The sequence below is a fragment of the Porphyrobacter sp. GA68 genome (genome assembly GCF_022605525.1).
Classification (GTDB): domain Bacteria; phylum Pseudomonadota; class Alphaproteobacteria; order Sphingomonadales; family Sphingomonadaceae; genus Qipengyuania_B.
This window is the reverse complement of sequence record NZ_JAKQYJ010000001.1, coordinates 1,198,014-1,528,793: the sequence shown is the minus strand read 5'-3', so window position 1 is coordinate 1,528,793 and position 330,780 is coordinate 1,198,014. Positions and strand designations below refer to the sequence as shown.

Sequence of the window (330,780 nt, the reverse complement as noted above, 5' to 3'; positions counted from 1 at the left end):
GACGCATCGCGAAGAAAATTTTTCGACCTATTGCGATTGAAGGCTTATTTTCCTCAATCAGACGAAACTTTGGAACGGCAGCTTTCAGGCGTGTCCTCGCCTGACTTTATGGCCGCTATTGGGGCGCAAACCGGCCATTCAGATTCCAAAATCCAGCGTCTTGCTCTTGCTCCGGGTGAGCTCCTTCTCAGCCTTGTTTGCCTCCTCCGGTTTCGGCTGAATCTTCCCGCCACCATTCTCTTCGGTCGACTTTACCCCTGCCGTGACCTCGAGGGCGGAGGCCTTCTCGCCCTTGTTTCGGGCAACTGCCGCTCCGAGCTTGTCCGAACTATCGACGACCAGCGTAAGGTTATCGCGTAGCCTCGTAACCGTCACCAAGAACGTCTTCTGGTTCGAAAGGTTACGCTCGCGGCTGTCCATCACTGCGATACCGCGATCCGATGTCAGGCCCTGCGCCATATGGGCGTTGAGGGCATAGGCGAGGTCGATCCGCTTGAGCATCGGATCGTCCCTCTTCAATTCGACCTGGTCACCCTTGGAGGTCTCGAAGGTGATCTTACCGCTTACTATTGCCGCGACCCTCGCCTGGTCGGCGTTGAACAGGCCGCGCCGGTGATCGTTTCGCGTCCACCGTATCCGGTCACCTTTGTGAATTTCGAGTTTGCGAGGCTCGAGCAGGGTGAGGTTGTCGTCACCCTTCCCCGCCTTGATCCGCGCCGGATCGAACCGGAACCGCCTGCCACGCTTGTCTTCGACCTCGACCCGCTTCCCTTTCCGGTCCTGTCCAATGACGCGATACTCGCCAACGGGTAGGCCGAGGGCCTGCTGCTTCCTGGAGACCTCTAGCACACGGCCCGCCCGGTAGGCTGGAAGGTGTCGTAGCTCTTCCCGGGTCGTGTTTAAGCGGTCGAGGACCTCAAGCTCCATCTTGCCCGGACCGATCTCGCGATTGGCGAGGAGGCCTTGCTGGACCGCCGAGTTGACCGCGGAACGAATTGCGCGTCCCGAAGCGTAGATCGAAGTCCGCGCGCGGGTTTCCTTGTCGAGCGCGAGCCAGGTTTCAGCGGCGACCTGCGCGCCATCGCCCTTGGCCTCGACGGTGTGCGACTTCAGATGGCGAAGTGCCTTGCGCACGTCGCCTGCTTGGGCTGCTGACTGCGCTTCGCGCACGACCGGGTCTCGGGCGCGCAGGTTCGTAGCCATCTCTGCCCTCGCAATCCCTGTCCGCTGAAGCAGCGCGAACGGCTTGCCCGCGTCGACCGCGCCCAGCTGCTTGCGGTCTCCCATTAGGACTAGTCGATGAACGCCTGCCAGGTTGGCGAGGCGAACGAGCTTCTCCTTGTCTTCGTTCGAGACCATCGATGCCTCGTCTAACACCAGCACATGATCCTTGAGGCTCGCCTGTGCGTCCGCGCGCAATGCGACATTGCCCGGATCGTCGAGCAGCTTGTTCCAGCCCCCGAGAAAGCGCGCGAGCGTCTGCGAGCCCATCCCGGTGTCGCGCTCAAGCATGTGGACAAGAGTGTTCTGGATCGCGAGCCCGATAACCGGGTGTCCTTCATCGCCCAGCACGTCGGCGACGGGCTTCAACACGCTGCTCTTACCCGCACCGGCAATACCCTGGACCGCGATCGTGCGATCCTTCGACGTGAGGATCAGCTGCGCCGCCGCCAATTGTCCCTCGTTAAGCCGGAACCCCTGCCCCGTGAGCGCAGCCGCCTGAACAGATGCGGCGGCCTTTCGCGGGTCGATCACCGGCGAGCTGTCGTCCTTGCCGGCAGCAACTTCGGACAGGATCCGTTGTTCGGTCACGACCGCATCGCGCGATGCAAGCCAGTCCTTGTGCTCGCCCTTGCCCGCAATCAGGTCACCTGAACGCACCAAAGCCCGGGTCCGCTTCTCGACATCGGCAATCGTGGTCGGCAGCCCGAAATCGAGCGCGGCCTTGTAGAGCGCTGTCCGTTCGAACGCCGCCTCGCGTTGCGAGAGATGGCGCACCGCCGAGGCGACAGCCTGCGCTGCGGCGATGGTCTGACGGTCCTGCTTCAGCACCGATGGCGGCACCAGGGGATCGGCGGGATCGCCCCTGACATGCGCGGCAAAGCGGCTGAGCCACGCCCGCCCGCGCTCGACCAGCGAACCGATCCGCGTGGCTTCCATGCCCTGCCCAAGGGCCCTGGTCCGGGCTCGATCGACCAGTGGCAACAGGTCAAGCCCGATTGATTGCGCAGCCTCGCTCCATTGCTTACTCAGGGTCGCTCGGTCTTCAGTCCCTTCCTTGCTCGCGCGGGTGTCGAGCGCAGCGATGCGGCCGGCTTCGAGACCCGGACCGCGCCGCGCCTCGAGCACTTCCTTGCGGCGGGTCGAGAACGCCATGACCTGCTCGCGCGATATCCCGCGCGCCTCGAAATTGCCGTGCTTGAGCACCGGTCCCGGCTCGTAGCCAAGCTTCTCGACCGCCACGCGAAAGCGCGCCATCGCGATCGAATTGAGCGTGGTATTGAGCTGCCACAGCCGATCATTCTTGAGCGTTCGCCATTTGCCGTCCCTCCCTTGCGTGACATTGGCGATGACCGCGTGAAAATGGAGGTTGGGTTCCTGATTGCGGTTGGTATCGTGCTGGAACAGGCCGATGGCGAGGTTTCCGGTCGCCTGCGTCACCACCTTGCCCTTCTCGACGATCCGGGTCTCGGCCGCGTTTCTTTCGGCCCAGTGCAACGCCTCGACGACGGCTTCGCGGTAGGCGGCGATGATCCGCTCGTCTTTCCCGACGAGCGCCAGCAGCGACCAGCTCTTGGGCACCGAGAAGGTGAGATCGGTCCCCGGGCGGTGCGCCTGGCCAGGATTGCCGACGCTGCTACTATCGAGCAGCTCACCGCGCAGCAGCGCGTCGAACGCCTTGGCCTCGACCTTGCCCTCAAGACCAAGGCGTTTGGCGCCATCGCCGATCCACTGACCCGAGCGATCGGCATCGGCGCTGGCGTAGTAATTGTCCGAGGCAAAGTAGCTTGCCGCCGCCGAAGGCGAGCGGACATTGGCGACGGAAAGCATGGGGCGGAATTACCTTTCGTAAGCCCTTGCCCCTCCCATGGTCGGCGTCACATATCGGGATCGTAGTCGCCGAGATCGTGGTCGTGATCCTGATCGTGGTCAGCGCTCCGTCCTTGCTTCGCAGCGCCGCCCAGGAGCGATTTCTGCTGCTCCTCCTGCATCTTCTGGTCGGCCTTGCCGCGCGCGTCCTGCGCTCGCTGGTGGGTCGCAGGATCGGGAACGTCGGACCGCTGCGACGGTGCAGTTAACTGGTTGCTGTCGCGATCCTCTTCGGCCTTGCTGGTCAGGGGAAGCTCGGACTGCGCTGGCCGAGGTCGGGCAGGAAGCGCGCTCCTTTGTCCTCCGTCGCGAGGGTTTCTCCCTTTCGTGCGCCCCAGCTGTGACTGCTCCGTTTTGGTGCATCGGCGACCCCGGCCTGGTTCCTTGTGCTGGTCCTTGCGAGACCTCATTGCAGGACGATTGGACAGATCGTGCTTGTCCTTCATCCGGCGCGGATCACCGTCATTATCGCTCGTTTCGGAAGGTCCGGTCGGCTCTGAACCGGTTCCCGCTTCGCCGCCTGCGGACGCCGCCTTCTTGGCCGTCTTGGGGATCTCCCGAGCGATAAAGCCTTCCGCTACCCGGGGCCAATTTCGTGGCTGAAGGACGATGGGCGCTGCCGGAAATCCTTCCGGAAACTTGATGAAGCCGTGAAGGTTCTTGAGCCTCATCAGCTCGTCGGGAAGCAGCAGCGGGACCACCTGACGCCGCGGCGTCAGACTGACCGCATCGCGGGCGTTGTTGTATCCGTAGCTGTAGCCTTCCTCCATCTCGCGAACCTCGCGGTGGCCGATGACATCGGAACACCAGGTGGCGGTTTCGCGGTCGGCGGTGCCGAGGATCAGCTTGGTGCGGGCAAGCGAAGACAGGGTCATTGCCATGTTTTCGCCGTAGACGTCCTTGAGCTTGGCAAAGGCATGGATGCCGGTGACGATTGCGCCCCCGAAATTACGCGCGGTCTGGAGGCCTTTCTCGAGCGACGGCAGGCGGTGCAGCGCGCCCAGCTCGTCGATCAGGAACCATAGCCTGAGGTCGCGCGAACGCTTGCCTGCCATCAGCGTGTTGATCGATGTATCGAGCCACAGGGTGAGCAACTGCGATAGCACGCTCATGTCGATGTAGCGCGCCGAGAGGAACAGGATCGAGCCCGGTTTGCCTGCCCCGTTGACCCATTCGCGGACCGAGAACGGAGTCCCGTCCTCGGGCAACATCTGCAGCGCCTTGGCGTTGACGTTGAACACCGCACGCACCGATTCCGCCATGCGCGCCGCGCTCGGCGTGCTGATCGGTCCTGCCATCGTGTCTTCGAGCAATTGGTGCAGGTCGGAGAGATCAGCATTCATCAATTCGTGCGCGAGCGCGGTATTGGTCCCTCGTCCCGCCTCGGCGAGCTTGAGGCAGGTCTCGACGAACAAGGTGCGCGCGGCGAGCACCCAGAACTGTTCGGCGCCGCCACCGTCATGAGGAACCAAGGACTCCGCAGCCGCATGGAATTCTGCGCGGGTTGTGCAGTCGTTGAACACGCTCCAGGCCGGACAACGCGCGTCGAGCGGGTTCAGGATGATGTCGCGTTCAGGATCGTAGAAGGTCTCGATGAAGGCTCCGGTGAGGTCGAAGATGACCGCGCGCTCGCCCCGCTGCCGGATCTCATCTGCCAGCTCGGTAAGCACCACGGTCTTGCCGGTTCCGGTCGTACCCACGAGCATCGCATGGCTCTGCTCGAGCCGCCACGGCCAGCTCACCCGGGCAAGATGCGCGGGAGCATAGAAGCCTGCATCGCGAAGGTAAGTGGAGCCGGCGAGCCGCCATTTCCAGCCCATGGTTTCGCCATATTCGCGCGAACGCGCATCGCGGTTGTGCCGTTCGATCTCGCGCTTCAGTTCGGGAAGGGTTGCCAGCTCAGCGCCGCGCACGTGCTTCTTCTGTTTCGAGTGCTCACCGAAGCGTTCGGCGACCCACCAAAAGAGCAGGAAGAGGGGGGCAAGGATGAGTGCGGCAAGCCAGAGCGCGCCGACAGCTGTCGACCGAAAGAGCGCAACTGCCTCGCGCATCGGCGGGTAGTCCGTAACCACCGAAATCGGAAAAGCGACCATGCTGCCATCGGCCAGCTTGAGGTTCACGAGCTTGTCAGGATCGAATTCCATGAAGCCATAGGCCGAAGCATAGACATGCATCCAAATGAGGTAGACCTGGTGGTCGTCGAGCGCGCCGCTCACTTCCCAGTAGAGGAGGCCGACGGCGACCAGAACGGTGACGATGAGCGGTCCCTTGAGACCCGCCGCAAACATGAAACCGAAGTGGCCGAGGAGCTGGCTTCCGCGGGTGAAGTTGACGAGATTATGCTTCATCGTCGCCTCCCTGCGGACGGGGTGCAACGATACCGAGGCGCTCCAACCTGCGCTGGTAGGCAGCGACCGTCTTCTCGCGCAGATCGGCCTGCGGATGGTGCGTCAGCAAGGCGTCGAGCGCGACCGTGATGAAGATATTCTGGCGCACCGGATCGGTCGCCGGGGTCCTCAGATCGGCCTCGGTCGCGCGGTGCCAGGCATCGAAGATGCAGTCGCCAATGACGATGCTCGCGCTGACCCTGCGCTCGTCGGATTGTTTCCTGATCCATTCGGCGATCAGGGGCGTGACATAGGTCACGAACCGGTGGTGTCTTTGCATTTTTCCAAGTTCCTTGTGTTCAAAGAACCTGGCTCACCCTTCGAAAGGCAAGTGCCACTCTAGGCCGCCGCTGGGGGTGTAGGAAAACGGAAAATTCACATCGTTTTTCAGCAGGCTAGATGGATCTGTGCCGACTCGGCACGGTCCGGCAAGCAAGTGGACCGCATCCGGCACAGAAGATGCCACAAGCGAATTGCCGTGAATTCGCGAGGTAATTCAGCGCCTTCCCTTGCAGCACCCGCTGCGTACGGTGTGCCAATTCTGTTCCCCATTGCGCGGCGGAATCCAGAGATCTTCGTCGTTCTGCTCTCGAAAGCATTTTCCAACGGAGCCCTTGGCGGCGCGAGCATCCAGTTCGCGGCCGTAATCGAGCCTGATCTTCAAGCGCATGAATACCGCGCACAAGGACCGCACCCCCGCAAAGGCAGCGGCAAAGGAGCGCGTGCGGGGCCCGGGACCGGGGTATGTCGGTCCCCGCGCCACTGCGCCGGTCCGACCCGCTGTCGTTCGGGTGTGCTTGCGGGGCCCAGAACAAAAATGGCCGCGCCCGCAGGAGCGCCGCCGAAGGCGGGGCGGGACCGAGCGCGACCCCAGCCCCGCTCCGCTTTTCGCCCCGCTCCAGCACAAGCGAACACGAAAAAAGGGCAGGAACCGTCACCGGCTCCTGCCCTCGAATGGTCGTCAGTATTCGTCCAGCATGGCCCCATGGACCGTGTGCACCACGCGGATGGCGAGATGCGCAGGCAGTGCGTTGTAGTCACCCTCGTCTAGGGCGAAGTAGCCCAAGTCTTCATCTTCCACCACGTGCTGGTCGAAGAAACTGTGCAGGGCGCGCCTTTCGGCAACTGCAAGCGCTTCAAAATAGCTGTGCGCGTTCGTGTCCAAGGTGCTGAGTGCAGTCATGATATCCTCCTGAAACCTGTCGCTGAGACGACAGGAAACAGGCGGAGGGGCATGGGGCCGGCGGGTCAGGGATCGCCCCGAGGGCGACCGCGAAGCGGCGGTGGGGGCAACGATTTTGTCGGACCGGAGCAAAGCGCAGGGGAGGCAAAATGGTGGGGCCCCGCCGTCCTTGACGCGCCGGCCACATGCCCATCACCCTTGGAATTCGGTGAGCCAGCCCCCTCCCCCGCTCCGTTACGTAGTGCAAGGGACGACCCGCGCGATGGGACTTTCCTACAGGCTGCGCCCGGGTGCATGTTGATCGAAGGGAGGATCCACGGAGGGGTGCAGGAAAGGAACCCCGATGCCAACCAAACGAAGCGCTGTCGCAGCACTCCGGAAACTCGAAGCCGACCGGCTGGCACTCGCCGAGCGCCAGAAGCAACTTGAGGAGCAAGCCGCCCTTGAGCTGGGCCGAATCATCCTGGGCACGGGACTTGAGACCTTCTCGAAGAAGGCGCTCGCAAGAGTTGCCGGAGAGCTCGGAAAGCTGGGCGAAGAAGCATCTCTGCAGAGGCTGCTTCCACCGGCTCGCTCATCTTCTCGCACCGAACAGTCAACCGGAGAGTAGGAACAGCAAGAAGGGGCCCTGTCCGGTAGGACAGGACCCCTTCGGGAGGGAGACCGACGGGAGAGTTCAGTCGATCTCGGGAGCGTCGGTGTTGTCGTTGTCGTCACCCGAGCCGTTACCGCGGGAGAGAAAGTCGACCTTGTCGGCGAGGATCTCGGTGCCGTAGCGCGTAACCCCGTCCTTGTCCTCCCATTGGGTGTAGTGGATGCGGCCCTGGACCGATACCAGCTGGCCCTTGGAGCAGTACTGGCCGACGGTCTTGGCGAGGCCGTTGAAGCAGGTCACCCGGTGGAACTCGCTTTCCTTGGCGGTGTAGCCGTTCTCGTCCTTGTAGGTCTTGCCGTCCTTGTCTCGCGCAGGGCGATCGGTGACGACGGTGATGCCGGTGACGTCGGTGCCGCCCTTGGTCTCGCGGGTATCCGGATCGCGCGCGATGCGGCCGGTGAGGATTGCGATATTGGTCATGGTGAAAGTTCCTTCAGTTCCTCAAACCGGAGACCATCTCCGGCTTGCGAACATTCAGAAGAAGCAGGGCATGGGAGGACTGCACCGCAGGCCAGCAGACATTGTCTGGGGGCCAAGGGAAACCTGTTCATGACGGGTGGTGCGGGCAGGCAGCGCAGCTGCCAACACGGCCGGAAAGGAACGGGTTGCGGCTCCTCAGCTGACCTGGTTCAGGACTGTTCGCGAAGAAAGCCGGATGGGTATCGGGTGCGGGTCTGAAGGTGCCAAGACCGAGCTGCAATCAGCCTGCTGCATCACCCTCCGATGCCGCCAAGAGATCCATGAAGTTGCGCGCCGCCTCCCGGTCTTCCTCGTCCTCGAATGCCACATCGAGATCGGGGGCGGACCCGAACATGTGCAGGAACGACCACAGCGCAAAGCGCTTGCCCCGGTCCTTCTCAAGGCCGAAATCGACCCGGCAATGCTCAATGCCTGCTGCAAAGGCGTCGGGGGCAACCCCGGAGAGGTCGGTGGTGGCAAAGTAGCGCTGCAGGAGATCGTCAAGTTGCATGTGCGGTCCTGTAGCCCGAAGTGTCGGGTACGAGAATGGAAAGATCTGCTTCAATCGCTGAGAGAAGGAACTTGATCACAGAAGAAATGACTGGAAGGTCAACTGCATCACTGGAAATGAGCGCAATCGGGTTGCTCGAAAGCGTACCTATTCGGGCCTTTCGCAAGCCTACAATCGACTAATCCAGGAATGATGGTATTAGGACCGCGCGACCCGAAGGGCTCGGAGCAGCAATGCAATGAGTTCTCTCCTAATGGGCGGTCCCGAAAGGGGCCGCCCTTTTTCCGGCTGAAAAGAACTTTCGATACAGGTCGTCGAAAGAGTCTCAGCAATTACGCTGGACTGGTTCCGAGCGGGCCGCGACGATCGACCACGGTGATCCGGCGCGCCTTGGCACCGATCACAAGCCGTTCGGTGACGCCATTGCCCGGAAAGGCGACGACATAACGCGGATTGAGCGAAAGCATTTGCTCGTTTCGCTTGAACCCGGCGCGGGCACCAAGCCGACGATCGAGCGAATACGTCAACTGCTGGACTTCGCGGCGCTCGGCCCAGCTCGCTGCCAGGCGATCGGCACCCTTGCCGTCGCCGCCATGGACCAGGAAGAGATCGGGAACCACATCGCGAACCTTGTCCAGAGTCCCCCAGATGTTCTCAGCATAGGCACGCGCATCTTCGGCGCTTTCAAAGCTCTGGCGACCACCGGCAAAGACGACCGGAGTTCCTTCCGGTATCAGGGCGTGACGCCGGTTCTCGGCGCGTGCGCGGAGGAAGTCGCGGGCATCAATCACAGCCGAGGTAAGGTGGCGCGAATGGCTGGTCCGCGAGCCTGAAACGGGCTTCCACGAGGAACCGGTCTCGTCGCGGTAAAGTGCTGCGGCAGCCTCCCGCATCTGCTCGAAGGCCAGCATGCTGGCCTCGGCGGCCTGCGCGCGCTCGACCTGCTCTTCCAGATTGCTCGAATGTACCTCGGATCCATCGGCAGATGCGATGAGGACCCGGATCTCGTCGCTCGCCCGGTCAAGCTGAGCGGACTTCCGGCTGGCGGCACGGTGAAAGAGATTGACCACGCCCCAGGCAATATCCTCGGCATCTGCTTCCAGGGCCGTGTCGGAAAACATGGCGAAGAGGTCGGACCATACGGCACCAAGCGTCTGGTCGATCGCATCCTCGCAGGGAAAGTCGGTCTCGTTGAAGGGGGCTGGCCTGATGCTGAGGCCTGAAAGGTCGAGGCCGCTCAACTGATCGATGAAGCTGTCGTACATGGAGTGTCTCCTGATCGCGGGGACAACGAGAGGAGGCACCATTGCCTCGGGCCTGTCCGCCGGAGCCCGATCAGGGCCGGGGAAAGGGGCAAGGCGCACCGCGTAGCGGGAAACCTGCGGCCCTAGGCTGGCGCGGGCAACACGGGCCGACGGGCCGCAGGTTGCGGCGCGCCCCGACCGGCCCAAGGGCCTTTCCCGGTGGGCAGGGATGAGGCAGGATCAGGACCCGGTGTCGCAGTTGGATCGGGAGCGCTCGAAGATCGCTTCGCCATTCGAGAATCGCCCGACCAGGCGCAACTCACCGAACAGGTCGATGAACCTTCCCGACACTTGAGCGAGCCAGTGCCGTGCCCTTGCCGTTCGCGGGATGTCAAAATCCGCCTCCCAGTACCGGGGATCGTCTCGTTCGGCGAGCCAGATCGCGGCGAGCCCGCAATAGGTCGATATGCCGCAATCGGCGAAGGCATTGCGCAGGAGGATGCGATCCTCGCGGCCGCGCCATCCATCGAAGCGCTGAAAGGAAGGTAAGGCCGCCTTCGTGGTATCGATGATCTCTTCGACGAGGCAGTCGTAGACCCAGTCGACATCTTCGTCGTCGCCGTCATCAAGCAGGCGAAAGGCCACCACGGAGCCGGTCGGGTAGCTGACGGAACGTCCCATCTCACTGCTCCTCAGGCTGCATCAGCGAGATCGATGTCGGTCTCGCCTTCGCTAGATTTCTGGCCACCCAGTTCGAGCAACAGGCTGGCCGCTTCCTCGGCTTTTGCTGCAGCCGTCAGGATCGCACGCTCGTCCGATTTGAGGATTTTGAGCCAGGACGCGATGTAGCTGGCGTGATGGTCGAGGTGGGTGACCGGAAGACCCAGTTCTGCCCCGAGAATGGCTGAGGACAGTTCTGCGATCAGTTCTTCGGCAACATAGGCGTCGCTGCCGAAGCGGTTCTTGAGATCACGGTCGAGCCGCGAGGAATGCCCCGTCCAGTGCGACAACTCGTGTGCGAGCGTCGCATAGTAGTGGTCATAAGCTTGGAAGAGTTCGGCTGGCGGCATGGTCACTCGGTCGCGCAGCGGCTCGTAATAGGCCTGCGCGCCATGATGGCGCAGGTCTGCGCCGATATGGGCAAAGAAGGCATCAAGGCGGTCTTCGCGTCCTTCGGGCTCCAGCGCGGCAATGAGTGGCTTGGGATGATAGAATGCGGGGAGGCCATCGCATTGGTCGGCGTTGAACACGGCATAGGCCTTGAGCACGCGCCGGTTCTCGGTGTCCGCGTCGCCTTCGGCGTTCTCGACCTCCTTCGTGTAGCTCTTGTAGAAAATCGCGATGGTCGATTTTTCGCCCTTTCGGACCTGCCCGCCGAGCGCCTGACACTGGCGATAGGTCATCCAGTAGGGCGAGGCGTACCCGCAGCCATCGGCCACCAACCACAACCAGAAGGTGTTCATCCCGCGATAGGGCGTCCCGCAGGAACGCAAGGGTCGCGAGACAGGTACACCGCGCCATGGCTTGACCCAGGGTTTAGTTCCTTGCTCGAGCTTCTCGATGATGGCGTCGGTAATCCGCTGGGCAGGCGAAATCGAAGCAGTGCGGCGGGACTTGGTCATGGGAATTCTCCTGATCGCCGGGACGGACATGCCCCGGCTCAGGAAGAGCAAAGCTCCCTCCCCTCTAAGGGGCGACGGTTACATTCTCCATTCAGTCAATCTGGGGGCGCACGCGAGCCCCCCAAAGTCCGACGTTCTGCCACGCTGGCACAAGCGATCTCCTTCAGCTTGCAGTACGTTTCAGCAACCTGAGCTTTCACGTCCATCAAGGATGTCCTGTCTGATGTCAGGTTATTATGCTTGAATATTGACATTGTCAGACTGTGCACGTTATAGTCCGCCGCAGGAGGACGGCATGACCGACGGCCCATTCAAAAATTTGAAGCTCGACAGTCGCTCAAGGCGGTTTGCGGAAGCTGTACAGAATGAGGCTGAAGATCATGACACTCGGTGTGCACTGGGCAGCGATGCCATCGTGAACGGTATCTTGTCAGGAAACGACGGACTGATCCGCGACCTGCAGAGTCATGGTGCGGATGGGCAGCTTGATCTCGATCCGAAGGGATCAATCAAGGGCATCTTCGAAAAGCACGATAAGTCGGAATTTTCGGATGACCTCCAACGTGAAGTCGCCATGAGGCTGCACGATGGTGAGAGCTCTCGCGATGCAATCGACAAGGCTTTGAACGCATGTGTCGAAACCAATATCGGCAAGACGCTCACCCGTATTCAGGAAGCTGGGCTAGAGGCGCACCGGGAAGGCCCGATGCACAGAGACCAGCTCGACCGTCTCAATGAAGGATTGGGCGAAGTCTCAAAGAGCCTCGACCGTGCGCGCATTCAGGATGCCGTGAAGAGCTGCGACAAGAACGCGTTCAAGCTGGACGCCAAAAAAAGAACCGGTCTCGATGACCCAATTCTGTGATCGTAATGAGTGAATTTTCTATGATTTCTGAGCGTGACCTAACCATACTTGAGGCGGGGCAAGCGGCTCCGCGTCGAGGCGCGAAGGGGCGCGTTTATGCGACCATCGGCTCAGAGATTAAGTGCGATAAGGACATCTTTGACAGCTACTGCCATGAAGGCTGGAGCAACATTCACCACGACCTGTTGATTGTCTGCGCGGCAGTCGAATTTGCAGATCGTCGCTGGGGACGCGCCAATGCACATTGGGCACGGCACTTTCATGTGACTGTGCCCGTGATTGAGCTTGCGACCTGGCAGGATGCGACTGTTCAACAAAGTCTTTGCGATACCCTGCGCCATCTGACTGGCGACGAGTGGCGTTTCAGCTTCGTGCGCCATGAGGGCGCAGCAACAAGCAGGCCGCGACAAGGCCCGCTATTCCCGAACCAGCAAAAGGCGTTCGCCATTGCGTACAGCGAAGGCGTGGACTCGCTAAGTGTCTCGGGCCTCTACAACGAGAATAACACTGCCGTGAGCGTGCGTGTGTCGAAATTCAAGGAACGACTGCGCAAAGATGAGCGACCGTTCGACCGCCTGCCCTTTGATGTGAAGGTGAAGCCGAATCCTGAGAACAGTGCCCGGTCGCGCGGTTTCAAATTTGCGGCGGTGACTGCAATCGCCTCGCAGCTGTCAAATGTCAGCCGGATCATTGTGCCTGAAAGTGGACAGGGCGCATTGGGGCCAGTGTTGCTCCCACTGCTCAACATCTATCCAGATTACCGGAACCACCCGACCTTCTTCAGAAAGATGGAGCGCTTCGTAAAGGCTTTGCTTGGCATCGATCTGACCTATGAACAGCCGCGCCTCTGGCATACCAAAGGCCAGACCATCGCAGCATTTCTGGCAAAGCCAGGGGTACAGCCCCAACAGGTCATTGATACCCGTTCGTGCTGGCAGCAACGGGCCAACGTGCGCGTGGGAGGGAAAGTACGCCAATGCGGCATTTGTGCGGCGTGCCTATTGCGCCGGATAAGCCTGCACGCGGCCGGCGTTGTCGAGCCGCCCGAGAAGTATGCCATTGCCGATTTGCGAGCCGCGCGATTTAGTGATGCCCTGCCGAAGCAAAGCAGCTTCAGGGCCACCAAAACCCTTTATGATTACGGCTACATGGGCGCGCGGCACCTGCAACAACTGGCCGAACTGGCCGGTGTGCCAGATACCGCCCTGAAGCCTCACGCATTCCAAATCGCTGACTCCCTTGGATCGTCAGTAGATGACGTGACTAGAAGGCTTCGGGACATGCTCCTGCAACATTCGAAAGAATGGGCCGCATTCGAGCAGGACCAAGGCGAAGAGAGCTTTCTGCAACTATGGATGAAGGGAGGTCGCCATGGCTGATCTAAACGAGCTGACCGCACAGGAGATTGGTCGCCGCCTTCGCCTTGCCCGCGAAACCGCAAAAATCCGTCAGGACGATGCAGCCAAGGTAATTGGTATGTCTCGCCCCACCCTCGTTTCTATTGAAAAGGGGGATAGGCGGGTTCGCATTCAAGAGCTTCAGGCGCTTGCGAACCATTATGGGGTGTCGGTAAATGCCCTGCTGCGCCGCGAGGCAGTCCATACTGATCTTGTGCCACGCTTCCGCCGACTGCGCGAAACCGAGGATGAGCATACCGGCGAGGCAGTACAACTGCTGAATGATCTCGTTCGAGCTGAGGTCGAACTGGAGAACATTCTCGGCATTGAGCGGCCTAAGAATTACCCGCCTGAAAGGGGCATCAACACCGGCGATGTCGTCGAATTGGCAGAACAGCACGCGCAGGAGCTACGCGACTGGCTCGGATTGGGCTCTGGCCCAATCGCCGATATCTTCACCCTGATGGAGTTGGATCTCGGCATCCGACTCTACCAGCGACGCCTGTCGAAGGGTTCGAAGGTGGATGCGCTCTTCACCTACGACCAAACTTTGGGAGCTTGCATTCTCTTGAATGCGAACTTCCCACTGGAGCGGCGTATTCAATCCGCAGCTCACGAGCTGGGGCATTTCGTTGGCACTCGTCAGGCGCCAGAAGTTCTGGAGGAAAATGAGAAGTTTCAGTCCCGCGAAGAGCGATATGCTCACGCGTTTGGGCGCGCCTTTCTCTCACCGCGCAAGAGCTTTGAAGCGGCGTGGCGTCAGCTCACCGCTGGCTCTGAGATTACCCGCAGGCCAATCATCGTACAGGCGCACCATTTCCGCATTTCACGCGAAGCCTGTGTGAGGAGGCTGGAAGAGCTCGGGCTTGTTAAGCGGGGAGCATGGGACAAACTGAAAGCCCATGGTGGCTTTACTCCCGCACAGGTGCGTGAAGTGCTGGGCGATGCTTCAAGTAAGCCCGACCCCGCAAAAGATGATGCAAACCGGCCGGTGTCCCATCGCATGAGCTTCATGGCCTACACCGCCTGGAAGCGCGATCTGATGTCGGAAGGACAATTGGCCGAGCTTCTTAAAATCAAGCGACTAGAGCTGCGCGCTCTGCTCGATCAAATGGAACTTGAGGAGAGCGAAACGGATGACCTGTTTAAGCTCCCTCTCTGATACGCTGACCCCATTAGTCCCCGATACGAGCGTACTGATCAATCTGCACGCTTGTACGTTTGGCGAACAGGTGCTTCGGGCCATTCCAAACGACATTGTTCTGGCTGAAACGGTGGTTACGGAACTCAACCATGAAACTAGTCACGCCAATGGCGAGAACGGGTTCATCCAACGCCTGATATCGGAGAACGTCGTCAAGGTCGTCCAGATGGATGATGCAGCGGCTCGTCTTTTCGAGACGATGATCCGTTCTCCCGGTTCGCTAGATGACGGCGAAGCAGCTACGATTGCAGTGGCGGTGTCACAGGGTTTTCTGCCCGTTGTCGATGAGCGAAAGGGTCGGGCGCGAGCCCAAGACCTGATGGACGGTCAAGCCCCCGCTTGGTCGCTGGACCTTTTGGTGCACCCAGCGGTGCAGTCTGCGCTCGTCGGCGACGGGTATATCGAGGCCGTCTATCTCGCCCTTCGAGAAGGTCGAATGAGGATTGATGAGGAGCGCTGTGAGGCAGTTGCAAGGTTGATCGGATTTGAACGCGCCGTCGCGTGCAATAGCCTTCCGGGGTTCAAGAGTCGCAAGGGTTCTTGGGAGGCCAAATGACCAGCATTCTTGCGTGCTCTTCCCCAATCGATGATGTGGACGAAAGGGCAGCTTTGCTGCTCGTCCTTTCCCAAACGAGACGGTCAGCAAGTGGCCCAAAAGCTTACATTGAAAAGGCGGCCCGTCCCGGAAGGGACGGACCGCCCGCCGAGCGACTTGGACCTGTCAGGAGGGGTCAGGCAGCCTGCTCGGCAATCTCGTCAGTTACTTCTGCGTTGACCGCCTCGTCTTCTTCGTGGTCGGACAATTCGCCTTCTTCGGAACCGGCGAAACACATGATCGGCGGAACCCAAGCCTGCGCCCGTTCCTTGACCTCGGGCTCGCCAATGAAGCTGCCGGAGAAGATGCGCTCGGCAGCGCTCGCCAATTCGGCCTTCTTCGAGGCGGCATAGCGACTGACCAGCTCCGGACCCCCAGCAGCATCTAGCGCTTCGAGCGTGCGGGCTTTTGCCACGCGGTCGAAGTAATTCGCCGCCGTGGGACGCCACCAATGCGCGGTCTCGATTTCGAGCAGCGAGCCGAGTGCTTCGTGCAGCGGCACCGATCGTTCTCCTTCGCAGGCAAGGCTTGCGATGAGCGTTCGCGAGACGACATGGCCGAGCCAGGCCGAACGCGCCTCGTCAGAAAGTACCCGAAACCTTGCAAACCGCTCGACATCGCTTTCGCCAGAACGCCAGCTTTCATCGAGCGACCCGGCAAACTCGGCCAGGGCAGCGCTCGCCGGCGCATCCTTGGCCTCGAACCCGGCAACCGGGCCGGACGCGATCGAGCCGACGAGCGTCGACGCTTTCTTAGCGCGCCAGTCGTGCGCATCGGCATCGGCAAGCGTGAAGACCATGAAGTCGAGCGCCAGTGCCGGGTCATTGGCGAGATGGATTGCCAGGATGTCGCGGCGCTGCATTGCGAGTTCGTCGAGCAGACGCTGGGAAAGCGAGTTCCCCTTGGGCTTAGCCGCACCGCTCGCTTCAATGGCCTCGACCACGCCTTCGTCAGCAATAACTTCGGTCTCGGTGTAGTACTGCGGGACCAATGTCGGCTCGCCATTGCGCGAGAGGACGAGGAAGGCGCCAGCCTTGGATTTCAGTTCGTCGGCGAGTACCGGCGGCCGGTCATTGAGCGCGCGCATGGCGCGGTCGATGACGACGAGTTCCTGTTCGGCCTTGGCGACCTCGTCCTCGTCGCTATCCTCGTCTTCGAGCACGGCTGCGACGCGGTCGTAGTCGGCCTCGAGCTCGCCGAGCTCCTGTGCTTCCTGCTCGGTCATCGGTGCAGGTTCGCAAGGCAGACGGCTCAGACCTTCGACAAGGTCATGGCTGACATAGGTGCCAAGCGTCGAGCGTACCCAGGCAATGCCATTCTCAAGCGCGACCTTTTCTGCGGCTTCTGCCATCGCCTTGTGTGCAAGGTCCTCGAGCAGCGCGACATCGATCCAGCTCTCGCTGGCATCATCGTCGAACAGTTCGCGCTCGATCCGGCCGCCTGCGGCGAGGTAGGCATCGCGTCCGACGAGCACGGCACGCGGATCGGAACCACGCACCGTGGCATCGAGCACCATGCGGCGGATCGTGTCAGGCGTGATCTGGTACCAGGCTTCCTGCAGCTCGGCATAGACATGCGCCTGGCGCTCCACGTCGGATATCGCGCCATAGGCCTTGGCCATGTCGAGCGTGATCGTGCCTTCGGCAAGCGCTTCGAAGACACATGGCGCGAGACTTGCCAGGCGCAGACGTCCTTCGACGAACCGGACGGTGAGGCCGAAGCGGCGCGCCACGTCTTCGGTGGTAGCGCCTGCCTCGACGATTGCCGCGAAAGCCTGCGCCTCGTCGGCCGGATTCATCGCCAGACGCTGGAAGTTCTCGGCAAGACTGGCTTCGCGCACTTCGCTTTCCTCGCCTTCGATGACGAGGCAGGTGACTTCGTGCGTGTCAGGCAAGGTGCCCTCTTCGGCCAGCGCCTGCAGCGCGGCGAGACGGCGACCGCCGGCCTCGACTTCGAACTTGCCGCGCTTTCCTTTGCGCACGACGAGGTTCTGCAGCAGGCCGCGCGCAGCAATATCTGCCCGCAGTTGGAGGTCCGCCAGCACGTCGCTCGACTTGCGAACGTTGCGCGGGCTCGCAGCGAGCTTCTTCAAGGGAATGGACTGGATCATGGGTGTTCTCCTGATGGATTGAAGGCGCACGCGAAGATCACGAGGCCCACAAGCCCAAAGGGCCCCCTCCACTCTCATTCTGAAATTGGGGTCTGCCCGAGGGATCAGGCGGCAAGCGCGGGGAGGACCGACGAGGCTGCGGAGACTGGCACGAACAGCCGCGTGCGGTAACGGATGATCTCGGTGAAGCAGCCCTTGCCCTTGTACCACTCGAGCCGGTCGGGCGAGAACCCGGTCAGTTCAAGGCGCTGTTCGCCGCCGACCAGCGAGCGCTTCACCGTGAGTGGATCGTGGCTCGCAAGGCCCAGCGGCTTGCCGCTGGCGAGGACGAGGTCACCGAGCTGCTCTGCGGCTGGTCCGGTAACCCCAGAAAGACCAAAGGTTTCGGCGATCGCAGCGAGATCGATATCGAGCACTTCGCGGCCGATGATCGAGTGGCCGTCCTCGGCAACGAGCCGGGTGACGCGGACATGATCGCCGGGGAGGCGCTTCCAGACCGGAAGCAGCAGCCCGGTTGCGAGATGGACGCGCTCGGTCACCGGTGAAGCGGCGGCTTCCTTTTCCTCGGCCCGCCAGGCGCTGGTGAACGCGGTGACGCCAATTTCCTCCCAGTGACTTTCACCGAGAGCTTCAAGCGTCCAGTTCGCGGACTTGAGCGGGCGCAGCAGTCGTCGGCGTTCGATCACGGCCCCGTCGTCAGCGATGAGGCGCCGGGCTGGAACCGACAGTGCGATCTTGCCCGAGCGCGCATTGCGCATCGGTATCGCGTGCGGGCTGCCGATCTCGTGCATCCGCACCAGGCGCTGCAATCGTAGGGGCCGAAGGTGCCGGCTCACTTCGAGCGAGACGAGCCGGGTCTCCGCTCCGGTCACAGGATCGGTGCGCAGGAGTTCATCGGCGAGCACCGTGAAGTGATCAACCCTCACGGTTTCCAATCCCTGGTCAAGCGTTCCAGCTTCGCGCGCGGCTTCGATCCGCGCTTCGACGAGGCCGAGATATTCGTCGAAGATCGCGTTCTGGAGCGCGATCGGTAGCGCGAGAATGCGGTTGAGCCAGCGCTGAATCGTCGGGAGATTGTCGGTCAGCCCGCCATCGGGGTTTTCAAGTCGCAGACAGGTGCGCTCGACGAAGTTACCGAAGCTCGTAGCTTCGAGCTTGCCGTCATAGAGCAGCTGGAACCAGCGGCTGAGCGCGTCGCGCGCGTAGTCGCTTTCGAGATTGTCTGCCGGGTCGAACAGGTTCTGACCGCCCGTCTGGCGCTGACCACGCGTCAGCGCGCCCAAGCCATCGAGCCTTCGCGCAATGGTCGAGATGAACCGGCGCTCGCCCTTCACGTCGGTGGTCACCGGGCGGAACAGCGGGGCCGAGGCCTGGTTGGTGCGGTTGGTACGACCGAGACCCTGGATCGCGTTGTCGGCGCGCCAGCCCGGCTCGAGCAGGAAATGAACCCGGCGCTGCTGGTTCTTCGCATGAAGGTCTGCATGGTAGGATCGACCCGTACCGCCCGCGTCCGAGAAGACCAGGATGCGCTTGGTTCCTTCCATGAAGCTTTGCGCTTCGGCGACATTGGCGCTGGGGCTTCGCCGTTCGAGGCGCTGCTGACCATCGCGTCCCAATATCAACCTGCGGGTCCGGCCCGTGACTTCGGCCACAGCCTCGGTTCCGAAGTGCTCGATAATCGCGTCAAGTGCTGTGGCAATGGGCGGCAGCGCGCAGAGCTGTTCGATCAGCGCGTCGCGCGCGGCAATGGCGCGCGGGCAGAAAACGGGATTGCCCTCCTCGTCGCTCATCGCCTCCGAGTGGAGATTGCCGTCCTCGTCTGCGAAGACCTGCATCAGGCGCACCGGGAAGCTCTTCGCAAGATAGTCGATGACATATTCACGCGGGGACAGATCGATATCGAGCGCTTCGCGTTCTTCCACGCTAAGGTCGGCAAGGCGCCGATCGAGCATGGCCTCGGCGGTCGAGACCAGTTGCACGACAACCGAATGGTCTTCGCCAAGTGCCGCTTCCATCGCGGGGATCAAACTCGGCAATTTCATCGAAAGCAGGAGCTGGGCAAAGAAGCGCTGCTTGGTGCCTTCGAAGATCGATAGCGCTGCAGCCTTGGCATTGCGGTTGAGCGTGTCGCCGCTGTACTCGTCGACCACGCGGGTTGCCTCGAGCGCAGCTTCGAGGTTGCGGTGAATGATCGCCCAGGCATCGGCATAGGCATCGTAGATCCGAACCTGTGCGTCGGTCAGGCTATGTTCGAGGATCTCGTACTCCACCCCGGCGAAGGACAGCGCACGGGCAAGGTAGAGTCCCTGGGCCTTAAGGTCGCGGGCGACGAGCTCCATCGCCGCGACGCCGCCCGCGCGGATCTCGGTCATGAAGGCTTCGTGGGTCGGGAAAGCGGTCTCGGGTCCCCACAGGCCGAGCCGGGAGGTGTAACCGAGGTTGGCGATATCCGAAGCGCCAGTGGCAGACGCGTAGAGCACGCGAGCGCGCGGGAGATGATTCTGCAGCCTGAGGCCCGCCATCCCTTGTTCGGAGCCCTTGACCTTGCCGCGGATTGAAGAGCCCCCGAGCGCATTAGCCATCGCATGGGCTTCGTCGAAAGCGATCACGCCGTTGAAATCCTCGCCCGCCCAGGCAAGGATCTGGTCGAGCCGCGTATCCTCGGCGCGGCCCGAGCGCAGCGTCGGATAGGTGACGAAGAGAATGCCTTCGGACATCGTTACGGGCTGGCCGAGTTTCCAGCGTGAGAGCGGCTGGAGATCGAGCGGTAGCCCGCCAAGCGCTTCCCAGTCGCGGCGCGCATCTTCGAGCAGCGCCTCGTTCTTGGTGATCCACACATGGCGGCGCTCGCCTGCGAGCCAGCGGTCCATGATGACCGCTGCGATCTGCCGTCCCTTGCCCGCTCCGGTTCCATCGCCAAGGAAGAAGCCTTGGCGGTAGGAGTGCCCGTCTTCGGACAGTTCGAGCGAGGTGCCTTCCTGGCTGACCTTGAACTGGCCCGGCAGGTCGCGCGCAAATGCCTGGGCTGCATAGACCAATGTCTCGCACTGCGCTTCGGACAGAAGGCCATCGGCCTGCCAGCCAGCGGGAAGACGCGGTGTGACGTCCGGCTGAGGCGCCGCGACAGAACCCATGGCGACCGATTCCACGAGCGGGGTGGGATGGACCGGAGCATCTTCGAACGCGATGCGGCTGGGCCGGTATGGCAGATAGATGCCGGTCTGTTCGGGCACCGGTGCGGGGTCGGCCAAGACCGAATAGGTAAGATCGATCGCATTCGCTGTGGCTGGTGTTGTCGCTGCAAACGGCGCCACCGGCCGGACCGGCGCGCGATGCGTTGAAGTCTTACCAACGAGGCTCACTGGCTTACCGACTGGCAAGCGATGGATGTTGGCGGAGGTCTGTACGCGTGGCGGAAGCGCAGTGATAAGCTCGTGGACTTCGATCAGGTCGCCAGTATCTCCGGTGATAACTGGCGCGGACGCAGTCTGCGTCTTGTCGAACACGACCAGGCGAACGGCGATACTCGTCCCGGTGCGGCGAAACACCTGCTGCAAGCGAATATCGAGCAACAGCGATGTTTCGCCCTGCGCCTTGGCGAAGGCGGAAGCATCGAAGCCGTCGGGCATGATCGCAACAATCCTCGCCCCATTGGCAGCGGCCCGGATTGCACTACGAAGGTGGCGCTGCGCGGTCTCGCCGTCCTTGCCGCGTTCCTGGCTGCGGGCGAACGGCGGGTTTATCAGCACGACCGACGGAACAGGGCCACGATGCAGGTCCGCGATCAGTTCCCCGTCATGCGCAGTGATCGTGGCCGAAGGGAAGACGTGGGCCAGGCCGTCTCGTCTTGCCGGATCGATCTCGTTGATGAGCAGCGAAGCGTTCTGGACGCTGCCCCAGAGAGCAAGGGCGCCATTGCCTGCGGACGGTTCGAGAAGTGTGTCGTGCGCCGAGACAGCTGCGGCCTTCGCCATCAGCCAGGCCAGCATCGGCGGGGTCGAGAATTGCTGGAGCTCGACCTGTCCTTCACTGCGCACGTGCCGCGGCGGCAAGGCTGCTTCGAGCCAGTCGAACCGCGCTTCGGCTTCATGCACGCTTGTCGCCAGGTCGATGCGCGAGGACTCGCGAAGCCAGAGCAGAGCGCCGATCTCGACGGCGTTGTTGTAGTCGTCGATCGTCCAGGCGCTTCCCCAATCTTGTGCACCGGTCTCTTCGGCAAACAGGCTGGAAATGTCGGCGCGGGTAAGATGACGTCCTGATACGACAAGCTCGGCAATCCTAGCGCCAACGGCGTAAGCCGATGGCACTGATGGCAACTGCTCGCCGGCGGGAAACAAGTCTGATTGAAACATGGCAATTCGTCCTCCTGATGAAGGCATCGGGACACGCCCTCTGCCGGATCAGGAATTCGAGAAGCCCTCTCTCCTCTACGGCGCCGTCTTGCGGCGCAGCCATGCTGTCAGTTCATCGTTCCAATCGGTACCGCGTGATGACGGCTTGCGAACGTGGATCGTGCGTCCATCGCGGGCATAGGCGGCCGTGGCACGCGACGCAGCCAGCTCGCCGCCCGCATCGTGATCGACGAAGAGGTGAACCTCGGTCACGCTCTCGGGCACGCTGACGAGGCCGAAGCGCTCATTGCCCAGGGTCGCCCAGACGGGGATGCCTGTAAGAGCGTAGGCCGACATCGCGCTTTCAATGCCCTCTGCGAGGCCAAGCTGGCCAGAAGCCGGAGCAAAGAGGCGGACGGCAGCTTCCCCGAGCGCGCCGAGCGCGCGCTTTGGCTTGTCGAAGCCAGCCTTGCCTGAAGCCTCGGTAGACAGGAACGTGCGGTGGATGGCGATCGGGCCCTCGTCGAGACTGACTGCCGCGATCATGGCGGGCAGAAAGCGGGCCCGTCCTTTCGGGCCAAGCGGCGTTCGTGGATGGAAGCGGAGCGTAGGAGATGCGGCGAGGATGCCGCGGCTTTCAAGATATGCCTTTGCCGGACTGGCACGCAGTGGCTGCGCATCGCGCCAGATCCTCACCGCTACCGCCGAGGGTTTGCGGGTGCTGGTCGATTCGGGTTCGTTGGTGGTCGCAGAACCTGCAAAAAGCGCCGGTGCCTCGAAACCTTCACGCGCCAGAGCAGCCAGCACGCTCTGCTGATCGCATCCCGCGAAACAGTGGAAGAGGATGGCCTGTCGGCCGAGCGACACACCGAGTGACGGCGTGCGGTCATCATGCGCGGGGCAACAGGCCATGCCCTTTGTGCCGGACCATTTGCCCCCTCGGCTTTCGCAGATCTTGCGGGCGGTGCCCTCGAGCGAATGACGTGACAGGGTTGAATTCGAAACAGGCATACCGGCTCCATCGCCTCACAGTTGCCCCCTCCAAACGAACCCCTCTCCTCTCGGATAAACTTGCAAAAAAACGTTTTCCTACACCCACTCGTTCTATTTATGTTCTCTTGCGGATCGAGGCAAGGTGAAAGGTAATTCGATGCGAATGTCTCTGGTGGCCTGCGGTTGCGCTGCGCTCGCGATTGCGATTTCGGGATCCGCGCGCGCGCAGGAGTTTCAGGTCTTCGACCATGACCTCGGCACAGTTGAGGCTACAACCGACAAAGGGCGCGCTTTCAACCCGACTGCAATCTACTTGGGCAAGCCAGACGGCGGCACGGCTTATATCGATAGAAGCTTCAAGGAAGCCTTGTACGAACCACTCATCCGGCAAGCTGAAGCGCGATACCAATTGCCACCTCGACTGCTTCAGGCCCTGATTTGGCAGGAATCGCGGTTCAACCCGATGGCGATCAGTCCGGCTGGCGCCGCTGGGCTCGCTCAACTCATGCCGGGAACGGCAAGAGAACTTGGTGTCAGCAATCGCCACGATCCGGCTCAGAACATCGATGGCGGCGCGCGGTATCTGAAGCAGATGCTAGAGCGCTTCGGTGCGATCCATCTCGCGCTAGCTGCCTACAACGCTGGCCCCGGCGCCGTGTCGCGAGCCGGCGGGATACCGGAAAATCGGGAAACACCTGGATATGTGAAGAGCGTTATCGGCCGATGGATGGCATATAGCTCGATATGACTACGAACCCTCGAACGAAGACTTTGGATTTGAGGTTACCGCAGAGGGTATCGTTGTCGGGTTCGACCGCCTTCGCGTCGAATGGCTGGGGCAGGTGCCCGCCTAGGAGCAGGTCAAGCGGCTCTCAACACAGCTATGTTTTGTGCTTTGCCGCCGATGGAATCGAGGAAGTCTGCCCAATCCTGCAGCATTGCACGACGGGGAGCGAGATATTCGGCAGCATTGTATGCCCCACGAACCTCGTTCTCTTCGCTGTGTGCCAATTGCAGTTCAACCCAGTCTTCATGATATCTGCGGATCCACATCGGTGGTTCGCCGACCTCGACCAGCTGCTCATTCGCCCAGGTGCTCGCCAGACCCCTGAAGCCGTGAACAGTTTGTCGCCCGTGGTAACCGAGCCGATAGAGGCCATAGATCATCGTATTCTCGGAAAGCGGCATCTTGGGTTTCTGGCCTGGAAAGACGTATTCGGCTTCGGACTTGCTGATCATATCTTGAGCAAGAGAAGCGGCTTGTCGCGACAATGGCACGATATGCTCGCGGCCCCTTTTCATCCGATTAGCGCCAATGCGCCAAACTGGTGAGTTTCCAGCTAGATCCTCAAACTCTTGCTTCTTGGCAAACCGGAGTTCCTTTGTCCGGACCCATGTAAGAAGCGCAAAGGTCAATGCCGCCCGCGTAATTTCGGATCGTCTCTCACCCTCTTCCTGGTATCGCTCCATCTTGATGATGAGTTCGGGTAGCTGTGCCAGAGGCAGCTTCGCCATATGCTTGACCCGAGGACGTGGCTTCAAAGCCCCCCGAAGATGCGCCGTTGGATCGGAATCGCAAAGTCCGCTGGCAATCGCGAACTGGAATACCTGACCAATACACTGCTTGGCCCGTCGACTGATGTCGAGCGCGCCGCGCTCCTCGATCTTCCGAATGACCTTCAAGACTTCTGGTGGAGTTATCTCATGCATCATGAGCTCGCCCAAGACAGGAAGCACGTCCTGCTCCATCCGCGACCACACACGCTTCGCATGGGCGGGATTGAGACTACTTGCTCTGTTCTCATGCCACATGGTGGCAATCGCCCTGAAGGTCTTAGCCTCTTCGAAGTCCCGACCCGGTTTGTGAACCATCGGGTCCCTGCCTTTGGCCAGCACACCCTTGGCAGCTCTCTTGAGTTCTCTTGCGGCCGCTATTCCGACTTCGGGGTAGGCACCGAAAGAAAGCAGCTTCTCTTTCCCGTGGTACCGGTATTTCAGCCGCCAGAGCTTCGAGCCGTTCTTTTGCACGAGGAGGAATAATCCCTCCCCATCCGCAAGCTTGTATGGACGCTCAGCCGCCTTCGCTTTTTTGATCTGAATCTCACTCAAGGCCATTGGGGGTATCGCTCCTTTTCGCTACCCCCGGAAAATACCCCCAAAATACCCCCACACCAAATCCGGCTTCAAGCGAATGCATGCGCACGCAAGCGGACGCGAATCACTCACATCATTCTGTTTTAATTGAGTTTTACGGATATATGCGGAAGCAAGCGAACCCATGCGGATTCGAGATTGGTAGCGGAGGAGGGACTTGAACCCCCGACACCCGGATTATGATTCCGGTGCTCTAACCAGCTGAGCTACTCCGCCCCAGGCATCGCCCGAACTTGTGCGGGCGACCGGCAGGCGCGGGCTTTAGGCAAGCACTTGCCGTCGGTCAACCGCGCTTTGGGCCGCGAAAGGCCCAGTCGCGCACATGATCCCATGGCCCGCCCATGTACCGGAACAATGAAAAGCCGCGAAAGAAGAAACGGCGCGGCGCTACGGCCGGGGCAAGTTCCGCCTGCAACGCCTTGGCCTCGGCCGGGCTGACCTTGTTCTGCACGGTGATGTGCAGGCGGGGACGGTGGCCGTCCTGAGCCGACAGATTGCCGTGAAAATGCTCCGCTATTTCGTCCCGCAGCGCCAGCATAGCGGGGCTTGCGAGTGCAAGTGCCGTGCCCCGCCCCAACGAAATGATGCCTTGAAGATGCGCTTGCGGTGGCGGGTTCTGCCTGGTCAGGCGTGTCAGCAAGCCGGCCAGTTCCGCTGAGCACGAAGGCGGCAGGGCGTGGAACAGGGTCACATGCGCGGCCAGATGGTTTCGTTCCGGCGGGAAGTGCCTGTCGCGCAGGGCAGTCGCCCAGGCTTGGAGGTCGGGCGGCAGCGTGGCGGTGAGGATCAGCGGTTCGCGACCCTCCACCGTTCAGATGCCTTCGCGTTCACGAAATTCGCGCCACCTGCGGACGTTGGCGTTGTGTTCGGCAAGGGTGCGGGCAAAGACATGCCCCCCGGTCCCGTCCGCGACGTAGAACAGCGCGTCAGTGTCTGCCGGGTTCAGGACTGCCGCAATGCTGTCGCGCCCCGGGTTGGTGATCGGGCCGGGCGGCAAGCCCGCTACAGCCCGCGTGTTGTACGGATTGGGATCGCGCACTTCCGACAGGCGGATCATGCGCCCCAGCGGCCGTCCCTGCGTAATGGGATAGATCGTGGTGGCATCGACATCCAGCCGCATCCCCTGCCGCAACCGATTGGTCATCACCCCGGCGATCAGGGGCCGCTCGCTCGCCTTGCCGGTCTCTTTTTCGACCAGCGATGCGAGGATGAGTGCCTCGCGCTGGGAACGGGCAATCGTGTCAGGTCCGCGCTTGGCCCACTCCTGGGTCAGCGCCTCGTCCATCGCCGCCTGCATGCGGGCGAGCACCGCCTGACGGCTTTCCCCGCGTTCGAAGCTGTAGGTGTCGGGAAGGATGCTGCCCTCTGCCGGTACGGCAATTCCGCCGGTCAGCAGCGGTTCGGCCATCAACCGCTCATGGACGAGAACGGCAGGCAATCCTTCCGGTATGGTGACGAACCTGCGCACCACTTCGCCCGACTGGAAGATGTCAAGGATGCGGGCGGGGCTGGCACCCGCCGGCAGTTCAAATTCGCCGGCCTGGATATGTCCGGTTCCGCCAAGCAGCTTAGCGCGCAGGAGAAATGCGTCGGCCGACGCAATCAAGCCTTCGTCCTCCAGCTTCGCGGCCGCAGAAGTGAGGGTCGCGCCGTCAGGCACGATGAAGGTCACATCCTGCTCAATCTGCGCGGAGCCGTACCAAGGCAGGAGGAGCCACGCGAGGCCGATCACGGCCACGATGGCGATGGCGGCGGCGCCCAGCAATGCTCGCTTCAGGGTCATCTGGACTCTTCTCTCCTGTCCCTGCAAACAAAGGCCAAGGGATGCACCGGCGAACCTGTGACCAACCGCAAGAACAAGGGCTGCGGCATGAAAATCCGATCGCTCACGCCTTTTCTAACGCACGGCAAGTGAGTTGACTGCCCTAATCCACCTGCTTCACGATTAACGAGGCATTGGTTCCGCCAAACCCAAACGAATTGTTCAACGCCGCCCTCACCCGTCGCTCCTTCGCGCGGTGCGGAACCAGGTCGACGCCTTCGGTTCCTTCATCGGGGTTGTCGAGATTGAGGGTGGGCGGCACGATCTGGTCACGGATGGCCAGAATGCAGAAGATGCTCTCCACTGCGCCAGCGCCGCCCAGCAGATGTCCGATAGCGGATTTGGTGCTGCTCATCGATGCACCGCACAGATCGTCGCCCATTACACGCTTCGCCGCCGCAAGTTCGATCGTATCGGCCATGGTCGAGGTGCCATGTGCATTGATGTAATCGATGTCGCACGGCTCCAGCCCGGCCCGGCGCAGTGCCATGCGCATGGCGAGTTCCGCCCCGCGCCCTTCAGGATGGGGCGCGGTAACGTGGTAAGCATCGCCAGAGAGGCCATATCCCACGACTTCGGCGTAAATCTTCGCCCCGCGCGCCTTGGCGTGCTCATACTCCTCCAGCACCACCACGCCCGCACCTTCGCCCATGACGAAACCATCGCGGTCCCGGTCGTAAGGGCGGCTCGCCTGTTCTGGCCGATCGTTGAAGCTGCTGTTGAGGGCACGTGCCTGCGCGAAGCCGGCCACTCCCAGCGGGTTGATGGTTGACTCTGCACCGCCGGCAAGCATCACGTCGGCATCGTCAAGTGCGATCATGCGCGCCGCGTCGCCAATTGAATGCGCGCCGGTGGAACAGGCGGTGACGACCGCGTGGTTTGGCCCCATCAGACCATATTTGATCGAAACCTGCCCGGATACCAGGTTGATGAGGCGGCCGTGCACGAAGTGCGGGGAAACCCGCCCCGGCCCCTTTTCATGCAGGACGATCGATTCCTTCTCGATCCCCGGCAGACCGCCAATGCCCGACCCGATGGAGCAGCCCGTCCGCTGCTTCAGGGCGTCGTCCATTTCGGCGAGGCCAGCATCTTCGAGCGCCTGTCCGGCGGCATCAATGCCATAGATGATGAAGGGATCGACCTGCCGCTGAACCTTGTGGTCGACCCGCTTGTCGGGGTCAAAGCCCCAGGGATGATCCTTGCCCTTCACCTCGCAGGCGATGGTGCATTTCTGATCGCTCGCATCGAAACGGGTGATCGGCCCGGCACCGCTTTTGCCAGCGATGAGATTCGTCCAGGACGTTTCCACATCGCCGCCGAGCGGGGTGACGAGTCCCAGTCCGGTGACAACAACACGGCGCATTCAAACGTTCTCCCTGAACGGCGACAGGCCCAGTCCCGATCGGACCGAGCCTGCCATTAACCGGAACTGCTGAACCGGGCTTCCGGCAGGCTCAGGCCGGACGGAAGGCGGCAATCAGCCCTTGTGTTCTTCGATGTAGCGGGTCGCATCACCCACGGTGGCGATCTTCTCAGCCGCGTCGTCGGGGATTTCCACGCCGAACTCTTCTTCGAACGCCATGACCAGTTCCACGATGTCGAGGCTGTCGGCGCCAAGGTCGTCGATGAAACTCGCCTCAGGCGTGACCTTGTCGGCTTCCACGCCCAGATGCTCGATGACGATCTTGTGCACGCGTTCCTGAGTGTCGCTCATGTAAATCCTCTTGGAGTGAAGGGTGATGTATCAGCTGTCGCCCTAATGAACGGCGCGGCTGAACGCAAGGCATGGTGCTGCGGCATTGTTATTCCTTGGCGTTGTCCACGCGCGCGGACGCGGCGGCTGGTTGTTCAACCGTGCGGATGTGCACGTCGCGCAGTTGCCGCGGGCCGACGGCGGAGGGCGCGCCCATCATCAGATCCTGGGCCCGCTGGTTCAGGGGGAAGGCGATCACCTCGCGGATGTTCGGTTCGTCCGCCAGCAGCATGACGATGCGGTCGATACCCGGTGCGGACCCGCCGTGGGGCGGCGCGCCCAGCTTGAACGCTTCGATCATCCCGCCGAAATTGGCGTCCACGTCCGGCCGGGAATATCCGGCGATCTCGAACGCCTTGTACATGATGTCCGGCCGATGGTTGCGGATCGCACCTGAGGACAATTCGTAGCCGTTGCACACGATGTCGTATTGCCACGCCTTGATCTCCAGCGGATCCTGCGTTTCCAGCGCCTCCATTTCGCCCTGCGGCATGGAGAAGGGATTGTGGCTGAAGTCGATCTTGCCCGTGTCCTCGTCCCGTTCGAACATCGGGAAGTCCACCACCCAGCAGAACTTGAAGCAATCCTGCTCGATCAAGTCCAGTTCCTCGGCAACGCGGGTGCGCGCGGCACCGGCCAGCTTGACGGCGTCCTGCTCCTTGCCGGCGGCAAAGAACAGTCCGTCATTCTCCCCTAAGCCAAGATCCGCGTAGAGGCGCTCCATACCCTCAGCGCCGTGGTTCTTTGCAATGGGGCCGCCGAACTCCCCGCCTTTGCGCGTGACATAGCCGAGGCCGGCAAAACCCTGTGACCGCGCCCATTCGTTCATGTCGTCGAAAAACTTGCGGCTTTTCTCGTGGGTAGAGGGTGCAGGAACCGCTCTGACAACCCCGCCGCCGCCGACGATCTTCTCGAACAATCCGAGGCCGGACTGCGTGAAGTGCCCGGACACGTCGCTGATGCGAAGGGGGTTGCGCAGGTCCGGCTTGTCGGTGCCGAACTTCAATAGCGCCTCGGCGTAAGGGATGCGCGGAAATTGTCCGGCTGGCGTCACAGATTTGCCGTTTGCGAACTCCTCGAACACACCGGACAGCACGCCTTCCAGCATCTGGAAGACGTCTTCCTGAGTCACAAAGCTCATCTCGAAATCCAGCTGGTAGAACTCGGGCGAGCGGTCGGCCCGCAGATCCTCGTCCCGGAAACAGGGCGCGATCTGGAAGTACCGATCGAACCCCGCCACCATGAGCAGCTGCTTGAACATCTGCGGTGCCTGCGGCAACGCGTAGAAGCGGCCCGGATGGAGGCGGCTGGGCACAAGGTAATCGCGTGCCCCTTCCGGGCTGGAGGCGCCGAGGATCGGGGTCTGGAACTCGGTAAAGCCCTGTGCGGTCATGCGGCTGCGGATGCTGCTGATCACGCGGGATCGCAGCATGATATTCGCGTGAACCCGCTCCCGCCGCAGGTCGACAAAGCGATATTTCAGCCGCGTCTCCTCGGGGTATTCGGCATCACCGGCGACCGGCAGGGGCAGTTCGGCAGCTTCGCTCTGCACGGTAACGGCGCGCGCGAACACCTCGATTTCGCCCGTGGCCAGAGCGGCATTGGCCGTTCCCTGCGCCCGGGCCTTCACCTCGCCGTCGATGGTGACGACGCTTTCCACCCGCAGCTTTTCCAGCGTCGCCAGCGCCGGCGAGTCTTCGTCGGCGACGATTTGCGTAATGCCGTAATGATCGCGCAGGTCGATGAACAGCACGCCGCCATGATCCCGCTTGCGATGTATCCAACCGGAAAGTCGCACGGTGCTGGAAACATCGGCCGTGGTCAGTTGGGCGCAGGTATGGGTGCGATAGGTGTGCATGGCGATACTGGATCTTTCAATAAACACGGTGCCAAAAGCGGTCAGGGGCGAGGCGCCGCAGCCCGGTGCGTCACCTTGCGCCGGCAAGACCGCAGCGTTGGCGAAAACTCGCGAATCCGCGCCGGAAGATGCTTTGTCAAGCCGCAGTTCCCGCGTAAAGGAGCCGCCATGAAGATCCACCCGCTCATTACCGATACCACAACCCTTGCCGAACTGTGCGCCCGCCTTGCCCAGTCACCTTTCGTTTGCGTCGATACCGAGTTCATGCGGGAGAACACGTACTGGCCAGAACTGTGCCTGGTGCAGATCGGCAACGAAGAAGAAGCGGCGGCGATCGACCCCTTGGCCGATGGCATAGACCTGTCGCCGCTGCTCGACCTGCTGACCGACAACGAAGACGTTCTGAAGGTCTTCCACGCGGGCGGCCAGGACGTGGAAATCATCTTCAATCTGACCGGCAAGACTCCCCATCCGATCTTCGACACCCAGATCGCGATGATGGCGGTCAGCCAGTCGGAACAGATCGGCTACGCCAACCTGGTCGAATCATGGCTCGGCAAGACGGTCGACAAGGGTGCACGCTTCACCGACTGGTCGCGGCGGCCGCTGAGCGATCGCCAGATCGAATATGCCATCGGGGACGTGACGTACCTCGCCACCATCTTTCCGCGCATTCTCAAGAAGCTGCGCAAGACAGACCGGGGGGTCTGGCTGGACGCGGAAATGGAGCGACTGGCGGACGCAGCCAATTATCAGGTGCAACCCGATCAGGCGTGGCAGCGCCTGCGCGCGCCCAGCCGCAATGCTGCGGTGCTGGGCCGGATGAAAGCTCTCGCCGCGTGGCGCGAAATGGAAGCGCAGGACAAGAACATACCGCGCGGCCGGATCATGCGCGATGAAACACTCGCCGACATCGCCGGGCATCCGCCCAAAAGCCAGGCTGATCTGGCGAAGGTGCGCGGGCTGTCGCAGGGATGGCGCGACAACGAGATCGGGCGCCGCTTGATGGCGGTGCTGGAACAGGCGGAACCGCTGCCCAAGGACGAAATGCCGATCCGCAACGAACGCGGTGCGCCGCTGGGCAAGGAGGGGTCGCTGGTGGCCGATCTGCTAAAGCTGCTCCTCAAGATCAAGGCCCGCGAACTCGACGTCGCCGCCCGCCTGCTGGCCCGGTCTGACGAACTGGAGGCGCTGGCGGCCGGCTTGCGCGACTTGCCCATGCTGCAGGGTTGGCGGCGCGAAGTGTTCGGCCGCGATGCGCTGGAACTTGTGGAGGGCAGGCTGGCGTTTGCGGTAAAGGAGGGGCGCATGGTGATGACACGCGTGGATGAGGCAGCTGCTGACCCGCTTCTCCAGGAGCAGGCGGACGCGGCCGAGTGACCTGCCGGTGGTCGCCACCCGCCTCCGCCATAAGGGAAGCTGGCGGCCATGCGGCGAGCCGGTTTGGACGTCGTCCGCTCCGGCAGAAACCGTGACATGACAACCTATCTGCCCACACTCAAGCAGCTCCAGTACCTCGTCGCCTTGCGCGAACACGGCCATTTCGGCCGCGCGGCAGCTGCCAGCTATGTCTCTCAATCGACGCTTTCGGCGGGCATCCGCGAGCTTGAGACGCTGCTCGGCGTCACTCTGGTCGAGCGCAGCCGCCGGGTCGTCCGCTTCACCCCGCTGGGGCAGGAGGTGATCGTCAAGGCGCGTTCCATTCTGCGCGAAGCGGAGGAACTGACCGATCTGGTGCAGGCAGCAGGCAAGCCGCTGTCAGGCAGTCTGCGCATGAGCGTCATTCCCACGATCGCGCCTTTCATGCTCCCGCGCATGCTTCCGCGCCTCAGACGGGAACGACCCGATCTGAAGCTCTTCCTGCGCGAGGAGCCGACGGACACGGCGCTCGAGAACCTGCAGCACGGCCGAGTGGATTGTGTTCTGCTTGCCCTCCCCTACGCGGTGGGCGACGCCGCCATTGCGCCGATCTGCGAAGATCGGCTGCTGGTCGCGTTCACGCCGGAACAGGGGCGCGAGCCGCCTGACACCATCTCGCCGACAGCCATAGATGAAGGGCGGCTGCTGATGCTGGAGGATGGTCATTGCCTCAAGGAACACGCGCTGGCCGCCTGTAACCGGCCCGAACTGCGGAACGAGGCAACCATGATCGGCACCAGCCTGCACACGCTGGTGCAGATGGTCGATAACGGCCTCGGCATCACCATGCTGCCGCAGATGGCGCTGGACGCAGGCATTCTGGCTGGGACACGCGTGGTCGCACGACCGCTGAAGGCGCCCAATGCCGCTCGCGAGATTGCCCTGGTCTGGCGGCGGGCGTCACCGCGCGAAGCGGACTTCCAGCTGCTCGCCGACGAAATCCGCGCCGGTTAGCGGCAGGTGTTCTTGTCTGGCTGCGCCAGCATGGCGGCGACAACGGCAGACGGTCGGCTTCATCCTCGGCTGAGCGCCGGTCAATCCATGTGCCTGAGCCCGACCCGCAGGTAATCCCAGCCCGTGACAAGGGTGAGAACCGCCGCGGCCCACAGACTGGCGAGGCCGACCAGATGCATCCACTGATCGGCCAGCGGTCCGCAGTCCACCCGCATGGAACAGGGTGTGCCGTGCACGCCGCCTGCCAGGATCAACGCACCCAGCGCGACCAGCTGGAAGGTCGTTTTCCATTTCGCCAGCCGCGAGACCGGAACGCTGACCTGTATCCCGCCCAAAAACTCACGAAGGCCCGACACCGCAATTTCGCGAATGAGGATGATGAGCCCTGCCAGCACATGCACGTCCCCGACGTACGGGCCGCGCAGATAGCCTTGGGCCGTCAGCACCAGGATCACGGCTGCCACCATGATCTTGTCGGCGATGGGATCGAGGAAGATACCAAGCCGGGACACCGCCCCGCTCGACCGGGCGAGCATTCCGTCGAAGTAATCGGTGATGCCCATCGCACAATACAGCACGAAGGCGATCAGATACCCCGTACGCCACTCCGGCCACCACAGGAAGAACACCAGCAGCGGGATCATGGCGATTCGCGACATGGTGAGGATGTTTGGCAGTGACCACATGATCGGGCGCGGCGCCCTTCCCCTTTCGCAATCAACAGTTCGGATGCCCCCGGACGAACCGTTACCACCCCTTAGCGCAGGTGCGCCGAGGTAAAAAGCGGCAAGCCCCTTGCTCATGGCCGGCATCACGTTACATCGGTATGTGGCAAGGCTGTTAAGCCATTTTCTGACAGCTAGGGACGGCATGACTGTAACGACACGCCTGTTGCGCCGCCGCCGTTTCCTGCCGCTGTTTTGCACCCAGTTGCTGAACGCCTTCAACGACAATCTGTACAAGACGGCGATGGTGCTGTTCGTGGTATACTTCATCTACAACTCGGAAGAGGCGGAGGGAAGTTTCAGCGCGATCGCCAGCGGCCTGTTCATCCTGCCCTTCTTTCTGCTGTCAGCTCTGGCGGGGCAACTCGCCGACATGCGCGACAAGGCGGCCATAATCAGGATCGTCAAGCTGTGCGAAGTCGGCCTGATGATCATCGGCGCGACGGGCCTGCTGCTGGCCTGGAACGGAATTGCCGTGAACGCGGTGGCGATACCGCTCATGCTGCTGGCGCTGTTCCTGACGGGCGTGCAGTCGACGTTTGTTGGTCCGATCAAATACGCGCTCCTGCCGCAGCATCTGCGGCCACGCGAGGTGCTGGCAGGAACCGGGCTGGTCGAGGCTGGAACCTACATCGCCATTCTGGGTGGAACGATCCTCGCCGGCTGGATCCCGGTGCAGTGGGCCGCCGGCGCGATCATCGCCATTTCGGTTGTCGGCTATCTTGCCAGCCGCCAGATTCCGCCCGCCCCGCCCCTGGGTCCGGCGGAGCCGATCGACCGCAATGTGTGGCGCTCTTCGGTGCAGCTCGTAAAGCGGACCATGCACGATCCGCAGATTTTCTACGCGATCATCGCCATAAGCTTCTTCTGGACGATTGGCGCAGTGCTGGTGATCCTTTTCCCGCCACTGGTGAAAAACGTGATCGTCGCCGGCAAGGAAGTCGCCAGCCTGTTTCTGGTGGTGTTCTCCATTGGGGTGGCAATCGGCTCCGTCAGCATAAACGCGCTGCTCAAGGGGACCGTGTCGGCGCGGTATGCTCCCTACGCGGTTATCGTGATGGGCCTGTTTGTGGTCGCCTTCTACGCCGTCTGCCGGATGTGGGAGGCGGCACCGCCCCATCCGCTGCTGGATGTGGCGGGGTTCATGGCCATGCCGCTGGCCGCCCCTCTGATGCTGACGCTGCTTGGCATTGCGATAGCGGGCGGAATGTTCGTGGTGCCGCTTTACGCGTTTCTCACCACGCGGGTGGCCGTTACCGCTGCTGCCCGGACGATTGCCGCCAACAACATCGTCAATTCCGGCGCGATGGTCGCCGGATCGCTGGTCGCCTGGCTGCTGAGCGCAGCGGGTGTCGACATCGTTCAGCAGTTGCTGCTGGCAGCAGGAATGTGCTTGATTTCCGCCTGGTTGGGTAACCGGCTGTATCGGGTGGAGAAGCGGCACCGTCTCGACACTTCGACGGACGGCGGCACACCGCGGATGCGCGAAAAGACTACATGATGAAGGCCAGCACAGCGACAAAGGCGGCGACATAGGCATCCACCACGCCGCGAACGTCTGCCCTCGTCAGCCAGGCCACCTTCTTCGGTGTGGACCGGTTTTGGGCATGATAGTTGGTGGATGGCGGCAGCATCGCCCGAAAGGGATGACGTGCGCTTTCCTGAGTGAGTACAAGTGATCTACGCATGATGAGTGTTTAACGCGCTGTTTACCTTTCGGTCCCGCGTGACATCGGATGTGGACCAAAGAGGAACACTTTAAGCTTCCTTAACCATAAGTTTGCAGAGCAGGAGACGATGATGGCAACCGCCGCGCAAGTATTGGTGGCCGCACTGACGGAACAGGGCTGCGACCGGATCTTCACCGTGCCGGGCGAGAGCTTCCTACCGGTGCTGGATGCACTGCACGATCAGAGCGACGTCGATCTGGTCACTTGCCGCCATGAAGGTGGCGCAGCGTTCATGGCCGCGGCCGATGGCGCCTTGACCGGTCGCCCGGGCATCGCTTTCGTCACCCGCGGTCCCGGCGCGACCAATGCGAGCATCGGCGTGCACGTTGCGCAGCAGGATTCGCAGCCGATGATCCTGTTCGTTGGCGATGTCGCCAGACCGATGCGCGACCGCGAAGGGTTTCAGGAAATAGATTTTCCCGCTTTCTTCGCGCCGATCGCCAAATGGACCGCTCGCATCGACGATCCCGAACGGGTGCCGGAATACGTCGCCCGCGCCTATGCTACGGCGATCTCTGGCCGGCCCGGTCCGGTCGTACTCGCCTTGCCCGAAGACATGCTGAGCGAGGCGTGCACCACCCCGCCCCGCCCCTTCGTGCATCGCCCGGCGCAGGCGCCCTGCCCGGACGCGATGCAGACAATGGTGGACATGCTGAACAACGCAGCCGCGCCCATCGCAATCATCGGCGGCGCGGGCTGGGGACCCAAGGCCCGTCAGTTCTTTCAGCAATTTGCCGAAGCCATCGGCTTACCCGTCGCCACAGCGTTCCGGCGGCAGGACGCCATCGACCCCGGTTCATCTGTTTACGCGGGCAATCTCGGCTACGGCCCCAATCCAAAGCTGGTGGAGCGGGTGCAGTCGGCTGACCTCATTCTTGCAATTGGGGCCCGACTGGGTGAAGCGACAACCCACGGGTACACGATCCCGCCGCTCACGGCATCTGACCGCAAACTCATCCACGTCCACCCCGACCCGGCCGAGCTGAACAGCGTCTATCCCGCCGATCTGGCCATCTGCGCCGACCTGGGCGAGTTCGCGGAAAGCGCCGCCTTGTGGCATGACGAGGCGGTGATCGATTTCGATTGTGGTGCGCAAGCGCATCGCGAGTGGAACGAATGGGCGACCGCACGTCCATCGGGACACGATCTGGACCTCGCCTTGTGCGTTCAGCACATGCGCGAGACGCTGCCCGCAGACACGATCGTCTGCAACGGTGCTGGAAATTTCGCCGGCTGGTGGCACCGATACTGGCGCTATGCCGGCCATCCAACGCAGCTCGCGCCTACCTGCGGAGCAATGGGATATGGTGTGCCCGCGGCGGTGGCTGCCGCGTTGCGTCATCCGGAACGTACCGTGGTGGCCGTGGCGGGAGACGGCGATTTCCTGATGAACGGACAGGAATTGGCGACCGCCGCGCAATACCACGCGGATCTGCTGATCGTGATCGTCGACAACGGCAGCTACGGCACGATCCGCATGCATCAGGAGCGGGAATATCCCGGCCGGATCAGCGGCACCGACTTGCATAACCCCGACTTTCTGCGCCTTGCTCAGGCATACGGGGCGTGGGCGGTCAGTGCGTCAACCACCGACGCCTTCAAGCAAGCGCTGGCTGAGGCGCAGGGGCTTCGTGGCATCCGCTTGCTCCACTGTAAGATCGACCCCGAACAGCTCTCCGCCGGCGGAGCGACGATTAGCGGCCTGCGTGCGCGGTAGCGCGGCCGGGATCGGCGGCCAGTTCCATCACCACCGACCATTCCTCCGACCGGACTTCGCTCACCGACAATCGCGATTGTCTCAGCAGTTCCATGTCGGCCAATCGTGGCTCTGCCTTGATCGCCTGGAGCGTAACAGCGCGAGGCAGCTTTGTTCTGGGGGCAACCTTTACCGCCGCCCACTTTCCATCCGGGTCGGTCGGGTCAGACAGACCAGCTTCGGTCACTTCCATGATCCCGACAATCTCCTTGCCGATGTTCGAGTGGTAGAAGAACGCCTTATCGCCCGGCTGCATCGCCCGCAGGTTGTTTTTGGCGCGGTGGTTGCGCACGCCATCCCAGATCCCTTCACCCGCAGCTTCCAGATCATCCCAGCTATACGCCTCGGGTTCGGATTTCATGAGCCAGTATCGCGGCATGGGCATATTCTCTCCAAGGTTACAACAAGGGGTGATCCTGGGTTTGGGCAGAGCCCCAGAAAACCCTTAACCGCCTCTTAGCCAGATTATTTGACGAGGCGTTAGCTAGCTGGGGATATTGCCAAACGGTTCAACATGGATCGCTCCGCCCCGCCGTCATGACCAGCGCATCACACACGAAAGGCCTGGCGCGGCTCCAGCTCGTGACGCTGGGGATCACGCTGGCCGCGATCGCGCTGTTCATCCTCGTGGGCGGGGCTGCATTGACCCACACTATGCAGGTTCTGCGCGGCATCGGCCATGCTGACGATGCGCTGTCCATGCTCCTGCTGGCGAACATCGCCATCATCTTCGGCGGCTGGCTGCGGCACAAGCGGCTGACCGATCAGCTAGCCGCAGTCACCGCCCGCGAACAGGAGGCGCGGCGCCTGGCAGAGTTCGACCCGCTCACCGGGTGCCTCAATCGCCGCTCCTTGTTGCCGGCGGTGGATCGCCTTCTGGCCGCCACCGCCAGGTCGTCGGAAACACTGGTCCTGTTCCTCATCGATCTGGACAATTTCAAGCAGATCAACGACCGCCACGGGCACGAGGCGGGGGACATCGCTTTAACCACTGTCGCACGCCGGCTTCGCGCGGTACAGCAACAGGGCGGAGTGGTGGCCCGCCTTGGCGGGGATGAATTCGCCTGCGCGGCGATCATGCCGGAGCGATACCGGATTCCGGCGGAAGAACTGGCCGGTGGGCTGATCGCCGCTGTGGCCGAGCCGATCACCGTCGGCGGCACCGACCTGCAGATCGACCTCACCATGTCGATCGGCATGGTCGCTGCAGGTGCCGCGTCACCACGCACGAGTGAGGCCGCAGCGCTGCTCAACCAGGCTGATGTGGCCATGTACCGCGCCAAACGGCAGGGCAAGAATCGCTTCGCATGGTTCGCGCCGGAAATGCTGCAGGAACTGGAACTGCGCCGCACGCTGGAACAGGGGATCAGGGCCGGCCTCGCTGCGGGAGAGTTCGAGCCATATTACGAGCAGCAGGTGGATCTGGTGACAGGCCAGATCTCCGGTTTCGAAATGCTTGCCCGCTGGCGCTCACCCACACACGGTGTTCTAACGCCAGACATCTTTATTCCCGCGGCGGAGGAGATGGGGCTGATAACCGAATTGTCGGAACATCTTATTTCCCGCGCGCTGCAGGATGCCAGCGAGTGGGATGCGTGCTTGACCTTGTCCGTCAACATCTCGCCGGTCCAGCTGCGCGACCCATGGTTTGCGCAGCGCATCCTCAAGCTTCTCGTCACTCACAACTTTCCCCCGGCCAGGCTGGACATAGAGATTACGGAAAGCTGCCTGCACGATAATCCGGATGAAGTACGGGCCATGATCCTCAGCCTGCGCAACCAAGGGATCAAGGTTTCGCTCGATGACTTCGGCACCGGCTATGCGAGCCTCAACCAGTTGCGCGACCTCACGTTCGACCATCTCAAGATCGACCGCAGCTTTGTCAGCAGCATGACCACCAACGATGCCAACCGCACGATCGTGGACGCCGTGCTGGATCTGGGCCGCGCGCTCAACCTGCCGGTCACGGCAGAGGGTATCGAAACCGAGGAAATCGTCAGCGCACTGCAAAGCCGGGGCCGCATAAAAGGTCAGGGTCGCCTTTATGGCAAGCCCGAGAGCACCGCAGCGGTGCGGCAGCGGCTGGGTCGCCTGGGAATGCTGCGACAATCGCAGCCAGCCGAAGCGCCGGAGGAACGGCTGAAAGCGTCGAACGCCTAGCGGCGAACGCGCACCTTCCGCCGGTGAGTGGGGCAACCCTACTCCGGCGCCCGCTTTACCTTGCAGGTGGTAACGCATAAGGACCGGGCGCTAAATGCGCATTCCGTTCATCAAGATGCATGGCCTTGGCAACGATTTCGTTGTTGTGGATGGCCGAACAGAGCCCGTGCCTCCGCTCGGAACCTCGACGCGGGCCGCGCTGGCCGATCGGCACACCGGCATCGGTTGCGACCAGCTGATCCTGCTGGAACCAAGCGATGCGGCAGATCTCAGGATGCGGATCTTCAACCCCGATGGGCAGGAGGCGAGCGCCTGCGGTAACGCCGCCCGGGCCGTCGGCCTGCTGGCAGGGCAGGCGACATCCATCGAAACCAAAGGCGGCATCATCCACGCCCGGCGCGACGGCGGGGGAGTTGCCGTTGAGATGGGCCATCCGCGCTTCGATTGGCAGGACATCCCCCTCGCCTATCCGATGGACACTGCCGCGATGCCCGTGGGGTGGGAAGATTTGCAATCGCCCGCAGCCGTTAACGTCGGCAATCCGCATGTCGTCTTCTTCGTTGACGACGTTGCTGGCGTGCCGCTTCACCGGCTGGGTCCGATCGTGGAACGCGATCCGCTGTTTCCAGACGCAGTGAACGTCAGCGTTGCGCAGATTACCGGCCCTGCCTCGCTCGAACTGCGCGTCTGGGAACGCGGCGCCGGGCTTACCCGGGCGTGCGGGACCGGCGCCTGTGCCGCGGCGGTTATCGCCCTGCGACAAAGGCGCCTTGCCTCGCCTGTCGCCGTGTCCCTTCCCGGGGGTACTCTCCACATCACCTGGCATGGCGACGGCCTCATCACCATGACCGGCCCGGCCGCCGAAACTTTCCGCGGCAGCTTTGAACTGGAAGATTACCTGTGAGCGATAGCTGGACTTCCCGCGTTTTCGGCGCCTTCCGCAAAACGTCGGAACGCCTGTCCGGAAACCTGACCGGCGTGATCGGAACCGCGCGGCTGGATGACGCGACGCTGGATGATGTGGAAGACGCGCTCATCATGTCGGACCTCGGACCGTCAGCCGCGCGGCGCATCCGCGACCGCTTGTCGGAGAAGCGGTTCGGACTGGAGATCGGCGAGCGCGAATTGAAGGAAGCGGTCGCCGAAGAAATCGCCGCCATCCTGCGTCCTGTTGCCAAGCCGCTGGAAGTGACCGCCTTTCCCCGGCCGCAGGTGATCCTCGTCATCGGCGTTAACGGCAGCGGCAAGACTACCACCATCGCCAAGCTGGCACACTGGCTGCAGGAAGATGATTACGACGTGATGCTGGCGGCAGGCGATACTTTTCGCGCCGCCGCCATAGGTCAGCTCGCCACCTGGGCCGACCGCCTGGGCGTGCCGATAGTGCGCGGGGCGGAGGGCGGCGACCCTGCCAGCATCGTGTTCGACGCGGTGAAGCTGGCGACCGACCGCGGAACCGACGCCTTGATCGTCGACACCGCAGGGCGCCTGCAGAACAAGCGCGAACTGATGGATGAACTGGCGAAGATCCGCCGCGTGCTCGGCCGGCTCAACCCCGAAGCCCCGCACGACGTCCTGCTGGTGCTCGACGCGACCAACGGCCAAAATGCCCTCGCCCAGATCGACGTGTTTCGCGAGGTGGCGGGCGTCACCGGCCTTATCATGACCAAACTGGATGGGACGGCACGTGGCGGCGTTCTGGTTGCCGCCGCCGAGCAGTACGGCCTGCCGATCCACGCGATTGGAGTGGGCGAGAAGATGGACGACCTGCGCCCGTTCGACCCCGATCTGGTGGCGCGGGTCATTGCGGGGGTAGCATAATGGCAACTGACAAGCCGAAGTCCGGCTGGCTCAACGTAGTGGTCGACTATGGTCCGCTGCTGGTCTTTCTCGGCGTGTACAAGCTGTACTCACCCGACGAACCAGGTCCGGTGGGAGAGATTGCCGCCGTGGTTCGCGGCACCCTGGCTTTCATGGTCGCGGCGGTGGGCGCATTGGCCTTCTCCCGCTGGAAGTTCGGCCGGGTGTCGCCGATGCTTTGGCTGTCCACCGCGCTGATCGTCGGCTTCGGCCTGTTGACCGTTTGGCTGCAAGACGAGATGTTCATCCAGATAAAGCCGACCGTTATCTATGTTCTTTTCGGCGTGGCCCTGCTGGTCGGGTGGTGGCGTGGCCGCGCGCTGCTGCAGATCCTGCTGGAAGCCGCGTTCGAGGGGGTGGACAATGCCGGCTGGCTCAAGCTGTCGCGAAACTGGGGGGTTTTCTTCCTGTTTCTCGCTGCCCTGAACGAAGCGCTGCGCGCCGGTTTCTCGTTCGAGACATGGCTCTGGGCAAAGCTCTGGGTGTTCATGCCGCTCAGCTTTCTGTTCACCTTCACGCAGCTGCCCATGCTGCTGCGGCACGGACTGTCGCTGGATGATCGGGAACAGGTCCTGAAGGACCAGCCGCCAACGGGCGAGTAGGCCGCTAGAGCCTTAGCTGGCTGCCGAGTTCGACGACGCGGTTCGTCGGAAGGCGGAAGAACTCCATGGCAGTCGCGGCATTGCGCAGCATCCAGCCGAAGATTTTCTCCCGCCACAACGGCATCGGCGGTTTTTCCGAATAGATCAGGGTCTGACGCGACAGGAAGAAGCTTGTCTGCATCATGTCGAACTTGCCGCCGCATTGTTCCATGTTCTGCAACCCCAGCGGCACATCGGTTTCCTCCATGAAGCCGTAATGCAGGATCGCCTTGAAGAACCCGTTGCCCAGATCCGTCATCTCGCACCGGGCGTTCGGCGCGATGTACGGAACGTCGGCAATCAATACGGTCAGAATGACTACCCGTTCGTGCAGCACCTTGTTGTGCTTGATATTGTGCAGCAGAGCCGACGGTACGCCGCCCGACTGGCTCGCCATGAACACCGCCGTGCCGGGAACCCGCGTGGCGCTGTTGGAGGCGGATTTCACGAACACCTCGATCGGCAGGCTGACTTCGCTCATCCGCTCGCGCATCAGCGCTCGCCCACGTGCCCAGGTCGTCAACAATGTGAAGCCGACCGCCCCCACGACCAGCGGGAACCAGCCTCCTGACGGCACCTTGGGCAGGTTGGCCGCGAAATAGGCTCCGTCGACAATGAAGAAGATCAGAAAAACCGGGATTGCGATGTAAGGTCGCCACTTCCAAACGGCGAGGAACAGAACACCCATCAGGAAGGTGTCGATGAACATCGCGCCCGTCACAGCAATGCCGTAAGCATAGGCGAGGTTGGACGAACTCTGGAACAGCAGGACCAGCGTGATGACGGCGATCATCAGCACGGTGTTTACGAACGGAATGTAAATCTGGCCCCGCTCCGACGCGCTGGTGTGTTCGGTGGACAGGCGCGGGATGAAGCCCAGCTGGATCGCCTGGTGCGTAATGGAGAACGCGCCGGTTATCACCGCCTGGCTGGCGATGAAGGCCGCGCAGGTCGCCAGCAGGACCAGCGGCAGGCGCAGCTCCTCTGCCGCCATCATGTAAAACGGATTCTGCATCGCCCGTGCCGCTTCCAGCCCTCCCAGCGACGTGATCATGGCGCCTTGTCCGAAGTAGTTGAGCAGCAGGCACGGCATCACAAAACCGAACCAGGACAGCCGCATCGGACCTTTGCCAAAATGCCCCATGTCGGAATACAGCGCTTCGGAACCCGTGACCGCCAGCACTACCGAGCCAAGCGCGAGAAAGGCGATCCAGCCATCCGCAATGAAGAACTGCACCGCATACCACGGGTTGAGCGCCATCAGGATGCCGGGGTTCTGGGCGATCTGAATCAGGCCGAGTGCGGCGATGGTGCAAAAGTACACGATCATGACCGGCGCGAAGAGCTTGCCGACACTCGCCGTCCCGCGCTTCTGGATCACGAACAGGGCGATCAGCAGGACAAGGGCGATGGGAATGACCAGCGGCTCCATCTGCGCGTTGACGACCGTCAACCCCTCTACCGCAGACAGGACGGATATTGCGGGGGTGATCATGCTGTCGCCATAGAACAGCGCCGTGGCGAACACGCCCAGCACCACCGTCACCCAGCCATAGCGCGACCGCTCAAGGTGCCGGGACAGCAGCGCGACCAGGGCCAGCGTGCCGCCCTGCCCGTTGTTGTCTGCGCGCATCAGGATGGTGACATACTGGATCGAGACGATCAGCGTCATCGACCAGAAGATCAGGCTCACCACGCCAAAGACGTGCAGATTGTCGATGGTCAGCGGATTGTGGCCGACGAATGTTTCCCGAAACGCGTACAGCGGACTGGTGCCGATGTCGCCGAACACCACGCCGACCGCACCCACCGCCAGCGCGGTTTTGGTCGCCTTCTTGTGCCCATGAGTCTGATCCGGAGTCGCCAGATCATCCACGGGGACGGACGACACCCGTACCACGCCGTCACCGGCTGCATCTGCGGAATCAACTGTCATGCCGGTCAAACATTCTCAGCAATATACGGTATGTCATCCGCGGGTGCGCAGAGCATGGGCGCGCCGCCTAGCAGGATTGCCGGTGGGCGGCAATGTCACTGCACCTGGGGCGCTCCCGCCTGTCCCGCTCCGCGACGCTACTCCTCCACGCGGAGGATCAATCTTTCCAGTTCAGCCAGCTGCTCCGCGATGATGGGTCGGTAGGGCGCATCCTGCGGGGTCAGGGCAAGCGCCTCGGCCCACGAGTCGCGCGCCTGCGGTGCTTCGCCCATCTGCAGCCGGGCGAACCCCGTGAAGTAGGCGGGTGCGGGGTTCTCCGGCGCGATGCGAGCCGCGCGGGCAAACGCGTCCTGCGCCGGCGGGGTCAGCATGTTCTGGGCATGGATCACCAGAACATTGCCCAGCGCCACCCATGCTTCTGCATCGCGCGGGTTCTCCGCAGTCGCCAGGCGAAGAAATCCGGCCGCGTCCGTGGTCCTGCCACGCCGGGTAAAGCCGTCCGCGAGCGTAACGTAACGCGCCGGATCGCCCTGGTCGCGAAACATGGCCCGGCGGGCCGCGATGAGCACCTCGGCGCTGTGCGGTGCAGCTGCGCGCGGCGGGGTCGGCGCACCGGGTAAATGAGGGGCCCCTTGCAGCGCGTATCCGGTCAGACCCGCGGCCATTGTTGCCGCCAGCAGCGCCATGGCGGCGCGGGGCAGGCCAAGCGGCTTCCAGGCCAGCAGCAGCCCGGCCGCAGCCAGCAGCAGGACCAGCAGCCAGATCACTGGACTGCGCTTCTTGTGCCGCCCACCCGGCGCAGGATTATCACCAGTGCAATCAGCCCCAGGAGCACCGGCAACACAAACAGCGGCCACGTCGCCCGCCCAAATGACGGACGGTAGCTGATGTAGTCGCCATATCGCTGCTCGAGCCAGCCACGCACCTCCTCCGCATTCTGCCCAGCGGCGATACGGGTGCGCACGAAATGGCGCATGTCACCCGCCATCGGTGCATCACTGTCCGCAATCGATTGCCCCTGACAGGTCACGCAGCGCAGATCATGCATGAGCGCGCGCGCCGCCGCTTCCTGTCGCGAATCGTCAAGTTCGCGATAGGCATAGGGCGCTGGCGGCAGCGCGTCCTGAGCCGCTGCCGGCACGGCTGTCCACGCGATGAGACATGCCGCCAACGCAGCCGCTGCCAAGGAAAGGGTGCGTGTCACCGCGCCGCCTTGCGCAATTCCGCCAGCAGCACGGGCACGTGTTCGGCCCGGACATCTCCGATATGCTGATACCTCACGACGCCCCTGCCATCGATCACAAAGGTTTCAGGCAAGCCGGACGAGCCGAGCGCCAGTTGCACGGCGGATATGTCGTCACTGGCGATGGCGGCGTAGGGGTTGCCGTGCTGGCCAATAAACCGCGCAATATCCTCCGGTCGGTCGCGGATGGCGATGCCGATGATGGTCGCACCTTCGTCTCTCAGTGTGTCGAGATGAGGAGCCTCCGCGACACAGGGCAGGCACCAGCTGGCCCAGAAGTTCAGCAGGCGCGGCTGTCCGTCGGCGAAGTCGGAAGCGCTGACACCCTGGCCGCCCGGCATGGCAGCGGGCAAAGTGAAGTTCGGCAGCGGCTGCCCGATCATGGCGCTGCGGACGAACTCGTCCTTGGGTTGCGAAAGCTGATAGGCGGCAAAGCCGAGCAGCAGGAAAAACACCGCAAGGGGCAGGTAAAGCCACAGGCGGTTCATGCCGGCACCATCTGCGCCCGCCGCCTCGCACCGCGCGCGCGGACGCGCCGCCGCTTGAGGTCGTCCGCCACCCGGCCCGCCAGTGACAGCGCACCGCCCAGCGCGATCAGACCGCCGCCATACCAGATAAAGGTGACGAACGGCTTCCACCACAGCCGGATTTGCCAGCGCCCGTCGTCAGCCGCGCCCCCCATCACGGCATACAGCTGCCCGTTCCAGCTGGTTGCCAGCGCGGCTTCGGTGGTTTGCTGCGCGGGCGCCCAGAAGCTGCGCGCCTGCGGGGTCAGGACGACCGGCGCACCAGTGCCAATCCTGGCTTCGAGCCGCGCTTCCAGAGCAGTCCAGTTGGGCCCAGCCACCGGTTGCACCGCAGCGAAGCGAACCTGCCACGGGCCGACTTGCGTTGCCTGACCAGGCGCGAGCGCGACCAGCCGTTCGGAGGTAAAGGCGCTTTCGCTCGCCATTCCGAACAGCGCCGCGGCCACACCCAGATGCGCCGCAACCATGCCCCAGACGGCCAGCGGCACCCGCCGCAGGTTCCTCCCGCTGAGCGGCATCACGCTGGCAACTGCAAGTACCGCCGCCAGCACCAGCCCCGCCAACGGCAGGAAACCGACGCCGAACAGGACCGCGGTGAGCACCAGCGCCGCACCGCCGACAGCCGCCAGTACAATCAGCGGCCGCGAAATGCGCTGCAGACTGTCACGCCGCCAGCGGAGCAGTGGGCCGATCGCCAGCACCGCCAGCATGGGCAACGCGAAGATCGCGCCCACCAGGTTGAAATACGGCGGGCCGACCGACACCCGCTCTCCAAATGCTTCGGCCAGCAGGGGATACAGCGTGCCCAGAAGAACGATGCCCAGAATGGCTGTCAGCAGCACGTTGTTCACGACCAGCGCGCTTTCCCGACTCGCGACGGAAAAACGCTCGCCTTCGGCCACGGCTCCGGCGCGCAGCGCGAACAGCAACAGCGCTCCGCCGATATAGATTGCCAGCAGGATCAGGATGAACGTACCGCGTTGCGGATCGACGGCAAAGGCGTGCACACTGGTCAGAATGCCCGACCGCACGAGAAAAGTGCCGAGCATCGACATGGAAAACGCCAGCACGCCCAGCATCAGGGTCCAGGTGCGCAGCGCATCGCGTGCGGCCAGCACGCTGACGGAGTGGAGCAGTGCCGTGGCCGCCAGCCACGGCATCAGGGAAGCGTTTTCCACCGGATCCCAGAACCACCAGCCGCCCCAGCCAAGCTCGTAATACGCCCAGTACGAACCCGCCGTGATGCCAAGTGTCAGGAACACCCATGCCCCCAGGACCCACGGCCGCATCGCGCGGGCAAAATCCGGCGTCACCTGCCGCGTCACCAACGCGCCCACGGCAAAACTGAAGGCGACCGACAGCCCGACATAGCCGATGTAGAGCGTCGGCGGATGGAGCGCGAGGCCAACATCCTGCAACAGCGGGTTCAGCCCGTTGCCTTCGGCCAGCGGCTGCGGCAGGCGGGCAAACGGATTGGAGCTGAACAGAAGAAAGGCATAAAACCCGGCTGCCACGAAACCCTGACATGCCAGCACCGCCTGCATCGTGCGTTCGGGAAGGCGATATTCCACCCCCGCGATCAGCGCGCCCGACAGTGCCATGACTGTCACCCACAGCAGCATCGACCCCTCGTGATTGCCCCACGCCCCGGTGATCTTGTAGAGCAGCGGCTTGGCGGTGTGCGAATTGGCGGCCACCAGTTCCACCGACAGGTCGGTGACGGCAAACAGGTACAGCAGCACTGTGAATGACAAGGCGGCGAACACCGCCTGCAGGATCGTGACCGGCCGCACGGCCCCGGTAATCGCCACCAGTTCCGGTGCCCGCATGCTCCAGATGCCGGTGACGAGTTGCAGGATCGCCAGCGCCGCCGCCAACCACAGCGCGGCGAGGCCAAGTTCAGCCATCATGTCTGAGGACCGCCCGTCACCAACGCCGCTCCACCCTGCTCCTTGTGCATGTCCTGCAGCTCGCGCGGGACGTAGTTTTCATCGTGCTTGGCAAGGAGATTGTCCGCTTCGAAAACTCCGCCGGGCAGCAGCCGCCCCTCGGCCACGACGCCGGAGTTCTCGACAAACAGGTCGGGCACAATTCCCGCGTAGCGCACCGGGACGCGAGCGCCGTGCTGATCGGTCACGGTGAAGGCGATCGTCACACCGTCAGCCTGCTTCTGGATGCTGCCGGCCTCGACCATCCCGCCCAGCCGAACGGAGCGATCTGAGGCAGGAGGATCGGCCAGCATCTGCGCCGGCAGATAGAAATAGCTTGCCTGACTGCGCAGCGCATAGGCGCCGCCCAGCCCTGCGCCGGTGAGCGCGAGCAGGGCCACAGCCGCCAGAATCAGTCGCTGATGCTTGGGCGCCAGTCGCGTCATCGACGAGCTTCCTTGTCGCGCGCGGCATCGCGCCGGCGCTCTGCCGACCGCATCGAAAGCCAGCTCCATACGAGCAGCAGCGCCAGCCCCGCCACGGTGACCGCGTATGCCGCGATGACGAAGTCCCATTGATCCAGCGCTTCACGCATCAGGCGTGCTCTCTCAACAGCGTTGGCGCAGCCTCCAAGGCCTGCCGCCGCAGCCGCGCGTCCATCTGCGCCTCGGCCAGCAAGGCACGCATCCGCATCAGCGTAGCGGCGGCAAACAGGCAGGCGCACCCCACCGCCGCAACCAGCAGCGGCGCCAGATACGCCCCGTCGATCGCGTTCTTGCCCACGGTGATGCTGGCCGGTTGGTGCAGCGAGTTCCACCATACCACCGACCGGTTGATGATCGGCAGGTTGACCGCGCCGACGATGGCAAAGATGGCCGGTACCCGCATCGTGGTGCCTGCCTTGGCATAAGCGTCCGACAAAGCGATGTAGCCTAGGTAGAGAAAGGCAAGGACGAGCATGGAGGTGAGCCGCCCGTCCCATTCCCACCAGGTGCCCCAACTGGGCCGCCCCCAGATACTGCCCGTGACCAAGCAGATGACTGTAAATACCAGTCCCGGCAGGGCAATGGCGCGTCCGGCGATTGCGGCGAGCGGGTGTCGCCAGACGAGCAGCGCAATACCTGCGCTGGTCAGGCCCAGCCAACCACCCATACCAAGCCAGGCGGCAGGCACGTGAACAAACATGATCCGCACGGTTTCACCCAGCAACCGGTCAGGCGGCACCTGCGTCAAACCCCAGACAAACGCCCCGCCGGCAAGAACCAGACCGGTGATCAGCGTGGCAGGCGTCAGCCAGCGGGCGAGGCGCAGAAACCTCCGGGGATTTGCGAAACCGTGCATGGTGGTGGGTTCAGTCTATCTGGCATTGCGGGGCCGTCGCTTCAACCCTTACCCGCGCCCGATCAACCGCTGAGCCATGCGATCCGCCACCTGATCCGGCGAGAGGCCCGAAGCGGCGCTTTCCTCCCAGATCTGCTGCAGCCGTTCCGGAATCAGCGCGATGCGACGGCGCACCTCGTTAATATCGCACGGGCCGCCTTCGGTGCGGCACAGATATTCCAGCGTCACGCTGATGATGCCGCCTGCATTGATCACGTAGTCAGGGGCGTAAAGGATGCCGCGTTCGGCCAGAAGCGGGCCGTGTTCGGGCCGGGCGAGCTGGTTGTTGGCGCCGCCCGCGACGATGGCGCAATCGAGCCGGGCGATACCCTCCTCGTCCAGCACGGCGCCGAGCGCATTGGGGCTGAACACGTCGCAAGCGGTGGACATGACTGCATCTGCGGGAACGGCGTCCCCGTCCAGTTCATCCGCCAGAGCCTGGGCCCGCGCGGCGTCGATGTCAGCCAAGGTCAGCCGCGCTCCGTCGCGGGCCAGCAGCCGGGCGACTCCGCCGCCAACGCTACCGGTTCCCTGCAGCGCGACGTGGACGCCCTGCATGTCGTCGCGCCCCAGCTTGTGCCGGACCGCGGCTTTGATGCCGTGGTAGATCCCCATGGCGGTGAATGGTCCGGGGTCGCCGCCCGCCGCGTCCCCTTCGACGGGCAGGCCGGAAACGAAGCGGGTTTCGCGGGCAATCGCCACCATGTCGGCTTCAGTTATTCCGACATCTTCAGCCGTCACATAGCGGCCGCCCAGCGAGTTCACCGCGCGGCCGAACGCCGCGAGCATCTGCGGGGTCTTCTGGCCGGCGGGGTCTGCCAGGATGACCGCCTTGCCGCCCCCCATCGGCAACCCGGCCATGGCATTCTTGTAGCTCATCCCACGGCTTAGGCGCAGGACGTCGCGTACAGCGTCGGCAGGTTCGGCATAATGCCAGAAACGCGTTCCACCCGCCCCCGGCCCCAGATGGGTAGAGTGCAGCGCGATGAGAGCCGTCAGTCCGCTGTCCCGGTCGCTTACGAGTTGCACAAGCTCATGATCGTCGAAATCAGGCTCGATCCAGAAAGCAGTCATGAGGCGCAGGATACCTTCCCAGTGGAAACAAGAAAGCTGGGAAGAAGTGGGGCGATCGACGGGGTTCGAACCCGCGACCTCCGGTACCACAAACCGGCGCTCTAACCAACTGAGCTACGATCGCCACATGCCCTTGCCCGGCATTTGCCGGGCTGATACGCCCATTCCAGAGCGCGTCAAGCGCCCTATGTCGCACCTTGACGCCTGTTGCACAGGCAGAGGTAATTGCAAAGTATAAACTGCTTAGCGGCCGCGTCCGCGTAATTTTCTTGCCCTCGGTCGATTGGCTATTCACCTTGCGCGCGCCGACGTGGATTACGCCGGACGTCGAGCTGGGAAGCCGTCCATCCGCTCACTTCCTCAGCAGGATCAACGGTGATGATGCAAGCGGGGCTGATCGTTCTTTACCAATGGCGCCCCGCAGAACAGCACGCCCCCGCCGTCACCCAATGCTGGGCCAAGGCGAGGGAGGATCTGAAAGCCTAAGGAGCGCTGGGCTCCCTGCTCGCGAGGGGCGAGGATGGCACGTATTGGCCAATCGCCGGTGGCAAAAATGGATTACCTCAGCACAGACGACTGGCCGCCCGCCCAGCGGCTCCAGACGATCATGCTTGAACCGCTGGAAACCGCTGGATCTGAAGCCGGGGCGCCGCCTTCGCGCCGTCTCACTTCTTGAGTGACAGACCGCAGAACCGCTTGTTGAACTGCGCCACGCGGCCACCTTCCTGGATCTGCTGCTTGCCGCCGGTCCAAGCCGGGTGGCTGAGAGGATCGATGTCGAGGGCCAGCACGTCGCCTTCCTTGCCCCAGGTCGATCGTGTCTGGAACTCGGTGCCGTCAGTCATCTTGACGGTGATGGTGTGGTAATCGGGATGGCCTTCGGACTTCATGGCATTAACTCCGCGCGTTCAGCCGGTTCCGACCGGCCCTTGCGTATGACGTTGTTACTGGAAAGCCGCGCCCTTAGCCCGGACCCGGCGCGCTGACAAGTCCGCTACGCCGCGTCCGCGATCATGGCGGTGAACTGCGCTTCGCAGGTGACACGGCCTTCCACGCTCGCCTCCCCCGCGAACTTGCAGACCCGGCTGCGTTTCTGCACGAACGACACCTTGAGGTCGAGAAGGCAGCCCGGCTCGACCGGGGCGCGGAACTTCGCATTCTCTATCGTCATGAAATAGACGAGCTTGCCCGATCCGCTGAGGCCGAGGGACTCCACCGCCAGAACACCCGCCGCTTGCGCCAACGCTTCCACCTGAAGAACGCCGGGCATGATCGGTCGGCCGGGAAAGTGGCCTTGGAAGAAACCTTCGTTGAAGCTGACCGCTTTCACGGCATGGATGCGTTCATCGGCAACCAGTTCGGCCACACGATCGACCAGGAGCATGGGATAACGGTGGGGCAGCGCGGCGAGCACCTTGGTCACGTCATAGCTGAACGTGGTATCTGTGTCGCGCATCACACTGCCCCCTGCACTATCCGCCTCAGCGGCCTGTCGGCTGCTGGGGTGCGGGCTGTGCCGGCTGAGCGGTTCCGTTCTGCGCGGCCTGTGCAGCCTGTGCCTCACGAACCTCGCGTGGCTGCCAGCCGGCAGGCGGCACCAGCTGAGCGGACGGCAACAGGCGGTTGAGTTCCGCCACCACATCCTGGTTCATGTTGTAGGCATTGTCGGCATAGATGGGCGCGCCGGTGGTGGCATCGAAGATCAGCGTGATGTTGCGCCGCCGTGCCACGTTTTCGACAGCGGTATTCAGCTGCTCGCCAATCTGTTCTTCGACGTAGGCGACGGACAGCGCCACCGGTTGCAGGATGTTCTGGATTTCCTGCTGCCCTGCCTGCTGGATCTGCTGGATCTGGTCGTATTGCTGTTGCAGCGCCTGTTGGTTCGGATTGGCCTGGCGGCGGGCGTTGTCGAAGGCGTTCGCAAGCGGCTGAAGCTGCGCGTTCAGCTGCTGGCGCCGTGCTTCGGCGGCATCGAACTGCGCGCGGTAGGTCGTCTGCCGCTGCTGCTGCGCGGTCGTGAACGCGTTCGAATTCGCGGCGACCGCGCGGACGTTCACGACGCCGATGCCCTGCACTACCTGAGCCGACAGGGGCGCTACGGGAATAACCGCGGAGCCGGTGACAGCGAGGCCGAACGCCGCGACGGAGGTGAGTATCTGCTTCATCAGAATTGTGTTCCTACGTTGAATGAGAAGGCTTTTTCATCATCGCCTTCGACGCTTTTGATGACCTTGGCAAAATCGATCCTGAACGGCCCGAATGGCGAGTTCCAGTTCACTCCTACCCCGACCGCGACGCGCGGACTGGCCGTGTCGCCGAGGAAGACTTCCCGGAACGGGGGGATCTCACGGATGAGAGTGTTGGGCGTGCCATCGGGGGCCTGCGGGCTGGTCGTCTGGATGGTCCGCCCGTCAAACGTCTGGGAATAGACCTGGACCGCCTGTGCGGGACTGCTCAGTGGCGGGTCGGCCACGTTGAACAGCGCACCCACGTCCACGAACACCGACGGTCTTAGGCCGAGTTCGCGAGCGCCGGACCCAAGCGGAATCTCCAGTTCCGCGCGGCCAAGATAGAAGGCATTGCCGCCCAGGGCGTCGTCCTGCACCCGGTCCCGATCGGTGATGTATTCCCCGGTCGTCTCGTCAAAAGGCTGACGCAGTACACGCGGGCCGACGCCGCGGATGTCAAAGCCGCGGAACTGCCCTTCACCCAGAAAGAAGCGGTCCGTGAGACGGACATCATCGACACCCAGACCGGGGCGTTCCGTGAACGACTTGATGACCCCGCCTTCTCCGCTGAGGGAGAAGATGAAGCCGGAACCCAGATTGAAGAACTGGGACGCACGACCGCGCAGGCGGAAGTATTCTTCCGACCCGCCAAGCCCGGCATAATCCGCCGTTATCTGCATGGACCGCCCGGCCGTTGGCCGCAGTGCGCTGTTGAGTGTGCTGAAATTCAGCGACAGGCCGACTATCGAACTGGTGAACTCGCCGATGGCGTCGCACAGGAAACGCGATGCAGTCAGCGGCTCGCACGTGGGTATGCCGTCGCCATTGACGTCGAGGAAGTAGATCGATTCATCCAGCGTAACCTTGTCTCGGCGCAAGGTGTAACTGCCAATCAGCGACGCGTACTCCGTCAGGGGCACACCCACCCGCGCGCTGAGCCCGGCGGTCGCTTGCTGGAACGTCGTGTTGCGTTGATTGTCCAGGAAGTTGAAGCTGTTCAGATCGCGGTAGTAGACGTCGAAGCCGGCAGATATCTGCCGGTCGAACAGATACGGCTCCGTAAAGCTCACCTGTGCCGAGCGGGAAAAGCGCGACCAGTTGACGCTGAGGCCGACGGTCTGCCCGCGACCGCGGAAGTTGCGCTGCTGGATGGAGCCGGCCAGGATGAAGTTCTCGATCGAAGAAAAGCCGGCCGACAGCTGCAGCTGTCCCGTCGCCTGCTCTTCCACGTTGGCTTCCAGGATGATCCGGTCAGGCGCGCTACCATCGACCTGGGAAACCTCAAAGTTTTCTTGGAAGTAGCCGAGCGAATTGATCCGCGCGGTTGTCCGGGCAACCGCCAGAGAATTGAAGGCGTCGCCTTCCGCCAGACGGAACTCGCGCCGGATGACCTTGTCCTGGGTCAGTGTGTTGCCGTTGACGTCGATCCGTTCGACATAAACGCGCGGCGCGTCGCGAATGAGGAACTCGACATTCATCGTCAGAGTTTCGGGATCGCGTCTGAACCGGGGGGACACGTCGGCGAAAGCATAGCCGAAGGCGCCGGCGGTATCCGTCAGCTGCTCCACCGTATCCTCGACCAGCTGCGCATTATAGAAATCGCCCGTCTTCATCGGCAACCGCTGGCTTAGCGCGGTGCTGTCGAAGTCGCGCAGTTCGCTGTTCACCTCGACATTGCCGAACCTGTATCGCTCTCCCTCCTCAACCACGTAGGTGATGATGAAGTCGCGCCGGTCGGGGGTCAGTTCGGCCACGGCCGAAACCACGCGGAAGTCGGCGTAACCTTGAGTCAGATAGAACTGACGCAGCTTCTGCTGGTCGAACGCCAGCCGGTCCGGATCGTAGCTGGTGTTGGAGGACAGGAAGCTGGTCAGTCGCGCCTGCTTGGTGACCATCTGGCCACGCAGTTCGCCATCGGAAAAGGCTTCGTTGCCGATGATGTTGATCTGCCGGACCCGCGATTTCGGCCCTTCTTCGATCTCGAAGACGATGTCGACGCGGTTCTGGCTGAGCTGAACCATCTGCGGTTCGACCGATGCGGCGAACCGTCCCTGCCGCTTATACAGCTCGATAATGCGCGCAACGTCGGCACGGACCCGCGAACGGGTGAAGATCTGCCGCGGGGCAAGGCGGATCTCCGGAAGGATCTTGTCGTCCTTCAGCCGCCTGTTGCCTTCCAGGATGATGCGATTGATGACCGGATTTTCAACAACATTGACGGTCACCGCGCCATTGTCGTTGCGAATCGAGTAGTCCGCGAACAGTTCGGTCGCAGCCAGATCCTTCAGCGCCTGGTCGGCGGCGGCGGCGGTGTACGGCTCGCCGACACGCAGCCTGATGTAGCTGAGGATGGTCTGCGCTTCCAGCCGTTCGGCACCGGTCACGGTGATGGAGTTGATGATCTGCGCGTTCGCCGGCGGCTGTGCGACCGGCTCGGCCTGCTGCGGCTGGGCAGCGGGCGCCGCGCCTGTCTGCGCCATCGCCATCGCCGGCAGCCCGGCCAACGCAGTTCCGCACAACAGCAGCAAGGCGTGATGGCAACTGCGCGACTTCGCGGCGACGCCGCCATTGTGGTGCTTCATCATGTCCTGAAAATCCGTCCGATCCTGCGTTCAGCGCGCCACACGGCCGCTTGTCCGCATCTGCCCGCGCTCTTTACTCATTCCGCCGCCGCCTTCAACCGCCGCAATTCGCCTTGGCCACGCCGCCGGGTCAGCCAAACACGACCAGCGAGGCCACATCGTTGACCGTGACGAACACCATCAGCAGAAGCACCAGCGCGATCCCGCCGCGATAAGCCAGTTCCGTTCCGCGCGGCCCAACCGGCTTCCGGCGCACCGCTTCGGCCGCGTAGAACGCGAGATGCCCCCCGTCGAGCCCTGGAATTGGCAACAAGTTAATGAATGCCAAGTTAATTGAGATCAGCGCGGCGAAGCTGGCGAAGGCGAGCCAGCCGAGGCTCAGCTGCTCTCCGGAGAACTTGGCTATCTTGATAGGCCCACCCAGTTCCTGCACCGACCTTTCGCCAGTCACGATCTGAGCGATGCCGGTTGCCATCATCCTGACCAGCGCGACCGTCTGCTCCCCGGCGAGCGACACCGCTTCACCGGGCCCGACCGGAACTATCGTCGGCTGCCCCGCCGCTACACCGATGCGGCCGATGCGCGATTCGTTACCGAAGCGGTCGCTTTCGACCACTTCCGCGATGCGCAAGGGCACCGCGAAGCTGCGTCCGTCACGCTCCACGGTGAGCGTCACGTCACGCCCGGGATACATCAGCACCCGGCTGGCGACCTCGTCGAAGCTGTCGGTCGCCGAGCCGTCGATAGCGACGATCCGGTCGCCAATCTCCAGCCCGGCATCGCGCGCAACGGATTGTTCGGCAAATCCGCCGATTTGGGTATTCGCCTCTACCTTGCCGAACGCCATGTTGAAGGAGGCAAAGATGGCCAGCGTGATGATGATGTTCATCAACGGCCCGGCAAACACGATCAGCGCCCGCTGCCACAGCGCCGCACCTTGGAATGCGCCCGGTTCGGCCCTCGCCGACGGGTCGGGCACGCTCGCCGGGTTCATGTCGCCCTTGAACTGCACATACCCGCCAAGCGGCAGCGCCGACAGCTTCCAGCGAGTGCCGCGCCGGTCGGTCCAGCCGGCCAGCTCCTTTCCAAAACCCACGGAAAACGCCAGCGCGTGAACCCCGAACCATCGCCCTACAAGGTAATGGCCCAGCTCGTGCAGCGTGACCAATGGTCCAAGCACTGCGAGGAAGCCGATGACCCACATCCAGACAGGCGTTGATTCCATCATGCTTGGCGTTGTTCCATTATCGCGTGGGCCGTCCGTCGTGCCGCCGCGTCGACCAGTAGCACGCCATCCAGATCACATGGCAGGGGCGACCGGTCGGAGCGGCTGAGTGTTTCCTCCACGATATCGCAAATTTGGGTGAATGTTATCTGACCGGCCAGAAATGCCGCCACGGCGACTTCGTTCGCGGCATTCAGCACCGCCGGCGCGCACCCGCCCTCCTCAAGCGCACCCCGCGCCAGCCGCGTTGCCGGAAACCGCTGCTCGTCCGGCTGAAAGAAAGTTAGGGCGCCGATCCCTGCCAGGTCAAGCGGCTCGCACGGGGCGTCCATCCGGCGCGGCCACGCAAGGCAGGATGCGATCGGCACCCGCATGTCGGATGGGCCGAGCTGCGCAAGCGTCGAACCATCGCGGTATTCGACCATGGAGTGGATGACGCTTTGCGGATGCACGATGATGCGCAGCCGCTCGAGCCCCACGGGGAACAGATGGTACGCCTCGATCAGCTCAAGACCCTTGTTCATCATGGTGGCGGAATCGACACTGATCTTGGCGCCCATGTCCCAGTTTGGATGCGCCACAGCCTCGGCGACGGTGGCGCGGGCGATCGCTTGCGCATCCCACTCTCGGAGAGGCCCGCCACTCGCGGTCAGCGTGATCATTGCGACATCTTCCAATGCATTGCCCGCAAGACATTGAAAGATGGCGTTATGTTCGGAATCCATCGGCAGCAGGGTAGTGCCGTTGCGTCGCACCGCCGCGAGCATGACTTCCCCGGCAGACACAAGCGCTTCCTTGTTGGCGAGCGCGACGGTGCGCCCCTGCCTGATGGCCGCCATTGTCGGGCGCAGCCCCGCGCAGCCGACGATTGCAGCAACAGTAAGGTCCACGGGGCGACACGCCGCTTCGGTTAGCGCCTGCGCCCCGCCACCGGCCTCGATGCTAGAGCCCGCCAGAGCCTCGCGCAGTGCCGGCAGGTGCCGTTCATCCGCCACCACCGCCACATCGGCCTCGAACTCCCGCGCAAGTCGCGCCAGTTCGGCAGCGCTGGCATTCGCCGTCAGCGCGCCGACATGCCAAGCATCCCGGTTGCGGCGAACGAGGTCGAGCGTGGATGCGCCGATCGAACCGGTCGCGCCGAGGATAGAGATGGAGCGCGGCATCACCACAGGTCCAGCAGGCCGGGCGCACCGATGACCGCCACGGCGAACGCTACGGCAACAAATCCGTCCACACGGTCGAAAACGCCCCCATGTCCGGGGATGAGATTTGACGAATCCTTCATCTTCGCCTTTCGCTTGAGCCAGCTTTCCAGCAAATCCCCCGATTGGGCAACGACAGCAATGATGACGCCGAATGCCGCAGCGGCTCCGACGGCGAGCAGCGCCGAACCGTCCGTGTCCGCAGTGACTGCCGCCTCTATGCCCAGCGCCAAGGCGGCAAACACTGCCCCGCCGACAAGCCCCGCCCATGTCTTGGACGGGCTGATGCGCGGGGCGAGTTTAGGCCCCCCGATCACACGCCCTGCGAAGTAGGCGCCTGTGTCGGTGGCAACCACTCCCAACGCGAGTTCCAGCAAGAAGGCAGGAGCAATGGACGCCAGAAACAGCGCGGCAGTGGCGATGTAGATTGCGCCGCCCATCACTCCGGCTGTTCTGAACCCGGAATGCGGCGTGGCGCGTCGTACAAGGCGGATCAGTTCCGCCAGGCACACGGCAGCAACCAGCGCGATGAAAGCGTCCAGCCATCCGCCGCCCAGCCACAAGGCCGTTCCCGCCACCAACAGCATGGCCGCCGCCGATGCGGCTCGTTTGGGCAAATCCGACGTGCGCAGCCTTAGCGGCAGCTCAACGAAGCGCCGGGTCCGCGCCTTGATCCGATCCCGCTTGCGAATGCGCTGCTCAACGGCCGCCAAAACGTCGCTCCCGCTTGGCAAAGTTGTCCAGCGCCGTGATCAGATCGCGCGGAGTGAAATCCGGCCAACGCGTTTCGACAAACAGCATCTCGGCGTACGCTGCCTGCCACAGCAGGAAGTTCGACAGCCGGACCTCGCCGCTGGTGCGGATCAGAAGGTCGAGTGGTGGCAGGTCCGCGGTATCCAGATGTGCGGCGATGCTGTCCGCTGTGACTGGGCCCTTGGTCGCTGCAGCCGCCGCAGCTCGCGCGATTTCCTGTTGCGAGCCGTAATTCAGCGCGACCGCCAGAATACGGCTGCCCTTCGCCGTCTGGGCCAGCGCATCTTCCAGCATGTCCACAATATCCGGGGCCAGGCTACGCCAGTCACCTATGATCTTGAGCCGGACGTCATTTGCGACGAACTCGGGCAGGTCAGACCGGATGAACCGCCGCATCAGCGTCATCAGATCATCGATTTCGTCCTCCGGACGCTTCCAGTTCTCACTGGAGAAGGCGTAGAGCGTAAGGCACTCGATATCGAGGTTGGCGAGGCTGCGGACCAGTTCACGGACTGCTTCCACGCCCTTGCGATGGCCGATAACGCGCGGCAGCCCGCGCTGTTTCGCCCACCGTCCGTTACCGTCCATGATGATGGCGACGTGACGGGCACGTCCGTTGCTGGTGGTCATCCCCTTCTCGCCCGGCGCTCCAACTTACTGCGCCAGGATTTCTTTCTCCTTGGCCGCCGCTGCCTCATCTGCCTGGGCCACGAATTTGTCCGTCAACTTCTGCACTTCATCCTCGAAACGCTTGCGCTCGTCTTCGGAGACGTCCTTTTTCTTCTCATCTTCCTTCAACGCTTCCATGCCATCGCGGCGGACGTTGCGGATCGCGATTTTCGCGTTCTCCGCGTACTTTCCGGCCAGCTTGGCCAGTTCGCGGCGCCGCTCCTGCGTCAGGTCGGGCAGCGGCAGGCGGAGCGTCTGCCCGTCGATCATCGGGTTGAGACCCAGGTTCGCATGCGCGATCCCCTTTTCCACGGCCGTCACGTTTGCCTTGTCCCATACCTGCACGCTCAGCATCCGGGCTTCGGGCGCGGACACGGTTGCAACCTGGTTCAACGGCATCATGGAGCCATAGACATCCACCTGAACGGGATCGAGCAGGCTGGTGTTCGCGCGGCCGGTCCTGAGGCCGGAAAGATCGCTCTTCAGGCTTTCGACCGCCCCGTTCATCCGCCGCTCTATGTCAGCCTTGTCGAACTTTGCCATACACCCAACCCTTCCTGTTATTCGTCCGAATTCACAACCGTCTGGACACCTTGCCCTGTCAGCACACGAGCCAGATTGCCTCTCTCGCGGATGGAGAAAACCACGATCGGAATAGCATTCTCCCGGCAGAGCGCCACCGCCGTCGCATCCATCACCTTGAGATCGTCGGCCAGCACCCGGCCATAGCTGATCGTGTCGAAGCGATTGGCCTTGGGAAACAGCTTGGGGTCCCGGTCGTACACGCCGTCAACACTCGTACCTTTGAGCAAGGCATCGCAATTCATTTCCGCTGCGCGCAGGGCTGCGCCCGTATCGGTGGTGAAGAACGGGTTGCCTGTGCCTGCGGCGAAAATGACGATGCGACCTTTTTCAAGGTGCCGTTCCGCCCGCCGCCGGATGTATGGCTCGCAAATGCTTGCCATGGGTATGGCGGATTGCACGCGGGTTTCCACGCCAAGCTGCTCCAGTGCGTTCTGCATGGCCAGCGCGTTCATGACCGTGGCCAGCATACCCATGTAATCGCCCGTGGTGCGATCCAGTCCCTTCGCCGCTCCGGAGATGCCGCGGAATATGTTTCCGCCGCCGATTACCAGGCACATCTCCAGCCCGGTTTCCTTGGCCGCCTTCACCTCTTCTGCCAGGCGGGCGACGTAGAGCGGGTCGATGCCGAAGTTCTGCCCGCCCATCAGTACCTCGCCGGATAGCTTAAGCAGAATGCGCTGGTACTTGGGCGATGTCATGGGATGTGCGGTTCCGGTGTTCTGGCGAGCGTTAAGCCCTTAGCCGCAGGAGTCGTGCGGCGCAAAGGGGCTTGGTCAATAAAGCGAAGCCCCCACGCAAGATGCATGGGGGCTTCGACTTTAGCTGCGGGAGGCCGAACCTGCGGCCGCCGGTCAGCCCTTCAACGTGGCGGCGACTTCAGCGGCAAAGTCGCTTTCTTCCTTTTCGATACCCTCGCCAAGCTGGAAGCGGACGTAATCCTTAAGCACGATATCGTGCCCAGCGTCCTTGCCGGCCTTGGCCACCACGTCGGAAATGGGTGTCTTGTTGTCCATGACGAACAGCTGGCTGAGAAGGGCGTTCTCCTTGGCGAACTTTTTCACTGCGCCATCGACCATCTTGTCCTGCACGTCCTGCGGCTTGCCACTTTCCGCCGCCTTGTCCGCGGCGATCCTGCGCTCGCGCTCCAGCAGTTCAGGATCCAGCCCGTCCGCGTTTAGAGCCTGGGGGAAGGCGGCCGCAATGTGCATCGCGAGCTGCTTGCCCAAGGCTTCGAGCGCAGCGTGGTCAGCCTGACTTTCCAGCGCGACGAGCACACCGATCTTGCCGAGGTTCGGAGCCACCGCATTGTGGATGTACGGGACGACAACGCCTTGCGACACAGTCACGCTCTTCATGCGGCGGAGCTGCTGATTTTCGCCGATGGTGGCGACGTTGCTGGTCAGCTTGTCGGCGATGGTCCCGCCATCCGGATAGGCGGCGTTCTTGAGCCCCTCGATATCGTCGCCGGACTGGGCCAATGCGGCATCCGTCACCTTGCGGACAAAATCTTGGAACTGTTCGTTCTTCGCCACGAAGTCGGTTTCGGAGTTCACCTCGACTGCCACCCCGCGCGTACCCGTCACCGCGACTCCGATCAGTCCTTCGGCGGCCGTCCGGCTCGACTTCTTCTGGGCGGCAGCCAATCCCTTGGCGCGCAGCGCATCAACGGCGGCTTCGACATCGCCGTTCGTATCGGCGAGCGCTTTCTTGCAATCCATCATGCCCGCGCCGGTCTTCTCGCGCAGGGCCTTCACATCAGCGGCGGTATAGGCAGCCATGTTCATTCCTTCGGTTTATTGGTTAAAGGGCCGGGCAGCTCATCCTGCCGCCCGGCCGTTCAGAATCGGTCAGTCGACCCCAGCGCTCAGGCGTCGACCGTCTCTGCCGGAGGTTCAGCCATCGCGCCAACGTCACTGCCGCTATCGACGGCGGCCCCGCCCTTGCCCGCGCGCGCAGCCTGGCTCACGGCCTCGCAGTAAAGGCGAACCGCACGGCTGGCGTCATCGTTGCCCGGAACCGGAAAAGCGATGCCACTGGGATCGACGTTGGTGTCGAGGATCGCAACCACCGGGATTCCGAGCACGTTGGCTTCCTTGATGGCCAGATCTTCCTTGTTGGCGTCGATCACGAACATGACGTCGGGGATGCCACCCATGTCGCGGATGCCGCCAAGGGACAGTTCAAGCTTGTCCCGTTCTCGGGTCAATTGCAGCACTTCCTTCTTCGTGAGGCCCGATGTCTCGCCCGACAGTTGCTCTTCAAGGGACTTCAGTCGCTTGATCGACTGGGAAATGGTCTTCCAGTTGGTCAGCATACCACCCAGCCAGCGGTGGTTCACAAAATGCTGACCAGCCGCGCGCGCCGCTTCGGCGATCGGTTCCTGCGCCTGACGCTTGGTGCCCACGAACAGCACCTTGCCGCCCGAGCGAACTGTTTGCGTGATAAAGTCGAGCGCCCGGTCCATCAACGGGACCGTTTGCGAAAGATCGATGATGTGGATCCCGTTTCGCGCGCCGAAGATATACGGCTTCATGCGCGGGTTCCAGCGGTGGGTCTGGTGTCCGAAGTGAGCTCCAGCTTCGATGAGGTCGTGCATGGAGACGGTAGTTGCCGCCATAGTTTGGTTCCTTTCCGGTTATGCCTCTGGAAAGCGGAGCCAGTGACCCAGCTATCAGGGTCATCGGCACCGGGATGTATGCTTTCCATGTGAATTTGCCTCACTGCTCAGCAGGGAGACCGAGCGCCCATAAAGGAGTTGGCGCTATAAAGCCAGCTTCTTTTTATCGCAGAAAAAGGGCGTCCGACCGCGAAACCGCATTGACAGTGAAGAACAAAGGGTGAACAAAAGACTGCGTCAGAAACCAGGATCGTGCTTGCACGTATATGAGCATCCACAAGATATCCACAGGGCTGTGGATGGCAGGGGCAACCAGATGATTACAGTGGCGACTTTCGTGTTGTTCTCCATCACGGCTGGGGTGGTACTACTTACGCTTAGCGATGGCGCGGTGAAGTTCTACCATGCCGCCAAGACATTGCGGCAGTCCTCGGTGGTGGACTGCGCCAGTATGACGGTTTCTCCGAGCATTTCGACCGGTACGGTGCACAACACGGTATTCTCCCGCACGCGGTCGGCACCGCTAGTCCGCACAGGCATGTTCCGGCCGCGTGCCACGATCCTGCCGACCAGTGAGATCACGCCACCGCGCGCTGTCGCCTGACCTTCGCGTAACGGATTATCGCCAGGGGCATCAGAGCTAAATAAGCAACGCTTATCGTCACGAGGGCCCACCAAGGCTCAAGCAAGAGTGCGGCGAACAACAGGCCGCCCAAGGCGATAACCTCAAGACGGATATTTCGTCGGGGCCGGATGGACTTCCAGCTCACCGTGGCAAGGTTCGAGATCATCAGGAACGCGATAACGGCAAGCCATGCCCCAACGAGCAGAGGGTTGCGGAAAACCGCTTCGCCGGTAGCCATCCAAAGGTAGAACGGCAAAAAAGCGAGCCCCGCGCCTACCGGGGCGGGTACCCCCGTCAGGAAACCGGCGGATTTGTGCGGCTGGTCGTCGACGTCTATCTGGGCGTTGAACCGGGCAAGCCGCAATGCGCACGAGATGGCGAACGCTAACGCGGCAAACCAGCCGAGACGCGGCACGTCCTGTAACGACCAAAGATATATGATCAGAGCCGGCGCCATGCCAAACGACAGCGAGTCTGCCAAGCTGTCCAGTTCCGCCCCGAACCGCGACTGCGCATTCAGCAGGCGGGCGATGCGCCCGTCTATCCCGTCCAGCACGCCCGCTATAATGACTGCGAAAATCGCCGCACTCCAGTCGGCGGAGATGGCGAAGCGAATGCCCGTCAGACCGGAACAAAGCGCCGCTGCTGTGATTGCGTTCGGCAGAACGGCGCGCAACTGCAAGCCCCGGCTGCCGCGCTGCTGCCGGGTGGGCCTTTCATCCTCTGCTGCCCGCGGACCCACACGGTTCGAAGTCGGGCGCTGTTCGCCAAGTTCGTTGTCGTCGATCATTGGCGGCGCCCCTCGATTGTCTGTGCTTCACCCGTGCGCGCAAGCACCGTTTCGCCGGCAACTACCCGCTGGCCCTTGATCACCAGCGCCCCGGTGCCGCGCGGGAGATAAACGTCGACCCGGCTGCCGAACCGGATCAGACCGATCCGCTGTCCGGCCGCAATCATATCACCTCTTTTTACAAAGGGAACGATGCGGCGCGCGACCAGTCCGGCGATCTGAGTCATGCCGATCAAGGTGCCATCGGAGCCGGCGATCAGGATGTGTTGCCGTTCATTGCTGTCGCTCGCCTTGTCCATGTTGGCGCTCACGAACTGGCCCGGCACATAAACCACCCGCTGCACAGTGCCGCCGATCGGAGCCCGGTTGATGTGCACATCGAACAGGCTCATGAAAATGGAGATCCGAGTGACCTGCCCCGCGGGCAACGGCATCGACCCGCTCCCGTCCTCCACCACCAGTTCCCGAGGCACTTCTACCTGGCCGATGCTTACCACGTGCCCGTCAGCAGGCGAGATCACGGTGCCCCCAACCTGCGGCACCACCCGTTCGGGATCACGAAAGAATGCAAAGGTGGCAACAGACCCAAGCAGAAGCGGCCAGCCAAGCATCTCCCATCCAAGAACCAGGAGAAAGAACAGCGCGCCGACCAGGACGATGAGGCCGATGCGACGCCCTTCCGGATGGATGGCCGGCCAGTTCCAGCCCGCTTCCCCCCGGCCTCTGTTATCCAGCAGATCTCCAGCCATCACCACAGGGTCTAAAGCGTGGCGGACGGCGCGGCAAGGCTCCAAAGCCTCACGACGTTGCGCCGGCCGCGACCTTGCGCACGAACACCGTGCCCACCGAGTATCCGGCGCCAAAGCTGCAGATCAGCCCGCGGTCGCCGTGCCGCAGGTCGTTCGAATGCAGGTGAAAGGCGATGATCGACCCCGCACTGGACGTGTTGCCGTAGGTGTCGAGCACGGTGGGACTTTCATCCTCACTCGCTTCGTGGCCGAGAACCCGCTGCGCGATCAGGCGGTTCATCCCCGCGTTCGCCTGGTGCAGCCACAATCGGCGCAATCCAGCCGGATCCACACCCAGACGGTCAGCTTCCTCGAGAACCAGGTCGGCGACGATCGGCACCACTTCCTTGAACACCTTGCGCCCCTGCTGGACGAAGAGCTTGTCCGGCGCCCCGGCAGTGTCGGGGCTGGTGCGGTTGAGGAAGCCGAAATTGTTGCGGATGTTGTTGGAAAAGATGGTCTTCAACCGGGTGCCGGTGATCTCCCAATGCGCGTCAGGAGCCAGTTTCGACGACTCCACCAGCACGGCAGTCGCCACGTCCCCGAAGATGAAGTGGCTGTCCCGGTCGCGCCAGTTCAGATGGCCGCTGGTGATTTCCGGGCTGACCACCAGCACGCTGCGCGCATTGCCCGACCGGATGTAATCCGCCGCCGTCTGGATGCCGAAGGTGGCGGATGAGCAGGCGACATTCATGTCGAAGGCGAACCCGTCGATCCCCAGCGCGGCCTGTATCTCGATCGCCATTGCGGGATAGGGTCGCTGCATATTCGATGCCGCGCACAGGACGGCATCGACATCGGCTGCGGCCCGCCCCGCCCGGTTCAGCGCGTCGCGCGCAGCCGCCACCCCAATCTCGGCCATGATCGACAGTTCGTCATCAGGCCGCTCTGCCAGGCGCGGCTCCATCGTTGCCGGATCAAGCACGGATGCTTTTTCCACAACATGCCGCGCCTTGATGCCGCTGGCCTTCTCAATGAAGCTGACGGAGCTCTCCTCCAGCTTCTGCCTTGCGCCGCTGGCGATGTCCGCAGCATGGTGTTCGTTGTGAAGCGCCGCATAGCGGTTGAAGCTGTCGACCAGCTCTTCGTTGCTGATGCTGTGCGGAGGCGTGTAGAGACCGGTCGCCGATATGACCGGACGATGCGCCGGTTGCTTGAAATTGTCAGTCATGTCGCTGCCTAAGCAAATCGCCGCCAGCCGACAAGCGGCCTGCCGCGGCGGAGACGTTTACGCGCGGTGGTGGACAGGGCTGGATTCGAACCAGCGTACGCTTGCGCGGGCAGATTTACAGTCTGCTGCCTTTAACCACTCGGCCACCTGTCCAGACGGCGGTTGCGTTCCGCGGAAAGGAACACAAGCTACCACCAGCCCGCGCCATGCTGCGCCCGCCAAGAGCGGGGCGGCACGGGAGGGCGCCATTTGAAGAAGCGGCGCTTGCCTGTCAATGCCCCCGCTGGCAGGGCTGGCCCGAATATTGCCAGAGGAACCACATTACCTATGTCCGAAAACAGGCGCGCGTTGCGCGGGAGAGCGGGACGGATGCGCGGTGGTCGCGGGAGCGGCCGTGCCGGCAAGGGGCAAGTGCGCCTGTGGGGGCGGCACGCGGTTGAAGCCGCCCTGCGCAACCCGGAACGCCAGCACCGCAAGCTGTGGGCCACGCCAGAAGGACTGGCGTCGCTGGACGGCGATCTGCCTGCTGACTTCCCCATTGAACATGCACAGGCTGTGGATCTCGGGCGACTTGTCCCTGGCGACGCGCCCCATCAGGGGCTGGTGCTGGATTGCGCGGCGATGGAGGACGTGCACCTCAGCGACGTCCTCTCAGAAGCAGACGGACGGCCGATCGTGGTGCTGGATCAGGTCACCGATCCACACAATCTTGGCGCCATCATGCGTTCGGCCGCGGCCTTCGGTGCAGCTGCCATCGTCACGCAGGACCGGCACGCCCCGCCCGAGAGCGGGACTGTGGCAAAGTCTGCGTCCGGCGCAATGGAGATCATACCGTGGGTGCGTGTCGTGAACCTTGCCCGTACGCTGGAAGAAGTGGCTGAACGGGGTTACTGGCGCATCGGCCTCGCCGGGGAAGGCACGCAGGCATTTGCTCAGGCCGTGCCTGCCGGACCCGTGGCGATCGTTCTGGGTGCCGAAGGAGAAGGGTTGCGGCACAATGTTGCGGCGCATTGCGATGCGCTTGCCTATCTACCGATCAGCGACGCGGTGGAAAGCCTGAACGTATCGAACGCCGCCGCCATTGCGCTGTACGAAGTGGCCTCACGATCCGTCAGCGCCGACTGAAAAAGCAAGGCGCGGCACCAGGTATGCAGGTGCCGCGCCTCCGCACTTGCCGTCATTGCCGTCCAGGCAGCGATGTTAATCTGAAAATCAGTTCACAGAATCTTTTAGGCCCTTGCCGGCTTTGAATTTCGGCTGGTTGGAAGCCTTGATCTCCATCGGCTCTCCGGTTTGCGGATTGCGGCCGGTGGATGCTTTGCGCTTGGCGACCGTGAAGGTGCCGAAGCCGACAAGTCGCACATCGTCCCCCTTAACCAGCGCCTTCTGGATCGCGTCGAACACTCCTTCGACGGCGTTGGACGCGTCGCTGCGCGACAGGCCGCTTGTCTCAGCCACAGCAGAAATCAGATCGTTTTTGTTCACTACTTCCCCCTTGCTATCCTTGTCGGCCCATCCCGGCCAAATTGCGGCGGCAGACTGGCCGCAGAATGGCTGCTCTGTCAAAGCAAAAACTTCAATAGCTGATGGACCTTAGAACAGGCTATCCTGAAACGGGACAAACAGTCCAGTCAGAGTGATTAATGCGCTGTCGGCTGAGCTTGCGGCAAGTGACCTGGTGGCTGGCTAGCAATATCGTCCGCCTCGCTCCAATCGATTGATTGGGGTCGCTCTACCAGCGCCAACCCCAGTACCTCGTCCACATGGGACACCGGAACGATTTTCAACCCTTCTGTCACATTCGCCGGCAGTTCTGACAGGTCCTTCACGTTTTCTTCCGGGATCAGCACCGTTTCAATCCCACCCCGCAGTGCGGCGAGCAGCTTCTCCTTGAGACCGCCGATCGGCAGCACCCGTCCGCGCAGCGTTACCTCGCCGGTCATGGCAACCTCCGGACGGACAGGAATACCGGTCAGTGTCGACACGATGGATGTGACCATGCCTATGCCTGCGCTTGGTCCATCCTTTGGAACTGCGCCTTCGGGCAAATGGATATGCACATTGCGCCGCTGAAACAGCGAAGGCTTGATGCCATAAGCGGGAGCACGCGCCTTCACGAAGCTGAAGGCAGCAGCAATGCTCTCGGTCATCACCTCACCCAGCTTGCCGGTGGTCTTGATCTCACCCTTGCCCGGCGTAGTGACGCTCTCGATCGTCAGCAGGTCACCCCCCACCTCTGTCCAGGCAAGCCCTGTGACGGCGCCGACCTGGGCTTCCCGTTCGCTCAGGCCATGGCGATATTTGCGGACGCCGGCAAAGTCGCTGAGGTTCGCGGGCGTGATGACCACCGCCTGCGCCTTTCCTTCCAGTATTTGTCGCAGGCTCTTGCGGACAAGACGCGCGAGCTCCCGCTCGAGCGTGCGCACCCCGGCTTCGCGCGTGTAGAAGCGGATGAGGTCGCGCAGAGCGTCATCCTCAAGCGCGAATTCGCCTTGCTTCAACCCGTGCATCTCGATCTGCTTGGGCAGCAGGTGACGCTTGGCTATTTCGACCTTCTCGTCCTCGGTATAACCTTCCAGCCGGATGATCTCCATACGGTCGAGCAGCGGCTGCGGCAGGTTCAGAGAATTGGCAGTCGTCACGAACATGATCTCGCTGAGGTCGAGATCGATTTCGAGATAATGGTCCTGAAACTTGCCATTCTGTTCGGGGTCCAGCACTTCAAGCAGCGCGCTTGCCGGATCGCCGCGAAAATCCTGACCCAGCTTGTCGATCTCATCGAGCAGGAACAGGGGATTGCTCGCCTCAGCCTTACGCAGATTGGTCACGATCTTGCCCGGCAATGAACCGATATAAGTGCGCCGGTGCCCCCTGATCTCGGCCTCGTCGCGTACCCCGCCGAGCGACTGGCGCACGAACTTGCGCCCAGTCGCCTTCGCGATGGACATGCCGAGACTGGTTTTCCCGACGCCGGGCGGTCCCACCAGGCACAGGATCGGCCCCTTCAGCTTGCGGGTACGTGCCTGCACTGCGAGATATTCGATGATACGATCCTTAACCTTTTCGAGGCCGTAATGATCGGCATCCAGGATGGCCTGCGCCTCGACGATGTCAGTCTTGACCTTGCTCTTCTTGCCCCAAGGCAGACCGAGCAGAACATCCAGATAGTTGCGGATGACCGTCGCTTCCGCGCTCATCGGCTGCATGGCGCGCAGCTTCTTGAGTTCCGCGTTGGCCTTGTCGCGAGCCTCTTTCGACAGCTTGGTCTTGCCGATCTGCTCTGCCAGCAACGCGAGCTCGTCGCCTTCGCCATCGCTGCCGCCAAGTTCGCTCTGGATCGCCTTCAGCTGTTCATTGAGGTAATATTCCCGCTGCGTCTTTTCCATCTGCCGCTTGACACGGCCGCGGATCTTGCGCTCCACCTGCAGAACCGACAATTCGCCGTCCATGAAGCCGAGCACCATTTCCAGCCGCTTCAACGGGTCATTTTCGGTAAGCAGCGCCTGCTTTTCCGCCACTTTCACCGTCAGAAGACCTGCCAGAGTGTCGGCCAGTTCGCCCGCGTCGTGAATCTCGGCTATCCCGTCGCCGGCACTGTCGCCCAGTTTCTTGTTGAGCTTGGCATATTCCGCGAACTGCTCGACGACCTGGCGCATCATCGCCGTCACCTGACTGCCGGAGACCGTGGCATTCTCCCGCGGTTCCACCTCGGCGAAGACAACGTCATCGGCTTCGCTGAGCCGTAGCAACGAGGCGCGCTGCCGCCCCTCGATCATCACGCGCACCGTGCCGTCCGGCAGCTTCAGGAGTTGCAGGACCTGAGCAATGGTGCCTACCTCATACAAATCGTCCTGCTCCGGTTGATCGCACCCAGGATCAAGCTGAGTCAGCAGGAAAACGTCGCGCGCCGCTTCCATCGCAGCTTCCAGTGCCGCGACGGAACGAGGGCGTCCGACAAAGATCGGCACCGTCATTCCCGGAAAGACGACGATGTCGCGCAAGGACAGAAGAGGTAATGTCAGGGCCATAGATGCGATCCGATTACTCGCGACGGGAACGTCGCTGTGTCAGCTCTCATATGGGCAGTGTCGAAAGCCTTGCAATCCTGGGCCGACGACGGCCGCAGGACGGTCCACAGCCGCGAGGAGCGTTCAATCCTCTCGCTCGATCTGCGAGTTCAGCTCCGCCCCCAGCAGGATGATGTAGGATGACAGCCACAGCCAGGTCAGCAGAATGACCACACCGCCCAGCGTGCCGTAGGTTTCGTTGTAGTTCCCGAAATTGCCGACATAGAAGCCGAAGAGGGCGGTGCTGGTCACGAGCAGCACCACTGCGAGCACGGCGCCCGGTGTCACCCAGCGCCACGGTACATCCGCCCGTGCCGGGCCGTACTGGTACAGAACGGCCAGCCCTGCGATGACGATGCCAGCAAGGAACACCCAGCGCAGCAGCCCGATCAGCAGGTCGGCTCCCGCAGGAAGACGAAGCGCGTCGGTGATGAAGGGTAGAACAATCCCCAGACCCGCCACCAGGATCAGGCCAACGATCAACATCAGGGTCAAGGCGAACGCCCGGAGATTCAGCGCGAGAAAATTGCGGGTTTCGTCGACATCGTACGCGACGTTCAACCCTTCCATCAACGTCTTGGCACCCTTGGACGCACTGTAGAGGCTGAGGATAACACCGCCGATGAAGGCGAAGCTGAGAGCCGACCCCGCGCTCTGGGCGAGGCTTTCCCCCTGACCGCGAATGATGTCGGCGGCGCTTTCGGGCAGATTGGCTGCCCAACGCTGCATTTGCTCCAGGATCTGCAGCGGATCGAATACCAGGCCAGCCAGCGATATCAGCGCGGCAATGGCCGGAAACAGGGCAAGAAGGCTGTAAAACGCGACCCCTGCCGCGACGATCGACAGGTGATCGTCGGTTGTCTCCTTGTACACGCGTTTGAGCAGGGCGACCCACTCGCCTGCCGGCCGTTTCCATACCGACCCGCTTTCACTGCAACTGGCGGCCGCGGACGCATCTTCGCCAACCTGCCAATCGTCCTGCTGAACTTGTGCCGTGTGCAAAATGTCACGCCTTTTTGCCGTTAACGGGGTCTTGAACCCTGTCAGGCACATCGTTGTTCCACGCGAGAGACTTGCAACAGCTCCGGCAGCATTACCCTGCAGCCGATTGCCGATTATCCAAGGCCAGGCAGGTTGAAGCCAGGAGGCAAGCCCAAGCCGCCCTGCATCTTTTGCATCTCTTCGTTGGACAGCCGATCCGCCTTGTCCCGAGCATCGTTGAACGCCGCTGTCACAAGATCTTCCGTGATCTGCTTTTCTTCCGGCTTCAGCAGCGACTCGTCAATCTGCACCCCTAGGATGCGACCACGGGCAGTTGCGCGAACCTTGACCAGCCCACCGCCGCTCGACCCTTCGACCTCCAGCGAGTCAAGCCTGGCTTGCATCTCGCCCATCTGGCCCTGAATGGTTTCAGCCGCTTTCTGCGCGGCGGCGAGCATTTCTTCCATCGATTTCATGCTGTACGGCTCCATGGCATGGCGCGAATGTCCGCGCCTTCGTTCTCTATCAACTCGGCATCCGGGAAAATGGCCAGCGCCGCCTTCACCAGGGGGTCCTGACGCAAACGCGCTTGCTCCGCCTGCCGCTCAGCCTGCGCCTCTTCAACCAACGAGGGGCTTCCGCCGTCCGGCTCCTCCACGACCTGCCAGGGCGTGCCGGTCGCCTTGGCCAGAGCGCTCTTCAACAGCGGAGCAACCGGATCGCGAAAACAAGCATCGCGTGAAAAGGTCAGCACGCCAGGTTCGAGCCCAACGACACGCACCTGCAGGCGCATCACATTGGCGGCATGAACCTCGCCAGCCTCTTCGACCTCGTTCACCAGAGACGGCCATGTCAGCGCGGCGGGCGAGACGGTTTCAGCGTTGGCGGAGGGCGTCACGCCGCCGGCGACTTGCGGCGCCGGGTCCCGCGGCGCGGTCTCCAGGCGCCGCAGAAGATCGCCCGGGTCCGGCATGTCAGCGGCAAACAGGGTACGCAGCAGCGCCATCTTGGCCGCCGCCAGGGGATCGGGTGCGCTACGCACTTCCTCATACCCCTTCAGCATCAGCTGCCAAAGTCGGTGAAGCTGTCCGGGGGACATCCGCTGCGCCCATTCGGCCAGCTGTACCCGCTCTTCCGCGCTAACACCGCGTCCCTCGCCCGCTACCTGCACGAGAGTGACGCGATGGGTCAGGTCCAGCAGGCCCCGTATCAAGGCCAGCGGTTCCACGCCAAGGGCGTATTGTTCTTCAACCGCTGCCAGCAGTTCGCGCTGCTGCCCCTCCAGCAGATTGGCGAACAGGCGTCGCTGTGCACCCTTGTCGGCGAGGCCCAGCATATCCCGCACGCGCGGCGCCGTTATGCGGCCTTCTTCATCGGCGTCGGCATGGGCAATCGCCTGGTCCAGGATCGACAGCCCATCGCGCACCGACCCCTCGGCGGCAGCCGCAATCATGTGCAGCGCCTCGTCCTCCGCCTGCACTCCCTCTTGCGCGCAGACCCAGCCGAAATGCTCCTGCAACTGCTCGAGCGGGATGCGCCGCAGGTCGAAGCGCTGCGTGCGGGACAGAACCGTCACCGGCAGCTTGTCCACCTCGGTGGTAGCGAACAGGAACTTCACATGCGCAGGCGGTTCCTCAAGTGTCTTGAGCAGCGCATTGAAGGCATTGCGCGACAGCATGTGGACTTCGTCGATAATATAGATCTTGTAGCGGGCCGATACGGCGGCATAGCGTACAGCTTCGATAATTTCGCGCACGTCATCGACGCCTGTATGGCTGGCGGCGTCCATTTCCATCACGTCAATGTGCCGCCCCTCGGCGATGGCGACGCACGGTTCACACTGCCCGCATGGATCGATGGTCGGCCCGCCCTGCCCGTCCGGCCCGACGCAGTTCAGTGCCTTGGCGATAAGCCGAGCGGTGGAGGTCTTGCCCACGCCGCGTACACCCGTCATCAGAAAGGCATGGGCCAGCCTGTCGCGCTTGATGGCGTTGGCCAGCGTGCGAACCATCGGTTCCTGCCCGATCAGCTCGCTGAAAGTCTGCGGCCGATACTTGCGGGCGAGCACGCGGTACGGTTGCACGGATGAAGGGCGCTGGTCTTCCGCAGGCGGTGAACCGAACAGAGCCGACTGCCCCGCCGCTTCCAACTCTTCAGCGGAAGGCTGTGCCTCTTCAGCACCATCCAGTGTCATATCGTCGGTGGAATCACCCATGCCCGACAGGGTAGAGGGCATCGCGTGTTCTGTCATGCAGGGAAAGGAGCCGGGCGACCCGCCGCAATCCACCTGGGCTGCTTCCTTCCGGACCTGACCCGGTGGGCGGACGCAAACGTCCACCCGACTCCCGCTTCCGATATGACATCACCTGCTGACAGAATCAATCAGCGAAAATTGTCAGCATACGCCTGCAGCTTCAATTTCTTGGGCGGAGTGGGTATCACCCGCGCGTCGATACCGTGCTTTTGAGCATAAGCCTGTGCCGTGGCACAGTCTGCGAACGTCAGGCTGACCTGCGCCTGGGTATCGCCGCTGCCGGTCCAGCCCATCAGGGGATCGGCACGGCGCGCCTCCGACTGCTCGAATTCAAGGATCCATTCGTCCAGGCGGGCCTTGCCGGACGACATTGCATTCTTGGGTCGTTGATAGATGCGTGCAGCCATAACCCGCGCCATGTAGGTCAGCTTTTGCCGGCTGCAAAGGCGTTCTTTGTCTTAAGACTTGCCTGTTCGCGCCAAGGCTCCTCCGGCCACCGGTGCTTGGGGTAGCGACCCTTCATTTCGCGCCGAACATCGGCCCAGCTACCGCGCCAGAAACGCGGCAAGTCGCGGGTTGCCTGGATAGGCCGTCCAGCGGGACTGGTCAGCCTGAGCAGCAACGGTGCGGCTCCGACGAGCGGATGGGCATCGAGGCCGAACAGAGCCTGGACCCGAACGTCCACCGACGGAGCATCCGCGCCCGTGTAATTGATGGAGTGCCGCGTCCCGGCGGGCGTGCTGAACTCAGCGGGCGCCAGTCGGTCCAGCCGCTGCCGATCGTCCCATCTCAGCAGACCGAGCAGCGCCGCTGCAACCTTTGCCGTAGGGATGTGCAGGTCTCTGCGACCGGTGAGAAGCGGGTTGAGCCAACTCGCCGCTGTTGCCTTCAACTGTTCGCGTCGCAGCGCGTCGATGCCGGCGTACTCGGCGCGAGCGACGAGGTCCCGCGGCAGCAGTTCATCGAGCTGTTCCAATGCCTTTTGCGCGAGGAGGTCGGTTATGGCGGCCTCGTCCGGCGCCGGGCCGGGTCCGCTTTGCAGCACCATGGCGCCAAGCCGCCGCTGGCGAATGCACACGATCCGCTGTCCGTCCCATTGCACGCTGGACCTGGTCTGGATGCGATGCGGGCACCATTCCTCCAACTCGGCCAAGGTCAGCGGCGCTGCCGAAGTGATGCGAGCGGCCTTGGCCTGCCCCTGTGCATCGCCAACCACGAGATAGCTGCTGCGGGCAAGCGGGTCGGCCGGATCCAGCAGGAACCCCCGCCCGCCCGCCGACAGCCAGTACTCCCCGGAGGTGTCCCGCCGCTGACAGATGAAGGTCGGTCGAGCGGCCGCCATCAGTACTCCGACTGATGGTCGGGTCGTCAGGTCAGACGCCGTCCCGACCAGCTCCTGTGCCCGCCGGGCCCAGCCATCCGCCAGGCGACGGGCTGCATTCGCCCTGGGGGATGAATCCGTCTCAAGGCGCGCAAGTCTCTGACCCAGATCAACATCCCGCCCGCAGAGCGTTCGCTCCTGCAGCAGCAGCGCCAGGCGCGCCGCCGGCCTCGCCGCGCCATGCCGCGCACCGAACAACACCATCGCTGCGCCTTCGGGATCGAGAGGGAGCGCACCCATCAGCCGGCCGTGCTCCGTCAATCGCCCCTTTTCATCCAGCGCACCCAGTTGCTCAAGCTTTTCACCTGCGGCGGCGACGGCTGATGCCGGCGGCGGGTCGAGCCAGCGCAGCGCGGACGTATCGGCGCTGCCCCAGTTGGCCAGCGACAACAACAGCGGGGACAGGTCGGCAGTCAGGATCTCGGGCGGATCGTATGCGGGTTGCCCCCCATGTCCGGCCTCTTCCCACAAGCGGTACACGACCCCCGGACCTTGGCGCGCCGCGCGGCCTGCCCGCTGGGTCGCGGCCGCCTGGCTGGCGCGGACGGTCGTTAGATGGGTAGTTCCAGCGGTCCGGTCGAACTCCGCACGGCGGGCGAGCCCGCCGTCCACCACGACCGACACGCCGTCGAGCGTGAGGGATGTTTCCGCGATGCTGGTGGCAAGAACGATGCGGCGGCGACCATCCGCGTCCCGGCGCAAGGCCCGCCGCTGCTCGGCCGGTTCGACCTGCGAGTGCAGCGGAAGAACCGGCGTACCGGGCAGGCGGGCGTGCAGGTGCTCCTGAACGCGGCTGATCTCCCTTGCTCCCGGCAGGAACACGAGCATGTCGCCGGTCTGTTCGCGCCAGGCAGTCATCACCGCCAGCGTTGCGGCATCTTCGATGCGCTGGGCCGGAGAAGAGCCAAGCCAGCGGATCGCCAGCGGGTATGTCTTGCCTTCACTCGCAACAACCTTGGCATCCTGGCCGAGCAGGCCGACGAACTTCTCCCCGTCCACCGTCGCGGACATGATCAGCAGGCGCAGGTCGGGCCGCAGCACGGCCTGCGTTTCCAGCGCCAGCGCCAGACCGAGGTCGCAGTCCAGGTGCCGCTCATGCGCCTCGTCGAACAGGAGGGCGGATACACCGGCAAGTTCAGGATCATCGCAGAGGCGATTCACGAGGATGGCCTCGCTCAGCACCAGAATGCGGGTCTTGGCGGACTGCTTGCTGTCGAGGCGCGTCAGATAGCCGACAGTTTCACCTGCCTGTTCGCCAAGCATTTCGGCCATGCGCTCGGCCGCGGCACGCGCGGCGACACGGCGGGGACTGGTTACAAGAATCTGGCCGGAGCACCATGACTGTCCCAGCAGCGCGGGAGCCACGGCAGTCGTCTTTCCGGCACCCGGCGGCGCGATCAGCACCGCGCTGCGGCCGTCGCGCAGAGCCACGAGCAAGTCCGGCAGTGCGGCGTCGATCGGTAGCGAAACACTCATGGCTGGCTCCGCACGGCTCTGGCTGGGGTTTAGTACCCCCGCGCCACGGCGAACTGCGCTGCTTCGGTCATGGCTTCTCGCGCCTTGCTGGGCGGGAACACGGACAAGGCATCAATCGCCCGTTCGGCAAAGTGGCGCGCCCGGTCGCGGGTTGCCTGCAGCGCGCCGGTGCTGTTCACCAAGCGGACTGCGCGGGCGAGATCAGACGCGTCGCTGGCGTGCCCTGCCACTGCCTTGCGCCAGAAGCTGCGCTCCTCCTCCGACCCGCGGGCGTAGGCAAGGATCACCGGCAGGGTCATCTTTCCTTCGCGGAAATCGTCCCCTTGCTCCTTCCCCATATCCGCCGCCTTGGCGTCGTAATCGAGCGCATCGTCAATCAGCTGGAATGCGACACCAAGGTTACGGCCGTAATCATCCAGCGCCTGCTCGAACCGTTCCTCGCATTCGGCGACTACGGCAGCGATGCGGCTGGCGGCGGCAAACAGCGCGGCCGTCTTTGACCCGATGATCGAAAGGTAGCGCTCTTCACTCGTTTCGACCTGCCGCTGCGCAGTCAGCTGATCGACCTCGCCTTCGGCGATCACGGCGCTGGCATTGGACAGGATCTTGAGGACGCGCAAACTGCCATCCTCCACCATCAGTTCAAACGCGCGGGAGAACAGGAAGTCACCGACCAGAACGGTTGCGGGGTTGCCAAAGATAATGTTTGCCGCCGCCTTGCCGCGCCGCAATTCCGACCCATCCACGACGTCGTCGTGGAGCAGCGTTGCGGTATGGATGAACTCGACCGCCGCGGCGAGCCGGTGCTGTCGCGTTCCGGAATAGCCGACCAGCGCCGCCCCCGCCAGCGTCAGCATCGGGCGAAGCCGCTTGCCCCCGCCTGCGATCAGATGCCCGGCGAGGCGGGGGATCAGGGGGATCTGGCTTTCCATCCGGTCCAGGATCACGGTGTTCACCGCGTTCATGTCGGAGGCGATCAGCGACAGCATCGGTTCGAGGCTCGGCTGCCGGGCCGTCAGGGGGAGGATCTGCGCGGTCATTATTCGGGTCGCACATGGGGCCTATCGGAGCCGGAGGCAAGCCGCGAAGCGGAAAGCCACTGTGGCAAAACTGCGCCGCCCCGCAGCAAACCGCCATCCCGTCTCCTTGGCTGTTGCTCTTGATGGGGGATGCGATTACTTTTGCTCGCCTGCTGCTGGAAGAGCGGCTTGTTGGCACAGGGAGTATAACATCTTGCGTAAGTTCATTTTGGGTCTGGCTGCTGCCGGACTGGTCGCAACGCCCATCGTGGCCCAGGTTTCGCGCGACAGCGCTCCGGTGGTCGGGGAAAACGGCATCGAGGCTTCCACGGCTGCCGTGGCTTTCGCCCTCGCCGCAATCGCGGTGGCAATCTTCGCCACCACTGGCAACGACGACGATACCGCCGTCAGCCCCTGACCTTTAGACGTTGCTAATGAAGCGGGCTGCATCACGCTCCCGCTTCATTCATCGGCCGCAGCGCGGCCTGAACGCGGCAGGGTGAGCCGGACGAGCAGTCCGCCCAGATCCTCGCTTTCACCGAGCGTGACGTTGCCGCCGTAAATTTCCGCCACATCGCGCACGATGGCAAGACCGAGACCCGTTCCCGGCTTGTCGGTGTCCAGCCTTGCTCCGCGGTCGAACAGCTTTTCCCGCTGATCCACCGGGATGCCGCGCCCATCGTCCTCTACCCATATCACGCAGAACCGCGCGCTGTTTGCCGGATCGTCCTCCCGCTCGGCATCGATCGTGACGAACACACTGCCCCCGCCATACTTGGCCGCGTTTTCGATCAGGTTGCCGAGTATCTCGTCAAGATCCTGCCGTTCGATGGCAACATGGGCATCGCGCCCGCCAGCGATGTCAAAACGGACTTCCGGATAAAGCCGCTCGACAGCGCGGCGCACAGCTTCCGCGCTGTCACGCACCGGGGTTCGGGCATGGCCGACAGCGCGGCGGCCCACGGCGCGGGCGCGGGCAAGATGGTGGTCGACATGACGGCGCATGGTGCGCGCCTCCCGAACCACTGTGGTGGCGAGATCGGGCGCTCTGGCAGTTGCGGCGTTGTTGATGACGGTAAGCGGCGTCTTGAGCGCATGGGCGAGGTTACCGGCGTGGGTTCGCGCCTCCTCCGCTTGCCGTTCGGCATGGGAAAGGAGGGCGTTCAGTTCCTCCACCAGCGGTTGCACCTCCAGCGGCAGGGGTTCAACGATGCGGTTCGCGCCGGTGGTGCGCAGGTTCTGGATCGCCGCCCGAACCCGGCGCAAAGGGCGCAGACCGTAATAGTTCTGCAGCATCGCCATGATGAACAGCCCCAGACCCAGTGCGGCGAAGCTCCAGATGAGGATCAGCCTGATCTCGGCGATCTGCTGATCGAGTTCTGTGCGCCTTTGCGCGACCAGGAATTCCCACTTGGTGTCGCTGTCTGGCAGAACGATGGTGCGCTCCGCCACCCGCAGCGGCTCTCCGGGAAACTGATTGCTGTCGTAGATGTGCAGCGCCTCGTCCGACAACGTCGATTCACCCCGCAGCGTGCGGTCCCACAGACTGCGAGACGGGTAGGTGTCATACCCTGCACCGCTGATTTGCCAGTACAGACCCGAATTCGGCTCGAGGAAGCGTTGATCCCCCAACGCACGGTTGAAGTACACTTCGCCGTCGGGAAACAGCTCTGCCGAAGCGATCATGGCGGTCATGATATATTCGAGCTGGCTGTCGAAATTGCTTTCGATCAGGTTCGTGATCGTCCGATTGAGCGCGAACCCGCCGCCCAGCAGCAGCACGCTGATCCACGCAGCGGAAATGACCATCATGCGATAGGCCAGGCTCCGCTTTCCTGGCGCCGGGGTGACGCTGATGGACGGACTTTGCTCGGTCATCTTCGGTGAGTACCCTGCCGCCGAACCTCACGGCGGCGCGCTTCGCTCATGCGCGGCGCGGCTCCGCAGGGTCATCAAGGCTGTAACCAAGGCCGCGAATGGTGGAAATCACATCCGCACCTAGCTTCTTGCGGATGCGGGTGACGAACACTTCTATGGTGTTGGAGTCGCGGTCGAAATCCTGATCGTAGATGTGCTCTATCAGTTCGGTTCGGCTGACCACCTTGCCCTTGTGGTGCATGAGGTAGGATAGCAGCTTGTATTCCTGCGCAGTCAGCTTCACCGGCTCACCTTGCAAGGTCACCCGGCCGGACCGGGTGTCCAGGCGGACATCGCCAGCGATCAGTTCAGCCGACGTGTTGCCCGATGCGCGGCGGATCAGCGCCCGCAGTCTGGCGATCAGTTCCTCTGTCTGGAACGGCTTGGCGAGATAGTCGTCGGCGCCGGCGTCAAGACCGGCGACCTTGTCCGACCAGCTGTCGCGGGCCGTAAGCACCAGCACGGGGAATTTGCGCCCTTCCCTGCGCCACATGCCCAGAACCGTAAGCCCGTCGATTTCCGGCAGGCCCAGATCAAGGATGACTGCGTCGTATTCTTCCGTGGAGCCGAGGAAATGCCCATCTTCTCCGTCGGTGGACAGGTCTACGGCATAGCCCGTCTGTTCCAGCGTCGTCTTGAGCTGATTGCCAAGCGTCGGCTCATCCTCGACGATCAGTATGCGCATGGTTTGCCCGCCCCTTCCTGTGTGTTCATGTTGCGCTGTTCAAGCCAGCGATGTGTCGCACGAGGGTCAATGCGTCAACATGAACGAAGGTTTCAGTTGGAGCGGCGCAGGACACGTCCCGTCCGTGCGTCGACATCGACGAAACTGACCCGCCCGTCGCGGATGAACTTCAGCCGATAGGCCATCGCCTGCGGATCGTATTCGAAGCCGAGGTACTTGTGATCCCGCATGGTCGGCAGCACCCGCGCCTCGATCTCGCGAGACTTCATGATGTTGCCGGCCTGCGACTCGCGCCGGGCCTCGCCCTGCTCGTTCAACCGCTGCGGCTGCGTTTCCGCAACCGCAGGAGCGGCCGTGGCTGTCACGAGCAGCGTTAGGAAGGCTAGTGTTTTGATCTTCATGACGCGGCGGTATTGCAGACCCGGCTTTGAATAGGCTGTGAATAAACCGCGGGTTACCGCACCATCTCGTATGTTACGTTGATCTGCACCCCGGTGCCTATCACCCCCGGTTCAACCGGCGGCGCGGCCGCATCCATCCGCGCCGCAGTAACCATTATGGCGCCGCTCTCCGCCCGTGCTCGGCCGTGCAGCGCCTCGTTCACCAACAGCAGCCTTACGCCGGTATAGCCGGCTGCCCGCGCATATTCCTCAGCCTGCCGCTGCGCCTTCTGCAAGGCGTTGCGGCGTGCGGTCGCCTTGTACTGCTCGTCATTTTCGATTGAGAACGACGGGCCGTTCACATCGTTCGCCCCTGCCGCAACCAGAGCGTCCAGAATGGGTCCGGCACGCTGTACGTCGCGGAACTTGACCGAGACGGTGTTGCGCGCCTGATAACCCAGGAAGATCTGCCGGCGCTGCTGATTGTCGTAGTCGTACCGCGCGCTGAGGTTGAGGCCCGTGGTCTGGATGTCGCGCTCCGCCACACCGGCGGCCTTGATCCGGTCGATCACCCGCTGCATCGCTGCCGAATTCTGCCGCAGCGCCTCCACCGCGGTCGGCGCGTCGGTCACGACCCCCGCGCCAATCGTGACGGTGTCCGGCTTTGCCTCAACCTCTTCAAAAACACTCAGTTCAACCAGCGGGTTCTGCGCGACGAGCTTCACGTCCGCCGCCGCAGCAGCCCCCGCGCACAAAGTCATCGCAGCGGCAAGCGCCGCACTGTATGCAGTTTTCTTGATCATGGATGAACTCCGCTGTTGATCCTTGGTCCATGCCGCCAAGCTGCTTAGCGGCCGGTGAACCAAGGTTGCCCCGTCGGCCACCATGACTTACCTGCCCGGCATGGCGCAACCACCAATTTTGTCCTGGGAGAACCTCGGCCTGCAGCAGGGCGGCCGGTGGCTGTTCGAAGGACTTGACCTCCACATCGGCCCGCGGGATCGTCTCGCGCTCATCGGCCGCAACGGCGCGGGCAAGACCACCCTGTTCAAGCTCATCGATGAGCAGATCGAGGCCGACCGGGGCCTCCGCAAGGTCAAGCCCGGCACCCGGATCGTCCTGCTTGAACAGGAACCGGACCTGACACCCTTTGCCACGTTGATGGATTTTGCCCGGTCCGGGCCCCACCCGCCCGCAGAGCACGAAGTGGAAGCGATCGCGGGGCAGCTTGGTATTGCCATGACCACTGCAACAAAGGGCGCCAGCGGGGGCGAGCGGCGGCGGGCAGCGATTGCCCGGGCGCTGGCCCAGGCGCCCGATCTTCTGCTGATGGACGAGCCGACCAATCACCTCGACCTCGCTGCTATTGAATGGCTGGAGGACTGGCTGTCGCGCTACACCGGGGCGTTTCTGGTCATCAGTCACGACCGGACTTTCCTGAAACGGCTGACCAGCGCGACCCTGTGGCTGGACCGGGGCCGTTTGCGGCGCAAGGAAGTCGGCTTCGGAGGCTACGAGGCGTGGGAAGAACAGGTCTATGCCGAAGAAGCCCGCGCCGCCGAACGGCTGGACGCGCGGCTCAAGCTGGAAGCGCACTGGCTTGAGCGCGGCGTCACCGCCCGACGCAAACGCAATCAGGGCCGCCTGGAAAAGCTGTGGCAGATGCGCGCCGCGCGTGCAGCGATGATCGCCGGATCTGCGGCGGGCACGGCCAAGCTCAAGCTGGCGAATGACGAGGATTTCCGTTCCAAGTCGGTGATCGTGGCGGAGGGTATCAGCAAGAGCTATGCCGGCCGCACCATCATCAAGCCGTTTTCCGTGCGCATCCAGCGTGGCGACCGGATCGGCATTGTGGGCGCCAACGGTGCGGGCAAGACGACCCTCCTGAAGATGCTGACCGGAGAGCTGCAGCCGGACAGCGGCACCGTGAAGCTCGCAAAGACACTGTCGGGCGTGATGATCGACCAGCAGCGGCGACTGCTATCGCCCGACAAGACGGTTCGCGACGTGCTGGCCGAAGGCGGTGACTGGCTGGATGTGCGGGGCAATCGCAAACATGTGCAGGCTTATCTGAAAGACTTCCTGTTCGATCCCGCCTTGGTCGACACGAAGGTCGGCATCCTGTCGGGCGGCGAACGCAGCCGCCTGCTGCTGGCGCGTGAGTTCGCGCGGGTGTCGAACCTCCTGGTGCTGGACGAGCCGACGAACGACCTCGATCTGGAAACGCTTGACCTGCTGCAGGAAGTGATCGCCGATTACGATGGCACCGTGCTGATCGTCAGCCATGACCGCGACTTCCTCGACCGCACGGTAACGCTCACGCTGGGGCTGGATGGAACCGGAAAGGTGGACGTGGTTGCCGGTGGCTATGAAGACTGGCTGGCAAAACGCGGCTCCTCATCCGCGCAGCAGGCCCGAGGAACCAGACGCGAGCCGGATGCCGGAGAGCCCGCGACCGCGGCACCTGCGCCCGCACGTCAGCGCGATGGGCCGCGTAAGCTGTCGTACAAGGACCAGCGCGATTACGACCTGCTGCCCGCCCGAATCGAGGAACTGGAGGCGGCGATCCAGCGGGGGGAGGCGATCCTGGCCGACCCCGATCTCTACACTGCCGATCCGCAGAAGTTCGCCAACATCAGTCAGGGTATTGCCAACGCCCGGGCGGAGAAGGATGCAGCCGAGGAACGCTGGCTGCTGCTCGCCGAACAGGTCGAGGCGACGGTCGGCGCGTGACGATCGCCGCTCTGGCGCAGGAGGTGCGCGGCTGCACCGCCTGCGCTGCACATCTGCCGCACGGCCCTCGCCCCGTGATCCAGGTCTCCGCCACCTCCCGCATCCTCATCATCGGTCAGGCGCCGGGATCAAGGGTTCATGCCAGCGGCGTCCCATGGGATGATCGCAGCGGGCTGAGGCTGCGCGAATGGACTGGCCTTTCGCTGCAACAGCTGCACGACCCCGCCCTGGTCGCGATCGTGCCGATGGGCTTCTGCTACCCCGGCAAAGGCACCAGCGGTGACCTCCCGCCGCGCCGGGAATGCGCGGCCCTGTGGCATGACCGGGTGCTCTCCACCCTGCCTTCCGAACGGCTGACACTGCTTGTGGGCACCTATGCGCAAGCCCGCTATCTGCCGCAAACGAAGGGGTGGACCCTGGCGCAGCGCGTACGGTGCCACGCGGCATTCGCTCCCCTATTCCCGCTGCCCCACCCATCCTGGCGATCCACTCTGTTCATGCGAGCCAATCCGTGGTTTGCGGCGGAGGTGCCGCCGGCGTTGCGGCAAGCCGTCGCCGCCTGGATCAACTGAGACATGGACCGCGTGTTACACTGTCCAGAGGACACTCATCAGCCCGGCACCCGGTAGAAATCCGCGACCCGGTCCAGCGCCAGGCGGAGTACCAGCTTGCCGCTGCGCGCCGGCCATTCCAGGGCACGTTCCGCGTCCGGCAGCCCCTCGCCCGCGCAGACCACGCGCCACAGGATATCCGACAGCCCGTTGCCCGCCGCAGCCAGGGCGCCGTCGAACCGCTCTTTCGCAGCCATCTGCCGCTCCGTCGGAGACAATCCTGCGTCAGGGCCGCCCTTTATCCGCACCGGATCCCAGCGCATCGTAACCGACGGGCTGAGCTGCGCGCGCTCCCAGTCGGCCCGCAGCTGCTCTCCGGCGGCATATAGCCGGTCGTTGAGGTGGCCGCGCGCATGCAGCCAGCTGAGGGGTGACTCGGCCACGTTCACGGCGACGGTCCGCCCCTTTTGCCTGCCGCTTTCACGGCGCGGGCCCAAGGCGGCGGGGTTAATTCTGCGGTGGATTATCTGTTGGCGCATGACTGTTCCTTTTCGGTTACATCTAACCGGTTCCTGCTTGCCAAATACCGCTCGGTGTAGGAAAGCAGTAACCAGATGGGTTAGAGGTGATGAAGATGCCTAATCGCATTCGGATGATCCGAAAGGATCGCGGCATGACATTGGCGGACGTGGCGGAAGCCTGCGATCCGCCAACCACCGCCCAAACCATCGGGCGGCTGGAAACAGGAACGCGCAACCTGTCGCTCCGCTGGATGGAGAAGATCGCCCGCGCGTTGCGGGTTGAACCCGAAGCGCTGATGCGTTCCGAGGCGGCAAGCCCTGCGCAGATCATCGCCAGGCTGACCAGCGCCGGGGCAGAGGCGCTGGCTGAACCGCGCGATGCGCTTTCTGCGACCGACCTAGGCGGCGAAGGGTCACTGGTGGTGCTGAAGGTAGAAGGCGCGGTTGGCGAATACCGGCCAGGCGACCACGTGTGGCTGCGCCAGCTGGAGCCGTCAGCGGCGGCCCGCGCGATCAACCGGGACGTACTGGTCCCGCGACGCGGTGGCCGGTTCGCCTTTGGTCGGCTGGTCGACCGGCAGGGCAAGCGGGTCGGCATCCTTCCAGCGGGATATGGCGAAAAGCAGGTGGTTGTCGACGACCCAGCATGGATCGGAGTCGCCGAAATGCTGGTTCGGCGCTTGTGACGGCGTGGAACATCACCCCGGGGGCATGTAATTGTAGCCGCCGGCGACGCGTATAAAGGCTGGGCCAATGACCGCTTTGGCTTACATCGGTGCCGCCCTGGCAGAGATCGCCGGCTGCTTCGCTTTCTGGACCTGGCTGCGTCTCGACAAGTCCGCGTGGTGGGTTCTGCCCGGCATCGCCAGCCTGTGCCTGTTTGCCTATCTGCTCACCCTTGTCGATGCGGAACACGCCGGGCGCACCTACGCGGCCTACGGCGGAGTCTACATAGTGGCGGCGCTGGGCTGGCTGTGGGTCGTCGAGGGCTTTGTACCCGATCGTTGGGATGTGATCGGCGCCGGCGTCAGCTTGGTGGGTGCCGCGCTCATCCTGTTTGGGCCTCGAGGAGGGTGAGCCACTGGTCCCTGCAAGGATGGCAAGTTCCGCAGCCGGTCAGCGGCACAACCGTGCCGCCGTTTGGCCCAGCCGGCGTCAACCCTCGCCGCGCGCGACCCGCTCCTGCCGGTCCGCAGCGGACTCCTTGGGGATGAAGCTGTCGGACCGCACGCCGGTCCACAACAGGATGGGGCCGGCCTGATACACCGAACTGTAGGTGCCGACGAAGATGCCGACGAAGATGGCGAGCGTCATGCCAAACAGGCTGTCCGGTCCGAACAGGACCAGCGGCAGCAGCGCGATCAGCAGGGTCAGCGAAGTCATCACCGTCCGCGCCAGGGTTTCGTTCACCGACAGGTCGAGCAATTCGGGAAGCGGCATCTTGCGGTATTTCTTCAGGTTTTCCCGCACGCGGTCGTACACGACGATCGTGTCGTTCAGCGAGTATCCGATGATTGCAAGGATGGCCGCGATGATCTGCAGGGAGAACTCAAGCTGGAACAGCGCGAACATGCCCAGGGTCAACGACACGTCATGGACCAGTGCGAACAGCGCGCCCACTCCGAACTGCCATTCGAAACGCACCCAGATATAGATCGCAACCGCCAGCATCGCCGCGAGAAGGGCGTAGATCGCCTGGTTGCGGAATTCGCCGGAAACCTTTCCTGACACGGAGTCCACTCCGTCGATACGGATGTTGGGGTGATCGGCACGCAGGGCGGTGACAATCGATTCCGTCATTCGCTCGGCGAACGCATCGTCTCCCTCGGCTTCGGGCGGCAATCCGACGCGGATCGACACCTGATTGGGTGCGCCGAACCGCTGGATTACCGGGTCGCCAACCTCCGGAAGAGCGCCAACCGTTTCCCGCAGTTCCGCCACCGGAGCTTCCGTCTCGCCGACCAGAGTGACCCGGATTTCCTGTCCGCCGGCAAAATCGACGCCGTAGTTGAGACCGTTCATCGCCACCAGAGCCCAGCTGGCGATCATCAGCAGAATGCTGACCGTAAAGAACGGCACCCGCCACCGCAGGAACTTGATGTTGGTGTCGTCGGGGACGAGCTTGAGCAGGCGCATCGCTATTCCTCGTCAGATATTGATGTCGGCAGGACGGGTCTTGCGCAGCCAGGCGGCCACCCACATCCGGGTGAGCACAACGGCGGTAAAGACGCTGGTGAACAGCCCGATGATCAGCACCACGGCAAATCCGCGGATCGGCCCCGACCCGAACAGGAACAGGAGAACGCCGGCGATGAAGTTGGTCACGTTCGCGTCGTAGATAGCGCGGCTCGCCTCCTTGTAGCCGTTTTCCACGGCTGCAACGACCCGGCGACCGCGTTTTCGCTCTTCCCGGATGCGCTCGTTGATGAGCACGTTGGCGTCGACCGCAGCACCGATGGTCAGCACGAACCCGGCGATGCCCGGCAGCGTAAGCGTGGTATTCATCACCGCCATGATGCCAAGGATCATCAGCACGTTGAACACCAGGGCAACCGTCGCATAGACGCCGAACCGGCCATAGGTGGCGATCATCAGGACAATCACCGCGACCGATCCGATCGCCATTGCAAGGATGCCGCGCCTGATGGAATCGGCCCCGAGATCAGGCCCAACGGTGCGCTCTTCCACCACCGCCAGATCGACGGGCAGAGCGCCGGATCGCAGCGAAATGGCCAGCTGGTTCGCCGCATCAACCGTGAAGCCGCCCGAAATCTGGGCACTGCCGCCCTGGATAGGTTCGTTGATATTGGGTGCCGACAGCACCTTGCCGTCAAGGATGATGGCAAACGGCCGGTTGACATTTTCCGTCGTCAGTTGGGCGAACCGGGCCGCGCCCTGCTGGTCGAACTGGATGTTGACCACCGGCTGATTGGTCTGCTGCTCGAAACCCTGCGTCGCGTTGACAAGATTGTCGCCGCGAATGCCGCCCAGCCGCCGTACTGCGATCGACTGACCGGCAAAAGGAGAGCCTTCGGCATAAGGCACGATTTCACTGCCCGGAGGAGCGATACCCGCCGCAACGTCCGACGGCACCGCATTGAGATCGACCAGCTTGAATTCCAGGCGCGCCGTCTGACCCAGCAAATCCTTCAGCGCCTGCGGATCCTGTAGCCCCGGCACCTGCACCACGATGCGGCTGTCCCCCTGCCGGATGATGGTCGGCTCACGCGTGCCAAGGGCGTCGATGCGGCGCCGCACGACTTCCACCGCACTGTCCATCGCCTGGCTGACCGCATTGTTCAGGCCGTCGGGCGTCTGGGTGAGGACGAAACGTGTCTGGTCGACGACCTCCAGGTTCCATTCGCGGGTCAGGCCCGTTCCGTTGATCGTCGGCAGCAACGCTTCGCGCATGCGATCGACGTCCGCCGGGCTGCCGACCATGAAGCTGAGGCGGCCATCCTGGGTCGAGAGATCGCCGACCCGGACACGCGGTTCGGCCTGCCGGGCGAGCGTGCGGACCGTCTCTTCCATGTTTTCCAGCCGCTGCGCCGCGACCTGTGCCGGAGTCGCTTCAAGCAGGATGTGGCTGCCGCCGGCGAGATCGAGGCCGAGATTGACAGTTGGATTAGGAAGGGCAGCGGGCCAGGTTTGACTGGTCAGGGAGTAGAGCGACGGGATCGCCGCCGCGACAGCCACGAGCGTAATCGCCCACAGCCAGATCCGCTTCCAGGTCGGAAAGTCGAGCATGTTCTGGGACGATCCTGCTTAGTCGTTCGCGCGCGTCTTGGCCGCCTTGGCGGCAGGCGAAATGATGTCGCCAATGGTGCTCTTGACTGCCCGCACCCGGACGTTCTGCCCCAGTTCAAGTTCGGCGTACTGCTCGTCCACCTTCAGCACCTTGCCGACCAGGCCGCCGGCGGTCACAACCTCGTCCCCCCGCTTCAACCCGGCGATTTTGGCTGCATGCTCCTTCTGCCGCTTCATCTGCGGACGGATGATCAGGAACCAGAAGATCAGGATCATGCCGAGGATCGGCAACCATTGCGCCCAGGCGGGCGGAGCCTGGTTCACCGCCGCGGCAATGAAAAATTCGAACATGCAGCAAACCTAGTCACGAAAAGAAACAGAAGAAGAGGCCAGGGCGTTGTTAGCGGCGAATTTAGCCGCTGCCCCGGCATGGGCGAGCGACTAGCAATATTCTCCGGGCAGGGCAAATGCCCTTTTACGGCGACGCCGCAACAGGGTTGCCACCCTTGCGCCACATGCCTATAGCGCCGCCTTCCACTGGTCACGGGACGTAGCGCAGCCTGGTAGCGCATCACACTGGGGGTGTGGGGGTCGCTGGTTCGAATCCAGTCGTCCCGACCAGTGGGAATACCTTCTCACCTCGTGCGGAAAAGCACGCCCAGCCACACCGTGCGTGGAGCGCCCAGGTCAATCGACCCCTCTTGATTGCGGGTGATAACCGTCTCCCCGGTAAGATTTTCGCCTCTCAGCAGCAGACCGAATCGGCCCGTGATCGGCACTTCGGCATAGGCGTTGAGCGTCGTGGCGGCCGGCAGAAAATCGGTTTCAAGGTCATCCTCGAACTGGGCGCCGGCGTGGCGCAGCGTCGCGGTCAGCGAACCGTCGCCTGAAAAGCGATACCTCAGGCTCGCGCTTGCCGCCCAGCGCGGCGACTGTGCCGGCCGCTTTCCGTCCAGCGATGCCGCAAGGCCGGTCGCGCGCACCCTGGCATCGGTGTAGGCCAGCGACGCCTCCGCTTCCCAGTCACGCCAGCCGGCCTCAGCCTGCACCTCGACGCCGCGTGTGCGGATCGCGTCGATATTGCGCCGCTGCCGCAGGTTCGTCGCGAGCGTCACGTTGGCGACCGCGTCCTCGACCTCATTGTCAAAAACCGTGAAGGAGACTGCGTGCCGCCCGCGCCGGTATTCGGCACCAGCCTCGTAGCCGACCAGCCGCTCGTTGCGCAGATCCGCATTCGCGAGGGTGGTAAGCGGGAACACGACGAACGGGCGGTAAAGCTCGTTCAAGGTTGGGAGCCGCAGCCCCGAATACGCTGCGGCGCGCAACCGCCAGCCGCCCGCGAGCGAATAGAGCGCTCCTGCGCGCAGGGAGGTTTCCCAGCCCGAGCGGTCCCTGAACGCTTCACGGCTCCGCACTGCGCCCGCCGCATCGCGCACCTCGAAGAACCCGTCCTTGATGGTGAAGCGGTCAACGCGCACCCCGGCTGTCACCACCAGTTCGCCAAACGTCCGGTCGCCTTCCGCAAACAGGCCCAGATCGCCGTCGCGCCCGCCGCCGCTGCGGCGTTCCGTGACCGCCCCGCTGAAGGCGTTGATCGCGTCTTCCGCGACTTCGCCCTGCGCCATCCGGTAATCCGCGCCGAGGCGCAGCACCGTGCGCGTGCCGACCGGTGGTCGCACCTCCAGCTTGCCGCCCACACCGGTCGAAGGCGTGGCGCGCTGATCAAGGACCGGAGTGAACCGGGTCGAACTGATCACCACATTGGCAAAATTGCGCGCCTGTACATATCCCAGCAGGTCGAATTGCCACCGGCCCTGCCCCACCAGCCGGATGCTGGCATCCTGCCCTTCGCTGAGGCTGTCGGCACCGGCAAAGCGAAGCGTCCGCTGATCGCGAAAGGCCAGAACCCGCGCCTGCAACTCGGTTGACCGTGTGAGCGGTGCAACCCCGCGCAGTTGCGCCGACCAGCTTTCGTAACCTGCCGGCACGCTGGCGGGCACCCGCTGTTCAGGCGGGGTGGTAAAGAAACCGGCCCCGCTATCATATCGCGCCGACGCCACCACGAAACCGTTGCCAAGACGCGGCGCCAGCGTGGCACTTGCCTCCAGCGCATCCCTGCTGCCGATCAGAGCCCGGGCGGCGACTGGGCCAAGGGTGCCGGCATCGGCGCTGAACAGCTCGATCGTTCCGGCCAGTGCGCCGGCTCCGAATGGGCCCGATCCGCCGCCGCGCGTTACCTGGGCGCCGCCAAGCAGTTCGGGGACGATCGCGCTGAAGGGAATGTAGCCAAAGAACGGGTCGCTCATCGGGATACCGTCAAGCAGGACCAGCGCCCGGCTCGTCGCATTGCCGCCAAGTGCGCGCAACGTCGCGCCCTGCGCCGAAGGATTGGCGGAACGGCTGTCGGATCGGCGGAACTGCTGAAATCCGGCGATGGAGGCCAGGGTGTCCTCCAGCCTGCCCGATCCGGTGGCGATCAGTTCGTCCCGGTCCAGCCGCACGGTGCCATAGGCCGGGGACGCCGGCGCCTCTTCCAGACCCCGACCCGTGACCACGATGACCAGCGGTTCGCCGCCATCGCCACTTTCAGCCGCGGCATCGCCGCCCGTGGGCGCGTCCGCCTGCGCATGAAGCGTGGCCACCGGTGCCAGGCAGGCACCCACAAAGGTGAGCAGCTTTCCTACACGAACCAAATTGGTTACTTCAGGTGAAAAGTAGGACAGGAGAACACCCGATGCTGTTGAACTCACTCATTGGACCCCTAGCAGCCATTATCGACAAGGTAATCCCCGATCGCGACGCGCGTGCGCGCGCAAAGCTGGAGCTGGCGCGGTTGGAGGGGACGCAGGAATTGCACGCCATCGAGGCGCGCCTGTCCGCCATTGTGGCAGAAGCGAACTCTTCAGATCCGTGGACCACCCGCGCCCGGCCCAGTTTCCTCTATGTGATGTACATCCTGTTGCTGGTGGCGATCCCCATGGGCGTACTGTCGGCCCTGTCGCCCGACATGGCGAGCGCCATTGCGGGCGGCATGACAGCGTATCTGCGCGGTTTGCCCGATGAACTCTACGCCCTGTTCGGCACCGGCTATCTCGGTTACACGGCGGCGCGGCAGTGGGGCAAGATCAAGGGCGTGGACAATTAGTGACAGGCGCGGCAGGGCGGTTCGGTGCCCTCCCCCGCCCTGCCTGTCGTGCATGTCCTGAACGGACCGAACCTAAACCTGCTCGGTGCGCGGGAACCGGAGGTTTACGGCCACGACACGCTGACCGAGATCGAACAGATGCTGCGCGACAAGGCGGCGACGCTGTCCCTTGGCATGGTGTTCCGTCAGACGAACCACGAAGGCACGCTGGTCGACTGGCTGCACGAAGCGCACGAACAGAACGCCAAAGCCGTGCTGTTGAACGCCGCCGCCTATACCCATACCTCCATCGCCTTGCTGGACGCGATCAAGGCGATCCGTCCGCCGGTCATCGAAGTGCACCTGTCAGACCCTGCAATGCGCGAGCCGTTCCGGCACGTATCTTTTGTCGGCATGGCCGCCGCCGCGCAAGTGAAGGGTTTGGGCGCGCGCAGCTATCTGCGGGCGCTGGAATTGGCCGCAACGCTGCCCTGACCAGGTTACAAATCCATGACCGGGCCTTGCCAGTCCGCCCCTCCCCCGACATAGGACGCGCGACATGGAACAAGAGGCAACAATGGCCGACGACCACGAACACAGCAGCCGCGAGGGCGGCATGGAAATCGACAGCGCGCTGGTGCGCGAACTCGCCGAACTTCTCGGCGAAACCGGCCTGACCGAAATCGAGGTCGAGGACGGCAAGCGCAAAATCCGCGTAGCGCGGCAGATCGGCGGGGCGCCGGCGCCCGCGACAATGCCCGGCGCTCCTGCCGCACCTGCGCCGCAGCCGGCAGCCGCTCCGGCGGCTTCCGACAACGCCGCGCCGGACCTGACAGGCGCCGTGAAGTCGCCGATGGTCGGGACGGTGTATCTTGCCGCCGAACCGGGTGCAGCGCCCTTCATCCGGGAAGGCACCACCGTCAAGGAAGGCGACACGCTGCTCATCGTCGAAGCCATGAAGGTGATGAACCCGATTGTGGCGGACAAGGCGGGGACGGTGCGCGCCATCCTGGTCGAGAATGCCCAGCCGGTTGAATACGACCAGCCGCTCGTCCTCATCGGTTGACCGCCGCGATGCCGATCTCACGCATTCTGATCGCAAACCGTGGCGAAATCGCGCTTCGCATTCATCGCGCTGCGCGGGAAATGGGTATCGAAACGGTCGCGGTCCATTCCACCGCCGATGCCGACGCGATGCACGTCAGGCTGGCCGACCACGCGGTGTGCATCGGTCCGCCGCCGGCATCCGAAAGCTATCTCAACATCGCCAACATCATCGCCGCCGCCGAAATTGCGGGCTGCGACGCGATCCATCCCGGCTATGGCTTCCTGTCCGAGAACGCGAAGTTTGCGGAAATCGTCGAAGCGCACGATCTGGTCTGGATCGGCCCGAAACCCGAACACATTCGCACCATGGGCGACAAGGTAGCGGCCAAGGCGACAGCCGGCGCGCTCGGCCTGCCGCTGGTACCGGGATCGTCGGGTGCGGTGGACACCGTGGACGATGCGCGCCGGATCGCGGCGGAAATCGGATACCCCGTGCTGGTCAAGGCAGCGAGCGGCGGGGGCGGCCGCGGGATGAAGGTGGTGCCCGACGAAGGCCAGCTTGAAACCTTGATGAGCCAGGCGCGAAGCGAGGCGAAATCGGCGTTTGGCGACGATACCGTTTATATAGAGAAGTATCTCGGCAACCCTCGTCATATCGAGTTTCAGATCTTCGGCGACGGGCGCGGGCAGGCCATTCATCTGGGCGAGCGCGATTGTTCGCTTCAGCGGCGGCACCAGAAAGTGCTGGAAGAGGCGCCCTCGCCCGTGCTCTCACCGGACGAGCGGGAGCGGATGGGCCGCATATGCGCCGAGGCGATGGCGCAAATGGGCTATCGCGGGGCAGGCACGATCGAATTCCTGTGGGAGAACGGCGCGTTCTACTTCATCGAGATGAACACCCGCCTGCAGGTTGAACATCCCGTCACCGAAATGATCACCGGCATTGACCTGGTGCGTGAACAGATCCGCGTTGCCGATGGCAAGGATCTATCGTGCCGGCAGGAGGATATCCGGTTCGAAGGTCATGCCATCGAATGCCGCATCAACGCCGAAGATCCATGGACATTCGCCCCTTCGCCGGGCGCAGTGACTTACTATCACGCCGCGGGCGGAATGCATGTGCGGGTGGATAGCGGCCTGTACGCGGGTTATCGCATCCCCCCGTACTACGACAGCATGATCGCCAAGCTGATCGTGTATGGCCGCGACCGGGATCGCTGCATCATGCGCCTGCGCCGCGCGTTGGATGAGATGGTCATCGAAGGTGTGAAGACCAGCATTCCGCTGCATCAGGCGCTGCTGGACCAGCCTGACGTCCTGAGCGGCGGCTATTCGATCAAATGGCTGGAGGAATGGCTGCAGGAACGGTCAGCCAAACCGGCCTGACCCCCGCAGCGCAGTGCAGGCAGGTGCAGCGGGACCGGCATACGCCGCGCATGTCCCGCTGCCGGTCGCGTGGTGCAACCGTCTAGAGGGTGGCCCGCGTCGCGCCCGCCCCTCTCTGCCGGGATGAGTTGTGGCCGCCCGCGCTGTAGAGCACGTCATCGATGCGGGCGGACGGGACTGCGGTGCGATCCGTATCGACGGAGACGAACACCGCACCGCTTTTCATGCGGTCGCCGTAGTAGGCGGCATCCTCGTCACTGACGCCGTGGCCTTTCATGACCTCGTTCAGAGAGCCTCCGATCGCGCCGAGCACGGCACCGGTTCCCATTGCGGCGGGCACTGCGGAGGCAGCGATCGCCCCGGCGGCAGCCAGAGGTCCGACACCCGGAATGGCGAGTGCAGCCACGCCGAGCCCAGCGCCCAGTGCGCCCCCGCCGAAAATGCCGCGTACAAGGCTGGTATGCTCCTCATCGGTGACATGGCCATCGGCATCGGTGGTCGTGGTGGTACGATTGTGGTGAGCGACAAGCGAGATCGCGTCATCACCGACACCGGCGGCGCGCAGGTCGCCGACCGCGCGCTGCGCCTCTGCCTGGCTGTCGAAGATTGCGGATTGAACGGCCATTTGGTTTCTCCTTTTTAGAGATAAACCAACCGGGTAGAAACGCCGATGTTCCGCTTTCCCTAACTCTGCGTCAGTGCGACCTGTCGCCACTCTGCGAGGGACGGCGGTACTTCAGCGGGTTTGAGTATCTGTCAGAGGTACGCCGGGCTCGTTCTTGCTGGTCCGGATGGTCAGCGATGTCTTGACGCTGTCGACGTTCGGTGCGGCCGTCAGCTTTCCGGTAAGAAACTCCTGGAAGGTCTGCAGATCCCGGCTGACCACCTTGAGCATAAAATCAATCTCGCCATTCAGCATATGGCATTCGCGCACTTCGGGCAGGGCGCGAACGTAATCTTCAAACTCGCGCAAGGCGGTTTCTGCCTGACTCTTGAGGCTGACCATCGCGAACACGGTGATGCCGAAGCCAAGTTGCTGCGCGTTGAGCTGCGCATGATAGCCGCGGATTACTCCCGCTTCTTCCAACGTGCGAACCCGCCGCAGGCATGGTGGCGCGGTCAAGCCAACGCGGGACGCCAGTTCGACGTTGGTGATGCGGCCATCCGCCTGAAGATGGGCAAGCAATTGCCGGTCAATCGCATCCAAGTGAACCATAGATCAACAAGTCTCGCGGTTTCGATTGATTGTATGCAGGGCTTATGAATTGAAATGAAGTGTCCCGCAAGGGAACGGATTGTTCGCGCGCCTCATGTTGTCTCCTTTTGCAACTGGACCGGAGAAGCGAGCGCAACGGCCAGGTGCCTCGGCTATGGCGGTGAGTACCTTGGCCTTGCCGATCAATGAAGCAGCAGACCCCTTGCCGGAGATCCAGTGCAGATCGATGACCGCCTTGCCACCGTCCTGCGTCAACGCGCGGCGGGTGAACGGGCCGCGCGTACGCAGTTCCGGCAACTGCTCGACCTCCTGAACCAGCGACGCGACGATACACCGGCGCAGCTGGAAGAAACAGGATGGCAGAGGCTGCTCGATCTGTCGGATCAGATCCCGCCAGCCGACCGCGCACGCATCCTGCGGGAAGAGGGTTGGCATCTGCGCAATCTCGCCCTCATCCTGTTCCTGACGGAACAGGAACCCGAAGTCGCAGCCAGCGCGCTCGCCGCAGCCGCTCTGAACGCGGATGAATGGCTTACGCTAATTCCTGAGCTGCCCGTGCGGTCGCGCGGCTTTCTGCGGCTGCGCCGCGATCTGCCGGCGCGAGCGGAGGCCGCGCTGGAACGGCTGGGGGTGCAGGACCGCGCTCTGCCGGCGCCGCACGAGACAACTGCGGAGCCGACCCGCACCTCATCCGGAGAGGCGAACGAGCATGGCCGAGCGGATGTTGCGCCGCCCGCCGCCCGCCCCGCTTCGTCAGTGCCGGACACTCCCGCCGACCTATCGGCAAATGGGACGCAAAGTGCAGACCCGGGCCGGCGGGATGATGAGATCAGAAACCTGCTGCGCCGCATAGAAGCTTTTCAGACCGCGAGGAAAACCGCCGCGGGAGAAGAAGGCGCCCAGCCCGGAGTCGACACCGGCGCGGACCAGCGACAGCCGGAACAGGAAGTTGTCCGCCTGTTCCACTTCATGTCCGATGACCGCGGCAGGATCGTCTGGACGGATGAGACGGTAGCACCAAAGGTTGTGGGCACCCCGCTTGACGACGTGTTCGCCGGGGCGATCATTCCCGCCGCCGGCAGTCCCGCTTTCCGGCTGGCGAACCGTCTGCCGCTGCGTGCAGCCGACGCCCAGATGTCGGGTGCGGAGCCTATAGCCGGTAGGTGGGTCGTCGACGCGGTGCCGCAGTTCGCGCCCGCTTCCGGCAGCTTCACCGGCTATGCGGGACGTTTCTGCCGTCCGGCAGATGCGGCGCCGGACCCGCGGGGCAAGGCGCGTGAGCAGGCCGACGCATTGCGCCAGGTCCTGCACGAACTGCGTACGCCCGTAAGCGCGATTCAGGGCTATGCCGAACTGATCCAGCAGCAGATGGTTGGCCCCGTGCCGCATGCCTACCGCGCACTCGCCGCGGGCATCAGTGGCGATGCCGCAAGAATCCTGGCGGCCTTTGCCGATCTGGAACAGCTTGCCCGCCTGGAGAGCAACGAACCCGGCATCAAAGACGGCGACAGGAGTGACCTTTCACCCATTGTTGCGGCCACAGTGCGGCAGTTGCGCCCCGCCCTGCAGCCACAGGCCGCTGGCTTTGATCTCATCATCCAGGCCGGCGGAGCGCGAGTGCCGCTGCCGGACTCTGACGCCGAACTGCTGGTGTGGCGGTTGCTCGCGTCCCTCGCCGCCAGTGCCGGCGAGCAGGAAATCATGGAGGTTCAGCTGGAACAGCATGGCACCGCGCTGGACCTGTCGTGCGCTCTTCCGGCCACCTTGCGCGCAATGGATGACCTGTTCGTCAACGAACTGCCGACCGGCCCGGCGCCGGTCACGCCCGGCTTGTTCGGCAGCGGCTTTGCCCTGCGCCTCGCCCGCGCCCAATCCCGCGCCGTCGGCGGGGACTTGCGGCGCAGCGGCGACCGGCTGCTGCTGACATTGCCCGTGGCGCCGGAAACCGGTTCCGGCCGCAGCAACAGCAACGCGGCGTGACAATGACGCCGGCATGTCGAACCGCTGCTTGCCATGTCGCAGCCCTTCGGCTACCCGCCCCTCGCCACCTCCGGACGGGCCTGTAGCTCAGTTGGTTAGAGCTGGCCGCTCATAACGGCTAGGTCGCGGGTTCGAGTCCTGCCGGGCCCACCGGATGGCGACGACGCGAAAAAGTGTCGGGGAGTAGCGCAGCCCGGTAGCGCGCCTGCTTTGGGAGCAGGATGTCGCAGGTTCGAATCCTGTCTCCCCGACCATTTCCGCATTTCCACCAGAGTCTCGCGGCGACCTGCCTCTCCCCTTACTACGGAGCGGCATGGGAAGCTGTTCGGTTTTTGGGAGAGCGCACACCGTTCGCTGCGGCAGTAACCTGCTCCCGCAGAAAATTGCCTTACTGCTGGCCCAGGAAATTACCCTCCGTGTTGGCGAGGATCCCGACAACCTGGGTCCACACCGCCACATTCTGCCGCAGCTGCGCGGGATCGATCTTGTCCAGCGTGTCGTCGGGCGTGTGGTGCAGATCAAAATAGCGGGTGCCGTCCTGCTGCAGGTCGACCAGCGCTCCTTTCTGGTCGCGGATGACGTTGAGGTCCGCGCCGCCGGTCGCCACTTCGCGCGACGGCGCGACGCCAAATCGGACCACCGACTGCGCCAGGCGCCGGTAAAGCTGCGGGTTGCTGTCGGTGAAGTTGGTGTCGAGACGCCAGATCCGATCAGCGCCGAAGTCGCTTTCGATTCCCACCGCAAAAGGCTCATTGAGATGCGCCTCGGAATAGGCTCTGCTGCCCCACAGGCCGGTTTCCTCCGCGCCCGCGAACAAAACGCGGATTGTGCGCAGCGGCTGCCCGGCAGAGGCCACGTTGCGCGCTGCCGCCGCGATGATCCCGCAGCCAGCGCCATCGTCGACCGCGCCGGTTCCCAGATCCCAGCTGTCCAGATGGCACGCGAGCAGCACCGGTGGCAGCGACGGGTCGCGCCCGACAATTTCGCCAACCACATTGCCGCTCTCCGTCCGCCCCAGCTGGCGCGGCGTCAGGGTCAACTTCATGCGGATCGGCCTGTCCCCGGCGCGGGCGAACATCCGCTCCAGATTGTCGGCGTCCGGGTTAGACAGCGCAGCCGCCGGGATGGGCGTGACGCCGGCGGCAAAGGTAGTGCCGCCGGTGTGCGGGGTCCGGTGGCTTTCCGTACCGATGGAGCGGATCACGGCAGCTACCGCCCCCTTGCTGGCGGCCAGGCCCGGGCCGGTCCAGCGTGCCGGACCCGCAAAGCCGTAGGACGAGCCATCCTGAGTCGGGCGCATCTCATGACCAATGAACGCGATCTTTCCGCGCAGGCTGCCGTCAGGCGCGGCCTGCAGGTCGGCGTAGCTGGGGAAATAAACCACCTCAGCTTCCAGACCACGCGCCCCGGTTGCGCCGCTGTTCCCCAGCGCCGTAATCGTCAGGGGCTGCGCGAACGGTGCGACCACTTCGGCCCGCTCTTCGCCCCGAACCCAGGTGTCCATCATGAACGGCTCGTTGGCCACGTTGGCAAAGCCTGCGGCGTTCAGCCAGTCCATGGCCCACGCGCGGCCTCGCGCCTCCGCCTCCGTTCCAGGCTGGCGCGGCCCCACTTCGGTCGTGATACCTTCCACGAAATCCCACGCCAGCCGGTCTTCGTCCAGCGCAAGGTCGGCGGCGGCGGCCACAGGATCGGCGGGTTGCGCGATTACTGGTGCCGCGAGGATCGCTGCGGCGAAGGCGAGGTAGGAGTTCTTCATAGCGAACGCCGCTAATCCGCGGCGAGCCTCAAGTCCAGCTTGCCGCAGCAGGGTGCAGCGCCTATTTGCCGCCGCAACCCTCTCCCACCTACACATCACCCCAAAGGAATTTCGAATGGCCGCGCAGTACGCGTTTGTCATGAAAGACATGACCAAGACTTTTCCCGGTGCGCAAAAGCCGGTGCTCAGCAACATCAATCTGCAGTTTTACCAGGGCGCCAAGATCGGGATTGTCGGACCAAATGGTGCGGGCAAGTCGACCCTGATCAAGATCATGGCCGGCATCGACACGGATTTCACCGGGGAAGCGTGGGCCGGAGAGAACATCACGGTCGGCTATCTTGAACAGGAGCCGGAACTCGACCCGACCAAGACCGTGCTGGAAAACGTCAAGGACGGTGCGCGCGACACGGCCGATCTCGTCGACCGCTACAACCAGATTGCCGCGGAAATGGCCGAACCGGACGCCGATTATGAAAAACTCGGCGAAGAGATGGGGGATCTTCAGGCCAAGATCGACGCGGTGGACGGCTGGACACTCGACAACCAGCTGGAAATTGCGATGGAGGCGCTGCGCTGTCCACCGGGCGACTGGCCGGTGACCGACTTGTCGGGCGGGGAGAAGCGGCGCGTGGCGCTGACCCGTCTGCTGATCCAGAAACCGTCCATCCTGCTGCTGGACGAGCCGACCAACCATCTTGACGCCGAAAGTGTCGAATGGCTGGAAAAACATCTGAAGGAATATGCGGGCGCGGTGCTGATGATCACCCACGACCGCTATTTCCTCGACAATGTGGTGGAGTGGATCCTGGAACTCGACCGGGGCAAGTACTTCCCGTACGAAGGCAACTATTCGACCTATCTCGAGAAGAAGGCCAAGCGGCTGGAGCAGGAAGACCGGGAAGAGTCCGGCCGGTCCAAGGCGATCAAGGAAGAATTGCAGTGGATCCGGCAGACACCTGCCGCGCGGCAGACGAAATCCAAGGCCCGCATCCGCAAGTTCGAGGCTTTGCAGGAATCCCAGAACGAGCGCAAACCGGGCAAGGCACAGATCGTCATCCAGGTGCCGGAACGGCTTGGCGGCAAGGTCATCGAAGCCAAGAACCTGACCAAGTCCTATGGTGACAAGCTGTTGTTCGAGAACCTGAGCTTCACCTTGCCGCCCGGCGGGATCGTCGGCATCATCGGACCCAACGGTGCGGGCAAGTCCACCCTGTTCAAGATCATCACCGGCAAGGAACAGCCCGACAGCGGCGAGGTGGAGATCGGCTCAACCGTGCGCCTGGGCTTCGTCGACCAGAGCCGCGATCACCTCGACCCCAAGAAGAACGTCTGGGAGGAGATTTCCGACGGGCTCGATTACATGAAGGTGAACGGTCACGACACGTCCACCCGCGCTTATGTCGGCGCCTTCAACTTCAAGGGCGCGGATCAACAGAAGAACGTCGGCAAGCTGTCCGGCGGGGAACGCAATCGCGTGCACATGGCCAAGATGCTGAAGGAAGGCGGCAATGTCCTCCTGCTGGACGAGCCGACCAACGATCTGGACGTGGAAACGCTGGCCGCACTGGAAGACGCCATCGAGAACTTCGCGGGCTGTGCGGTGGTCATCAGCCACGACCGCTTCTTCCTTGACCGGCTGGCAACGCACATCCTGGCGTTCGAAGGCAACAGCCACGTGGAGTGGTTCGAAGGCAACTTTGCGGCGTATGAGGAAGACAAACGGCGCAGACTGGGCGATGCGGCAGACCGGCCGACCAGGCTCGCTTACAAGAAGCTGACACGGTAAGCGCCAACGCCGTAGTTCACGGCGTGAGCCACTGCCCCGCCCACCCGTCCGCCCGCCGGAACACGGCGCGGCGGTGGCCGGTGTGGGCAAGGCTGTACCAGTCAATCTCCTCCAGCTCGACGAGCATGATGGCGAAATTGGCACGCGCGGGTCGCAACTGGTCCTCGGTCGGTTGCTGACCCTCGATCCACGCGGGCAGCCCGGACGCTGGCCCCTCGCACAATTCGCCGGGGGCGGCGCCGAGGTAACAGCGGCGGGCGAAGGCGGCGGAACCCGCCCAGGCCGCATCGACCCGTTCCCCGGTGACGACAACCTCGGCGCGGCCGCGGCACCTGATCTGCACGCCCGCCCCCTTGTCATAGGCTAGCACACCAACGCGCGGGTCGTCGGCGATGACCGATCGCTTGGGCGATCGGGCGTCGAGGTGGAAGCGCAGCGTAACGCTAGCCACATCGAATTCCCGCAAGACCATGACCCGCGCGTCAGCATCGGCGGTGGCAATCACCGGCGTGTGCATGGCAGATCGACGATCGCGGACCGCAGTGTCGAGCCTCGCCCAAATATCGAGCCGCACCGCAGGCAGACTTTCTGTTGCCGATATTGCATTCATACAAACAACCTTTAATATGAACAGCAGACCTGCTGCCCGGTTCAGTGCGAAGTCATCAGCCGCAGTCTAGCCACAGGTCATCGTCAACCCTGGCTGGCAAGGTGCGGAAGCCGCCAATGAAGGAATTGCATATGGAAATGCGATCGTTTCTGAAAGCCAGCGCCTCAACGGTCCTGCTTGCCTGCGGTTTCCTGGCTGCCGGTCCTGCCCTCGCGCAAGTGCAGCCTGCGCCCGAGATCATGGAGCCGGGCAGCTTTGCGCAGCGTGGCGATGCGCCCTCGCGGCGCGGAAAGTCGTCCGATGGTCTGCGCCAGCGCGCCGAGCGTCCGCAGCGCGCGCCGCAGGTGCGGCAGGAGCGTCGCGAGCAACGACAGGATCGAAGAGTGGAGGATGGCCGCGGCGCAGATCGGCCGCGCGCCGAGATCGAGCAGCGCATCAGGGAGCGTGCGGCCACGCGTGACGCGCCCTATGTCCAGCAGGAACGCAACCGCACCTACCGCGACCAGCAGCGCGCCCGGCAGGACGATTGGAGATCCGATCGCGGCAGTGGCGGTGTCGAGCGCCAGCAGGCGGAAATCGACCGCCGCCTGAGGCAGGGCGGCATCGACCGCCGCACCGGAGAAGGCAACGAATACTGGCGCGACCGGCAGCAGCGTGCGGAACGGTCGCGCGATGCCTGGAGGCGGGATGATCAGTGGCGAGACAACCGGTGGGACAATGGCCGCGGCTGGGACCGGAATGGCTGGCGCAGCGACCGGCGTTACGATTGGTTCAGGTGGCGCGCGGCCAATCGCGGCCTGTTCCAGCTGGACCGGTACTACGCGCCGTACCGCGGTTATCAGTACCGGCGGCCCGGCATCGGATTGCGCCTAAGCCAATCATTCTACAGCAACCGGTACTGGATCAACGATCCCTGGCGTTATCGCCTGCCCGCCGTGTACGGCCCCTATCGCTGGGTTCGTTATTACGATGACGTGCTGCTGGTGGACATCTACTCCGGCCAGGTGGTGGACGTCATCCATGACTTCTTCTGGTAGGTGCAGGTAACGGCAACGCTCAGCCGCGTGGCGGGGCGTTGCCGAACCACATCCGCGACAGGCCGGGGGCACGATCGATAAAGCTGTGCTTCAGCGCGCCGCCGATGTGCAGGATCAGCAGGCCGATCATGAAAAAGGCGGCGTATTCGTGCACCTCGTAGAACAGCCCGGCGGTTTCCCGGCTGCGCGCCACGGGAAGTGCCGGAATGTCGAACAGGCCGAACCAGCTCACCGGATCGCCGCGCCCGGCCGACACCATGATCCACCCGGCGAGCGGCACCACGAAAAGCAGGAGGTAGAACAGCACGTGGGTGGTCCGCGCCAGCGCCTTTTCCCAGCCGGCAAGATGATCCGACAGGGGCGGCCAGCGATGCGTCAGCCGCCAGCCGACACGCACCAGCGACAGCGCCAGCACCGTGATGCCGGCAGCCTTGTGGCTCTCCATCAAGGCGGGCGGCACCTCTTCTCCCGTCAGGAACACCACGCCAACGTTCCACAGGACAAGCGCGGCAATCAGCCAGTGCAGGATAACGGCGACGTTGGAATAGCGGATCTGGGCTGCGGACATGACCACCCTCCCTCTGCTCCAAAAGATGCAGGATCTTGCCCGACCCGGCAAGTGCCCGCTAATCCGGCGACATGCCGGACGTCAGTAACATTCCCGATCAGGCGGCGCTCAAACGCCTGGGCGCGAGTGTGCGGCAACGTCTGGCGGCCAACCCGTCCGCCTATGCCGTGGAGACGGACCGGGCGGAACTGTTCGCAATCGGCGATTTTCTGACGCAAGCCGAATGTGCGCGCTTTATCGATCTGACCGACGCGTGCGCCCGTCCCAGCGCGCTCCACGACATGGAGTACGCCAAGACGTTCCGCACATCGTCATCGGGAGACTTCGACCCGGCAGATCCGCTGGTGAAGGCCGTATCCCGGCGGATGGACGATCTGCTGGGGATTGATCCGGCGTTCGGGGAAACCGTTCAGGGGCAACGGTATCAGCCCGGACAGGAGTTCAAGCCGCACAACGACTGGTTTCACCCCGATCAGCCATATTGGCCGCTGGAACGCGACCGGGGTGGGCAACGCAGCTGGACAGCGATGGCCTTTCTCAATGAAGTGGAAGAAGGTGGCGAGACCGATTTTCCCGTGCTGGGTCTGTCGATCGCGCCCAAGCCCGGCGCGCTGCTGGTGTGGAACAACGCCGCGCCCGATGGCACACCCAACGAGGCCACATTGCACGCCGGTACGCCGGTCACGCGCGGCGTGAAATACGTCCTGACCAAATGGTATCGCACACGCCGCTGGACCTGATCAATCTACCCGTGTCAGTGCCTCCGCGATCAGCGCGCGCGAGTTCTCCACTCCATAGAGCGCTATGAAGCTGCCCATCCGCGGCCCCTGGGCGGAACCCAGCAGGGTTTCGTAAAGGGCGCGAAACCAGTCGCGCAGGGAGGAAAAGCCGTATTCCTCCCGCTTGCCGATTTCATAGATCTGCGTCTGCAGCTCCTCGGCGGAAACGCCGGGTTCCGCCGCGGCCAGCACTTTGTCCAGCGCGCGTAGCGCTTGCGCCTCACTGGCTGTGGGCGCGCGCTTGCGCAGCGTTGGCGCAACGAAGTCGCGGTTGAAGGACACCGCCCGTTCCACCAGGCTGGCCAGCGCCGGGTGGGTGGCTGCGCCAGCGTCGGGCACGTAGCTGCGCAGGTAGGACCAGACCGCGTCAGGCGCAGCACCCGCGCCCAGCACGCCCACCAGGTTCAGCAGCAACGCATAGGTCACAGGCAAGGTGTCCCCCGCCCCCGGCGCCTCCGCACCGCTCCATCCGCCGTTCGCGCGGGCAAGGTGCCACACCGGATTGCCCAGCTGCTTGTCCAGCGGCTGTTCGCTCAGCAACGCACGCGACTGCCAGTAGTCGTCCACCGCGCGGGGGATCACGCCGGCATGCAGTTGCTTGGCCGACTTCGGATTGGGGAAGATGTAATAGCCAAGCGACTCTTCGCTGCCATAGGTCAGCCATTCTTCGATGGTGAGGCCATTGCCCTTCGACTTGGAAATCTTTTCCCCATTCTGGTCGAGGAACAATTCGTAAATCAGCCCATCGGGCTTGCGTCCGCCCAGCGCCTCGGCAATCCGGCCGGATTGCACCCCGCTGTCGGTCAGGTCCTTGCCATACATCTCGTAATCGACGCCCAGCGCAACCCAGCGCATGGCCCAGTCGACCTTCCACTGGCATTTGGCCATGCCCCCCAGCGCCGATTGCTCGACCACGCTGCCGTTCTCGTCGGTGAAGCGGATCAGGCCGGCTTCGGCGTCCACCACCTCCACCGGGACCTGCAACACGCGGCCCGTGGTTGGCGAGACCGGCAAGACCGGGGCATAGGTCTGCCTGCGCTCTTCGCGCAGGGTCGGCAGCATGATGTCCATGATCGCGTCCCAGCGGCGCAGCACCTGCCGCAGCGCCGCATCGAACGTTCCGCTCTCGTACTGCTGCGTGGCCGACACGAACTCGTAATCAAAGCCGAACCGGTCCAGAAACTGGCGCAGCATCGCATTGTTGTGCCCTGCAAAGCTGCCATGCCCCGCGTCGAAAGGATCGGGGATCCGGCTGAGCGGCTGGCCCAGGTGGCGGGTCAGCATGTCCTGCTGCGGCACGTTGTCCGGCACCTTGCGCAGGCCATCCAGATCGTCGGAGAAGGCAACCAGGCGCGTTCTGCCATCCTCTGGTCGGGCGCCGATCAGGCTTTCGAAAGCCCGGCGCACCAGCGTGGTCCGCAGCACTTCCTGGAACGTGCCGATGTGCGGCAGGCCGGATGGTCCGTACCCGGTTTCGAACAGGACCGGTTGCCCATCCGCTTTCCGCCCGTCCGGATAGCGGCGCAAGACCTTGCGCGCTTCCTCGAACGGCCAGGCTTTGGAAACGCGGGCGGCGGCAATCAGTTCATCGGTCATGGCAAGCGCGTCTCGCGCAACATTGCCGATGTGGCAAGCCGGAAGGCAGGCGGAATGCGCGGGTTTACGTCATCTTCACATTATCGACCTAGGCATGCGCTTAAACACTGGCTGCTGCGACCAGTCCTGCCGCCGCGTCAGCGGCGGGAAGGAACGGTTCAACAAGGGTGACAAGGGTTATGAATACTTCCGTAGTCTATTTCCTCGGCTTCGTTCTGGTTGTCGCCGGCCTTGGCTATGGCGCGATGAGCCTGGGCGTGCCGATGCTCTGGATCGGGATCGGCGCCGTCATTCTGCTCGGGATCGGCTTGATGAGCACCGTGACGCACACCAGGCGGCCGGGCCCCAGCGGGGAAGAGCAGATCACGCGCACCACCACGACCATTCGCGAGGAATAAGCGCCGCCGGGCCGTTGCCCTTTCGCTCCGGCCCGCCCATGTGGCGCGGGTGGTCGCCGCCCTCGCCCTTCCTGCCCTCCACGCCAGCCATGCCGGGACATGGTTGCGCCAGGCGGGGCAAACCCGCGAGGTCGCGCGGGGCGAAGCGCTGAATGCCGCGGCCGACACGCCGCACCTGCTGGTAAACGCGCAGCTTGCGGCCACCCGCCTTGGATATCCGGAGCTGTCCGGTCTCGACCTGCTCGAACTGTTTGCCTTTGTACGCCCGGCCCAGTTCTGCGTCCCGACGGTCAAGGGCATCGCCCATGCGACGGGCCTGCCCGAACCCGGTGCCGAAGCGGACGCACCGTTGCTGTTGCAGCAGGCGGCCGCGGTCCTGATCGAACAGTGCCGCGCCGACGACTGGCCGCAGCGGGAAGGAGCCTGGAGCAGCCTGCAGGCACTTATCCGCCTTCGCTGGCCGTGGGCGAACATCCTGGCGCCGGTCATCCGCAGGCCGGAGCGGGCCGAACGCTGGCTGTTCGCGCGGCTGCCGGAATGGGAGGAGACGCCTGAACGCGCGCAGCCGCGCACCGTGCTGATCGAGGAGGAAGAAGCGGCGGCGCATCTTGCCCGCCTGACCGGAGAGGGTGCGGAACGGCGCGAAGGACAGCACCAGTATACCCGTGACGCGGTCGCCATGTTCGCGCCGCGCGACCGCCACAGGAAGCCGCACATGCTGCTGGCGCAGGCGGGCACGGGTATCGGCAAGACGCTGGGCTATCTCGCGCCCGCCGCCCTGTGGGCGCAGCGCACCCGCGGCACCGTGTGGGTATCCACCTTTACCAAGAACCTGCAGCGGCAGTTGCGGCAAGAGGCGGCGCGCGCATGGCCCGAACGACGCGCAGACGGCAGCGCACCCGTGGTGGTGCGCAAGGGGCGGGAAAACTACCTCTGCCTCCTCAACCTGGAGGACGCGCTGCAAGGCGGTTTCAGCGGCCGGCCGGCGGTGCTGGCGCAGCTGGTGGCGCGCTGGGCGGCGTTCACGCGCGATGGCGACATGGTGGGCGGCGACTTGCCCGGCTGGCTTGGCACCCTGTTCCGCCGCCGCGGCATCGCCGCCCTGACGGACCAGCGGGGGGAGTGCATCTATGCCGGCTGCCCGCATTACCGCAAATGCTTCATTGAACGCAGCGCGCGTGCAGCGGCCCAGGCCGATCTCGTCATCGGCAACCACGCCTTGGTCATGATCAACGCCGCGCGTGCCCGCGATGCGCAGACCCGCCCGACCCGCATAATCTTCGACGAAGGGCACCATGTCTTCGACGCCGCCGACGCGACCTTCAGTGCAGCCCTGACCGGGCAGGAAGCCATCGAACTGCGCCGGTGGGTCATCGGTCCGGAACGCGGGAGCAGGGGCCGCAGGCGCGGGCTGGCGGCGCGGCTGGCGGATATCGCCAGCTATGACGAGGCCGGCGCAAATGCGATTGCCGCCGCCGTGGACGCAGCCGCACTGCTGCCGACGGATGGCTGGCTGGAACGGGTGGCACAGCAGCAGCCGGGCGGGCCGATCGAGCGTCTGCTCGCCGAGGTGCGCGCCCTCGCCTACGCCCGCGACGCAAGCGGCGGGGCGGAAGCAGGCTACGGCATCGAAACGGAAGCTGCGCAATTGCCCGGAACGCTGATCGATGCCGCCAATGACGCGGCAGAAGCGCTGGAGTTGGTGCGGCGTCCGCTGGCGCAGCTCTCCATCCGGCTGGAAGCGGTCCTGACCGATGCGCCCGACTGGCTGGATACATCCGGTCGGGCACGCGTGGAAGGGGCGCGGCATGCGCTGGGCTGGCGGATCGATCTGCTGGCCGCGTGGGTGGCCCTGCTCACGCGGATGGGTGGGCCGGTGGACCCGGCATTCGTCGACTGGCTGGCGGTTGAACGCAACGACCGGCGCGAATTCGATGTCGGGCTGTATCGCCATTGGCTCGACCCGATGAAGCCGTTCGCCAAGGTTGTGCTCGAACCGGCGCATGGAGTGATGCTGACCAGCGCGACCTTGTGCGACCGCACACCCACCGGACCCGACTGGGCCGAAGCGGTGGCGCGCAGCGGCGCGCCGCATGCAGGGATCGAACCGCGGTTGACGCAAACCGTCAGCCCCTTCGCCTATGCCGAAAATGCAGAGGTGCTGATCGTCACCGACATCGCACGAGGAGATTTGGCGGCCTTGGCTGGCGCGATGGCTCGCATAGTGGAAGAAACGGGTGGAGGTGTACTGGGGCTGTTCACCGCGATCCGCCGTCTGCGGGCGGTCCATGGCCGCATCGCGGATCGGCTGGCCCGGCAGGGGCTGCCGCTCTATGCGCAGCATGTCGATCCGATCGATACCGGGACACTGACGGACATCTTTCGGGACGACCCTGCCGCATCCCTGCTAGGCACCGACGCGCTGCGCGATGGTGTCGATGTGCCGGGTGAAAGCCTTAGATGCGTGGTGCTGGAACAGGTGCCGTGGCCGCGCCCCACGATCCTGCACCGCGCGCGCCGGGCCGCCAGCGGGGTGAGCGGGCAGGTCTATGACGATCGCATTATTCGCGCCCGGCTGGCGCAGGCGTTCGGACGCCTGATCCGCCGGGCTGACGACCGGGGGCACTTTATCGTTCTGTCAGCTGCCTTTCCTTCACGACTGCTCAGCGCTTTTCCGGATGGCACCCCGGTTGCGCGCGTGACCTTGCAAGAGGCGCTGGCGCGGCTATCAGGCGGCAGGGCGGAACTGGCCGCCGCTTTTGGGGACAATGAGGCGCGCTCATGAAACGCATTGGTCTTCTGCGGCACGCCAAATCCGACTGGTCGGACAGCGACAAGCGCGATTTCGACCGGGGACTGAACGAACGTGGCCGGCGGGGTGCACGGCTGATCGGGCGGCACATCGCGGCAGAAGGAACGCAGTGGCAGCTTGTCCGCGCCAGTTCAGCCGAACGCGTTCGGCGAACCGTGGAGCACGCTTTGCCCGATGCGCAGGTCGCTTTCGACGAGGTGCTGTATCTCGCGTCGGCGGAGACGCTGATGGACCAGCTTCAGCTTCTGCCCGACACAATCGACACGGTCCTGCTGGTGGCTCACAATCCGGGGCTGCAAGACCTGATCCTCAAACTGGTGGCGCCCGCCAACGAGAACGCGCTGTTCGATGCGGCAAAGGAAAAGTTTCCCACCGCCAGCTTCGCCATCCTCGCCCTGCCCATAGATACATGGGCTATGGCAGAGAGCGGTACGGGCGAACTGGTCCACTTCGCTCGCCCGCGCGATCTCGACCCAGAGCTGGGGCCGGAAGAGTGAACCGGGCACCTTCGCCCGGTTCACATTGATCCAATCACTCGTCCCGCTTGGCCCGGATCACCTCATAGGTCTGCGGTGCCAGCTTGACGTCCCACACAGTGCCGTCGCTGCGCCGCGCATCGTCAACTTCCCAATAGGTGCGGCCGTCATCCTGTTCCAGCTCGACGCTATCCCACCGCTCGTACCCGGCGGCGTTAAGCGCCTGTGTGATTCGGGCGTTCTCAGCCGCCGTCGGAGGACGATCGGCAGCCACCGCCGGCACTGAGAGAAGGGCCAAGGGTGCAATAAAAACAAGCCTTTTTAGTGACATAATTATCTCCATGCAGGTTGCATGTAAGACCAACCCCGCATCACACCCACTGTTCCGCCGCAACCCGCGAAACGAACCGCACGCGCGGCGAGCCGTCAGGCGTTGCCGACCACGAAACAGGCGGCAGCCATCAGCGCTCCGGTCCAGCGGTTCGCCCGGAAACGGTCCAGCGCGCTGGATGCATCGCAGACTTCCAGTGTCGCGACCTGCCAGCCCAGATGAACCGCTGCCGGGAGAAGCGCCAGCAACGCCAGCAGATCTTCCCGGTACAGCCAGAACCCGGCGCCCCACAGTCCGATCGCCAACAGATAGAACAGGGCAATACCGCTGCGCGCTCGTTCGCCCAGACGCAGCGCACTCGACCTGACCCCCACCAGCGCATCGTCCTCGCGGTCCTGCAGCGCATAGATCGTGTCGTAGCCGACGATCCAGGCGATGGTCCCCAACCATACCGCGGCGAGCGCATCCCAATTGTCGAGGCGCAGCTGCATCCACCCTACCAGGAGCCCCCAGCCGAAAACCAGTCCCAGCCAGAGCTGCGGCCACCAGGTTATCCGCTTCATGAACGGATAGGCCGCGACCAGCAGCAGGCTGGCCAGCGCCACCGCCTGTGCCTGCCACCGCAACTGCAGCAGGACGAGAAAGCCAATCAGCGAAAGTGCGACGAGCCAGACCCAAGCCGTCTTCCGGCTCACCCGCCCGGCGGCGACAGGCCGTGACGCGGTGCGCGCAACCTGCGCATCGAGGGGCGCATCCACGATGTCATTATACACGCATCCCGCCCCCCGCATGGCGATGCTGCCCACCAGCAGCCAGGCGAGGAGTCCGAGCTGCCACCCGCTTCCGGTCAGCCACACGCCCCATACGCACGGCCAGAACAGCAACTGCCATCCGACCGGCCGATCGAATCTCGCAAGCAGCGCAAGATCACGCAGCGGCTGCGGCAGGCGCAGCATCAGGCCGCGATGCTCCGTATCGGAAACGACGTCATCCACGCGCCCGCCCTATCAAGCAGGTCGTCCCGGCGAAACCCGGCATCTTGAAAGGGCTGCCCCGCACTGGCGCGCATCTTTAACTGGCCGGGTGAATGTGGTTAGAAGCCGCGCCATGCCCGCCACGCCAGCCTGGCCGCCGAAAAGCGCGCCCCGAATGTTCGTCGCACAGCGGCTGGAACAGGGCGCGACCGTCACCTTCGGCGGCAACAGCGCACATTATCTCAGCCGCGTCATGCGAACGAGCCCTGGTGCCGCAATCATCCTGTGCGATGACCAGACGGGCGAGTGGGCGGCACACGTGGTGTCCATCGGCAAGCGCGAGGTACAGGCGGCGGTGGAACGGCAGCTAAGATCGCGCGAGGAGGTGCCCGACTTCTGGCTCTGCGCTGCGCTGCTGAAGAAGGATCGGTTCGACCTAGTGCTGGAAAAGGCGACGGAACTCGGCGTGGCGGCGATTCATCCGGTCGTGACGCGCCGCTGTGTCGCCGGCAGCCTCAATGCCGACCGGGCCAGGATCATCACTACCGAAGCCGCGGAACAGTGCGCCCGCACCGCACTGCCGGCGCTGGTCGAACCGGCGAAGCTGGAGCAGTTGTTGAAGACATGGCCGGCCGACCGCACCTTGTTCTTCGCCGACGAGGAAGGCGGGCTGCCGGCGGCGCAGGCGTTCGCTGGCCACACCGGACCCGCCGCTCTCCTGACGGGTCCGGAAGGAGGCTTTGACGACGCCGAAAGGGCGGCCGTCCGTGCCCTGCCCCACGCCCGCCCGATCAGCCTTGGTCCCCGCATCCTCAGGGGAGAAACAGCTGCGATCACGGGAACCGCCCTGTGGATGGCGGCGGCCGGGGATTGGCAGCATTGAAGCATTGCCTTTTCCCGCCGCCTTTCTAACGCGGACCTGATGAGCACGCGCGACACCTCGAACGCGGTTGATCCGGTCATCGAATCGCGCGAACAGCTGATTGCGCCGATGGCGGGGGGAGCCAAGGCGCCTGAGGATTGGCGCATCGGAACCGAGCATGAAAAGCTCGTGTACAAGGCCGCCGATCATCACGCGCCTTCGTATGACGAACAAGGCGGCATCCGCGACATTCTGCTGGCCATGCAACAGTTCGGCTGGCAACCGGTCGAGGAAGGAGGGCAGGTCATCGCCATGCGCGGGGCCGATGGCACCGTCAGCCTGGAACCGGCAGGACAGCTGGAACTGTCCGGCGCGCCTCTCGAAAACCTGCACCAGACCTGCGCCGAAACCGGCCGGCACCTTCAGCAGGTCAAGGAGATCGGCAGCAGGTTCGGCGTTGGCTTCCTTGGCCTTGGCATGTGGCCCGACAAGACACGTGAACAGCTACCGATCATGCCCAAGGGTCGGTATGCCATTATGCTGCGCCACATGCCGCGCGTGGGCACGCTGGGCCTCGACATGATGCTGCGCACCTGCACAATTCAGGTGAACCTCGACTATGGGTCGGAAGCGGACATGGTGAAGAAGTTCCGCACGGGACTGGCGCTGCAGCCGCTTGCGACCGCGCTGTTCGCGAATTCGCCTTTTACCGAAGGCCGGCCGAATGGCTTCTTGTCCTATCGCAGCCATATCTGGTCCGACACCGATCCGCATCGCACAGGCATGCTGCCGTTCGTGTTCGAAGACGGCTTCGGCTACGAACGTTACGTCGACTACATGCTCGATGTGCCGATGTACTTCGTCTATCGTGACGGGCGCTACATCGACGCGGCCGGCCTCAGCTTCCGCGACTTTCTGGATGGTCGGCTGTCGGCGCTGCCGGGCGAGCGGCCACGCGAGAGTGACTGGATCGACCATTTGTCGACCGCCTTTCCTGAAGTCCGCCTGAAGAGCTTTCTGGAAATGCGGGGCGCCGATGGCGGCCCTTGGAACCGCATCTGCGCCTTGCCCGCCTTCTGGGTGGGTCTGCTCTACGATCAGAGCGCGCTCGACGCGGCATGGGATCTGGTCCGGGACTGGACAATGGAGGAGCGCGAAACGCTGCGTAACACCGTGCCGCGTTTGGGGCTGGCGGCGCCGATCCCGGGCGGAAGAACCCTGCAGGATCTGGCGGGTGAAGTTCTGGCGATTGCCCGTTCGGGGCTGCAGGCCCGTGCGCGGCTGAACGCGGGCGGGGATAATGAAACCGGCTATCTCGAACCGCTGAACCAGATCGTCGAAAGCGGCAAAGTGCCGGCGCAGTTGTTGCTGGACCAGTACCATGGCGAATGGCAGGAAGACGTCACGCAGGTTTACCGCTACAGTTTCTGAACCGACAGATCGTGTGACCTGCGCGAAACGAGCGGGCGAGCGCCGACGTAGCCGCGTTCCTCAAGAGGCCTCGCAGCGCGCGGCTAGCGAAAGGCGCTCACCCGGCCACTGTCGTCCAGCACATACAGCGTGTTGTTCGCCACGACGGGCGCCAGACTGACCCGCTGGCCCAAATTGGTGAACAGGCTGGCCGAACCTTCCTGCGGGCTGACCCGCCAGATTTCTCCCTCGGAGCTTGTGAGCCACAACTGTCCGCCGGCGAGTACCGGACCGTTCCAGAACACCGGCCCTGCGCGGTCTTCCTCGTCCCGATACCGCTTGAGCTGCGTGATCCAGCGGATCTTGCCGGTGTCCCGCGCGATTGCGAGCAGGCGTGCGTCATCGGTCAACGTGAATATCCACTGGCCCGCCAGCGCCGGGGTCGAGATGCCGGCCAGGTTCAGTTCCCAGATCCGCTGGCCGGACAGCAGATCGTATGCCGCCATGCGCCCACCCTGCCCCAGCGCATAGATCCGTCCGTCAGCGATGATCGGATCGGCGTCGATGTCCGTCAGCGCGCCGACTTCTGTTGAAATGGAGGTGCGCGCCAGCGCATCGGCCCAGAGCACACGGCCATTCTCATAGCGGTAGGCGACCAGTTCACCCGACGAATAGCCGGCAATTACCGTACCCTGACCCGCAGCCGGAGCCGCCACGCCGAACACGCCCGCCTGGGTCGCCGAGCCGGATTCCTGCCACTCGAGCGAGCCGTCAGCCTGATTAAGCGCGATGATCTGGTTATCCTGCGTCATCACGAAGATCAGGTTGAAGGCGATGGTGGGCGAACCGCGAAGCGGACCAGCCGGTTTGACTCGCCACGCAAGCGCTCCGGTGTTGGCATCGAGCGCGAGCACATCGCCAGTCCCGGTCGTGGCATATACGCGCCCGTTGGCGTAGCTTGCGCCGCCGCCGAACAGGGCGCTGGCAAGGTTGCCCGGCGCATCGCCGCTATAGGTCCAGACCCGTGCGCCGGTCCCGGCATCGAAGGCGCTGATCGCGCCGTCCGTGCCGACCGCGAACAGCCTCCCTCCACCGATCACGGGTGAGGCAGCGAGGCGGCGACGGTTTGTCGCTCCTGCCACCGTCGCGGTCCAGGCCCGCTGAGGCGCCTCGCCGAGCGCCAGATGACCATAGGCCTTGCTGGCGGTGCCGCCCGCCTGTGCCCACTCGCTGTTCACCTGGGCTGACGGCAAGGTCACTGGAACCCCGACCAGCGCGGGATCGGCCTGCACCGCGTTTTCTATGCGCGACAGGATGGGCATCCGCTCGCCCACTGTGGGCGTCGTGCGGGTTTCACCTCCGCCGAACAGTCCGCCGCTGCAGGCGGACAGCGCCAAGGCCATACTGCTTGCCATGGCGGAGCGGGTGATCTTTGTCTGCATTGTCAATTGTTCCAATCCTGGGCCGCTCACTCCTGCGGCAGCTGTCCCGGTGCTGTCTGCCCTGTCGAACCTTGCGGCACGATGACTTCTTCAACATTCTCGATCGTGTCGACACCCAACAGTCCCGCCATCTGCCGCGCTCGCGACCGCAGGCTTTCCGGCACTTCGTTTGCCCGCGCGATCTGGGCGAACAGTGCACCGGCCTGCTGCCGCTGACCCAGTTCAAGCTGAGCCATCGCCACCAGTTCCGCCGCGCTGCCGAAGAACGGCTGGCCCGGGCGCGCCTGGTCGCCGAGCAAGGCGATTACCCGCTGCGGCGGGAGATCGTCGAATTGGACGGTCACCTGCCGCACCCGCGCCAGTTGGCGCAGCTCGGCCGGTACATTCCCGTCATCGGCAATGGCCGCGAACAGCTCGCCCGACCGGCGCAGATTGCCTTCCTGTGCGGCGATCCCTGCTTCCAACAGGCGGGCACTGGCGCTGACGCCGGCGTTGCTGCTTCCGGCAAGCGGCTGCAGACGTTGCCGCGCTTCCGCCAGATTGCCCGCTTCGACCTGATCGAGCGCAGTCACCAGGCCTTCGGATGCCTGTTCGCGTGCACGTTCCTGCCGCTGCTGCCACAGCATGAAGCCGCCGAGCAGGAGGAGAAACAGCACGATGCCGATGATCAGCGGCTTGCCATAACGCTTGCCGAATTCGGCCATCTGGTCTTGCCGCACGGCCTCATCGATCTCGCGCAGAACCGCCCTGTCTTCGGCTTCGCGGCGCTGGCGCAGCTTTTCTGCGCGGTCGGATGCGGCGGGAACAGTGCCGCGAGGCGCGGACGGATCGGTCGGAGGAGATTGGGCCACGGGCGCTCTTATGTTGCTCTCGAAAGGAGATGGTTGCGCAGGCTACGCGGGTGTCCGCCTGCATCGCGCGCATCATTAGAAGCGGGCGCGATGAAGGGCAATGCCCCGCGCCTTGCCTTGCGCCGCCTCACCGCTTGCGTGGCGTTTGGGCTATCGCGCTGTCGAACAGACGGCGATAAGTGGCGGCGAGCCTGTCCAGGCCGAAATCCGCCGCGGCGCGGCGGCGGTTCGCCTCACCAAGCTGCTGGCGCAGGTCCGGTCGGGAGATGAGATCGTGCAGCGCCTGCCCGGCCGACTCCTCCAACAAGGCGACGTTTTCCGGCGCCAGCAAGTCCGCGAGGGCGGCCGCCCCTTGCCCGGCGAACGGCAATCCGGCAGCCAGCGCCCCCAGCACCGCCTCCTGCGGCCAGATCCCGCTCTCCGGGACTAGGGCAATGTCGAACAGGCCGAGATAGCGGGCGTGCTGACCACCGGAGGCCAGCGGATGGACGCGATCGTCCATGCCGGCGCGCGCCGCCGCCTCGCGCACGAAGCTCGGGTGGTCGCCCGCCGATGCCCAGATCAGGATGCAGTTATCCGGCAAGGCGCGGACCGCCTCCAGCGCCGCATCGATCCCACCGCTGTTGCGCGCGCCGTCAACGACGCCGATCCAGAGTTCATCTTTACGCTTGATGATGCCGGGCAGCGAATCGGCTTTCGGTCGTCTGGCGTAGGCGGTTACATCCACCGCCTCACCGATCCGCTTCACCCGGCCAAGCGGCTGCTGCCAGCGGGTCAGCGCTCGGCCTTCCATTGTCTCGTCCGGCACCACCAGGGCGGCGCTGCGACCCAGCGCAAGCTGGCGGTAGAGATCGCGCCGCCTCCCGGTCAATGCACCGCCTGCCGCGTCGTCCCCCCACTCGTGATGGATCAGCGGTGGCGGTGCATAGCCTTCGGAAAACATCGTGCGCGCCATGGCCGCGTTCATGGCTTCGTAGCCATGCGTCACGACCACGTCGAAGGGCAACATGGCTTGTGCGATCCGCTGTAGGCGGCCAGGCAGCGGCAAGCCGGACAGCTCGGGAAAGTCGGAGACGAAGCGCACGCTGTCCTGCCGCACCCCCGTCAGCCAGTCACGTTCGTTGGGGCGCGCGGGTACGATGCTGTGCTGATAACCCTGGCGCACCCGGTCAATAATCTGCGCCGTTCGCCGCGCTGCGGCGTCGTTGCTGTCGGGCAGAATGTGAAGTATTTGCGCGGTCGCCCCCCGGACCATGAGCTAGTCGAGCCGCGCCATGAATTCGCCAAGCGCGGACCTTACGCACGGCTCGTCCAGGGTCGGTGCATGCCCGATCTCCGGCACGCTCACCACAGCGGCCTGAGGCGCACGGGCGCGCATTTCGGCAAAGGTGGCTTGCGAAAGAAGGTTGGACAGTTCCCCGCGGATCAGCATCAGCGGCCTTTGCGCCAGCGCATCGAAGCCGGGCCACAGATCGGCAGGGGCAGCAGCCTGGTCCCCGTCGGCCGCCCGCAGCGGCTCGGCGATGCTCATGTCGTAGTCGTGAGCGATCCGTCCGTTGCCGCACAGCGTCATCGTGCGCTTGGCCATCTGCAGCCAATCGTCGAGGTCGAAGCCGGGATAAGCTGCCTTGTGCAGTTCCTCCAGCGCGCGGGCAGCATGGATCCAGGTGGGGTAGCTGCCGCCTTGTCCCACGTAGTCCATGATCCGCTCCAGCCCGGCGGGGTCGACCACCGGCCCGATGTCGTTGAGCACCGCAGCCGCGATCGGTGCGGGATCATGCATCGCCTGAACCATGGTCATCAACCCGCCCATCGAGGTGCCGATGGCTACATACCGGTCGATCCCCTCCTGCTCTCGCAGCGCGTTCAGGTCGGCGACGTACTGACCCACATTGTAGGTTGCGGCGTCCCGCGCATATTCGCTGTCGCCGCGCCCGCGCATCTCGGGCACCAGGATACGTCGGCCCGTCGGCGCCAGAAACTCGGCCAGATCGGCAAAGTCGCGCGCGTTGCGGGTGAGCCCGTGCAAGCAGATCACGGGAGCACGCTCCCCCGCGGCCACAGCGGCAGGGTAGTCGCGAAAATGCAGGCGCAGGCCGTCCGCGCTGGTCCAATGGCGATCGGCATAAGTTTGTTCGGAAATGACGGCGTGCCTCCCCTGACGCGGTTCGCCTCGCGTTCTGCCGTGGCAGCGCACCGGTTGCAACCCGGGCGTGCAACCTCCAAGGCTTTCTCCACCATGCGCTCCGAACCAGCATCCGCGTCCTTTCGGCCCGAGGCGCCCCTTGCCGCCATGGCCGACTGGCTGGCAGACCCGGTGGTTCCGGCTGAATTTCCCGAGGCGCGCCTGCGACTGAGGAACGATCGCTGGGCAGGAACGGTGGGTCTTGCAGCTTTCCCGGACGAGGAATGGCTGAACCATTTCGCCCGCTTCAAACCCCTGCCCGGCAGCCTGCCGCAGCCGCTGGCCCTGCGCTATCACGGACATCAATTCCGGGTGTACAACCCGGAGATCGGGGACGGCCGTGGCTTCTTGTTCGCCCAGTTGCGCGATGGCGCCGGGCGGCTGCTGGATCTGGGCACCAAGGGGTCTGGCCGGACCCCGTATTCCCGCACAGCGGACGGGAGGCTGACGCTGCAAGGCGCCGTACGCGAATGGCTGGCGACGGAACGACTGGAGGCGCTGGGTGTCGACACGTCCAAGACCTTTTCGATCATCGAAACCGGAGAAGCGCTGGAACGCCATGACGAGCCGTCGCCCACCCGCGCCGCGGTCCTCACACGCCTCAGCCACGGCCACATCCGCATCGGCACTTTTCAGCGGCTGCTGGCGCTGGAAGAGGAAGCGCACATGCACCAGCTGGTCGGCTATTGCCTCAATCACTTCCCCGGCCCGCCGCCACCCGCCGACGCCCCCGGCCGCGACCAGCCGGCGGTGCAGCTGCTGCATCAGGTGGTCGAGCGGCTGGCCGACCTAGCCGCCAGCTACATGGTGGCGGGCTTCGTCCACGGTGTCCTCAACACGGACAACATGAACATCAGCGGGGAAAGCTTCGACTATGGCCCCTGGCGTTTTCTGCCGCAGTGGGAGCCGGGCTTCACAGCCGCCTATTTCGATCACGCCGGTCTCTACGCGTTCGGGCGCCAACCGGAAGCTATCCACTGGAATTGCGGTCAGCTGGCGGTGGCGCTGCGCCTGATTGCCGACGCGCCGCCGCTGATCGCAGCGCTTGATCGGTTCGCTCCGCTGTATTGGATCCATCTGGGTCGCCGTTGGTGCTGGCGATTGGGACTGCAATCGCGCGGTGCTGAGGCGGATACCGCGCTTGCGGCGGCGTGCGCGGCACAGATGCGTGACAGCGGGGAAGCGCCAGACAGCTTTTTCTGGCGGCACCGCTTTGGCGAGGCGGCGCAAGGTGCGGTGAAGGAGGCGATGAGTGGCTATGTTCGCCAACATCAGGTGACGGACGCGGCGGACTTCGACCCTCCAGCCTTGCCGTACGAGGAGGTGCAGCGTCTGTGGAACGCCATTGCCAATGGCGATGACTGGCACCCGCTGCACGACCATGTCGCGCGGACCCGCAGGATGGGTGCGCTGCTGGGCGAACCACCGGCACCGGCCGGGCACCTGCCCCCTTGCGACGCTGTTGATCAGCCGGCGGAACGGTGAGTTTATGCTGGTCAGACCCGACGCGGCCGTGCCATGCGACCGTCGCTGAAAACATGAAGGAATGATCTTGGGCGAGGAACTTGTTTCCGTTGAACCTGCAACGGGAAATATCATGTGGCGCGGCGTCGCAGGCGACGTGGATGTGACGGTTGATCGTGCACGGCAGGGTTTCCGCCGCTGGGCGATGGAGCCGCTCGCCCGCCGGATGGAACTGCTTCGCCGGTTCGTGAACGTGGTGCGCAAGCACGACGGCGCGTTTGCCGAATTGATCGCCCGCGAGACGGGAAAGCCCCTGTGGGAAGCGCGGACCGAAGTCGCCGCGGTCATGGGGAAGGTAGAAATTTCCATCACCGCCTATGCCGAACGCACCGGTTTCACCCGGCGCGACGTGGACCTGGGCGGCAGCATGAGCCTGCGCCATAAGCCGCATGGCGTCATGGCCGTGCTTGGCCCCTACAACTTTCCCGCGCATCTGCCCAATGGCCACATCGTTCCCGCGCTGATCGCCGGAAACTCGATTATCCTCAAACCGAGCGAGAAAACCCCTGCCGTGGCCGACTTCCTTGTGCGCTGCTTCCACGAGGCGGGGATTGCCGACGATGTGGTGCAGTGCCTGCATGGCGGGCCTGACGCGGGCAAGGCGCTCGTCGCGCACGAGGATGTGAACGGGGTTCTGTTCACCGGTTCCGCCCGGGCCGGAATTGCCATCAATCGCAAGCTGGCCAGCAACCCGGCCAAGATCGTGGCGCTGGAAATGGGCGGCAATAATCCGATAGTTGCGCTGCCCACTCCGCTGATCGCGGACGCTGCGGCAACGGTCATCCAGTCCGCCTTCATGACATCCGGCCAGCGCTGTACCGCAGCGCGGCGTCTGATCGTCGTCGATCGCTTCTATGACGACCTCGTCCCGGCAGTGAAGGCGTTGGCGGACCGGCTGATCGTCGATGAACCCTTTGCCAATCCGCAGCCTTTCATGGGTCCAGTCATCGACAACGCCGCCGCCGACCAGCTGGGTGACGCCTTTCTTGAACTGATGAGCCGGGGCGGTCGGCCGCTGAGCCACTTGCGCCGGCCTGACCCGAACCTGCCGCTGCTGGAACCAGGCATAATCGACGTCACGACCCTGGAGGAACGCCCCGACGTCGAGCTGTTCGGCCCGCTCCTGCAGGTGGTGCGCGTTGCTGATCTCGACGAGGCAATCGCCGAAGCGAACGCCACCCGCTACGGGCTGTCGGCTTCGCTGATTGGTGGTTCCCCTGAAGATTACGAGCGGTTCTGGCTGGAGGTGAACGCCGGGATCATCAACTGGAACAAGCCCACCAATGGCGCCTCATCCGCCGCTCCGTTCGGCGGCATCGGCTTGTCCGGCAACCACCGGCCTGCCGCTTTCTACGCGGCTGACTACTGTGCCTATCCCGTGGCCAGTAACACGCAGGAGCAGCCACGCGCGGCGATCGCCATGGGCCTGCGCGACTGACCAAAGAAAAAGCGCCTCCCGCTGTCTGTGACAGTCGAGAGGCGCTTCCCGCGGCCGTGGGTGGGCACGGCCGAAGCTTGTCTTATCGGCAGCGAGTGCGGCTCATGACCTCCTTGCCGAGGATGGCGCCACCGGCCGCCCCAAGGATGGTGCCGAGCGACCGGTCGCCACGGCCATCGATCTCGCGGCCCAGGATCGCACCGGCCGCGCCGCCGACGATCAGACCGATCGTGCCATCCGTCTTGCGGCAGCGATAGGAACCATCGCGATCCTGCCATACACGGGTGTTGCGTGACACGGGTTCGTCATAGACCCGCCGGCCGCGGTCGTTGTAACGATCATAGCGGTCGTAGCGGCTCTGCTCGTAACGTCCCTGGCGCTTGCGCTTGTGCTCGAAGTTCATCTGCTGCCAGTCGGCCGCGGTGGCGAAGCTGGTCTGCGATGCAGCGTTGAAATTGAGCGGGGCGGCGGTGGCGGGAACACTCAGGCCCAAGGTTGCGACAGCCAAGGCGGAGGCGGCGAATGTCTTTGCAAGCGTAATCATTATCGAACCTTTCTATTCCTCCCGTTCGAACCATCCCACCTGATTCGTCCGATACGTTCATGTTTAAGGTTCGCTTCCTGAACGCTCTGCAACACTGCTGTCAGAAAAGACGCTTTTTGGATGGCGGAGCGTCAGTTCATCTACCCAGATGCTCGCATCATCGGAAAAGCGGGCTAGGAGCAGCCATGCGCAACGCGGCCCACAGTCTCGAACGGTCAGGATATGCGGCGGCGCTGGGCGCCTACCTGATCTGGGGATTCCTGCCGCTCTACCTCCTTCTGGTACGCAGCGTCCCTCCCTTCGAATTCGTCGGGTGGCGGATTATCTTCACCCTGCCGATCTGCCTCGCCATTGTGGCTGCCAGGCGGCAGGTTCCGGTCTTGCGGGAAGCCTTGCGGCAGCCGCGCGTGATCGCGTGGCTTTGCACCAGCGCTCTGCTGATAGGGGCAAACTGGCTGGTTTATGTCTGGGCCATACAGGCAGGTCACGTGTTCGCCGCCAGCCTTGGCTATTACATCAACCCGTTGCTCAACGTGCTGCTCGGCACGGTTTTCCTAAAGGAGCGACTGACCCGGCTGCAATGGGGCGCGGTGGCACTGGCGACGGCAGGAGTGGGCATTCTGGCGTTCGAGACGCTCGCAATGCTGGGCATCAGCCTGGCACTCGCGTTCAGCTTCGCGTTGTATGGCCTTGTCCGCAAACAGGTTCCGGTCGGCTCGCTGCCGGGCCTCACCATCGAATCGGCACTGCTGATTGTCCCGGCCGCCGGTATCGCCTGGTTCTATGCAGCAACCCCGCAGGGTTCGTCGTTCGGCAGCGATGCGGGCCTCAGCCTCGCGATCATACTGGGCGGAGTTGTCACCGCCGTGCCGCTGCTGCTGTTCGCGCTGGCCGCCCGGCGCCTGCCTTATTCGACGCTCGGCTTTGTTCAGTTTCTCGCGCCAACCATCGTATTCCTGTTGGGGCTGTTCGTGTTCAGGGAGCCGCTGAGACCCGTGCAGCTCGTCTGCTTCCTGTTCATCTGGAGCGCGGCGGCGCTGTTCGCGTGGGATCTGCTTGCCCGCCGGCGCATGGCCGCGCTGGAGGAAAAGCGGCGGCTCACGGTGTCCTGACGCGCCAGCGCAGGCTCTCACCCGCATGGAATGGCACCAGCGCGCAGTCGGGACCGGCAAGAGTATCAGGCACTCGCGTCTCCGCCCGTTCAAGAGTCACGCGCTCGTCATTCACAGGCAGGCGATAAAATGCCGCGCCGTGGACGCTGGCAAACCCCTCGAGCTGATCCAGCGCACCCTCTTCCTCGAACACGGTGGCATAGCTTTCAAGGGCATGGGGCGCGTTGAAGATCCCTGCGCAGCCACAGCCACTTTCCTTGGCGGACTGCGGGTGCGGTGCGCTGTCGGTGCCGAGGAAATACTTCGGCGAGCCTGATGTTGCCGCCGCGCGCAGCGCCAGCCGGTGTTCCTCCCGCTTGGCCACCGGCAGGCAATAGGCATGGGGGCGCAGGCCGCCGGCAAAGATGGCGTTGCGGTTGATGTGCAGGTGCTGGGGCGTGATGGTGGCCGCCACATTCGCGCTGGCGCTGTTCACGAACTGCACGGCCTGGCTGGTCGTCGCGTGCTCGAACACGATGCGCAGTTCCGGCAGACGGCGGACCAGCGGCTCCAGAACGCGGTCGATGAACACCGCCTCCCGGTCGAAAATGTCGACATCCCCGTCCGTTACCTCCCCATGCACGCAGAACGTCATGCCGATCTGCGCCATGCGTTCGAGAACCGCCATGATGTTGCCGATGTCGGTGACGCCGCTGGCCGAATTGGTGGTGGCGCCCGCGGGATAGAGCTTTGCAGCGGTGAACACGCCCTCGGCAAAGCCGCGCGCTACCTCCTCTGGCGAAGTCTCGTCGGTGAGGTAACAGGTCATCAGCGGGGTGAAGTCCGTCTCCGCCGGGAGCGCCGCCATGATTCGCGCGCGATAAGCCGCCGCTGCCGCAACGCTTGTCACCGGCGGAACCAGGTTGGGCATGACAATGGCGCGGCCGAACACGCGCGCTGTATAGGGAAGCACCGCCTGCAGCATGGCGCCGTCGCGAAGATGCAGGTGCCAATCGTCGGGGCGGCGGATTGTCAAAAGGCCGGGCGTATCGGTCATGGCTTTGCCTATGCCGTGCCTGCCCCTATCTGTCATCCATGTCGACGAACCTCCTGCACCGCGCGTTGATCCGCCTCTCTGCTCTGGCAGAGGAGGAAAGTGTCAGGTCCTTTCTGCAAGGGCTCGTCACGAACGATGTGTCGGGCGCGTTGCCGGTCTATGCCGGCCTGCTCAGCGCCCAGGGCAAGACGCTGTTCGACTTCATTGTCTGGGCCGATGGCGCCGATCTGCTGCTCGATTGCGAGGCGGAGGTGGTGGACGAACTGGTCAGGCGGCTTTCGCTGTATCGCCTGCGCCGCCGCATCGGCATCGAGCGCGACAGGGCCTTGTCAGTTCAATGGAGCAAGGATCCGGTTGACGGCGCCGTCGCCGACCCACGCCTGGTCGATTTGGGGTGGCGCTGGATCGCGCCTGTTGAATCGCAGCAGGCAGGAGCGGACAGCGATTGGCTGAACCATCGACTTTCGCTGGGTGTGCCGGAAGGGCGCGCAGAATTGGGCGACGTCCTGTGGCTGGAAACGAACGCCGCGGAACTGAACGGCGTTTCGTTTACCAAGGGCTGCTACGTTGGGCAGGAAAACACCGCACGGATGAACTGGCGGCAAAAGGTGAACCGGCGGCTGGTCGTTGTTCCCTTGTCCTTATCGGATGAACAGCGCAGAAAGGCAGCCTATCCCGAACTGGGGCTGGCGGTGGATCACCGGAAGGTCGAGGACATGGCGGCACTGACCCTGCCACGATGGCAGGCCGCCGCCCTTGCCGTCCCAACGTCCTAAACGGAGACGCTCGCCACAGACGCGTCCAGAATTGCCTCGGCCCGCCGCCTTGCCGTATCGCGTGGCAGGCCGAGCGACTTGGCAAGCGCTCCGCCCATCATCGCATCGCCCATTGCCAGCAGGACTAGGTGCAGGGTCTCTTCGTGCACGGCAGCGATGCCCGGCACGTGACTTGCCTCCTGCGTGGAGGAGATTTCATCGACCAGTTCATGGATCGTCTCCACAATGGGGTCGAGCGCGTCCTCGTTCCCCGTCAGCAGCATCCATCCCGCCAGCGCGCCGGCACCTTCGCGATCAAATGCATCAAAGGTCAGGTCGACCACCTCGCGCGGAGAACCGAGGCCAGCCCGGCTGTCTGTAACCGCCTGCCTTATGGTGCCACAGACTGTTCTGGCGAGGTAGGCGGCCAACGCCTTTTGCAGACCGGCCGCCGAACCGAAGTGATGAAGGAGATTGGCATGGGTGCGGCCGATCCGCGCGCCCACCGCTTTCAACGTCACCGCCTGCGGCCCGGCCTCGATCAGAAGGGCTCGTGCCGCTTCAAGCGCCTGATGGCGCAGTTCGTCGGGGTTGAGGCGCCTGCGGGGATCCATGCTTGTGCCCTAGCGCGCCCGGCCCCGCATTGACAAGCGAGCGAGCGCGCTGTACTTACATCAATGTCAACAACGATGCGAGATGTACCGTGAACGCGCCAACCTCCTTTGATCGCACGGGCACACCTACTCCGGCGGACCTCACACTGACCATCCGGGACGAACGGTTCAACCGCGGCTCGTCACCAGCGCGCTGGTGGGCCGGTGAACCTTTCGGAACCGCATGGCACAATGCGCTGTCCGCCACTTTCCCGCGCGGAGAAGCCTTCTTCATCGAGGCGGTCAAGGCTCACCGCGATGGCGCTCCGCCAAAGCTGGAGGCGGAGATCCGCGCCTTCGTGCGGCAGGAAATCAACCACACACGCGAACACATCGCCTTCAACCGGCTGGCGGCGGACAGCGGGTATGACATGGCGAAGATCGACAGACGGACAGCAGACCTGCTGGCGCTGACCGACAATCGCCCGGCGATCGGCAAATTGGCCGTGACCATGGCACTGGAGCACTTCACCGCTCTGTTCGCGCACGAGTTTCTCACCAATCCACAGCACTTCGCCACCGCCGATCCCGAGGTACGCCGCATGTGGGAATGGCACGCGGTGGAAGAGGTTGAGCACAAGGGCGTCGCGTTCGACACCTGGAACCACGCGACCCGGCAATGGAGTGCGTGGCAGCGGTGGAAGGTGCGCAGCCTCGTGATGATCGTGGTGACGCGCCGGTTCTTCACCAACCGCTGGATCGACGCGATGGACCTTCTGGCACAGGATGGGATTACTGGCTGGAAGGCACGGATCGGTCTGGCGAGATATCTGCTGGTCAGCCCCGGCGTGGTGCGGCGGATCTTCCCGGCATGGCTCAGCTATTTCAGGCCGGGCTTTCACCCGTGGGATCACGACGATCGGGAACTCATCGGCAAGTATCAGGGCGATTTTCCAGACGCGCTGTTGCCGGCAGGCTAGCCTTCTGCACCTGCAGGTAAAGGCGCGTGCTGCCCGGGCGAGCCGGATCGAGTTACCGCCCCATCCGGCGCGCTGGCGCGGTTCAGGCCGCCCGCGGAAGGCAATTGCCCGGTGCGCGGCAGTCTGTCAGCGCAACGGCGTAGCACACTGACGGGTGGGCGCCTGCACGCGCCCGGCTGAAGCTTGGGCGCACCTCGCCGGTGGGCTGGAAGCCAGCCTTGATCAACACCCTGCCCGATGCGGGATTGTCCGAGAAATGTTCCGCCACGAGCCGGCGATGACCCAACGTGCGCGCCACTTCCATCAGGCCAAGCACGGCCTCGGTGGCATAGCCGCGCCCTTGGAACTCGGCGGCGATCCAGTAACCGAGGGAAGGGTCGTTCCGGCTGTCGAGGCCAAGCCCGGCACCGCCGATGAGGCCGGTGCCGGGCAAAGTGAGGACGAAGTGCGGGAGCCGCTTATCCTGCGCGGCACCCGCGAACGTCTTCGCATCATCCTGTGTGTACGGCCAGGGGGCAGAGGCAAGATTGCACACGATCTCCTTCCGCGCGATGGCGGCATGGATCGCCGCTGCATCTTCGGGGAACGCGGGCCGCAGAAACAGCCTCTGGGTGCGGTGAAACATCGTCGTCACTCCCTCGATCCATGCGGCCCGCCTCCTATCGAAGCCGCATGACAATTAAGTGGCGGCGGAGGCACAATCCGCCGGTGAACGAGGGAGAAACGGCAAGAGGGAGACGGGTCGGCCCCATCTCCCTCTTGATCTGCCGGTCGGACCGGCTGGGACCATCCCGTCTGGATGATCCCGTCAGCGAATCATCCGGTTATTCGGCGGCCTGCGACATCGGCTCCACCGACACAAACTGTCGGTCAAGTCGGCCCTTGTGGAAGCGCACAATACCGTCGGTCAGCGCGAACAGGGTGTGGTCCTTGCCCATGCCGACGTTGGTGCCCGGGTAGAACTTCGTGCCCCGCTGGCGCACGAGGATGTTGCCGGCAATCACGTCCTGACTGCCGAACTTCTTCACGCCAAGGCGGCGGCCTGCCGAATCGCGACCGTTGCGCGAAGAACCGCCTGCTTTCTTGTGTGCCATCGTTCCTGATCCTTACTTCTTGTCCGCGTCCGTCGCAGGCCTGCTGGCCGCGGCGGTCTTTTTCGGAGCAGCCTTCTTCGCCTTCGGCTCGGCCGCTGCGACCGGAGTGTCCGTTGCTGTCTGAGCAGTATCGGCCGACTCGGTCACGCCTGCGTCTGGCGCTGCTTCTGTCGACGCTGCGCTGGCGCGAGGAGCGGCCGCAGCAGCATCATAACGATCGTCGCCAACCTGCACGATCCTCAGCAGGGTCAATTGCTGCCGATGCCCGTTCTTGCGGCGGTAGTTGTGCCGGCGACGCTTCTTGAAGACGATCACCTTTTCGCCCTTGGCCTGCGCGATGATCTCGGCAGACACCGTCGTCTCGGCCGCATTGAGCAGCGAGTCGCCATTGCCGGCGAGCAGGACGTCGCCGAGCGTGATGGTTTCCCCGGCCTCACCCGCCAGCTTCTCGACGGCGATCTTGTCTCCGGCGGCAACCCGGTACTGCTTGCCGCCAGTGCGCACTACTGCGAACATGCTTCTGTCACTTCCAATCTGTAGTATCGCCATCTTTAAGACGGCACAACGAGGCGGCCCTGTCACAGGGTCACCCGAAAGTCGAACCCAGTTATGTTAGCCCGCCCGATAAGTCAACCGGTGGTGCGGCTCTGGCAAATCGGATGTTTGCTGGTATGTCGGCACTCGATGCGCCGGGTCCATGCCATATGCCTTCCCTTGTTGCTGATCGCCTGCGCGAGCACGGGGGACGGATACCCTTCTCTAGCCCTGCGTCCTGAAGAGCGCGGGGTTCAGGCGGTTTCGACAGCCGGGCTGGCGCTGCCCGATCCGTCCCCGCCATCCGCCGCCGTTCTCGGCCGCATCGCGGCCGCCGTCGAGGCAGCGGGTTTAGCCAACCGGCGCTTCAACGCGGCGCTGCCAGTCGCACGGAGAGAGGTCGCGGCGGGCCGCGGGGCAGGGGTGGACAGCACCGCCTATGCCGCTGCGCAGGTGGCACTGGGTAATCTCCAGTCCATCAGCAGCGGAACGGCTTTCGCGCTGGCTGATCTTGATGCGCTGCTGGCCACACGCAGCAACGATCTCCAGACGACCGCTGCCGTTGCCGAGGCGCAGGCGCAGGTCGCCGCGCTGTTGGCCGGGGAAGTGGCGGCGATCGAGACGCTGGAGCGCAGTTTGCGGTGACTGCTGGCTAGCGGCCGAGCTGGAAATTGACAGGAAAGTACTGCCCGGTAACACCGGGGGCCATCCTCAGGTACGCCGCAAACTCTTCCGCTTTAGCCGCATCATTGCACCCGACGAGGTTCACCCGCGCCGGCGCGGCTTCCCGGGCCAGTGTCCGCGCGGCGGCCAGCCGCCAGTCGGCATGGGTATGGTCCGCTTCGGGCAGCAGGATCAGGAGCGCGCGATCCGCTCCGCCCAGCCGCCGGATTTGGTCGCGCGCCCGGTCAAGCCAGTGCGCATGGAACGTCGCCGCAGCATCGGTCGGCCCCGGCGGCAGGTCAGCAATGGCCAGCACCGCCTGCACCGGTCACTGCCGCTCGCGCCGCAGGGTTATGCCGATCTTTTCCCCCGCCTCCGCAATGGCGAGCTTGACGATCTTTACCGTCACCGCCGTGACACGGCGGTCCTGGAGGAACAGGGTGTCGCAGATGTGGTCCGCCACCGCCTCGATCAGTTTGAAGTGGACACCCGGCGGCAAAGCCTGCGTGGCGGCAAACTTCAGGTCCATGTAATTCTTGCTGGCAGCCAGCGGAGTATCCGGTTCGTACCGGCTGGCCGCGGTCATTTCTGCCGCAACAGAGATTCGCAGCGGCTGCGGCTTGCCCGTTTCTTCCGAATAGATGCCGGTCAGGACATCAACCTCGAGGTCGGCGACTTCAAGCAGGAGCGAATCGGACATCGGCGAGGTCCTTAGCCCGGATTCGACCAGCGCGCGAAGATGGCTGTCGGCAGCAGGCGCGATCCCTCCCCCGTTTCTGCCACCGCAATTTCGCCATGCTCCACTTGGCCGGGCAATCCCGCGAACGCCTCCTGAAGCAGGCCGCCCAGCGCAAGACTGCTCATCCGGACGGCGTAAACGGTCAGGAACAGAAAGCGGCTGTCTCCATCCAGCAGGCGGCGGCAGTCCGCGATCAGGCCAGGCAATCCTTCTTCCAGCCGCCAGACTTCGCCATCGGGACCGCGCCCGAACTTCGGCGGGTCCAGGATGATGCCGTCATAGCGCCGCCCCCGCCTTACCTCGCGCGCGGCGAACTTCGCAGCGTCGTCGATCAGCCAGCGGGTCGGGCGATCGGCCATGCCGGACAGTTCCGTGTTGACACGCGCCTGAGCCACGGATTTCTTCGACGCGTCGACATGGGTGACGGGCCCGCATTCGCTGAGCGCGAGGCTGCCGACGCCGGTATAGCCGAACAGGTTCAATGTCTGTGCGTCCTGCCGTCCGCCAAGTTGCGCGCGCATCCAGTCCCAGACAGGCGCCATGTCGGGGAAGAAGCCGAGATGGCGAAACGGGGTGCATTGCGCGGTGAAGCGGATGTCGCGCCAGCTCAGCGGCCAGCCATCCGCCGGCACCTTGCCCGACATAACCCAGCGGCCGCCGCCATCTTCGTCGGACCCGGGCACGAACTCGCCATGGGCGTCCCAACCGTCATGACGGGGCGACCACATGGCCTGCGGTTCCGGACGGATAAAGCGATACGGGCCGTAGGCTTCCCACTTGCGCCCCGCACCGCTGTCCAGGAGACGGTAATCTGCCCACCCCTGCCCCACCATCAGCAGAGGATCGCGGACAAGCTGCGCCATCAGTGCCGCCCGTTTTCTGCGATGTAGTGCGCGACTGCCGCGTAATCGTTCGGCAACCGGGTGCAGCGCTCTGCCCGCGCGAACAGATCGCCCAGCCGTGCCGGCAGGCGCGGTCGCTGCCCCGTGGCGCGTTCAACCGCGTCCCGGAATTTCGCCGGGTGAGCGGTGGCGAGCGTGACGATTGGCACGTCGGCGGGGCAATGCTGCTGGCGCGCGGCGTGAAGGCCGACTGCCGTGTGCGGATCGATCAGAACGCCGGCGCACTCCCACGCCCAGCGCATCCCCTCCGCCGCCTCGTCTTCCGAGGCGCGGCAACTCGTGAACACTCGGTCGATCATGCGCCTCTGCCCGCTGGTGAGGCTCGCAGCGCCGGTGCCTTCAAACTGCTCAAGCTGCCCGCGCGTCACCGCGCCGTCGCGTCCGCCCGCATCGAACAGCAGCCGCTCGAAATTGGAGCTGACCTGGATGTCCATCGACGGGCTGCTGGTCGGCTGCAGATCGCCCCGCGCATACTCTCCCCCGGTCAGCGCACGATGAAGAATGTCGTTGATGTTTGTCGCCACCACCAGGCGATGCAGCGGCAGCCCCATCCGATGCGCGACGTAGCCGGCGTAGGCATCGCCGAAATTGCCGGTTGGTACGCTGAAAGCGACGGGGCGAGCCGGTCCGCCGAGCTGCACTGCGGCGGCGAAGTAATACACGACCTGTGCCATCAACCGCGCCCAGTTGATCGAATTCACCGCCCCCAGGTTCAGGCTGCGCGTCAGGTCGGCATCGGAAAACATCCGCTTCACCATGGCCTGCACGTCGTCGAAACTGCCCTGGACGGCGATGTTGTGAACGTTGGGTGCCAGCACCGTAGTCATCTGGCGCCGCTGCACATCGCTGATCCGGTCGGCCGGGTGAAGCATGAAGATGTCCACATGTTCCCGCCCTGCCACGGCATCAATGGCGGCCGAGCCGGTGTCACCGCTGGTTGCGCCGATGATGGTCAGATGGCGATGGCTGCGAGCAAGAAAGGTTTCGAACAACAGGCCGACCAGCTGCAGCGCAATGTCCTTGAACGCGAGCGTCGGGCCCCGTGTGAGATCTAGCAGCCAGCGCTGCTCGTCAAGCTGTGCCAGCGGCGCGACGGCGGGGTGTGCGAAAGCATGATAGGCGCGTTCGCACAAGGCCAGCAGCTGAGCCGGCGACAACGTGTCCCCGACGAAGGGGCGCATGACACGCGCGCCAAGTTCGGGATAGGGCAGGCCCGCCAGCGACCGGATTTCTTCGGGCGTCAGGCGCGGCCACGTCTGAGGCACATACAGGCCTCCGTCGGGTGCCAGTCCCTGCAGCGTCACCGCCTCGAAATCGAGCGCGGGCGAACCGCCGCGGGTGGAAACATACTGCATCACCCCGCGGGTAGCCGCTCAGTCAGTCAGGGGCAATACGGCCCGCCAATGCCTGCCGGGCCGGAGATGTGGAGCGCAGGCGCGCCGGGTCACCCGTGGACACACTTGATCGCGCAGCAGCGCGGCTCCGGTCGGCGGTCAGGCGCGGGTGGTGCTGCCGCGCCGCCGCAGCGCCAGCGCGTAAATGACTATCGCGGTCGCGGCGAACAGGAACCACTGCACCGCATAGGCGAGATGGTTGTTCGGCAGGTCGTTCGGGTCGGGCTTCGCCAGCGGCTCCAGTCCCGCAGCGGGCGGATCGGCGACCAGACGCGGACCGGGCGCAACAATACCCGTCACCTCTCCGCCGCCCCATGCCGGGCTTGCGGGATCGCGCGAGAAGCCCAAGGCTACCACCGCCTCGCCACCCTCCGCGATGCGGCAGGTGGCCTGTTGTGCCCATCCCTTTGCGCCAGTCGCGCTCGTCCCCGCGACGGCGCGGGTAGCCAGCAGCTGTGTGCAGGTCACTTGCGACCGGCGGTACAGCACGTCTTCCGCCGCGTGTGACGAGGTAGGGAAGCGGACGACTGCATCGTCCTGGGCTGAAGCGCCATACTTGGCGATCAGCGCATTCTTCTCCTCAGCCCGGCCCAATTGCCAGAACCCCAGCGCGATCATCGTGGCAACTGCAAGCAAAACGATCAGGGTGGACCAGAAAGGCAGGCGCACTCCGGTCATGCAGGAGGTTCATCCACGGTTGCAGAACGTGCCTCGCCCGCACTGTTCCGGTACTCGCTGATCAGGAGCAGCGCCTTGGCCACGCGCAGCCCGCCGAGAACGGAAACAACCGTCACCGGAATCCAGATAAGGAGGTGAACCCAAAGCGGTGGAGCCACCGCGATGTCGAGCCAGATCGCCAACCCCACGAGCATGGCGCCGATGATCAGGGTCAGGAACGCGGCCGGACCATCGCCGACGTTGAAGCTGTCATAGTCCAGGCCGCAGGTCCGGCAGCGCGGGGCAAACTGCGTGGCGCCGACGAACAGAGTGCGCGCACCGCAGCGTGGACAGCAACCGAAAAGGGCAGCCTCCACAAGGGAAGGCTGCCCATTCGGTTCGCCATCAGGAACCGGGTCGGTCAATGGTAGGGCACACCCGCGCTGCCCCAGATGTACACGGAGATGAACAGGAACAGCCAGACGACATCGACGAAGTGCCAGTACCACGCTGCCGCTTCGAAGCCGAAGTGTTGCCGCGGGGTGAAGTGGCCCAGATAGGCCCGACGCAGGCACACCGCGAGGAAAATGGTGCCGACGATCACGTGAAAGCCGTGGAAACCCGTCGCCATGTAGAACGCCGAGCCGTAGGTGTTCTCTCCGAAAGGAAACGGCGCGATGGAATACTCGTAAGCCTGGATCAGCGAGAAGACCACGCCAAGGATTATGGTGGCCCACAGCCCCTTCTTCAGCCCGTCCCTGTCACCATGAATCAGCGAGTGATGTGCCCACGTCACCGTTGTGCCGGAGCACAGCAGGATCAGCGTGTTGAGCAACGGCAAGGAAAATGGATTAAGCACCGCTTCGATTGCCACGGGGGGAAACTGGCCGCCGATGACCTCGTTGATCTCGCTGGGGAACAGCGCAAAACTGAACCACGCCCAGAACCAGCCAACAAAGAACATCACCTCGGAAGCGATGAACAGGATCATGCCGTAACGCATGTGCAACTGAACGACAGGGGTATGGTAGCCCGCCTGCGATTCGTTGACGATCTTGGAAAACCAGCCGAAGAACGTCGCGATCAGGCCCGCGATGCCCAGGCCCAACACCAGCCAGTGGTTCGGCATGTCGTGCATGAACAGCACGAGACCAGTGGTAAAGGTGAATGCCGATAGCGACCCAACGATCGGCCAGATGTCTGGTGGAAGAATATGGTAGTCGTGCTGGGCTGTGCCGGCCATGGATTCAGTCTTTCTCAGCTGGTCTGCGTAGCGCTTACAGCGGCCGCCTGCGCAGGTCCAGCCCCGCTTTCAGGCTGTTCCAGCGCCTCGTGAAAGGTGTAGCTGAGCGTGATCTGCTCGATATCGGCGATGTTCTTGTCCTTGAGGATCGCCGGGTCGACGAAGAACAGCACAGGCATGCGCACTTCCTCGCCGGGCTGCAGCGTCTGCTCGGTAAAGCAGAAACATTGCACCTTGTGGAAATACTGCCCCGCCTGCGCGGGCGACACGTTGAACGACGCCACCCCGGTAATCGGCCGGTCTCCGTCGTTGCGCGCGGTGTAAAACGCCAGATCCCGTTCTCCGATCTGGACAGTCTCGGTAACCTTCACCGGCTGAAAGCCCCAAGGCAGGTCACGCGCGGTGCTGGCGTCGAAGCGGATGGAGATCGGGCGCGTGCCCGAGCTGCGCGCGAACTGCGCGGCGAGATAGGCATCGCTTTCCGTTGCCACCTGCGTCGTTCCGCCGAAGCCGGTGACTTGGCAGAAGATGCGGTAAAGCGGGACCGATGCGAACCCCAGGGCCAGCATGGCAACAGCCAGCAGACCTGCCTTCGCGGCGGTGCGCGTGTTGGCGGTCATTTCCACGTCAGTCTCCCATGCGCACGATGGTGATGGAGTAGAACAGGACCACGAAGAACAGCAGCACCGCTCCGAGCGCGAGATTGCGGCTCTTCTGGCGGCGGCGTATTTCCTGTTCGTCTTCGGGTGTCATGCCAGAAAGCCTCCGCGCGAGATATAGGCATCGGCCACCAGGGCTGCAAACAGGACAAACAGATAAACGATGCTGAACCCGAACAGGCGCTTTTCAGGACGCATCGCGTCGCCACTGGCCGCACTGCGGGTCGCGACCGGCCATGCCAGAGCAACAAAGCCCAGCGACAGAACCGCCGCAACCACTCCATAGAGCGGGCCCGCTGCGCCAATCAGGAATGGAGCAAGTGCGATCGGTGCGAGAAGGACGGCATAACCCAGAATTTGCCGCCGGGTCGATCGCTCGCCCCGCACAACGGGCATCATCGGAATGCCTGCCTTGGCATAATCAGTCTGCACAAATAGGGCCAGCGCCCAGAAATGCGGCGGCGTCCAGAAAAAGATGATGGCGAACAGCAGGATGGGCATGGCCGTCACGTCGCCTGTCACGGCAACCCAGCCGATCAGCGGGGGGAACGCGCCGGCACCCCCGCCGATCACGATGTTCTGCGGTGTGCGTGGCTTCAGCCACATGGTGTAGATTACCGCGTAATAGAACACCGACAACGCGAGGATCGCCGCCGCTAGCCAGCCGATTGCCAGTCCCATGGTGATCACTGACGCACCCGCCAGCAGCAGCCCGAAGTCGCGCGCATCGCGGCGTTGGAGGCGCCCGGTGGGAATTGGCCGGCCTGCGGTGCGCTTCATCACGCGGTCGAGATCGGCTTCCCACCACATGTTCAGCGCCGCGGCGCCGCCTGCCGCGAGGGCAATGCACAAAATTGCGGTGAAGCCCAGGACCGGGTTGATGTTGCCCGGCGCCGCCAGCAACCCGCATAGGCCGGTGAATATCACCAGGCTCATTACTCGCGGCTTGGTCAGCGCGAAGAAATCGTGCCAGTCACCTGGCATCGAAGCGGCGGTGGCGTTGGTCGCTGACATTTTCTCGCCGGGTTGAGCCCGGTCGGGGACGATGCCGGGCATCACGCGCTACCGCTTCGTTCTGCCCGGCATTTGATCATCATCAGGCGCGCGCGGGCTCTCCCGACCCGGGCGCCGTGGGCAGGTGGTTATGATAATCGTGATGATCCTCGATCACCGGAAGCGTTTCGAACTGGTGGTAAGGCGGTGGGCTGGACAGCGTCCACTCCAGCGTAGTTGCCCCTTCGCCCCAGTAGTTCGCCGGCGCCCGGCGGCCCACGGTGTGCGCGTAGATGATGTTTGCGACAAACGGGATCAACGATGCAGCGATCAGCATGTAGCCCACCGATGCCCAGTTGTTCCAGAACGCGAATGCCGCCGGATAATCCGGGATACGCCGCGGCATACCGTTCATGCCCAGGAAGTGCATGGGGAAGAACGTGATATTCACACCGATGAAGAAGATCCAGAAGTGCAGATGCGCCAGGAATTCCGAATGGAGGCGGCCGAACATCTTGCCGTACCAGTAATACCAGCCGGCAAAGATCGCGAACACCGCACCCATCGAAAGCACATAGTGGAAGTGGGCGACAACATAATACGTGTCGTGCAATGCGTCGTCGATCCCGCCATTGGCCAGCACGACGCCGGTCACGCCGCCCACGGTGAACAGGAAGATGAAGCCCAATGCCCACACCATCGGCGATTTGAATTCCAGGCTGCCGCCCCACATGGTGGCAATCCAGCTGAAGATCTTGACCCCGGTCGGTACCGCAATGATCATGGTCGCGGCGGTGAAATACATCTTCGTGTTCACGTCGAGACCGACAGTGTACATGTGGTGCGCCCACACGACGAAGCCGACGACGCCAATCGCAACCATGGCGTAAGCCATGCCGAGATAGCCGAATACGGGCTTGCGGCTGAAAGTGGCGACGATCTGACTGACCATGCCGAAGCCAGGCAGGATCATGATGTACACTTCCGGGTGACCGAAGAACCAGAACAGGTGCTGATACAGCACCGGATCGCCGCCGCCGGCTGGCTCGAAGAAGCTGGTGCCGAAATTGCGGTCGGTCAGCAGCATGGTGATCGCCGCGGCCAGAACCGGCAGGGCAAGCAGCAGCAGGAAGGCCGTGACCAGCACCGACCAAACGAACAGCGGCATCTTGTGCAGCGTCATGCCCGGCGCGCGCATGTTGAAGATGGTGGTGATGAAGTTGGTCGCGCCAAGGATGGACCCTGCGCCGGCGAGGTGCAGCGAGAAGATCGCGAAGTCGACTGCCGGTCCGGGTGAGCCAATGTCAGTGGACAGCGGCGCGTAAACCGTCCAGCCGGTGCCGGCGCCTAGAGCGCCGCTTGGGTCGCCTGGCATGAACAGCGACATCAGCAGGCTGAGGAAGCCGACAAAGGTCAGCCAGAAGCTGACGTTGTTCATGCGCGGGAACGCCATATCCGGCGCGCCGATCATCAGCGGCACGAACCAGTTGCCGAAGCCGCCGATCATCGCGGGCATGACCATGAAGAACACCATGATCAGGCCGTGCGCGGTGATCAGCACGTTCCACATGTGGAGGTTGGCGTTGATCGACGCTTCGCCGCCCATGAAGTTGACCCACCAGCCAAGGTACTGGATCCCCGGCGCGGCCAGTTCCGCCCGCATGATGCCAGAGATCGCCCCGCCGATCAGGCCCGCGAACACCGCGAAGATCAGATAAAGGGTGCCGATGTCCTTGTGGTTGGTGGACATGAACCAGCGCGCAAAGAAGCTGGGCCGTTCGTCGGCATGGCTGTGGCCATGATCCTCGTGATGGGCCTGAAATGCGTCAGCGGTAGTAGCCATTATCGTCAATCTTTCACGCAACGATGGTTCGTCAAAACTTACTGAGCCGTAGCTGTCCCGGCAGCGGCAGGAGCAGCGGCAGCAGCTGCCGCCTCAGGCGACGATGCCGCGTTGGCAGTCGCAGCGGGAACGGTCGCTGCCGCAGGTGCCGCCGCTTCAACCTCGCCTACCGTGCCGCCTTGCGCCAGCACCCAGCGTTCCCACTGGTCGCGCGGCAGCGCTTCGATGGCGATCGGCATGTATGCGTGGCGCGAGCCGCACAGTTCAGAGCACTGGCCATAATAGATGCCCGGTTCGCGGATCGTCAGCAGCTTCTCGTTCAGGCGGCCGGGAATGGCGTCCAGCTTGAACCACAGCGAAGGCACGGCGAAGGAGTGGATGACGTCAGCCGCCGTGGTTTGCAGGCGGATCGGCGTGTTCACCGGCACCACCATGCGATTGTCCACCTCAAGCTGGGCCGGGAAACCTGCCGCTACCGCTTCGGCTTCGGGCATCATGTTGGAGATGACCTCGAACTCGCCATTGTCCATGTAGGAGTAGGTCCAGTACCACTGATAACCCGTCGCCTTGATTGTGACCGCATCCTCCGGCGGAGCCTCATACTGCTTCGCCAGCAGCCGGATCGATGGAATAGCGATCAGCAGCAGGATCAGCGCCGGCACCACTGTCCACACCACTTCGATCATGGTGTTGTGCGTCGTCTTTGACGGCACCGTGTTGCGGCGGCGGTTGAACCTGACGATGACCACCAGCAGCAGCGCGAGCACAAAGAGGGAGATCGCGACAATGATCGGCAGCAGCACCCAGTTGTGCATCCAAAGCGCGTAATTGCCGGTGTTCGAATACTGATCCTGGAAAGTGAGCGACTTGCCCATGTTGTCCGTCGCGGCCGTCGGCGCACCCTTGATCCATTCAGGGCCAAGACGCTGATGCGCGGTGTCGGCTACAAGCGGACCATCGCCGCCGACGATCTCCTGCGGAGCTTCGTTGTTGGCCGGCGTCCTCGCCTCCGGCGCCAACGGTTCCACATTGGCGGGATCGGCCGGCGGCGCCAGCGGTGCCGCCACGGTCGGCGCGGCAGCAGGCGCCTGCGCCACAGCTTGCCCTGCGGCCGCAAACGTCAGCAGCAGCGCAACACACCCCAGCCAGATCGCCCCAAGCCATCTGCCTGCCAGCTTGCCCCAATTGTTCAGCGTCACGCCCGTATCTTCCGTTGCCGAATTGTCATCGTGAGCCTCTACCGGGGGCGCGGTGCCCGAATGCCGGCGGACTCGTGGTCACAGGCTGGTAAATAGGCCTGCTTGTGCCATGTCTCAAGCGCTTCTAGGAGTTTTGCCCGCAGGTCAAGTGCCGGACGCTCATGACCATAGCTTTGCACAGGAACATACAGGCCAATGACGAGTGACGAGGTGCTGCAAGTCTTTCGTGAAAGCGGCGCTCTGCTGGAAGGACATTTCCTGCTGTCCTCGGGGCGGCACAGCGGGCAGTATCTGCAGTGCGCCCGCGTCCTGATGGATCCGCGCCGCGCGGCCATGCTGGCCGAGGCGCTGGCCGGCAGCCTGCCGGAACCTGTCCGCCAGACGATCGACAAGGTCGTCTCGCCAGCCATGGGCGGGGTCATCATCGGACACGAAATGGGTCGCGCCTTGGGAAAGGAAGCAGTCTTTCTCGAACGACCGACGGGACGGTTCGAACTGCGCCGCGGCTTTACCATCGAACCGGGCGAACGCATCCTGATGGTGGAGGATGTCGTCACCACGGGCCTGTCCAGCCGGGAGGCCATCGCGGCAGTCCGCGAGGCCGGGGGCGAGGTCGTGGCCGAGGCGGCGCTGGTCGATCGGACCGGCGGTTCGGTCGATCTGGGCGTGCCTTTCCACCCGCTCGTTGCGATCCATTTTCCGACCTATGCCGAGGGTGAGGTACCAGATGCTTTGGCGGCCATGCCGCTGACCAAGCCGGGCAGCCGGGCGGGCGCGGCATGACCGTGCCTGCGCGCCTGCGGCTGGGCGTCAACATCGATCACGTGGCCACTATTCGCAACGCGCGGGGCGGAGACCATCCCGATCCGGTCCGCGCCGCCCAAATCGTCGCCCGGGTAGGTGGCGACGGCATCACTGCACACCTGCGCGAAGACCGGCGGCATATTCGTGATGACGACCTGAAGCGCATTCAGGAAGCGACGGACCTGCCCCTTAACCTGGAGATGGCCGCAACGCCCGAAATGCTGGAGATAGCGCTCAGGCACCAGCCGCATGCCGTCTGCATCGTGCCGGAGCGGCGGGAGGAGCGAACAACCGAAGGCGGTCTGGACGCGGCGGGGCAGCATAATCATCTGGCGCCTTTCGTCGCCCGGCTGAGCGATGCGGGCATTCGCGTCTCGCTGTTCATCGCGCCGGTGGAGCGGCAACTGGAAGCGGCACTGCGCCTGAAGGCGCCGGTGGTCGAGTTTCACACGGGTGAATACGCCCACGCCGACGCCGGCGCCCGGCCGGCGGAACTGCGGCGCCTAGCGGACATGGCCGCGCTGGCCACCAAGAACGGGATCGAACCGCACGCGGGGCACGGCCTTACCTACACCAATGTCCAGCCCGTTGCCGCCATCCCGCACCTCGCCGAACTGAACATCGGGCATTACCTGGTCGGTGAGGCGGTGTTTGTCGGACTGGACAGCGCCGTGCGCCAGATGCGCGAACTGATGGACGAGGTCCGATGACGAGGCAGGGCAGCCCGGATGACACCAGGTTGCGTTTGGTTGCGGCGCTCGCCGTGATCCCGTTTCTCGCGAGCATCTTTTTCCTCGGCTTCGGCCTCAATTACGGGATCATGCGGGAGTTCGCCATCGGCTGGCCGCTGTTCCTGATCTTCGGTTATGTGGCGACCTACCGCCTCGCGAAAGGCGATCTGATGAGCCCGCTGTTCACCTTGCAGGTCGCCCTGCACTGGATCATGCTGGCCCTGCTGGTCGGGTTGTTTGTGCGCTTTACATGATTATCGGCATCGGCTCTGACCTGTGCAGCATCGAACGCATCGCTGCATCCCTCGACCGCTTCGGCGAGCGGTTCGAGAAGCGGGCGTTCACCAGCACCGAAAGAGCGAAGGCGGCGGGCCGGCCGCAGACCCGGGCCGGAACCTATGCCAAGCGTTTCGCCGCGAAGGAAGCATTCTCCAAGGCCGTGGGCACGGGCTTCCGACGCGGCGTGTTCATGCGGGACATCGGCGTGGTCAACGCCGCCTCCGGCGCACCGACCCTGGCGCTCAGCGGAGGCGCGGCGAAACGGCTTGCGGAAATTACGCCGCCCGGTCACAAGGCGTTCATACATCTGACGATGACCGATGATCATCCTTGGGCTCAGGCATTCGTCATCATCGAGGCTGTTCCACAATGACTTCTCCCCCCACCCAGTCAGACACGGCGGCAGCCGAGAGCCAGTCAGCCGCCGCTCCTGCATCTGGCATAAGCGGATATTCCGAACCCATGCGCGACAAGGACGCCGGAACCAACGAGCCGATCAATTGGTGGTCCGAGCTGCGCGGTCTGGGCCTGATGCTGCTCGCGGTGCTTGCGTTTCACAGCTTTGTCGCCAAGCCGTTCTACATTCCGAGCGAATCCATGCTGCCCAACCTGATGGTGGGAGATCGCCTGATCGTCAGCAAATATCCATACGGATACAACTGGTCATCCGTGTCATTCCACCTGCTGCCGCGCAGCGACTGGCGGTTGTTCGGCTCCACCCCGGAATACGGCGACATCGTGGTTCCGGTGCACCCGGTCAGGGGAGAGGATTACATCAAGCGCGTGGTGGCTTTGCCGGGCGACCGGATCGCCATTCGCAACGGGCAGATCATCCTGAACGGCCAACCGGTTCCGCAGGCGGTCGAGCCCGCCATTCGCCTGCCGGTGGACATGAACAGCCGCTGCGACAGCTACTCCTATCCCGAAATGCGCACCCGCCTTCCTGATGGTCGGGTCGTGTGCGAAATGCCGGTCTATCGCGAGACCTTGCCCAACGGCGCGAATTACCTGATCATCGACCACCTGTCACAGGTGCTTGACGATGTGCCCGAAATCACCGTGCCGCAGAACAGCGTGTTCGTGATGGGCGACAACCGCGACCATTCGGCCGACAGCCGCGCCCCGCTCAGCCCGCTGGGCGGTGGCCTGGGTGGACCGGTGAAGCTGTCGAACATCAGCGGCCGGGCCGAGTTCATCACTTTCTCACTGGACGGAACTACCAACCTCAACCCGATAAGCTGGTTCACGTCGCTGCGGCCCAACCGTGCCTGGACCTCGCTCCGCCCGGCTGTGGCCGCGCCGCCGGCGTCAGCCACCACCCGCCCAGCCGAGTAAGGTCAAGGCACGAGTGTTCCGAGGGCAGGAGCGCAGCAGCGTTGCGCCGCCCCGCGCACCGGTCTAACGGCAAAGCGTGGCTCGCACCTTCCTGTACATCGTCGCCGGGATTATCGTTCTCGTCATCGCCGGGCTGCTCGTGCTGCGCGTATTCTCCGACCAGTTGACGCGCCTCGCCCTGGTGCCAACCGTTCCGTTCGAAAGCCAGCCATCCCTCCCGACCAATGCCTATGCCGATCCGGCGATGTGGTTTGCACGTCCGGGGCTGGCAGGACCGGACCCGACCCGGTTTCGTCCTCTTGTGGAGGGAGACGAGGATGCTTCGCCGCAGCGCCTCCCTCCACCACCCGTTCAGGACTACGCGGTATTCTTCCTCCACCCGACGAGCTACATCGAGCGCAGCCGGTGGAACGCGCCGCTCAACGACGCGCAGTCGCAGGAGGTCGCCAGGACATACCTGCGCGGCATGGCCAGTCCGTTCGCCAACGCCGCGCAGATCTGGGCACCGCGTTATCGCCAGGCGACGGTCGGCGCCTTCCTGACAGACGAGCCCGATGCCGAGGCTGCGCTGGCGCTGGCCTACGCCGATGTTGCGGCCGCGTTTCGCGCCTTTGTGGCGGGCGTGCCGCAGGATATGCCGATCGTGCTGGCCGGACACAGCCAAGGTTCGCTCCATCTCCTGACCCTGTTGCGCCAGGATGTGTCCGATACGCTGCGGACGCGGATCGCCGCTGCCTATGTGATCGGCTGGCCCGTATCGATCGAACGCGACCTGCCGGCGCTCCGCCTCCCCCTCTGCGGCTTGCCGGGAGAATCAGGATGCATCGTCACCTGGTCGAGTTTTGCTGAACCGGCTGATCCGGAAAGCCTGCTCGAAACCTACAGCACCTCGATCGGGTTCGACGGGATGGCGCGCGGAAACACCCGGATCGCCTGCACCAACCCTCTGACCGGACAAAGTGGCGGCGCGGCCCAGGCCTCCGCCAATCTCGGTACGCTGAGGCCGAGCGAGGACAACGGCGACGGCACTCTCGTTCCAGGTGCGGTTCCGGCGCGATGCGACGCGCGCGGCCTGCTGCTGATCGGTGACCCGCCGGCCATGGGCGCGGCGGTACTGCCCGGCAACAACTACCATGTTTACGATATCCCGCTGTTCTGGGCCAATCTGCGCGCCGACGTGTCCCGCCGCGTTGCCGCCTTTGGCAGGTGAGCTTCGTCACAGAAGACCCGGACGCGTTCACGGCAGCGGTGCCGGATGGCGGGGTGCTGCTGGGCCTCGATCCGGGGACCCGCACAATCGGTGTCGCCTTCTGCGACGGCGGCTGGCGGTTTGCGTCGGCCGGTGCGACACTGCGGCGAAGCAAGTTTTCGGCAGATGCGGCGGCCCTGGCGAGACTGGCGGCCGAGCGCGGCGTCGTCGGTGTCGTCTGCGGCCTGCCCCGCAATATGGACGGAACCGAAGGGCCGCGTGCGCAGAGTGTCCGCGCCTTTGCCCGCAACCTTGCGGCCACGCTCGCACTGCCGGTTCTGTTGTGGGACGAGCGCTGGTCCACCGTCAGCGCCGAACGCGCTCTGATCAGCCAGGACTGGAGCCGCGCCAAGCGGGCGGAGAGGATCGACGCCCATGCCGCGGCGATCATCTTGCAGGCCGCGATCGACCGGCTGGCGCGGGTATAGAACCCCTTGCCCTCGCCCGCGCGTCGCGCCAAGCGTCGCCGGCATGAATCGTCCCAAACCCCAATCCCATTTCGACCCAGCCCGGATCGCGCCTGCGCTGCTCGCGATGGGCCATGTCGGCTGGCTTGGCGTCCAGTACCAGGCGCATGGCGAGGATTGGGCGCAGCTGTCGCTTCCCTGGCGCGCCGACCTCATCGGCGAGCAAGAGCATCAGGTGCTCGCCTCTGGCCCCATCGTCAGCCTGTGCGACATGGCAGGCGGCCTCAGCATCTGGACCAGGCTGGGCATCTACATACCGGTCGCCACGCTCGACCTGCGACTGGATTATCAGCGTCCGGCCAAGCCGCAGCACGCGGTGACGGCCCGTGCCCATTGCTACAAGGTCACGCGCTCGGCGGCCTTTGTCTCTGGCGTTGCTCATGACGGGGAAGCCGACGATCCGGTCGCCCATTTCACCGGCTGCTTCATGAAAATCGGGAGGACGCAGGGATGAACGCAGTTGCCGGAACCCTGACCCCATACGCCGCGGCGCTTGGCATCACCGTGGCAGAAGAAGCTGGAGAAAGCGGCGCTCCGGTCCTTGCCATTGCCTTCGGTTCGCAGATCGAAGGGAGGCCCGGCGTTCTGCATGGCGGAGCCATTGGCGGACTGCTGGAAACAGCGGGCTACGCAGCTGTTGTCCACGCACTGGGGAACGGCGCAGAAGAGCGGCGGCTGAAGCCGATCAACGTGACGGTGCAATTCCTCAGTTCGGGCAAGCCCAAGGTGACATACGCCACCGGCCGGATCGTGCGTCTGGGCCGGCGGGTGGCCAACGTTGCCGTGGAGGCGTGGCAGGACGACAGGGAGCGCCCGATCGCGACCGCCGTGATGAACGTCATGCTGTCCGCACGCTGAGATTGCTTCCTGAAATCATAGAGGAACCGCTCGTCCTGCCATCACCCCGCAGTGAGGATGCGCTTTGTCTGCAACCGCCAGGGCCAACGGGATTACCGTTCCTGCCCGCGGCTACTCTGCTCCGCTCCTGGCGCGTTCTGCCGTTGCCCTGGCGTCTTCTTCCAACCGACGCTGCGCCTCGCGGATGCGGCGCTGCGCTTCGGCCGCCGCCTCCGTCGCCCGTCGTCGCGCCTCGTCCACTGCGGCGCCTTCCACCCGCACTCCGTCCCGTCCGATGCCAAGATCGACAGGTGCGCCGCCCACGTCGGTAGAGATCACCGCCTCGCCGTTCTCCAGCCGGATCGCTCCTTCGCCCAACCCGAACCCGTCGAGGATCGGCAGGCCGTCCGGGCCAAGCAGCGGTTCTTCCGGCGGCGGCACTTCTTCGGGTATGTCGACCGGCGCGGGCGGGCCGCTGACACCAAGCGCGCGCGTCATGAAGTCGCGCCAGATCTGCGCCGGAAGGCCGCCGCCGGTGACCCCGCCAAGCGGGGTGTTGTCGTCATTCCCGACCCACACTCCGACTACCAGATCGCCCGCCCAGCCGACGAACAGGGCATCCCGGTAATCCTGCGAGGTGCCGGTTTTGCCGAAGCTGGGTACGGAAAGCCGCGCGGCCCGGCCAGTCCCATCCGACACGGCGAGCCGCAGCAGTTGCTCCATCTGTTCCTGCGTGCCGCGCGAGAAGGAACTTGGCCCGCCGGTCAGCCGGTCGAACCAGCCCCTCTCCCCGCGGGGCAGACCGTGTGGTTCCACCGGGTAGGCATTGCCGGCCACCGCGGCATAGGCGGCGGTGAGTTCCAGCAGGCTCATCGCCGAGGTGCCCAGCGCCATCGTGGGATCGCCGGGATCCAGTTCTGCCGTCACCCCCAGAGCGCGGGCCGTCGCAATCACGTCCTTGGTGCCCACCTCCTCGATGAGGCGCACGGCCGCCACATTGCTGGACGATGCGAAGGCGTCGGCCAGCGTGATGGTGTCGGAATACTGCCCGCGCGCGTTTCGCGGGCGGTAGGTGCCTTCGGTGATCGGGGTGTTGGCGATGGTATCGTCCAGGCTCCACCCCTCCCGCAGGGCGGTGAGATAGACGAACAGTTTAAAGGTTGAGCCGGGTTGCCGCCTGGCCTGCGTGGCGCGATTGAAGGCAGAGTCGGCGTAGTTCTTTCCGCCAACCATGGCCACGACTTCGCCATTCGTCCGCATGGCGACCAATGCGACCTGTGCGCGGCCGGTGCCCGCGCTGCGCACCGCGCGCTCGGCCGCGCGCTGAAGTCCGCTGTCCAGCGTGGTGGTGACTGTCTGCCCGCTATAGCTCTGCCCCACCTTTTCCTGCGCCTGCGGCATTACCCAGTCAGCGAAATAGGTTCCGCCGGGCAGATCGTCCTTGCGCCGGACATCAAGTGCGGGGGCGCGCATCCGCTGCGCCTCGGCCGCGGTGATGAAGCCTGCATCCACCATTGCGCCGATGACCAGCTGCATCCGCCGCTCCGCCCGTTCGTAATGCCGCGCCGGATTGTAGGCGGATGGCGCCTGGAGCAGCCCCGCCAGCATGGCCGCCTGCGCGGGGGTCAGGTTTTCCGGTTGGCGATAGAAGAAGTGCAGCGATGCTGCCCGCAGTCCGTAGGTATTGTCGCCGAAATAGGCGTTGGACAGATACCGCTCCAGTATCTCGTCCTTCGTCAGCCATGCTTCCAGCCAGAACGCGATCAGCATCTCGCGCATCTTGCGGGTGAGCGTTTGTTCGGGGGTCAGGAAGGTGAACTTGGCCAGCTGCTGCGTGATGGTGGATCCGCCGCCCACCCCGGTCCAGGCGGCACGTGCCAGCCCCCTCGGGCTGATCCCCCAGTGATTATAGAACCCGCGATCCTCGATGGCGAGGAACGCTTCGACTACGTGCGGAGGCAGGCGATCCACCTCCACCGGAGCTTCGATCACCGCTCCTTTCCGAGCGATCGGCGTTCCATCCGCCGCCAGCAGCGTGATCTGCGGCGGGGCAAGCGGTTGCAGTGACTTGTTGAGGGGTGCGGTGAAGAACAGGTACGCCACCAGCACGATGAAGACGAGCAGCACACCCGCGACTATGCGCGACGCCCAGCGACGTTTGCTTGCCGCTGCAACGCCGGGCCTGCCTGTGGGCTCATCCTCCCACATGGGCTCTTCCCACGCACTCCCGCGCGGCTCTTCCAGCGAGAAGTACCGGTTTGCCTCGTCGTCGAGGTAATCGTCGCGGCGGCCGCGCGGGGTCCGGCGAGAGCGGAAAGCGTCCATTGGCTTGCTGTATTACCTAAACAACACAGGATTGCATAGCCCCAGCCGCATGAACGGGAGCCTACCGTGAAGGCGGACTCAGCCCTTGCCGATCACGCTTTCGGGCAGGTCCACGCCGAACACCCGCTGGTAATATTCAGCGACCAGCATACGCTCTTCCTCGTCACATTTGTTGAGGAAGGAGAGGCGGAAGGCAAAGCCGACATCCTTGAAGATCGCCGTGTTTTCGGCCCAGGCGATCACCGTGCGCGGGCTCATCACGGTAGAGATATCGCCGTTCATGAAACCCTGCCGCGTCAGTTCCGCCACCTTTATCATGTCTGCGGCCAGCTTGGGATCTGTGCCGGGGTTCTTCGCCAGAACGATCCGCTGCTCGGTCGCGGGGGGCAGGTAGTTCAGGCCGACAACGATGTTCCACCGGTCCATCTGCCCCTGGTTGATGGCGTTGGTGCCGTGGTACAGGCCGCTCGTATCGCCGAGGCCCACAGTGTTGGCGGTCGCGAACAGCCGGAACCAGGGATTGGGGCTGATGACCCGGTTCTGGTCCAGCAGGGTCAGCTTGCCCGATTGTTCCAGCACCCGCTGAATGACAAACATGACATCCGGGCGTCCGGCATCGTATTCGTCGAACACCAGGGCGACGGGATGCTGCAGCGCCCAGGGCAGAAGTCCTTCCCGAAACTCGGTCACCTGCAGACCTTCACGCAGAACGATCGCATCGCGGCCGACCAGGTCGATCCGGCTGATGTGGGCATCGAGGTTGATGCGGATGGTGGGCCAGTTGAGGCGCGCGGCAACCTGTTCGATGTGGGTCGATTTTCCGGTGCCGTGATAGCCTTGCACCATTACCCGTCTATCGTGCGCAAACCCGGCCAGAATTGCGAGCGTCGTGTCCGGGTCAAACACGTAGCTGTCGTCGACCAGAGGCACCCGTTCGTCCGCCTGGCTGAAGGCGGGCACCTGCCAGTCGATGTCGACACCAAAGGTTGCCCGCACATCCACTGTCGTATCGGGAGCTGCCAGAGCCGTTCCGCCGGTGTCGTTGTGCCCTGCGGGGGCTTGCATCTTGGGTTGTGCGCTCATCACCCCGCGCGGTAGCGGGCGTGTCGCGCGCGTGCAAGCCGCCAGGCACTCGCATTTGTGGCGGAGGGACATTAGCTTAGGCCGCAATGCCGCTTCCCCGCCTTCCGCTACTCGACCGTGCCGCCGATGGCCTGCGGGGCGAGCTGGTCAGGCGGGTACGGGCAGTGTTCAACGACACCCAGAACGGGCAGCGGCCAATTCCGCCATCTGACAACGCGCTGTTCGCCCGCGACACTCCGATCCGCATGGTCCACGCGGACCTGACGGGGATGATGGTCGGGGGAGTGCGCAGCCTGCTGCTACAGATGCTGCACCCGCACGCCTTGCAGGGGGTTCTCGATCATTCCGACTTCCGTCAGGACATGCACGGCCGGTTGCGCCGCACGGCGCGTTTCATGGCGGTGACAACCTTTGGTGAAGCGCAACAGGCCCAAGCCGCGATCGACGCTGTGAACCGTATTCATACGCGCGTGCAGGGAACCCTGCCTTCGGGCGAACGGTATTCCGCGCAAGACCCCCGGACGCTCGCCTGGGTGCATCTGGCGGGTGCGCAGAGCTTTCTTGCAGGGTACCGGCGCTATGCCCGGCCCGACATGCCCCTCGCGGAGCAGGACGAGTATTACCGGCAGTTCGCCGAGGTCGGCCGCCGCCTTGGCGCGGACCCTGTGCCCAGCTGCGTTGCGGAGGCCGACGCACTGTTCCGCGAGATGCGGGGAGAACTGCGCGCAACGCCGGAGGCGCGGGAGGTGGCCCGGATCGTTCTTAGTGAAAGGCCCGAAGGCACGCCTGCCCCGCTACAGCAGGTCCTGGCGGCAGAGGCGGTGGCGATGCTGCCCCCGTTCGCCCGTGCGATGCTCAACCTTCCAGCGCCCGGCGTAACGGCGGTCGCCAATCGCGCCGCCACCATGGCGGTCGGGCGGACCTTGCGCTGGGCGTTCCGGCAACAATGAACAAGCGCGCTTTGGAATACGCGCCGATAATCGACTAAACCGAGAGGACCAGGCCCGCCAAGGACGGGCGGTCACCCCCTTCCGCCGCCTGGAAGAAGGGGGCAGCAGGCTTCTAGTCAGCAGCCGCTTCGTAGCGTTCCGCGACCTTGTCCCAGTTCACCACGTCCCACCAAGCCTTCAGATAATCGGGTCGCCGGTTGTTGTAGGTGAGGTAGTAGGCGTGTTCCCACACGTCGTTCCCAAGGATCGGGCGTCCCTTGATCTCGGCGATGTCCATGACCGGGTTGTCCTGATTGGGTGTGGAAGTGATGCGCAGATCGCCGGTTTCGTCAACGATCAACCACGCCCACCCGGAACCGAATTGGGCCGCGCCAGCGTCGTTGAACTCGTTCCGCATGGCGTCGAGCGAGCCGAACTTCCTGTCGATAGCCTCGGCCAGACGGCCAGCGGGAGAACCGCCGCCGGGCTTCATGGTTTCCCAGAAGAACGTGTGGTTCCAGTGCCCGCCACCGTTGTTGCGCACCGTCGGAGATTGCGACGAGATGTTGCGCATGATCGCGTCCAGATCCTTTCCCTGCAGCGACTGGTCGCCTTCGATGGCGTCGTTCAGCTTCGTGATATACGCCTGATGATGCTTGGTGTGGTGCAGTTCCATCGTCTTGGCGTCGATGGTCGGCGCCAATGCATCATGGGCATAGGGTAGGTCGGGTAGGGTGAAAGCCATATCTGTCCTCTCTTTCAGGGGTTCACTTGCTTTAACGATCGGCACATGAAAAGTTGCGCGAGCCGATGCGCGATCATGCCAGAGCCCGGCTCTTGCGCAGCAGCTGATACGCCTCCACCACGCGGACCAACCGGTGTTCGTGCTGGCGGTCGCCGCCGTTGCGGTCGGGGTGATAGCGGCGGACCAGTTCGAGGTAGCGGCGGCGCAGGCTTGGCCGATCAGCTTGACTGCCAAGACCCATCACCTCCAGCGCCTTGGCTTCCTCCCGGCTCCAGCGCCCGCTCGTGGCCATCTCCGTTTCACGCTGCGCCCTGTTCCTGATGCCCCCGGCGCGGGCGCTGATCGCGTCGAGCGGGTCGGTGAAATCGTTCCACCTCGGCATGCCGTCGAGTCCGGCGGTGGGCCGGAATGCGGGTTGTTCCGTCCGCCAGCCGCTGACCGGGGATTGAGCCGCCAGTATCTCATCCGCGCTCATGCCCGCGAACCAGTCATAGCCGGCGTTGAATTCCCTCACATGGTCAAGGCACAGCCAGCGCCAGTCTCCGGGTCCATCGAAACTTGGCCCCTGCGCGCCGGGCGCGCGAAATTCGCCCGGCTCTAGGCAGCCGGGATGGTGGCACTCGGGAGAGGCCCCTTCAACACGTCCGTGAAACTTGCTTTGCCGCATGAACCCTTCACAATGGGGTTTGAACAATGCGATGCCAAGGGAGCGCAATGGTGGGAACAATGCAGCAGGAGATGGAGCGCCTGCTTCGCGAGGCGTTCGCCCCGAGCGCGTTGCACGTGGTGAACGACAGCGCCCGGCACCGCGGCCATGCGGGTGACGACGGCAGCGGAGAATCGCACTTCACCATTACCATCGAAGCCGCGGCCTTTGCGGGCAAGTCACGGCTGGAACGACAACGCATGGTGAACCGCGCGCTGGGTGACATACCGGGCGAACGGGTCCATGCACTCGCTATCAGGGCGTCGGCGCCGGACTAGATGCTGCTTTCGCGGACCTATCACCCTCCCCCTTCGCTCGCCGCTTTCGTGCGGCGGTTCTATGTCTTCGAGGCCGTGCTGCCACCTCATCTTGTGATCGAGGACTTCCTGCTCGCTGAAACCGCGTTCATTCGCTGCCTCCTGCAAGGCGACTGGCGCGGCGAGATCGCGCCTGGCGTATGGACTCAGCCGGGACGCACGCTGCTGTTTGGCGCCAACGAGCGGCCCTTCAGGGTGCGCGTGCAGGGCAGCTTCCTGGTGGTTGGCGCCGCGATCCGGCCAAGCGGATGGCGCGGCCTGTTCACGCAGTCGCACCGGGAGTTCACCGACCGCATGCTGCGACTGGAGGACGTCTGGGGCGACCTTGCCCACAGCATGTGCGCCAAAGTGGAGGGTGCGGGAGATGATGCAGCCAAGGTGGCCGCGATGAGCGCTGCGCTGGAACGCCGGTTGGATCAGGTCGGCACGCGCCATGTCGATCCGCAGATGGCCATGTTCGAGGTGATCGCCCGCACGGACAGCGCCATGCGGGTGGAAGATGCTGCTGACCGAGTGGATCTGTCCGTTCGCCAACTTGAGCGGCGATGTCTTGGCACTTTTGGACTTAGCCCCAAGGCGATACTGCGTCGCAGCCGTTATCTCGACATGGCAACGGCCATGCGCGGTTTTTCCAGTCCGACGCAGCACGACCTGGCCGCCCTGCGCTATTTCGACCAGTCGCATGTGACCCGCGAATTCAAGCGGTTCACCGGCATGACGCCGCACTGCTTCGAACGGACCCCGACGCCGCTGCACACAGCCGGCTTGAAGCTGCGGGAGGAAAGCCGGTTCGAAGATTGAACGGCAGCCTTTCCTGCGATGGGTGAACGTGACACAATGGCGCTCATGATCCAGCAGATTATCACGCCCGTCACCCACGATCTCGGCCAGTTCGAGGTGCGCCGCGCCCTTCCCGCCCGCGAACGGTCAATGGTCGGGCCGTTCATCTTCGTCGACCAGTTCGGACCCGCCAGCCTGGACCTGGGCACCGGCATGGACGTGCGCCCCCACCCTCACATTAACCTCGCCACAGTCACCTGGCTGTTCAAGGGGGCCATCGACCATCGCGACTCGCTGGGCTGCTTCGCGACGATCCGGCCCGGTCAGGTCAACCTGATGACGGCGGGTCGCGGCATCGTCCACTCGGAACGCTCTCCGCAAGAGGAGCGGGAGGCCGGGCCGCAGCTTTACGGAATGCAGACCTGGCTTGCCCTGCCGGACGGCGCGGAGGAGATCGACGCGGCGTTCGAGACGCTGACCGAATTGCCGGTGGTTGAGGACAAGGGAGCCAGCGCGACGGTCATCATGGGTCGCCTGTGGGGCGAGCAGGCGGCAACCACCGCCCATTCGCACACGATCTACGCCGAGATAATGCTTGCTCCCGGCGGCTCTTTACCCGTCGAGGACAGCGCCGACGAACGCGCGGTCATGCTGGTGGGGGGCGAGGGAGCAATCGGGGACCAGGTGCTGGAACTCTACACGCTCTACATCCTTCAGCCGGGCGAGACGATGACCCTGCGCAGCGAACGCGGCGGCCGCGTGATGCTGCTGGGAGGAGAAGCGTTCCGAACCCCGCGCCACGTCCGCTGGAACTTCGTCAGCTCGGACCCGGACCGTATCCGGCAGGCGGAGGAAGATTGGCGCGCCGGACGCTTTCCCGTGGTGCCGGGCGATTCCGAAGAATACATTCCTTTGCCGGAAAAGCCCAAGACCGTGTTCTATCCGTGAAGCAGAGCGATGGAGCGGCAGTTTGCGGCAGCGGTTGACCCGCATTGGTGATCACAAGGAGCGTCCTCATGTACGTGCAAGGTTTCATCGTCGCGGTGCCGGAAGGCAACAAGGCAGCCTACGCTGATACTGCCGAGCGGTTCTGGGCGATACTGCGCGATCACGGCGCGCTCAGCAATGTGGAGTGCTGGGAAGCCGATGTGCGCGATGGTCACACCACCGATTTCCGCCGCGCGGTCAGGATCGAGGACGGCGAAAAGGTCGTGTTCGCCTGGGTCACCTGGCCCGACAAGGCGACCGCCGATGCCGCCGGCGAAAAGATGATGCGCGACCCGCGCATGGCCGAATTTGGTGAGATGCCGTTTGACGGCAGGCGGATGATCCATGGCGGGTTCGAACCCCTCGTCGAACGACACGTCTGAGGGAGAACAGCGCATGGAACAACGCCGGATTGCTTTGGCCAACGGCATCGAACTGGACGTGGTGGATGTTGGGCCGCGCGACGGCGAAACGTTGATCTTTCTGCACGGCTTTCCCGAATCCCACCGCACCTGGCGGCACCAGATCGCCCACTTCCAGGATCGCTATCGATGCATCGCGCCGGATCAGCGCGGTTATCGCGGGTCGAGCAAACCGCAGGAGGTGGACGCTTACAAGCCGGACAAGCTGATCGGCGACGTGTTCCTCCTTGCGGAAGCGTTGGATGTGGCGAACTTCACGGTTGTTGGTCACGACTGGGGCGGCGCGATCGCCTGGGGCGTGGCCTTGCAGGGGCAGTTTTCCAAGCGGGTGAACCGCGCGATCATTGCCAATGCCCCGCATCCCGCGATTTTCCAGCGGCTACTGTATCTCGACGAGAACCAGCGCCGGGCCAGTCAGTATATGCGCGGGTTCCGCGACCCGGCCAACGACGCGCTGGTTCGCGAACAGGGGCTGACCGGAATTCTGCTGAAAGAAGTGAAATGGGACCGGCCGGCGCAGATGGAGCCTGATGAACGGGCGGCCCTACTGGCCGATTGGCAGGACCGGGACGCGGCCTTCGGGATGCTGAACTGGTATCGCGCGTCGCCGGTGGTGGTCCCGCCGCTTGATGCGCCGTATGCGCTACCGGAAGGCTGGACCCCGCCCGCACTGCCCAAGCTGACACTGCCCACATTGGTGGTTTGGGCGATGGACGACCTTGCCCTCCCCCCTGAAAATCTGGGCGGGCTTGAGGACGAGGTGGAGAACCTCACCATCGAACAGGTTTCCGGCTGCGGTCACTTTGTGCCGTGGGAGGCGCCGGTCAAAGTCAACGCGGCAATGGAAAGGTTCCTGGCGTCCTCCTGAAGCGGAGTTCCCTCGGCCCGACCACGCAAAATTTCGCGCAAGCGCGGCGGGGGACGCGCATTGGAGCGTCCGCGCAAACCTGATACAGGTCAGCAGGCAGCGGCGAACGGCGGAATCAGAGCCATTCCACCCATTCGCCATGCGGATGCGCGGTTGCGAGCAACGCCCAATTGTTGCCGCCGGGCCAGTACCGCCCGGTCAGTTCATGCCGGTGAACAGTGCGGTTGGCTTCAAGGGAGAGCCAGGCAAGCGGCCGCTCCATCGTAGCCTGCGCGCCCGCGTTTGCCATTGCCGCGGTGATGCGCTCCTGTTCGGGTTCGGTCATGTACTGCCACATCACCGAATGCATCAGCACCCGTGTCGTCCCTGGCGCTTGGTGCCGGCGAAGACGGTTTTCCACGAACGCCGCCGCGGTGACGCGTTGAATGCGGGGCGCCGCTTGGTGAGCCGCCGCGATCGCCGCCTCCAGCCGGACGAAGCGCTCACTGTGCTCAGGCCAGACATAGGCTTTCAGCCGCAGCGCCTCGGCGGGATCCCGCAAATTGAGAGGGGCGACATCGCAACCTTCCAGCGAGACGAAGCCGACTTTCCTCTCTGTCGATGGCGGTGGCCCGCGCCACTCGGGCTTCAGCGTCAACACGGCGTTGTTCGGGGCAACGCGCACATCGCCCAAGCTGTAGGCGTAGCGGTCCAGCATCAGGTTGATCCCCGCGCTGGACCCGATCTCCAGGCACTCGAACGCTGGTGGCAGGCCCCGGCTGCCGAGCCAAAGCATACCTGCAACAAAAGCCCAGGATCGGCCAGCTTCGTTGGTCTGGGGTGGTCCATCAAGCCATGGGAGCAGGAACGCCGCATGGCGTTCCAGCGCGCCGGAAACGATCCCTGCGGCATCACCTTGCGCCCCCGCGTAGATCGGCCCCAGCGCAGGTTCTTGCCCCGATAAGTGCAGGGCATGAAGGCCGCCAGCAATCCGCAACGGCAATGCGTCCGGCAACGGCGCGCCGGGCCATCGCCGCACCCGTTCTCCCACAGGGCCGCCCCGCCCGCTCTCCACCGCAGTCCAGATCGCCGCGACGATCCCGGCCGTTATGGGCGCGCGGTTCGCCTTGCAGTAAGCCACCTGATTGTGGAAGGCGGTCGCAAGCGCCGCGCCTCCGCGCTCGTCCATGGCAACATCTGCCTGTCGTGGTGCCGCTGCATCCTCCGCCATCCGCGATTGCCCTTTTTCAGCCCGGCCCCTATCTGCCGGCGACATGCCGAACCTCCTGACCTTCGCTGTGCCCAAGGGACGCATCCTTGAAGAAGCACTGCCGGTGATGGCACGCGCGGGGATCGTGCCCGAAGCCGCGTTCGGCGACAAGCACAACCGCGCCCTGACATTCGCCTGCCGATCACCCGCGGACATGCGCCTGATCCGGGTACGCGCCTTCGATGTGGCGACGTTCGTGGCTCACGGCGCGGCGCAGCTCGGCATTGTCGGTTCCGACGTAGTGGAAGAATTCGACTACGCCGACCTCTACGCGCCGGTTGATCTGGCCATCGGCCATTGCCGGCTGTCCATCGCGGAACCGGCTGTGGGCACGATGGACGCGCTGCGGGCCAGTCATCTGCGGGTCGCAACCAAATACCCCAACCTGACCCGCCGTCACTTCGAGCGCCACGGCGTTCAGGCCGAATGCGTCAAGCTGAACGGGGCGATGGAGATTGCCCCTGCACTGGGACTGGCCGGGCGGATCGTCGATCTGGTGTCGAGCGGCCGAACCCTTGCGGAAAACGGCCTGGTGGAAACGGATCGCATCATGGATGTCAGCGCCCGGCTGATCGTCAACCGTGCAGCGCTCAAGACCGATCGCCGGATTGCGCCACTGATCGATGCCTTTCGCAGCCTGTCCGAAGCGGAGGCCGCCTGATGCGCCTTTTGCGCTCCGCTGACGATAATTTTGCCACCGAATTCACCGCCATCGTCGACAACCGGCGGGAAGGCGACAACGGCGTGGCAGGCGACGTCACGAAAATCCTGCAGGATGTGAAACAGCGCGGCGATGCGGCATTGGCGGAATACACGGCGCGGTTCGATCGCTTCGAATTGCGCCTGAATGGCGACTGGCGGATTGCTCCGGACGACTGCGCCGCCGCGTATGACGCCCTCGCCCCTGATCTGCGCAGCGCGCTGAACCTCGCGGCGCAGCGTATTCGCGCCTTCCACGAGGCGCAATTGCCGCAGGACCGCGACTACCGCGATGCGGCCGGCATACGGCTGGGAGCGAAGTGGGGGCCGGTCGACGCGGCCGGTCTTTACGTTCCCGGCGGGCGGGCCGCATACCCTTCATCCCTGCTGATGAACGCCATTCCCGCGAAGGTTGCGGGCGTGGATCGGCTCGCGGTTGTGACCCCGACCCCGAACGGGCAGGTCAACCCGCTGGTGCTGGCCGCGGCCCACCTGGCCGGAGTGGACGAGGTCTGGCGCATCGGCGGGGCACAGGCGGTCGCGGCTCTCGCCTATGGCACGGAACGGATCGCCCGGGTCGATGTCATTACCGGACCCGGCAACGCGTGGGTTGCAGAGGCCAAGCGGCAGGTTTTCGGCTTGGTGGGCATCGACATGGTTGCCGGGCCGAGCGAGATACTGGTGGTCGCCGATGCAGCCAACGATCCGGACTGGATCGCTGCAGACCTTCTGTCTCAGGCGGAGCACGATCCGGCCGCACAAAGCATCCTCATCACCGACGACGAGGCGTTCGCCCGGCAGGTCTGTGACGCGGTCGAACGGCAATTGACCGGCCTGTCCACGGCCGAGGCAGCCCGCGCCAGCTGGGACGCGCACGGTGTCGTCATCGTTATCGACTCTCTCGACGCCGCCCCTGCCCTAGCCAACCGCCTTGCTGCCGAGCATGTGGAGCTCGCGGTCGCGGAGCCGGAGGCGCTGTTCGCACAGCTGCGCCATGCCGGCAGCGTGTTTCTTGGCCGCATGACTCCAGAGGCCGTGGGCGATTATGTAGCCGGCCCCAATCACGTCCTGCCGACCGGTCGACGGGCGCGGTTCACCAGCGGCCTGTCGGTGCTCGATTTCATGAAGCGCACCAGCTTCATCGCCGTGCCGGATGCGGCTGCACTCGGCCTCATCGGTCCCGCCGCGGCAACCCTCGCCCATGCGGAGGGTTTGCCTGCTCACGCCCACTCTATCGAGTTACGCCTCCCATGACCGCCAACAAGCTACCCCGCCGCTCAAAGGCCCGTTCCGCGGCGCGGCTCGCCGCCGTGCAGGCGAGCTACCAGCGCGCAATGGAGCAGACGCCGCTTGCCCGGCTGCTGGACGAATTTCACCAGCACCGCCTGGGTCATGAAATCGAGGGCGACGAATACGCCGATGCCGATGTGGCTTTCTTCGACGATCTGGTGCGCGGCGTGGACGCCAGAGGCGAGGAGATCGATCAACTGCTGTCCGCCAAGCTCGCGCAGGGGTGGACCCTCGCCCGGCTGGATCGCACCATGGCGCAGGTGCTGCGGGTAGGAACATACGAATTGCTCGCCCGCAAGGATGTGCCCAAGGCGGCCGTAATCAGCGAGTATGTGGACGTCGCCAAGGCGTTCTTCGACGACAGCCAGGCGAAGTTTGCCAACGGCGTGCTGGACGCGGTGGCCGGAGAGGTGCGCCCGTGAGCCGGCGTCTCGTTGCCGCTTCAGCAGCAGGACACTGACGCGCCCGGCGGCGCCCCCTTTGACAAGTTCAGCCGGGATGGTCACTCCGACCGGATGAACGAAAACGGCCTCCTTGCCGCTCTGCGGGCACTTCCGCTGCATCCCGGCGCGCGCGGTCTGGCGGATGACGCGGCAGTGCTGGATTTAGGCGGGGAGACGTTGATCCTGACGCATGACGTCATGGTGGAAGGCGTGCACTGGCTTCCCGGACAGGACATGGCCGATGTCGCCTGGAAGTTGTTGGCGGTGAATTTGTCCGACCTTGCCGCGAAGGGGGCCGAGCCGGTCGGAGTGCTGCTCGGCTACCAACTCGGGGAAGGAGACGCCCCGTTCCTGAGAGGGTTGCGAGAGGGGCTGGAGGCGTTTCAAGTCGCACTGCTGGGCGGCGACACGGTGGCCGCAGCGGGGCAGCGCTCGTTCGGGCTCACGGCGATTGGCCGGGCGACACATACCCCCGTGCCTGCCCGAAGCGGTGCGAGCGTGGGCGATGCGCTGTTCCTGGCCGGGCCGGTCGGTGCCGCCATGCTGGGGTTCGAAGCGGTGCGGGACGCGACCGGCGCCGACAGTCTCGCCTTCCGCCGCCCCTCTCCGCGCCTGGCTGAAGGACAGGCACTGGCTCCGCTGGTCAGTGCGATGATGGACGTGTCGGACGGGCTGCTGCTGGATGCGCAGCGCATGGCAGAGGCGAGCGGTATGACGATCTGCATCGACAGCAGCGCCGTGCCCTTCGCGGGGCCGGCAGCCCGCAAGGCGGAGGCGATGCGCTGGGGCGACGACTACGCACTGCTCTTCACCGCCGCCGCGGACAGCAGGCTTCCCGTGGCGGCAGAGCGTATCGGCCGGGTGGTGGGCCGGATGGGATCCCCGCTGTTGGTGGACGAGGTTCCGGCGAGAGAGCCGCTCGGCTACCGCCACGGCTGAGCCGCGTTCCACCGGCAAGTGTGAGCGGCCTTGCCAGCGGCCCCAACCGCTATATACCTTGTGTCCAAGATCGGCCCCGCCCCCCGGGCGGAGGACCGTGAGTTTGACAGGGAGGACACCGCGTGGAGCTGATCTGGATTGCGATCGCCTTGGGGTTGCTGGCGATCGTTTACGGCGCCGTCACCAGCAGTCAGGTGCTCAGGATGGGCACCGGCAACGCGCGGATGCAGGAGATTGCCTCGGCCATTCAGGAAGGGGCGCAGGCGTATCTGAAACGGCAATACACCACCATCGCGGTTGTCGGGGCCATCGTCGCGGTGCTCGTGCTTCTGTTCCTGGGGATCGTCAGCGCGATCGGGTTTGTCGTCGGAGCGGTGCTGTCCGGACTGGCGGGCTTCATCGGAATGAACATCTCGGTGAAGGCAAACGTGCGCACGGCGGCAGCCGCGCAGAGCGGACTGCAACAGGGATTGACGGTGGCCTTCCGGGCCGGGGCAATCACCGGGCTGCTCGTTGCGGGACTGGCGTTGCTGGCAATTGCGGTCTTCTTCGTTGTCCTGGTCGGGCCGCTCGGCCTCGCGCCGAACAATCGCACCGTCATCGACGCGCTGGTGGCGCTGGCGTTCGGTGCTTCGCTGATCTCCATTTTCGCCCGGCTGGGCGGCGGCATCTTCACTAAAGCGGCCGATGTGGGCGCCGACCTTGTGGGCAAGGTCGAGGCCGGTATTCCGGAAGACGACCCGCGCAACCCCGCCGTCATCGCTGACAATGTGGGTGACAATGTCGGCGACTGCGCCGGGATGGCGGCCGACCTGTTCGAAACATATGTCGTGACGGTCGGTGCGACCATGGTGCTGACCGCACTGCTGGTGCGCAACATCGGCGACCTGCTGTTGCCCCTGATGGCGTTGCCGCTGCTAATCGGCGGAGCATGCATCCTCACGTCCATCATCGGCACCTACTTCGTGCGGTTGGGCAAGTCGCAGTCGATCATGGGCGCGATGTACAAGGGGTTCCTGGTCACGGCCGTTCTTTCCATTCCGCTGATCTGGTTTGCGATGCAGGCGGCCCTGGGCGACATGAACGCGGTGATCGGCGGGTCGCTGGCCGACGCGACAGAAATCATCGCCATCGAAGGTTCGCCTGCCGAGGAAGGGCTGTCCACCCTGGTCGGCGGCGTGACCGGGTGGGGGCTGTTCTGGTCGGCGATGCTGGGCCTGGTCATCACCGGGCTCATCATCTGGATCACCGAATATTACACCGGCACTCAGTATCGCCCGGTCCGCTCGATCGCCAAGGCATCGGAAACGGGCCATGGCACCAACGTCATCCAGGGGCTGGCGATCAGCATGGAGGCGACCGCATTGCCGACGCTGGTGATCGTCACGGGCATCATCGCTGCGTTCCAATTGGCAGGCCTCCTTGGCATTGCCTATGCCGCCACGTCCATGTTGGCGCTGGCCGGCATGGTCGTGGCGCTGGACGCCTATGGCCCCGTAACCGACAACGCCGGCGGCATCGCCGAAATGGCGGGGCTGGACGACAGCGTCCGCGAAAAGACCGACGCGCTGGACGCGGTCGGCAACACAACCAAGGCGGTGACAAAGGGGTACGCCATCGGTTCGGCGGGGCTGGCCGCACTGGTCCTGTTCGCCGCCTACACAGCGGACCTTGCCGAATACTTCCCCCTGCTCGACCTCGATTTCAGCCTCGAGAACCCGTACGTCATCGTCGGTCTGCTGCTGGGGGCGCTGCTGCCCTACCTGTTCGGCGCGATGGGAATGACCGCCGTGGGCCGCGCGGCAGGCGATGTGGTCAAGGATGTGCGCGAGCAGTTCCGGGAAAAGCCCGGCATCATGACCTACGAGACAAAGCCGGATTACGCCCGCACGGTGGATCTGGTGACCAAGGCGGCGATCAAGGAGATGATCGTTCCCTCACTGTTGCCGGTGCTTGCCCCAATCGTGGTGTATTTCACCATCACCGCCGTTGCCGGACAGGAGAACGGCTTCGCCGCGCTCGGCGCCTTGCTGCTCGGAGTCATCGTGGGCGGCCTGTTCGTCGCCCTGTCCATGACCAGCGGTGGTGGCGCCTGGGACAATGCCAAGAAGTACATCGAGGATGGCCATCACGGCGGCAAGGGGTCGGAAGCGCACAAGGCGGCGGTGACCGGGGACACGGTCGGCGACCCTTACAAGGACACGGCAGGACCGGCGGTCAACCCGATGATCAAGATCACCAACATCGTCGCGCTGCTGCTGCTTGCGGCATTGTACAACGCCGCCGCGCTTTAGGCCGCGGCTCAACCGCGCCCGTCGGGGCTGCGGCGCTGCGGCTACGCGGTGTTCGCATACCCCTGACGCCGGCGCGGAGTTTCTGCTGGATGTGCCCCGCGCCTTGCGGCAGGGCGAACCCCATATGACCGATCAGCCACTGCCCGAACAGATCATCGCCCAATTCGTCCAGCTGCTCAGCGTTGAACGCAAGCACGAGTTTGACTTCACCGGCATACCCCAGCCTGGCGGGGTTGGCCGCGTATTTGGCGGTCAGGTGATCGCCCAGGCGCTGCAGGCAGCGCAGCAATCGGTGGAAGAAGGCAAGAGCGCCCATTCGCTCCACGCCTATTTCCTGCGCGGCGGCCGCGAGGGCGAGGTGATCAATTACGCGGTAACGGCCGACTTCGAGGGCCGCAGCTTTGCGAACCGCCGGGTCGTCGCCAGTCAGCAGGGTGAGCCGATCCTCAACTTCTCCGCCAGCTTCCATCGCGAGGAGGCCGGGCTTGAGCATCAGGCGCCGGTGATGCCGGACGTCGCTCCGCCCGAAGATCTTCCCCCCGAGCACGAGCAGCGCGCCGGGATGATCGCCCGGTTCGGTGACCGCATGACAGAGGGGCAGCGCGCCCTGTTCCTGCGCCCTCGCCCGATAGAGATGCGCACGCCGGGCCAGCTGCACTGGATGAACAGCGACCCCAAGCCGCCGGTGGCGCACAGTTGGTTCCGCACGGTCGCGCGCCTGCCGGACGATCCAGCCCTGCACCGCGCCGTGATCGCCTACGCCAGCGACTATACGCTGCTGGGCACCAGCGTCCTGCCGCATGGGCTGTCCTGGTTTCGCGGAGAACTCACCAGTGCGAGCCTCGATCATGCCCTGTGGTTCCACCGCCCGGCCCGCGCCGACGAATGGCTGCTGTATGCAACCGACAGCCCCTGGTCAGGCGGCGGCAGGGGCTTTAATCGAGGCAGTATCTTCAACCGCGCGGGCGAACTGGTCGCCAGCGTCGCGCAGGAAGGGATGATCCGGCGGCGCCGCAAGGAGTGAAGCGCCCCGCTTGCTAACCTCGTATTCTACCCTGTATGGCGCAGCAGCAGAGTAGAAGCGAGAAAGCAGCTTGACCACCAAACACGCGACCGGGCTGCTGCCGCTGGACCTGCCGGGTCAACAACGCAACAATCGCAACTGGTCTGAAAAGGGCGCATTGCTGGCCTGGGGCTTGATCCAGTGGCCCTGGCTGCTGCGGAGCCTCTACGGCGGCACGGCGGCGAGCAAGCGGGCCTTGCTGGAACGTCTGCACCTGCCTGCGGATGCCTTGCCCAATCTGGGCAGCTGGAAGGCCGACACTTTTTTCCTCCATCGCCTGGTTGACCGGGTTGAGGAACTGCGGCCGCGGGTGGTGGTGGAGCTTGGCTCGGGCGCGACATCGCTGGTCATTGCCGCTGCCCTGCGCGCGAACGGCGGCGGCAGCTTGTATAGTTTTGACCAGCACCGGCCATTCCTGGCCGAAATGGAACGGTGGCTCGCGGAGCACGGGCTGGCGGCCAACTTCCACCACGCCCCGCTGGTCCGGCAGGATGGCTGGCCGGGCGAATGGTATCAACTGCCGTCGATGCCACCACAGATAGACCTGCTGGTGGTGGATGGACCGCCATGGACCGTTCATCCCCTGGTCCGCGGCGCGGCCGAACGGCTGTTCGATCGGTTGACACCCGGCGGCGCGGTAATGCTGGACGATGCCGCCCGCCCCGGAGAGCGCTGGATCACCCGGCAGTGGCGGCGCCGCTGGCCGGACCTGGCGTTTACCTTCGACGGCGGGGGCAGCAAGGGACTGCTGATCGGGCGGCGGCACACGGGCGCGGATACTGCCGGCACCTGATCGGGCCGAACAAGGGCGTTGTCGGGTGCGGCTACAGCCTGCGGCCGCAGGAAAGCCGGCTAAACGCGCGGCATAACACCCACGCGCGCCCATCCCCTTCCATGCCCGCCGCGCAAGGTTCCGAACTAAGATGCGGCGGATCAGTGCGCCAGGAGCAGCGGCAGCTCGACCTTTTTGAGCATGCGATGGGTGACGCCGCCAAAGATCATCTGGCTAAGGCGGGAATGGCCATAGGCGCCCTGCACCATCAACGTGGCCCCGCACTCTCTTGCCGCGCCTTTCAGCATATCGCCGACGTCCTCTCCGCCCTGCGGCAGTTCGCGCAATTCTGCCGAGACGCCGTGCCGCGACAGGTACTCCATAACCGCGAGCGAGGGCAGGCGGGCGCGGTCCTCCTGCTGTACGGCGCTGGCGACCACGACTTGTGCGCTGCGGCGCAGAACAGGCAGCGCGCCACGCACGGCCCGGCCCGCTTCCGGCGATCCGTTCCAGGCGACCAGCACCGGCCCATCCACGTCCAGCCCGGCATGGTCCGGCGATGGAACTAGAACCGGGGTGCGGGTATGGATCGCCAGCCAGCCCACCAGTTGCGACGGCCCCGCCTGCGCCGCCGGGTCGTAAGGTCCGGCGACGATCACATCGGCCAAGGCAGCGTGCTGGGCAAGATGGGTCTCCGGCATGCCGAACCCGAATTGCCAGTCATACGGTATGCCCTCCCGGCGCAGACGCTGTTCGCTGCTCTCGCGCAGCTTTTCCGCGTCTTCTTTCAGAACCGGCAGCAAGCTGGAGGCGCCCATGCCGTAGAAGTCTCCGGGCGAAGGGATCTCGAACGGAACGACCTGACAGCAGGTGAGGTGCCCGCCAAATTCCCGCACAAGGTCCAGCGCGATCTGCAGACGGTTCTCGCAAGCTTGGTCCTGGGTAACATGAAGCAGAACAGATTTCATCGCGTGCAACTCCAGCTAGGCCGGCGGACGCCTCCTGTCCGGTGCGCCCAGGCGGTGCCCATCCTACCCGTTTGCATGGTAGAAGTCATACACCTTCTGGGCGACGGTATCGTTGATTCCCGGCGCGCGCTTCAGATCCTCCAGCGCCGCCGCCCGAACGCGCCCCGCGGTCCCGAAATGCAGCAGCAGCGCACGCTTGCGCGCCGGCCCGATGCCGGGGATTTCATCGAGCGGCGATGCGGTGATCGCCCGGCTGCGTTTCGCCCGATGCGCGCCGATGGCAAAGCGGTGAACTTCGTCCCTCAGCCGCTGGAGATGGAACAGAAGCGGCGAGTTTACAGGCAGCGTCTTTTCCCGGCCGTCCGGAAAGTGGAACACCTCGCGCCCCTCGCGGCCGTGGTGCGGCCCCTTTGCGACCGCCACCACGGGCAGTTCCTCGATCCCCAGTTCCTCCAGCACGGTGCGCACTGAGGACATCTGCCCCTTGCCCCCGTCCAGGAGTACAAGATCGGGCCACACCCCTGCCTTTTCGCGGTCGGGGTCCTCCTCCATCGCCCGCCCGAACCGCCGGCGCATAACTTCGCGCATCATGGCGAAGTCGTCGTTCGTCTGCGCCGTCTTGATGTTGAACTTGCGGTACTGCCCTTTCTCAAAGCCTTCCGGCCCGGCCACGATCATGGCGCCAACCGCCTTCTCGCCCTGGATGTGCGAATTGTCGTAAACCTCGATCCTTTGCGGGGGCGCGTCCAGTTCTAGGAAGTCGGCCAGCTCCTGGTTCAACCGCGCCTTGGTGCCGCTCTCGGCGGCGCGCCGCTCGAGCGCTTCGGTGGCATTGCGCTGCGCCTGTTGCAGCAGGCGGCGGCGGTCGCCCCGCTGGGGTACGCTGATCTCGACCCGGTGCCCGGCCGCTTCGCCGAACGCCTCAGCCAGAAGTTCGCATTCCGGCAGGTCGCGGTCGACCAGGATGACGCGCGGCGGCGGAACCTCCTCGTAGAACTGCAGCAGCACGTCCGACAGGATCTCCCCCTCGTCCAGATCCTGAGTATGCGCAGGGAAGAACGCGCGATGGCCCCAGTTCTGCCCGCCCCTGATGAAGAACGCCTGCACGCCTACCTGGCCGCTCTTGCTGGCCAGGGCAAACACGTCGGCATCACCCACCCCGCTCGCATTGATGGCCTGACTGCCCTGGATGAAGGTCGCAGCCCGCAAGCGGTCGCGCAGCAGGGCGGCGGTTTCGAAGTCTAGGTTTTCCGCCGCTTCGGCCATCTGTTTCTCAAGGCCCGCCTGAACCTGTCCCGACTTTCCGGCCAGGAAGTCCTTTGCCTGCGCGACCAGCCTGCCGTACCCCTCGCGGTCGATCCGTCCGACGCACGGGGCGGAGCAGCGTTTGATCTGGTAGAGCAGGCATGGCCGCTGGCGTGTCCTGAAGAACGCGTCGGTGCAGGATCTCAGCAGGAACAGCTTCTGCAACGCGTTGATAGTGGTGTTCACCGACCCCGCGCTGGCGAACGGCCCGTAGTAGTTGCCTTTGAACCGGCGCGCGCCGCGGTGTTTCTGGATGCGGGGGTAATCATGTTCAGCCCGCAGCAGGATGAAAGGAAAGCTCTTGTCGTCGCGCAGCAGGACGTTGAACGGTGGCCGGAACCGCTTGATGAGCTGCGCCTCCAGCAGCAGCGCCTCCGCTTCCGATCCGGTGACAACGATTTCCATGCTGCGCGTCTGGCTGACCATTCGGCGCAGACGATTGGTAAGGCCGCTCACCTGCGTGTAGTTCGCCACCCTCGCCTTCAGGCTGCGCGCCTTGCCGACGTAAAGGACATCGCCCCGCGCATCGAGCATCCGGTACACGCCCGGGCGGGGCTTCAGCGTACGGACGGTTGACCGGATCGCCGTGACGCCTGCGTCCAGATCGGGCTGCGCCGAGGCAACCGTGTAGGTGGCGCGATCCTCGTGAAATCGTTCCGCCCCGGCTGGACTGGTCGGTGAATCTGCCTTGCTGCGCGACATGTCGTCCCAAATAAGGCGCGCGCTGCCGCTTGCCAGTCTCTTGCAGGGCGGAACAAGCCGTGGTCGCAGCCGCCGTTCATTATCGACTTTTTAACTCAACCGCTTAACATTGGGCAATCTCCAGCGGGATCGCGCCCATGCCAGAGGCGGAGGGATGATGGATACAGCTTTTTCCGTGCAGCCGGTGCCCGGCTTGAGCCAGCTGGTCGCGGATGTGCAAAGCCGTCCGCAACGTGACGCGCATGTGATTGTGTTCGCGAACGAGAAAGGCGGGGTCGGAAAATCGACCCTGGCGTTCCACGCGGCGGTTGCCCTCGCCAACGCCGGCGCGGCTGTGCTGGCGATTGATTGCGACTCGCGCCAACGATCGCTGCACATGGCGCTTGAGAACAGGCGCGCGACGAAGACCTGCCTCGGCATAGCGCTCGCCTGTCCACGTTCTGCCGTAGTGGATCGGGCCGCGACTGCGGCGCTGTTCCAGGAAATGGGACGATTGGGGACGCGTTGCCGCTTCATCCTCATCGACGCGCCGGGCCACGATTCGCCCCTAGCGCGCGCTGCCATCGCTGTCGCCGATACTCTGGTGACGCCGGTGAACCCCTCGTTCATCGACCTCGCGCATCTCGGTCGCTTCAACCCCGCCACGATGGCCCTGACCGCAACCGGTCCGTTCGGCGCGCTGGTGGCCGGCCTGCAGCAGGAACGGGAACGGCAAGGCATCCGCCCTGCGGACTGGCTGCTGCTCAAGAACCGCGTGCGGCCGCATGAGGCGCGCCAGCAGGAACGGGTGGATCAGGCGCTCGCCGCGCTGGCGTCAAAGCTGGGGGCACGCATCGGCAGCGGCTTTGCCGAGCGGGTCGGCTATCGCGAACTGTTCGCTTTCGGCCTTACCCATCCCGACCTGGACAGGATACCGCAGCTTGGCGCGGTCAAGCCACGCGAACCGCAGGAGGTCGACCGGATGCTGGCAGAACTGCGCCTGCCACCCGTGGGGCTGCCCACCCCGCGCGAGCAAGCCTCGCGCGCCTGGGTGCAGGCGCAGACGCGGACCGCTTACCTCAATGCACTGAAGGACCATGTTGCACCGCACGGCGGGCTGCGGGCGCGGGCCTGAGCGCGATTACAGAAACAACTTTCTGATCTCCACCCCGACATAGCGCCCGGTCGGATCGAGCAGGAACGGCTGGAAGCGTGGCGGCGTCACGCCATCGCCATCCACCACACGCTGCCGTTCATCGAACACGTTGTCGACCAGGAATGACAATCTCGTTCCACTTAGCGCGGCCGTTTCCGGGAACAGCCGCCCCAGGTCGGTGAATACCCGCAGGTCAAGTTTCGCCAGACCGCCAAAGCGCAGGTCGGCACTGCCCGGCGCGCCGGTCCCGCGAACATCCGTGGGGCTGAACCAGTTGAATGCCAGCCGCCCGCCGATCCCGTTGTAGAAGCCGAAGAAGCGCGCGCCGAAGCGGTTCTCCGGCACTCCGCCGGGGACCAGTGCGTCACCATTCAGCAGGTCCAGTTCGGGACCCTGCGCGCTTATCAGCACGGTGCTCTCGAGCTCGCGCGTGTAGTCCAGCGTCAAGCGCCAGCGGCCGCCGCTCGGCGGGCCTCGTCCGATCATCGCGGCCGGTCCGCCCGCTCCGGCCCGCCCCGCTCCAGGTCCGCCCGCTCCGGGCCCGCCGCGCGCAGACTGCTCCTCGTCGCTGCGGAACGAGCCACCCAGATTGAGGGCGAAGCGTATCCGGCTTGCATCCTGCCGGGCGAAGGTCACAGGTCGCTGATCGATGGCGAGAAGCAGACCATCCGGATCGCGCACCACCCGACCGGGGAACGCCGCCTCGATTTCAGGTGTCAGGAACGGGAACGCGGCACTGACGTCCCGCGAACGGTTGCGGAAGTATTCCACGTCCACCGAGCTGTTGCGGATGTTTTCAGAAAGCTCCGGCAACTCCCAGTTGAGGGCGAGTTTAAGGTCACGTTGCCGTTCCGCGACAAGATCCGGATTACCTCCCGTGGTCAACGCGATCAGCGCGGTCTGTCCGGTAACAAAGTCGAACACCGGCACGCTTGGGCGCACGATCACCGGGCCGCCCAATTGCGTCAGGCTAGGCGCCGCCTCGCGCGGGGTATAGGTCGCCTGCAGCGATAGCCGCTCGGTGGGCCGCCAGTTGATGCCCAGATTAGCGTTCCACAACGTGCCGAAATCCGACAGGTGATCGACCCCGCCCCCGACCGTCAGGTCCACCTGGCCCACGGCGCCTAGAAAACCGCCCCTCTCCGCGATCGGCAAACCAAGGTTCGCCCCGGCGCTCGTCCTGCCGCGGGTCAGTTCTACGGCGCCGTTCGTCCGGGTATCTTCACTCGCAATGCGGTTCCACCGGTATCCCGCATCCAGCGTCGCTGAAACGCGTCCGGCCGGCAATTCGAATGGGCGGCCGGACAGCGTCACCACGTTCTCGACCGTGATCGTACGCGATTGGGCGAGATCAGGTGCGACAGGTGGCAGGTCGGGCAATATCCCCCTAATGGGCACAGCGCCTGAAAGAGCGGCAGCCTGAAGGCCGGAGAAGTCCGGCGCGTTGCGGACCAGCGTTTCTGCCTCGGTAAGGATGGCGTTCAGGGTTCCGTTCAGCCGCCACTCCCCCAACGGCTTGTCCAGCGTCGCGCCGAGCGAATAGGTGTCGGTGCTGGTTTCGGTCGCGAGCAGATAGGGTAGTGCGCGAAATGCGCTGTCCTGCCTTGGCGCAGGCCCGACGAGCAGCACGGTTGCCAATCCGTCCAGATCGCGTCCATCCGTCCGGTTGTAGCTGCCGCTCAGCGCAATGGCGCCGCCTGCCCCTTCCACGCCCAGGCCGCGGGACCAGTTAACCGTCGCCTCCGCGCTGCTGGTTGGCGCCACGAGGGAACGGAAGCGGGCCGGGTCCGGATCGCCGGGCAGTACCGGTGCGTCCAGCACCACGCCCCTTTCGTCATTGGTAAGGCCCGTCCGCTCGGCAAGCTCGACATTGACATTCAGCCGATCGGGGCCGTTGATGCGAAGGTAGGTCAGCTCCAGTTCCGTCTGGCGGTATCCCCCTCGATCGGGCTGTTCGAATTCCCATTCGATTTCGCGGCTGGCGAAGTTCTCCTTGAGGATGAAATTCACCACCCGCTGATCGGCCGGGAAGCCGTATTGCAGAGCCACTTCCTCGGGCAGAATGGATACCTTCTGGACTGCTTCGGGAGGGTAGGAGCTGAGTTCACGAAAATCGGAGATGCGGCGGCCGTTGACCAGAATGACCGGGCGACCACCCCCTCTGCCCCGGCCAGAGCTTACCTGCGGTGCCAGCGCTTCCAGCACTTCGGCCAGCGACCCTGCGCCCAGCGCCTGAACGTCGCGCTCGTCATATTCCGCGATCGGTGGCTGGGAGGTGATCACTTCCCCGCGCAGGCGAGTGCCGGTCACGACGATCTCGTTGCCTGCCCCGTCCGGGTCAGCCGCAGGAACCCCGCCTTGCTCGGCTTGCTGCGCCAGCGCCGGCGAATGAATTGCAAACAAGGAGGCGCAAATGAGCAGGGCAGTACGAGGCATAGGGGCAAGTCACCTTGATTTGGAGCGTCCCGTCGGTGGGCATCCGCAGATTGCCCCCGACTGAACAGGAGATGGCGAGCAGTTAACGCACTGCCGCTCTTTCCTTTCCGCATCCACACAGCTAAAGGCGCGGGCCATGACCCAGCAGCGAAGCGGCAGAAAGGCTTAGATGGCCAAGGAAGAACTCCTCGAGATGCGTGGCAAGGTGGTGGAACTCCTGCCCAACGCCATGTTCCGGGTCGAGCTTGAAAATGGCCACGAAGTCCTTGGCCACACCGCTGGCAAGATGCGCAAGAACCGCATCCGCGTGCTGGTGGGGGACGAGGTGCTGTGCGAATTGACACCTTATGATCTGACTAAGGCGCGCATCACCTATCGCTTCATGCCCGGACGCGGCGGCCCCGGCCCTGAATAACGTTCGGCAGGGGTGATGCCGGACGTTGTACAAAGCTGGCCGCAGCTTGTCCTTGCCTCCTCCAGTCCGCGCCGGCGCGATCTGCTGGCGCAGATCGGCGTTGCACCGGGGAGGATTGCTTCGCCGGATATAGACGAAACTGCGCACCGGGACGAAAAGCCCGCCGACTATGCCGCGCGCCTTGCGGTTGAAAAGGCCTTGGCCGTGGCGCGCGGCGAGGGTGAGGTGGTCTTGGCCGGAGACACTACCGTGGCGCTGGGTCGCCGGATATTGCATCAGGCGCGCGACCCAGCGGAGGTTGGCTTTTTTCTGAAGCAGCTTTCGGGGCGCCGGCACACCGTGTGGTCCGCCGTCGCCGTGATTGCCGCCGACGGTCGCATCCGGCAGCGGTGCACCCGAAACATCGTGCGTTTCAAGCGCCTCTCGCAAGAAGAAATTGCCGCCTATTGCGCCAGCGGCGAAGGCGTCGGCAAAGCCGGCGGTTACGCCATCCAGGGTCGTGCGGCCGGGCTGATAGACTTCATTTCGGGCAGCCACTCCGCAGTGGTCGGACTGCCTTTATTCGAAACTCGCGCTTTGCTGAAAGCGGCCGGTCTGTCCATTGACTGAGTGGCTCGTCGAACATGGCATCGGCGAGGAGCGAGCCATTCTGGTGCACAGGGGCGCAATTGCAGCGGCGAGGCTGCACTGGCCCGGCGGCCTGACCGCGGGGCAGGTGGCGGATGCCAGACTTATCAGTCGTCATACGGGCGTGCCGCGCGGAACCGTCCGCTTCGCCAGTGGCGCAGAAGCGCTGGTCGACCGGCTGCCCCCATCTGCCAGCGAAGGTGCGATCATCCGGGTCGAGGTCACACGCGCCGCCATGCCGGAAAGCGGCCGCCGGAAGCTGGCGCACGCCCAGCCCTCGGACAAGCCGGTGAAGAATGCGCTTAGCCTTGCCGAGCAGCTGGAAGGTGCCGGTCAGCCGGTCCGGCAGGTCCGCCGGTTCCCCACCGCGCTCGGCTGGGATGAATTGTGGCAGGAGGCATGGGACGGCCACTCATCCTTCGCGGGCGGTGCGCTGCTGTGGCACGTGACACCGGCCATGACCCTGATCGACATCGATGGCGACGCCGACCCGCTGACCCTCTCGCGCGCCGCCATCGTGCCGCTGGCCGCCGCGCTGCGCCGGTTCGATCTTGGCGGCAGCATCGGCATCGACTTCCCCACCATTACCGACAAGGCGGCCCGCAAGACGATCGATGCGGCGCTGGGGCAGGCGCTGTCAGACTGGCCGCACGAACGCACCGCCATGAACGGTTTCGGCTTCATCCAGTTGGTCGCCCGCGCGCAGCGGCCGTCGCTCCTCGGCCTCTTGTCGCACGATCGGCCAGGCGCGGCGGCGCGGCACCTGCTGCGAACGGCGGAGGGGCTGGAGGGGGCCGGCGCAACTCTGCTGGCCTGTTCTCGGCCGATTGCGGCGGCGCTCCGCCAGGAATGGCTGCAAGAACTGGCGCGCCGCACCGGTCGGCCGGTGAGGTTGGAAATACAAAGCGATGCGCTTGATCTGGTCCCCGGTCATGCCCAGCTTGTGCCGCATGAGTGAGGCACCCGTTCGACGCTGTCCCGTCTGCTGCGAGCCGCGCAGCGAAGCGCATCGGCCGTTCTGCTCGACCCGCTGCAAGGATCGTGACCTCGCCCGGTGGCTGACCGACGGTTATGCAGTTCCGGGTCGTCCGGCGGCGCCCGAGGAACTGGTCGGCAACGACTGAAAAAGCCTTGCAATCACGCCTCAGCCTCGTCATAGGCGCTCCGACCAATCGCTCGCCGGCTCTCGATGCCGTCGCAGCAGCGATGCCCGGGTAGCTCAGGGGTAGAGCAGACGACTGAAAATCGTCGTGTCGGCGGTTCAAATCCGTCCCTGGGCACCACTGCACCTGCAGTGGTGCGGAAACACACTGACGCTGAGCCGTTGAAGGCGCTCCATCCACCTTTGAGGAGCTTTTCATGCCGCGCATTCTCGTGCTCTACTATTCTTCTTATGGCCACACCGCGACGCTGGCCGATGCCATCGCCGAAGGCGTGCGCGGCGCAGGCGCCGATTGCGACATCCGCCATGTTCCGGAAACCGCCCCGGAAGCCGTGGTCCGGCAGGCGGGCTTTACCGGCATGCAGAAGCACGAGGAGATCAGCGATCCGGCAGCGATGAAGGACTATGACGGTATTATCGTGGGCACGCCCACGCGCTATGGCCGCATGTCCAGCCAGATGTGCGCATTCTGGGATCAAACCGGCAGCCTGTGGCAATCGGGCGCGCTGGTCGGCAAGGTCGGCGCGGCCTTCACTTCCACGGCCAGCCAGCATGGTGGTCAGGAAACCACGTTGTTTTCCATCATCACCAACCTTCTCCACATGGGCATGACCATCGTGGGGCTTGATTACGGCTACGAGGGGCTGGTTGGAGTGGACGAGGTGGCCGGCGGTACACCGTACGGCCCTACGACGGTTGCCGGCGGTGACGGCTCGCGCCGGCCGAGCGATACGGAACTGGGCGGCGCCCGCTATCTTGGCGAAAAAGTCGCGCGGATTGCCATGAAGCTAGCCGCCTGACCGACGCGGCAGCGATGGCAGCAAACATCGTCTGCTACGCGGCATGTTTGCCTTTTGAGGCGTTGCGGAGTATTGACGGCGGCGCCCCGGCACCTGTGCGAAGCGCCAGCCGCTCCGCCGCCGGGGCATCGCTTTTCACGCAAGGGAACAGCCCATGTCGCGTCGCCGCCAGATCTACGAAGGCAAGGCCAAGATCCTGTACGAAGGTCCGGAGCCGGGCACCATCATTCAGTATTTCAAGGACGACGCCACCGCCTTCAATGCCCAGAAAAAGGGCACGATCAACGGCAAGGGCGTGATCAACAACCGCATCAGCGAGTTTGTCTTCACCCGCCTCAGTCACATCGGCATCCCCACTCATTTCATCCGCCGTCTCAACATGCGCGAACAACTGGTCCGGCAGGTGGAGATCGTGCCGATCGAAGTGGTCGTCCGCAACGTGGCGGCTGGCTCGTTGTCCAAACGCCTTGGCCTGGAGGAGGGCGAGCCGCTCCCCCACACGCTGATCGAATATTACTACAAGGACGACAAGCTGGGCGATCCGCTGATCGCGGAAGAGCATATCGCCTGCTTCGGCTGGGCCAGCCATGAAGAGATGCAGGACATCGCCTCCATGGCGATCCGCATCAACGACTTCCTTTGCGGGATGTTCGCCGCAATCGGCATCCGCCTCGTGGATTTCAAGCTGGAGTTCGGGCGCATCTGGGACAACGATTTTTCCCGCCTGATCCTGGCGGACGAGATCAGCCCGGACGGTTGCCGCCTGTGGGACATGGCAACCGGCGAAAAGCTCGACAAGGACCGTTTCCGCCGCGATCTGGGTGGGGAGGAAGAGGCCTACAACGAAGTCGCCCGCAGGCTTGGCGTGCTGCAGAACGAGGACAACGCGCCCGGGGAGGTGTTCGATCTGTCGCATCATCGCAACATGCGGCGGGGCGCGATCAAGCCAAAGAAGTGACTGCATGCGCCGCGGTGGCCATCTTCCGCGGGCGGTGCCTTGGCCTTGTGCGGCGCACCTGGTTCTGCGCGCAAGGCGATCGCCCGATGATCGGCGACGCACGGACGCGGCCCTGCCTCTCCTGTAGCGCGGGCGTTTGCGCACATCGGCCGATTGGCTATAGGCGCTGCACCACTGCTTTGCGAAAGGTTCGGTATGCAAGTTCGCGTCCATGTCAGCTTGAAGCCAGGCGTGCTTGATCCGCAAGGGCGCGCGGTTCACCATGCGCTGGAGGGGCTTGGGTTTGCGGATGTCCGCGACGTGCGCATCGGGCGGCTGATCGAACTGGATGTGGCGGACGGCACCTCGGATGACGCGCTGGAAACCATGTGCCGACAACTTCTCGCCAATACGGTCATCGAAGACTACCGGATCGAGAAGGCGCCAGCCTGATGACTGCCGCAGTTATCACCTTTCCCGGCTCGAATTGTGACCGCGACATGGCGGTGGCCCTGGAACGCGTGATGGGCAAACCGCCAGAGCGGCTGTGGCACCGCGACAGCGACCTGCCACGCGGAGTGGATTTCATCGCCCTGCCCGGCGGGTTCTCCTATGGCGACTACCTGCGGTCAGGAGCGATGGCGGCGCGCAGCCCGATCATGCGCCAGGTGGCGGCGGCGGCCGCGCGCGGGGTTCCGGTGCTTGGCGTGTGCAACGGGTTTCAGATCCTGTGCGAAGCCGGTTTGCTGCCAGGCGCGCTCATGCGCAACGCTGGGCAGACGTTCATCTGCCGCACGGCGGAGCTGATCGTGGAAAACGTGTCGTCGCGCTTTACCGCCGGCCTTTCGCGAGGTCAGCGCCTGCACATTCCGGTAGCGCACCACGACGGCAACTATTTCGCCGATCAGACAACACTCGATGAGATTGAGGGGTCTGACCGCGTGGCATTCCGCTACGCAAGCAACCTCAACGGATCGCGGCGCGGCATTGCCGGCATTCTGAACGCCGAGGGCAACGTGTTGGGGATGATGCCCCATCCCGAGCGGGCGGTCGATGCAGCGCATGGGGGCGAGGACGGCCTGCTCCTGTTTAAGAGCGTGCTGGACGGTCTTTCTGTGGCCTGACAAACGGCCTCGGCCGCTAGGTCACGACGCGCGGGCGGATGCGTACAGGGCGGCCTGCTTCGTCGCCAGAAGCGACCGCGCCTTGTCCGCTGCCATGGGTCGCCCGAAATGATAGCCCTGGATTTTGGTGCAGCCGAGGCTGCGGATAAGCAACGCTTCGTCGGCGTTCTCCACCCCTTCCGCCGTTGTTGTCATGCCGAGGCTCTGGGTCATGGCGACGACCGCCCGGATGATGGCGAGGCTTTCCCGATTGCCCTGCGCCGCGCCCTGCACGAACAGACGGTCAACTTTGATGGTCGAAAAACGCATGGTGCGCAGGTAGCCGAGCGAGGAATAGCCGGTGCCAAAATCGTCCAATGCGATGCTGCAGCCCAGTTCCATCACCTGCTCCAGAGCGGCGCGGGCAACGGTCGGGTCCGACATGAACACGCTTTCGGTCACTTCGACCTCCAGCCGACGGGGGTCCAGGCCTGTGCTGGCCAGCGTCTGGCGCAGCATCGGCATGAACGCCGGTTCAAGCAGCTGCGCGGGGGACACGTTCACATTGACCATTATGTGACTGGGCCAACGCATCGCTTCCAGACATGATTGCCGCAGAACCCATTCACCGATGGGGATGATCTGCCGCGTGTCTTCAGCAAGGGGAATGAACTTGGCCGGGCTGATCGCGCCATGCTCGCCGCTTTGCCACCGCAGCAGCGCCTCAAAGCTGACGACATGCTCGCGGTTGGCGTCCACCACGGGCTGGAAAATGACCTGCATCTCGTTGCGCTCCAGCGCGGTTCGCAAAGCAACCTCCAGGTTCCGCCGCTCCTCGGCAACCTTGTGCAGGGAAGGTTCGTACTCGCAATAGGTGCCGCCGCCCTGATCCTTTGCCTGGTACAGCGCGAGGTCGGCATTGCGCATCAACTCTTCGACCGTGGCGCCGTCGCGTGGACCGAGGGCGGAGCCAACGCTGGTCCCGACATACAGGGTTTGCCCGTCCACCAGATAAGGTTCGGTCAGCCGTTCGATAATCAGGTTGGCGAGCTTCTCCGCCTGAGACCGGTCTTCCAGGCTTGTCACGACAATCCCGAACTCGTCGCCCCCGAGGCGGCCGGGCACCCCCATCTCTCCGCAGATCGACTGCAACCGCCCGGCAACCTGCGCCAGCAGCTTGTCGCCGGTCTGGTGGCCGAGCGAATCATTGACCGCCTTGAACCGGTCGAGGTCCAGCATCAGGAGCGCGCAACGGGAACGCCACTGCGCCGCGGAAGACAGGGCGCTGGCCAGCGTTTCCGTGAGCAGCAACCGGTTCGGCAGTCGCGTCAGCATGTCGTAGCGGGCAAGATAGGCGATCTTCTCGTCAGATTCCCTACGTTCGGTAATGTCGGAACCCACACCCCGGAACCCGGTATAGACCTGCCGGTCGTCATAGGTCGGCGTACCTGACAATTCCCACCAGCGGCGCTGCCCGCCGATCGTGACCTGCACCGCGATATTGGAAAAGCTTTCCCGTCTTTTCAGGCGGTTGGCCAAATCCCGTAAGCCGTCGTTGAGCGAGTGTTCGTCAGGTGCTCCTTCGCTGATAAGCTGCATCAAGGGCTGCCCTTCCGCCTTGTCCGGCGTGCTGCCAAGGGCGAAGGCGAACCGCGGTGAGATGCCGCGCAGGCGGCGCATTGGGTCGATCTGCCAGAGCCAGTCGGCCTCGTTCTCCTGAAACTCGCGCAGCAGCAGCGACACGGTGTCCGACGTTTCGGCCAAGTGTCTGCTTGCCAGCCGGGCAGAAAGAAGCGCGCGGGTCTTGTTGATCGTGCCGATCACAACAACGGCGCTGACCACCAGCGGAGCCAGGAGGAGTGGCAGCTCCCGCTGAAGGAGAAAGCCGACAGCCGCGCCGATCATCGCCAGCAGCGTGAACCCGATGGTGGTCAGAGGCGGGGCCGTGTCGTTCATGGCCGAAGCTGTGGTAAGCGTCAGCACGACTGCGAAGAGAGCGAGGAAATCGGCTGGTGCGGCACTGTAGCCGAACCAGAACAGTGCTCCGGCCCAAGTCACTCCGGCAAGGCAGGACAACATGATCTGATGCCGCACATCGGCGACAATCGCGTTCGTCTGACTTAACCGGGACTGGCCCTGCACGAGCTTTAGCGATGCCGCCAAGTTGGCTGTCAGAGCCAACCCGGCGAGCGCAAAGAACAGCCAGTGCGTACGATCAGCGAACAGCCACAGAGCGACGAGCAGCGCCGCAATGTGACCGAAACCGCGCAACAGCGCCCAGTTCCGCGTTTTGGTGCCTTGGAATACGGCCAGGTCCGCCCACTGCTCCCGCGCTTCGACGGTCAGGCCAAGCACGTCCCGGAGCGGCAACGGCGAACCGTTTGAACTGGATGATTGACTGGCGGGTGGCACAGGGCGGCAGTAGCCGCAAAAGATTTAGAGCCAGTAAACCAGAGCCACGCGCGCACGTCGAAGACCGTTGATTTTAGGTTAATTTCCACAACTGCGACGCGCGCAGACGCGCTATTCCACGGTAACCGACTTCGCCAGATTGCGCGGCTGGTCCACATCTGTCCCCTTCACCACGGCGACGTGGTAGGCCAGAAGCTGCACCGGAACCGCATATACGATGGGCGCGATCAGAGGGTGAACATCAGGCATCTGGATGGTCGCCAGGCACCCTTCTCCGGCAGCTGCCAGGCCCGCTGCGTCGGAGATCAGAACGATCTTGCCTCCGCGTGCGCGCACCTCCTCCATGTTCGAAACCGTCTTTTCGAACAGGGGCCCTGACGGGGCGAGCACAATGACCGGCACATTGTCGTCGATCAGCGCTATCGGACCATGCTTCATCTCGCCGCTGGCGTAGCCTTCGGCGTGGATATAGCTGATTTCCTTCAGCTTGAGCGCGCCTTCGAGAGCGAGCGGATAGTCAGGTCCCCGACCCAAATACAACACGTCGCGCGCCGGCGCGATCAACGGCGCAATGGCCGCGATGTCGTCGTCATGGTCGAGGGCCGCGTTGATCCCCGCAGGCGCCTCCAGCAGATGACGGACCACCTCCTGCTCCTCAGCCCGGCTCATGTACCCGCGCTTGACGGCCAGATGCGCTGCCAGGGCAGCCAGCACGGCCAGCTGACAGGTGAAGGCCTTGGTCGAAGCGACGCCGATTTCCGGCCCGGCGTGCGTTGGCAGGAGCAAATCGGCCTCGCGCGCCATTGAACTGGTCGGGACATTGACCACTACCCCGATAGTCTGCCCTTGCGCCTTGCAGTGACGAAGGGCCGCCAATGTGTCGGCCGTTTCCCCGCTTTGCGAGATGAACAGAGCCAGGCCGCCCTGCTCAAGTACGGGATCGCGATAGCGGAACTCGCTTGCCACATCGAGGTCCACCGGCAAGCGTGCAAACCGTTCAAACCAGTACTTGGCCACCATCGCCGCATAGAATGATGTTCCGCAGGCAACGATCGTCACCCGCTTGATGGTGGACAGGTCGAAATCGAACTGCGGCAGGGCCACGGTGCTGTCGGCCTGCCTGATGTATGAGCCGAGAGTCTGCGCCACAACAGTCGGCTGCTCGTAAATTTCCTTCTGCATGAAGTGACGGTAGTTGCCCTTCTCGATCGCCGCCGCCGACGCGCCGGACTGCGTCACCGGACGGTCCACCTGCCGGTTCTGTTCGTCAAAAATGACCGCTTCGCTGCGGCTGATCACGACCCAGTCACCCTCTTCCAGATAGGTGATCCGCTGGGTCAGCGGGGCCAGCGCCAGCGCGTCTGAACCCAGGAACGTTTCGCCCTCGCCAAAGCCGACGACCAGCGGCGAGCCGCGTCGTGCGCCTATCAGAAGGTCGGGATGATCACGAAAGGTGATGGCGATGGCAAATGCACCGCGCAGGCGCGGCAGGACAGCCTGCACCGCGTCAGCAGGGGCCGCACCCTGTTCGACTTCACGGCTGACCAGATGGGCGACGACTTCGCTGTCGGTTTCGCTTTCGAGCTGCCGTCCCTCTTCCTGCAGCTCGGCGCGCAACTCCTTGTAATTTTCGATGATGCCGTTGTGAACCAGCGCCAGATGCTCCGTCGCATGGGGGTGCGCATTCCTGGCCGTCGGCGCGCCATGGGTTGCCCAGCGCGTATGGGCGATGCCGATGATGCCTGGAGCCGGATTGTGCTCCAGCTCTTCTTCAAGCCGGGCAAGCTTCCCCTCCGCCCGGCGGCGGATCAACGCGCCCTGGTCGATCGTGCAGACCCCGGCGCTGTCGTACCCGCGGTACTCCATCCGCCTGAGACCTTCGACGAGGCGCGCCGCGACTGGTTCGCGCCCAACAATTCCGATGATGCCGCACATTTTCGATAACCCGCCAAATAATGGTTGTGGCGCCGTTTAGCGGCTTGTCGTCACGAAGCAATCTTCTGTGCCGCTTATGCGCCGGTCTGATCTGCTTAGGAAATTATCAAGCATTAACCTCTATTCACCAAGCCGCACCGGGAGCCGGGACGGCGGTGAAGCGCCGCCAGGTCCTGCGCGCATGGCAAAGAGGATCGGTATGAGTGCATTCGGCAAAAAGGGCGGACCCGGCGGCATGACACCCGGCGCGCGACCCAGCTTCGGGGTAGCGCGGGCCATGAAAGGCCACACGCCTGGCGGGTCGCAGTTTCCGCCTCTGCCAGAACAGGAAGCCAAGGACCGCGCACCCCCGCCGCCGTCGCATGCGGCAGCCCCCTCGGCGCCGGCCAGCCCCCATGAAGAAGCCATGGCGCGCCTGGCCGAACGTTCCAATGCGGTCAGCGCCGGCAGACAGGAAGCGACCGGGTTCGAAGCGTCGGTTCACAAGATCAAGGAGCAAGTGCTTCCCCGCCTGCTTGAGCGGGTGGACCCGGAAGCCGCGGCAACCCTGTCCAAGGACGAGTTGTCCGAAGAGTTCCGCCCCATCATCCTTGAAGTGCTGGCGGAACTGAAGATCACGCTGAACCGGCGCGAACAGTTTGCGCTGGAAAAGGTGCTGGTCGACGAGTTGCTGGGCTTTGGCCCCCTCGAAGAGCTGCTCAACGATCCGGACATCTCGGACATCATGGTGAACGGCCCGGAACAGACCTATATCGAGAAGAAGGGCAAGCTGCAGCTGGCACCCATCCAGTTCCGGGACGAGCAGCACCTGTTCCAGATCGCGCAGCGGATCGTCAATCAGGTCGGTCGCCGGGTCGACCAGACCACCCCCTTGGCTGACGCGCGCCTCAAGGACGGCAGCCGCGTCAACGTGATCGTGCCGCCGCTCTCCCTGCGCGGAACAGCCATTTCAATTCGTAAGTTCTCCGAGAAACCGATCACCATCGACATGCTCAAGGGCTTTGATTCCATGAGCGACAAGATGGCGACCGCGCTGAAGATCGCCGGTGCGTGCCGTTTCAACATCGTGATTTCAGGCGGCACAGGGTCGGGCAAGACCACCATGCTGAACGCGCTGTCCAAGATGATCGATCCGGGTGAGCGCGTGCTGACCATCGAGGACGCGGCCGAACTTCGCCTGCAACAGCCGCACTGGCTGCCCCTTGAAACCCGGCCGCCCAACCTTGAAGGGCAAGGCGCGATCACCATCGGCGATCTTGTGAAGAACGCCCTGCGTATGCGACCCGACCGGATAATACTGGGCGAAATTCGCGGCGCTGAGTGCTTCGACCTGCTTGCCGCGATGAATACCGGTCACGATGGGTCGATGTGTACGCTCCACGCCAACAGCCCGCGCGAATGCCTCGGCCGTATGGAAAACATGATCCTGATGGGCGACATCAAGATCCCCAAGGAAGCGATCAGCCGCCAGATTGCAGAATCGGTCGACCTCATCGTGCAGGTGAAGCGTCTGCGCGACGGGTCGCGGCGCACCACCAACATCACCGAGGTGATCGGGATGGAAGGCGACGTCATCGTCACGCAGGAGCTGTTCAAGTTCGAATATCTGGACGAGACGCCCGAGGGCAAGATCCTGGGCGAATACCGCTCAAGCGGGCTGCGCCCCTATACCCTGGAAAAGGCGCGGCAGTACGGCTTTGAACAGGCTTTTCTGGAAGCTTGCCTCTGACGCTTCCGCATGGCGGCCCGGTCGCCAGCACGCTGGCTAGGAACCCTCCTCTTCGCCTCTCGTTCTCCGGCTATCCCAAGCTCGAGAACACAGAAGGGAAGAGTGCGATGATCAAGAAAACGATGATGGCCGCCGGGCTTGCCGCGGCTACTCTGGTGCTGGCGGCCTGCAACACCGTGCGTGGTGCGGGCGAGGATCTCCAGTCCGCCGCCAATACGGTTGAAAACGAAATCTGAGCCTGATGATCTTTTGGCAGGGTGGTTTGGTCTGAATAAGCCCGGCCGCTTTGCCTGATCATATCAGGAGAGCGCCCGCCTGGCTGGCGGGCGTTTTCAAACTGAGGCTCGGCGAAAAACGAGCATGAGGTTGTTGGCTGGCATCGTGTGGCAAACGGCGGCGCTAAATCCTGATTCCGCAGCCAGCCGGTTCACGTCCTGCGTACTGCGCAGGCCCCATTCCGGGTTACGCGCACGCAATTCCGCGTCGAATGCCACGTTCGAAGGCGCCGTGGCGATGCCGGGCTGAATGAAGGGGCCATAGATCAAGAGCGGGGCACCCGGTGCAAGGATGCGCGCCGCATGCCGGAACAGTCCTGCAGAGGCGGACGCCACACTGATGTGCAGCATATTGATGCACACGATTGCGTCGGCATCTTCAAACGGCCAGTCTTGTGCGGCAGCATCCAGATGCACCGGTGGCAGTACGTTCGCGGCACTGGCCTCGGCCCGCCAGGCGGTAATGGATTGCAGGGCGGCATCATCGGCATCGCTGGGCTGCCACATCAGGTCGGGGAACAGGCGCGCGAAATGAACGACATGCTCGCCCGTGCCGCTGGCCACTTCCAGCACCAGGCCGGCCGGCGGCAGTTCGCTGGCAAGCACTTGCGCTATAGCAGCGCGATTGCGAACCGTCGCGGGTGCGTGACGCTTCACGATGCGGTCCTGATCCGATGACCGTTCTCGCCGCCCAAGGAGAACCTGCCGCGCAGGACCAGCCACGCCAGCAGCCCCGCAGGCCCGGCAACAAAGGTCAGCAGCAGCACAGGCGCCTGAGCCGCCCGGCCCCACCCCTTGGTGTCGGCGTCGCGCGCGATCCACAGCCCGGCGAACAGGTCAAACGCTAGGTAGTGAATCCAGCCGATCGTCACTCCACCATCGGTCGAAAAGATCGCCCGCACCCCGGCGATCGTGGTGAAGTCCGCCCCTGAAGCCTCGCCGCCCCACACGCCTGACAGCACGCCGGCAACTCCTGCCGTGTACGCAAGGCACAACAGGCCAATGCCGGCATACAGCACCAGGGTCAGCACTATCTCGCGTCGGGGCAGGAAGATCAGGATCAGCCACATCACTATCGCCACGCCATTGGCGAGGTTGAAAACGAGCGGCCAGGTCATGCCGCGATCGACCCCACTAAGCGACGCATCTCATAATTGTGGAATACCCGAACGCCCTCTTCGGTGGCTTGCGACAGTGTCAGGGCCGCCTGTGCCACCGTGCGTGCCGAGATGGAGCGATAGCGGCGCGCACCGCCGAGCAGGACTCGATCGGTAACCGGGCTAAGGATGGCTGCAACACGCTCCATCAACCTGAAATCCGCCTGCCGCGTACCGTGCAATAGTCCCGGCCGCAGAATGTCAAGGCGGGCAAAGCCCAGCGTCGCCAGGTCGCGCTCCATCTCTCCCTTCACGCGCAGGTAGAAAGAACGACTTGCCGGCTTCGCGCCGACCGCGCTTACGACCACCATCCCGGTCGCTCCATGCTGCTGGGCAGCCTTGGCTGTTGCCACGACCAGCTGGTGATCGACCGCCCTGAACGCCTGTTCGTCACGCCCCGCCTTGCGCCAAGTCGTTCCAAGGGTGCAGATAACCACATCGGGCCGAATGTCTTCCATTACCCGGTCCCAGCGGGAGGGATCCTCCACAAACACGGGCACCGGCGCTGCGGCCAGCCATTCGGGCCGGCGCCGGACAAGGATGTGCAGGTTCCCGTGGTTACGGCGTGCCGCTTCGGCAACGATCGCTCTGCCGACCAGTCCGGTGGCCCCGACAAGCACAACTCTGGCCAGATCAGACATTCGTCAGCCCACGCGGCCGTTCGCCGGTGATCTGGGCGTAGCGATCAATGGCATAGCGATCGGTCATGCCGGCGATGAAGTCCGCGATGCAGCGCGAACGTTCCGGTTCCGCCACCGGCAACACATCCCGCCATTCTGTCGGCAGCATCCGGTGATCGTCGCTGTAGGCGGCAAACAAGCGCGCGACCACTTCACCCGCCCGCTGCGCTGTCTGCGCCTGGTCCGGGTGGTGGTACAGTTCCTGATACATGAAGGTCTTCAACCGCCGCTCACGTTCCCGCCACTCAGGCGAGAACCCCCCCAGCGCCCGCCCGGCACTGCGCACTTCAGCCACGGAGCCCAGGCCCGCCGCCTGCGCGCTGGTATGCTCGATAACATCATTGACCATCTGGCCTATCTGGGTGCGGACGAGTTCGCGCAGCAGTTTGGCTCTCGACGCGAGCGGGTGACGCCGCTCCAGCTCGCGAAAGAGGTCAGCAACGAAGTCGAGCGACAACAGCCGGTCCGCATCCAGCTTGCCAGCCCGCAGCCCGTCGTCGATGTCGTGATTGTCATAGGCAATGTCGTCCGCAACCGCCGCCACCTGCGCCTCCAAAGAAGGGTAAGCGTCCAGTTCCAAGGGGAAGGCTGCGTCGATTTCAGCCAAAGCCCAGTTCGGCTCCGCAACCGGTCCGTTGTGTTTGGCCAGCCCGTCAACCGTTTCCCAGCACAGGTTCAGCCCGTCGTGCCCGATATACGGTCGTTCCAGCCGGGTCACCGTGCGGATGGTGTGGGCATTGTGGTCAAAGCCGCCGAACGGCTCCATCGCGGCCGCCAGCGCCAGTTCTCCGGCATGGCCGAACGGCGGGTGACCCAGATCGTGACCCAGGCACAGCGCCTCTGTCAGATCCTCATCCAGACCCAGTGCGCGGGCAATCACGCGGCCGATCTGGGCCACTTCCAGGGTATGCGTCAGGCGGGTACGATAATGATCGCCGTCGGGCGCAATGAACACCTGCGTCTTGCTGCGCAGCCTGCGAAAGGCGATCGAGTGAATAATCCTGTCGCGATCACGCTGGAACTCTGAACGGGGGCCCCGCGATCCTTGCCGGTTCTCGCGGAACTCGCGCCCGCGGCTGGCCTCGGGATCGCTGGCATAGGGCGCTTTCTTCATCGGCAGGGCAGGTAAGCCGCGCCTTGCTCCGGGGCAAGGCGTGCTTCAGCGCGCTTCCGGCGCCAGACCCGTTGCGCACAAACCCGCAGACGAGGCGGTGACTGCCACCACCTCCGCGTCGCCCACGCGGCGAACCCGTTCGACATATTCGGCCAGGGAAAGGTTGGTACTGCGCTCTCCCTCGCGAGCCCTCACCCGCTCCAGCTTCCGCAACTGGTCGATGGTCAGCCGGTCAACCATGCGTTCCGCCATGCACCGGGCGTTGCGGTTGCTCAGCCCCGCATCGGTCAGGGCGGACCGCACCCGATCTTCGGCGATTGTCTGCGCGCATCCCGCCGCCAGCAGGAAAGTGGTACAGGCAAGCACAATTCGCATCAGTTCAACGCCTTTACAATGCCTTCGACCATCTTCTTCGCATCGGCGAGCAGCATGGTCGTCTGCGGCAGGTAGAATACATCATTATCGACGCCGGCATACCCCACCCCGCCCATGCTGCGCTTGATGAAGAACACCTGCTTCGCCTTGTCGACGTCGAATACCGGCATGCCGTAGATGGGCGAGGTCTTGTCGGTCTTGGCGGCCGGATTTACCACGTCATTGGCGCCGATGATAAAGGCGACATCCGTCTGCGCGAATTCTGAATTGATGTCCTCCAGTTCGAACACTTCGTCATAGGGCACATTTGCTTCCGCCAGCAGGACATTCATGTGGCCCGGCATCCGCCCGGCCACTGGATGGATCGCGTATTTTACCTCCACCCCTTTCTGCTTGAGGAGGTCAGCCATCTCGCGCAAAGCGTGCTGCGCCTGCGCCACGGCCATGCCGTAACCCGGGATGATGATGACGCTGTCCGCCTGTTCCAGCATATAGGCCGCATCTTCCGCGCTGCCTTGCTTGTACGGGCGTTGCTCACGCTGATCAGAGGCTCCGCCACTCGCATCCGTGCCGAAACCGCCAGCGATGACCGAAAGGAAGCTGCGGTTCATCGCGCGGCACATGATGTAGGACAGGATCGCCCCGGAACTGCCCACCAGCGCTCCGGTGATGACCAGCGCCGCGTTGCCGAGGGTGAACCCCAGCGCAGCGGCGGCCCAGCCGGAATAGCTGTTCAGCATTGACACGACCACCGGCATATCCGCGCCGCCGATGGGGATGATGAGCAGGAAACCGATCAGGAAAGCCAGGATCGTCAACGCAATAAGCAGAGGTAGGGTGGCAGCCGGCTGAGCGGTCGCGAACAGCGCCACCAGCACCAGGATAGCCAGCAATACCCCCAGATTGATGACGTGCCGTCCGGGAAGCAGGATCGGCGCACCGCTCATCTTCCCGGCCAGCTTGAGGAACGCGATGACCGAGCCGCTGAAGGTGATGGCGCCGATGGCAATGCCGAGGCCAAGTTCGACCCGGCTGATCGGGCTGATCTGCTCGTTGACCATCACTAGAGGCGCGCCGGTCACAGGGTGAAAAAAGGCGTCTGTCACCTGCTGTAGAATGCCGAACGCGCCCGGGTTCAGATACGCCGCCCAACCGACGAGCACCGCCGCCAGCCCGACCAGCGAGTGAAATCCGGCGACCAGTTGCGGCATGTCGGTCATCGCGATCCGGCGCGCTATGATCCAGCCGATTGCGCCGCCTATCGCGATGGCGACGAGTATTTCGGCGAAGCTGGCAATCTCTAACGACAGCACGGTCGTTGCCACCGCGATCACCATCCCCGCCATGCCAAATCTGTTGCCACGCACGCTGGTCGCCGGATGTGACAAGCCGCGCAGCGCGAGGATGAAGCACACTCCGGCGACAAGGTAGAGCAGCGGAGGCCACACGCTGCTGCCGAAACTTGGATGAGGAAAGTCGTTGGCAGGAGCGGCTCCGCCAAGAAGCCAGCCCACGCCAATCCAGCAGAGCGCTCGGCCGGCAAGCCCGTCCTTCGTTTTGATGCGCCTCATGCTTTCGCCTCCCTGCATCGGGATAAGGCACGGCTTCGGCATGGACAAGCGCCCAAACAGGAAAGGGCCGCACACAAGGTGCAGCCCTCCCCGCTTTTTACGATGACCCGACTCAGGCGTAGGCAACACTTACTCTGCGAGCACGCTGCGACCGCATCGCGAAGCCGATGCCGAAAAAGCCCAGCAGCATCATCGCCCATGTCGCAGGCTCCGGAACCGCGGCGGCAATCGGCGGCGCACCATTCTGCGTCACATTGAGCGACAAGGTCGTCGTGCCGCCAGAGGGTCTGGAGAAGACGATGTTTCCGGTGCCGGTGAACTCTGCCAGCAGGCTGTTGAACAGACGGGCTTCGTCAGGAACGGACAGCGAGGTGAACGGCGAGCAGCCAAACGCCGCGCCGCTGCCGGTGCAGGCGAACACGTTCTGCAGGCGCGACTGACCTCCGCTGACGATCAACGAGCGAATGAAATCCGTATCGACGGTGAAGTTCGGGAGGTTGACGATCGTGTCGCCATCCTGCGGCCGTGCGTCGATACCGAGCACAGCGAAGCGGTTCCCATTGTCGCCTTGATAGACGATCGGCGTGCCGCCGCCCTCGACAACGATGTTCACCGCGGCTGCAGCCGGTGTCGCCACGAGAGCAGCGAGAGCGGTGCCGGCAAGTGCCAATTTCTTCATCAACAATCTCCTGTTTTCCGCCACCCCCTGCGATGGCAGCAGACGGCGCCGTAAGCTGAACAGCCTGTTAAGCAAACATTTCCTGACGCACAGGCCCGTTACGGGACAACCCGGAGACACCTTTCCCTATCAACCGCACGGATGCTAGCAAAGGGCGCTTGTGACCATGGGCGAAGGGTGACGCCGTCGGACACCGCCTGCGGCAGGCTCCGCATGCCGGCAAAGCCGTTCACCTGTCCTTCTTGCGGTACATCGCCAGCATCCGGGCGGTCACCGCAAAGCCGCCGAAGATGTTGACGCTCGCCAGCACCACCGCCAGCAGCCCCAGCCATTTGGCGCCCGGGACCTCCGCCGCAGCCGCCGCGATCAGCCCGCCGACTATGATGACGGAGGAGATCGCGTTGGTCACAGCCATGAGCGGCGTGTGCAGCGCCGGCGTCACCGACCACACGACGTAGTACCCGACGAAGCAAGCCAGCACGAAGATTGAGAGGATCGCGATGAAGTCCATGTCAGCGCCGCCTAGCAGTCCAGGGCAGGACAAAGTTGCGCCCTTCCGCCCACGTCTGTCCCACCAGCCTGCCTTCCACCAAACAGGCGGATGAGTGGTACATCCCCTGCCCATCCGTTGTCCGGAACGCGACGCAGGTGCGCCCCTGCGCCTTGCCGGCACGGCCGGCGAGAATCTCGCTGTTGTAGAACGATCCGGTCACTTGATCGTCCCCGCCGATCCTGAGGAGCATCGGTTGGTTGTACGCCTGATCCTCCAGGCTGACGCGGAGGTCCACGCTCCACTCACCGGCAAGGTCCGACCAGTCCTTGGCCGGAGCCATCGCCAGCGAGATTGCGGCCAGTGTAACTGTGACGAGCGCCTTCATCCCCTCTCCCTCCCGTTCACCACAGCCCCGCCCCGCGTCAGCCGCACCGCGTCCCCGATCTCTTCATCCAGCACGGGACGGCCCTGTTCCTTGTCCCAGAATGCGGCAAGGAAGTTGTACACATTGCGGGCGTACAACGCGGATGCATCGGCCGCCAGCCGGGCGGCGGTGTTCGAATAGCCGATGATCTTCACCCCGTGCCGTTCGGTTACCTCGTCGGCGCGCGCACCTTCGACATTGCCGCCCTGCGCCACTGCCAGGTCATAGATGACACTGCCGGGCTTCATGGACGCGATCTGCGCGTCGGTGACTAGGCGCGGGGCGGGTCGGCCGGGGATCAGCGCGGTCGTGATCACGATGTCCTGCTTGGCGATATGGGTGGAAACCAGCTGCGCCTGCGCGCGCCGGTATTCTTCTCCCATTTCCGCGGCGTAACCGCCCACACCCTCCCCCTCGATCCCGGCGACGTTCTCCACGAACACGGGCTTGGCACCCAATGACAGGATCTGTTCGCGCGTGGCGGACCGCACATCGGTGGCGGATACCTGAGCGCCGAGGCGGCGGGCAGTGGCGATCGCCTGAAGCCCCGCGACGCCAACGCCCATAACAAAGACCCGCGCTGCCTGGATCGTGCCGGCAGCGGTCATCATCATGGGAAAAGCGCGGCCAAAGGTGTCGGCAGCGGCAATAACTGCCTTGTACCCGGCCAGATTGGCCTGGCTCGACAGCACGTCCATGCTCTGCGCGCGGGTGATCCGCGGCATGAGATCCATGGCCACCGCTTCCAGGCCGGCGACAGCATAGTCGCTGACCAAAGCGGCCTGCTGGTACGGATCGAAAATTGCGGCGACAAGCGCCCCATTTTCGACGCCTTTGAGCCGATCCACGGCGGGGGCCTGCACGGCCAGAACGATGCCGGCTCCGCGGACGACCTGATCCGCCGGCCCAACCTCGACCCCGGCCGCACGGTAATCTTCATCCGGCACGGCCGCGGTATCGCCCGCTCCGGCTTCCACCGCGACCTGCGCGCCAAGGTTTGCCAATTTCCGTGCCGTTTCGGGAGTAAGCGCCACGCGCCGTTCCCCAGGCGACGTTTCCTTGAGAACGGCGATGCGCAAAACCGCCGGACCCGGTTCAGTCAGCGATCATGATGATGACCAGCAGAACAATCACTGCCAGCAGCGGTATGGTGTATTTCAGGCTGGCAACGAACCTGCTGTAGGTCCTGTTTGCCGCGTGCAGATCTTCTTTCATCAGAAAACTCACCGGTAATGCTAGGGTCAGGCGAAGCTCTATCGCAGCCTCGTCTGACGCTCAACCCTGCCTCCATCGCAATGTGGCACAATTATACCTCACTTGTTGAAAAGTGATGGGGCACAGATGCCGCGGGTTCATCGAACATCTTTAATTCTCTCTTCATATCTGGCCTATAATGAGACGCGATTGGTAAATAGGCGAGGAAGCAATAGGGGCCTGCAATGACGGAAGGTGACGAACGCCTCCTGATGCTCATCGATGATGAGCCCGCGCAAAGCCGGCTGATCTGCGCTCTCGCCGCGCGTGAGGGATGGCGCTGCATCGTCGTTCCCGATGCGGAGGCCGCGTTCAACACACTGCGCTCGCGCGAGGGTCAGACGATCGCCGCCGTGCTGCTGGATCAATGGGTGCCGGGGGACGAAGCCTGCGCGCTGATCGCCGATCTGAAGCGGATCCGCCCACTGACACCAATCCTGATGCTGACCGCCAGCGCCTCTCCGCTGCTGGCGGTCGAGGCAATGCGAGCGGGTGCAACCGACTATCTCATCAAGCCGATCGCTCCAGAACGGCTGCTACAGGCGCTGCGCAGCGCCACCACCCGCGAAAGCCCCAAGGACGAACTGCAACCGCTGTCCGAAAAGCTGAGCGGAAATCCGGACTTTGAATCGCTGATCGGCAACGCACCGTCCTTCCGCAACGCCCTTGCCCAGGCTGCCAAGGCCGCGCGTGGTCAGGGTCACGTTCTTGTTCAGGGGGAAAGCGGCACGGGCAAGGAGCTGGTTCTGCGCGCTATGCACACGACCAGCCCCAGGGCGAAGAACCCGCTGCGCGTCGTGGCGGTTGGCGGCGTTCCGCTTAACAGCATGGAGTCGCTGTTGTTTGGGCATGAGCAGAACGCCTTTCCAGGCGCGTTCGATCGCCAGGTCGGTGCGCTTCAGGTGCTCGACAACGCCACCTTGCTGCTGGACGAGATCGACCGGCTTGATGTCTCCATTCAGGAACGGCTGGCCGATGTGCTGGAAAGTGGTATTGTCCGCCCGGTTGGGGCCAAGCACGGTTTTCGAATAGATGTTCGCCTGTTCTGCTCCAGCAACTTCGACCTGACGGAACTCGCGGCCAGCGGACAGTTCTCGCAGCGGCTGCTCGCCCAGATCGGGCATGTAACCATCAACCTTCCGCCGCTGAGAGAACGCCCCGGCGATATCCCGGCGCTTACCCGGCACTTCCTGAAGCGTATCGGCGAACAGCCGGGGCTGCGCCAGCACTCCATCACCGACAGCGCGCTGTCCCTGCTCACGGCCTATGACTGGCCGGGCAACGTGCGCCAGCTTCAGACGGTGCTGTTCCGCGCGGCGGTGTTTTGCGACGCGGAAAGCCTCACCACCGAAAGCTTCCCCCAGTTGTCGGAAATGCTTGGCGCGGTCGCGCAGATGGATGACCAGAGACAGCAAGGCTTCGGCGTTCTCCTGTACCGCGACGATGGCAATCTGCGACCGCTGGAGGAGATCGAGGCAGACGTGATCCGGCTGGCCATCGTGCATTATTCCGGCCGAATGACGGAGGTTGCGCGGCGGCTTGGCATCGGGCGCTCCACCCTTTACCGCAAGCTTACGACGCTCGGCATCGACAACGTCGCCTGAAGCCTTGTCCGTTCAGTTCGCGGCCGACCAGCCGACGGTCTGGGTGGTGCGCACTTCCCCTTCCCGCCCCCTCAGTTCAAGCCGTAGCTCCCGACGGCGCCAATCGATCTCGACCAAACCGAAATTCGCTTCCGAGATGAAGTCGGTGACGCGCCTTGGGTCCGGTTCTCGCGCGGTGTTGGTCGCGGTATCGCTGAAGGCGAAGTTCAGGGAAGAACTGGTAATTTCCCATAGCGGCTGTCCGCCAAAGGCTGCAGGCGCGTCCTGATAGACGCCGCCGGCATGACGGTCGCCTGACATCAGTAGCACCCCGCCGCCGTTGCGGGCGGCCAGCAGGCGGTACAGCCTGTCCCGTTCTCCCGGCATGGTTGCCCAGCTTTCGAACTGATGCGCATCGGTCAGCACCTGGATCGATGACACCACCAGCCGCAGATCCGCAGGCTTGGCCAGTTCCTCTGCCAGCCATGCCCACTGCTCTGCCCCCAGCATGTCGGCATCCGCGCTGGTATCTGGCACATACGGGCCGAGGGGCGGGCGCGGCTGGCCCGGCGCAACTTCGGCCCGGACAAGCGGGGAACGGAAGTAGCGCGTGTCCAGCAGGATCACCTGCACCCTTTGCCCTTCCGGGCCGAAGATGCGGCTGTAGTGAACGCCCGGTCGGCCGCGCACCTCGTCGGGCGAATTCCAGAAGTTTTCGTAAATCGTTTCGGCCCAGCCACGGAAGGCGAAGTCGCGACCGCCATCGTTGAAGCCATAGTCGTGGTCGTCCCACGTGGTGAGGAACGGCACCTGGTCGTAAAACGCGGTGAACTGCGGCAAGGAAGCAAGCTTCGCATACGAAGCGCGAAGCGTGCCCAATTCGGCATCGCCGCGCCAGTTGGTGTCGCCATAGACATTGTCGCCGATCATCATGAACATTTGCGGATCGGTGCGGGCAATGGTGTTCCATATGCCTGCGTCGCGGATCTCGCTGAAACAGCTGCCGAACGCGAAGCGGGTAAGCACCAGATTGCTGTCGGCGTCGACGCCGCGGCCCGCGCGCGGAAGATCCACCACCCTGGCCAGGCTGCGGTAATATCCGTCCAGAGCGTCCTGCGCCGTCATTGGAACGGTCGTGACGCCCTGCGCCGCCGGTTCCACCGCCTGCGCCGCGAGCGGCGAAGGAGTAAGCAGGGCCAGTATCAGAGCGGAAGCGGTCAGGCGCAGCATGGTGTTCTCCGGCAGGGGGATCTGTAGCGTCGCTTCGACTAATGCCTAACGATGACAAATCAAAGGCCGCTGCGCGCTTCGGCCACCGCGAACGGCACTTCAGGTGACGAGGGTCCGCAAAGAATTTGCTTGTTCTTTGCGGCCGCTGCGGGTTGGTGCACCACCATGCAGGTCGACGTACACGCCCTCACCCACCTCGACCGGCTCGAGAGCGAAGCGATTCACATCATGCGGGAGGTCGTCGCCGAGGCAGGGCGGCCGGTGATGCTTTATTCCATCGGCAAGGACAGCACCGTCATGCTGCACCTGGCCGCCAAGGCGTTCTATCCGGGACCCCTGCCGTTCCCGCTCCTGCATGTGGACACCACCTGGGAGTTCCGCGCCATGTACGCGATGCGCGACAAGGTTGCGGCAACGCCGGGCACAGATCTGATTGTCTGGCAAAACCCCGACGCGCTGTCCCAAGGCATCAACCCATTCGACCATGGCGCGCTGCATACGGACATCTGGAAAACCGAAGGGTTGAAGCAGGCGCTGAATCGCTATCGCTTCGACGCTGCATTCGGGGGCGGACGGCGCGACGAGGAGAAAAGCCGGTCGAAAGAGCGGATCTTTTCCTTTCGCACAGCCACTCACAGCTGGGATCCCAAGGACCAGCGGCCGGAATTGTGGAACCTGTACAACATGGCCAAGGCGCCGGGCGAAAGCATGCGCGTATTCCCGCTGTCCAACTGGACCGAACTGGACATCTGGCAATACATCGAGCGGGAGGGGATCGAACTGGTTCCGTTGTATTATGCAGCGGAGCGCCCGGTGGTAGAGCGCGACGGGATGCTCGTAATGGTCGACGACGAACGGTTCCGCCTGCTGTCGGGCGAAGTGCCGCACCTGCGTCATGTACGGTTCCGCACGCTGGGCTGTTATCCGAGTACGGGAGCGGTCGAGAGCCGCGCGGTCACCGCCGCCGACGTCGTTCGCGAAACGCTGCACAGCAACACGTCCGAACGACACGGGCGCGCGATCGACCGGGAGGCGGGCTACGCTTCCCTGGAAAAGAAGAAGCGGGAAGGCTATTTCTGATGGCGGACAATCCATTGCCGCCACCGCCAGGCCAGCAGGTGACATTCCAATCCGGCCAGCGTCCTGAGGGGCGACGAAGCCGGACCTTGCTGCGCTTCATCACCTGTGGGAGCGTGGATGACGGCAAATCCACACTGATCGGCCGGCTGCTGGCGGAGACGGGCAGTGTGTCCGAGGACCAGCTGGCCGCGATAGATCGGAACGGCAAGGTCGATTACGCGCGCCTGGTCGATGGGCTCGCGGCAGAGCGGGAACAGGGCATCACCATCGACGTCGCCTACCGCTTCTTCTCCACCGGGCGGCGCAAGTTCATCATCGCCGATTGTCCTGGCCATGAGCAATATACCCGTAACATGGTGACAGGCGCGTCGACTGCCGACCTCGCCATTGTCCTCGTCGATGCGTGCAAGGGCGTTCTCACCCAGACCCGGCGGCACAGTTATCTGTGCCACCTGCTGGGCATCCGCAGTTTCGTGCTGGCAGTGAACAAGATGGATCTGGCGGGTTACGAGCAGGCTACCTTCGACCGCATCGAGGACGACTTTCGACAGTTTGCCGGATCGATCGGCATCGACGACGTAACCGCCATTCCGGTCTCCGGGCTTCAGGGCGACAATGTCACCGCCGCATCTGCCGCAATGCCTTGGTTCACGGGCAACCCCCTGCTCCGCCATCTGGACACGGTCGTGGCGGGACCAGAGCGCGGCGATGCGCAGGCATTCAGAATGCCGGTCCAGTGGGTGAACAGGCCAGACCAGAGTTTCCGCGGCTTCGCCGGTCTGATCGCCACCGGCAGCGTCAGACCCGGAGACGCAATTCGCATCGCGCCCACAGGGGTATCCAGCACTGTGGAGCGGATCGTGACGAAGGACGGCGATCTTGGCTCCGCCGCGGCAGGACAGTCAGTCACCCTCACGTTGACTGACGAGGTGGACTGCTCGCGCGGCAATGTGATCGCCGCGGCCGCCGACCCTCCGCAAGCAAGCGACGCATTTCAGGCGACGATCGTCTGGATGGACGAGGAGCCACTGCACGTTGGCCGCGCCTACATCCTGAAGATGGCCACGCAGAGCGTACCTGCACGGGTGCAGGAGCCGAAATACGAGATCAACGTCAACACGCTTGACCGTCTCGCCGCCAAGACGCTGACGCTGAACGCAATCGGTGTGGCCGAGGTCCTGACCGACCGGCCAATCGTGTTCGAAAGCTATGCACAAGACCGGACATTGGGCGGGTTCATCCTGATCGACCGGCTGTCGAACCGCACGGTGGCAGCAGGCCTCATCCACTTTGCCCTGCGCCGCGCGCAGAACGTGCACTGGCAGCCGCTGGCCATCAGGCGCGAGCAGCGCGCTGCGTTGAAAAATCAGGTGCCGCGCGTGCTGTGGTTTACGGGCCTGTCTGGCTCGGGCAAATCGACCATCGCTAACGAGGTGGAGCAGATGCTCCACCTGATGAACCGCCACACGTTTCTGCTTGACGGGGACAATGTGCGGCACGGCCTGAACCGCGACCTCGGGTTTACCCAAGCCGACCGGATCGAGAACATCCGCCGCATCGGCGAGGTCGCTGCGTTGATGGCGGATGCCGGCCTGATCGTGCTGGCCGCCTTTATCAGCCCCTTCCGTGCCGAGCGGGAGATGGTCCGCCGGATGCTGCCCGAAGGAGAATTCGTGGAAATCTACGTCGACACCCCCCTCCACGTGGCGGAGGCGCGCGATGTAAAGGGGTTGTACAAGAAGGCGCGGGCAGGTGAAATCGCGAACTTCACCGGCGTCGACAGTCCTTACGAGCCGCCCGAACATCCGGACATCGTCGTCAACACCACTGCGATGACCGCCAGACAGGCGGCGCGATACATCGTTGATCAGCTGCTGCCGCTGAAATGAGCACGCTTGCCGACGACGCGGACCTGGCAGCGCGCCTGGCCGAGGCAGGCGGCAGGATCGCGCTCGCGGTGCGTTCATCACGCGCGTTCGCAGGTACGGCGTTGGGGGATGCGGGAGACGCCATCGTCAACGCCTTCCTCACCCGCGCCCTGCGGGAACAGCGGCCCGCTGACGGCCTCTTGTCCGAAGAAGGCCGGGACACGGCCGCTCGGCTGGCGAGATCGCGCACCTGGATCATCGATCCGGTCGATGGCACCAACGAATACGCTGAGGGAAGGGACGATTGGGCAATTCATGTCGCGTTGGCGGCTGATGGCGCTCCAGTCGTGGGCGCGGTGGCCCTGCCGGCGCGTGGCTTGGTCCTGCGGTCCGACCAGCCCGCTCCACTCTCGCCTCTGCCATCTCGCCCCCGTATGGTGGTGAGCCGCAGCCGCCCTGCTCGAGAGGCCGGCCGCGTGGCGAAAGCAATCGGAGCGCAGACCATCGCGCTGGGCAGCGCCGGAGCAAAGGCGATGGCGGTGGTGCTGGGTGAGGCCGACGTTTACCTGCACTCGGGTGGTCAGCACGAATGGGACAGCTGCGCACCGGTGGCGGTCGCGCTGGCGCATGGGCTCCACTGTTCGCGGCTGGATGGATCACCGCTGCGGTACAATCAGCCTGACACGCGGCTTCCCGACCTGCTCATCTGCCACCCGGAACTGGCGCCGGCGGTGCTTGGCGCGCTCTAGGCTGCCAAGCACCGCCGTCGGGCATGCTCGCGTCGGTCAGAGTTTCACAAATACCGACTTGGTCTCAAGATAACCTTCAATGCCCTGGCGGCCGTTCTCCCGCCCGATGCCGCTCTGCTTGAAGCCGCCGAACGGCAGCGCCGGATCAAGCCCGCCGTGCACATTGCCCCACACCACGCCAGCCTTCAGCTTTGCGGCCATCCGGTGCATGGCCGATACGTCGCGCGTCCACACGCTTGCGGCAAGGCCGTAGGGCGTATCGTTCGCTTCCCGCGCCACCGCGTCCAGATCGTCGAACCGCTGCACCACCACGACCGGGCCGAAGATTTCCTCGCGCACCACGCTCATCTGCGGATTGACGTCGGTGAGGATGGTAGGATTGACGTAATACCCCGTGTCCGATGGCGAGTCCCCGCCCACCAGCACGCTCGCCCCGTCACGCCGGCCCGCTTCCAGGTAGCCGAGCACGCGCTCATGCTGTTCCTTTGACACCAGCGGCCCCATTCGCCCCTTGGGGTCGAGCGATGGGCGCGGCGCAAAACCGGGGGCCGCCTTGCTCAAGCCTTCGACCACATCGTCGAACACATCCTTGTGGGCGTACAGGCGCGAACCCGCAACGCACACCTGGCCGGAGTTGAAGAAGATCGCATTGGCCGCCGCCGGGCCGACCTGCGCCGGATCGACGTCTGGCAGAACGATCACCGGACTCTTGCCGCCCAGTTCCAGCGTCACCCGCTTCAACGTGTCGGTCGCGGCGCGGTTGATGATCTTGCCGATCTCGGTGGAGCCGGTGAAGGCCACCTTGTCCACATCGGGGTGCCGCACCATCCGGTCGCCCGCCGTCTCGCCATTGCCGGTGACAAGGTTGAACACACCGGCGGGGAAGCCGGCCTCCGCCACCAGATCGGCCAGGCGCAGCGCGGTCAGCGATGTCTGCTCCGCCGGTTTCAGCACCACGGTGCAGCCCGCTGCCAAGGCGGGGGCAATCTTCTGCACCGCCATCAGCAACGGGAAATTCCACGGCACGATCTGGGCACAGACGCCGACCGGTTCCTTGCGCGTGTATGCAAAGAAGGCGCCCTCGGGCGCGTTGGATGGCTGGATCTGTTCTCCGGCCAGCTTGGTCGCCCAGCCGGCGTTGTAACGCAGCTGGTTCACCGACCCCGGAATATCCACCATCCGCGCCATGCTGACCGGCTTGCCATTGTCGATCGCTTCCAGTTCGGCGAGTTCGTCGGCGTGCGCTTCGATGAGGTCGGCAAGGTGGCGGAGCAGAGCTTCGCGCTTTACCGGCGGCAGTCCGCTCCACCGGCCATCGTCGAACGCGGCGCGGGCGGCGGCCACGGCGCGGTCCACATCCCGGTCGGATGCGTCAACGATGTGCCCAATCACCTTGCCGCTCGAAGGATCCTCGACCTCCAGCGTCTTGCCATCACTGGAGGCCACCCACTGACCGCCGATGAACAGCTGCGGCTTGCGGTCAAGCAGCTTTTTGGCGGTATCGGAATAGGCAGGCTGGCTGAAGTTCGGGGTCATGTCGTTCATGGCGCAGATCTCTCCAAATGAATTTGGGCGATGCATAACACAGCCGTCGGGAAGGCGACAGGTGAAGCTTGGGCCATGCGTGTCAGTCGGTAAGCTCGGTAAAATCCGTCAGCGCCGCGTCCCGCAGTCCGCGCCACACATTGCGCGCCTGCACCGTGGGTGCGACATCGTGTACGCGCAACAGCTGAACCCCAGCCTGCATTGCGTGCACCGCCAGCATCACCGACCCGCCGAGACGGTGTTCCACGCCTGCCTCGTTGGACAGCGCGCCGATCATCCGCTTGCGGCTGGCCCCCACCATCAGGGGGCAACCCAGGGCATGGAACAGCGGCAGGGCGTTGAGCAACGCCAGATTGTCCGCCAGCGACTTGCCGAACCCGATCCCCGGGTCGAGGATGACGCGGCCTGTTGCAACGCCCGCCGCATAGGCTGCGTCGCGTCGCTCTGCCAGGTAGTCGAACACCTCGGTCACGACATCGCGGTAAGAACCGCCCTCGTGCAAATTGTCTCCCCTGCCCGGCGCGTGCATCAGAATGACCGTAGCACCGTGCGCGGCGACCAGTTCCAGACTGCGGGGATCGTGGCGGCCAGCAGACACGTCGTTGATCAGCGTCGCGCCCGCGCCGAGCGCGGCTTCCATGACCCCGGCACGGCGCGTGTCCACGCTGATCGCGGCCCCCATCTGCGCGCAGTATTCAACGGCCGGCAGAACCCGCTTGAGTTCATCCCCTTCCCAGACCGCCGCCGCGCCGGGTCGGGTGCTCTCCCCGCCGATGTCGACAATGGCCGCGCCCGCTTCGACCATTGCGGCGGCATGGGCGCGGCCCTCCTCAGGCTGATCGAGGAACAGTCCACCATCCGAAAAGCTGTCGGATGTCACATTGAGGATGCCGACAATCTGCGGCTGATCGAGGCGGACCGTGCGATCACCCAACTGCAGGGGCGGATGCGCCAGGGTTAAGTTCGTCCATTGCATCTCTGCCGCTGCGGCAACGGCTTCCGGCAACTGTCCTAAAACCCGGTCGATCCCGTCGCGGCCGCTGATCCAGCGTGCGATCACGTCGCCATCGCGCCGCAAGGTGACGGCAAACCGGCTGGCGTAGATCATCCCGCCCGCAAGTCGGATCGCGTCGCCCTCTTCGCTCTGCGGTGATGCGGCAAAGCCGATGGGGCGGACGTATATGCGGTCTGTCATCGACGAAACCGTGAATGGCTAGCCCGGTCATGGCAGGCAGGCCGATACTTCGCGCAAGGCGCAGCGGCAGACCACGCACCCGGCGGGTGCGATCGGTGTCGGGAAAGCAGCAAGCCGGTCAATCCTCCACACTCAGCAGGTATCGCTGCCGGGCCGCATCGATCGGCTTTACCTCGCCCGCCTGCTCCAGATGCCAGAAAGTCCAGCCATTGCAGCTTGGCGCGCCCTGAACATCCTTGCCCACCCCGTGGATGGAACCCGTGCGCCCCTCGCATATCAGCGATCCATCCGCGCGCACGACGGCATTCCATCTGCGCTTTGCGTCGAACAGCACGGTACCCGGCGCGATCAGGCCTGCTTCGACCAGCGCCCCGAACGCCACCTTGGGTGCCGACCGGGCAGATTGCATGGTCGCCAGCGCGCTTTCATCGAGCGGCAGCTCCCGGCCGATCCGCTCCAGCGCGGCGTGGCGATAATGATCCTCGCGCTCGCAACCAATCCATTGCCGCCCCAGCCGCTTGGCCACCGCGCCCGTTGTCCCGGTACCGAAAAACGGGTCCAGCACCACGTCGCCGGGTTCGGTTGTCGCCAGCAGCACGCGGTACAACAATCCTTCCGGCTTCTGCGTCGGATGAACCTTGCGCCCGTTTTCCTTCAGCCGCTCGGCCCCGCCGCAAACCGGCAGCGTCCAGTCCGAACGCATCTGCAGTTCGTCATTCAGCGTTTTCATCGCGCGGTAATTAAACTGGTAGCGCGCTTTTTCGCCCATGCTGGCCCACAGCAGCGTTTCATGCGCGTTGGTGAATCGGGTGCCCTTGAAATTGGGCATGGGATTGGACTTGCGCCAGACGATGTCGTTGAGGATCCAGAAGCCCAGATCCTGCATCAGGGCACCGACGCGATAGATGTTGTGGTACGACCCGATCACCCAAAGGGCGCCATCCGGTTTGAGGATGCGGCGCGCCTGCCGCAGCCAGGCTTGGGTGAACGCATCGTAAGCGGCAAAACTGTCGAACCGGTCCCAGTGGTCGGTGACGGCATCGACCGAACTGCCGTCGGGACGGGCGAGATCGCCGCCCAGCTGCAGGTTGTAGGGCGGGTCTGCGAACACAAGATCAACGCTGGCGTCGGGGATTTGGCGCATGGCCTGCACGCAGTCGCCCGGCAGTATCTGGTTAAGGGGCAAACGGCTTTCGCCGCTCCTCGCCTTGGCCCGTGTTAGCTCCGCAACCCCCATGTCACCCTTCCATCAACAACTTGTCCACAGGGTGAGTCCCTGCGGAGTCCGCGTCAAGAGGGTATCGCAAGTTCTAAGCCTTGCCCCTGATTTCGCTACATTTTTCTTCAGCCAACCGGAAGGGCGGGATCTATCCCGGTCAGTTCGACAGACCGTGTCCACAACTGCCGTGCGACCGATGCGTCGCGAGCGTTTCCGCTGATATAGGCGGGGCCGGAGCATGATCCCCTTAATTCAGCGAGGCCGTAAGGCCCGAAGTAGTCGCCTCCATGCGCTTGGGGATCAGTCGCGGCCTGCAGCGCAGGTAGCGCGCCGCACTGCGGGCTGTTGAGCAGCCAGCCGATCAGCGGCAGCACGACCTTGGCAGGTCCGACATGCCGCGCAATTTCCGTTTTCGCGACGCCGGGATGACACGCCAGCGCCGCCACAGGCGACCCCGCCGCGCGCAGGCGACGGTCCAGTTCAAGAGTGAACAGAAGGTTGGCAAGTTTGGACTGCTTGTAGAAGGCATTCCGGTCGTAGCCCTTCCGGGCATCCAAGTTGTCGAGGTCGAGGCGAGCGCCACGATGGGCGATGCTGGCCTGGGTGACCACCCGCCCGCCCCCATCGCTGGCAAGCCTGTCCAGCAGCAATCCGGTAAGCGCGAAATGCCCCAGATGATTGACGCCGATCTGCTGTTCGACGCCATGCGCATAGCCAAGAGCGGGCATCATCAGTCCGGCATTGTTGATCAGCACGTCCAGGCGGGCTTCATTTGCAACCCGATCGACAGCGGCGCGGATGCTCTCCATGTCAGCGAGATCCAGCGCAAGGAATTGCAGATCCGCGCCCGGCATCTCGCTTTCTATTCGGGCGATGGCGTCTTCCCCTTTTGCCCGGTTGCGGCAGGCCATCAGTACGCGCGCGCCCCGCAACGCCAGGTGGCGGCCGATCTCGAAACCGAGGCCGGTGTTCGCACCTGTCACCAGCACGGTTTTCCCGCTCTGGTTTCCAATGTCGGCAAAGCGGAAGCGGGTCATGCAGGCAGCTCCAGTTGAGCGACCGGCGCGAAGCTGCGCCGGTGCAGGGGTGTGGGTCCGTGTTCTCGCAATGCCCGCCGATGTTCGGCGGTGCCGTAACCCTTGTTACGGTCCCACCCGTACTGCGGATGAGTCAGTGCTGCTGCCAGCATGAGCCGGTCGCGGTGTTCCTTGGCAACGATGGAGGCGGCGGAAATGGCCGGTTCGGTCCCATCCCCTCCGACTATTGCCTCAGCGGGCCAGCGCCAATCGCGCGCGCGCCCAGCCGGCGTGAAATTGCCATCCACCAGCACTCTGTCCAGTTGCCCCACACCGTGCTGCGCCATGATGAAGGCAAGGTGATCAACCGCCTGCGTCATCGCGAGCATGGTCGCGGCAAAGATGTTGAGGCAGTCGATCTGCGCCGGCTCCACCACGCCCAGTGCCCAGGCACAGCGTTCGCGGATCAGGACGTCCAGCTTGCCGCGCCTTCGTGCGGTCAGCCGCTTGGAGTCAGCCAAGCCGGTCGGCGGAGCCTGGCACAGTACCACCGCGGCCGCCACCACCGGCCCGGCTAAGGGTCCCCGCCCGGCCTCGTCCACACCGGCAACCATGGGGACGGCACCAAACGCGCTTGTGGGCGTTCCGCCTAACATGACACGATCGATAGCCATGAAAACCACCCTATTCCTTACCCTGGGCCTTCTCGCAAGTTGCGGCGGAAACGCCGGCGCGAGCAACCCGGTGCCCGACCAGGCCGGCACACCGCCCGCGCCGACCGCCGGAGCGGCCTTTGACGGCAACTTTTCGGAGCAGTCGTTCGGCACGTATAACGAACCGTGGGCGGCCGCCTTCGCGCCTGGCACGCAAACCCTGTTCATCACCGAAAAGCGCGGCACGGTGCGCGGCCTGGACACGCGCAACAACAGGCAGATCACCATCACAGGTGCGCCCACCGTCGATTACGGCGGTCAGGGCGGTCTTGGCGACATCGCATTCCTGCCCAGCGAGAGCGCTGCGACTGTGGGTACGCGCACAATTTATCTCAGCTGGGCGGAGGCAGGTCAGAACGACACGCGCGGCGCGGTTGTGGGCCGCGGCCAATTAGTCTGCAATACGGAAACGACCTGCCGGATCGACAATCTGGCCGTGATCTGGCGGCAAGCACCCAAGGTAACCGGCCGAGGCCACTACTCGCACCGCATCGCCTTTTCCCCTGACGAGCGTTACATGTTCATCGGCAGCGGCGACCGGCAGAAACTCGATCCGGCGCAGGATAATTCGAACACCCTTGGCACGATCGTCCGCCTCAACCTGGACGGCACGGTGCCAGCAGACAATCCGTTCGCCGGCCGCGCCAGCCCGACCGATCAGATCTGGTCGTATGGCCATCGCAATATTCTGGGCATAGCCTTCGACGCGGAAGGACGACTGTGGAACATGGAGCACGGTCCCGCCGGCGGTGACGAGCTTAACCTGGTGCAGGCCGGCGGCAATTACGGCTGGCCGCTGGTTTCGGGCGGAGAGCACTACGACGGCCGCCCGATACCCGACCATTCGGCCAGTGACCCTTACGTAGATCCGGTGGTGAACTGGACCCCGGTCATCGCACCAGGGAATTTCATCTTCTATCAAGGCGACCTTTTCCGCGGGTGGAAGGGCAGTGCGCTGTTCGCGGGCCTGCGTTCCGAGGCGCTGATCCGCGTCGCCATGAACGGGACTTCCGCGCGCGAAGCCGAGCGGTTCGCCATGGGTGAGCGTCTTCGCGAAGTAGTGGAGGGCCCCGACGGCGCCATCTGGCTGCTGGAAGACGGCGAGTCCGGTCGGCTTCTGCGGCTTACGCCGCGCTGACAACGCAGCGTGGCCGAAACACTGGAGCAACGGGGTGTTGCGTCCGCAACGCTGGTCCCGCTCGATCTGGTTGATCCGCACCTGGTCGAGCAGCTGCTTGATGCGGTATTCGGTGAAAGCCGGCATGGGCGCACCGCTTATCGCGTCCGCGAAGGCACCCAGGCGCTGGCGGGACTGTCCTTCGCAGCGCTCGATGAAAACGACTACCTTGCCGCTTCCATCCAGGCTTGGCCCGTTGCGCTGACCGATCCTGAGGGTCGTGCGCACCCGTTGGTGATGATTGGCCCAGTTGCGGTCCTGCCGCAGCGGCAGGGCGAAGGTTTGGGCAAGGGGCTTGTCACGGCTGTCATAGCCGCGCTGGAGAGCAATGCGACCCCGGCCCGTCCACCCCTTCCCCAAGTCCTGATCGGGGATGCCGGCTATTACGCGCCGTGGGGATTTACTTCTGCACACACGCTAGGGTGGCGGTGCCCCGGCCCGTGGGAGCCGGAGCGCCTGCTGGTACGGTGCGCCAATCCCGCCATTCTGCCCGTGGAGGGCATGCTGGGTCCCTGGATCGGTGGAACCATGCAACAGGCTTGAGCAAACCGCGCGCTTCAGTCAAAGGTTCAGACAATCGATGCCCTACGAACCGCCACCCGACCTTGCCGCCCTGTCGCTGCCGCAGATTGCCGAACTGGCGGCTGCCCGCAAACTTCCGCCGGTCGAACAATGGGCACCCCAGCGTACGGGCGACAGCCGGATGTGCATTGCGGCGGATGGAACATGGTTCCACGATGGTTCGCCCATAACTCGGTCTGCCATGGTGCGCGCGTTTTCCGGCCTGCTGATGCGGGACGAAAGCGGTCGCCACTGGCTGATTACCCCGCATGAGCGACTGACTATCGAAGTGGAGGATGCGCCATTCATTGCTATCGATGTCGCGCGCAAGGACGACGATTTCGTGTTTCGGCTGAACACGGATGAATTGATCGTCGCCGGGCCGGACCACCCGCTCACGGCCCGCGGAGAACCTGAACTGCCCGCGTTCTACGTCCATGTCAGAAGAGGCTGCGAAGCGCGGCTGAACCGTTCCACCTATGAGCAATTGGTTCAGATGGCTCTGGCGCAAGATGACGGTTGGATGGTGTCGAGCGGCGGTGCGACCTTTTCCCTGCTTCCGGCATGAACACCCTGTTCGACCGGCTGGGACGCCTGTTCGAGGAGGGGCATCGGCGGCCGTTGACAGGGCTGCTGAGCGACAGCCGCTTTGATACCGCTGCGCAGCCGCGCGCCGCAGCCGTGCTGATCGCCGTGACGGAGCGGGAGCGGCCGGGAGCGCTCCTGATCCACCGGCCGGTCACGATGCGGCGCCATGGCGGGCAGGTCGGCTTTCCGGGCGGCGTGATCGACCCGGGCGAAGACGCAATCGCCGCCGCCCTGCGGGAAGCGGACGAGGAATTGGGCATTACGCCCGCGGCCGTCCAGGTGATCGGTCAGAGCGATCCTTACCGCACCGGCACCGGGTACGACGTCACGCCGGTCCTGGGCATCGTTCCTGCCGACCTGCCCCTGCGGCCGAACCCTGCGGAAGTGGACAGCTGGTTCGAGGCACCGCTCGACGTGCTGCTCGACCCGGCAAATCATCAGTCCCGCAGCGCGATGTGGCAAGGCGCGCGCCGGGACTATCTCAGCATCGAATGGCGCGAACACCAGATCTGGGGTGTGACCGCGGCGATCATTGCCAATCTTTCGCGCCGCATCGCCTGGGTTCAGGACCGGGTAGATGGCTGACCTGTCACGAGCAGAGTGGACCCGGCGCGCAGACCTTGCCGGGTTGATCGCGGCTCTTGGACGCGAGGAGGTCCGTTATGTCGGCGGCGCGGTGCGTGACACGCTGCTGGGGCTGGAGGCAAAGGACATCGACATCGCCACCACCCACCTGCCGGTCGCTGTCATGGCACGGTGCCAGCAGGCGGGCATCCGGACAGTTCCGACCGGGATCGAACACGGCACGGTGACAGTGCTGCTGCCCGGCGGGCCGGTGGAGGTCACTACCCTGCGGCGGGACGTGTCGACAGACGGCAGGCGCGCTACCGTCGCCTTTTCGACGCAGTGGCGGGACGACGCCGCCCGGCGCGATTTCACGATCAACGCCTTGTATGCGGACCCCGACACGCTGGAGGTCCAGGATTTCTTCGGCGGCCTCGACGACCTTGCGGCGCGGCGCATCCGGTTCATCGGCGAACCGCGGCAACGCATCGCGGAAGATCATCTGCGCATCCTGCGCTACTTCCGGTTTCAGGCCCGATTCGGCGACACGCCGGACGCAGACGCGCTGGCCGCCTGTTCGGCGCTTGCCAACACGCTGAAGGGTCTCAGCCGGGAGAGGATAGCGATGGAATTGCTGTCCATTCTCGCGCTGCCGGATCCTGCGCCCACAGTCGAGTTGATGCACGCGGCAGGCGTTCTGCCGGTCATTCTGCCCGAAGCTGGCCGCGCGCAGCGTAACGCGCTTGGCCGGCTTGTGCAGGCAGAACAGGCGCAGGCTATTGCCCCTGATCCGGTACGCCGGCTCGCGGCTCTGCTGCCTCCCGTGGCCGCATGTGTGGAGGATGTGGCAGCCCGGCTGCGGCTGTCCAAGGCACAGCGCGCGCGGCTGATCTGCGTGGCTGAACGTACCCCGGAGGACCGGGAACATCCCCGCCCTCTCGCCTACCGTCAAGGGCTGGACTGCGCCCGTGACCGGCTGCTCCTCTTGGGCGGTGATGCCGGCGCGTTGACCCGGTGGGAAGTGCCGCGCTTTCCTCTCACCGGAAAGGCGGTGATCGCGCGCGGCTTGACGGCCGGACCGGACGTCGCACGACTGTTGCGGGAGGCGGAGGCGCGATGGGTGGCCGCTGGCTTTCCTGACGAAGCGGCGGCCGCCCGCCTGCTCGACGAAGTGGTGGCGCAGCAATGATAGTCCAGTGGCTTCAGCCCACCTTCATACCGCACCTGCTACAACCCCTCTCCCACCTGCGCCTGTGAAGGCCTGAATACAATCGATCGGAGTTTACGAATGAAGTTTTTGACGCCCTTCCTCGCCGCTACCGCTCTCGCCGCGACGCCGGCACTCGCCCAGAACGCCGCCGCGCCTGGTGTGGCCGCAGAACTGGCCAGCGGGCAGGTGCAGGCAGGGGCAACTGTCTATGGGCCGGAAGGTAACGAGGTCGGCACGATCGAAGGCGTCGTGGATGGCATCGCCACCCTTGACACCGGTACGCACAAGGCGCCCTTGCCGCTCAGCGCATTCGGGCAGGGAACAAGCGGACCGACCATCACCGTCACCCGCGAACAGCTGAACCAAATCATCGAGCAGCAGCTCGCAGAGGTGGCCCAAGCGCGGGATGCGGCTCTTGTTGAAGGCGCAGCGGTGCTGTCGGCGGATAATCAGCCTGTCGGCACGGTCGAGCAGGTTTCCGGCGAAAACGTCATCGTGCAACGCAGTGGCACCAAGGCCCGCTTCGGTCTTGCCCGCAACCTCTTCAGTGTCGACGCAGCCGTTTTGAAGACCCGCCTCACGCTGCAGGAGATTGACACTTCCTTGAGCCAGACTGCCGGCACTGCGTCGACCCAGTAATCACCAGCGCCTGAACCGAAGAAGCCGGGGCGCCCACCCCGGCTTTTTTGTTCATGTTGAGTGCAAGCCGGCTGAGTACAACCAGGCGTGAAGAGGAGATTGCCAGTGAAGTCGATCCGTTCGGTGTCCATCGGCCTTACCGCGCTTGCCTGCGCCAGCCTGCCTGCGGCCGCCGTCGCGCAGGACCAGCGTTGCATTTCGCGCGCCGAAAGCCAGGCGGTTGTCGCTCATCTTATGCCCAGCCTGATCAGCAGCGCGCAAAAGCGCTGCGCCCCGCAGGTGGGCAACCGGTCCTATCTGTCAGCTGAGGGCCCGGCGCTTGTCAGTCGCATGACGCCGCTGTCGCGGGCGACGTGGCCGGATGCCAGGCGCGCGCTGGAGCGGCAGAGCGGAAACCCGTTGCCAGACAATGAAGCACTGCTGAATTTCGGGCGACAGGCCATTGCGGAAGGGGTGGCAAACGGAATGGATGCTGACAGTTGCAGGATGGTGGATCAGCTTCTCGAACAGCTTGCCCCTCTGCCGCCGCGTAATCTGGCCAATGTCTTTGCCCTGTTCCTCGAAACGGGGGTCAACAACAGCAGAAACTCCCCACTGCGCGTGTGCCCGTCGGCGCCGCGATAGGTCAGGCGGGGCAGTCGCGGCGCCGCGCCTAATCGCCCGGGCGCATCAATCGAACTTGTTGTCGCGCGGAAATCCCTGCGGCGGCATTCGGCCAGTCCCGCCGCGGGCGACCTTCCACTGCCACATCTCCGTCTCGGTTCGGGTGCGGTCACCCTTGCCGCCCATCTTCCAGCTGAGACCTTCCTCCAGCCTGAAGCTGACCGCGTCCGCCAATCCGCCGTCGCGGTAACGCTGCAACTGCACCCCCTGCCCGCGTTCCATCACCGGCAGTTCGTCCCGGTTGAAGACAACCAGCTTGCGGTTGTCACCCGTCACCGCGATGTGGTCGTGTTCGGGCAGCATCGGGCGCACCACAGCCAGCTTGCCGTCCTTGACGTTGACCACCTGTCGACCTTTGCGGGTTTCGGCCAGGAGATCGCTCATCTTGGCTGCAAATCCCTTTCCGCTGGACGATGCCAGCAGCAACAGCGAGTCGGCGCGGTACAGCAGGGCTGCGACGATCTGCGCTTCCGGCTCCAGGTCGAGCATGGCACGGACCGGTTCCCCGAACCCGCGCGCGCCCGGCAACCGGTCACAGCGAAGGGTGAAGAAGCGGCCTTGATCGGTGGCAATGATCAATTTGTCGGTCGTCTGGCCATGCAGCGCAAAGGCCGGACCGTCGCCTTCCTTGAACTTGAAATCTCCATTAAGTTCCACGTGACCGCGCGCCGCCTTGATCCATCCCTTCTGCGACAGGATGATGGTCAGCGGCTCCCGTTCGATCATGGAGTCCATGTTGAACTCGACCGCGGGTGCGGCCTCCGCGATGGTCGTGCGGCGGCGGCCCAGTACCGTGTTCTCGGCGTATTCCTTGCGTAAACGAACCAGGTCACGCTTCAGACGCCGCTTCTGCTTTCTGGGGTCGTCGAGCAGTTCCTGCAGTTCTCCCCGTTCTTTCAGCAGCGCCTCCTGCTCCCGCCGCAGTTCCATCTCCTCCAGCTTGCGCAAGCTGCGCAGCCGCATGTTGAGAATAGCCTCGGCCTGACGGTCGGTCAGCTCGAACTCGGCCATGAGAACCGGTTTGGGCTCGTCCTCTGTCCTGATGATGGCGATCACGCGGTCGAGATTGAGGAACGCGATGATATAGCCTTCGACCAGTTCAAGCCGTCGGGCGATCTGGTCCAGGCGGTGCCGACTGCGCCGCTGGAGGATGTCGATCTGGCTGATGATCCAGTGTTCCAGCAGCTCCTTCAGTCCCAGAACCATGGGCGTGCGCGTCGCGTCGAGCACGTTGAGGTTCAGGCCGAAACGAACCTCCATGTCGGTCAGTTTGTAGATGCTCTCTTTCAGCAGTTCCGGCTCTATGTTCCGGCTGCGCGGCACCAGCACGATGCGGATCGCTTCGTCGGATTCGTCGCGCACATCCTCCAGGATGGGCAGCTTCTTGTCGGCGATCAGGCCCGCGATCTGTTCGATCAGCTTGCCCTTCTGCACCTGATACGGGATTTCGGAAATGACCAGCTGCCACTGCCCGCCACCCAGCCGTTCTATGCCGGCCTCGCGATCGGCGTCGCTGCGCCCTTCGGCGGCGTGAAACCGGCCGCGCACCCGGAAGCTGCCGCGCCCGATTTCATAGGCATGGGCTATGGCGGCCGGGCTGTCGACGACCAGCCCGCCGGTGGCAAAATCCGGACCGTGGAACAATTCCATCAACTTCGCGTGCTCGATCGCCGGCTGGTCGATGACAGCCAGGGTCGCGTCCACGATTTCCGCAACGTTGTGCGACGGGATGTTGGTGGCCATGCCGACTGCAATCCCGCTGGCACCGTTGGCCAGCAGGTTGGGGAACAGGCCGGGGAAGATTTCCGGCTCCTGCTCCTCGCCGTTGTAGGTCGGGATGAAGTCGACCGTGCCTTCGTCCAGCCCTTCCATCAACCGCAGGGCCGTGCGGGTCAGCCGCGCTTCGGTGTACCGGTAGGCCGCCGCATTATCGCCATCGATGTTGCCGAAATTCCCCTGCCCCTCCACCAGGGGATAACGCAGGGCGAAATCCTGCGCGAGGCGGACCATCGCATCATACACGCTGGCGTCGCCGTGCGGATGGTATTTGCCGATCACGTCGCCCACCACACGGGCCGATTTCTTGAACGCGTCGGTCGGATTAAGCTTGAGCTGACGCATCGCCCACAGCAGCCGGCGGTGTACCGGTTTCAGCCCGTCGCGCAGGTCCGGCAACGACCGGGCGGTGATGGTCGACAGGGCATATACCAGATAGCGTTCCGACAGGGCGGCATCGAATGGCGCGTCGATGATGGCGTCGAACGGATCGCCGCCGGCGGTCGTATCCTTGGTGGGCATGGTGTGCGCCCTAGCATCCCGTCGGCAAGGCGACAATCACGGGCGACGGGCCAAGGAACAGCGATGTCCGCTCAACCGTTAACGACTGCAACACCAGACAAGAGGACAGTATGGCCAAAACAATCATGATCCTGGCGACCGATGGGTTTGAGCAGTCGGAACTTCTCAAACCGAAGCAACTGCTCGAGGAGCAAGGGTTTACCACCCATGTCGTCAGCCCGGAAGGCGGCGAAATCAAGGGGTGGAACGAGGACGATTGGGGCAAGAGCGTTCCCGTGGACAAGACCGTCGATGAGGTGAGCGCAGCCGATTACGATGCGCTGCTGCTGCCCGGGGGGCAGATCAACCCGGACAAGCTGCGCATGAACGACAAGGCGGTGCAGCTGGTGAAGGATTTCGCCAGCGCGGACAAGCCGGTGGCGGCGATCTGTCATGGACCGTGGCTGCTGGTGGAAGCAGGCATGGTGCAGGGAAAGACCGTGACCAGCTGGCCATCCATCCGCACCGACTTGCGCAATGCCGGCGCCAATGTGGTGGATCAGGAAGTCGCGGTGGATGGCAAGATCATCACCAGCCGCAATCCGGACGACATTCCCGCTTTCAGTGAGGCACTTGCCCAGATGCTGCAAAATGAGCGGGTGCCAGAGCAGGCGTAGCGCAAACCACTGTCGGGGTGAGACGGTGACGTCCGTCTCACCCCCCCGCCGATACTGTTGCAGTTTGCGGCCGGTCCGCTGCCGAGTTAGGTGGCTTGATCGTCGGCACTTACGCTTCCCGGAGCGGCGGCGCAGCTAGGGTTTACGCATGTCTCGCGCTTCGCGAGGAACGTGCAATGCCATGCCGTCCATGGCTTCCGTAACCTCGATCTGACACGACAGGCGGCTGGTCCGGCAGGCACCGGCGGCAAGGTCGAGCATGTCCTCCTCATCCTCCGACGCCGGAGGCAACCGCCCGAACCACTCCGGCGCGACGATCACATGGCAGGTGGAACACGCCATCTGCCCTTCGCAAGTGCCCTCCAGCGGGATGCCCGCTGCCTGCGCCGCGCGCAGCAGGTTGTCGCCAGGTTCGGCCTGAACCACGATTTCGGTGTCACCGCGGATAGTGAAGCGGATCAGCGGCATCATGCCTCCTGTGCCTGCGCCGCGGCGTTTATCAACTCCGCTGCCTCTTCCAGCTCAGCAAGAGAGGTATAGCGGCCGAAGCCGAGGCGAATGGACGATTTTGCGTCGGCTTCGGCAAGGCCGATTGCCTTGAGCACATGGCTGGTTCGCCCCGACCCGCTGGCGCAGGCAGAACCGGCCGAGAACATTACCTGGCGGCAGTCGCTCATCAGACGAGCGACGTCCAGACCGGCGCGGCGGATGTTGATGTTTCCCCGCCACCGCTCCTCGCGGCTGCCGTTCCACGCCCACCCGGCGAACAGTTCGCGCGCCCGGTTGAACAACGCGGCGACGTGCTTCGCGTCTGTCTGCCTCTGTTCCAACGCAACCTTCGCCGCAGCGCCGAAACCGGCGCAAAGCGCAGGGCTGAGCGTGCCGGAGCGCACTCCTTCCTGGCCGCCCCCGGTGCTGACCGTGTGCAGTTCGACGCCATCGCGCACCCACAGCGCACCCACACCTTTGGGTCCATGCAGCTTGTGAGCCGACACAACGATGAAGTCGGCAGTGGGCACTTCCAGCTTGCCAGCCGCCTGCACCGCGTCGATCAGAAGCAGGGCGCCCATGTCCTGCGCCCGGCGGCTGACTTCCGCCATCGGCTGCACCACCCCAATCTCGTTGTTCACCTGCATGATGGCGACAAGCTGCGGCCGAACGGCAAGCCGGTGGCCCGGATCGACCAAACCTTCTTCGTCGACCGGCCAGATTTCCGTTTCGCCGACAGCTCCGGCGGTGTCGAGGACCGCGGCATGCTCGATCGCGCTCACTGCGATAGCAGGACGGGCGCCCGGTGCAGCGAACCCGCGCATCGCCAGATTTATGGCTTCAGTGGCGCCGCTGGTGAAAACAACTCTGCCTCCCGGCGGAAGCAGCGCCGCCACCTGTTCCCGCGCCAGTTCGACAGCGGCAGCGGCCATGCGCCCCATGCGGTGGGGCGAATGCGGATTTCCGAAGCCATCGCCTCCTGGTCCATCCAGCCAGCGCAACATCGCCTCGCGCGCTTCCGGGGCGAGCGGTGTGGTTGCCTGATAATCGAGATAGATCATCTGCTCGCCACTACCCGCCTGGAAGGCCCGTGTCGAAGCCCTGGGTGCAGGCCGGCGTGCTTGCCTGCGGGCATGTTCATCGGGAAAGAGCCTGCCAGGCATCGACGAAGCGCTCCAGTTCCTTAGCTGTCGTGTTCCAGCCCAGGCTTATCCGGACGGTGCGCCGCGCGACGTCGGGCACCACGCCAAACCCTGTAAGAGCCCGGCTGGGCTTCAGCGTGCCGGACGAACACGCACTGCCTGCAGATATCGCGAACCCCGCCGCGTCCAGCCGGATCAGCACGGCCTGCGCGCCAAGCGTCGGGTGTACGGCGGCAAATATCCAGGAACACTGCGCGCCCGGCGCCAGCACCTCTCCCAGTGCATCGCCAAAAGCCCAGCGCTCCGCTTCGGTGGTGGCCCAGCGGTCGAGCCCACCTGCCTCCAGAGCGGCTGCCATGCCGAGGATGCCCGGGAGATTCTCGGTTCCGCGGCGATAACCCCGCTCGTGCCCTCCTGACGGCTCCAGCATCGCGTAATCCCGCACCAGCAACGCCCCTATCCCGACCGGCCCACCGAACTTGTGCGCCGACACGATGGCCATCTCAGCATCGGGTAAAGGCAACTTCCCGGCACTTTGCGCACAGTCGGCAAGCAGAATGCAGCGGGAGTCGTCCTGTCTGCCGCCCGTCAGCAGAATGGTGCCGGTTTCGGAGTTCACGTGCTGGACCGCGGCCATCGCCTGTTCGGTTCCGGCAAAGTCGGGCCTCCCTGTCGTCAAGGGCATCACCTGAGCGCCGGGAGCCGCGCCGAATACCGCGTCATGCTCCACCGCGCTGACGAACCGGCGCCGCTGCGAAACCTCGCGGCCAAGCGCCAGCGCGGCCGCTTCGCTGGCGCCGGAGGTGAAGATCACCTCGCCTTTCCAGTGCAGCGACGCCTTAATTCGCTCTCGCGCGTCTTCCAGAACCCGTCTTGCAGCCCGCCCTTCCGCATGGGGAGAAGAAGGGTTGGCCCACAGGCGCAACCCTTCCTCCACCGCAGCACGCGCCGCCGGGTGCAGCGGAGTGGTCGCAGCATGGTCGAGATAGATGCGCGGCAGGTTCAACGGTCCAGCAGAAGAATTGCGAAACGGGCAAAAACCCCTATATAGCGCGGCGACCAGCGGCCGCCAGCCGCCTTCCACATCGCACGAGTAACTCGCCAGCATGCCCTCCGTAATCTTCCCCGGTCCCGAAGGCCGCCTAGAAGGCCGTTTCTCTCCTCCGCCGCGCTCCCGTGCGCCGGTCGCCATGATCCTGCACCCCCATCCGCATGGCGGCGGCACCATGAACGAGAGGATCACGCAAGCTCTCTACAAGACTTTCGTGGAACGCGGCTTTGCCACCTTGCGCTTCAACTTTCGCGGCGTGGGCCGCAGCCAGGGCAGTTTCGACAACGGTGTGGGCGAACTGTCAGACGCCGCCGCCGCCCTCGATTGGGTGCAGTCGATCCACCCGGAAGCGCAGACCACCTGGGTCGCCGGGGTCAGCTTCGGCGCGCTGATCGGCATGCAACTGCTGATGCGGCGACCCGAAATCCGGGGCTGGATCTCGGTGTCGGCGCCCGCGTCCATGTACGACTTCACCTTCCTCGCGCCATGCCCGGCCAGCGGCATCTTCGTGCACGGCGCGCAGGATAGTGTCGTACCGCCCCCCTCGGTGGGCAAGCTGGTCGAGAAGCTGCGCACGCAGAAGCACATCACCGTTCACCACGACGAAATCCCGCGCGCCAACCATTTCTTCGAGAATGAGATGGACGATCTGATGCGGTCGGTGAACAATTACCTGAACTTCCGCATGGACCCTGCCTGCCCCATCAAGTAACAAGCTGATTACTAGGCACGGTTGCCCTGCGGCCGTGCTGTTTCTCTCCCGCTTGTATTCTGCTGGTTATGTTGTAACATTGCAGAAATGCAGCCGACGATAGATCGGTGCATGGGACAAGGAGAGTGCTGATGGCTTATCTCGACAATACCGCTAGCCGGGCCGATCCCAGGGCGATCGCGACCGTTGTGGCAATCCATGGCGCGATTGGTGCGCTGCTGATTTCCGGGCTGACGGTCACTGGCGTGATCGCGCCGCCACCTCCTCGTTTCGAGGCGCGACCGGTGTACGTGCCTTTGCCGCCACCTCCAGCGCCTAAAGAGATGCAGCCAGACCCAAAGGTGCCGCCGCGTTCCGAAGTCTTTGTTCCGAAACCGGCCAAACCTTTGACGGCTCCTGCTAGCCCCGCGCTCCCGCCTAGTGAGCCGATGACGGGCAGCGGATCGATAGTGGTTTCCTCTGGCGGCGCATCACCGGGTATGACGAACGAGTTCCCGGTCGTGCTGCCCACGCCTACGGCATCGCCCATGGTACAACCCACCCGCCCCATTCCCCGCGGCGAACCGGGCAGCTGGATCACGCCGCAGGATTACCGGTCGCGCTGGATCAGTGAAGGTTTGACCGGCACTGCTCGCTTCCGCCTGTCGATCAGCCCGCAGGGACGGGTCACGAATTGCGAAATCACCCGTTCGACCGGCCATCAGGCGCTCGACGACGCGACCTGCACCCTCGTTCAACGGCGCGCGAGCTTCACGCCATCACGCGACGGGGCCGGCAATCCAGTAGCTGGCACGTATGAAAATGCGGTCGTCTGGCGCCTGCCGGACTGAGCCAGGCCGCTAGTCCGTGCCGCTCGCCCTCAGCTGGTCGAGCGGCGCCGACCCATCTGCCGCCGGGACGGTCCAGATCGCCACATTGACGACCGCAATCACCGCGAGCAGCACCATAAGCAGCGGCTGTTTGAGATTCCCGGTCCTGCGCCATAGCAGGAAAGCCCCCGCAAGCAGCGCAATCGCGGCCAGCATGAGGATTGAAAGCACCACGTTGATCATTGGCCCGTCATGCTAGAGCGCGGCGAGCAGAGGCGCAACGAACTATGGAACCTTGCCGCACTCCGGCCGCTTTGGCTGGAGAAAACAGGAGCACTTCCATGAGTATATTCGGCAAGATCAAAAACGCCATTTTCGGCGGCGGCGACAAGAGCGGCAGCAAGACCGCGGCATCCAGTCAGCCATCCACCCCTTCGCGAGCGGGTGCAGTCGCCCCGGCCGGATCGGCCGGGAATTTCCCCAAGACAAACATCAGCTACGCGCCGGGCGCCGAGCCGCAGGTGATGTCCGATGTGGATGTGGAGCGGCGGCTTGACGGAATGACCGGGGCGGACAAGCTGAACTGGCGCACTTCGGTGGTCGACCTGATGAAGCTCGTCGGCATCGATCCCAGCTATGAAAATCGCAAGGAACTGGCGACGGAACTTGGCGACACGGACTATTCAGGCAAGGCCGAGGAAAACATCTGGCTGCACAAGCGCGTGATGCAGGAACTGGCGAAGAACGGCGGAAAGGTGCCTGCCAGTCTGACTGACTGAAGACCCCCGATTGACTTGGCGTCATGGCGGCAGCACACCATGCCGCCATGACGTCTTCCACACTGACACTCACCCGGCGGCAAGCCCTCGCGGGGCTTGGCGCCGCTTCCGCCATTGCATTGAGTGGCTGCGCGCGGGCCGTATCGGTCGCCAATGCGCCGGCGGCGCCGGACCAGTTCCTTGATCAGATCGCCTTCAACCTGCTTGAACACGAGCCGGAGCGGGCGACTGCACTGGGCGTGGATGCTGGCCGCTATGCAGCGTTGCGCGGACGGCTGGAGGATCAATCCCCGGCAGGGCAGGCCGCCTACGCCGACCGCCTGCGCCGCGATCTGGCGGACGTGCGGGCGTTTTCGCGCACCGGGCTGGACGCCGACACGCTGACCAGTCTGGAGGTTGTCGAGAGCGCCTACGTCACGGCTCTCGACGGTTTTGCCCTGCCCTACGGCGACGTGGCCGTCGGCAGTTGGCGGAATGCGCCCTATGTCGTCATCCAGAACGTCGGCAGCTATATCGACATGCCTCGCTTCATGGACTCCACTCATCCGGTCAACAACGAAGCCGATGCAGAGGCATTCGTGGACCGCATCGAAGCCTTGCCCGCCGTTCTCGACGGTGAACTGGAGCGTATTCGCAGCGCGCGTCAAATGGGTGTCGTGCCGCCGGCGTTCCTGCTCGACAAGGCCATCGCGCAGATGGAGGCGACGATTGCCGCCGCCGGCACGGGCGAACCCTTCACCAGTTCGCTGGCGGGCAAGCTGGACGAAGCCGGTCTGGCGGGCGGCTGGGCAGCCCGCGTGCAGGCGGCAACCACGTCCGGCGTGGTGCCAGCCCTGCAGCGGCAGCTTGCAGAGTTGCGGGCGCAGCGCGCGGTGGCCACGTCCGATCCGGGTATGCGGGCGCGGCCGCGCGGAGAGGAATGGTATGGCTGGGCCTTGCGGGCCAGCACCACCACCCCGATGACACCGGACGAAGTGCACCGACAAGGACTGGAAGAACTGCGTGCGTTGCATGGCCGCATGGAGCCGATCCTGCGCCAGATCGGCTATACCAGCGGCTCTGTCGGTGAACGCATGCAGGCGCTGTCGCGCGACCCGCGCTACAAGTTTGCCGAGGGAGATGCAGGGCGCGCGGAGATCATGGCGTTCATCCAGGACCGGATCGCCTGGATCACCGCGCAGATGCCGCGCGCCTTCAACACCCTGGTCAGTCCCAATCTGGAAGTGCGCCGACTGCCGCTCGCCGAAGAACCCGGCGCGCCGGCCGCCTACGGCGGCGCGGGCAGCAAGGACGGCAGCATTCCGGGACGGATGTGGATCAACCTGCGGACAACTGACCTGCATCGTAAATACGACCTGCCCGATCTGACCTTCCATGAGACGATCCCCGGTCACGTGTGGGAGGGAGAATATTCCAACCGGCTGCCGCTGATCCGGTCGATCCTCGCCTTCAACGCGTTCAGCGAAGGCTGGGCGCTGTATGGACAGCAGCTGGCCGACGAGCTTGGCGCCTATGATGGCGACCCGGTCGGCCGGCTCGGCTATCTTCAGGCGCTTGCCTTCCGCGCCTGCCGGATGGTCGTGGACACGGGGCTGCACGACAAGGGGTGGAGCCGGGCGCAAGCGGTGAACTTCTTTGTGGAGGAAAACGGCTCGAAACGCGAAGAAGTCGAGAGCGAAGTCGATCGCTATTGCAGCTGGCCCGGACAGGCGTGCGGCTACAAGGTCGGCCACAGCGAAATCGTGCGCAAGCGCGCGTGGGCAGAACAGCAACTGGGCGCCGCCTACGATGTGCGGGCGTTCAATGACGCGGTGGTTCTGGGCGGAAATGCACCGCTCGATGTCATGGCGCGCAATGTGCAGCGGTTCGTGGCGGGGGCTGGGTCACGCGGATGAGGGGTTAGCCGTCATTGACTTGAACGCGGCGGGTGGCATCATCGCCGAAACGTTCCTTGTCACAGGTCAACTGCATGCGGCTGCTCCTTTCCCGTTCGGCCAGAGCCCTTTGGCCGGTTCTTCTTCTGCTCGTTGCCGCGCCGTTGCAGGCACGCTGGCACGAGGCACAGACGGACCACTTCGTCATCTATGCCGACGACCGGCCAGAGGACGTCGAGGAGTTTGCCAGGCTGCTGGAGAGCTATCACGCTGCCCTTGAGCTGCTGACAGGGCGGGCGATGAAGGATGTCAGCCCGTCCAATCGCCTCGTCATCTTTGCCGTGGGCAATGCGCGCGATCTGCGCCGGCTGGCAGGTGGCGACCACTACCTGCAGGGTTTTTATATTCCGCGCGCCGGTTCTTCACGCGCCTATGTACAGGATGTTAAGATCAACCGCAGCGAACTGGATCCGTCGATGCAGACGCTGCTGCACGAATACGCCCACCACTTCCTTATCTCGCAATCGCGCTTTGCCATGCCCCGCTGGATGAGCGAAGGGGCGGCGGAATTCTTCTCTTCCGCGCAGTTTCCCAATTCTGGCAACGTCTCTGTCGGCCGACCCGCGATCCACCGGGCCGCAGAGCTGCGGTACGCCGCCGAAGTGCCCATCGGTGAACTGCTGGACAGCGATCTCTACAACGCGAAGAAGAGGACGGTCTACGACGCGTTCTATGGCCGGGCGTGGCTGCTGTACCATTACCTGTTCTTTTCCGATGACCGCAAGGGGCAGATGGCCGCCTACATCCGGCACCTGATGGGTGGCATGACCGCGCTAAACGCGGCGCAGGCGGCGTTTGGCGACCTGAAGCAGCTGGACAAGGATCTCGACCGCTACGCCAAGTCGCGGCGGATGATGGCGTTCAATCTGACCCCGGACATGTTGCCGCCGCCGGCTGCTGTAACGGTGCGGCCGTTGAGTGAAGGTCATGCGGCAGTGATGCCCCTGATCATCCGTTCGCAGAAGGGTGTGAACCGGGAGGAAGCAGCCAAGATCGTCAGCGAAGCTCGGCAAATTGCCGCCCGCTTTCCCAACGATGCGCAAGCGCAAGCGGCCTTGGCGGAAGCCGAATACGACGCGGGAGATGATGCGCGCGCCATCGCCGCCGCCGATCGAGCCATCGCGCTCGACCCTAAAGTGACGAACGCCTATGTGCAGAAAGGCTACGCGCTGTTCCGCCAAGCTGCCGAGGCCGAAAACGCAGACACGGCTTACAAGGCGGCGATGGGCCCATTTACCCAGCTCAACCGGCTGGAAAACGATCATCCGCTACCGCTGATCTACTACTATCGCAGCTTCACGGCGCGCGGCATGGAACCTACCGAGACGGCTCGGCATGCCCTGGAGCGCGCTGCGGAACTGGCGCCCTTCGATCAGGGTCTGTGGTTCGAGGCAGGATTGATGCAGGCAAGCGAGGGGAAGATCGCCATCGCCATCAGCAGCCTGTCCCCAATAGCGGGCGATCCGCACGGCGGGAGGTTTGCGGCCACCGCAGCCTCGCTGATCCGGGCAATGGAACAGGCGCCGGAGGGTGAACCATTCGATCCCGCCCCTGTTCTCGCTGAAGCGAACCGGGCCGCGGAAGCGGCTGTCGGCGCAGGCACCGAGTAGCGGCCCCGTTACCCTGACTTACAGCTCGCGGAGGAGCTCATCGGCCGAGAACGTTTAGCCGCAAACGCTGGAGCCGGGTTCTGCAGCCGGCGTCCAGCGTCAGGATGGCTGGTCAGGCGGCTTGCGGAGCGGCCTGCCGTACACCTTCGTCCACATGTTCGGCAAAGGGGCGGAAGTTGTCGACAAACAGTTGCACCAGCCGCTGCGCGGTGCGATCGTATTCCTCACCATCGGCCCAGGTCGACCGAGGATCGAGAATAGCCGGGTCGATGCCCGTGCTCTCCAGCGCCGGCAGCGAAACGGGTACTTCAAAGCCGAAGTTGGGATCCTTGCGGAACTCCGCATCGTTCAGCGACCCGTCGAGCGCCGCGTTCAGCAGAGCCCGGGTCGCCTTGATCGGCATCCGGCTGCCCACGCCGTACTTGCCGCCCGTCCAGCCGGTGTTGAGGAGCCAGCACTGCACGTGCCCCTTGGCGATCCGCTCTTTCAGGAGGTTGCCATACACGCTGGGATGGCGCGGCATGAACGGTGCGCCGAAGCACGTGGAAAAGGTTGCTTCCGGTTCGGTGACGCCGATTTCCGTCCCCGCCACCTTGGCGGTGTAGCCGGACAGGAAGTGGTACATCGCCTGGTCCGGCGTCAGCCGCGCGATGGGAGGAAGCACGCCGAATGCGTCCGCCGTCAGCATGATGATGTTGCTGGGCGGCGGCCCGAGGTTCTTTTCCGAAGTGTTCGGGATCGATGACAGGGGATAGGCACCGCGCGTGTTCTCGGTCAGGGAATTGTCGTCGAGATCAATGTTGCCATCGGCATCCATGACCACGTTTTCGAGCACGGTGTCGGCCATGCGCGTGGTCGCATAGATCTCCGGTTCAGCCTCTTCGGACAGGCGGATCATTTTGGCATAACAGCCGCCTTCGAAGTTGAAAACGGCGGTGTCTGACCAGCCATGCTCGTCATCGCCGATCAGCGTGCGACTGGCATCCGCCGACAGGGTCGTCTTGCCGGTGCCGGACAGGCCGAAGAACACGGCAGTCTTGTGATCGGGACCGATGTTGGCCGAACAGTGCATGGGCATCACGCCCTGTGCCGGCAGCAGGTAGTTGAGCACCCCGAAAACGCTCTTCTTCATTTCGCCGGCGTACTCGGTTCCGCCGATCAGGATTAGCCGCTCGGACAGGTTCACCGCAATCACCGTTTCCGTGCGGCACCCGTGCCGGGCAGGGTCAGCGCGGAAGCTCGGCAAATCGATGATCGTGTATTCCGGCGTGAAATCATCCAGTTCGTCCGGCGTGGGCCGTACCAGCATCGTGCGGATGAACATGTTGTGCCAGGCAAGCTCGTTGATGACCCGGACGTTGACGCGGTGTTCCGGCTGCGATCCGCCGAACAGGTCGGCCACATACAGCGTTTCCTTCTCCGCCAGGGCGGCAAGAAAATCTTCCTTCAGGGCGGCGAAGTGTTCCGGCTGCATGGAGGCGTTGTTGTCCCACCATACGGTGCCTTCGGTTTCCGCATCGCGGACGATGAACTTATCCTTGGCGCTGCGCCCCGTGTGCTTGCCCGTCGTGACGACCAGCGGTCCGCTCTTGGCGACCTTCCCCTCGCCGCGACGAACGGCATGTTCCACAAGCTGCGGCGACAGCAGGTTCGCAAAAACCTCGGCTCTTGTGGCAAAGCCCTGGTCGGCGAGGGAGGTGGCAAGGGTCACGGCAAAGTCTCCTGCTCGCGCATTCGTATGCGCTTCATCTTTCCCGTGGCTGGTAAAGCGCTGTTCAGCCTACGTCAAACTGGCAAGTGGGCCGTGAGCGAGGTTGCGACAGGGGGCTTGCTGCAAGATGGGCCGGCACGTACGGCGTTGTTGTCAGCACGGGGCTTTATCCGTAGTCATCCAGCATGGCACAGGAGCAGTCCACCCTATCAACATTTGCCGGCGACCAAACGGCGGCTGGTCCGCAGCGGGTGATCGCGCTGGTCGATGACGATCGCAACATCCTCACCACGGTGTCCATCGCGCTCCAGTCTGAAGGGTTCATCACCCGCATCTATGTCGATGGTGAATCGGCGCTGGAGGCACTGAGGGCCGATCCGCCCGATCTCGCCGTGTTCGACATCAAGATGCCGCAGATGGACGGCATGGAGCTGCTGCGGCGGCTGCGCCGGTTTTCCGACCTGCCGGTTATCTTCTTAACCAGCAAAGACGCCGAAGAAGACGAGGAAGCCGGGTTCGAGATCGGCGCCGACGACTACCTGGCCAAGCCGTTCAGCCTCCGCCTGCTGCTCGCGCGCATCCGCGCCGTTCTGCGCCGCACGGATGCGCGGCGACCCGAGGCGGCACCGCTCCGCTCGTCTCCTGAAAAGCCGCAGGACTCTCTGCAGGCAGGCCGGCTGCTGATGGATGCGGAGCGGCACCATGTCACTTGGGACAACAAGCCTGTTGCGCTAACCGTGACGGAGTTCCTGATCCTTGAGGCCCTGGCCGAACGGCCCGGCGTCATCAAGACACGCGCCCAGTTGCTCGACGCAGCCTATCCGGACGACAGCTATGGCGACGACCGGACCATCGACAGCCACATCAAGCGAATCAGGCGCAAGTTTCGCCTCGTCGATCCTGATTTCGCCGCCATAGAGACGCTGTACGGGGCAGGATACAGCTTCCTGGATGACTGAACCGATCAAGGCAGAGGGTCGCAAGACCGCCTTGCTTGACGATCCGCGCCTCGATCGGCTGCGCTGGTCCCGGCGGCTGTCCGTCACGGGCCGCATACTCATCGTCAATGTGCTGCCGCTGGCGATTTTGGGTGGCGGCCTCATATTTGTCGATGCCTATCGCAAACAGCTGCTGGAAGAACGGTTCAACCTCGCCCTCATCGAAGCGCAGATCACCGCTGAAGCGCTCGCCGGCGCCAGCCGCGCCCGGCAGGAAGCACTGCTGATCCAGATCGGCAAGGAACAGCGACTGCGTCTGCGGCTCTACGATGCGGACGGTCAGCTGAAGGCAGACAGCTTCGAGTTGGCACCCCCTTCCTTCGTGATTGCGGATCCCGACGATCAGGCCGGCGATGGACCCGTGACCCGCGCGCTAGACCGGGCGTTTGACTGGCTGGTCGGGGCACCTTCTCTTCCGGACTATCACGACACCGACTCGCGCGACGCGAACGCCTGGCCCGAACTGCGCCGCGCGCGCAGCGATAGTCTGACGCAGATCGTGCTGCGCGACGCGCCCGACGGTACGCACGTGATCACGGCCGCGGCACCCGTCGGGCTTGACGGTGAGACTCTGCTGACCACCCGTAATCCGGTGGACATCACAGTCGCCGTGCGGGAAGCGCGCCAGCAGGTGTTTGTGGTCGTGTTCGGCGCGCTGCTCCTGTCCGCCATGCTGGCGCTTTATCTGGCGCGCACGATCGTCACGCCGCTGCGCGAACTTGTGCAGGCGGCAATCCGCGTCCGCCAGGGTCGCGAGCGATTGGTGGAGGTGCCCCGTTTCGCCGAGCGCCGGGACGAGATCGGTCTGCTCGCCCGCGCAGTGTCGGACATGTCCAGCGCTCTGCGCCAAAGGATCGACGCGGTGGAAAGCTTCGCCGCGGACGTTGCGCACGAAATCAAGAACCCGCTTGCCTCCTTGCGCAGTGCGGTGGAGTCACTGGGCAAGGTCAAGGACCCCGAACTCGGCCGGCAACTGCTGGCGATCGCCGAACACGATGTGCGCCGGATCGACCGGCTGATCACGGACATTTCCGAAGCCAGCCGCGTCGACGCCGAACTGTCGCGCGCGACGTTCGAGGAAGTCGATCTGGCGGCACTTGCCCGCGCCGTGGTTGCGGCGAGAGAAAGCCGCCATCTCAACGACGATGTGCATGTCGTCGTGCAGGTCGACGCAGGGCCGCACAGGGTGATGGGCGTTCCCGCCCGGCTGGAGCGGGTCATCACCAACCTTCTCGACAATGCCGTGTCCTTCTCACCCTCGGGCGGCCGAGTCGCAGTGAGCGTCGAGGCCAAGGACAGGCGGGTGGTGCTGAGCGTTACTGATGAAGGGCCGGGCATTCCGGCGGAAGCGCGCAGCAAGGTCTTTCAGCGGTTCCACTCGCTCCGGCCGCGCGAAGAGGGCTTCGGCAACCATTCGGGGCTGGGCCTTGCAATTGGCCGGTCGATCGCCGAAGCCCATGACGGCACCCTGACCGCGCATGACCGCAGCGATGGTCACACCGGCGCGGTCCTCCGGCTCGACCTGCCACGCCCCGCCAAGGCATGACTTCAGCCGGGGATCTGCTTCTTGGCGGCGTCACGGTTGTCGCGATCGGCGGGCAGGCGGTCCTGCTTGACGGGCCGCCGGGCAGCGGGAAATCCAGCCTTGCTCTCGCGCTGATCGACCGGGGCGCGGTTCTGGTCGGGGACGATGGGGTGCGTCTGTCGCGCAGCAAAGGGAGGCTCACAGCGTCGCCGCCGCCACATACTGCCGGACTTCTGGAGGTGCGCAACGTCGGCTTGATCACAGTTGACGCGATCGTTGCACCATTGGCGCTGATCCTGCAGCTTGATGCCGGTGCAGGCCGCTATCCGGAAACGGTGGCGCGGCGGACCCTGCTCGACGTGCAGGTGCCGCTGCTGCCCTTTCGCGCCGGGGACGCGGTTCAGGCCGTGCGGGCAGAGTGGGCGCTGCGCCTGCACGGACTTGCAAGATAGTACCGCAATGCCCTTTTCTTCCGGGCAGGAAATTGCCACATCAGTGACAGGATGAACAATCCGGTTTCCAGCCACGGCGATGCCGCAACCAGCGCTGACGAAGGAGCGGGTCGGCAATTGCTGCTTGTCACCGGCCTGTCCGGAGCGGGCAAGACGACCGTGCTGCACGCACTGGAGGATGCCGGGTGGGAAACCGTGGACAATCTCCCGGTGCCACTGCTGGGCGAACTTGCCGGGTTTGGCAGCGGCAGCAACATCCCCCTGGCTGTGGGGATCGATGCGCGCACGCGCGGGTTCAACCCCGCCGATCTTCTTTCGTCCCCTGCTGGCGAAAGGAACCCTCCGGCCACCTTGTTCCTCACATGCGAGGATGGCGAACTGATCCGGCGGTTCAATGTCACGCGGCGGCGGCATCCGCTGGCGCAGGACCGCTCCCTGGCGGAAGGGATTGCGGCGGAGCGGGAACTGCTTGCCCCGCTGGCGAATGAAGCGGACGAGGTCATCGACACCACCGGTCTGACGCAGGTGGATCTGCAACAGCTGGTCCGCGAACGCTATCATGGCAGCGGCGCGGCACCGATGATCGTCACCATCACCAGCTTCGGCTTTGCCCGCGGAATGCCGCCGGTCGCAGACCTTCTGTTCGATGTGCGCTTTCTCGCCAATCCGCACTGGGTAGATGGATTGCGCGAACAAACCGGTCAGGACGCAATGGTGGGCGATTACGTCGCCAGCGACCCGGCATTCGCGCCGGCGTTCTCCCATATCGCGGGGCTGGTTGAAACCCTTCTTCCGTTCTACCGCGCGCAGGGACGCAGTTACCTCAACGTCGCTCTGGGATGTACCGGGGGTAAACACCGTTCCGTTTTCACGGCAGAGCGGCTTGCCAACCACTTGCGCAAACGCGGTTTTTCGCCCACTGTCCGGCATCGCAATCTGGCCCTGCCGGAGCCTGCCAGGCCCGCCGTCGCCAGCGAAGAACACGCGGTCGCATCGCAGGTATAGGCTGTTTTCTTGCACTTTCTTCTTCCATTAACCGGCTTTCGCCCATGATTGGCCTGGTCCTAGTCACCCACGGCCGGCTGGCCGACACCTTTGTCGAGGCCATGGAGCATGTCGTGGGGCCGCAAGCTTACGTCGCCACCATCTGCATCGGCCCCAATGACGACATGGAGCAGCGCCGCGACGAAATCGCCGCTGCCATCGCCGCGGTCGATCAGGGCGAAGGCGCCATTCTGCTGACCGACCTGTTCGGCGGCACTCCGTCGAATCTGGCGATTTCCCTGCTCGACGCAGGCAGGGTCGAGGTGATCGCGGGCGTCAATCTGCCCATGCTGATCCGCCTGGCCAGCGCGCGCAAGGCGATGGATGTGACCGCAGCCGTCGCGACCGCGCGGGAGGCGGGGCGCAATTACATCACGGTCGCGTCCGAGTTTCTTGCGCAGGACTGTTCCTCGGCGAAACGTGCCGCTTCCTGATGGTGCTGCGCCGGACGCTGACGGTGGTCAACCAGCGCGGCCTACATGCCCGTGCCAGTGCCAAATTCGTCGGCGCCGTCGCCACCCTGCCGGACGAGACAAAGGTGTGGGTCGCCAAGGACGGGCACCAGTCCGCGGGTGGTTCGATCCTCGGCCTCATGATGCTGGGCGCGGCCAAAGGCGACCAGATCGAAGTGGTCGTGGATGGCGGCGACGAGGCGGCAGTGATGGACGAGCTTGCGTCGCTGGTGACAGGCGGCTTCGGCGAGGAATAGTTTTCCACTCGCTCATCCACTGCGCCGGTCCGCTGACCACCATGCTCTAGTAGTGGAGCGCGCCGCCTGCGCCGCAAGGGCGCGGGTTTAGTCACAAGGGACAGCAGCAGAGGTTTATGCGCCGACAGATCACCGGCTTCTCCAATCCGACGGTAAAGTTCCTGCGCTCCTTGCGCGACAAGAAGCACCGGCGGCAATCGCAGCGATTCCTCGCCGAAGGATTGCGGCTGCTGACGGATGCAAGGGCGGGTGGGCACGTGCCCGAGATACTTGTGTCGGCAGGGGCGCGAACCCCTCACCCGCTGCTGTCCGAGCTGGAGGAAACCGTGCTGGCAGCGGGCGGCGAAGTCGTGGAAGTCACGCCTGACATCCTTGCCAAGATCACGGGCAAGGACAATCCACAGGCGGTGGCGGGCGTTTTCATGGAGTGGGACACGTCGCTGGATGCTCTGGATCGCGAAGCCGCGCCGATCTGGCTGGTGGCACAGGCGCTGCGTGATCCGGGCAATCTTGGCACCATGCTGAGGACCGTGGATGCGGTCGGTGCGGGCGGGCTGATCCTGCTGGACGATTGCGCCGATCCCTTCAGTGTCGAGGCGGTGCGGGCCAGCATGGGTGCCGTGTTCACGGTGGGCTTGGCACGGGCCCGATGGGACGCCTTTCTGCCCTGGCTGCGCAGCGGCGCCGGGCAGCTGGTCGCCGCTTCCCTGAGAGATGCCGTGCCGTACCGCGGCGCGCATTACCGCGCACCCTGCTTCATTCTGGTCGGTAATGAATCGCAGGGCTTGCCTGAGCCATACGAAGCAGAATGCGACCTGCGCGTCACCATACCCATGCTTGGCCGCGCCGACAGCCTGAACGCAGCAGTCGCCGGTGCCGTGCTGGCTTACGAAGTCCTGGCGTGCACCCGAGCCCCGGCTGCCAGCTGACGCGGGTGCCGCGCTATGATGACTTCCCGGAGTGCTGATGCGCAGCGCCCTGCGCCGCTTGTCACCCCCCCCTGCCCTATGATGCCTACTCCGCTGCGTCAGGCCAGGCGGGCAGCACCTTCGGCTCGTCCGCGGCGTCGTAGCGGGGGTGCGCCTCCACCAGCGGTACTTCGTCGATCTCCCGCTTGCCAATTTCGACACCCTTTTCCGCCAGTCGGCGCCCCGATGACAAGACGTTGCGTTCGAAAGAGCCGACGAAGTCGTTATAACTTTTAACTGCCGTGCCTAGGCCTCCCCCCATCCGCTTGAGATGTCCCGCTGCGACAGCCAGCCGGTGGTACAGTTCCGCGCCCATCCGGCCGATCTCCTGCGCTTCCCGCGCCAGCGCGTCCTGCCGCCAGACCTGCGCCACCGTCCGCGCGATGGCGACAAGATTGGTCGGAGTGGCGAGCAGCACGCGCCGCTCGAACGCGAAATCCCACAGTTGCGGATCGTGTTCCAGCGCGGCGGCCACGAAGTGTTCGCCCGGCACGAACATCACCACGTAGTCCGGTGCGTCCTCGAACTGCGACTGGTAGCTCTTGTTGCCAAGCGTCTGCACATGGTTGCGCATCGAACGCGCGTGCCCGTCCAGCGCCTGCGCCCGGGCGGCATCGTCCGTCGCCTCGAACGCCTCCTGATAGGCGTTGAGCGATACCTTGGCGTCAATCACCAGCACCTTGCCGCCAGGGATGCGCACGATCGCGTCGGGCCGCATCCGCCCTGCATCCGTATCAAGCGATTGTTCCAGCAGGAAGTCGGTATGCTGCGCCAGCCCGCATTGTTCCAGCAGGTTCTGCAGCGCCCGTTCACCCCACCGCCCGCGCGCCTTGGGCGCGTTTGTCAGCGAATTGCCCAGCCGCTGCGCCTCCCGCCGGACTTCTTCCTGCCCTGCCCGCAACCCTTCGATCTGGCCGTGCAGCTGGCTGAACGCGTCGGCACGCTTGGCTTCCAGCGATGCCACCTGATCTTCGTACTTCTGCAACCGGTCGCTCACCGGTTTCAGCAGATTGGCGACCGCTTCCTTGTTCGCCTTCTCGGCATTGCCAAACCGCTCGGTGGCCGAGGCGAGGAACTTTTCCTGCGCATCCCCCAGCACTCTCGAGCCGGTCAACTGAAACTCTCTGACCAGTTCCTCGCGCGCCTCTACCAGCAGACGCTTCTGTTCGTCGAAGTTGGCCGCCTTTTCCTTCAGCGTGGCCAGTTCACCCGCCAGCGCACGGTTTTCCGCCTGCGCACCGTCCATTGCAGCGGCGTGCGCGGCGCGCGCCTCGCGCAGTTCCGCCTCCAGCGGTTCCACCCGGGCAGCCCGTTCGCGGGCGGTTTCCGCGTCGGCAAAGGCGCGCAGGTATCTGGCCTCCGTTTCCCGGGCCTCCGTGTCCCGCTCGGTGAAACGCGCTTTCCAATCGGCAACAGGGCGCGAGCCGAAAAACCAGCCGATGGCGCCGCCGGCGATCAGAGCGAGAAAGGCCAAGGCCGAAGCTGTAACATCCATGCCCGGAACATAGCCGGAACCCAGGAACAGGCAAGGCCAGCGGCGCCTTACTTGTGGATGCTGACCCGACACGGCACAACCGAGCGCACTATCGCTCCGGCCCGCTCGCCGGCAATGTCAGGTCAGGATCAGGCGGCTTTTCTCAGCTTGTCCAGCTTCTTCAACGCCATGTTGCGCTTCAGCCGAGAGAGGTGATCAATGAACAGGACGCCGTTCAGATGATCCATTTCGTGCTGGAGGCACGTCGCGAGCAGGCCGTCCATTTCAGCCTCGTGCGCCTGCCCGTCGAGATCGAACCAGCGCGCGCGGCACCGTGCCGGACGATCAACCTCCGCGTAGATTTCCGGAATGGAGAGGCAGCCTTCGTTGTAGGTCGCCAGTTCCTCTGACGTGTCGAGTATCTCGGGATTGATGAACACCCGCGGTTCCCGCTTCGTCGGCTGATGCGTGTGCTCGTGGCCGTCGTGATTGCAGGCAACGGGCTCCGCGTCGGGGTCTTCGGGCTGCAGATCGATGACCAGCACCCGGCGGGAGACCCCGATCTGTATGGCGGCAAGACCGATGCCGTTAGCATCGTACATCGTCTCGAACATGTCATCGACCAGCTTGCGCAGTTCGTCGTCAAAGGATTCGACCGGGCTGGAGACTTCCTTCAGCCGTGGATCTGGAACGCAGAGAATGGGATGAGTGGCCATGCGGCCAGAATAGGCGCATCGCCGCAACTATTCAACGCTGCAGCCGCGGCCAACCCGGGTGGAGGTGAGCGGCCGCCGCGAACCTCAGGCCACCGGGCGCCGCGCCCGCAAGGCCTGCGCGAGGGTGCCCTCGTCAAGGTAATCCAGCTCGCCGCCCACCGGAAGGCCATGCGCAAGCTGCGTGACCCGCACGGGAAAGTTCTCCAGCCGCTCGGCGAGATAATGCGCCGTGGTCTGACCCTCCAGCGTCGCGTTCATGGCTAGGACCACCTCGTCGACCCCCGCCTCCACCCGGCCCAGCAGAGCATCTATGCTCAGATCTTCCGGGCGGACCCCATCCAGTGCCGACAGCCGCCCGCCAAGCACGTGATACTTGCCCGCAAACAGGCGCGCGCGATCAAGCGCCCACAGGTCCGCCACCTCCTCCACCACGCACAAGGATCGATCATCCCGCCGTGTGTCGGCACAAATACCGCAAGGATCGTGCGTGTCGACGTTGCCGCAAACCCCGCATTCCACCAGCGTGTCGGCTACCTGCGTCAACGCGTTCAGCAGCGCAGGCAGCGCAGTCGTCCGCCGTTTCACCAGCCACAACACCGCCCGCCGTGCCGAACGCGGGCCCAGACCCGGCAGGCGCGACAGCGCACCGGCCAAGCTTTCGATCTCTTGTGATGCCAACCCAAACCCTTCCATTCGCCCTGCGCTTGTCGAAGGGCCGTGCTTGACCTATCCGCCGCCCCGGCGACACGCGCGGGATGAGCAGGGGTAATGTAGTGCGCATCATCTTCATGGGAACACCGGACTTCGCGGTGCCGACGCTGAGGGCGTTGCACCATGCCGCGCACGAGATCCTGGCCGTGTATACACAGCCGCCGCGGCCCGCCGGCCGGGGCAAGAAACCGCAGCTCTCGCCGGTGCAATGCGAAGCCGAAGCATTGGGACTGGCCGTTCATTCTCCCGCCAGCCTCAGATCGCCCGAGGAGCAGGAACGGTTCGCTGCGCTGGGGGCAGATGTCGCGGTGGTCGCCGCCTACGGGTTGATCCTCCCCCGGCCAATCCTCGACGCGCCGCGGTATGGCTGTCTCAACGTTCACGCATCGCTGCTGCCGCGATGGCGCGGGGCGGCGCCCGTCCAGCGCGCGATCCTTGCCGGCGACCCTGTTACCGGCATCACCATCATGCAGATGGAGGAAGGGCTGGATACCGGTCCGATGCTCGCCAGTGCACGTGTGCTCACGCAGGAAAAGAACGCGGGCGAGCTGACGAACGAATTGGCGGAAGTCGGAGCGCAGTTGATGGTGGGCACGTTACGCGATCTCAGCGTCCACCGGCCTGTCCCACAGGACGAACAAGAAGCAACCTATGCTCGCAAGATCGCCAAGGCGGAAGCGCGCATCGACTGGACTAAGCCGGCCACCAACATAGAGCGACAGGTGCGCGCCTTTGCGCCAGCGCCCGGCGCGTGGTTCATGCATCAGGGAGAGCGGTATCGGGTGCTCGCCGCATCCGTGGTAGCCATGGATGGCCCGCCCGGCACGGTGCTGGACGACCAACTGACGGTCGCCTGCGGAGATGCCGCCGTGCGGGTGCAGCGTATCGGGCGGGCGGGACGTCCTGCCATGGCAGCGGCAGACTTCCTGCGCGGCCGGAGAATCGCGGCGGGAACGGTGTTCGAGTGACAGGGCGACCGTTTCTCGCCTGCCGGGTGTCGGCCGGCTCATCTCTGGCATGACCCGTTTCGCGTTCAGCCTGGAATACGACGGGACCCCGTTCGCCGGGCTTCAGCGGCAGGAGCAGGCACCAACCGTCCAGGCGGCGGTTGAGGATGCCGCTTTCGCTGTCACAGGCGAACAGGCGACCCTCCATTCCGCCGGGCGGACGGACAGCGGTGTTCACGCGCTGGCGATGCGCTGTCATTTGGACCTGGGCAAGAATATCGCTCCCTTTCGCCTGATGGAAGCGCTGAACGCACACCTTCGCCCGCAGCCGGTGGCCGTGACGGACTGCATTGTTGTCGCAGACGATTGGCACGCCCGCTTTTCATGTATCGGGCGCCGTTACCTGTATCGCATCGCGGCCCGGCGTGCGCCGCTGACACTGGATCGGAACCGCGCGTGGCAGGTGCCGCAACCGCTGGACGTGGAGGCCATGAACGCGGCCGCCCAACTGCTGGTCGGGCGACACGATTTCACCACCTTTCGATCAGCGCACTGCCAGGCCGCCAGTCCGATCAAGACTCTGGACCGGCTGAGCGTGGAGCGGATCGGAGAGGAGGTGCACGTCCAGGCCGCCGCCCGCAGCTTCCTGCACCATCAGGTTCGCAGCATGGTTGGTTGTCTGGCACTTGTGGGAATGGGCCGATGGCAGGCCGAACGGCTGGCAGGGGCGCTGGCCGCGCGCAACCGGCAGGAACTGGGCTACAACGCGCCGCCACATGGATTGTACTTTGTGGAGGCGCTATACCCCCACGAATAAACAGCGGGGAAGGACCATGACGATGGCCAAGTGGTATCAGCTGCCGACCAGTCACCGCATGACCGCTGGCGAATACCGTGCCAACACGAACGGTATCAATGTGGTGTTCGGCGCCGTTCTAGGTGTCATTCTGGGTGGCATCGAGAACATGCCGACGTGGGACTACATGGTGGTGCTGTTTTTCAGTGTGGGGACAGTCGTGTCGATCCTCTATCTCGCGTTCAGTCCGTACCGGCTGTTCTATTCCGCAACCACCTTGCTCCTGATCGCGATGATGCCTGAAGTGCTGGAGCACGTGTTTGCACGCCACCCTTTACCCAAGCTTCAGCCGACGCTGGCCGCCTGGGCGCTGAGCGTGCTGGCGATCGAGTTGCTTCCGCGCGAAAAAGCGGCGAGGACAGACGCGACACAGGAACAGGAGCCTACGCAATGACCACCGGCAAGCAGATTTTCACCACCCTTGCCTCCGACGGCACGCTCACGGTTGAACTTGCGGAAAGCACCTTCCCTGCGCCGACCGGAAATCAGGTGCTGGTCCGTATGGAAGCCGCGCCAATCAACCCGTCGGACCTTGCCCTGCTGCTGGGTCCGGCAGATCTGGAAAATGCGGAATACTCGCCGGGCCGCATCGTGGCGCGGATGCCGGAGCCGTTCAATTCGGGAAGCAAAGGGCGCCATGGTCAGCGGTTGCCGGTTGGCAACGAGGGCGCCGGAACGGTGGTCGCTGCAGGCGAAGGCGAGATGGCGCAAAAGCTGATGGGACAGCGGGTAGCCTGCGTACCGGGCAGCGCTTATTCCGACTATGCTCTGGCCGACGCGGCCATGTGCCTGCCACTGGGCGACTACTCGGCCGAGGAAGGCGCCAGCGCCTTCGTCAACCCTATGACCGCTCTCGGGTTCGCAGAAACTGCGCGAATGGAAGGTCAGTCGGCGATGATCCACGCCGCCGCCGCATCCAACCTGGGGCAGATGTTGAACCGGATATGCCAGGAGGACGGCATTGCGCTGGTCAACATTGTGCGCAAACCGGAACAGGCCGAATTGCTGAAGTCGCAGGGAGCGGAGCACGTGGTGAACTCCTCTGCCGACGACTTCATGGCCCGGCTGCGCGATGCGATCGCCGCCACGGATGCCTATTTCGGGTTCGATCCGATCGGTGGCGGCAAGACGGTCGACAGCTGTTTCAAGGCGATGGAGCAGGTCGCCGTCTCCAAGATGCGGGAGTACAGCCGCTATGGCTCGAACCAGCCCAAGAAGATGTACATCTATGGCCGGCTCGACCTGTCACCAACAATCCTGACACCGTCGTATGGGTTTGGCTGGACGCTGGCCGGCTGGCTGCTGACACCCTTCCTGCAACAGGCAGGCATGGAAACCGTGATGCGGATGCGCAGGCGTGTGCTGAACAACCTCACCACCACTTTCGCCAGCCACTACACCGCACGCGTGTCACTGGAGGAGATGCTGCGCCGCGACGCGGTACTGCAGTACAGCAAGATGCGGACCGGCGAAAAGTTTCTGGTGGTGCCGGACGGCCGGTAGTGGTTCGGACTGCGGCGAGCGCCGGCGTTTACCGTTCGTCGAACGCCGCCTGCACCGCCACTGCGTCCCGAACCCCGTTCGCCAGCAGAACCTGCAGCAGCACGCGCGCCTTGGCTGGACCGAGGCTGCGCGCGGCAACGAAACCGGCCGTGTCGTCCTCAGGCTCGCGGTCGACAATTCCTTCGTCGACGCGGCTGGCCCTGACAATCACCAGTCCGCGGCGCGCCAGTTCTGCCAGCCGATCGCGCACGCCGCGCGGCGCGTTGCCTTCGCCAAATCCCGCCAGCACAACACCGCGTGTTTGCGGGCCCACGATGCGGTCGACCAGATCTGGTTCCATCGACGCAAAGGCGTGAAGGATCGGCACCTCGGGAAATTCCCGGGGAAAGGTGAAGCGCGCGCTCCGCCTGGCTGCCCAGGGAGCCCCGAACCAGTCGAGCGAGTGCGGCGTCACGGCGGCAACCGCATCGCGGGGGAAACCGCGGAACGCATCGGTCCCGCTGGTGCGCGCCTTTCTTGCATCGCGTGCCGCAATGACCCTGTCGCCCATGACCAGCAGGACCCCCCGACCAGCAGCGTCCGCGTCCGCCGTGACCCGGATCGCGTTGACCAGATTGCGCAGGCCGTCGCTGCCCACGGCATCCGCCGCCCGCATTGCGCCCACCAGCACCACCGGTTTCGCGGTGGGCAGCGTCAGATCGAGCAGCAGCGCGGTTTCTTCAGCGGTATCGGTGCCATGGGTGATGATAATGCCGTTCACCGTATCGGCGCGCATGGCGGCATCGCACTGGGTCCAGATGCGCTGCCACAGGTCAGGAGTGATGTCTTCCGATCCAATGGCCGCCAGTTCCCGCCCCTCCAGCACAGCCTGCGGCGCCAGCGGCCGGACACGGTCGATCAGTTCGCCGATGCCAATCTGCCCTGGCCGGTAATCCCGCCTGAGTGCGGACGAAGAGCGCCCCGCGATGGTTCCGCCCGTGGCCAGGATCAGGATGTGCGACTGCATGCAACGCGCCTTAGAGAGCGTTTGCCGATTGACCAATCCTCAAGGCCCGCTATGGGGCATCGGACTGGCGCGGGTGATTAGCTCAGTTGGTAGAGCATCTCGTTTACACCGAGAGGGTCGGCAGTTCGAGCCTGTCATCACCCACCATCGCCCAGCACCAACTCCGCTATCTGGCCGGTCAACGTTGAATCGTTAGCACGCGACAGGGCGTGCACGCCTATCGCGTTGCCCGACCCCCTGCGGTCGGGCCAGCGGACCCCTCCGCAATCAGTTCAGCCGCCTCATCCCCGGCCCAGTCGAATGCACCGGTCATCCGCCAGACCTCCCGGCCATCCGCATCGTAGAGGATCGTGACCGGCAGGGTTTCGATCTCCAGCGCTTCCATCAAGGCGTTCTGAGGATCGAGCCAAGGTTCAAGATGACGAACACCGGTCCGCTCGAAGAACCGCTCGACCACCGCCGCTCCCTGCACATCCTGACTTGCCGCAATGACCCTCAGCCCTCCGCCCCGCCCGGCCAGCGTGTCGAGTTGCGGCATCTCCTTCACGCAAGGCGCGCACCAGGTCGCCCACAGGTTGAGGAGAACGGGAGTTCCCGTCAGGGTGCCCAAGTTTGCCACCCGCCCGCTCGGGCCGGACAGGCTCACCTGCGGGATCATCTCCCCTGCGCGGCTGCGGTCCACTTCCCCCGGCGTGGCGGCATCCGCTGCGCGGCTTTCTTGCGCCTGCCGCTCGCCCGCCGTATCGCATCCAGCCACAGTCAGGCCAAGGACAAGGGCAATAGTGGATAATAGCCGGGACAAGACGGGCTCCAACAGCATGTGGGGCGGCAGGTTCGCCGCCGGACCTAGCGCGGTCATGCGCGAAATCAATGCTTCCATCCCCTTCGACAAGGCCTTGTGGCGCCAGGATATCGCCGCGAGCCTGGCGCATGTGGCGATGCTGGGCGACCAGAACATCCTCGCAAAGGAGGATGTGGCCGCCATCACCAACGGGCTGCGCCAGATCGAACAGGAATATGCCGCCACCGGCGTGCCGGAGGACTGGAGCCTGGAAGACATCCACATGACGGTTGAAAGCCGGCTTGCCGAATTGATCGGTCCGGTGGCGGGCCGCCTGCACACTGCGCGCAGCCGCAACGATCAGGTCGCCACCGATTTCAGGTTGTGGGTACGCGAAGCGACCGACCGGGCGCTCGCAGGGATCGCCACGCTGCAACGGGCGCTGATCGCGCAGGCGGACGAACACGCGGCGAGCGTCATGCCGGGATTCACCCATCTGCAGACCGCCCAGCCGGTGACGCTCGGCCACCACCTGCTCGCCTATCACGAGATGCTGCGTCGCGACGCCAGCCGCTTTGCCGATGCGCGGGCGCGCGCGGATGAATGCCCGCTGGGGGCTGCGGCGCTGGCGGGAACGGGCTTTCCCATCGACCGGCAAGCGACAGCGCGGGCGCTGGGCTTCACCGGGCCGATGCGCAACAGCATCGATGCGGTGTCCGACCGCGACTTCGCGCTGGATTACCTCGCCGCGGCGAGCCAGTGCGCCCTTCACCTGTCACGCCTGGCGGAAGAATTCGTGCTGTGGGCAAGCCAGCCGTTCGGGTTTGTGCGTCTGCCAGACCAGCTTTCCACCGGAAGCTCCATCATGCCGCAGAAGCGCAATCCGGATGCCGCGGAACTGGTGCGTGGTCACGCTGGCCGGATCACCGGGTGCCTTGTCGGTCTCGCCATGACGATGAAGGGGCTGCCGCTTGCGTATTCCAAGGACATGCAGGACGACAAGCCGCCGGTCTTTGAAGCAGCGGGCCTGCTGGACCTGTGCCTCGCCGCAATGTCCGGAATGGTGGCGAACACAACCTTCGTGACGGAGCGGATGCGCGAAGCGGCGGAATTCGGCTACGCGACGGCGACCGACCTCGCCGACTGGCTGGTGCGCGAAGCCGACGTGCCTTTCCGGGAAGCGCACCACATCACCGGAACGGCCGTGAAGCGGGCCGAGGCTCTGGGTGTCGGGCTGGCAGACTTGCCACTGGACGAACTGCGCGCGATCGACGGCAGGATCGATGAGCGGGTCTATGCCGTCCTGTCGGTCGAGGCATCGGTCGCCGCCCGGCGGTCTTATGGCGGAACCGCGCCGGCCGAGGTAAGGGCGCGTGTGGCCGAGGCGCGCGAGGAGTTGAACAGATGACCAGGATAGCCGCCATCGCCGTGATCTTGCTGGCTCTCAGCGCCTGCGCCACCAGGACGGACTTGGAGCCAGCCGAGGGCATGACCCTGCCTCCCGCGCCATACGGCCTCAGCGAACGGCTGGATGCGCGAACGCTGCTGGAGGTGCCGACCCTGGCGGTGCCCGCCCGCAGCGAGGAGTTGCGGACGCGGTCGGAACCGCGAGAAGACGATCCGTTCGATCTGTCGCCGGAGTAACTTGGTCCAGTAGATGCTGGCCCGACGAAGCATGCCGGCACTCGACAACCGCCATCGCTCCCGCCAACAGGCGCGGCGATGAACCCGTTTCCGATTGTCGCCGGCGAACTTTACGCCGAAGAGGTGCCGCTGTCCCGCATTGCCGCCGAAGTTGGGACGCCGGTGTACGTTTACTCCCGCGCTGCGCTTGAACGCAATGCTACGGCATTCAGAGATGCGGTCGCGCCACTCGGCGATCCCCTCTGCGCCTTCGCCGTCAAGGCCAATCCGAACCTTGCCGTGCTGCGTGTCCTGGCAGCGCAGGGGTTCGGCGCTGACGTGGTTTCCGGCGGCGAGCTGCGCCGGGCGCGGGCGGCGGGGATCGCCGCGGACAAGATCGTCTTTTCCGGCGTGGGCAAGACGGCAGCCGAGCTCACCCTGGCGCTGGAAGAGCGGATTGGCCAGATCAACATCGAGTCCGTCGAGGAAGCGGACGAGTTGTCCGCCATTGCCGCTGCGCGCGGCGTTCAGGCCGTTTGCGCGCTGCGCGTAAACCCCGACGTCGACGCGGGAACGCACGACAAGATTTCCACCGGCAAGGCGGACAGCAAATTCGGCGTCCCGTTGGCCGAGGCTGTCGAGGTTTACGACCGCATGGCCACCCTGCCCGGCCTCGCCCCGTGCGGAGTGGCGCTGCACATCGGCAGCCAGCTGGCCGATCTTGCCCCCCTTGAGCGGGCTTTCACCCGCCTGGGGAACCTCGTGACGCGTCTGCGGCAGAAGGGCCATGCAATCACCCGCGTCGATCTTGGCGGAGGGCTAGGTATTCCATACCGGCAGGGCGAGATGTTTCCGTCACTGGCCGATTATGCCGCAATGGTCGCGCGCGTCACCCGCAGCTGGGACGTACGCCTCATCTTCGAACCTGGCCGGATCATCGTCGGTGACGCAGGGGTGCTGCTGACGCGTGTGGTACGGGTGAAGCGCGGGGCCGCAAATCCCTTCGTGGTGGTCGATGCGGCTATGAACGATCTCGCCCGCCCGGCCATGTACGGTGCCTGGCACGATTTTATGCCTGTCCGCGCGTCTGGCGCGCGCATGGTGGCGAACATCGTTGGCCCGATCTGCGAAACCGGCGATACTTTTGCCACGGGACGGGAGATCGACCGGCTGGAGAGCGGCGACCTCGCGGTATTCCGCACCGCCGGAGCGTATGGCGCCACGATGGCTTCCAGCTACAATTCGCGCGGCTTCGTTCCCGAAGTGCTGGTCGACGCAGACCGCTTCGCCGTGGTGGCTGACAGGATTGCGCCCGATGCGATCATGGCGGCGGAGCGGGTGCCAGACTGGCTGTCCGACGATGCCGGGCAAGCGCGGTAGAGCCAATCCGGCAGCGTTCCGGCCAGCGCCGCCCGCACTAAGCCCGCATCATGCCGCCATCGCCTCGGCCGGAGCCAGATCGGCGAAATAGCGCGTCATGGCTTCCACGCTGCGGTCGGTCAGCTCGATGAAGGCACGCCGGCCATCTTCAGTGTCCTTCACCCGCTGGAACATGCCGGCATCGACCATCTGTCCGATCCAGCGCAGGGCGGTCGTGGCGGGAACTCCCGAGGCGAGGCACAGGGAGGTGACGGACACCCGCTGATGCTCTGCCCGGGCAGCCGTCAAGTCGAGAAGCATGTCCCATGCCGGGTCCGCGAAAAACTCTGCCCCGAACAGCTGATTGCGTTTCTGCCGCTGGCGAAGCACGGCGCGCACCAGGCGCGGATCGGGCAAGGGTGCGCGTGTGCGGCGGCTTTGCCCGGCGCCGCCCTGCGCCTCTTCGCCGCCAGCCGAAGCGCTGCCGATGGGTATCACAGTTCCGCCCGGCTCCGGGGCGCCAGCTCCCCAGTTGGACATGTTGCGCATCAAGGCTTCCACCTGTTCCGTCAGGCGAATGACCGCCAGCCTGTCCTCCTGCTCAAGCTCGCGCACCACCGTGGCGCTGAGAACGGCACGCACTCGGGTGAACAGCATCACCTGTTCCGCCTCGCTCGGGCGCACCTGGATGCTGAACGTGCTTTGCCCCAGACAGCCAAAGACGTCATCCAGGCTGACCAGGGTGGTGATTACGACGATCCATTTGCCCGTGTCGGCAAGGTCGCTGTCAAGCTGGGCGAGAGTGGCGAGCATCCGCGCATCGGCTTGCGGTACATGAACGATGATGGCTTCGGCCAGTTCGCCTGAACGCCCATCTCGCACCACTTCGGCCAGACCGCTCAGATCATCCTGTTTCTGCACGAACAGGCCGCTTTGACCGCACCCTTCGGCGATCCTGCGGCGCTGAAACTCATCTTCGGCAAACACGCAGGCGTCCACCCGCCGCGTTCCTTCCTCGAAAGGTTCGGTGCTGTACGTGATCTCTTCCAGAAACATCCCTGATCTCCTGCTAAGTGCCGGAGAACATGTTTCGAACAAATGGGGATCAGGTCAAGTATCTTTGCTGAGGCTTTTCAGTCGCTTAGGGTTAGCAGGAGATTAAAAGCTCGCTGCCGCACGGCTTTGCATGGTGAATCGCACCCTAACGCGGTGGCAGAATTTTCAGTCCAGGAACGGGTCGCGCACCAGGATGGTGTCGTCCCGTTCCGGACTGGTGGAAACCAGCGCGACCGGAGTTTCGATGAGCTCCTGGATTCGCTGAATATATTTGATCGCGTTGGCGGGCAGGTCGGCCCAGCTGCGCGCTCCGGCGGTGGTCTGCGTCCAGCCGTCCAGCTCCTCGTAAATCGGCTCAACCGACGCCTGATCCGCCGCGTGGGCGGGCAAGTAATCGAGCACCCGCATCTGTCCATCGGGGCCACGCAGGCGATAGCCGGTGCAGATGCGCACCTTGTCGAACCCGTCCAGCACATCGACCTTCGTCAGCGCGATCCCCGTCACCCCGCTGATGGCGCAGGACTGGCGCACCAGCACCGCGTCGAACCAGCCGCAGCGGCGCTTGCGACCGGTGACGGTGCCGAACTCGTGCCCTCGCTCGCCTAGTCGCTGCCCCACATCATCTTCCAGTTCGGTGGGGAAGGGTCCGGAACCGACCCGGGTGGTATAGGCCTTCACGATGGCAAGCACGAAGCCTGTGCTGGCCGGGCCAAGGCCCGATCCGCTCGCCGCAGCGCCGCTGACCGTGTTGGAGGAAGTGACGAAGGGATAGGTGCCGTGGTCAACGTCGAGGAGCACGCCCTGCGCGCCTTCGAAAAGGATGCGCGCGCCGGCCTTACGAACCTTCTTCAATCGTTTCCAGACCGGCTGCGCAAAGCGCAGAACGGATGGCGCGATCTCTGCCAGCGAGGCCTTCAGCGCCGCCCGGTCGACCGCGGGCCGGTCGAACCCCGCGCGCAGGGCATCATGATGCGCGCACAACCGGTCGAGCAGCGGGTCCAGCGCGTCCAGGTAGGCCAGGTCGCAGACGCGGATGGCACGGCGGCCCACCTTGTCCTCGTAAGCCGGGCCGATGCCGCGCCCGGTTGTGCCGATCTTCCCCTTGCCAGCCGCCGCTTCGCGCAGAGCGTCCAGTTCGCCGTGCAACGGCAGGATCAGCGGGCAATTGTCAGCCACCGCAAAATTGTCGGGCGTGATCCGGACCCCCTGCCCCTCCAGCCGGGCGATCTCGTCACGCAGCGCCCATGGATCGAGCACCACCCCGTTGCCGATGATCGACAGCGTGCCCGACACGATGCCGGACGGCAGCAGCGACAGCTTGAACGTGGTGCCGTCGATCACCAGGGTGTGGCCGGCATTGTGTCCACCTTGAAAGCGGACCACAGCGTCGGCACGGGCCGCGAGCCAGTCGACGATCTTGCCCTTCCCCTCGTCACCCCACTGGGCGCCGATCACCGTCACATTGGCCACAGCCACTTCCTTCCTTCACATCGATGCTTCGCACGGGCGGACACCTGGACCGGGTGTTACACGGTCCTGAAGCGAAACCTGCACCGGCGGCTCAAGGGCGTCGGCCCGGCGGCGGCCTATGGCATGGCCGGGCGATGTAGGGAACGCCTCTTTTGCCGCACAAGGCGGGGGCATTTACGAGAGCAGGAGTGTTTGGAAGGGCAGACACGAAAGGAACACGCATGTCCGAACAGCCGACCCTCAAGCTCAACGACGACCGGCAGATCCCGCAACTGGGTTTTGGCACCTGGCGTATTACGGATGACGAAGCGCCTGGAATCGTCAGCCAGGCGTTGGAAGTGGGCTACTGGCTGATCGACACCGCCGCGATTTATCGCAACGAGGGCGGCGTAGGGCGAGGCATCGGGGAGTGGAGCGACATCTTCCTGCAGACCAAGGTGTGGAACGACAGCCAGGGGTACGAGCGGGCGAAACGGGCATTCGCCAATTCCTTGCAGCGGCTAAACCGGTCCTTCGTCGACATGCTGCTGATCCACTGGCCCTGCCCGGCCAAGAACAGCTACCTGGATACCTGGAAGGCGATGGTTGAACTGCGGGAAGAAGGGCTGGCCCATTCCATTGGCGTCTCCAACTTCCGCCCGCAGGATCTGGAAAGGCTGGTCAGCGAAACCGGCGTCACTCCCGCCATCAACCAGATCGAGCTTCACCCGCACTTCCAGCAGCGTGAATTGCGGCAGTTGCATGACGACATGGGGATCGTGACGCAAAGCTGGTCGCCCTTGGGCAAGGGTCGGGCGTTCGACAGCGATGCGGTGCGATCGGTGGCGCAGGAAACCGGACAACCCGCCGGGGCGGTTATCGTGCGCTGGCATATCCAGCACGGGCTCAGCACCCTGCCCAAGGCGGCCAGTCGGCAGCACATGGAACAGAACTTCGCCGCCCTGAACTTCGAACTGACCGAGGAGCAGATGGCGCGTATCGACGAACTGGACGATGCGAATGGACGCATCGGAGAGCACCCGGACGAGGTAAACTGAGTGGCAACCTGGACAACCGTCCGCCTGCTTTAACTGCGGACAGCCGCCGGAGGGCAATACTAGGCGTAGCGGCTGGCGGCTTCCCGCACTTCGCCGTCCTGCAGCGTGTGCGAACATCCCAGCACTGCGGCCTCATCATGCTCGGACAATGCGGCCACGGTGCGCCAGCCCTGCGCCCGCGCCCTTGCCGCGGCCTGCCGGTCATGGTCCAGCGGCAGGAAGAGCCGGCGATCGGCCGCCTCGCCCGAACCGTTCAGCGCTTCAAGCAGCGGTTCGAGATAGACTGAAAAGCCGGTTGCCGGCTCGTCAGCGCCGCGGATGCAGTAGGTGCCGCCGCGACCGATGGCGCCACGCGCCCCTTCGGCATAGAGCGTGAAGCCGAACCAGCTCTGATATTCGAAGCCATGCCGTTCGGTGGGATCGAGGGTAATGGTCACATCCGGCCACATCTGCGCAACCTTTTCCGCAACTTCCCGCAAGCCGCTGATCCGGCTTGCCAGAGCGCCGCCCGCATCGATTGCCGCAAGCCGATCGACGGCGTTGGCGAACGGTCCGGCGGCATACAGGAGCGGCAGGTAATCTGCGCCACCTGCATCGTTCAGGGCGCCGGCATCCTTCATGTCCAGCTCGCGCCGCACAACTTCAAGCTGGTCTGCCGCGAGGGGAAAGGTTCCGGCGGCGAGGGTGTCCACCAAGTCCGGCAACGTCAGATCCAGCGTCAGGTCGCTTGCGCCTGCGGCCTGACAGCTCTCGATGGCGAGAGACACTATCTCTCCAGCGGCAGCAACACTGTCGGCACCGATCAGTTCGGCACCCAGTTGCAACCGCTGACGCGCGGGGTCGAGCTGGTCCGCCCGGATCAACGCAACTTCACCCGCATACGCCAGCCGCAGCGGACGCGGCCGGTCGGCCAGGCTGGTCACGGCGATGCGGCCGATCTGCGGCGTCATGTCGGACCGCAGGGCAAGAGTGCGCAGGCTGGCGGGATCGACGAAGCGGAACATGCGCCGCACGCTGACGCCTTCCATCCGGCCCGCCAGCGAGTGTTCGAATTCGATCAGGGGCGGACGCACCCGGTCATAGCCGTGGGCGTGGAGCACATCGAGCGCATTGCGCATGATGCGCGTCTGGGCAGCGGCCTCGGCCGGCAAGGCGTCGGCCAGACCGGCAGGAAGGAGGTCGTCGGGCTGTGTCACTGTGTCGCGTCCTCTTCCGGAACTGGTCTCATCGATCCGACGCTGTCTACCCGCACCGCGCTACGACCCGTCAGGTGAAATGCAAGGGCGTCACGACCCTTACTCCTTGCAGGGCACACGCCTGCTTCACCACCTCTGCCGGGATGGGCTGGTCCACGCTGAGCAGCACCACCGCTTCTCCGCCCGCATCGCGCCGGCCTAGATTGAAGTTGCCGATGTTGATGCCGTGTTCACCCAGCAGGGATCCGATGCGGCCAATGAACCCGGGCGCATCCTCGTTCACGATGTAAAGCATGTCGCCGGCGAGGTCGGCCTCGATCCGGACCCCGAAAATCTCGGTCAGGCGCGGCGCGCGCTTGCCGAACAGCGTACCGGCAACGGAACGGTCGCCCTGCCCCGTGGCGGCCGTCACACGGACCAGCGTATTGTAAGCACCTTCACGGCTGTTGCGCACCTCGCGCACTTCCATACCGCGTTCTTTGGCGAGGAACGGCGCGTTGACCATGTTCACCGACTGGCTGAAACGACGCATCAGTCCCGCCAGAACGGCGGCGGTGACCGGTTTGGGATTGAGCTCCGCCGCGCCGCCTTCCAGTTCCACGGAGATGCGCGACAATTCGCCATGCGCCAGCTGCCCGACCAGGGAACCCAGCTTCTCCGCCAGCGCCATGTACGGTTTGAGGCGCGGCGCCTCCTCAGCCGAAAGCGAGGGCATGTTGAGCGCGTTCGCGACTCCGCCGTTGACCAGGTAATCGGCCATCTGTTCCGCCACCTGATAGGCGACGTTGACCTGCGCCTCGGTCGTGGAGGCGCCAAGGTGCGGCGTACAGATGAAGCCGGGAGCGCCGAACAGGGGGTGGTCGGCCGGCGGCGGCTCCTGCGCGAAAACGTCCAGCGCGGCGCCGGCGATATGGCCGCTGTCCAGTCCGGCCTTCAGCGCCGCCTCGTCAATCAGGCCACCGCGCGCGCAGTTGACGATGCGCACACCCTGCTTTGTTCGGGCGAGGTTCTCCGCCGACAGGATGTTGCGCGTTTCATCCGTCAGAGGCGTGTGGAGGCTGATGAAGTCGGCGCGGGCAAGCAGATCCTCAAGGCTCACCTTTTCGACGCCGATCTCCACCGCACGCTCTGGGGTCAGGAACGGATCGTACGCGATGACCCGCATCTTCAGTCCTTGCGCCCGCGCCGCGACGATGGAGCCGATGTTGCCGGCACCGATCAGGCCCAGCACCTTCCCCGTGACCTCAACGCCCATGAAGGCGTTCTTTGGCCACTCACCGGCCTGCGTGCGGCGATCTGCCTCCGGGATCTGCCGCGCCAGCGACATGATCAGGGCAATGGCATGTTCGGCAGTCGTGATCGAATTGCCGAACGGTGTGTTCATCACGACCACGCCGCGGCTGCTGGCGGCGGGAATGTCGACATTGTCCACGCCTATGCCGGCGCGGCCGATCACCTTCAGCCTGCCGGCGGCCGCAAGGATGTCCGCCGTCACCTTGGTAGATGAGCGGATCGCGAGGCCGTCATAATCGCCGATCCGGGCCTTCAGCTGCTCGGGAGTTTCGCCCGTAATGACATCCACATCGCATCCGCGCTCCTCGAAGATGCGCGCGGCGTTGGGATCCATCTTGTCGGAAATTAGGACTTTGGGTCTGGTCATGTGCTTACCTCGTCAAACCGGCACCCGCCGGAACTCTCAACGGATGAAAAGCGATGCGCGCTGCGGTTTTGCCGCGACGGGCACCGTTTCGCCTACTGCCTGAGGGATGCCCACGCCCAGTCGAGCCACGGACCCAGCGCCTCTATGTCGGCCGCGTCGACCGTCGCCCCGCACCAAACGCGAAGGCCAGGCGGCGCGTCGCGGTAGCTGGCGACGTCGTATGCAGCCCCTTCTTCTTCCAGCACAGCCGCAAACCGCTTGATGAAGGCGGCATCCGCCCCCTCCACCGTCAGGCAGACGCTGGTGTTGGAACGGATCGCCGGGTCATCGGCAAGGTGGCCGAGCCAGTGCCGTTCCGCAACAAGCCGATCGAGCGCCGCCGCGTTGGCATCCGCCCGCCGCTTCATTTCGGGGAGGCCGCCGATGCCCCGCGCCCATTCCAGCGTCCAGATCGCGTCTTCCACGCACAACATGGAGGGTGTGTTGATCGTTTCCCCGGTGAAAATGCCTTCGATCAGCTTGCCGCCTTTCGTGAGGCGGAAAAGCTTGGGCAGCGGCCAGGCGGGTACATGGCTTTCCAGCCGTTCCACCGCGCGCGGCCCAAGCACAAGAACGCCATGCGCGCCTTCGCCGCCCAACGCCTTCTGCCAGCTGAAGGTCAGCACGTCCGTCTTGTCCCAGGCGATATCCTGCGCGAACACGGCGCTCGTTGCGTCCGCGATGCTGAGGCCGGCGCGATCGGCCGCAATCCATTCGCCGTCCGGCACCCTGACGCCGCTGGTAGTGCCGTTCCAGGTGAAAACGACGTCGCTGTTCCAATCCACCTGTGAAAGATCGGGCAGCCGTCCGTAATCAGCGCGCAGTATCGTCGGGTCGAGGCGTAGCTGCTTCACCGCATCCGTGACCCATCCTTCGCCGAAACTCTCCCATGCAAGCACTGTCACCGGGCGCGCACCCAGCATGGTCCACATCGCCATTTCGACCGCCCCGGTATCCGACCCCGGAACAATGCCGATCCGATGCGTGTCGGGTACTTGCAGCACTTCGCGGATCAGATCGATGCACAGCCTGAGGCGCGCCTTGCCCAGCGCGGAGCGATGCGAGCGCCCGAGCGACACCACGTCCAGCTTGTCCGGGGACCAGCCGGGCGGCTTGGCACAAGGGCCGGAGGAAAAGAACGGTCGCGCAGGTTTGCGGATTGGCGGAGTGTGTGTCATCCATTCTCTCCTTGCAGAGAGCGCGCGCGGCGTTGGGACCGCGTGGCCCGCCGTCTGCGTAAAGGCGCCAAGCCTTTAGTCAAGGGCGGGGCGGGATGCGGCTGCGGGTTATACTCTCGCCAAGCCTTTGCTCTGCCCTTATGGCACGACCCGGTATGACACCAGCCGACCTTCGCATTGCCTTGTTCAGCGGCAACTACAATTACACTCGTGACGGAGCGAACCAGGCGTTGAACCGGCTCGTCGGCTTTCTGCTGCAACGCAGGGTCGCGGTGCGGATCTATGCGCCCACCGTGGCTAACCCGGATTTCGCCCCAACCGGCGAACTCGTCCACCTGCCCAGCGTGCGGGTGCCGGTAAAGGGGCGCGGCGAATACCGGATGCCTCTGGGCCTGTGGGGATCGGCGAAGGCCGACCTTGAGGCATTCGCGCCCGATGTGGTTCACGTGTCATCGCCTGACCCCGCCGCTCATGCTGCGGTGCGCTGGGCCAGAAAGCGAGCAGTTCCGGTGCTTGCCTCGGTCCACACCCGCTTCGAAACCTACCCCCGCTACTACAACATGGAGTGGCTGGAACCGGCCATCGAACTGGGGCTGCGCCGGTTCTATAATCGCTGCGACGCCCTGGTCGCCCCCTCGCCCAGCATGGTCGAGACGCTGCGAAGCCAGGGGATGAATCGGCACGTGTCGATCTGGACCCGCGGGGTGGATCGGGAGGTGTTCAGTCCGGACCGGCGCTGCGACCAGTGGCGGGAACAACTTGGCATCGCCAAGAGCGAGGTTGTCATAGCCTTTCTCGGCCGGCTGGTCATGGAGAAGGGGCTGGATGTGTTCGCCGCCACCATTGCCGAACTGAACCGGCGCAAGGTTGCGCACCGCGTGCTTGTGATCGGCGATGGTCCCGCGCGCGCGTGGTTCGAGCAGGCGGTGCCCGGCGCCGTTTTCGTAGGCTTTCAGGTGGGCAGCGATCTTGGCCGCGCGCTGGCAAGTGCGGACATCTTCTTCAATCCATCGGTGACCGAAACGTTCGGCAACGTGACCTTGGAAGCCATGGCATGCGCCCTGCCCGTGGTCGCGGCCGGCGCGACCGGCAGCGCAAGCCTCGTTACCGACGGTGTCACCGGACGCCTTGTTCCGCCGGGCGATGCAGCTGCCTTTGCCGCCGCGCTGGAGCCGTACTGCCGCCGGGCGGATCTGCGGCGGAGCCACGGAGCGGCCGGACTGGCGCACGCGGCCGAGTACAGCTGGGATGCGGTCAATCAGGCCGTGCTGGATACCTATACCAGCCTGGTGAAGAGTGCGCCATGCACGCAGCCGGTGAAGTAATGCCCAGCGACCTGTGAAGCCGCGTTTCACAAGGTTCGCCGCGATCGACTGGTCCGGCGCGGCGGGAGAGCGGCATCCCGGGATTGCCATGGCCGTGTGCGAGGCGGACGGACCGCCAAGGCTGGCAGAGGCGCCAAGGGGCGGCTGGTCGAGAGGCGACATCCTCCACCTTTTGCGCGGCGAATTGGCAGGCGACACGCTGATCGGACTGGACCTTGGCATCAGCCTGCCCTTTGTCGACTGCGGCGCCTACTTTCCGTCTGCCGTGCCGGGTCCGACAGATGCTAAAGGGCTGTGGGCGCTGGTTGATGAAGTATGCGCCGCCGATCCGCACCTCGCGGCCAGTTCCTTTGTCGACGACGCCGATTTCGCACCATATTTCCGCCGCCACGGCGGACGCGAGGGAGCGCAATTCCGCTGCGACGGGGCAACCCACGGGCGCGGCCGCTTCCGCGTCACCGAGCGGGCGCAGGAGCGCATGGGATGCAAGCCGTACTCGAACTTCAATCTTGTCGGCGCGGCGCAGGTCGGCAAGGCATCGCTCACGGGAATGCGGGTGCTGCATCGGCTGGCCGGACGCATTCCCGTCTGGCCGATTGATCCGGTGCCCGCACGAGGGCCGGTGATCGTGGAAATCTACACCGCCATCGCCGCGATGGCCGCCGGCCGTCCCGCTGCAAGGGCCAAGATGCGCAGCCATCAGGACCTGAATCACGCGCTGGCCTGCATCGGCTCTCCGCCGGTGACTGGCAACGGGTCGCTGGATGACCACCGCACTGACGCTCTGCTGGCCGCAGCGTGGCTGCGAAGCGTGGCGGATGATGCTTGGCTCTGGCATCCGGCAGGGCTGACCAGGGCGATTGCCCGAACAGAGGGCTGGACCTTTGGCGCGTTCTGACGCAAGGGGCACACCGGTGCGCCGGCTTAGCTCAGTTGGTAGAGCACCTGATTTGTAATCAGGGGGCCGCGGGTTCGAATCCTGCAGCCGGCACCGTCTCCCTCACATCTCCGTTTCAGCGCCCCCGGCAAAGGGCCACGTTTCAGCCCGGCAGGCGCCGGCGGATCGCGCTGGACAACCGCTCCAGCCGAGCGGCGTTGTAGCCGAGGTCGGACACGCCGACACGGCTGACCGAACGCAGGTCAATGCGTCCGTCGCGCACGCGCGCAACCACGTCGTCGCGAAAGCCGAAGGCGAAGGTTTCCGCCACGCCTTCCACCGTGCCGGCCTGCGGATCACGGCGAATGTCCTGCAGGCCGATGTCGGCCATCGCCGCCACCACCGCATCCAGCGCCTGTGCCTGACTGACCCGGCCGGTCGCAATCGGGCGCAGGCGGCTGTAGTGTTCGGCCATGAGATCGGCATGGGTCTTGATTGCCATCTCGCCGGAGACCCGTTCCCGCCAGGGGTCCATCTGCCCAAGGGGCGTCCCGTAATCGACCAGCGGATTGGCATCGACGCTTTCCCGAAGCGCCATAGTGCGGACCGAGAACTGCGGCGGGTCGATCACGTCGGTCGAAACATCGTGGATCGGCGGCGCGGCCGCTCCGCGCGCCTGCGCCACCGCCAGCCCGCCGAACAGGACCAGTGGTATGGCCAGCGCCAGCGCGGCTTTCCACCACGGACCGCGCGGCCGCTGCCGCAGGGCCAGCACCAGGGCGACGACCGCCACCAGAGCGACAATGGCGATCAGGATCGGTCCGGCGGTCACGGTCATGAAGCCAAACCCGGTCCGCCAGCCGATCAATCCCCACTTCGTGAAGAACGCGGCGATGAAGAACCACCCGAGGAGTGCGAGCGCCAGCCACAAAGCGTATTTCGGCAACCTGTCCCGCATCGTCCTGTCTCCGGTCAACCGCGCCCACGATAGGACGCAACACCCTGGTCGGGAAGCCACAATCCATCCGGCGGCGGACCGCTCTGCCAGAACACATCGATGGGAATGCCCCCGCGCGGATACCAGTATCCCCCAATCCTCAGCCAGCGGGGCTGCATCTCCGCGAACAGCCGCTGGCCGATCCCGACCGTGCAATCCTCGTGAAACGCCTGGTGATTGCGGAACGAGCCGAGGAACAGCTTGAGCGACTTCGACTCCACGATTGTCTTGGCGGGCGCGTAGTCGATGACGAGGTGGGCGAAATCCGGCTGCGCGGTCACCGGGCAGAGCGAGGTGAACTCCGGCGCGGCGAAGCGCACCAGATAAAGCGCATCGCCGCGCGGGTTCGGCACGTAGTCGAGCCGGGCTTCTTCAGGGGAAGCGGGCAAGGCGCTGGTCTGACCGAGGAAGCGCGGCTGTGGTGTGTCACTCATGCCGCGCCTCTGCCGCTTTCCGCGCAGCTGGGCAAGCGAACGCTTGGTCAAACCGGCTTCACCACCTATTCACCCGCCGCATGGCTTAACCGTGTAATTCCCGCCCCATCGAACCGTATCCCATGCGCCACCTCATTGTCCTTGTTCTGACCAGCTTCCTGCCGTCCGCAGCCTTGGCGCAGGCGTCACCGCCGCTGAGCGAGTTCAGTCTGCCGCCTCCCGCCCGCGAGACGCCGGCGCCCCGGGCTCAGGGGCCGGTGGACGACAGCGGGCCGGTTCCGGCGGCGCCGCGGGTAATCGCACCCCGGTCGACGGCCGCCCCGTCTGCCGCACCCAGCCCGCCCGTTGCCCTGCCCGAGGCTGCGCCGGTGCTGCCGACACCTGCGGCCCCGCTCGCGCGGCCGGCGCCTGAAGGCCGTGCGCCCCAAAGACCGCTACCCACGCCGCTTACACCTCCGGCAGAGCCAACCGTCGCACCGATGCCGCAGGAGCCGGCGTCTGCCGCTCAAGCAACCATCCCGCCGGCGGGCGCGGCGGTATCGGCTATACCCGCCCCGTCTGCGTCACCTTCATCCGCCGCGTTGCAGGACCAGCCGGACGCTGCGCTGGCCGATGAACCTTTTCTGCCGGTGTGGGCAATCGGTCTTCTGGCCGTGGGCGCCGCGCTTGCAGCGGGCTTTTGGTGGCGGCGCCGCGCGGCAGCCGCACGCCCGCTGACCATCGAAAGACCGGTCGTCGGCTCCGCCCCAGGAACGGACGTGGCAAGCCCGTCCGCGTCTCCCGAGCCGATCAGGATCGAACTTGCCGCCGTGAAACTTACCCGCAGCTTCATGAACGCGACGCTGTCTTACCGCATCACGCTGCGCAGCCGCGCCCGCGAAGCGCTCAACGGGGTGGTCGTGTCCGGGGAACTCGTCGCCGCGCACGGTTCGCAGCCGCTGGAAAGCCAGATCGCCTCGGCCGCCGTCGCCCTGCCGCACCTGCACCGGGTCGACCGGCTTGCGCCGGCGCAGACGCAGACTGTCGAGGGCACTCTGACCCTGCCGCTCAGCAATGTCATTCCCATCCGGCAGGGAGCCGCCAGCCTGTTCGTTCCCCTGCTGCGACTGGTGGTCACGGTGGACGGCGCGGCGCCGCTGGCGCGGACATTTGTGGTGGGACAGCCGGGGCAGGGCATGGCCGGACGCCTTCAGCCTTTTCGCCTGGACGAACCGCCGCGCAGCTATGCGCCCGTAAGCCAGCGCGCCCTCGACTAGGGACGCAACGCCAGCTAGTTCTGCTGCGATGAGAGAGTTGATTTCAGCGCAGGAGCTTTCCGACCGCCTTGACGACGATCGGCTGATCGTTCTTGACTCCAGCCTTCATCTCCCCGCGACGGGGCGCGATGCGCGCGCCGAATACGCCGCGGCCCACATTCGGGGAGCGCGGTTCCTGGATCTCCCGACCTTGAACGACCCCAATGGCTCTGCACCGAATGCCGTCCCGACACGCGCGCAGTTCGCAGAGCGGCTCGCACTGCTGGGCGTTTCTGCCGCAGATCGGGTGGTGCTGTATGACGACAGTGCCTTGCGTTCCAGCGCGCGGGCCTGGTTCATCTTCAAGCTGTACGGGTGGCAGGACGTCGCCATCCTTGACGGTGGTTTGCGCGCATGGCGCTCGTCGGACTTGCCGCTCGACAGCGGCACGCCGCAATGGGAGCGCTCGAGCCTGAGCGAAGGCGACCTTTCCGGCACAGGGGTGAACCTGCGGGACAAGGATCAGGTTCGCGCCAATCTTCACAGCGGAGCGGAGCAGGTGGTCGATGCCCGTGACGAAGCACGGTTCCGCGGCGAAGAGGGCAGCGGATCGGCAGGACACATCCCCGGCGCGTTCAATGTGCCCTTCACCCGTATGCTGGACGATGACGGCAGGTTCAGATCCCCCGATGCAGTTCGCGCGGAACTGCAAGCGGCGGGCGTCGATGCTGACCGGCCCATCACCACCAGCTGCAACAGCGGCGTCACCGCCTGCGTCCTGCTGTTCGCCGCCCGGATGGCCGGCGCCCGGCAACTTGCGCTGTACGATGGCAGCTGGCTTGAATGGGGCAACGATCCTTCCACCCCCAAGGCCAGCGGGGCGGCGTAGATGGCGGCAGGTCGTGGCGGCGACGCCGGCGTTGGCACTCGCGTCGTAACCGCGGGGCGCCGCAAGGAGTGGACGGGCGCTGCGGTCAACCCGCCCGTCTGGCGGACCAGCACGCATCTTTACCCGGACTGCGCTTCGCTGCGTGAACGGCTGGCCCATAACCGCGACGGCGAGTTCTTTTACGGCCGCCGCGGTGCGCCGACACAGTGGGCCCTGAGCGATGCCATCACCGCGCTGGAACCCGGCGCTGCGGGAACCGTGCTGTACCCAAGCGGGGTCGCCGCGCTGGCTGGTGCGCTGCTCGCGGTGCTGCGACCCGGCGATGTGCTGCTGGTAACCGACAATGCATACGACCCGACGCGGTCTATGGCCAATGGCCTTCTCCGCCGGTTTGGCGTGGAAGCCCGGTTCTTCGACCCGCTCGATCTCCCCGCTTTCGAAGCGGCGTTCTGCGACCGCACCAAAGCGGTGCTCCTGGAAAGTCCCGGCAGCCTGACAATGGAGGTGTGCGACATTCCGGCCCTTGCCCGGATCGCCCGCAAAAAGGGCGCGGCGAGCGTGCTGGACAATACCTGGGCGTCTTCGCTTGGCTTTCGCGCGCTGCAACATGGCTGCGACATCTGCGTGCAGGCGCTCACCAAGCATGTCGGCGGCCACTCAGACCTGATGATGGGCGCCGCCACCGCAGGCGAAAGTCACTATCGCGCCCTGCGTATGACCGCGCAGGAGCTGGGGCAGATTATCTCTCCCGACGATGCCGCGCTTGCCCTGCGTGGTTTGCGGACCATGGCCCTGAGACTGGAGCGGAGCGCGGCTACGGCGCTGGCTGTCGCGCGCTGGCTGGAGCAACGGCCAGAGGTGGCCCGCGTCCTCTGCCCGATGCTCCCCGGCTCGCCGGGGCATCGCCTGTGGCAGCGCGATTTCACAGGTGGCTGCGGCCTGTTTTCCTTCACATTGGCAGGCGAGGATGACGCGGCGCGGTGCCGGTTCATCGATAGTCTCGAGCTGTTCGGCATCGGCTACAGCTGGGGCGGCTTCGAAAGCCTTGCACTGCCCGTCGATCCGGCGAAACATCGTAGCTTGATGCCATGGTCCGGCGACCCGATGGTGGTGCGCCTGTCGATCGGCCTTGAGGACGCGGCAGACCTGATCGCCGATCTGGAGCGCGGCTTTGCCGCAGTGGCTCAGGGATGAGCGCGCCTATTCCCCCCTCGGCGGACATCGCCACCGCTGAGGCACAGCCCCTTCAGCAGCAGGCCTGGAACCTGGCCGAGCGCGCCCCGGAGGAAGCCGTCGCCGCCTCCGACGGAATCCGCGAGGCAGTTTCCGCGCGAAGCCAGACGGTTGGCAGCATCGTGGACCGGCTGGACAGCTGGGCCGTATCCTTTGGCAGCACGACTATTTCCCTGTGGGACGCCATCATCGTCCTGATCATCATCGTCGCTGTGTTCCTTGCCGCAACCATCCTGGTGCGGGTTGGCCAGAAGCTGCTGCGGCGCATGACCCGCCTCGACAACGCGCAGGAGCTGCTGGCGGAAAAGCTGGTCGCGATAATGGTATGGGGCGCCGCCTTCTTCATCGGCATTGAACTGCTCGGCATCAACCTGACCGCCCTGGCCGTTTTTTCCGGGGCATTTGGCCTCGCGATCGGGTTCGGTTTGCAAAAGACGTTCGGCAATCTCATTGCGGGCATCATCTTGCTGATGGACAAGTCGATAAAGCCCGGCGACGTCATCGCGGTGGCCGACACGACAGGCAACGAGACATTTGGGCAAATTCGCAAGATCGGTATCCGGGCCGTATCCATTACCACCCGAGATCAGCGCGAATACCTGATCCCCAACGAAAACCTGATGATCAATCAGGTGGAAAACTGGTCCTATTCCTCGCGCAATGTGCGCATGCAGGTGCCGGTCGGGGTCAGCTACAAGGCGGACCTGAAGATCGCCGAGAAATTGATGCTGGAGGCAGCCAGCAAGGTGGAGCGCATTCTCAAGACGCCGCCGCCGACGGTATGGATGAACGGTTACGGCGACAATTCGGTCGACTTCGTGATCCAGTGCTGGATCAGCGACCCGGAGGAAGGCATCGGCAACGTACGGTCCGCTGTGCTGAAAAACCTGTGGTGGCTGTTTCAGGAGCACGGGATCGAAATCCCCTTCCCGCAGCGTGACATCAACATCCGCTCAAGCGAAGAGCTGGAACAGCTGATCGCATCTGTCGCCCAGCGGCTGCATGGCAGCGGCAAGCACGGCGAGGCCTAGTCCCGGGTCAAAGCCATCCTTCGGCCCGGTACCATTGTGCCGTTTGCGCCAACCCCACCGCCGCGGGAAAGCGCGGCTGCCACAGGGCCGCGGGCGGGCGGCGGGCGGGATCAACGACCCAGTCCGGGTGCGTCATATACGCCGCGCGGTCCGTGGTCAGCCGGGCATGGCTTCGCCGGATCAGCGTGTCGGCCCCGGCCGCGATCTGCAGCAGGCGGCCGGGCAGGTGCGGGGCGAAAACCGCATCCCGGCCTACCGCGGCAGCAATCATGCCGGCAAGTTGCCGATGGGTGTAACCGTCATCGGCTCCGTCATCGGGTTCGTAAAGCGCACCCTCTCCGGAACCTTGCGCCAGCGCCAACAGCAGATCCGCCAGATCTCGCACGTCGATCAGGGACGCCTTGCCCGGTGGCGGCAGCGGTACGATACCGCGGCGGCCAAGGCGAAACAGTTCCAGCATGTCCGTATCGCGCGGGCCGAACACGGCAGGCGGGCGAACGATGGTGAACGGCACCCCGCTGGCGCGCACCAGCTGCTCCCCATCAGCCTTCGACCGGCCATAGGCGGACAGTTCCGGCTTGCGCGCGGCGAGCGACGACACAAACACGAAATGCCGTATTCCGCCTGCCCTCGCCGCCTCCAGCACGGCCTGTGTTCCCAGCACATTGGCGGCATGGAAAGCTGCCGGCTTGGTGGCCTTGGTCAGCCCGGCAATGTGGATGAGCACACTTGCCCCTGAGACCAGTTGCATCAGCGCCGCGGGGCTCTCCAGATCGCCCCGCACCCATTCTACCGCGGGCAGCGCGGGCGGCTCGCGCCGCGTGAGCGCGCGCACCTGCCACTGGCTTGCAGCGGCCCGGTCCAGAACCATCCGCCCGACAAAGCCAGTGCCTCCTGTCACTGCCAGCGTGGTCAGCGCCGGTCCGGTCACAAGGGCGACCATTCATTCGCGGGCGATTGTTCTTCGTCGGGCGCACCGTGCCTTTCGGTGCCGGTGCGCGCCGGAAGATACCCCAGCACCGCATCGAGGAGTGCGTTCATTCCCTGTCCTGTCGCGCCGGACACGGGGTACACCGCGTCGGCGCCTGCTGCCTGCAATGCCACAACGAAATCGGCGTCCAGAGCTGCGTCGGACAGGTCGACCTTGTTCAGCACGACGAGGCGCGGCTTATCCTCTAGCCCGCCGCCATAAGCCGCCAGTTCCTCTTCCACGATGTGCATGGCGCGCACGGGATCCTCTCCGGCAATGTCGATGAGGTGAATGAGAACCCGGCAGCGTTCGATGTGGCCCAGGAAACGATCGCCAATCCCGGCACCGTCTGCGGCCCCTTCGATCAAACCGGGAATGTCCGCCAGGACGAACTCGCGCGCGCGGTGCCGCACCACGCCCAGCTTCGGCACAAGCGTGGTGAAGGCGTAATCCCCCACCTTTGCTCCGGCATTGGACACCTGGTTGATGAAGGTGGACTTGCCGGCATTCGGCAGGCCGACAAGCCCGACATCGGCAAGCAGCTTCAGCCGCAGCCAGACCCACATCTCCTCGCCCGGAATGCCCGGCTGATGCTGGCGGGGTGCACGGTTTGTGGACGTCTTGTAGCTGGCATTGCCTCGCCCGCCCATGCCGCCTTCCAGGAAGACTTCCCGCTGGCCCACCTCGGTGAAGTCGGCCAGCACCTCCTCGCGGTCCTCCGACAGGATCTGCGTTCCAACAGGCACCTTAATAACAAGCGGCTTGGCGCTGGCCCCGGTCCGGTTCTGGCCCATGCCGTGACCGCCGCGCGATGCCTTGAAGTGCTGGGTATAGCGAAAGTCGATGAGTGTGTTCAGACCCGCGACGGCCTCGAACACGATGTCGCCGCCCCGCCCGCCGTTGCCGCCGTCCGGACCGCCATATTCCACATACTTCTCGCGCCGGAAGCTAACCGCGCCGGGCCCGCCCGCGCCGGACTTCAGATAGATTTTCGCCTGATCCAGGAAATGCATGGGGAGGCACATAGGCCTTCGGTCGACGAAGCGCCAGCAGGCGGTGATCAGAGGGGCTAAAAGGCCACCAGCAGCCGGAGTTGCTGCCGCTGTGTCCGCGGCTGGAACTGGTGGAGCCGAGGGGGATCGAACCCCTGACCTCGTCATTGCGAACGACGCGCTCTCCCATCTGAGCTACGGCCCCGTTCCAGTTCATCTGCCTGTCCATCGGCGGGCAGGCGCGCCTCTTAGCCGTCCGCTCCTGCCGACGGAAGAGGAAATCGCGCGTGTGATATTAGCGCAGGATCGGCCCCGACGTAGGCAAAGGCTGCGGCTGCGGCGCAGGCGGAGGAGTCGCCGCAATCGCACGCTGCAGCGCATAAGGGTCCAGCCCGGCATATGGCCCGTAGGTCAGTTCCCAGCGAACAAGATTTTCGCGGTACTGGTCATAAGCCGAGAAGAACCGTTCGAATACCTGCTCCATCCTGGGCAGCGACTGTGCCGTGAAGCTGTCCAGTTCGGCCACCTCGACCGCAACGGCCTCGTTGCTGAGCGCGAGAGCGGCGTCGCAAAACTCGTCCTGCACTTGGGGCATGGCGAAGTAGTTGTACAACTTGGTCAGGTAGGCGTCCTCTACCGCGCGACCTTCACGGCCGTACCGGGCGGAGAACTCGCGCGACATGGTGCGGTTCGCACTGGCGAGCGGGCGTGCGAATTTCGTGAGGAAGGTCTGATAATTGGCAAGGATTGCCTGATGCTCGGGCTGTAGGCAGTTCAGCGCCGCCACGTTCAGGGCCGCGCGCATGTTCCATGTCACCTGCGCACTGGAAATCGAGGTGTTCACCGTTTGCCGCAACCCGCCCGCTGTTTTCGGTGGGATAGCCATGAACCGCGTCGCGCCAGCAGGCAGATAAGGTCGCGGCGGAGCCTGGATGTAGACGGGCGGCGCAACCGGCATGGGCGGCGGGGGTGGGGTTTGCGCACATGCAGCCAGCGCCAGCACACCCAGCGAAACCCCGGCAGCCTTCACCCGCGATCCGCCGATTTGAAAATAGTTCCGACGCGAAATCATTGTTGCGACCAACCTTCCAGAATCAAGCGGGTGCAACGAGGCACCCGAACCTCAGCTTATGATTGTATCCTAGCAGCTTAAACAAGCTGAAGAAGGGGCATTTCGACCAGCCGTGCAAATACCTTGGAAGCGGCCGGCAAACAAAAGGCCCGGCACATCGCAGGGATGGCCGGGCCTCTCGTTATCAACGGGATCGGGCTGCTTACTCGCGAGCCGAACCCATGAAGCGCAGGAGGAAGAGGAACATGTTGATGAAGTCGAGGTACAGGTTCAACGCCCCCATGATCACGACCTTGCCCATGAATTCCGTGCCGCGCACCTGGTCGTACATGTTCTTCAGCTTCTGCGTGTCATACGCCGTGAGGCCAGCGAAAATCAGCACGCCGAGGAAGCTGATCGCCAGCGCAAGACCGCTCGATTGCACGAAGATGTTTATCACCATGGCGATGATCAGACCAACTACGCCCATGATCAGGAACGTGCCCCACGCGGACAGATCCTTCTTTGTGGTGTAGCCGTACAGGCTAAGCCCGGCAAAGGCGCCGGCCGTGGCAAAGAAGGTGGTGGCGATCGATGCACCGGTATAAACGAGAAACAGCGTGGACAGGCTGAGACCCATCAGCACCGCAAACGCCCAGTACATCGCCTGCAAGGTCGTCTTGCTGAACTTCTGCATGCCGAAGCTCATGGCAAACACGATGGCGAGCGGCGACAGGGCGACGATCCACATCAGCGGACCGGATGCGAATGTTACCGCCAGCCCCGACTGCGCCGTCAGCAGCGCGACGATGCCGGTCAGCAGGACGCCGCTGGTCATGTAATTGTAGATCGACAGCATGTAGGAGCGCAGCCCCGCGTCGAAAGTAACCGCGCCACCAGTGCGCGGGACGGTGGACGACGCTCCGTAACCCGTCCGTACTTGCCGGGGGTCGTTCCAGTTAGCCATTGCCAATTCTCTCCTCTGGGCGGCGCGCACGCGCGCACCGGTGTTGCAGTAGAATATCGGGGCAAAGACCGCCTTTTTCAAGCAAAACCGGACGAGTACCCCTTGCCCGGCCAAGGCGGTCTGTCGTTGCTTCCGCGAACGGCGCCGGCAACTCGCCACCGCCCCGCGGTCAGCCATTATCCCGCCGGCTCATTCAGCGCCGCTCCCCGGTCCGCCGTGGCACGCAGGGTCGCAGCGATCAGCGCATCAAGGGCGTTGTCGCGGTCGAGCACATCCAGTCCGGCCTGCGTCATCCCGCCCTTGCTCGCCACCCGCGCGGCCAACGCGCCAGGAGACAGGTCCGAACCTGCGGCCAGTTCCGCCGCCCCGCGCATCATCTGCACCGCCATCCGCTCGGCCTGATCATCGGCAAGCCCGAGATGCGCCGCCCCTCGCGCAAGTGCGTCGATGAACCGGTAAACAAAGCCCGGCCCCGATCCGGCCAGCGCGGTGGCGATGTTGAAGAGGTCTTCCCGATCCAGCCATTCAGCTGTTCCCAGCATGAGCGCCAGGCGGTTGATGTCCTCGCGCTGAGCCGCTGACAACCCCGTGCCGATCAGCACATTGGCCGACTTGCCGATGGCGGCGGCCAGATTGGGCATGAACCGGACGTGCGCCCCGGCACCCGGCAGGCTTTGGCGCAGCCGGGCCAGTTCCACCCCGGCGAGCACGGAGATCATGACGGAACCGCTGTCGAGCACACCGGCAAGGGTGGGGGCCACCTGCGCCATCATCTGCGGTTTGAATGCGAGAAGAACGCATTTGAAGGGCCGGTCCGGCAGCATGGTCGTGAACCCAACTCCGTCCGGGACCGGCTTGGTCCGGGGATTGTAGATGGTCAGTTCGCAAGCCGGCAGCCCCGCGCTAAGCCAGCCGTGGACCATTGCCGCTGCCATGGTGCCGTAACCCACGATCAACATGGAATTGCCGGTGGCGGTCGCCGTCACGTCAGGCTTCGCCGATCGCGTCGACCATGGCCGCCGCCAGCGCGTCTTCCGGGGTCCGGTCGCCCCATAGCGCGAACTGAAAGGCCGGATAGAAGCGATCGCATTCCTCGATGGCGGTTTCAGCCAGCAGCTGCGCTTGCGACAGGCTGATTTCTCCCTCGTCGCCCAAGACGATCGCATGCCGGAAAACAAGCACGTTGCCGCGCGACCACAGATCGAAGTGCCCCAGCCAGATCTGTTCGTTGACGAGAGCAATTAACCGGCTGACCACGCCCACCTTGCAATCGGTCACCGTGATGTCCGGCCGGCAGATTGCCTGCATGACGCGATCGTCGCGGCGGCGCACGAAACGCAGCTGGTACGTGCCCCAGCTGGCCGCGACGTCTCCGACGACTTCTTCCAAAGAAGCCGCGCGACATGTCCATCCACGCGCTTCGAACAAGGCGCGAAACACAAGCAGCGCACTTGCACCCTCCTCGAAGAGGTCGATTGCGGCCGCCGCGCTCACTGTGAGATAACCTGATCCATCGGCGCCCGGAATGCAGCGGGTCGCGTGGTTGGAGCAATGGCGGCGTTTACCACAACTGGGGAGAACTGCCCTGCCCTGTGCAAAGCATGTGCAAAAACCGGCTCGCCGCCAGCTACTTTAGAGGGGTGATCTCCTGCCCTTCGGGGCTCTGATAGCGGAAGGAGTCGAGGCCGGCCTCCTGCAACGCCTTCACCGCCGCGTCGGCTTCTCGCGTGGTCGCATAGGGTCCGGCGAGCAGACGGTTCGTTCGGCCCCACTGTGTCACATGGGGTTCCTTGCCGCTCAGAACCTTGCCCCCTTGCCGCGACAGCCGGCGCCAGTCGAAGGACAGCGCGTCCCGGTTCGCGCCGGCGGCAAGCTGCACCCAAATCCGCGCCGGGTGTGCCGGTTGAGCAGGCTTGGCCGCGCGCGCAGGCGGCTTGGCCGCGGGAGCGGCGGGCTTGACTGCGGGCGCAGAGGACTTGGCCGCGGGGGCAGGCGCGATGGCAGCAGGCGCTGAAGCCACCGCTACCGGTCTGACATCGCGCCTCGCTTCCAGTCTGACGACATCCACGGCGCCAGGGGCGGGTGTGGCGGTGGTGGCCGGGGCCAGCCCAGCGAACACGGCCGACAGATCAGGGCGTGGCCGCTCGGGCGGCAGGGGTTGCACCACCGGTTGCCGCACGGTTGCCGGCTCGCTGGCAGGTATCGGCACCTGTTCCGCTCGCCGTGACTGCGCCGGAGCTGCCGTGGCCTGAACAAGTGTAGCAGGACCACCCATCGGGGCTCCCGCCGGGGCGAGCCGCTGGGCAACCGGCGTGCTGGTGCGCGTGGCCGAGGCCGAGGCCGGGGCTGGGGCTGCAGTTGCCGCGCGGCGCTGCTGCCCGGATGCCGGGAAAATACCAAGATGCACGGCTGCGATCTGCTCCACCGCGCTCAGCTGCGGCAATTGCCGCAGATACGGAACAAACGACTGCGCGAGCTGCGGTGGCATGACCTGGCCGGCCAGCTCCACCGCCTCCCGTTCGCGCTTGAGAATGGCCAGCCCGAATGCGCGGGTCCGGAACGCACTGAGGTCCTGAGCCTCCAGCATCGGGCGAAGGGTGGCCTCGAACCCGTTCCGGTCACCTGACACTGCCTGGCTGATCGCCAACTGTTCGCGTACCCGCGGATCGTCCTTGCGCGACAGGGCCAGCCGGTACTGCTGCTGCGCTGAGGCATTGTCGCCGACCAGATCGAAAGCCAGTCCGCGCTTCGCAGCAAACTGGCTCGTATCGGCGCCACCCTGCTCCGCCTCCTGGAACAGCCTCAGCGCCTCGATCGGTCGGCGCGTCGCCACATAGGCGCCGGCCAGTCCGAGCTTGACCCTGGGGTTGCCGGGATCAAGTTCGGCGGCCCGACCGAAGAAGCCGATTGCCGCATCCACATCGTCGAGCGCCAGCGCCGCATTGCCTGCGTCGATCAGAGCCGCCACGTTTCTGGGCTCGGCTGCCAGCCGGGTGAGCGCCACGCGCAGGTCGTTCATCTCCGGCGGCGGCAGGGGCTGCACTATCGCCTGCTGCGCCTGCGCCGGCAGGGCGACCGTCACGCCCGCCAAAGCCAGGCTCAGCGTCAGGCCCGACCGCAAAGTTCCTGTCCACATGACCACGCGGGTAACGCCGAACACTTGAACCCCAGCTTAGCCGCCGGTCTTACTGATTGTTCTGCCGACCCAGAAAGCGGGGAATGTTGAGCGCCGGGCCGTCGTCGTCCCGGTCGTCTTCGTCGTCATCCTCCACCTGCGCCCCTCGCGACAGGTTGGCCATCCGTTCGAACAGGGTCGAACCGGCGCTGGCAGTTCCAGCCGCTCCTGCCGGAGCGCGATCGGCACCTTCGCGGGCGCCGCCATAAATCTCTCCTGGCACAAGCCGCCTGCGGCCTTGCGGCTTCGTCTGCAGCGGGCTGATCGGCTGCACGCTGGCGCCGCGCGAGTCTTCCGGATCGGCCGCCATGCCGGCGAGGTCGAGAGGCTCCTCGAACTGGTCGGCATTCTGGCTTGCGGAGCCAAAATCGTCATCATCGTCCTGGCGCAGCCCGGCAAGCGGGTCGACAATCCCGTCGACGTCGTCGAACTCTTCCTCGTCCTCGTCAAGACCGGTCGCGTATTTCGCGGTTACCAGTCCGGCCTTGTCGCCGGCCGGCTGTTCGCTGAACACGTTGCCAAGGTCGAGCGGTTCGCGAACGGGTGTCGGCGTTTCCTGCGGCTGGCCGAAATCCAGTGCAGGCCTGCGCGGTGCCCGCGCATCGGCAAGAACGAACGGCTTGGCTTCTGCCGCAGCGACCTGCGCTTCGTTGTCGATGCCCGTTGCGACAACGGACACCCGGATCTTGCCCTCAAGGTCGGGGTTGAAGGCCGAACCCCAGATGATGTTCGCATCTTCGTCCACCAGGTCGCGAATATGGTTCGCCGCCTCGTCCACCTCCAGCAGCTTCATGTCCTCGCCGCCGATGATGGAGATGATCACGCCCTTCGCACCCGCCATCGACACGCCGTCGAGCAGCGGGTTGGCGATCGCCTTCTCAGCCGCCTCAAGGGCGCGGTTCTCACCCTCGCCTTCGCCGGTGCCCATCATCGCCTTGCCCATCTCCTGCATCACCGACCGAACGTCAGCGAAGTCGAGGTTGATGAGACCGGGCATCACCATGAGGTCGGTGATGGAGCGGACACCCTGCTGCAGCACTTCGTCGGCGAGCTGGAACGCTTCCTTGAAGGTCGTTTCCGGCTTGGCGACCAGGAACAGGTTCTGGTTGGGAATAACGATAAGCGTGTCGACATGCTTCTGCAGTTCGGCAATGCCGGCTTCAGCCGCGCGCATCCGGCGAGTGCCTTCGAACTGGAACGGCTTGGTCACTACCCCGACCGTCAGCACGCCCTTGCGCCGCGCCGCTTCCGCGATCACGGGTGCCGCACCCGTTCCGGTGCCACCGCCCATGCCGGCGGCGATGAATACCATGTTGACGCTGTCCAGAGCTTCTTCGATGTCCAGCGACGTTTCTTCGGCCGCAGCCTTACCCACTTCCGGCCGCGCTCCCGCGCCCAGGCCACCCGTAATGTTGGGGCCCAGCTGGATCCGGTGCTCCGCCGCCGAATTGCTCAGCGCCTGGGCATCGGTGTTGGCGACGATGAACTCGACCCCTTCGATGCCCGCGGCCAGCATGTTTGCCACCGCGTTGCCACCTGCGCCGCCGACGCCGACCACCATTATCTTCGGGCGAAGTTCATCCGACGGGGCAGGACCGATGTTTATACTCATTCGCAAAAGTTCCTCTGAACACAGCTTGACCGCGGAGCCGGCCCGAATCGAAAGGATGCGCCGGGCGTGAACAAATGTGAACACGTGGCGCGGACTTCTGCCGGGTTAGCATGCTTACCGTAGCTTAGGCAAAAACATCGTTAAATTGAGCATCAAAAATATTCCCGCACGGCTTTCAGCACCCGGCTGACCAGCCTTGTTCCGCTATAGCGGACAGCCGGCTGATGCACCGGGCCAATGGAGCGGATGTCCGGCGGATCATCGGCGGCGTACAGGCACATTCCCGCCAGCAGGACGAACCCGGGTACGCTGTGCGCTTCGGGAAGCCCGGGCAGTTTCGGCGGCCTGCCGATCCGCACGGGCCGCCCCAGCGCCCCTTGGACATACTCGGCGATCCCCGCCAGTTCCGCCCCGCCGCCAGTCAAAACGATCTTGCCAGCCTTGGCATGCCCGAACCCAAGTTCCTTGAGGGCGTCGCGCACACCCGCCGTCAGCAGCGAAAGCTGGTCGGTGATAACTGACACCAGCTCGGCGCGCGGAATACGATTGCGGTCGTCCGCGCCCAAGGCAACCTGTTCCACATCCTCGCCTTCGTCGGGCGGGGTCACGCTGACCATTTCCTTGTGATCGGAGGGGGCAGCGATGGCTGAACCGGACACGCATTTCAGCCGCTCGGCATGCTTGCGCCGGATGCCGAAGCGGGAAGCGACGGCGTCCGTGATGTCCGCGCTGCCATGCGGCACCGATCGCATCCCCAGCAACATGCCGCCCGCATGCACCGATACGTTGGTGACTTCCGCGCCCAGCTCCACCAGGGCGACCCCCAGTTCCCGCTCCTCGTTGCTGAGACAGCCGTAGCTTGCCGCGAGCGGGGACGCGACCACGCCCTCCACATCGAGATGGGCCGTCTGCACCACCTCTATCAGATTGCGAACCGGCGGTCCCTCGGCAAGCATGACGTGCACATCGACCCCGAGCGTCTCGGCGTGGAGGCCCCGTGGGTTCGCGATCCCGTGTGCACCGTCCAGGGTATAATGGGCGGGCTGCGCATGCAGGATGGTGCAGCCATCGGGCTGAATGTGCTGCCGGGCCGCGTACAGAAGGTGGTCCACATCGTCATCTTCGATCCGGCGCCCGCCAATCGGTATGTCGACCCGTTCGATATGGCTTTCCAGGCCGGCGGCGGAACATGCGATCCATACCCCCGACAGGCTGGTAGCGGCCGTCCGCTCCGCCCGCTCCACCGCGTCCCGCACGGCATGGCTGGCGGCTTCGATGTCAGTGATGTAGCCCCGCTTCACCCCCTGGCTTGCGCGGTGGCTGGAGCCGAGCACCGACAGGTTGCCCTCCTCGTCCCGCCCGACGATCATGGCCGAAGTGCGGAACGATCCGATGTTGACCGCTCCGAACTGCCGCACCACGCGCCCCCCTGCGCCGCTCATCAAGGTTGCCCCCCTTCTTTCAATGCGAGCGGTTCGCCGTCTGCCCTGCCCGGTATGCGCATATAGATGCGATCGGGCGAACGCATGTCGAAGCTTGCGACCTTTCCGCCCAGCAGCCGGTTCGTTCCATCCAGCCGCGCGAACCGCACCAGCGCGCCTGCCGCCCGGTTTTCGTCCTGCGGGAGGGCGAGCACCTGACCTGTATCAAAGGTGAGGTTCCAGCGGCGGTTGCCGATCCATTCCGCCTCGCGCACTTTCGGTTTGAGAGCCGGCGCCATGTCCAGCAACCGGTCGAGTTCGGCCACCTGTCGTGCCGCGCCTGGCCCCTTTACCAGCAGCATGTCCTGGGCTTCGGTCCGGCTGATCGGCTGCAGCTCGCGCCCCGTGCGGTCGATCAGCATCCAGCCGTCGGCCTTCGCCAAGGCCGCATGCGGCTTGCGCTCCACGATGTCGATGGCGATATGATCGGGCAGGCGGCGCGACACCCGCGCATCTGCCACCCATGGCAGCTCCAGCAACTCCTGCCTCAGCCCCTCCATGTCCAGGCTGGCGATCGGCCGGTCGCGCTCGTCCAAAGCGTGCTGATACACGCTTTGCTCGTCCATCCGCTCGACCCCGGTGACGGTGACGCGCTTGACGGCGAAACCGGCGTTGGCAGTGGCGGCGGCGAACCGCTCCCCCGCCAGTGCGGGCAGTCCCGCAAGGCTGGCGATGAACCATGCGAATGTCAGTGCCGCAGCCAGGATCAGCGCCAGAAAGACCCGTTGCAGCTGCCGCTCGGTGAAAGGCAGATAGGCGAGCGCCGCACCCAGCGCGGAGCGCGTCTGCGCCCGGGCCGCATGCGCGCGTCCGGCCCGCCCGCGCGCAGCCGCGGAACGGCGGACGCCCTGCCCGCCGCGCTTAACCGTCCCCACGGCGTCGCTCCCGGTGGTGGCGCAGCGCCGCGGCGATGATCGCCTCCACCAGATCCTCGTAACTCATCCCGCAATGCCGCGCCTGTTCTGGAACAAGACTGAGCGGAGTCATGCCAGGCTGCGTGTTCGTCTCCAGCACGAACAAACCGTCCTCGCCCCCGCTTTCGTCCCAGCGAAAGTCGGTGCGGCTTGTTCCCCGGCAGCCGAGCACGCGGTGGGCCGTCAACGCGTGTTGCAGACACAGGTCGCGGATGCGATCAGGAATGTCGGCGGGACAGACATGCTCCGTCATGCCGTCGGTGTATTTGGCATCGAAGTCGTAGAACCCGGAACGCGGCTTCAGTTCCGTCACCGCCAGGGCGCGCGGACCGCTATCCTCATCCAGCACCGCGACCGTCATTTCGCGGCCCGGAATGTACGGCTCTGCCAGCAGTTCGTCGAACTCCTGCCAGGGACCGACCGCGTCGCGGCGGATCGGCTGGCCATAATTGCCGGCGTCGGTAACGATCGCCACGCCGACCGAAGATCCCTCGTTCACGGGCTTGAGCACATAGGGGCGCGGCAGCGGATCGCGTTCGAACAGCTCTGTGCTGCGCACCACGCGGCCACCCGGCATCGGTACGCCATGCGGCAGGAGGGCCTGCTTGGTCAGCTGCTTGTCGATGGCGATGACCGATGTTGCCAGCCCGGAATGGGTGTATGGCACGCCCATCAGGTCAAGCATCCCCTGCACCGTGCCGTCTTCGCCCGGCACCCCGTGCAGCGCATTGAACACGACATCCGGCGCAGCGGCCGCGATGCCGGCAGCCACCTGCCGGTCCATGTCGATGAGCGTGACGCGGTGCCCCCGCGCCTCCAGCGCCTTTCCAACGCCCTCGCCGCTCATCAGCGAAACGGGCCGCTCGTTCGCCCAGCCGCCCATCAGGACGACGACGTGCAGCTTGTCCTGCCGGGTCATGGTCGCCCCACCCGCTGTATTTCCCACTCTAGATTGACTCCGCATGTCTGGGCGACACGGTCGCGGACGCGTTCGCCCAGACCTTCGATGTCGGCACTGGTCGCCTCGCCGGTGTTGATGAGGAAGTTGGTATGCTTGTCGCTCACCTGGGCGCCTCCGAGCCGCAGCCCGCGGCAGCCGGCCCTGTCGATCAGCGCCCACGCCTTCTCGCCCGGCGGGTTCTTGAAGGTTGAACCGCCGGTTTTGGTGCGGAGCGGCTGCGATGCCTCGCGCGCCTGCGCGATCCGGTCCATTTCCGCCCCGATGTCGCGCGGATCGCCCGCGTGGCCCTGAAAGCGGGCGGCAACCACGACTGCGCCGTCCGGCAGTTCCGCATGGCGATAGGAGTATTGCAGTTCCGCGGCGGGCAGCGTGTGGCACTTGCCGCCCGGCAGGACCACGTCGCAGTCGACGAGGATGTCGGCGACTTCGCGGCCGTACGCCCCGCCGTTCATTCGCACGAAGCCGCCCACCGTGCCCGGAATGCCGCGCAGGAACTCCAGCCCGGCAATGCCTGCGTCGCGCGCGGCGGACGAGACGAGGATCCCGTGCGCCGCCCCGCCGCAGGCAAGCACATGACCGTCACGGACCTCTACCCCGGCAAACGCCTTGCCCAACTTTATCACCACCCCCGGAACGCCGCCATCGCGAATGATGAGGTTGGAGCCAAGGCCGAGCGCCATCACCGGCAATCGGCCGTCCACCTGCTCCATGAACCGCTGCAGATCGTCGCGGTCTGCCGGCTCGAACAGCCAGTCCGCCGCGCCGCCCGTCTTGAACCAGACGAGCTTGGCCAATGGCGCGCCGGGCGTCAGTCGCCCGCGCGTTTCGCAGTGGTCGAGCCCTTGCGCGAACGCACCGCCCGCTTCGCAATCGGGCGCGCTGATGCGCTCGTCCCCGAGCCATTCGTCGGGCTGCCGGGTCATGCCGCGACCTTGCCCATGCGAAACGACTGAACGGCGGGCGCTAGCCCTGCTGCCCAGCGGGTGATGTCGCCCGCGCCGAGGCAGATGACATAATCACCCGGTTGCAGCGTGGCGGCCAGCGTGGCCGCCAGTTCCTCGGCATTACTGACCGTGTTCGCTGCGCGGTGGCCCTGTTCGCGCAGGCCATGTGCCAGCGCAGCGGCATCGACGCCCTCGATCGGCTCCTCCCCAGCGCCATACACCGGCGTGACGAACACCGCATCGGCATCGTTGAAGGCGGTCTGGAACTCCGCGAACAGATCGCGCAGGCGCGTATAGCGGTGCGGCTGGGCGACCGCGATCACGCGGCCAGGCGGATCGCCGGCACCCGCGGCCTCTCTCGCGGCAGCGAGTACGGCCCTGATCTCTACCGGATGGTGGGCGTAATCGTCGATGATGAAGGCAGTGCCGTCGTCCAGCGGCACCTCGCCCACGCGGGTGAAGCGGCGTTTAACCCCGTTGAATTGGGCAAAGCCGTTGCGGATGACTGCGGCATCGCAGCCCAATTCCAGCGCAACCGCGATGGCCGCCAGGGCATTCTGCACATTGTGACGGCCCGGCATCGGCAGGCGTACATCCTCCAGCCGGGTTTGTTCGCCGCTGCGCTCCCGGACGACCACGTCGAACAGGTTGGCGCCGTTGTCGGCACGGATGTTCTCGCCCCTCACATCCGCCTGAACTGAAAAGCCGTAAGTCACGACCCGGCGGTCGCGGATCTTGGGAATGATCCGCTGAACTTCCGGATGGTCGAGGCACAGCACCGCCGCGCCATAAAAGGGAACATTGTGGATGAATTCCACGAATGCGTCCTTTACCGCGTCGAAGCTGCCGTAATGGTCAAGGTGTTCGGGGTCGATGTTGGTCACGACCGCGAACTGCCCGTCCAGGCGCAGAAAGCTGCCATCGCTCTCGTCGGCTTCGACCACCATCCACTCGCTGGCGCCCAATCTGGCGTTCGAGCCGTACTGGTTGATGATGCCGCCGTTGATAACGGTCGGATCCACCCCGCCGGCGTCCAACAGCGCGGCGATCATGCTGGTCGTGGTGGTTTTGCCATGCGTGCCCGCAACCGCCACCGTGCGCTTCAGCCGCATCAGTTCGGCCAGCATCTCGGCCCGGCGAACCACCGGTATCCGCTTTTCGATGGCGGCAGCCACCTCTGGATTGGAGCGCTTGACAGCGGTGGAGGTCACCACCACCCGCGCGTCGCCCAAATTTTTGGCCGCATGGCCGATCGCGACGGGGATGCCGCGTTGCCGCAACCGTTCGATCGTGGGCCCCTCGTTCAGGTCAGAGCCCTGCACGCTGTAACCGAGATTGCGCATCACCTCGGCGATGCCGGACATGCCGATGCCGCCGATCCCGATGAAGTGGATGGTTCCGATGTCGGTGTCGACCCCCTTCATTACGCCGCCTTCCGCGCCGCTGCTCCCGGCACCGCTTGCTGCGTGGCGCGCATCTGGGCGTGCTGACCCACCCGGATCACGTCCATCATGTCCGCCCCACCTGATTGTTCCACAAGGTCGGCCAGGTCGCGCGCCGCATCCGGTCTGCCGCAGTTCCAGGCAGCATGGGCCGCATTGGCAAGCCCATCCGGGCGATCGGCCAGCGCCTTGATCTGCCGGGCCAGTTCCTTGGCCTGAAATGCCTCTTCCCGGATTGCCCGCGCGCCACCAGCCATCACGATCTCGCGCGTGTTCGCCGCCTGATGATCGTCGGTCGCGATGGACAGCGGGATGAGGATGGCGGGCCGACCCACGACCGTCAGCTCCGCCACAGTCGAGGCGCCTGCCCGGCCAATAAACAGGTGCGTATCCGCCAGCCGCGCCGCCATGTTTTCAAAATAGGTGCCCAGTTCGGCCGGTATGTCATGGCTGCTGTAACGTTCCCGCACCGCTTCTAGATCTTCCGCCCGGCATTGCTGCGTCACCTGCAGGCGTTGACGCAGGGCCGGCGGCAGCATGGCCAGGCCATCGGGCACCACCTGCGACAGGACCCGCGCACCCTGGCTGCCGCCCGTGACCAGCACCCGCAGCAGCCCCTCTTCGCCAAGGCGCGGAAACGGCTCGTCTCGCAAGGCGAGGAGATCATGGCGCACCGGATTGCCCACCAGGCGGACCTTGTGCCGCCACCCGGCCCGGATCCGCGCGACATCCGGGTATGCGGTGGCGATAAGATCCACCCGGCTGCCCAGCAGCCTGTTGACGCGGCCCAGCACCGCGTTCTGCTCGTGCAGGATTGTAGGCAGCCGGGCGGACTGCGCGGCGAGCAGCGTGGGCAGCGCCGGATAGCCGCCAAAGCCGACCACCGCGCTTGGCCTGAAGCCGTCGAACAAGCGCAGCGCCATCTGCCGCCCGCGCAGAACCGCCCTGATCCCGCCCAGCCAGTGAAGGGGGTTCTTGCCGAACCGTCCGGCGGGAATGACATGCGTGGTGAGAAATTCGGGGCGACCGGGAATACGTTCCCCGCGCGCGTCCGTGATAAGCGCCACGTGATGCCCGCGCCGCTCGAGTTCCACGGCAAGGGCGAAAGCCGGGATCAGATGGCCACCGGTGCCACCTGCGGCAAGGACATAGTGCCTGCTGGCGCCGGTCATGGGACGCTCCGTTCAAGGACGGGGCGGCGGGGCGGCGGCGTCGCGGCATCCAGACCGAAGATGCGGGCAAGGCCGGGTGTCGTGCGCGACAGATGCGGATTACGCCGCGACAGCGACAACAGCAATCCGACGGTGAAGCAGATGGCAATGGTCGAAGACCCGCCATAGCTTACCAACGGCAGGGTCATGCCCTTGGAGGGAAACAGCCGCAGGTTCACGAGGATGTTGATGAACGCCTGTCCGCCCAGCACCGCGCCAAGCCCACTGGTCGCCAGCAGGGTGAACAGATCCTCCGCATCAAAAGCGCGCATCAGGACGCGTACGACAATGGCCAGGTAAAGCAGTACGACGAGGGCGCAGACAAGCAGGCCGAACTCCTCCCCGATCACCGAGAATATGTAGTCGGTATGCGCTTCCGGCAGGGACATCTTGCGCGATCCAAGCCAGAACCCGCTGCCCGTCCACCCGCCTGCAACCAGGGTGCGCCAGGCCAGGTCAACCTGGTCGAACGCCGTGCCGCCCCCCAGGAATGAATCGATCCGGCCCCGCGCATTGCCGTACAGGAAATAGGCCGCGACAAGAGCGCCAATTCCGGCCGCCACCACTCCGCCGATCCGCGCCGGAGATACGCCGGCCATGAACAGCAGGGCAAGACACACGCCGGAAAAGACGATGGCCGAACCAAGGTCCGGCTGCATCATCAGAAGCGCGGCGACGAGCGCGGTGTAGCCGATGGCCAGGCTGACCACAGGCAGGTTAGGATCCCGCGCGCGCCAGGACAGCACCCATGCCAGCGTCACGGCAAAGCTCGCCTTCAGGAACTCGGATGGCTGGAACCGCATGCCGAGGTCGATCCAGCGGTGGGCACCGTTCACCTCAACCCCAATGACCGGGACAAGCAGGAGGAAAAACGTCATGACGCCAGCCAGCAGCACCGCCGCGCGGCGGGCGCGCACGCGCGGGAGGGTCGACACGCCGAGCAGCACGGCCATGCCCAGCATCTGCCACACGACGTGCTGCCAGAAGAAATACAGTTCGGGCAGCTTGGTGCCCGCGGTCGACAAACGCCGCGCGCTGGCGGGCGACGCGGCGGCGACGGCGACCGTACCGATCGCCATCAGCAGCAGCACCAGGCACAGCAGGACGCGGTCGATCTCGCGCCACCAGATGCGCAACTCGGCCTGCAGGCTGGCCGCGGCCGGTCGCCGCGCTGCCGCCGATGCAGCCGCAGCAGAACGGTAGCCGGTCATCCCGCGTGCGTGTCCCGGGGGCCGCTGTCCAGGATGCCGGCAATTTCGGCAACGAATCGTTTGAACATCTCTCCCCGCTCCTCGAAATCGCGGAATTGATCGAAACTGGCGCAGGCCGGCGACAGGATCACCACGTCACCCGCCCGCGCCCGCGCGGCGGCCGCCTGAACGGCCGCTTGCAACGTTCCGCACGGTTCCACCGGCACGCACGGCTTCAGCAGTTCGGCAAATGCCGGGCCCGCCTCGCCAATCGTATAGGCCACGGCAACATGGCTGGTCCAGTCCGCAAGTTCGGCCAGCCCCGGTTCCTTGGCCTGCCCGCCAACAATCCAGTGGACGCGGGGGCGACCGTTTACCGGTGGGTACGCAGCGAGCGCCGGCGCCGTGGATGCCTGGTTGGTGGCCTTGCTGTCGTTGATGAACTGCACGCCGCCGCGTCTTGCCACATGTTCCATCCGGTGCGGCAATCCGGTGAAGCTCTCCAAACCGCGTTCAATGGCAGCGGTCTCTATGCCGAGGCGCTGGCAGACCGCACGGGCGGCCAGGATGTTCTGGGCATTGTGCGGACCCTGAAGGGCCGGCCAGCGCGTCTGATCCATGCAACCGCCAGGTGCGATCTTGTCCAGCTGCTCGCCCCGTGCCGCCAGGTCGTGGGCGATGGCCGCCGCAGCAGTGTTGCCGATGCCGATCACTGCCGCGTGTTCGGGCGATTGCAGCGCGAACAGGCGCGCCTTGGCCGCCGCGTAGGCCGCAAAGCTGCCATAACGGTCGAGATGATCGGGGGTGATGTTGAGGAGCACGGCGATGTCGCAGTCGAGAGACCGGGTGAGGTCGATCTGGTAACTGGACAGCTCCAGCACATAAACACCGCCCCCGGGCAGCGGCTCCTGCGCAAGAATGGGCAGGCCGATATTGCCGCCCATCGTTGCCGGTCTGCCGGCGGTTTTCAGAACATGGTGGACCAGGGCCGTAGTTGTCGACTTCCCGTTGGTGCCGGTAATACCCACCAGCTTGTGCGGCGGCAGTTCTGGCCGCGCCTGCGCAAACAGCTCGATGTCGCCGATCACCGGTACGCCAAAGCTGTCGGCATGCGGCTTTATGGGATGGGTGTTGAGCGGCACGCCGGGCGACACGATTACGCCGGCAAAGCCGGCCAGATCGGTTGCCAGCGGATCGCGCAGTGTTACACGGCCAGCCCACCGTTCCCGCACCTCTTGCGCCTGATCCCACGCCAGCACCTCGGCCCCGCTCGCCAGCAGCGCCTCGACCGTTGCGGCGCCCGACCTTGCCAGACCCAGCACCGCGTATCGCCTGCCGGCAAAGGTGCGCGCCGTAATCACCTGAGCTTGAGGGTGGACAGGCCGATCAGCGCCAGGATTATGGCCACGATCCAGAAGCGGATCACGACCGTCGCCTCGCTCCAGCCGAGTTGCTCGAAGTGATGGTGAATGGGCGCCATGCGGAAGATGCGCTTGCCCGTTCGTTTGAACCAGAACACCTGCACAATGACCGACAGCGCCTCGAACACGAACAGCCCGCCCACGATGGCCAGCACGATCTCGTGATGGCTCGCCACCGCAATCGCCCCCAGCGCTCCGCCCAGCGCGAGACTGCCGGTATCGCCCATGAACACTGCGGCGGGCGGCGCATTGAACCACAGGAAAGCCAGCCCCGCCCCCATGATCGCCGCGCAGAAGATCGCCAGTTCGCCCGCACCCGGAACATGAGGGATGCCAAGGTAGCTGGAATAATCGACCCGGCCGACGAGATAGGCGATGATGGCGAAAGTACCCGCCGCGATGATGACCGGCATGGTCGCGAGTCCGTCCAAACCGTCGGTGAGGTTCACCGCATTGCCCGCACCTACGATAACGATCGCGGCGAACACGAAATAGAACGGACCGAGCGGGATGGAGACATTCGACAGGAACGGGATGTACAGGTTGGTGCTGATCTGGCTGACGATGATCCACGAGGCGAGCCCGGCCACTGCAAATTCCAGCAGCAGTCGGGTCCGCCCCGACACGCCATTGTGGCTGTTCTTGCTGATCTTGTCGTAATCATCGAGGAACCCGATGATCCCGAAACCGCCGGTGACCGCGAGGCAAGCCCAGACGAACGGATTGCGCAGGTCCATCCACAGCAACAGCCCGCAAATGAGGGCCACGAGAATCATCAGTCCGCCCATGGTCGGCGTACCCCGCTTGGCGAGGTGCGACTGCGGACCATCGAGGCGGATGGGCTGTCCCTTGCCCTGCCGCACCCGTAGCATGCTGATGAACCGGGGCCCGATGAACAGGCCGATCAGCAGGGCAGTCATCAAGGTCGCGCCTGCCCGGAACGTCTGGTAACGAACGAGGTTCAGCGCGCCGGGAAAGCCGAGCCATTCGGCAAGGAGGTAAAACATCTAGGCATCCCAATGGATCAGGTCATCAACCACCTTGTTCAGCCCGAGCGAGTTTGAACCTTTGACCAGCACGGCATCCCCCCCGATCAGACCAAATTGACGCAGCTGCACGACGGCTTCCGCGGCACTGGCGCAATGCACGAATTCGGGCTTGCCGCCAACCGCCTGTATGCCGCTGCGCAGCAGTTCGCGGTTCAGCGCCTGCATTTCCGGCCCGACCAGCACCAGATAATCCAGTCCGGCGTCGCGGACGGGTTCGGCCAGGGCGGCGTGGAATGCGTCAGCGAAGTCGCCCAGTTCCTTCATGCTGCCCAGAACCGCGATACGCCGCCCGGCGGGTGTCTGCGCGAGCTGGCCGAGGGTCGCCCGCATCGAAGCCGGATTGGCATTGTAGCTCTCGTCGATGACCAGCGCCTTGCCGCCCGGCGCATTGACGCGGTGGCGCGCGCCGCGGCCCTTCAGCCCACCCATCTCGGCCAGCGCCAGACCTGCCGCCGCCATGTCGCCGCCTGCGGCATGCACCGTCGCCATTACCGCCAGCGAATTGATGACCCAATGTTCCCCCGGCTCCGCGATCGAATAGACCAGCCGCCGCTCGCCAAACTGCACCGTCACCAGCGAGCCGCCATTGGCAGCCGGGATCATGTCCATGACCCGCACGTCGGCGTGCGCAGAGCGGCCAAAGGTCAGTATCTGCAAACCCCGCAGTTCGGCTGCCTGGCGCAGCTGCTCGAACTGGGGCACGTCGGCTGGGATGACCGCCGTGCCTCCTGGCGCCAGTCCCCTGAAGATCTCCGCCTTGGCATCGGCGATCGCCTCGATCGAGCCGAGGTTCTCGATATGGGCCGGGGCAATCGTCGTGATCAGTGCCACATGCGGGCGGACCTGCGCCGTCAGCTGCGCAATCTCGCCCGCGTGGTTCATGCCCATCTCGAACACGCCAAACTGCGCGTGCGCAGCCATTCGCGCCAATGAGAGCGGCACGCCGACATGGTTGTTGTAGGATCTGACCGATCGATGCGCCCCGCCCCGGCTGGACCGATCCAGCGCGGCGAACAGCGCTTCCTTTACGCCGGTCTTGCCGACCGAGCCGGTTACACCGACGATCCGGGCGGTTGTGCGCTGCCGCGCTGCCGCAGCCAGCGCGCGCAAAGCTGCCATCGTATCGTCCACCAGCACGTGCGGGTAGGGCACCGCGCGGTCCACCAGGGCCGCTGTCGCGCCGTTGGCAAACGCGGCGTCCAGAAACTCGTGACCATCCTGCACCTCGCCGCTCAGGGCGACGAACAGGTCGCCGGAACGCACATCGCGGCTGTCGATCTCCACGCCTGACACAAGAAAGTCGGCGCTGGCCGTGCCTCCCGTCACTTCTGCGATGACCGTAGCATCCCACAGGGCGGCCGGCAGCTGATCGCGCCGACGCTGGGGCCATTGGCGAAGGGCGCGGATTGCGGTCATGCTTTGTCTCCCTGTGCGGCGGCGCATTCCCGCGCGACCGCCACATCATCGAACGGCAGGACGCGGACAGCATCGCCGCGCCCTATGATTTGCCCCTGCTCGTGCCCCTTGCCGGCGATCAGCACGATGTCGTCGCGGCCGGCTTTTGCGATGGCCAATGCTATCGCTTCGCGCCGATCGCCGATATCGCGCACGCGCGCAGGATCGGCTGGCAAGCCGCTGAGGATGGCAGCGCGGATCGCAGCGGGATCTTCGCCGCGAGGATTATCATCAGTCACGATGACGAAATCCGCCACGGCGGCTGCTTTGCCCATGTCGAACCGCTTGCCCTGGTCCCGGTCGCCGCCGGCACCGAATACGATGATAAGGCGGCCTGCCGTATGGGGGCGCAGCGCTGCAATGGCGGCGGCCAGCGCGTCTGCCGCGTGGGCATAGTCGATATAGACGGGCGCCCCGGTCTTGGTGATGAGCGCCCGTTCAAGTCGGCCTCGCACAGGCTGCAAGCGACCGACCGCGTCGAACACGCGGGCCGGATCCGCGCCAGTGGCGATCGCCAGGCCCGCTGCCACCAAGGCATTTGCGGCCTGATAGGCGCCGATCAGCGGCAGCATCAGGCGGTAGGTCTGTCCGGCGTGCTCCACCTCGATCTGCTGCCCCAGCTGGGTCGTTTCCCGGCTCCGCAGGAGCAGGTCAGCGCCATCGCCCGGCCCTACCCGCAGCACTCGGCACCCCCGCTGTCCGGCCGCATCGATGACACGCGCGCTCCAGTCCTGCCCCTCGTCCCACACAACTGCGCAGGCATGAGGCTGGAGCAGATCGGTAAACAGGCGCAGTTTGGCGGCGAAATAAGCCTCCATCGTGCCATGATAATCGAGATGGTCGCGGCTGAAGCTGGTGAAGCCTGCGGCGGCCAACGGGACGCCTTCGCTGCGGTGCTGGTCCAGACCATGACTCGACGCCTCGTAGGCGACATGGGTGAAACCTTCCCGCGCAAGGCCCGTCATGTTGGACAGGAACGTGACAATGTCCGGGCTGGTCAGGCCCGTCGCCTGACTGCCGTCGGGCGTGGTCACGCCCAGAGTGCCGATGGAAGCCGCGCGTTCACCGCACATCCGCCAGATCTGACGCGTCATCTCCACGGTGGAGGTCTTGCCGTTGGTGCCGGTCACAGCGACGATTGTGCCGGGCACAGGACGGAAAAAGCGCGCGGCCAGGCGAGCGAAGGCGGCACGCGGGTTGTCGCTGGCGATGTGCAGCGCGCCTTCCACCGGCACACCTGCCCGCGCGACCACCGCAACCGCGCCGGCCGACACGGCGGCCGCGATGTAATCTTCGCCGTTGAAGGCCGCGCCTTGAAACGCGCCGAACACGGTGCCGGGCGCGATCTTGCGATGATCGATGGCGAAGCCTGACACCGGGATGTCGGCAGCTGCGCCGTCCGTCACGGGCAGCCCCGCTTCGTTCAGCAGGCGCGCGAGCTTCATCTTTGCGCTTCCGGGACGATCGGCACCAGATCGCTCAGGTCGATGTCGCGTGTCTCGTCCGGTTGCACGCCCAGCATCGGCCCGATCCGCGGCACCAGCCGGCCCACGATCGGCGCGGCATTCCAGGCGGCCGTCCGCTGGAACGAGCTGGCCACCGTGCCTTTCGGCTCGTCCAGCATGGTGACAATGACGTAGCGCGGGCGGTCCATCGGGAACGCGGCGGCAAAAGTGGAGACAATCGCGGTGCGGCGATAACCACCCGCACCCGGTTTCTCGGCCGAACCGGTCTTACCGCCAACCCGGAATCCTGGCGCTTCGGCACTGCGGCCGGTGCCGTATTTGGTTATCATGCGCAGCAGCTGGCGCATGCGCGAACTTGTCGACTCCTTGAACACCCGCCGCCCTTCCGGGACCGTGCCCGGCTCCACCCGGTGCATGGTGGCCGGGTGCCAGACCCCGCCATTCACCATCGCCGCATAGGCGCTGGCGAGGTGCAGCGGGGTTACGGCCATTCCGTGGCCGAAGCCGACCGTCATGTTCTGCAGCCGGGGCCAGTTGTCACCCGGCCAGATCGGATAGCCGCGGGCCGGCAGCTCTATTTCCGGACGGCGGTTCATGCCGAGATCGACCATCACCTGCCGCAGCCGCTCAGGTCCAAGCTCGTCCGCCACCCGCGCGGTCACCGTATTGGAGGAGTGCATCAGCATCTGGGGGATGTTCAGGCTCGACCCGAGCGGATGGCTGTCGTTGATGGTGAACCGCCCGACCTTGACGGGCTGCGCATTCCAGCGGGCGGCGAAATCGCGCACAACACCCGCGTCGATGGCGGCGGCGATCGTGAGCGGCTTAAAGGTGGAGCCGAGTTCGTAAACCTGGTTTGTCATCCGGTTGAACATCAGCCGCTCGCCGGCGGCGTCGATCTTGTTGGGGTTGAATTCGGGCAGCGAAGCGAGCGCCAGAACCTCTCCCGTGTCCACGTCCAGCACGATCCCCGCAGCGCCCTGCGCCGCGGTCAGCTTCATTCCCCGCTCCAGTTCGTCTTCCAGTGCGCCCTGCACCCGCATATCGATCGACAACGCCACCGGCTGGCCGCGTGTGGCCGGATTGCTCAGATGCTCGTTGAGCACCTGTTCCATGCCCAGCCGGCCATTTCCGTCAGCGCCGACATAGCCCAGCACGTGTGCCGCCATCGTGCCTTGCGGATAATGCCGGTCGATCTCGCGCGGGGTTTCGAGCCCGATTTCCCCCAGGTCGTGCACCCGGTTGGCCTCTTCCGGCAGAACCCGGCGGCGGATATAGCCGGGCTTGCCGCTGGCGAACAATTGCCTGACCTTTTCCTCGTCAAGATCAGGGAAGATTTCCTTCAGCGCGGCGGCGACCTCCTTGGGCGACCCGACCAGCGGAGCGCCGTCACCGCCAAGCGCGTGGGGGTTGAACCACAGGGCATAGGCCGGAAAGGCCCGGGCGAGCGGCACGCCGTTGCGGTCGGTTATCTCCCCTCGAGCGGGCAGCAGTGCTTCCGCAAGCGACGTGCCTGATGTGCGGCCGCTTTCCATGCCGATGAACATCAGGCGGACGGCGGCGACGAGGGCGAGAAAGGCAAAGCCGCCCACCACCCACAACAGGCGTGTCCGCGCCGTGGTGACGCAGCTTTGCCGCAGGCTGATCAGCTGGACGCGCCCCGATCCCACCGCGCGGCTGAGGGTCAGCGCGTTCATTCGCCGCTCCGCACCAGGCGGGTGCCGATGGCTGTGCTGCCGCGGGTGCCGGCTGTCAGCCGCTCTGCGAGCCGGGCGGTGTCGAAGCGGGCCGCAGCAATTCTCTCGCTGTCCGCATGGCCTTCGTCGGCCGACAGAACGGCCAGTGCACGCCCGAACTCCAGCCGCCCGCGCTCAACCGGTTCGCTGTCGAGTACCCGCGCGAGATCGGCCAGCGCGCCCTGGCTTGCCGGCGCCGGCGTTCCGCCCGCCAGCCGGATCTGCCGGGGCGCGCCGTGCCCGGCCGGCACTCCGTAGCTGGCCAGCTGCCGTTCGCCTTCGACGAACTGGTCGCCCTTGGGTGCCTGGAAGCCGAACTCCACTTCGTTCCAGGTGGACAACTGCCGTTGGCTGGCGCGGGTCTCGAATTCGGTTTCCAGCAGCAGGCGCTGGTGCTCGACCGCGACGATCTGCCTCTCGAGATGGTGAACTTCGCTCCTGACGGCGTTCACGCGAAGGGTGAGCGCCAGAAACAGCGCGCCCGCGACGATGAGGATGATGGTTTGGCCAGCTGGCTGGGTCAGCAGTGCGGACAGACGCCGGGGCATGGTCATGCTGCCACCTGCATTCTTGCCGGAACGGCTGTCCGCACCGCGTGGCGCAGCACCGCCGACCGGGCGCGGGGGTTGCGGGTCACTTCCGCCGCACCGGCGCGAATGGCCTTGCTGACCGTCGTGAAGACAGCGGGCGCTGCGGCTTGTTCGGGAAGGTAACGCGAGCCGCCGGTTCTGGCCGACCCATCACGCAGGAACTGCTTGACGATGCGATCCTCGAGGCTGTGGAAGCTGACCACCGCCAGCCGGCCGCCCTCTCGCAACAAGGCCTCCGCCGCACGGAGCCCTGCATGCAACTCGTCCAGCTCGCCATTCACATGGATGCGGATGGCCTGGAATGTCCGGGTGGCCGGGTCCTTCAGCGCACCCGGTCGATAGCCCAGCGCCTTGCGGACCACCCGCGCGAGATCGCCGGTGCTGCCCAGCGGACGCGCGGCGACGATTGCACGCGCGACCCGGCGCGACTGGCGTTCCTCGCCGTAGGTGTAGAGCACATCCGCGATGCTTTCCTCGGCGGCGGAGTTGAGGAAGTCGGCGGCGCTTGCGCCCGACTGGCTCATCCGCATGTCGAGCGGTCCGTCGAGCGAGAAGGCGAAGCCTCGTTCGGGCTGGTCCAATTGCATGGACGACACGCCAATATCCATGACCACACCGTCCACCTGCCGGACGCCTGCATCTCGCAGCACGGACAGCATGGCGGAGAAGCGGTCATGGTGAAGAAAAAGGCGCGGCGGATTTTCTCCTGTCTCGCGCCAGGTGCGACCCGCCGCGATCGCATCGGGATCGCGGTCAAGGGCATGAACAACAGCGCCGCGGTCGAGCAGCGCGCGGGTATAGCCGCCGGCACCAAAAGTTGCGTCGACGATCAGATCGCCGGGCTGAGGATCGAGCGCCGCGATCACCTCGTCGAGCAGCACGGGTATGTGCGGCGCGGTCACTGCCGTTCTCCCATGAGGTTCGCGCAGGCCGCCTTGGCAGCATCCCAATCCGCGCCCATCTCCTGCAGGCTGGCCGGGTTCCACATTGTGAAGAAGCGCCCGGCGCCCTGGAAATACAGCCCGTCTGCGATGTTCGCGAGTGCGCGCAGGTGATCGGGCATCACGAAGCGGCCGCTGTCATCGAACGGCACTTCGGTGAAGGAGAACAGTTGCGAGGCACGGGTGTCGCGGTCAAAGTCGCGGTTGAGCCGGATGCTCATCTCCTCCTCCCGGTCGAGCTGGGCTTCCAGCTCGAGCTTTCGGGAGAGGCCAAAGCCGGTCAGGCAATTCCACCGTTCGTGCTTGACCAGGCACAGCACGCGTCCGTCACTGGAGTCGCGAACGGCCTTTCGGAACAGCGGGGGCAGGACGAAGCGTCCTTTATCCCCAGCAGGCGAATACGCCTGTCCGCTGAACCCCGCAAAGACCACCAGCCTGTCTTCCCCAATGAGAGCCCAACCCCGCCGGACACAACTTTCCCGCACACTACCGCACCGGAACGCGGGTGCTCATCCCACCTGAGCAGAATGCGTGAGCCGGGTGCCTATCCGATGGCTTCAGTGTGTAACTTGTAGGACTTCGGGATGGAAGGGAAAATTACGGGATTTCGCGGGAAAGTGCAGAGAATAATTGTTTTCCCTACCTATTTTATGATCGCAGCCACGTTGGTCCTTCGTTAATGGCAGTGTGCGTGAAGGAGAGGATCGCGGACACGAAGAGCGCTGCGCCGCGGGAGAACAGCGCATTCCCGTAAAATCCCCAATCGCCGCTGGATAGGAATTAACCCGGCAGCGCAGGATCAGTTGAAGGCAGCCTGGATCAAGGCTCGCGCGGCATCGCGCCGGGACAGATCGGTGTCCTCGTGGTTCAGGAACGCCGCGTCGGCAGCGATCAGCGCGCGACCCTCGCCGACGCGGCAAATGGCGATCACGCCGCCAGCCTTCAGCGCGCAGTCGACAGCCGCTGGTGCCGGCGTGCGCAGAGCCAGGACACCATACTCCTCGACGGGCAGATTAACGCCGTTGAACCGGATCTGCGGCGACGCGCCGGCGCCGGCATAGCCGAGCGACAAGCCCCACCGTTCGAGCACTGGCGGGATCAAGGCCACATCGTTGAACCGGCGCCTGTCGCCGACCGGATAGGCAGAATGCTCCGTCATCATCGGGTCCAGCACGAGGAGCAGCCTGCCTCCGCTTCGCACCCAGCCGTCAAGCGCGACATTGTCGGCCGCCGTCAGCGCGCGCGGCTGTGCCACCATTAATCGATCGAGCTGTGCCAGTTCCGCTTGGGACGCGCCCTCAGTCGTGCCGAGGCTGTCCAGTGGGACAAGCATGAACTGCTCCTCGAGGAGGCTGCGCGCCCAGTGCGGGTCCGCCGGACTGTTCAGCAGATCTGCCAGCTCGGCCGGTTCACCCCAGTAGATTGGCAGGCTGGTCATCAGGCCCAGCGCCGGCCGCGCCTGTTCTCGTGCAGCCATACTCTGGGCCTCAGGCGCCCGTTCACACCCTGTTGCACTCGCCATCAGGAGGCAGCAAAGCAGCCAGCGGTGCATGGTCGAATCTTTATCGGGCAGGTGCTGCGTTCGGGGGAGCGGTGGGTGACGAAGACGTTGCCGGGCGCGGGGTCGGCTCCGCCGGCAGGTCAGGCACCACCCCCGCGCTGACCAGCGGGTCGTTCTGCATGGGATTGCTACTTGCTCTGATCGCCGGCACCGCCTCCGGCACGGTCAGTGCGTCCGTCTGATTGGCCCGATCATTGATGATGTTCGCAAGCCCAACCAGCAGGAACATGGTCAGCACGCCGGCGACCCCGAACTGGAGGCGCTGCAGCATTTGTTGCCGGGACCGCCGCTCGGGCGATTCCGCCAGACTGAAAGTGGCATCGCCGCTGCTCCTTCCGTCGGCACGAAGGGTCAGACGGCGCACGAGCTCGTTTCTCAGGGCCATGGCCTGACAGACTGCGCGAGCTTGGCCGTGGGGTCAACCCCGCTGTTCCGCCAGCGCCGGGCCGCTCAATCCTCCGGCGCAATCGTGACGCGGAGACCGTCGAGGTCGGACGTGAACGGGATCTGGCACGACAACCGGGAAAACTCGTTGCGATGATCGCTCGACTCGAGCAGGTCGTCCTCATCCTCACTCATCGGAGCGATGCGGCCGGCAAAGGCGGGATCGACATGCACGTGGCAGGTAGCGCAGGAGCAGCACCCGCCGCACAGCGCCAACAATTCATCAAAGCCGTTGTCACGGATCGCTTCCATCACGGTCAACCCGTCGGCCGCCTCGACCGTGCTTTCGACGCCGGCGCGGTTCACGACATGAAGCTGGGGCATACTGGAGCGGCTTTCTTCTCAGACTGATGACGAAGCTGCCCGGCTGCTATAACCCGGGCGCTTCTTTGGCAAGCGGGCGAGTTTCTCAGAAATGGATGAAGCGGCAATCCGCCGGGGGTTGGACAGCCTGGCCGCGCAGGATCCGGTGCTGGCGCGCGAACTCGCGCGGATCGGCTATCCTGCGCCGCGCATCCGGCCGCGTGGATTTGCCACCCTCCTGCGCACCATCGTCGGTCAGCAGGTCAGCGTAGCGGCGGCGGCGGCGATCTGGAACCGGGTGGAGGCGCGGATCGGCGCTCCACCACAGCCAGCCGTCCTGCTCGACCTGCCGGAGGAAGATCTGCGAGCCTGCGGGTTGTCGCGCCAGAAAATCCGTTATGCCCGATCACTGGCGGAACTGGTGGCGGCCGGATCGCTCGACCTCGGCGCCCTGCCGGCGGACGACGAAACCGCCATCGCCGTGTTGACCCGGGTGCAGGGAATTGGCCGCTGGTCGGCAGAAATCTACCTGATGTTCGCCGAAGGGCGGCCGGACATCTGGCCGGCAGGCGATCTGGCGGTCCAGGAGGGGCTTGGCCGGATGCTTTCGTTGCCCGCCCGTCCAACCGAGCGTGAGGTCCGCGCACTTGGAGAGGGCTGGCGCCCGCACCGCTCGGCCCTCGCCCTGTTCACGTGGCACGCTTACGCCAACCCGGCGCTGTGACGAGCGATGGCGCTTGCGACCGGCCGGCGGCGGAGATAGACCGGGCGCCAACACGAGGGAGAGCAACGCCATGAAAATCTTTAACAGCCACGCCAGGCACCTGGTTGCCGGAGCCGCCGCTTTGGCGCTGCTCGCCGGGAGCGCCGCCGTTTCCGCAAATGGAGAATCAATGACCGCTTCCCAGTCCGCTCCTGCCGCCCGCCCGGCTGCTTCCGTGCCTCTGATCCCGCGTGCTACCCTGTTCGGCAATCCGACCCGGTCCGGCGGACAGATTAGTCCGGATGGGCAGTGGCTGAGCTGGCTCGCGCCAAAGGACGGCGTGATGAACATCTGGGTCGCGCCGGCTGGCAACCCTGATGCGGCCAAGGCGATCACCGCCTCGACCGACCGCCCTATCCGCCAGCATTTCTGGGCGCCGGATGCCCGCAGCGTACTGTATGTGCAGGATAAGGGCGGGGACGAAAACTTCCTGCTTTATTCAATCGACATCGCCAGCGGCGCGGAACGGACCCTTACTCCTTTTGAAAAGACGCGGGTGCAGATCGTAGGCACGTCCGAAACAATCCGCGACAAGATCCTCGTCGGCATCAACAACCGCGATCCGCAGTATCATGACGTCCATCTGCTCGACCTCAATACGGGTGAGCTGACCCTGGTGCAGCAGAATGACAGCTACGCCGGCTTTCTGGCAGACGACAATCTGAAGCTGCGCATGGCGCTCCGGCCCAACGCTGCCGGAGGGCAGGATTTCTTTGCCATCGAAAACGGGAAGATTGCGGACACGCCGACCGAAAGCACCACACTGGACGATGCGCTGACCACCAGCCCCGCCGGTTTTACCACCGATGGCAGGACAATGTACTGGATCGACAGCCGCGGCCGGAACACCGCCGCCCTCATCGCGCAGGATGTCGCCACGGGGCAAAAGCGCATCATCGCGGAAAATGACAAGGCGGATATCAGCGGCGCGCTGTCCGATCCCCGGACGGGAGAGATCGAAGCCTATTCCTTCAACTATCTCAAGCCCGAATGGACCGCGATCGATCCGGAGGTGGGCGCCTCCCTGGACTTCCTGCGTTCGCGTCTCGAAGGCGAGTTCGGGGTGCAGTCGCGCACCAATGACGACGCGAAGTGGATCGTCTGGAACGATCCCGTTACCGGCCCGCTGAAAGCGTATCTGTATGACCGCACGGCTGGAACGCTGACCGAATTCTATACCGCCCGGCCTGAACTGGCAGGCGCGCCCTTGCAACCGATGCACCCGCTTGAACTGAAGGCGCGGGATGGACTGACGCTTCCTTCGTATCTCACTCTGCCAGCGGGCAGCGACCCGAACGGCGACGGCAGGCCGGACCGACCGGTGCCGATGGTGCTGGTGGTCCACGGCGGACCATGGGCGCGCGACACTTACGGGTTCGATTCCGAGCATCAGTGGCTGGCCAATCGCGGCTATGCCGTGCTGTCGGTCAACTTCCGCGGCTCCACCGGCTTCGGCAAGGACTTCATCAACGCCGGCAATCTTCAGTGGTCCAAGAAGATGCACGACGACCTCATCGACGCGGTGAACTGGGCCGTGGCAGAGGGTGTAGCGGACAAGGACAAGGTCGCCATCATGGGCGGCTCTTACGGCGGCTACGCCACGCTGGTCGGACTGACCTCCACGCCGGACACGTTCGCCTGCGGGGTCAGCATAGTCGGGCCGTCCAATCTGGAAACGCTGCTGAAGACCATCCCGCCCTACTGGGTGCCGATCGTGTCGCAGTTCCATAACCGCATGGGCAACCCCAACACGCCCGAAGGTCTGGCGCTGCTGAAGGAAGCATCACCGCTGTACAAGGCGGACCGGATCGTGCGGCCGCTGCTGATCGGACAAGGCGCGAACGATCCGCGCGTGGCGCAGGCGGAAAGCGACCAGATCGTCGAGGCGATGCGGGCCAAGAACATTCCGGTCACCTACGTCCTGTATCCGGACGAAGGGCACGGTTTCGCGAAACCCGCTAACAACATCGCCTTCAACGCCATCACCGAAAACTTCCTTGGTACCTGCCTTGGCGGCCGGTCGGAACCCATTGGTGACGCGCTGCAGCCGTCCACCGCGCAGATCGTCGAAGGGGCCGAATACGTGCGCGGCCTGCGCGAAGCGCTCGGCGGCTGACGTGACCGCGCGCAAGGCGATCTTCATCACAGGCGGCGCGTCCGGCATCGGGCGCGCCATCGGGGAACTGTTCGCCGAGCGTGGCTGGTTCGTCGGCCTGGCGGACATCGACACGGCCACTTTGGCGCAGACGAGGTCGGTTCTGCCGGATGGCAGCGTCTCGACACACGGGCTCGATGTGCGGGACCGCGCGTCCTGGGACGACGCGCTGGCAGACTTCACGAACGCGTCGGGCGGCCGGCTTGATGTGATGGCCAACAATGCTGGGGTGCCGTTAGGCGGCGCCCTAGAAGACAACAGCGTCGCCGAGATAGAACGCTGCCTCGACGTCAACCTCAAGGGCGCTATCTTCGGCGCGCAGGCCGCCCTCCCCTTCCTGCGCGCCAGCGCCCCCTGTTCCTGCCTGCTCAACACCGCCAGCGCCGCAGGGATCTACGGCACCAGTGGGGCGTCCGTATATTCCGCCACGAAGTTTGGCGTTCGCGCCCTGACCGAGAGCCTCGATGGCGAATGGGCCGAATTCGGAATCAAGGTGCGATCGCTGATGCCGGCCTTTATCGACACCCCGCTCCTCGCTCACGCGCCCAACCAGCGCAGCAACGAGGCCATCCGCGACCGCGTACGCGCCGCCGGGCTTGAAATCACGCCCGTAACAGAGGTGGCCAAGGCCGCGTGGGACGCTGTTCATGGGGAGCGGCTGCACACGCTGGTCGGCGCAACCGCGCGCCGGCTGGCGTTCGGCGCCCGCTGGATGCCAGGCCGCTTGCGGCGGGAAGCAGCCAAGTCAGCCCGCGCGATGGGCAATTAGGGACGCAGGCTCAAAGCAGCTTGTTGATCGCCTCCGCCATCTCCACGTCACGATGCGACAGTCCGCCCGCGTCGTGCGTGGTCAGGGTGACATCGACCCGGTTATAGACATTGCTCCATTCGGGGTGATGGTCATGCTTTTCTGCCAGCAGAGCGATGCGGGTCATGAAGCAGAATGCCTCGGAAAAGTCAGCGAACTGGAATTGCCGGGCGATCGCCTCGCCATCCCTTGCCAAGACCCAGCCGTCCAGCACGCTCAGCCAGGTGGTCCGCTCGTTCTCAGTCAATCTGGCAACTGTCATGGCGTTCACCCCCTCTGCTTGTCGCCCGCCGATCCATCGCCTATCGCCGCTTTCCATGCAAGCGCATCTGGCTGCCCGCGAGATTGCCTGCCGGCGCGGTGACCGGCTGCTGTTTCGCGGCTTTTCCGCCGATCTGCGGGCAGGCGACGCGCTGCACGTCACCGGGCCCAACGGCTGCGGCAAGTCCAGCCTGCTGCGCATCATGGCCGGCCTGCTGCACGCAGAGGCCGGGGTGGTGGAACGGACCGGCAGTCTCGGCCTCATTGATGAACGCGCCGCGCTGGCGGAAAACCGTACGCTGGAACAGGCGCTGAACTTCTGGAAGCGGCTCGATGAGGTCCCGGGACGCCCGACACCCGTGCTTGCAACCCTCGACCTCGACCATCTTCGCCACATCCCCGTGCGCTATCTTTCCACCGGCCAGCGCAAGCGTGCTGCCTTGGCGAGGCTGTTGTCGCAGAATGCGGCAATCTGGTTGCTTGACGAGCCACTGAACGGGCTGGACGATGGCGGGATTGGCGTCGTTGCTCAGCTCGTGACCGGGCACCGTGCCGCGGGCGGGGTCTGCGTCATCACTTCGCATCGGCCGCTCGATCTGCCGGGTGTGCAGCGCTGCGACCTGACGCGGTTCGCCGCCTGATGGGTACGGCGCTGTTGCTGCTGCGCCGCGATCTGGCGCAGTTTGCGCCGGGCGGCGGCAACGGCGCCAGCGCGCTCCCGCTGCTGTTCTTTCTGGCCGTCGTTGTGCTCTATCCCTTTGCCGTTGGACCGGACGCAGCACTGCTGGCCCGGACCGGTGGCGGCGTGGTGTGGATCGCCGCGTTGCTGGCAGCGTTCCTGCCGCTCGACCGTCTGGTCCTGCCCGATCTGACCGATGGCACCTTCGACCAGTTTGCATTGCGGGGGATCGCGGAAGAGAGCGTTCTGACCGTCCGGATCGTCGCCCACTGGCTGAGCTTCGCGCCGCTGCTGCTGCTTGCCACCCTGGTTGCTGCGGCGCTGTTCGGGCTGGAGCAGGCGCAGCTCACCTATCTGCTGCTCGGACTTCTGGCGGGCACGCCGGGTCTTGCCGCTCTGGGAGTGATGATCGCCGCCTTGATCGCCGGTGTGCGCAGCGGTCCGGCGCTGGGCGGCCTGCTGTTCATGCCGCTCGCCGTGCCGCTGGTGATCTTCGGCGCGGGCAGTCTGGTCCGGTTGGAACCGGCCGCAATTTGGCTGACAGGAGCCGTCAGCCTCGCGCTGTTTGCCCTGGCTCCCTTTGCTGGAGGTGCCGCCGTTCGCGCAGCGCGCGAAGGCTGATCGATCAGCTGTACGGCGGCGCGGTGTAGCCCCGGGGGCTGAGGGTGAAGATCTCGCAACCGTCGTCGGTAATGCCGATCGAGTGCTCGAATTGCGCGGAAAGCGACTTGTCCCGAGTGACCGCCGTCCAGCCGTCGGCCAAGAGCTTCACATGCGCGCGACCCAGATTGATCATCGGTTCGATGGTGAAGAACATGCCCGGTTTGAGTTCCGGCCCCGTACCGGCCTTGGCGGCATGGATCACCTCGGGAGCGTCATGGAACAACCGGCCCAGGCCATGTCCGCAGAAGTCGCGCACCACGCCGTAGCGGTGCCGCTCGGCATGCTGCTGAATCGCAGCACCGATGTCGCCCAGCCGGTTGCCCGGCCGCGCTTGCTCAATACCCAGCATCAGGCATTCATATGTGACGTCCACCAGCCGCCGCGCTTTCAGCGGCACGTCTCCAACCAGATACATCCGGCTGCTGTCGCCGTGCCAGCCGTCCAGGATGGGCGTGACGTCGATGTTCACGATATCCCCTTCCTTCAGCACCTTGTCCGACGGGATGCCGTGACACACGACGTGATTGATCGAGATGCAGGAGGAATGGGTATAACCGCGATAGCCAAGCGTTGCAGGCGTTCCGCCCGCATCCAGCGTCATCTCGCGCACACGGTCGTCGATAGCGGCGGTCGTGACACCGGGCTTCACCATGTCAGTCACTGCATCGAGGATTTCCGCCGCCAGTTGCCCGGCACGCCGCATACCCTCAAAGCCCTCGGGACCATGCAACTTGATGGTGCCGTCGCGATAACCGGTCTCGCCAGCTTCGATTACCTGATACTGTGTCATGCCCGCCATGTAGCGAGGATAGCGCGCAATTGCGAGGGTGCTACTGCCCCGAGAAGGCGGAACGGTACTGCGGCTTTACCGCCGCCACAACGGCAGCATCCACCGGCACGGCGATTTCATAGCTCCCTTCGGCATAGGGGCCGGCGACGTATGGCCCAGCGTACAGCGTCAGCCGGTCGAAGGTCCTCCCGTTGCTCGATCCGGGCAGCACAGTAAGAGCGGTGACTGCCGGGCATTCTTCGAACTCGCCTCCCAGCCGGTCTCCTTCCCGCTTCTCGCGGCGCTGGACGTCGAGCGCGCGGCAGTACCGGGCGCGCACTGCCTGATCGAGAGCCTCGGGAGAAGTGAACATCGCCACAGGGTCCAGCGCGCGCCCGTTCCGCTTGTCCCAGACCAGCGATTCGACGCCCGACATTCCGTGTGCGCCGCCGGTATAGGTGGCAATGGCGTTGCTGAGACTGAGCCACTCCGGCAAGTCCGCCACCACGGTCCATTCCAGTGACAGGTAGTGAGGCCGGAAAGGGTAATCATCCGTTTCTGCGGTTGCCCGGTCCGCTTCCGCCGCGCTGCGCGCCGCGCTGCGTGCCTCCTCCGCACGGGCGTCTATCTGCTGCGCGAGTTGCGGGATGCTGCCGACTGTGGCGGGGTAGGAAAATTTGTATTCCAACACGCCGTCAGCTTGGGCCACCGCCTTCGCCCCGTTGCTGCGCGCCATGACGCTGCCGGCTTGTCCTGCGTGGGCCGATACAGTCGCGGCGGCGGTGCGCGCGGATCGGCCCTCTTCCGCGAGATCGGTCTGCGAACAACCGCCTGTTGCCAGCAGCGGCAGGATGATTAACAGCGTCCGGCGCATCGCCTTGCTCCTTCTGACGGGAACCCCTTATGACCGCAACCGAACCGCTCATCCAGCCCGATCGCGGGCAAGCCGCGATTGCGATCCATCTGGTCAATGCGAAAACCTTTTCCGACTGGGTCAGAAAGCTGTCGGCAGGCCAGCGCATTGCGGTGGAAGCGCAGCGGTTCGAGGGCAAGGGATACCAGACCGCGATCGTGCCTGACGCGGATGGATGGCTGGCGGTTGGCGGCGTTGCCGACCCGCAGAGCCTGTCGAGCTGGTGCCTAGCTAAACTGGCCCAGACGCTGCCGGCAGGCACTTACCGGCTTGCCAGCGGAGAGCCGGGAGCGGCGATGCACGGCTGGCAGACGGCGCAGTACCGGTTCGACCGGTACAAGCAGCAGAAGGGGCAAGAAGGTCCGCGCATCCTCCTTACGAGCGAGGCGGGACGGATCGACGCCGCCATCGCCGAAGCCGACGCGGTCTGCCTGGTGCGCGACCTGGTCAACACTCCGGCGGAAGACATGGGTCCGGCCGCCTTGGAAGCCGAGGCGGAACGGCTTGCCAAGGCGCACGGGGCGAAGCTCTCCACGACCCGTGGCGATCAGCTGGAGCAGCAGTATCCGCTGGTTCATGCCGTCGGCCGCGCGGCCGCCCGGCACCATGCGCCGCGCCTGATGCACCTGATCTGGGGACAGGAACAGCATCCGGTTCTCGCCATCGTCGGCAAGGGCGTGTGTTTCGACACGGGTGGGCTGGACATCAAGCCGGCAGCGGGCATGGCGCTGATGAAGAAGGATATGGGCGGCGCTGCGCATGCGCTGGCTCTGGCGCAGCTTGTCATGGGCGCCGGGCTGCCGGTCCGGCTGCACCTCCTGCTGCCGGCGGTGGAAAACGCGATCAGCGGCAATGCCTTTCGCCCCGGCGACGTCCTGCGCAGCCGCAAGGGGTTGAGCGTGGAGATCGGCAACACCGATGCCGAAGGGCGCCTGATCCTGGCCGACGCGCTGACCCGGGCCTCGGAAGAGGAGCCGGACCTGATACTGGATTTCGCCACCCTGACCGGTGCTGCGCGCGTGGCGCTGGGCCCAGACCTCGCCGCGCTGATGGCGCGGCGCGACGACACGGCGGCCGCCCTGATTGCCGCGGGCGAAGCGCATGATGATCCGGTGTGGCGCCTGCCGCTGCACAAGCCCTACGCCGAATGGCTGAAGTCGAGCGTCGCAGACATCGGCAACGCCCACGCCAACGCCTTTGCCGGCGCGAGTGTCGCGGGCCTGTTTCTGGACCGCTTTGTAGCCGACGATGTCGACTGGGCGCATTTCGACACCTTCGCCTGGCAGCCGGAGGCAAAGCCCGGCCGGCCCAAGGGTGGCGAGGCTCTGGGCCTGCGTGCCGCCTGGCACATGTTGCGGACCCGTTACGGCGCCAACTGAGGGCAGATAAACTTGCCGCTAACTTCTGTCGGCATATATGCGGACCTATAGGATCAGACAGGAACAGCCCGTGACCGGCGCGCAAATTGACGAGACGATGGTGAAGGCACAGGAGACGGAGCGGTATGACGTTCCGGCGGAACCCTTGCGCCTGTCGGGTCCCGTGACACGCCCCGCGCCCGGCACCCTGCCCCTGCGCGGCGATTTGGCGCACATCGCGCTTGCCACACGGTATCTCGTGCAGAACTACGTCAAGCCGCTGATACAGGAGGTCGGTCCCGGCGGCGCTGTTCTGCGCCTGCATCCGACTGCCGGCGCAGAACCTGTCACCCACCTTCCCGGCGCGTCGCAGGTGGAATTGCTGGATCAGGTGGGAAGTTGGGCGTGGGTGTGCCGCGGGCCTGACGGACCGACGGGCTTTGTGCCGCTTGCGGAGCTTGCCTCCACGCAGTAGCGCGCGCCGCATGGCTTTGACCCTGTTCATCGACGGCGCTGCGGGTACGACAGGGCTGGAGATCGCCGAGCGGCTGGCCGGGCGCTACGAATTCACCCTAATCGTGCTGGACGAGGCGGAACGCAAGGATACTGCCGCCCGCCGCGACGCGCTGAACGCCGCCGATATTGCCATCCTTTGCCTGCCTGACGATGCCGCACGCGAAGCGGTGCAGCTGATCGATCCGGCGCAAGGAACGCGGGTCATCGACGCGTCCAGCGCCCACCGCACGGCGCCAGGTTGGACCTACGGCTTTCCCGAACTGGTCGGCCGCGACACGGTTGCGGCGGCCAGGCGGCTCAGCAACCCGGGCTGCTATCCGACCGGCTTTCTGGCGCTGATCGCCCCGCTGGTGCGGTGCGGCCTCCTGCCTGCCGACTGGCCGTACACGGTGAACGCGGTCAGCGGCTATTCGGGCGGCGGCAAGGCGTTGATCGCCCGCTTCCAGGCAGAGCCGGAACTGGCCTTTCGCACCTATGGCCTTGATCTGGCGCACAAGCATCGGGCGGAAATGAAGCTGCACGCCGCGCTTGCGCATCACGTCATCTTCGCGCCTTCTGTCGTGCGCGCCTTTCGCGGGATGCTCGTCGAAGTGCCGCTGCACCTTGGCGCCATGCCCGGCGGGGTGACGGCCGACCGGCTGCGTTCGGCCTTGCATGACTGCTACGCCGGGTCGCCTGTGGTGCGAGTGCACACCGATAGCCATCTGGCGGAGCTGACGCTGGCCGAAAACGCTGTGGGCACGGACGGCATGGAGCTGTTTGTGTTCGGCAACAAAGGCGGCTGGCATGCCCGTCTCGTCGCCAGGCTCGACAACCTCGGCAAAGGCGCAGCCGGGGCGGCGATCCAGTCGCTCAACCTGATGGCCGGGCTGCCGGAAGAAACGGGCTTGCGCCTGTGAACAGGCGCGCCGGCATTTTTCACCGGCAAATTATCTGACTATCTTGCAGTGCAGCATGAAGCGGTAAATAGTGCTGGCAGCAGGCGGGCGTGCGGTAGCGGATTCGGCGCTGCCCCCCGCAGAGACACGGGGCGATAGCGGGCGTGAAAAAGATCGAAGCCATCATCAAGCCGTTCAAGCTCGACGAGGTGAAGGAAGCGCTGCACGAAGTCGGCGTGTCCGGGATCACCGTGACGGAAGCGAAAGGGTTCGGCCGGCAGAAGGGTCACACTGAACTCTATCGCGGGGCCGAATACGTCGTCGACTTCCTGCCCAAGATCAAGCTCGAGATTGTGGTGCCGGATGCGCTGGCCGACCGCACGGTGGAGGCAATCGCCGCCGCTGCGCAGACTGGGCGGATCGGCGATGGAAAGATCTTTGTCAGTGATATTTCCCGCGCCCTGCGCATCAGGACCGGGGAGCAGGACGAGGATGCAGTTTGATATTTAACCCCTTCCCCTTGCGAAAGCCGGCACCTTTCGCTTGGAAGAAGTGACGCCGCACAACCACCAGCCGACGGGAATCCAAGCCATGCCGACAGCCAGCGAAGTACTCGACCAGATCCGCGAACACGAAGTCGAGTGGGTGGACCTGCGCTTTACCGATCCAAAGGGCCAGTGGCAGCACCTGACGATGACCGCCGCCATGCTGGATGAAGACCAGCTTGAAGAAGGGTTGATGTTCGACGGGTCGTCCATCGCCGGGTGGAAGGCGATCAACGAGTCGGACATGATCCTGAAGCCGGATCTTGCCCGCACCTTCATGGACCCGTTCAGTGCCACCCCGATGATGATCGTGTTCTGCGATATCGTGGAACCGTCGACCGGCGACTGGTATTCGCGCGATCCGCGTTCCACCGCGAAGCGTGCCGAGGCGTTCCTCAAGTCCACCCAGATCGGTGACACGATCTATGTGGGACCGGAAGCGGAGTTCTTCATGTTCGACGACGTCCGGTTCCATGACGGCTACGCAGGGTCCGGGTTCGAAATCGACGACATCGAGTTGCCGACCAATTCGGGCCGCGAATACGAAGCGGGCAACCTCGCCCACCGTCCGCGCGCGAAGGGCGGCTATTTCCCGGTCGCACCAGTCGACAGCGGGGTCGACATTCGCGGCGAGATGGTCGCCACCATGACCGAAATGGGCCTGAAGTGCGACAAGCACCACCACGAAGTCGCCGCCGCCCAGCACGAACTGGGCCTGATTTTCAGCACCCTGGTTGAAACCGCCGACAACATGCAGATCTACAAGTACGTCGTGCATCAGGTCGCGCACGCCTACGGCAAGACGGCGACTTTCATGCCCAAGCCGATCAAGGCGGACAACGGGTCGGGCATGCATGTGCACATGTCGATCTGGAACGGCGGCAAGCCGACCTTCGCCGGCAATGGTTACGCCGGCCTGTCGGACACCTGCCTCCACTTCATTGGCGGCGTCATCAAGCACGCCAAGGCGCTGAATGCGTTCACCAATCCAACCACCAACAGTTACAAGCGGCTGGTCCCGGGGTTCGAGGCGCCCGTACTGCTGGCCTATTCGGCGCGCAATCGGTCCGCCTCCTGCCGGATTCCTTACGGCACGGGAGACAAGGCCAAGCGGGTGGAGTTCCGCTTCCCCGACGCCATGGCCAACCCTTACCTTGCCTATGCGGCCCTGCTGATGGCAGGGCTGGACGGTATTCAGAACCGCATCCACCCCGGCGAGGCGATGGACAAGAATCTCTACGATCTCCCGCCCGCCGAACTGGCGGACGTACCGACCGTGTGCGGTTCCCTGCGCGAAGCGCTGGAGGCGCTGGAAGCAGACCACGCCTTCCTGCTGAAGGGCGACGTTTTCACCAAGGACCAGATCGACGCCTATGCCGAACTGAAATGGGAAGAGGTGATGCGTTGGGAAACCACGCCCAGCGCTGTCGAATACGACATGTATTTCAGCGGCTGAAGCTCGGTCGATCCCGGACGGCTGATCAGGCCAGAATGGGATCGGCACGGCGCACTGCCAAATCTTGCATCGCCTATCGAAAACTTCTAAATAGCACCCGCCTCCGGGCTCCTCTGGCGAACGCTGCCGGTGCGTTCGTGATGTCGGTTGGCTCATCTTTTCCGTGACCGGTGATTGAACGGTGATGAGCGACGTGTTGCCCCATCTGCTTGATGCACTGATCGTGTTGGGCGCGGCTGCGTCCAGCTTGCTCTGGTTTCGCGCAAGCCGCAGCAGGGTGCGGCGGGTCAGCCGGTTCGAGGCGCTGGACCATGCGGACTACAACCGGCTCGTGACGACCATGAACCGTACGCAGATCCTCAATTCTCACGCTGCGCTGATGACCGGCCTGACGGCGGCTCTCGCCAGCGTGCGGCTGCTGCTGGGGGAGGTAACATGATCTGGCCGCTGATCGCCGGTCTGATCCTCCTCGCGCTTGGCGGCGAGCTGCTGGTGCGCGGCTCTGTCGGGCTTGCGCGACGGCTGGGCGTATCGCCGCTGCTCGCCGGGTTGGTGATCGTCGGCTTTGGCACTTCAACTCCGGAACTCTCAACCAGCGTGCAAGCGGCCCTGGCAGGCTCGCCGGGTATCGCGATCGGCAATGTGGTCGGCTCCAACATTGCGAACATCCTGTTCATCCTGGGCCTGTCGGCATTGGTCCTCCCCCTGGCCGTCAATCGCGCCGCATTCCGCAGGGATGCCCTCGCGCTGGGCGGCTCCACACTGCTGTGCGCGGCAGCAATTCTGTTTGGCTCGCTCGGCCGGCTCAGCGGCGCGCTGCTCGTCGCCTGTCTGTTCGCCTATGTCATCTGGGCCTACCGCGCCGAACGCGCTGCGACGGACCCCGAAGGACAGCGGCACGAGGCGGAGGCGGCGGATACCACCCCTGCCATCGCGGCCGCTCTGCCGCTTGCGCTGATGGTGGTCGCCGGGCTGGCGGCGGCAATCTTCGGCGCCGGTCTGCTGGTCGATGCCGCCATCGTCCTGGCAGGGAACCTCGGCGTGTCGCAGTCGGTGATCGGCCTTACCGTGGTCGCCGTGGGCACATCCTTGCCCGAACTGATAGCCTGCCTTGTCGCGGTTGCACGCAAGCACGCCGATGTGGCGCTCGGCAACATCGTCGGGTCCAACATCTACAACGTGCTGGGCATCCTCGGCGTCACCGCGCTGATCGAACCGCTGTCCGTCCCGCCGGAGATCGCGCAGTTCGACATCTGGGTACTGCTCGGAGTGACGGCACTCCTTCTTGCCCAGCTGCGCAGCGGCTGGACCGTCAGCAGAGCCGAAGGCGGGCTGCTCCTGACGCTGTTCATCGGCTACACGGCGTTCCTCATCCTGCGCTGAATGCAAAGAAACCGTTTTCCTACTCTCGTCCGACCTGCCTAATACCCCGCCTCTTTTTGGATGGAGGCAAAGCGATGCGGCGGAAGATTGTGTTCGACGCGGTCCGGCGGATGCTGGGGCGCGGATTTCGGCCCAACGAGGTGGTGGCGCTCGACCGGGCGCTGACCGCGGCTACCCGAGCAGATGAAAGCCGTTGCCAGGATGAAAGCCGACCATCCGCGTGCCCGGCCGTGATCGGCGAGGCAGGCACTGCCCTCATCAAGCGGTTCGAGGGGTGCGCCCGGCGGCGATCCGACGGCTTCTACGATGCCTATCCCGATCCCGGCACCGGAGCCGCGCCCTGGACCATTGGCTGGGGCGCGACCGGTGCGGGTATCGAGCAAGGCACTGTATGGTCGCAGGAGCAATGCGATGCGAGATTGACCGCAGACCTTGCCCGTTACGCCGCAGAAGTGGCGCGGGCGCTGGAGGAGGCGGCTACGACCCCGGCGCAGTTCGATGCGCTCGTCAGCTTTCACTACAACACGGGTGCGATCGGGCGTGCGACGCTGACCAGGCTGCACAGGGAAGGAGATTACGAGGGTGCCGCCAAAGAGTTCGCCCGCTGGAAGCGCGCTGGGGGGCGCGTTCTGCCGGGCCTGGTGAAGCGCCGCGATGCCGAGGCAAGCCTGTATCGGAAGGGCTTCTGATGCCTCGGGGCGACGTTTTGCGCATGATTTAACTAACAACGGGATCGTGTTACCATGCTTGGAGAATGTTCATGAAGTCGTCGGTTCTTGCCATGATTGCTGCCGGAGGGATAGTGCCGGCCGCAATTCTTGCGCAAAGCAGCAATGCCGGAACTGATTGGAGCGCGCGGTTCGGCGCCAACGGCATGAGGTCGCAGCCGGCCGCCGCAGGATCGATCCAGCCGCAGTCGGCATTCGCATCGCTTCGGCAACTGGTGACGGGCGCGCAAGCCAGTGCCAGCACGCCCGCACCGCAAGGCACCCAGCCGACGCCGGCTCCTGCGACGGATCATGCGCATCACGTCGACAACACCAGGGCGGCCACCGCTTTGCGGCCAACGGTGCAGGACGGAGTTGCCCAACTTGCGAAGGTAGCCTCGGGTCTCCCGCTGAAGCCGCTGCTTTATACCGGGTCCAAGATCGCCAGCAGCGGCAAGCCGGACGTGGTCGGCGCGTTCCGCTTTCTGTGCCAGCCGTCGCATCTTGGCTATTGGGACCCGGTGGTATTTCCCGGCGACAGAACCGGCAAGTCGCACCTCCACCAGTTTTTCGGCAACACAAAGACCAACGCTGACTCCACCTATGAAAGTCTGCGCAAGACGGGCGACAGCACCTGCATGAACACCGCCAACCGTTCGGGTTACTGGCAACCAGCCATGATCCAGACGAAGGCAGGCGGGCAGGACGAAGTGGTCGTGCCCGAATACATCAATATCTATTACAAGCGCCGTCCGGCCAGTGATCCGCATTACAGCCGCAGGGATGTATCGCCGGTCAACTATCCCGTGAACATTCCGCGCGGTTTGCGCTACATCTTCGGCTATCCCACCAGCCCGCCGAAGTTCAAGTGCATCGATCCCAAGAACTGGAGCAATGTGACCGACTGGTCCAGCAACATGGGAGAAGTGTTGGCCAAGTGTCCAGTTGGCGGACAACTTGACGCCGAAGTGCACTCGCCGGCCTGCTGGGACGGCAAGAACCTGGACAGCCGCGATCACCGCAGTCACATGGCCTATCCTATCCGCAACCAGTCCACCGGGTATCAGCAGCGATGCCCCGCGTCGCACCCGTACGAAATTCCTACTTTTACCCTGCAGGCCATGTACGAGGTGCTGCCTACCGATCGGGTGAAAACGTGGCGCTTCTCCAGCGATGCCATGATGACGCCGGGCAAACCGGCCGGTTCATCGTTTCACGCCGACTGGTTCGGCGCCTGGGAGGACAGCGTTCTCGAAACGTGGCAGGAATGGTGCATCAACAAACTGCTCAACTGTTCGTCGGGCGATCTGGGCAATGGTTCCGGCCTGACGGAGAGCAAGCTTTACCAGGAACTGAAGAAGAAAAAGGGGCAGCGCGTGCCTTTGCCGTCCGTCTGAACTCCTGCAGGCGGGGGCGGCACGAAGTCGCTCCCGCTCGGCAGGTTGTCAGACTTTGGCTTGATGCGGAACCACCGCTGCTTCTTTTGCGGATCTGGGGTCCGTATCGCGGCGCTGATCGAAGCGGACACGCGCCGCGGCCTCGATCAGCCTGTCTTGTTCCTGCGTTGACAGCCGCACCCATCCTTCACGCTCCAGCCGTTCCAGCGGGCGATACCGGATCTTGTACTGCATCCGGTCCGACCCGTTGACCCAGTAACCCAGATACACATACGGCAAGCCCATATCGGCGGCGCGGCGAATGTGATCCAGGATGATGTAGTTGCCCAGGCCCGACCGCCCCGCCTCGTCCGGGTCGTAGAAGCTGTAGATCATCGACAGGCCATCCCCCTGCACATCGGTAAGGCAGGCGCCGATCAGCCGGCCGGGGCGCTGAGTGCGCGACGGCTCGCGGTATTCGACAAGCGTGCTGGTGACAGGGGTGTGTTCGACCATGTCCGCATAGTCGCTCTCCTCCATTCCCGCCATGCCCCCGCCCGGATGGCGCGATGCGAGGTAGTGGCGCAGCAGGTCGAACTGCTCGCCCGTCGCCCAGGGGCGGCATTCGGTGACGACGATATCGCCGTTCCGCTTCATCACGCGTTTCTGCGAGGCGGACGGCCGGAATTCCCCGGCCACGATCCGCACCGATACGCAGGCGCTGCAATCGGCGCAGCTTGGCCGATAGGCGACGGTCTGGCTGCGGCGGAAACCGATCCGGCCGAGCGCTTCGTTCAGTTCGTCGGCGCTGTGTCCACGCAATTCGGTGAATACCTTCCGCTCCGTCCGTCCCGGAAGATACGGGCACGGTGCCGGGCTGGTCACGAAGAACCGGGGAAAGCGGATGGGGGCGGTCACGTAGTCTGCTTTATCCGAACTGCTGCACGATCGTTGGGTACAATGCTCTGTACGAGAATTGAGGGCCAGGATTGAACAGATTTAACCACAAAATTGCGGGATTGTAAGGGGCCGCAGATCACATCAGCTGCACCTGTTCCACCTGATACCCCTGCGCCCGCAAGGCGGCGACCAGCAGATGGATCTGCTGGCTGTCCCTTGCCTCGCACTCGACATCGGCAAACAGCCCCTTGGCGGGCAAGGAGGTGAAGATGCGCTGGTGGTACACTTCGATGATGTTGACGTTGTGGGCGTTGAATTCCCGGAAAACCTTGTACAGCGCGCCAGGCCGATCCTGCAGGTGGATGCGCAGGCGTGACAGCCTGCCTTGCCGCACCAGGTCCCGCAGCAGGACATTCGCGAGGAGGCGTGTGTCGATGTTGCCGCCGCACAGCACCAGACCGATCCGTTTGCCCGCGAACCGATCCGGCTGATCCAGCACCGCTGCCAGCCCGGCGGCCCCCGCCCCCTCGACCACAGTTTTCTCGATCTGCAGCAACAGGGACACCGCACTCTCCAGTGCCGCTTCATCCACCAGCAGGATGTCGTCGACGAGCCGGTCGATGACGCTTGCCGTGAATTGCCCCGGCTCCTTGACCGCGATCCCTTCGGCCAGAGTATCGCCGCCGCAGGGCAGGTCAGTTCCGTAGAAGCGGTTGAACATCGACGGAAACAGCCGGGCTTCCACGCCGAACACCTCGATGCCGGGGCGGAGCGCCTTGGCCACGGTGGCCATGCCGGAAACAAGGCCGCCGCCGCCCACCGGAGTGACCAGACAGTCGAGATCGGGCTGGTCTTCCAGCATCTCCAGCGCCACCGTGCCGGCGCCCGCCGCGACATGCGGGTGGTCGAACGGGTGTACAAAGGTGAGGCACCGTTCATCCGCCAGATCGCATGCGTGAGCGTAAGCCTCGTCAAAGGTTTCGCCATGCAGAACCACCGTGCCGCCGACGCTTTCGGTCTGCATCACCTTCACGGTCGGCGTGTTGCTGGGCATCACGATGGTTACAGGGACATCCAGCCGGGTGCCGTGGTAGCTGAGGCCTTGAGAGTGATTACCCGCTGACGCGGTGATTACCCCGCGCCGGCGCTGTTCCTCCGGTAGCAGGAGCAGCGCATTGAGCGCGCCACGCTCCTTGTAGGCGGCGGTGAACTGAAGGTTTTCGAATTTCAGCCAGATCTCAGCGCCTGCAATCTGCGACAGGGTGCGGGAATGCAGCATGGGGGTGCGGACCACGGAGCCGCAAATTCGGTCCGCCGCCGCTCGCACATCGGCAAGGGTCAGTTGCTCCGCGCCCGGCGGTTCTTGTGTCGGGCGCTGCTCCGCCGGTTGTGTCATGCTCGCCTCTTGCTGCTGCCAGGAGCAGCGTTAGGCAGCCGCCGGCCATTGCGCAATTGATTGCAATTGGTTTACCCCACAATGCATCACGGCCGGCGATGCCCGGCGGCCTGATCCCAAGGATACTGCACGTGCCAAAATGGATTGCCGCGCTCGGCGTATGCGTCACCCTGCTCCTTGCCAGCGCGCCTCTGCGCGCCGATACGCTGATCGACAATGTCAACGGGATCACGGTCGGTAAAGATGGGGAGGTTGAACGCTTTGCCGCCCTGCTGGTGAGCGATGATGGCCGGGTCCGCGCGACCTACAAGCGGGGAGAACGCCTGCCCCGGCTCAACGCCACCAGGATCGACGGCAAGGGCCGCACGCTGATCCCCGGAATCATCGATTCGCACCTGCACGTGATGGGCATCGGCTTTGGTGCGCTGACACTGGACCTGTCGGACACCCGCAGCCTGCCAGAAGCGCTGGAGAAGATCCGCAGCTTTGCCGCCGAAAACCCCAACCGGCCGTGGATACTGGGTCGGGGCTGGAACCAGGAACTGTGGGGCTTGGGGCGGTTCCCCACGGCGGCAGAATTGGACGGTGCGGTCGCTGACCGGCCGGTCTGGCTGGAGCGGGTCGACGGGCACGCCGGCTGGGCCAACAGCGCGGCGCTGCGACTGGCCGGCGTGGACGCAGCAACGGCTGACCCAGCCGGCGGGCGGGTCGAGCGCGGTGCCGGCGGCGCTCCGACCGGGATCTTCATCGACGCGGCGAGCGATCTGGTCGCCCGGGTGGTTCCGCCGCCCCGCGCGGTCGAACGTGATCGCGCCTTTCGCGAAGCGCAGGAAATACTGCACTCCTTTGGAGTTACCGCCGCCGCGGACATGGGCACGACCATCGAGGATTGGCAGACTTTCCGCCGGGCTGGCGACTATGGGCAACTCACCTTGCGGGTGATGGCCTATGCCGCAGGTGTCGAGGCGATGGATCTGATCGGGGGCAGCGGACCTACCCCGTGGCTGTACGGCGACCGGCTGCGCTTGAACGGGATCAAGCTGTACCTGGACGGTGCGCTGGGTTCGCGCGGAGCGTGGCTGAAAGCGCCCTACGCAGACGATGCGGGCAACAGCGGCCTGCAACTGATCGACGATGCGAGGCTCCGCAACATCATGAGCCGGGCGGCGATCGGCGGCTTCCAAATCGCCGCCCATGCCATCGGGGATGCCGCCAACGCCGAAGCGCTTTCGGCGATCCATGAACTCGCGCCCAGCTATGATGGCGACCGGCGCTGGCGCATCGAGCACGGGCAGATCGTCGATCCGTCCGATATCGCCCTGTTTGCCAGTCACGGGATCATCGCATCAATGCAACCTGTTCACCAGATTTCCGACCGGACCATGGCCGAAGCGCGGCTGGATCCGGCGCGGCTGGGCGGCGCCTACGCCTGGCACACGATCGGGGAGACCGGGGCAAAGCTTGCCTTCGGGTCCGACGCTCCGGTGGAGGCACCCAATCCCTTCGCCGGAATGGCGGCGGCGATTTCGCGCACCGACCGGGACGGCTCCCCGGCCGGGGGCTGGCGCCCTGAAGAGCGGGTCACGCCTGCACAGGCGTTCGCCGCCTTCACCGCGGACGGAGCATACGCCGGGTTCGCCGACGGCCGGTTCGGCCGCCTCGTGCCCGGTGAGTGGGCGGATTTCGTGCTCCTCGACCTCGACCCGCTTACGGCATCGCCGCAACAGCTCTATGCTGCGCGGGCGCGGGAAACGTGGGTTGCCGGCCGTCAGGTCTATCGGGCGGCACAGTGATCTGCGCGGCGCCGCCGGCGCATTTGTTAACGCTGTTCTTGCACCTGCCGGCGAGGCGGTTAGAGCAAGTGGCATAAACCAGAGGAAAGTCCCATGATCCGTCGCTCCCTAGCCGCAATCGCTACCCTCGGCCTTGCCGCAGCCCCGCTGGCAGCAGGGCAGGCACACAGCACTCTTCGTAGCAGCGCACCCGTAGTGGATGGCACCGACTTGTCCGCCAATTCCAATCTGTTCTTCTTCGCTGGCATCGCTCTGGTCGCTGCCGCGATCGTGCTGCTCGCCGAGGACGAGGAGGGCGCGCCCGCAAGCCCCTGAGCGTTAAAGAGAACTTAACGCTTCGTGGTATATTTGCACCGTGCTGGCGACAAACCGCCGCAATGTTGCGATTTTCTCGCGTCTGAGTTCAAATATCGGGTTGCCTAGCGGCGACTTGTGACATAGGCCGATATTGGAAACTGGTCGCAAGATTTTTCCAAGGGAGTTAACAGATGAAGCTTCGTAATGCCCTGGCAGCAACCGCTGCCCTGACGCTGGTTGCGGCTCCTGCCGTTGCCGAAGTCAGCTTTGCCCGTTCTTCGGCTCCGGTCGAAGGCGAGTCCGAACTCGCCGGCAGCAGCGTGATTATCGCCCTTCTGGCCGCCGCAGCGGTTATTGGCGCGATCATCATCGCCGTCGACGATGACGATCAGCCGATCAGCGCCTGATTGCTGATTGCATGAATTGAAAAACGGGGTCGCCAAGGCGGCCCCGTTTTTTTGTGCCTGATGTGGCGCTGGGATGGCGTACGCCAAACCCTCTGCCCGCCTCCGCGGCCTGAGCATCAGTCCTCTAGAAACCCGGTGTGCGCCATCAACGGGAGACGGGCCGACCTGTTCAGCCCGGCGAAACCGACCCGGGGGTCGGCCTGCTCACCTCATCCCTCCTAATCCTGCGGCAGGGTGGTCGCCCCGCCGGGTGCACCTGCTCGCTTGATCTCCGCCTCTTCCGCTGCCCGCGCGGCAGCGGCGCGCTTCTCGGTCACGCGCATGATAAGCAGCGACCCTTCGAACAGCAGATACAATGGTATCGCAAGGATCAGCTGCGATCCCGGGTCGGGCGGCGTGACGATGGCGGCCACAATCACCACTCCCACTATGACGTAACGGCGGGCGCGGACGAGCTGCTCACGCCGGACGATGCCCGCGACGTTCAGCAACAGAAGCAGCACCGGCAGCAGAAAGCTGATGCCGAATGCCAGAATGAACTGCATGACCAGAGACAGGTAATCGCCCGCGGCCGGCAAGGCGTCGATCGGCAGCCCTCCAACGGTGCCTGAAAACCCCAGGAACCAGCTGAAGGCAGTGGGCATCACCACATAGTACGCCAGCGCGCCGCCCGCGGTGAACAGCACCGGAGTGGCAAACAGGAACGGCAGAAACGCCTTCTTCTCGCGGGCATAAAGGCCGGGGGCGACAAATGCCCAAAGCTGGTTCGCGATAATGGGAAAGCTGACAAAGAAGGCGGCAAACAGCGCCACCTTCAATTCCACAAAGAACGCTTCGTAAAGCTGGGTATAGATCAGGCGCCCTTCTCCCGCTGGAAAGGCGGCGAGCAGCGGCTGGACCAGAAAGCCGAAGATGTCGCTGGCAAAATACAGGCAGACCGCGAAAGCTGCAGCCAGGGTCAGGACGCACCGCACAAGACGGCCGCGCAATTCAATCAGATGGTCGAGCAGCGGCGCCTGCGTTTCGTCGATATCGCTGATCTTGACCAACGGCTTGCCTTACGTTCTGGAGTCGGAAGGCGGTGGCGCGGCCGTGGACGTAGACGCCTCACCGGCGCCGGAGGCATCAACCGTATCGCTGCCTGACCACCCGTCAGCGCCCGCCGGACTGGAAGACGCAGAAAGGGAGGCAGGTGTCGCATCTTGCGGATGCGCCTGCATTATGCGGGCGTTCCGCTCCCGCCACTCCCGCTCATGCTCTTCCATCTCGGCCTCGCGGATCATGTTGTCCAGCCCGGCACGGAAATGACCCGACATCCGCCGCATCTTGCCGATCCAGCGTCCCGCAGTCCTCAGCGCCAACGGCAAGTCTTTGGGTCCGATGGCGATGATGGCGACAATCACAATGACCAGAAGTTCAGTCGCACCGATGTCAAACATGGGCCGCGGCGCTGCTGCGCCCTCCTTTTACCGCCTTACGCAGCCGGGTCGCGCGGCTTGTCAGCCGGCGCTGTCTCCGACGCCGCCGCATCGCGCGCCGGCCCTTCGATGCGCGGCGGCGGAGCAGGCGCTGGCTTGTCGTGCTCGTTCATGCCTTCCTTGAAGCTTTTGATCCCTTTGCCGAAATCGCCCATCATCTCCGATATGCGTCCGCGCCCGAACAGCACGAGGATGACGAGGGCTATGATGATAAGCTGCCAGGGGCCAAGCGACATGTTTCACCTATTTGCGAGGGCGGAGCCCATATATAGACGTTCCGGTGACGCTATGCCAGCGGCCATTAAGCCAGCAGGCCGGCGGCGCTGAACAGCGCATCGCGCCTCGCAAGCAGCTGTTCGGTTCGGGCATGGCGATCCTGCGGATCCGGACGATCCGCGTGTGCCATCGCGGCAGCGAGCCGCCTGTGGCCCTCCGCGGTCAAGCGCGGCAGGCGTTCCGCCATAGCGATCATGTCAGCCATTCTGGCCCAGCAGTTGAGCACCGCATCGCAGCCCGCCGCGATCGCCTGTTGCGCGCGGTCCGGGATGGAGCCGGACAATGCCTCCATGTCGATGTCATCGGTGAGGAGCAGGCCGTCAAACCCGATCGTGCCGCGGATCACATCGTTGATGACATCGGCCGACAGCGTGGCGGGCCGATCCGCATCCCATGCGGTGTAGATGATATGGGCGGTCATGCCGATCGGCGTGGTGGTGGCGAGCTGACGGAAGGGCGTGATGTCTGCCGCCAGCTCCTCGGCCGAGGCGGACACCGTCGGCAGGTCCTTGTGGGTGTCGAGCGTAGAGCGCCCATGACCGGGCATGTGCTTCAGGCATCCTGCCACGCCGGCCCTGGCGAAGCCTTCGATCATGCCCCGCCCAAGGGCGGCCACTTGTAACGGATCGCGCCCCAGCGCGCGGTCGCCGATCGCTTCGGAGGTGTCATCGCGACGCACATCCAGGGGCGCGTGGAAATTGACCGTAATGCCGCAGTCCGCCAGTTCGTGCCCCATCGCTTCCGCGTTCGCACGCACGGCCTCCACCGCGCTGAGCGGCGCAACCTGGTACAACTCGTCGAATCGCTCTCCCGCGGGATAGGCGAGCCAATCCGGCGGCTTCATCCGGGCGACCCGTCCGCCTTCCTGGTCGATGGAGATGAACAGATCATCCCGCCCGTGGAGCGACCGCAACTCGTGGGTCAGCGCGCGCAACTGGTCGCGGGACCCGCAATTGCGCTGAAACAGGATGTATCCAACAGGGTCGGCATCCCGGAAGAATGCACTTTCGTCAGGCGTGAGACGATGGCCGGAAAGACCGAAAACAGCAGGGGTCATGCGCCGCCAGCTTCCGATTTCACGGTCGCAGGCAGCCTGGTTCCACCGTTCACCGCTTCACCTGGCAAGGCAGCCCGTCTGCCTGCAGGGCGCTGCACAATTGCTGCGCGGAAGCGGCATCGGGCGCGACGGCCTGCAACCGGTACACCGTGCCGATGTCCGCCTGCCCCCGCACAACCCGGTGACGGAAGCCCTGCAATGCTTCCGTCTGGCGGGTCAGCGTGCGCCAGCCGCTCTCCGCCGCAGCGGGGCTGTAATAGGCGCCCACCTGTACTCCGACTCCACCTGCTTCGGGCTGCGGTGCGGAGGTTGGAGCAGCGGCCTGCCTCGCGGCAGGTTCTCCGGTGGGCTGGGGGGTGGCGACCGGCGGCGGTTCCGCCAGTTGCGCCTGACGCGTCTGCCCCTCGCCCACGGCGAAGCTGGTGTCCCCGGTGCCGGCAAGTTCCCGGCCGCCGGGATCGGCGGGGCGTACCTTGTACGGTCCGGCCGGCGCGGCGATCACGCTGCCATCCGGCACGGGACCGGTGTTGCGGGCCAGCAGCCACCACACTCCCGCCCCTACAAGAAGCAGAACAGCAGCGGCCAGCAGCAGCAATCCTGCGGTTCTGCCCGGATTGCGCCTGGCGGATAGCGGCACGTCGTCAGGCGAATCGAGCCAGGGCAGCCGATCGTCTTCGTCGATGAAAGTCAGTTCCTCGGGCTGTTCCACCCAGGAAGGCTCTCCCCAATCGCTGCTGCTTGCGCGACCCGAAACAGGAGGCCGTCCGGCCATGCTCACATCTCCTCCACCGCCGCGACGCCCAGCACTGCCAGCCCGTTGCGGATCACCTGCGCTACCTGCGCGGCCAGAAACAGGCGAGCGCCGCTGGCAGACATGTCCTCCAAGGAGACGATTCGCTTGGCGGCATTGTCATTGCCAAGATTGTAATAGGCATGGAACGCGGTCGCCAGATCGTAAAGGTAAAACGCGATACGGTGCGGTTCGCGGGCCTGCGCCGCGGCCTCCACGACGCGCGGAAACTGTGCCGCTTCGCGCAACAGAGCGAGCTCGTCCGGACCCAGCAGTTCGAGGTGATTTTCCTCCGGCCCCAACCCCTCGGCACCTCCCCGCCGCAAGGTGGAACATATCCGCGCGTGAGCATACTGGACGTAGAATACCGGGTTGTCCCGCGACGCTTCGACCACCTTGGCGAAGTCGAAGTCCATCTGTGCCTGCGGTGCGCGGGTCAGCATGGTGAAGCGCACGACGTCCCGGCCGACCTCGTCCACCACGTCAGCCAGCGTCACGAAGCTGCCCGACCGCTTGGACATCTTTACCGGCTCGCCCCCGCGCATCAGCTGCACCATCTGGATGAGCTTGACGTCAAATGGAATGGAGCGCCCCTGCCCCTCTGACAAAGCCGCCACCGCCGCCTTGATCCGTTTCACGGTGCCGGCGTGATCGGCGCCCCAGATATCGATCAGCGCGTCGGCGCCTTCGGCCTTCTGCATGTGATAGGCAAGGTCGGCACCGAAATAGGTCCAGCTGCCATCGGATTTGCGGATCGGCCGATCCTGGTCGTCGCCGAACCGGGTGGAGCGGAACAGGGGCAATTCCACTGGTTCCCAATCTTCCGGCGGCGCCTTGCCCTTTGGAGCTTCCAGAACACCATCGTACACCAGATCGCGTTCGCGCAGCCACGCTTCCGCCGCGTCCGGCTTGCCCGCTGCCTGAAGTTCCGCTTCGGAAGCGAACACATCGTGATGGATGCCGAGCCGTGCGAGGTCGGCGCGTATCAGATCCATCATCCGGGCAACCGCTTCCCTGCGGAACAGGGGCAGCCACTCCGCCTCGGGCGCGGCGCAGTAACGATCCGCGAACGTGTCGGCCAGGGCTTGTCCCACCGGCCTGAGGTAATCGCCGGGGTACAGCCCGGCTGGAATATCGCCGATCTCCTCGCCCAGCGCTTCCCGGTAACGCAGGTGGGCAGAGCGGGCGAGTACATCCACCTGACCACCCGCGTCGTTGATGTAATATTCGCGGATGACCTGATGCCCGGCGAACTCCAGCAAGCTGGCCAGAGCGTCTCCCACGACTGCCCCCCGGCAATGCCCCATGTGCATCGGACCGGTGGGATTGGCGGAGACATACTCGATGTTGACCCGCAGGCCGCTGCCCATTGTTGAACGGCCGTAATCCGCCCCCAGGCGCGCGATGGCGCGCAGCTCCTCGATCCAAGCGGAAGGCTGCAGACGCAGGTTGATGAAACCGGGCCCGGCGATATCCACCGCGGCCACCAGCGGGTCGCTTTCCAGCTTGCCCGCGATCAGTTGCGCCAGATCGCGTGGGTTGCTGCGTGCCTGCCGGGCCAGCACCATCGCCGCGTTGATCGCGAGATCGCCGTGCGCCGGGTCGCGCGGCGGCTCTACCGACACGCCGGAACGGCCTGTATCCGGGGGCAGGTGCCCTTCAAGTTCCAAGGCGTTCAGAACGGCATCGACCCGCGCGGCGAACGCGGAGTACAGGGTGGCAGGAGAACTGGCGTCGATCATCCGGCGCGCGTTAGTTCATCGGGGGAAAAGCGCAAGGTAGCGGGGTCGGCAACGCGGCCGACCCGTCACGGGTCAGCGAGTCGCGTTATACGCAAGCTGCTGCTGGTCCAGCTGAAATCCAACCAGCATTTCGAAGGTCGCCTGCTGAACCGCGGCGCGAACTGCCGGATCGGCCAGCGGATCGAGCGCGGCGTCAGGATCGCCGGGCCTGCGTTGCCGGGTGATCTGGCGACGGATTTCCTCCGGCAGGGTAGCGGCCGACCGATCGATGAACGCACCCGCCCGTGCCGTGGCGCTGGCCCGTTCCTGCCCATCGGCGAAATTCACGACGACTGTGCCGACCCGCTTCGTCACAATCGCGCTGCCGCCGCGCAGCACCGTCACGAAATAAGGCAGTTGCACCGCCCTTGCCCCGCGGGTGTCGGTCCGGCGTGCGAAGACGTCAAACGTGGCTTCGGTGTACACCTGTTCCCCCTGATCGTTGCAGGTGGGCCGGACATTGGTGATGACGGCGGTGACATCGATATCCTGCGCCGTCTGCTGTCCGCCGGCGCGGAACAGCGTCACATCGCCGGTGTAGTCGGGGATGCCGACCGCCGGACAGACGGTGCGCACGGCTGTGATGCCAACCCCTTCGCTGATCACCAGTTCACCTTCGCGCGAGCATCCAACAAGCGTGAGAGCGGACAAGCCCAGCAGCAGACCGGCGGAACGGGACAACATCATGGAACGCGACTACCTTTTTCCTGCGGACGGGGGAAGAAGGGTGCTGCCCCTGACCGGCCAAACGCCAAGCGCCCTAGCGGGCGGACGGCAGAAGCGCTAGATGGGGAAGCATGAACGCGCCCTTGCATCCGCTGCCGAACGCCGAAACCACGGCGGAACTCCCCGGACTGACCCTGCTCATCGCCGCGCCCCGCGGGTTCTGCGCAGGGGTCGACCGCGCCATTGAAATAGTGGAGCGGGCGATCGAAAAATACGGCGCGCCGGTCTATGTCCGGCATGAAATCGTGCACAACCGTTACGTTGTGGAAGCGCTGAAGGCCAAAGGCGCCGTGTTCGTGGAAGAACTGGACGACGTGCCGGACGATGCGCCGGTGGTGTTCAGCGCCCACGGCGTACCCAAGTCTGTCCCGGCCGAGGCGGAGCGACGCAAGCTCGTCTATGTCGACGCGACCTGCCCGCTGGTCAGCAAGGTCCACCGGCAGGCCGAGCGGCAGCTGGAGAAAGGCCGCCACATCCTGTTCATCGGTCACGACGGTCATCCGGAAGTCATCGGCACCATGGGGCAGGTGCCGCCTGGCACCATGACCCTGGTGGAAACGCTGGAAGACGCCCGAACGGTGACACCCCCGGCCGGAGCGCAGCTTGCCTATCTGACCCAGACGACCCTGTCGGTGGATGACACGGCGGAGATCACCGCAGAACTGGAACGGCGGTTTCCCGACATCGCCGGACCCAAGGCCGAAGACATCTGCTACGCCACCTCCAACCGGCAGGCTGCCGTGAAGCAGATTGCACCCGGCAGCGACCTCGTGCTGGTAATCGGCGCGCCCAATTCGTCGAACTCGGTCCGCCTCGTCGAGGTTGCGGAACGATGCGGCACACCGGCCCGCCTGATCCAACGCGCAGCCGACATCGACCCCGCCTGGCTGGAGGGCGTGGGCAGCATCGGCCTCACCGCAGGAGCATCGGCTCCGGAGGAACTGGTGCGTGAAGTGGTCGACCAGCTCAAGCAATGGCGCCAGGTGGAAGAGCATACTCTGGTCAGCACGGTCGAGAACATGATCTTCAAGCTGCCCCGCCAGCTTACCGACTGAACCAGCCGGAGACGCCGGTCTGGCAGTTTACACTCACCTCGACCGGGCGGCCATGGCTGGCATCCTGTCGCACTACGATATCGGCAGGATGATAAGCGCGAGTGGCATCGCGGAGGGCGTGTCCAACAGCAATTGGCTGGTTGAAACGAGCGGAAGCAGTGCGGGCAGCCAATTCGTGCTGACCATGTACGAACGGCGCATCGACGTAGCGGACCTGCCGTTCTTCCTCGCCTTGCTCGATCATCTGGCCGCGCGCGGCTGCCCCGTTCCGCCCACTGTTCACACCACACGGGGCGAGGCGTTCCTCGACATCGGTGGCAAGGCGGTTGCTTTGATCCGGTTCCTCCCCGGCAGCGTCGTGGAACAGCCCACGGCGGCCCAGGCCAGAAGCGTCGGCCGCGCGCTCGCCGCGATGCACACGGCGGCGGCGGAATTTCCCCTGCGGCGGGAGCAGCGGCTCGGCCCGTCCGCGTGGCGAACCTTGCTGGAGCAGTGCGGATCATGCGGGCTGGAGGCGATCGATCCTTCGCTGGCAGCCGCAATGTGGGACGAGCTGACCCATCTTGAACTTCGCTGGCCGCGCCTTCTGCCCACAGGCGTGATCCATTCCGACCTTTTTCCCGACAATGTGCTGGTGCAGGGCGACGAAGTCACCGGCCTTTTAGATTTCTATTTCGCGGCCAACGACTTTCTCGCCTATGACCTTGCCGTGACCCATGCCGCCTGGAGCTTCGCGCCAGACGGACGACAGTTTCGCCCCGAAATCTCGACCGCCCTGCTGGACGGATACGCGCAAGTGCGCCCCCTTGAGCGTGCAGAGCTGGATGCGCTGCCCGATCTGGTGCGGGGTGCCTGCGTCCGCTTCATCGCCTCTCGCGCCTTTGACTGGATCGACACACCCACCGATGCGCTGGTGCGACGCAAGGATCCGGTCGAGTTCCTGCACCGCCTGCACTTCTACCGGCAGCATGGCGCGAGCATCTTCACATCCCCTTCCGGCGGTGCCAAAGCTGGCGCATGAAACATGTCGAAATCTTCACCGACGGTGCTTGCAAGGGCAACCCCGGTCCCGGCGGCTGGGCCGCGCTGCTGCGCATGGGACGCCATGAGAAGGAGTTGAGCGGCCAGGAAGCCGATACCACCAACAACCGCATGGAGATGATTGCGGTCATTCGCGCGCTTAATGCGCTGATCGAACCGTGTGCGGTGACGCTCCACACAGACAGCCGCTATGTCGTCGACGGCATCACCAAATGGGTGCACGGGTGGAAGAAACGTGGCTGGACGAACGCCAGCAAGAAGCCCGTGCGCAACGCCGATCTGTGGCACGAACTGATCGCCGCGGCGACTCCTCACCAGATCGAATGGGAATGGGTCAGGGGTCATTCGGGTCACCCGGAAAACGAACGCGTCGATCGCCTCGCCAGCGATCAGGCCGAAGCCGCCCGCGCCGCTCCGGCTGCTGCCTGACGTCCTAACCGAAGCGGCTCGCCCGGTATGGTTGCGGGTCGACCCTTTCGGTCATGGCCGACCTGGCGGTTTCGGTCAGCTCCTCCGCCAGCATCCGGGCGGCCGCCGGCGCGGTCTGAATGCCGTAACCGCCCTGCCCCGCGAACCAGACAAAGGTTCGGTCCCCCGCGTCGGGCCCGTAAACCGGCAGGCGGTCGGGAGCAAAGCTGCGCAGCCCGGCCCAGCGGCGCTCCACCGCATCGACCCGCCAGTCGACCACCTGTTCCAGCCGGGCGATGGCGAGCGCTACGTCAAGTTCTTCCGGGGCGGCATCGCAGGGGGCGCACGGCGTTTCGTCATGCGGGCTTAGCCACAGCCGGCCCGCCTCGGGCCTGAAGTAGAAGCCGCCATTGATGTCGAGCACCAGCGGCAGCTCCGCTGTGGCAGCGGGATCCGTGCGCACCTGGGCAACCGTCCGCCGCAACGGCTGGATCCCTTTTCGCGGCAAGCCGGCCAGATCGGCGATCCCGTCCGCCCACGCGCCCGCCGCATTGATGACAATCCCGGCCTGCACGGTGCGCCCGTCGTCGGCCAGCAGTGTCCACCCATCTGATCCGCGGTGAAGGCGCATCAGCCGGAAACGGGTCAGCAGCGTCACGCCCGAACGGGCCGCGGCGGACAGGTAATGGCCGTGCAGGGCGGCAACGTCGATATCGGCGCAATCCGGCTGCCAGATTGCATGGCACCACGGATCGCGCAGGCCGGGGATGTGGGCCAGCAGTTCCGCGCGGGCGAGCCGGCGAAAGCTGGCACCGGTTCCGGCGAAGCGGCGCTCGAACCGCTCCATCGCCCCGGTATCCTGTTCCTGCCCGATGTACAGCGCACCGCGCGGGCGCAGAAAGCCGTGGTCCCGCAGATACTTGCCCGACGCCAGGGTCAGCGGAACGATGGCGGGCCCGCCATAGCATGCCTCCCAGAACGCGGCTGAGCGGCCGGTGGAATGATGGCCAGGCCGTTCTTCCGCCTCCAGCAAAACGATCCGGCAGCCCGCAGGAGCCATTGCCGCAAGCTCAGCGGCAAGGCTGGCGCCGGCCATTCCAGCGCCGATGACGGCGTAATCGAAGGCGGCGTCAGCTACCGGGAGGGACATGCCGGTCCAGAAACAGGTCGATGGTGCGCAGCACGCGGTTTCGCACGTTGTCCACTTCTCTCAAAATCTCGTGGCGCGCCTCTGCGCCAAAAGGGGCAAATTCGCTGTTCGGCAGGCGCCGCGCCGCCCGCTGCGTTGCGGCAAACCCCACAAGCCGGTCGTGCTCTGCGGCAAGGATCAGCGTGGGTACTTTGATCCGCTCCAGCACGCCGGCCCGGTTCAAGCCGCGCATGGAGGCATAGGCCCGCTCGACCCAGCCCCAGCTCCCCGGACCCATGGCCAGTTCCGGGCGCTGTTCCCGCCACCAGACTTCGTCCCTGTACCGGGCATCGTCATGGGTCAGCAAAGCCTGTCGCCCCAGCGGCAGTTCGCCCGGCTTTTCGCTCCATCGCCAGGCTGGCCGGCGCGGATCGCCCACGCGGCACATCACTTTCGCGACCAAGTGCAGCAAGGCATCCGGCAGCAGGGGTCCGGTGAACCCCAGCATGGGGGCGGACAGCACCAGCGCATCAGGCTCGATGCGCTGCTCCGCCACGGCACGCAGGGCAAGATGGCCGCCCATGGAATGACCCACCAGAACATGAGGGGGCGGGGTTGTGGCTTGCCAATCGGCCCACAGCCGCGCCAGATCATCCACCCAGATCGCGAAATCCGCGACATGCCCCGTGTGCGGATCGGCACCCAGGCGCCCCGAACCTGCCTGGCCCCGCCAGTCGGCAGAAGTGACGGCCCAGCCCCGCTCATGCCAGTCAGCGAACAATTCCAGATACTTTTCGTAGGCATCTCCCCGTCCCGGCATGAAGAGGATGGAACCGCGCACCGGCGCTGGACCGTCGGCCGGCCAGTCCAGTCGCCGGATGCGGGCACCGTCCTGCCCGGTCCAGAAACTCTCAACCGCTCCTTCGGGGATAGAGCGGGCACGGGTCTCGCGCCGCGCCTGGGTGTCGGGGGCAGCGATATCGTTCACCACGCCTTTGGAAGCATGGTTACTGTTTCTTAAAGCCTGCCCGCTAGCGTCAGCAGCCATATGATTTCCTTCAACGGTCTGGAACGGATGATGCTGCTTGATTGGCTAAACTACGCACTGCTCGGGCTGCTGGCAATTGCCCTGTTGACCGCCGCGTTCACTGACCTGCGGCGGAGGCAGATCGACAACTGGCTGAACGCCGCCATCGCGCTCACCGCCCCGCTATACTGGCTGGCGGCAGGAATGGCCCCCTGGCCGGACATCGCGATCCAGGTAGGCTTTGCCATCGCCGTTTCCGCCGTCCTCGTCGGCCTGTGGCACTTCCGCCTGATCGGCGGCGGCGACATCAAGCTGCTGGGCGCTCTGGCGCTGTGGATCGCGCCGGCTTCCTACCTCACGCTGCTCATCGTCATGGCCCTGACCGGCGGACTGCTCACGATCGGGATCGCCGCTTTCCACGTGATGGCCCGGCGCAAGGGCCGGCCGATCATACCCTATGGCATCGCCATCGCCGTGGGCGGCTTGTGGGTGCTGGGTGTCGAGCACCTGCCGGCCGGGGTGGTCTGACCGTCAGGCCGCTGAAAACCTCATCTTAACCAATTCACCGTAATCAAGACAGTCAGGCCGGCCTTACCACGGGTGCCGGGTGATCGAGGGGGCTCCGAAAGCCATGGACAAGAAGAAACTCGTTTTGCTGATCGGCGCGCTGATCGTTGCGGTGGGAACCGCGATGGTCGCCCGCTCCATGTTTGCTGGCGCCGCCGCGCCGCAGGCGCAGGCCGCCACGGTTCTCCCGCCGGAGAAGAAAGGTCCCCGTATCCTGGTCGCCCAGCGGGCGATGCCGGCCGGCACGATCATCAACGCCGACGCGCTAAAGTATCAGGAATGGCCTGCCGAGCTGATGCAGGATGCCTATTACATCGACGGTGAAACCGACATGGAAGCGCTGCTCGGCACGGTGGTCCGCTTCCCCATCACGGCGGGGCAGCCGGTCACAAAGGGCGCGTTGGTCGCTCCCGGCGATCGCGGCTTCCTGGCCGCCGCGCTGGGCGCGGGAATGCGTGCCGTCACCGTGCCGGTCTCGGACCAGACGGGTGTTGCGGGCTTCATCTTCCCCGGCGACCGCGTCGACCTCGTCCTGACGCAGACGATCGACGGCGACGGCGGCGAGAAGCTCAATTCGGCCGAGACGATCCTGCGCAATGTCCGCGTGCTGGCGACCGATCAGTCCACCACCCAGGAAAAGAACGACAAGGGCGAAACGGTGGTCAACGTCTCCCGTACCGTGACGCTGGAAGTGACGCCGCGTATCGCGGAAAAGGTTGCGGTGGCCCAGTCCATCGGCACGCTCAGCCTGTCGCTGCGCTCGCTCAGCGAGACCGGCGGCAACTTGGAAGAAGCAATCGCGTCCGGCAGCGTTCGCATCCCCGCCAATGCCACACCCGAACAGGAAGAGGCGATATTGCGGCAGCTGGCTTCCCGTCCGATCGACTCCCGCGGCAGCGTGACCACCGGTGGTGATGTGTCCCGGTTCCAGCGCCGCACTCCGCCGCCGAAAAACACGAACCGCGGCGACGGGCTGTCGGGTTCGGGAAGCGGAGCCGTCACACCGGGTGCTCCCGCCCAACCCACCGGCCCGACCGTTCGCGTCTCGCGCGGCAAGGACATCGAAGCGGTGCCCGTGAAATGAGGTCCGCAGTTACACCAATCGCCTCCGGCTCAACCGGCACTCACTCGAAAGGCACTGTTATGCACCGCCTTACCGCATCTTTCCTGCTGGCCAGCGCCGCCCTGGTGCCCGCCACCGCCCTGCCGGCGCAAGCCACTGCGCAGACAGCGACGCAGGCGCGTGACAATCTGGTCCTTTCGATCGGCAAGGGGCAGCTGGTCAACGTTCCCGGCAGCATGGCGGACGTGTTCGTCGCGGACCAGAACATCGCGGACGTTCAGGTGAACTCCCGTCGGCAGCTGTATGTCTTCGGCAAGTCGGGGGGCGAGACGACCATCTACGCCACCAACGCGGCGGGTGACATCGTCTGGTCGGCCAATGTTCGGGTCGGCTCCAACATCGACAGCATCGACCAGATGCTCGCCCTTGCCATGCCCGAAGCCAAGATTTCGGTCGCCACCATGGGCAGCAACACCGTGCTGCTGACCGGCACCGTTGCCGCACCTGAGGATGCGGCCGAAGCCGAGCGGCTGGTGCAGGCGTTCACCGGCGAAGGCTTCAACGTCATCAGCCGCCTGCGCACGGCGACGCCGCTTCAGGTCAACCTGCAGGTGCGGATCGCCGAAGTCAGCCGGTCCGTGGTGCGCGCGATCGGCGTCAACCTCGTCAGCCGGGACAGCACGAGCGGCTTCCGCTTTGGCGTGGGCAATGGGCGCCCCATCATCGGCGCTGAGAGCTTTGGCCTCAACGGTCCGCTTGCATCTGGACCGAACTACGGCGAAGTGGCCGGGGGATCGGGCGTGTCGGTCAATCCGATCGAAGGCGGCACTACTCTTTCCGGACTGGGCAGCCTGCTCGGCCTGGACGTGCTGGGCGCGCTTGACCTTGCCGAGACACAGGGGCTGGTGACCACCCTGTCGCAGCCGAACCTCACGGCTCTTTCGGGCGAGACAGCCGATTTCCTGGCGGGCGGCGAGTTCCCGATCCTTGTTCCGCAAGGCCTGGGCACAACCACGCTGGAGTTCAAGAAGTACGGGGTCAGCCTGGCCTATACCCCTACGGTTCTGGCCAATGGTCGTATATCGCTGAGAGTCGCGCCGGAAGTGTCCGAATTGTCGCAGGAGGGCGCCATCACGCTGAACGGGGTGCGCGTTCCCGCGCTGACTACCCGCCGCGCCGAAACTACCGTGGAACTGGGGTCGGGGCAGAGCTTCATGATCGCCGGGCTGCTCAGCAGCCGGGTGCAGAACGTGATCGAAAAGGCGCCTGGCCTGGGCGACGTACCCATCCTGGGCAATCTGTTCCGATCGAAGAGCTTCCGGCGCGGGGAAACGGAACTCGTGATTGTGGTGACACCGTACCTGGTGAAGCCGGTCAATGCGAACGACATCCGCCTGCCGACTGACGGTTTCCGGGCCGCCACCGAAGCGCAGAGCACCTTTGGTTTCCGCGAGAACGACGGGATCAGCGGGGCGCAGCAACCGGGTCCGACGGTGCGCGACACCACAGGGCAAGTGCCCGGCTTCTCCGCGGCCCAGCCGCCGGCCACGGCCGGCCCGCAGCCGCGCGGCGGCGAACGCCGCGCCGACGCCGCGCCAGGTTTCAGCTTCAATCCGAAAGGCAACTGATCATGACGAGTGCCAGAACATCACGCCTGCGCGCTGCGCTGACAACGCTGGCCCTGACCACCGGCTTGGCGGCCTGTGCGGGAACAGGCATGGGCAGCAGCGGGCCGATCGACAACCGTTCGCTCTACAGTGTAAAGCAGCCGGTTGTTGAACGCACCAGCATGACGTTGGAAGTCGCCAGCGGATACGGCGGGCTGAACGCTGCGGAACGGCAGCGTGTCGACGACTGGTTCGACGCGATGAACCTGCGGTTTGGCGATCAGGTCATGATCAACGATCCAGCCATGAGCCCCGCGACGCGCGAAACGGTGGCGCAGCTCGCGGGCCGGCGCGGCCTGCTGGTCAGCAACAACGTGCCGGTGGCCGACGGCAGCGTCGCGCCCGGCCGAGCGCGCATCATCGTCACGCGCGCAACGGCCAGTGTGCCCGGTTGTCCGGATTGGTCGCACAAGAGCGACTTCAGCCTGGCCAACGCAGCATCTCCCAATTTCGGCTGCGGAGTGAACAGCAACCTCGCCGCCATGGTCGCCAACCCGCAGGATCTGGTCGAAGGGCAACAGGGCACCGGCGAAACCGTCATCCTTACTTCCACCAAGGCGATCGACACCTATCGCGAGCAGCCGCCAACAGGAACACGGGGGCTGAACGCCAGCCCAACGACGGGAGGAAACTGACCATGAACGCACCCTGGAAGCCAGGCACACCCGGCAATCGCGACCCGTTCGCCGCCTATCTGTGCGACGAGGCCGCGCTGGATGTTCTGCGGCCGGTGGTCGTGGAACTCGGCTGGGCGCCGGAAAAGTGCAACAAGGGCGGGCTGCGCAACGCGGTGCAGTCCCTGTCCGTGTCCGCCAGCCCCAACATCCTGATGGTCGACCTGTCGGAAAGCGGCGATCCGCTCAACGACATCAATGGCCTCGCCGAGGTGTGCGAGCCGGGAACTGTCGTGGTCGCTATCGGTGAGGTGAACGACGTGCGCCTTTACCGCGACCTGGTTGCCAGCGGTATTCAGGACTACCTCCTGAAACCGCTCTCCACCACCCAGGTGCGCGACGCGCTCAACAATGCCATGGCTATCTTCTCCGCGCCCAAGGCTAACGAGGGGAACAAGGTCAAGCGGCATGTGTCCACCGCGATTGTCGGAACGCGCGGCGGTGTCGGGGCATCGACCCTGGCAACTTCCCTCGCGTGGCTGTTCAGCACTGCGCACAAGATGCCGACCGCGCTGCTCGACCTCGACATCCACTTCGGAACCGGCGCGCTGGCCATGGACCTGGAGCCGGGCCGCGGTCTGGCGGACGCAATCGACAATCCGAGCCGCATCGACGGGCTGTTCATCGAACGCGCCATGATCCGGGCCAACGACAATCTCGCGCTATTGTCGGCCGAAGCGCCGATCAACATGCCGCTGATGACCGATGGCTCGGCCTTCTTGCAACTGCAGGAAGAGTTCCGGCACGCCTTCGAAATGACGCTGATCGACCTGCCGCGTAACATGCTGATCAACTTCCCGCATCTGCTGACAGATGTGAACGTGGTGCTCGTCGCCACGGACATGACGCTTGCTTCTGCGCGCGACACGATCCGCATCCTGTCATGGCTCAAGACGAATGCCTCCCACGTCACGCCGCTGGTGGTCGCCAACAAGGTTCAGCCAGCTGCGATGGAAATCAGCAAGGCCGACTTCGAAGCCTCGATCGAACGGGCGATCGATTTCACTATCCCGTACGATCAGAAGGCTGCCGCTACTGCAGCCAAGCTGGGACAGCCGTTTGTGCAGGCGAACGGCTCCAGCAAGCCGGCAGCGGTGATGGCGCAGATTGCCGACCGCATCATCGGCTCTGCCGAAGAGCCGGCAGGGGAGGAGGGCCGGGCCAAGAAGTCGCTACTCGGCGGGTTCGACCTCAAATCCTTGATGGGAAAGAAGGCGAAGGCACCAGCTGCCTGAGCGGTTGACGGCGCCGCGCGAAAGGTGCCGCTGAATCGAGCGGATGAATACCGGGCAGGAGAACGGCTTTGAGTATCTTGCAAACTGTCATGGTGAGCGGCGGCATCCTCCTGCTGCTGGTGCTCCTTTACGAGCTGTTCAGCGGCCCCTCCGTGGGCAAGGCCACCAAGCGACGCCTGCAGACCGTGCGTTACCGCCACTCGGACAATGCCGATGCGCGGGTCGAGAACCAGTTGAAAAAGGCGATCGCCGCGCGCAAACCGCGGTTGCACGCCGCCGCCGGATCGCAAAGCAGGATGCAGGCACTCGCCCTGCGCCTGGACCGGACGGGCAAGAAGTGGTCGGCGCAGCAGTACCTTTATGTCTCGCTTGGCGTGGCCCTGATGGTCTCAGTGATCGCCTTTATCCAGTTCGGCAACTTCCTGCTCGCCCTGATGGTCGGCCTGCTGGTCGGCGCGGGGCTGCCTCACATGGCGGTCAAGCGGCTCATCAACAAACGGACTGGCGCCTTCAACACCAAGTTCCCCGATGCCATCGAGCTGCTGGTGCGCGGGTTGCGGTCCGGGCTTCCGGTGACCGAGACGCTCAGCGTGGTGGCGCAGGAAGTGCCCGGCCCCGTGGGCGAGGAGTTCAAATCGATTGTGGAGCGGACCCGGATCGGCCGAACGCTTGACGAATCGTTGCAGGAAACCGCCGACAAGCTGAGCATCCCCGAGTTCAATTTCTTCTGCATCACGCTGGCCATTCAGCGGGAAACCGGCGGCAATCTGGCCGAAACCCTCTCCAACCTGGCCGACGTCCTGCGCAAACGCGCACAGATGAAGCTCAAGATCCGCGCCATGAGTTCGGAGTCCAAGGCGTCGGCCTATATCGTGGGAGCCCTGCCGTTCCTCGTGTTCGCCATGATCTCCTGGATCAACCCCGACTATGTGGCCGGCTTCTTCACCGAGCAGCGGCTGATTGTCGCCGGCCTTGGCGGAATGGTGTGGATGAGCATCGGGGTGTTTATCATGGCCAAGATGGTCAGCTTCGAAATCTGACGGCGTGAAGGGATCAGCTTTATGAACACCGCAGGTGGACCGACCCTTCTGGGTGTGGACGTGATCTTCGTCGGAACCATGCTGGCAGGGATCGCCGCGCTGGCGGTGATGCTGGCCGTTTATGCCGCGGTGACCGTAAGGGACCCGATGGCCAAGCGCGTGAAGGCGCTGAATGCCCGGCGAGAGCAGCTAAAGTCAGGCATCGTCACCGCTTCTGCCCGCAAGCGTCAGAGCGTGCTGCGCAAGACCGACACGACCGAACGCGTCAAGGGCCTGCTGGCGAACATGAAAGTGCTGCAGGAAAGCCAGGTTGAGGTGATCCAGCAGAAGCTGGCGCACGCCGGGTTCCGCAACAAGGATCTGGCGGTTGTCGTCATCGGCGCCCGCATGGTTCTGCCGCTGGTCCTGGGAGCAATCACCGCGCTGCTGGTCTATGCCAGCAATACCTTTCCCGACTGGGGCGAATTGAAGCGCTTCGGCCTGTTCGCCGGTATGGTCATCCTGGGATACAAAGGGCCGGAAATCTACCTCAAGAACATGGCCACCAAGCGCACGGACGCCATCCGCAAGGGGTTGCCGGATGCGCTGGACCTGCTGGTCATCTGCGCCGAGGCCGGCTTGACCGTCGATGCCGCCTTCAACCGCGTCGCCAAGGAACTGGGCCGCGCGTACCCCGAACTGGGAGACGAGTTCGCCCTCACGTCGATCGAACTGAGCTTCCTCAACGAACGCAAGAAGGCGTTCGACAACCTGGCCTACCGGGTCAACCTGGAAGCGGTGAAGGGCGTCACCACGACCATGGTGCAGACGGAACGCTACGGCACGCCACTGGCCTCCGCGCTGCGCGTGCTGTCCGCAGAGTTCCGCAACGAACGGATGATGCGGGCGGAAGAAAAGGCTGCGCGGCTGCCGGCCATCATGACCATTCCGCTGATCCTGTTCATCCTGCCGGTGCTGTTCATCGTCATTCTGGGTCCGGCGGCATGCGACATCTCCGACGCGTTCAGCGGCGGAGCTATCGGCGGCTGAGCCGTTGCGGGCGACCCGGCGGGCGAGCGGCTGAAGCCTTTCGTCCGCCTAGTCGAACTCCGGCTCTTCCCACCAGGGGTAGAAATCCGGCATGTCCCGCGAAACCTTGCCCGCGAACGCCGGCGGCCGCTTCTGGAGAAAGCTGGCGATACCTTCCGCCGCATCGATGCCGCGCGAGAGGCGGTAGATCGCGCGACTGTCCACCCGGTGCGCCGCCATGGGATGCTCAGCAGCCGAGAGTCGCAACAGCATCGCTCGGGTCATGGCCACCGAAACGGCCGAGGTGTTGTCCGCAATCTCGCGGGCAAGCGCCTGCGCAGCCGTCATCAGATCGGCGGGCGCGTGCACTGATCTGACCAGCCCTGCGGCGAGTGCTTCCTCCGCCCCGAACAGGCGGCCCGTCATGCACCAGTCCAGCGCGGCCTGCATCCCCACCAGACGCGGCAGGAACCAACTCGAGGCAGCCTCTGGCACAATGCCCCGGCGGGCAAAGACGAAACCGAAGCGCGCCGTTTCGCTCGCCAGACGAAAATCCATGGGCAGCTGCATGGTCGCGCCCACCCCGACAGCAACACCGTTGCAGGCGGCGATCAGCGGCTTTTGCGAGTTGAACAGGCGCAGGGTCAGCCGCCCTCCCCCGTCGCGCACCCGTTCGTCAGCGAGGTTTTCGACTTCTGCATCGGCGGAAAAAACGTGTCCGCCATCCTCCGGCGTCAGATCGGCGCCGGCGCAGAACGCTCGGTCGCCCGGGCCGGTAAACACAACCGCCCGCACCGCGTCATCCGCGTCCGTCAGGTCGACCGCCGCGATCAGTTCCCGCATCATTGTGCGGGTATAGGCGTTCAGCTTGTCCGGGCGGTTCAGCGTAATGGTCGCCACCCCGTCCGCTACGTCGAGGGTGATCTGCGTGAAGTCGGCCATGCCAATCCTTTCCCAAAGCTCCGCCGAGAAGGCCGCACCTCCTTTGCCGTATGCGGCCTCCTACCTTGGTGCCATGCGGATGGCGCCATCCAGCCGGACGTCCTCGCCGTTGAAGTAGCCGGTTTCGATCATGCACAGCGCCAGCTTGGCATACTCATGCGGCTGGCCCAGCCGCTTGGGAAACGGGACGGAGGCATTCAGCGCCTCGATCGCCTTTTCTGGCAGGCCCATCAGAAGCGGCGTGTGGAAGATGCCCGGCAGGATCGTATTTATTCTGATACCTTCGTTCATCAGGTCACGTGCTATCGGCAAGGTCATCCCGACAACGCCCGCCTTGCTGGCCGAGTAGGCAGCCTGGCCTATCTGCCCGTCCTCCGCCGCAACGGACGCCGTATTCACGATGGCACCGCGCGCACCCTCTTCATTCAGGGGATCGAGGCTCATCATTCCGGCGGCCGACTTGGCGATACAGCGAAAGGTGCCGATGAGGTTCACCTGGATGACGAACTCGAACGCGGACACCGGATAATGCTTGATCTCGCCGGTCTGCTTGTCGCGCGAAGCGGTCTTGATGGCGTTGCCGATGCCGGCGCAGTTGACCAGGATGCGTTCCTGTCCATGCGCCTCGCGGGCGCGGGCAAAGCCGTTGTCGACATCTTCTTCGCTGGTGACGTTCACCTTGCAGAACACCCCGCCGATGTCATTCGCGACCTTGTTCCCCTTCTCTTCGTTCATGTCGAAGATGGCGACCTTGGCCCCCTTGCTGGCGAGCAGGCGGGCCGTCGCCTCGCCCAGGCCGGACGCTCCGCCGGTGACGACTGCCGGGGTGTTGCTGCTGACTTCCATTGAGTGTCTCCTGTAAACCCCGCCTCTTCACCTGAGAGGCCGGATGTGATTGGAAAAGCTGACGCCGGCAAAACCGGGCGGCTGATGGCCAGCCGCTTCCCCGACGGGCGGTAGAAGGTGGTCTAGAGAGCTTCCACGATCGTCACGTTGGCGACTCCGCCCCCCTCGCACATGGTCTGCAGGCCGTACCTGCCCCCGCGCGCCTTCAGCGCATGCAGAAGCGTTGCCATCAGTTTCGTGCCCGACGCGCCCAGCGGATGGCCTAGCGCAATGGCGCCGCCATTGACGTTGAGCCTGTCAGGATCGGCGCCGGTATGCCGCAACCAGGCCAGCGGAACGGGGGCGAACGCTTCGTTGACTTCGTACAGGTCGATGTCGGCCATTTTCATTCCGGCGCGCTGCAGCGCCCTGTCGGTGGCGAACAGCGGCTCCTCCAGCATGATCACCGGATCGCCTGCCGTCACCGTCAGATTGACGATGCGCGCCATTGGCGTGAGGCCATGACGCTTCAGCGCCTCCTCCGACACGACCAGCACTGCGCTGGACCCGTCGCAGATCTGGCTCGCGGTGGCGGCGGTGATACGCCCCTCCTCGCTCAGCTTCTTGACCGAGGCGATCCCTTCCAGCGTGGCGTCGAAACGGATACCTTCGTCCACGGTATGCATCTGCGGACCGTCGGGTGTGTCGATCTCCACCGGCACGATCTCGTTCTCGAAGGCGCCCTCCTTGGTTGCCCGCGCCGCCTTCTCGTGGCTGGCAAGAGCAAAGCGGTCGAGTTCATCCTTGGTCAGCTGGTGTTTCTGCGCCATCATTTCCGCGCCGACAAACTGCGACCACTGGATACCGGGGTATTTTTCCTCCAGTCCGGGCGACTTGTAGTGGCCCAGCCCTTCCTTGATGTGGAACATGGCCGACGATCCCATCGGCACCCGCGTCATGCTTTCCACGCCGCTGGCGATCACCATGTCCTGCGTGCCGCTCATCACGGCCTGAGCGGCGAACTGGATCGCCTGCTGCGATGACCCGCACTGCCGGTCGATTGTGACGGCCGGGGTGGACTGCGGCAGGATACGCGATGCCAGAACCGCGTTGCGCCCGACCTGCATGGCCTGCTCTCCGGCCTGACTGACGCAGCCGGTGATCACGTCCTCGATCGCCTGCGGATCGACGCCCGTACGGGTCATCAACTCGTCAAGCGAGCGGGCGAGCAAGTCCACCGGATGCACACCGGACAGCCTGCCCCCACGCTTGCCCCCGGCAGTGCGGACGGCGTCGACGATATAGGCTGTGGGCATGGCGTGGCTCTCCGAAGGTTGCTGTTTGCAATGGGATTAAGCGGCGCCGGACGGAGGGTCAAGCAAACGCGGGGGTTCAAGACTGCGATCGCTCCGCAGTCGACCAGCGCACCCCTTCAGGAACATGACCCATCGCCGCCACCCCCCGCCTCAGCGACGAATCCGCGGCGCAGCGCCTTCTGCGTTCAGCGCACCCGCACCGTACGCAGGCCCGCACGTCCTTCCACCGACAGGCGGTAGCTTCCCAGAAGGCCGCGCGTCACCGTGGCCTCCTGACCGACCCTGGGGAGCGACTGGAAATACCCGCTTTGCGTCGTCTGCCAGACAGCCTCGTCGATCTGGATCAACCAAGCTCCGGACCGGGTAGTCTGCACTGACCTGATCACACCGGAAACCGACTCCGGCTCCTCACCCGCATCGCCCAGCCCCGCAAACAGCGGAGTCGATGGAGCAGGCAATCCGAACAGGGAACGCCGTGCCGCACGCACGTCGTCGGCGGCCACCACGGCAACCTGCCCCTGCTCTGTCGCGCTCGCCAGTGCAGCCACACGCTGGTCAAAACATGCCAGGCGCGCGGCACTGTCTGAAAGCGCGCGACAGTCGAGCACGGACTGGAGCGGCGGCGGAACGGCCCTTTGCGTGCTGCGGCTGTCCTGCGCAGCTAAGGGCGCAACAGCAACGATTGTCGCCAGTGGCAGCAGCCATCCGCACGTCTTCTTCACTGCTTACGCTCCCTCTGCACGGCCGCGTCGATCAGCTTCCGCTGGTCTGTTGTGCGCGAAAAACTCCGCAACCTCAATGTTGCTGTTTTGCGACACCAGCGGCGTCTTCTGCTTGCAACGACAACTAAGCGATTGCGAGCCGTGCGCTCACTCAATAACCGTTGCCGCCAGACTTCCGTCGCTGTGTGCGGCGCGCGTCCTGATTTCGATCAACCAGCGAGGATCCTAGTTATGTCTCCATCCTACCGCCGCCAGCTGCTGAACGGCACGCTGCTTGCCAGCGCCGTTGTGCTGGCCCAGCCCGCCTTGGCGCAAAGCTCGACCGACCAGAACCGGCCTGCCTCCAATGTGCAAATCGCACCCGCGGACGCTGCCCCCGACAGCCAGTTCGAACCCGGTTCGGAAATCGTCGTCACCGGCTCGCTCATCCGCAACCCGAACATCGAAGCGTCCGCTCCGGTCACTACGATCGGTGAAGCCGAAATCGAATTGCAGCAGGTCAACGTCGCAGAAGAACTGCTGCGCGAAATCCCTGGCGTCGTTCCTTCGATCGGTTCGCAGGTGAACAACGGCAACGGCGGTGCGTCGTTCGTCAACCTGCGCGGTCTCGGCACCAACCGGAACCTCGTGCTGCTCGACGGCCGTCGCATCGTGCCTGCCAACATCGGCGGCGCAGTCGACCTCAACAACATTCCCCTTGCCCTGCTCGAACGTGCCGACGTTCTGACCGGCGGCGCTTCTACGACGTACGGCGCGGACGCCGTGGCCGGTGTCGTCAACTTCATCACCAAGCGCAACTTTGCCGGGATCGATATTGGCCTCAGCCAGCAGATCACCGAACGCGGCGATGGCGCGACGTTCCGCGGCGACCTGACGATCGGCGCGAACTTCGACGATGGTCGCGGCAACGCCGTTCTTTCGGTCGGTTACCAGAATACGAACCCCGTCTTCCAGGGCGATCGTGACTTTTCTCGCTTCAACGTCGACTCGGTCACTGGCAATGCCGGCGGTTCGGGTACGAGTGTTCCCACACGGGTAGCGATCCCGGGCACTGGAACGCGCGTTCTGGACAATGGAGTGTTCCGTCCGGCGACTGCGGCGGACGCCTTCAACTTCAACCCGTTCAACATCTTCCAGACCCCGTTTGAACGGTTCAACGTTTACGGAGCGGCGAACTACGAGATCACGTCGGGTATCGAAGTGTACGCCCGGGGCCTGTTCTCGAAGAACACTGTTTCCACCATCATCGCCCCGTCGGGCGCATTCGGCTCGCCGCTGACGTTTGCGGTCGCCAACCCATTTTTGAGTGACGCTGCCGCCAACACGCTTTGCCTCGCGTCCGGCCGGACTCAAGCCGTTTGCACGGCGGCGCGGACCGCAACCCCAACCATTGTTAATGCGGCGGGTCAGACTGTTGCCAATCCTGACTTTGTCGAATTGACCAACGTTGTTCAGCGCCGGTTTGTAGAGGGCGGTGGCCGCGTTTCCGAGTACACCACAACGCTGTTCGACACGGTTATTGGTGTTCGCGGCGATCTGACCGACAACATCGGCTTTGACCTGTTCGGCTCCTATGGCGAGAGCGAAAACATCCAGCGTCAGCGTAACAACGGGCTTTTGTCGCGTCTGCGTCAGGCGGTGAACGCTGTCCGAGGGCCTGATGGAACGATCGTCTGCCGCAACCCAGCTAACGGCTGCGTTCCGCTGAACATCTTCGGCGGCGCTGGCAGCATCACGCCGGAAGCGTTCGGCTTCATCAACGCTTCGGCCAGCGGATCAAATATCTCATCGCTGGCGACCGTTCGCGGCGTGATCTCCGGCGACATCGGCTTCACCAGCCCGTTTGCAACCGAAGCCTTCGGCTTTGCCATCGGTGGCGAATACCGGGACTACAGCGCCGGTCGTTCCTCGGACATCGCGCAGCAGACACCTGGTGAGGTTCTGGGTAACGGCGCTGCTTCGCCGGACATCCTGAATGGCTACAACGTGCGGGAAGCGTTTGTTGAAGTCATCGCTCCGTTGATCGTCGACCGTCCGTTCTTCCACAGCCTTCAGCTTGAACTGGGTGGCCGTGTCTCGGATTACTCCTCGACCGGCACCAGCTACACCTACAAGATCGGTGGCAGCTGGGAGCCAGTGCCGAGCCTGAAGATCCGCGGTGGCTATAACCGGGCAACCCGCTCTCCGAACGTGGCTGAACTGTTCGATCCGCTGCGGACCGGCCTCGACAACAGCGCAGTTGATCCTTGCCAGCTTGCTCTGCCGACGCTGAACGCCAACCTGCGCGCGGTCTGCCTGGCGCAGGGTGCTACACCTGCACAGATCGGCCTCATTCAGCCGCCATCGGCCGGACAGATCAACATCACCTTTGGCGGCAACCCCGACCTCGATGTTGAAAAGGCTGACACTTACACAGCTGGTGTTGTATTCCAGCCGGTGTTCGTCCCTGGGCTGACAATCAGTGCCGACTACTACAACATCAAGGTTGTCGACGCGATCACCTCACCCACCATCGGCGACGTGTTCTTCCGTTGCTTTGGAGCGCCATCGTTCAGCGCAACCACCCCGGTCGATCCGGGCGCAGGCGCTGCAACGAACCCGGCCTGCACGGGCATCCGCCGTAACCCGCTCACCGGCGGTATTGACGGGGACGTGGCGATCACTCCGGGCCTGCCGCTGCCGTTGACGAATCAGGGGATCATCCGCTCGAGCGGTGTGGACCTCATCGCCAACTATCAGCGTGATCTGGGCTTCGCGGGACTCGCACTCAGCTTCGCGGGTAACTGGACCGATAAGTCGCAGTTCCAGCCCACTCCGTTGAGCGACAATGTCGAGTGCGTTGGCCAGTATGGTCTCGATTGCACGTCGCCGCTGCCTGAGTTCTCGTTCTCGCAGCGCACAACCCTGACGTTTGACCGGGTCTCCGTGTCGCTTCTGTGGCGCTTCATCGACGACCTGCGCGTCCAAGACGACTCGGCTGGCGACTTCCAGCCGCGGTTCGAGCGGATCGACGAGAAGCACTACTTCGACCTGTCGACCCGCTTTGAACTGACCGATGACGCCAATCTGGTGTTCAGCGTGTTCAACCTGTTCGACAAGCAGCCGCCAATCGTGGGTAGCACCATCGGTTCCACTGCTTTCAACAGCGGCAACACCTATCCGTCGACCTACGACCCACTGGGTCGCCGGTACGCAGTGGGCATCAACCTGCAGTTCTGATCCTGCACGTTAAGCAACAAGGAAAAGGGGTCGCCACGGCGGCCCCTTTTTCATTGGGGCCAGATCTGCTAAGCGATCCGGGACGAGGAGATCGAAGATGACCAAACTGGCTTACGCACCATTGTTCCTGCTGGCAGCGACTGCACTTCCGCTTTCGGCGCAGGACACTGGCACTCAGCCCGGCACGCAAGCTCCTCCGGCAACGGCCACCGTCGCTGCTGCCACTGCTGATCCGAACGCGCAGATCTGCCGCGTGCAGGAAGTTACCGGCTCTCACGTGCGCAAGCGCAAGGTGTGCCGCACGGCAGCGGAATGGCGGCGATTGTCCGACGATCATCGCGGCCAGGCTCAGGAATATGTCGACCACGGCCGCGGCGGCTCAAACGGAAATTAAGCCTGTCAGCGAAACGATGATGCTGGCCGTTTAGTCAGCTGGCCTTTTGTGGAAACCTACCGGCTGAACCGCGCGAGCATCAGTCGGTAATGGCGCTCTCGTTCTTCTGCGTCTGCTGGCGAGCGAAGTCAGGCGCCACATTCTGCGCGAGTGGGGTGGGGAACCAAACGGTGGAGCGGGTAGCGGGAATCGAACCCGCGCGTTCAGCATGGGAAGCTGACAGGCTACCATTACATCATACCCGCCTGCGGAACCGCGTTTGCCCCAAGGTGCGGCGCGGGTCAATGCGGTTGCTTTTGCTGCGGTCACGGCGCTAGTCCACGGGCAAAGGAGTTTGCCCGATCATGCGCATCATCGACCACTTCATTTCCGGCGGCACCGGCACCGCGACTGGCGCCCGCACCCACCAGGTCTGGAACCCCTCGACCGGCGAAGTTCAGGCGCAAGTCGCGCTCGGCGACAAGGCGCTGCTCGATCGTGCCGTCGAGAACGCGAAAAAGGTGCAGCCGCAATGGGCGCAAACCAATCCGCAGCGGCGCGCGCGGGTGATGTTCCGCTACAAGGAACTGATCGAGGCAAACATGGAAGAGCTTGCCCGGCTGCTTTCCTCCGAACACGGCAAGGTCATCGACGATGCCAAGGGCGATATTCAGCGCGGGCTGGAAGTCATTGAGTATGCTTGCGGCATCCCAGCGGTTCAGATGGGCCAGTACACCGGCGGCGCCGGTCCGGGCATCGACGTCTATTCCATGCGCCAGCCGCTTGGCATCGGCGCAGGCATTACCCCGTTCAATTTCCCCGCGATGATCCCGATGTGGATGTTCGGCATGGCCATCTCCGCAGGCAATGCCTTCATCCTCAAACCGTCGGAGCGCGACCCCAGCGTACCGGTGCGTCTCGCTGAACTGTTCCTGGAGGCAGGCGCGCCCGAGGGGCTGTTGCAGGTGGTGCATGGCGACAAGGAGATGGTGGATGCCATTCTAGACCATCCCGACATTGCCGGGGTCAGCTTTGTCGGCTCATCCGACATTGCGCATTACGTCTATCAGCGGGGTGTGGCCGCGGGCAAACGGGTGCAGGCAATGGGCGGGGCCAAGAACCACGGCATCGTCATGCCCGACGCCGATCTCGATCAGGTGGTGAATGACCTGACGGGCGCGGCGTTCGGTTCGGCGGGAGAACGCTGCATGGCGCTGCCCGTGGTGGTCCCGGTAGGCGAGGACACGGCCGAACGGCTGCGTGAGAAACTCATCCCCGCGATCCGGGCCCTGCGCGTGGGCGTCTCCAGCGACCCCGATGCGCACTACGGTCCCGTCGTAACGCCCGAGCACAAGCAGCGGGTTGAACACTGGATCGACACAGCCGAACAGGAAGGAGCGGAAATCGTCATCGACGGCCGCGGCTTCTCGCTGCAGGGGCATGAGAACGGCTTCTACGTCGGTCCGACGCTGATCGACCGGGTGACGCCGCAGATGAAAAGCTATCAGGAGGAAATCTTCGGGCCGGTTCTCCAGATCGTGCGGGCAAACGACTTCGAAGAGGCAGTTCGGCTGCCATCGGAACATCAATACGGCAACGGCGTCGCCATTTTCACCCGCAATGGTCACGCCGCGCGCGAATTCGCCGCGCGGGTCAATGTGGGGATGGTCGGCATCAATGTTCCCATCCCGGTGCCGGTCAGCTATCACAGCTTCGGCGGGTGGAAACGCTCTGCGTTCGGCGACACCAACCAGTACGGCACTGAAGGGCTGAAGTTCTGGACCAAGGTCAAGACCGTAACCCAGCGCTGGCCGGATGGATCGCCCACCGGTGAAAATGCGTTTGTCATTCCTACAATGGGATAAACGATATGCGGGTTGCGACTGCGTTTGCCCTGCCCCTCCTCCTCGCCGCCTGCGCGCAGGACGAGCCTGGGCCAACGGATTCCGGCGGGGATGAGCCGCTGTCCAGCGCATCCACGTCGGAGGCTAGTCCCTCTATCACGGCTGCCGCACCCGGCCCCCTTGTCACCCCGGCCGGAACGATCCCTGCCGCGATGCAGGGTCGTTGGGGAATGACCGCAAACGACTGTGACCCGGCGCGTCCCGACAACAAGGGCTTGATGGTGGTCGGGGCCAACGCTCTGCAATTCTACGAGAGCCGCGGAACGGTAGGACAAGTTATCGCCAGCGATGCCAATCAGCTTACCCTCGCCGTCGCCTATACCGGCGAAGGCATGGAGTGGGAGACACAGGAGGTGCTAAGCCTTGCTGCCGGCGGGCAGACGCTGACGCGCCAGCAAAGGGATGAGAACGGCACCCACGGGCCGTTCACTTATCGGAGGTGCTTATGAGATATGTTGCCGTTCTGCTGGCTGCTGTGCCCTTGGCGGCATGCGCTACGAGCCAGCCGATGGACCCCGACGTGGCGGAACGGGTGGCGGGTGCGGACGGTGCCTGCAACGCCGCTGCTGCGGCCCAGCTTGTGGGTCAGTCGGCCACACCCGCGCTTGGCGCGCGGGCGCTGGAACTGACAGGCGCAAGAACGTTGCGGTGGGGTCCGCCCGACAGCGCCATGACAATGGATTACCGGCAGGACCGGGTAAACGTGTTCTATGACCGGCAAATGCGGGTGGAACGGATTACCTGCGGGTGAGGTCTGCAGCTCGCCTGCTCCCTGTTTTTGCCGGCATGTTTTTGGGCGGCTGCCTGGCCCCACAATCCAGCGACCTGCGCGAACGCGCCGCCGCTGCAGGACATTGCGACGATCGGTCTGCTCAAACCCTGCTTGGCAGGACGGCGAATGCTGCTCTTGGAGCTGAGGTCCTGCGACTGAGCCGCGCCCGCCATCTCGAGTGGATAGCGCCTGACATGATTGCGACGACAGCCTTCAACCCATGGCGCATCCGTGTCAGCTACGACGATACTATGGCGATCTTGGCGATCCGCTGCGGGTGAGCCTCGCCTCCACCGCAGCAGCCAACTCAGGCACCCCATTCATCCCGGCCAGCTCCTCCCGGCTGACGAGCACTTCCGGCATGCTAGCCCCCCGCCGCACCATCACCGCCGGCCAGGGAACCTGCGCCCTCGGGAACTCGCGCGCATATTCGTCGCGGTGCAGCGCGCGTGTGGGTATATCCAGACTCTCCACGAAAGCTGTCCATTCGCGTTTTTGAGTGAGCGCGCCATGGGTTATCATGCACAGATCGCATTCGTAGGTTTCCGGCCGCACGATCTTGTGCACCGCGTCCATCAGCCGCGACACCGCGCCGCCGTCGGCATTGAACACCAGGATCAGCTCATCCGCCGGCCTATTCATCCACTCACCCTTTTCCTGCGCCGATGGCATCGCTAGGGCAAATTGCATGAACGGACAATTCCAGCTCACCGACGACCAGCGCGCGATTCAGGAGATGGCGCAGCGGTTCACCGCCGACAACATCACGCCCTTCGCGGGAGAGTGGGACGAGAACAAGCACTTCCCGGTCGACGTCATCAAGCGCTCGGCCGAACTGGGGTTCGGTGCGATCTATGTGTCGGAGGACAGCGGGGGGATCGGGCTGGGCCGGCTGGAAGCGGCGCTGATCATGGAAGCGATGGCGTATGGCTGCCCCACGACCAGCGCATTCATCTCCATCCACAACATGGCCAGCTGGATGATTGACGCATTCGGCGGCGGGGAGCTGAAGGAACGGTTCCTGCCCGATCTCGTGACGATGCAGAACATCGCTTCCTATTGCCTGACCGAACCGGGCAGCGGCTCCGATGCGGCTGCCCTCAAGACGTCGGCCGTGCTGGATGGCGATCATTATGTGCTCAATGGGACCAAGCAGTTCATCTCTGGTGGCGGGGTCAACGACATCTATGTCACCATGGTGCGCACGGGCGAGCACAAGACGCGTGGCATCACCTGCCTGGTGGTGGACAAGGATACCCCCGGCGTCAGCTTCGGCGCACCCGAGAAGAAGCTCGGCTGGCACGCGTCTCCCACGGCTCAGGTCATATTCGAGGATGCAATGGTGCCGGTGGCAAACCGGGTGGGCGATGAAGGCGAAGGTTTTCGCATCGCCATGATGGGCCTGGACGGCGGACGCCTCAATATCGGCGCCTGCTCGCTTGGCGGGGCGCAGCGGTGCCTCGACGAAGCGGTCGCCTATACCAAGGACCGGCAGCAGTTCGGTGCGGCGATCGCCGACCTGCAGAACACGCAGTTCATGCTGGCCGACATGGCCACCGATCTGGAAGCGGCGCGTGCCCTCCTCTACCTCGCCGCCGCCAAGGTCACGGATAACGCGCCCGACAAGTCGCGCTTTTCCGCCATGGCCAAGCGACTGGCGACAGACAGCGGTTCGAAGATCGTCAACGACGCTCTGCAGCTGTTCGGCGGCTATGGCTATCTCAAGGATTACCCGATCGAGCGGTTCTGGCGCGACCTGCGGGTGCATTCCATTCTCGAAGGCACCAATCAGGTCATGCGGATGATCGTCGGCCGCGACCTGCTGCGGCAGGGGAATTGACCGTGGCAGACGTGCTTTCCCACACCCACGGCGCGGTCGGCCACCTGTCGCTCAACCGGCCAAAGGCGCTGCATGCGCTGACGCTGGAGATGTGCGAGACGATGAGCGAGGCGCTGTCCGGCTGGGCCGGCGATGACACGGTGCAGACGATCATCCTCGACCATGCCGAAGGGCGCGGGTTCTGCGCCGGGGGTGATATTGCATTCCTGCGCAATTCGGCGCTGAACGACGGGGGCAAGAGCGGCCGGGCGTTCTTCCACCACGAATACCGGCTGAACCACCAGCTGTTCACTTACGACAAGCCGATCGTGGCCTTCATGGACGGCATCACCATGGGCGGCGGCGTCGGCATCGCCCTGCCCTGCCGGTTTCGCGTTGCCACGGAAAACACCCGTTTCGCCATGCCCGAAAGCGGCATCGGCCTGTTCCCGGATGTCGGCGGCGGGTGGCACCTGTCGCGTCTGCCTGGCAGGCTCGGGCAGTTTCTGGCCTTGACCGGCGCCCGGCTGGACGGAGCGGAATGCCTGTGGACGGGTCTTGCCACCCACTACCTCCCGGCCGAAAAGCTGCCGGAAGCCAAGGCGCGTATCATTGCCGATCCTTCCCGCATCGCCGGCATCCTGGCGGAGCTGTCCGTCACTCCGCCAGAAGCGCGGCTGGCCGCGAACGAGGATCGGATCAACAAGCATTTCGCGTCTGACGATTACCGGACGATCCTGCGGTCACTGGAGAGCGACGACAGCGACTGGGCAGCCAGGGAGCGCGACACTCTGGGCACCAAGAGCCCCCAGACCTGTGCCGTCGCGCTGCGCCAGCTTGTCGAGGCCGGGCAGATGGACGATTTCGCCGACAACATGCGGATGGAATATCGCATTGCCTCGCGCGTGCTTACCCGGCCGGATTTTGCCGAAGGTGTCCGCGCAGTTATCGTCGACAAGACCAACGATCCGCAGTGGAACCCTGCCACGGCCGAGGAAGTGACGGATGCCTTGATCGACTCGATCTTCGCACCTTTGCCCGAAGAGGAAGAGTGGACGCCGTTCAGATGATGGAGAGCGCAGTGGAATACCAGACCATTACTACCGCCGCAAAAGGTGCGGTTACCGTCATCACGCTGAACCGCCCGCAGGCGCTGAATGCCCTATCCAGCGCGGTGCTGGAGGAGTTGATTGCCGCCTTCGCCGCTTATCAGGCCGACGATTCGCAGCGGTGCGCGGTGCTGACCGGCGCGGGCGACAAGGCGTTCGCCGCAGGGGCCGACATCAAGGAGATGGTGGAGAAGGAAGCCGCAGACTTCTACCTTCACGACTTCTTCTCCCGTTGGCAGAGCCATCTGGTACAGGCGGTGCGCAAGCCGTGGATCGCGGCGGTCAACGGTTTCGCGCTGGGCGGCGGGTGCGAACTGGCGATGATGGCCGACTTCATCATCGCTTCGGACCGCGCAAAGTTCGGCCAACCGGAGATCAAGCTGGGGGTCGCGCCGGGCATGGGCGGATCGCAGCGGCTGACCCGCGCCATCGGCAAGGCCAAGGCGATGGAAATGTGCCTTACCGGCCGGATGATGGACGCAGCGGAGGCAGAGCGCAGCGGGCTCGTCGCACGCGTCGTGCCGCATGACACGCTGCTGGACGAGGCGATGAAGACCGCGCAGGAAATTGCCGCCATGCCGCCGATGGCCGCCATCGCCAACAAGGAGATGGTGAACGCCGCCTATGAGATGACTCTGTCTGAGGGCATCCGCTTTGAACGCCGCCTGTTCCAGATCCTCGCCGCGACAGAAGACAAGGCAGAGGGAATGCAGGCGTTCATTGAAAAGCGTCAGGGGCAGTGGAAGGGACGATGAGCCGTCAACAGGAAGAGCGGGACTGCGGCCGCGCGGTTTGCACAGAAACGAGGTAGAACATGAAAATCGCCTTCATCGGACTTGGCAACATGGGCGGCGGGATGGCCGCCAACCTCGTCAGGGCGGGCCACACGGTGCGCGCGTTCGACCTCAGCGAGGACGCGCTGGCCCGTGCCGAACAGAACGGCTGCACACGGGCGACCTCCATCGCCGCGGCGGTCGCCGATGCCGAGGCTGTCGTCTCCATGCTGCCCAATGGTCAGATCGTGCTTTCCGCCTACACCGGCGAGGTCATCGGCCATGCCCCGCGTGGCGCGCTGTTCCTTGACTGCTCCACCATCGACGTCGCCACCGCCCGCGAGGCGGCCGAGAAGGCGCGCGAGGCAGGGTACGAGATGGTTGATGCACCAGTGTCCGGCGGCATCGCCGCGGCGGCGGCGGGCACGCTGACCTTCATGGTTGGCGGCAGCGCCGAAGCGTTTGCGCGTGCCGAACCGATCCTGCAAGCCATGGGCAAGGCCGTGATCCATGCCGGTGATGCAGGCAACGGGCAGGCTGCGAAAATCTGTAACAACATGCTGCTCGCCATCCACATGATCGGCACCTGCGAGGCGTTTCGCACGGCGGAGAAGCTCGGGCTGGACCCGCGGACGTTCTACGACATCTCGTCTGTCAGCTCGGGTCAGAACTGGTCCATGACCAGCTACTGCCCGGTGCCCGGCGTCGGACCGCAATCGCCGGCGGACAATGGCTACGAAGGCGGGTTCGCGACGGAACTGATGCTGAAGGATTTGCGCCTCGCCATGGAGGCGGCGGACAGCGCCGGCGTCACGGTGCCGCTGGCCCAGCGGGCGGCCGCCCTGTATGAGGATTTCGCGAACGCCGGTAACGGGCGGCGCGACTTTTCGGCCATCATCACGAGCCTCTGATCTCCGCGACGATCTGGTCGAGCCATCTCAGCGCGGCCGCATCGTCATCGACCTTGGCCACGAACTCCTGCCCCCGCGGCGCTGATCGCAGCCGGTTGCCGGGCAGCCAGCGATCGGCGCGTTGGTGGTAGGTGAGGTTGCCTTGCCTCAGCCAATCCGGCCGCCGCCAGATGCTCGGCGACGCTCCGGGAACGCTTAACCGCAAGGCGTCACTGGCATGATCGGCCTTGCGCCCTTTTCCGGCATAGATCGTGTCGTCCCGCCCCTCCTGCTGCAAGGCGTGGGGATGTCCAAGCAGCCTCAAGGCATCCAGCCGCGCCTGGGTGCAGCCATTCAGCGGCACGACCTCCTCAACCGCGAGATAGCCGAAGATCCGATGGTGCGGAGGCTGCCGTTCTTCGCGAAAGAGGCCAAAGAACAGAAACACGTCACCTGGCCCTGCCCCCTGATTGGCGAGATGCGACTGCGCCGCGCCGACCTGGCCGAACAGGCAGGTGCCATCGGCCAGGAACATGGGATCGTGATGGCAGAAGCTATGTTCGCCATAGCGCCCTCGGCTCGCCTTTGCGGCATGTTGGCCGAGCCCAAGCGAACCATAGGTCGTCCCGCACTCCGCAGCCCCTGGAATCGGCAGCGTCACCGGGCGCCCGTCGACAATCGGCGAGGGGCCGCCGCCCGCCGCGCTGTCGAACCCTTTGCGGCTGAAGATGATGCGCATCACCGGCACCCTGCCGCACCGACCGACGCGGATGCAAGGTTTGCCGCCAAGGCGAACTGTTGTTAAGGCAACCAGAGCAGAGTTACCGATCCCCTTCATGCCTGTCCTTTTCCACCGCCGCTCAGATTTGCGGACCGCAACTCTGGCCGTCCGCGCAAGCGGTCGGGCCGGCGGCACGGTCGTGGGCGGCCGATGAAGCGGCTGGCGACAAACATGGGCTGGCTGCTCGGCGGCCGCGGCTTCAATGCCGTGCTCAGCCTCGTCTATCTCGCGCTGGCGACACGCACCCTCGGGCTGGCCGGGTTCGGTCACTTCGCCCTCATCCTGGCGATCGGACAGACTGTTACCGGGCTTGCAAGTTTCCAGACATGGCAGTTCGTGGTTCGCTGGGGCGCAGGTTCGCAAGGCGCGGCGAAGGCGACCGGCTTTGCCATCGCGCTGGATGGCGTGTCGCTGGCGCTGGGCCTCGTCCTGGCGGCCGGTCTGGTCTGGACCGCACCTCTCTGGTTGCCATTGCCGCCCGAACTGCTGTGGACGGCGTTCGGTTACTGCTTCGTATCGCTTCTGGCGCTGCGTTCGACACCGACGGGACTGTTGCGCCTGCGGTTCGCATTTGGCCAGGCGGCGGCGGCCGACGCGGTGCAGCCGATCGTCAAGGCGCTCGGCGCGTTTCTGGCCGTGCTGTTCGAACCGACGGTGACAGGGTTCATCATCGCCTGGGCCGCTTCAGAGGCGGCGGTCGCGCTGGCCATGTGGATCGCCGCCGCCCGGCATGAGCGGATTGATCTGTCGCGCATCAGCCTGCGGCAAATTCCGGCGGAGAACCGGGACGCGTGGCGTTTCGTCTGGTCCACCAACATGATGGGGAGCCTCAATATCGGCAGCCGTCAGGTGTTGACCCTGCTGGTCGGGGCGATTGGCGGAGAGGCGTTCGCCGGCGCTTTCCGGGTGGCATCGCAGCTGGGGCAGGCGCTGATGCAACTGGCCCAGACGATGTCGAACGCGGTGTATCCCGAACTGGTCCATGCGCAGGATCAGGCGGTCGCGATGGCACGGCGCGTGGCCATCGTCGCGCTTCTCGGCGGGGCGCTGGCTGTGCTGATCGCGCTGCTGTTCGGTCGGCAGGCGCTGGCCCTCATTGCGGGACCGGAGTTCCGCGGGGTTTACTGGCCGATGATCATTCTCGCCATCGCTGGCGCAATCGAGCTGGTCGGGGCAAGCCTGCAATCCCTCCTCATCTCGGCCGGGCGGGCGGGTACAGCCTTTTTCGTGCGCGCCATCCCGCTGGCGCTTGCCTTTGCCTGTCTTGCTCCGGCGATGAACTGGCAGGGCGTCAAGGGAGCCGCGATCACCGTGCTGGGGTCCAGCGCGCTTGCGGTGTTCGGCTTCTGGGCCGCCATCCTGTCGCTTCAGGCGATCCGCATCACGGTTGCCCCGCCGCCAGAGGCGGACAGGTCGCCTTGACCTCAGGTCAGGTTGGGATCGTTCCAGGCCAGCACCGGCTTGCGCGCCGCCGCGGTTTCGTCGAGCCTCCTGCGGGGAGCATAATACGGCGCCTGCTTCAGACTCTCGTCACCCGCCCTGGCCCGCTCCGCCACGCTGCGCAGCGCGGCAATGAACTGATCCAGCGACGCCTTGCTTTCGGTTTCGGTCGGCTCGACCAGCATGGCGCCGTGCACCACCAGGGGGAAATACACGGTCATCGGGTGAAAGCCCTCGTCGATCAGACCTTTGGCGAGGTCGAGTGTTGACAGCCCGCCGCCAAAGCCACTGTCGGAGAACAGCGCTTCGTGCATACACGGACCGGCATCCGCAAACGGTGCGTCCAGCACGTCTTCCAGGCTGCGCAGCACGTAGTTGGCATTCAGCACCGCGTCCTCCGCCACCTGACGCAGGCCATCGGCACCGTGGCTGAGGATATAGGTCAGCGCGCGGGTAAACATGCCCATCTGGCCATGGAAAGCGGTCATGCGGCCAAAGGATTGCGC

The 330,780-nt window shown here is 64.5% G+C and carries 332 protein-coding genes, 11 tRNA genes and 1 other RNA gene (1 of these 344 cut by a window edge); 155 read left to right on the top strand and 189 right to left on the bottom strand.

Going from position 1 to position 330,780, the window contains the following annotated elements; all coding sequences use genetic code 11:
- Positions 1–138: 138 nt before the first annotated feature.
- The 4 genes from mobF to LHJ54_RS07665 form a co-directional block, all read right to left on the bottom strand.
- Positions 139–3,051, bottom strand: a complete 2,913-nt coding sequence (gene mobF, locus LHJ54_RS07680; protein WP_228243305.1) for a MobF family relaxase — start codon at positions 3,049–3,051, stop codon at positions 139–141.
- Positions 3,052–3,098: 47 nt separating this feature from the next.
- The gene (locus tag LHJ54_RS07675) at positions 3,099–5,438 is read right to left on the bottom strand and encodes a type IV secretion system DNA-binding domain-containing protein (protein WP_228243304.1); all 2,340 of its coding nucleotides are present in this window, start codon (positions 5,436–5,438) and stop codon (positions 3,099–3,101) included.
- The gene (locus tag LHJ54_RS07670; RefSeq protein WP_228243303.1) at positions 5,428–5,757 is read right to left on the bottom strand and encodes a hypothetical protein; all 330 of its coding nucleotides are present in this window, start codon (positions 5,755–5,757) and stop codon (positions 5,428–5,430) included. Before LHJ54_RS07670 ends, LHJ54_RS07675 begins: the two co-directional genes overlap by 11 nt.
- A 681-nt stretch (positions 5,758–6,438) precedes the next feature.
- Positions 6,439–6,660: a hypothetical protein gene (locus tag LHJ54_RS07665; RefSeq protein ID WP_228243302.1), complete on the bottom strand. Its 222-nt coding sequence runs from the start codon at positions 6,658–6,660 to the stop codon at positions 6,439–6,441.
- A gap of 343 nt (positions 6,661–7,003) precedes the next feature.
- Here LHJ54_RS07665 and LHJ54_RS07660 point away from each other — a divergent pair, with 343 nt between their 5' ends.
- On the top strand, positions 7,004–7,270 hold the full coding sequence (locus LHJ54_RS07660) for a DUF6437 family protein (protein WP_228243301.1): 267 nt from the start codon (positions 7,004–7,006) through the stop codon (positions 7,268–7,270).
- Between the two features lie 66 nt (positions 7,271–7,336).
- Here LHJ54_RS07660 and LHJ54_RS07655 read toward each other — a convergent pair whose 3' ends face one another.
- The 5 genes from LHJ54_RS07655 to LHJ54_RS07635 all read right to left on the bottom strand — a co-directional run bounded on the left by LHJ54_RS07655 (position 7,337) and on the right by LHJ54_RS07635 (position 11,151).
- Complete coding sequence (locus LHJ54_RS07655) at positions 7,337–7,735, bottom strand: single-stranded DNA-binding protein (RefSeq protein WP_228243300.1); 399 nt, start codon at positions 7,733–7,735, stop codon at positions 7,337–7,339.
- A 280-nt stretch (positions 7,736–8,015) separates the two neighbouring features.
- Positions 8,016–8,285: a hypothetical protein gene (locus LHJ54_RS07650; RefSeq protein ID WP_228243299.1), complete on the bottom strand. Its 270-nt coding sequence runs from the start codon at positions 8,283–8,285 to the stop codon at positions 8,016–8,018.
- Between the two features lie 332 nt (positions 8,286–8,617).
- Positions 8,618–9,550: a DUF2493 domain-containing protein gene (locus LHJ54_RS07645; protein WP_228243298.1), complete on the bottom strand. Its 933-nt coding sequence runs from the start codon at positions 9,548–9,550 to the stop codon at positions 8,618–8,620.
- Between the two features lie 219 nt (positions 9,551–9,769).
- Positions 9,770–10,210 carry a hypothetical protein gene (locus LHJ54_RS07640; protein ID WP_228243297.1) on the bottom strand — a complete coding sequence of 147 codons (441 nt, stop codon included), beginning with the start codon at positions 10,208–10,210 and terminating at the stop codon, positions 9,770–9,772.
- A gap of 11 nt (positions 10,211–10,221) precedes the next feature.
- Positions 10,222–11,151, bottom strand: a complete 930-nt coding sequence (locus tag LHJ54_RS07635; protein ID WP_228243296.1) for an ArdC family protein — start codon at positions 11,149–11,151, stop codon at positions 10,222–10,224.
- Positions 11,152–11,446: 295 nt separating this feature from the next.
- On the opposite strand from LHJ54_RS07635, the gene LHJ54_RS07630 reads away from it, so the two are divergent.
- The 4 genes from LHJ54_RS07630 to LHJ54_RS07615 are packed head-to-tail and all read left to right on the top strand — an operon-like array spanning position 11,447 to position 15,173.
- Positions 11,447–12,016, top strand: a complete 570-nt coding sequence (locus tag LHJ54_RS07630; protein WP_228243295.1) for a hypothetical protein — start codon at positions 11,447–11,449, stop codon at positions 12,014–12,016.
- A gap of 5 nt (positions 12,017–12,021) precedes the next feature.
- Entirely contained in the window at positions 12,022–13,395 is a 1,374-nt protein-coding gene (locus tag LHJ54_RS07625) for a 7-cyano-7-deazaguanine synthase (protein WP_228243294.1), read from the top strand.
- The gene (locus LHJ54_RS07620) at positions 13,388–14,575 is read left to right on the top strand and encodes an ImmA/IrrE family metallo-endopeptidase (RefSeq protein WP_228243293.1); all 1,188 of its coding nucleotides are present in this window, start codon (positions 13,388–13,390) and stop codon (positions 14,573–14,575) included. The genes LHJ54_RS07625 and LHJ54_RS07620 overlap by 8 nt, the downstream gene beginning before the upstream one ends.
- Positions 14,550–15,173: a hypothetical protein gene (locus tag LHJ54_RS07615; protein ID WP_228243292.1), complete on the top strand. Its 624-nt coding sequence runs from the start codon at positions 14,550–14,552 to the stop codon at positions 15,171–15,173. Before LHJ54_RS07620 ends, LHJ54_RS07615 begins: the two co-directional genes overlap by 26 nt.
- A 175-nt stretch (positions 15,174–15,348) precedes the next feature.
- Here LHJ54_RS07615 and LHJ54_RS07610 read toward each other — a convergent pair whose 3' ends face one another.
- The 3 genes from LHJ54_RS07610 to LHJ54_RS07600 all read right to left on the bottom strand — a co-directional run bounded on the left by LHJ54_RS07610 (position 15,349) and on the right by LHJ54_RS07600 (position 22,664).
- Positions 15,349–17,322: a ParB/RepB/Spo0J family partition protein gene (locus LHJ54_RS07610; protein ID WP_228243291.1), complete on the bottom strand. Its 1,974-nt coding sequence runs from the start codon at positions 17,320–17,322 to the stop codon at positions 15,349–15,351.
- A gap of 104 nt (positions 17,323–17,426) precedes the next feature.
- The gene (locus tag LHJ54_RS07605) at positions 17,427–21,674 is read right to left on the bottom strand and encodes a strawberry notch family protein (RefSeq protein ID WP_228243290.1); all 4,248 of its coding nucleotides are present in this window, start codon (positions 21,672–21,674) and stop codon (positions 17,427–17,429) included.
- 75 nt (positions 21,675–21,749) lie between these two features.
- Positions 21,750–22,664, bottom strand: coding sequence for a toprim domain-containing protein (locus LHJ54_RS07600; protein ID WP_228243289.1), 915 nt, complete (start codon positions 22,662–22,664; stop codon positions 21,750–21,752).
- 145 nt (positions 22,665–22,809) lie between these two features.
- Between LHJ54_RS07600 and LHJ54_RS07595 the strand changes: the two genes are divergently transcribed.
- Complete coding sequence (locus LHJ54_RS07595) at positions 22,810–23,394, top strand: lytic transglycosylase domain-containing protein (protein WP_228243288.1); 585 nt, start codon at positions 22,810–22,812, stop codon at positions 23,392–23,394.
- Between the two features lie 113 nt (positions 23,395–23,507).
- Here the strand turns inward: LHJ54_RS07595 and LHJ54_RS07590 are convergent, their stop codons facing one another.
- The 7 genes from LHJ54_RS07590 to aspS all read right to left on the bottom strand — a co-directional run bounded on the left by LHJ54_RS07590 (position 23,508) and on the right by aspS (position 30,233).
- Entirely contained in the window at positions 23,508–24,761 is a 1,254-nt protein-coding gene (locus LHJ54_RS07590) for an integrase arm-type DNA-binding domain-containing protein (protein WP_228243287.1), read from the bottom strand.
- A gap of 178 nt (positions 24,762–24,939) precedes the next feature.
- Positions 24,940–25,016 (bottom strand) — tRNA-Met (locus tag LHJ54_RS07585).
- 67 nt (positions 25,017–25,083) lie between these two features.
- Complete coding sequence (locus LHJ54_RS07580) at positions 25,084–25,608, bottom strand: 2'-5' RNA ligase family protein (protein WP_228243286.1); 525 nt, start codon at positions 25,606–25,608, stop codon at positions 25,084–25,086.
- 3 nt (positions 25,609–25,611) lie between these two features.
- The gene (gene mltG / locus LHJ54_RS07575) at positions 25,612–26,583 is read right to left on the bottom strand and encodes an endolytic transglycosylase MltG (protein ID WP_228243285.1); all 972 of its coding nucleotides are present in this window, start codon (positions 26,581–26,583) and stop codon (positions 25,612–25,614) included.
- Positions 26,584–26,725: 142 nt separating this feature from the next.
- Positions 26,726–27,985: a beta-ketoacyl-ACP synthase II gene (gene fabF, locus LHJ54_RS07570; protein WP_228243284.1), complete on the bottom strand. Its 1,260-nt coding sequence runs from the start codon at positions 27,983–27,985 to the stop codon at positions 26,726–26,728.
- A 114-nt stretch (positions 27,986–28,099) separates the two neighbouring features.
- Complete coding sequence (locus LHJ54_RS07565) at positions 28,100–28,336, bottom strand: acyl carrier protein (RefSeq protein WP_228243283.1); 237 nt, start codon at positions 28,334–28,336, stop codon at positions 28,100–28,102.
- Between the two features lie 88 nt (positions 28,337–28,424).
- The gene (gene aspS / locus LHJ54_RS07560; protein WP_228243282.1) at positions 28,425–30,233 is read right to left on the bottom strand and encodes an aspartate--tRNA ligase; all 1,809 of its coding nucleotides are present in this window, start codon (positions 30,231–30,233) and stop codon (positions 28,425–28,427) included.
- A gap of 168 nt (positions 30,234–30,401) precedes the next feature.
- Between aspS and rnd the strand changes: the two genes are divergently transcribed.
- Positions 30,402–31,613, top strand: coding sequence for a ribonuclease D (gene rnd / locus LHJ54_RS07555; RefSeq protein WP_228243281.1), 1,212 nt, complete (start codon positions 30,402–30,404; stop codon positions 31,611–31,613).
- Positions 31,614–31,709: 96 nt separating this feature from the next.
- Complete coding sequence (locus tag LHJ54_RS07550) at positions 31,710–32,606, top strand: hydrogen peroxide-inducible genes activator (RefSeq protein WP_228243280.1); 897 nt, start codon at positions 31,710–31,712, stop codon at positions 32,604–32,606.
- Positions 32,607–32,686: 80 nt separating this feature from the next.
- On the opposite strand, the gene pgsA is transcribed toward LHJ54_RS07550, so the two are convergent.
- A complete protein-coding gene (gene pgsA / locus LHJ54_RS07545) occupies positions 32,687–33,292 on the bottom strand; it encodes a CDP-diacylglycerol--glycerol-3-phosphate 3-phosphatidyltransferase (protein ID WP_228243279.1) in 606 nt (201 codons plus the stop codon).
- 184 nt (positions 33,293–33,476) lie between these two features.
- Here pgsA and LHJ54_RS07540 point away from each other — a divergent pair, with 184 nt between their 5' ends.
- Positions 33,477–34,832 (top strand): MFS transporter, encoded by a 1,356-nt coding sequence (locus LHJ54_RS07540; protein WP_228243278.1) that lies wholly within the window; start codon positions 33,477–33,479, stop codon positions 34,830–34,832.
- Here LHJ54_RS07540 and LHJ54_RS07535 read toward each other — a convergent pair.
- Positions 34,825–35,019 carry a hypothetical protein gene (locus tag LHJ54_RS07535; protein ID WP_228243277.1) on the bottom strand — a complete coding sequence of 65 codons (195 nt, stop codon included), beginning with the start codon at positions 35,017–35,019 and terminating at the stop codon, positions 34,825–34,827. The genes LHJ54_RS07540 and LHJ54_RS07535 overlap by 8 nt on opposite strands.
- Before the next feature lie 109 nt (positions 35,020–35,128).
- Here LHJ54_RS07535 and LHJ54_RS07530 point away from each other — a divergent pair, with 109 nt between their 5' ends.
- On the top strand, positions 35,129–36,778 hold the full coding sequence (locus LHJ54_RS07530; protein ID WP_228243276.1) for a thiamine pyrophosphate-dependent enzyme: 1,650 nt from the start codon (positions 35,129–35,131) through the stop codon (positions 36,776–36,778).
- Here LHJ54_RS07530 and LHJ54_RS07525 read toward each other — a convergent pair.
- Entirely contained in the window at positions 36,756–37,196 is a 441-nt protein-coding gene (locus tag LHJ54_RS07525) for an EVE domain-containing protein (RefSeq protein WP_228244332.1), read from the bottom strand. The genes LHJ54_RS07530 and LHJ54_RS07525 overlap by 23 nt on opposite strands.
- A 158-nt stretch (positions 37,197–37,354) precedes the next feature.
- Here LHJ54_RS07525 and LHJ54_RS07520 point away from each other — a divergent pair, with 158 nt between their 5' ends.
- The 4 genes from LHJ54_RS07520 to LHJ54_RS07505 all read left to right on the top strand — a co-directional run bounded on the left by LHJ54_RS07520 (position 37,355) and on the right by LHJ54_RS07505 (position 41,439).
- Positions 37,355–38,977, top strand: coding sequence for a bifunctional diguanylate cyclase/phosphodiesterase (locus LHJ54_RS07520; RefSeq protein WP_228243275.1), 1,623 nt, complete (start codon positions 37,355–37,357; stop codon positions 38,975–38,977).
- A 94-nt stretch (positions 38,978–39,071) separates the two neighbouring features.
- A complete protein-coding gene (dapF, locus tag LHJ54_RS07515; RefSeq protein WP_228243274.1) occupies positions 39,072–39,881 on the top strand; it encodes a diaminopimelate epimerase in 810 nt (269 codons plus the stop codon).
- Positions 39,878–40,798 carry a signal recognition particle-docking protein FtsY gene (gene ftsY, locus LHJ54_RS07510; protein WP_228243273.1) on the top strand — a complete coding sequence of 307 codons (921 nt, stop codon included), beginning with the start codon at positions 39,878–39,880 and terminating at the stop codon, positions 40,796–40,798. Before dapF ends, ftsY begins: the two co-directional genes overlap by 4 nt.
- Positions 40,798–41,439, top strand: a complete 642-nt coding sequence (locus LHJ54_RS07505) for an inner membrane-spanning protein YciB (RefSeq protein WP_228243272.1) — start codon at positions 40,798–40,800, stop codon at positions 41,437–41,439. The genes ftsY and LHJ54_RS07505 overlap by 1 nt, the downstream gene beginning before the upstream one ends.
- 4 nt (positions 41,440–41,443) lie before the next feature.
- On the opposite strand, the gene LHJ54_RS07500 is transcribed toward LHJ54_RS07505, so the two are convergent.
- The 22 genes from LHJ54_RS07500 to rpsB form a co-directional block, all read right to left on the bottom strand.
- Complete coding sequence (locus LHJ54_RS07500; RefSeq protein WP_228243271.1) at positions 41,444–43,414, bottom strand: potassium transporter Kup; 1,971 nt, start codon at positions 43,412–43,414, stop codon at positions 41,444–41,446.
- A gap of 137 nt (positions 43,415–43,551) precedes the next feature.
- The gene (locus LHJ54_RS07495) at positions 43,552–44,181 is read right to left on the bottom strand and encodes a hypothetical protein (RefSeq protein ID WP_228243270.1); all 630 of its coding nucleotides are present in this window, start codon (positions 44,179–44,181) and stop codon (positions 43,552–43,554) included.
- Complete coding sequence (locus LHJ54_RS07490; RefSeq protein WP_228243269.1) at positions 44,178–44,618, bottom strand: cytochrome c-type biogenesis protein; 441 nt, start codon at positions 44,616–44,618, stop codon at positions 44,178–44,180. Before LHJ54_RS07490 ends, LHJ54_RS07495 begins: the two co-directional genes overlap by 4 nt.
- On the bottom strand, positions 44,615–45,145 hold the full coding sequence (locus LHJ54_RS07485) for a DsbE family thiol:disulfide interchange protein (protein WP_228243268.1): 531 nt from the start codon (positions 45,143–45,145) through the stop codon (positions 44,615–44,617). The genes LHJ54_RS07490 and LHJ54_RS07485 overlap by 4 nt, the downstream gene beginning before the upstream one ends.
- Entirely contained in the window at positions 45,142–47,094 is a 1,953-nt protein-coding gene (locus LHJ54_RS07480) for a heme lyase CcmF/NrfE family subunit (protein WP_228243267.1), read from the bottom strand. The genes LHJ54_RS07485 and LHJ54_RS07480 overlap by 4 nt, the downstream gene beginning before the upstream one ends.
- On the bottom strand, positions 47,091–47,558 hold the full coding sequence (gene ccmE / locus LHJ54_RS07475) for a cytochrome c maturation protein CcmE (RefSeq protein WP_228243266.1): 468 nt from the start codon (positions 47,556–47,558) through the stop codon (positions 47,091–47,093). The genes LHJ54_RS07480 and ccmE overlap by 4 nt, the downstream gene beginning before the upstream one ends.
- Positions 47,555–47,707 (bottom strand): heme exporter protein CcmD, encoded by a 153-nt coding sequence (locus LHJ54_RS07470; RefSeq protein ID WP_228243265.1) that lies wholly within the window; start codon positions 47,705–47,707, stop codon positions 47,555–47,557. The genes ccmE and LHJ54_RS07470 overlap by 4 nt, the downstream gene beginning before the upstream one ends.
- Complete coding sequence (gene ccmC / locus LHJ54_RS07465) at positions 47,707–48,453, bottom strand: heme ABC transporter permease CcmC (RefSeq protein ID WP_228243264.1); 747 nt, start codon at positions 48,451–48,453, stop codon at positions 47,707–47,709. The genes LHJ54_RS07470 and ccmC overlap by 1 nt, the downstream gene beginning before the upstream one ends.
- 48 nt (positions 48,454–48,501) lie before the next feature.
- Positions 48,502–49,566, bottom strand: coding sequence for a Glu/Leu/Phe/Val dehydrogenase (locus LHJ54_RS07460; RefSeq protein WP_228243263.1), 1,065 nt, complete (start codon positions 49,564–49,566; stop codon positions 48,502–48,504).
- Positions 49,567–49,613: 47 nt separating this feature from the next.
- Positions 49,614–49,690 (bottom strand) — tRNA-His (locus LHJ54_RS07455).
- Positions 49,691–50,231: 541 nt separating this feature from the next.
- On the bottom strand, positions 50,232–50,456 hold the full coding sequence (gene rpmE / locus LHJ54_RS07450; RefSeq protein WP_228243262.1) for a 50S ribosomal protein L31: 225 nt from the start codon (positions 50,454–50,456) through the stop codon (positions 50,232–50,234).
- A 104-nt stretch (positions 50,457–50,560) separates the two neighbouring features.
- A complete protein-coding gene (gene fabZ, locus LHJ54_RS07445; RefSeq protein ID WP_228243261.1) occupies positions 50,561–51,022 on the bottom strand; it encodes a 3-hydroxyacyl-ACP dehydratase FabZ in 462 nt (153 codons plus the stop codon).
- 25 nt (positions 51,023–51,047) lie between these two features.
- Positions 51,048–51,731 carry an OmpH family outer membrane protein gene (locus LHJ54_RS07440; protein WP_228243260.1) on the bottom strand — a complete coding sequence of 228 codons (684 nt, stop codon included), beginning with the start codon at positions 51,729–51,731 and terminating at the stop codon, positions 51,048–51,050.
- Positions 51,731–54,376 (bottom strand): outer membrane protein assembly factor BamA, encoded by a 2,646-nt coding sequence (gene bamA, locus LHJ54_RS07435; RefSeq protein WP_228244331.1) that lies wholly within the window; start codon positions 54,374–54,376, stop codon positions 51,731–51,733. The genes LHJ54_RS07440 and bamA overlap by 1 nt, the downstream gene beginning before the upstream one ends.
- A 130-nt stretch (positions 54,377–54,506) precedes the next feature.
- Positions 54,507–55,604, bottom strand: coding sequence for an RIP metalloprotease RseP (gene rseP / locus LHJ54_RS07430; protein ID WP_228243259.1), 1,098 nt, complete (start codon positions 55,602–55,604; stop codon positions 54,507–54,509).
- Complete coding sequence (dxr, locus tag LHJ54_RS07425) at positions 55,601–56,764, bottom strand: 1-deoxy-D-xylulose-5-phosphate reductoisomerase (RefSeq protein WP_228243258.1); 1,164 nt, start codon at positions 56,762–56,764, stop codon at positions 55,601–55,603. Before dxr ends, rseP begins: the two co-directional genes overlap by 4 nt.
- A complete protein-coding gene (locus LHJ54_RS07420) occupies positions 56,764–57,516 on the bottom strand; it encodes a phosphatidate cytidylyltransferase (RefSeq protein ID WP_228243257.1) in 753 nt (250 codons plus the stop codon). The genes dxr and LHJ54_RS07420 overlap by 1 nt, the downstream gene beginning before the upstream one ends.
- Positions 57,503–58,186, bottom strand: a complete 684-nt coding sequence (gene uppS, locus LHJ54_RS07415; protein WP_228243256.1) for a polyprenyl diphosphate synthase — start codon at positions 58,184–58,186, stop codon at positions 57,503–57,505. Before uppS ends, LHJ54_RS07420 begins: the two co-directional genes overlap by 14 nt.
- 24 nt (positions 58,187–58,210) lie before the next feature.
- The gene (gene frr, locus LHJ54_RS07410) at positions 58,211–58,768 is read right to left on the bottom strand and encodes a ribosome recycling factor (protein WP_228243255.1); all 558 of its coding nucleotides are present in this window, start codon (positions 58,766–58,768) and stop codon (positions 58,211–58,213) included.
- Positions 58,769–58,785: 17 nt separating this feature from the next.
- Positions 58,786–59,508, bottom strand: coding sequence for a UMP kinase (pyrH, locus tag LHJ54_RS07405; protein WP_228243254.1), 723 nt, complete (start codon positions 59,506–59,508; stop codon positions 58,786–58,788).
- Between the two features lie 153 nt (positions 59,509–59,661).
- A complete protein-coding gene (gene tsf / locus LHJ54_RS07400) occupies positions 59,662–60,588 on the bottom strand; it encodes a translation elongation factor Ts (RefSeq protein WP_228243253.1) in 927 nt (308 codons plus the stop codon).
- A gap of 86 nt (positions 60,589–60,674) precedes the next feature.
- On the bottom strand, positions 60,675–61,427 hold the full coding sequence (rpsB, locus tag LHJ54_RS07395; protein WP_228243252.1) for a 30S ribosomal protein S2: 753 nt from the start codon (positions 61,425–61,427) through the stop codon (positions 60,675–60,677).
- Positions 61,428–61,743: 316 nt separating this feature from the next.
- Between rpsB and LHJ54_RS07390 the strand changes: the two genes are divergently transcribed.
- Positions 61,744–62,031, top strand: coding sequence for a hypothetical protein (locus LHJ54_RS07390; protein ID WP_228243251.1), 288 nt, complete (start codon positions 61,744–61,746; stop codon positions 62,029–62,031).
- Here the strand turns inward: LHJ54_RS07390 and LHJ54_RS07385 are convergent.
- The 4 genes from LHJ54_RS07385 to LHJ54_RS07370 all read right to left on the bottom strand — a co-directional run bounded on the left by LHJ54_RS07385 (position 62,006) and on the right by LHJ54_RS07370 (position 64,954).
- Entirely contained in the window at positions 62,006–62,842 is an 837-nt protein-coding gene (locus tag LHJ54_RS07385) for a phosphatidylcholine/phosphatidylserine synthase (protein ID WP_228243250.1), read from the bottom strand. The genes LHJ54_RS07390 and LHJ54_RS07385 overlap by 26 nt on opposite strands.
- Positions 62,839–63,591 carry a phosphatidylserine decarboxylase gene (locus LHJ54_RS07380; RefSeq protein ID WP_228243249.1) on the bottom strand — a complete coding sequence of 251 codons (753 nt, stop codon included), beginning with the start codon at positions 63,589–63,591 and terminating at the stop codon, positions 62,839–62,841. Before LHJ54_RS07380 ends, LHJ54_RS07385 begins: the two co-directional genes overlap by 4 nt.
- Before the next feature lie 49 nt (positions 63,592–63,640).
- Positions 63,641–64,801 (bottom strand): beta-ketoacyl-ACP synthase III, encoded by a 1,161-nt coding sequence (locus tag LHJ54_RS07375; RefSeq protein ID WP_228243248.1) that lies wholly within the window; start codon positions 64,799–64,801, stop codon positions 63,641–63,643.
- A 67-nt stretch (positions 64,802–64,868) separates the two neighbouring features.
- Positions 64,869–64,954, bottom strand: a tRNA-Tyr gene (locus tag LHJ54_RS07370).
- A gap of 174 nt (positions 64,955–65,128) precedes the next feature.
- On the opposite strand from LHJ54_RS07370, the gene rlmB reads away from it, so the two are divergent.
- Entirely contained in the window at positions 65,129–65,926 is a 798-nt protein-coding gene (gene rlmB / locus LHJ54_RS07365; RefSeq protein WP_228243247.1) for a 23S rRNA (guanosine(2251)-2'-O)-methyltransferase RlmB, read from the top strand.
- A gap of 87 nt (positions 65,927–66,013) precedes the next feature.
- On the opposite strand, the gene LHJ54_RS07360 is transcribed toward rlmB, so the two are convergent.
- The 9 genes from LHJ54_RS07360 to LHJ54_RS07320 all read right to left on the bottom strand — a co-directional run bounded on the left by LHJ54_RS07360 (position 66,014) and on the right by LHJ54_RS07320 (position 76,000).
- Positions 66,014–66,286 (bottom strand): HU family DNA-binding protein, encoded by a 273-nt coding sequence (locus LHJ54_RS07360; protein WP_228244330.1) that lies wholly within the window; start codon positions 66,284–66,286, stop codon positions 66,014–66,016.
- Between the two features lie 155 nt (positions 66,287–66,441).
- Positions 66,442–68,829: an endopeptidase La gene (lon, locus tag LHJ54_RS07355; RefSeq protein WP_228243246.1), complete on the bottom strand. Its 2,388-nt coding sequence runs from the start codon at positions 68,827–68,829 to the stop codon at positions 66,442–66,444.
- Positions 68,830–68,952: 123 nt separating this feature from the next.
- Positions 68,953–69,870 carry a YihY/virulence factor BrkB family protein gene (locus LHJ54_RS07350; RefSeq protein WP_228243245.1) on the bottom strand — a complete coding sequence of 306 codons (918 nt, stop codon included), beginning with the start codon at positions 69,868–69,870 and terminating at the stop codon, positions 68,953–68,955.
- Positions 69,871–69,983: 113 nt separating this feature from the next.
- Positions 69,984–70,325 (bottom strand): YbaB/EbfC family nucleoid-associated protein, encoded by a 342-nt coding sequence (locus LHJ54_RS07345; protein ID WP_228243244.1) that lies wholly within the window; start codon positions 70,323–70,325, stop codon positions 69,984–69,986.
- On the bottom strand, positions 70,322–72,064 hold the full coding sequence (locus LHJ54_RS07340) for a DNA polymerase III subunit gamma/tau (protein WP_228244329.1): 1,743 nt from the start codon (positions 72,062–72,064) through the stop codon (positions 70,322–70,324). The genes LHJ54_RS07345 and LHJ54_RS07340 overlap by 4 nt, the downstream gene beginning before the upstream one ends.
- 39 nt (positions 72,065–72,103) lie before the next feature.
- Positions 72,104–72,198: signal recognition particle sRNA small type (gene ffs / locus LHJ54_RS07335), an RNA gene on the bottom strand.
- Between the two features lie 33 nt (positions 72,199–72,231).
- Complete coding sequence (locus LHJ54_RS07330) at positions 72,232–72,510, bottom strand: ETC complex I subunit (protein WP_228243243.1); 279 nt, start codon at positions 72,508–72,510, stop codon at positions 72,232–72,234.
- 17 nt (positions 72,511–72,527) lie between these two features.
- Positions 72,528–74,960 carry an ATP-dependent helicase HrpB gene (gene hrpB, locus LHJ54_RS07325; RefSeq protein WP_228243242.1) on the bottom strand — a complete coding sequence of 811 codons (2,433 nt, stop codon included), beginning with the start codon at positions 74,958–74,960 and terminating at the stop codon, positions 72,528–72,530.
- A 29-nt stretch (positions 74,961–74,989) separates the two neighbouring features.
- Positions 74,990–76,000, bottom strand: coding sequence for a polyprenyl synthetase family protein (locus tag LHJ54_RS07320; protein WP_228243241.1), 1,011 nt, complete (start codon positions 75,998–76,000; stop codon positions 74,990–74,992).
- Between the two features lie 193 nt (positions 76,001–76,193).
- Between LHJ54_RS07320 and LHJ54_RS07315 the strand changes: the two genes are divergently transcribed.
- Positions 76,194–76,397, top strand: a complete 204-nt coding sequence (locus tag LHJ54_RS07315) for a hypothetical protein (protein WP_228243240.1) — start codon at positions 76,194–76,196, stop codon at positions 76,395–76,397.
- Positions 76,398–76,441: 44 nt separating this feature from the next.
- Here LHJ54_RS07315 and LHJ54_RS07310 read toward each other — a convergent pair whose 3' ends face one another.
- The 4 genes from LHJ54_RS07310 to LHJ54_RS07295 form a co-directional block, all read right to left on the bottom strand.
- On the bottom strand, positions 76,442–77,857 hold the full coding sequence (locus tag LHJ54_RS07310) for a HAMP domain-containing sensor histidine kinase (RefSeq protein WP_228243239.1): 1,416 nt from the start codon (positions 77,855–77,857) through the stop codon (positions 76,442–76,444).
- Positions 77,858–77,903: 46 nt separating this feature from the next.
- Complete coding sequence (locus tag LHJ54_RS07305) at positions 77,904–78,581, bottom strand: response regulator transcription factor (RefSeq protein ID WP_228243238.1); 678 nt, start codon at positions 78,579–78,581, stop codon at positions 77,904–77,906.
- A 92-nt stretch (positions 78,582–78,673) separates the two neighbouring features.
- Positions 78,674–78,982, bottom strand: a complete 309-nt coding sequence (locus LHJ54_RS07300) for a PepSY domain-containing protein (protein ID WP_228243237.1) — start codon at positions 78,980–78,982, stop codon at positions 78,674–78,676.
- A 53-nt stretch (positions 78,983–79,035) separates the two neighbouring features.
- Positions 79,036–79,764 (bottom strand): SIMPL domain-containing protein, encoded by a 729-nt coding sequence (locus LHJ54_RS07295; protein ID WP_228243236.1) that lies wholly within the window; start codon positions 79,762–79,764, stop codon positions 79,036–79,038.
- A 100-nt stretch (positions 79,765–79,864) separates the two neighbouring features.
- Between LHJ54_RS07295 and LHJ54_RS07290 the strand changes: the two genes are divergently transcribed.
- Together LHJ54_RS07290 and LHJ54_RS07285 are read left to right on the top strand one after the other, a co-directional pair.
- Positions 79,865–81,694 (top strand): ABC-F family ATP-binding cassette domain-containing protein, encoded by a 1,830-nt coding sequence (locus LHJ54_RS07290; protein WP_228243235.1) that lies wholly within the window; start codon positions 79,865–79,867, stop codon positions 81,692–81,694.
- A gap of 2 nt (positions 81,695–81,696) precedes the next feature.
- Positions 81,697–82,266, top strand: coding sequence for a uracil-DNA glycosylase family protein (locus LHJ54_RS07285; RefSeq protein ID WP_373457066.1), 570 nt, complete (start codon positions 81,697–81,699; stop codon positions 82,264–82,266).
- A gap of 38 nt (positions 82,267–82,304) precedes the next feature.
- Here LHJ54_RS07285 and LHJ54_RS07280 read toward each other — a convergent pair whose 3' ends face one another.
- Positions 82,305–82,784: a DUF6456 domain-containing protein gene (locus LHJ54_RS07280; protein WP_228243233.1), complete on the bottom strand. Its 480-nt coding sequence runs from the start codon at positions 82,782–82,784 to the stop codon at positions 82,305–82,307.
- Between the two features lie 95 nt (positions 82,785–82,879).
- Here LHJ54_RS07280 and LHJ54_RS07275 point away from each other — a divergent pair, with 95 nt between their 5' ends.
- The gene (locus tag LHJ54_RS07275; protein ID WP_228243232.1) at positions 82,880–83,452 is read left to right on the top strand and encodes a helix-turn-helix transcriptional regulator; all 573 of its coding nucleotides are present in this window, start codon (positions 82,880–82,882) and stop codon (positions 83,450–83,452) included.
- A 67-nt stretch (positions 83,453–83,519) separates the two neighbouring features.
- On the top strand, positions 83,520–83,843 hold the full coding sequence (locus LHJ54_RS07270) for a YnfA family protein (protein WP_228243231.1): 324 nt from the start codon (positions 83,520–83,522) through the stop codon (positions 83,841–83,843).
- Between the two features lie 78 nt (positions 83,844–83,921).
- Here the strand turns inward: LHJ54_RS07270 and secF are convergent, their stop codons facing one another.
- The 3 genes from secF to yajC are packed head-to-tail and all read right to left on the bottom strand — an operon-like array spanning position 83,922 to position 86,864.
- Positions 83,922–84,902, bottom strand: coding sequence for a protein translocase subunit SecF (secF, locus tag LHJ54_RS07265; protein ID WP_228243230.1), 981 nt, complete (start codon positions 84,900–84,902; stop codon positions 83,922–83,924).
- 12 nt (positions 84,903–84,914) lie between these two features.
- Positions 84,915–86,513, bottom strand: coding sequence for a protein translocase subunit SecD (secD, locus tag LHJ54_RS07260; RefSeq protein ID WP_228243229.1), 1,599 nt, complete (start codon positions 86,511–86,513; stop codon positions 84,915–84,917).
- Between the two features lie 18 nt (positions 86,514–86,531).
- Positions 86,532–86,864: a preprotein translocase subunit YajC gene (gene yajC, locus LHJ54_RS07255; RefSeq protein WP_228243228.1), complete on the bottom strand. Its 333-nt coding sequence runs from the start codon at positions 86,862–86,864 to the stop codon at positions 86,532–86,534.
- 193 nt (positions 86,865–87,057) lie between these two features.
- Here yajC and LHJ54_RS07250 point away from each other — a divergent pair.
- Positions 87,058–87,134 (top strand) — tRNA-Pro (locus LHJ54_RS07250).
- 14 nt (positions 87,135–87,148) lie between these two features.
- On the opposite strand, the gene LHJ54_RS07245 is transcribed toward LHJ54_RS07250, so the two are convergent.
- Positions 87,149–89,155, bottom strand: coding sequence for a TonB-dependent receptor (locus tag LHJ54_RS07245; RefSeq protein ID WP_373457065.1), 2,007 nt, complete (start codon positions 89,153–89,155; stop codon positions 87,149–87,151).
- Between the two features lie 92 nt (positions 89,156–89,247).
- Between LHJ54_RS07245 and LHJ54_RS07240 the strand changes: the two genes are divergently transcribed.
- From LHJ54_RS07240 to accC, 4 genes are all read left to right on the top strand, one after another.
- Complete coding sequence (locus LHJ54_RS07240; RefSeq protein ID WP_228243226.1) at positions 89,248–89,658, top strand: holin family protein; 411 nt, start codon at positions 89,248–89,250, stop codon at positions 89,656–89,658.
- 24 nt (positions 89,659–89,682) lie between these two features.
- The gene (locus LHJ54_RS07235) at positions 89,683–90,132 is read left to right on the top strand and encodes a type II 3-dehydroquinate dehydratase (protein WP_228243225.1); all 450 of its coding nucleotides are present in this window, start codon (positions 89,683–89,685) and stop codon (positions 90,130–90,132) included.
- Positions 90,133–90,196: 64 nt separating this feature from the next.
- Positions 90,197–90,703 carry an acetyl-CoA carboxylase biotin carboxyl carrier protein gene (accB, locus tag LHJ54_RS07230; RefSeq protein WP_228243224.1) on the top strand — a complete coding sequence of 169 codons (507 nt, stop codon included), beginning with the start codon at positions 90,197–90,199 and terminating at the stop codon, positions 90,701–90,703.
- 8 nt (positions 90,704–90,711) lie between these two features.
- Positions 90,712–92,070: an acetyl-CoA carboxylase biotin carboxylase subunit gene (accC, locus tag LHJ54_RS07225; RefSeq protein ID WP_228243223.1), complete on the top strand. Its 1,359-nt coding sequence runs from the start codon at positions 90,712–90,714 to the stop codon at positions 92,068–92,070.
- A gap of 82 nt (positions 92,071–92,152) precedes the next feature.
- On the opposite strand, the gene LHJ54_RS07220 is transcribed toward accC, so the two are convergent.
- Both LHJ54_RS07220 and LHJ54_RS07215 read right to left on the bottom strand, forming a co-directional pair.
- Positions 92,153–92,695: a general stress protein gene (locus LHJ54_RS07220; protein ID WP_228243222.1), complete on the bottom strand. Its 543-nt coding sequence runs from the start codon at positions 92,693–92,695 to the stop codon at positions 92,153–92,155.
- Between the two features lie 111 nt (positions 92,696–92,806).
- Entirely contained in the window at positions 92,807–93,286 is a 480-nt protein-coding gene (locus tag LHJ54_RS07215; protein ID WP_228243221.1) for an Lrp/AsnC family transcriptional regulator, read from the bottom strand.
- A gap of 216 nt (positions 93,287–93,502) precedes the next feature.
- On the opposite strand from LHJ54_RS07215, the gene LHJ54_RS12765 reads away from it, so the two are divergent.
- The 3 genes from LHJ54_RS12765 (at position 93,503) to LHJ54_RS07200 (ending at position 95,520) form a co-directional block, all read left to right on the top strand.
- Positions 93,503–95,266, top strand: a complete 1,764-nt coding sequence (locus LHJ54_RS12765) for a histidine kinase dimerization/phospho-acceptor domain-containing protein (RefSeq protein WP_228243220.1) — start codon at positions 93,503–93,505, stop codon at positions 95,264–95,266.
- Between the two features lie 76 nt (positions 95,267–95,342).
- A tRNA-Ile gene (locus tag LHJ54_RS07205) sits at positions 95,343–95,416 on the top strand.
- 27 nt (positions 95,417–95,443) lie between these two features.
- Positions 95,444–95,520, top strand: a tRNA-Pro gene (locus LHJ54_RS07200).
- 134 nt (positions 95,521–95,654) lie between these two features.
- On the opposite strand, the gene LHJ54_RS07195 is transcribed toward LHJ54_RS07200, so the two are convergent.
- Positions 95,655–97,025 carry a M20/M25/M40 family metallo-hydrolase gene (locus LHJ54_RS07195; RefSeq protein WP_228243219.1) on the bottom strand — a complete coding sequence of 457 codons (1,371 nt, stop codon included), beginning with the start codon at positions 97,023–97,025 and terminating at the stop codon, positions 95,655–95,657.
- Between the two features lie 115 nt (positions 97,026–97,140).
- On the opposite strand from LHJ54_RS07195, the gene ettA reads away from it, so the two are divergent.
- Positions 97,141–98,814 (top strand): energy-dependent translational throttle protein EttA, encoded by a 1,674-nt coding sequence (gene ettA / locus LHJ54_RS07190; RefSeq protein WP_228243218.1) that lies wholly within the window; start codon positions 97,141–97,143, stop codon positions 98,812–98,814.
- A 16-nt stretch (positions 98,815–98,830) separates the two neighbouring features.
- On the opposite strand, the gene LHJ54_RS07185 is transcribed toward ettA, so the two are convergent.
- Entirely contained in the window at positions 98,831–99,424 is a 594-nt protein-coding gene (locus tag LHJ54_RS07185) for a pyridoxamine 5'-phosphate oxidase family protein (protein ID WP_228243217.1), read from the bottom strand.
- 131 nt (positions 99,425–99,555) lie between these two features.
- On the opposite strand from LHJ54_RS07185, the gene LHJ54_RS07180 reads away from it, so the two are divergent.
- On the top strand, positions 99,556–100,461 hold the full coding sequence (locus LHJ54_RS07180; RefSeq protein ID WP_228243216.1) for an RcnB family protein: 906 nt from the start codon (positions 99,556–99,558) through the stop codon (positions 100,459–100,461).
- Between the two features lie 19 nt (positions 100,462–100,480).
- Here the strand turns inward: LHJ54_RS07180 and LHJ54_RS07175 are convergent, their stop codons facing one another.
- The gene (locus LHJ54_RS07175; RefSeq protein WP_228243215.1) at positions 100,481–101,029 is read right to left on the bottom strand and encodes a cytochrome b; all 549 of its coding nucleotides are present in this window, start codon (positions 101,027–101,029) and stop codon (positions 100,481–100,483) included.
- Positions 101,030–101,100: 71 nt separating this feature from the next.
- Here LHJ54_RS07175 and LHJ54_RS07170 point away from each other — a divergent pair, with 71 nt between their 5' ends.
- Positions 101,101–101,769, top strand: coding sequence for a 2OG-Fe(II) oxygenase (locus LHJ54_RS07170; RefSeq protein WP_228243214.1), 669 nt, complete (start codon positions 101,101–101,103; stop codon positions 101,767–101,769).
- Here LHJ54_RS07170 and LHJ54_RS07165 read toward each other — a convergent pair whose 3' ends face one another.
- Positions 101,770–103,404 (bottom strand): lysine--tRNA ligase, encoded by a 1,635-nt coding sequence (locus LHJ54_RS07165; protein WP_228243213.1) that lies wholly within the window; start codon positions 103,402–103,404, stop codon positions 101,770–101,772. It abuts the gene before it with no gap.
- 179 nt (positions 103,405–103,583) lie between these two features.
- On the opposite strand from LHJ54_RS07165, the gene LHJ54_RS07160 reads away from it, so the two are divergent.
- Genes LHJ54_RS07160 through LHJ54_RS07150 form a run of 3 tightly spaced genes read left to right on the top strand, consistent with a single transcriptional unit; the run spans position 103,584 to position 107,111 of the window.
- Positions 103,584–103,802: a hypothetical protein gene (locus tag LHJ54_RS07160; protein ID WP_228243212.1), complete on the top strand. Its 219-nt coding sequence runs from the start codon at positions 103,584–103,586 to the stop codon at positions 103,800–103,802.
- A 49-nt stretch (positions 103,803–103,851) separates the two neighbouring features.
- Positions 103,852–106,587, top strand: coding sequence for an ATP-dependent DNA helicase (locus tag LHJ54_RS07155; RefSeq protein ID WP_228243211.1), 2,736 nt, complete (start codon positions 103,852–103,854; stop codon positions 106,585–106,587).
- Positions 106,584–107,111 (top strand): histidine phosphatase family protein, encoded by a 528-nt coding sequence (locus tag LHJ54_RS07150; RefSeq protein WP_228243210.1) that lies wholly within the window; start codon positions 106,584–106,586, stop codon positions 107,109–107,111. Before LHJ54_RS07155 ends, LHJ54_RS07150 begins: the two co-directional genes overlap by 4 nt.
- Before the next feature lie 34 nt (positions 107,112–107,145).
- Here LHJ54_RS07150 and LHJ54_RS07145 read toward each other — a convergent pair whose 3' ends face one another.
- Both LHJ54_RS07145 and ubiA read right to left on the bottom strand, forming a co-directional pair.
- Positions 107,146–107,421, bottom strand: coding sequence for a PepSY domain-containing protein (locus LHJ54_RS07145; protein ID WP_228243209.1), 276 nt, complete (start codon positions 107,419–107,421; stop codon positions 107,146–107,148).
- Positions 107,422–107,516: 95 nt separating this feature from the next.
- Positions 107,517–108,377 (bottom strand): 4-hydroxybenzoate octaprenyltransferase, encoded by an 861-nt coding sequence (gene ubiA / locus LHJ54_RS07140; protein WP_228244328.1) that lies wholly within the window; start codon positions 108,375–108,377, stop codon positions 107,517–107,519.
- Between the two features lie 151 nt (positions 108,378–108,528).
- On the opposite strand from ubiA, the gene LHJ54_RS07135 reads away from it, so the two are divergent.
- Positions 108,529–109,278, top strand: a complete 750-nt coding sequence (locus tag LHJ54_RS07135) for a 16S rRNA (uracil(1498)-N(3))-methyltransferase (protein WP_228243208.1) — start codon at positions 108,529–108,531, stop codon at positions 109,276–109,278.
- Between the two features lie 39 nt (positions 109,279–109,317).
- Positions 109,318–110,688: a glutamate--cysteine ligase gene (locus LHJ54_RS07130; RefSeq protein WP_228243207.1), complete on the top strand. Its 1,371-nt coding sequence runs from the start codon at positions 109,318–109,320 to the stop codon at positions 110,686–110,688.
- Between the two features lie 83 nt (positions 110,689–110,771).
- On the opposite strand, the gene LHJ54_RS07125 is transcribed toward LHJ54_RS07130, so the two are convergent.
- From LHJ54_RS07125 to LHJ54_RS07110, 4 genes are all read right to left on the bottom strand, one after another.
- Positions 110,772–112,109 (bottom strand): PQQ-binding-like beta-propeller repeat protein, encoded by a 1,338-nt coding sequence (locus tag LHJ54_RS07125; protein ID WP_228244327.1) that lies wholly within the window; start codon positions 112,107–112,109, stop codon positions 110,772–110,774.
- Between the two features lie 26 nt (positions 112,110–112,135).
- On the bottom strand, positions 112,136–112,960 hold the full coding sequence (locus LHJ54_RS07120) for a tetratricopeptide repeat protein (protein WP_228243206.1): 825 nt from the start codon (positions 112,958–112,960) through the stop codon (positions 112,136–112,138).
- Between the two features lie 127 nt (positions 112,961–113,087).
- Positions 113,088–114,215: a glycosyltransferase family 1 protein gene (locus LHJ54_RS07115; RefSeq protein WP_228243205.1), complete on the bottom strand. Its 1,128-nt coding sequence runs from the start codon at positions 114,213–114,215 to the stop codon at positions 113,088–113,090.
- Positions 114,216–114,218: 3 nt separating this feature from the next.
- Positions 114,219–115,103 (bottom strand): alpha/beta fold hydrolase, encoded by an 885-nt coding sequence (locus tag LHJ54_RS07110; protein WP_228244326.1) that lies wholly within the window; start codon positions 115,101–115,103, stop codon positions 114,219–114,221.
- 96 nt (positions 115,104–115,199) lie between these two features.
- Here LHJ54_RS07110 and LHJ54_RS07105 point away from each other — a divergent pair, with 96 nt between their 5' ends.
- Together LHJ54_RS07105 and astD are read left to right on the top strand one after the other, a co-directional pair.
- Positions 115,200–116,630, top strand: a complete 1,431-nt coding sequence (locus tag LHJ54_RS07105; RefSeq protein ID WP_228243204.1) for a protein adenylyltransferase SelO family protein — start codon at positions 115,200–115,202, stop codon at positions 116,628–116,630.
- 61 nt (positions 116,631–116,691) lie between these two features.
- A complete protein-coding gene (astD, locus tag LHJ54_RS07100) occupies positions 116,692–118,107 on the top strand; it encodes a succinylglutamate-semialdehyde dehydrogenase (protein ID WP_373457060.1) in 1,416 nt (471 codons plus the stop codon).
- A gap of 82 nt (positions 118,108–118,189) precedes the next feature.
- Here astD and LHJ54_RS07095 read toward each other — a convergent pair whose 3' ends face one another.
- The gene (locus LHJ54_RS07095) at positions 118,190–118,651 is read right to left on the bottom strand and encodes a glycine zipper 2TM domain-containing protein (RefSeq protein WP_277754033.1); all 462 of its coding nucleotides are present in this window, start codon (positions 118,649–118,651) and stop codon (positions 118,190–118,192) included.
- A 185-nt stretch (positions 118,652–118,836) separates the two neighbouring features.
- On the opposite strand from LHJ54_RS07095, the gene rarD reads away from it, so the two are divergent.
- Positions 118,837–119,763, top strand: a complete 927-nt coding sequence (rarD, locus tag LHJ54_RS07090) for an EamA family transporter RarD (RefSeq protein ID WP_228243202.1) — start codon at positions 118,837–118,839, stop codon at positions 119,761–119,763.
- Here the strand turns inward: rarD and pyrC are convergent.
- Positions 119,750–120,799 carry a dihydroorotase gene (pyrC, locus tag LHJ54_RS07085; RefSeq protein WP_228243201.1) on the bottom strand — a complete coding sequence of 350 codons (1,050 nt, stop codon included), beginning with the start codon at positions 120,797–120,799 and terminating at the stop codon, positions 119,750–119,752. The genes rarD and pyrC overlap by 14 nt on opposite strands.
- A 38-nt stretch (positions 120,800–120,837) precedes the next feature.
- Here pyrC and LHJ54_RS07080 point away from each other — a divergent pair, with 38 nt between their 5' ends.
- On the top strand, positions 120,838–121,575 hold the full coding sequence (locus LHJ54_RS07080) for a folate-binding protein YgfZ (RefSeq protein ID WP_228243200.1): 738 nt from the start codon (positions 120,838–120,840) through the stop codon (positions 121,573–121,575).
- Here the strand turns inward: LHJ54_RS07080 and LHJ54_RS07075 are convergent.
- Entirely contained in the window at positions 121,572–122,168 is a 597-nt protein-coding gene (locus LHJ54_RS07075; protein ID WP_228243199.1) for a TetR/AcrR family transcriptional regulator, read from the bottom strand. The genes LHJ54_RS07080 and LHJ54_RS07075 overlap by 4 nt on opposite strands.
- An 89-nt stretch (positions 122,169–122,257) precedes the next feature.
- On the opposite strand from LHJ54_RS07075, the gene LHJ54_RS07070 reads away from it, so the two are divergent.
- Positions 122,258–123,127, top strand: a complete 870-nt coding sequence (locus LHJ54_RS07070) for a metal-dependent hydrolase (protein ID WP_228243198.1) — start codon at positions 122,258–122,260, stop codon at positions 123,125–123,127.
- An 82-nt stretch (positions 123,128–123,209) separates the two neighbouring features.
- On the opposite strand, the gene LHJ54_RS07065 is transcribed toward LHJ54_RS07070, so the two are convergent.
- The 3 genes from LHJ54_RS07065 to rplU form a co-directional block, all read right to left on the bottom strand.
- Entirely contained in the window at positions 123,210–123,752 is a 543-nt protein-coding gene (locus LHJ54_RS07065) for a GNAT family N-acetyltransferase (RefSeq protein ID WP_228243197.1), read from the bottom strand.
- 199 nt (positions 123,753–123,951) lie between these two features.
- Positions 123,952–124,221 (bottom strand): 50S ribosomal protein L27, encoded by a 270-nt coding sequence (gene rpmA, locus LHJ54_RS07060; protein ID WP_228243196.1) that lies wholly within the window; start codon positions 124,219–124,221, stop codon positions 123,952–123,954.
- A gap of 12 nt (positions 124,222–124,233) precedes the next feature.
- Positions 124,234–124,737 (bottom strand): 50S ribosomal protein L21, encoded by a 504-nt coding sequence (gene rplU, locus LHJ54_RS07055; protein ID WP_228243195.1) that lies wholly within the window; start codon positions 124,735–124,737, stop codon positions 124,234–124,236.
- 168 nt (positions 124,738–124,905) lie between these two features.
- Between rplU and LHJ54_RS07050 the strand changes: the two genes are divergently transcribed.
- Complete coding sequence (locus tag LHJ54_RS07050) at positions 124,906–125,400, top strand: hypothetical protein (RefSeq protein WP_228243194.1); 495 nt, start codon at positions 124,906–124,908, stop codon at positions 125,398–125,400.
- A 7-nt stretch (positions 125,401–125,407) separates the two neighbouring features.
- Here LHJ54_RS07050 and LHJ54_RS07045 read toward each other — a convergent pair whose 3' ends face one another.
- The 12 genes from LHJ54_RS07045 to coxB all read right to left on the bottom strand — a co-directional run bounded on the left by LHJ54_RS07045 (position 125,408) and on the right by coxB (position 135,041).
- The gene (locus tag LHJ54_RS07045; RefSeq protein ID WP_228243193.1) at positions 125,408–125,734 is read right to left on the bottom strand and encodes a Rossmann fold domain-containing protein; all 327 of its coding nucleotides are present in this window, start codon (positions 125,732–125,734) and stop codon (positions 125,408–125,410) included.
- Positions 125,735–125,746: 12 nt separating this feature from the next.
- Complete coding sequence (locus tag LHJ54_RS07040) at positions 125,747–126,118, bottom strand: dihydroneopterin aldolase (protein WP_228243192.1); 372 nt, start codon at positions 126,116–126,118, stop codon at positions 125,747–125,749.
- A gap of 11 nt (positions 126,119–126,129) precedes the next feature.
- Positions 126,130–127,020, bottom strand: a complete 891-nt coding sequence (locus tag LHJ54_RS07035; RefSeq protein WP_228243191.1) for a class I SAM-dependent methyltransferase — start codon at positions 127,018–127,020, stop codon at positions 126,130–126,132.
- A complete protein-coding gene (gene thrC / locus LHJ54_RS07030; RefSeq protein WP_228243190.1) occupies positions 127,020–128,414 on the bottom strand; it encodes a threonine synthase in 1,395 nt (464 codons plus the stop codon). Before thrC ends, LHJ54_RS07035 begins: the two co-directional genes overlap by 1 nt.
- A gap of 138 nt (positions 128,415–128,552) precedes the next feature.
- Positions 128,553–129,131 (bottom strand): SURF1 family protein, encoded by a 579-nt coding sequence (locus LHJ54_RS07025; RefSeq protein ID WP_228243189.1) that lies wholly within the window; start codon positions 129,129–129,131, stop codon positions 128,553–128,555.
- Complete coding sequence (locus LHJ54_RS07020; RefSeq protein ID WP_228243188.1) at positions 129,128–129,487, bottom strand: DUF983 domain-containing protein; 360 nt, start codon at positions 129,485–129,487, stop codon at positions 129,128–129,130. Before LHJ54_RS07020 ends, LHJ54_RS07025 begins: the two co-directional genes overlap by 4 nt.
- 44 nt (positions 129,488–129,531) lie before the next feature.
- Complete coding sequence (locus LHJ54_RS07015) at positions 129,532–130,353, bottom strand: cytochrome c oxidase subunit 3 (RefSeq protein WP_228243187.1); 822 nt, start codon at positions 130,351–130,353, stop codon at positions 129,532–129,534.
- Between the two features lie 14 nt (positions 130,354–130,367).
- On the bottom strand, positions 130,368–130,973 hold the full coding sequence (locus LHJ54_RS07010; RefSeq protein ID WP_228243186.1) for a cytochrome c oxidase assembly protein: 606 nt from the start codon (positions 130,971–130,973) through the stop codon (positions 130,368–130,370).
- Positions 130,974–130,980: 7 nt separating this feature from the next.
- The gene (locus LHJ54_RS07005) at positions 130,981–131,106 is read right to left on the bottom strand and encodes a hypothetical protein (protein ID WP_277754031.1); all 126 of its coding nucleotides are present in this window, start codon (positions 131,104–131,106) and stop codon (positions 130,981–130,983) included.
- Positions 131,103–132,026 (bottom strand): heme o synthase, encoded by a 924-nt coding sequence (locus LHJ54_RS07000; protein ID WP_228244324.1) that lies wholly within the window; start codon positions 132,024–132,026, stop codon positions 131,103–131,105. The genes LHJ54_RS07005 and LHJ54_RS07000 overlap by 4 nt, the downstream gene beginning before the upstream one ends.
- An 82-nt stretch (positions 132,027–132,108) precedes the next feature.
- Positions 132,109–133,848, bottom strand: coding sequence for a cytochrome c oxidase subunit I (gene ctaD, locus LHJ54_RS06995; RefSeq protein ID WP_228243185.1), 1,740 nt, complete (start codon positions 133,846–133,848; stop codon positions 132,109–132,111).
- A gap of 38 nt (positions 133,849–133,886) precedes the next feature.
- Entirely contained in the window at positions 133,887–135,041 is a 1,155-nt protein-coding gene (coxB, locus tag LHJ54_RS06990) for a cytochrome c oxidase subunit II (RefSeq protein ID WP_277754145.1), read from the bottom strand.
- A 201-nt stretch (positions 135,042–135,242) separates the two neighbouring features.
- Here coxB and pyrE point away from each other — a divergent pair, with 201 nt between their 5' ends.
- The 9 genes from pyrE (at position 135,243) to LHJ54_RS06945 (ending at position 140,770) form a co-directional block, all read left to right on the top strand.
- On the top strand, positions 135,243–135,830 hold the full coding sequence (pyrE, locus tag LHJ54_RS06985) for an orotate phosphoribosyltransferase (RefSeq protein ID WP_228243183.1): 588 nt from the start codon (positions 135,243–135,245) through the stop codon (positions 135,828–135,830).
- Positions 135,827–136,561, top strand: a complete 735-nt coding sequence (locus LHJ54_RS06980; protein WP_228243182.1) for a pyridoxine 5'-phosphate synthase — start codon at positions 135,827–135,829, stop codon at positions 136,559–136,561. Before pyrE ends, LHJ54_RS06980 begins: the two co-directional genes overlap by 4 nt.
- Entirely contained in the window at positions 136,558–136,836 is a 279-nt protein-coding gene (locus tag LHJ54_RS06975) for a pyridoxal phosphate biosynthetic protein (RefSeq protein ID WP_228243181.1), read from the top strand. The genes LHJ54_RS06980 and LHJ54_RS06975 overlap by 4 nt, the downstream gene beginning before the upstream one ends.
- Positions 136,833–137,234, top strand: coding sequence for a holo-ACP synthase (acpS, locus tag LHJ54_RS06970; RefSeq protein WP_228243180.1), 402 nt, complete (start codon positions 136,833–136,835; stop codon positions 137,232–137,234). The genes LHJ54_RS06975 and acpS overlap by 4 nt, the downstream gene beginning before the upstream one ends.
- 89 nt (positions 137,235–137,323) lie before the next feature.
- Complete coding sequence (gene lepB / locus LHJ54_RS06965; RefSeq protein ID WP_228243179.1) at positions 137,324–138,196, top strand: signal peptidase I; 873 nt, start codon at positions 137,324–137,326, stop codon at positions 138,194–138,196.
- A 76-nt stretch (positions 138,197–138,272) separates the two neighbouring features.
- On the top strand, positions 138,273–139,406 hold the full coding sequence (locus LHJ54_RS06960) for a DUF3089 domain-containing protein (protein ID WP_228243178.1): 1,134 nt from the start codon (positions 138,273–138,275) through the stop codon (positions 139,404–139,406).
- On the top strand, positions 139,403–139,873 hold the full coding sequence (gene ruvX / locus LHJ54_RS06955) for a Holliday junction resolvase RuvX (RefSeq protein WP_228243177.1): 471 nt from the start codon (positions 139,403–139,405) through the stop codon (positions 139,871–139,873). Before LHJ54_RS06960 ends, ruvX begins: the two co-directional genes overlap by 4 nt.
- Before the next feature lie 43 nt (positions 139,874–139,916).
- On the top strand, positions 139,917–140,366 hold the full coding sequence (locus LHJ54_RS06950) for a PaaI family thioesterase (RefSeq protein WP_228243176.1): 450 nt from the start codon (positions 139,917–139,919) through the stop codon (positions 140,364–140,366).
- Positions 140,363–140,770: a PaaI family thioesterase gene (locus LHJ54_RS06945; RefSeq protein WP_228243175.1), complete on the top strand. Its 408-nt coding sequence runs from the start codon at positions 140,363–140,365 to the stop codon at positions 140,768–140,770. The genes LHJ54_RS06950 and LHJ54_RS06945 overlap by 4 nt, the downstream gene beginning before the upstream one ends.
- Positions 140,771–140,881: 111 nt before the next feature.
- Here LHJ54_RS06945 and LHJ54_RS06940 read toward each other — a convergent pair whose 3' ends face one another.
- The gene (locus tag LHJ54_RS06940) at positions 140,882–143,074 is read right to left on the bottom strand and encodes a transglycosylase domain-containing protein (RefSeq protein ID WP_228243174.1); all 2,193 of its coding nucleotides are present in this window, start codon (positions 143,072–143,074) and stop codon (positions 140,882–140,884) included.
- 78 nt (positions 143,075–143,152) lie between these two features.
- Complete coding sequence (locus LHJ54_RS06935) at positions 143,153–144,157, bottom strand: AAA family ATPase (protein ID WP_228243173.1); 1,005 nt, start codon at positions 144,155–144,157, stop codon at positions 143,153–143,155.
- 86 nt (positions 144,158–144,243) lie between these two features.
- Between LHJ54_RS06935 and LHJ54_RS06930 the strand changes: the two genes are divergently transcribed.
- Complete coding sequence (locus tag LHJ54_RS06930; protein WP_228243172.1) at positions 144,244–145,107, top strand: oxygenase MpaB family protein; 864 nt, start codon at positions 144,244–144,246, stop codon at positions 145,105–145,107.
- A 112-nt stretch (positions 145,108–145,219) separates the two neighbouring features.
- Here LHJ54_RS06930 and LHJ54_RS06925 read toward each other — a convergent pair whose 3' ends face one another.
- Positions 145,220–145,831: a superoxide dismutase gene (locus LHJ54_RS06925; protein ID WP_228243171.1), complete on the bottom strand. Its 612-nt coding sequence runs from the start codon at positions 145,829–145,831 to the stop codon at positions 145,220–145,222.
- Positions 145,832–145,904: 73 nt separating this feature from the next.
- Complete coding sequence (locus tag LHJ54_RS06920; protein ID WP_228243170.1) at positions 145,905–146,498, bottom strand: J domain-containing protein; 594 nt, start codon at positions 146,496–146,498, stop codon at positions 145,905–145,907.
- Between the two features lie 47 nt (positions 146,499–146,545).
- Between LHJ54_RS06920 and LHJ54_RS06915 the strand changes: the two genes are divergently transcribed.
- The 5 genes from LHJ54_RS06915 to LHJ54_RS06895 all read left to right on the top strand — a co-directional run bounded on the left by LHJ54_RS06915 (position 146,546) and on the right by LHJ54_RS06895 (position 149,911).
- Complete coding sequence (locus LHJ54_RS06915; RefSeq protein ID WP_228243169.1) at positions 146,546–146,815, top strand: BolA family transcriptional regulator; 270 nt, start codon at positions 146,546–146,548, stop codon at positions 146,813–146,815.
- Positions 146,816–147,655 carry a helix-turn-helix domain-containing protein gene (locus tag LHJ54_RS06910; RefSeq protein ID WP_228243168.1) on the top strand — a complete coding sequence of 280 codons (840 nt, stop codon included), beginning with the start codon at positions 146,816–146,818 and terminating at the stop codon, positions 147,653–147,655.
- A gap of 45 nt (positions 147,656–147,700) precedes the next feature.
- Positions 147,701–148,582, top strand: coding sequence for a pirin family protein (locus tag LHJ54_RS06905; RefSeq protein WP_228243167.1), 882 nt, complete (start codon positions 147,701–147,703; stop codon positions 148,580–148,582).
- Positions 148,583–148,650: 68 nt separating this feature from the next.
- Positions 148,651–149,004 (top strand): DUF1428 domain-containing protein, encoded by a 354-nt coding sequence (locus tag LHJ54_RS06900; RefSeq protein ID WP_228243166.1) that lies wholly within the window; start codon positions 148,651–148,653, stop codon positions 149,002–149,004.
- Positions 149,005–149,017: 13 nt separating this feature from the next.
- A complete protein-coding gene (locus tag LHJ54_RS06895) occupies positions 149,018–149,911 on the top strand; it encodes an alpha/beta fold hydrolase (protein ID WP_228243165.1) in 894 nt (297 codons plus the stop codon).
- A 115-nt stretch (positions 149,912–150,026) separates the two neighbouring features.
- On the opposite strand, the gene LHJ54_RS06890 is transcribed toward LHJ54_RS06895, so the two are convergent.
- The gene (locus tag LHJ54_RS06890; RefSeq protein ID WP_228243164.1) at positions 150,027–151,166 is read right to left on the bottom strand and encodes a DUF2332 domain-containing protein; all 1,140 of its coding nucleotides are present in this window, start codon (positions 151,164–151,166) and stop codon (positions 150,027–150,029) included.
- Between LHJ54_RS06890 and hisG the strand changes: the two genes are divergently transcribed.
- The 7 genes from hisG to LHJ54_RS06855 all read left to right on the top strand — a co-directional run bounded on the left by hisG (position 151,165) and on the right by LHJ54_RS06855 (position 158,681).
- Positions 151,165–151,821 carry an ATP phosphoribosyltransferase gene (gene hisG, locus LHJ54_RS06885; RefSeq protein WP_228243163.1) on the top strand — a complete coding sequence of 219 codons (657 nt, stop codon included), beginning with the start codon at positions 151,165–151,167 and terminating at the stop codon, positions 151,819–151,821. The genes LHJ54_RS06890 and hisG overlap by 2 nt on opposite strands.
- Positions 151,821–153,113 carry a histidinol dehydrogenase gene (gene hisD, locus LHJ54_RS06880; RefSeq protein WP_228243162.1) on the top strand — a complete coding sequence of 431 codons (1,293 nt, stop codon included), beginning with the start codon at positions 151,821–151,823 and terminating at the stop codon, positions 153,111–153,113. Before hisG ends, hisD begins: the two co-directional genes overlap by 1 nt.
- A complete protein-coding gene (gene nusB, locus LHJ54_RS06875) occupies positions 153,110–153,571 on the top strand; it encodes a transcription antitermination factor NusB (RefSeq protein ID WP_228243161.1) in 462 nt (153 codons plus the stop codon). Before hisD ends, nusB begins: the two co-directional genes overlap by 4 nt.
- Before the next feature lie 93 nt (positions 153,572–153,664).
- A complete protein-coding gene (gene thiL / locus LHJ54_RS06870; RefSeq protein WP_228244323.1) occupies positions 153,665–154,531 on the top strand; it encodes a thiamine-phosphate kinase in 867 nt (288 codons plus the stop codon).
- A 122-nt stretch (positions 154,532–154,653) separates the two neighbouring features.
- Complete coding sequence (locus LHJ54_RS06865; RefSeq protein WP_228243160.1) at positions 154,654–156,825, top strand: sodium-translocating pyrophosphatase; 2,172 nt, start codon at positions 154,654–154,656, stop codon at positions 156,823–156,825.
- A gap of 124 nt (positions 156,826–156,949) precedes the next feature.
- Positions 156,950–157,849, top strand: a complete 900-nt coding sequence (locus tag LHJ54_RS06860) for an acyl-CoA thioesterase II (protein ID WP_228243159.1) — start codon at positions 156,950–156,952, stop codon at positions 157,847–157,849.
- Positions 157,850–157,919: 70 nt separating this feature from the next.
- Positions 157,920–158,681, top strand: a complete 762-nt coding sequence (locus LHJ54_RS06855; protein WP_228243158.1) for a class I SAM-dependent methyltransferase — start codon at positions 157,920–157,922, stop codon at positions 158,679–158,681.
- 140 nt (positions 158,682–158,821) lie between these two features.
- On the opposite strand, the gene LHJ54_RS06850 is transcribed toward LHJ54_RS06855, so the two are convergent.
- Positions 158,822–159,628 carry a universal stress protein gene (locus LHJ54_RS06850; RefSeq protein WP_228243157.1) on the bottom strand — a complete coding sequence of 269 codons (807 nt, stop codon included), beginning with the start codon at positions 159,626–159,628 and terminating at the stop codon, positions 158,822–158,824.
- 63 nt (positions 159,629–159,691) lie between these two features.
- Positions 159,692–161,635: an excinuclease ABC subunit UvrC gene (gene uvrC / locus LHJ54_RS06845; RefSeq protein WP_228243156.1), complete on the bottom strand. Its 1,944-nt coding sequence runs from the start codon at positions 161,633–161,635 to the stop codon at positions 159,692–159,694.
- Between the two features lie 154 nt (positions 161,636–161,789).
- Between uvrC and LHJ54_RS06840 the strand changes: the two genes are divergently transcribed.
- Positions 161,790–162,749, top strand: a complete 960-nt coding sequence (locus LHJ54_RS06840; protein ID WP_228243155.1) for a division plane positioning ATPase MipZ — start codon at positions 161,790–161,792, stop codon at positions 162,747–162,749.
- Between the two features lie 6 nt (positions 162,750–162,755).
- Here LHJ54_RS06840 and LHJ54_RS06835 read toward each other — a convergent pair whose 3' ends face one another.
- A complete protein-coding gene (locus LHJ54_RS06835; RefSeq protein WP_228243154.1) occupies positions 162,756–165,206 on the bottom strand; it encodes a TonB-dependent siderophore receptor in 2,451 nt (816 codons plus the stop codon).
- Between the two features lie 169 nt (positions 165,207–165,375).
- Here LHJ54_RS06835 and infA point away from each other — a divergent pair, with 169 nt between their 5' ends.
- From infA to purQ, 9 genes are all read left to right on the top strand, one after another.
- Complete coding sequence (infA, locus tag LHJ54_RS06830) at positions 165,376–165,621, top strand: translation initiation factor IF-1 (RefSeq protein WP_228243153.1); 246 nt, start codon at positions 165,376–165,378, stop codon at positions 165,619–165,621.
- 15 nt (positions 165,622–165,636) lie between these two features.
- On the top strand, positions 165,637–166,230 hold the full coding sequence (locus tag LHJ54_RS06825) for a nucleoside triphosphate pyrophosphatase (RefSeq protein ID WP_228243152.1): 594 nt from the start codon (positions 165,637–165,639) through the stop codon (positions 166,228–166,230).
- Positions 166,223–167,206: a ribonuclease gene (locus tag LHJ54_RS06820; protein ID WP_228243151.1), complete on the top strand. Its 984-nt coding sequence runs from the start codon at positions 166,223–166,225 to the stop codon at positions 167,204–167,206. The genes LHJ54_RS06825 and LHJ54_RS06820 overlap by 8 nt, the downstream gene beginning before the upstream one ends.
- Positions 167,199–167,372: a DNA gyrase inhibitor YacG gene (yacG, locus tag LHJ54_RS06815; protein WP_228243150.1), complete on the top strand. Its 174-nt coding sequence runs from the start codon at positions 167,199–167,201 to the stop codon at positions 167,370–167,372. Before LHJ54_RS06820 ends, yacG begins: the two co-directional genes overlap by 8 nt.
- Before the next feature lie 84 nt (positions 167,373–167,456).
- Positions 167,457–167,531 (top strand) — tRNA-Phe (locus LHJ54_RS06810).
- A gap of 76 nt (positions 167,532–167,607) precedes the next feature.
- Positions 167,608–168,210: an NAD(P)H:quinone oxidoreductase gene (gene wrbA / locus LHJ54_RS06805; protein ID WP_228243149.1), complete on the top strand. Its 603-nt coding sequence runs from the start codon at positions 167,608–167,610 to the stop codon at positions 168,208–168,210.
- Between the two features lie 154 nt (positions 168,211–168,364).
- A complete protein-coding gene (gene purC, locus LHJ54_RS06800) occupies positions 168,365–169,168 on the top strand; it encodes a phosphoribosylaminoimidazolesuccinocarboxamide synthase (RefSeq protein WP_228243148.1) in 804 nt (267 codons plus the stop codon).
- Between the two features lie 195 nt (positions 169,169–169,363).
- Positions 169,364–169,600, top strand: coding sequence for a phosphoribosylformylglycinamidine synthase subunit PurS (purS, locus tag LHJ54_RS06795; protein ID WP_228243147.1), 237 nt, complete (start codon positions 169,364–169,366; stop codon positions 169,598–169,600).
- Positions 169,600–170,271, top strand: a complete 672-nt coding sequence (gene purQ, locus LHJ54_RS06790; RefSeq protein WP_228243146.1) for a phosphoribosylformylglycinamidine synthase subunit PurQ — start codon at positions 169,600–169,602, stop codon at positions 170,269–170,271. The genes purS and purQ overlap by 1 nt, the downstream gene beginning before the upstream one ends.
- Positions 170,272–170,292: 21 nt before the next feature.
- Here the strand turns inward: purQ and LHJ54_RS06785 are convergent, their stop codons facing one another.
- Complete coding sequence (locus tag LHJ54_RS06785) at positions 170,293–172,620, bottom strand: bifunctional diguanylate cyclase/phosphodiesterase (RefSeq protein WP_228243145.1); 2,328 nt, start codon at positions 172,618–172,620, stop codon at positions 170,293–170,295.
- Between the two features lie 153 nt (positions 172,621–172,773).
- The gene (glmS, locus tag LHJ54_RS06780; RefSeq protein WP_228243144.1) at positions 172,774–174,597 is read right to left on the bottom strand and encodes a glutamine--fructose-6-phosphate transaminase (isomerizing); all 1,824 of its coding nucleotides are present in this window, start codon (positions 174,595–174,597) and stop codon (positions 172,774–172,776) included.
- A 199-nt stretch (positions 174,598–174,796) separates the two neighbouring features.
- Here glmS and LHJ54_RS06775 point away from each other — a divergent pair, with 199 nt between their 5' ends.
- Together LHJ54_RS06775 and LHJ54_RS06770 are read left to right on the top strand one after the other, a co-directional pair.
- Entirely contained in the window at positions 174,797–176,326 is a 1,530-nt protein-coding gene (locus tag LHJ54_RS06775; protein WP_228243143.1) for a CpaF family protein, read from the top strand.
- 107 nt (positions 176,327–176,433) lie between these two features.
- On the top strand, positions 176,434–176,562 hold the full coding sequence (locus LHJ54_RS06770; protein ID WP_277754030.1) for a hypothetical protein: 129 nt from the start codon (positions 176,434–176,436) through the stop codon (positions 176,560–176,562).
- Positions 176,563–176,658: 96 nt separating this feature from the next.
- Here the strand turns inward: LHJ54_RS06770 and LHJ54_RS06765 are convergent, their stop codons facing one another.
- From LHJ54_RS06765 to LHJ54_RS06720, 10 genes are all read right to left on the bottom strand, one after another.
- Positions 176,659–177,258: a DUF938 domain-containing protein gene (locus tag LHJ54_RS06765; protein WP_228243142.1), complete on the bottom strand. Its 600-nt coding sequence runs from the start codon at positions 177,256–177,258 to the stop codon at positions 176,659–176,661.
- Positions 177,255–177,719, bottom strand: a complete 465-nt coding sequence (locus LHJ54_RS06760) for an ABA4-like family protein (RefSeq protein WP_228243141.1) — start codon at positions 177,717–177,719, stop codon at positions 177,255–177,257. Before LHJ54_RS06760 ends, LHJ54_RS06765 begins: the two co-directional genes overlap by 4 nt.
- On the bottom strand, positions 177,716–178,399 hold the full coding sequence (locus tag LHJ54_RS06755; protein ID WP_228243140.1) for an NAD(P)H-binding protein: 684 nt from the start codon (positions 178,397–178,399) through the stop codon (positions 177,716–177,718). Before LHJ54_RS06755 ends, LHJ54_RS06760 begins: the two co-directional genes overlap by 4 nt.
- Complete coding sequence (locus LHJ54_RS06750; RefSeq protein WP_228243139.1) at positions 178,392–179,552, bottom strand: deoxyguanosinetriphosphate triphosphohydrolase; 1,161 nt, start codon at positions 179,550–179,552, stop codon at positions 178,392–178,394. Before LHJ54_RS06750 ends, LHJ54_RS06755 begins: the two co-directional genes overlap by 8 nt.
- Positions 179,553–179,597: 45 nt before the next feature.
- On the bottom strand, positions 179,598–179,927 hold the full coding sequence (locus LHJ54_RS06745) for a hypothetical protein (protein ID WP_228243138.1): 330 nt from the start codon (positions 179,925–179,927) through the stop codon (positions 179,598–179,600).
- Positions 179,927–181,498 (bottom strand): NAD(P)(+) transhydrogenase (Re/Si-specific) subunit beta, encoded by a 1,572-nt coding sequence (locus LHJ54_RS06740; protein ID WP_228243137.1) that lies wholly within the window; start codon positions 181,496–181,498, stop codon positions 179,927–179,929. Before LHJ54_RS06740 ends, LHJ54_RS06745 begins: the two co-directional genes overlap by 1 nt.
- A gap of 112 nt (positions 181,499–181,610) precedes the next feature.
- Complete coding sequence (locus LHJ54_RS06735) at positions 181,611–182,177, bottom strand: PEPxxWA-CTERM sorting domain-containing protein (protein ID WP_228243136.1); 567 nt, start codon at positions 182,175–182,177, stop codon at positions 181,611–181,613.
- 229 nt (positions 182,178–182,406) lie between these two features.
- Positions 182,407–182,688 (bottom strand): NAD(P) transhydrogenase subunit alpha, encoded by a 282-nt coding sequence (locus LHJ54_RS06730; protein ID WP_228243135.1) that lies wholly within the window; start codon positions 182,686–182,688, stop codon positions 182,407–182,409.
- Position 182,689: 1 nt separating this feature from the next.
- Positions 182,690–183,055 (bottom strand): hypothetical protein, encoded by a 366-nt coding sequence (locus tag LHJ54_RS06725; RefSeq protein WP_228243134.1) that lies wholly within the window; start codon positions 183,053–183,055, stop codon positions 182,690–182,692.
- Entirely contained in the window at positions 183,052–184,173 is a 1,122-nt protein-coding gene (locus tag LHJ54_RS06720; protein WP_228243133.1) for an NAD(P) transhydrogenase subunit alpha, read from the bottom strand. The genes LHJ54_RS06725 and LHJ54_RS06720 overlap by 4 nt, the downstream gene beginning before the upstream one ends.
- A gap of 360 nt (positions 184,174–184,533) precedes the next feature.
- On the opposite strand from LHJ54_RS06720, the gene LHJ54_RS06715 reads away from it, so the two are divergent.
- Positions 184,534–185,952, top strand: a complete 1,419-nt coding sequence (locus LHJ54_RS06715; RefSeq protein ID WP_228243132.1) for a sigma-54 dependent transcriptional regulator — start codon at positions 184,534–184,536, stop codon at positions 185,950–185,952.
- 12 nt (positions 185,953–185,964) lie between these two features.
- Here LHJ54_RS06715 and LHJ54_RS06710 read toward each other — a convergent pair whose 3' ends face one another.
- Positions 185,965–187,161: an alkaline phosphatase D family protein gene (locus LHJ54_RS06710; protein WP_228243131.1), complete on the bottom strand. Its 1,197-nt coding sequence runs from the start codon at positions 187,159–187,161 to the stop codon at positions 185,965–185,967.
- A 165-nt stretch (positions 187,162–187,326) separates the two neighbouring features.
- Here LHJ54_RS06710 and cysD point away from each other — a divergent pair, with 165 nt between their 5' ends.
- Genes cysD through LHJ54_RS06695 form a run of 3 tightly spaced genes read left to right on the top strand, consistent with a single transcriptional unit; the run spans position 187,327 to position 190,858 of the window.
- On the top strand, positions 187,327–188,241 hold the full coding sequence (gene cysD, locus LHJ54_RS06705; RefSeq protein ID WP_228243130.1) for a sulfate adenylyltransferase subunit CysD: 915 nt from the start codon (positions 187,327–187,329) through the stop codon (positions 188,239–188,241).
- Entirely contained in the window at positions 188,241–190,130 is a 1,890-nt protein-coding gene (cysC, locus tag LHJ54_RS06700; RefSeq protein WP_228243129.1) for an adenylyl-sulfate kinase, read from the top strand. The genes cysD and cysC overlap by 1 nt, the downstream gene beginning before the upstream one ends.
- A complete protein-coding gene (locus LHJ54_RS06695; RefSeq protein WP_228243128.1) occupies positions 190,127–190,858 on the top strand; it encodes a 3'(2'),5'-bisphosphate nucleotidase CysQ in 732 nt (243 codons plus the stop codon). Before cysC ends, LHJ54_RS06695 begins: the two co-directional genes overlap by 4 nt.
- 36 nt (positions 190,859–190,894) lie before the next feature.
- Here the strand turns inward: LHJ54_RS06695 and LHJ54_RS06690 are convergent, their stop codons facing one another.
- The 5 genes from LHJ54_RS06690 to LHJ54_RS06670 form a co-directional block, all read right to left on the bottom strand.
- The gene (locus tag LHJ54_RS06690; protein ID WP_228243127.1) at positions 190,895–192,403 is read right to left on the bottom strand and encodes an aldehyde dehydrogenase; all 1,509 of its coding nucleotides are present in this window, start codon (positions 192,401–192,403) and stop codon (positions 190,895–190,897) included.
- A gap of 82 nt (positions 192,404–192,485) precedes the next feature.
- Positions 192,486–193,598 carry a dihydropteroate synthase gene (gene folP / locus LHJ54_RS06685; protein ID WP_228243126.1) on the bottom strand — a complete coding sequence of 371 codons (1,113 nt, stop codon included), beginning with the start codon at positions 193,596–193,598 and terminating at the stop codon, positions 192,486–192,488.
- Positions 193,599–193,716: 118 nt separating this feature from the next.
- Positions 193,717–194,835, bottom strand: a complete 1,119-nt coding sequence (locus LHJ54_RS06680) for a site-specific DNA-methyltransferase (protein WP_277754029.1) — start codon at positions 194,833–194,835, stop codon at positions 193,717–193,719.
- 107 nt (positions 194,836–194,942) lie between these two features.
- The gene (locus tag LHJ54_RS06675) at positions 194,943–195,854 is read right to left on the bottom strand and encodes an oxidoreductase (protein ID WP_228243125.1); all 912 of its coding nucleotides are present in this window, start codon (positions 195,852–195,854) and stop codon (positions 194,943–194,945) included.
- The gene (locus tag LHJ54_RS06670) at positions 195,851–196,447 is read right to left on the bottom strand and encodes a ribonuclease HII (protein ID WP_228244321.1); all 597 of its coding nucleotides are present in this window, start codon (positions 196,445–196,447) and stop codon (positions 195,851–195,853) included. The genes LHJ54_RS06675 and LHJ54_RS06670 overlap by 4 nt, the downstream gene beginning before the upstream one ends.
- 58 nt (positions 196,448–196,505) lie before the next feature.
- Between LHJ54_RS06670 and LHJ54_RS06665 the strand changes: the two genes are divergently transcribed.
- The 7 genes from LHJ54_RS06665 (at position 196,506) to LHJ54_RS06635 (ending at position 201,909) form a co-directional block, all read left to right on the top strand.
- Positions 196,506–197,684, top strand: a complete 1,179-nt coding sequence (locus tag LHJ54_RS06665; protein WP_228243124.1) for a PQQ-dependent sugar dehydrogenase — start codon at positions 196,506–196,508, stop codon at positions 197,682–197,684.
- A 9-nt stretch (positions 197,685–197,693) separates the two neighbouring features.
- Positions 197,694–198,266 carry a GNAT family N-acetyltransferase gene (locus LHJ54_RS06660; protein WP_228243123.1) on the top strand — a complete coding sequence of 191 codons (573 nt, stop codon included), beginning with the start codon at positions 197,694–197,696 and terminating at the stop codon, positions 198,264–198,266.
- Between the two features lie 37 nt (positions 198,267–198,303).
- Complete coding sequence (locus LHJ54_RS06655) at positions 198,304–198,852, top strand: DUF1285 domain-containing protein (RefSeq protein ID WP_228243122.1); 549 nt, start codon at positions 198,304–198,306, stop codon at positions 198,850–198,852.
- Entirely contained in the window at positions 198,849–199,457 is a 609-nt protein-coding gene (locus LHJ54_RS06650) for a CoA pyrophosphatase (RefSeq protein WP_228243121.1), read from the top strand. Before LHJ54_RS06655 ends, LHJ54_RS06650 begins: the two co-directional genes overlap by 4 nt.
- On the top strand, positions 199,450–200,625 hold the full coding sequence (locus LHJ54_RS06645) for a CCA tRNA nucleotidyltransferase (RefSeq protein ID WP_228243120.1): 1,176 nt from the start codon (positions 199,450–199,452) through the stop codon (positions 200,623–200,625). The genes LHJ54_RS06650 and LHJ54_RS06645 overlap by 8 nt, the downstream gene beginning before the upstream one ends.
- Positions 200,626–200,724: 99 nt before the next feature.
- Positions 200,725–201,285 carry a hypothetical protein gene (locus LHJ54_RS06640; RefSeq protein WP_228243119.1) on the top strand — a complete coding sequence of 187 codons (561 nt, stop codon included), beginning with the start codon at positions 200,725–200,727 and terminating at the stop codon, positions 201,283–201,285.
- 105 nt (positions 201,286–201,390) lie between these two features.
- Positions 201,391–201,909 carry a hypothetical protein gene (locus LHJ54_RS06635; RefSeq protein WP_228243118.1) on the top strand — a complete coding sequence of 173 codons (519 nt, stop codon included), beginning with the start codon at positions 201,391–201,393 and terminating at the stop codon, positions 201,907–201,909.
- Positions 201,910–201,954: 45 nt separating this feature from the next.
- Here the strand turns inward: LHJ54_RS06635 and parC are convergent, their stop codons facing one another.
- Complete coding sequence (gene parC, locus LHJ54_RS06630; RefSeq protein ID WP_228243117.1) at positions 201,955–204,246, bottom strand: DNA topoisomerase IV subunit A; 2,292 nt, start codon at positions 204,244–204,246, stop codon at positions 201,955–201,957.
- Positions 204,247–204,356: 110 nt separating this feature from the next.
- On the opposite strand from parC, the gene LHJ54_RS06625 reads away from it, so the two are divergent.
- On the top strand, positions 204,357–204,902 hold the full coding sequence (locus tag LHJ54_RS06625; protein WP_228243116.1) for a type 1 glutamine amidotransferase domain-containing protein: 546 nt from the start codon (positions 204,357–204,359) through the stop codon (positions 204,900–204,902).
- A gap of 135 nt (positions 204,903–205,037) precedes the next feature.
- Here LHJ54_RS06625 and LHJ54_RS06620 read toward each other — a convergent pair whose 3' ends face one another.
- From LHJ54_RS06620 to LHJ54_RS06610, 3 genes are all read right to left on the bottom strand, one after another.
- Positions 205,038–205,373 (bottom strand): 2Fe-2S iron-sulfur cluster-binding protein, encoded by a 336-nt coding sequence (locus tag LHJ54_RS06620; RefSeq protein WP_228243115.1) that lies wholly within the window; start codon positions 205,371–205,373, stop codon positions 205,038–205,040.
- The gene (locus tag LHJ54_RS06615) at positions 205,370–206,452 is read right to left on the bottom strand and encodes a cysteine desulfurase family protein (RefSeq protein WP_228243114.1); all 1,083 of its coding nucleotides are present in this window, start codon (positions 206,450–206,452) and stop codon (positions 205,370–205,372) included. The genes LHJ54_RS06620 and LHJ54_RS06615 overlap by 4 nt, the downstream gene beginning before the upstream one ends.
- Before the next feature lie 76 nt (positions 206,453–206,528).
- Positions 206,529–207,539 carry a cysteine desulfurase family protein gene (locus LHJ54_RS06610; protein WP_228244320.1) on the bottom strand — a complete coding sequence of 337 codons (1,011 nt, stop codon included), beginning with the start codon at positions 207,537–207,539 and terminating at the stop codon, positions 206,529–206,531.
- Between the two features lie 100 nt (positions 207,540–207,639).
- Here LHJ54_RS06610 and LHJ54_RS06605 point away from each other — a divergent pair, with 100 nt between their 5' ends.
- Positions 207,640–208,296 (top strand): alpha/beta hydrolase, encoded by a 657-nt coding sequence (locus tag LHJ54_RS06605; protein WP_228243113.1) that lies wholly within the window; start codon positions 207,640–207,642, stop codon positions 208,294–208,296.
- 131 nt (positions 208,297–208,427) lie between these two features.
- Positions 208,428–209,126: an energy transducer TonB gene (locus LHJ54_RS06600; RefSeq protein ID WP_228243112.1), complete on the top strand. Its 699-nt coding sequence runs from the start codon at positions 208,428–208,430 to the stop codon at positions 209,124–209,126.
- Between the two features lie 9 nt (positions 209,127–209,135).
- Here LHJ54_RS06600 and LHJ54_RS06595 read toward each other — a convergent pair whose 3' ends face one another.
- On the bottom strand, positions 209,136–209,348 hold the full coding sequence (locus tag LHJ54_RS06595) for a hypothetical protein (RefSeq protein WP_228243111.1): 213 nt from the start codon (positions 209,346–209,348) through the stop codon (positions 209,136–209,138).
- 98 nt (positions 209,349–209,446) lie between these two features.
- Between LHJ54_RS06595 and LHJ54_RS06590 the strand changes: the two genes are divergently transcribed.
- The 3 genes from LHJ54_RS06590 to LHJ54_RS06580 all read left to right on the top strand — a co-directional run bounded on the left by LHJ54_RS06590 (position 209,447) and on the right by LHJ54_RS06580 (position 213,428).
- Positions 209,447–209,884, top strand: a complete 438-nt coding sequence (locus tag LHJ54_RS06590; protein WP_228243110.1) for a DUF3597 domain-containing protein — start codon at positions 209,447–209,449, stop codon at positions 209,882–209,884.
- Between the two features lie 47 nt (positions 209,885–209,931).
- A complete protein-coding gene (locus tag LHJ54_RS06585; RefSeq protein WP_228243109.1) occupies positions 209,932–211,779 on the top strand; it encodes a DUF885 family protein in 1,848 nt (615 codons plus the stop codon).
- A 74-nt stretch (positions 211,780–211,853) separates the two neighbouring features.
- Positions 211,854–213,428: a DUF1570 domain-containing protein gene (locus LHJ54_RS06580; protein WP_228243108.1), complete on the top strand. Its 1,575-nt coding sequence runs from the start codon at positions 211,854–211,856 to the stop codon at positions 213,426–213,428.
- A gap of 112 nt (positions 213,429–213,540) precedes the next feature.
- Here LHJ54_RS06580 and LHJ54_RS06575 read toward each other — a convergent pair whose 3' ends face one another.
- On the bottom strand, positions 213,541–215,139 hold the full coding sequence (locus LHJ54_RS06575) for a phosphoenolpyruvate carboxykinase (protein WP_228243107.1): 1,599 nt from the start codon (positions 215,137–215,139) through the stop codon (positions 213,541–213,543).
- A gap of 185 nt (positions 215,140–215,324) precedes the next feature.
- Here LHJ54_RS06575 and LHJ54_RS06570 point away from each other — a divergent pair, with 185 nt between their 5' ends.
- The 7 genes from LHJ54_RS06570 (at position 215,325) to LHJ54_RS06540 (ending at position 220,796) form a co-directional block, all read left to right on the top strand.
- A complete protein-coding gene (locus tag LHJ54_RS06570) occupies positions 215,325–216,098 on the top strand; it encodes a response regulator transcription factor (protein WP_228243106.1) in 774 nt (257 codons plus the stop codon).
- Positions 216,091–217,683, top strand: coding sequence for a stimulus-sensing domain-containing protein (locus LHJ54_RS06565; protein ID WP_228243105.1), 1,593 nt, complete (start codon positions 216,091–216,093; stop codon positions 217,681–217,683). The genes LHJ54_RS06570 and LHJ54_RS06565 overlap by 8 nt, the downstream gene beginning before the upstream one ends.
- The gene (locus LHJ54_RS06560; protein WP_228243104.1) at positions 217,680–218,114 is read left to right on the top strand and encodes an HPr kinase/phosphorylase; all 435 of its coding nucleotides are present in this window, start codon (positions 217,680–217,682) and stop codon (positions 218,112–218,114) included. The genes LHJ54_RS06565 and LHJ54_RS06560 overlap by 4 nt, the downstream gene beginning before the upstream one ends.
- A gap of 51 nt (positions 218,115–218,165) precedes the next feature.
- Positions 218,166–219,119: an RNase adapter RapZ gene (gene rapZ, locus LHJ54_RS06555; RefSeq protein WP_228243103.1), complete on the top strand. Its 954-nt coding sequence runs from the start codon at positions 218,166–218,168 to the stop codon at positions 219,117–219,119.
- Positions 219,120–219,163: 44 nt separating this feature from the next.
- Positions 219,164–219,592, top strand: coding sequence for a PTS sugar transporter subunit IIA (locus LHJ54_RS06550; RefSeq protein WP_228243102.1), 429 nt, complete (start codon positions 219,164–219,166; stop codon positions 219,590–219,592).
- The gene (locus LHJ54_RS06545; RefSeq protein WP_228244319.1) at positions 219,589–219,867 is read left to right on the top strand and encodes an HPr family phosphocarrier protein; all 279 of its coding nucleotides are present in this window, start codon (positions 219,589–219,591) and stop codon (positions 219,865–219,867) included. Before LHJ54_RS06550 ends, LHJ54_RS06545 begins: the two co-directional genes overlap by 4 nt.
- 116 nt (positions 219,868–219,983) lie before the next feature.
- Complete coding sequence (locus tag LHJ54_RS06540; RefSeq protein ID WP_228243101.1) at positions 219,984–220,796, top strand: RNA methyltransferase; 813 nt, start codon at positions 219,984–219,986, stop codon at positions 220,794–220,796.
- Between the two features lie 85 nt (positions 220,797–220,881).
- Here LHJ54_RS06540 and LHJ54_RS06535 read toward each other — a convergent pair whose 3' ends face one another.
- The 3 genes from LHJ54_RS06535 to recR all read right to left on the bottom strand — a co-directional run bounded on the left by LHJ54_RS06535 (position 220,882) and on the right by recR (position 223,703).
- Positions 220,882–222,330 carry a DNA recombination protein RmuC gene (locus LHJ54_RS06535; protein ID WP_228243100.1) on the bottom strand — a complete coding sequence of 483 codons (1,449 nt, stop codon included), beginning with the start codon at positions 222,328–222,330 and terminating at the stop codon, positions 220,882–220,884.
- A 128-nt stretch (positions 222,331–222,458) separates the two neighbouring features.
- Entirely contained in the window at positions 222,459–223,025 is a 567-nt protein-coding gene (gene def / locus LHJ54_RS06530; protein ID WP_228243099.1) for a peptide deformylase, read from the bottom strand.
- Between the two features lie 84 nt (positions 223,026–223,109).
- A complete protein-coding gene (recR, locus tag LHJ54_RS06525; RefSeq protein WP_228243098.1) occupies positions 223,110–223,703 on the bottom strand; it encodes a recombination mediator RecR in 594 nt (197 codons plus the stop codon).
- Between the two features lie 95 nt (positions 223,704–223,798).
- Between recR and fmt the strand changes: the two genes are divergently transcribed.
- The 4 genes from fmt to LHJ54_RS06505 are packed head-to-tail and all read left to right on the top strand — an operon-like array spanning position 223,799 to position 227,042.
- Positions 223,799–224,704, top strand: a complete 906-nt coding sequence (fmt, locus tag LHJ54_RS06520; protein WP_228244318.1) for a methionyl-tRNA formyltransferase — start codon at positions 223,799–223,801, stop codon at positions 224,702–224,704.
- Positions 224,705–224,753: 49 nt separating this feature from the next.
- On the top strand, positions 224,754–225,500 hold the full coding sequence (truA, locus tag LHJ54_RS06515; RefSeq protein WP_228243097.1) for a tRNA pseudouridine(38-40) synthase TruA: 747 nt from the start codon (positions 224,754–224,756) through the stop codon (positions 225,498–225,500).
- Between the two features lie 22 nt (positions 225,501–225,522).
- Entirely contained in the window at positions 225,523–225,933 is a 411-nt protein-coding gene (locus tag LHJ54_RS06510; RefSeq protein ID WP_228243096.1) for a hypothetical protein, read from the top strand.
- Positions 225,930–227,042: a zinc-binding dehydrogenase gene (locus tag LHJ54_RS06505; protein WP_228243095.1), complete on the top strand. Its 1,113-nt coding sequence runs from the start codon at positions 225,930–225,932 to the stop codon at positions 227,040–227,042. The genes LHJ54_RS06510 and LHJ54_RS06505 overlap by 4 nt, the downstream gene beginning before the upstream one ends.
- A 28-nt stretch (positions 227,043–227,070) precedes the next feature.
- Here the strand turns inward: LHJ54_RS06505 and LHJ54_RS06500 are convergent, their stop codons facing one another.
- Positions 227,071–228,048 (bottom strand): asparaginase, encoded by a 978-nt coding sequence (locus LHJ54_RS06500; RefSeq protein ID WP_228243094.1) that lies wholly within the window; start codon positions 228,046–228,048, stop codon positions 227,071–227,073.
- A 71-nt stretch (positions 228,049–228,119) separates the two neighbouring features.
- Here LHJ54_RS06500 and LHJ54_RS06495 point away from each other — a divergent pair.
- A tRNA-Val gene (locus tag LHJ54_RS06495) sits at positions 228,120–228,195 on the top strand.
- Between the two features lie 70 nt (positions 228,196–228,265).
- On the opposite strand, the gene LHJ54_RS06490 is transcribed toward LHJ54_RS06495, so the two are convergent.
- Entirely contained in the window at positions 228,266–228,907 is a 642-nt protein-coding gene (locus LHJ54_RS06490; RefSeq protein ID WP_228243093.1) for a TlpA disulfide reductase family protein, read from the bottom strand.
- On the opposite strand from LHJ54_RS06490, the gene argH reads away from it, so the two are divergent.
- The 3 genes from argH (at position 228,867) to lysA (ending at position 231,832) form a co-directional block, all read left to right on the top strand.
- Positions 228,867–230,237, top strand: a complete 1,371-nt coding sequence (gene argH / locus LHJ54_RS06485) for an argininosuccinate lyase (protein ID WP_228243092.1) — start codon at positions 228,867–228,869, stop codon at positions 230,235–230,237. The genes LHJ54_RS06490 and argH overlap by 41 nt on opposite strands.
- Positions 230,234–230,473 carry a hypothetical protein gene (locus LHJ54_RS06480; protein WP_228243091.1) on the top strand — a complete coding sequence of 80 codons (240 nt, stop codon included), beginning with the start codon at positions 230,234–230,236 and terminating at the stop codon, positions 230,471–230,473. The genes argH and LHJ54_RS06480 overlap by 4 nt, the downstream gene beginning before the upstream one ends.
- A 78-nt stretch (positions 230,474–230,551) precedes the next feature.
- Positions 230,552–231,832 (top strand): diaminopimelate decarboxylase, encoded by a 1,281-nt coding sequence (gene lysA / locus LHJ54_RS06475; protein WP_228243090.1) that lies wholly within the window; start codon positions 230,552–230,554, stop codon positions 231,830–231,832.
- 48 nt (positions 231,833–231,880) lie between these two features.
- On the opposite strand, the gene LHJ54_RS06470 is transcribed toward lysA, so the two are convergent.
- Complete coding sequence (locus tag LHJ54_RS06470) at positions 231,881–232,867, bottom strand: winged helix DNA-binding protein (protein WP_228243089.1); 987 nt, start codon at positions 232,865–232,867, stop codon at positions 231,881–231,883.
- 165 nt (positions 232,868–233,032) lie between these two features.
- Complete coding sequence (locus LHJ54_RS06465; RefSeq protein ID WP_228244317.1) at positions 233,033–234,337, bottom strand: adenylosuccinate synthase; 1,305 nt, start codon at positions 234,335–234,337, stop codon at positions 233,033–233,035.
- A gap of 221 nt (positions 234,338–234,558) precedes the next feature.
- Here LHJ54_RS06465 and LHJ54_RS06460 point away from each other — a divergent pair, with 221 nt between their 5' ends.
- Positions 234,559–235,374 carry an aldo/keto reductase gene (locus LHJ54_RS06460; protein WP_228243088.1) on the top strand — a complete coding sequence of 272 codons (816 nt, stop codon included), beginning with the start codon at positions 234,559–234,561 and terminating at the stop codon, positions 235,372–235,374.
- A 59-nt stretch (positions 235,375–235,433) separates the two neighbouring features.
- Here LHJ54_RS06460 and LHJ54_RS06455 read toward each other — a convergent pair whose 3' ends face one another.
- The 3 genes from LHJ54_RS06455 to LHJ54_RS06445 all read right to left on the bottom strand — a co-directional run bounded on the left by LHJ54_RS06455 (position 235,434) and on the right by LHJ54_RS06445 (position 239,447).
- Positions 235,434–236,570 carry an ATP phosphoribosyltransferase regulatory subunit gene (locus LHJ54_RS06455; protein ID WP_228243087.1) on the bottom strand — a complete coding sequence of 379 codons (1,137 nt, stop codon included), beginning with the start codon at positions 236,568–236,570 and terminating at the stop codon, positions 235,434–235,436.
- A 70-nt stretch (positions 236,571–236,640) separates the two neighbouring features.
- On the bottom strand, positions 236,641–238,230 hold the full coding sequence (gene serA / locus LHJ54_RS06450) for a phosphoglycerate dehydrogenase (RefSeq protein ID WP_228243086.1): 1,590 nt from the start codon (positions 238,228–238,230) through the stop codon (positions 236,641–236,643).
- 92 nt (positions 238,231–238,322) lie between these two features.
- Positions 238,323–239,447, bottom strand: a complete 1,125-nt coding sequence (locus LHJ54_RS06445; protein WP_228243085.1) for a phosphoserine transaminase — start codon at positions 239,445–239,447, stop codon at positions 238,323–238,325.
- A 155-nt stretch (positions 239,448–239,602) separates the two neighbouring features.
- Here LHJ54_RS06445 and LHJ54_RS06440 point away from each other — a divergent pair, with 155 nt between their 5' ends.
- From LHJ54_RS06440 to LHJ54_RS06430, 3 genes are all read left to right on the top strand, one after another.
- Positions 239,603–240,772: a glycosyltransferase family 1 protein gene (locus tag LHJ54_RS06440; protein ID WP_228243084.1), complete on the top strand. Its 1,170-nt coding sequence runs from the start codon at positions 239,603–239,605 to the stop codon at positions 240,770–240,772.
- Positions 240,773–240,785: 13 nt separating this feature from the next.
- Positions 240,786–241,670, top strand: coding sequence for a hypothetical protein (locus LHJ54_RS06435; protein ID WP_228243083.1), 885 nt, complete (start codon positions 240,786–240,788; stop codon positions 241,668–241,670).
- A 20-nt stretch (positions 241,671–241,690) separates the two neighbouring features.
- Positions 241,691–241,763, top strand: a tRNA-Thr gene (locus tag LHJ54_RS06430).
- Between the two features lie 49 nt (positions 241,764–241,812).
- Here LHJ54_RS06430 and LHJ54_RS06425 read toward each other — a convergent pair.
- Both LHJ54_RS06425 and queF read right to left on the bottom strand, forming a co-directional pair.
- Positions 241,813–242,607: a DUF1499 domain-containing protein gene (locus tag LHJ54_RS06425; RefSeq protein WP_228243082.1), complete on the bottom strand. Its 795-nt coding sequence runs from the start codon at positions 242,605–242,607 to the stop codon at positions 241,813–241,815.
- Between the two features lie 14 nt (positions 242,608–242,621).
- The gene (gene queF / locus LHJ54_RS06420) at positions 242,622–243,080 is read right to left on the bottom strand and encodes a preQ(1) synthase (RefSeq protein ID WP_228243081.1); all 459 of its coding nucleotides are present in this window, start codon (positions 243,078–243,080) and stop codon (positions 242,622–242,624) included.
- 122 nt (positions 243,081–243,202) lie between these two features.
- Between queF and LHJ54_RS06415 the strand changes: the two genes are divergently transcribed.
- Genes LHJ54_RS06415 through LHJ54_RS06400 form a run of 4 tightly spaced genes read left to right on the top strand, consistent with a single transcriptional unit; the run spans position 243,203 to position 247,468 of the window.
- Complete coding sequence (locus LHJ54_RS06415) at positions 243,203–244,336, top strand: hypothetical protein (protein WP_228243080.1); 1,134 nt, start codon at positions 243,203–243,205, stop codon at positions 244,334–244,336.
- Positions 244,337–244,364: 28 nt separating this feature from the next.
- Positions 244,365–245,204: a sulfurtransferase gene (locus tag LHJ54_RS06410; protein WP_228243079.1), complete on the top strand. Its 840-nt coding sequence runs from the start codon at positions 244,365–244,367 to the stop codon at positions 245,202–245,204.
- Positions 245,205–246,398 carry a cystathionine beta-lyase gene (metC, locus tag LHJ54_RS06405; RefSeq protein ID WP_228243078.1) on the top strand — a complete coding sequence of 398 codons (1,194 nt, stop codon included), beginning with the start codon at positions 245,205–245,207 and terminating at the stop codon, positions 246,396–246,398.
- A complete protein-coding gene (locus LHJ54_RS06400) occupies positions 246,395–247,468 on the top strand; it encodes a mechanosensitive ion channel family protein (protein ID WP_228243077.1) in 1,074 nt (357 codons plus the stop codon). The genes metC and LHJ54_RS06400 overlap by 4 nt, the downstream gene beginning before the upstream one ends.
- A gap of 7 nt (positions 247,469–247,475) precedes the next feature.
- Here LHJ54_RS06400 and LHJ54_RS06395 read toward each other — a convergent pair whose 3' ends face one another.
- The 27 genes from LHJ54_RS06395 to LHJ54_RS06265 all read right to left on the bottom strand — a co-directional run bounded on the left by LHJ54_RS06395 (position 247,476) and on the right by LHJ54_RS06265 (position 275,365).
- Positions 247,476–248,411, bottom strand: a complete 936-nt coding sequence (locus LHJ54_RS06395; RefSeq protein ID WP_228243076.1) for an NAD(P)-dependent oxidoreductase — start codon at positions 248,409–248,411, stop codon at positions 247,476–247,478.
- The gene (gene obgE, locus LHJ54_RS06390; protein ID WP_228243075.1) at positions 248,396–249,451 is read right to left on the bottom strand and encodes a GTPase ObgE; all 1,056 of its coding nucleotides are present in this window, start codon (positions 249,449–249,451) and stop codon (positions 248,396–248,398) included. The genes LHJ54_RS06395 and obgE overlap by 16 nt, the downstream gene beginning before the upstream one ends.
- 108 nt (positions 249,452–249,559) lie before the next feature.
- Positions 249,560–249,635, bottom strand: a tRNA-Ala gene (locus tag LHJ54_RS06385).
- Between the two features lie 90 nt (positions 249,636–249,725).
- The gene (locus tag LHJ54_RS06380; RefSeq protein WP_228243074.1) at positions 249,726–250,502 is read right to left on the bottom strand and encodes a hypothetical protein; all 777 of its coding nucleotides are present in this window, start codon (positions 250,500–250,502) and stop codon (positions 249,726–249,728) included.
- Between the two features lie 202 nt (positions 250,503–250,704).
- On the bottom strand, positions 250,705–251,448 hold the full coding sequence (locus LHJ54_RS06375; RefSeq protein ID WP_228243073.1) for a Bax inhibitor-1/YccA family protein: 744 nt from the start codon (positions 251,446–251,448) through the stop codon (positions 250,705–250,707).
- A gap of 176 nt (positions 251,449–251,624) precedes the next feature.
- Entirely contained in the window at positions 251,625–252,434 is an 810-nt protein-coding gene (locus LHJ54_RS06370; RefSeq protein WP_228243072.1) for a pyrroline-5-carboxylate reductase, read from the bottom strand.
- A gap of 1 nt (position 252,435) precedes the next feature.
- A complete protein-coding gene (locus tag LHJ54_RS06365; protein WP_228243071.1) occupies positions 252,436–252,942 on the bottom strand; it encodes a YbjN domain-containing protein in 507 nt (168 codons plus the stop codon).
- Positions 252,943–253,075: 133 nt separating this feature from the next.
- Positions 253,076–254,608, bottom strand: a complete 1,533-nt coding sequence (locus LHJ54_RS06360) for an SPOR domain-containing protein (RefSeq protein ID WP_228243070.1) — start codon at positions 254,606–254,608, stop codon at positions 253,076–253,078.
- Between the two features lie 25 nt (positions 254,609–254,633).
- Complete coding sequence (gene ftsZ / locus LHJ54_RS06355; RefSeq protein WP_228243069.1) at positions 254,634–256,235, bottom strand: cell division protein FtsZ; 1,602 nt, start codon at positions 256,233–256,235, stop codon at positions 254,634–254,636.
- Between the two features lie 152 nt (positions 256,236–256,387).
- Positions 256,388–257,677 (bottom strand): cell division protein FtsA, encoded by a 1,290-nt coding sequence (gene ftsA / locus LHJ54_RS06350; protein WP_228243068.1) that lies wholly within the window; start codon positions 257,675–257,677, stop codon positions 256,388–256,390.
- Entirely contained in the window at positions 257,677–258,591 is a 915-nt protein-coding gene (locus tag LHJ54_RS06345; RefSeq protein WP_228243067.1) for a cell division protein FtsQ/DivIB, read from the bottom strand. Before LHJ54_RS06345 ends, ftsA begins: the two co-directional genes overlap by 1 nt.
- The gene (locus tag LHJ54_RS06340) at positions 258,578–259,549 is read right to left on the bottom strand and encodes a D-alanine--D-alanine ligase (RefSeq protein WP_228243066.1); all 972 of its coding nucleotides are present in this window, start codon (positions 259,547–259,549) and stop codon (positions 258,578–258,580) included. The genes LHJ54_RS06345 and LHJ54_RS06340 overlap by 14 nt, the downstream gene beginning before the upstream one ends.
- Positions 259,546–260,514 (bottom strand): UDP-N-acetylmuramate dehydrogenase, encoded by a 969-nt coding sequence (gene murB / locus LHJ54_RS06335; protein ID WP_228243065.1) that lies wholly within the window; start codon positions 260,512–260,514, stop codon positions 259,546–259,548. Before murB ends, LHJ54_RS06340 begins: the two co-directional genes overlap by 4 nt.
- Positions 260,511–261,959, bottom strand: a complete 1,449-nt coding sequence (murC, locus tag LHJ54_RS06330; protein WP_228243064.1) for a UDP-N-acetylmuramate--L-alanine ligase — start codon at positions 261,957–261,959, stop codon at positions 260,511–260,513. The genes murB and murC overlap by 4 nt, the downstream gene beginning before the upstream one ends.
- On the bottom strand, positions 261,959–263,149 hold the full coding sequence (gene murG, locus LHJ54_RS06325) for an undecaprenyldiphospho-muramoylpentapeptide beta-N-acetylglucosaminyltransferase (protein ID WP_228243063.1): 1,191 nt from the start codon (positions 263,147–263,149) through the stop codon (positions 261,959–261,961). The genes murC and murG overlap by 1 nt, the downstream gene beginning before the upstream one ends.
- Complete coding sequence (locus LHJ54_RS06320) at positions 263,146–264,399, bottom strand: FtsW/RodA/SpoVE family cell cycle protein (RefSeq protein WP_228243062.1); 1,254 nt, start codon at positions 264,397–264,399, stop codon at positions 263,146–263,148. Before LHJ54_RS06320 ends, murG begins: the two co-directional genes overlap by 4 nt.
- Positions 264,396–265,739, bottom strand: coding sequence for a UDP-N-acetylmuramoyl-L-alanine--D-glutamate ligase (gene murD, locus LHJ54_RS06315; protein WP_228243061.1), 1,344 nt, complete (start codon positions 265,737–265,739; stop codon positions 264,396–264,398). The genes LHJ54_RS06320 and murD overlap by 4 nt, the downstream gene beginning before the upstream one ends.
- On the bottom strand, positions 265,736–266,806 hold the full coding sequence (gene mraY / locus LHJ54_RS06310; RefSeq protein WP_228243060.1) for a phospho-N-acetylmuramoyl-pentapeptide-transferase: 1,071 nt from the start codon (positions 266,804–266,806) through the stop codon (positions 265,736–265,738). The genes murD and mraY overlap by 4 nt, the downstream gene beginning before the upstream one ends.
- Positions 266,807–268,264: a UDP-N-acetylmuramoyl-tripeptide--D-alanyl-D-alanine ligase gene (gene murF, locus LHJ54_RS06305; RefSeq protein ID WP_228243059.1), complete on the bottom strand. Its 1,458-nt coding sequence runs from the start codon at positions 268,262–268,264 to the stop codon at positions 266,807–266,809.
- Positions 268,261–269,748, bottom strand: coding sequence for a UDP-N-acetylmuramoyl-L-alanyl-D-glutamate--2,6-diaminopimelate ligase (locus LHJ54_RS06300; RefSeq protein WP_228243058.1), 1,488 nt, complete (start codon positions 269,746–269,748; stop codon positions 268,261–268,263). Before LHJ54_RS06300 ends, murF begins: the two co-directional genes overlap by 4 nt.
- Positions 269,745–271,466: a penicillin-binding protein 2 gene (locus LHJ54_RS06295; RefSeq protein WP_228243057.1), complete on the bottom strand. Its 1,722-nt coding sequence runs from the start codon at positions 271,464–271,466 to the stop codon at positions 269,745–269,747. The genes LHJ54_RS06300 and LHJ54_RS06295 overlap by 4 nt, the downstream gene beginning before the upstream one ends.
- Entirely contained in the window at positions 271,463–272,059 is a 597-nt protein-coding gene (locus LHJ54_RS06290) for a hypothetical protein (protein ID WP_228243056.1), read from the bottom strand. Before LHJ54_RS06290 ends, LHJ54_RS06295 begins: the two co-directional genes overlap by 4 nt.
- Positions 272,056–272,997: a 16S rRNA (cytosine(1402)-N(4))-methyltransferase RsmH gene (gene rsmH / locus LHJ54_RS06285; RefSeq protein ID WP_228243055.1), complete on the bottom strand. Its 942-nt coding sequence runs from the start codon at positions 272,995–272,997 to the stop codon at positions 272,056–272,058. The genes LHJ54_RS06290 and rsmH overlap by 4 nt, the downstream gene beginning before the upstream one ends.
- On the bottom strand, positions 272,994–273,467 hold the full coding sequence (locus LHJ54_RS06280) for a division/cell wall cluster transcriptional repressor MraZ (RefSeq protein ID WP_228243054.1): 474 nt from the start codon (positions 273,465–273,467) through the stop codon (positions 272,994–272,996). The genes rsmH and LHJ54_RS06280 overlap by 4 nt, the downstream gene beginning before the upstream one ends.
- Positions 273,468–273,835: 368 nt before the next feature.
- Positions 273,836–274,513: a GldG family protein gene (locus tag LHJ54_RS06275; protein ID WP_228243053.1), complete on the bottom strand. Its 678-nt coding sequence runs from the start codon at positions 274,511–274,513 to the stop codon at positions 273,836–273,838.
- An 85-nt stretch (positions 274,514–274,598) separates the two neighbouring features.
- Positions 274,599–274,982, bottom strand: a complete 384-nt coding sequence (locus LHJ54_RS06270) for a hypothetical protein (protein WP_228243052.1) — start codon at positions 274,980–274,982, stop codon at positions 274,599–274,601.
- A gap of 65 nt (positions 274,983–275,047) precedes the next feature.
- A complete protein-coding gene (locus LHJ54_RS06265) occupies positions 275,048–275,365 on the bottom strand; it encodes a 2Fe-2S iron-sulfur cluster-binding protein (protein WP_228243051.1) in 318 nt (105 codons plus the stop codon).
- Between the two features lie 91 nt (positions 275,366–275,456).
- Here LHJ54_RS06265 and LHJ54_RS06260 point away from each other — a divergent pair, with 91 nt between their 5' ends.
- The 3 genes from LHJ54_RS06260 (at position 275,457) to LHJ54_RS06250 (ending at position 279,031) form a co-directional block, all read left to right on the top strand.
- A complete protein-coding gene (locus tag LHJ54_RS06260) occupies positions 275,457–276,068 on the top strand; it encodes a DNA-3-methyladenine glycosylase (RefSeq protein ID WP_228243050.1) in 612 nt (203 codons plus the stop codon).
- Positions 276,069–276,138: 70 nt separating this feature from the next.
- Positions 276,139–278,223: a S9 family peptidase gene (locus LHJ54_RS06255; RefSeq protein WP_306437047.1), complete on the top strand. Its 2,085-nt coding sequence runs from the start codon at positions 276,139–276,141 to the stop codon at positions 278,221–278,223.
- 1 nt (position 278,224) lies between these two features.
- Entirely contained in the window at positions 278,225–279,031 is an 807-nt protein-coding gene (locus LHJ54_RS06250) for an SDR family oxidoreductase (protein ID WP_228243049.1), read from the top strand.
- A gap of 10 nt (positions 279,032–279,041) precedes the next feature.
- Here the strand turns inward: LHJ54_RS06250 and LHJ54_RS06245 are convergent, their stop codons facing one another.
- Complete coding sequence (locus LHJ54_RS06245) at positions 279,042–279,332, bottom strand: 4a-hydroxytetrahydrobiopterin dehydratase (protein ID WP_228243048.1); 291 nt, start codon at positions 279,330–279,332, stop codon at positions 279,042–279,044.
- A 55-nt stretch (positions 279,333–279,387) separates the two neighbouring features.
- Here LHJ54_RS06245 and ccmA point away from each other — a divergent pair, with 55 nt between their 5' ends.
- Both ccmA and LHJ54_RS06235 read left to right on the top strand, forming a co-directional pair.
- Positions 279,388–279,972 carry a heme ABC exporter ATP-binding protein CcmA gene (gene ccmA, locus LHJ54_RS06240; protein WP_228243047.1) on the top strand — a complete coding sequence of 195 codons (585 nt, stop codon included), beginning with the start codon at positions 279,388–279,390 and terminating at the stop codon, positions 279,970–279,972.
- The gene (locus LHJ54_RS06235) at positions 279,972–280,631 is read left to right on the top strand and encodes a heme exporter protein CcmB (RefSeq protein ID WP_228243046.1); all 660 of its coding nucleotides are present in this window, start codon (positions 279,972–279,974) and stop codon (positions 280,629–280,631) included. The genes ccmA and LHJ54_RS06235 overlap by 1 nt, the downstream gene beginning before the upstream one ends.
- A gap of 4 nt (positions 280,632–280,635) precedes the next feature.
- Here LHJ54_RS06235 and map read toward each other — a convergent pair whose 3' ends face one another.
- Complete coding sequence (gene map / locus LHJ54_RS06230) at positions 280,636–281,463, bottom strand: type I methionyl aminopeptidase (protein WP_228244315.1); 828 nt, start codon at positions 281,461–281,463, stop codon at positions 280,636–280,638.
- A 40-nt stretch (positions 281,464–281,503) separates the two neighbouring features.
- Entirely contained in the window at positions 281,504–282,316 is an 813-nt protein-coding gene (locus LHJ54_RS06225) for a DUF4163 domain-containing protein (protein WP_228243045.1), read from the bottom strand.
- A 29-nt stretch (positions 282,317–282,345) separates the two neighbouring features.
- Here LHJ54_RS06225 and LHJ54_RS06220 point away from each other — a divergent pair, with 29 nt between their 5' ends.
- The 9 genes from LHJ54_RS06220 to LHJ54_RS06180 all read left to right on the top strand — a co-directional run bounded on the left by LHJ54_RS06220 (position 282,346) and on the right by LHJ54_RS06180 (position 290,595).
- Positions 282,346–283,734, top strand: coding sequence for a M17 family metallopeptidase (locus LHJ54_RS06220; protein WP_228243044.1), 1,389 nt, complete (start codon positions 282,346–282,348; stop codon positions 283,732–283,734).
- Between the two features lie 70 nt (positions 283,735–283,804).
- Complete coding sequence (locus tag LHJ54_RS06215; RefSeq protein ID WP_228243043.1) at positions 283,805–284,188, top strand: hypothetical protein; 384 nt, start codon at positions 283,805–283,807, stop codon at positions 284,186–284,188.
- A 10-nt stretch (positions 284,189–284,198) separates the two neighbouring features.
- Positions 284,199–285,128: an N-acetyl-gamma-glutamyl-phosphate reductase gene (gene argC / locus LHJ54_RS06210; protein ID WP_228243042.1), complete on the top strand. Its 930-nt coding sequence runs from the start codon at positions 284,199–284,201 to the stop codon at positions 285,126–285,128.
- A 143-nt stretch (positions 285,129–285,271) separates the two neighbouring features.
- Positions 285,272–285,610, top strand: a complete 339-nt coding sequence (locus tag LHJ54_RS06205) for a P-II family nitrogen regulator (protein WP_228243041.1) — start codon at positions 285,272–285,274, stop codon at positions 285,608–285,610.
- Between the two features lie 88 nt (positions 285,611–285,698).
- Entirely contained in the window at positions 285,699–287,108 is a 1,410-nt protein-coding gene (gene glnA, locus LHJ54_RS06200; RefSeq protein ID WP_228243040.1) for a type I glutamate--ammonia ligase, read from the top strand.
- Between the two features lie 184 nt (positions 287,109–287,292).
- Positions 287,293–287,547: a hypothetical protein gene (locus tag LHJ54_RS06195; RefSeq protein ID WP_228243039.1), complete on the top strand. Its 255-nt coding sequence runs from the start codon at positions 287,293–287,295 to the stop codon at positions 287,545–287,547.
- On the top strand, positions 287,544–288,491 hold the full coding sequence (locus tag LHJ54_RS06190) for a calcium/sodium antiporter (protein ID WP_228243038.1): 948 nt from the start codon (positions 287,544–287,546) through the stop codon (positions 288,489–288,491). Before LHJ54_RS06195 ends, LHJ54_RS06190 begins: the two co-directional genes overlap by 4 nt.
- Before the next feature lie 74 nt (positions 288,492–288,565).
- Positions 288,566–289,180 carry a lysozyme gene (locus LHJ54_RS06185; RefSeq protein WP_228243037.1) on the top strand — a complete coding sequence of 205 codons (615 nt, stop codon included), beginning with the start codon at positions 288,566–288,568 and terminating at the stop codon, positions 289,178–289,180.
- Between the two features lie 71 nt (positions 289,181–289,251).
- Positions 289,252–290,595, top strand: a complete 1,344-nt coding sequence (locus tag LHJ54_RS06180; protein WP_228243036.1) for a DUF1996 domain-containing protein — start codon at positions 289,252–289,254, stop codon at positions 290,593–290,595.
- Between the two features lie 48 nt (positions 290,596–290,643).
- Here the strand turns inward: LHJ54_RS06180 and LHJ54_RS06175 are convergent, their stop codons facing one another.
- Together LHJ54_RS06175 and LHJ54_RS06170 are read right to left on the bottom strand one after the other, a co-directional pair.
- Entirely contained in the window at positions 290,644–291,492 is an 849-nt protein-coding gene (locus LHJ54_RS06175; protein ID WP_228243035.1) for an arginyltransferase, read from the bottom strand.
- A 118-nt stretch (positions 291,493–291,610) separates the two neighbouring features.
- Complete coding sequence (locus LHJ54_RS06170) at positions 291,611–292,870, bottom strand: threonine ammonia-lyase (protein WP_228243034.1); 1,260 nt, start codon at positions 292,868–292,870, stop codon at positions 291,611–291,613.
- Positions 292,871–292,968: 98 nt separating this feature from the next.
- On the opposite strand from LHJ54_RS06170, the gene LHJ54_RS06165 reads away from it, so the two are divergent.
- From LHJ54_RS06165 to LHJ54_RS06155, 3 genes are all read left to right on the top strand, one after another.
- A complete protein-coding gene (locus tag LHJ54_RS06165) occupies positions 292,969–294,663 on the top strand; it encodes an amidohydrolase (RefSeq protein WP_373457059.1) in 1,695 nt (564 codons plus the stop codon).
- 93 nt (positions 294,664–294,756) lie between these two features.
- Entirely contained in the window at positions 294,757–294,978 is a 222-nt protein-coding gene (locus LHJ54_RS06160; protein WP_228243032.1) for a hypothetical protein, read from the top strand.
- Positions 294,979–295,151: 173 nt separating this feature from the next.
- Positions 295,152–295,367, top strand: a complete 216-nt coding sequence (locus LHJ54_RS06155; RefSeq protein ID WP_228243031.1) for a hypothetical protein — start codon at positions 295,152–295,154, stop codon at positions 295,365–295,367.
- Between the two features lie 218 nt (positions 295,368–295,585).
- On the opposite strand, the gene tatC is transcribed toward LHJ54_RS06155, so the two are convergent.
- The 7 genes from tatC to LHJ54_RS06120 all read right to left on the bottom strand — a co-directional run bounded on the left by tatC (position 295,586) and on the right by LHJ54_RS06120 (position 301,433).
- Entirely contained in the window at positions 295,586–296,416 is an 831-nt protein-coding gene (gene tatC / locus LHJ54_RS06150; RefSeq protein WP_228243030.1) for a twin-arginine translocase subunit TatC, read from the bottom strand.
- A 9-nt stretch (positions 296,417–296,425) separates the two neighbouring features.
- Positions 296,426–296,806: a Sec-independent protein translocase protein TatB gene (tatB, locus tag LHJ54_RS06145; RefSeq protein ID WP_228243029.1), complete on the bottom strand. Its 381-nt coding sequence runs from the start codon at positions 296,804–296,806 to the stop codon at positions 296,426–296,428.
- Between the two features lie 35 nt (positions 296,807–296,841).
- Positions 296,842–297,081: a twin-arginine translocase TatA/TatE family subunit gene (gene tatA / locus LHJ54_RS06140; protein ID WP_228243028.1), complete on the bottom strand. Its 240-nt coding sequence runs from the start codon at positions 297,079–297,081 to the stop codon at positions 296,842–296,844.
- A gap of 65 nt (positions 297,082–297,146) precedes the next feature.
- Positions 297,147–298,178: a beta-N-acetylhexosaminidase gene (nagZ, locus tag LHJ54_RS06135; protein WP_228243027.1), complete on the bottom strand. Its 1,032-nt coding sequence runs from the start codon at positions 298,176–298,178 to the stop codon at positions 297,147–297,149.
- Between the two features lie 49 nt (positions 298,179–298,227).
- Entirely contained in the window at positions 298,228–298,950 is a 723-nt protein-coding gene (locus LHJ54_RS06130) for an SPOR domain-containing protein (RefSeq protein ID WP_228243026.1), read from the bottom strand.
- A 2-nt stretch (positions 298,951–298,952) separates the two neighbouring features.
- Positions 298,953–300,710 (bottom strand): arginine--tRNA ligase, encoded by a 1,758-nt coding sequence (gene argS, locus LHJ54_RS06125; RefSeq protein WP_228243025.1) that lies wholly within the window; start codon positions 300,708–300,710, stop codon positions 298,953–298,955.
- 72 nt (positions 300,711–300,782) lie between these two features.
- A complete protein-coding gene (locus LHJ54_RS06120) occupies positions 300,783–301,433 on the bottom strand; it encodes a hypothetical protein (RefSeq protein ID WP_228244314.1) in 651 nt (216 codons plus the stop codon).
- Between the two features lie 113 nt (positions 301,434–301,546).
- Between LHJ54_RS06120 and ispH the strand changes: the two genes are divergently transcribed.
- The 3 genes from ispH to rnhA are packed head-to-tail and all read left to right on the top strand — an operon-like array spanning position 301,547 to position 304,000.
- Positions 301,547–302,530, top strand: coding sequence for a 4-hydroxy-3-methylbut-2-enyl diphosphate reductase (ispH, locus tag LHJ54_RS06115; RefSeq protein ID WP_228243024.1), 984 nt, complete (start codon positions 301,547–301,549; stop codon positions 302,528–302,530).
- Between the two features lie 19 nt (positions 302,531–302,549).
- A complete protein-coding gene (locus LHJ54_RS06110) occupies positions 302,550–303,551 on the top strand; it encodes a homoserine kinase (protein WP_228244313.1) in 1,002 nt (333 codons plus the stop codon).
- Positions 303,548–304,000 carry a ribonuclease HI gene (gene rnhA / locus LHJ54_RS06105; RefSeq protein ID WP_228243023.1) on the top strand — a complete coding sequence of 151 codons (453 nt, stop codon included), beginning with the start codon at positions 303,548–303,550 and terminating at the stop codon, positions 303,998–304,000. The genes LHJ54_RS06110 and rnhA overlap by 4 nt, the downstream gene beginning before the upstream one ends.
- A 4-nt stretch (positions 304,001–304,004) precedes the next feature.
- Here the strand turns inward: rnhA and LHJ54_RS06100 are convergent, their stop codons facing one another.
- Positions 304,005–305,129: an FAD-binding oxidoreductase gene (locus LHJ54_RS06100; protein ID WP_228243022.1), complete on the bottom strand. Its 1,125-nt coding sequence runs from the start codon at positions 305,127–305,129 to the stop codon at positions 304,005–304,007.
- Positions 305,110–306,096 carry an alpha/beta fold hydrolase gene (locus LHJ54_RS06095; protein ID WP_228243021.1) on the bottom strand — a complete coding sequence of 329 codons (987 nt, stop codon included), beginning with the start codon at positions 306,094–306,096 and terminating at the stop codon, positions 305,110–305,112. Before LHJ54_RS06095 ends, LHJ54_RS06100 begins: the two co-directional genes overlap by 20 nt.
- Positions 306,097–306,156: 60 nt before the next feature.
- On the opposite strand from LHJ54_RS06095, the gene LHJ54_RS06090 reads away from it, so the two are divergent.
- The 7 genes from LHJ54_RS06090 (at position 306,157) to LHJ54_RS06060 (ending at position 313,410) form a co-directional block, all read left to right on the top strand.
- Positions 306,157–306,663 (top strand): prepilin peptidase, encoded by a 507-nt coding sequence (locus LHJ54_RS06090; protein WP_228243020.1) that lies wholly within the window; start codon positions 306,157–306,159, stop codon positions 306,661–306,663.
- A gap of 103 nt (positions 306,664–306,766) precedes the next feature.
- A complete protein-coding gene (gene cpaB, locus LHJ54_RS06085) occupies positions 306,767–307,786 on the top strand; it encodes a Flp pilus assembly protein CpaB (protein WP_228243019.1) in 1,020 nt (339 codons plus the stop codon).
- 59 nt (positions 307,787–307,845) lie between these two features.
- On the top strand, positions 307,846–309,393 hold the full coding sequence (locus tag LHJ54_RS06080; protein ID WP_228243018.1) for a type II and III secretion system protein family protein: 1,548 nt from the start codon (positions 307,846–307,848) through the stop codon (positions 309,391–309,393).
- A 2-nt stretch (positions 309,394–309,395) separates the two neighbouring features.
- Complete coding sequence (locus LHJ54_RS06075) at positions 309,396–310,067, top strand: CpaD family pilus assembly protein (protein ID WP_228243017.1); 672 nt, start codon at positions 309,396–309,398, stop codon at positions 310,065–310,067.
- Positions 310,068–310,069: 2 nt separating this feature from the next.
- Positions 310,070–311,341, top strand: a complete 1,272-nt coding sequence (locus LHJ54_RS06070) for a pilus assembly protein CpaE (RefSeq protein ID WP_228243016.1) — start codon at positions 310,070–310,072, stop codon at positions 311,339–311,341.
- Positions 311,342–311,409: 68 nt separating this feature from the next.
- Positions 311,410–312,381: a type II secretion system F family protein gene (locus tag LHJ54_RS06065; RefSeq protein WP_228243015.1), complete on the top strand. Its 972-nt coding sequence runs from the start codon at positions 311,410–311,412 to the stop codon at positions 312,379–312,381.
- A 21-nt stretch (positions 312,382–312,402) separates the two neighbouring features.
- Positions 312,403–313,410: a type II secretion system F family protein gene (locus LHJ54_RS06060; protein WP_228243014.1), complete on the top strand. Its 1,008-nt coding sequence runs from the start codon at positions 312,403–312,405 to the stop codon at positions 313,408–313,410.
- 48 nt (positions 313,411–313,458) lie between these two features.
- On the opposite strand, the gene LHJ54_RS06055 is transcribed toward LHJ54_RS06060, so the two are convergent.
- The 4 genes from LHJ54_RS06055 to LHJ54_RS06040 form a co-directional block, all read right to left on the bottom strand.
- Positions 313,459–314,331 carry a crotonase/enoyl-CoA hydratase family protein gene (locus LHJ54_RS06055; protein ID WP_228243013.1) on the bottom strand — a complete coding sequence of 291 codons (873 nt, stop codon included), beginning with the start codon at positions 314,329–314,331 and terminating at the stop codon, positions 313,459–313,461.
- Between the two features lie 60 nt (positions 314,332–314,391).
- Positions 314,392–315,177, bottom strand: a complete 786-nt coding sequence (locus LHJ54_RS06050; RefSeq protein WP_228243012.1) for an SDR family NAD(P)-dependent oxidoreductase — start codon at positions 315,175–315,177, stop codon at positions 314,392–314,394.
- A gap of 122 nt (positions 315,178–315,299) precedes the next feature.
- Positions 315,300–316,472, bottom strand: coding sequence for an acetyl-CoA C-acetyltransferase (locus LHJ54_RS06045; RefSeq protein ID WP_228243011.1), 1,173 nt, complete (start codon positions 316,470–316,472; stop codon positions 315,300–315,302).
- Positions 316,473–316,657: 185 nt separating this feature from the next.
- On the bottom strand, positions 316,658–317,194 hold the full coding sequence (locus LHJ54_RS06040) for a hypothetical protein (RefSeq protein ID WP_228243010.1): 537 nt from the start codon (positions 317,192–317,194) through the stop codon (positions 316,658–316,660).
- Between the two features lie 231 nt (positions 317,195–317,425).
- Here LHJ54_RS06040 and LHJ54_RS06035 point away from each other — a divergent pair, with 231 nt between their 5' ends.
- Together LHJ54_RS06035 and LHJ54_RS06030 are read left to right on the top strand one after the other, a co-directional pair.
- The gene (locus LHJ54_RS06035; protein ID WP_228243009.1) at positions 317,426–320,413 is read left to right on the top strand and encodes a TonB-dependent receptor domain-containing protein; all 2,988 of its coding nucleotides are present in this window, start codon (positions 317,426–317,428) and stop codon (positions 320,411–320,413) included.
- Positions 320,414–320,510: 97 nt separating this feature from the next.
- Positions 320,511–320,807, top strand: coding sequence for a hypothetical protein (locus LHJ54_RS06030; protein ID WP_228243008.1), 297 nt, complete (start codon positions 320,511–320,513; stop codon positions 320,805–320,807).
- A 171-nt stretch (positions 320,808–320,978) separates the two neighbouring features.
- On the opposite strand, the gene LHJ54_RS06025 is transcribed toward LHJ54_RS06030, so the two are convergent.
- Positions 320,979–321,052: transfer RNA gene (locus tag LHJ54_RS06025), tRNA-Gly, on the bottom strand.
- 99 nt (positions 321,053–321,151) lie between these two features.
- On the opposite strand from LHJ54_RS06025, the gene LHJ54_RS06020 reads away from it, so the two are divergent.
- Genes LHJ54_RS06020 through LHJ54_RS12760 form a run of 4 tightly spaced genes read left to right on the top strand, consistent with a single transcriptional unit; the run spans position 321,152 to position 323,743 of the window.
- A complete protein-coding gene (locus LHJ54_RS06020) occupies positions 321,152–322,651 on the top strand; it encodes a CoA-acylating methylmalonate-semialdehyde dehydrogenase (protein ID WP_228243007.1) in 1,500 nt (499 codons plus the stop codon).
- A gap of 5 nt (positions 322,652–322,656) precedes the next feature.
- Positions 322,657–323,139: a hypothetical protein gene (locus tag LHJ54_RS06015; RefSeq protein ID WP_228243006.1), complete on the top strand. Its 483-nt coding sequence runs from the start codon at positions 322,657–322,659 to the stop codon at positions 323,137–323,139.
- Positions 323,136–323,441 carry an I78 family peptidase inhibitor gene (locus LHJ54_RS06010; protein ID WP_228243005.1) on the top strand — a complete coding sequence of 102 codons (306 nt, stop codon included), beginning with the start codon at positions 323,136–323,138 and terminating at the stop codon, positions 323,439–323,441. The genes LHJ54_RS06015 and LHJ54_RS06010 overlap by 4 nt, the downstream gene beginning before the upstream one ends.
- Before the next feature lie 35 nt (positions 323,442–323,476).
- A complete protein-coding gene (locus LHJ54_RS12760) occupies positions 323,477–323,743 on the top strand; it encodes an I78 family peptidase inhibitor (RefSeq protein WP_373457058.1) in 267 nt (88 codons plus the stop codon).
- Here LHJ54_RS12760 and LHJ54_RS06005 read toward each other — a convergent pair.
- Positions 323,712–324,152, bottom strand: coding sequence for a hypothetical protein (locus tag LHJ54_RS06005; RefSeq protein ID WP_228243004.1), 441 nt, complete (start codon positions 324,150–324,152; stop codon positions 323,712–323,714). The two genes, LHJ54_RS12760 and LHJ54_RS06005, sit on opposite strands and share 32 nt — an antisense overlap.
- Here LHJ54_RS06005 and LHJ54_RS06000 point away from each other — a divergent pair.
- The 4 genes from LHJ54_RS06000 to mmsB are packed head-to-tail and all read left to right on the top strand — an operon-like array spanning position 324,151 to position 328,074.
- Positions 324,151–325,302, top strand: a complete 1,152-nt coding sequence (locus LHJ54_RS06000; RefSeq protein ID WP_228243003.1) for an acyl-CoA dehydrogenase family protein — start codon at positions 324,151–324,153, stop codon at positions 325,300–325,302. The genes LHJ54_RS06005 and LHJ54_RS06000 overlap by 2 nt on opposite strands.
- A 2-nt stretch (positions 325,303–325,304) precedes the next feature.
- A complete protein-coding gene (locus LHJ54_RS05995) occupies positions 325,305–326,351 on the top strand; it encodes an enoyl-CoA hydratase/isomerase family protein (protein ID WP_228243002.1) in 1,047 nt (348 codons plus the stop codon).
- The gene (locus LHJ54_RS05990; RefSeq protein WP_373457057.1) at positions 326,348–327,145 is read left to right on the top strand and encodes an enoyl-CoA hydratase-related protein; all 798 of its coding nucleotides are present in this window, start codon (positions 326,348–326,350) and stop codon (positions 327,143–327,145) included. Before LHJ54_RS05995 ends, LHJ54_RS05990 begins: the two co-directional genes overlap by 4 nt.
- Positions 327,146–327,204: 59 nt before the next feature.
- A complete protein-coding gene (gene mmsB, locus LHJ54_RS05985) occupies positions 327,205–328,074 on the top strand; it encodes a 3-hydroxyisobutyrate dehydrogenase (protein WP_228243001.1) in 870 nt (289 codons plus the stop codon).
- Here mmsB and LHJ54_RS05980 read toward each other — a convergent pair.
- Positions 328,061–328,792, bottom strand: coding sequence for a hypothetical protein (locus LHJ54_RS05980; RefSeq protein ID WP_228243000.1), 732 nt, complete (start codon positions 328,790–328,792; stop codon positions 328,061–328,063). The two genes, mmsB and LHJ54_RS05980, sit on opposite strands and share 14 nt — an antisense overlap.
- 213 nt (positions 328,793–329,005) lie before the next feature.
- Between LHJ54_RS05980 and LHJ54_RS05975 the strand changes: the two genes are divergently transcribed.
- Positions 329,006–330,256, top strand: coding sequence for a lipopolysaccharide biosynthesis protein (locus LHJ54_RS05975; RefSeq protein ID WP_228242999.1), 1,251 nt, complete (start codon positions 329,006–329,008; stop codon positions 330,254–330,256).
- Positions 330,257–330,258: 2 nt separating this feature from the next.
- On the opposite strand, the gene gcvPB is transcribed toward LHJ54_RS05975, so the two are convergent.
- Positions 330,259–330,780, bottom strand: the 3' portion of a protein-coding gene (gene gcvPB / locus LHJ54_RS05970; RefSeq protein ID WP_228242998.1) for an aminomethyl-transferring glycine dehydrogenase subunit GcvPB. The gene runs 1,050 nt beyond the window's last position; the window shows 522 of its 1,572 coding nt (coding positions 1,051–1,572); its start codon lies off the right edge, out of view; the stop codon is at positions 330,259–330,261.

Bases quoted from the DNA above. Each gene is read 5' to 3' on its own strand.
- LHJ54_RS06170 (WP_228243034.1), bottom strand. From the start codon at position 292,870: ATGACACAACCGGCGGAGCAGCGCCCGACACAAGAACCGCCGGGCGCG.
- LHJ54_RS07295 (WP_228243236.1), bottom strand. From the start codon at position 79,764: ATGATCAAGAAAACTGCATACAGTGCGGCGCTTGCCGCTGCGATGACT.
- rseP (WP_228243259.1), bottom strand. From the start codon at position 55,604: ATGATGGAATCAACGCCTGTCTGGATGTGGGTCATCGGCTTCCTCGCA.
- LHJ54_RS06235 (WP_228243046.1), top strand. From the start codon at position 279,972: ATGGGTACGGCGCTGTTGCTGCTGCGCCGCGATCTGGCGCAGTTTGCG.
- LHJ54_RS06260 (WP_228243050.1), top strand. From the start codon at position 275,457: ATGGATGAAGCGGCAATCCGCCGGGGGTTGGACAGCCTGGCCGCGCAG.
- LHJ54_RS06585 (WP_228243109.1), top strand. From the start codon at position 209,932: ATGACGTCTTCCACACTGACACTCACCCGGCGGCAAGCCCTCGCGGGG.
- cysD (WP_228243130.1), top strand. From the start codon at position 187,327: ATGCAGGTCGACGTACACGCCCTCACCCACCTCGACCGGCTCGAGAGC.
- LHJ54_RS06645 (WP_228243120.1), top strand. From the start codon at position 199,450: ATGGCTGACCTGTCACGAGCAGAGTGGACCCGGCGCGCAGACCTTGCC.
- LHJ54_RS06375 (WP_228243073.1), bottom strand. From the start codon at position 251,448: ATGGCTAACTGGAACGACCCCCGGCAAGTACGGACGGGTTACGGAGCG.
- LHJ54_RS07645 (WP_228243298.1), bottom strand. From the start codon at position 9,550: ATGTACGACAGCTTCATCGATCAGTTGAGCGGCCTCGACCTTTCAGGC.
- LHJ54_RS06840 (WP_228243155.1), top strand. From the start codon at position 161,790: ATGATGGATACAGCTTTTTCCGTGCAGCCGGTGCCCGGCTTGAGCCAG.
- LHJ54_RS07670 (WP_228243303.1), bottom strand. From the start codon at position 5,757: ATGCAAAGACACCACCGGTTCGTGACCTATGTCACGCCCCTGATCGCC.
- LHJ54_RS07015 (WP_228243187.1), bottom strand. From the start codon at position 130,353: ATGGCCGGCACAGCCCAGCACGACTACCATATTCTTCCACCAGACATC.
- LHJ54_RS07625 (WP_228243294.1), top strand. From the start codon at position 12,022: ATGAGTGAATTTTCTATGATTTCTGAGCGTGACCTAACCATACTTGAG.
- LHJ54_RS06905 (WP_228243167.1), top strand. From the start codon at position 147,701: ATGATCCAGCAGATTATCACGCCCGTCACCCACGATCTCGGCCAGTTC.
- rnd (WP_228243281.1), top strand. From the start codon at position 30,402: ATGAAGATCCACCCGCTCATTACCGATACCACAACCCTTGCCGAACTG.
- rnhA (WP_228243023.1), top strand. From the start codon at position 303,548: ATGAAACATGTCGAAATCTTCACCGACGGTGCTTGCAAGGGCAACCCC.
- mmsB (WP_228243001.1), top strand. From the start codon at position 327,205: ATGAAAATCGCCTTCATCGGACTTGGCAACATGGGCGGCGGGATGGCC.
- LHJ54_RS07535 (WP_228243277.1), bottom strand. From the start codon at position 35,019: ATGCGTAGATCACTTGTACTCACTCAGGAAAGCGCACGTCATCCCTTT.
- pgsA (WP_228243279.1), bottom strand. From the start codon at position 33,292: ATGTGGTCACTGCCAAACATCCTCACCATGTCGCGAATCGCCATGATC.
- LHJ54_RS07040 (WP_228243192.1), bottom strand. From the start codon at position 126,118: ATGTCCGATTCGCTCCTGCTTGAAGTCGCCGACCTCGAGGTTGATGTC.
- obgE (WP_228243075.1), bottom strand. From the start codon at position 249,451: ATGCATTTCCTGGATCAGGCGAAAATCTATCTGAAGTCCGGCGCGGGC.
- LHJ54_RS06730 (WP_228243135.1), bottom strand. From the start codon at position 182,688: ATGGACTTCATCGCGATCCTCTCAATCTTCGTGCTGGCTTGCTTCGTC.
- secF (WP_228243230.1), bottom strand. From the start codon at position 84,902: ATGCGCCTGCTCAAGCTCGTCCCCGACGACACCAACATCAAGTTCCTG.
- LHJ54_RS06590 (WP_228243110.1), top strand. From the start codon at position 209,447: ATGAGTATATTCGGCAAGATCAAAAACGCCATTTTCGGCGGCGGCGAC.
- LHJ54_RS06825 (WP_228243152.1), top strand. From the start codon at position 165,637: ATGCCGGACGTTGTACAAAGCTGGCCGCAGCTTGTCCTTGCCTCCTCC.
- LHJ54_RS06980 (WP_228243182.1), top strand. From the start codon at position 135,827: ATGACCGTGCCTGCGCGCCTGCGGCTGGGCGTCAACATCGATCACGTG.
- LHJ54_RS07240 (WP_228243226.1), top strand. From the start codon at position 89,248: ATGCTGTTGAACTCACTCATTGGACCCCTAGCAGCCATTATCGACAAG.
- LHJ54_RS06680 (WP_277754029.1), bottom strand. From the start codon at position 194,835: ATGGGGGTTGCGGAGCTAACACGGGCCAAGGCGAGGAGCGGCGAAAGC.
- LHJ54_RS06185 (WP_228243037.1), top strand. From the start codon at position 288,566: ATGCGGCGGAAGATTGTGTTCGACGCGGTCCGGCGGATGCTGGGGCGC.
- LHJ54_RS06605 (WP_228243113.1), top strand. From the start codon at position 207,640: ATGCCCTCCGTAATCTTCCCCGGTCCCGAAGGCCGCCTAGAAGGCCGT.
- uvrC (WP_228243156.1), bottom strand. From the start codon at position 161,635: ATGTCGCGCAGCAAGGCAGATTCACCGACCAGTCCAGCCGGGGCGGAA.
- LHJ54_RS07170 (WP_228243214.1), top strand. From the start codon at position 101,101: ATGCCGGACGTCAGTAACATTCCCGATCAGGCGGCGCTCAAACGCCTG.
- dapF (WP_228243274.1), top strand. From the start codon at position 39,072: ATGCGCATTCCGTTCATCAAGATGCATGGCCTTGGCAACGATTTCGTT.
- LHJ54_RS07010 (WP_228243186.1), bottom strand. From the start codon at position 130,973: ATGACCGCCAACACGCGCACCGCCGCGAAGGCAGGTCTGCTGGCTGTT.
- LHJ54_RS06300 (WP_228243058.1), bottom strand. From the start codon at position 269,748: ATGAAGCTCGCGCGCCTGCTGAACGAAGCGGGGCTGCCCGTGACGGAC.
- LHJ54_RS07105 (WP_228243204.1), top strand. From the start codon at position 115,200: ATGCGCTCCGAACCAGCATCCGCGTCCTTTCGGCCCGAGGCGCCCCTT.
- mobF (WP_228243305.1), bottom strand. From the start codon at position 3,051: ATGCTTTCCGTCGCCAATGTCCGCTCGCCTTCGGCGGCGGCAAGCTAC.
- LHJ54_RS06615 (WP_228243114.1), bottom strand. From the start codon at position 206,452: ATGATCTATCTCGATTATCAGGCAACCACACCGCTCGCCCCGGAAGCG.
- LHJ54_RS07215 (WP_228243221.1), bottom strand. From the start codon at position 93,286: ATGGTTCACTTGGATGCGATTGACCGGCAATTGCTTGCCCATCTTCAG.
- LHJ54_RS07145 (WP_228243209.1), bottom strand. From the start codon at position 107,421: ATGTCACTAAAAAGGCTTGTTTTTATTGCACCCTTGGCCCTTCTCTCA.
- ubiA (WP_228244328.1), bottom strand. From the start codon at position 108,377: ATGCTGCGCCTGCCGCAGCCGCTGCGTGATCTTGCGCTGCTTGCGAGA.
- LHJ54_RS07565 (WP_228243283.1), bottom strand. From the start codon at position 28,336: ATGAGCGACACTCAGGAACGCGTGCACAAGATCGTCATCGAGCATCTG.
- LHJ54_RS07180 (WP_228243216.1), top strand. From the start codon at position 99,556: ATGGAAATGCGATCGTTTCTGAAAGCCAGCGCCTCAACGGTCCTGCTT.
- LHJ54_RS06770 (WP_277754030.1), top strand. From the start codon at position 176,434: ATGATCAAGAAAACGATGATGGCCGCCGGGCTTGCCGCGGCTACTCTG.
- LHJ54_RS06015 (WP_228243006.1), top strand. From the start codon at position 322,657: ATGCGGGTTGCGACTGCGTTTGCCCTGCCCCTCCTCCTCGCCGCCTGC.
- glmS (WP_228243144.1), bottom strand. From the start codon at position 174,597: ATGTGCGGCATCATCGGAATTGTTGGGCGCGAACCAGTCGCGGCGCGC.
- parC (WP_228243117.1), bottom strand. From the start codon at position 204,246: ATGCCCACCAAGGATACGACCGCCGGCGGCGATCCGTTCGACGCCATC.
- LHJ54_RS06075 (WP_228243017.1), top strand. From the start codon at position 309,396: ATGACGAGTGCCAGAACATCACGCCTGCGCGCTGCGCTGACAACGCTG.
- LHJ54_RS06735 (WP_228243136.1), bottom strand. From the start codon at position 182,177: ATGAAGAAATTGGCACTTGCCGGCACCGCTCTCGCTGCTCTCGTGGCG.
- LHJ54_RS06400 (WP_228243077.1), top strand. From the start codon at position 246,395: ATGAGCGCGCCTATTCCCCCCTCGGCGGACATCGCCACCGCTGAGGCA.
- LHJ54_RS07675 (WP_228243304.1), bottom strand. From the start codon at position 5,438: ATGAAGCATAATCTCGTCAACTTCACCCGCGGAAGCCAGCTCCTCGGC.
- LHJ54_RS06570 (WP_228243106.1), top strand. From the start codon at position 215,325: ATGGCACAGGAGCAGTCCACCCTATCAACATTTGCCGGCGACCAAACG.
- nagZ (WP_228243027.1), bottom strand. From the start codon at position 298,178: ATGACCCCTGCTGTTTTCGGTCTTTCCGGCCATCGTCTCACGCCTGAC.
- hrpB (WP_228243242.1), bottom strand. From the start codon at position 74,960: ATGAGTGTTTCGCTACCGATCGACGCCGCACTGCCGGACTTGCTCGTG.
- LHJ54_RS05975 (WP_228242999.1), top strand. From the start codon at position 329,006: ATGGGCTGGCTGCTCGGCGGCCGCGGCTTCAATGCCGTGCTCAGCCTC.
- LHJ54_RS07600 (WP_228243289.1), bottom strand. From the start codon at position 22,664: ATGCCTGTTTCGAATTCAACCCTGTCACGTCATTCGCTCGAGGGCACC.
- queF (WP_228243081.1), bottom strand. From the start codon at position 243,080: ATGAGTGACACACCACAGCCGCGCTTCCTCGGTCAGACCAGCGCCTTG.
- LHJ54_RS06565 (WP_228243105.1), top strand. From the start codon at position 216,091: ATGACTGAACCGATCAAGGCAGAGGGTCGCAAGACCGCCTTGCTTGAC.
- glnA (WP_228243040.1), top strand. From the start codon at position 285,699: ATGCCGACAGCCAGCGAAGTACTCGACCAGATCCGCGAACACGAAGTC.
- LHJ54_RS07655 (WP_228243300.1), bottom strand. From the start codon at position 7,735: ATGACCAATATCGCAATCCTCACCGGCCGCATCGCGCGCGATCCGGAT.
- LHJ54_RS07220 (WP_228243222.1), bottom strand. From the start codon at position 92,695: ATGGCCGTTCAATCCGCAATCTTCGACAGCCAGGCAGAGGCGCAGCGC.
- LHJ54_RS06550 (WP_228243102.1), top strand. From the start codon at position 219,164: ATGATTGGCCTGGTCCTAGTCACCCACGGCCGGCTGGCCGACACCTTT.
- lepB (WP_228243179.1), top strand. From the start codon at position 137,324: ATGCGCGACAAGGACGCCGGAACCAACGAGCCGATCAATTGGTGGTCC.
- LHJ54_RS07385 (WP_228243250.1), bottom strand. From the start codon at position 62,842: ATGATCGACGACAACGAACTTGGCGAACAGCGCCCGACTTCGAACCGT.
- LHJ54_RS06675 (WP_228243125.1), bottom strand. From the start codon at position 195,854: ATGACCCGCTTCCGCTTTGCCGACATTGGAAACCAGAGCGGGAAAACC.
- LHJ54_RS06000 (WP_228243003.1), top strand. From the start codon at position 324,151: ATGAACGGACAATTCCAGCTCACCGACGACCAGCGCGCGATTCAGGAG.
- rpsB (WP_228243252.1), bottom strand. From the start codon at position 61,427: ATGGCGGCAACTACCGTCTCCATGCACGACCTCATCGAAGCTGGAGCT.
- LHJ54_RS07660 (WP_228243301.1), top strand. From the start codon at position 7,004: ATGCCAACCAAACGAAGCGCTGTCGCAGCACTCCGGAAACTCGAAGCC.
- LHJ54_RS06440 (WP_228243084.1), top strand. From the start codon at position 239,603: ATGACACCAGCCGACCTTCGCATTGCCTTGTTCAGCGGCAACTACAAT.
- pyrE (WP_228243183.1), top strand. From the start codon at position 135,243: ATGACGAGTGACGAGGTGCTGCAAGTCTTTCGTGAAAGCGGCGCTCTG.
- LHJ54_RS07540 (WP_228243278.1), top strand. From the start codon at position 33,477: ATGACTGTAACGACACGCCTGTTGCGCCGCCGCCGTTTCCTGCCGCTG.
- mraY (WP_228243060.1), bottom strand. From the start codon at position 266,806: ATGTTTTACCTCCTTGCCGAATGGCTCGGCTTTCCCGGCGCGCTGAAC.
- ispH (WP_228243024.1), top strand. From the start codon at position 301,547: ATGAACGCGCCCTTGCATCCGCTGCCGAACGCCGAAACCACGGCGGAA.
- LHJ54_RS06180 (WP_228243036.1), top strand. From the start codon at position 289,252: ATGAAGTCGTCGGTTCTTGCCATGATTGCTGCCGGAGGGATAGTGCCG.
- LHJ54_RS07605 (WP_228243290.1), bottom strand. From the start codon at position 21,674: ATGTTTCAATCAGACTTGTTTCCCGCCGGCGAGCAGTTGCCATCAGTG.
- LHJ54_RS06850 (WP_228243157.1), bottom strand. From the start codon at position 159,628: ATGAAATCTGTTCTGCTTCATGTTACCCAGGACCAAGCTTGCGAGAAC.
- LHJ54_RS07590 (WP_228243287.1), bottom strand. From the start codon at position 24,761: ATGGCCTTGAGTGAGATTCAGATCAAAAAAGCGAAGGCGGCTGAGCGT.
- LHJ54_RS06340 (WP_228243066.1), bottom strand. From the start codon at position 259,549: ATGACCCGGCAGGACAAGCTGCACGTCGTCGTCCTGATGGGCGGCTGG.
- murF (WP_228243059.1), bottom strand. From the start codon at position 268,264: ATGACCGCAATCCGCGCCCTTCGCCAATGGCCCCAGCGTCGGCGCGAT.
- LHJ54_RS06595 (WP_228243111.1), bottom strand. From the start codon at position 209,348: ATGATCAACGTGGTGCTTTCAATCCTCATGCTGGCCGCGATTGCGCTG.
- LHJ54_RS06100 (WP_228243022.1), bottom strand. From the start codon at position 305,129: ATGTCCCTCCCGGTAGCTGACGCCGCCTTCGATTACGCCGTCATCGGC.
- LHJ54_RS07485 (WP_228243268.1), bottom strand. From the start codon at position 45,145: ATGAACCGCCTGTGGCTTTACCTGCCCCTTGCGGTGTTTTTCCTGCTG.
- LHJ54_RS06755 (WP_228243140.1), bottom strand. From the start codon at position 178,399: ATGTCTGATCTGGCCAGAGTTGTGCTTGTCGGGGCCACCGGACTGGTC.
- mltG (WP_228243285.1), bottom strand. From the start codon at position 26,583: ATGACCCTGAAGCGAGCATTGCTGGGCGCCGCCGCCATCGCCATCGTG.
- LHJ54_RS06890 (WP_228243164.1), bottom strand. From the start codon at position 151,166: ATGTCGCCGGCAGATAGGGGCCGGGCTGAAAAAGGGCAATCGCGGATG.
- ccmC (WP_228243264.1), bottom strand. From the start codon at position 48,453: ATGCACGGTTTCGCAAATCCCCGGAGGTTTCTGCGCCTCGCCCGCTGG.
- LHJ54_RS06245 (WP_228243048.1), bottom strand. From the start codon at position 279,332: ATGACAGTTGCCAGATTGACTGAGAACGAGCGGACCACCTGGCTGAGC.
- LHJ54_RS06740 (WP_228243137.1), bottom strand. From the start codon at position 181,498: ATGAGGCGCATCAAAACGAAGGACGGGCTTGCCGGCCGAGCGCTCTGC.
- LHJ54_RS07630 (WP_228243295.1), top strand. From the start codon at position 11,447: ATGACCGACGGCCCATTCAAAAATTTGAAGCTCGACAGTCGCTCAAGG.
- LHJ54_RS06035 (WP_228243009.1), top strand. From the start codon at position 317,426: ATGTCTCCATCCTACCGCCGCCAGCTGCTGAACGGCACGCTGCTTGCC.
- LHJ54_RS07610 (WP_228243291.1), bottom strand. From the start codon at position 17,322: ATGATCCAGTCCATTCCCTTGAAGAAGCTCGCTGCGAGCCCGCGCAAC.
- LHJ54_RS07005 (WP_277754031.1), bottom strand. From the start codon at position 131,106: ATGACACCCGAAGACGAACAGGAAATACGCCGCCGCCAGAAGAGCCGC.
- LHJ54_RS06560 (WP_228243104.1), top strand. From the start codon at position 217,680: ATGACTTCAGCCGGGGATCTGCTTCTTGGCGGCGTCACGGTTGTCGCG.
- LHJ54_RS07080 (WP_228243200.1), top strand. From the start codon at position 120,838: ATGTCGACGAACCTCCTGCACCGCGCGTTGATCCGCCTCTCTGCTCTG.
- LHJ54_RS07035 (WP_228243191.1), bottom strand. From the start codon at position 127,020: ATGGCGCAGCTTGTCCGCGATCCTCTGCTGATGGTGGGGCAGGGGTGG.
- hisG (WP_228243163.1), top strand. From the start codon at position 151,165: ATGCCGAACCTCCTGACCTTCGCTGTGCCCAAGGGACGCATCCTTGAA.
- LHJ54_RS07330 (WP_228243243.1), bottom strand. From the start codon at position 72,510: ATGGCTGCACGCATCTATCAACGACCCAAGAATGCAATGTCGTCCGGC.
- LHJ54_RS06945 (WP_228243175.1), top strand. From the start codon at position 140,363: ATGAACGCAGTTGCCGGAACCCTGACCCCATACGCCGCGGCGCTTGGC.
- LHJ54_RS06220 (WP_228243044.1), top strand. From the start codon at position 282,346: ATGACCGCAACCGAACCGCTCATCCAGCCCGATCGCGGGCAAGCCGCG.
- LHJ54_RS06490 (WP_228243093.1), bottom strand. From the start codon at position 228,907: ATGACCGCGCTAGGTCCGGCGGCGAACCTGCCGCCCCACATGCTGTTG.
- ftsZ (WP_228243069.1), bottom strand. From the start codon at position 256,235: ATGAGTATAAACATCGGTCCTGCCCCGTCGGATGAACTTCGCCCGAAG.
- LHJ54_RS06265 (WP_228243051.1), bottom strand. From the start codon at position 275,365: ATGCCCCAGCTTCATGTCGTGAACCGCGCCGGCGTCGAAAGCACGGTC.
- accC (WP_228243223.1), top strand. From the start codon at position 90,712: ATGCCGATCTCACGCATTCTGATCGCAAACCGTGGCGAAATCGCGCTT.
- murC (WP_228243064.1), bottom strand. From the start codon at position 261,959: ATGAAGGGGGTCGACACCGACATCGGAACCATCCACTTCATCGGGATC.
- LHJ54_RS06320 (WP_228243062.1), bottom strand. From the start codon at position 264,399: ATGACCGGCTACCGTTCTGCTGCGGCTGCATCGGCGGCAGCGCGGCGA.
- rlmB (WP_228243247.1), top strand. From the start codon at position 65,129: ATGTCCGAAAACAGGCGCGCGTTGCGCGGGAGAGCGGGACGGATGCGC.
- LHJ54_RS06005 (WP_228243004.1), bottom strand. From the start codon at position 324,152: ATGCAATTTGCCCTAGCGATGCCATCGGCGCAGGAAAAGGGTGAGTGG.
- LHJ54_RS05980 (WP_228243000.1), bottom strand. From the start codon at position 328,792: ATGCGCATCATCTTCAGCCGCAAAGGGTTCGACAGCGCGGCGGGCGGC.
- LHJ54_RS06165 (WP_373457059.1), top strand. From the start codon at position 292,969: ATGCCCGGCGGCCTGATCCCAAGGATACTGCACGTGCCAAAATGGATT.
- frr (WP_228243255.1), bottom strand. From the start codon at position 58,768: ATGGCAAAGTTCGACAAGGCTGACATAGAGCGGCGGATGAACGGGGCG.
- LHJ54_RS07665 (WP_228243302.1), bottom strand. From the start codon at position 6,660: ATGACTGCACTCAGCACCTTGGACACGAACGCGCACAGCTATTTTGAA.
- rapZ (WP_228243103.1), top strand. From the start codon at position 218,166: ATGAACAATCCGGTTTCCAGCCACGGCGATGCCGCAACCAGCGCTGAC.
- LHJ54_RS07340 (WP_228244329.1), bottom strand. From the start codon at position 72,064: ATGGGTGATTCCACCGACGATATGACACTGGATGGTGCTGAAGAGGCA.
- LHJ54_RS07440 (WP_228243260.1), bottom strand. From the start codon at position 51,731: ATGAAGCAGATACTCACCTCCGTCGCGGCGTTCGGCCTCGCTGTCACC.
- map (WP_228244315.1), bottom strand. From the start codon at position 281,463: ATGACACAGTATCAGGTAATCGAAGCTGGCGAGACCGGTTATCGCGAC.
- LHJ54_RS06460 (WP_228243088.1), top strand. From the start codon at position 234,559: ATGTCCGAACAGCCGACCCTCAAGCTCAACGACGACCGGCAGATCCCG.
- LHJ54_RS06930 (WP_228243172.1), top strand. From the start codon at position 144,244: ATGCCGCTTCCCCGCCTTCCGCTACTCGACCGTGCCGCCGATGGCCTG.
- argS (WP_228243025.1), bottom strand. From the start codon at position 300,710: ATGATCGACGCCAGTTCTCCTGCCACCCTGTACTCCGCGTTCGCCGCG.
- tatA (WP_228243028.1), bottom strand. From the start codon at position 297,081: ATGTCGCTTGGCCCCTGGCAGCTTATCATCATAGCCCTCGTCATCCTC.
- LHJ54_RS06510 (WP_228243096.1), top strand. From the start codon at position 225,523: ATGGCCAAGTGGTATCAGCTGCCGACCAGTCACCGCATGACCGCTGGC.
- LHJ54_RS07115 (WP_228243205.1), bottom strand. From the start codon at position 114,215: ATGGTCCGGGGGGCGACCGCGCAAATACTTCACATTCTGCCCGACAGC.
- LHJ54_RS06070 (WP_228243016.1), top strand. From the start codon at position 310,070: ATGAACGCACCCTGGAAGCCAGGCACACCCGGCAATCGCGACCCGTTC.
- LHJ54_RS06920 (WP_228243170.1), bottom strand. From the start codon at position 146,498: ATGCGGCAAAGCAAGTTTCACGGACGTGTTGAAGGGGCCTCTCCCGAG.
- LHJ54_RS06130 (WP_228243026.1), bottom strand. From the start codon at position 298,950: ATGGCCGGACGGCCTCCTGTTTCGGGTCGCGCAAGCAGCAGCGATTGG.
- rpmE (WP_228243262.1), bottom strand. From the start codon at position 50,456: ATGAAGTCCGAAGGCCATCCCGATTACCACACCATCACCGTCAAGATG.
- LHJ54_RS07635 (WP_228243296.1), bottom strand. From the start codon at position 11,151: ATGACCAAGTCCCGCCGCACTGCTTCGATTTCGCCTGCCCAGCGGATT.
- argH (WP_228243092.1), top strand. From the start codon at position 228,867: ATGTGGGGCGGCAGGTTCGCCGCCGGACCTAGCGCGGTCATGCGCGAA.
- wrbA (WP_228243149.1), top strand. From the start codon at position 167,608: ATGCCGCGCATTCTCGTGCTCTACTATTCTTCTTATGGCCACACCGCG.
- purC (WP_228243148.1), top strand. From the start codon at position 168,365: ATGTCGCGTCGCCGCCAGATCTACGAAGGCAAGGCCAAGATCCTGTAC.
- LHJ54_RS06395 (WP_228243076.1), bottom strand. From the start codon at position 248,411: ATGGTCGCCCTTGTGACCGGACCGGCGCTGACCACGCTGGCAGTGACA.
- LHJ54_RS07025 (WP_228243189.1), bottom strand. From the start codon at position 129,131: ATGACCGGAGTGCGCCTGCCTTTCTGGTCCACCCTGATCGTTTTGCTT.
- folP (WP_228243126.1), bottom strand. From the start codon at position 193,598: ATGACAGACCGCATATACGTCCGCCCCATCGGCTTTGCCGCATCACCG.
- pyrC (WP_228243201.1), bottom strand. From the start codon at position 120,799: ATGACCGATACGCCCGGCCTTTTGACAATCCGCCGCCCCGACGATTGG.
- LHJ54_RS06050 (WP_228243012.1), bottom strand. From the start codon at position 315,177: ATGGAAGTCAGCAGCAACACCCCGGCAGTCGTCACCGGCGGAGCGTCC.
- LHJ54_RS06445 (WP_228243085.1), bottom strand. From the start codon at position 239,447: ATGACACACACTCCGCCAATCCGCAAACCTGCGCGACCGTTCTTTTCC.
- lysA (WP_228243090.1), top strand. From the start codon at position 230,552: ATGAACCCGTTTCCGATTGTCGCCGGCGAACTTTACGCCGAAGAGGTG.
- LHJ54_RS06925 (WP_228243171.1), bottom strand. From the start codon at position 145,831: ATGGCTTTCACCCTACCCGACCTACCCTATGCCCATGATGCATTGGCG.
- LHJ54_RS07345 (WP_228243244.1), bottom strand. From the start codon at position 70,325: ATGAAATCGATGGAAGAAATGCTCGCCGCCGCGCAGAAAGCGGCTGAA.
- LHJ54_RS07275 (WP_228243232.1), top strand. From the start codon at position 82,880: ATGCCTAATCGCATTCGGATGATCCGAAAGGATCGCGGCATGACATTG.
- LHJ54_RS06020 (WP_228243007.1), top strand. From the start codon at position 321,152: ATGCGCATCATCGACCACTTCATTTCCGGCGGCACCGGCACCGCGACT.
- LHJ54_RS07305 (WP_228243238.1), bottom strand. From the start codon at position 78,581: ATGCGCATACTGATCGTCGAGGATGAGCCGACGCTTGGCAATCAGCTC.
- LHJ54_RS06900 (WP_228243166.1), top strand. From the start codon at position 148,651: ATGTACGTGCAAGGTTTCATCGTCGCGGTGCCGGAAGGCAACAAGGCA.
- LHJ54_RS06775 (WP_228243143.1), top strand. From the start codon at position 174,797: ATGAGTGCATTCGGCAAAAAGGGCGGACCCGGCGGCATGACACCCGGC.
- LHJ54_RS06225 (WP_228243045.1), bottom strand. From the start codon at position 282,316: ATGCGCCGGACGCTGTTAATCATCCTGCCGCTGCTGGCAACAGGCGGT.
- LHJ54_RS07530 (WP_228243276.1), top strand. From the start codon at position 35,129: ATGATGGCAACCGCCGCGCAAGTATTGGTGGCCGCACTGACGGAACAG.
- accB (WP_228243224.1), top strand. From the start codon at position 90,197: ATGGAACAAGAGGCAACAATGGCCGACGACCACGAACACAGCAGCCGC.
- LHJ54_RS06030 (WP_228243008.1), top strand. From the start codon at position 320,511: ATGACCAAACTGGCTTACGCACCATTGTTCCTGCTGGCAGCGACTGCA.
- LHJ54_RS06505 (WP_228243095.1), top strand. From the start codon at position 225,930: ATGACCACCGGCAAGCAGATTTTCACCACCCTTGCCTCCGACGGCACG.
- rplU (WP_228243195.1), bottom strand. From the start codon at position 124,737: ATGTTCGCAGTAGTGCGCACTGGCGGCAAGCAGTACCGGGTTGCCGCC.
- purS (WP_228243147.1), top strand. From the start codon at position 169,364: ATGCAAGTTCGCGTCCATGTCAGCTTGAAGCCAGGCGTGCTTGATCCG.
- LHJ54_RS06835 (WP_228243154.1), bottom strand. From the start codon at position 165,206: ATGCCTCGTACTGCCCTGCTCATTTGCGCCTCCTTGTTTGCAATTCAT.
- LHJ54_RS06380 (WP_228243074.1), bottom strand. From the start codon at position 250,502: ATGATTTCGCGTCGGAACTATTTTCAAATCGGCGGATCGCGGGTGAAG.
- fabZ (WP_228243261.1), bottom strand. From the start codon at position 51,022: ATGCGCGACACAGATACCACGTTCAGCTATGACGTGACCAAGGTGCTC.
- LHJ54_RS07135 (WP_228243208.1), top strand. From the start codon at position 108,529: ATGCCCGCCACGCCAGCCTGGCCGCCGAAAAGCGCGCCCCGAATGTTC.
- ccmA (WP_228243047.1), top strand. From the start codon at position 279,388: ATGCAAGCGCATCTGGCTGCCCGCGAGATTGCCTGCCGGCGCGGTGAC.
- LHJ54_RS06655 (WP_228243122.1), top strand. From the start codon at position 198,304: ATGCCCTACGAACCGCCACCCGACCTTGCCGCCCTGTCGCTGCCGCAG.
- LHJ54_RS07525 (WP_228244332.1), bottom strand. From the start codon at position 37,196: ATGCCGCGATACTGGCTCATGAAATCCGAACCCGAGGCGTATAGCTGG.
- ctaD (WP_228243185.1), bottom strand. From the start codon at position 133,848: ATGGCTACTACCGCTGACGCATTTCAGGCCCATCACGAGGATCATGGC.
- def (WP_228243099.1), bottom strand. From the start codon at position 223,025: ATGGCCACTCATCCCATTCTCTGCGTTCCAGATCCACGGCTGAAGGAA.
- LHJ54_RS06415 (WP_228243080.1), top strand. From the start codon at position 243,203: ATGCGCCACCTCATTGTCCTTGTTCTGACCAGCTTCCTGCCGTCCGCA.
- LHJ54_RS07375 (WP_228243248.1), bottom strand. From the start codon at position 64,801: ATGACTGACAATTTCAAGCAACCGGCGCATCGTCCGGTCATATCGGCG.
- LHJ54_RS06715 (WP_228243132.1), top strand. From the start codon at position 184,534: ATGACGGAAGGTGACGAACGCCTCCTGATGCTCATCGATGATGAGCCC.
- LHJ54_RS06470 (WP_228243089.1), bottom strand. From the start codon at position 232,867: ATGTTTCTGGAAGAGATCACGTACAGCACCGAACCTTTCGAGGAAGGA.
- LHJ54_RS06060 (WP_228243014.1), top strand. From the start codon at position 312,403: ATGAACACCGCAGGTGGACCGACCCTTCTGGGTGTGGACGTGATCTTC.
- yacG (WP_228243150.1), top strand. From the start codon at position 167,199: ATGAGTGAGGCACCCGTTCGACGCTGTCCCGTCTGCTGCGAGCCGCGC.
- LHJ54_RS06750 (WP_228243139.1), bottom strand. From the start codon at position 179,552: ATGAAGAAAGCGCCCTATGCCAGCGATCCCGAGGCCAGCCGCGGGCGC.
- LHJ54_RS06580 (WP_228243108.1), top strand. From the start codon at position 211,854: ATGCGGCTGCTCCTTTCCCGTTCGGCCAGAGCCCTTTGGCCGGTTCTT.
- LHJ54_RS07160 (WP_228243212.1), top strand. From the start codon at position 103,584: ATGAATACTTCCGTAGTCTATTTCCTCGGCTTCGTTCTGGTTGTCGCC.
- LHJ54_RS06290 (WP_228243056.1), bottom strand. From the start codon at position 272,059: ATGACCATGCCCCGGCGTCTGTCCGCACTGCTGACCCAGCCAGCTGGC.
- LHJ54_RS07520 (WP_228243275.1), top strand. From the start codon at position 37,355: ATGACCAGCGCATCACACACGAAAGGCCTGGCGCGGCTCCAGCTCGTG.
- uppS (WP_228243256.1), bottom strand. From the start codon at position 58,186: ATGACCACCAGCAACGGACGTGCCCGTCACGTCGCCATCATCATGGAC.
- LHJ54_RS06295 (WP_228243057.1), bottom strand. From the start codon at position 271,466: ATGAACGCGCTGACCCTCAGCCGCGCGGTGGGATCGGGGCGCGTCCAG.
- dxr (WP_228243258.1), bottom strand. From the start codon at position 56,764: ATGCCGCGCTCCATCTCTATCCTCGGCGCGACCGGTTCGATCGGCGCA.
- cysC (WP_228243129.1), top strand. From the start codon at position 188,241: ATGGCGGACAATCCATTGCCGCCACCGCCAGGCCAGCAGGTGACATTC.
- LHJ54_RS06665 (WP_228243124.1), top strand. From the start codon at position 196,506: ATGAAAACCACCCTATTCCTTACCCTGGGCCTTCTCGCAAGTTGCGGC.
- LHJ54_RS06255 (WP_306437047.1), top strand. From the start codon at position 276,139: ATGAAAATCTTTAACAGCCACGCCAGGCACCTGGTTGCCGGAGCCGCC.
- LHJ54_RS07290 (WP_228243235.1), top strand. From the start codon at position 79,865: ATGGCGCAACCACCAATTTTGTCCTGGGAGAACCTCGGCCTGCAGCAG.
- LHJ54_RS06625 (WP_228243116.1), top strand. From the start codon at position 204,357: ATGGCCAAAACAATCATGATCCTGGCGACCGATGGGTTTGAGCAGTCG.
- bamA (WP_228244331.1), bottom strand. From the start codon at position 54,376: ATGAAGCACCACAATGGCGGCGTCGCCGCGAAGTCGCGCAGTTGCCAT.
- LHJ54_RS07300 (WP_228243237.1), bottom strand. From the start codon at position 78,982: ATGAAGATCAAAACACTAGCCTTCCTAACGCTGCTCGTGACAGCCACG.
- acpS (WP_228243180.1), top strand. From the start codon at position 136,833: ATGATTATCGGCATCGGCTCTGACCTGTGCAGCATCGAACGCATCGCT.
- LHJ54_RS06860 (WP_228243159.1), top strand. From the start codon at position 156,950: ATGACCGATCAGCCACTGCCCGAACAGATCATCGCCCAATTCGTCCAG.
- yajC (WP_228243228.1), bottom strand. From the start codon at position 86,864: ATGTTCGAATTTTTCATTGCCGCGGCGGTGAACCAGGCTCCGCCCGCC.
- lon (WP_228243246.1), bottom strand. From the start codon at position 68,829: ATGGCCCTGACATTACCTCTTCTGTCCTTGCGCGACATCGTCGTCTTT.
- LHJ54_RS06600 (WP_228243112.1), top strand. From the start codon at position 208,428: ATGGCTTATCTCGACAATACCGCTAGCCGGGCCGATCCCAGGGCGATC.
- LHJ54_RS06270 (WP_228243052.1), bottom strand. From the start codon at position 274,982: ATGGCCCTGAGAAACGAGCTCGTGCGCCGTCTGACCCTTCGTGCCGAC.
- LHJ54_RS06010 (WP_228243005.1), top strand. From the start codon at position 323,136: ATGAGATATGTTGCCGTTCTGCTGGCTGCTGTGCCCTTGGCGGCATGC.
- LHJ54_RS06690 (WP_228243127.1), bottom strand. From the start codon at position 192,403: ATGAACGACATGACCCCGAACTTCAGCCAGCCTGCCTATTCCGATACC.
- LHJ54_RS06500 (WP_228243094.1), bottom strand. From the start codon at position 228,048: ATGCAGTCGCACATCCTGATCCTGGCCACGGGCGGAACCATCGCGGGG.
- LHJ54_RS06725 (WP_228243134.1), bottom strand. From the start codon at position 183,055: ATGAAGGCGCTCGTCACAGTTACACTGGCCGCAATCTCGCTGGCGATG.
- LHJ54_RS06975 (WP_228243181.1), top strand. From the start codon at position 136,558: ATGACGAGGCAGGGCAGCCCGGATGACACCAGGTTGCGTTTGGTTGCG.
- fabF (WP_228243284.1), bottom strand. From the start codon at position 27,985: ATGCGCCGTGTTGTTGTCACCGGACTGGGACTCGTCACCCCGCTCGGC.
- LHJ54_RS06950 (WP_228243176.1), top strand. From the start codon at position 139,917: ATGAATCGTCCCAAACCCCAATCCCATTTCGACCCAGCCCGGATCGCG.
- LHJ54_RS06935 (WP_228243173.1), bottom strand. From the start codon at position 144,157: ATGAGCGCACAACCCAAGATGCAAGCCCCCGCAGGGCACAACGACACC.
- LHJ54_RS07310 (WP_228243239.1), bottom strand. From the start codon at position 77,857: ATGACCGAGCAAAGTCCGTCCATCAGCGTCACCCCGGCGCCAGGAAAG.
- LHJ54_RS06120 (WP_228244314.1), bottom strand. From the start codon at position 301,433: ATGTTGTCCCGTTCCGCCGGTCTGCTGCTGGGCTTGTCCGCTCTCACG.
- LHJ54_RS06480 (WP_228243091.1), top strand. From the start codon at position 230,234: ATGACCAGGATAGCCGCCATCGCCGTGATCTTGCTGGCTCTCAGCGCC.
- aspS (WP_228243282.1), bottom strand. From the start codon at position 30,233: ATGCACACCTATCGCACCCATACCTGCGCCCAACTGACCACGGCCGAT.
- LHJ54_RS07195 (WP_228243219.1), bottom strand. From the start codon at position 97,025: ATGAAGAACTCCTACCTCGCCTTCGCCGCAGCGATCCTCGCGGCACCA.
- LHJ54_RS06195 (WP_228243039.1), top strand. From the start codon at position 287,293: ATGAGCGACGTGTTGCCCCATCTGCTTGATGCACTGATCGTGTTGGGC.
- ccmE (WP_228243266.1), bottom strand. From the start codon at position 47,558: ATGACGCGACTGGCGCCCAAGCATCAGCGACTGATTCTGGCGGCTGTG.
- murB (WP_228243065.1), bottom strand. From the start codon at position 260,514: ATGACCCGGCAGCCCGACGAATGGCTCGGGGACGAGCGCATCAGCGCG.
- ftsA (WP_228243068.1), bottom strand. From the start codon at position 257,677: ATGAGCGGCGCAGGGGGGCGCGTGGTGCGGCAGTTCGGAGCGGTCAAC.
- infA (WP_228243153.1), top strand. From the start codon at position 165,376: ATGGCCAAGGAAGAACTCCTCGAGATGCGTGGCAAGGTGGTGGAACTC.
- LHJ54_RS06620 (WP_228243115.1), bottom strand. From the start codon at position 205,373: ATGATGCCGCTGATCCGCTTCACTATCCGCGGTGACACCGAAATCGTG.
- LHJ54_RS07130 (WP_228243207.1), top strand. From the start codon at position 109,318: ATGAGCACGCGCGACACCTCGAACGCGGTTGATCCGGTCATCGAATCG.
- LHJ54_RS07550 (WP_228243280.1), top strand. From the start codon at position 31,710: ATGACAACCTATCTGCCCACACTCAAGCAGCTCCAGTACCTCGTCGCC.
- cpaB (WP_228243019.1), top strand. From the start codon at position 306,767: ATGGACAAGAAGAAACTCGTTTTGCTGATCGGCGCGCTGATCGTTGCG.
- LHJ54_RS07320 (WP_228243241.1), bottom strand. From the start codon at position 76,000: ATGACCGCGCAGATCCTCCCCCTGACGGCCCGGCAGCCGAGCCTCGAA.
- LHJ54_RS06540 (WP_228243101.1), top strand. From the start codon at position 219,984: ATGCGCCGACAGATCACCGGCTTCTCCAATCCGACGGTAAAGTTCCTG.
- thrC (WP_228243190.1), bottom strand. From the start codon at position 128,414: ATGCAGTATGTTTCCACCCGCGGCGGTTCGCCCGCGCTCGATTTCGAG.
- truA (WP_228243097.1), top strand. From the start codon at position 224,754: ATGACCCGTTTCGCGTTCAGCCTGGAATACGACGGGACCCCGTTCGCC.
- LHJ54_RS06895 (WP_228243165.1), top strand. From the start codon at position 149,018: ATGGAACAACGCCGGATTGCTTTGGCCAACGGCATCGAACTGGACGTG.
- LHJ54_RS07380 (WP_228243249.1), bottom strand. From the start codon at position 63,591: ATGGCTGGAGATCTGCTGGATAACAGAGGCCGGGGGGAAGCGGGCTGG.
- LHJ54_RS06160 (WP_228243032.1), top strand. From the start codon at position 294,757: ATGATCCGTCGCTCCCTAGCCGCAATCGCTACCCTCGGCCTTGCCGCA.
- LHJ54_RS06670 (WP_228244321.1), bottom strand. From the start codon at position 196,447: ATGGTTGCCGGTGTGGACGAGGCCGGGCGGGGACCCTTAGCCGGGCCG.
- thiL (WP_228244323.1), top strand. From the start codon at position 153,665: ATGAACGAAAACGGCCTCCTTGCCGCTCTGCGGGCACTTCCGCTGCAT.
- nusB (WP_228243161.1), top strand. From the start codon at position 153,110: ATGACCGCCAACAAGCTACCCCGCCGCTCAAAGGCCCGTTCCGCGGCG.
- LHJ54_RS07505 (WP_228243272.1), top strand. From the start codon at position 40,798: ATGGCAACTGACAAGCCGAAGTCCGGCTGGCTCAACGTAGTGGTCGAC.
- LHJ54_RS06910 (WP_228243168.1), top strand. From the start codon at position 146,816: ATGCTGCTTTCGCGGACCTATCACCCTCCCCCTTCGCTCGCCGCTTTC.
- LHJ54_RS07650 (WP_228243299.1), bottom strand. From the start codon at position 8,285: ATGCAACTTGACGATCTCCTGCAGCGCTACTTTGCCACCACCGACCTC.
- LHJ54_RS06155 (WP_228243031.1), top strand. From the start codon at position 295,152: ATGAAGCTTCGTAATGCCCTGGCAGCAACCGCTGCCCTGACGCTGGTT.
- murG (WP_228243063.1), bottom strand. From the start codon at position 263,149: ATGACCGGCGCCAGCAGGCACTATGTCCTTGCCGCAGGTGGCACCGGT.
- LHJ54_RS06275 (WP_228243053.1), bottom strand. From the start codon at position 274,513: ATGGCTGCACGAGAACAGGCGCGGCCGGCGCTGGGCCTGATGACCAGC.
- LHJ54_RS07270 (WP_228243231.1), top strand. From the start codon at position 83,520: ATGACCGCTTTGGCTTACATCGGTGCCGCCCTGGCAGAGATCGCCGGC.
- LHJ54_RS06915 (WP_228243169.1), top strand. From the start codon at position 146,546: ATGGTGGGAACAATGCAGCAGGAGATGGAGCGCCTGCTTCGCGAGGCG.
- LHJ54_RS07150 (WP_228243210.1), top strand. From the start codon at position 106,584: ATGAAACGCATTGGTCTTCTGCGGCACGCCAAATCCGACTGGTCGGAC.
- tsf (WP_228243253.1), bottom strand. From the start codon at position 60,588: ATGGCTGCCTATACCGCCGCTGATGTGAAGGCCCTGCGCGAGAAGACC.
- tatB (WP_228243029.1), bottom strand. From the start codon at position 296,806: ATGTTTGACATCGGTGCGACTGAACTTCTGGTCATTGTGATTGTCGCC.
- astD (WP_373457060.1), top strand. From the start codon at position 116,692: ATGATCTTGGGCGAGGAACTTGTTTCCGTTGAACCTGCAACGGGAAAT.
- rpmA (WP_228243196.1), bottom strand. From the start codon at position 124,221: ATGGCACACAAGAAAGCAGGCGGTTCTTCGCGCAACGGTCGCGATTCG.
- LHJ54_RS06045 (WP_228243011.1), bottom strand. From the start codon at position 316,472: ATGCCCACAGCCTATATCGTCGACGCCGTCCGCACTGCCGGGGGCAAG.
- LHJ54_RS07050 (WP_228243194.1), top strand. From the start codon at position 124,906: ATGCGCCGGGTCCATGCCATATGCCTTCCCTTGTTGCTGATCGCCTGC.
- ettA (WP_228243218.1), top strand. From the start codon at position 97,141: ATGGCCGCGCAGTACGCGTTTGTCATGAAAGACATGACCAAGACTTTT.
- LHJ54_RS07480 (WP_228243267.1), bottom strand. From the start codon at position 47,094: ATGATGGCTGAACTTGGCCTCGCCGCGCTGTGGTTGGCGGCGGCGCTG.
- LHJ54_RS07125 (WP_228244327.1), bottom strand. From the start codon at position 112,109: ATGCAGACAAAGATCACCCGCTCCGCCATGGCAAGCAGTATGGCCTTG.
- hisD (WP_228243162.1), top strand. From the start codon at position 151,821: ATGCGCCTTTTGCGCTCCGCTGACGATAATTTTGCCACCGAATTCACC.
- LHJ54_RS07640 (WP_228243297.1), bottom strand. From the start codon at position 10,210: ATGGGACGTTCCGTCAGCTACCCGACCGGCTCCGTGGTGGCCTTTCGC.
- LHJ54_RS06650 (WP_228243121.1), top strand. From the start codon at position 198,849: ATGAACACCCTGTTCGACCGGCTGGGACGCCTGTTCGAGGAGGGGCAT.
- LHJ54_RS06640 (WP_228243119.1), top strand. From the start codon at position 200,725: ATGAAGTTTTTGACGCCCTTCCTCGCCGCTACCGCTCTCGCCGCGACG.
- LHJ54_RS06190 (WP_228243038.1), top strand. From the start codon at position 287,544: ATGATCTGGCCGCTGATCGCCGGTCTGATCCTCCTCGCGCTTGGCGGC.
- LHJ54_RS07165 (WP_228243213.1), bottom strand. From the start codon at position 103,404: ATGACCGATGAACTGATTGCCGCCGCCCGCGTTTCCAAAGCCTGGCCG.
- LHJ54_RS06760 (WP_228243141.1), bottom strand. From the start codon at position 177,719: ATGACCTGGCCGCTCGTTTTCAACCTCGCCAATGGCGTGGCGATAGTG.
- LHJ54_RS07460 (WP_228243263.1), bottom strand. From the start codon at position 49,566: ATGACTGCTTTCTGGATCGAGCCTGATTTCGACGATCATGAGCTTGTG.
- LHJ54_RS05990 (WP_373457057.1), top strand. From the start codon at position 326,348: ATGATGGAGAGCGCAGTGGAATACCAGACCATTACTACCGCCGCAAAA.
- pyrH (WP_228243254.1), bottom strand. From the start codon at position 59,508: ATGACATCGCCCAAGTACCAGCGCATTCTGCTTAAGCTATCCGGCGAG.
- metC (WP_228243078.1), top strand. From the start codon at position 245,205: ATGGCGGCAGGTCGTGGCGGCGACGCCGGCGTTGGCACTCGCGTCGTA.
- LHJ54_RS07390 (WP_228243251.1), top strand. From the start codon at position 61,744: ATGATTACAGTGGCGACTTTCGTGTTGTTCTCCATCACGGCTGGGGTG.
- LHJ54_RS06055 (WP_228243013.1), bottom strand. From the start codon at position 314,331: ATGGCCGACTTCACGCAGATCACCCTCGACGTAGCGGACGGGGTGGCG.
- LHJ54_RS07000 (WP_228244324.1), bottom strand. From the start codon at position 132,026: ATGTCAGCGACCAACGCCACCGCCGCTTCGATGCCAGGTGACTGGCAC.
- LHJ54_RS07175 (WP_228243215.1), bottom strand. From the start codon at position 101,029: ATGTCCGCAGCCCAGATCCGCTATTCCAACGTCGCCGTTATCCTGCAC.
- LHJ54_RS07595 (WP_228243288.1), top strand. From the start codon at position 22,810: ATGTCTCTGGTGGCCTGCGGTTGCGCTGCGCTCGCGATTGCGATTTCG.
- rarD (WP_228243202.1), top strand. From the start codon at position 118,837: ATGCGCAACGCGGCCCACAGTCTCGAACGGTCAGGATATGCGGCGGCG.
- LHJ54_RS06535 (WP_228243100.1), bottom strand. From the start codon at position 222,330: ATGGATGTTACAGCTTCGGCCTTGGCCTTTCTCGCTCTGATCGCCGGC.
- LHJ54_RS07185 (WP_228243217.1), bottom strand. From the start codon at position 99,424: ATGAATGCAATATCGGCAACAGAAAGTCTGCCTGCGGTGCGGCTCGAT.
- LHJ54_RS06940 (WP_228243174.1), bottom strand. From the start codon at position 143,074: ATGGACGCTTTCCGCTCTCGCCGGACCCCGCGCGGCCGCCGCGACGAT.
- LHJ54_RS07065 (WP_228243197.1), bottom strand. From the start codon at position 123,752: ATGTTTCACCGCACCCAGAGGCTGTTTCTGCGGCCCGCGTTCCCCGAA.
- LHJ54_RS07470 (WP_228243265.1), bottom strand. From the start codon at position 47,707: ATGCGTGAAGCGCTGGATCAATGGGACTTCGTCATCGCGGCATACGCG.
- LHJ54_RS07620 (WP_228243293.1), top strand. From the start codon at position 13,388: ATGGCTGATCTAAACGAGCTGACCGCACAGGAGATTGGTCGCCGCCTT.
- LHJ54_RS06410 (WP_228243079.1), top strand. From the start codon at position 244,365: ATGAGAGAGTTGATTTCAGCGCAGGAGCTTTCCGACCGCCTTGACGAC.
- LHJ54_RS07095 (WP_277754033.1), bottom strand. From the start codon at position 118,651: ATGATTACGCTTGCAAAGACATTCGCCGCCTCCGCCTTGGCTGTCGCA.
- LHJ54_RS06710 (WP_228243131.1), bottom strand. From the start codon at position 187,161: ATGCTGCGCCTGACCGCTTCCGCTCTGATACTGGCCCTGCTTACTCCT.
- argC (WP_228243042.1), top strand. From the start codon at position 284,199: ATGGCTTTGACCCTGTTCATCGACGGCGCTGCGGGTACGACAGGGCTG.
- LHJ54_RS06695 (WP_228243128.1), top strand. From the start codon at position 190,127: ATGAGCACGCTTGCCGACGACGCGGACCTGGCAGCGCGCCTGGCCGAG.
- LHJ54_RS06080 (WP_228243018.1), top strand. From the start codon at position 307,846: ATGCACCGCCTTACCGCATCTTTCCTGCTGGCCAGCGCCGCCCTGGTG.
- LHJ54_RS07280 (WP_228243233.1), bottom strand. From the start codon at position 82,784: ATGCGCCAACAGATAATCCACCGCAGAATTAACCCCGCCGCCTTGGGC.
- secD (WP_228243229.1), bottom strand. From the start codon at position 86,513: ATGCTCGACTTTCCGACCTGGAAGCGGATCTGGCTGTGGGCGATTACG.
- LHJ54_RS06425 (WP_228243082.1), bottom strand. From the start codon at position 242,607: ATGCGGGACAGGTTGCCGAAATACGCTTTGTGGCTGGCGCTCGCACTC.
- LHJ54_RS06090 (WP_228243020.1), top strand. From the start codon at position 306,157: ATGATTTCCTTCAACGGTCTGGAACGGATGATGCTGCTTGATTGGCTA.
- LHJ54_RS06745 (WP_228243138.1), bottom strand. From the start codon at position 179,927: ATGCGAATTGTGCTTGCCTGTACCACTTTCCTGCTGGCGGCGGGATGC.
- LHJ54_RS07615 (WP_228243292.1), top strand. From the start codon at position 14,550: ATGACCTGTTTAAGCTCCCTCTCTGATACGCTGACCCCATTAGTCCCC.
- purQ (WP_228243146.1), top strand. From the start codon at position 169,600: ATGACTGCCGCAGTTATCACCTTTCCCGGCTCGAATTGTGACCGCGAC.
- LHJ54_RS07500 (WP_228243271.1), bottom strand. From the start codon at position 43,414: ATGACAGTTGATTCCGCAGATGCAGCCGGTGACGGCGTGGTACGGGTG.
- LHJ54_RS12760 (WP_373457058.1), top strand. From the start codon at position 323,477: ATGTTTTTGGGCGGCTGCCTGGCCCCACAATCCAGCGACCTGCGCGAA.
- LHJ54_RS07075 (WP_228243199.1), bottom strand. From the start codon at position 122,168: ATGGATCCCCGCAGGCGCCTCAACCCCGACGAACTGCGCCATCAGGCG.
- serA (WP_228243086.1), bottom strand. From the start codon at position 238,230: ATGACCAGACCCAAAGTCCTAATTTCCGACAAGATGGATCCCAACGCC.